The organism is Burkholderiales bacterium, assembly GCA_036262035.1.
Classification (GTDB): domain Bacteria; phylum Pseudomonadota; class Gammaproteobacteria; order Burkholderiales; family SG8-41; genus JAQGMV01.
Window position 1 is genome coordinate 626460 of the sequence record DATAJS010000010.1, and the last position, 454944, is coordinate 1081403.

Here is a 454944-nt window from a genome sequence, read left to right on the forward strand (position 1 = left end):
GTGAGCGAAGGGCGCTTTCGCCAGCTCGCGGACGCGATGCCGCAGATCGTCTTCACCGCCAAGCCGGACGGGGAGGTCGATTACTTCAACCGCCAGTGGTACGAGTACACCGGGCTGGTCGAGGGCAGCGTCGGCTTCGAGAGCTGGAAGCACGTGCATACGGCGGAAGGCCTGGAGCGCGTGATGCAGGTGTGGCCGGACGCGCTGCGCACCGGAACGCCGTACGAGATCGAATACCCGCTGCGCCGTCACGACGGTGTCTATCGCTGGCACCTCGGGCGTGCGCTGCCGATCAAGGATGCGGCGGGACGGGTCGTCCGCTGGTTCGGCACGAATACCGACATCCACGACCGCAAGCAGATGGAAGACGCGCTCGCGCAGGCGCTCGAAGCCGAGCAGGCGGCGCGCTCCGACGCCGAGCGCGCGAGCCGGATGAAGGACGAGTTCCTCGCCACGCTCTCGCACGAGCTGCGCACGCCGCTCAACGCGATCCTCGGCTGGGCGCAGATCATCCGCATGAAGGCCGAGCTACCAAACGAGCTCAGGCGCGGTGTCGACACGATCGAGCGCAACGCGCGCGCGCAGGCGCAGATCATCGACGACCTGCTCGACATGAGCGCCATCATCTCGGGCAAGGTCAGGCTCTCGGTGCACCGCGTCGATTTCGCCGCGCTCGTGCAGTCGGCGATCGAGACGGTGCGGCCGACTGCCGAAGCGAGGCAGATCGCCCTGTTGCCGCCGGCGATACCGGGCGGCGGGCTCGACGTCACCGGCGATGCGAGCCGGCTCCAGCAGGTGTCATGGAACCTTCTCTCCAACGCGATCAAGTTCACGCCCGAAGGCGGCACGGTGACGATCGCGCTGCGCCGCATCGACGGGCACGTCGAGCTCGCAGTGAGCGACACCGGCGAAGGCATCGCGCCCGAATTCCTGCCGCATGTCTTCGACCGCTTTCGCCAGGCGGACGCGACGACGACGCGGCGGTACGGCGGCCTGGGACTGGGACTCGCGATCGTCAAGCAGCTCGTCGAGCTCCACGGCGGCGAGGTGCGCGCGGAGAGCGCAGGCGCGGGGCGCGGCTCGACGTTCGTGGTGAAGCTGCCGCTGCGTACGGTCACGCTCGTGCCGGAGACGAGGCCCGCGGGGGTGCACGGCCGCGAACGGACCGCGAGCTTCGAGGAGCACTGCGCGCAGCTCGACGGTCTCGCGGTGCTCGTCGTCGACGACGAGCCCGACTCGCGCGAGCTGGTGAAGCGCCTGCTCGAGGAGTGCCGCGCGCGCGTCACCACGGCCGACAGCGCGCGTGCGGCGCTGGGACTGATGGCCGAGCGGGTCTTCGACGTGCTGGTGAGCGACATCGGCATGCCCGGCGCCGACGGTTACGAGCTGATGCGCAGCGTGCGCGCCCTCGAGGGGGCGCGTGCGCGCATTCCGGCGCTCGCGCTGACGGCATACGCCCGGCCCGACGACCGCGATCGGGCGATCGCCGCGGGCTTCCAGATGCATCTCGCCAAACCGGTCGAGCCCGCGGCGCTCGTCGCGATCGTGGCGACGCTGGGGGCGCGGGAGAAACAAGGTCAAAATGGATTCCCGCTTGCGCGGGAATGACGGCGGGTGCTTGCGCGGGAATGACGGCGGGTGCTTGCGCGGGAATGACGGTGGTGCTTGCGCGGGAATGACGGTGGTGCTTGCGCGGGAATGACGGTGGTGCTTGCGCGGGAATGACGGCGGTGCTTGCGCGGGGATGACGGCGGTGCTTGCGCGGGAATGACGGCGGTGCTTACGCGGGGATGACGTGCGGGCTAAAATCCGCCGGTTCCCGCAAACCACCCCGCAGGATTCCCGCATGCTCCCCCTGGAAGACGTCAAGGTCCTCGATTTAACGCACGCGCTCGCCGGTCCGTTCTGCAGCACCATGCTCGCCGATTTCGGCGCGCAGGTGATCAAGGTCGAGCCGCCGGGCCACGGCGACATCGCGCGCGGCTGGGGCGCGCCGCTGCCGGGCGGCGAGACCGCCTATTTCGTCAGCCTGCACCGCCACAAGCGCGGCATCGTCATCGACTTCAAGAAGCCCGAAGGCAAGGCGCTCTTCTTCAAGCTCGTCGAGCAGTCCGACGTCGTGCTCGAGAACTATCGCGTCGGCGCGCTCGAGAAGCTCGGCCTCGGTTACGAGGAGGCGAAGAAGCGCAATCCCGGGATCATCTACGGGTCGATCTCGGGTTTCGGCCAGGACGGACCCTATCGCGAGCGCGCCGCGCTCGACCTCATCCTGCAGGCCGAGAGCGGCATGATCAGCGTCACCGGCGAGCCGGGCAGCAGCGGCACCAAGTGCGGCGTGTCGATCGCCGACATGACCGCGGGCATGTATTGCGCGTACGCGGTGATGGTCGCGCTGCGCGCCAAGGACAAGACCGGCGAAGGCCAGCAGATCGACATCTCGATGATGGAAGGTCAGCTCGCGCTGCTCGGCACCACCGTGGCGAACTACTTCGCCAACGGCATCGTCCCGAAGCCGCTCGGCACGCAGTATTCGGTGGTCGTGCCGTACCAGACGTTCCATACCAGGACGCGCGACCTCGCGCTCGCGATCGCGGGCGAGAAGCTCTGGCGCAAGTTCTGTCCGGTGATCGGCCTGCCGCAGCTCCTCGAGGATCCGCGCTACGTGAACACCGTCGAGCGCAGCAAGCACCGCGAGTCGCTGATCGCGACGCTGCAGGAAGCGTTCATGGAGAAGTCGTACGAGGAATGGGAGAAGCTCCTGCTGGAGAATGACATTCCCACCGGCGCGATCAACAACCTCGCGCAGGTCGTCGAGCATCCGCAGACCAAGGCGCGCGGCTCGTTCGCCGAAGTGAACCATCCGAGCGTGGGCAACGTGAAGGTGGTGAGAAGCCCGGTGCGCATGTCGAAGACCCCCCCGAAGGCGCCGTCGCCGTCGCCGACGCTGGGCCAGCACACCAGGGAAGTGCTGAGCGAGGTGCTGGGTCTTTCGGAAAGCGAGATTTCCAGGCTCGCCGCGGCGGGCGTGCTGGGTTAGCCGTCATTGCGAGGAGCGCAACGACGAAGCGATCTCGGAGCGTCCGGGGGGGGCCGTGCGCCACGGGATCGCGTCGGCGTTCCTGCCGGAGCCGCCTCGCGATGACCGCTAGCGCCGCGGTTTGAGGACGATCGGCACGCTGGCGTTTTTCGTCGACGCGGTGCCGACGAGCTCCCCGGCGTCCGCCAGGGTCACCGTCACATCCGCGCCGTTAGAATCCTGCCACGTCAGCCGGCCGTTCTGCAGGGTGACCACACTGTCGGCGCGCTCGTTGGTCGAGTAGCTGACGACTTCGGCGAGCAGCGTCTCGCGGCGCGCGCGGAACGTCGTGCGATACGAGTACGATTTGCCGGGAACGGACGCCGCGCCTTCCCATGGCGAGTTCCAGACCAGCACTTCCCTGAGCTCGCTTTCGGTCAGCGCCGAGGCCGGCTTGTTGGGTACCTGGGCGACAGCCGTCCCGCTGCCCGAAAATAGCAACGCGGCCGCTGCGGCGGTAAGCGTGGTGGACAAGCGCATGGTGAGCTGCCGGAAACCCTCTACTCGCGTGAGCGGGGAGATTACGCTGAATTCCGGCCTGAATCCGCGCAGCTTTACGCACATCGTCCACGATGCCGCTTCGGCGCCGCGCCATGAGGAGGACATCCATTGAAGCTCACGCTGTACTACGGGCCGCTCACCTGCGCGCTCGTGCCGTATGTGACCCTGACCGAGGCGGGCGCCGAGTTCTCGGTCGAGAATCTCGACACGCGCACGAACCAGCATCGCACGGCGGCCTTTCTCGCGCTCAATCCGAAGCACAAGGTGCCGGTGCTCGTCGCGGACGGCGAGCCGCTCACCGAGAATGTCGCGATCCAGATCTGGATCGCACGGCAGTTCCCGCACGCGAAGCTGCTTCCGGCCGATCCGTGGCAGCAGATCCAGGCGATCTCGCGCATGGCATGGTTCGCCTCGACTGTCCACCCGCACCTGACGCCGAACGCGCGGCCGGAGAACTATTGCGATCTGCCCGGTTCAGAAGAAAGCGTAAGACGCGTCGGGAACCGGCTGCTGTTCGAGGATTTCTCGATCGCCGAGCGCATGCTCGACGGCCGCGAGTGGTTCTTCGAGCACTACACCGCGGTGGACGCGTATTTTTTCTGGTGTTTCAGGCGTGCCGCCAGCTTCGACCTCGACCTTTCCGGCTTTCCCCACTGCCGCTCGCACTTCGAGCGCGTCGGCGCGCGTGCGAGCGTCCGGCGCGTGCTGGAGCACGAACGCGCGGTGCGCGCCGCGTTCGCCGCGGGCCGCTGACGCGATGGAATGGAGGCCCGGCGCGTGGCGATGAGCGGTTATTTCGCGCCGCCGTCATCGGGCGCCCGCGCAGGCGTCACGATCCCGCGCATCTGGATCACGATCGCGCTGTCGATCCTCGTGCACGCGCTGCTGCTGTGGCAGGTGAACCCCAGGCTGCACAGCGGGCCCGCCGACGATGCGGTGCGGCCGGACGAAGGCAAAGGGCCCCTGAACATCGTGATCCTCCCGCCGGCGCGGCCGCGCCCGCCGGTGGTGGCGCAGCGTCCGCGCCCGCCCGCGCCGCCACGCGCGGCGCCGGTTCCGCGTCCGCCGCGCGAAACGCCGCCGCCGCGCGTCGCCCCCAGGCCGCCGCCGCCGCCGCCGGTCATCGCGCGCAGCGCTCCGGCCGAAGCGCCGGTGCGCGTGGCCCCGCCGCCGCCGCCCGCGGCCGTGCCGCGCGAGGACTTCGCGGCCGCGCTCGAGGCGCGCCGCCGCGCCCGCGGCGAGACGATGAGCCCTGCGCCGCCGCCCGGGCCCGCCGCCGCGGTCGCACCGCCCGCACCCCCGGCCGAGAGCGCGAACGAGCGTGCGAACCGCCTCGCCGCGCTCAATCTCGGCACCGGCAACAAGCCGACCTATGGCAAGCGACCTCCCGGCGGAGGCGTGTTCCAGATCGAGACGCGCAGCTACGACTACGCGAGATACGCCTTCTACGGCTGGAACAGGGACATACGCCGTGACGCGCTCCAGACCATCGAGGTGCGCAAGGGGAATGCGCCCGACATCCGCGTCGCCATCGTGCGCAGCATGATCGACGTCATCCGCCGCGACTACGACGAGCAGGACTTCACCTGGGAAAGCCGCTCCGGCAGGATCGTGACCCTGTCGGCGCGGCGGCGAGATCAGGCGGGGCTGGAAGCGTATCTGATCAGCGAGTTTTTCCCCGACGACCGCAGACCGATCGGAGCGCAGTAGCGCGCGGCGGTCTGGGGATTGCTGAAGGGGCACGAACGAACAGGAGTTCACAACGAGCATGAGCGCACCCGCGGCCCGCAAGCATTTCTCGATGATCCGGGGGTTTCACCTCGCGGACCTCTTCACCCTCGCCAACGCCGGCTGCGGCGTGGCGGGGGTGTTCCTGGCCATGGCCTACGTCGCGACGCAGTCGATCGGCATGTTCTACGCCGCGGCGGCGATGGCGCCCGCGGCCTTCCTCTTCGACGTCTTCGACGGGCGCATCGCGCGCTGGCGCCAGACCCATTCGGCGATGGGCCGCGAGCTCGACTCGCTGGCGGACGTGATCTCGTTCGGCGTCGCCCCGGCGGCGCTCGCGTTCGCGGCCGGCATGCACGGCGGGTGGGACTGGGTCGTCCTCATCTACTTCGTGTGCTGCGGCGTGAGCCGGCTCGCGCGCTACAACGTGACCGCCGAGCAGCTCGCGGAAGGCAGCGAAAGCGGGAAGGTGAAATACTTCGAAGGCACGCCGATCCCGACGAGCGTGGTGCTCACCGGCGTGCTCGCCTACGCGGCGTCGCAGGGAAGGCTGGGCGATGCGCTCTACTGGGGGGCGCTCGACCTCGGGCCGGCGGTGCTGCACCCGCTGGCGCTGCTCTTCGGGCTGTCCGGGACCCTGATGATCAGCAAGACGCTGCGGATACCCAAACCCTAGCGGTTCGCGACGTGCTCGCGGCGGAGGATCTCCGCGCGCAGCTGCCTGAACCGCTCCTCGGTGTGCTTCCTGATCGTCGATTCGCCCGCGAAAGCGGCGAGCGCCGAATCCGGAACGGTCTGCGCGCGGTAGACGACCCGCGTGCCGCCCGATTCGGGGACGAGCCGCATCTCGGCGTCGTATTTCCTGAACGAGCCGCTGACGATGTGCGACTCGGTGCGCGTGGGCTCGATGTGCTTCACGTCGCGCACGGTGTCGATCGGGATCGAGAACGGGCCGAACTTCACCTGGTCGCGCTGGGCGACGCGCAGCGTGTCGCCCGAGCGGGCGATCACCCTGGCGCTCTGTACTTCGCGCATGTACTCCGGCGTGCGCTCGTAGTCGGTGATCACGTCCCATACCCGCTGCTGGGACGCCGGGACGAAGAACGAGACCGTCGTGCGCACTTCCTGGTCGACGATCTGCACCTTCACGTCGACGTCGTTCGGCGCCGCCAGGGTGGGGGAGGCGATCGCAGCCGCGGCTGCGAAGACGAAAGCGGTGACGGTACGCATGGTGCTGACACCCGGTAAGACTCACGTGGCAGGTGCAACGCGTGTACCCAAAGACGTGACCTGACGCTCCGCACCCGCATGGGATAATCGATCGATGCCCCGGGCTCTCCTACGCAACCCGTCGCTCAAGGCACGACTGCTCGGGATCGCCCTCGCGGCGATGTTGCCGGTGGCCGTGGTGTCGCTGGCGATCGTCGCGCGCAACGCGCAGTCGCAGCGCGCCGACCTCGAGCGCTCGGCGCTGGAGACGGTGCGCGCGCTGTCGACCGCGGTCGATACCGAGATCAACGCGTCCCGCGCCGCGCTCGAGATCCTCGCCACCTCCCAGCCGCTCGCCGAGAACGACCTTCAGTCCTTCTACGGCCGCGCGCGCAGCGCGCTCCAGCGCCGCCAGGAATGGGACAACGTCACCCTGCTCGACGCGACCGGACAGCAGCTCCTCAACCTGCGCAGGCCCTTCGGCACGCCGCTGCCGCGCGCCGGCGATACCGAGACGTTGAGCGAGGTGCTGCGCACCGGCAAGCCGATCGTGAGCAACCTGGTGCCGGCTCCGCTCACGAACGTGCGGCGGTTCGTCGTGCGCGTGCCGGTGTTCCAGGGCGGACGCATCGTCTACGTCCTCAACGCCAGCACCAAGCCGGACGTGATGAGCGGGCTGCTGGCGCGGCAGCGTTTTCCGGCCGGCGCGGTCGTCGCGATCGCCGATTCGAGGGGCACGGTCATCGCGCGCTCGCGGGCGCACGACGAGAGTTACGGCAAGCCGGTCTCCGACACGCTCCTCGCGTTCATGGCGGGCAAGCCGCACGGCTTCGGCATCACGACGACCCTCGAAGGCAGCGAGGTCTATACCGCGTTCCTGCGCTCCCACATGACCGGCTGGGTGGTCGCGATGGGCGTGCCGCGCTCGGCGATCGACAACCCGATCGCCGCGTCGTATGCGCTGCTCGCGGCGGTGATCGTGCTTTCGCTGGCGGCCGGCATCGCCGGTGCGCTCTTCGTCTCGCGCACCGTCACGCGGCCGATGGCGTGGCTCGGCGACGTCGCGCGCGGCTGGCGCCGCGGGCAGGTGCCCGAGGTGCCGCCGATCGCCATCCCCGAGCTGCGCGAAGCGGCGGAGGCGCTCGTCGCCGCGCAGGCCGAGCGCGAGCGCCTGCTGCAGAGCGAGCGCGAAGCGCGCGCGGCCGCGGAAGAAGGCAGCCGCTCCAAGGACGAGTTCCTCGCGATGCTCGGCCACGAGCTGCGCAACCCGCTCGCTGCGATCACGGCGGCGGTGGCCGTGATCGACAAGACCGGCGGCGCGAGCCACCCGGCGGCGGGCGCTGCGACCGGCATCATCCGGCGCCAGTCGCGCCATCTCGCGCGGCTCCTGGACGATCTGCTCGACGTCGGACGCGTCATGACCGGGAAGATCCTGCTCGACCGTCTGAACGTCGACCTGGCGCTGATCGCGCGCCGCGCGGTCGCCGCGATCCAGGCGACGCGCGCGGAGTGCCAGCAGATCGAGCTGGTGCTGACGCCGTCGTGGGTGCACGCCGACCAGAGCCGCATGGAGCAGATCGTGACCAACCTGCTCACCAACGCGTGCAAGTACACGCCGCTCGACGGACGCATCACGGTGTCGGTGGCGAGCGAAAGCGGTCACGCCGTGCTGCGCGTGGCCGACACCGGGCTGGGGCTGGAGCCCGATCTGCTGCCGCGGGTGTTCGACCTCTTCGTGCAGGGGCGGCGCACGCTCGATCGCGCCGACGGCGGCCTGGGGATCGGGCTCACGCTGGTGAGGCGGCTGGTCGAGCTGCACGGCGGCAGCGTCGCCGCGCGCAGCGCAGGCGCGGGCAAAGGCAGCGAGTTCGAGGTGCGGCTGCCGGAGATCGCGGCGCCGGAGGAGGCCGAAGGCGCCGGGGCGCCGGCGCAATCGACGCCGCGCGACGTCCTCGTCGTCGAGGACAACGCCGACGCGCGCGAGATGCTGAAGACCCTGCTCGCGCTGGCCGGCCACCGGGTGCACGAAGCTTCCGACGGCCCGAGCGGAGTGCGGCTGGCGCTGGAGATCAGGCCCGACGTCGCGCTCGTCGACATCGGCCTGCCGGGTTTCGATGGGTACGAGGTGGCGAGCCGCATCCGCGCCGCGCTCGACGGCACGATCCGGCTGGTGGCGCTGACCGGCTACGGCCTGCCCGAGGACGAGCGGCGCGCGAAGGAAGCCGGGTTCGACGACCACGTGGTCAAACCCATCGACGAGGGCAGGCTCGCGCAGCTTCTGGGCTGAAACGGGCGAAGGCGCGCCGGGCGCGGCGCTCGAGTACTGCGTAGAATCGCGCCCTTTGCGCGCCCCCTCCGCGCGCGGCGACTTCCCCATGATCCGCCTCTCCCAGGTGACGCTCGTACGCGGCGCCAAAGTCCTGCTCGACGCGGCCGACGTCGCCCTCAATCCCGGCGACAAGATCGGCCTCATCGGCGCGAACGGCGCGGGCAAATCGAGCCTGTTCGCGATGCTTCGCGGCGAGCTGCACGCCGACAAGGGCGAGTTCGATTACCCCGCGAGCTGGCGCGTCGCGCACGTGGCGCAGGAGACGCCGCCGCTCGAGCGCAGCGCGATCGACTACGCGATCGACGGCGACACCACGCTGCGCCGCCTCGAAGCCGAGCTGGCCGCGGCGGAAGCGGCGGACGACGGCATGCGCATCGGTGAGGTCTACGCCGCGCTGGGCGACGCCGACGCGTACACGGTGCGCTCGCGCGCCGAGCAACTGCTCTACGGGCTCGGTTTCTCGCACGAGCAGATGGACGAGCCGGTGGCGAGCTTCTCGGGCGGCTGGCGCATGCGGCTCAACCTCGCGCAGGCGCTGATGTGCCCGTCCGACCTGCTGCTGCTCGACGAGCCGACCAACCACCTCGATCTCGACGCCATCCTGTGGGTGGAGGAATGGCTCAAACGCTACCGCGGCACGCTCGTCATCGTGTCGCACGACCGCGATTTCCTCGACGGCGTGGTGAACGTGATCGTCCACATCGATGCGAAGAAGCTCAAGCGCTACGGCGGCAACTACTCGAGCTTCGAGCGCCAGCGCGCGGCGGCAGTCGTGCTCGCCGCGGGCCAGATCGAGAAGCAGCAGCGCGAGCGCGCGCATCTCGAGTCGTTCATCGAGCGCTTCCGCGCCAAGGCGAGCAAGGCGAAGCAGGCGCAAAGCCGCATGAAGATGCTGGCGAAGATGGAAGAGGTCGCGCCGCTGCACGTCACCGCGCCGTTCTCGTTCGAGTTCCGCGATCCGCTGCGGGCGCCCGATCCGCTGCTCGTGCTCGATCGCGTCGACGCGGGCTATCGCCTGCCCGACGGCAGCGAGAAGGTGATCGTGCGCGACATCGGTTTCTCGCTGCAGAGCGGGCAGCGCTACGGGCTGCTCGGCATCAACGGCGCGGGCAAGTCGACGCTCATCAAGACCATCGCGGGCGAGCTCGCGCCGCTGTCCGGCGTCGCGCACTTCAACAAGGGCCTCGCGGTGGGCTACTTCGCGCAGCACCAGGTCGAGATGCTGCGCGACGACGAATCGCCGCTCTGGCACTTCCAGCGCATGACCACGCGGGTTCGCGACCAGGATCTGCGAAGCTTCCTCGGCCAGTTCAACTTCGCGGGCGACATGGCGATCCGGCCCATCACCCATTTCTCGGGCGGGGAGAAAGCGCGGCTCGCGCTGGCGATGATCGTGTGGCAGCGGCCCAACCTGCTGCTGCTCGACGAGCCCACCAACCACCTCGATCTCGAGACGCGCGACGCGCTGACGGTCGCGCTCGCGCAGTTCGAAGGCACGCTCGTGCTGGTGTCTCACGACCGGCACCTGCTGCGCGCGACGACCGAGCAGTTCCTGATCGTCGCCGACGGGACGCTGCAGCCGTTCGACGGCGACCTGGACGACTACCGCGACTGGCTGTTTAAAACGAAGCTTGCTGCTGCCGCGTAGCGGATTGTCATCGCGAGGAGCGTAGCGACGCCGCGATCCCGTGGCGCACGTAAACGGACGTTCCGGGATTGCTTCGTCGCTCCCGCTCCTCGCAATGACGCCTTCGGTAATTCCTAGACCGGCACTTCGGGACCCACGGTCAGCCGCCTCATCTGTCGCCTGGACCCGTGATAGTCGTTCACCGCGTTGTGCAGGCAGGTCCGGTTGTCCCAGATCGTGAGCTGGCCCGGCTCCCAGCGCACGCGGCAGCTGAACTCGGGCTCGATGCAGTGATCGTTGAGGAACTTGATGAGCGGCTTGCTCTCTTCCTCGGTGAAACCGTCGAAGCGGATGGTGTGCAGGTACGACAGATACAGCGACTTGCGGCCGGTGTCCGGATGCGTGCGCACGATCGGGTGGCGCGATTCGAACGCGGTCGCGCGGTCGACGTTGGTCGCGGTCATGCTGCCGATGCGCGACAGGTGCGCGGCGCGGTCGCCGCCTTTCTTGTTCTTGAGGCCGCCGCTCGACACGCCGATCAGCGGGTCGATCATCTTCTTCATGCCGTCCGAGAGCGCGTCGTAGGCCGCCGAGGTGTTCACGTACAGGGTGTCGCCGCCGCGCGGCGGCGTCTCGACCGCGTAGAGCATCGTCGCCCGCGGCGGTTTCTCCAGATACATCGTGTCGGTGTGCCAGTCGGCGCCGAAGTTCTCGCGCTCGTGCTTCTCCTTGATCACCTCGGTGATGAACGGAAAACCTTCCATGCCTTTGGCGAAGGGGTAGTAGCACGGCTCGCCGAACTTCGCCCCGATGCGCATCATGTCCTCGGGCGCGAGGTCCTGGCCGCGCACCGCGATCACGTGGAACTCGAGAAATGCCTGCCGCAGCTCCAGCCACATCGGGCTGTCGTCGCGGTCCTTGAGGTTAGCGCCGTAGATCTCGGCGCCGAGCGCGCCCGCGATCGGGCGCACGTCCATGGTCTGGTAGGTCACGCAGTCTCCTCCTTCGTGGAAGGGTCAGTATAAATCGTGATCGATGAAGCGTGACGGGCCCCGCAGGTAGAATCCCGGCTCACAACTTGCACCGCCGTCCAACCCATGAACACGCCGCGCAGCGCCCTCACCGATGGACGAACCTGACATCACCGCACGCCGTGCGGCGACACCGCCGGCGCCGCTGACCGCAACGGTGAGACACGACCTGCCGCGCACCACGTTCGCAGTGCTCTTCATGGTCGGCCTCATCGCGGCGTGCTTCTGGATCCTGCGGCCTTTCCTTCCCGCGCTGCTGTGGTCGGCGATGATCGTCGTCGCGACGTGGCCGCTCATGCTCAACGTCCAGCGCAAGCTGTGGAACAAGCGCTGGCTCGCGGTGACCGCGATGACGACGGGGCTGGTGCTCGCGTTCGTCATTCCGTTCACGCTGGCGATCACCACGCTCGTGCAGAACGCCGACGAGATCTCGGGCTGGGTCGGCTCGATCAGCAAGGCCGAGCTGCCGCAGCTTCCGCACTGGGTGAAAGGCGTCCCGTTCGCCGGGCCGAAGATCGACGCCTCGTACAGCGAGATCGCGACCTACGGTCCCGAGGAGCTGACGGCGAAGCTCGAGCCGTATGCGCGCAGCGTCGCCACGTGGTTCGTGTCCGAAGTCGGCAGCTTCGGGATGGTGGCGCTCACGTTCCTGCTCACGCTCATCATCTCCGCGATCCTCTACGCGTATGGCGAACAGGCGGCGCTGGGCTTGCGCCTGTTCTTCAGGCGCGTCGCCGGCGCGCGCGGCGAAGAGGTGGTCGAGCTGTCGGGGCAGGCGATCCGCGGCGTCGCGTTCGGCGTGGTCGTCACCGCGCTCGTGCAGAGCGTCATGGGCGGCATCGGTCTCGCGCTCGCCGGCATTCCCCTCGTCGGCCTGCTGACCGCGCTGATGTTCATCCTCGCCGTCGCGCAGATCGGCGCCGCGCCCATCATCTTCGCCGCGGCCGCGTGGCTGTGGTGGCAGGACAGCACCGGCTGGGCGATCGGCGTCGCGGTGTGGGCGATCATCGTCGGCAGCATGGACAACATCCTCCGTCCGGTGCTCATACGCCGCGGCGGACACCTGCCGCTGCTGCTGGTGTTCGCCGGTGTGATCGGAGGCCTCGTTGCTTTCGGGCTGGTCGGGATTTTTGTAGGCCCGCTGGTGCTCGCTGTCGGCTATCGACTCGTGGAAGCCTGGGTCAAGGAAGCTTCCACTCCTCCAGTGGTTTAGTGCTCGTCATTCCGGACCCGCGGTAGCGGAAGTGATCCGGAATCCATTTTGATCTTCAACGTCAAAATCGATCCCCGCCTACGCGGGGATGACGCGCGCTTTGCCGCTCGTCACCTTTTCAACCGCAACAGCTTCGCCGCGTTCCCGCCCACGATCTGATCTTTCTGGGCGCGCGTCAGCTTCGCCCCCTCCACGAAATCGACCGGCTTGTAATAACCCATGTCGTACGGGTAATCGGTGCCGATGACCACGTGGTCCGCGCCCCACAGGTTCACGAGATGCTCGAGCTGCGTCTCGCCGAACACCATCGTGTCGAAGTAGATCTTCTTCATGTAGTACGACGGCGGGCGCTTGATGTGGTCGTGGCATTCGGGGCGCACGCGGTAGGCGTGGTCCATGCGCGCGGGGTAGTGGCCGAGATAGCCGCCGCCGTGGGCCGCGACGAACCTGAGCTTCGGATAGCGTTCGAGCACGCCGCCGAACACGATGTGCGACAGCGCGTACGTGGTGTCGAGCGGATTGCCGATGACGTTGGTGAGGAAGTGCTCTTTCAGGCGGCTGGTGTCGGTGAAGCCTGAAGGGTGCAGGAAGATCAGCGCGCTCAAGCTTTCGCACTTCGCCCACAGCTTCTCGAACTTCGGGTCCGACAGCTCCGCGCCGCGCACGTTGGTGCCGATCTCGATGCCGCGGAATCCCAGGTCCTTCATGCAGCGCGTGAGCTCGGCGATCGCGAAGTCCGGCTCCTGCATCGGCAGCGTGCCGAGCGCGACGAAGCGGTCGGGGTTGCCGGCGACGATGTTCGCGAGGTTGTCGTTGACCACGCGCGAAGTCTCGCGGCCGAGCTCGGGCTCGAGGCGGTAGTAGTACTGGCTGGGCGAGGTCGAGATCGCCTGCACGTCGATGCCCATGCGGTCCATGTCGCTGAGACGCTGGGCGACGCTCGTGAGCTTCTTGTCCAGCTCCTGGCGCAACTGGTGCTGGCGGGAGGCGGAGCGCGCGCTGCCGTGCTGCACGATCGGATCGCGCGGCTCGACCTTGGTCTGCCTGGCGAGCGCCTCGGCCTCCGGCGTCTGCACGTGACAGTGCAGGTCGACCGCGAGACTCTTCCTGCCCTTCTTCACGACCTTGCGCGCCGGTGCGCGCGCCGCCGCCGCGCAGGCGCGCGGACCGCAAGTGAACAGCATCGTCTTCCTCCCCCTGATGGAAGCGCGATGGTAACCTTTACGACCGCACGCAAAGAAGGAGGCCATCGTGAGCCAGTACAACCCCGACGCGAATTACGAGATCAAGGTGTGGGACGTCGAGTTCCGCAAGACGCCGAATCGCACGCTGATGGCGCGCATCTATCAACCGCAGGGGAAGGGTCCGTTTCCGGCCCTGCTCGATCTGCACGGCGGCGCGTGGAACGACAAGGACCGCCTCGCCAACGTGCCCATGGACGAGGCGCTCGCCAGGAGCGGCATGCTCGTGGTCGCGGTCGACCTGCGGCTCGCGCCCGAAGCGCCGTATCCCGGCTCGGTGCAGGACGCGAACTACGCGGTGCGCTGGCTCAAGCACAAGGCGAAGGAGTGGAACGGCGACGCCTCGCGCCTCGGCGTGCTCGGCAGCTCCACCGGCGGTCACGTCGCGGAGCTCCTCGCGTTTCGTCCGAACGATCCGCGCTACAACGCCCATCCGCTGCCCGAGGCGCCGAACGTCGACGCGAAGATCGCCTACGTCATCGCGCGCTCGCCGATCAGCGACCCGCACACGCGCTATCTCCAGGCCGAGAAGATGAAGCGCGAGGAGATGATGAACAAGACCAAGCGCTACTTCATCCCGTGGGAGAGCATTTACGAGGGCAACCCGCAGCAGATCCTCGAGCGCGGCGAGAAGATCAGCATGCCGCCGATGTTCATCATGCAGGGCGAGCTCGACGACAACGTGATCCCGCCGATCCAGATCAAGTTCGCCGAGACCTACCGCAAGGCCGGCGGCGAATGCGACCTCGAGGTGTTCGCGGGCTGCGGCCACATGTGGGTGGCCGAGCCCGGTCCGCAGACGGACAAGGCGCACGCGATGGCGAAGGCGTTCATAGCGAGGCAGCTGGCGGCGGTGCCGGCGTGAAGGAGCGAGGAGATAGAGGTGACGGGGTAAAGGTGATGAGATAAAGGTAAGGTCCGTTTTACCCCTTCACCTCATCACTTCCATCTCATCACCTTCACCTCATCACCTTTTACAACGAGGAGAAGACGTTGCACCAAAGCCTGAAACTCGCGGCTGTACTGCTGCTCAGCACCGCAGCCGCGACCGCGTCGGCGCAGAAGTATCCGACCAAACCTATCCGTCTCATCTCGCCGTTCGCGCCGGGCGGCGGGACCGATCAGCTCGGGCGGCTGATCGCGGTGAAGGCGGCCGAGTCGCTCGGGCAGCCGGTGGTCGTCGACAACCGGCCCGGCGCGGGCGGCGCGATCGGCGCGGAGATGGCCGTGCGCTCCGCGCCCGACGGTTATACCTTCATCATCGTGTCGGCGACCTATGCCGCGGGCTCGGCCTACAAGCCGCCGTCGTCTTACGACCCGATCAAGGACATCCAGGGCGTGGCGGTGCTCGGAACGACCGGCCTGCTGCTCACGGTGCATCCGTCGGTTCCGGCGAAGACCGTGCAGGAGCTCATCACCTACGCGCGCGCGAACCCGAACAAGCTCAACTTCGGCACGGTCGGGCGCGGCAGCAACGTGCACCTCGCGCTGGAGCTGTTCAAGCTGATGACCAAGACCAGGTTCGTCGACATCGCATACAAGGGCGGCGGTCCGGCGATGACCGCGATCGTCGGCGGCGAGATCCAGGCGACCGCGATGAGCATCGTGCCCAGCATGCCGCACGTGAAGGCGGGCAGGGTGCGCGCGCTCGCGGTGACGACCGCGAAGCGCTCGCCGTACCTGCCGGACATTCCCGCGGTGGCCGAGACCGTGCCGGGGTACGAAGCGTCTCACTGGTATGCGATGTGGGGGCCGAAGGGATTGCCCAAGCCGATCCTCACTCGCTGGAACCAGGAAGTCGTGAAGGCGCTGAGCACCGAGGAAGCTTCGACGCGCCTGAAAGCGGAAGGCCTCGAGCCCGGCGTCGGCACGCCCGAGCAGTGCCAGGACATGATCCGGCAGACCATCGAGAAGTGGCGGCGCGTGATGAAGGAAGCCGGTATCACGCCCGAGCACGGCTGAACCGCTTGATCTGTAACAGAGTGTTACGGCCGGTCAACTCGAATCGATCACGTTCCGTTATAGGCCCCACGAGCTCCGCCGGAGCTCTCCGTCCAGAGACGTCCCTTCGAGGAGATGTGGAAATGAAGAAGTTGATCGCCGCGGTCATCGCGTCCGCGTTCGCGTTCGGTGTCGCCGGTTCGAGCTTCGCCGCCGACGTGCAGCCTCAGCAGGCGCAGCACCAGGTCGTGAAAGTGAAGAAGTCGCACAAAAAAGCGCACAAGGCGCACAAGAAGGCGCGCAAGGCGCACACCGCCGCGAAAGCGCCGGCGCCCAGGATGCACCAGGTCAAGATGGTCAAGAAGCACGGTCACAAGCAGGTGAAGAAGACGGTCCGCTGATTTCGTCCGTCACTGCACTATCCGTCACCGCTTCACCCGTGACTTTTTCTCCATGAGCAGCGTCCGGATGTCGCTCATCACCACATCCGGATGCAGGAAAGTGGAGTTATAAATTTCCCGGATCCAGCCGTCCCCGTCGATCAGGAACACCTTCAGCACGTGCGACAGCTCGCGCACCGGGCGGCCGCTCGAGCGGTCGACGGTGGTGCGCACGTCCTGGCCGAAGCCTTCGACCAGCGGCATGAGGTCGCGCGCGTTGCGCGTGGTCAGGAAATACCACGACAGACCCTTCTCTTCCCTCACCCGGCTGCCGGCGTACTGCGCCATGACCCCCGGCGTGTCGCGCGCGGGATCGAAGCTCAGCGTGACCAAGCGCACCCTGCCGGCGAGCGCGGGCGAGGCATGGATGCGCTGCTTCAGGCTGTCGAACACGCGATACGCGAGCGGACAGCCTTCCGGGTCGCTGCACGTGGTGTAGATGAAGCCGAGCAGCGTCACGCGGCCGCGGGTGAATTGTGCGAGGCGGCTCACGCGCGACTCGGTGTCGAGCACCGGTCCGTCGGGCGCGCGCATGATGCGCTCGAGCGTGTACGTGCCCGGCTGCGGCGCCCGATAGTCGAGCTTCGGGATGCCGTCGTCGGTGTGATGCGCCGCGGCCGCGGCGCTCAGCGCCGCGAGCACCACGGCGAGCGCTAAAGGGCGCACCGCTAGAACCGCTTCGCGCCGAGCTTCATGTGATGCGCGCGGCCGAGCTTCTCCCTTGTGAAATCGACCTCGAACACCTGCGCGAGCTCCTTGCCGTCCCACGTGTAGCCGCGGATGAACTGCTCGTTGTCCGCGCCGCCCTTGTCCCAGTTCGCGAGCAGCGACGAGGTGATGTAGACGCGCTTCCCGTCCCAGCTCTGCGAGATCATGTTGATCTGGCGGCCGGTGTTCTTCTGGTAGGTCTGCTGCGGCGCCTCCGGATTCGAGAGGTCGAAATAGCGCGTCGTGCCGTCCATGAAGGTGTTGACCCACAGGCCCTTGCCGTCGCGCGTGATGCTGATGTCGACGGGCAGCGGGATCTTCGACGGGTCGCCGATCGTGCCGACTTCCTTCGCCTGCCATTCGCCCTGCGCGTCCTGCTTCACCAGCCACAGCTTCGACGTGAGCGCGGTCGCGGTGATCGCCCAGTTGTCCTTCGGATTCGGCGACCAGCGGATCTCCAGCGGCGCGCCCGGCACCGCGAACACTTTTTTCGGCTTGAGCGGCTTGATGTCCCACAGCACCATCGTGTTGCCGAAGCGCTTCATCGCGGCTTCGTCCTTGATGAGGCTGCCGATGGGGCGCATGTAGTTGTCGTGGCCGGTGAAGCTCGACGTGAGCAGCACGTTCTTCTTCGGGTTCGCCGCGAGATCGTAGCCGTAACCGTCGCCGCCGTTCGTCGTCGGCATCGGGTAGCTCCCGATGAACACGCCCTTGTTGTTGTAGAGCGCCATGCCGGTGACGCCGCCTTTGTCCTTGTCGTTCGACAGCGCCTGCACGAGCATCCGGCCGGGCAGCGCATAGTAGGTGTGCGGCCCGATGTAGCCGGTCTTCGCGGCCAGGTCGTCGATCGTGTGCATCAGCCGCGGCTTGGCGGGGTCGCGGATGTCGAAGACGTAGATCTCGCTGCCGGCCAGCCCGCCCGCCCAGATCTGCCGGCGGTCGTCGGTGAATCCCATGTGATGCGCTTCGCCGCGCGATTTGACCGAGACCTGGTGGATGACCTTGCCGTAGCTCTTCGACTTCGGATTGACGTCGATCGTGACGAGCTTGTCCCAGCCGTCGCCGAGGCCTTCCACGCCGAGCGTCCAGACGTAGACGTAGTCTTCCTGGCCTTTGATGAGCTTGGAGATGTAGGGGGAGTTGCACGTTTCGTCCGCGGTTGCGGATGAGGCGATGAGCCAAAGCGCGGCGAGAACTGCGGAAGCAAACAGCTTCATGGCGGCCTCCCGTATATAGGACTGCGCTATGACATTCTGATACGGCGCCGCCGCAGAGGGAAGCGGGCGGAGTAGCGCAGGCGCTTCGCCTGCAGCGGGAAAGAAGCGAGCCTGTCGTGCAGGCGAGGGCGCCTGCGCTACATGGTGGGGCTGTTGAAGTCCCCGCCGAGCGCGACCAGTCCCCAGGGCGGAAGCTGCGCGTCGAGGCTGAAGCTGAAGTGTCCGGCCCCCGCGCGCATGTCGCGGAAGATGCGCTGGAGCGGCGAGCGGTCGTAGATGCCCATGCCGCCGGCCATCTCCTGGAGAGAATCGACGGCCGAGACCGCGAGACGCACGCCCGCCGCGCTGTTGCGCTTGTAGCGCAGGCGCGTCTCGAGGTCGAGCACGCCGCCGCGCTCGTAGATGTCCTGCGCTTCGAGCACGTCGTTGCGGATCAGCGCCGCGCCGGCGTCGATCTTCGCGCCGGCGTCGGCGATGCGCAGCTGGACCGTCTGGAAGTCGCGCATCTTGGCGCCGGTGTAGTTGGTGCTGCGCGATTTCACCCAGTCGATCGTCACGTCGAGCGCCGCGCGCGCGTTGCCGATGAGGCAGCCGGCGAGCCCGTTGCCGCCGATCGCGGAGACGGGCACCTGGAACATCGGGGCGGTGTTGACCGCGAGGCCGGGCCAATTGTTGCGGCCGTCCTTCACCACCATCGAGATCACGCGGTGCTGCGCCACGAAGACGTCCTTGCAGCGCACGGTCTTGCTGCTGGTCGCGCGCATGCCGAGCACCTGCCAGTCGTCGACGACCTCGTAGTCGGCGCGCGGGATCATGCAGAACACGTAATCGACCGGCTTGTCGTTCTCGCGCACGACGAACGCGAGCTGCTCCCATTCGGCGTGGTCGGTGCCCGACGAGAAGCTCCATTCGCCCGAGCATTTCAGACCGCCTTCGAGGCGCGTCGCGCGGCCCTGGTGATACGCGATGCCGGAGGCGATGCCGACGTCGGGGTTCGCGCCCCAGATCTCTTCCTGCGCGCGCGGCTCGGCCCACGCGAGGGTGCGATGGTGCGCGGCGAGGTTGCAGACGACCCACGAGGTCGCGGCGTCGCCGCGCGCGAGCGCTTCGGGGATGTCGAAATAGGAGATGAAGGGCAGCTCCATGCCGCCCCAGCGTTTAGGCTGGAGGTAGCGCAGCAGGCCGTTCTCGTGCAGCGCCTGCATGACTTCGGGCGTGAGCCTGCGCAGCGCTTCGTTCTTCGGCGCCTGCTCTCTCAGGAAAGGGATGAGCGCTCGCGCGCGGCGCAGCGCTTCTTCGTACGTGACGTTGGAAAAATCTCGCTTTGCTGCCGGGCTGTCCACTGCCGCGTTCCTCCGGAGTTTTGTCGAAGAAACGTATCACAAAAGGGCAAAAAGTGACGGATAAAACGGTGACGGATAAGGCGGTGACGGTGACTTCGTCACCGGTTCGCCCGCCACCGCATCACCCGTCACGCAGTACAGAGGCCGCGATCTCGAACGACCTCAGCCTCGCCGCGTGGTCGTAGATCTGCCCCGTCACCATGATCTCGTCGACCTGCGTTTGTGCGATGAACCGGTGCAGCCCTTCGCGAACGGTGCGCGGCGAGCCGACGTACGAGTAGCGCAGGGCGTGGTCGACCATGTCGCGCTCGGCGGGCGAAGACCACGGCATGCGGTCGACGGGCTGCGGCAGCGGCCCCGGATTGCCCCGCCTCAATTGCACGAAAGCCTGCTGGAGCGACGTGAAGAGGCGCCGACCTTCTTCGTCGGTGTCGGCGGCGAACACGTTGACCCCTGCCATCGCATAAGGCGTCCGGAGCTGCTTCGACGGTTTGAAGCTCCTGCGGTAGACGTCGAGCGCCTGCATCAGCGCATCGGGCGCGAAGTGCGACGCGAACGCATACGGCAGGCCGAGCATCGCGGCGAGCTGCGCGCCGAAGAGGCTGGAACCGAGGATCCACAACGGAATCTCGAGCCCCGCGCCCGGCACGGCTCGTATGGTCTGGCCCGCCTCGGCCGGCGCGAGCAGCGCCTGGAGCTCGAGCACGTCCTGGGGGAAGCGGTCGCCGGCCGAGACCGGATCGCGGCGCAAGGCGCGCGCGGTCTCGAAGTCGCTGCCGGGCGCGCGGCCGAGGCCGAGATCGATACGGCCCGGATACAGCGATTCGAGCGTGCCGAACTGCTCCGCGATCACCAGCGGCGAGTGGTTCGGCAGCATGACGCCGCCCGCGCCGACGCGGATCGTCCGCGTGCCGCCGGCGATATGGCCGATCACGACGGAGGTCGCCGCGCTCGCGATGCCGCGCATGTTGTGATGCTCGGCGAGCCAGTAGCGCGTGTAGCCCCAGCTTTCGGCGTGCCGCGCGAGGTCGAGCGAGTTGCGAAAAGCGTCGGCGGCGGTGGCGCCCTGCGCGATCGGGGCGAGGTCGAGGAGGGAGTAGGGGATCATCTCGGGTGAACGGGTGAACGGGTGAACGGGTGAATGTTGCATGCCGCGCGCCTGCTTGCTTCGCAGGGTGCGTGCAAACGCATTGCGCCGTTAAAGCATCATTGCCTCGGCCGTGCGCACGACGTCCGCTGCACCCACCCTGCACATCGTTTCCAGCGGCTCCGCATACGGCACCGGCACGCGCGGCGCGCCGAGCCGGCGCGGGGCGGTGACGAGCCTGTCGAAAAGCTGCTCGCTCGCCTCGGCGACGATCTCGCCGCCGAAGCCGCCGACTTTCACCGCCTGGTGCACGACGAGCAGCCGCCGCGAGCGTGCGACCGACTCGAATACCGTCTCGCGGTCCCACGGCCACAGCGTGCGCAGGTCGATCACTTCCGCGCTGCAGCCGCGCGCCTCCAGCGCTTGCGCCGCTTCGAGGCACACGCCGACCATGCTCGACCACGTGACGATGGTGACGTCGCTGCCGCGTTTCGCCACGTTCGCCTGGCCGAGCGCTGCAGGCTGTGCTGCCTCGTCGACTTCGCCGGCGACGGTCCAGAGCTCCTTGTGCTCCATGTAGACCACGGGATCGTCGCAGCGGATCGCGGCTTTCAGGAGCGCGTGGTTGTCGGCGGGGTTGGACGGCGCGACGACGACGAGCCCCGGCACGTGCACCCACCACGCTTCGGTCGACTGCGAATGCTGCGCGGCCATGCCGTCGCGAAACCCGATCGGCTGCCGGATCACGAGCGGCGCGCGCACCTGGCCGCCGAGCATGTAGCGGACCTTCGCGGCCTGATTGACGATCTCGTCGGCGGCGCAGATACCGAAGTCGGCGTAACGCAGCTCGATCACCGGACGCGTGCCGCACAGCGCCGCGCCCACACCCGCGCCCATGATCGTGTTCTCGCAGATCGGCGTGTCGACGATACGAGTCTTGCCGAAACGCTGCTGCAAGCCGAGATACTGGCCGGCGACGCCGCCCTCGGGTCCGAGGTCTTCACCCAGCACCCACACGCTGCCGTCGCGCTCCATCTCCTGCGCGAGCGCGGTCAGCGCGGCCTGCGCGTACGTCATCGTGGTCACGACGGCGCTCCCACGTCCTGCACGTCGGTGTAGAGCGTCGTGTGATCGGGCCACGGCGCGGTCTCGGCGGCCGCGACCGCACGTGCCACGCGCTCGATCGCCGCATCGTTCTCGCGTGACAGCCCCGTGCGCTCGACGCCGCGCGAAGAAAGCCATGACGCCGTGCGCACGATGGGATCGACCGCTTGCCAGCGCTCGACCTCCCGCGGGTCGCGATAGAGCCCTTTGTCGAGCGCGAGATGGCCGCGCCAGCGATAGGTGGTCGCATGCAGGAAACGCGGGCGGCTGTGCTCGCGCACCTCACGCACGTGGCGCGCCGCGGCTTCGCTCACCGCGATGACGTCGTTGCCGTCGACGGTCTCGCCGGCGATGCCGAACGCGGCGGCGCGAGCGAGCGGCCCCGGTCCCGCACTGACGCTGCCGGTGCGCGTGCGGTCGGAGTAGAGGTTGTCCTCGCACACGAAGAGCACCGGCAGGCCGAAGACGCTCGCCCAGTTGAGCGCTTCGAGCATCGGTCCGCGGTTCATCGCGCCGTCGCCGAAGAACGCGACGACGACCCGCTGCTCGCCTTTCATCTTCACCGCGTGCGCTGCACCCACCGCGATCGTGACGCCGTCGGCGACGACGCCGTTCGCGCCGAGGATGCCGAGCGAGAAATCGGCGACGTGCATCGACCCGCCTTTGCCGCCGCACACCCCGCCGACGCGGCCGTAGAGCTCCTTCATCATCGCTTCGGGATCGGCGCCTTTCGCGAGGCAGTGCCCGTGGCCGCGGTGATAGCTGCTGATGTAATCGGCGCGATCGAGGTTCGCGCACACCCCCGTCGCGATCGCTTCCTGACCGATGTATTCGTGCACCGACCCGCGCAGCTTCCCTGCCCTCCGCGCGTCGCCGGCGTGGGTGTCGAAGGCGCGGATGAGGCACATGGTGCGGTAGAGGGATAGCACCGATTCGGTGGGAGGGATTTCGTTCATCGTGGTCGCATGCATCACCTTCATTCCGGCTCGACGCCCGCCGCCTTGAGCACCCGCCCCATCGCCGGCGACTCCGCCTTGATCATCTCGGTGATCTCTCCCGGCGTGCTGTGCGCGGGTGCGACGCCGAGGCTCGCGTATTTCTCGACGACGTCGGGAAGCTTCACGATCTTCGCGAGGTCGCCGTTGATGCGCGTGATGACGTCGGCGGGCGTGCCTTTGGGCGCGAGCACGGCCCACCACGTCTGCGGGCTGCTGCCCTTGATGCCGGCCTCGACCATCGTCGGCGCGTCCGGCAGCACCGGCGAGCGCGCGTCGCTCGTCACCGCGAGCGCCTTGAGCTTGCCCGCCTTGATCTGCGGCACCGCGGGCGCCATGTCGGCGAAGCTCATGTCGATCTGCCCCGCGACGGTGTCCATGACCGCGAGCACGCCGCCCTTGTAAGGCACGTGGACGATGTTCACGCCGGTCACCGACTTGAAGATCTCGCCCGCGACGTGCGCCGGCGTGCCGCGTCCGCCCGAGCCGAAGTTCATCCTGCCGGGCCGCGATTTCGCGAGCGCAATCAGCTCCTTCACGTTGCGCGCGGGCACCGAGGGGTGGACGACGAGCACCTGTCCCGCTTTCGCGACGACCGAGATCGGCGCGAAGTCGTTCAGCGGGTCGAAGCCGAGCCGCTTGTAGAGGTGCGGGTTGGCGACGAGCGCGGCGTTGCTGCTCATGACGAGGTTGTAACCGTCGGCCGGCGCCTTCGCCGCGACCTCGTGGCCGAGGTTGCCGCCCGCGCCGGGTCTGTTCTCGACGACGACCTGGCGTCCCAGCGCGTCGCCGAGCTTCTGCGCGACGATGCGCGACAGCACGTCGGTCGTGCCTCCCGGCGGAAAGGGCGCGATCAGTCGCAGCGGCTTCGATGGATAAGGCGCCTGCGCCCAGGCGTTCGATGCCGCGAGCGCGACGATAACGAGCAGTGCACGTGCCGTCATTTCGTCCTCCCTTGTTTGCCACATAATAACCGCACGATGACCTCACGCCCTCTCACCATCGCCGAAACGTCGCGCCTGATCGAAACGCGCGAGCTCTCTCCGGTCGATCTCGTGCGCGCGCTGCTCGATCGCGTCGATGCGATCGATCCGGTGATCTCGAGCTTTCTGACGGTTACTCGCGACACGGCGTTCGCGCAGGCGCGCGCCGCCGAAGCGCAGATCGTCAGAGGCGAGTATCGCGGGCCGCTGCACGGCATTCCTTTCGGCGCCAAGGACAATTACGAGACGCGCGGCATACGCACGACCGGACACTCGCGCGCTTACGAGCATTACGTCCCGACCGCAGACGCGGCCGTTATCGCGGGGCTCTACGAGCACGGCGCCGTCCTCATGGGCAAGCTTGCGATGCACGAGCTCGCGCACGGCGGCCCGAGCTTCGACCTGCCGTGGCCTCCCGCGCGCAACCCGTGGAATCCGGCGCTCTTCACCGGCGGATCGAGCAGCGGGTCCGGCGCGGCGCTGGCGGCGGGGCTCGTGCTCTTCGCGCTCGGCAGCGACACCGGAGGCTCCATACGCACGCCCGCTTCGCTCTGCGGGCTCGTCGGGTTCAAGCCGAGCTTCGGCGTCGTCAGCCGCGGGGGCGTCCTGCCGAACTCGGAGAGTCTCGATCATTGCGGCCCGCTCACCCGCACCGTCGAAGACTGCGCGATCGTGATGGAGGCCATGAGCGGCTTCGATGCGGCGGACCGCGGCAGCGTCGCGACTTCGATTGCGTGGCGGGAGCCGATGAGACAGGAGCGCATCGATCTGCGCGTCGGTGTCGTGCGTCACTTCTCGGAAGAGGACCAGCCCGTAGCGCCCGCGTTGGCTGAGGCGACCGTCGAAGCGCTGCGCGTCATGCAAAGTCTCGGGGCGGCGATCGAGCACGTTCGCCTGCGGCCGCTGCGCGACTATTGCGACGCGTGGACGCTGATCGAAGAGCCCGAGACGCTGGCGGTACAGAGGGAGGCGCTCTCATCGCGGCCGCAGGATTTCGGCGATGTGTTCCACGAGCGCACGCTCATCGGCTGCCTGGTGCAGGCGTCCGACTACCTCGATGCGCAGCGGCTGCGCGCGCGCATGATCGACGAGATGAGCGCGGTGTGGGAGCGCTGCGACGTGCTCGTCACCGCCGGCGCGGGTCCGGCGCCGCGCCTCGGGCCCGAGCTCGCGAAGTGGCCGAGCCTGAACCGCTTCAGCCCTTTCGCGCTGCTCGGCCTGCCCGCGATCGTGGTGCCCGCCGGCTACAGTGAGGAAGGCCTGCCGCTGTCGATACAGATCGTGGGCAAGCCTTTCGACGACGCGGGAGTGCTCGGGGTCGCGCGCGCTTACGAGCGGGCGACGCGATGGTGGACGAAAGCGCAGGCGGCGCCGCAGTCTTTCGCGCCGCCGGCGCCGATCGCTTACGAGAAGCCGCGGCGGTCCACTGCCTCGAGCGATCCGCAGATCGCCGCGCTGTGCGAGCGCGCCGCGGCAAGCGCCGGGTTGAAGCTCGACGACGACCGCCTCGCGATCCTCTGCGGCGCCGCGCCCCATCTGATCGGGATGATCGGCAACGTTCGCGCGCTCGCGCGTGCGCTATGATGGACGTTCGCACACACCTAAAGAGCCGGAGGAGCTTGTCATGGTTGCACGTGCGTTATCCCTCGTCGCCCTCGCCGCCGCGCTGATCGTTCCCGCGATCTCGACCGCGCAAACCGCGCCCGCCAAACAAGTCCGTCTCATTACCACCTATCCGCCCGGCGGCGCCTCCGACATCATGGCGCGCTTCATCGCGCAGAAGCTCGGCGAGATCTGGGGCCAGAACGTGCTCGTCGAGAACAAGGCCGGCGCGAACGGCTCGATCGGCATGGAATACGCCGCGCGACAGACGCCCGACGGCAGCTCGTTCGTGATCGGCAACATGGGGCCGGTCGCGATCAACCCGCAGATCTCGAAAGTGCCGTACGACATGGCGCGCGACTTCCAGCCGGTGTCGATGGTCGCGATCGCGCCGACCATCCTCGTGACGAACGCGAATTCTCCGGCGAAGAACCTCGCCGAATGGATCAAGCTCGCGCGCGACAAGCCCGGCACGCTGAACTTCGGCACCGCCGGTCCCGGTACGCTCGGCCATCTCGGCGGCGAGATGATGAAGCGCATCGCGAAGATCGAGATCACGCACGTGCCTTACAAGGGCGGTGTGCTCGCGATCCAGGACCTGCTCGCCGGCAACGTGCAGCTCGTGTTCGCCGATCCGCAGCCGATCCTGCCGCACGTCAAGGCGGGCAAGGTGAGGCCGCTCGCGGTGAGCGGCGCCAAGCGCTCGAACGTCGCGCCCGACATCCCGACGATCGCCGAAGCGGGCCTGCCCGGCTTCGTCGCCGAGAACTGGTGGGGCGTGTGGGTGCCGGTCGCGACACCGAGGCCTGCCGCTGAGCGCCTCAATCAAAGCCTCGCCGGGGCGATGACGAGCGACGAGATCAAGCAGAAGTTCCAGGACATGGCGGTCGAGCCGCTGTCCGGCACGCCCGATCAGCTTCGCGATTACACCCGGGGCGAGATCGAGAAGTGGGGCAAGCTGGTCCGAGAAGCGAACATCCGCGCGGATTGAGACTTGAAAATGGATTCCCGATCGCCCTGTCGGGCGTCGGGAATGACGATACTCGTCACCATCACCCGCGCATGCGCTCATCGTCATCCCCGCGTAGTCCTGCTGCGTCATTGCGAGGAGCCGCGCGCGCGGCGACGACGCAATCCCGAGGCGCTCGGGACGGCTCGTGCGCCACGAGATCGCCACGGCTCGCTGTGCGAGCCTCGCGATGACACAGCACGAGCAGGCGATCACTCGGGAATGACGGTGGTCGTCATCCCCGCGTAGGCGACTGATCGGGAATGACCACCAGTCGTCATCCCCGCGTAGGCGGGGATCCATTTTGACTCGAGCAAAGGAAACCGTTTGCCCTCCGAATCGAAGACACCCGAAGAGCTGCTCGCCATCGCCACCAAAGCCCGCGGCGACATCTTCCCCGAATGGAAACCGCTGGCGCATGCCTCGCCCGAGACCTATCGCCTCATCACCGAGACCGGCAGCTATCTGCATTCGTACCACGGCGTCGAGCACACCGACGACCAGCTCTCGGGCCCGATGCGCGAGCTGATCGCCATCCCCGCGCTGTGCTCGAAAGGCGACATGCGCCACTCGCCGAACCACATACGGCGCGCCTACCGCATGGGCCTCACCGACAGGGCGATCTTCGAAGGCGCGATCGCGTTCTCGGCGGTCGTGGGATGGTCGAACCTCACGTTCGTGTCGCTCGCGATCATCGAGGCGAACAATCCGCTCTATCCGTATGGCGAGCTGCGGGCGGGGGGTGAGCCGAAAGAGCTGAAACCTTTCGCCGAGATGACGATGGGCCGCACGCGCAAGGGCGATGCGCCCGAGAGCGCCGCCGATACGCCCGAGTGGCGTTACGCCGCAAGCATCGACGCCGAGCTGGTCCGCCGTGCGACGGCGTTCGCCGATCACTGCCTGACTGAAGGCGAGATCCTCGGCCCCGGCCCGCGCGAGCTCATCGCCGTCGCCGCACTGGCGATGCGCGGCGAAGCGGACCTCGCCGCCGCGCACATCCGCCGCGCCTACGACTACGGCATGACCAGGCGCCACGTGCTCGAGGCGATCTGCAGCGTGCTGCCGATGAGCGGCATGGTGACGGGGCAGGTGGGGTTTCGGGCGATGCAGCTCGCGGAGCGGTGAAGCTCAGCGCCCCTCGAACCGCGTGAGGGTGAAGCTGAACGTGGCCCCTTCGTCGACGGCGGCCTGCACCCGTATCCTGCCGCCGTGGCGTGAGATGATCCGCCGCACGTTGGCGAGGCCGATGCCCGTGCCTTCGAACTCGCTCTCCATGTGCAGGCGCTGGAAGACGCCGAACAGCTTGTCTGCGAACTTCATGTCGAAGCCCACGCCGTTGTCGCGCACGAACACCGTCATCTGACGGTCGTCGTCCACGGTCGCCCCGATTTCGATCCGCGCAGGATCACGGGGCCGGCTGTATTTCACCGCGTTGCCGAGCAGGTTCGCGAAGACCTGTTTCAGCAGCGCAGGATCGCCGAGCGCGGCGGGCAGCGCGCCGACGCTCCATTCGATGTTGCGCCCCTGCACGGCCATTTCGAGATCGGCTATCGCGGTCCTCACCAGCGCATCGAGATCGACACGGCTCTGACGCATTTCGGCGCGGCCGGTCCGGGAAAACGAGAGCAGGTCTTCGATGAGCTGGCGCATGCGCCGGCTCTGGCCGCGGATCACGTCGAGGCAGCGCACCGCCTGCGCCGGGAGCTGGCCCTCCGTGTGCTGCGCGAGCATCGCGGCATAACCGTCAATGTGGCGCAGCGGCGCAGAAAGGTCGTGCGAGACCGAGTACGAGAACGATTCCAGCTCCTGATTGGCGTCCTTGAGCTGTGCATTGAGCGATTGCAGGGCGTCCTGGGTGCGCTTCAGGTCCTTGTTGCGCTGGATCGCCGCGTCGTAGGTCGACAGCAGGAGGTTGAGCACTTGCGGCGTGTCCGCGGTGATGACGTGGCGGGCGCCATTGAAGTGGATCTCGACGCGGTGCCCTGTCTCTTCCGCCAGCCGCGGCCGGGTGTTTGCCAGCACCTGTCGCACCTGCGCCAGCAGGTACTGCTCTTCATACGGTTTGACGATGAAATTGTCGGCGCCGCACTCGACGCCCCGTATGACATCCTGCGAGTCGGACATCGTGGTGACGAGGATCACCGGCGTGTCGCGCAGCTCCGGGTGGGTCTTCACCCGGTGCGAGAGCTCGTACCCGTCCATCTCCGGCATCACGACGTCGCTGATGATGAGCGTCGGTCTGAGCATTTCGGCCATCTCCAGCGCGATGCGGCCGTCGGTCGCGACGGCCGTCCGATAGTCGTGCCGCTCGAGGATGTGCTTCAGGTGCTGGGCCTGCGTCGCGCTGTCCTCGGCGATGAGTATGGTGGTGGCCGCTGCTGCGGCGTCGTCGGTGCGGGTTGTCGTGCTCATGATGTCTTGTCCGTCGGCGGGCCGTTCGGGTCGACCAGCTTGATGAGGGTCTGTGCAATGCGCTCCGGCGCCAGCACGTGAGCGGCGGCCCCGAGCTCGATCGCGGCCCCGGGCATGCCGTTCACCGCGCAGCTCTCGCGGTCCTGCGCGATGGTGACCGCGCCGCGGTCTTTCATCGTTTTGAGCGCCTCGGCCCCGTCCCTGCCCATGCCGGTCAGCAGCACGCCGACCGCGCTCGGGCCCCAGGCCGCGGCGATCGATCGAAAGAGGAAAGACACCGCCGGCCGCAGGTGGTTGTCGGGCGGCTCGCGGCTCAGCGCGATGGCGCCGCCGCCGCCCACGCCCATATGGAAGTCGTCGGGCGCGAGATAGACGTGGCCGGGTTGCGGATAGATGCCGTGCGAGGCGATGTGGACCTGCAGCGCCGTGGTGTCGTTCAGCCATTCCGCCATGCCGGCGATGAAACCGCGCGCCATGTGCTGCACGACGAGTATGGGCGCGGCGAAGTTCTTGGGCAGTGCGCCGAGGATCGTCTGGAGCACCGGGGGGCCCCCGGTCGACGCGCCGATGCCGACCAGCCGAAGCTCCGTCGCGCGCTGTCGTTCCTGCGCCGCTACGGACGGGCGCGGCCGGTGGGGGTGGCGGCGCACGACTTTGACTTCGGACATCAGCTTCACCGTCGTCAGCAAGGTCTTCGCGGTGTCCTCGAAATCGCCGTCGTCGCGGCGCGTCGGTTTGCCCACGCAGGCGATGGCGCCGACTTCCATCGCGCGGAACGTGATGATCGTGTCCTTGACGTTGGTGGTCGCGCTGCAGATGACGATGGGCACCGGGTGCGATTGCATCATGAGCCGGGTCGCTTCGAAGCCGTCGAGCCGGGGCATGTTCAGGTCCATCACCACCACGTCGGGCCGCTGGTCGCGCACGAAATCCAGCGCCGCCTGCCCGTCGTCGACGGCGCCGATCACGCGAATCTGCGGATCGCTTTCGAGCAGGTGAGTGAGGAAGAGCCGGACGGTCGGCGAATCCTCGACGACGAGCACGGCGATCTTGCGATGTTCCAAGGTCAGCGTTCCTGTATGAGGCGCGCCACGGCCGAGCGCAGATCGCTCTGGTCGAAGTTGCCTTTCACGATGTACGCGTTGGCGCCGGCTTCCACGCCGCGCTCGCGGTCTTCGCGCGTCGCGAGCGCAGTGACCAGGATCACGGGCAGCGCCGACAGCCGCCGGTCCGCGCGCACTCGGGCGGTGAGATCGAACCCGTTGAGCCGCGGCATCTCGACGTCGGAGACGAGGAGATCGAAGTGCTCGGTGCGCAGCAGCGTCAGCGCGTCCATGCCGTCGACCGCGAGCCTGACCTTGTACCCCGCGGCCTCGAGGATGGTCTTCAGCAGCATGCGCGAAGTGATCGAGTCTTCGGCGACGAGTATCGACTTGCTCTCGCTCATCGTCGGCTGGGTGGAGGGTTCGGGTCGCGCGATCGCGACAGACAGCCGGCGCGCCGACTTGAAGAGATCGCTCACGTTGAGCACCGGTGCGATCGCGCCCGACCCGAGCACCGTCAGGGCGGCGACGTTGCGCACGCGCACCAGCGGCCTGGAGAAAGGCTTCAGCAGCAGGTCCTGCTCGCCCCTGACCGCATCCACGCCGAACGCGATCCGCTGCTCGCCGCTGGCGAGCACCACGACCGGTAGTCCGGCCGCCGGCGGCGCGGCGCGCTGAGCGAGCGGCAGATCGAGCACGTCGGCGAGGTGCGCCAGGGCGACGGCCCTGCCGTCGAACGACACGGTGTCGCGTCCCTCGACGCTTTTCACGTCGTCCGGCTTCGCGCGCGACACGCGCTCGACCTGCGCGATCGGCACGACGAGCACCTGGCCCGCGGCCTCGACGAGTACTCCGCGGAACGTCGCCATCGTGCCGGGAACGACCAGCCGGAAAGCAGTGCCTGCGCCGGGCCGGCTCTCGACGCTCACGCTGCCGCCGAGCTTCTCGGCTTTTTCGCGGACGATGGCCAGCCCGAGACCGCGACCCGAGACCGCGGTCACCGACGATCGGGTCGATACCGCCGACTCGAAGATCAGCGCCTGTGTCCGCTCCTCGGTCAGACGCTCGGCGTCGTGCGCCGGGAGGACGCCGTTGCGCACGGCGGACTCCCGCACCCTGACCGTGTCGATGCCGGCGCCGTCGTCGGACAGGCGCAGCTCCACTTTGCTTCCGTTGACGCGCGAGACCGTCAGCGTGACGGTCGCGCGCTCGGGCTTGCCCGCGCGCGCGCGGGCCTGCGGCGATTCGACCCCATGGTCGATCGTATTGCGCAGCAGGTGGATGATCGGGTCCTTGACCTCTTCCAGGATGCGCCGGTCGATCTCGACGTCGTCCCCGAGAATCGTGAAATTCACCGCTTTGCCCTGCTCGCGCGAAAGGTCGCGCACGAGCTTGGGGAACGACGCCGAGATCGTTGCGAACGGCAGCAGCAGCAACGTCTTGGATTCCTCCAGCAGGCCGTCGATCAGTCTGCCTGCGGCGTGCCGGTCGCGTTCGGCCGCATGGCGTATCGCGGCGAGCCCGTCTTCGATCGACTTGACCGTGTGCCGTCCCGATTCGACGAACTCGAAGAAGCGGGCCAGCGCCGGGCCTTCCTGAGTGTCGGCTCTCGGCTGCCGCAGCTGCCGCACGTCGGGATCGAGTTGCGCCCACGTATCACGCCACGCCGCGAGACGCTCGCCGAGCGCCTGCAGGTCGGTCACGCGCTGCGCGGCCGCGAGCTTGATCGAGAGCAGCTCCTGCGCGTCGCGCAGCCGCGCCTCGAGCTTGTGCACCGGGATGCGCACGGTCTCCCGGATCTCGGCATCGGCCAGGGCCGGCGCCGCCTCGGCGGGGGGGCGCGTCGGTTCCTGCGGCGGCGAGGGCGTCTGCGCCGGGGGAGGCGCCTCGACAGGCGGCGCCGCGGCGCGGGCTTCCTCCACTGCGCGCGCGAGCGCTTCGAGCTTGCGGTGGGCCGCGTCGAGCGAGGCGGCATCGAGATCGGCGCCGCGCTGCTTCCATCCGGCAAAGACGTCTTCGAGCGTTTCGCAGAGCGACTCGGCGCGCGCGAGGTCCACGGCCCGTGCGGCGCCTTTCAGGCTGTGCGCCGCGCGAAACACGGCTTCCACGATGTCGCGCGCTGCGGCCGCCCCGGACGCTTTCTCCAGCCCGAGGAGGCCGCTGGACATCGTCTGCAGGTGTTCGCGCGCTTCGACCAGAAACGTCGCGCGCAATTCCTCGAGGAACGCCTCGTCGTCGTGGCTCATGCGGGCGATCCGCTAGACCTGGTAGCGGTCGATCATGTGCTTGACCCGCTGGCCGAGGTCGTTCAGGTTGCGCGCCGCGTTCTCGAGCTGCTTGGCGCTCGCCACGTTCTGCGCGCTCGCGCGCTTGATGCTGTCCATCGCCGCGGCGACCTGGTCGACGCCGACGAGCTGCTGCTGGCTCGACGCCGCGATCTGCGTCGCGGCCTGCGCGGCGTCGCTGACGCTGACGGTCAACGCCTGTATCGCACCGCCGGCGAGCTCGGTCTGACGGGTGCCCGCAGAGACCGCTTTCGCACCTTCCTCGGTGGCCATCACCGCGCTCGCGGTCGCCTTCTGGATGTCGCCGAGGATCGCGCGGACCTGGTGCGTGGCCTGCCGCGATTGCTCGGCGAGGCTTTTCACCTCCTGCGCCACGACGCCGAATCCCTTGCCGTGCTCGCCCGCCTTCGCGGCCTCGATCGCTGCGTTGACCGCCAGCAGGTTCGACTGCGCGGCGAGGTCTTCGACCGAAGCCATGATCTGGCCGATCGCCTGGCCCTGCTCGGACAGCCGCATCATGCTCGCCGCGATGCCCTCCATCTGCACGCTGATCCGCTGCATGCCGGCCGCGACGTCTTCCGCGGATTTGCTGCCGCTGCGGGAGTTCTGTGCGGCGCTCTGGGCGCTGTCCGAAACCAGTTTCGCCTTCTGGGTCGAGATCTGCGCCGTCTGCCGCACCTCTTCGACCGTGGTCGTCGTCTCGCTCACCGCGGCGGCCGCTTCGCTCGCGCTCGCCGCCAGCTGGCTCGTCGAGGCGACGATCTCGTTCGCGGCGGTGCCGAGCACGTTCGCGCTTTCGACGAGCGCGCCTATCTGCTCGCGCAGGTTCTCGCTCATCCGCACGAACGCGTGCCCCAGCACGTCGTCGGCCGATTGCGGCTCGATGCGCATGCGCAGGTCGCCGGCGGCGATCTGCTCGGCCATGGTCGCCATCCTGCGCAACGCTTTGGTCATGCGATCGAACGCGCGCGAGAGCACCCCGACCTCATCGGCGCGCGCGCTCACCTCGAACTTGACGTCGAGGTTGCCCCCCGTGATGGCTTCGGCGACCTCGGTGAGCTGGCGCAGCGGACGCGAGATGCCGCGTGCGATCAGGAATGCCGCCAGCGCCGACAGCACCACCGCCGCGAGCGTGCCCAGCGACATGACCCACCTCGAGAGGTGGGCGTCCGCGTCCGTCTTGTCGCTGCGCTCCTTGAGGATGCGCCGGCCTTCGGCTTCCAGCTGGTCGAGCGCCGCGCGCAGGGTGACGGTGGCGCCGCCGCCCGACTCGTTGACGCTGCGGATCAGCTCGGCCGCGGCCGCGGGTCCCTTCTGACGCATCGCAGCCAGCGTCTGCTCGCCGCGCGCGAGACGGGTTCTGACGATCGTCTCGAACTGGTCGAAGTGCTGCCGCTGGCGCGGATCGCTGTCGGCGAGGGTCTTCGCGTTGCGCAGCGCGGTTTCGGTCTTCTCGAGGGCGACCCGATAGCCCTCGAGCTGTTTCTCGTCGCCGATGACCGCGTAGCCGCGAAGCGCGTTCTGCATCTCCACGGTGTGCAGCTCGATCTGCCCGAGCCCGTTGAGCAGCTCGTACGTCAGCTGCCGCGCGTCCGACGTCTCGATGAGCTGGCTCGTCGTGTAGTAGGAGACGATGCCCACTCCGGTGAATATCGCGAGCACGAACCCGAAGCCGAGGCCGATTCTTGCGCCGACTCCCCACTGGATTGAACCGTTCATGTTTTTCACTCAGATGTCCTCATCCACGATGATCTTCGGGTCGGCCATGATGCGCGCAGCGTCGAGCACGACGAGCCGCTCGGCAGTGACCCCTTTCAGGTATTCGGCGCCGATGTCCGTCAGCGTCGGCAGCTCCCGCTGCAGGCCCGCGGCGGCAACGGGCCGCACGCCGACGATGAGGTCGGCGAGCAGGCCGAACTCCATGTCCCGGCCGCTCACGACGATGACGGCGTGCAGATCCGTCAGCCCCTGCTCGGGCAAGTCGAAGAATTTCTTCAGGTCGAGCACCGGGAGCAGCCGGCCCCGCACGTTGACGATGCCGGCCACGAAAGGCGGCGCGCACGGGAGCGGCGCGAGCTGGCCGAGCGGCTCCACCGAGTTCACGTAGCGCACCTCGAGCGCATAACGCTCGTGCGCGAGAGAGAATTCGAGCACTTCGATCGCCGTTTCGCCGTGCGGCGCCGGATCGATCGGACGCGCGAGCGCCTCGGCGCGTGCGCGAAGTATCCGGCGCGACTCGGCGCTCATGGCATCGTCATTCATCGCGGCCGCTCGCGGTCGCCAGGATCGCGCCGATCGTCTCGGCGAGCCGGCCGGTGCTGAGCCCGTCGGAACCGGGAACGAGCTCGTCGACTTCGCGGCGGCTCAGCAGGTGCAGCGCATTGACGTAATGGCGGCGTGCGCTCCCCTGGTCGCCGCAGCGCGCAGCCAGGCTGCCCAGCGCGTAATGCGCGAGCACGAAGTCGGGCTGCAGAAACAACGATCGCTGCAGCGCGCTTCTGGCTTCGTCGTGGCGCTCCAGCTCGAAGAGAATCGCCGCGCGCAGGTAGTGCGCCTCCGGATCGAGCAGGTCGGCCGCGGCCCATCGGTCGCACCACGCGAGCCCCTGCTCGTGCTCGCCGAGATCGGCGTGCAGCCGCGCGCGCTCGGCGCACGACACGACGCTATCGGGTGCATGCGCCGCGCGCGGCGCGGGCGCACGGCGGGGCGGGACCGGCGAGCTGTCGATCGGTGCGAGCGGTCGGCGGTAGAGCAGCGACCCGCGGCGGTTGACCGGAGTGAATCGCTCGAACAACGCGGCCGACGTCTCGCTCGGCGCGACCGCCAGCCAGCCGCCCGGCACGAGAGCGTCGTGCAGCCGGTCGATCACCCGGCGCATCGGCTGCGGGGCGAAGTACATGAGCGCGTTGCGGCAGAAGATGACGTCCATCGCATGGGTGTCGGTGAGCGGCGACGGATAAGACCCGTACGCGGCGAGGTTCAGCGGCGCGAACTTCACCATCGCCCTGATCTCGGGGGCCACGGCGTAGCGTCCGTCCGCGGTCCGGCGGAAATAGCGTGCTCTGAGGCCGGGCGGCTCGGAGCGGAACGACCATTCCCCGTAGGTCGCCGCGGCGGCTTTCTCGAGGAAGCGCGGGTTGATGTCGGTGGCGAGGATCCGCACATCCCATTCCGGGAGATCGGGCACGGTCTCCCGCAGCATGATCGCGAGCGAATACGCTTCCTCGCCGGTGCAGCACGCGGCGCTCCAGATGCGCAGCCGACGGCCGCCGCCTCCGCGGAGCGTGTCTCCGAGCAGGGACTCTCTGAGCGCGTCGTAAGCGCCGCCGTCGCGAAAGAAATAAGTCTCGCCGACCGTGATGTGGCTCGCGAGTATCTCGACCTGCGCGGTCGTGAGCGACGCCGCGGCGAGCCACTCGACGCATGCGTCGGCGTCGTCGAACCCCAGCTCGCGTGCGCTGGCCGCGATACCACGGCGCAGATCGTCGTGGCGCTCGCGCGGGAAGTGCAGGCCCGTCGCTTCGACGACCGTCTCGCACACGCGCGCCCAGCGTTCATCGCCGCGCTTCGCCATGGCTGCCCAGCGCCGCCTCGAGCTCGCGACTCTCGTCGAGCGTCAGCAGCTTCGTCAGATCGTGGATCAGCACCAGGCCGTCCTTCAGCCTGACCGCGCCCTGGAAAGCCTCCATACCCGGCCCGATCGACGCCGGCGCCGCGACGGCATCGGGCTCGCACTCGATGACACCCGCGGCCTCGTCGATCACCAGCGCGACCGGCCGCGCGGCCGTGGCCGCGATGAGAAACTGGTCCGCGACGTCGATCTCACGATCGGCGAGCGAAAACCTCCGCCTCAGGCTGATCACGGGCAGCACGTGTCCGCTCACGTCGATGATGCCGAGCACCAGGTGCGGCGAGCCGGGGAGGGGAACCACGTCGACGGCACGCACGATGCGCTCGACGTCGGCGAGCGGCAGCGCATAACGCCGCTCGTCGAGCACGAACATCACTGCACGTATCGTTTCTGTCATGCGCATGCGGAACCCATGCAGCAGCCGCACTGCCGCAACATCCGCTCCTCGATTGTTGTAATGATTTTCCGGACGGCACCCGCTCGTGCAGTCACTCACACGTGCGCGGGCCACGACGCAGCGCATGCGATAGCATACTGTCGAGCCTCCGCGCAATACGTACGTCTACGTTACGCCCGCAACCACGGCGTCACGATTCGAAGCATTTGGAATGAACGTGCGCTCGGGTGCGCACATTCGTTCTTCCGAAGACAGGTATCGCATGCAAACCGGAAACAAAGTACGCAAGCTGCTCGCCGAAGGCCGGGCCGTCACGGGCATGATCCTCTTCACCGGCAGCCCGATGATGATCGAGATGATGGCGGCGGCCGAAGTCGATTTCGTCATCATCGACATGGAGCACAGCGCGCTCGACCTCGACCGCGCCGCGCACTGCATACGCGCGGCCGATGCGGCCGGCGTCACGCCGTTCGTGCGCGTGCCCGAAGTCGACGCGGCGCTCATCAAGAAGCTGCTCAACCTCGGCTGCGCGGGGATCGCGCTGCCTCACGCGAACCGCTCGAATTGCCTGGCATTGCTCTCCGCGATGCGCTACGCGCCGCTCGGCGAGCGCGGCGCGTGTCCGATGGTGCGCGCGGCGGGCTACTCGCGCGGCGACTGGAGCGCGTACGCCCATCGCGCGAACACCGAGACGATGGCGATTCCCCTGCTGGAAGACGAAGCGAGCATCGCGGACTTCGACGCGCTGGCGGCGATGCCCGGGCTCGACGTCTATTTCGTCGGCCCGACCGACCTCGCGATCTCGCTCGGCGTCCCCGGCGCGACCTTCGACGAGCCGAAGATGCGCGCGGCGCTGGAGAAGGTCGTCGCCGCGGCGAAGCGCCACGGCAAATACGTGATGACCACCGTCGGCAACAAGCTCGACGTCGACTACGGCCGCGACATCGCCAGGCGCGGCGTGCAGCTCATCGTCTACGGCACCGACGCGGACCTCTTCGTCGACGCCATCCGGCGGCTGCAGGGGATGAAGGCGTAAGGCGCGAAGCCGTCATTCCCGCGCAGGCGGGAATCCATCTCGACGTTCGAGTCTCGAAAATAGATTCCCGATCCCGCTGCCGCGGGTCGGGAATGACGGTCGATCAATCAGCCTTGATGTGGGCGGCTTTCACCACCTTCGCCCACTTCGCCGTCTCGGACTTGATGTAACCCGCGAACTGCTCGGGCGTGCTGGGCGTGGCGATGATGCCGGAGTCGAGGAGGCGCGTCTTCACGTCGGCCATCGCCAGCGCTTTGGTGGTCTCGGCGTTCAGGCGCGCGATGATCTCGCGCGGCGTTCCGGCCGGCGCGAAGAAGCCGTACCAGTTGTTCGCTTCGAATCCTTTCAGGCCGCCTTCGGCGATCGTCGGGATTTCCGGCAGGCGCTCGTAGCGCTGGTTGCCCGCCATCGCGATCGGGCGGATGCGCTTGGCCTGGATCGAGCCGATCGCCGTGGACACGGTGGAGAACACGAGCTGCACCTGGCCCGCGACGAGGTCGAGCATCGCCGGCGCGCCCCCCTTGTAGGGGACGTGCACCATCTTCACGCCCGCCATGGTGTTGAAGAGCTCGCCCGCGAGATGGTCCGCCGCGCCCGCGCCCGACGAGCCGAACAGGAGCTGCCCCGGGTGCTGCTTGGCGACCGCGATGAATTCCTTCACCGTCTTAGCCGGCAGCGAGGGATGCACCACGAGGACGTTCAGCGCGTTCGCGGTCTGTCCGATGGGCACCAGATCTTTCTGCGGGTCGTAAGGCATCTTGGAATAGAGGCTCGGCGCGACGGCGATGTTGCCGATGGTGCCGAGCACGATGGTGTAACCGTCGGCCGGCGCCTTGGTCGCGAGCTCGACGCCGACCAGCCCGCCGGCGCCGCCGCGGTTGTCGACGACGACCTGCTGCCCCAGTGCGGCCGTGAGCTTCATGGCGAGCGCGCGGGCGGTGATGTCCGCGCCGCCGCCGGGGGCGAAAGGGCTGATGAGGCGTATCGTCTTCGACGGATACGACTGAGCGAAAGCGGAGGAAACGGCGAGCGCGAGCGCGCTCGCGGCGAAGAGCTTGAGGACTTTCATGATGAAGACCGCAGGAGGGTTGAAGAACCTGGAGTCTATAGCACTCACGCGGGTGCCGTTCACCGCGCACTGGAAACGCTCGCGGTGCTCGACCGCGGTGCGTACCGTAGCGCAGGCGCCTCGCCCGCAATGAACGACCTCACATCCGATGCAGGCGAGGGCGCCTGCGCTACACCTGATTCGCGCCTCACGGGCGCGGTATTCAGGAGCTTCAGGACAGCGCCGAGCAGCCGGCGCGATTGCGCGCCCACTCCGGTCTTCGCTCGGCGAGGTCGTCGTTCTCGGGCTGCTCGTCGTAGGGGTTCTGAAGCACGCGCATCAACCGCTCGAGCACCGAAGCGTCGTCCTGCTCCAGCGCGTCGATCGCCAGTTGGGCGAGGTAGTTGCGCAGCACGTACTTCGGATTCGCGCGATTCATGCGCTCGATGCGCGCGGCGCTGTCGACGCCGTCGCGCTTCACGCGCGCCGCGTAGCGCCGCATCCACGCGGCGGTGCGCGCGACGTGCTCGGGCTCGAACGCGTCGTCGGCGTAATAGGCGCGGCGCAGCGGCTCGACCAGCGCCGCGTCGTCGGCGGCGTCGAGCGGCACCGTCGGCAGCAGCCGGAAGAAAAGCGTCATGTCGGTCTCGACGTCCTGCAGGAGCTCGAAGCCGTCGTTGACGAGCTTGTCGTCTTCTTCGCCTTCGAGCGCCGCGATCCCGAATTTCTCCGAAAGCATGCGCCGCCATTCGTCGGTGTACGTCTCGCCGTACGCGCCCAGCGCTTCTTCCAAAGGCTCTTTCGCGCCGACGAGCGGGATGAGCGCGTTCGCGAGCTGCACCACGTTCCACAGCCCGATCTGCGGCTGGTTGCCGTAGCAGTAGCGGCGGCCCTGCGCGTCGGTGGTGTTCGGCGTCCACGCGGGCTCGTAGCCTTCGAGCCAGCCGTACGGGCCGTAGTCGATGGTGACCCCGAGGATCGACATGTTGTCGGTGTTCATCACGCCGTGCACGAAGCCCACGCGCATCCACTCGGCCATGAGGCGGCCGGTGCGCCGGCAGATCTCCTCGAACCAGCGCGTGTAGACCTCGGGCGAGGGCGCGCCGAGCTGCGGGTAATGCGTGGCGATGACGTAATCGGCGAGCTGTTTGAGGAGCTCGGTTTCCTGTTGCGCGGCGAGGATCTGGAAGTTGCCGAAGCGGACGAACGTCGGCGCGACGCGGCACACCACCGCACCGGGCTCGGGCGCGGGATTGCCGTCGTAGAACATGTCGCGCACGACCGCTTCGCCGGTGCCGACGAGCGACAGCGCGCGGGTCGTCGGCACGCCGAGCCAGTGCATCGCCTCGGAGCACATGAACTCGCGCACCGAGGAGCGCAGCACCGCCCGCCCGTCGGCGGTGCGCGAATACGGCGTGCGGCCGGCGCCTTTCAGCTGGAGCTCGTAACGGCCGCCGTCGGCGCCGATCACTTCGGCGAGCGTGATCGCGCGCCCGTCGCCGAGCTGTCCGGCCCAGTGGCCGAACTGGTGTCCGCCATAACGCGCGGCATACGGCTGCATGCCGGGCAGCACGGTGTTGCCGGCGAGCACTTTCGCTTCGAGGCCGGTCGCCGATTCGGGATGCGCCAGGCCGAGCATCGCGCCGACCGCGTCCGACCACGCGAGCAGCCTCGGCTCGCGCACCGGTGTCGGCTCGACACGGCTGTAGGCCGCGTGCCGCACCTGCCGCGGCATGTTGTGCAGCACCGGGTCGGCCGGCAGCGCGGAGACGAGGGTGTTCTCGAACGCGAGCGCGTCGAGCGGACGGAGGGTGAGAGAGTTCATCATCGGGGCTTTATTCAGTCATCGCGAGTCGCCGGAGGCGGCGTGGCGGCCTTCGGCCGCCACCGGCCGGAAAACGAACGGCGGGACCTACGGCCCCGCCGTAGGCGTGGCGCACGGACCCTCGGGATTGCTTCGTCGCTACGCTCCTCGCAATGACAGTGCCTGTTATTCGACCTTGATGTCGTTCTCGACCACCACGCGCGACCACTTCTTCACTTCGTCTTCGATGAAGCGCTGGAACTCGGCGGGCGACTTGTTGACCACGACCGACATCAGGCTCTTCGCGAGCTGATCCTTCATCTCCTGCGTCTCCATCGTTTTGACCACGGTGGCGTGAATCCGGTTGAGCAGAGGCTTCGGCACCCTGGCGGGCGCGAAGAGGCCGTTCCATGCGTTGGTGCCGATGCCGGGGAAGCCCGCCTCGGTCATGGTCGGCACGTCGGGAAGCTCCGGCCGGCGCGTCGGCCACGTCGTCGCCAGCGCCTTCATGCGGCCGGCGCGTATCGAGGCGATGCTCGACGCGAGGTTGATCATGACGAGCTGCACCTCGTTCTGGAGGATGCCCGTCAGCATGCCCGCGCCGCCGGTCTTGTACGGCACGTGGACGAGCTCGATCTTCGCCGCTTTGGCGAAGCGCGCGACGTCGAGGTGCGGATAGGTGCCGAGGCCCGCCGAGCCGTAGTTGAGCTTGCCCGGCTGCTTGCGCGCGAGCTCGATGAACTCCCTGAGGCTCGCCGCCGGCAGCGTAGGCGGCACGGCATACACGTGCGGCAGCTCGATCAGATTGGTGACGCCGGTGAGATCGCGCGACGGCTTGATCGACAGGGTCTTCGAGAACGTGGTCTCGTTGATCGCGTTCGTCGAGACGTTGCCCACCATCAGCGTGTAGCCGTCGGGCGAGGCTTTCGCGGCCACTTCCAGCGCGATGTTGCCCGACGCGCCCGAGCGGTTGTCGACGACCACGCCCACACCCCAGACGTCGTTGAGCTTCGCGGCGAGCTGCCGCGCGATGATGTCGGTGGCGCCGCCCGGCGCGTACGGCACGAGGAGGCGCACCGGGCGCTGCGGGAAGGTCGTCTTCTCCGTGGCGGCCGCGGCGGTGAGGAGCGGCAGGGCGAGCAGTGATGCGGCGAGCAGCGTGCGAACCATCGATCCTCCTCGTTGAGTGTTGTGCCCGTATGTTAGGCGTGAAGGGGTGACGGATAAAGCGGTGACGGATGAGGCGGTGACGGATGGTACGGCGGCGTACATCCGGCCATGCCGCATCCTGTTACACTCGCCCGCTGGCAACTTTGAAAGGAGGTGATCCCGTGAGAGACCTTACAGGTAAGGACCTTCAGAGCGGATCGACCCGCACCTTGGAGGCCGACCGCTAGACGGTCCGAACCTTCCGTAATACCAGACGCCCCGTGTGACCCACGGGGCGTTTGCTTTTCGTCACCGCTTCACCCGTCACCGCCCCATCCGTCACTTCTTATTCCTTACGCCGGATCGAGGTCCGGCAGGTGCCTGAAGACACCGCGATCGTTGAACGCCATGCATCGGTTCGACGCGCGGTACGCGGCGATCTTCGGCCGCGCCGCGACGCGATCGTGCAGCGCCGACAGACCCGGGTATTTCGGTGCCAGCTTACGCATCGCGTTGGGGAACGAGAAGCGCAGGCCCTCGAGCAGCCAGAAGATCGACAGGTCGACGTACGACAGCCGGTCGCCGACCATGTGCTCGCCGCCGTTCGCCTGGAGCACGCGCTCGAAGTGCCCGAGGAACTTCGGCACGCGCTCGGCGATGAAGTGCTTCGAATATTCGATCGCCTCGTCCTTCTGGTCTTCGTAGTACAGACCGTGGGCGATCGGATGGTGCGTGTGCTGGATGGCCTGCACGAGGTCCGCGATCGTGAGCTGGAGCTGGTGCGCCCACAGCCGGCCCTGCTCGTCGTCGGGCGCGAGGCCGAGCTTCGGCCCGATGTACTGAAGGATGTTGGCGGTCTGCCCGACCGTCACGTCGCCGTGCGTGAGGAACGGCGGCGCGAAAGCGGGACGCTTGTTCGCCGGATCCTGCATGAGCTTTTGCAGCGCTTCGGTGCCGCCGGGCTCGCGCGCGACGTCGACGTAATCGGCGCCGGCTTCCTCGAGCGCGAGCCGGATGAACTCGCCGCGTCCCGGATTCGCTGCGTGATAGTAAAGCTCGTAGCGCATGGTCTACTCCGCTTTGACGTTGGCCGCTTTCGCGATCTTCGTGATCTTCGCGATCTCGCGTTTGATGTATTCGCCGAACTGCTCCGGCGTCCCGCCCGTCACTTCGAAACCCTGCGTGGTGAGGGCGGCGCGCACGTCGGGCAGCGCGAGCACCCTGGTCATCTCCGCGTTGAGCCGCGTGACGATCGCCGGCGGCGTATGCGCGGGCGCGAGCAGGCCGAACCACGACAGCATCTCGAATCCCGGCAGCGTCTCGGCGACCGTCGGCACGCCGGGCAGCATGCTCGAGCGCCTCGAAGTGGTGACCGCGAGGCCTTTGGCGCGGCCGGCCTTGATGTGCGGCAGGATGCCGGAGGCCGTCGTGAACATGACCGACACTTCGCCGGACAGCAGCGCGGCGATCGCCGGCGTCGTGCCCTTGTACGGCACGTGCACCATGTCGATGCCGCTCATGCTCTTCAGCAATTCGCCCGAGAGCTGGTGCGTGCTGCCGTTGCCGGCGGAGGCGTAGTTGAGCTGTCCGGGCCTGGCCTTCGCGAGCGCGATGAGGTGCTTCACGTTCGACACCGGCAGCGACGGGTGCACCGTGAGGACGTAAGGCGTGGCGGCGACGAAAATGATCGGCGCGAAGTCCTTCACCGCGTCGTACGGCAGCTTCGCATACAGCGCGGGATTCGAGCCGTGCGTCGAGTTGTTCGCCATGAAGAGGTTATAGCCGTCGGCGGGCGCCTTGGCCGCGATGTCGGTGCCGAGCGTGCCGCCCGCGCCGGGGCGCGCGTCGACGACGAGCGGCTGCCCCAGCGGCTCGTGGAGCTTGTTGATGATGATGCGCGTGACGACGTCGGTCGCGCTGCCCGGCGCCTGCGCGATGATCACGCGGATGGGCTTGGCGGGGTATGCACCGGCGGCCGACGCGGTCTGCGCGTGGACGGGCGACGATCCGATAAGGGCCGTGGCGGCACACGCCGCGGCCGTGGCAAGAGCTCTCATGCGTCCTCCTCGTTGGGTGGCCGTATGTTAATGCACACGCGGCGCAAAAAAGACGCGTCGGCCCGGGGTGCTCGCGCTCAAGAACCGCGCGTATCGGTCGTAATTCAGGCGACGACCATCGGGTGCGCAGCACCTTTTACGGGTATCGGCAGGCGTCGCCGCCGCTGCTCCCGGGACCGCCCGGGGAGAAGGGCGGCCCGGACGTCCCGATCCGCCATCTCATGGAAATAATCCGCCGCCTTCCACTGGGCGCGAAATTCACGCTGCTGCTCGCACTGGTCTTCGTGACCGGCATGGTGACGAGCTGGATCGCGCTTTCGCGCGCCCTCGAGAGCAAGGCGGAGCACGAGGTCGTCTCCAAGGCGAACATGCTGCTGAAGGCGATGAACTCGGTGCGGCAGTACACCAGCGAGAACATCAACGTCCACGTCAAGCCGCTGCTCGACATGCGGGCTGGGTTCATCCGCGAGACCGTGCCGGGCTACTCGGCCAGCCGTGTCTTCGAGTTTTTCCGTAAAGACCGCGAATACCGCGACTTTCGCTACAAGGAAGCGACGCTCAATCCGACCAATCCGGCCGACAAGGCCGACGAGTTCGAAACCGGGCTCGTCGAGCGTTTCCGCAGCGACCCGCACCTGACCGAGCAGAGCGGCTTCCGCCGCATCGCGGGCAACGAGGTTTTCTTCACCGCGAGGCCGATCCGCGTCCAGTCCGCGAGCTGCCTCGAATGCCACAGCACCCCTGCGGCGGCGCCGGCGAGCATGCGCGCCCGCTACGGCACGGAGAACGGCTACGGCTGGCGCATGGACGAGGTCGTCGGCTCGCAGCTCGTCTACGTGCCGGCGGGCCGGGTGGAGAGCGCCGGGCGCCAGAGCGCGCTGCTCGTCACCGGGATATTCACCTCGATCTTCGCGCTCGCCGCGCTCGCCATCACCGTCTTCTTCCGGCGCGTCGTGGTGCGCCCGCTGGGCGGCCTGGCGGCGGCGACGCATGCGCTCACCCGCGGGCGATCGGATACGGCGACCGAAGCGCCGCACGCCGCGCCGGCCGATCGATCGGGCGACGAGATCGGGCGCCTCGCGGCGCACTTCGACTTCATGGCGCGGGAAGTCTATTCGCGCGAGGAGCGGCTGCAATCCGCGCTCGGCGAGCTCACGCAGAGCCAGTCGAGGCTCGTGAGCGCCCAGCGCATCGCGCAGCTCGGGCACTGGGACTGGGACCTCGTCAGGGATCACGTGGTGTGCTCCGACGAGATCTATCGCATCCTCGGGCTCGACGCGAGCGCCTTCACGCCCACGTCCAAAGGGCTCGTCGAGATCGTCCACGCAGACGACCGCGAAGCTCTCAGGGCTGCGATCGCCGAGGCGCTGCGCAACCGCCAGCCGCTCGACCACGAGTGGCGCATCGTCCGCCCCGACGGGACGGTGCGCGTGGTTCACCAGCAGGGCGAAGTCACCTACAACGCCGAGGGCCGCGCCGTGCACGTGCAGGGCACGGTGCAGGACATCACCGACCGCAAGAACGCCGACGAGCGGATACGCCGGCTCGCGCTGTACGACAGCCTCACCGGGCTGCCGAACCGCCACCTGTTCAAGGAGCAGCTCGGCCGTGCGATCGCCGCCGCGCCGCGCGACGGCCGCACCATCGTGCTGCTGTCGCTGGGGCTCGACCGCTTCAAGCGCGTCAACGAGACGCTCGGACACGCCGGCGGCGACCTGCTGCTGAAGGAAACGGCGGCCCGGCTCGCCAAGTCGCTGCGGCCGAGCGATTACGTCGGCCGCGACGAAGCCTGGGGCGCAGGTCACAGCGTCGGCCGTCCGGGCGGCGACGAGTTCACCCTCTTGCTCGCCGTGCAGCAGGCGGAAGACGCCGCCAAGGTCGCGCGGCGCGTGCTCGATGCGCTGGCGCGGCCGTTCGGGCTGGACGGCAACGAGATCGTGGTGAGCGCGAGCGTGGGTATCGCGCTCTATCCGCTCGACGGCAACGACGCGGAGACCCTGCTGAAAAACGCCGACTCGGCGATGCACTTCGCCAAGGAACAGGGCAAGAGCGACTATCAGTATTACAACAAGACGATGAACGCGACCGCGATCGAGCGTCTGGCGCTCGAAGCCGACCTGCGCCGTGCGGTCGAGCGCAACGAGCTCGGCCTGTTCTACCAGCCCAAGGTCGACGTGAAGACCGGCGCCATCGTCGGCGTCGAGGCGCTGATGCGCTGGCGCCATCCGCAGCTCGGGCTCGTTTCGCCGGCGCAGTTCATCCCGCTCGCCGAGGAGATCGGGCTCATCCTGCCGATGGGCGAATGGGCGCTGCGCGCCGCCTGCGCGCAGATCCGCCGCTGGCTTGACGCGGGCATCGCGGCGGTGCCGGTCGCGGTCAACATCTCGGCCCGGCAGTTCCATCAGCAGGACATCGCGTCGGTCGTCGACCGCGCGCTGCGCGAGCACGCGGTCGATCCCGGCCTCCTCGACCTGGAGATCACCGAGGGCACGGCGATGCACGACGTCGAGGCGACGAGCGAGACGCTGCGCGAGCTGAAAGCGCTCGGGGTGACGATCGCGATCGACGATTTCGGCACGGGCTACTCGAGCCTGAGCTACCTGAAGCGCTTTCCCATCGACTCGCTCAAGATCGACCGGTCGTTCGTCGTCGGCCTTCCGGGGGATCAGGACGACGGATCGATCGCCCAGGCGGTGATCACCATGGCGCACGCGCTGCGGCTGAAGGTCGTCGCCGAAGGCGTGGAGAACGAGGCGCAGCTCGAATTCCTGGCGAAGAACGATTGCGACCAGATGCAGGGCTTCCATTTCTCGCGCCCCGTCACTGCCGAGGCGTGCACGGAGATGCTGCGTGCCCGCGGCGCGCTGCCGCCGGCGAGGGCGCTCGAAGGGATCGCGCTGTAACCCGCTGTAGCCCTATCGCCGCGCCAGGAACCGATCGAGCTGGTCGGCGAAGCGCTTGCGGTCGGAGTGGTCGATCGGTGCGGGGCCGCCGGTCTGCACGCCGCTGCCCCTGAGCTCATCGAGGAAGTTGCGCATCTCGAGCCGCTCGCGGATGTTGTCCGGGGTGTAGAGCTCGCCGCGCGGGTTGAGGGCGTGCGCGCCGCGCGCGATGACGTCGGCGGCGAGCGGGATGTCGGCGGTGATCACGAGGTCGCCCGTTTCCACGCGCTTCACGATCTCGTTGTCCGCGACGTCGAAGCCGCGCGGCACCTGGAGCGCGCGGATATAAGGCGACGGCGGCGTGCGCAGCAGCATGTTCGCGACGAGCACCGTCTCGATCTTCAGGCGCTCGGCGGCACGATAGATGATGTCCTTGATGACCGCGGGACACGCGTCGGCGTCTACCCAGATCTGCATCAGCTCTTCTTCCTGAAAATCACGACGTGCTGCCAAGGCAATCGGTCGCGTAGACGATCCCGCTCGCGCCGGAGCGCTCCGCCATGCGCCTGGCGTAATAGCCGGTGCCCGCACCGCTGTCGGCAACCGCGATGCCGGGCTCGAGCGGCAGCGCCGCGAGCACGAGGTCGGGACGTTCCTCGCGCGTGCGCTCCGCGCGCTCGAGCCAGTCGGCGCCGCAGGCGAGCGCCGTGAAGAAAACCAGGGTCAGACCCCGAAGAAGCCGGGGTCTGACCCTTTCGGCAGTCGGGGTCATGCGACGAGCGCCTGCGCGAGGACGCGCAGGTAGTTGCCGCCCAGGATCGCGGCGATGTCCGTAGCGCTCACGCCGCGCTTCGCCAGCGCTTCGTCGAGCAGCGCGAAGTCGTCGTACGTCGGCACGACGCTGCCGCCGGGTATGCCGGCGATGTCGGTGCCGACGCCGACGTGCTGCGCCCCGAGGATGCCTGCGGTCTCGACGAGCGCGTCGACGTAGCCGTCGAACGTGCGGTATTGCGATCGCGGCGTCCACATGCCGATGACACCGCCCTTTTCAGCAACGCGCTTCGCCATCGCCGTCGAGATCGCGCGTGCGCGCCGCGTGCCGTTGGCCCAGTGCGGGGTCGCGGCGGTGACGTGGCCGTGCGAATAAACGAGCGGCTTGCTCGAGACCTCGAGCGCCTGCGCCATGCCGTCCTGCGTGCAGTGCGCGACGTCGACGAGGATGCCGAGCCGGTTGCACTCGCGCACGACGTCCTTGCCGAACGCGGTCAATCCGCCGTGCACCGGCATCGCGGTGCTGATGTCGCCGACTTCGGACACTCGATAGTGCACGAGCTGCACGTGCACGACGTTCTTCGCGCGCATCGTTTCCAAACGCTTGAGATCGCCTTCGAGGAAATCCGCGCCTTCGGCCGCGAGCACGACTCCGGGCTCGTTGCCGGCGCGCAGGCGTTGGAGCATCGCGACGCTCGTCACTTCGGTGAGATTGCGATTCATGTTTTCTTCGCGGACCCTTGCGAGCCGTCCGTCGAAGTGCGCCGCCAGCTCTCCGGGCTCCGGCTCCCGCACTTGGCGAAAACCCTTGCCGGGCTCGTTCTGTATGACAGCGCGATCCGCGGAAAGCGTTCTCGCGATGAGAAGCATGCCGTTCTTCACCATCGCTTCGCGCAAATCGAGGCGTGTCGCGCCGACGTGAGAGTGCATGTCGCAGCGCGACAAAGGGGCGGCCGCGGCGCGCACGCCCGTAAGGCACAACGTGGCGAGTGCTGCACTCGCACGAAGAAACGCACGTCTATGCATCGTCCGATCCTTATCGCTCGCGTGTCTTTATTCGTGCCGAAAAAGTGTCAAACGGTAACGCCCAGCGGAGTATTCTGGAGACACTCCAGTCCGAGGAGTTGGAGGAAGCCATGTCCCACGTGTCGATCCGGAGCGTCATCCACAACAAGCGGTTTCTCTCGGCCCCGAGCAGCGCCACTGTATTCGATGCGGCGCGATTGATGAAGGAGCACGCGACCGATGCGCTGCTCGTGTGCGACAAGCAGCGCCTCGTCGGCGTGCTCACCGAGCGCGACATCGTGTTCCGCGTGACCGCCGAAGCGCGCGATCCGGCGACCACGACGCTCGCGCAGGTCATGACCGGCTCGCCGCAGACCATCGCGCCCGACAAGCCGCTCGGCCACGCGCTGCACATGATGTACGAAGGACGCTTTCGCCACGTGCCCGTCGTCGAGCAAGGCCGCCCCGTCGGCATGCTGTCGGTGCGCGACGCGCTCGGACCCGAGCTCAAGGAGTTCGTGTCGGAGATGGACGAGCGCGAGCACATCGCCGAGATCCTCGGCTGAAAGCTCCGCACCGCCGCCCGCCGCGCTGTCCATGAACTGGTCGGCCGGCGTTGACACGGTCGCCGCGCGCCGCCTACATTCAGCGGGGAAAGTCGAACACAAGACTCGCACTTCCCTGTTCCGAAGGAGGACTCATGGAGATTCGGCGCCTCGGGCCGATCGGCGCGGAGATACTCGGCGCCGATGTTCGCAATATGGACGACGCGGCGTTCGCGAAGATCTACGCGACGTGGCTCGAGCACAACGTGATCTGCGTGCGCGACCAGACGCTCACCCTCGACGACTACGTCGCCTACAGCCGGCGCTTCGGCCGCGTGCTGCCGCATCCGTCGAAGAGCACGCGCCATCCCGACTGTCCCGAGATCACCCTGCTCGGCGTGAACAAATACAGAGCCGACGGCACGCTCGACATGGACATCTATCGCCGCGGCGCCGAAGGCTTCCACACCGACGGCTCGTACGAGGAGGTGCCGTTCAAGGCGACGCAGCTCTACGCGCTCGCGATTCCCAGCCGTGGCGGCGACACCCATTTCTCCAGCGCGTACGCGCTGTACGACGCAGTGCCGAAGCGGATTCGGGACCGGGTGGAAGACAAGTGCGGGCTGTACGTTTACGGCGGCCGCAAGAAGATGAATGCGCTGCTCAACCCCGAGGACCGCAACGAGCCGGCGCGGCGCCACCCGCTCGTGCAGCTCCATAAAGAGACCGGCCGCAAGCTCTTCTACTTCGACCAGAACAAGATCCTCTCGATCGACGGCCTGCCTGCGAACGAGAGCGACGCGATCATCGCCGAGCTCACCGCGATCATGCAGAACCCGCCCGCGCAATACAGCCACAAGTGGAGGAAGGGCGACATCGTCATCTGGGACAACCGCTGCTCGTATCACAAGGCCGCCGGCGACTATCCGCCCGAGGAAGAGCGCATCCACTGGCGCGTCTCGATCAAGGACTGGGTCCGCGACGAAACGGGCACCGCGATCAAGGATCGCGCGATCGCCGGGGAGCTCGCGCACGCATGAGGTCCACGGTATCGAAGTCTTGCGCGGCCGCCCTCGCGCTCGCCGCCTGTTCTCATGCGTACGCAGCCGACGCCTGGCCGACGCGTCCGATCCGATTCATCAATCCCACGGCTCCCGGCGGCACCGCCGAACCGATCGCGCGCGTGATCGCTCAGCGCATGAGCGAGACGCTGGGCCAGACCGTCGTCGTCGACAGCCGCGGCGGCGCGGGCGGCACGGTCGGCACCGCGATGGCGGCGACCTCGCCGCCCGACGGCTATACGATCCTGCTCGGCGTGGTGTCGCCGATGGCGATCAACGTCTCGCTCTACGGCTCGAAGCTTCCATATGATCCGCTGAAGAGCTTCGCGCCGGTGTCGATCATCACCAAGGTGCCGCAGATGCTGTCGGTACATCCGGGCGTGCAGGCGACCAGCCTGAAGCAGCTCGTCGCGCTCGCGAAGGATCCCAACAGCCGCCTCAACTACGGCTCCGCGGGCAGCGGCACCACCGGGCATCTCGTCGCAGAGCTTCTGAAGAAGCGTGCGGGCATCGTGATGACGCACGTGCCGTTCAAAGGCTCGGGCCCCGCGCTCGCCGCGACGCTCGGCGGCGAGCCCGGGATCATGTTCTCGGGGCCGCCGGCCGTCGTCTCCCACGCACACGCGGGACGCTTGCGCGTGCTGGCGGGCTCGGGCGTCAAGCGCAGCCCGGTGCTGCCCGACGTGCCGACCTTCATCGAAAGCGGGCTGCCGATCGACGTGACCTCGTGGTACTGTCTGGTCGTCCCGGCCGGAACGCCGCAGCGTATCGTCGAGCGGCTGCATGCCGCTGTCGTCGAGAGCCTCAAGAGCCGTGAGGTCGCGGACACGCTGCTCAGGATGGGCGCTCCTCCGGAGTGGTCGACGCCCGAGCAGCTGCGCGCCTTCCTGCGCGCCGAGATCAGCAAGTTCGCCGAAGTGGTGCAGTTGGCGGGCGCGAAGATCGACTGATCCGGCCGCAGCCGGGCGCTCTATCGGGAGAGTCCGATGGCGACCGATCAACGGCTGCACAAGGGCCGCAAGCGCGTCAACCTCGCGCTCCAGGGCGGCGGCGCGCACGGCGCGTTCACGTGGGGCGTGCTCGAGCGGCTGATCAGCGACGGGCGCATCTTCATCGACGGCCTCTCCGGCACGAGCGCCGGCGCGATGAACGCCGTGGTCTTCACCGACGGCTTCATCCGCGGGCGCAAGGCGCGCGCGGTCTCGTCGCTCAATACCTTCTGGCGGCGGGTGAACGAAGGCGCGTTCGTGCCGATGACGATCGCGAACTCGCTGTCCCCGTTCAACCACAGCTCGTGGAACATGGACGAGGCGCCGGGCTACCAGCTCCTCGATGCGGTCACGCGCATGTTCTCGCCGTACCAGCTCAACCCGCTCAACCTGCACCCGCTGCGCGACATCCTCCAGGACATGGTCGATTTCGCGCACCTGCGCTCGCAGGTCCACATCAAGCTCTTCGCGGCGGCGACCAATGTGCGCACCTGCAAGCTCAAGGTGTTCGGCACAGGGGAGCTCACGGTCGACACGCTGCTCGCCTCGGCATGCCTGCCGACGCTCTTCCGCGCGGTGGAGATCGACGGCGAGTGCTATTGGGACGGCGGGTACATGGCGAACCCGGCGATCATGCCGCTCGTCAATCAGTGCGTCGCCAAGGACGTGATCATCGTGCAGATCAACCCGATGAACCGTCCGCAGGTGCCGAGCACCGCGCGCGAGATCCTGAACCGCATCAACGAGATCAGCTTCAACTCGTCGCTGATGCGCGAGATGAACGGCATCGTCACGGTGTCGCGGCTGCTCGAGCAGGGCAGGGCGGAAGGCTCGGGGTTCGCGCAGGTGCGCTTCCACATGATCCAGGCCGAGGACGCGATGAGCGAGCTCGGCAGCTCGAGCAAGTTCAACGCGGACTGGAAGTTCCTCTCCTATCTCCACGATCTCGGCGTCGACACCGCCGACCGCTGGCTGCGCGACAACTTCGACGCGATCGGCAACGCGTCCACGCTCGACATGATCAAGACGTACGAGTAGCCGCAATATCGTCATTCCCGCGTAAGCGGGAATCCATTTTCAAATCGTCAACGTCAAGATGGATTCCCGATCGCTCCCGCTGGCGCGGGTCGGGAATGACGCCTGCCGGCTGCGCCGCGATACGAACTACAATGGTCCCCTCGCGTGGTCCCGGAGGAGCCCCATGACCATCACCGTCTGTCCCGTCACACCCACGTTCGCCGCGGAGATCGGCGACGTCGATCTCACCAGGCCGCTGCACGATGCGGACTTTGCCGCGATCCAGGAAGCGTTCTGGAAGTATTCGGTGCTGATCTTTCCGGAGCAGGTTCTTACGCCCGATCAGCATCTCGGGTTTTCCGCGAAATGGGGCCCGATCGAGAAGAGCCGCACGCTCGATCCCAACGCGACGCCGATGCGCTACAGCGGCGCGTTCGCCGACATTTCCAACCTGAGCGTCGACGGCAAGATCTGGGGCGAGACCAGCCGCCAGCGCATGTACAAGCTCGGCAACAAGCTCTGGCACACCGACAGCTCGTTCAAGCGGCTGCCGAGCCTCACCTCGCTGCTCTATTCGCGCAAGATCGCGCCGATCGGCGGTCACACCGAGTTCGCCGACCAGCGCGCGGCGTACGACGCGCTGCCCGAGACGATGAAGCAGAAGCTCGAAGGCCTCGTGGTCGAGCACTGGATCGTGCACTCGCGCCGCCGCAGCGGCTTCAACGAGTTCAACGAGGAAGAGATGACCCGGCTGCCGCCGGTGCCGCAGGTGCTGGTGCGCACCATCCCGCAGAACCGCCGCAAGTCGCTGTTCGTCGCGTCGCACGCGGGCAAGATCTACGGCATGCCCGAAGACGAAGGCCGCGCGCTGATCGACGAGCTGATCGCGCACGTGACGCAGCGCCAGTTCGTCTACACCCACCGCTGGCGTCCGAACGAGCTCGTCATGTGGGACAACCGCTGCACCATGCATCGCGGCACCGATTACGACGACCTGCGTCACGTGCGCGACATGGCGCGCGTGACGATCAGCGACGTCGCAAATTCCTGCGAGCAGGAAGGCGTGGGCATCCCCGCCGCCGCATGACGGGGTCAGACCCCGGTTTCATCGGGGTCTGACCCCGGTTTGATCTGAGGAGCTCCAATGAGCGATTTACCGAAGTCGATACACATCTTCGAGCAAGGCCCGCGCGAAGGCTTCCAGTTCGAGAAAGGCGTCATCCCCACCGCGCGCAAGATCGAGCTGATCGACGCGCTCGGCCGCACGGGGCTCAAGCACATCCAGGTGTGCTCGTTCGTGCCGGCGAAGAACGTCCCCGGCATGGCCGACGCCGACGAGGTCGCGCGCGGCTTCACGTCCTATCCCGGCGTCAAATACGAAGCGCTCGCGCTCAACGAGAAAGGCCTGGAGCGAGCGCTCTCGCACGGCCGCTTCGACATGACCGGCACGATCTCGCAGACCGCGTCGGAAGCTTTCCTCGCGCGCAACCAGAAGCGCACCTTCGAGCAGAACTACGAAGCGCAAGCTCGCATGATCGACGTGTACCAGGCGCACGGCGTCAAGGTCGACAAGGGCTCGATCATGGCGGCGTTCGGCTGCAACTTCCAGGGCGACGTCCCGATCCCGCGCCTGCTCGAAGTCTGCCAGGGCATCTTCGACATCGCCGCGGAGCACGGTCTGACGATCGAGGTGCTCAATCTCTCCGACACCATGGCGTGGGCGACGCCGGAGTCGCTCAAGCGCGTCGTCGGCGCGGTGCGCGACAAGTATCCCGAGCAGCGGCTGTCTTTGCATTTGCACGACACGCGCGGCATGGCGGTCGCGCTCGCGTATGCAGGGCTGGAGATGGGCGTGGACATGTACGATTCCTGCGTCGCCGGTCTGGGCGGCTGCCCTTTCGCTGCGCACAAGGGCGCCGCGGGCAACATCTGCACCGAAGACCTGGTCTTCATGTGCGAAGAGATGGGCATCGACACCGGCGTCGACCTCGACCTGATGATCGAAGCGGCGCGTCTCGCCGAGGAGATCGTCGGCCACGACCTGCCGGGGTCGGTGATGAAAGGCGGCACGCTGCGGGCGTTACGTGAGAAGGCGCGCGCGGCGGCATGAGCGAAAGTCAGCAGAAGCAGCGCCTGCCGCTCGCCGGCGTCAAAGTCCTCGAGCTCTCGCACATCGTCGCCGGCCCGAGCGCCGGGCTGATGCTCGGCGACCTCGGCGCCGACGTCATCAAGATCGAGCACCCGAGCACCGGCGACACCGCGCGCAGCCACAGCAACAACGGCGGCACGTTCTTCACCTTCAACCGCAACAAACGCTATCTCGCGCTCGACCTGCGCAGCGCGAAAGGCAAGCAGGTGTTCGAGAAGCTCGTCGCGCGCGCCGACGTCGTGCTCGACAACTTCGCACCCGGCGCGCTGGCGCGGCTCGGCCTGGATCACGAGTGGGGCAAGACAGTAAACCCGCGCGTCATCTATTGCAGCGTCAAAGGCTTCCTGCCGGGACCGTACAGCGACCGGCCGTTCCTCGACGAGCTCGCGCAGATGGCGGGCGGACTCGCGTTCCTCACCGGCTACGAGAACCAGCCGATGCGCGCCGGCGCGTCAATCACCGACATCGGCGCCGCGACGTACGGCGTGATCGCCGTGCTCGCCGCGCTGTATCGGCGCGAGCACACCGGCAAGGGCGACGCGATCGAGGCCGGTCTCTTCGAGACGATCGTTTTCTGGGTGAGCCAGTACATCACCGGCGCGCAGATGACCGGCAAGAACCCGCCGCCGCGCGGCGAGCGCACCAGCGGCATGGCGAAGAACATGGGGTGGGGCGTGTATCAGCTCTTCCCCACGAAGGACGACAAGCAGGTGTTCATCGCGGTGACCGGCAACCGGCACTGGGCGGGCCTGTGCGACGCGCTCGGCTTCGACGACTGGAAGACTTCACCCGAGCTCGACAACAACCGCAAGCGCAGCGCGAACAAGTCGCGCATCGCCGATCGCGTCACGGAAGCGGTGAAGGCGTACACCTACGACGAGATCACGGCCAAGCTCTACCAGGCGCTCGTGCCTTACGCGCCGGTCGGGACGCCGCTCGACCTCGTCGACGAGAAGCACCTCGACGCAGGCGAGCGCTGGCTGCCGCTGACGGTCGGCGGCAAGACCCTGAAAGTGCCCAAGCTTCCGGTCAGCATGAAAGACACCGAGGATTTCGGCGTGCGCGAGCAGCCGGCGTGTCTGGGCGAGCACACCGACACCATTCTTTCCGAGCTCGGTTACTCGGCGGCGGAGATCGCCGCGCTGAAAGCCGACAAGGTCGTGCTCAAGAGCGACAAGATGCTCAACACCGAAGACAAATCCGAATAATCGATATCGTCATCGCGAGGCGCCGTAAGGCGCCGTGGCGATCGCGTGGCGCACGGACGGCCGCGCCGGGATTGCTTCGTCGCCAGCGCTCCTCGCAATGACAAGAACACCATGGCGCAGGCGAGAGACATCAACGAAGCGTTCCGCGGCGGCGGGAGGTCGGTCGAGTTCCTCGATCGCATCAACCAGGCGTCGATCGTCATGCTGGCGGAGCAAGGCATCGTGCCGAAGGCGACGGCGGGCGCGATCGCGAAAGGCGTCGCCGAGGTCGCGAAACAGCCGTACGACGAGCGCTCGGCGGATTACCTCGATTACGAGCCGCGGCTGATCGCGGTTGTCGGGCCCGACGCGTCGCGGCTGCACAGCGGCCGCAGCCGCCAGGATCTGTCATCGACCATCGCGCGCATGAATCTGCGCGACGGGCTGCTCCAGGTCATCGAGGCGACGGTGCTCGCGCGCGAAAAGCTGCTGGCGCTCGCAAGCAGCCACACCGAGACGATCATCCCGGCGTACACCCACGGCGTGCAGGCGCAGCCGACCACGTTCGCGCATTACCTGCTCGCGCTCGCGTCCGCACTGGGCCGCAGCGTCGAGCGCCTGCAGCAACTCTACGCGCGCGTGAACAGGAGTCCCCTCGGCGCGGCGGCGCTCGCGACGTCGAGCTTTCCGCTCGACCGCGACCGGCTCGCGGCGCTGCTCGGCTTCCAGGGGCTCGTCGAGAACGCCTACGACGCGAACCACCTCGGCCCGGTCGACAGCGCGCTGGAGATGGCGGGCGCGCTCTCCATCGTCGCAGTGCAGGCGGGGCAGTTCGCGCAGGACATCCACGCGCAGTACGCCGAGCCGCAGCCCTGGTTCATGCTCGCGGCGGGCGAGCTCACCGGTGTCTCCAGCATCATGCCGCAGAAGCGCAACCCGGCCGCGCTGGAGCAACTGCGCGCGCAATCGAGCATCCTCATCGGCGAGATGCAGACGGTGACGCTGATCTCGCACAACAACCGCACCGGCATGTTCGATTACCGCGCCTACGATCCGGTGCCGTGCACGCGGGCGCTCGCGGTGCTCAAGCTCTTCCGGCAGGTCACCGAGGGAATCGTCGTCGACAAGGAGCGCGCGCTCGCCGAGGTGCACGCCGATTACTCGACCACGACCGAGATCGCCGACGCGCTCGCGCAGAAAGCCGACGTCCCTTTCCGCATCGGCCATCACTTCGCGTCGAAGCTGACCGATTACGGCCGGGGCAGGCGCATCCGCATCACCGACATTCCGTATGCGCAAGCCGCGCGCATCTACGAAGAGCAGGCGAAGCAGACGCTGCCTTTGAGCGAAGCCGAATTCAGGGAAGCGATCAGCGCCGAGTACATGGTCTACGGGCGCAAAGGCAAAGGCGGCCCGCAGCTCGAGGAAGTCAATCGCATGCTCGGCGCGGAAAGCGAAGCCGCCGGCGCCGAGCGCGCGTGGATCGCGGCGCGCAAGGAGCACCATGCGCGCGCGGAGGCGGATCTCGAGCGCGCGTTCAGCGCGCTCGCGAAATAGCCGTCATTGCGGGGAGCGGCGGCGACGAAGCAATCCCGGCGTCGTTACGTGCGCCAGGAGATCGCCACGTCGCGGAAAGGGCCACGCCGCTGGTCGGTGCGGCTCGGGCCGCACCTCCCCGCGCAACGGCGTGCTTATGCGCCTGGCGGCGCTACGAATTATTTCTTCGTCGCCGACGGCTTGCCCTCGACGAACGTCCCGCTGAGCTGCCCGCCCGAGGCCTTCACGTTGTAGACGCGCTCGCAGCCTTCGGGCGCGCCGGCGTCGACTTCGAGGCGCATCGAGTTGTCGTCCAGCATGATGCCGCTCGCCGGCAGGTTCTTGCCGCACGCGGGATTCTTGTAGCCGCTGGCCGTCACGCGCGAGGTGACGCGGCCGTCCTTGGTGACGTCCTTGATGTCGAGCTTGACGTCGGACATGGCCGAGCCGGTCGTCGCCTTGATGTTGCCCGAATAGCTGCCGGGCGGCGGCGCCTGGAACTTGCCGGGAAGCGCCGCTTTGGCCTGAGCGAACGCGGCGCTGCTGGAAAACGCGAGAACGACGGCGAGACATGCGGTGCGTAGCATGGGAGCCTCCTGGAATTGGTAAAGGCTTGTGCCTCGGCGCCCTGCAGCATCCGCCGTGCCCGCGCGCGCTCCTCACGCGCGCGTTGCGGCCCTAGTTCACGTCGATCTACTCCGGAATCCCCAGCAGCCGCGCGGGGTTGCGCTTCATCATCTTGTCGATGTCGGCCTGCGATACGCCCGCCGCGCGCACCGCGGCGACCTGGTTCTCGATGCCGTCCGGCGGCGTCATCATGCCTTGCTGCCCGAGGTCGGTGGAGAGCACGAGGTGGTCGGCGCCGATCTCTTTCACCGCCTGCGCCACCGCCTTGGCGTCGACGCGGTCCCAGTGCGTCATCCACTGGTATTGCGCGGTCGGTCCGGTCAGGAACTGGAGATAGCAGATCTCGATGAAGCCGCCGAGCTTGGCGACCTCGCGCGCCTGCGCGGTGGAAAGCCCCGGGATGTTGGTGAGGCCGTGAGTGACGAGGATGCTCTTCACTCCGAGCTCGCGGGCGCGCCGTGTCACCGCCACCACTTCGTCCGCGTGCACGTGGCCCGTCGCGAGGACGAGGTTCTCGCGCGCGACGATCTTCAGCACTTCTTCCATCTCCGCCGTGACCTTGCCGCCCGGTGCGACGACGAGGCCCGAGCCGTCCTTGTTCACCAACGTCTTGATGTGCTTGTCGGAGTCGAACGTCGGCAGCCACACCACCTTGCCGCGGCCGCCGGACATGCGGTGCATCCACTCGACCGCCGCGGGGTTGATGCCGCCCACCGCCTTGTTGAGCACGATCCCGCCCCAGACTTCGAGCCCGGGCACCTGGTTCATCGCGAGCTGGGCGCGGTCGGCGGTGGTGACGACGTGGTTCTTGAGGACGATGCCGCGCATGCCCTTGCGCTTGGCGATCATCGCCAGCTCCACGTCGGTGAGCGAGCGCCCGAAGACGTCGGGATCGGGATGCACGTGCATGTCGATGACGCCTGCCGCAGGGCTCACTTTCGGCGGCGGAGGCGGGAAGCCGACCTGCGAGACTGCATAGCCCGCGGCGCCGAGCAGCGCGCAGGCGGTGACGGCACGAATCAGCGCTTTCATATCTCCCCCTTTCAGATGCGTCGTTCCCGCGAAGGCGGGAACCCATTTTCAACTGCGTCAAACTCAACATGGACCCCGGATCGAGCCGGCTTTCGCCCGCTCGTCCGGGATGACGGTGCTAGTGGATCCCGGGATGACGGTGTTAGCGGATCCACGGATGACGAGCGTCAGTGAAACGCCGGCATGACCTCCTTCGCGAAAAGCTCCATCGACTTCAGCACCCGCTGCTGCGAGAGGTCGCCGATCCAGAAGCTGCAGTTGAAATGCGAGATGCCGACGACCTCCTGCACGCGGCGGATCTGGCGGATGACTTCGTCGGGCGTGCCGATGACGAGATAGCGGTCGAGCAGCTCGTCGATCGTCGGTTCGGTCTTTGCGGGCACCGGTATGGCCTTGCCGCCTTCGACGCGCTCGTAGTTGTTGCGAAGGCTGAGCGTCACGCGCATGTTCCAGCGCGCCTGCTCGGCGGCTTCGCGCGCGTCGGCGGGGTCCTTGGTGACGTAGACCGCGCGCTGCACTCCAACCAGCGGCTTCTTCGGCGGCTTCACTTCGTCGACCACCTTGTTGAAGATCCTGCCGAACTCCGCGAGCCGCTCCAGCGGCACGCCGAAGCCTCCGGTGAGCACGTTGAAGCCGCGCTTGACCGTCGCCTCGATGGCGTACGGGCTTTGCGCGGTGACCCAGATCGGCGGATGCGGTTTCTGGGTGTTCTTCGGGAAGATCGAGGTCTCGGGGATGTTGAAGATCTTTCCCTCGTAGCTGAAAGGCTCGCCCGCGAACGCGCGCAGCAGGACGTCGATCGATTCGTTCCAGCGCTCGCCGCTGGTGTCGAGCTTCAGGCCGAGCCGCTCGAACTCGTAGCGCTGGTAGCCGCGGCCGAGGCCGATGTCGAGACGCCCGTTGGAGAGGATGTCGAGCATCGCCACCTCTTCCGCGATCAGCAGCGGATGGTGCAGCGGCACGACGATGACCGCGGTGCCGACGCGCAGCGTCGTGGTCTTCGCCGCGATGTAGGTCGCGAGCTGCACCGGGCGCGACAGATAGCCGTACGTGGAGAAGTGGTGCTCGCCGAGCCAGGTGTTGCGATAGCCGAGGCTCTCGGCCGCCTGCGCCTGTTCGATCCCGCGCGCGTAGACCTCTTCGGACGAGCGCGCCATCGGGGACTGCATCAGCAGAAACGTACCGACATCCATGCCAGCTCCTTCCTTTTTAGTCCGCTTTTATGTTGCCCTGCTCTATCACGCGAGTCCATTTCGCGAGCTCGCGCTCGATGAAAGCCCCGAGCTCCGGCGGCGTCATGTCGACCGGCACCGCGCCGAGCGATGCGAGCGCCTGTTTCACGGCGGGCGCATGCTTGGTCCTGGTCACCGCATCGTTGAGCTTCGCAATCACCTCGCCCGGCGTGCGGGCCGGCGCCACGAGGCAGTAGAAGAGCAGCGCCTCGTAACCGGGCACGCCGGCTTCGGCGACCGAGGGCACGTCGGGCAGCGCGGGATTGCGCTGCGCGGTGGCCACCGCGATCGGGCGCAGCTTGCCCGACTGCATGTGCGGCATCGCCGCGGCAGTGTTCACGAAGCCGAAGAGCACGTGACCGCCGAGCAGCGCGACGATCTGCGGCGCGTCGCCGTTGTACGAGACGCCGTGCATGTCGAGCCCGGCCATCTGCTTCAGCAGTTCCATGTTGAGGTGCGAGGTCGCGCCGAGGCTGGCGGTGCCGTAGGTGAGCGCGCCCGGCTTCGCCTTGGCGAGCTTGATCAGCTCGGCGAGCGTCTTCGCCGGGAACGAAGGATGCGCGACGAGCACGCCGGGTATGTGCGCCATCATCGCGACGGGCGCGAAGTCCCGGATCGGGTGATACGGCAGCTTCTTGAAGAGCGGGAGCCCCGTCGCCAGCACGCCGCCGTAGGTGAAGAGCAGGGTGTGGCCGTCCGGGTTCGCTTTCGCCACTGCCGCCGCCGCGATGCGACCGCTGGCGCCGCCGCGGTTGTCGACGACGATCGGCTGGCCCCACGATTCGGTGAAGCCTTCCTTGAGCAGCCGTCCGAGCGTGTCGGTCCCGCCGCCGGGCGGCGACGGGATCACGAGGCGGATCGGACGCGTCGGATACGGCTGCGCGACTGCGGGCGCGGCGATGAGCGCGGCGACGAGGGCGAGCGCGGCTCTCACATGTATTTCCCGCCGCCGCACAGGATGCGATCGCCGGTCACGTACGACGATCGGTCCGACGCGAGGAACACCGCGACGTTGGCGACTTCCCGGTTCTTTCCGGCGCGCCGCAGCGGTATCGCTTCGAGCTCTTCAGCCGTCGGCCCGGTGTGGCCGCCGTACCATTCGGGGTTCGCGCGGATGTTCTCGATCGTCATCAGCGCGATCAGGTTCGCGCGGACGTTGTACGGCCCGAGCTCGTACGCGAGCGCCTTGATGAAGCCGTAGAGCGCGTGCTTCGACGCGATGACGTGCGCGCGCTGCGGCTGCGCGGTCACCGCCGCCATGCCGCCGAGCGCGAGGATGCTGCCGCTCTTCTGCTTCATCATCGACGGCGCGACCGCCCGCGAGAGATAGAACGCCGAGTCGAGATTGACCGCGAACGTCTTGTGCCATTCCTCGACGCTGATCTGCCAGAAATCCTGGTGCGCGCGGCGGCCCGCGGTGCACGCCAGCACGTCGACGCGGCCGAAATGGTCGAGCCCCTGCTTCACCATGCGCTCGACCTGATCGTTCTCGCTGACGTCGCACAGCGCCGTCATCACCTTCGCGCCCAGCGACTGGCACTCGTGCGCGACGGCCTCGAGCTCCGCCTTGCGCTCGCGCGCGATCAGGATGAGATCCGCGCCTTCGCGCGCGAACTCCAGCGCGATCGCCTTGCCGTTGTTGCGTCCCGCGCCCCCGATGAGCGCGACCTTCCCTTCGAGCTCCTTCATTGGACCCCCACCTTTGCGGCTTTGAAAATCTTGTCGACCCGCGCGACCTCGGATTTCACGATCGCGGTCAGCTCTTCGGGCGTTCCCGGCGCCACCTCGATGCCGGCCCTGAGAAAGAGCTCTTTCGTCTCGGGCAGCAGGAGGTAGCGCGACACTTCCTGGTTGAGCTTCGCGACGATCGCCGGCGGCGTTCCCGCCGGCGCGTACAGCGCGTGCAGCGCTTCGGAGATGAAATCCGGCAGGCCCGAAGCGATCAGCGTCGGCACGCCGGGCGCGAGCGGCGAAGGCTGAGCGCTGCCGACCGCGAGCGCGCGCAGCCGTCCCGCTTTGACGAGCGGCGCGGCGCCGCCCGCCGATCCGAACATCGCATGCACTTCGCCGGCCATCACCGCCTGCAGCGCCGGACCGGTGCCCTTGTACGGAATGCGCACCACGTTCACATTTGCGATGTGGTTGAACATCACCGCGCCGATGAAGTTCGAGGTGCCGGGCCCGCCCACCGAGAAGTTGAGCTGGCCGGGCTTCGCCTTGGCGAGCGCGACGAGCTGCTTCACCGTCTTCACCGGCATCGACGGGTGCACGACGAGCACGCTCGGCGCGCGGTCGATCAGCGTAATCGGCGCGAAGTCGCGGATCGGATCGTAGTTCACTTTCTCGACGAGCGGCCCTATCCAGTGCGCGCTGCCGGTGACGAGCAGCGTGTGGCCGTCGGGCGGCGACTTCGCGACGATGTCGGCGATCAGCACGGTCGGCCGGTTGTCGACGATGAGCTGCTGGCCGAGCGGCTTGGCGAGATGGGTCGCGATGAGCCGCGCGGGAAAATCGTTACCGCCGCCGGCCGGCGAGGTCACGATGCGTATCGGTTTGGTCGGGTACGTTTGCGCGGCTGAGTGACTGCACGCGCCGACCGCGAGCGCGCCGATGAGATACCGGGTCCACATGCCTTGCTCCTCCTTGTCGTTGTGCTTATGGGTGCAACAACCGAGGCAAAGCGCGAACGGCGGGCAGGCGGCCGAACCAGGTCCGGCGAACGCGCATGAGCCTGCCTCACGATACTACATTCGTGCGGGCGGAAGCAGCGCGGGGTGCGTGAGCGAACGCGCAACGCACCGCGGCTTTGACGGTGCGTTACGCCGCTTCGCGGCTAAGCACCCTGCGTCGTGTGTGGGTCAGTCGCCGACGATCACCCCGCCGTGCCACGTCGGGCTCGGCTCGTGCGCGAGCGTCTGCGCCAGGCGCTTGAAGAACGACGCCTCGCCCTGCGGCGACGAGCGCGCGACGGCGGCGCCGGCAGGCGTCGTCGGCGGCTCGGAGGGCGTGGCGGATGCAGAGCTCGCCGCTGCGGCGGCCTCGGCATGAGCGACCGCCTGCCCGAGCGGCACGCCTTCCTCCATGATCCCGGCGACCTCGCACTGCTCGCTGCCTTTGCGGATCGTCAGCGTGCCGTTGATCCTGCCGTCCATGCCGCAGTAGCGCTCGCGGTCGACGTCCTTGAACACGAAGCGATACTCGCCTTTGCCGTGCTCGATCAGGAACACGCCCTTGTCCGCATTGACGTTCGTCACGCTGCCGGCGTCGCTCCAACGGCTGCTGTCGCGGTTGCGCTGGAGGTAGATCGAGCACGTGCGCGGCTTCCACTTGCTGTAGTAGGCGAAGCTCTCGGTCTTGCCGCCGACCAGCACGACGGCGATGCGCGCGTGATGGTCTTCGGTGCCGTCGCGGCAGGTGAGGACTTCGCGCGGGCCGTGCAGCACGGGCGAGGCCGGCGGGCGGATCGCGGTCTTGACGACGCCGACGTGAGTGCGCGTTGCGCGGGTCGAGGCCGCTTTGGTCGCGGCATGTGCGGCGGTCTTGTCGACGTGGGCGAGCTTGCGCGGCGCGGGCTTCGCGACGGCTTTCGTCGCAGTCTTCTTTGCGGCGGGTTGCTTCGGCTTGTCCGCGCTCCATGCGTTCGTCGTAAAGGCCAGCAGCAGCGCACACGCCATCGCGGATCGCGTCGTCATCGTTGTAGTTCTCCACGGCGGTTCAACGCCGCGCATCGTAAGTGATGGCGCAGCGAAAGTACAGCGGTGCATAATGCGTCGGCCTGCGACGACAAAGGGGGAGTGATGGACCGCGGAATCCGCATCAGCTTCTACGACCTCGCCGACGACAAACGCGATGCGTATCTCGCGTGGCTGCACGAGCGCTACCTGCCCGCGCTCGTGAAAAGACCCGGCATCGAATGGGCGGCGCACTACCTCGCCGGGAAAGGAGCGCCTCCCGAGCGCCTCGCACACACCGACGACGGCAAGGTGCCGGGCGGCGGCGATTACATCCTGCTGGTCGGCGCCACCGATGCCAACGCCTTCGCGCCGCCGCACCCGCAGGAGAAGTTCGAGCCGGTGACTGCCGACGAGGGCAAGATGCTCGCGCTGCGCCGGAGCGAGCGCGTGAGCATCATGGCCGAGCAGGCGAGGGCGGCCGGCCCGGCGACGCGCGGCCTCGACGTCCAGGGCACCGCGCGCGCGATACAGCTCGGCACCTTCAACGCGCTCCCCGAAGACGAGGACGCGCTCCTTGCGTGGTATGCGCGCTGGCGCATGCCGTGCATGGAAAAGCTGCCGGGACTGGAGCGCGTGCGCAAGCTCGTCGGCGTGTCCGGCTGGGCGAAGCACGGCGTGCTCTACGAGTTCAGCTCGATGGCAGAGCGCCACGCGCACTTCCCGACCCACGAGCGGCCGTATCCCGAGCTCGAGGCGTGGACCGACAAGGTGGTGACGCGGTTGATACACGCCCCGCGCTCGCCGCAGCTCGGCACGCGGATCTGGCCTGTTTAAAGGCGCTTGTTGACGCAGAGGCGCACAGAGGCGCGCAGAGGGAGTCAAAGCGTTACCTCGGTCGTCATTCCCGCGCAGGCGGGAATCCATTTTCAAACCGTTAACGTCAAAATGGATTCCCGATCACTTCGGCTAGCGCGGGTCGGGAATGACGATTCTTTCGAGGTGGTGACGCGGCTCATCCATGCGCCGCGTTCGCCGCAGCCGGGGACGCGGATCTGGCCGATTTAAAAGCGGTTACCGCAGAGCACGCAGAGGAAAGTCAAAAGCGTTACTGTGGTCGTCATTCCCGCGTAGGCGGGAATCCATTGTTCAATCTATGAACTCAAAATGGATTCCCGATCACTTCCGCTGCCGCGGGTCGGGAATGACGATCTTCGATCGGTCTGTCTCTGCGTCCTCTGCGGTTGCTTTACTCACCCCCGCATCGCCTTCGCCCGCTGCGCGGCAGGGCGGTCCCACGACTTGGTCAGCCACGCCTTGAGCTTCGGCCATTTCGACAGATCGAGTGACAGCGCGCGGAAGAGCGCCGAGGCGACGTTGAGGTCACCCACCGAGAACTCCGGTCCCGCGAGCCACTGCGACTGGCCCAGCGCGGTCTCGAGCACGTCGAACGATTCGGTCACTTCCTTCCACATCGCGTCGGCGATGTCCTTCTTGCGCTCGGCCTCGGGCAGCTCGCTCGAGTGCCGGACATAGTTCACGAGCTGGCGGTCGAGGCGGTCGGTTTCCCACAGGCTCCATTGCAGGGCGAGCGCTTCGTTCTTCGGATCGGACGGATAGAGCTTGCCGTGCTTCTTCGCGAGATAGAAGTTGATCGCCATCGACTCCGACAGGATGAAGCCGTCGTCGTCGATCGTCGGCACGCGGCCGTTGGCGTTGAGCGCGCGGTATTCCGGCGTCTTGGTCTCCGGCGAGCGCGGCAGGTACGCCTTGTGATCGTATTCCAGACCGAGCTCTCCGAGCATCCACAGCGTGCGCAGGCCGCGCGATTTGGCGGCGCCATAAAGTGTGAGCATGACTGACTCCTCCTTGGGTTGATCTCCCAGTGTAAGCGACTTCCCCGACGCGGAACGAGCGGGCGCCCGGCGCAGTCCAACCGTTACCGAGGAGCCATGCCATGAACGACACCCCCCTGATGGGCTCGACCGCGCCGATGGCGCTCGAACGGCGGTACGGCGCCCACAACTACGAACCTTTACCGGTCGTCCTCGTGCGCGGCGAGCGCGTGCACCTGTGGGACGACCAGGGCCGGCGCTACATCGATATGATGGGCGCGTATTCTGCAGTCAGTCTCGGCCACGCCCATCCGCGCATCCTTGCTGCACTGCGTGAGCAGGCGGAACGGCTGTGCGTCACGTCCCGCGCGTATTACAACGACCGCCTGCCGTATCTGCTCGAGCGCCTGTGCGAGATCACCGGCCAGGACCTGGCGATCCCCGCGAACACCGGCCTCGAAGCGGTCGAAGCCGCGCTCAAGGCCGCGCGCAAATGGGGCAACAAGGTCAAAGGCATCCCGTCGGAGCGCGTGGAGATCATCGCGTGTCGCGGCAACTTCCACGGCCGCTCGATCGCCATCGTCGCGTTTTCCACCGAGCCTCAGTATCGCGACGGCTTCGGTCCTTTTCCGCCGGGCTTCCGCACGATCCCCTTCGGCGACGCTCACGCGCTCGAGCGAGCGATCACCGACGACACCGCCGCTTTCCTCGTCGAGCCGATCCAGGGCGAGGCGGGCATCATTCCGCCGCCGCCCGGTTATCTCAGAGAGTGCGCGCGCATCTGCCGCGAGCGCAACGTGCTGCTCATCTGCGACGAAGTGCAGACCGGCCTCGGCCGCACCGGCCGCGTGCTCGCGTGCGAGCACGAGGGCGTGAAGCCCGACGGCATCATTCTCGGCAAGGCGCTCGGCGGCGGCGTGCTGCCCGTCTCGGCGTTCTGCGCGCGCCATGACGTGCTCGGCGTCTTCAGGCCGGGCGACCACGGCAGCACGTTCGCGGGCAATCCGTTGTCGTCGGCGGTCGCGCTCGAAGCGCTGGCGGTGCTCGAGGACGAGCATCTGGCCGACCGCGCCGCGGAGCTCGGCGACTACCTGTTCGGCAGGCTGCACGCGGCCAGGCTGCCGCTCGTGAAAGAGGTCCGCGGCAAGGGACTGCTGATCGGCGTCGAGATCGATCCCGCGTACGCGAGCGCGCACGAGGTGTGCCTCAAGCTGCTCGAGCACGGCGTGCTCTCGAAAGACACCCACGAGACCGTGGTGCGGCTGGCGCCCCCGCTCGTGATCACGCGCGAAGAGATCGACGAAGCGCTCGAAGCGCTGCGCGCTGCGCTGGTCGAAATCGAAGAAGAGGCGACCTGCGATGTCGGATATCCGTAGCGAGATCGTTCACGACACGCTCGGTGCGCTCGGGCTCGTCAAGGAGAATCCTGCTGCTTATGACGGGACGCGCTGGATGAGCGGCGAACGCTCGTTCGCGTCGATCGATCCGTCGTGCGCCGAGCCGATCGCGCGCGCCGGCGCATGTGGCGCGGCCGACTACGAATCCTTGATGCAGGCCGCGGTCGAGAAAGCGCGCGCGTGGCGCGCGGTGCCGGCGCCGCAGCGCGGCGAGGTCGTGCGCCTGATCGGCGCGGAGCTGCGGCAATACAAGGACGCGCTGGGCACGCTGATCTCGCTCGAGACCGGCAAGATCAAGGCGGAAGGCGACGGCGAAGTGCAGGAGATGATCGACATCGCCGATTTCGCGGTCGGGCAGTCGCGCATGCTCTACGGCAAGACGATGCACTCCGAACGTCCCCACCACCGGCTCTACGAGCAATGGCATCCGCTCGGCGTGGTCGGCGTGATCACCGCGTTCAACTTCCCGGCGGCGGTTTGGTCGTGGAACGCGTTCATCGCCGCGGTGTGCGGGAACGTCGTGGTGTGGAAGCCTTCGCCGAAAGCGCCGCTGACCGCGCTCGCGGTCCGGCACATCGTCAATCGTGCGCTGCACGCTTCCCCGCATCGCGGCGTCTTCCCGCTCTTCATCAGCGACGATGCGGCGCTCTCGCAGCAGTTTGTCGCCGACCCGCGCGTCGACCTGGTGTCGTTCACCGGGTCGAGCGCGGTCGGACGGAGCGTCGCGCAGGCGGTGAGCGGGCGCTTCGGCAAGTATCTGCTCGAATGCTCGGGCAACAACGCGGTGATCGTCGACGAGACCGCCGATGTGGAGCTCGCATTGCGCGCGATCCTGTTCGGCGCGGTCGGGACCGCGGGCCAGCGCTGCACCACCACGCGGCGGCTGATCGCGCACGAGCGCGTGTACGACACGCTGTGTGCCCGCCTCGCGGATGCGTATCGCAAAGTGAGCATCGGCGATCCGCTCCAGACGCGCACGCTGATGGGCCCGCTGATCGATGCCGATGCGCTCGAACGCTATCGCTCGGCGATCTCTGCGCTGCGCGAGCTCGGCGCGGAGATCGCCTGCGGCGGCAACGCGCTCGCCCGGCCGGGATACTTCGTCGAGCCGACGCTGGTGCACGCCAAGCCCGACTGGGCGCTCGTCCACCGCGAGACGTTCGCGCCGATCCTGTACGCGATGCGCTATTCGGCGATCGAAGAAGCGATCGCGATCAACAACGCCGTGCCGCAGGGTCTGTCGTCGTCGCTCTTTACGCGGGACCTGCGCACCGCCGAGCGCTTCCTGTCGGCAGCGGGCAGCGACTGCGGCATCGCCAACGTCAACGTCGGAACGTCCGGCGCGGAGATCGGCGGCGCGTTCGGCGGGGAGAAAGAGACCGGCGGCGGCCGCGAAGCGGGCTCCGACGCATGGCAGGCCTACATGCGCCGGCAGACGAACACGATCAACTGGGGCACCGACCTGCCGCTGGCGCAGGGAATTCAGTTCAACGCGGGGGAGTGAGGCTTAAAAATCAATTAACCGCAAAGGACGCAAAGGACGCCAAGGAAAAGCCTTTCGTCATTGCGAGGAGCGCGAGCGACGAAGCAATCTCGAAACGTTCGTCACGTGCGCACGAGATCGCCACGCCGCCGGCGGCGGCTCGCGATGACGTTCTTTGGTTTCCTTTGCGTCCTTGGCGTCCTTGGCGGTTCAGCTTTCTCATTCCATCGGCGGCAGCTTCGCCGCTGCGACCACCTTCTTCCACTTCGCGACGTCCTCGCGCAGATAAGCCGCGTATTCCTGCGCGGGCATCCCCGAAGCGTCCATGCCCATCGCGGCGAGCTTCTCGCGCACGTCGGGCAGCGCGAGCGCTTTGGCGGTCGCGGCGCCGAGCTTCGCGATCACCGCGGCGGGCACGTGAGCGCCGGTGAGCAGGCCGTAACGCGAATCGACTTTCACGTCCGGCAGTCCCGCTTCGATGAACGTCGGCACATCGGGCAGCGACGACGCCCGTTTCGCGCTCGCGACCGCGAGGATGCGCAGCCGGCCGCTCTTCAACTGCGGCAGCACCGGCGGCACCGCGATGAACATCGAATCCACGTGGCCGCCGACCACGTCCGACAGCGCGAGCGCTGCGCCCTTGTAAGGCACGTGGACCATGTTGATGCCGCTCGTCATCTTGAGCAGCTCGCCGGCGAGGTGCAGCGAGCCGCCCGTGCCGGACGACGCGTAGTTGAGCTTGCCCGGACGCGACTTCGCCAGTGCGACGAATTCCTTGACGGTCTTCGACGGCACCGTCGGATTGACGACGAGGATGATGTCGCTCGTCGCGAGCGAGATGACCGGCGCGAAATCCTTCAGCGGATCGAACGGAAGCTTCGCGTGGGTCGCCGGATTGATCGTGAACGACGACGAGATCACCAGCAGCGAATGGCCGTCCGGCGGCGCCTTGGCCACGAGCTCGCTGCCGATGATGCCGTTCGCGCCCGCGCGGTTGTCGACGACGAACGGCTGGCCGAGATATTCCTGGAGCCGCGGCGCGACGGGCCGCACGACGAGATCGTTGGGACCGCCCGGCGGGAAAGGCACGATGACGCGGACGGGCCTGGAGGGGTACTCCTGCGCGTACGCCACGGCCGTCATTGCGAGGAGCGACATGCCGAAGCCCCGGAAAAGCATCCGGGGGACGAAGCAATCCCGGAGCGTCCTAGAGCGGTTTCCGTGCGCCACGAGATCGCCGCGGCGCCTTCGGCGCCTCGCGATGACGCTAATCAACGCCTGCCGCGCGCCGCCACCGCACCGCGCGACGTGACGAATGCCCTGTTGCCGAAGTGACCGTGGTGACGATGCCCCACGAAGCTGCGTCCGACGATCACCGCGCCCGGCCAACCGAACGAATACGCCGGGTAATAGCTGGGGTAATAGCTCGGGTAATAACCGGGGTAGTAGCCGGAATCGTAGTAATACGGATCGTAATAAGCCGGAGGTGCGGGCGGTGTGGTGTAGTAGCTCACCGCCGGCGGCGGTGAGGGCGCCACCGCGGGCGCCGAGCTGTAAGTCTGCGATTGGGATCTCACTTGTCGTTCGAGGTTGTCGATGCGGTCGAGCAACTTCTGCTCGGTGGGCGTCGCGTCGCGCGCGCCGGCGCGCTTGCCGCTCTTCTTCTCCTCGCGCACCACCACCTGGAGGTCGGTCACGCGCCTGGCGTTCGCCGGCGGCGTGTCCGAGATCACCGTGGTGCCGCGCTCGTCGGTCCACGTGTAGATATCGGCGAGCGCGGGCAGCGCGATCGCGCAGGCGACGACGAGGAGCGACGTGCGGTATAAAGAAGTGCCCACCACTCAATACTACGCCACTTCAGAGGGAGGACACCATGGCCAGTTCCGCACCGCTTCGAGTCGGTTTCATCGGCGCCGCCGGGCGCTGGGGCCCGCGCGCTCACATCCCGGCGCTCAAGCAGCTCTCGGACATCGACCTCTACGCGTTCTGCACCGCGCACGCCGACACCGCGCAGGCGGCGGCGGAGCAGCACGGCGTGCCGCGCGCGTACGGCGACGACCAGCTCATGAACGCGAACAAGGAAGTCGAAGCGGTGTGCGTCGCGGTGCGCGTGCCCAAGCATTTCGAGCTCACCAGGAACGCGCTCGAAGCGGGCAAGCACGTGTACTGCGAATGGCCGCTGGGCGCGACGCTCCAGGAGACCGAGGAGCTCGCGAAGATCGCGCGCGAGATGAACGTGCGGACCATGGTCGGCCTGCAGCGTCGCGCTTCGCCCGCGTACATGCGCATGCGCGAGCTGGTGCAGGAAGGCTACGTCGGCAAGGTGCTGTCGGTGCACATGATGCAGATGGGCAGCGGCGTGCTCACGCGCACGTCCGACCGCACGTGGCAGAAAGACGTCAAGCTCGGCGCGAACACGCTCACCATCACCTTCGGCCATTCGATGGACGCGCTGTGCATGGTGGCGGGCGAGCTCACCGAAGTCGCGGCGGTGGTGAGCACGCAGGTGCCGCAGTGGCGCGAGAGCGATACCGGGAAGTTCGTCGACGTGACTTCCCCGGACAACATCCTGCTGTCGGGGCGGCTCGAGAGCGGCGCGGTCGTCAGCGCGCACGTCGGCGTGCATCCGTATCACGGCAGCGGTTACCGGCTGGAGGTCTACGGAACCAAAGGCGCGCTCGCCATCATCGGCGGCGGCGAAGCGGGACAGGAAGCCAAGCGCATGCTGATGGGCGGCCGCGAAGACGACAAGTCGATGCAGCCCCTGGAAATCCCCGAGCGCCTGAAGTGGGTGCCCGAAGGCGTGCGCACCTTGAAAGAGGGTTACGACGTCGGGCAGATGTGGGTGAACTTCGCGAAGGCTATACGCACCGGCGAGCGCATCGAGCCCGATTTCGATTCGGCGGTGCGCCGCCACCGGATGCTCGACGCGATCCAGCGCGCGTCGGAGACCGGCCAGCGCCAGAAGATCGCGCTGTAAAAGCGTTTTTACCGCCAAGGACGCCAAGGACGCGAAGGAAAAGCACTTCAAAAAATGGATTCCCGCGTACGCGGGATTGACGTGTGTCCACTTCGCCCGGTCGGCGGTAAAAAAACGCGCCGCCTTCCTTTGCGTCCTTTGCGTCCCTGGCGGTCAATGCTTTTTTGCTTTATTCGGGCATGAGGGCGAACGTCCACATCGACCCGCCGGTCGGCACGGTGTCGCCGACCATCGCACGCGCCGAGTTGCCGCCGAGGCCTGACGCGATGCTCACGTACTGCCGGCCTTTGTAGGTGTAGGTGATCGGCGTCGCGTTGATCGCCGAGCCGGTCTGGAACTCGTAGAGCACCTTGCCGGTGTCGGCGTCCATCGCCAGGAACTTGCCTTCGAGGTTGCCGGTGAAGATCAGCCCGCCGTCGGTCGCGAGCATGCCCGACGAGCTCGCTTTCGTGAGCGGGATCGACCACTTCTTCTTGCCGCTGATCGGATCCATCGCGATGTGGTGGCCGACGATGTCGCCTTCCTTCGGCACGTGGCGCTTGGTCGGCGCGGTGTGCGTCCAGCGGTTGCCGAGCACGAACTCTTTCGGCGCCTCGAACCGGACGATGCGCGGCAGGTCCCACGAGCTCGTGTAGATCAGCCCGGTCTTCGGGTTGTACGCGACCGGTGTCGCGTTGACGCCGCGCTGCGGGTAGATCGCGACTTCTTCCCCGCGCGTGAGCTTTTCGGCGAGGTCGGTCAGCACCGGCCGCCCGGTATTCAGATCGATGTGCGTCGCCCAGTTCACGCGCGTAAAGGGATGCGCCGCGATCAATTTACCGTTGGTGCGGTCGATCGTGTACATGAAGCCGTTCTTGTTGACCTGGATCGCTACCTTGCGTTTCGTCCCGTTCACCGTGATGTCGGCGAGCACCGGCTCGTCGGTACCGTCGACGTCGTACACGTCGTTCGGCGTGTACTGGTAGTGCCACACGAGCTCGCCGGTCTTCGGCTTGATGGCCAGCAGGCTGCTCGCGTACAGGCTGTCGAGACCGCCGCGATTCTGCGGCGCCCACGGCTGCGCGTTGCCCGTGCCCCAGTAGACGAGGTCGAGCTCGGGGTCGTACGCGCCGCTGCGCCACGTCGGCGCACCGCCGTACTTGTACGCCTCCGAATCCTTCGGCCACGTCTCCGAGCCTTTCTCGCCGGGGGCGGGCACCGTATAGATCTTCCAGAGATGCTGGCCGGTCTCGGGGTCCCAGCCGTTGAGGAAGCCGCGGGTCGTGAACTCGCCGCCCGCCATGCCGGTGATGAGCACGCCGTTGGCGACGATGGGTGCGCTGGTCGCGGTATAGCCTTCCTTGTGGTTCGCGAACTTCTGCTTCCACACCTGCTTGCCCGTCTTCATGTCGAGCGCGACGACGTGGTTGTCGAGCGTGATGCGGTAGAGCTTGCCGTTGTAGAGCGTCGGCGCGCCGCGGCTCACGACGCCGCAGCACGCCTGGCGCGCGGCGTCCGGGTCCCATTCGGCGGGCGTGCGCCAGATCTGCCTGCCCGTGGCGACATCGATCGCGAAGGTCCACCTGGCGTTGATCGCGTACATCACGCCGTCGTACACCGTCGGCTGCGCGGTCTCGCCGTAGTCGTTCATGAGGTTGATGCTCCAGACCGGCACCAGGCGCTTCACGTTCGACTTGTCGACCTGTTTGAGCGCGCTCCAGTTCTTGAGGTCGTAACCCATGCCGAGGGTCACGACGTTGTCGGTGTTCTTTCCGGCGTTGACGAGCTCGTCCCGGGTCTGCGCGTGGACGCCTGCGACGCACGCGAACGACAGTGCCGCGATGATCGTTTTCATGGCTCCCCCTTTGTGCGATCCACCTTCGCGAGTCAGTGTACGGCATACTCGACGGCGGTCTCGATCGAAGCTCACATTACGGACACGATGATGCGCTTCTCGCTTTTCACGGTCGGCGTTTTCGCAGCCGGCGCTGCCGCGGCCGCCGGACCGGTGCGCGTGGTGGTGCCGTTCCCCGCCGGCGGCCCGACCGACATGGTCGCGCGCCCGTACGCGCAGCTGCTGGGCGAAGCGCTGAAGACGACCGTGATCGTCGACAACCGCGGTGGCGCGGGGGGCGCGATCGGCGCGGAGCTCGTCGCGAAGTCGGCGCCGGACGGCGCCACGCTGCTGATGGCGACGGTCGGCACGCACGCGATCAACGCCTCGCTGTATCGCAAGCTCGCCTACGATCCGGTGCGCGACTTCACCCCGATCGCGCTCGTCGCTGCGGCGCCGGTGGCGGTCGTCGCGCATCCCTCGCTGCCGGTGCGCGACGTCAAGAGCCTGGTCGCGCTCGCCAAAGCCCATCCGGGGAACATCACGTTCGGCACCGCGGGCAACGGCACGCCGGGCCATCTCACCGGCGAGATGTTCAAGGCCGCTGCCGCGGTGAATCTCCAGCACGTGCCGTACAAAGGCAGCGCGCCCGCGGTGATCGACCTCGTCGGCGGACACCTGCAGCTCATGTTCGACCCGCTGCAGTCGGTGATCGCGCAGGTGCAGGGCGGCAGGCTGCGTGCGCTCGCCGTCAGCAGCGCGTCGCGCGCCGCAGTGGTGCCGAACGTGCCGACGATCGCCGAATCGGGTTATCCCGGCTTCGAAACCACCGCCTGGTGGGGCGTCTTCGCGCCGGCGAATCTCCCGGCGGCGCAGGCCGCGAGCCTCACCGCCGAGTCCGAAAAGATCGCGCGCGGTCCGGGTTTCGCCGAGAAGCTGGTGCCGCTCGGGGTCGCGCCGACGGCGAGGACGCTGGGCGCTTTCGCCGATTTCCAGCGCGCCGAGCTTGCGAAGTGGGGCAAGGCGGTGCGCGATTCGGGCGCGACGGTCGATTGATGAGACTGAACGACGAAGAGCAGGACATCCTCGCCGGCAAGCAGGGCCCGGTGCCGCAGGAGGCGCTGCGCCACCAGATGCTGGTGGGCGGGTTCTTCGGCGCCGCCGATTTCGTGCCGGTCGCGCAGGCGCACATCATGGCCGACACCGAGAGCCTCGGCGAAGCGGGCGTGCGCTGGCTCGAGAATCTCGCGGCCGTTGAGGTGGGGCAGCGCCGCGTGCGCATCCCGACGATCACCGATCCGCGCGGCACCGATTTTTCGAAGGCCGAGTTTCTCGGACAGACGCCGTCCATGCTCGCGCTGGAGCGGCGCGCGATCGACGCCTTCGTGAAGCTCGGCGTCGTCATGACCGACACCTGCATCAACTACCAGACCATACAGGCGCCGACGCGCAACGAGCACGTCGCGTTCGGCGATACCGGCGTGGTCATCTATTCGAACTCGATCTGCGGCGCGCGCTCGAACTTCGAAGGCGGCCCGTCCGCGCTCTCCGCGGGCATCACCGGGCGCACCCCGCGCTACGGCTTTCACCTCGACGCCACGCGCCGCGCGACGCTGCACGTGCGCGTCGGTTTCACGCCCGCCTCGCTCAACGACTGGGGCGCGCTCGGCGCGTGCATCGGCAAGATCGCCGGCAACTACTGGGCGGTGCCGGTCGTCGAGGGGCTGGAAGGCGCGCCGCGCTCGGATCAGCTCAAACACTTCGGCGCCGCCATGGCGAGCTTCGGCTCGGTGGCGATGTTCCATCTCGTGGGGATCACGCCCGAGGCCGCGAAGCTCACGGACGTCGCGCCCGCGGGCCTGCGGCGGTTCGCGGTGAAGCGCGAGGATCTCGAAGCGCTCCAGCGTTCGTACCGCAAGGACGACACCGTCGACGTGGTGGTGTTTTCCGCGCCGCAGTTGAGCCTGTACGAGCTGCGCGACCTCGCCGCGCTGTGCGACGGGCGGCGCTTCACCGTGCCGCTGCTCGCGGTGACGAGCCCGCAGGTCAAGCCCGACGCCGACCGCATGGGTTACAGCGCGACGATCGAGGCGGCCGGCGGCACCGTGCTGTCGGGCATGTGTTTCTACCAGTCGTACGCGCGCGAGATCGCGGAGGCGAAAGGCTGGAAGCGCCTGGCGACCAACAGCGCCAAGATCGTCAACATCCTCGGCGGCTACGGCTACCAGCCGATGCTCGCGTCGATGGAGGCGTGCGTCGACGCGGCGGTGACGGGAAAGCTCGCATGATCGATACCGAATTCAAGGCGCGCCATGCGATGGGGCGCACCGTGCGCGGCATCGCGCTCGTCGCCAACGACGGTTTCTCTGCGCGCTACGACCTGGACCGCATCGCCGGCGTGTTCTCGCGGCCTTCGCACAAGCTGGCGGGGCGATCCTACGTCGATCGCATCCTCGTCCTCGATACCGCCAAGGGCGGCGTCGCGAGCGCGTGGATGCTGCACGAGATGAAATCGCGCGCGATCTGCCCGCTCGCGATCGTGTTCAACTCGGTCAATCCCATCCTGGCGCAGGGCGCGGCGCTGGGCGACGTGCCCATGATGGCGGGCTTCGACGTCGACATCACCGCGGCGATTCCCGACGGCGCGCAGATCGAGGTCGATCCTGCGTCGGGCGTGGTGCGCATCGTTGTAGGGGCTTGAACCGCGGAGGTGCGTCCGGCTTTCGCCTGACGCACCCTACGTGGTGAACAGGGTTCCCTCCCCCTCAGGGGGAGGGGCAGGGTGGGGGTGGGTTTTACTCCAGGTGCTTCTCGAAAAACGCCTTCACCCGCACCTTCGCATCCTCGCGCGCCTTCGGATCTGGCGCGATCGTGACGCCTTCGCCGGGGCGCGCGCCGTTCGGCACTTCGGTGCGCACGCGCGCCTTGATCGTCGGGTTGTCGAAGTCGTGGTACGCCCCGGGATAGACGACGATGCTCGCGGGCTCGCCGCGCGCTGACACCGTGTCGATCAGCGTCTTGCACGGCGCGGCGGGCGTCCAGTCGTCGGCTTCACCGATCAGCACGATGAGCGGCGCGTACGGATGGAACGTGTCCGCCCGCTTCGCGCGCGTCCTGCAACCGGGGTAGAACGCGACCGCGGCCGCAAAAGGCGCCGCGTTCGCGGGCTTGCGCGAGATCGAGTTGAGCACGGTCCCTCCGCCGTGCGACCAGCCCAGCAGGCCGATGTGCTTCGAGTCGATGCCGAGCCTCTCGCGCAGGTAGGCGTGCGCCGCATAGGCGTCGCCGACGCGGTCGGCTTCCTTGATGGTGCGCTCGGCGTTCTTCACGGTGCAGATCTCGCGCAGGCCGCGCGACGTGAAGCTGTCGAGCATCAGCACCGCATAGCCGAGGCTCTGCAGGTACTCGCCCCACATCGCATGGCGCGAGTTGAGCGCGCCGCTGCGGGTATAAGCGCCGCCGCACCCGTGCATCATCACGATCGCCGCGTGGGGCCTCGTTTCGGGCAGGAAGAGGTGCCCGACGAGCGGCTCGGGCGAAGAAGAGAGTCCCGCGGTCGGGATCTCGACGCGCTCGGCGGCGAGACACGGCAGGCCTGTCAGTGCGAGGACGAGGATGAGCGAGCGCATGCCCTCATTCTAAAGGCACCGTCTCCCACGCGTTGACCTGCTCGGCGTGGCGGCGCCGGCGCTCGTGCAGCGACACGCCGATCGTCCACAGCGCCAGCGATACCGCGACGCAGGCGAGCTGGCCGGCGGCGAGCCACAGCGGGTCGTGCGAGAGCGAGGGCGCGAGCACGCCCGCGACCGCCGCGCCGAGCATGGTCTGAGTGAACGACTGGCACGACGACACCAGCCCTTTCATCTGCGGAAAGAGATCGAGCACGAGGTTCGTGACCACCGGCGCGACCACCGAGAATCCGAAGCCGTAGAAGAGCAGCGGCAGCACCGACCACGGCAGCGCGGGCGGAAAGAACGCGTGGTAGAGCACATTGCCGCCGGTGGCGAGCGCGAGGAAGCAGAAGCCGATCGCCACGTGCGTCGCGATCGTGATGCGGCCGGCCAGGCGATTCGATGCGAGCGCGCCGAAGAAGATGCCGGCGACGGTCGGGATGAACTGCCAGCCGAACTGATCGGGGCCGAGGTGCAGGTGCTGCGTCAGGAACACCGGCGCCGCGGCGACGTACAGGAACAATCCGGCGAAGTTGAACGCGATCACGCCCGCTTTCAACTGGAAGAGCGGCGAAGTGAACACCTTCAGGTAGCTCCTCGCGAGCGCGCTCGGGCTGAACGGCTGGCGCTTGGACGGCGGCAGCGTCTCGGGCAGTTTCCGATAGCAGTACCAGACGAGGAAAGTCGAATACGCGAACAGGAAGAGAAAGATCGCGCGCCAGTCGCGCAGCTTCACGATCCAGCCGCCGAGGATGGGGGCGATCGCGGGCGCGATGGCGAAGATCATCGTCACCAGCGACAGGAGCCGCGTCGCCGTCGCACCCGAATAGCAGTCGCGAATGATCGCGCGCCCGATCACCACTCCCGCTCCGGCGGAGATGCCTTGCAGCACGCGGAACGCCCACAGGTATTCGACGCTGTGCGCCGCGGCGCAGCCCAGCGAGGCGACGGCGAAGATGCAAAGCCCGCCGATGATGATGAGGCGCCGTCCGAACGCGTCGGAGAGCGCGCCGTGCCACAGCATCATGCATGCGAACGCGAACATGTACGCAGTGAGGCTCTGCTGCACTTCGAGCGGCGTCGCGTCCAGCGTCGCTGCGATGTTGGGGAAAGCGGGAAGGTAGGTGTCGACCGCGAAAGGCCCGAGCATCGCGAGCCCCGCGAGCAGCAGCGCAAGCCGGCCTTCGCTGGCCGCACGGTCGGTTGGGGTCTTGGGCACGCCGCGTTGATGCACGCCCCGTACCTGCATCACTGGCGATGGTGCCGCAGGAACCGTGCTGCGCGGCCGAAAAGCGCGGCGCGCTTGCGCGCACCCTACGGTTGCTGTGCGATGACTCCCGCGAACGAGTCCCGCCTTTCGCGCCCGCCCGGCGACCGCCCGCACTTCACGGCCTGTCGACGCGACAGGTATGCCCGTATCTCTTCGATCGGCGTACCCACCGCGAATACCGCGGCTTTCAGCTCGGCGGCCGTGCAACCGAGCCAGGCCGCCCAGTAACGGGCTTCGGAATCGCTGTGGACGTGCACGTGCTGCCGCGGCGCGGGGGCCGCGTTCCTTGTTCGCATCGTCATGGTAGACCGCCTTCGGAGGCGTCTCGAAAATCGCCTCTGCGGTACTTCATAACGACAGATTGTCGGACTCATCGAGGTGCGGGCGTTGATCCACATCAACTGTTCCAGCCGCCGCCCAGCGCTTTCACCAGCCTCACCATCGCGGCATAGCGTTGGCCCTCGAGCTGCGCGAGCCGCCGCTGCTGCGCCAGCAGGTTGCGCTCGGCGTCTGCGACTTCGAGATAGTTCACCGTGCCCGCGTCGTAGCGCGCTTTGGCGAGCGTGACGACCTGCGCCGCCGAGCGCACCGCCTCGGTCTGCGAGGCGCTCTGCTCGGTGCGCAGCGCGATCTGCGCGAGCGCGTCTTCGACTTCGCGCACCGCGGACAGCACCGCCGCGCGATAGTCCGCGATCCCTTGCCGGTACACCGCTTCGGCGCGCCTCACGTCCGCCGCGGTGCGGCCGCCGGTGAAGAGCGGGATGCCGATGCGCGGACCGATCGACCACACGCGGCTGTCGCTGACCAGCAGCCGGCGCGCTTCGTCGCTCAGGAAACCGCCCTGGCCGACGAGCTGTATGGAGGGGAAGTAGGCGGCGCGCGCGACGCCGATCTGCGCGTTCCTCGCCTGCAGCGTGCGCTCGGCGCGCGCGATGTCGGGCCGGCGCTCGAGCAGCTCGGACGGCAGTATGGAAGGCACCGCGAGCGAGCGCGGCTCGAGCGGGCGCTCGGCGATCTCGAAGCGGCTCGCGGGCTTGCCGCACAGCACCGCGAGCGCGTCGACCGTCTCCGCGCGCTGGCGCCGTGCGTCGGCGAGATCGCTCGCGGCCGTCGCGGCCTGCGCGCGAGCCTGCTCGAGGTCGACGCCCTGGAGCACCCCGGCCGCGAAGCGCTCTTCGAATATGCGCAGCGACGCGGCGCGCGATTCGACGGTGCGCCTCAGCGTCGCGATCTCGGCGTCGAGCGTGCGCACGATGAAGTAGTTGATCGCGACGTCCGCGGTGAGCGTCAGCAGCACGCTCTGATGGTCGGACACGCTCGCTTCGGCCTGCGCCCGCGCCGACTCGAACGAGCGGCGCACGCGTCCCCAGAGGTCGATCTCGTAGCCGAGGTCGGTCGGCAGGCTGAACGTATCGATGCGCGCTGCGGGGATCGGGAAAGGGATCGGCGTCGGCGGATTGCCCGACGTGCGCTCGCGCTTCACCGACGGATCGAGCGTGATCTGCGGATAGAACGCGGCGCGGGCGAGGCCCGCGATCGCGCGCGCCTCGTCGACGCGCGCGACCGCCGCGCGCAGCGACGGATTGCTCTCGAGCGCCGAGGCCTGGAGCGCGTCGAGCGTCGGATCGGCGAACGTCTTCCACCACTCGCCGCGCGGCGCTTCGTCGCTGGCCGTCGCGACTTTCCATTTCCATTCCGAAGGCACGAGCTCGTGCACGTCGGGCTTGCGGTAGTCCGGGCCCACCGTGCAGGCGGTGAGGAGCAAAGCCGCGAGGGCGTACAAGAGGATGTCATTGCGAGGAGCGAAGCGACGAAGCAATCCCGAGACGCTCGATAGCACCGAGCGCCGATAGGCGCTTAAGCCCGCTGTTGCGCCCGCAGCGTAGCGGAGGAGCGGCGTAGACTTTTTTGTGAGCCACGTCGGCCTGCCGGCCTCCTCGCGATGACGGGTTCTCATGTCAATCCAGCGTCTGCCGATACCGCTTCACGCCGATCGCGAGCGCGATGACCGCGAAGAGCGCGATCGGCCACAGCTCGAACAGCGAGTCGGCGAAACCGTTGCCCTTGAGCAGCAGCCCGCGCACGATGCGCAGGAAATGCGTCAACGGCAGCAGCTCGCCCAGCACCTGCGCCCAGTGCGGCATGCCGCGGAACGGGAACATGAAGCCCGAGAGCAGAATCTGCGGCAGGAAAAAGAAGAAGCCCATCTGCATCGCCTGCCGCTGGTTCTCGGCGATGGTCGAGAAGGTGATCCCGACCGCGAGGTTGGCGATGATGAAGACGAACGCGACGAGGAGGAGCACGGTCACGCTGCCGAGCATCGGCACGTGAAACAGCAGGGCAGCGGCGAGCAGGATCAGCGCGACCTGTATGTAGCCGACGAGGATGTACGGCACGATCTTGCCGATCAGCACCTCGGCGGGGCGTGTCGGCATCGACAGCAGGTTTTCCATCGTGCCGCTCTCGCGCTCGCGCGTGATGGCGAGCGCGGTGATGAGCACCATGGTCATCGTCAGCACCACGCCCATCAGCCCCGGCACGATGTTGTACTGCGTGATCGCCTCGGGGTTGTAGTGCGCGTGCACGCGGAGCTCCACCGGCGGTGCGGTCGCCGCGAGATTCGCGAGCGGTCCGACGAGATCGTGCCTGAGCGCCGAATCGAGTATTGCCGGCAGCGAGCCGATCGCGTTGCCGGTCGTCCCGGGATCGGTCGCGTCGGCCTCGACGAGGAGCGCCGGCCGCTCGCCGCGCAGGAGCCTGCGGCTGAAGTCTTCCGGCACGTTGACGACGAACTGCACCGTGCCTCGCGCGAGCGCTTCGCGAGCCTCTTTCTCGGTCTGGAGCTCGCGCACGACGTCGAAGTAGCTGCTGTTCTCCAGCGCGCTGACGATCGTGCGCCCGTGCGGCCCGCGATCGGCGACGAGCACCGCGGCGGGCAGGTGCTTGGGATCGGCGTTGATCGCGAAGCCGAACAGCACGAGCTGCGCGAGCGGAATCCCCACCATCATCGCGAAGGTGAGGCGGTCGCGCCGCATCTGGATGAACTCCTTGACGATGAGCGCGCGCAGGCGAGCCAGCGAAAAGCTCATCGGCCCAAACCGGGGTCGGACCCCAAAGAAGCCGGGCTCCGACCCCTGCGGTCACTGGGGTCTGACCCCGCTTTATCGGGGTCAGACCCTGGTTTTTCATCCATGAGGTGGATGAAGACGTCTTCGAGCGTCGGCTGGTCCTTTTTCATCGTCTCGTTCGCATGCGCCACGACTTCGTCCACGGTGCCGTAAGTCAGCAGCTTGCCGTCGGAGATGAACGCGAGGCGATCGCAGCGCTCGGCTTCGTCCATGTAATGCGTGGTGACGAGGAACGTCAGGCCTTCGGCGGCGTAGGCGTGGATCTCTTCCCAGAACTCGCGCCGCGCCTTGGGATCGACGCCCGCGGTCGGCTCGTCGAGCAGGAGCAGCTTCGGGCTGTGGATGAGGCACGCCGCGAGCGCCAGGCGCTGCTTCCAGCCGCCGGAGAGCGTCCCGGCGAGCTGGTCGCGCCGGCGCTGCAACCCGAGCCGCTCGAGGCTGTCTTCGACCGCGCGCTTGCGCTCGCGCACCTGATACACGCTCGCGACGAAGTCCAGGTTCTCCGCGATCGACAGGTCTTCGTAGAAGGAGAAGCGCTGCGTCATGTAACCGACCTCGCGCTTGATCGATGCGCTCTCGCGGATGACGTCGTAGCCGAGGCAGGTGCCGCTGCCGTCGTCCGGTCGCAGCAGGCCGCACAGCATGCGGATGAACGTGGTCTTGCCGCTGCCATTGGGTCCGAGGAAGCCGCAGATCTTTCCGGCCGGCACCTGGAGGTCGATGTGATCGACCGCGACGAGCTTGCCGAAGCGCTTGGTCATGCCGCGCACGTCGATGGCCAGGTCGGTCGAAGATGGATCCCCGCCTTCGCGGGGATGACGCCTTTCCGTCATTCCCGACCGCGCCTCATATCCGTCATTCCCGACCCCCGCGCCATGTCCGTCATTCCGGACCGCGCCTCATGTCCGTCATTCGCGACCGCCCCATGTCCGTCATTCGCGACCGCGCCTCATGTCCGTCATTCCGGACCGCGCCCCATGTTCGTCATCGGGACCGCGCGCCATGTCCGTCATTCGCGACCGCGCCTGATCTCCGTCATTCCGGACCGCGCGGCAGCGCGATGTGATCCGGAATCCATTTTGACGTTCACTTTGCTTTCACGCCGACGAACCGTACGTCCACCGGTTGCCCCGGGTGCATCTTCGCGGCGACCGCCGGATCGAAGCGCGCTTCGACGAGAAACACGAACTTGCTGCGGCTCTCGCGGCTGTAGATCACCGGCGGCGTATATTCCGCGCGCGGCGAGATGAAGCTCACTTTCGCGTCGACCGCCGCCGCGCCGTCGGCCTGCACCTGCACGACGTCGCCGACGTGCAGCTTCGACAGCCAGGTCTCGGGCACGAACACGCGCAGCTTCACGTGCTGCGGCGGCAGCAGCGCGACGATCGGCCGTCCTGCCGCGACCCACTCGCCTTCGCGATAGAGCGTGTCGAACACCGCGCCGCCCGCCGGCGCGTTCTGACGCTTCTGCTGCAGGTCCCACTCCGCTTTGGCGAGCGCGGCATCGAGCGCCTTGAGATTCGCATCGGCGGCGACGACCTGATCCGAGCGCGAGCCGAGGCGCGCGGTGCGCAGCTCCGCCTGGAGCTGAGCGACGCGCTCGAGGTTTTGCTGGCGCGTCGAGCGCGCACGGTCGAGGTCCTGCTCGGTGGTCGCGCCGGCGACGCGGATCATCTTCTCCTGGCGCTGCACTTCTTTCTGAGCGAGGTCGAGCGCGGCCTGCGCCTGCCCGAGCTGAGCGCGCAGCGAGTCGATCTCCGAAGGCCGCCGGCCTTTCTTCACGTCGGAAAGGCTCGCCGCGGCCTGCGCGCGCCGCCTCGCCGCCTCGTCGCGGGCCGCGCGCTCCGGCGTCTCGTCGAGCGAGAAGAGCCAGTCGCCCGCCTTGACCGTGCCGCCGCGCTCCACCGCGAGCTTGTCGAGGCGTCCGGCGTACGGCGACGACACGTAGACGAAGTCGCCTTCGATGTAGCCCTGGCGCAGGTTGTCGTCGTGCTGGCTGCACGCGGTCAATGCGAGCAAGGCCAACGTCAAAGTGGGTCCTGGCCTGCGCCAGGACGACGACCAGCGCCTCGTCATTCCCGCGACCGCGCCCGTCATTCCCGCGAAGGCGGGAATCCATTTTGACTTTGAAGTCGCGCTCTTCACTTCTTCCTCACCAGCGCCCCTTCGAGAAAGACCGCGAGCACCGACAGCATCGCGACCTTCGGCGTCGTGCCGAGCTCCTCCACCTTTTGCGGGTTGACGACCGAGCTCATCACGCCGAGCAGCACTTCGATCAGCAGCTTCACCGGGATGTCCTTGCGCACCAGCCCGTCGCGGCGGCCGCGCTCCAGCAGCTTGCCGAAGTGGCGCTCGAGGACATCGGCGCGCAGGCGTTCGATCCGCTCGAAGAGCTCCGGCGCCTCGCGCCGCACGTCGCGCACGAACGACGGCTGGATCTCGCCGGCGTGCGTGCGGAAACATTCGAGCAGCCGTGCGAGCCGCTCCTCGAACGGCGCGTCGCGATCCGAGGTGATGCGCTCCAGGTCCGCGTCGATCGCCGCCGCCTTGTCGTCGATCACCGCGTGCAGCAGGTCGCGCTTGCCGGGAAAGCTCACGTAGAGCGTCTTCTTGCTCATCCCGAGCTCGCGCGCGAGCTCGTCCATCGTCACCCCGCGGAAGCCGTGGGCGAAGAAATGCCGGCGTGCGCCGCCTACGATGCGCTCGCGCGGACCGTCGGCCGCAGCCTTGCGGGAGGTAACCATGGAAACCAGATTAGGCGCCGCAGTTTCCGGCGTCAATCCCCGTCTATAGTGACCGTGCCGGCCGCGCCGTGCGTCCGGCCCTATCGGAAAGGAGCGCATCGCACACCAGAGGAGGTCCCCATGAAAGCGCTGACGGTTTTCGCATCCGTACTGCTGATCGCGCTCGCCTCGACGCTCGCCGGCTGCAACGGCGGCGGCAGCGGCGAAGTGGTGTCGACCAGGAACATCAAAGGCTCCGGCAAGACCGAGGCGAACAACGGCGCCGCCGGCGACACGAAGGACACCGCGCCGAAGGACAAGCCTGCCGACATCACCGAGGCGAAGCAGGCCCCGGCCTTCGCGAAAGGGCGCGTATCGGACGCTTTCAACGTCACCGGCATCGCGCACGCCGAGCGGCCCGCGGGCGCAGCGGGCGCCGGCAAGGCGTCGGCGAAAGCGACGATCACCTCGACGAGCGCGTTCACGCTGAAGCAGGACGGCAAGGTGATCGCGCCGAGGATCGAGCCCAAGCTCGCGGTCACCCTCAACGGCGACGACGCCGAAGCGACGATCAAGATCCTGATGCGAATCACCAAGGGCGGCGCCGAGTCGGCAAAATACGAGCTGACTTACACCTACAAGCCGAACAAGGCCAACCCCGCCAAGATCGATCTGACGGGCGCGCATACCGAGACGCTCGACAACGGACAGACCAAGTCGTACGACGAGAAGTCGCCCAACGAGGCGACGCTCAACAAGGGCGACTACAACCTCGAGCTGACGCTGACGATCACGACCAGCGCCAGCGTGCTCGCGGAAGCCAACGCGAAAGAGGTCAAGCTCTCGGTATCGAAATAGCTCCAGCCACGACACAAACAGGAGGAAAGGCATGAAGCTCGTTTCGCCGGTGCTCGTGCTGTTCGCAGTCGCTGCAAACCCGCTCTACGCGCAATCGTTCCCCGCCAAGCCGATCGAGCTCGTGGTGCACACCTCGCCCGGCGGCGGCTCCGACCTCGTGGCGCGCACCTTCGCCGAGGCGGTCGCGAAGGAAAAGCTCCTGCCGCAGATTCTCATCGTGCAGAACCGCTCGGGCGGCAGCGGCGCGATCGCGCAGAACTACGTGGTGGGGAAGAAAGGCGACCCGTACGTGCTGCTGTCGGCGGCGGTGTCGGTCGTGTTGTCGGTGCCGATCCGCACCGGCATGGACATCGGCATCGACAAGCTCACGCCGCTCGGCATGATCGGCATCGACCTGAACGCGCTCGCGGTGAACGCGGACTCTCCTTACAAGACCATGGCCGACCTCGTGAGCGCGGCGAAGGCGAAGCCGAAATCGATCAACATCGCGATCGGCTCCACCGGCGCGACCGCCCACTACTTTCTGTATCACATCGAGCGGCTGACCGGCGCGCGCTTCAACGTCGTCTCGTTCAAGAGCGGCCCCGACGCCGCGATCGCGGTGATGGGCGGCCACGTGCACGCGACGACCGAGAACCTCGCCGACGTGCTGCCGCAGGCGCAGGCCGGCAAGATGCGCATCCTCGGCATCCCGGCGTTGAAGCGCCTGCCGGCGCTTGCCGACGTGCCGACGATGAAAGAGCAGGGCCTCGATCTGCACATCGGCGCGGGCCGCGGCTTCGCGTCACCCGCCGGCATTCCCCGCGAGGCCGCGACGGTGCTCGAGCAGACGGTCGCCAGGGTCCACAAGAGCGCCGACTGGCGCGCCTTCATGGCGAAGTTCATGTACGAGGACGTCTACATGAACGCCGAGGAGTTCGGCCGCTATCTCGCGCAGCGGCAGGCGGATATGCAGAAATTCTTGAGCGACATGGGGCTGGTGCAGAAGAAGTAACCATGGGACGGGTCCGACCCCGGCTTCTTCGGGGTCGGACCCTGGTTTGTTAGCATGCCGCTGCCGTCGAGTGGTTCAGTCATTTTCGAGGCGTGCTCGTGACCGGATCGGAAGACGCAAGCGCTTCCGCGTCGTGCCCGGTTCCGACGCATAGCGGCTCACGTTCGCGTCGGATCAGCGCTTGTAGACGTAGTTGATGACCTTCACTTCGAAGTAGAAATAGCGATCGGTCGCGGTATACGCACCGTGCCTGGAGAAGAAAGCGTTGAGCTCGCCGCCCTGAACGCGCTGCTCGGCAGCCGGCGCATTGGTGAGGAAGGTCGAGCCGGTGTTTTCCTTGGTGCAGGCGAACGGATACTCGTCGGCGGTCAGGCCGCAGCGCTGAAAGCCGCTCGTATTTATGCCGGCCCGCTTCGCGCCGCGGCTCTTCCTGCGCTCGCACGTGTTCGCCACATAGTCGTAGGTAAGGATCCGCTCCCATCCGGCCATCTGCGCGTGCCAGATGCCGGTCGCGATCACGGGCAGATTCTTGAAATCGATCTGCAGGACGGGCAACGAGCCGTCGTTTGCCTTCGGCTTGTGGGCTTTCCAATCCGGCGTCATCGCGGAAGGTCCTCTTTATACAGGTGGCGTGTGCAAGCTAGCCGCCCGTTCGATAACGAACAATCGGCCATAATATCCCCACCTTTCAAGGAGGCATGACATGGCCAAAATCCAGATCGTGGCGCCCGACGCGCCACCCGAACCGGCTGCGAAGCTCGAATCGAAACGCAAGATCGGCACGACCGGCATCCGCCTCGGCGTGCTCGACAACACCAAGGCGAACGCCGACCACCTGCTGCAGATGATCGTCGACGGGGTGAAGAAGGAATTCGACGTCGAGTCGGTCGTCTACAAGAGGAAGCCCGCGTCGAGCCGGCCCGCGAGCGACCAGATCCTCGACGAGCTCGCCGAGGAGGCCGACCTCGTCATCAGCGCGATGGCCGATTGAGGCTCGTGCACGTCGTGGAGTGTCCACGACATGGCACAGCTCACGAAGCGCGGCCTCGTCGCCGCGGTCGTATGCAGCGATACCTTCATGAAGCTCGGCACCGCGCAGGCGAAAGTCTTCGGCGTGCCTGATCTCCCGCTGCTCCAGATCCAGCATCCGCTGGGCGGTCTTCAGATGGATAAAGTCAAGGAACGGGCCGCCGTAGCGCTGCCGCAGTTGCTCGATATGGTGAAGGAGAAGCAGAAGTCATGAGCAGCTCGCTCGAAGCAATACTGAAGCAGCCGAACGCGACGTACGAGGTCGACGACGATCCCGAAGCGGTCCACGAGTATCTCTGCGACAAAGGCTTGAGCGACGGCCTGCCCGTCATCCCGCCCACGCCCGAGCGCGTCGAGCGCATGCTCGCCTACTGCGATCGCGATCTCGACAAGCCCATCGTGCGCATGGGTCCGCGCTTCGGCGCGGCGACGCCGGTGCGCGTCGCGGCCAACTGCGTCATGGCCGGCTGCCGGCCAGAGCATTTCCCTTTAGTGGTCTTGGCGTTGGAGGCCATGGCCGAAGAGCCCTACAACCTCTACGGCACCCAGGCGACCACGCACCCGTGCACGCCGATGCTCATCTTCAACGGTCCCATCGCGAAGGAAGTCGGCATGCATGCCGGCACCAACGTCATGGGCAACTACTTCCGTGTGAATGCTTGTATTGGACGGGCTGTCCGTCTGTGCTGCGTCAACATCGGCGGCGCCATCCCCGGCACCGGCGACATGGCGACACAGGGCACGCCGGCGAAATTCAGCTTCTGCGTGCGCGAGAACGAAGAGGCTTCGCCGTGGGAGCCGTTACACGTCGAGATGGGTTTTCCTTTGGAGGCCACGACCTGTACGGCGATCGCCGCCGAGGGGCCGCACAACATCAACGACCACGAGAGCATCACCGCCGAAGGGGTGTTGACCATGATTGCCGGGACGATGACGACGACCGGGTCGAACAACGCGTACTACGCCGGCCAGCCGTGCCTCGCGTTCAGTCCCGAGCATGCGCAGACCGTCGCGACCGAAGGCAAGATGAGCAAGCTGGACGCGAAGAAGTGGCTGTTCGAGCACGCCACGCTGCCTTTGTCGAAGTTCTCGAAGGAGACGATCGAGCGGCGGTTCCGTCGGAAGCTAGCTGATCAGTACGCGACTGCGTCTCTAGATGCGCCGGTGAGGATGATTCAGAAGGCGGAGGATTTGCTGGTCATCGTCACTGGAGGGGCTGGGAAGCACTCTTCGTGGATTCCGACGTTTGGGAATACCAGGGCGGTGACGAAGGTGCTGAAGCGAGAGGACGGAGAGCTCATCAAGTCCGTGCAGGAATTGAAGCGCGGTTAATCAGCATTCCGTCCCCTTGGTCCGGGGAGAGGGACAGGACCGCAATCCCGGTCAAACCCGTGCGGCGGCGTGCTCGAGCATCCGACGAGAGACGCCCGACAGCGCTGCCGTATCGCCCGAAACCGTCAACGAAGCATGAGTCAGGGCCGCCACCCTCTGCTCCATTGCGAGGCTCTTCGCGAGCTCGGACGTGTCCTTGCTGAACATGTCGTCGCGTTCGGCGGTTACTTCCGGAAACCCGAGCAACGCTTCGCCTTTCGCATCGAACACGGTGAGCCGTGCGTGACTATCGGAAGATTCGCTCACCGGCGGCGTGAAGACGATCTCTACGCGGGCGACGGCGCTCATCGGCGCTTTCTTGCCGAACGCGAATAGCCACTCCCGCGCGAGCACGCCGGCCTGGGCGTCGATCACGATGCTTCTTCCCAGCGAGTAGACAACAAAGGAATGCCGATGAGCGGCAGGACGGCCATCGCGCCCTTGAAGGCGAGCGCGGTGGTGTCGTTCCAGGCGAGCAGCACGTGCGAGAGAACGCGCTGCCGGAAGATCCACCAGTCGAACACGAGCATGGCCAGCCCAAGGATCAGCAGGGTGAGCAGGAGGCCGTAGTTCGTGCCCAGGGCGAGGCGGTGGGTGAAACCTCAGTCACGTGATACGAACGATTTCGTCCCCCGGGCTTGAGCTCGGGGACCCGATACTCGCGATCGGCGGTGTCGGCCGCTTCGTTCATTGGCTTGAACGATACCGGATCGATACGTCGCCGGGTTAAGCTACCGTGCGTCACGGGATTGCTTCGTCGCTGGCGCTCCTCGCAATGACAAGTCGTGGGGCACTTCGCGGTTGCGCACCTCGCAACGACAGTGTGTGGATGAGCATCGGCCGGAACGAATGGAATCCGACACGCCTGTGATGCGCTTCGGCAGCGACACACCTCTGCTCGAAGCGCCCGCCCTCATCGCGATCGCGGTCGCTGTGATCGCATTCATCGTATGGCTCGCCGCCGGGACGCGTGACCCCAACGCGTTCGACGTGCTGAAGTGGATCGTCGCAGTCCTGATAGGAACGGTGTGTATCGCTTATGCCGGGAGCTGGCACGAGGTGGTCGTCGACGCCTCCTCTCGAACGGTCACCGAGCGACACGGCTTCCTTCAATGTCCCGTAGGTTGGCTGGGGCAGCAGTTAACGTTCTCCGACATCGCCGCGGTCGTCGTCGCGCAGAAGACCGACAAGACCACCGAACGGGCGACGTCGATGTCGCAGAGTACGCGGACTGTGTACCGAAAAAGCTACGCGCTGAGCCTGGTCAGGGCGGATACTTCGATCGCTATGCGCGATGGGACGAAGATGGCGGTGCCGCACTACGCGCTCGACCTGCCGGTGAAGGAGCGCGGCGATCCGCTGCCGCTCGAAGCGATGGCGCGGCAGCTCGCGAAGCTCGGCCGCTGGCCCGCGCGGCGGCGCGGCTATGCGCTGTCTGCCGGTTACGGCGACCGGGCGTACACGATCGAATCCCTGGCGCATGACGCCGAGAGCGAGATCGCAGACAAGGAGTGAGTCAAGCGTGCCGCCTTTGCTCCGCCTCGTCAGCACGACGTCGTTCGCACTCCTGCTGGCCGGGTGCGTCACGCCGTATACGCCCAAACCCGGTGCGGCGCTGGCGAACATCACGTTCGTCAACAAGGGCTACACCTCGGTCGACATGCACTACGAAGCGTGCGGCGTGTTCGAGCCGTCGATGCTGCTCGCGAGCCTGCACCCTGGTGCGTCGGCGACGCAGCGCGTTACTGCGAACGAACCCTTCTCGTTTTCCTTCATCGCGCGGGTCGGGGAGGATTGGTCGTGCAGCCTCGGATTTCTCACGTTCACGCCGGTGCCGGAAGGACGGTACGAGATCGAGTTCAGTCAGACGGGGAGTGGGCCGCCGGCGCGGTGTTCGGTGAAGGTCTCTAAGCTCGAAGCCTCCGGCGCGAGGGTGCCGCAGCCGACTACGGATTGCAGGCGGCGGCCGTAGCCCGTGCGCCACGGGATCGCTTCGTCGCTACTGCTCCTCGCGATGACAGAATCAACCTTTCTTCGCAGCCGCCTCATCGAGCTCGTGCGCCCTGCGCGCCGCCGGACGCTCGCGCAGCCGGGCCGAGTACGCTTCGAACGCCGGCCGCTTTTCGAGCGTCCCGAACATCATTCCCCATGCGACCTGCGATCCAACGTAGACGTCGGCTGCGGTGAAGCGGTCGCCGCAGATGAAGGGACCCGCGCTCACCGCGAGCTCGAGCGCGTTCACCGTGTCTTCGTAGCTGCCGTAGCCGAGCATCTGCTTTTTGTCGGACGAGAAGCCGAGCGCCTTGCCGGTGAGCGCGGCTTCGAGCGGGCCGGCCGCGAAGAAGATCCAGCGGTAGTACGCGGCGCGATCGGCGGGCGGCGGGGCGAGCTTGCGGCCGGGAAAGGAATCGGCGAGATACACGCAGATCGCCGCGGCTTCGGTGACGACCGCGCCTCGATGCCGGATGGCCGGCACCTTGCCCATCGGATTCACGGCGAGGTAGGTCGGCGATTTCATGCTGGCGCCGAATTCGAGCAGCACGGTGTCGTACTGCTCGCCGAGCTCTTCGAGCATCCAGCGCACGATGCGCCCGCGCGACTGGGGATTGGTGAAGAAGGTGATGTCGGCCATTCGGTGTGTTCTTTCGAGAAAACCGGGGTCAGACCCCGATGAAGCCGGGGTCTGACCCCAGGATTAGTCCAGCCGGATCCCCGTCTTCTTCACCATGTTTCCCCAGCGTTCCACATCGGCGCGGATGAACGCCTGGAACTCCTCCGGCGTGCTCGGCGAGACGGTGCCGCCTTCGTGCTGTATCAGTTTCACGACCTCGGGGAGCGCGAGGACCTTCACGACTTCGCGGTTGATGCGCGCGACGATCGGCTTCGGGACTTTGGCGGGAGCGAGGACGCCGTGCCAGATGGTCGATTCGAAGCCGGGGTAGCCGGCTTCGCTCAGCGTGGGCACGTCCGGGAAGAGGTGCGAGCGCCTGGTGCCCGTGATGGCGAGCAGACGCGCGCGGCCGTCGCGCGCGAAGCCGAGCGACGACACCATCGACGTGACCATGTAGCTCACGCGCCCGGCGCGCAGGTCGAGCATGCCGGGTCCGCCGCCTTTGTAAGGCACGTGCATCGTGTCGATGCCCGCGGCGATGTTGAAGAAGGTGCCGAGCACGTGGCTGCTGCCGGCGACGCCCGCTGATGCGTAGTTGAGCGTCCCCGGCTTGGCCTTGGCGGCCGTGACGAGATCCTTGATCGTCCTGAACGGCGAGCTGTCGTTCACGACGATGACCTGCGGCGTCTTCACGACGAGCGAGATCGGCGCGAAGTCCCTGAGCGTGTCGAAGTTCTTGGTGGCGCGCACCGCCTGGCCGACGACGAGGTTGCTGTCCTGGCCCAGCACGATGGTGTAGCCGTCGGGTGGCGCTTTGGCGGCGATCTCCGCGCCGACCGAGCCGGCCGCGCCCGCGCGGTTGTCGAACACGACCGGCTGGCCGAGCGCTTCGCCGATCTTGCCGCCGATGATGCGCGAGTAGGTGTCGGTGCTGCCGCCCGGCGGGAAGGGGACGATCCAGCGGATGGGGCGGGCGGGGTATTGCTGGGCGTGCGCGGCGCCGGCGAGCAGGGCGCAGGCGAGGAGAGATGCTCGGAGGAACATACCGGCTCCTTTGCTGAGTAACCCCCTTTAAACCCACCCCCACCCTAACCCTCCCCCTGAGGGGGAGGGAATGCTGGGTGGTCTCCCCCCGAGGGGGAAGAAAATGCCTGGCTGATCTCCCTCTCAGGGGAGTGTTCGCTTCCGCTTATCGACGGGCGAGGTAGAACGATGCGGCCTCGAGGCCTTTCAGCGCGTCGCGCAGGTTCACGCTGCCGACGTTCTCGGGGCCGCCGTCGCCCTCGGCCACGATCGCGAGGTTGGTCGCGATCGCCTGGAGCAGCCCGATCTGCGCCACCTGGGCCGCCACCATCTGCATTTGCACCTGGAGGATCTGCTTCAGAAGTTCTTCCATGCTTCCGTCTTCAGTGGCCATGAGTAGCCCTCCTGTCGGTTCAGTTCGGTTTGATGCCCGTCGCCTTCATCACCTTGGCCCACTTGTCGATCTCACTATTCACGAGCGCGCGAAACTCTTCAACCCCGCCGCCGCCCGGCTCGAGGCCGTCCTTGCGGAACTCGCTCTGCACCTCGGCGTTCGCGAGGTGCTTGTTGACGAGCTGGTTCAGGCGCGTGACCAGCGGCTTCGCCATCGTACCCGGCGCGAACATGCCGAACCAGGTCGTGAAGTCGTAGCCGGGCACGCCGGATTCGGCGATCGTCGGCGTGTCGGGGAGGTCGGGCACGCGCTTCGCCGTCGACACCGCGATCAGCTTGAGCTTGCCCGCGCGCACCTGCCGGATCGTATCCGGCATCGTCTGGATCATCACCTGAGTCTCGCCGCCGACCATCGCCAGCAGCGCCGGCGCGCCGCCCTTATAGGGAACCTGCGTGAGCTTCACCTTCGCCAGGTATTCGAAGAGCGAGACGCTGAGGAACGCCGAGCTGCCGACACCCGCGGTTCCCGCACGGACTTCGCCCGGCGCGGCGCGCGCCATGGCGACGAGGTCTTTCACCGTGCTCACTTTCACCGAAGGATGGACGACCATGATGCTCGGCGTCGTGCCCAGCTGCGAGATCGGGGCGATGTCGCGGCGCGTGTCGTAAGGCAGCTTGGCGAAGATCGACGGCGCGGTCGCCAGGCCGATGTGATAGACGAGCAGGGTGTAGCCGTCGCCGGGCGCTTTGGCGACGATGTCGGTCCCCAAGGTGCCGCCCGCGCCACCGCGGTTGTCGACGACGAAGGTCTGGCCGAGCTCTTCGGTGAGCCGCTTGCCGAGCACGCGCGCGATGAAGTCGGTGGTGCCGCCCGGCGCGAACGGCACGACGACGCGCACCGGCTTGGTCGGATAGCTCTGGGCATGCGCCCCCCACGCAAGCGCGGCACAAACCGCGGCGCACAGCCGCAGGGTGTTACGGTGCATCGTCCATCCTCCTCGATCGTGTTTTCCCGCGAGGCTAACACGCGCGACGTTCCCGAGACCGTCAGCCGCTAAAATAGGGATCTTCCTGCGCGTCTTGCGTCCCACTCCATCGCGCCCCCGGCCTCTCCGGGGCTCGCGCGCGTCGTCATCCGAGGTAGCGTGGTTTCGGTTTACTTTTTGTATGCGCTGAATCTCTGCAACTGCATCGCGGTGTTCTCCGCCCAGGTCGTGCTCTCGCTCTACGCGCTGCACCTGGGCGCGAACGCTTTCGGCGTGGGCCTCGTGGCGGCGGCGTTCTCGATCTTCCCGATGTCGCTCGCGGTGACGTCGGGGCGGATCATCGACAAGCACGGCGGGCGCTGGCCGATGACCTTCGGCGCGATCGCCGGCGGCCTCGGCATGACCATTCCCTATTTCGTGCACGCGCTGCCGGCGATTTACGTCGCCGCGGCGATGATGGGTCTGTCGGTCATCTTCTTCAATCTCGCGACCCAGAACCTGGTGGGGATGGTCAGCACGACCGAGACGCGCGGGCGCAACTTCAGCAACTACGCGCTGACGAGCTCGGTGTCGAACTTCCTCGGGCCGACGCTCGGCGGCTTCTCGGTCGAGCACGCCGGGCACGCCGAGACGTGCCTGATCATCGCGCTCGTCACGCTCGTGCCGGTCGTGATGCTCGCGCTGCGCGGGAAGTCGCTGCCGGGCGGCAGCCACAAGGCCGCGAAAACCAAAGGCAGTGTGCGCGCGATGCTCGCCGATCCGGTCGTGCGCCAGACGCTCATCACCGGCAGCCTGCTCAACACCGGGCTGAATCTCTTCCAGTTCTACATGCCGGTGTACGGGCACGACATCGGGTTGTCGGCTTCACAGATCGGCACCATCCTCGGCGCCAACGCCGCGGCCGCCTTCACGTCGCGCTTCCTGCTGCCGAAGCTGCTGAGGCGTTTCGGCGAGAACCGCGTGCTCATGTACACGTTCGTGCTCGGCGCGGTGGGCATCGCCTCGATCCCGCTCTTCGTCTACGCACCGGCGCTGGTCGGCATCGCGTTCCTGTTCGGTTTCGGCATGGGCTGTGGCCAGCCGATCGTGATCATGCTCATGTACAGCAACTCGCGCGACGGCCGCTCGGGCGAAGCGCTGGGCCTGAAGTTCACGACCAACCAGCTCACCAAGCTCGTCGCGCCGCTGATCTTCGGCGCGATCGCATCGGGCTTCGGGTTGCTCGTCATGTTCTGGCTCAACGCGGCGATGCTCGCGGGCGGCGCGTACATGTCGCGGCCGAAAGCGGCGGTATCGGATCCGGAGGCGGCGTCCACCGATCGTTGAAAACCGCTGTATAGTGAGACGCTGAACCGGACCGTTCGAATCACAACCTCATAGAAGGAGCGGATCATGGTGCTCGGCATGTCGCTGGCGGCGTTCACGACGCTGCACACGGCCATCGCGCTCGTCGGGATCGCTTCGGGTATCGTCGCCGTCGCCCGCATGCTCAAAGTGCGGCGGCTGAACGGCTGGACGACGCTCTTCCTCTTCAGCACCGCGCTGACGACGATCACCGGGTTCATGTTTCCGTTCACCGAGATCCTGCCTTCGCACGCCGTCGGGGTGATCTCGCTGGCCGCGCTGTGCGTGGTGTTCGTCGCGCTCTACGTGAAGAAGATGGAGGACGGCTGGCGCGTCGCCTATATCGCCGGCGCGGTGCTCGCCCTCTATCTCAATACCTTCGTCGGCGTGGTGCAGTCGTTCCAGAAGGTCTCGTTCCTGCGATTGCTGGCGCCCACCCAGGCCGAACCGCCGTTCGTCATCGCGCAAGGCGTCGTGCTGCTCTTCTTTATCGCTGCGGGCGTCGCCGTCGTACGCAAGTTCCGTCCCGGCGCGATCTATCTATAGGCGTGGAACACGCCGAGCTTCTCGTCCTCGATGTCGGCTGGGCCGTCACGGTCGACGCCTCCCGCCGCGTCATCCGCGACGCGGGCATCGCGATCAGGGACGGCAAGTTCGCCGCGGTCGGCAAGAGCGGCGACATCGAGCGGGCATGGACCGCGCCGACGGTGCTGAACGCGCAAGGCACCGTCGCCACGCCCGGCCTCGTCGACGCTCACCTGCACTCTTCTTTCTCCCTTGCGCGCGGCCTCGCCGACGAATCGAACGCGCAGGCGTTCCTCTTCCAGCACATGTATCCGTACGAGGCGGTGCTGTCGGAGGAGGACGTGTACACCGCCGTCGCGCTCGCGTGCGCCGAGATGCTGCGCCATGGCGTGACGTGCTTCGTCGAGCCGGGGAATTACCATCCCGACGCGACGGCGCGAGCGGCGATGGCGGCGGGGCTGCGCATGGTGCTCGCGGTGAGCTGCTTCGACAACAACAGAGCGGTGACCGGCCTCCTGCCGAAGGAGATGATCGAGGACACCGCGCGCTGCATCGACAAGACCGCCGATCTCTTCGAGCGCTACGCGCGCCGTGACGAGCGCATGACGGTGAGCGCCTCTTTTCGCGGGATGAACAATTCGTCCGATGCGCTCATCCTCGCCCTGAAGGAGATGGCGGACAAGCACGGCGCGATCACGCAGACGCATGCGTGCTATTCGTACTTCACCCACGATTCGTCGATCGTGCAGTTCGGCAAGCCCGAGATCGAGCGGCTCGAACGCCTGGGCGTGCTCGACGAGCGCATGCTGCTGCTGCACGGCGGCTGGCTCGAGCCGCACGAGATCGCTTTATTGGCCAGGCGCAAGCCCACGGTGGTGTGCTGCCCGTCGTCGTCGGTGCACAACGGCTACGGCAACCTCAAGGTCGGCATGCACCCGGAGCTGATGGCGCTGGGCGTCAACGTCGGGCTCGGCACCGACCACGCGAGCTCCGGGACGTGCGACCTCGTGCAGGAGATGCGCCTCGCCGCGTGCTCGTACAAGGAGGTGCGGCTGAACCCGCGCATCATGCCGCCCGAGCAGGCGGTGGAGATGGCGACGATCAACGGCGCCCGCGGCGCCGGTCTCGCCGACCGCATCGGCTCGATCGAAGTCGGCAAACAGGCCGACCTCGCGCTGTTCGACGCGACCCTGCCCGAGTGGCTGCCTCTGTACAACCCCGTGTCGAATCTCGTCTACAGTGCGACGGGCAACACGGTGAAGCACGTGTTCGTCGGCGGCGAGCAGGTGGTGCGCGACGGGCGGCTCACGCGGGTGGACGAAGCGGCGTTGTATGAGGAGGTGGTGAAAGCGGCGCGGCGGTTGGGCGGCAAGCTCGATATGAAGACGATGGTCAAGCTGAGGTGGCCGATGGAGTGACATCTTCCGCGCGCCTCGCGATGACTGTCATCGCGAGGAGCGCCAGCGACGAAGCAATCCCGTGGCGCACGCCAACGACGGAACAGGAGGACGGATGAAGCGAACCATCGGCAGCGCGGTAGTCCTCGCACTCGTCAGCGGCGCCGCCGCGGCACAGTCGTATCCAACCAAGCCCGTTCGCCTCATCGTCCCCTTTGCGCCCGGCGGCGCGACGGACACGTTCTCTCGGGCGCTGGCGCAGGAGCTCACTCATACGCTGGGACAGTCGGTCGTCGTGGAGAATCGCCCCGGCGCGGGCACGACGATCGGCGCCGACCTCGTCGCCAAAGCGCCGCCGGACGGCTACACGCTGCTCTTCACCGATCTTTCCACGCACACCATCACGGGCTCGCTGTATCAGAAGCTGTCCTACGATCCGCTGAAGAGCTTCGCCCCGGTCGCGGTCGCGAACTCGTCGCCGCTATTGCTCGTCGTGCATCCGTCGGTCGGCGTGAAGTCGGTGAAGGAGCTGATCGCGGTGGCGAAGCGCCAGCCGGGCATCACGTGCGGCAACTCCGGCATCGGCACGGTCACGCACATGACCGCCGAGAAGTTCCGCATGCGCGCGAACATCAGGACGACCGCGGTGAACTACAAGGGCGGCGCGACGCCGGTCATCGCCCTGCTCGGCGGTGAGATCGCGATGCTGTTCGCGACCGTGCCGGCGAGCATCGAGCACGTGCACAAAGGCAAGCTCGTCGCGCTCGGCGTGGCGGCCGATACGCGCTCGCCGTTCTTCAAGGACATTCCCGCCATCGGCGAGACGATCAAGGGCGTCGACGGCGCGGTGATCTCGGGCGTGCTCGCGCCCGCCGGAACGCCGCGCGCGGTCGTCGATCGCCTCAACGCCGAGTTCATCAGGGCGTCCGAAGCGCCGAAGGTCAAGGAGATCTACGCGACGAACGCGGCGGAAGCGATGAAGCTCACGCCGCCGCAGTTGCAGGCTGCGATGGAGAAAGATGCCAGGGCGTGGGCGGAGGTGGTGAAGGCGACCGGCGTGCAGTTGAATTGATGCCGTTTACTGCGAACAGCGACGCTATGCCTTGAAGGTTCGACCTACGAGTCGTCTCGCTGAGTAGAAAAAGGGGCCCCGGCCCCTTTTTCTTCGTGCGCTTCGCGAGTCGTGGCTAGATCGAACCCGGCTGCTGAGCGGTCGGTTCGGTCGGTCCGCCCAGTTGCTCGGGCATCGGCGCTTGCTGCTGCGGCGCCGGCTGGGTCTGCACCTGTTGCTGCGGCGCAGGCTGCTGTTGCTGCTGGGCGACAGGCTGCTGAGGCGCCGGCTGCTGCTGAACGGGCTGTTGCTGCTGCTGGGCCTGCTGCTGCTGCTGTTTCTGTTGCTCGGCTCGTTCCTGCTCACGCTGTTCCTTGCGGTCGCCGCGCGTCACCGCGCGGCGCGTGAGCACCCCACCCGCGCCGGCGCCGGCGCCCGCGCCGATCGCCGCACCGACGACGGTGCCGATCGGCCCGGCGATCGCGGTTCCGGCCGCCGCGCCCGCGAAGCCGCCGGTAAGACCGCCGACGCCCGCGCCGGCGCCTTCAGCGGTGTTTTCCTTCAGCTCCTTGCGGCCTTCCTTGCGATCGCGCTTACGATCCTCTTTTTCCTGTTTCTTGCGCTCCTTCTCCTGCTGCTTCTCGAGCTTCTCCTGTTCTTTCTCTTCTTTCGTCTTTCTGGCGTAGACGTCCTGAACGGTGAAGGGGGCGCTGGTCCCCGCGACAGCGAGACAGACGGCCAGGGCGATCGCACGTGCTTTCATGTTGCTGCTCCTCGGTGTAGGTATTTCCGATTAGAGGAGCAGCACGCGTGCCGTGCCCGCGGAACAAGTGCCTGACGTGCGTCAGTCGTTGCGAGGAGCGATGCGACGAAGCAATCCCGGAGCGTCCGTTACGCCACGGGATCGCCGCGTCGCGCATCCGCGCTCCTCGCGATGACCGGCCGACGATGGTTCGGCCGGTCAATTGATTTTCAGGTTGATCGCCTTCGCGACGCCGCCCCACTTCGCGTATTCCTTCGCGATGTAGTCGCCGAAAGTCTTCGGGTCGGTGCTGACGACGTACGTCCCCGCGCGCTCGTAGGCGTCCTGCACGTCCTTCATCTGGAGGATCTTGCTCACGTCGCGGTGGATGCGCTCGATCACCGCGGGCGGCGTGCCGCGCGGCGCGAGGAACCCGCTCCACAGCGACGCGTCGTAGCCCGGCACGAATTCGGCGATGGAGGGCACGTCCGGCAGCTCGCGCGAGCGCTTGGCGCTGGTGACGCCGATGATCTTCAACTGCCCGGCCCTGTGCTGGTTGAGTACGCTCGCGATGCCGAGGCAGCCGATCTTCACCTGCCCGCCGAGCAGGTCGGCGCGCGCGAGGCCGCTGTTCTTGTACGGGACGTGCACCATGTCCATCTTCGCCATGTGGAAGAACAGCGCGGCGAACATGTGCTGCGCCCCGCCGTTGCCCGAGGACGCGTAGTTGATCTTGCCCGGCTGCTGGTGCGCGAGCGCGATCAGCTCCTTGATCGAGGACACGCCGAGCGACGGATGGATGGTGATCGCGTACGGCTGGCCGCCGATCTGCATGATGGGGGCGAAGGCCTTGAGCGTGTCGTACGGCATCTTCTTCTGGAGGTGAGGGAAGATGACGTGCGGCGTCGCGGTACCCAGCAGCGTATAACCGTCCGGTGTGGCATTCGCCGCGATGTCGGTGCCGATGAGACCGCCGGCGCCGGTGCGGTTGTCGACGACGACCTGTTGGCCGAGCGCGTCCGTCATTCGCGTCGCGACGATGCGCACGACGATGTCGTTCGCACCGCCCGCACCGAACGGCACGATGATGCGGATGGGTTTGTCGGGATATTTCTGCGCCAGCGCCGGGCCCGTTGCGAGCAGGCCGATGCCCAGCAGCCACCACCACCTCTTCATTGCAGCCATGAATCCTCCTCGTGTTATTGGTGACAAGGATTCTAGTGCCAAAGAAAAAGGGGCCGTAGCCCCTTTTGTCTGGTCCCGACTCCGTGGTTACTGCGGCGGCACCTGCGCGGTCTGGTCTTGCGGCATCGGCTGCTGCTGCTGAACCGGCTGCTGAACGACCTGCTGGGGCTGTTGCTGCTGCGCCTGCTGCTGTTGCTTCTCCTGGCGCGCTTCCTCGCGGTCTTCCTTGCGGTCCTTGCGCGTTGCCGCGCGCTTGCTCATGACGCCGCCCGCGCCCGCACCGGCTCCGGCGCCGATCGCGCCGCCGATGAGCGCTCCGGGAGGACCGCCGACCGCCATGCCCGCGGCCGCACCGGCGGTGGCGCCGCCGAGACCGCCCGCACCCGCACCGGCGCCTTCGGCGGTGCTTTCCTTCATCTCTCTGCGGCCTTCCTTGCGGTCGGCTTTCTTGTCTTCTTTCTCCTGCTGCTTGCGCAGCTTCTCCTGCTCTTTCTCTTCCTTGCTCTTCGCGTACACGTCCATGGCGGTGAACGGGGCGCTGGTGCCCGCGACGGCAAGCGCGACGGCGAGAGCGATGGCGCGTGCTTTCATGATGGTGGCCTCCAAGATGCGATATTGCTTGTCGAGGAGCAGCGCACGTGCCTGTTTTTGCACTTCAGGTGTCACCCACCGGCAACACCTTGAGGTGCACGAGCAGCGCAAGGACGCTGGCCGTCAGGGCCGCCGCGCACACCGCGAGCCAGCCATGATGCGCGAACAGCCAGCTCGTGAGAAAAGCGCCGATCGAGTTGCCGGTCCACACGTGCAGCGCGAACACGGTGTTGGCGCGAGAGCGCGAGTCGGGCACTGCGGAGTTGATCAGGGTCTGGTTCGCCACCATTGCGGCGCGTAATCCGAGATCGAGGAGCATCACCCCCACGACCACCGCGGCGATCCACCACACGCCGAAGCCCATCACCAGCCATGCCGCGATCATCGAGCAGATGCCGGCGAGCACGACGGGCCTCAATCCCAGGCGGTCGCTCCAGCGTCCGGCCGCGCGTGAGATCGTGATGCCCGCCGCGCCGGGTATGCCCATGAGCCCGGCTGCGGTCGGACCGACGTGATGGAGGAGCGCGAGCATCGGCGCCGCGACCGCCCAGAAGCCGCCGTAACAGATGCCGAACATGAACTGGATCGTCGCGGCGCGCCGGATGCCGCCCTGCTCGCGGTAGAGCCGGTACAGCGATACGAGCAGCCCGCCGTAAGAGGCTTTCGAGGTCGGCCGCGTGTTCGGAAGCCGCGCCCACACCACCGGCAGGATGAGCAGCAGCATCGTGGCCGACAGCGCGTAGCTCATGCGCCAGCCGAACTGGTTGGCGATGATGCCGCCGGCGATGCGCGCGAACAGGATGCCGCTGAACATCGCGGTGAGCTGCGTGCCCAGCGCGCGGCCGCGTTCCTCCGGCTTTGCGATCTCGGCGGTGATGGCGATGTAGTGCTGGAGCAGCGACGAGCAGAGGCCCGTCACGAGACTGCCTGCTGCGAGCACCCAGATCGACGGCGCCGCCGCCATCACCGCCTGCGCGATCAGCAGCACGACCGTCTTGGTGAGGACGAGCTTGCGCTTGTCGACGCGATCGCCCAGCGGCACGAAGAGCACGATGCCGAGCATCAATCCGCCGAACGAGCACGTCGGTATCCAACCGGTGGTCGCGGCGTCGGCGCCGAAGTCCGCCGCGATCGCCGCCAGCATCGGCGTCTGGTAATGGATGCCGCCTGCGACGATGAACGCCGCGACGATCAGCAGGAGGATGAGGTTGCGGTGGGCGGTGGGGGAGGCGGAGAGAGGCGGCACCCGGCGAATGTACCAGCGAAAATCCGGATTTAGTCGGGAAGAGCTCCGAGCACGGTGCGGCCTCGCCCGAGCACCTCGTCGTAGAGCTTCTCGAGCGCCGGGTTGCAGCCGCGCAGGCCCGCGACGACCTGCTCGGTCCAGTCGAGATATTCCTTGCGGCGCGAGAGCGGCCACTTCGCCGGCGGCGTGTCGGTCACGGCGATCACGTTGGCGATCTTGTCCGCGAGCTTCACCAGTTGCGCTTCCCGCGACGCATGCCGCGCGTGCTCGATCTGCAGCCGCTTGCGATCGGTCTTGAGCAGCGTCTTGTCGTCGGTCACTTCCTGCACGACTTCGCGCACGCGCTTGCCGAAGTGCTCTTCGAGCTCTTCGGCGGTGGTCTGCGTGTCCTCGATGGTGTCGTGCAGGATCGCGGCCTGGAGCACGACCAGATCGCGCACGCCGCCCACGCGCGCGAGCAGCTCGGCGACCTCGATCGGATGGTTGATGTACGGCGACGCGCCTTCGTCCTTGCGCCGCTGGTCGCGATGCTTGTCGGCGGCGAAGTGGAGCGCCTTCAGCAGAGGACCGATGGAGTCGGAGGATTCGCTCATATGGGCTTTCGCCGGACGTACGCCGCGTGCTTGCGGTTCGCTTCGTTCGCCTGGAGGGGCGGACGGCCGCGGATGAAGTCGAGCTCGACCTGCGCCTCGGGCAGGAGCTTATTCCTGATGCGCTCGCGCAGCGTCTGCTCGACGCCGTCGAGGTCGGCGACGCGCGCCACCCGGACGTCGGCGGCGAAGGCGGCGGAAGCGGCGACCCAAAGAACCAAGGGCAAAGTCAAAATGGGTCCGCGCCTGGGCGGGATCGACGGGCTCGGGTGCGACACGGTCGACTCCCTGGTCAAGCCGCCGCCGCGGTGCGCGGTTCGGCGCCGGGCAGGTAGACCGGCTGATATTCGGAACGATTCGGCTGCCCCGGCGCGACGTGCATGACTTCGTTACTCATGTCGAAGACGATCGAGGCGATCGTCATCGTCGGACCCTGCCCCGGATAGTCGTGCGGGGCGCGGCAGATGGCTCGCGGCGCGCCGAACTCGTCGCGCAGCGTCGCTTTGACGTCTTCGACCGTGATCGACCCGATCTTCGGCTCGAGTAGCTGGCGCGCGCGGAAGTCCCTGTACAGGCTGTCGCCGTTGAACGAGCTCGCCACGCCGTGCGCGTGGGCCGCCGACGCCTGGAAATGGTTGGCGTGCGTCAGCAGGCCGCGCTCGGGATAGACCGGGTAGACGTTGTCGGGCGTGGTCTCGAAATCGATGCCGACGCCGTCGCGGTGCGCGATGACGTAATTGCCCGAAGCGCCGCGCGCCGAGCGCGTCAGGATGTCGATCGCCTCGTAGTAGTGCCGCGAGTTCAGGATGCGCCGGCGCAGGATCGGGATCGGCACGCCCACCTTGCCCTTGTCGGCGCTCGACGTGAGCATGTTGCCGCAGACCATGATGCCGTGCTCGTTCATTCCGTCGCGGCCCACCATGCCCGCTTCGACGATCAGCGTCAGCGCCGGTTTGTCGTGCTGCCGGATGCGCAGCAGGACCACCGAGTCGAGCGCCGGGCTGCGCCAGTCCCAGTTCTTGCCGACGATGACGCCCTTGTCCTTCGTCGCCTCCGGCAGCGCGATGATGGTGGTGCACTCGGTCGCCGCGCGATGGCCGCGCGCCGCGCCGTACATGAGCTCGGTGCGGCAGTTCACCGCGACGATGTCTTCGAGCTGCTGCCGCGCGCCTTCGGCGATGCCTTTGAGCTCCGAGACGATCGCGGAGTCGATCGCTTCGATCTGCGCGAGGAAGCCGCGCGCACGCTCGCGCACCTCGTCGAGAGTGAGCTTCGAATGCCGGCCGAACACGCCGAGGTAGAACCGGATCGTGCGCGCCACGCGCTCGGCCGCGCGCTCGCCGTGCTGCACGCCGCACTCGCGGGCGTCGCCTTCGATGTCGATGACCGGAAACGCTTCGTAAACGGTCTTCATTCGATCCTGATCCCCGCGTCGTGGATGATTTTCCCGAGCTTCTGAATGTTCGCCGCGAGCATCTGCTCGAGCTGCTGCGGCGAGCTCGACGCGGGCTCGAGCCCGGAATCGAGCATGACCTTCTTCACTTCCGCTGCGCCCATCATCTTCTGGATCTCGGCGTTGAGCAACGCGACCACCTCCCGCGGCATGCCCGCCGGGCCGTATACACCCATCCACGACGGAAAGTCGTAGCCGGGCAGGCCGGTCTCGGCGATCGAGGGGATCTGGGGCGCGGCGGTCGTGCGCCTCAAAGACGTCACGCCGATCGCCCGGACTTTACCCGACTTCACCTGTTGCAGGGCCGCCGCGATCACCCCGAAGTTCATGTCGACCTGGCCCGACATGATGCCCACGTACGCCGGACCGCTGCCCTGGTAAGGCACGTGCACGATGTCGATCCTGGCGATCGACTTGAAGAGCTCGCCCGCGAGATGCGGGCCTTGTCCGGTGCCGGACGAGGCGAAGTTGAGCTTGCCGGGCTGCGCTTTCGCGAGCGCGATCAGCTCCTTCGCGGTCCTGGCCGGCACCGAAGGATGCACGACCAGCAGCAGCGGGTAGGTCGCGAACAGCGAGATCGGCTGGAAGTCGCGCAGGAGATCGAGCTTCACGTTGGGACGCAGCGCAGGCAGGGCCGCCATCGCGCTGCCCGCCATCAGCAGCGTGTAACCGTCGGGCGCCGAGCGAGCGACGTATTCGCGTCCGATGAGCGCGCCCCCGCCCGGCCTGTTCTCAACGACGAAGCGGCGGTTGAGCGATTCGGAGAGCCGCTGCGCGAGCAGGCGTCCCATGAAATCGTCCGAGCCGCCCGGCGGCGCGGTGACGACCACGCGCACCGGCCTGGAGGGATAGGACTGAGCGTGCGACAGCAGCGACACGCACGCGAGCGTGCAGGCGACCAGCAGTTTCAACGTTCTTCTCCTCGTGATTGGACGCTTATCCGCCTTGTCCGAAGGTATCGGGTTCGGAGGCAAGGTATTCGTGTTCCTCGGGCGTCGATGTGCGGCCGAGGACGAGATTGCGATGCGGGAATCGCCCGAAACGCTCGACGATCTCGAGGTGCCGGCGCTGGAAGTCGAGGCAGTTCGCGGTGAACGCGTGCCACTCGGCGGGCGCCTTGGCATGCAGCCGTTCGAACCGGACCACGCCTTCGCGCTGGACCGCCGCGTCTTCGGCATGCTGATACGGCATGAGCAGGAACGCCTGCTCGGGAATGGAGAGCGCGTCGAGGTACCCGGCGGCGACGCCGTGCCGCGCGGCTTCGAGCGCGCGCGCGTCGTGCGCGAACGCGGCGGAGGTGTTGCGGAACGCGTTGCGCGGGAACTGGTCGAGCGCGACGACGAGCGCCACGCACGAGCGCGGCGTCGTCTTCCACGACGCGAGCTCGCCGCGGCCCGCGGCCGCGATGGTCGCGTCGAAGCGTCCCCCGATCTGCGCGTCGAATGCGGGCGAGGTGCCGTACCAGACCTTGTTGCGCGCCTGCGCGGCTTGCGGGTCGTGCGTCGCGTCGGCGAACCAGAAGCGATGCACCTCGTCGGGCAGGGCGATCGACCCGGTGCGATCGTCGCGGCTTGTCTGCATTCTCGTTGTGGCGATGACGGACTAGCGCGATGATAAGCCACTCACAAGGAGGAGATCGACAATGGCCAAAGGTCCGTTGGATGGAGTGAAAGTCGTCGCGTGCTCGACCGCTCAGGCGGGCACGGTGCCCTACATGCTGATGGCCGACCTCGGGGCGGAGGTCATCAAGATCGAAGTGCCGGGGAAAGGAGACAACTCGCGCGGCTCGAGCATCTTCCCCGGTCTGCCGAGCACGTACTTCGAGACCAACAACCGCGGCGTGAAGAGCGTCACGCTCAATCTCAAGCTGCCCGAGGCGCGCGAGATCCTGTACAAGCTCGTCGCGCGCGCGGACATCTTCGGGCAGAACTTCCGGCCGGGCGCGGCGGAGAAGAACGGCTACGGTTACGAGGATTTGAAGAAGATCAATCCCAAGCTCGTCTACGTGTCGGTCTCGGGCTACGGGCCCAAAGGGCCGCACGCCTCGCTGCCCGGCACCGATTCGATGGCGCAGGCGCTCGGCGGCATCGCCGAAGCGTATTCGACGCCGGGACAGCCGATGAAGATCGGCGTCGTCTCGGTCGCGGACGAAACCTGCGCGATCCTCGCTTTCGGCGGCATGCTCGCGGCGCTGCACTGCGCGCGCACTCAGGGCATCGGGCAGAAAGTCGAGTGCTCGCTGCTCGGCGGGCAGATCCGCCTCATGGGCTGGACGCTGACGACCTCGATGTGGCGCGAGCGCGCACCGGTAACGGGGCAGGCGCGCATCACCGGCACGCCGCAAAGACCGGGCTTGAGCGCGAGCTTCAACGACGCGAACGGCAAGCCCTTCGTGTTCCAGCTCAACGGCGCGAAGAAATGGAAGGAAGCGACGGCCGCGCTCGGTTTCGCCGATGCGTTGAGCCAGGCGGGCTTCGCCGATCTCGGCGTCGTGATCGGCAACGAGGACCGGCGCCGCGCGCTGCTCGCCAAGCTCGACGAGCTCTTCGCCACAGGCCCGCGCGACAAGTGGGTCGAGATCCTGCGCGCCGCCGACATCGTGTCGGCGCCGATCAACACCCTACTGGAAGCGGCGAGCGATCCGGACGTGCTCGCGAACGGCTACGTCACCGAGGTCGACTATCCGGAATACGGCAAGAAGCTCAAGGTCCACGGCTCGCCGTGGAATTTCTCCGAGACCCCGGCGAAGATCGGCGTCGCGCCCAAGCTCGGCGAGCACAACGAGGAAGTGCTGAAGTCGCTGGGCTACGGCGACGGCGATATCGCACGCTTTCGCGAGCGCGAGGTGATCTGATCGTGCGCCACGGGATCGCTTCGGCATCGCTTCGGAGCCGCTTCGCGATGACGTCATTGCGAGGAGCGATGCGACGAAGCAATCCCGAGGCGCTCGGTCTCAGCTCAAGCGGCCCGCCACGCTCGCCGCGACGGTGATGAGCTCCTGCGGATCGACCGGTTTCGGGACGTGGGCCTGGAAGCCCGCCTGCAGCGCGCGCGTGCGGTCCACCGCACGCGTGTAGGCGGTCAGCGCGATCGCCGGCATGCGCGGCTCGCCGCCGTTGAGCGCGCGGACCTTGCGCATGAGCTCGAGCCCGTCGACGCCCGGCAGCCCGATGTCCGAGATCATGAGGTCGAAGCGCCGCTGCGCGAGCGCATCGAGCGCCGCGTGGGCATCGCGCACCGCTTCGACGATGGCCCCGCATTCGCCGAGGATGGTGCGCAGGAGCTCGCGTGAGTCGTTGTCGTCCTCGACGATGAGCACGTGCAGCGCTTCGAGCTGAGGCGGACAGCCGATATCCGACGCTCGTGCGACGTCGGTCTCGAGAGCCCGTCCCGATGCCGGTGCGATCGGCAGCCGCACGCGGAACGCCGCCCCGCGTCCTTCGCCTTCGCTCTCCGCTTCGATGCGCCCGCCGTGCAGCTCGACGAGCTTGCGGGTGATTGCGAGACCCAGCCCGAGCCCCGAGGTGCGGCGGCTCATGGACGATTCGGCCTGCCGGAAGGCTTCGAAGACGTGCGGCAGGAAATCGGCGGCTATGCCCTGCCCGGTGTCGGTGACCGAGATCTCGACGTCCGAGCGCTGGCGCTGCACCACGACGCTGATCGATCCGCCTTTGGGCGTGAACTTCACCGCGTTCGTGAGGAGGTTGGAGACCACCTGCCGCAGGCGGTCGGCGTCGCCGAGGACCGGCGCCTCGGAGTCGAGGATGCGCTTGAGCTTCAGGCCCTTCGCCTCGACCGACAGCGCGACTTCCTCGAGCACGCGCTCGACGAGCGGCACGAGGTCGACGTGCTCGATGGAGACGCTGAGCTTCCCGCTCGCCATGCGCGAGATGTCGAGCAGGTCTTCGATGAGCTCGGTCTGGCTCTTCACGTTGCGCGAGATGACTTCCAGCGCCTGGGCGGTCCGGTCGGGGCCGATGAGACCGCTTTGCAGAAGGTGCGCCCAGCCGGAGATTGCGTTGAGCGGCGTGCGCAGCTCGTGGCTCACCGTGGCGATGAACGCGTCCTTCTGGCGATCGGCGGCGGTGAGACGATCGTTGATGTCGCGCAACTCGGCCGCGCGCCGCCGCACGCCGCCGAGCAGCACGCGGCGCAGCGTCGAAGCCGCCTGGACGTGCAGCGGGTGCCACGGCAGCGCGCTGCCGCGCACGGTCTCGCGCCATAACGCGAACGAACCGCGGGGCGTCAAGCGCGAAGGCGTGCCGTCGTCGGCGGTCTCGACGTTCTTGCGGGGATCGCCGGCCCAGTCGACGGTGCGCTCGGTCGAGGGACGGAACCAGAGCAGGTACTCGCCGAGCTCGCGCGAGATCGCGACGGCGACGAGGCCGGCGGCGCAGTCGTCCCAGTGCCGCGCCCGGGGAAAGTGGTCCTGGAGCTTCTCGGTCGCGAACACGTCCTGGTCGGTCTGCCGCAGCCAGCCGACGAGCGCCGCGATGTCTTCGGTCTTCGGTGTCGAGCCGAGGCGCCGCGTGCCTTCGCGCAGCACCACCGCGGCGCCGGCCGCATCGACGAGGCTTTGCAGCTCGGGGCCGGCGAGTGCGTCGAGCAGCTCCGAGCCTGCGGCCATGCGCTCGATCAGGCGGGCCTCGGTCTCCTGGATCCTCCGCGCGCGTTCGGCGCGGTCCGCGGTCTCGAGCGCGTCGAGATGCCACGACAGCGCCTGCCCCAGATATTCGGCGGTCTCGCGGACCTGGAACCCAAGCCGCCACGGCCCGCTGTAGTGATGGCACGCGATCAGCCCCGTCAGCTCGCCGTCGAGCAGCAGCGAGATCGACATCGAGGCCGTGACGCCCATGTTCTTCAGGTACTGGATGTGGATCGGCGAGACGCTGCGCAGCACCGCGTACGACAGGTCGAGCGGCTCGCCGGTCGGCGGATGGTCCTGCGGGACGAGCGGCGAAGGCACGTAATCGACGTCGGCGATGTGCCTCAGCCAGTTCAGGGTATAGAGGCGCCGCGCCTGCGCGGGAATATCGGACGACGGGTAGTGCAGGCCGAGGAAAGGCTCGAGGTCGCTGCGCCGGGTCTCCGCCACCACTTCGCCGTTCCAGTCGGCATCGAAGCGATAGATCGTCACGCGATCGAAGCCGGTGATCGCGCGCACCTGCTCGACCGCGATGCGACAGAGATCGTCGACGGTCTTCGCCGATTGCAGCCGCAGCATCGCCGCGCGCAGGCGCGGGTCGAAGGGCATGAGGCCGGCGCTGCCGGCGCGCGACGGCTCGCGCGGCTCGAGCTCCACGACGAGCGTGTCGGAGGTGTTCGGCGGGCGGTGGAGCACCGCGTCGAACGCTTTGCCGTCCGCGCTTGCGACGACGAGCACCGGGTTGACCGCGCGCAGCTCCTGTTCGCGCGCAGCCCCGGCGATACGCGCCCCGGAGTCCGCATCGAGCAGTGCCGCAAGCGGTCGACCCAGCGCTGCGTCCGCCTCCATGCCGAGGTGCCCGCCGAGGTTGGCGCTCGCCTGGACGATCGTCAGCCCGGCGCCGCTGCACGCGAGCAGCACGCCGTGTCCCTGGATCGATCCGGGGATGTGGATGGGCTCGCGATCGCAGGTGTCGAGGGTTACGGTGTGCATGCGCAGCGTTCCGTGATCGCGCCGGTGCGTTTGAGGCTCGCGGTGTACGCGTCGAACGTCGCGGCAGCCATGCCGCAGGCGGCGTCGGCGTCGTCCTTCGATGCCGTCGCCGACCAGGCGTCGAGTCGCTCGAGCCATTCGCGCCATTTGCGGCCGGTTCCCGGCTCACGCAGACGCAGATAGGACGTCGGGAAATCACTGCCCAGATTCTCCTCGACGCTGCGTGCGAGGACGAGCCCGCCGAGCGAAGAGCCTTCGAGCACGTAGGCGCAGCCGTAGGCTTCGGCGAGCTCGGTGGGAGTGGGCACGAGGAAATCGGCATCGCGCTCCTCGATGCCGAGACGGGCGAGATCGGAACGCACGCGTTCGGCGCGAGGGGGGCCGTCCGGCAGCACCGGCCACCGGGCGAGCGCGTTTTCCAGCGGCGCCACGACCGCCAGCACGCCGCGCAGGAAAGCCGCGTATCGGTCGGGCGTGAGACCGCTGACGGCAAAGTCGAGCGCCGCGTCGAGACGCGCATGCGGCGCGCGGGTGCGCTCGCGTAGGAGGGACAGGAGATTCACAGGGCGAAGAGCGTGTGAGCAGCCATTGTAACGGCGCCCGGCCCCGGTCACTTCACCCGATACTTCGCCAGCGCCTCTTCGCTGAACTCCATCCCGTGCCCCGGCCGGTGCGGCACGCGGAGGAATCCGTTGTCGACCACCGGCTCTTCCTGCCACACCCTGGTGCGCGTGATCGACCACTCGAGCAGCGTCGCGTTCGGGATCGCCGCCAGGACGTGTATCGAAAGCTCCGGCGCGAGGTGCGGCGCGATGCCGATGTCGTACGCCGCGGCGAGGTGCGAGATCTTCAACAGCTCGCTGAAGCCGCCGCAGCGCATGATGTCGGGGTTCAGGATCGAAGCGGCTTTCTGTTCCACCAGGTCGCGGAAGCCGTAGCGCGTGTACTCGTTCTCGCCGGTGGCGACCGGGATGTTGATCCGCCGCGCGACTTCGGCGCACTGGCCGATGTTGTCGGCGTAGACCGGCTCTTCGTACCAGAAGATGTCGCAGGGCTCGATCGCGTTGGCGAGCCGCACGTTGGAATGCACGTCGAGGCGCTGGTTGACGTCGACGAGGAGACGCGGCGCGTCGCCGATCGCCTTGCGCACCGCCGCCACGCGCTTCACGTTCGCCATGAGGTCGGGCAGCGGCGCGAGACCGACTTTCATCTTGTAGTGCTTCGCGCCGATGGCGAAGGTCGCTTCGGCTTCCTTCACGATGTCGTCGACGCTGTAGCTCAGGAAGCCGCCGCCGCCGTATACCGGGACCTTGTCGCTCACCGCGCCCCAGAGCTGCCACAGCGGGCGCTGCACCGATTTGCCGACGATGTCCCACAGCGCGATGTCGACCGCGCTCAAGGCATACATGGGGATGCCTTTCTTGCGGATGCCGCGGTCGGCGTCGTACATCTTCTGCCACAGCCGGCCGGTGTGGGTCGGGTCTTCGCCTTCGAGCAGCGGCGCGAGATTGTCCTTGAGATAGGCCTGCACCGAGCTCGCGCCGTTGCCGCCGACGAGCATCGTGTAGCCGAGGCCTTCGATGCCTTCGTCGGTCTTCACCCGCACGACGACGTAGCTGTTGTTCGGGTAGTACGTATTGCGCGGCGGCGGTGTGGCGACGTCGAGGCGGGAGATGTCGATCGCGCGGATTTTCATGAGAACACTCGCGGTAGTTGTCGATTCATTGTAATAGACTCATCCGCATGAATACCTTCCTCCGCATTGCTCCCGTCATGCTCGCGCTCGCCGCCGGTTACGCGTGCGCGCAGTCGTATCCCACGCGTCCCGTCCGTATCGTGATCCCGTATCCGCCCGGCGGCGGCACCGACGTGATGGGACGCCGCATCGCGCACGAGCTCACGCCGCGCCTCGGACAGTCGGTGGTGGTCGAGAACATCGGCGGCGCGGGCGGCAACATCGGCATGCGGCAGGTCGCGCAGAGCGCGCCCGACGGATACACGCTCGTGCTCGCGCTCACCGCGCAATGGGCGGTGAACGTCAGCGTCTTTCCGAAGCTGCCGTACGATCCGCTGAAGGATTTCGAGCCGGTCACGACGCTCGCGGTCGCGCCGTACGTGCTCGTCACGCATCCGAGCCTGCCGGCGACGTCGACCGCGGAGCTGATCGCGCTCGCGAAGAGGATGCCGGGCAAGCTTTCCTATGGCTCGGCGGGCAACGGCAGCGGGCAGCACCTGGGCATGGAGCTTTTTAAGAGCATGACCCGGATCGACCTTCAGCACGTCCCGTACAAAGGCGGCGCGCCGGCGATGATCGACGCGATCAGCGGCATGGTGCCGATCACGCTGCAGACCTACACCTCGATCATCGGTCCGACCAAGGCCGGGAAGCTGCGCGCGCTCGGGGTGACGACCCGGCAGCGCGTGCCGGCGCTCGCGAGCGTGCCCGCGATCGCCGAGGCGGTGCCGGGCTACCAGTCCGAGGTCTGGTATCTCGTCGGCGTGCCCGCGGCGGCGCCGAAGGAGATCGTCGCGCGGCTCAACACCGAGCTCGTGCAGATCCTGCGCACACCCGCGATGCGCCAGACGCTGGAAGCCGACGCCAACGTGATCGTCGCCAACTCGCCCGCCGAAGCGCGCGAGTTCGTGAGGAGCGAGATCGCGAAATGGGCGAAGGTCGTGAAGACGGTCGGCGTGCGCCTCGATTGATCCGGGTCAGAGTCACATTTCCATTCCGTAATCCGACTCTGACCCGGATTTGAGCCGCGGGTCGGCCATGACTTTCTTGTTCACGCTGTCGCGGTGACGGCGTGACTTGAAAGCGATATTCGAGAACACCCTATCCCGCGCGGCGGCGGAATTTCTGGAACGCGTGGGGCTTGAGCGGCGCCATGCGCTTGACCGCGCCCGCGTTGAACACCACCTCGCCGACGTACATGTCGCCGCGTTTGTCGACCCACAGGCCATGCGGCGCGATGAAGTTGCCCGGCAGCACCGGGTTCTCGCCGCCGACGCGCGCGGAGACATTGCCGTCGGGATCCATCACGGTCACGCGCGCGATCGGCGAATGGCCGCACGGCGGATAGATCATCGTCTCGTCGTGCGCCGGCAGCGGACCTTCCGAGCGCTTCATCATGTAGTTGTGGAAACCGCCTTCGGCGATGTGCAGCAGGTCCTGGTCGTCGATGAAGATGTCGTACGGACGGTTGAGCAGCACCGATCCCGTGCGGCCCCACTCGCGCAGGTAGCGGCCTTCTCCGTCGAACACCTGCACGCGCGAGTTCTCGCGATCGGCCACGTAGACGTGCCCCGCGCTGTCCACCGCGATGCCGTGCGGCAGCATGAACTCGCCGGGCCCGCTGCCTTTCTCGCCCCACGAGAAGAGGAGCTTGCCGTCCTTCGAGTACTTGTGGACGCGCGCGTTGCCGTAGCCGTCGGCGATGTACAGGTCGCCGCTCGGCAGCGTCGCCACGTTCGTCACCCGGTTGAAAGGCCCCGCGGCGCGCTTGACCGGGCTCTTGCCGACCTCGTAACCGGTGTCGGAAGGCTTGCCCGACTCGCCGAGCGTCATGAGCCGCTCGCCGTCGGCGGTGAACTTGTGGACCGTATGGTCCTTGTCGTCGGCGAGCCAGAGCGAGTCGTCGCGGTCGATGAAGATGCCGTGCGGGTTCTTGAAGACGCCCTTGCCCCAGGCGTTCAGGAACCGGCCGTCCTTGTCGAAGACGATGACGGGATACGCGCCGCGGTTGAAGACGTAGACGCGGTCGCGCGAATCGCACGCCACACCCGCCACTTCGACGTAGGCGTAACTCTCGTCCGGGAGCCTGTCCCAGCCTTCGAGCGCTTCGAACTCGATCTTGTGGTTACCGGTGGCCATAGTGTCCTCAGCGTAGCACGGCTTTCCGGAGTCTTTGCCGTTAAACTGAACGCAAAACGGCCGACCGGGAGGAGCCATGATGAGATTCATCGGGCGCAGCGTGACGGTTGCTGCGTGCGCGCTTGTCGTCTTGCCCGCGTGGAGTCAATCGTATCCGGCCAAGCCGGTGCGCGTCATCATCGGGTTTTCACCCGGCAGCACGACCGACCTCATCGGCCGCGTCGCGGCGATGAAGATGGGCGAGTTCCTCGGGCAGCCGGTCGTCGTCGACAACCGTCCGGGCGCGGGTGCGAACCTCGCCGCGGAGATCGTCGCTAAAGCGGCGCCCGACGGCTACACGGTGCTCCTCGCGAACGCCGGCGTCGCGACCGGCGCGACGGCGTACGTGAAGCTCAACTTCAACGCGCTGCGCGACTTCGCGCCGGTGAGCCAGATCTCGGCGACGCCGCACATCCTCGTCATCCATCCTTCGCTGCCGACCAGGACGGTGAAAGAGCTCATCGCGTTCGCGAAAGCGCGGCCGGGGCAGCTCAACTTCGCTTCGACGGGGCACGGCAACTCCGACCATCTCGCCGCGGAGCTCTTCATGTACATGACCGGCATCAAGATGGTGCACGTGGCCTACAAAGGCGGGCCGCAGGCGATCGGCGACATCCTGACGGGACAGGTCGCGATGTACTTCGCGGGCGTGCCGGTCTCGATACCGTTCGTGAAGAACGGCAAGGTCCGCGCGCTGGGACTCACCGACGCGAAGCGCGCACCGGTGCTGCCCGACGTGCCGACGATCGCCGAGGCCGGCGTCCCCGGTTACGAGCACATCCTGTGGAGCATGCTCCTCGTCCCCGCGGCGACGCCGAAGGACGTCATCGCGCGCCTCAACGACGCGGCGGTGAAGGCGCTCAACGCGTCCGACGTGAAGGACCGTTACGCCGGCATGGGCGTCGATCCCGCGCCGACCACGCCCGATCGCGCGCTGGCGTATCTGAAGAGCGAGACCGCGAAATACGCGAAGGTGGTGAAGGCGATCGGGCTGCGGATCGAATGATGACCTCATTTCCCGGCAACCGGCGCATCGCCGTCGTCTTCAACGTTTGCCTCGAAGCCTGGTCGGACGGCAAGGCGCCGGGCATCAGCCCGATGGGCAACCCGCTGCCGGCGGGCGTGCTCGACAACATGGCGATCTCGTGGGCGGCGTACGGCGCCCATCGCGGCATCTATCGCCTGCTCGAAGGCTTCGCCCGTCACGGCGCGAAGGCGAGCGTCATGACGAGCGCGGTGCTCGCGGAGCGGTCGCCGGCCGCGGTCAAGGCAGTCGCCGACGCCGGACACGAGGTGCTCTCGCACTCGTACGCGATGGACGCCATCCCCGCGCTCATGAACGAGGACGAGGAGCGCGCCAACATCAGGCGCTGCACGTCGCTGCTCGAAGAATGCTCGGGCCGGCGCGTGCGAGGCTGGCTGAGCCCGCGCGCGACGCCGAGCGCGAGCACGCCTCGGCTGCTCGCCGAAGCAGGCTACACGTGGTACGGCGACACCCTGGCGGACGATCTGCCTTCTGTCGAAACGTTCGGTGAGCGTCGTATCGTCGCAATCCCGCTCTCCACCGACGTCAACGACATGCCTTCGATGAAATACGGCCACCCGCCGCAGCGCATGCTGGAGAGCTTCGAGGACGTGCTCGATCGCGTGACCAGGCACGAGCGCGGGCCGGTCATCGTCGATGCGACGGTCCACGCGCACATCTTCGGGCGCCCGCACGGCGCGCATTACTTCGAGCGCATCGTCGAGATCGCCGCGAAGACGCCGGAGATCTGGGTGCCGACACGACTGGAGATCGCCGAGCATGTTCTGGGTCAATAGGTCGTCGCGAGGAGGCAATGCCGACGACGCGACCTCGTGGCGCACGGCGCGTCAAATCCGCCGGCCTCAAGCTCGACTGACGCGTCGTCATTCCCGCGAATGCGGGAATCCATTTTGATCCGTGCCTTTGAAAAAGATTCCCGATAGCTCCGGCTGCCGCCGTTCGGGAATGACGAAGCCTCACAAAGCGAGGTAGCGGTGCACGACCTCCTCGTTCGCCCACAGTTCTTCCAGCGCACCCGAATAGCGGATCGTGCCTTTCTCCATGATGTAGCCGCGATCGGCGACGCGCCGGGCGAACTTGACGTTCTGATCGGCGATGAGGAGGGTCACGCCTTCGGCGCGGATCTCGTGGATCGCGTCCATCAGGGTCTTCACCATCAGCGGTGAAAGTCCTTCCGACGGCTCGTCGAGGATGAGCAGCGCCGGGTTGCCCATCAGCGCGCGGCCGATGGCGAGCATCTTCTGCTCGCCGCCCGACAGGCCCGAGCCGCCCTTGCGTCGCAGCTCCGCCAGCGCGGGAAACAACTCGAACACGCGCTGGCGCGTCCAACGGCCTTCGCGCTTGACGACGCGGCTGGCGATGTCGAGGTTCTCCTCCACGGTGAGGTCGACGAAGATGCGCCGGTCGTCGGGGACGTAACCGATGCCGAGCCGCGCGATCTCGAACGTCGCGCGTGCCGCGATCGGTATTCCCATGAACTCCACGCTGCCGCTGCGCGGCGGCGTGAGCCCCATGATGCTGCGGAGCGTCGTGCTCTTGCCCGCGCCGTTGCGGCCGAGGAGGCACACGACTTCGGCCTCGTTCACCTCGAGCGACACGCCGTGCACGACCGCGCCGACGCCGTAGCCCGTGACGAGGTCGCGCACGCCGAGGATCACGCGGCTTCCTCCCCGAGGTAGACCTCGCGCACCGCTGTGTTCGCGCGAATCTCGTCGGGCGTGCCTTCCGCGAGGAGCCGCCCGCGATCGAGCACGACGATCCATTCCGCGAGCGAGAACACCGCGTCCATGTCGTGCTCGACGATGACGAAGGTCGTGCGGCGCTCGACCGAGAGCCTGCGCACGAGCGCGAGCACGGTCTGGCGCTCGACGGAGGTCAGCCCCGACGAAGGCTCGTCGAGAAAGCACAGCTCGGGCCTGGGAGCGATCGCGATGCCGAGCTCCAGCAGGCGCTGGTCGCCGTGCGAGAGGACGCCTGCGGGCGTGTCTTCCACCTCGTGCAACCCGATCTCCGCGAGGATGCCGCGCGCTTCCGCGATGCCTTCGGTCTCGCGCTCCCAGCGGTGCAGCGAGACGCGCGTGCACCCGCGGCGCGCGAGCACGGGGAGCAGGATGTTCTGCAGCACCGTGAGCCGCGCGAAGACGTTGATGATCTGGAACGAGCGCGACACGCCTTTGCGGATGCGGTCGTGCACCGCGAGCCTGGTGATCGCTTCGCCTTTGAAGCGCACTTCACCCGAATCCGGCATCAGCGCGCCGGTGACGAGGTTGATCGCCGTCGTCTTCCCCGCGCCGTTGGGTCCGATGATCGCGGTGAGCCTGCCCTCCGGCAGGGACACGGTCAGCCCGTCGACGGCGGTGAAGTTGCCGAAACGTTTGGTGACAGTGTTTACCGCGAGCAACTCGCTCATTTGGGGTCTGACCCCGGCTTCATCGGGGTCTGACCCCGGTTTTTTCTAAACACGCTCATCACCCCTTCCGGGAATCCCATCACCAGCGCGACGACGATGATCCCGAACACCAGCAGCCAGTACTCGGTGAAGCGCACGATGACGTCGCGGATGATGTAGAAGAGCGCCGCGCCGACGATCGGGCCGCCGAACGAATGGATGCCGCCGAGCAGGGTCGCCAGCACCGGCTCGGCGGAGGTGCTCCAGTGGGCGACCGGCGGCGTGATCGTGTTCTCGAGCGGCGAGAGCATCGCGCCGGCGAGCCCTGCGTAGACTCCGGCGATCGTGAACGCGACGAGGCGGTACTTGCGCACCGCGATGCCGGCGTAGGCCGCGCGCGTCTCGCTGTCGCGGATCGCCTGCAGCGCGAGCCCGAGCGGCGAGTGCACCAGCCGGCGCATCACGTAGATCGCGAGCAGCGACAGGGCGACGACCACGTAGTAGTACGCCTCGATCGCCGAGACGCTCACGCTGAACACCCCTGGAATCTCCAGCGGCGCGCGCGGGATGCCGACGAGCCCGTCGTCGCCGCCGGTGAAGTCGCGCCACTTCCACGCGACCGAATAGATCATCATCCCGAACGCGAGCGTGAGCATCGAGAAATAGATGCGCGTGTGCCGCACCGAGAGCGCGCCGAGCACCAGCGCGAATACGCCGGCGATGACCACCCCGCCGATGAGGCCGAGGAAGAGATTGGGCACGACGAGCAGGATCTTCGCGCACGCGTAAGCGCCGACCGCGAAGAACCCCGCCTGGCCGAACGAAAGAAGGCCGGTGTAGCCGAACAGCAGGTTGAAGCCGAGCGAGAACACCGCCAGGATGAGGATGTGCATCACCAGATACACCGGATAGCGCCCGGCGACCCACGGCAGGAGGAGCAGGGCCAGCAGCAGCGCTGCGAGCGCGATGGCGAGGCGCGGCGAAATCCGGCCGCTCATCGGGCGAAGAGCCCTTCGGGCCGCACGAGCAGCACCACGGCCATGATGACGAAGATGAAGAAAAGCTCGAACACCGGGAAGTACAGCGTGCCGTAGGCGGACAGCACGCCGACGATCAGCGAAGCCACGAACGCGCCCTTGAGGTTTCCCAGCCCGCCGATCACCGTGATGATGAACGCCTGGATGATCATGGCCGCACCGATGCCCGGCGCGGCGACACGCACCGGCGAGCCGATCGCGCCGCCGAGCGCCGCGAGCATCGCGCCCGCGACGAACACCCCCGAGAACACGCGCGGCACGTTGATGCCGATGGCGCTCGCCATCTCGCGGTCCGCCGCGGTCGCGCGCGAGATGCGCCCCCACCACGTCTTTTCGAACAGGAGCCACAGCAGCAGCGCGACGAGCAGCCCGACGGCGATCACGAAGACGTTGTAGACCGGGTAGGGCCGGCCGACGACGTTGAACGAGCCGTCGAGGAACGCCGGCATCGGCGGGATCTTGAACACGCCGCCCCAGATCAGCTTCACCGCGTCGTCGAGGATGAGGATGAAGCCGAAGGTGAGGAGCAGTTGGTACGCTTCGTCGACCTTGTAGAGCCTTCGCAGGAAACCGCGCTCCATGACGAAGCCGAGCGCGCCGGTGCCCAGAAGGCTCAGCAGGATCGCGAGCGCGAACGGCAGGCCCATCACGCCGTAGAACGTGTACGCGAGATACGCGCCGACCATGAAGAGGCTGCCGTGCGCGAAGTTCACGATGCGCAGGACGCCGAAGATGATCGTCAGCCCCGCGGAGATGAGCCACAGGTACATCGCGAGGGAGAGGCCGACCAATCCCTGGTAGACGGCGTTTTCCACGCTATGTCATCGCGAGGAGGCCGTCAGGCCGACGAAGCGATCCCGTGCCGCACGGTCACGTAACGGCCGTGCCGGGATTGCTTCGGCGCCTTGCGCCTCGCAATGACCGTCGTAGGTGCGACGGTCACTTCGCCGCCGACACCGGCGTGAACGGCGGATGCCGGTAGTAATCCTTCGCCGGGAAGATCTTGAGATCGCCCAGCACCGCGATGGGAAAGCGCGGATCGATCACCGGACGCCCGGCCGGCACGTTGTAGATGAACTGGTGGTCGGCGTCGCGGAACACGCGCACGCCGCCGGGATTGCGGATGTTCATCCCCTTCATCGCGTCGATGACGCGGCTGGTTTCCACGCTGCCGGCTTTCTCGACCGCGGCCTTCATGATGAAGAACGCCGAGTACGTCGTCTCCGCCGAGTAGTTGGGCAGGCGCTTCCAGCGCTTCTGGAAGCGCTCGATGAACTGCTTGTTCTCGACGGTATCCGGCCAGTTGTGGATGTAGCGCGCGGTCGCCCAGAGCTTGCCCTTGAAGCGGTCGGCCTTCACTTCGTTGGTGATGCCTTCGAGCACGTCGACCGAACCGCCCATCGCCTGCCACCATGCCTGGGTGTTGTCGAACACACCCTGCAGCAGCGCCTGCCGCAGGAGCTGCACCGCTTCGCCGGCCCACGGCGTCGCGAAGATCGCGTCGGGTTTCTGCGCCATCACCGCCGAGATGTGCGGCGAGAAATCGAGCGTGAGGAAAGGCGCCCACGCTTCGCCGACGAACTCGACGTCGGGCCGGAACTTCTTGAGCGTCTCCTTGAAGAGGTTCCACGACACGTAGCCGTATTCGTAGTCCGCGCCGATGTTCGCCCAGCGCTTGATGTCCTTGCGGTCCTTGAAGATGAGCGCGGCGATGATGGCGTCCTGGTAGACCGGCACGCTCACGCGCACGATCTCGCGCATGCCTTTCTGCGCGACGAGCTCCTCGGTGAGACGGTGCGTCGCCGCGTGGGTGAAGAACTCGATGCGCTTGAGCTCCGCGAGGACCGGCGCGATCGCCATCGCGACGCCGGAGGAATCGGTGCCGACGAGGAAGTGCGCGCCCCAGTCGGTCACCAGCATCCGCGCATTGCGCACACCGGTCGCGGCCTTGTTCTCGTCGTCCATGAAGCGCACCTCGACCTTGCAGCCGAGGATGCCGCCGGCGGCGTTGATCTCTTCCATCGCCATGATCGAGCCCATCTCGATCTGGCGGCCGTAGTCGGAATGAGGGCCGGACGCCGCGCCTTGCGCGCCGACCTTGATCGCCGGGACGCCGACCTTGCACTGCGAATATGTCGGACTGCAGAAGAAAGCGAGGACGAGAAGCAGAAACGGAACGTACGACACCGAGCGCCTGGCGTTCATGATGCCCCCCTCCGTTGGGTGAGCCACCGAGTGGCGTGAGGACTGTATGAAGGATGGCCCGGCGCTGTCAATGACCCCCGTCGTCCCGGACGCGCGCGCAGCGCGCGATCCGGGATCCAGTTTGATTTTCAATTTAATATCCCGATTCAAAAATGGATCCCCGCCTTCGCGGGGATGACGGACAGGGAGGACTGCATGGACTCGATCGATCAGCAGCACCGCATCAGCGACGTGGCTACCCTCGAAGCGCTCTACGGTCACCCCTCCGGCGCGGCGGTCGAAAAGGAGCTCAACTACATCCACCCGCATTACCGGGCGATGATCGAGGCGTCGCCGTTCGTCGTGCTCGCGACGAGCGGCCCGGAAGGGCTCGATACCTCGCCGCGCGGCGACGAGCCGGGTTTCGTCGTCGTCGACGACGAGAAGACGGTGCTGATCCCCGACCGCCGCGGCAACAACCGCGCGGACAGCCTGCGCAACATCATCTCCAACCCCTATGTCGCGCTGCTGTTCCTGATCCCCGGCGTGGGCGAGACGCTGCGGGTGAACGGCCGCGCGATCGTCTCGACGGCACCGGGTTTGCTGGAGCGATTCAGCGTCGGCGGCAAGCTTCCGCGCTCGGTGATCGTCGTCAGCGTCGATACGGTGTTCTTCCAGTGCTCGCGCGCGGTTTGGCGCGCGAAGCTCTGGGACGCCGGCAGTCAGGTCGACCGCAAGAGCCTGCCGAGCACGGGAACGATCGTCGGCGACATCAGTCAGTCCCGTATCGACCCGGCGAAATACGACGACGGGTTGTACGAGCGCCTGAAGTCCTCACTGTATTGAAGCGGCAGGAGTCGGTTATGGCGGACAAACCTCAGCGTTGCGCGCACAGCGCGTGCAAGTGCACGGTCAGCGAAGGACAGAAGTACTGCAGCAAACACTGCGAAGAGCACGCGAAGATGAACGACCCCGAAGGCAAGGTGTTGTGCGGGTGCGGCCATCCGGAGTGCGGAGCGACCGAAGCCGCCTCGTAGTCACTGGGCCTGGAGGTGGAGCTTCGCGACCAGCTTCGCGATGCCGTCGACTTCCGACTTCACGAACGCGGCGAACGCCTCCGGCTGGCTGCCGACGACGTTTGAGCTCATCTCGGCCATCCGCTTGGTCACCTCGGGCGAGTGCAGCGCGGCCAGCACTGCCTTGTGGATCGCCGCGACCGTCTCCTTCGGCGTCTTCGCGGGCACGAGGAGGCCGTTCCAGAGGTTGAACTCGTAGTCGGGATAGCCCGATTCGGCAATCGTGGGAAGCTCGGCGACGAGATTCACGCGCTGCTTAGACGTGACGGCCAGACCCCGTAAACGCCCGCTCTTCATCTGGGGGAGGGCCACGGGCAATGGCGAGAAGTACACGATCGTCTCGCCCGACACGATCGAGGTCAGCGACTCGCCGCCGCCTTTGTAAGGCACGTGGCGCAGGTTTACGCCCGCCTGCGCCTTGAAGATCTCCGCGGCGAGGAAAGTCACCGTGCCCAGGCCGGCGGAGGCGTAGTCGAGCGCGCCGGGTTTCGCCTTGGCGAGCTTCACGAGATCGGCGAGCGACTTCGCCGGCAGCGACGGATGCACCACGACGACGTGCGGCGACGAATCGACCTGCGTCACCGCGGTGAAATCGCGCAGCAGGTCGTAGGTGAGGTTCTTGTAGAGGCTCACGTTCGCCGCCTGGGCGTTGTTGATCATCAGCCATGTGTAGCCGTCGGGCGGCGACTTCGCGACGTTGTCGGTCCCGATGTTGCCGCTCGCGCCCGGGCGATTGTCGGGCAGGACGCGCTGGTTGAGCACCGCCGACACGCCGTTGGCGACGACGCGAGTCACCGCGTCCGCGCTGCCGCCGGGCGAAGAGGGGATCACCCAGCGGATGGGTTTGGTGGGGAAAGATTGCGCTGCTGCGAGTGAGCAGCAGAGAAGCAAGCTGACGAGGACTGCATGGAACTTCACGGCGTTGCTCCCCGGGTAAAGGAAGGGAGGTCTGCAAGGAGGCAAACCTTGGTTTCCCTCCTTGGCGTTCACCGGCGGGAACCGCCAGGTAGCAGCGCTACCTGGCGGAATGTGAGGCAATCGCCACCGACGCCGGCTTCGCCGACCGATTGCTCCACGCGTGATTGTTCCCGCGGATGATCACGAAGTCGCCCTGCTTGACCGTCATCTCCTGCGTGTCGAGCACGAGCGTGAGCTCGCCTTCGGTGACGATGCAGAGATCGAGCGTCTTCATCTTCTGCATGTAAGGGTGCTTCGCGTTCGCGGAATACGTCGACGCGTGCGGTGCGTTCATCGCCGCGTAGTACGCGCGCACTTCCTTCTCGCCGACCTTGGCTGTCCAGCTTTCGTCCGGAGGGAAGGTGAAGACGTTGAGCACCGAGCCGCGAGGCGGCGGCTCGAGCGTGTGCGGCAGGTGCAGCGTCTCGAACACGATCTTCGCCGGCATGCTGTCGGTCACCCACATGCGCTGCATGGCGAAGCCGGGGCGCGCGGGATCGGTGCGCACGTCGGGCGAGGGGCCGTCGCCGACGAGGGTCGACTTGCCGGCGACCTTGTCGGTCGCGACCACGCGGCGGGCGGGCTTCACGCCTTCGGGCAGCTTGTGGCCTTCGGGCGCTTTCATCGGCTTGTCGTTGCCCTGGGCGGTGCCGGCGGGGCCGTCGACGAACTCGGCGTCGAACATGTCGAACGCCATCATGCAGCCCATCTTCGAGCTGTCCCACAGGTGCCATGCGCCGACATCGATGACGACGTCGCCGGGCTTGAGCGTGAGCGTCGCGTCGTCGAGCTCCATCTGGCGCTCGCCCGCGATCATGATCCCGTAGTCGACCGACTTGGTCTTGTGCATGTACGAGCGGTTGTAGTGGTTGCCGCCGCCGCGGTCCCACGTGCGGCCGTGCTGCACCGGGTCCTGATACGGCGCGGGCGGCGGCGAATCGGCGGTCTTGGCGAGCCAGTGCACGACGCGCAGATGCCCGCCGCCTTCGGGACACGGGAACTCGTCGTTCCAGGTGCCGGCGTCTTCCTTGCCGTCGAGCACCGGCGGCGTCTCGCGCCATACCCAGAAATCGGTGTGGCCGCGGCCTTCGGCTTTCACGCCGGACACGCCGGGAAGCTGCGCTTCGTGCTGGCCGGGCGACGGGCCGTCCCAGACGACCTTCGATTTGCCGTTCTCGTCGTCGCCGGTGACGACGCGGCGGATGGGAGTCAATGCCATTCGTTGCTTCCTCCTTGGTTGCAAAATCGGGGTCAGGTCCACATTTCGCGGAAATGTGGACCTGACCCCATTTATTGGGGCTTGAGCCCCGCGGCCTTCACCACCTTGCCCCATTTCGCGTATTCGGCCTTGCAATATGTGGCGAACGCTTCGGGCGATTCGGGCGCGGCATCGAGGCCCTGCCTGAACATCTGCTCTTTGAGCTCGGGCGCGCTCAGCGCCGCGACGACGTCGCGGTTGAGCCGCGTGACGAGCGCCTTCGGCGTCTTCGCCGTCACGAACAGGCCGTTCCAGTTGTTGGCCTCGAATCCTTTCAGCCCGCTCTCGTCGAGCGTCGGCACGTCGGGCACGAGCGCCGAGCGCTTGAGCGTGGTCACCGCGAGCGGTTTGATTTTGCCGGCCTTGATCTGTGCGATCGAGCTCGCGCTGGTGGCGAAGATGAGCTGCACGTCGCCGCCGAGCAGCCCCACCATCGCCGGGCCGCCGCCCTTGTAGGCCACGTGCGCGAGCGAGGTGCCGGCCTGCATGTTGAAGAGCGCGATCGCGAGATGGCCCGCGCCGCCGATGCCCGACGAGCCTGCGTTCAACGGTTTGCTGCGGGCGAGCGCGATGAGCTCCTTGACCGAGTTTGCGGGGACCGACGGATTCACGACGAGGATGTTCGTCTGGTCCGCGATGCGCGTGACCGGCGCGAGGTCGCGCAGCGTATCGAAAGGCATCTTCGCCACCAGGTGCGGATTGACGACGAGCGCGATCGTGCCCAGCAGCAGCGTGTATCCGTCGGGCGGCGCGTTGACGGTGATGTCAGCCGCGATCGTACCGGAAGCGCCGGGGCGGTTGTCGACCACGACCTGCTGGCCCCACTTCGCCGCGAGTACGTTGCCGAGCCCGCGCGCCGCGGTGTCCGATCCGCCGCCCGGAGCGAAGCCGACGACGAACCGCACCGGTTTCGTCGGATAGTCGGCCGCGGTGCCGCCGGCCGCGGCCAGCGGTAGCGCCGCGGCCGCGATGAGCCCTGCTCGAAAGAATCGCATGAAGGGGCGTGCCATGTGCGTCTCCTCGTTATTGTGAAAATCCGGGTCAGAGTCAGATTACAGGAATGAAATGTGACTCTGACCCGGATTATTTTTTGAGCGGAAGCGTGGCGCCTTCCGGCAGCGGCATCTCGTGGGAAAGGAGTTGCATCGCCACCATGCCGTAATAGCCGCTCAACGCGGTGAGCTCGACGATCGCCGACACGCCGAAGAGCTTCTTGGCGCGCTCGTGCGTCGCGTCGCTGATCCTGTGGTGGCGGTGAAGCTCCACGAGATAGTCGTAGATCGCTTCTTCGTCTTCCTGCTCGAACTTGGGTCGTTCGTTCTTCTCGAGCGACGTGACCACCGATTGCGGCAGCCCGTTCTTCACGCCGTTCGGCGCGTGCGACAGGAACACGTAATCGCAGTCCCACATGCGCGCGGTGACGATGATCGCGAGCTCCGAGAGCCGCAGCGGAAACGAGCTGCGCAGGCGCAAGAGCTCGCCGAACGGATGCATGTACTCGGTGACTTCCGGATTGTGGAGCGTGAAGCGGTACGGGCCCGGGATGCGGCCGCCGCGGCGGCCCAGCAGGCCTTCGAGCACTCGCTTCTGCTCGACGTTGAGATCGCTCTCGGGCGTGATGATCGGTATGCGCGGCATGGCGCTGCTCCCCTTCTGATTGACGGTCGCCAAGTATAGGCGCGCGGTGGCACGCGTTCATGGTGGGGGTGAGTCCTATACGTGGACTCGGCCTCCGCACGCAGCCCGAACTCGGCTTATGATTCAGCACTCATCAAGAGGGGAGTTACATGAAGGTTTATCAGCGTCTCGCGCAGGCATTCAAGGCGGAAGGCACCGAAGCCGTGTTCGGCATGATGGGCGACGCCAACATGTATTGGTATACCGAGCTCGCCAAGCTCGGCGTCGAGCTCGTCGAAGTGCGTCACGAAGGCGCGGGTCTCGGCATGGCCGACGGCTGGGCGCGCGCGACGCACAAGGTCGGCGTCGCGAGCACGACCTGCGGCCCGGGCACCACTCAGATCGCCACCGCGCTCGTGACCGCGTCACGCGCGGAGTCGCCGCTCGTGGCGTTCTGCGGCGAGCATCCGGTCAGCGACGACGGCTACAACCAGCGCTTCGACAACCGCGGCTTCGCGAACGCGTGCGAGACCGGTTTCGTGCGCCTGAACTCGCCCGAGAGCGTCGACGACGTGGTGCGCAAGGCGTTCTATCTCGCGCAGCTCGAGTCCAAGCCGGTGATGCTGTCGTGCCCGATGGACATCCAGCAGAAGAACATCGACGAGGACGAGGAGTACCAGCCCTCGTCGACGCTGCTGCCCAAGCGCGCCTCGGGTCCGGATGCGGACTCGGTGAAGCGCGCGGTCGATCTCATCTCCAAGGCCAAGCGTCCGGTGATCGTCGCCGGCCGCGGCGCGCGCTGGTCGGGCGCGGGCGAAGCGATCCTCAAGCTCGCCGACAGGAGCGGCGCGCTGATCGCGACCTCGCTGATGGCGAAGACGTGGCTCGCGGGCCAGGATCCGTTCCACATCGGCGTGTCCGGCCTCTACGCGACCAAGACCGCGATCAACCTGCTGCACGACGCGGACGTGGTGATCGGCGTCGGCGCGAGCCTGAACCGCTACACGACCGAGCACGGCTACCTCTATCCGAACGCGAAGTTCGTGCACATCGACACCAAGACCCACGTGCTGATGGGCAACTCGCGCTCCTCCGACGTCTACATGCAGAGCGACGCCAAGCTCGGCGTCGAAGCGCTGCTGGCGGCGCTCGAGCAGCAGGGCTTCAAACAGACCGGCTATCGCACCCCTGACGTGAAAAAGCAGCTCGTCGGGCACTTCCAGGACAAGAAGGAATACCCGATCGAGGACGACAAGGTCGACCCGCGCGACGTCATCACGACGCTCGACGAAGTCATCCCGAACAACATCAGCCTGCTCACCGGCAGCGGCGCTTCCGCCGGCTTCTCGAACATCCTGTTCAACAAGGAGCGCCCGATCGTCATGGCGAGCCACTTCTTCGGCTGTATCGGCCAGATGATGCCGGCGGCGATGGGGGCGGTGCTGGCGACCGGCAACCGGCCGCACGTGCTGGTGGACGGCGACGCGTCGGTGATGATGCACCTTGCCGAGTTCGACACGATGATGCGCTACAAGATGCCGCTGCTCATCGTGGTCCTCAACAACGAGTCGCTCGGCGCCGAGTACTACAAGCTCGACGCGCACGGCATGGACAAGCAGCTCTCGTGCATCACGACGCCGGACCTTGGCGCGGTCGCCCGCGGCTTCGGCGGCAAGGGCGTGCTCGCCACTTCGTCCGAGCAGGTGCAGAAAGCGGCGCAGGAGTGGGTGGCGAACCCGTGTCCGATGATCATCGACGCGCGCATCGAGCGCGCGGTGGTGACGCTGCCGTATCGGCGGATTCATTACGGTTCCGACGAATAAAGCAAGGACGCAGAGGTCTTTCGCCGTCATTCCCGCGAAAGCGGGAATCCATTTTGAACTGCATCAAGGTCAACATGGATTCCCGATCGCTCCCGCTCGCGCGGGTCGGGAATGACGGCTTTTCATAACGGCGCTCGAGCTATCGAGTAAGCCTCATCCGCGAGCTTCATCGCGCGATAACAATCCTCGAGGGACACCGCCGGCGCTTCGCCGCGCTGCCAGCGCGCGAGCGCATCCTTCACGGCGAGCGCCGGCAGCGGCTCGGGCGTTTCCGCGGTCAACGTCTCTTCCCCGCGCGCCGTGATGCACGTGAGCTTGCCGTCGCGCAGCACGAGCATGGCGTCGCGTCCCGCGAGCTTCCATTCGGCGTCCGCGCCTTTGCCCGGAAACGTGTTGCCGACTTCGACGGTGCCCAGCACGCCGCCCGCCGAGCGCAGCAGCACGCTCGCGTAATCCTCCACCGCCTCGCCCAGCGCCCGCGAGCTCAGCTGCGCGCCGGTGACCGTCGCCGCTTCGCCCGTCAGATGAAGGAACAGGTCGAGCCCGTGCAAGCCGACGTTGCGCAGACTCCCGCCGCCCGCGATCGCCGGGTCGAGCATCCACGGCGCGCCCCACTGGACGTAACGCGCTGACGTCGGACGGTTCGACCCGAAATAGAAATGCGACAGCAGCCCGAACGCGCCTTCGGCCATCATTCGGTGCGCGTGGGTGGCGAACGGGTGCAGCCGCTGGAAGAGCGGCACGCCGGCGAAGGTCGGCCGCGACGCCGCCTTGGCAGCGAGCGAGCGCACTTCGGCCGCGTTCACGCCGGCCGGTTTTTCGACGAGGAAAGGCCGGCCTTCGTCGAGCAAGCCGTGCGCGATCGCGGCCATGTCGCAGTGACGGCCGAGCACGAGCGTGAAATCGGGGCGAACCTCGGCCAGCATGCGTCGCCAGTCGGTGAACACCGGCGGCGAGCCGAGCTTGCCCGCGCGTTCGGCGGCGAGCGTCCCGTCGGTGTCCTGAACCGCTGCGATCTCGACGCCCGCGGTGCGTGCCAGCGTGGCCAGATAAGCGGCGTCGTAGAGCGAGTGCCAGTGGCCGACGCCGACGGCGGCGATCCTGACGTTCACATTGCGAACCCGCATGTCATGTTTTGGAGTGTAATAGCAGCTCCGCCAAAAGAAGAGAGGAGCCGCCATGCGCACCGCACTCGCCGTCGCAGTCGTCGCTGCTTTCACCGGTTACGCCGTCGCCCAGGACAAGTCCGCGCCGCCGCCTTCGTGGCACCAGGGCAAGTCGGACAAGATGAAAGATTCGAAGCTCGCGCCGCATCCGGGCAAGATGACCGAGACGCCCGCGAGCGAGATTCCCGTCGGCAAGCTGAAGGTGCCGGCCGGTTTCAAGGTCGAGCTGTGGGCGAGCGGTCTCCCCGGCGGCCGCGCGATGGCCGTCTCCGAGGACGAGAAGAAGATCTGGGTCGGCACGCGCGGCATCGGCCGTGTGTACGAGATCACCAACGACGGCGGCAAGCGCAGCGTGCGCACGATCGCCTCCAAGCTCACCCAGCCCGCGGGTGTGGCGTACAAGGACGGCTCGCTGTACGTCTTCGCGATCGACAAGGTGCTCAAGTACGACGGGATCGCCAAGAACCCGGACGTCCAGCCGCAGGACCTCACCGCGAAGTTCGACCTGCCGCCCGAGCAGCACCACAACTGGAAGTATGTCGCGTTCGGTCCGGACAACAAGCTGTACGTGCCGTTCGGCGCGCCGTGCAACATCTGCGAGCCGAAACCCGAGTACGCGCAGATCCGTCGCTACAACGCCGACGGCTCGGGCAAGGAAGTGATCGCGACCGGCGTGCGCAACTCGGTCGGCTTCGACTGGCATCCGCAGACCAAGGAGCTGTGGTTCAGCGATCACGGCCGCGACTGGATGGGCGACGACAGCCCGTCCGACGAGCTCAACCGTCTGGCCAAGCCCGGCGCGAACTTCGGCTTCCCGTACTGTCACGCCAACGGCACGGTTGACGTCGACTTCAAGAAGGCCGACGCGTGCAAGGGCGTCACGATGCCGGTGCTGCTCACCGGGCCTCACGCCGCGACCATGGGCGTGAAGTTCTACACCGGTAAGATGTTCCCGGCGGAGTACCAGAACTCGATCTTCGTCGTGCGCAAGGGCTCGTGGAACCGCACCACGCCCAACGGCTTCGACGTCGTGAACGTGCGCGTGGGCGCCGACGGCAAGAATGCTTCGATGACGACCTTCATGAGCGGCTTCAACGAGAGCGCCGACACCTACAAGTTCTGGGGACGTCCGGCGTACATCCACCAGATGCGCGACGGCTCGCTCCTCGTCAGCGACGAGCAGGTCGGCGCGATCTATCGGATCAGCTATCAGAAGTGAAAGATAGGAGAGAGGAGAGGAGAAAAGAGATAGGAGATAGAAGAAGGTCGCGGCTGCCTGCGGCACGGCGCGTTCTCCTTTCTCTCGCTTCTCTCCTCTCTCTGTTCATTCCCATTTGCCTTCCCGCCCATGCACAGGACGTGTGCGAGGTGTGCCACGGCGCGGGCGGCAACTCGATCACGCCGCGCATCCCTTCGCTCGCGGGCCAGCCGAAGCTCTTCATCGAGACGCAACTCGTGCTCATGCGCGAGGAGCTGCGCCCGGCGCCGGTGATGCAGCCGATCGTGCAGAAGATGAAGGACGCGGACATCACGCGCTTCGCCGATCACTACGCCAAGCTGCCGGCGAAATCGACCGAGAAGGGCCCGGCCGATCCCAAGCTCACCGCAAGGGGCAAGGAGCGCGCGGCGGCCCTGCGCTGCGGCGTGTGCCACGTCTCGGACTTCAAGGGCCAGAACCAGGTGCCGCGGCTCGCCGCGCAGCGTTCCGATTACCTTGCCGCGGAGATGCGCGCGTACCGCGACAACAAGCGCAAGGGCGGGGACACCATCATGGCCGCTGCGCTCTACGGCGTGCCGGATGCGGACATCGACGCGCTGGCGCATTTCCTGTCGCGGCTGCCGTAAACGTCAAAATGGATTCCCGCCTTCGCGGGAATGACGATTGGGCAGTCTTCGCGGGAATGACGAAGCGACGTCATTCCCGAACGGCGATAGCCGGGCTATCGGGAATCCATTTTTCCAGCCTCGACCGATCTTCAAACCTGCACCTGAGCTCGTTCCTCCTCGAGTGTCTTGACCGACTTCGAACAGCACCCATAATGACACGCCCGCAAGCAGCATAAGACTTCGAGGAGGAACCACGGTCTCGAGATCAGAGTTCGCAATCGTGGTAGCTGCAAGTCTGTCGTGTGCTGTCTTCGCCGTCGCGGCGGACAAAGCCCGGCCCTATCCCTACAAGCCGATACGTCTCATCGTTCCGTTCTCGCCCGGCGGCACGAACGACATCCTGGCGCGCATGGTCGCGACGCATCTGTCGCAGTCGCTCGGCGAGACCGTGATCGTCGCAACCGCACCGGCGCCGAAGGCATCATCGGCACCGACGCCGGCATCCCGCGCCAGAAATAATTCGGGATCGTGTCAACGCCGGCCGCCGCGCGAGCGTTAGGCGTCTCCTTATGCTGAATCACCACTACATCGATAACCCAGAGTCCGGGCTGAAACCCCAGGCGTACGCGCGGCCGTGCCGCGACCGGGTGCGGGAGACACGCGGGATGCCTTGAGCATCTTCCACGTCCTTCCAGAGCCCGGGTGCGCCGCAAGGTCCCCGGGCTTTTTTGTCTTCGTCGTTCCCGCGCAGGCGGGAATTTGACGAGAGGAATTCGTCGTGAACGCAACGTCAGCGGGCGAGGCTCGTGAGTCCTCCCTGGCGCGCCGGCCGGTTCGGCCGTGCGTGTACCGACCTGCGGAGCGGCGGATAGGGGTGAACTGGCTCAACGGTAGAGCGCGGCCCTGTCGAGGCCGAGGTTGTGGGTTCGATTCCCATGTTCACCGCCAACTTGGATAGCTCAGGTCGGTAGAGCAATCGCTTTGGGAGCGATGAGTCGCGGGTTCGAATCCCGCTCCAAACCACAGGGCCTTTAAAGCCTTGATACGCAGTAGTGGAACCGGTTTCGGCCGAGGCTGGGAAACCGCGTCAGACCCCAAAGATGCCGGGGTCTGACGCCAACCCGGCCCCGGCACCGGCGGTCACGCCGAGCGCGCCGTGCGGCGCGTGCGGGCGATGCGGTCCAGCTTCGATACGCGGAGGGTTGCGTATCGAAGCGCAGCCGCAGCCCCCGCACGCGCGGCGGCGCCCGCGGGACCGCCGGGAGACCGGAACCTTTTTTGTCGGGGTCTGACCCCGGTTTGATCCAGGGAGAAGAAGAATGGTCATTCGCAAATTCCACGTGAACAAAGACGAGCGTGCGCTCGTCTTCGACCGCGGCGATTTCGTCGACGTGCTGCGTCCGGGCGAGCACTACCGCTTCGACCCGCTGTTCCGCTGCACGATCGAGAAGTACAACGTCGCGAACGTGCGGTTCGAGCACCGCCTCGCAGATTACATCGTCAAGGCGGAGCGCGAGATCGCCGAGCGCGAGTTCCACGTGATCGAGCTCGGGGCCACGCAGGTCGGCCTGCGCTACGAGAACGGCGTGCTCGCCGAGGTGCTCGCGCCGAACACCCGGCGCCTGTACTGGAAGAGCTACGTCGATCTCGCGTTCGAGGTGATCGACATCGCGGTCGATTTCGCGGTCGATCCGCGCCTCGCGCCGCAGCTCGTGAGCGCGAAAGCGCAACGGGTGGCCGGCGCTGACGGCGTGCTCGCGGTGCAGGTGCCCGAGTACCACGTGGGCGTGCCGTACGTCGACGGCAAAGTCGCAGGGCTTCTCGAAGCGGGCATGCACTACTTCTGGAAGTTCATCCGCGATCTGAAGGTCGAGGTCGTGGATACGCGGCTGCAGTCGGTCGAAGTCGCGGGGCAGGAAATCCTCACCCGCGACAAGGTCAGCTTGCGCGTCAACCTCACCGCGGGCTACCGCGTGAGCGACGTGCTCGCGGCCTACGGCAAGCAGGCGAAGCCGCTGGAGTACCTGTACAAGGAGCTCCAGTACGGCCTGCGTGCCGCGGTCGGCACGCGCACGCTCGACGAGCTGCTCGAGAACAAGGGCGCGATCGACGAGACGGTGGCGGAGCACATCCGCCGCCGTACCGCCGGTCTCGGGCTGGAAGTCGATTCGGTCGGGGTGAAAGACATCATCCTGCCCGGCGAGATGAAGGCGATCCTCGCCAAAGTGGTGGAGGCCGAAAAGGCCGCGCAGGCGAACGTGATCCGCCGCCGGGAAGAAACGGCGTCGACGCGCTCGATGCTCAACACCGCGAAGGTGATGGAAGACAGCCCGATCGCGCTCCGGTTGAAGGAGCTCGAGACGCTGGAGAAAGTGACCGAGAAGATCGGTCAGATCTCCGTCGTCGGCGGGCTCGACGCGGTGCTCAAGGATCTGGTGAAGATCCGCGGGTGACGCGGAGAGCGGAACGGTCGCAGGTGAAAGCCTGCGGCCGTTTTTTCTTGAAAATGGATCCCCGCCTGCGCGGGGATGACGGAGCACTCGTCATTCCCGACCGCGCGACAGCGCGAAACGATCGGGAGTCCATCTCGACCTTCACGCCCCCCGCAGCAACCTCACCAGCAACGCATTCTTCGCCTTCTCGGCCAGATCGAGCGGCGTCGCGCCGTCGGCGTGGCGCGCGGTCGTGTCCCCGCCGGAGCGCAGCAGCAGCCGCACCACTTCGGTGTGACCGTTCGCGACCGCCTTGTGCAGCGGCGTCCAGCCTTCGTTCGTGGGCAGGTTCACCGCCGCCCCGCGCTGGATCAGCGCCCGGGCCGCTTCGACGTGGCCCGACGCGGCAGCCTGCAGCAGGGCGGTGAGTCCCGACTTGCTCTGCACGTCGACGTCGACGCGCGAGACCAGGAGCGCGATCACCTGCGCGTAGCCCTTGAGCGCCGCCCAGTGCAGCGGCGTGTAGCCGCCGCGATCGGCGGCGGCAACATTGGCGCCGCTTTCGATCAGCAGCTTCGCGGCGGCTTCGTTCCCGTTGAACGCGGCGACCATGAGCGGCGTCCACTCGCGCGCGTCGCGCGTATCGACGGGCATCCCCGCTTTCAGGAAGAGCTCGAGCTGCTCGGCATCGCTGCCCTCGGCGGCGCGCATCATGTCCGACGCGACCGGCCGCATCCCGATCAGTGCGAGCGCGGCGGTCGCGTCCTCGCGCTCGTGTCCCCAGACGTCGCGCTTGTAATCCTCGCGCGCCCACAGCCGGTCGTAGCCGACCGAGAGCCGGTAAATTTCGCGCGCGACGTCCGGCGGGAACCCCTGGCGGCCGCCGCGGCGGTCGACGAGCAGCTCGTCGAACACTGCGCTCGCGCGCTCGGGCGAAGCCCACGCCTCGACGATCTTGTCGATCAGCCGCGGGAACTTCGCTTCGAGCGCGTGCGGATAGAGGTCGGATTCGTGCTGGAGATAACGGGCGAGCCGTTCGTTCACGGAGGTGCCTTACGGGTGCTGCTTGACCCATGCAACGGGCGGACCCTATCGTAAGGGCATACCGACAACGACGGGAGGGGGAAGGGATGACGACTGTGACGCGCGCCACACTCGCGCTCGTCTGCGCGCTCGCGCCCGCGTGTCCGGCGGCGGCGCAGACGTACCCTTCGAAGCCCGTACGTCTCGTCGTCGGCTTCGCCGCGGGCGGGCCGACCGACGTCATCGCGCGCCTCATCGCGACGCAGATGACGCAGGCGATGGGTCAGAGCGTGGTCGTCGAGAACCGCACCGGCGCCAACGCGATCATCGCGACCGACCTCGTCGCGCGCGCCGCGCCCGACGGCTACACCGCGATTTTCTCGTCGCTCTCGCTGCTGGTGAACGCGCTGCTCGCGCCCGACAAGATCAAGTACGACCCGTTCAGGGACTTCGCGGCGGTGAGCAACGCCGCGACGCTCCCGATGGTCGTGGTCACGCGGCCGTCGACGCCGGTCAATTCGATCGGCGAGCTGATCGCACTGGCCAAGCGCCATCCGGGCGAAGTCACGTACGGCTCCGCGGGCCACGGCGGCTCGGCGCATCTGGCGGGCGCCATGCTCGAAGCGATGGGCAAGGTGAAGATGACCCACGTCTCGTTTCGCGGCAACGCGCCCGCGCTCGTCGACGTGATGTCGGGACAGGTCACGTTCATGGTGTATCCGATCATCGGCATCGCCGAGTTCGTCAACGCGAAGAAGCTCAAGGTGCTCGCGGTCGGCACCACCAGGCGCCATCCCGATTTCCCGAACGTGCCCACCGCCGCCGAGGCCGGTTACGCCGGCTTCGAGCGCTGCGCGCCGTGGGTCGGCACGCTCGTCCCGGCACATACGCCGCGGGCGATCGTGAACCGTCTTTCCGAAGAGCAGCGCAAGGCGCTCGCCAAGCCCGAGGTCGTGTCGCGGCTGAACGGGCTCGGCGCGAACATCGTCGGCGACACGCCCGAGCAGTTCGCCGATTTTCTCAAGCAGGATTACGAGCGCTGGGCTCGAGTCATCCAGACAGCCGGAGTCAAACCCGAGTGATCACACCCGCACCGCACGAAGACCGCCATATAGAAGTCAACGGCATCAACCTCCACTATCTCGATTACGGCACTGCAGGCAAACCGCCGATGCTCTGCCTGCACGGCGGTGCGGTGACCGCGCACTGGTTCGATTTCGTCGCGGGCGGTTTTACCGCCGAGTACCACGTGCGCGCGCTCGACCAGCGCGGGCACGGCGACAGCGGACGCGCGAATCCGCCGTCGTATCGCTACGACGAGTACGCCTCGGACGCCGAAGAGGTGATGAAGAAGCTCGGCATGGAGGACGTCGTGCTCGTCGGCCATTCGATGGGCGGGCTGGTGTCGCTGACGCACGAAGCGCTGTACCCGGGACGCGTGCAAGCGCTGGTCGTCGTCGATTCGACGCTGCGCTCGACGCCCGACCGCGTATCGAACCTGCACCAGATCGGCAACCGCGAAGGCAGCAGCTACGCGACCAACGAAGAGTTCATCGAGCGCTTCAAGGTGCGCCCCGAAGGCACGCAGGCCGCGCCCGAGATCATCCGCTACCTCGCCGAGCGCGGCGGCCGGCAGGACGAGAACGGCCGCTGGCGGCACAAGTTCGACCGCAACGTGTACTCCAAGCGCGAGCTCATCGAGATCCCGCCGCTGTGGGACCGCGTGAAGATCCCCGTCCTGCTCGTCAAAGGCGGCTTGAGCGACCGCGTCACGCCCGAGATCATCGCCGACATCAAGTCCCGCGCGCCGCAGGTCGAGCTCGCCGAAGTGCCGGGGAGCGAGCATCACGTGACGCTCGATAATCCCCCCGATTTCGTGGCGGCAGTGAAACGATTTCTCGCGAAGCTATAGAAGAGAAAAAACTTACCGCAGAGGACGCAGAGGACGCAGAGGAAGGTCAAGGGCCAGAGCAATTGACCGCAAAGGACGCAAAGGACGCGAAGGAAAGCAAAACCAGACCGCATTAACCATGAACGACAACCGCGACTCTGCATCGTCATTCCCGCGAAGGCGGGAATCCATTTTCAAGTCGTTAACGTCACAATGGATTCCGGATCATTTCGCGCTGCCGCGCCGTCCGGAATGACGATTGTTTTTCCTTTGCGTCCTTTGCGTCCTTTGCGTCCTTGGCGGTTAAAAAGCTTTTCTAGCTACCAAGCGCTGCCTGCACCGCCCGCTTCGCCATCACCGTGACGAGGTGTGCGCGATAGTCGGCTGCCGCGTGGATGTCGCTGTTCAGGCCGTCGGGTTTCACTGTGATGTCCGCAACCGCGTCCGGCGCGAAGCGTGCGGTGAGGGCTTTTTCCATCTCCGGCACGCGGAAGACGCACGGGCCTGCGCCGGTCACCGCGACGCGGACGCCGGTCGCGGTTTCCGCGACGAACACGCCCACCAGCGCGAAGCGTGATGCGGGTTGCCGGAACTTGGCGTAGCCCGCGCGCGCAGGCTTCGGAAAGCGCACCGCCGTGATGATCTCGCCGGGCTTGAGCGCGGTTTCGAAGATCCCCCGGAAGAACTCGTCGGCCTCGTGCTCGCCTTGCGTGGTGACGATCGTCGCCCTCAGCGCGAGCACGCCGGCCGGGTAATCCGCGGCGGGATCGTTGTTCGCGATCGAGCCGCCGAGCGTGCCGAGGTTGCGCACCTGGCGGTCGCCGATCGCCGCGGCGAGCTGCGCGAGGGCGGGTATCGACTGCTTCACGGAGCTCGACTCCGCGACGTCGGCGTGACGCGCCATCGCGCCGACGGTGACGACCTCGCCGTCGCTCGCGATCGCCGCGAGGTCTTTCAATGCGCCGAGATCGACGAGATCGGTGCTCGACGACAGCCCGACCTTCATCGCCTGCACCAGCGACTGTCCGCCGGCCAGCAGCTTCGCGTCGGCGCCGGCTGCGAGCGACGCTGCATCGGCGAGCGTCGCCGGCCGGTGATAGTTGAACGCTTGCATGGGGCCTCCTTTAAGCGTCTTTCTCGCGCAGCGCGCGCCACACCGTCTGCGGGGTGGCGGGCATCGGCAGGTCTTTCACGCCGATCGCGTCGGTGATCGCGTTCATCAGCGCCGCCGGCGCGCCGATCGCGCCCGCTTCGCCGCAGCCTTTGACGCCGAGCGGGTTGTGCGTGCACGGCGTCTCGCGCATGTCCACCTTGAACGACGGCACGTCCGACGCGCGCGGGATGCAGTAGTCCATGAACGACCCGGTGACGAGCTGGCCGCTGTCGTCGTAACGGCAGCCTTCGGTGAGCGCCTGCCCGATGCCCTGCGTGATGCCGCCGTGGACCTGGCCTTCGACGATCATCGGATTGATCACCTTGCCGAAGTCGTCGACCGCGGTGAACGACGCAACGGTCGTCGCACCGGTCTCGGGATCGACCTCGACCTCGCACACGTACGTGCCCGCCGGGAAAGTGAAGTTCGAAGGATCGTAGAACGCGTTCTCGTTCAGCCCCGGCTCGAGCTTGTCGTGCGGATAGTTGTGCGGCACGTAGGCGGCGAACGCGACCTCGGCGAAGGTCTTCACGCGGTCGCTGCGCAGCCGGCGGTACACGCCGGCATCGAACTCGACTTCGCTCTCGTCCGCTTCCATCAAATGCGCGGCGATCTTGCGGCCTTTCGCGATCACCTTGTCGACCGCTTTCACGATCGCCGTGCCGCCGACCGCGATCGAACGCGAGCCGTACGTGCCCATGCCGAAGAGCACTTTGGACGTGTCGCCGTGGACGATGTTCACGCTGTCGAGCGGAATGCCGAGCATGTCGGCGACGACCTGCGCGAACGTCGTCTCGTGCCCCTGTCCGTGCGCGTGCGAGCCGGTGAAGACCGTCACGCTGCCGGTCGGGTGCACGCGGATCTCGGCGGCTTCGAAGAGGCCTGCACGCGCACCGAGGCTCCCCGCGACCGCTGAGGGCGCGAGGCCGCACGCTTCGATGTAGGCCGCGTAACCGAGGCCGCGCAGCCTGCCGCGCGCCTCGGACTCCTTGCGGCGTGCAGCGAAGCCTCCGACGTCCGCCAGATCGAGCGCGGCGCTCATCGTCGCTTCGTAGTTGCCGGTGTCGTACTGGAGCGCGACCGGCGTCTGGTAGGGGAAGTCGCGAATGAAGTTGCGCCGGCGGATTTCCACCGGATCGATGCCCGTCTCGCGCGCCGCGGTCTCGACGAGTCGCTCGACGACGTACGTCGCCTCGGGGCGCCCGGCGCCGCGATAAGCGTCGACCGGCGCGGTGTTGGTGAACACGCCGGTGACTTCGCAATGGATGACGGGCGTCGTGTACTGGCCCGCGAGCAGCGTCGCGTACAGGATCGTCGGCACGGAGGATGCGAATGTCGACAGGTACGCGCCGAGGTTCGCGGTCGTCTTCACGTCCATCGCGAGGAAGCGGCCTTCGCGGTCGAGCGCGAGCCTCGCCCGCGTGACGTGATCGCGGCCGTGCGCGTCGCTGATGAAGGACTCGCTGCGCTCCGCGGTCCACTTCACCGGCCGTCCGAGCTGCTTCGCGGACCACGCGACGACCGCGTCTTCGGCGTAGAGGAAGATCTTGGAGCCGAAGCCGCCGCCGACGTCGGGCGCGACCACGCGCAGCTTGTGCTCGGGGATGCTCAGCACGAACGCGCCGAGCAGCAGCCGCTCGACGTGCGGGTTCTGGTTGGCGATGTAGAGCGTGGTGGTGTCGTCGGCGCGCGAGTACGCGCCGATCGCCGCGCGCGGCTCGATCGCGTTGGGGATGAGGCGATTGTTGGCGAACTGGAGCTCGGTGACGTGGAACGCCTTGGCGAAAGCCTCGTCGCTCTTAGCCTTGTCGCCGAGCGCCCACACATAGCACGTGTTGTCCGGCGCCATCTCGTGCAGCACGGGGGCGTCCGAGTCTCGGGCGCGCGCGGCGTCGCAGACCGCATCGAGCACTTCGTAATCGACCTCGACCAGCGCGGCGGCGTCGCGCGCCTGGTCGAGCGTCTCGGCCACGACGGCCGCGACCGCATCGCCGACGTAGCGCACCTTGCTCTGCGCGAGGCATGGGTGCGGCGGCTCTTTCATCGGCTGGCCGTCGACATCGGTGATCAGCCAGCCGCACGGCAGGCCACCGAGCTTGGCGACGTCGGCGCCGGTGTAGACCGCGACGACGCCGGGCGATTTCAGCGCCTCGGCCGTGCTCACCGACTTCACGTTCGCGTGCGCGTGCGGCGAGCGCACGAACACGAGACAGGTCTGGCGCTCGAGCTGGAGGTCGTCGGTGAACTGCCCGCTCCCGGTCAGGAAGCGGTAATCCTCTTTGCGCTCGATGCGGGCGCCGATCAGGGGTGCGTTCATGATGTAGCGCTCACTTGGCGGCGGCCATCGCCTTCGACCCGGCGACGATCGCCTTCACGATGTTGTGATAACCGGTGCAGCGGCAGAAGTTGCCGTCGAGCGATTCGCGCACGTCGCGTTCGGAAGCACCCGGATTGCGCGCCGCGAAGTCGATCGCGTTCATGACCACGCCCGGCGTGCAGAAGCCGCATTGCAATCCGTGGTGCTCGCGGAAAGCCGCCTGCATCGGATGCAGCTCGCCATCGGCGCGCGCGATGCCCTCGATCGTCACCACGTCCGCGCCGTCGGCCTGCGCGGCGAGGAGGGAGCACGATTTGATCGCGCGGCCGTTGAGATGCACCGTGCACGCGCCGCATTGCGCGGTGTCGCAGCCGACGTGAGTGCCGGTGAGGCGCAGCCGCTCGCGGATGAGCGTCACGAGCAGCGTCCGCGGCTCGACGTCGGCGGTGACCTGCTGTCCGTTGACCCGCAGGGAGATGCTGATCGTCATCGTCGTCCTCCTCCAGGATCGCGATCGATCATGCTATTCCCGGCGCCGCGCAGCGGCAACCCGCGCGCCGTGCTACGCTTTCGGGATGCGCACCTCCTACATCGTCGACAGCGCGAACGCGCCGTGGAAGCGAAGCTCGACCGAGGGCATCACGTTCGAATGCCAGGTGCTGCTCGACGGGGAGGACGGCGGGCCGGAAGCGATGCGCTTCCGCTTCGACGATACGCCGTCGGTATATGCGCACATGCACCTCACCGCGCAGTTCCAGCTCCTGCTCGAGGGCGCGATGGATTTCCCGCGCGGGGTGAAGCACATCGAGGGGCCGGCGATCCACTATACCGACCACAACATGCCGTACGGTCCGTTCGCGGTCTCGCGCGGGCACGACATGCTCGTGCTGCATCCGAAAGCGGGCGGGATCATCTCGATGGTGAACCTCGACGCGCGCAAGCAGATCAACCTCGGTGGGCGTCTGTTCGCCTGCTCGGCGAGCGACACCGAATGGCGGCCGCTGCCCAACGCCGAGCACTCGCAGTTCAAGTTCCTCACGCCGCCCGATTTCGGTCCGGCGGCGGTCGTGGTGCGCGCGCCGGCGCTCGCCGCGCTCGGCATGCCCGCGCCGCAGTTCGGGCGCTACGAGGTCGTGCTCGAAGGATCGGTCATGGTCGAAGGGCAGGAGATCGGTCCGCCGGGATTCCGCTACGCGCGCGCCGACGAGCCCGTCGAGCCGCTGGTGACGGGCCAGGACGGCGCGACCGTCGCGTTCCTCACCTTCGATCGCGATGCGCTCGAAGGCGGGATCGGGGAGGAAGGGCTCGCGAAAGAAGCCGCCGAAGCGATGGCGCGCGCGATCTAGGGACTGTCATCGCGAGGGGGCCGCAGGCCGACGAAGCGATCCCGTGGCGCACGGAGCGGACGCTCCGGGATTGCTTCGTCGCCCCGCTCCTCGCAATGACAGCCGTCGCCATCGCGAGTAGGTCGACACGGCCGTCATCGCGAGGAGGCCGCAGGCCGACGAAGCGATCTCGTGGCGCACGATCACAGCTCGTCGTAGAGATCGCGCCAGTCCGGATTCATGCGCTCGATCAGTTCGAGCTTCTTCCTGCGCGAGCCGGCCTTGATCTGCTTCTCGCGCGCGATGGCGCCGAGCGGCTCAACGCAGGTTTCGTAATAGACCAGACGACTGATGTTGTACTGCTTCGTGAATCCCTCCACGAGCTTTTCCTTGTGTTGCCAGACGCGCTGCTTCAGTTTCGAAGTCACGCCGGTGTACAGCACCGTGCGGCGGCTGTTGCTCAGGATGTAAACGCAATACACACGATCGTCCACCGCGGAACCTCCGGCGGAAGCGCTCGAAGGAATTAACGCGGTCCGGCCGATCGGTGTTTACGTGCGCCACGAGATTGCTTCGTCGCTGCGCTCCTCGCAATGACAGCCGTAGGCATCGCGAGGACGCTCGCAATGACGACGGTGGTCATCGCGAGGCGGCTCCGACCGGAACGCCGTGGCGATCCCGTGGCGCACGCAGCGGACGCTCCGGGATTGCTCGTGTCGCTACGCTCCTCGCAATGACGACGATCAGCGGCGCGGAGACGCAGAGCGCGTGGGTGAGTCAGTCGCCAGCCCCACCGCCTGGATGATCGGGCTCCACTTCGCGAGCTCGGCGCGGATCATCCCCGCCGCTCTGTCCGGGCTCGAATCGGCGATCGGATCGACCCCGAGCTTCACCAGTGCATCGAAGAAGGCGCGGTCCGCCATCACTTTGCCCACCGCGCCCGCGAGCTGATCGACGACCGGGCGCGGCGTGGCGGCGGGCGCGAGCAGGATGTTGTAGGTGTACGCGGTGACGGCGGGCAATCCGGCTTCTGCGGTCGTCGGTATCTCGGGCGCGCCGACCGAGCGCTGCTCTTTCATCACCGCGAGCGTCCTCACGCGTCCCTGCCGATGGTGCGGGAGCGCCGCGCTCAGCGTCGAGCAGACGATCTCGATCTGTCCCCGATGAGGTCGTGCATGCTCGGGCCGGCGCCTTTGTACGGCACGTGCAGGATCTTGAGACGGCCGGCGTGCGTCTTGAAGAGCTCGCCCGCCAGATGGTTGATCGAGCCCACGCCCGAAGACCCGTACGAGTAATAGCCCGGTTTCGCTTTCGCCGCGACGATCAGCTGCTGCAGCGTGCGCGCGGGGACGATCGGATGCACCGACAGCGAGATCGGTCCGGTGCCGAGCACCGCGATCGGCGCGAAGTCCTTCACCGCGTCGTAGGGCACGTTCGGCATCGCCGAAGGATTGATCGCGTGCGTGGACGACGTCGCGATGAGGAGGGTGTAGCCGTCGGGTTTCGCTCGCGCGACTTCGGCGCTGCCGATCGTGCCGGCCGCGCCGCCGCGGTTGTCGACCACGAGCTGCTGGCCGAGCACCGGCGCGATCCGGGCGGCGAGGTGACGCGAGACGTTGTCGGTCTGGCCGCCCGGCGGGAACGGCACGATGAGCCTGACCGCTCTGTCAGGCCAGGTCTCCTGGGTCTGTGCGAACGCGCCTGCGGGCAGGACGCCGGCGGCGAGGGCGAGGATGGAAGCGATACGACCGGTGCTGCGTTTCACTTGATGCATGAGGCCTCCTCGGGGAAGACAAGTGAAATTCGCGGTCGCCTCTTCGGGGGCTTTCGTAATTTTCCCGTTGCAGGGAAACGAGCGCTCGGCGGATGATTGCGCTCTTGGAATGAGCGGGGGCTGCGGCCTCCTTTCGGATCACACTGTGGACACGATCATGATCCACATTGCGAACTTGAACAAGCGCCAAATCGCACCGGGAGATCGGAATGGAAAGCCAGCAAACCGCACAAGAGCCTTTACGGGTGGTCGTCTTCGCCGACTTCGTGTGCCCCTACAGCTTCCTCGCGGTCGAACAGATCGATCGCATCGCTCGGGAATACGGCGTGACGCCGCTGTGGCGGCCGCACTGGCTGCATCCCGACACGCCGCCGGAGGGCCAGCCCGGACAGCGCAGCCCCGAGCGGGCCGAGCGCCTGCGCGCGTGGATCAAGGACATGGCGCCCGATCACCTCGACCGCATCCGAATTCCCGAGAAGCGCCAGTACAGCTTCCGCGCCTTCGAAGCGCTCGAGTTCGCGTACGACCACGGCCTCGATTTTCCGTACAAGACCGCGCTCTACGACCTCATGTGGACCGAAGAGCGCGACATCGGCGAGATCGATACGCTGGTCGACGCCGGCGCACGCGTGGGTCTCGACCGCGCCGAGATGAAGACGGCTCTGGAGGAGCACCACTACGCCGAGCGCGCGCTCGAAGCGGTGCAGCAGGCGCGGCGCATCGGCATCGAGAACACCCCGACGATCTTCCTCGGCAAGACCCGCATCAACGGCTGGACGTATTACGAGGTGATGCAGAAGGTGATCGAGGGATACGGCGTGAAGCCGCTGGAGGCGCAGGCGGCGTAGTCATCGCGAGGCGGCTCCGAAGGAACGCCGACGCGATCCCGTGGCGCACGGCAACCGGACGCTCCGGGATTGCGTCGTCGCTGCGCTCCTCGCAATGACATGGTCTGTCAACGCGCGGCCAGCAGCCGTTCGATCTCTTTCACGAGCCGGGGATCGTTCGGCTCGACCGCGCTCTCGTACGACAGCACCTTCGCGCCGCTGCGGTCGACGAGATACTTGTGGAAGTTCCACTTCGGCCGCGCGCCCGAAGCCTTGGCGAGCCGTTCGTAGAACGGGTTGACCGGGCCTTTCGCGACGCCGCTCCTGGCGTACATCGGGAACGACACGCCGTAGTTCACCTCGCAGAAATTCGCGATCTCCTTGTTCGAGCCGGGCTCCTGCGCGCCGAAGTCGTTCGACGGGAAGCCGATCACCACCAGTCCCTTGTCCTTGTAGCGCCTGTGCAGCTTCTCCAGCCCTTCGTATTGCGGCGTGTAGCCGCACTGGCTGGCGGTGTTCACCACCAGCAGGACCTTGCCTTCGTAGCGGCAGAGCGAGGCGTAGTCTTCGCTGAGCGTCGGCAGGGCGACGTCGAGCAGCGCGGGGCAGGCGGCCGTGGCGGCTGACGGGAGGGCGAGCAGGGCGAAGGCGGCAAGAACGCGGATCATGCCGGTCATCCTACACGCGTTAAGATCGAAATGGATTCCCGCCTTCGCGGGAATGACGAGGGCGCCCGCCTTCGCGGGAATGACGAAGGTGTCCGCCTTCGCGGGAATGACGAGGGTGCCCGCCTTCGCGGGAATGACGAGGTGGTCCCGGCTTCGCGGGAATGACGGGGATAACGCATGGCGAGACGAGAGCATCCGACACACGACTACAACGCCGAATCCGACGCCGCGCACTTCGGCAAGCCGCGCGGCGGATGGCGCCTCAAGCTTTTCCGGATCGTCTTCGAATCGGACACGCCGGCCGGACGGCTGTTCGACGCGATCGTCATCGTCGCGATCCTCGCGAGCGTCGTCGCGGTGATCGCCGACAGCCTGGAATCGGTCGCTTCGCGCCACGGCGGCGCGCTCGACGGCATCGAGTGGTTCTTCACGGTGCTCTTCACGATCGAGTACCTCGCGCGGCTGGCGTGCATCGAGCGCCCGCTGCGCTACGCGAGGAGCTTCTTCGGTCTCGTCGACCTCGCCGCGGTGCTGCCGACCTACCTCGCGATCTTCTTCCCCGAGGCGCAGGTGCTGCTGGACGTGCGGATCCTGCGGCTGGTGCGGGTCTTCCGCATCTTCAAGCTCACGCGCTATCTCGCCGAGGTGCGGCTGCTCGGGCGCGCCATGGCGAACAGCATGCGCAAGATCCTGGTGTTCCTGTCGGTCGTGGTGATGGTCGTGCTCGTCGTGGCGACGCTCATGTACGTGATCGAAGGTCCCGGCAACGGCTTCACCAGCATTCCCAAGGCGATCTACTGGGCGCTGTCGACGATCACCACCGTCGGCTACGGCGACATCGTGCCGCGCACCGAGCTCGGCCGCGCGCTGGCCGGCCTGGTGATGCTGATCGGCTGGGGCATCCTCGCCGTGCCGACCGGCATCGTCACGGCGGAGATGACCCTGCAGAGCCTAGGCCGCACGCGCACGCTGGTATGCCCGTCGTGCGGCGTGACCACTCACGAGCCGGACGCGGCGTTCTGCCGCCGCTGCGGCGCGAAGCTCGTCGTCGAGCCGAGTCACTCCGGTGGCGCGTAGTGCTTCGGCACCTCGCCGGTGAGTGACTCGAGGAACGCGACGATGTCGCCGGCTGCGCCATCGTCGAGCGTGCGCCCGAGCTGCACCGAGGCCATCACGCGCACCGCGCGCTCGAGTGTGGCGACCGAGCCGTCGTGGAAGTACGGCCCGGTCTTCGCGATGTTGCGCAGGATCGGCACGCGGAAGACGTAGCGGTCCTCGTCTTTCTTGGTGACGAGATAGCGCCCGAGATCGGGCGTCTTCGAGCCGGTCTCCTGCCAGTACTCCTTGACGATGCCGAAGCGCTGCAGGCTCGTCCCGCCGAAGAGCTTGCCGCTGTGGCAGCCGCCGCAGCCGGTCGCCACGAAGGTGCGCAGCCCGCTCTTCTGCTTGGCGCTGAGCGCGTTGTCGTCCCCGCCGAGAAAGCGATCGAACGCCGACGGCGTGACGAGTGTGGCCTGATAGGCGGCGAGCGAGCGCCCGTAGTTCTGCAGGGTCAGCGGATCGGGATCGTTCGGGTATGCACGGCGGAAGGCCGCGAGATATTCGAGCTCCTTGAGCCTGGCCAGCGCGACGTCGCGTGTATCGAAGCCCAGCGAGCCGGTGATCGAGCCTTCGGCCTGCGCCGCGCCGTCCTTCCGGTCGCCGACCCAGCGCAGGCTCGCCGCCGACATCGAGTTGAACACGCTCGGGGAGCGCCGCGCGGTGGGTTTGCCGCGCGCGTCGATCGGGAAGACACGGGTGTCCGCGCCCCACGTCGCAGCCGCATGACAGCTCGCGCACGCGGTCTTGCCGTCTCGCGAGACCCGCGTATCCCAGAACAGCGCGCGTCCGAGGGCGGCTTCGGGCGTCAGCACCGCGGCGGGCGCTTCGAGGCGTCCGAACAGCCCGGCGGCCGTCTTGCGGAGATCGTCGTCGGCGGCGGATGCCGCGCCGGCAGCCAGCAACAGGGTGGCGAACAGGACGCGCATGATGCCCTCCGTTCGTGCGAGCGTGAGGGCATTGTGATACGGCGCGAACGGCTTGTCAGCCCACGTTCTCCTTCCCTGCGGTCACCTGCCCGTGGTTGAGCGCGGTGACCAGCGCGAGGCCGCCGATGACGTTGCCGATGAACGCCGGCACGGTGTAGTACGCGAACGCCGCCCACCACGACGTGTGGCCCATCGCGGCGTAGGTGTAGACGTCGATGGAGCCGGCGATGCAATGGGTGAACTCGCCGATGCCGACGAGGTAGGTGATGATGACGATCACCCACAGCCGCGCCGATTCCGCGAACGGCAGCAGCCACACGATGAGCGCGATCAGCCAGCCCGCGAACACGCCGCGGAGCACGATCGTGCCGTAGTCGAGCGACATCGCCCTCTCGCCGATGTCGGCGATCGCGTCCTTGACCTCGGCATTGAAAGCGCTGGTGTGCGCCGCCACGAGCGAGATGAGCACCGCGCCGATGAGGTTCGCCGCGAGCACGATCGCCCACAGCCGCAGGACGTTGAGGATCGTCGCGTTGGGCTTGCGCTGGAGCAATGGCAGGACCGGCGTCAGCGTGTTCTCGGTGAAGAGCTGCTGGCGGCCGAGGATGACGATGAGGTAGCCGGTCGAGTAGCCGATCGCGGAGACGAGCGGCCGCCAGTCGGCATCGGGCAGGTGCGCGATCATGAAGGCCTGGGCGAACATCGAGAAACCCATGGCGAGCCCGGCGGCCACACCCGACCAGAACAGCGCCGACGAGGTGCGCTCGAGCTCTTCCTCGCCTTCCTTGAGGATGGCCTTGTAGACGATGGTCCCCGAGGGCGAGCTGCGGTGCTCGGCCTCCAGGCGCTCGTCGGCCTCGGTCGCGGGCTTGACCTCTCCCGCCTTCGGTTCCGCCTTTTTGCGATCGTTCCGGGCCACGCGAGTCTCCTGTCGTCGCGGGCCTGCAGCAACGGCTGTACCGTAAACTGTCAGCATCGACGAAACAGCGGGGTGCGAGGATGGCCTACAGTCTGATCGTGTCGAACGCGCGGCTTGCGCAGGGCGGCGCCACCGTGGACATCGCCGTCGCCGACGGCCGTATCGCCGGCATAGAGCCGCGCATCGAAGGCGGCGCCGAGCGCGTCGACGCCGGCGGGCGTTTCGTCTCGCCGGGCCTGGTCGAAAGTCACTTCCACCTCGACAAGTCGCGCATCCTCGACCGCGTCGCGCCGCTGGAAGACAAGCGTGCGACCGATCACATGAAGCGCGTGTCGGGTGTGAAGGACTCGTTCACGGTCGAGGACATCTATGCGCGCTCGAAGGAGACCCTCGAGCACTGCGTGATGAACGGCGTCATGCACATGCGCACCCACATCGAGGTCGACGCGCCGATCTCGCTCAAAGGCCTGGAAGCGCTGAAGCAGCTCGCGAAAGACTACGCGTGGGCACTCGACCTCGAGCTCTGCGCGTTCCTCCAGGAAGGCTGGACCAACGTGCCCGGCGCCGAATCGAATGTGGTGCAGGCGCTGAAGAGCGGCGCCACCGTCGTCGGCGGCGCGCCGCGCTACGACACCGACGGTCCGGCGCAGATCGAGCGCATCTTCGCGCTCGCCAGGGATTTCGACGTCGACGTGGACATCCACGGCGACGGCGGCTACACCACGCACGACATGATGGCGTGGCAGATCTGCGATCTCGCGGACCGCAACGGCTGGAACGGCCGCGTCGCGATCGGCCACGGCAACAAGTACTCGGTGCTCGGCGACGAGGACCTCGCCAAGGTCGGCAAGCGGCTGGCCGGCGCGAGTGTGGCGGTGTCGGTGCTGCCCGCGACCGATCTCTTCACCAGCGGGCGCCATCAGGAGCACAGCGTGATGCGCGGCCTGGCCGACGCCAACGCGCTCATCGCCCACGGGGTCAACTGCTCGATCGCCACCAACAACGTGCTCAATCCCTTCACGCCCTACGGCGATTGCTCGCTGGTGCGCATCGCCAACCTGTACGCCAACGTGATCCAGCGCGGGACGCAGAAGGACCTGTCGGAGTGCTTCGCGATGATCACCGAGCGGCCGGCGCGGATCCTGCGCAAGCAGGACTACGGCATAGCGGTGGGTAATCCCGCCGATCTCGTGGTGTGGAACGCGCAATCACCGGCGGAAGTGATCGCGAACGTCGCGCAGCCGCTGGTCGGGTTCAAGCGCGGGCGCAAAACGTTCAGCCGCGAGTTGCCGGTGATCCACCGGCCGTAAAGGTCAACAGCGGAAACACGGAGGACACGGAGGATGGCACGGAGGGCACGGAGGAAAACATATGGGTGCCAGGCATCGAGCTCGGAAGAGTTGCGATCGATATAGCTTTCCTCCGTGTCCTCCGTGAACCTCCGTGTCCTCCGTGTTAAAGCTTTTTTACTCTCCGCCCATCCCCATCTCGCGGAAGCGCTCGACCGCTTCCCCCGCGACGAAGTCTTCGAGCTCGTAAAGCTCCCGCACCTCGATCTGCGCCGCGCCGCCGTCGAGCGACGGATTGGGGAAGCGCTTCGTCCACTCCAGCGCTTCCTCGCGCGATTTCGCGCGGATGAGGGTGTAGCCGGCGACGAGCTCCTTGGTCTCGGCGAACGGGCCGTCGCTCACCGAACGCTTCCTGCCGTCGTAGGTGATGCGCCAGCCTTTCGCGGTCGGCTTGAGGCCCGAGCCGTCGATGAGCATTCCCGCTCTCCGGAGCTCTTCGTGGTACGCGGCCATCTCGGCCATCAGGTCGTCGGTGGTCGGCAGGATGCCGGCCTCGGTGTCGGCGGTCGCCTTGACCAGGATCATGAATCGCATTTCGTCGTCTCCTGTCGGATCAGTCGGAAGAGCCAGATGGCGGCGGCGATCGCGAGCGACCCCGGCGCGAGGAGCGCCAGGCCATAGAGGCACCAGCGCAGCAACGGGGGAGCGCTTCGATGCGGGGCGGGGCCGAACGGTCGTGTCGTCATGCCCTTAGTCGATCCGCGGGAGCGCGAATCGACATCGGACACGACGAGGTCGGAGTTTTTTATTCCCGGCTGTCGGGCACGACCGCCGCGGCGGCGGTGAAGCCGATCTCCGAATGGGTGCCGTCGCAGAACGGCTTGGTGCTCGACGCCCCGCACCGGCACAGGAACACCGGCGATTTCACCGGCATGCGCCGGCTCTCGTAGAAGAGATCGATCTCGCCCTCGACCTTGTAAGGCCCGTTCTTCGTCGCGGTGATCTTCACGCTCGCCATGTTGCGCTCCCGTCGGGAAATCGGGGACAGACCCCGATTTCCCCGCTACGCCCGCGCGGTCTCGACCGGCTTGACGCTCATCACCTTCGGCGACAGCGCTTCGGCCACTTCGCGCGCGACCACCGTGTCCTTGAAGAAGTCGGGGTTGTTGCGCGAGTGCAGCCGCGCCGCGTTGAGGAACGTGAACTCGCGGAAGTCTTCCTCGGTCATGAAGCCGCGCTCGATGTTCTCGTAGACCTCAGGGATGACGTCCTCGAAATCGGGCACGTCGAAGTGCGTGAAGTCCGAGCTGAACACCGGCCGCAGGCGCACGCCCATGCGCGGATCGAACGCGAACACCGTCGCGCGGTCGTCGGCCTCGCAGCCGAAGTAGAAGTTCTCGGAGAAGACCTTGCGGATGTCGGCCTTGGACTTGACCCCCGACGCGTCGAAATCGTCGACGACGTGCTCGGGCCTGGACAGCTCTTCGACCGTGCACTCGGGCCTGAAGGCGTCGAGGTTGCCCATGATCGCTTCGGCGCGCGCCCTGAGCTTGTCGTCGCCGTAGCGGTCGATGTAGCGGCGCAGCTCCGAGAGATCGGTCTTATGCGGATACTGGAGCTCGGCGCGCTGGCGTTTCTCCCAGTGCTCGATCACGTCGCACACCATCTGGGCGGCCCACGACACGCCGCCTTCCATGAAGCCGAAGTTGAGATTCGGATGGCGGTTCACCACACCGCCCAGGAACACGCTCTTGCAGAAGGCGTGGTTGGACTGCGCGAAATGCCCGACATGGTTGTAGGTGAAGTTGCTGATGGAGCCGCGATCGGACCAGCGCGTGCTGCCCGAGTGCTGGGTCACCGCCACGCCGAGCTCGACGCAGCGCTTCCAGAACGGGTCGTAGTCGAGCGGGCTGTCGAGGCCGATGGTGTCGACGTACCACGGCGCTTTTGCGGGATCGATGCCTTCGGCCATGCCGGGGATCGGGCGCTCGACGTTACCGCGCAGCATGACCCCCTTGAGGCCGAGCGTGCCGACGGCGTACTCGAGCTCGTCGATCGCGGCCTGCGGCGTGCGCACCGGCAGGATCGCGACCGGCGCGAAGCGATCCTTGTACGGCGCGAACATCTCGGCGGTCATCGTGTTGTAGGCACGGCACGCGGCGCGCGAGAGCTCGTCGTCGTTGATCGTGTTGAGCGTGAGGCCGAAGCTCGGGTACATCACCGCGAAATCGATGCCGAGCTCGGGCAGGCGCTCGTTCAACAAGGCGGGAAGGAGCGCGGTCGCCTTGTCGAAGGTATTGGCGGTGACGCCCCACCAGATGAAGCGGCGCATGCGGTTCGACTGCCGCTCCTCGGGCGTGGAGCGGTACCACGCGTCGTTGCGGCGCCACTGCTTGCGGATCTCGTCGACCGCCTTGCCGCCGCCGCTTTCGGCGAGGTGATCGAGGAAGACCGGGATCGGCTCCATCCAGTGGCCGTCGCCGTCGATCACCGGATGGCTCAGCTTCCCGCGGATCTCTGCTGCGCGCGTCATGCTCCCCTCCTTCGGACTGGATACCGTGGACAGATCATGCGCCGCACGGCCCGGGCGGGCAATGCCGGTGAAACGCGCTACATGCCGGCCTTGATCTGGTCCACGATTCCCTGGTTGATCGTCACCAGCCCGCGCATCGCGAGGCGCGTCGTCGCCGGTCCGTCGAGGTCGACTTCCATCTCGACGCGTTTGCTCTGGTTGGCCGCGAGACCGCCCATGTTGCTGATGATCCCGGCGGTGCGGGCGACCGCGTCCTTGCTCGAATCGTAGCCGCCGGTATCGCGGAAGCTCGCGTAGTGGCCGTCCAGCGGCAGCGCCTTGATCATGCGGATCGCCGAGCCGTTGGCGTGGGTGTGGACGAAGAAGCCGTCCGGCGCCTGCGTGATCGACATCCCTTCCTTCGCGTCGGCGCTCGAGCCGCGCGCGGTGATCGACGAGCGGTTGTTGCCGGACGATTCGAGCGCCGCGACATTGACCGCGACGCTGATCGACAGCGCTTCGAGGTTGCCCTTCACGTAATCCATGCGCTTGGTCATGTTGCCCGTGCCCATGCCGGCGAAGCCGCGCGAGATCACCTTCATGCCCGCGGGCGCGGTGACGAGGTACTTGCGGCCGTTCTTCTCGAGCAGCACCGGCGTGCCGGGGCGGCTCGGCGCCTCGGTCGCTTCGTACACGAAGCCGTTGTCTTTGACGAAGGCTTCGGCGTCTTCGAGCTTGACGCCCGCGCTTTGCAGGCGCGCGGTGAAGTCGGAGTACACCTTGTCGGTGATCGCCTGGAATGCCGCGATGTCGACGTTCGGCACGTTGTAAGTCACGCGCATGCGCGTCGCGCCGTAGTCGCGTCCGGGGAGATAGCCCGCGCGCGTGCTCGCGGTCACTTCGCCGCCGATGTCGTAGAGCACGCGGAACTCGGCGATGTAGAAGCGCTTGCCCTTGAGGTCGAGCTTGCCGTCGAACAGCCCGCTCGTCGCGCCGGGCGAGACCGCTTCCGCCAGCGCCGGCGTCACGCTCGCTACGCTGAACGGCGTGACCTTGGTCAGCCCGCCGGGTGCGGGTGCGCCCGCGATCCGGTCGAACTCTTCGGCGGTCAGCGTCCTGCCTGCGACGCCCGGATCGTCCGCCTTGCAGCCTTTGGCCGCGCCGAGCTTCGTCAGGAAATCCTTGCGCGACGCGGCTTCCGCCCCGCGCTGCTTCGCGGCGGCGTCGGGCGCCATCTTCTGCTCGGTCGCGGTGCGCGCCGTCGCGTTGCCGGCGGCGCCGCCGATCACCGAGCCGAGCGGACCGAAGAGGCTGCCGATGAGCGAGCCGCCGACCTGTCCTGCGACGCCCGCGCCTGCGCCCGCGGCGGCGCGCGTCACTGCGCCGTTGTCGGGATCGCCGGCGGCGATGATGCCGTCGAGCGGCTTGGCTTCCTGCTGGATGCCCGGGCAGTCGAGCGTGGCGTCGCCGGGTTTGACGCGTTCGATGGTTTGGGCGGAGGTGTTACCGATGCACAGTGCAAGACCGCTGACGAGCGTCAGCCGCGACCCCTTCTTCATTCTTCCGCTTTCCTTTCATTTTATATTCTCGGGAATGACCGGCAGCAACAGATAGGATACACGCGCGCCGCCCGCGTGCAGCGTGACGCGGCCGCCGAAGCGATCCTTCGGACGATCGTCCGGATCGTCGTGCGTCATGCCGCCGGTGCCGCGCGTGCCGTAGCGGAAGCTCTTCGCGAACTGGGAGAGCTCGCCTTCGTATTCGTAGTCCTTGCCGCGCGGCCACGAGATCGCCACGCCGGCTTCGCCGGCTCGCGATGACCCGTTGGTTGTCATTGCGAGGAGCGGCAGCGACGAAGCAATCCCGTGACGCACGCAATCACAACGTCGCGACAAACTCCTCGATCAGCTTATTCACCTTCTCCGGCGCCTCGGTGCACGGGAAGTGGCCCGCGTCGTCGAGCTTCACGTAGCGCGAGCCTTTGACCGTCTCGTGCATGTCTTTCTCGTACTCGGGCGGCTGGCCGGGATCGCCGAGGCCGCGGATCAGCAGGAGCTTGGGCTTCAATGTCGCGAGGCGGTCGGAGACGTCGAAGGTGTCGATGGCCATGAGGTCGTGGTATTGCGACATCGGCCCGACCTGGCGATGGCGCTCGATCAGGCGCTCCTTCAGCTCCGGCTCGACGTAGCGCATCGCTTTCTTTTGGAACGGGATCCATTCTTCCTCGTACGACTTCGGGTCCTTCGCGGCACGCAGCCGCATCTCGTAGGTGTCGGGCTTGCGCGTCTTCGGCTTGGCCGCGACCGTCATCAGCACCAGGCCTTTCACTTCCTCGGGATAGTCGAGGCCGTACTGCAGGCCGATCGATGCGCCGAGCGTATAGCCGACGAGCACGAGGTCCTTCTTCATGCCCTGCGCCCACAGCCAGCCGCGCACCCACTCGGTATAGCCTTTGACGTCGGCGCAGCGCGTGCCTTCGAGATGGCCGGGAAGGTCGGGCGCGACGCATCCAGGGAAATGCTTGCGTTGGTAGTAATAGGCGTCCGCGCACGCGCCGGCGCCGGGTCCGTGGATGAATACGAGTCGGGTCATGGATGAGCCTGTAGTTTAAAAAATGGATTCCCGACAGTCCCGCTATCGCGGTTCGGGAATGACGGCTACTTCGTCATTCCCGCGAAGAGCCTGCCCTCGAATGCTTTAGTCGGGGGCGGGAATCCATTTTGAGTTTAGTCGCGCGCGTTCATGCCGCGCTGAAAGGTCGACGGCACACCGAAGTCGAGCTTGGAGCGCTTCTCGAGGAAATACGCGTAAGCCGGCGGTATCCCGCTGAACGGCGCTTCGGCCTGGAGCTTCTGCGCCGCGTCGATCGGCCAGTTCGGGTTGTGCAGGAACTCGCGGCCCAGGGCGACCAAATCCGCACTGCCGGTCTGCACGATCTCTTCGGCGTGATCGGAGTGCACGATCATGCCGACGGCCATCGTCATGATGTCGGCGCCTGCGCGGATGTCGCGGGCGTAGGGCACCTGATAACCGTAACCCGGCGCCTGCTCGCTCGCGGTCGCGCCTTCACCCATACCGCCCGAGCTGCAGTCGATCACGTCGACGCCGGCTTTCTTGAGGGCTTTCGCAAGCTCGACGCTGTCGTCGATCGTCCAGCCGGTTTCATCGACCGCGGAGACGCGGAAGAACAGCGGTTTCTCTCGAGGCCAGCTCTGGCGCACGCGGCGCACGACTTCGCACGCGAAGCGCATGCGGTTTTCCAGCGAGCCGCCGTATTCGTCGGTGCGCTTGTTTGCAGTCGAAGAGAGAAACTGGTGTATGAGATAGCCGTGCGCGCCGTGGATCTCGACGATGTCGAAGCCCGCTTCGTCGGCGCGCCGTACCGCTTCGCCCCACTGGTCTGCGGCTTTGCGGATGTCGTCGCGGCTCATCTCGCGCGGCACCGAATACTTCGGATCGTGCGCGACCGCGCTCGGGCCGATCAGCTCCCATGGTTCGCCGTGATCGACGCCGGGATGGTTTGCCATCGGCACGCGGCCTTCCCACGGCACCGAGCGCCGCGCCTTGCGGCCGGAATGGCCGAGCTGGATGCCGACCACCGCGCCGTTGCGCTTCACCAGCGAGGTGATGCGCTTCATCGGCGCGACGAACTCGTCTTTCCACAAACCGAGATCGCGCGGCGTCGAGCAGCCGGCCGGATCGATCTTGGTCGACTCCATGAACACGAGCCCCGCACCGCCCGCCGCGAACTTGCCGAGGTGCGACAGGTGGAAATCGTTGACGTGTCCGCCGTCCGCGCAATAGGTCAGCATCGGCGAGACCACGATGCGGTTACGCAGCGTGAGCTCGCGGATCGCGAGCGGTGAGAACAGAGCGCGTTGCATGGTCTTCCCCCGAAACGTTTTGTGACGCATGTTAACCTCGACCCGCCGGAGTCTGCAGCCTTTTTCCACAGCGGAAATCCACGATATGGCTCAACCCTGCCGCACCGCGCGCGTCGGCGATCTGGCATTCATGACGACCTCGCGGATTACACCGCGGCCACGGCGTGAACCTGCTCGCGCCTGACGCTTGCGTCGAGGAGATCCGCGCGTTTATTCGGGCTTGATGCCCGCGTCCTTGACGATCTTCGCGGCGCGCGCGACTTCGCTCTTGATGAACGCGGTGAAGTGCTCGGGGGTCGGGCTCGAGTGGAGCTCGACGCCCTGCTGCAGGAACTGGTTGCGCAGCTCGGGAATCTGCACGAGCTTCACGATCTCGCCGTGCAGCCGCGTGACGACGTCGCGCGGCGTTGACGCGGGCGCCAGGACGCCGTTGAAGATGCTCGCCTCGAATCCCGGCAGCGTGTCGCTCACGGGAGGAACATCGGGCAGCAGGGTGGAGCGCCCGGGCGTAGTCACGCCGAGCGGACGCAGCCGTCCCGACTTGATGAGCGGTATCGCGGTCGTGAAGTTGTCGAACTTGACCGGCACGTGCCCGCCGACGAGGTCCACCAGCGCCGGCGCGTCGCCGTTGTAGCCGATGCGCACGAGGTTGACGCCGGCCTGCCGCTTGAACAGCTCCATCGCCATGAACGAGCCCGAGCCCAGGCTCGACGACGCGTAATTGAGGCGGCCCGACTGCGATTTCGCGAACGCGATCAGGTCGCGCACGTTTTTCACCGGCAGCGACGGATGCACGACCAGCACCTGCGGGATCGTCGCGACGAGGCTCACGCCCGTGAAGTCGCGCGCGGCGTCGTACGGGATGTTGCGCATCAGGCTCGGCGCGTTGGTGAACGTGCTCGCCATCATGAGGAGCGTATAGCCGTCGGGTGCGGAGCGCGCGACGTATTGCGCGCTGATCGAGGCGTTCGCGCCGGGCCGGTTTTCGACGAGCGCGCGCTGTCCGAATGCCTCGCCGAGGTTCTGAGCGACGGCGCGTCCTACGGTGTCGAGGTTGCCCCCCGGCGCCGCGCCGACGATGAGCCGAATCGGTTTCGCCGGATACGCCTGGGCCGCGGCAGGGTCGGCCTGCGTTCCGAGCGCGGCGAGCAACGCGGCACAGCCGATTCTCGTTATGATGGTCAGCGGCATCGCAACAGAATAACCGACAACGATATGTTCGGAGGAGCCCGTTGAGAACCGCACAAGCAACAACGGCCGTGGCGTTCGCAATCCTGAGCGTCGGAGCCGCCGCACAGACATACCCCGCGAAACCTATTCGTTGCATCGTGCCGTTCCCGCCGGGCGGCACCGCCGACATCCAGGCGCGGCTGCTGTTCGAGAAGCTGGGGCCGAAGCTCGGCCAACAGGTCATCATCGACAACCGCGGCGGCGCCAACGGCAGCATCGGCATGGAGCTCACCGCGCGCTCGCCGGCCGACGGTTACAGCATCGTGCTCGCGACGGTCGGCACGTGGGTGATCAACCCGTATCTCTACAAGCTCTCCTACGACGTGCTCGACTTCGCGCCCATCATCCACGTCGCCACGACGCCCGGCGTGCTGATCGTGCATCCGTCGCTGCCGGTGCATTCGGTGAAAGAGCTGATCGCGCTGGCGAAGCGCCGCCCGGGCGAGCTCACTTTCGGCTCTGCAGGCATCGGCGGCTTCGGTCACATGTCGGGCGAGCTCTTCTCGCAGATGGCGCAGGTGAAGATGTCTCACGTGCCGTACAAGGGCTCGGGGCCGTCGACGGCGGACCTGATCGGCGGGCACATCCAGATCCTCTTCAACAGCGCGGTGCCGAGCGTGCCGCACGTCAAGAGCGGAAAGGTCCGCGCGCTCGCGACGACGGGTGCGAAGCGCATGTCGATCCTCCCCGAGCTGCCGACGATCGCCGAGTCGGGGCTGACCGGTTACGAGAACTCGACCTGGACCGGCATCGGCGCCCCGCCGAAGACGCCTCGCGCGGCGACCGAGCGGCTGAACAAGGAGCTCAACGCGGTGCTGCAGCTTCCGGAAGTGCAGACCGCGATGAAGAACGACGGCTCCGAGATCACCGGCGGCACGCCCGAGGCGTATCACGAGCGGCTGAAGCGGGATCTGGCGAAGTTCGGGAAGATCGTGAAAGCGGCGGGGATCAAGACAGAGCAGTAAAGCAATTTGAACCGCAAAGGACGCAAAGGACGCCAAGGAAAGACAAAGAACGTCATTCCCGAACCGCGATAGCGGGAGCTGTCGGGAAACCATCTGGCTTTGACGACCACAACATGGATTCCCGCCTTCGCGGGAATGACGGCATTGCGCGAACGCGCAGGCTGCTTCTCGGTATCGGTTTCGCTTTTCCTTTGCGTCCTTTGCGTCCTTGGCGGTTAAATGGGTTCTCGCGCCACGCGAAGGAGGAGACGCCAACATGCACTACGACGTGATTTCGGCGGACTGTCATGTGGACTTGTGCTGGCTGCCGCCCGAGCTGTTCGTGGAGAACGCATCGCGCGAGATGCGCGATCGCATGCCGTTCGTCGCCGAGACGCCGAGCGGCCGGATGTGGAGGACCAAGTCCGGCGCGAACCTGGGGCACGTGAACGGCATGGGCTCGGCGGGGCGGCAATATACGCCGGGCAAGATCCATCGCGCCGACCGCATGGCCGAGACCGGTCTCTACGAAGACGGCAAGCGCGGCATCCGGCGCCTCACCGATCCCGACCTGCGCATCAAGGACCAGGACCGCGACGGCGTGCAGGCCGAAGTGCTGTATGGCGTGCTGGGCGCGACGGGACGTCTCAACGATCCGCAGGCCGCGGTCGAAGTCATGCGCGTCTACAACGCGTGGCTCGCCGATTTCTGCTCGGCGCATCCCGAGCGTTTCGCGGGGCTCGCGTCGATTCCGAACAATCCGATCGAAGACGCGATCGCCGAAGTGAAGCGCGTCGCCGCTCGCGGCGCGCTGCGCGGCCTCGACATCGCGAACTCGAGCGATCTCAAGCCGCTGTGGGATCCGTACTGGAACCCGCTGTGGGAAGTCATCAACGACACCGGCCTGCCGCTGCACTTCCACACCGTCGGCGGCTACGTGCCCGAGCACATCCGGAAAATCCAGATGATCGGCTCCGATCCCACGCGAGCGGAGCTGCCCGGCGCGCCCGAAGTCGACATCCCGGTGGCGCGCGCCGCGTTCGCGAGCCACATCAGCCAGTTCCAGGTGAACATGGCGAACGTGCTGACCTCGATCATCTTCGCCGGCGTGCTCGAGCGCTATCCGCGCATCAAGCTCGTGCTCGGCGAATCGGGTATCGGGTGGATCCCGTACGTGGTGTGGCGCATGGACGCCGAGTGGGAGGACCAGTTCAAGGACCTCACGCTCACGATGCCGCCATCGGAGTACTGGAAGCGCCAGTGCTGGGCGACGTACCAGACCGATCCGATCGGCATCAAGCTCATCGACGAGCTCGGCGCTGACAAGGTGATGTGGGGCTCGGATTTCCCGCATCCCGACGGCGTTTGGCCGGATTCGAGGGAATACATCGAGCGCGAGCTCGGGGCTTTGCCGCCGGACGTCAAGCGCAAGGTGGTCTGCGACAACGCCGCGAAGCTCTACGGTTTTCAATAAAAGTGACGGGTAAGGCGGTGACGGGTGAAACGGTGACGGATAAAGCAGTGACGGAAAGGGCGGGATAATGCTGGCTCGAATGCTGACGTTCGCGTTGCTGCTCTCGATCGGCGTCGCGCAGGCGGCGGAGAGCGGCTATCCCTCGCGCCCGATCCGATTGATCGTGCCTTTCGTCGCCGGCGGCGGCACCGATCTGCTCGCGCGGCTGCTGACGCCGCGGCTGACCGAAGTGCTTGGGCAGCAGATCGTGGTCGACAACCGCGGCGGCGCAGGCAGCATCGTCGGTACGCAGATGGTCGCGAAGTCGCCGCCCGACGGTTACACGATCGCGGTGTTCGATACCGCGTTCGCGATCAATCCGGGATTCGCCGAGAAGCTTCCGTACGATGCGGAGCGCGACTTCAATTTCGTCGCGATCATCGCGACCTCGCCGACGGTGCTGGTCGCGCAGTCCAGGCTCGGCGTGCGCACGCTCCAGGAGCTGATCGCGGCGGCGAAGGCGAACCCCGGCAAGATCAGGGCCGCCTCCGCCGGCGTCGGATCGTCGAGCCATCTCACCATAGAGATGCTGAATTCGGCCGCGAAGATCCGCCTCATGCACGTGCCTTACAAAGGCGCGGGCGCGGCGATCCAGGACATGCTCGGCGGCCACGCCGATCTCACGTTCGCGGTGGCAGGCTCGGTGATCGCGCAGATCCAGGCGGGCACGATGTACGCGCTCGCGGTGACGAACAAGCCGTCGGTGCTGTTGCCGAATACGCCGACCTTCGCGTCGGCGGGTTTCCCGAGCGTGAATCCGGAGGCGTTCCGCTTCCTGGCCGCGCCGGCCGGTGTTCCCGCGCCCGTGGCGCAGAAGCTCGCGGCGGCGCTCACCACGGTCATGGAGACGCCCGAAGTGAAGACCCGCCTGGTCGACAATGGCTTCGATCCCGAATTCCGGACCGGCAAGGACGCGCGCGAGTTCGTGCTGCGCGAGATCCGGAAGTGGCGTCAGGCGGTCAAGGATTCCGGCGCCAAAGCGAACTGAGCGAACCGAGGAGAGCATCGATGAACGACGTGGCATCGCCGATCGTCGCCGCCTACGAGCGCGACGGTTACTACTTCCCGTACGACGTGACGAGCGAGCGCGAGGCGGCCGCGCTGCTGGCCGATCTCGAAGCGGCCGAGGCCGAGGTCGCCGGCGACAAGGCGCGGCTTTCGGCGCTGCGCAGCTACCCCGCGCAACTGCTGCCGTCGTTCGCCGCGCTCGTACGCCACCCGCGGCTGCTCGATGCCGTCTCGCAGATCATCGGGCCCGACGTGCTCGTGTGGAGCGCGGGCTTCTTCATCAAGGAGCCGAGCTCCAAGAGCTACGTGAGCTGGCATCAGGATCTGAACTACTGGGGGCTCGACGGCGCCGACGAGGTCACCGCGTGGTACACGCTCACACCGGCGACGATCGAGAACGGCTGCATGCGCTTCGTGCCCGGAAGCCACAAGAAGAACGACGTGCCGCACGTCGACTCGTTCGCCAGGGACAACCTGCTCACGCGAGGCCAGGAGATCGCGGTCGAAGTGGATGAAGCGAGCGCCGTGAACGTGCTCCTGCGCGCCGGGCAGACATCGCTCCATCACGGCCACATCTTCCACGCGTCTGGACCGAACACCACGAACCAGCGCCGCGTGGGCATCGCGATCCGCTACGTGGCGCCGTCGATGAAGCAGACTTCCGGCGACAAGCTGCTCGTGTCGCTCGTGAAGGGCAGGGACGATCACGGGCACTTCGAGCACATGCCCGCGCCGGTGGGGCGGCTGCGCGACGAAGACTTCGAGCGCGCGCTGCGCAATACCGAGATGAAGAAGGCGATTCTCTACCGGGGCGTGAAGGCGGAGCTGATCAAGGAGACGCGAAGGGCTTGATCGAAGTGTCGTCATTGCCGCGCAGGCGGGAATCCATTTTCGAAACGTCGAAGTCAAGATGGATTCCCGATCGCTCCGCTATCGCGGGTCGGGAATGACGTTGTGGATGTTCCTCTGCGTCCTAGTAACGCGTTTGACCTTCCTTCGTGTCCTTTGTGTCCTTTGTGGTCAAAACGCCTTTAAACCCTAAGGCGCGACCCACGTCCCGGTGAGATAGTCGTACAGGTTCGCGACGTTGCGCTTCATCACCCCCGGCGCCATGCCGTCCTGGCCGACGTCCATCGGGTAGCGGTCGGTCAGGTCGGTGAGGCGCTCGATCGCGTCGTTCTTGCTCATGCCGCGCGAGATCGCCGCCCCCACGTAGTCCTTCCATTCCTCGATGAACGATGCCTGCTCGTCGAGGTATTCCTTGCCGCACACCGCGCCGTGACCGGGGACGAACACTTCTTCGGGCAGCTTGCGCAGGTTCTCCAGCGCGACCAGCCACAGGTCGGGGTTCGCCTCCTGCAGCCACGTGTGGCACTTGTGGAAGATGTTGTCGCTGGTGAAAGCCACGCCTTCCTGCTTGATGCAGATCGCCGCCTGGTACATCGTGTGTCCGGGCATGTGGATCATCTCGAAGGTGTGGTCGCCGACGTGCAGCTTCATGCCTTCGCGAAACGTGATCACCGGGGCGTTCGGACGATAGTCGTGGAGCAGCGCCGGCTCGTCCGGCCCGAACGTCGCGACGCGCGTGACGTGCTCGGCCATGTCGGTCTCCTGGATGCGGCGCCGCACGCCTTCGTGCGCGATGACCGGCACGTCGAAGAACGCATTGCCGGTCCAGTGATCGCCGTGCGGCTCGGTGTTGATGATGTAGCGCAGGTTCCCGCCGTGCCGCGCGATCTCCGCCTTGAGCTTGAGGGCGTCGCTCGGCTTGTGCGGGCTGTCGATCATGACGATGCCGTCGGACGTCGTGACGAAGCCGTGGTTGCAGCCCCGGATGCCGGTTTCGACGAATACGTTTTTCGTGAGTTGCTGCATGTGCGCTCCTCTCGTTGGCGGACTTCCTCGGGTAAATTATGCGCTCCCGCAGAACAAGGAGAAGATCGATGAACAGACGATGGACGATCTGGCTGGCGGCATTGACCTGTGCCGCCGCGACCGGCGCATTCGCCGCACAGGGGGGCAACGTCAAGGTCACGCCGCTGGGCAGCCACGATGGCGAGTTCTGTCCGCAGGACCGCGCGCTGATCTTCGAGGACCCGAACGGCACGCGCGTGCTGTACGACCCCGGCCGCACCGTCGCCGGCGCGCAGGATCCGAGGCTCGGCGGCAAGATCGACGTCGTGCTCGTCACGCACATGCACGGCGATCACGTCGGCAACGCGCACATCCCCGCGGTCAACACCGGAGAGTGCGGCAAGCCCGATGTCTCGGTCTCGGCGCTGCCGAACACCCTCGCGGTGAGCATCGCCATGGCGCACAAGTCGAAGATCGTCACCGGCAGCGAGATGCCGACCTTCTTCCAGGCGAAGCTGCGCGCGGCGGGCGGCAATCCGGCCGATGCGATCCTCGCGCGCTTCGGCGGCAGCGTGACGGTCGGCGGCGTGCGCATCGCGACGGTCACCGCGATGCACAGCAACGGCGTCGATCCTTCGTATATCGGCGGCGAGCTCGGCAAGCTCATGTCCGCGGCCGGCATCTTCGGCTACGCGGGCGACGCGACCGGCTACGTGCTGACGTTCAGCAACGGTCTCGTCGCGTACCTGTCCGGCGACACCGGCATCACGTCGGACCAGGAGCGCGTAGTGCGCGGACAGTACGGCGCCAGGCTCGCGGTGATGAACATCGGCGACGGTTTTACCACCGGTCCGCGCGAAGCGGCTTACGTCATCAACGACCTGGTCAAGCCCAACTCGGTGATCGCCTCGCACGCGAACGAGGTCGGCACCAAGGGCGGCAAGCCGGTTCCCGGCTCCAAGACCGAGACGTTCATCAAATTGGTGAAGGTGCCGGTGCACGTGCCGCTGAGCGGCAAGACGATGGAGTTCGACCCGGCGGGCAAGTGCGTGGGCGGATGTTGATCTGAATTAGCGCACGCAAACGGTGCAAGAGCCGGGGCTTCGGCCCCGGTTTTTTTATGCCGTTTGGGTACCGCGGCGGTTCTCTGCCACACTGGTTTTACGGGACACGAAGAACATCCTCACGTCCCATTCCAAGGGGGATCCGCCATGAACGCGAAGACGCTGTTCGGCCTCGCGGCCGCATTGCTTTCTTTCAGCTTTATCCCGGTTTCCGCCGCCGCCCAGGCGCTCGGCGATTCGAAGGTCGTCGCAATCGTTCCGTCGCCAGGCTTTCCGGAAGGCATCGCGGCGAAGGCCAATCGCTTCTACGTCTCGGGGCCGGCGCAGTTCGGCCTGCCGCTCGGCTCGGCCGAGATCAACGCTTACGATCGGAACAGCGGCGTGCTGCTCGAGACGTTCGCGATCACGTTTACGAACCCGTTCGTGGGCTTCAGCGCCGCTTCGTGCATCGCGTTCGGTCCCGGAGGCAAGCTGTACGTGATCGAGCCGTTCGTCGGCGTGATCAGCATGAGCCTCAACAAGAACAACGATCAGTCGGTGTACTCCGCGTTCACGCCGACCGGTCCGTCGCTGCTCAATGATCTCGCGTTCGACAATCCGGGCAACCTCTACGTGACCGATTCGTTCGCGGCCGCGATCTATCGGATACCGAAGGGCGGCGGCGCGCCGGTGTTGTGGTTCACCGATCCGCGTCTCGCGGGCGACCCGGGCCTGCCGTTCGGCGTGAACGGCATCCGCCTCGACAAGACGGGCAAGCATCTCTACGTGTCGGTCACCGCGGAGAACGGCACGCTCGACGGCGTCATCTACCGGCTGCCGGTGAAGAACGCGCCCGTCGCCGCGGACCTCGAAGAGTTCCATCGCTACCCGTCCACGTTCGGTCCGGTGGGGCCGGACGGCATCGCGTTCGGCAAATCGGGCAAGCTCTACGTCGCGCTCGCGGGCTCGAGCCAGATCTCGGTGCTGCGTCCGAACGGAACCGAGGAAGCGCGCTACTCGGGGCCGGCCTCCAACCCCGGCGGATCGCCGAATCCGATGCCGTGGACCAATCCCGCCAACATCGCGTTCGACGACCATCACGAGTCGCTGCTCGTCACCAACCACGCGAGCCTCGTGCCGTTCGATCCGAATTTGTTCGTCGTGTTCGACGTCTTCGTCGACGACAAGGGCCAAAATCCGGGTCAGAGTCACATTTCGGATTATTAATCTGACTCTGACCCGGATTTCTCCTCCGGTAATATCGGGCGACAAGGAGGAGCTGCATTCATGCGAACGATAGACATCCACGCCCACATGTTTCCGCGCGCGTTGTGGAACGCGGTGGACGCGAAGAAAGACTGGTACGGCTACTGCCACGCGCCCGGCCCCGGCATGGGCTTCGTCGAGGCGCGCGGCAAGAAGACCACGCTGCCGACGCCCAAGATGCGCTACACGCCCGAGGAGCGCATCAAGGACATGGACGCGCAGGGCACCGACGTGCAGGTGCTCTCGATCCACGTGCCGTTCGCAGGCTACGACCTGCCCGCCGACCAGGGACGCGCGCTCGCGCGCGAGGTGAACGACGAGATCGCGGGTACGGTGCGCGAGTTTCCGAAACGCTTTTCCGGGCTCGCCACGCTGCCGATGCAGGACGTCACCTCCGCGATCGACGAGCTCGAGCGCGCGGTGACCAGGCTCGGCCTCAAAGGCGCCGAGCTCGACACCAACGTCAACGGCGAGCAGTGGGACGAGGCGAAGTACCGTCCGTTCTTCAAGGCCGCCGAGCAGATGGGCGCGGTGCTCTTCTATCATCCGCAGCCTCAGAACAACTTCCTGCGCGACCGCGTGCCGCGCTATCGCCTCTTCAACAGCCTCGGCGTCATCCTCGACGACGCGATCGTCGCCGCGGTGCTGATCTGCGGCGGCGTGCTGCAGGACTGTCCCGATCTCAAGGTCTGCATCGCCCACGGCGGCGGCCCGCTGTGCTACGCGATGGGCCGCATGGACCGCGAGTGGGAGAGGACGCCGCCCGACCAGCGCTCGACGCCGAAGAAGCCGAGCGAATACCAGCGCCAGCTCTATTACGACACCGTTACCGGCAACGAAGAAGCGCTGCGTTTCCTGCTCGACCGCGTCGGCGCCGACCGCGTCGTGCTCGGCAGCGACTGGCCTTTCGTGCACTTCGAGCCGGGTCCCGCCGGCTGGGTGCAGGCCATGAAATCGGTCTCGCAGGAGGAGAAAGAAAAGATCCTGTCGAAGAACCTCGAGACGCTGCTGGGGTTGTAACCCTCGTACGAAAGGAAGCGACATGCCGAGAGAAACCGGTAGGGCAATGGTGTGGACCGCGATCGACACGCCGCTCGAGCCGCGCGAGTACGCGCTTCCCGAGGTCGAGGACGATGCGATGCTCGTCAGGATCACCATGGCGTGCATCTGCGGCTCCGACCTGCACTCGTACAAAGGCGAATACGTCGGGCGCCTGAAGCCGAGCAAGGAGCGGCCGCTCATCATGGGCCACGAAATGACCGGCCGCATCTACAAGATGGGACGCAACGTCAGCACCGACTACCTCGGGCGGCCGCTGAAAGAAGGCGACCGCGTCATCTACGGCTATTTCAACCCGTGCGGCAAATGCGAGGCGTGCGTCACCGGCACCGCGTCGTGCCCGCACAAGCATCGCTTCAGGAAGACGAGCGAGGAGTTCCCGCACTTTCGCGGCGCCTACGCCGAGTACTATTACCTGAAAGGCGACCAGTGGGTGTTCAAGGTGCCCGACGAGCTGCCGGACGAGAGCGTCGCGCCGGTGAACTGTGCGCTGTCCACGGTCACCTACGGCATGCACCAGGTGCGCATCCCGCTCGAAGGCACCGTGGTCGTGCAGGGCGCCGGCGGTCTGGGCATCAGCACGACCGCCATCGCGCGCGAGATGGGCGCGGCGCGCGTGATCGTCGTCGACAAGGTGACGGACCGCTTGAAACTGAGCAAAGCGTTCGGCGCCGATCACACGATCGACATGAACGACTATCCCACGGCGGATGCACGCGCCCAGCGCGTGCGCGAGCTCACCGGCGGTAAAGGCGCCGACCTCGCGGTCGAAGTCACCGGCCGCCCCGAGTCCGTCATGGAAGGTCTGCACATGCTGGCGCCCGCGGGGACTTACCTGTCGATGGGCCTCGTCACCGGCGGATTGTTCTCGCAGATCGACATGGAGCCGGTCGTGCACAAGGGGCTCAGCATCGTCGGCTCGGCGAATTACAAGCCGTGGGTCATGCCCAAGGTGCTCGAGTTTCTCGTGAGGACGCGTGAGAAATATCCGTTCGATCGGCTCGTGTCGCACAAATTCAGGCTCGAAGACGTGAACGCGGGCATCCAGCAATCGCTGCAAGGCAGGGTCGTGCGGGCGGGACTCGTCCCATGAGACGCGGATACGCAGACACACCCGAAGGCCAGCTCCACTACTACGAAGAGGGCGCGGGCGAGCCGCTCCTGCTGCTGCACGCGACGGGCTCGTCGCGCAGCCTGCTCAAGCTCATGTCCTTCCTGAGCGCGCACTATCGCGTGATCGCGATCGACAGCCTGGGCGAGGGCGAGTCCGATCCGCTGCCGCCGGGCGCGCAGATCCCCGACCTCGCGCGCAGCTACGTGCATTTCATGGATGCGCTGGGGATCGAGAAGGCGCACCTGTTCGGCCTGCACACCGGCAACAAGGTCGGCACCGAGCTCGGCGCCGAATGGCCGTCGCGCCTCGGCGGTTTGATCCTGTGCGGTCAGACCCACAGCATCCAGGCCGAGCACCACGACCAGCTTTCGGTGATGGGGGCGAGGGATCGTCCGATGCTGAAGCGGTTCGAGCCCGCCGCCGACGGCAGCGACCGGATCAGGGAATGGGCGACGCAGTTCAACTACATCAGCAGCCTGTGGTGGGGCACCGACGCGAACGCCCAGGCGGGCTACACGCCCGAAATCCTTCAGAGCCGGAAAGAGCAGGTCATCGACGTCCTGCAACTGCGCGGCATGCCCGAGAAATACCGGGCGATCTTCGCCTACGACCTCGGCGGCCGCATGCGTGACATCAAGGTGAAGAAGACGCTGGTCATCGAGCTGCGGATTCCGGCGGAAAAACATCTCGCGCCCCAGGGGCCGCGGATCCTCGAGCGCATTCCCAACGCCGAGCTCGTCACGATCGAGCACGACGGCAACGGCCGCGCCTACGAGGCGAAAGCCGCGGAGATTGCCGCGGCGATACTGCGCTACCTCGGGTCTATTCGCTGAGACGAGCTTCGGTCGCTTTGCCTCACGCCAGTTGCAGCTCCGCCAGCGCGGGCGTGGCGAGACCGCGCACTTCTTCCCACGATCCGCTGCCGACGAGGCGACCGCGATCGAGCAGGAGCAGGTGATCCGCGGCTTCGACGGTCGCCGCGCGATGGGCGATCACGATCACGGTCAGGTGCTCGGAGTTGCAGCGCAGCGGCTCGAGCACCTTGCGCTCGTTCTCCGCGTCCAGCGCGCTGGTCGCTTCGTCGAGCAGCAGCAGCGGCGCGTCGCGCAACAGGGCGCGCGCGATCGCTATGCGCTGACGCTCGCCGCCCGAGAGCTTGGCGCCCCGCTCGCCGATCGACGTCTCGAGCCCGTGCGGAAGCGCGCGCACGACCTCCGCGACCGCCGCGCGCTCGAGCACGTTCCACAGCGCGGCGTCGTCGGCCTCCGGTCGCGCGAGGAGCAGGTTGGCGCGCACGCTGTCGTTCAGCAGGCCGGCGTCCTGCGGAACGTAGCCGACGGTGTTGCGCCATGCCGGGATGCGGGCTGCTTCCAGGGGAACGCCGTCGATAGTGACAGTGCCGGATTCCGGCGTCAGCAGGCCGAGCAGGACGTCCGACAGGGTCGACTTGCCTGCACCGGAAGGGCCGACGATCGCCGTGGTGCGTCCGGCCGGAATGACCGCGCTGACGTCGCGCAGCGCCGGAGCCTGCACGCCGCCATGACGTACGCTCACCCGCTCGAGCCGGATCTCGCGGCGTAACGCAGGCGCCGGCTGTGCGTCCGGCGCCGGCTCGGGCACTGCGCCGGCGCGCATGAGCAGGGTCTCCACGGCGCGGTAGGCCGGCAGGATGTTGAGAAACCTCCACCACCGGTCTTGCAGGCGCAGGCCCGCCATCGCGAGCCGCCCGAGCGCGAGCACGAACACGATCGCCGCGGCGACACTCATGTCGAAGGTGCGTACCGCGACCGCCAGACCGACTGCGGCCGCGATCGCGCCCCCTGCACGCACCAGCGCGCGGCCCGTCGCGACCGAGCGCGTGAGTCCCATCTGCGCATCGGCGAAAGCGCTCAGCTTCTCGGCGAACTCGCGCGTGCGCCTGCGTTCGGCGCCGAAGCTCTTGATCACGCGCAGCGCGGCCAGATCGTCGAAGAGCCGCGCTTGCAGCGCCTTGACCGAGCGTCCGAACGCCTCGCCGAGCTCGAGGTTTCTGCGATCGAGCGACCGCGACGCCACCGCGAAAATCGTCGCGACGGCCGCTGCGACCACCGCGAGAGGCGGCGAGAGCGACACCGCCACGGCAAACAGCACCGACGCCGTGAGCGCCGCGGTGATCATCTGGATGAACAGGTCGAGCGCGATCCCCGCCCGCGTGACTTCGTCCATGACGACGTGCATGACGTCGGACGATCGAAGCTCCTGGAAAGCCGGCCAGCGCATGCGCAGGACGGCGTCGTGCAATTGCCGCCGCAGCGTGTCGCAGTATTCCATGCGCAGCCGGACAGCCATGATCTCGTTGACCCTGATCACCGCGCCCCCGAGGAGGATCAGCGCGATGAACATCGCCAGGGCGGTCTCGAGTGTCGCGTAAGGGCCCAGCAGAGCCGCGAGCCATGCGCCGTCTTCACCGCCCGTAAGGCCGACCGCACGCAGCAGCGGAACCAGCAGGAACAATCCTGCGCCCTCGGCGACCGCCGCCAGCAGCGAGAGCAGCAGCAGCGTGGCGAGGCGCGCCCGGCGGCCTTCGCCGGCGTGCGCCAGCATCTTGCGAATCTGCACGGCGATCGCCGTGGCGCTCCTGGCCACTTGCTCGGTCACGGATCCCGCCTCATGAGGCTCGATGTCGCAAGGATTGCGGACTACATTATGTCCCACCATGAGGCCGCTCCTTCCGCCCGATTTCTGGCCGACGGTCTGTCGGCTCGTCACGGATCGCCCGTGGCCGCCCGAGACGCCGGCGGAGGCCGCGGCGTTCGTGGAGCAGTGCGCCTGGCACGGCGTCCTGTCGCTGCTCTTCCGCGAAAGCGAGCTGACGCCCGTGCTCGAAGCCGCGCGCGATGCCCAGGTCATACGCGAGCGCATCGCCGCCGCACGCGTGCGCGCGTTCCACGACACTCTCGAGCGATTGTGCGACCTGCTCGCGGACGAGCCGTTCGTCGTGCTCAAGGGCGTCGATTTCATGCATCGGCTCTATCCCGAGCCGCACCTGCGTCCGCTCAGGGACATCGACATCCTGGTGCCTCGTTCGCGGTTCCAGACGGTAGGCCGTCTGCTCGAGGACGGCCGGTTCGCCCGGCTCGATAACCAGCACGGCGCCGAGCTCAGCCCCGACCATCACGAACGAGCGTTTTCCGCGGGCGCGGTGACCGTGGACGTTCATCAGGCCTTCATCCAGGAGTCGCGCCATCGCATCGACTATGCGGCAGTATGGGGGCGCCGCCAGACGGTACAGGTGCAGGGCCGCGTGCTTTCCCGCCTTTCGGACGTCGATGCGCTGGCTTACCACGCGCTGTCCATGGCGATCGATCAATTCCAGGCACGGCTCTTCCGCTACGTCGATCTATGGCTGCTGGTCGGGCAGCACGAAGGCGTCGTTCTCGAGGCGGCCGAGCGCGCCCGGGAGTGGAAGTCGGCTCGCGCGCTCTACGGCGCTCTCAGCCTCGCGTGCCGGGTGTTCGCCGGATTTCGAACCCCCGAAGTCGAGACGGCGATGGCGCGGGTGCTGGGGCCGGGCAGCCGGCGGTTCGTGGACCGGTGGGTGCTTCCCACCGACGCGGAGCTCCGCTATGTGGGCGCGGCGCCGTCACGGCCGCTGCAGCTCTGGCGCAAAGCCTGTCTGCTCGATAGCTGGGCGCGCCGCATCAGCTTCCCGCTCCACCACGCGATCGCCGCGATTCGCAGCGGCGCTCAGCGCTAGGCTGGCGTCATAAAACGTAGGGGCGTATCCTACGATTACCTTGGGTAATCCTCGGCCATTGGGCTCTGGTCCAATAGGCTGTCCCGGGGAGGCCTCGATAGATTTTTCTGATGGCGCGTTTCCAACAGGGGAGAAGCGAAAATGACCGTCAAGACCTATGTGGCTACTGCAGGACTGGAAGCGGCACCCATCCAGGACGGCGCTGTGCTCTACAACCTGAAAACCAGCAAGTTCATCATGCTGAACAAGTCCGCCGCCGCGCTGTGGACGGAGCTTGCGACACAGCAAACCCATGAGCAACTCGCCGCGGTTCTCCAGCGCGCATTCACCGGCGTTACGCCGGCTCAAGCCGAACGCGCCGCAGCGCAAGCCGTGGAAGACATGCAGGCGCTCGAGATCGTGAGCGTTTCCGGCGCTGCCGGCGAGAAGCCGGCTGCCGCGCCAAAAGCCCCCGAGAGCGCGCCGGCTGCGTACGAGGCGCCTTCGGCGAAGGTGCTGGACGAGGAAGAGCTCCTCAAGGTCTTCCAGATGACCGCCGCCGAAATCAGCGTGGCGTCATGCTGGTGGGGCGCTTGCACCGCGGGCTGCCCGTAGAGCATCACCGCTTTTCCAGGGCTTCACCGTAGTGCTCGGCCGCAACGTCCCCGAAGGCTGAAGCTTCGGGGACGGCTTGCGCCGGTTCCCGTGTAACGGCAGACAAACGCCATCATGATCGCGTTCGATACCAAGGTCGTACAGGGAGTCACGCTGCGCGCGGACCCCGCCCGCGAGCCGTGCTTCAACGTGGTTCACAACGCGGCCGAGCTCGCCGACTATGCCGACATGTGCGAAGCCGCCCGACGCCAGCGGCTTCACAAGCACATGCACAACGAAATGCAGAGCCTCGAGATGGCAGCCCAGTCGCTGGCCGATTTTCCGGACGCGCCCTGGGACCTGCGGATGAGCCTCGCACGACAGTGCTGGGACGAATCGCGGCACACCCGCATGCTGTACAGGAGATTGCTCGAGATCGGCGGGCGCAAGGGCGAGTTCCCGGTGATGAATTACGAATGGAGCATCACCTGCATGGTGGACTCCGTTTGGGCGCGGCTCGCGATCCAGAACCGGACGTTCGAAGGCGGCGAGATCGACCTGCTGCGGCAGGTCTCCAGGATGTGGCGCGAAGCAGGCGACGCCGTCACGGCCGACCTGATCGACGGCATACTCGTCGACGAGATCCAGCACGTGCGATACGCCAATGCGTGGTTCAAGCGTATGGCGAAGGAAGACCCGACCGTGCTCCTCAAGCTCGCGTCGGCGATCGCCTTCGTGCGACGGGTTACGCAGGCGTTCGAACCTGAGCCCGGCACGGTCAACGCCGTCGGCGTCAATCTCACCGGCTTCGAGCACCTCGAGGTCCTGGCGAACGTCGACGATCGGCGCCTCGCAGGTTTCACCGAGGTCGAGATCGCCGAGATCCTGCGCCAGGAAGAAGCTCTGCGGCCGCCCGCCGCGGCGTCGGCCGCGGCAGCGACGTCCTGAGCTTCCGGCCATGACGGTCGCCGCCGGAGACCGGCCGATGGCAGCGCAGGCCGCTCGAGGGCAGCGGCCACCGCACCGCGCCGCCTTCCGGATCGGCGACGCGGGTATCGAGATCGCCTCGGACGTTCCGGAGTTGCTCGACGACTTCGAATCGCGCTACGGCGATTGTGCGGTCGAAGCCGCCGGCGACGAAGCGGACATCCGCTGCACCGCTACGTTCCGGCCGCCCGGAGCCGCGATACGGCTCGCCTTCGACGGCCCGCGCGTGCCGGCCACATTCGATGCCGTCCTGACGCCGTTCCGGATGCTGCGACACCTCGAAGGTGACGTCGGGCGCATCCTCACGTTCGAGGACGATCGTACGCTGCTCATCGATCGCGAGGCGGCGCCTCCCGATTTCGTGACCGACTGCGTCATGGCGCTCGTGCAAAGCGTTCAGCGGGGCGTGTTGTTCCTGCACGCGGCTTCGGTCGGCATAGCCGGCTCCGGCGTGCTGCTCATCGGCGCAAGCTCCGCGGGTAAATCGACGACTTCGCTTGGCCTGGCTGCGCGCGGTCACGCATTTCTCGGCGACGACGTCGCGGCCATTCGTCTCGCGAGCCGCGAGCTCCTGCCGTTGCCGAAGGCGGCGCGACTGCGCGACGGTCCGTTCGCGCGATCGCTCGAGCCGCGTTTGCGCACCTGCCGCCATCTCCGGGTCGGCGGTCCCGACGGCACCTCGCGCACGCTCGTTCGCGTCGGCGATCTGTTTCCGGGGTCGGTGGGCGGCCCGCTGCCGCTGCGTTACGCCTTCCTGTTCGAGCGCTTCGCGGCGCGTGCCGCGATCGAGCCGATTCGCCCGCAGCTCGCCGACCTCACACGCATGAAGTCGGTGGTGAGTGAAACGATTCCGTCCTGGGGGCTGTCGCCGGGGCGCGATCTCATGAAGTTCCTGTCGATCACGCGCCTGCTGTCGGCGCTGAAGTGCTACCGTGTGGAGCTCGGCTCCACCGATGAGACGTCAGCGCTCATCGAAAACATCGTGGGGGGCGTATGCAACTGAGCGTCAAAGCGCGCGGCGATCACGTCGCGACCTTCCGCTGGATCGAGGTCCGGTTCATGGAGATGCTGGCGGGCTGGGTCCCGACGACTCCGGAGACCGAGGTGAAGCTGGTGTTCGGCACCCATATCTGGGATACCGCCCAGCACGCCGACAGTCTCGGCAAGCGGACGCACGAGCTGCGCCTGCCGCTCCAGCACAGCCTGTCGCCGACCGAAGGCTACGTGCGGTTGCTCGCCGATCTCGCCGCCACCACCGATACGACCAAGCGCATCGCGGGCTTCTACGATTGCGCGCTTCCCGGTCTCGAGCGGCGGCTGCGCGATTACATGACCCGTGTCGACCCGCTGCTCGACGCGCCGACGCTGCGCATCGTCGAGCGCATCCTCGCCGACATCGAGCGCATGGCCGGCGAGAGCCGGACGCTGCGCGACGAGCTGCCGGCGGTGCGCCTTGCCGACCGCGCGTGGCTCGACGAGCTGCGCCTGCGCGAGCTCGCGCTCGGCGATATCGTCGCGCCGCCGGCGCGGCAAGAAGCGACGGCCGCCTGAGGGATCGCGTGGACACGAGCGCCATCGGTTTCATCGAAGTGCGCGGCGGCGTCAGGCTCCGCGCGAGCCCGGCGCGCGAGCCGTGTTTCCGCGTGGTCATCGATCAGGCCGACATGGCGAAGTTTCCGGAAGGATCCGCCGGCCATCGCCGCGAGATGCTGCACGGGGACGTGAACGAGGAGATCCAGAGCCTCGAGATCGCCGCGCAGTCGCTCGTCGATTTTCCCGACGCGTCGTGGGAGATCCGGCTCGAGCTCGCGCGCCAGTGCTGGGACGAGACGCGCCACGCGCGTCTTTTCCTGCGGCGCCTGGCCGAGCTCGGCGGCTACAAGGGCGAGTTCCCCATCATCAATCAGGAATGGGGTGTCGTGTGCATGTTCGACAGCCTCGCCGGCAGGCTCGCGGTCCAGAACCATCTCTTCGAGGGCGGCTCGCTCGACGTGTTCAGGGAATCGGTGATCGTGTGGGCGGAGTGGGGCGATCCTGATACCGCCGCGATCATGGACGCGGTCGTCGCCGACGAGATCCAGCACGTGCGCTTCGCGAACGAATGGCTGGAGAACCTCAAGACGCGCGATCCGCGCGCGCTGCTGAAGGCGATCGCCGCGATGAGCGCGGTGAAGGCGTGGACCGTGGCGCTCACGCCGCCCGGCATGAAGATGGAGCACGAGATTCCGGTCAACACCGATGACCGCCGCCATGCCGGATTCGCCCTCGACTGACGCCGCGCCAGCCGGCGCGCACGACACCGGGTCCGTGCTCGACCCGCAATTGTTCGCGGAAGGCCCCGCGCGCGACGCGCGCTACGTCGTGAAGGAGCGCTGGCGCGACTGCGTCAACCTGCCCGCGGACGATCCTCTGCACCAGGTCGAGTTCACGCATCGCCAGATGAACGAGGAAGTGAACGGTCTCGAATGCTCCGCCCGCTGCATCAGCGATTTTCCCGATACGCCGTGGGAGCTGCGCATGTGGCTGGCGCGGCAGTGCGCCGACGAAGCGCGCCATACGCGCATGTTCCGCCGCCTGCTCGAGCACCTGGGCGGCCGCGTCGGTCAGTTCCCGGTGCTCAACTTCCAGTACCGCATCATCAACAAGGCCGACACGCTGCTCGGCCGGCTCACCATACAGAACCGCACGTTCGAGGCCGGCGGCCTCGACGCGGTTGCATGGGTCGCGCAGCAGGCGCAGGCGGCGGGCGACACCGAGCTCGCCGATTTCTTCGATTCGCAGCTCGCCGACGAGATCATCCACGTGCGCTTCGCGAACGAGTGGCTGCGCCGCATGATCAAGGACAATCCGCGCGAGCTGCTGCGCATGGGGGCGACCATGAAGATCGCCGCGCAGGCGTTCGGGCAGGTCATGGGCAGGGAAGCGACCGAGGGCATTTCCTATCCCACCGATCGCAGCGGCCGCCTCGAAGCGGGCTTCACCGACGACGAGGTCGCGCTCGCCGTCGAGCTCGCCCAGCGCGCGGCGCACAAGGAGCGGCGCGGCAATGGCGAGTCGTGACCTCGCCCACGCGGTAGGCGCGCTGCTGCGCGCCGACGCTGCGCGCATACACGCGGTCGCCTCCCGGTTCGAGCCCGCGGAGCGTTTTCTCGAATCCACCGTCACCGGCGCCAGCATGGGAGCCACGCTGCCCCCGGGGTCCCGCATCCGCATCGAGCCGAAACGCCACGGCGTCTACGAACCAGGCGAAATAATCGCCTACCTCCTGCGGGGCGAGGTCATCGTCCATCGCGTCATACACCGCGGGCGCTTCGGCGCCGCGGCCGGCTATCTGCTCGCGCGAGGCGATGCGACGGTGGTCGCGGACCCGCCGGTCGTGCTGGCGAACGTGCTGGGTCCGGTGCGGGCGGTGCTGCGCGACGGCGCGTGGGTGGCGCCCGCGGCCGCGCGGCGCCGCTCGCTGCATGCGAGGCTCGTGTCCGCGCTCGTGCTCGCGGTGGCGCGCGTCGGGTTGGCTCTCAGCCCGCGCTGGACCGAACTCCTGCTGACGCTGTTGTATCGAGCGCAGCGCGCTGCGCACGCCGTCCTGGTGCGGCGCGTGCGGTTGCGCCAGGTCGCGCCGCCGCCCACCTCCTGACTGCGGCAACGGCATGCGCGGCGGCTTCGTAGCGTGTCTGGGGGCCGAATCCGGCGTGCTGGAGCGCGTCGCCGAGCACGTGCGCTGGCACCGCGGAAGCGCGGTCCGATATCAGTCGCGGGGACTCGAGATCGCCGCATTTGTCGCGCCTGACGACGGACCGGCGGTCGAGTCGGACAGCGCTTCGATCAGGCTCGTGCACGGCGGCCTGCCTGTACCGCTGCGCGAGCTGTGCGACGCCGACGGGCGTTACGCCGCGATCGAGTGGGACGGCCACACGCTGCGCGCGATGCGCGATCCCCTGGGCCTCGCGCCCTTGTTCTATCGCATCGTCGAGGGCGCCGTGTGGCTCGCAACCGAAATCGCGCCGCTCGTCGCGCTGGCCCGGCCGCAACCGGACCTCGAGGCGCTGAGCGCCCGGGCGGGCTTCATTCCGATCGACGCCGGCACCGGCTGGGCCGGGATTCACCGCGTCGTGCCCGGATCGACGCTCGAGATCACGTTTCCCGGCCTCGTGATGCGCACCAGCCGGTTCTGGTCGCCGCAACGTCTCGTCGGCACGTATCGCGGGAACCGGCACGAAGCGCTCGGCGAGCTTCGCTTGCGATTCGCCGATGCGGTCAAACGCTGCTGCGCGCCGGACGGCGCGCTGCTCTTCAGCGGAGGCGTGGACTCTGCGGCGATCGCGGTGACCGCGCGCGCGATTGCCGGGCGGGCGCCCCATCTCGTGCACGTGCATTTCGACGGTCTCGCGCAAAGCCACGAACAGCATTACGCGGCCGCGGTCGGAAACAGCATCGGAGCGCCGATCGACATGGCGCGCGGCGAGACGGCGCCGTGGGACGTCGACGCCGAGCTCGGGTTCTACGGCATCCCGTACAACCGGCTTCCGTACGGCCTGTTCGAGCCGGCGCTGGATCGTGTCTCCGAGCGCGGGATCACCGCGGCCGTGGACGGCCACGATGGCGACGGCGTGCTCGGCCCGCGAGGCGGGGAGTGGGGCGACATGGTGCTGCACGGCGAAGTCCGCCGGTTGGCCGCTTACTGTCGTCGCGTCGGTGCGCGGCGCGCGCTCCGGGCGCTCGCGGGCGAGCTCGTCCCGCCCGCGTGTCGGCCGCGCCGTTACCGGCGGCAGACCTACATGCAATCGGTGGCGCGGTACTTCTGCGGAGAGCTCCAGGCGCGGATCGTGAGCGAGGATATGGAGCGCTGGCGATGGCCCGCCCATCGCTGGAAAGTGCGGCAGCTCCGGCCGCTGCTGCCGCGCGCGCTGATCGGCTTCGAGCAGAAGGAGATCGAGGCGGCGAGCCGCGGCATCGACCTGCGCCACCCGTTCGCCGACCGCCGGCTCGTGGAGTTTCTGATCTCGCTGCCGTGCGCGATCAAGAGCGACCCGTATCACATCAAGCACCTGCTCGTGGACGCGCTCGGCGACGCTTTGCCGCAGGCGCTGCGCGATCGTCCGAAGAGCGACTACATGGGCATCGTCGCGCGTCGCGTCGATCGCGCGCGATGCGTCGAGACGATCCGCACCTCGAACGTGCGGCTGCCGCATGTCGATTACGCGCGGCTGCTCGCCGACGGCGATGCGCAGCCCGACCGGATCCCGCTCATCCTGCTCGTCAACCTGACGCGCGTCCACGCATTCGCGCGCGTGGCGTCATGAACGCATGCTTCGAGGCGGACGGCTACGCCGGTCCGTTCGTCCTCGGCACGCCGGCGCAGATGAACTTCGTGGCGCTGCAGCTCACGCGCACGGTGTTCGGCGTGAGCGGACCCGATCCGGCCGATCCGTACGTCAATCGTCACCTCGATTCGCCGCTGGTCGCCCAGCTCTGCACGCATCCGGCGATTCTCGGGCAGGTCGCGCCGATACTCGGGGCCGACCTCGTCGTCTGGAGATCGCTCTTCTTCTCCAAAGGCGCCGCCGCCAGGGACGTGCTGTGGCATCAGGACAGCCACTTCTGGCGGCTGGATCCGCCGCTGACCCTGACCGCGTGGGTCGCCATCGATCGCGCACACGACTGCTGTCTCGAAGTCATCCCCGGCTCGCACCGTTCGGACCTGGAGCACGTTCCCGCGCCGTCCGGCTCGCAGTTCCCGCGCCTCGCCCGAGTGAGCGCATCCGAGCTCGCGCGGGCGCGCGAGCTCCCGGTGGACGAGGGCATGTTCGTCCTGTTCGACCAGCGACTGGCGCATCGGTCGAAGTCCGGTGGGCGAAGCCGGCGCCTCGCGCTGTCGATACGAATCGCGCCGGCGCACGTGAGGATCGATCCGGCGCTGCTGCCCGCGGACGGCCGCGTCCTGGCCATCCGACGGGGAAGTTGAGGACATCTTGGGACTGGACGCGATCGGTACGCAGTTCGTCTTGTACGCGCGCAGCCTCGGCGTCGACTTCACCGGGACCGCGACGATCGGCCGGCAACGTTTTTATGTGACCTCACGAGAGCTCGGAGCCAGCCTGACGAAATTCGGGTTCGAGTGTTCCGATTCGTCGGCCGACGCCATTCTCAAACGCGACGAGGGCTACGCGGACGGGTTGTTTCGAATGCTGGGTGCAGAAGAAATACATTCCTTCGATCACTCCGGCTACGAAGGGGCGACGCACATTCACGATCTCAACGAGCCGCTACCGCAGCATTTGAAGCGACAGTATTCGGTGGTCGTGGACGGCGGATCCCTGGAGCACGTGTTCGACTTTCCCACGGCGATCAGGAATTGCATGGAGATGATCCGGGTCGGCGGACATTATCTGGGCATCGCGCCCGCGAACAACTTCATGGGCCACGGGTTCTATCAGTTCTCGCCGGAGCTGCTTTGCAGCGTATTCGCGGGCAGCAATGGTTTCGAGCTGACTCATCTGGTCGCCGCCGAAGTCAGAGCGAGGCCTCGATGGTACCTGGTGAACAACCCCCTGCTGTCGGGCGGCCGCGTTACGTTGACCAACAGCACGCCTGTTTACCTTCTTACGATCGCCCGGAGAATCGCGGATGTCGAGCCCCTGTCGCATCCGCCGCAGCAGAGCGACTTTGCCGCCGCGTGGCGCCGTCACGCGACGCAGACCGATGAGCGGGATACGAGGACCGGGGCTTCCGGCAACACGGGCGCGTTCATGTCGATGGCGCGGCGTCATACTCCAAGCGTAATGAAAAGACTTGTACGGTCGATCGTCGAACGCGTCCGACAGGCACGGGTTCGTCTGCGTGCTCGCCGGTACTCCGGGTTCGATCCTGAATTCTTCCAGCCATTCGACCCGGTGGCTTCCGCCAGAAAGCGCTGACGTGGTTCCGGTCAAACTACTCGCCGCGAAAGTCGCCACCAAGCTACGCGAGGCGATCGAGGAGCAGTCGGCGCACGACATCTACCGGAAGTATCGCGATCTGACGATGCTCTCCGAAGCGGTCTTCGTCAGCAATCTCATGCTGTGCAGGCGCAAAGCGCCCGCGGCCGGATGCATCGTCGAATGCGGCGTGTGGCGAGGCGGCATGAGCGCGGGCATGTCCGACGTCCTGCCCGGCCGCGTGCATTACCTGTTCGACAGCTTCGAAGGCCTGCCGCCGGCGCAGGAGATCGACGGGGAGGTCGCGCTGGCCTGGCAGCGCGACGCTGCGGGACCGGCGTACTTCGACAATTGCCGCGCCGAGCGCGTCCACGCCGAGAGCGCGATGCGCATGTCGGCGGCCGGAGCCGCTCGCATCGTCGGCGGCTGGTTCAGCGATACCGTCCCGGGTTTCGTGCCCTCGGAGCCGATCGCGGTGCTGCGCCTCGACGCCGACTGGTACGACTCCACCCTGCAGTGCCTGACCGGGCTGTATCCCCACGTCCAGCCGGGCGGACTTGTGATCGTCGACGATTACTACGTCTGGGACGGCTGCTCGCGGGCGATCCACGATTTCCTCTCGCTGCACAAGCGCGTCGAGCGGATAGAGCAAAGCCGGGGCGTGTGCTACTTCGTCAAGCGTTCTTCCTCGAGCCCAGCGCCTCCTTGATGAGGCGATATCTTCGCGCGGCGACTTTGTCCCACGTGTAATCGGCCGCCCTGGCGCGCGCCGCGTCGCCCATATCGCGCCGCAAGTCCGCATCGCCCGCGAGCTTGCGCAGCGCCTCGACCCACGCATCCTCGTCGTGAGGGTCGACGACCAGGCCCTCCTTGCCGTCCCGGATGACGCTGCCGGCGCCGATCGGCGAGATCAATGCCGGCAGCCCATGGCCCATCGCTTCGTAGCTCACGAGCGGGCTGCCTTCCTCCAGCGTCGGAAAAGCGAACACGTCCGCCGCACGGTAGACCGAGCCCGTGTCGCGCGTGTAGGAGAGATGGATGACGTCGTCGCGCGCGAGATGATGCGCGCAATGCTTCTCGACCGTGGGCTCCATGCGCCCGAGCAACACGAGCCGGCCGCGGATGCGCGCGCGGCTCCATGCGTCGAGCAGCAGATGAGCGCCCTTGCGCACGCCGATGCCGCCGACGAACAGCACGGTCACGCCGTCGATCTGGGGCAGCGCGCGTGTCGTCGCGCGATACCGCGCGGGATCCCAGCCGTAGCTGCAGCTCAATATCCGGCGCGCCGGAACGTCGCAGTCGAGCAGCGACTCGGTCACTGCCGGGCTGGGGCTGAAGATGAAATCCGCGGCCTCGGCCTGCGCCTGCTGCGCCGCGAGCACGCCGTCGGTGTAAGTGTGCTCGAGAGGCCATCCCCTGCGGGCGTACGCGTCTTCGATGAGGCGTTTCGCGGTGTGGTCCATGGTGTTGATGCGCTCGAGGAAAACGACGCAACCCCGTTGGCGCAGCGCGCGCATCAATGCGGTGCTGCAGCCGCGATAGACGTGAGCCGCGTCGCCTTCGCGAAACGCCCTGACATACGAGGACTCGAGGATCGATCTGGGCCAGTCGCCGCCCGGGTGCAACGCCTTGTTCAGCCGGAACAGGCATGAATGGGCGATGCCGGGTATCGGCGTGCGCACGAAATCCGCACGTGCCGCGGGACCGCGGCGCATCACCCAGAGCTCGGCGCGAAGGTCGGTCAGGGCGAGATGCCGCGTCAACGAGAACGGAGGATGGCTCGTATGCTCGTCGTTGCAAGCGAAGGGAAACAGCGTGCGGTACGTCATGTCCCTTTTGTCGTCACGCGGCTGTTGTAAATTATGCGCTGGAAAGTCGTAAAAACCTGGAGCGCATTTTTTCGGGCGCGAGGAGCACAGTCATGTCGGACAAGGTCGTCATCAGGACCGTCGACGAGCTGAGGGGCTACGTCGGCAAGGAAGTCGCGGTCGGCAAGTGGATCGCGATCACGCAGGATCTCATAAACAAGTTCGCCGAGGCGTCGGGCGATTACCAGTGGATACACGTCGACGTCGAGCGCTGCGCCAAAGAGTCGCCGTTCAAGAAGACCATCGCGCACGGCAACCTCTCGTTCTGCCAGCTCTCGTCGATCGCGCGCAACGCCGACGTCGAGCTGCCGCCGACCAGGATGGGCATCAACTACGGCGTCAACAAGATCCGCTACACCGGCATCGTGCCGGTAGGCTCGAAGATCCGCGGGCGCTACAAGCTGCTCGACATCAAGGACATCGACGACAAGACCATCCTGCTCACCTGGGGCGTCACCGGCGAGATCGAAGGCGGCGAGAAGCCGATCCTCATCGCCGAGACGCTCTCGCGGCAGACGCTCAAGTGACCGCCACGTCATTGCGAGGAGCGGGAGCGAAGAAGCCATCGCGGAACGTCCGCGCGCGCATCGCGTGTGCGTTCCTGGTTTCGGTCGCGAGCAGTGCGCTCGCCCAGACCTATCCCGCCAAACCGCTGCGCATCATCGTTCCGTGGACCGCGGGCGGCACCGCCGACCTGCTCGCGCGCACCGTCGGGCAGAAGCTGAGCGAAAGCCTCCACCAGCAGGCCGTGGTCGACAATCGTCCCGGCGCGGGCGGTCTCATCGGCACCGAGGTCGCGGCCAAAGCGCCACCGGATGGTCATACGCTGCTCCTCGCGACGACCGCGCCGAACTCGGTCGCGATCAGCCTCTATCCCAAGATCCCGTTCGACCCGGTGAAGGACTTCGCGAACGTCTCGCTCGTCGCGCGCACTTGCTACGTGCTCTCGGTACATCCGTCGATGCCGGTGAAGACCGTGAAAGACCTGATCGCGCTCGCCAAGGCGCAGCCGGGCAAGCTCACCTTTTCGTCGCCGGGCTCGGGCACACCGAACCACCTCTCGGGCGAGATGTTCAAGATGCGCGCCGGCGTGAACATGCAGCACGTGCCGTACAAAGGCAGCGCGCAGGCGATACAGGACGTGATCGCGGGGCATATCGCCCTGAGCTTCGAGAACATCACCGTGGTGAGCACGCATGTTAAATCGGGGCGCGTGCGCGGCGTGGCGGTGACGAGCCTGAACCGCTCGGCGGTGCTGCCTGACATTCCGACGATCGCCGAATCCGGCCTGCCCGGCTTCGACGCGGTCGGCTGGTTCGGTGTCGTGGTGCCGGCGGCGACGCCGCGCGACATCGTGACCAGGCTCAACGCCGAGATCGTGCGCGGCCTCGCCGCCGCCGACGTGAAGGAGCGCATCTCGACGCTCGGCGCCGAGCTCGTCACCTCGACACCGGAGGAGCTCGACCGCTTCAACCGCGCCCAGATCGCGCAGTGGGCGAAGGTGGTGAAGTTCGCGAACGCGAAGCCGGATTGAAATGTGACTCCGACCCGGTTTAGAACAGCCCGGCACTCTCGAATTTCAGGAACAGCTCACGGCATACCCAGGCGTCGGTCGCCGCATAGGTGATCTGCGCCGGCGTGAGCCGTCGCGCCGCCCAGTTCGACGTGCGATTCCCCTTCGGGATGCGGTAGCCGAGGAGCAGCCCCGCAAGATTGCGCACGCCCGATTGCTCGATGCCGGCGCGGCGCGCGACCGCGCCCAGCTCGACGACGTTCCTCGCCTCGAACGGAAACACCAGCGCCAGCGAGCGCAGGTCGTGCGCGAGCGCGACGCCGGCTTTGACGATGCGAGGCTCCTCCAGAAGCTCGGTGAGTGCCGCAACGGTATCGGCCCCGGGCCTGAAGAGATACACCGCGCGAGCGGTCGCCGCCTGCACCAGGCACGGCAGATGGCTCTCGCCCTTGCGAAACGAAGGCCGTGTCTCGGTATCGAAGCCCACGACGCGTTCGCTGCGGATGTCGTGGAGCGCAGCGTCGAGGTCTTCGGCGGCCGTTACCAGCCGGATGTCGCCCTCGAAGCGGCGGATGGGCAGCTCGGCAAGGTCCTCTCTGGAGATCGAAAGAGCGGCCGGCGGATGATCGCGCATCCGACGCTTACCGAGCGGCCAGCGACGACGCCGGCGCCAGCGACGATCCGCGCAGCTCGTTGATCGCCTTCGCCGCTTCGTCGAGCGTGCGCAGCGTGCCGGGATCGACCGGCAGCGCCTGTGCGCGCTCCCTCCGATAGCGCCGCTCCGCGTCGCCCGGAATCTCGATCGGCGCGTTCGGATCGGTGCGCCGCGCCGACTGCACGTAGTCGATGAACTCGCGCGCTTCGCGCTCGTAGTGCTCGGCCGCGCCGAAGCGCGACGGGTCGAAGACGATCGCGAGCATGTTGTTGTAGAGACCGGGCGGACGCAGGCGGGAAGGCTCGGGCGTAGTGCCGCCGAAGATCGCGGCGCCGAGCAGGTCGCACACCATCGCGAGCGCATAGCCCTTGTGTCCCGCGGCCGTGAGCAATGCGCCCAGCGGCTCTTCGTACATCACCGCCGGGTTCGTCGTGGCCTTGCCTTGGTGATCGATCAGCGCGCCGACCGGCGCCTGCGCCTTGCGGTTGTACGCGACGCGCACCTTGCCGACGGCGATCGCGCTGGTGGCGAAATCGAGCAGGATCGGCGGACCGTCCTTGCGCGGCAGGCCGACCGTGAGCGGGTTGGTGCCGAAGCGGCTCTGGCCGCCGCCGTGGGGCGAAACCAGCGGCCGGCTCACCACGTTGGTGAAGTGGATCGACGCCAGGCCGGCGGCGATCGCTTCCTCCGCCCAGTGGCCGACGCGGCCGATATGGTGGGTGTTGCGCAGGCCGATCATCGCAATGCCGTTCTTCCGCGCGCGCTCGATGGCGAGCTCCATCGTCTGGTGCGCCATCGACTGCCCGATGCCGCGGTTGCCGTCGACGACCAGCAGCGTGCCGGTGTCGGTGACGACGGTGATCTCGCGGTTGAGCTGGAGCTCGTCCGCCTTGAGCGAGCGCACGTACGGCAGCACCATCGCGACGCCGTGCGAGTCGTGCCCCGCGAGATTGGCGCCGACGAGATGCTCGGCGACGCGCTGCGCTTCGTCCGCCTCGCAGCCTGCCGCGAGCCACAGATCCCGCACCCACGCGCGCATCGCGTCGGTCGGCAATAACACGTCACCGTCCACTGTTCTCTCCTTACCACCAAATCCGGGTCAGAGTCACATTACCGGAAACAAATGTGACTCTGACCCGGATTTCTGCGGCGTTAGAATCGGTGCTCCGAAAATAGCATGGCAGTGGCTGAAGGAGCGCGAACATGAGCGAAGCACAAGTCGTCCATTACGAAGTCGAAGACGGGGTCGCCGTCATCTCGATCGACAACCCGCCGGTGAACGCGCTCGGGCCGGGCGTGCGCGAAGGGATCATCGAAGGCGTGGAGAAGGCGAACGCCGACGCGAACGTCAAGGCGATCGTCCTGATCGGCGCCGGCCGCAGCTTCATCGCCGGCGCGGACATCCGCCAGTTCGGCAAGGCGCGCTCGGTGACGACCGGCGCGAGCACCAAGGCGCTCGACGAGAGTAAAAAGCCCGTCGTCGCGGCGATCCACGGCTTTGCACTGGGCGGCGGCCTCGAGCACGCGCTGGCGTGCAATTACCGGGTCGCGGTTCCGAGCGCGAAAGTGGGGCTCCCCGAGGTGTTGATCGGCGTGCTGCCGGGCGGCGGCGGCACGCAGCGTCTGCCGCGGCTGATCGGACCGAAAGCCGCGATGGAGATGATCGTCAGCGGCCGCCACGTGCCCGCGCCGGAAGCGAAGAAGCTCGGCATCGTCGACGAGATCGTCGACGAGAAGAACCTGCGCTCTGAGGCGATCAAGTACGCGAAGAGCCTCGCCGACAAGCGCCCGCTGCCGCGCGTGCGCGACAAGACCGACCGCCTCGAAGAAGCCAGGGGCGACGCCGGCATGTTCGAGGCGATGAGGAGGTCGATCGCCCGCAAGGCGCGCAATCAGAAAGCGCCGTACTACTGCATCGACTGCGTGGAAGCGGCGACGACCCAGTCGTTCGACGAAGGTGTTGCGTTCGAGCGCGCGAAGTTCGCGGAGCTCGAGAACTCGGACGAAGCCAAAGCGCTGCGCTACGCGTTCTTCGCGGAGCGCGAGGTCGCCAAGATCCCCGGCGCGCCCAAGGATCTGAAGCCCGCGAAAGTGAAGTCCGCCGCGATCGTCGGCGCCGGCACCATGGGCGGCGGCATCGCGATGTCGTTCGCCGACCACGGCATCCCGGTGAAGGTCCTCGAAGTCACGCGCGAAGCGCTCGACAAGGGGCTGGAGCGCGTGCGCAACAACTACGGGGTGAGCGTGAAACGCGGCAGCCTCACCCAGGCGCAGGTCGACGAGCGCCTGCCGCTCATTCAGCCGGTGACGAGCTATGACGATATCGGCGACGCGGACGTCGTCATCGAAGCGGTGTTCGAGCGCATCGACGTCAAGAAAGACGTGTTCCAGAAGCTCGACCGCGTGATGAAGCCCGGCGCGATGATCCTCACCAACTCCTCCGCCATCGACATCGACATCATGGCGAACGAGACCAAGCGCCCGCAGGACGTCGGCGGCGCGCACTTCTTCGCGCCGGCCAACGTGATGAAGCTGTGCGAGGTCGTGCGCGGCACCAAGACGTCGATCGAGACCATCGCCGGGGCGATGAAGATGGGCCGCGACATCGGCAAGATCAGCGCGGTCGCGGGCTCGTGCGACGGCTTCGCGGCGAACCGCAGCCGCGCGCCGTTCGTCACCGAGATGTTCCTCATGCTCGAAGAGGGCGTGCTGCCCGAGCAGGTCGACAAGGTGATGGTGAATTTCGGCTATCCGATGGGGCCGTTCGCGGTGAGCGACCTGTCGGGTCTGGACATCAGCTACGACACGCGGAAGCGCCGTGCCGCCGCCGATCCCAATTACCGCAAGCTCCACGTGCCCGACCGCCTCGTCGAGATGGGCCGCAAGGGCCAGAAGACCGGCGCGGGCTGGTACCGCTACGAGAAAGGCGACCGCACGCCGCACCCGGACGAAGTGGTGAAGAGCGTCATCGCCGACGTGGCGAAGGAGTTCAACGTCCCGCAGCGCGAGTTCAGCGACGACGAGATCCTGAAGCGCCTGCTGCTCGCGTCGGTCAACGAAGCGTGCAAGATCCTCGAGGAAGGCAAGGCGTATCGCGCGAGCGACATCGACGTCATGTGGCTGCACGGCTTCGGTTTCCCGCGCTATCGCGGCGGGCTCATGTTCTGGGCCGACAACGCCATGGGCGCGAAGGCGATCCTCGCCCAGGTCAACGAATGGCACCAGCGTTACGGCGACCGCTGGAAGCCGTCGAAGCTGTTGCAGGCGATCGGCGCGAGCGGCGGCAGCCTGCGCGAAGCGAAAGGCGCTGTCTAACTCGCTGCCGATGGCGGACTTCCTTCATCGACCGGCCGGCACCGATGCTTTGCCGACCGCCGGCAGCGTCGCACGCACCGACCAGGCGGTGCGCGCCGTGCTTCGGACCGCCGACGGCGGTGTCCTGATCTCGTCGATCGCGCGCAGGCCCGACGGTTCGTTCAGCGGCGAAGTCTACGGCGTGACGCCTCGCGAGCGTGCGGTCGCCGTCGGCGACCGCGTCACGTTCAGCGAGTCGCAGATCTTCACGTACAAGACTTCCGGCGGCGAAGGCACGAGCCGTGACGAAGTCGAGCGCGCGCAGATGATCCGCGCTTTCGGTGAAGCCTTCAGGGACGCCGCGGCACCGAGCACGGAGCGCACTGCCCCGGAGCCGCTCGCGCCGGACGATTTTGCGTTCGAGCCCGTCGCCGCTCCCGCAGCGCCTCGCGCCGAGCCGCCGCGGGCGCCGGCCGAGCCCGAGATCAGCGTCGACGACGCGTATGCGCTGCTCGGAGGCGCACGCGTCGAGCCGGTTTGGAAAGAGACGCCTGAGCCCGTCGTGCCGCCCCCGGTCGTCGAGCAGCCCCCGCCCGCGCCTGCACCAGAGCCGCCGGCGCCTGTCGAAGCAGCACCGGTCCCGCGCGAGACGATCGCCTGTATGGAATGCGGCGCGACGCTCGTCGTGCCGACGACCGAAGGCGGGCCGCCTGCGAAAGTGAGCTGTGGACGCTGCGGGCGCATCAACAGTAATTGGGGTCAGGTCCACATTTCAAGCTGAAATGTGGACCTGACCCCATTTGAGGGGGACCCGTGTCGCAAGCACGATCCGATGTCGTGGTGGTCGGTTGCGGTATCGCCGGGCTGGCGGCCGCCGTCGCCGCTTTGCAGGGCGGCGCGACGGTGACCCTCCTCGAGCGCAGCCCACGCGAAGAACGTGGCGGGCAAACCCGCTACACCGAAGCGTACCTGCGGATGAAGAGCGAGGCCGAGGTCACCGACGACTTCGAGGAGATGTTCGCGAACAACGGCGGCGGCTATCTCGATCCGTCGCTGGTGCACGCCGCCGCGGGCGAGCGCGAGACATGGCCGCCGCTCCTGAAGTCGCTCGGTTTCGCGGATCCGGAGATCGTGTCGGCCTTCGCCGAAGCCGCGGGTCCGACGGTGCAGTGGCTCAAGACCTTCGGCCTGAAGTTCGATTTCCTGCCGACGCAGTTCCTCACGCGATCGCAGCCGCGCCTGCTGCCGATCGGCGGCGGCCTCGCGCTGGTCGAAGCGCTCGCGGCCGCAGCGGAAAAGCTCGGCGCGACGTTCGTCTACGACACCGCGGCGACCAGCCTCATCCAGGATGACGCGGGGCGCATCGCAGGCGTGCGGGCGATCGGACCCGGCGCTCAGCGGCGGGCCTTTGCCGCGCGCTCGGTCGTGCTCGGCTGCGGCGGCTTCGAAGGCAACCCCGAGATGCAGACGCGCTACATCGGCCGGCGCTCCCTGTTCCTGCGCCCGGTGTGCCGCGGCGGCTACTACAACAGGGGCGAAGGCATCGCGATGGCCCTGGCGATCGGCGCCGCGCCGTGCGGCGACTACGGCAGCTATCACGCCGAGCCGATCGATCCGCGCTCGGGCGTCGCCGAGCCTTCGGTGTTCATCTTCTCCTACGGCATCCTCGTCAACAGCGACGGCCGCCGCTTCGTCGACGAAGCGCAGTCGACCATCGACGCGTGCTACGAGCGCATCACGCGCGAGATCTACGACCAGAAGAACGGCATCGCGTATGCGGTGCTCGATGCGCGCCACACGCGCATCCCCGACTACAGGCTCGGCCTGCGCACCGACCAGCCGCCGATCGTCGGACAGACGCCCGGCGAGCTCGCGACGAAGCTCGGCATACCTTCGCAAGCGCTCGAAGCGACCATCGCCGAATACAACGCGGCGTGCCGCGAAGCGCCGTTCCAGCCGCTCGCGCTCGACGGCCTGGCGACGACCGGGCTGTCGCCGCCGAAATCCAACTGGGCGCACCCGCTGAACGAGCCGCCGTTCCACGCCTACCCGATCATCTCGTCCAACGTGCTCACCTTCGGCGGGCTCAAGGTCGATCGACATGCGCGCGTGCTCAACCAGCAGGGCGACCCGATGCCGGGGTTGTATGCCGCGGGCGAGGTGGTCGGGCTCTATTACAAGAACTACGTCGGCGCGACTTCGGTGCTCAAAGGGGCGGTATTCGGCCGCTTCGCCGGCGAGCATGCCGCGATGTCATTGCGAGGAACAGTGTGACGAAGCAATCCCGGAACGCCCGATCTTTGCGTGCGCCACGAGGTCGCCACGTCGCTTCGCTCCTCGCGACGACGGTTTTCTGTGTTGCGCACGCATACGCGCAAAGTTATCCCTCCAAGCCCGTCCGCATCGTCGTCGGCTTCCCGCCCGGCGGCGCGACCGACGTGGTCGCGCGCACGATCAGCGACAAGCTCGCCGAGTCGCTGGCCTACCCGGTCATCGTCGACAACCGCGCGGGCGCGGCGAGCAACATCGGCGCGGAGATCGTCGCGAAGTCGCCGAAGGACGGCTACACGCTCTTCATGGGCACGGTGTCGACGTCGGTCAACCCGAGCCTCTATCGCAAGCTCGCGTACGACCCGCTGCGCGATTTCGTCCCGGTGACGCAGGTCACCGGCACGCCGTTCGTGTTCGTGGTGCACCCGTCGCTGCCGGCGAAGAGCGTCAAGGAGTTCATCGCGCTCGCGCGCGGCAAACCCGGCGAGCTCAATTTCGGCTCGGCCGGCAGCGGCTCGGGCGCGCATCTTTTCGTCGAGATGTTCGCTTCGATGGCGAAGGTCAAGCTCCAGCACGTGCCGTACAAAGGCGCCGCGCCGGCCACGACCGCGATCCTCTCCGGCGAGACCATCTTCATGTTCGAGAACATCGTGACCGTGCTGCCGCTCGCGCGCGCCGGCAAGCTGCGCGCGCTCGGTGTGACGACCGCCAAACGCTCGGCGGCCGCGCCAGACATACCGACGATCGCCGAAGCGGGCGTTCCCGGTTACGACGCGAACGCGTGGTTCGGCATCTTCGCGCCGGCAGGGACGCCGCAGGCGATCGTCGACCGCCTCAACACCGAGATCGTCAAGATCGTGAAGCTGCCCGAGACGCGCGAGCGCTTCCTCGCGCTCGGCGCGGAGCCCGCGGGCACGAGCGCCGCGGAGTTCGGCGCGTTCTTCAGGAACGAAGTGGCGAAGTGGGCGAAGGTCGTGAAGGAATCGGGCGCGAGAGTGGAGTAATCGAATGGCAATGCGCATCTGGCACCAGAGCTTTACGGTTCTCGAGCAGCTGCCGGCGTACGCCGCGCGCCTCCAGGAGCATTTCGGCAAGGTCGCGCGCCCCGACACCGAGGTCGTGATGCACGGCATGCACGCCAGGACCTACCGCACCCACTACCCCGGCACCGACATCAGCCACAACTACATGCAGTACCTGCACGGGCAGCAGTTCGTGCTCGGCGCGATCGCGGCGGAGGAAGCCGGTTTCGACGCCTACGCCATCATGTCGATTCCCGAGCCCGCGCTGCGCGAGGCGCGCAGCCTCGTCGACATCCCCGTCGTCGGCTACGGCGAGAGCTCGATGCTGATCGCGCGCATGCTCGGCGAGCGCATGGGCGCGCTGATCTTCATCGAGGGCATGATCCCGGTCATCCACGAAAACGCCGCGCGCATCGGCCTTCAGGACAAGTTCGCGGGCGCGCGCTTCGTCGGCTTCACCTTCGACGACGTGCTCAAAGCGTACGAGGCGCCGGCGGAGTTGCTGCAGCGCTTCCACGACGCGGCGCGCGCGATGATCAGAGACGGGGTCGACGTGATCATCCCGGGCGAAGCGCCGCTGTGCGCGCTGCTCATGAAGCACGGCATCACCCGCGTCGACGACGTGCCGATCGTCGACGCCCTCGGCGCGACGATCAAGATGGCCGAGACGATGGTCGATCTCAAACGCTCCAGCGGCCTCGCGCCGGCGCGCGGCGGTTACTACACCGGCAAGCCGCCGCGGGAGCGTGTGAAGGAGCTGATCGGGCTCTACGGGATGGATCACCTCTGGCCGGCGGCGAGCTGACGGGCGTCGTCTTCGTCTCCGCCGCGCGCGAGCGCGGTGCGCGCCGAGTGCAGGCGGTGCAGGGTGATCTGGCGCACCACCGCCTTGCTGGCATCGATATGGCTGCGCAGCAGCAGGTGCGCCTGGTCGACCCGGCGCCGCATCACGTTGCGCAGGATCCCGGCATGCTCTTCGTACGTGGCGTCGATGCGCGTGGTCTGCGTGAAGTCGAGGCGGCGGATGATGCGGATGCGCTCCGAGACGTCGCCGTGGATGCGCGCGAGCTCGGGGTTGCCCGCCGCGGCGACGAGTCTCTCGTGGAACGCTTCGTCGAGCGCGCACACCGCCTGCGGGTCGCGCAACCGCTCTCCGGCGGGTACGAGCCAGGTCGCGCAGAGTATGTCGAGCCCGGGCGTGTGCGGCAGGTCGCAGACCTTGCGCACCGCTGCGAGCTCGAGGATGACGCGCACGTCGTAGAGGTTCTCGAACGCCGCGAAGTCGAACGGCTTGACGCTCCAGCCGTTGCGTGACGACACCTGGATGTAGCCTTCGCGCTCCAGCCGGTACAGCGCTTCGCGCACCGGCGTGCGCGACACGCCCGCGCGCTCGGCGACTTCGGTCTCGGTGAAGCGATCGCCCGGCAGCAGCGAGAAATCGAAGATGTCGCGCTTGATGCGCTCGTAGACCGCGATCGCGCGGCTCTTGCTCGCGAGGTCGGTCATCGCTCAGGACGCATTCACGGCTTCGAGCAGCGGCGGCTCCGCAACCGGCGCCTTCTCCTGTTTCGGCACGAGATGGCACGCGACGCTGTGCAGGTCGGTGTAGTGACCGAGCACCGGCGCTTCCTCGGTGCACTGCGCGACCTGCGAAGGGCAGCGCCCGGCGTAGCGGCACACCTTGGGCGAAGGATCGATGGGGCTGCGCGGCTCGCCGTCGGCGCGCACTCGCACGCCGCTCCCGCCGTCGATGCGCGGCACCGAGGACACCAGCGCCCGGGTATAGGGATGCTGCGGCCGGTCGAAAATCTCCTGCGCCGGGCCCGATTCGACGACCTTGCCGAGATACATCACGAGCACGCGGTCGCACAGGAGACGCACCACGTTCAGATCGTGCGAGACGAAGAGATAGCTCATGCCGAGCTTCTCGCGCAGCTCCGCCAGCAGCTTGAGGATGAGCGCCTGCACCGACACGTCGAGCGCCGACGTCGGCTCGTCGAGCACGAGCAGGCGCGGGTTCAACGCGATCGCGCGGGCGATCCCGACGCGCGCTTTCTGCCCGCCGGAGAGCTGATGAGGGAAGCGCGACAGGAGCTCGGGCGCAAGACCGGTGAGCGACGCGAGCTGGCGGACGCGCACGTGCAGCGCGTGCCTGTTGATGCGCCCGCCCAGGAGACGCAGCGGCTCGGCGATCGCATCGAACGCGGTGAAGCGCGGGTTGAGGCTTTCGGTCGGATCCTGGAACACCATCTGGATCTGCGCGCGCTGCGGCGTCTTCGCGAAAGCGTGCGCCGGCGTGACCGCGATCGAGCGTCCGGCGAACAGGATGTTGCCGTCGGTCGGATCGATGAGCCGCGTGAGCATCCGCACCAGCGTCGACTTGCCGCAGCCCGACTCGCCGACGAGGCCGACGCTCTCGCCTTCGGCGATGGTGAAGCTCACGCCGTCGACGGCGTGCAGCCACCGCGCTTTCTCCGGCGGCTGCACCGGCGGCCGCACGAGCTGCACGAGGCTGCGGCTGCCGCGCTTCACCGGGAAGCGCTTGGAAAGCTGGACCGCTTCGAGGAGCACGCTCATGCGGCGATTCTCGGGTAATGGCAATAGACGCGGTGCGCGTCGCCGGTGGTGTGCACGGGCAGCGGCCGCTCGGCGCACTCGGCGCGCCGGCTCTCGCAGCGCTCGCTGAAACGGCAGGGCGGCAGATCGCTCCGGCGCAGGTCGGGCAGATGGCCCGCGACCGACACCAGCTCCGCGAGCTGGCTGCGGCCGTGGGGCGAGGCGGCGATCAGGCGCGCGGTATAGGGATGGCGCGGCGAGGCGAACACCTCGCGCGTCGGCGCGGCTTCGACGACGTGGCCGGCGTGCATCACCACGATGCGCTCGCAGTACGACGCGGCGAGCCCGAGATCGTGCGTGATGAGGACCGTCGCCATGTGCCGGGCCCGGGCGAGCTCGACGATCAGGTCCATCACCGCGGCCTGCGTCGTCACGTCGAGGCCGGTCGTCGGCTCGTCCGCGACGAGCAGCGCCGGGTTGCACGCGAGCGCGAGCGCGATCATGACGCGCTGGCACATGCCGCCCGAAAGCTCGTAAGGGTAGGCGTTGTAGCGGCGTTCCGGGTCGGGGATGCGCACCTGTGCGAGGCATTCGATCGCGCGCTGTCTCAGGTCCGCGCGCCGCGTGGCGGTGTGGCGCTTCAGCACGTCGGCGATCTGGTCGCCGACGCGGCGGATCGGATTCAGCGCGGCGCGAGGGTTCTGGAAGATCATCGAGACTTCGCGGCCGCGCTGCTCGGCGCGCTCGCTCTCGGTGGCGGCGACCATGTCGAGCCCGCCGAAGACCGCGCGGCCGCTCGTCACCTTGCCGGCGGCGTCGAGGATGCCGAGCACCGCGTACGACAGCACCGATTTGCCCGAGCCCGATTCGCCGACGATGCCGACGGTCTCGCCTTTGTGGACCTCGAGGTTCACGTGCTCCAGCGCGCGCACCGTGCCGCTGCGCGTCCTGAACTCGACCCCGAGGTCTTCGACCGCGAGCAGCGGCGTGCTCACGTGCGCCTCCGTGGGTCGATGAGGTCGCGCAATCCGTCGCCGAGCAGGTTGAAGCAGAACACCGCGAGCATCAGCGCGGCGCCGGGGAACAGCGACACCCACCACTCGCCCGAGATGATGAAGCTCGCGCCTTCGGCGACCATGATCCCCCATTCCGGCGCAGGGGGCCGCACGCCCAGGCCGATGAACGACAGACCGGCCGCGTTCAGGATGGCCCAGCCCATGTTGAGCGAGATCTGCACCATCATCGGCGGCAGGATGTTGGGAAAGAGGTGCACCGCGACGATCCGCAGGTCGCCCGCGCCCGCGAGCCGCGCCGCTTCGACGTAACCTGCCTCGCGCCGCACGTTGATCTCGGCGCGCGAGAAGCGCGCGTAGAACGGCAGGTTGATGATCGCCGTCGCCAGCACGATGTTGAAGACCGTGTTGCCCAGCGCCGCGACGATGCCCATCGCGAGCACGAACAGCGGGAAAGCCATGATGGTGTCGACGACGCGCGCCAGCAGCCGGTCGGCCACGCCGCCGTAGAAGCCGGCCAGCGATCCGAGCACGCTGCCGACCACGAACGACAGCGCCACCGCGGAGATCGCGATGCCGAAGTCGAGCCGCGCCGCGGCGACGACGCGCGACAGGATGTCGCGCCCGAGCTGATCGGTGCCGAACCAGTGCGCGCTCGACGGCCGCTGCAGCGCGGCGGCCGCGTCGGTCGCGAGCGGATCGTATGGAACGATCCACGGCCCGACCGCGGCGCACGCCACGAACAGGAAGAACAGCGCGAAGGCGGAGAATGTCAGCACGTTCTCGCTCATCACGTAGCGCGCGTGGGCGAGCATCGCGGCGAGCGGCGTTCGCGGAGCGGTCGCGAGGCTCATGCGGTTTCCATTCTCGGGTCGATCACGCCGTAGAAGACGTCGATCACCAGGTTGAGCGCGACGTAGAGCAGCGCCATCGCGAGCACGAAGCCCTGCACGGGCGCGTAATCGGACGCGGTGAGCGCTTCGATCGCGAACGAGCCGATGCCCGGCCACGCGAACACTTTCTCGACCAGGATGTTCGCGCCGAGCAGGAACGAGAACACCATGCCGAGCGTGGTCACCACCGGGAGCAGCGCGTTGCGGAAGGCGTAGCGGTACACCACGGTGCCGCGCGACAGGCCCGCGGCGCGCGCGGCGCGCACGAAGTCCGAAGAGAGCACGCCGAGCATCGCCGCGCGGGTCATGCGGGCGAGCGGCGCGAGCGCGAAGAGACCGAGCGTGAACGCCGGCAGCATGAGCTGCATCAAAGCCGCCCGGAACGTCGCGAGATCGCCCGCGAGCAGGCTGTCGATCAGATAGAAACGCGTGATCGCGGGCGGCGCGGTCGTGTAGGGATCGAGCCGGCCGACCGGCGACGGCGCCCATCCGAGCAGGTAATAGAAGACGTAGACGAGCAGGAGCCCGGTGAAGAAGGTCGGCAGCGATACGCCGGCGGTCGTCACGAGGCGGCACACGTGATCGACCCACGAGCCGGGACGCGTCGCCGCCAGCACGCCCAGCGGTATGGCGACCAGCGCGGCGAACAAGAGGCCGGCGAGCGTGAGCTCGACCGAGGCCGGCAGCCGGTTGGCGATCTCGGTCGCCACCGGCTGGCCGGTGTTCAGGGACACGCCGAGCTCGCCGCGCGCGAGATCGCGCACGTAGACCACGAACTGCTCGGTGAGGCTGCGGTTGAGCCCGAGCTTCTCGCGCACCTGCTCGATCGCCTCGGTCGTCGCCGACGGCCCGGCGAAGTACGCCGCCGGATCGCCGGGGAGCGCGCGCGTGAGCAGGAAGGTGACGACGATCACGCCGATCACGCTGGGCAGCGCTTCGAGCAGGCGCCTGAAGACGAGCTTGATCATCGGCTCATCAGATCTTCGCGATCTGCCTGAAGTCCGGCTGGAGGTGGAACCAGTACTGATACCCGGTGATGTTCCGCTGCATCGCCACGTCGAGCCACGGCTGCGCGATCGGGATGCGCGGGACGTCGGTGTTCGCGAGCTCGATGAAACCCCTGACGAAGGCTTCGTACTTCTTCGGATCGCTCTCGAAGCGCGCGGCGTCGATCAGCTTGTCCATCGCGGGGTTCACGTACGAGGGCGTGTTGAACACCGCGTTCTGGCCGTGGTAGTTCCAGAAGAAGAAGTAATCGGCGTAGTTCAGCCAGCCGCCGAAGCGGTTGATCAGCAGCGGCATGTCCTTCTTCAGCATCGCCGCGCGCCAGTTCGCCCCGGGAATCTTGTTGATGGTGACCTTGATGCCGATCGCCGCGAGCGACTCCTGGAGCAGGATCGCGATCGGCTCCGACACCGTCGCCTGCCCGAGGTCGTAGGAGAGCGTCGTCTCGATCGTGCCCACACCGGCTTCCTGCATGAGTTGCTTGGCCTTCGCGAGGTCGGTCGTGTACGGCGTCGCCTGCGGCCAGTCGGCGTTCGCCGGCTTGGGCGTCTTCGCGCCGTAGAGCCTGGTCGCGCGGTTGTAGAAAGCGGCCGACATGATCTTGTCGTACGGGATCGCGTAGGCGACCGCCTGGCGCACCTTGGGATTGTTGAACGGCGGCCTGGTGACGTTCATGCCGACGTACCACATCGAGTTCTCGATCGGCACGCTCGACTCGTTGATCTTGTCGGTCTTGGCGAACTCGTTGAAGTCCTTGGGCGGCAGGTCGAACGAGATATCGGCGTCGCCGCGCTCGAGCAGCGCGCGCCGGTTGCCGGCCGAAGGCACTTCGCGCAGGATGATGCGGCGCATCTTCGGCAGCGGACCCGACTTCCAGTCGTCGTAGCGCGTGAACACCGTCTCCTGTCCCGGCTTCCACGATTCGACCTTGAACGCGCCGCCGCCCGCGACGTTGCTCTTGGTCCAGTTGAGCCCCCACGGATCGTCGGGCGTCGTGTGCTTCTTCACCAGAGCCGAGTTGAAGATCGACGGCACCGGCACCGCGATGTCGGGCATCGCCATCTTGTCGCGGCGGACGAAGTTGATGCGGAAGGTGTGATCGTCGACGACGACGAACTGCTCGGGCTTTTCGAGCGAGCCCGCTTTCATCTGGAACGTGGGGAAGCCGCCCACCGTCACCGCGCGGTCGAACGACCATTTGACGTCCTTCGCGGTCACCGGCGTGCCGTCGTGGAACTTCGCATCGCGCCGCAGCTTGAACGTGACCGACATGCCGTCCTTGGCGAACTCCCAGCTCTCGGCGAGCTCGGGCTCGAGCTTGGCGAAGTCGTAGCTCGGCGTGCCGCTGGAGAGCTTCTTCTTGCCGTAGGTGAGCAGCCGGTCGTAGCAATTCCACGACACGCCGTACGCGGGACGGTTCGCGCCGACGGTGTGGATGTCGAGGCTGTTCGGTCCGAACTCCATCAGCGCCAGCAGCGTTTCCTGCCGCGATTGCGCATAGGCTTTGAACGGCAGCAGACCGGAGGCGGCGCCGGCGCCGAGTGACTGGATGAACTTGCGACGATTCATGATCGATCTCCCCGAAGGACACAAACAAAAGTCATGAGCTTTGCGCGACGTAGTTGCGCCAACCGCCGTAGCCCGAGATGTCGCGGGCGCCGTCGAGCGCATAGCCTTCGCACACGAACCCTTTCACCGTGCGGCCGTCGGCCAGCGTGACGCTGCCGATCGCGAGCGGCGGCGGCACGTCGGCGACGAACGAGCCGAACGCCTCGACCGGCACGCTCCACAGCTCCACTTCGATGGCGGCGCCGCGTTCGCTGCCCACGCGCGCGAGCCCCGGCTTGGGCGGCGTCGTCCCGGGCAGCGCGTACAGCCGGTATTGGGCCGACGTGGCGCACGACTCGATGAGTCGCGCACCGCGCAAGGTGAGCTGATGGTTCAGCGGCATGCCGGACAGGTGCGCGCCGACGACGGCGAGCGCGACCGCGCGCTTGCGCGGCGCGGTGTCGCCGGGCGCCGCATCGGGCAAGGTGAACCGCGTCGCGCCGAGGCGCGTTTCGCTCGCACGGTGCAGCCGGTCCGCGAGCCGCGACAGCGTGTAATCCTCGAGCGCCGGCCCGATCAGGGTGACGCCCGCGGGCAGGCCGTCGGCGCGGAATCCGGTGGGCACCGCGATCGCCGCGAGGTCGAGCAGGTTGACGAAGTTGGTGTACCAGCCGAGGTTGGTGTTCAGCCGGATCGGCTCGGCTTCGACCTGCGCGTGCGTGTAGATCGTCGGCGCGGTGGGGACGGCGAGCGCATCGACCGCGGCGAGCTTGGCCGCACACCGCGTCTTCAAAGCCTGCAGCGTGTATTGCGCCGCGAAGGCATCGACGGCGCTGTGCTTGCGTCCCGATCCGACGATCGCGCGCGTGACGGGGTGCAGGTCGTCCGGGTGCTCGTCGAAGAAGCGGCCGATGGCGGCGAGCCGCTCGGCCACCCACGGACCTTCGTACAGCAGGCGCGCGGTCTCGAGGAAAGGGGTGTAATCGATCTCGACGAGCTCGGCGCCGATCGCCGCGAGGCGCTCGAGGGCGCGCTCGAAAGCGTCCCGCGCGAGCGCATCGCCGCAGAACTCGAGCTGCGATGCTCGCGGCACGCCGCAGCGCCAGCGCGCGAGCGGCCGCTCATCGAGCGGCGCGTCGGCGCGGCTGTAGGGATCCTGTTTGTCATGCCCGCGCGCGAGGTCGAACACGACGCGCGCGTCGCCGACGGTCAGCGCGAAGATCGAAACGCAGTCGAGCGTGCGGCAGGCAGGCACGACACCGCGGGTGCTGAGCAGGCCGCGTGTCGGCTTCCAGCCGACGATGTTGCAGAAACCGGCGGGCACGCGGCCCGAGCCTGCGGTGTCGGTGCCCAGCGCGAAGCTCACCTGGCCGGCCGCGACCGCGACCGCCGATCCGGAGCTCGAGCCGCCCGAGATGTAGCGCGCGTCGAACGGATTCACGCACGCGCCGTACGGCGAGCGCGTGCCGACGAGGCCGGTCGCGAACTGATCCAGATTGGTCTTGCCGATACACAGCGCGCCGGCCGCTTCGAGACGTTGCACCGAGTGCGCGCTGGCGCGCGCCGCATAGGCGAACGCGGGACAGGCTGCGGTGGTCGGCCGCCCGGCGACATCGATGTTGTCCTTGGCCGCGAAAGGCACGCCGTACAGCGGCAGGGGCTCGCCGCGCGCGCGCCGTGCTTCGATCTCGCCCGCGTGCGCGAGCAGAACCTCGCGCGGCGCGACGTCTATCCACACCGGGTTCGAAGCGCGCGTCGCGTCGACGTCCGCGAGCACGTCTTCGACGACACGCGTCGGCGTGAGCGCGCCGGTGGCGTAGGCGCTTTGCAGCCGCGTGAGATCGAGACTGTAAGGAAGAGGCATCGTTATCGGTCGTTGTATGCAAGCCGGTATTCAGCACGACCCATGCCACCGCGCACGTGTACTCAAGTCGTTGTTTTGATACGGACTCGCGAGTGTGCGGTGCGCGATGGGGCGCACTGTTCGAGTGCGGGCCGCGCTCGCTTGGTGCGCGAACGAGCGGTTATGCTCGCGGGGAGGAGGAAGCGTGCAGATGAAAAACATCGCATCAGGTATAGCGGTCTTCAGCTTGGCGTGTGGGGCGTTTGCGGCAGAGAGTTATCCGGCCAAGCCGATCCGTTTCATCGTGCCGTTCGCGCCCGGCGGCGGCACCGACATCACCGGCCGCGCATTGGCGGTGAAGCTGTCCGAAAGCCTCGGCAAGCCGGTGGTCGTCGACAATCGCGGCGGTGCGGGCGGCGTGATCGGTGCGGACATCGTCGCCAAGGCGCCGCCGGACGGTTACACGCTGCTGCTGGGATCGCCGGGTCCGCTCACGATCAATCCCAATCTCCAGAAGACGCCGTACGACGCGCTGCGCGATTTCGCGCCGGTGAGCCTGATTACGATCAGCCCGTTCATGCTGACGGTGAATCCGGGTATCGGGGTGTCGACGGTGAAGGAGCTGATCGCGCTGGCGAAGGAGAAGCCGAACCAGCTCAACTACGGCACCGGCGGCAACGGCTCGGTGTCGCATCTCTCGACCGAGCAGTTCAAGGCGATCGCCGGCATCCAGCTCACCCATATACCTTACAAGGGCAGCAGCCAGTCGCTCGCCGACGTGCTGAGCGGCCGCGTGCAGATCATGTTCGACAACCTGCCGATCGTGCTGCCGTCGGTGCGCGCGGGCAAGCTCAAGGCGCTCGCGGTCGGCACGCGCAAGCGCTCGGCGCTGGTGCCGGAGATCCCGACGATGATCGAGGCCGGTGTGCCGGGCTACGAATCGAGCACCGCGTTCGGCGTGCTGGTGCCCGCGAAGACGCCGCGTCCCATCGTGTCACGTCTCTCGAAGGACATCGCCGCGGCGCTGCAGGGCGATATCAGGGACGCGCTCGCCGCGCGCGGCTTCGAGCCGGTGGGCAGCACGCCGGAGGAATACGCGGCGCACATCCGCGACGAGATGAAGCGCGTCGCGCATGTGGTGAAGCTCGCGCACATCCGGCTGGAGTAGGGACGTGCGTCACGGGATCGCCACGGCGTTCCTATCGGAGCCGCCTCGCGATGACGTCATTGCGAGGAGCGACGCGACGAAGCAATCGCGGAGCGTCCGCAGTTAAAACCGGGGTCCGACCCCAAAGAAACCGGGGTCGGACCCCGCAGGTCAATCCAGCCGCGCTCCCGTCGCGCGGATCACCTTGCCCCACTTCTCGGTCTCGCTCTTCACGAGCTGGGTGAACTCGGCCGGCGAGGTGCCGTAGAGCTCGAGGCCCATGCCGCGCATCTTGCCGGCGAACTCGGCGTCCTTGAGCGCCCTGACGAACTCGTTGTGGAGCCGGTCGATGATCGGCTTCGGCGTGCCCGCCGGAGCGACCGGCCCTTGCCACGTGATCGTCTCGAAGCCCGGCAGCGCTTCGGCCACCGGCGGGATGTCGGGCAGCGCCTGGATGCGCTTGGCGGTCGACGTCGCGAGCGCGCGCAGCTTGCCGGCCTGAATGAAAGGCATCGGCTCGGGCATCGGGTTCAGCATGAACTGTATGCGGCCGCTGACGACGTCGAGCACGCCCGGCGCAGATCCCTTGTACGGCACGTGCTGGGTCTTGATGCCGGCCATCAGGTTGAAGAGCTCGCCGGAAAGGTGCATCGAGGAGCCGTTGCCCGCGGACGGAAAGTTGAGCTCGCCGGGGCGCTTCTTCGCCAGCGCGATCAGCTCCTGGGTGGTCTTGACCGGAAGCGAAGGGTGCACGCACAGGATGAGCGGCGAAGCGGTGACCATGGAGATCGGTGCGAAGTCCTTCTGCGGATCCCACGTGAGCTTCGAGTACAGGCTGATGTTGGTCGCGAGGAAGATCGTGCTCATCAGGAGCGTGTAACCGTCGGGGGCGCTGCGCGCGACGTAGTCCGCGGCGACGTTGCCGCCTGCGCCGACGCGGTTCTCCACCACCACCTGCTGACCGAGGTAGTCGGTGAGCTTGTTCGCGAACGCGCGTGCCACCACGTCGCTCGCGCCGCCGGGCGCATACGCGTTGATGAGGCGCACGGTTTTCGCGGGGTAGGTCTGAGCGAGCGACGGGCTCGCTACCGCTGCTGCAAGAACGAAGATCGCACTGCCGAACCGGGTCATCGCATCCTCCTCCTGTTTGCATCATCTTCGCATATTGCGGAGCGGACCAGTGCGTGTATCGATGCGCTGGAACCGATGTCGTATGATCTGTCGGACTCAAAGGAGGGGACACGATGACCGCTCGGCTCGTTTTCGCAATGCTCCTGTTTCCGCTGTGCTGCGCAGCGGCCGAAGTCGCCGGTGTGAAAGTGCCGGACACCGCCGCCGTCGGCGGCCAGGAGCTCGTGCTGAACGGCGCGGGGCTGCGACAGCGGGCGTTCTTCAAGGTGTACGTCTGCGCCCTGTACCTCACCGCAAAGCAGACCACCGCCGCGCAGGCGCTGGCCAGCCCCGGTCCGAAGCGCATCAGCATGGCGATGCTGCGGGACGTCACCGCGCCGCAGCTCATCGAGGCATTGAACGACGGCATTCGCCAGAACCACACCGCGGCGGAGGTGGAGAAGCTCAAGCCCGGGATCGAAGCGCTGAACAGGATCATGACCGGCATCGGGCAGGCGAAAAACGGCAGCCTCGTCACCCTCGATTTCGTTCCCGCAACGGGGACGCAGGTGACGCTCAACGGCGCGGCGCAGGGCGCGCCGATCCCGGGCGAGGACTTCTATCGCGCGCTCATGAAAATATGGCTGGGCGACGATCCGGTCGATAGCGGAATCAAGAAGGCGTTGCTGGGTGGATAACAAGACGGAGGAGATTGCATAGCATGCGGATCGGATCGGTTATGGCAATGGCAGGGTTGCTGTGCGCAACGACGGCGGGGGCGGCGGAGTGGCCGGCGCGGCCGGTGCGCGTGGTGGTGCCTTTCGCGCCGGGTGGTGCGACCGACGTAGTCGCACGGCTCATGGCCCCGCGGCTTACCGAAGAATTCGGCCAGCAGTTCGTCATCGACAACCGCGCGGGTGCGGGCGGCACGATCGGCACCGAGATCGTCGCGCGTGCGAATCCCGACGGCTACACGATCAACATCGGCGCCTCGAGCTATGCGTCGAGCGCGGCGCTCTACAAGCTCACGTACGATCCGATGACCGGCATGCAGCACGTGACGCTGATCACGCGCGGGCCGTTCGTGCTCGCGGTGCATCCGACGGTGCCGGCGAAAGACATCAAGGAGTTCATCGCGCTCGCCAAGGCGAAGCCGGGCGCGCTGTCGTTCGGCTCGTCGGGCACCGGCGGCGTGCCGCATCTTGCGACCGAGCACCTGCGGCAGATGACCGGCACCCAGATGGTCCACGTGCCGTACAAGGGCGATGCGCCGGCGATCCTCGATCTGCTGTCGGGGCGCATCCAGTTCTACCTCGGCGGACCGCTGGTGCTGACGCCGCACATGAACGCGGGCCGCATCCGCGGTCTCGCGGTGACGAGCGAAGCGCGCTCGTCGATCCTGCCCGACCTGCCCGCAATCAACGAAGTCGTGCCGGGCTATACCGCGTTCACGTGGTTCGGGATGTGGGCGCCGCCCAGGACGCCGCACGCGATCGTGACCAAGCTCAACGAATCGATCGGACGCATCCTCAAGCGTGCCGACGTGATCGAGCGGTTGCGCGCGGACGGCATGGAGCCCGGGCACAACTCGCCCGAAGAGTTCGCTCGCTTCGTCGCCGCGGACATCGCGAAGTGGCAAAAAGTGGTGAAGGCGGGGAATATCCGGATCGATTGACGGATCGTCATTCCCGCGAAGGTGACGCGCAGCGTCATTCCCGCGAAGGCGGGAATCCATTTTGACGTTTGGATTTGAGAATGGATTCCCGATCCCCTCCGCTGGCGCGGGTCGGGAATGACGGTTGTTGTAAGGCCGACGCGTCTCCTCCGACCAAATCGGCGGAGGCCCCTCATGCGCACACTCATCGCCACAGCCCTGCTCCTCGCGCTGCCGTCGCTCGCGTATGCACTATGCACCGCCGCCAGCGCCGAGCGCCGCGTGCCGCTGCTCGAGCTCTACACGTCCGAAGGCTGCAACAGTTGCCCGCCGGCCGACCGCTGGGTGAGCGGGCTGCCGGCGAACGGCCTCAAACCGGACAAGCTCGTCGTGCTCGCGTTCCACGTCGACTACTGGGACCGCCTCGGCTGGGTCGACAAATTCGGCCAGGCGCGCTTCAGCCGGCGCCAGCAGGCGCTCAACGACCGCAACCGCGCGCGGGTGGTCTACACCCCTCAGCTCGTGCTGAACGGCAAGGACTATCGGCGCTCGGGTGACGACGACTTCGCGCGTCGCGTCGCCGAGGTCAATCGCGACAAGCCGCGCGCCGCGATCAGGCTCGAGCTCGCGCCGGCGGCCGAGCGCGTGAACGTGAGCGGGACGTGGTCGTCGACCGAAGCGGGCGACGCGCGCGCGTGGCTGGCGTTGTACGAGAACCGGCTCGCCACTTTCGTTCGCGCGGGCGAGAACGGCGGCAAACGGCTCGAGCACGACTTCGTGGTGCGCGATCTCGCCGGTCCGTTCGCTAAAGGCGCGATGTCGCACGCGTTCACGATCGACAAGCGCTGGGAGCGCGCGAATCTCTTCGTCGCGAGCTTCGTGCAGGACGCGAAGTCGGGTGACGTGCTGCAGGCGCTTGCGAGACCCCTGTGCGCAGGCTGAAAGGCAATTGACCGCAAAGGACGCCAGGGAAGAGCACGAACGATTTTTCCTTGGTTTTCCTTTGCGTCCTTTGCGTCCTTGGCGGTAAAAGCTTTTAAACTCACGCCCTCGACAGTCGAATTGAGGGGGGCGCGATGGACACCGCAGAACACAAGACCGGAACGACGACGGCCGCGCGAGCGCTCGTCGACGCGCTCCTGCGCGAAGGCATCGACCACGTCTTCGGCATACCCGGCACGCAGAACCTCGCGGTCCTCGACGCGCTGCGCGAAACCAAGGAGATCCGCTTCATCCTGACGCGCCACGAGCAGGGCGCGGCGTTCATGGCGTACGGCTTTGCGCGCGCGCGCCGGGCGCCCGCGGTCGTCACCGCGACCGAAGGCCCGGGCCTGACGAACCTCGCGACCGGCATCGCCGCGGCGCTCAAAGGCAACGTCCCGGTGATCAGCATCTGCGGCGTGCAGGAAAGCCTGATGCGCGACCGCGACGCGACGCAGGACATCGACCAGACGAGCTTCATGCGCCCCATCACCAAGTGGGCGCAGACGATCCCCACGCCGGAGAAGACCCAGGAGTTCGTGCGCAAGGCGTTCCGCATCGCGCTCACCGAGCCTTACGGTCCCACGCACATCGACGCGTCGAGCGAGGTTCTGCTCGAGCCGGTGAAGCCCGAGCCCACCGATCCCGCGCGCTATCGCAACACGTCGCTCGCGGTCTGCGATCCCGCGCAGATCGACCAGGTCGCGGAGCTGCTATCGAAAGCCGAGCGGCCGGTGTTCCTCGTCGGCCGCGGCCTCATCAACGAATCGGCGACCGACGCGATGGCGAAGCTCGCCGAAGCGACCGGCATCCCGGTCGCCGCGCTCCAGTATTCGCCCGACGCGTTCCCGTCGTCGCACGCGCTGGCGCTGGGGCCGCTGGGACGCAACGGTTTCCAGAGCGCGAACAGGACCGTGCCGCAAGCCGACCTCATCGTCGCGATCGGCGCGCACATGGACGTGTTCTCGACGATGTACAAGTACGGCATCTTCAGCGAGAAGGCGAAGCTCGTGCATCACACCAGCGCGCCGGGACAGATCGGCATCGTGTTCCCGGTGACGCTCGGCGTGACGGGCTCGACGAAGAGCTTCATCGACGGGCTTCTCGGCCGCGTCAAAGGTGTTACGAAAGCGTGGGTCGACGTCGCCAGGGCGCGTGCGGAGGGTGAAGCCGCTCTGCAGAAAGAGCTCAAGCCCGACGCCGAGCCGATCCAGTCGCAATGGGTCGCGCACGCCATCCGCAAAGTGCTGCCGAAGAACGGCATCTGCGTCGTCGATGCCGGCAACGGCGGCAAGCACGTGCGCAGCTACTTCAAAAGCTACGAGCCCGGAACCTTCATGTGCATCGACGACTGGGCGTCGGTGGGCGGATCGTTTCCCATTGCGCTCGGCGCGAAGCTCGCGCAACCCGACCGGCCGGTGCTGTGCGCCTCGGGCGACATGGGCGCGATGATGAACATCGGCGAGCTCGAGACCGCGATCCGCGAGAACATCCCGGTCGTGTACGTCGTGTTCAACGACCAGGGCCTGGGCAACGAGCGCGCGTTCCAGAACGAGCACTACGGCGGGCGGTTCTTCGCGGTCGATTACAGGAACCCGGACTTCGGCGCGCTGGCGAAGGTGTTCGGCGCTTACGGCGAGCAGGTGAAGAAACCGGGCGATCTCGAAGGCGCGATCCAGCGCGCGTTCGACAGCGGCAAGCCGGCGGTGATCGACGTGCTCATCGACCAGAACACGCTCGCGCCGGTGGTCTACAAAGGATAGGGTCAGACCCCGGTTTCATCGGGGTCTGACCCTGGTTTTGCGCAGCTACTGATCGAACTTCGCGGCGCCCAATCCACCCGCGATGAACGGCCCCATCGAAGTCGGCCGGTATTGCGGGTTCGCCTTTTCCCAGCGCGCCTTCACGCTCGGGTGCAGGAGGTCGGCGGCGAGCACCGCGCGATCCGATTTGCCGAGCTTGGAGAACGGCAGCGACTCCCACGGTTTCTGGATCGCCGGGAAGTCCGCGGGCACCTCGATGTGGTCCGCCGCGCCGTCGGCGAACTTCACGCCGGCGCCCGAGAGCTTGCGGATCATCCACTGCAGCGCGACGTTGGAGAGCCCGCTTTCCGCCGGTTTGTTGCCGCCGCCCACATCGGAGTGCGCGCCGACGAACCACGCCTGCGTGATCCCCGCACGGTCGTTCCAGCGCGTCACCGGGAAATCGATGCGGCGCTCGTCGATCGCCATCGCGTGGAATCCGAACTCCACCCTGTCGCTCAGGTTCTCGTCGGTGAAGCGGAAGACGTCGTAGCGGTGGTCGCCCGCGTAGGTCGGGATGCCGAGCGAGCCGACGGTGTCCCACACCGCGACCGACTTGAGCTTCACGTCCGGGATCAGCGCGTTCGACGGCAGCTGGTTGCCGAAGAAACCCTGCGCGACGCCGATCACGCTGTTCGCGAGCGCGGTCAGGCGATTGGCCCCGGTGAGCGAGACGGTCCTCGCGCGCGACCAGGCGAGCACGCCGAGGCGATACGCCTCCATCTCGTTGTTGGGCTCGTACGCGGCGCGGTTGAGCAGGCCCACCTTGGCGATCATGCCCGCGAGCGCCCGCGCGGTGTACGCGCCGCGGCTGAAGCCGACGATGTGGATCGCGTCGCCTGGCTCGTACCAGCGCGAGATGAAGGTGTAGCCGCGCACGATGCGCGCGATGATGCCGAAGCCGAACGTGCCGCCCAGCACCCGCAGCAGGATGTTCGACGAATCGCCGACGCCGTGGAGGTATTTCGCGACCTGCACCACCTTGCCGCCTTCGCGCAGGATGCGCTCCTGCTCGTTCGAGAGCGGCGTCGAGGCGTCGGTCGCCTCGCCTTTCAGCCGCGAGTACAGCTTGAGCACGTTGGTGATGTCGCTGCGGTCCTGGTCGGCGTCGCGGTCGTCGAGATCGAGCCTCGACAGTCCCGGCCGCTCGGCCGGCCCGCCCCAAGTGCCGTCGGCACAGAAGATGATGTTCTTGGGCATGTGACGTCCCCCTTTCGAGCGTCGAAAGTCCATTCTAGGACGAACGAAGCGCGCGAGTACCGGCCATTGGTATGGCAACATGCGGCTGACACCACGTAGGGGATTTCCCGATGAACGTGCGTCTCGCAGCCGCGGCGATCGCCGCTTTCGCGTGTCTACCGGCAGTCGGTGCGAGCTACCCGGTGAAGCCGGTGCGGCTCATCGTCCCCTATGCGCCCGGCGGCAGCTCGGACATCATCGCGCGCCTTTACGCGCAGCGCCTGTCGGAGACGATGGGGCAGACCTTCGTGGTCGACAACCGCCCCGGCGCGGGCGGCACCATCGGTACCGACCTCTGCGCCAAGTCGACGCCCGACGGCTATACGCTGCTCCTCCAGGACATGCCGCACACGATCAACCCGGCCGTGTACGGCAAAGTGCCGTACGATCCGCTGCGCGATTTCGACCCGGTGACGCTCGTCGCGCGCGCGCCGCAGTGGCTGTTCGTGTTTCCTGCGGTGCCGGCGAAGACCGTGAGCGAGCTCGTCGCGCTGGCGAAATCGCAGCCGGACACGCTCAGGATCGGCTCGGCGGGCAACGGCAGCGGCACGCATCTCATGGCCGAGCTCCTGATGCGCGGCGCGGGCATACGGCTGAATCACGTTCCGTACAAAGGCGCGGGGCCCGCGGTGAGCGCGACGGTCGCCGGCGAGATGAACGCGGTGTTCACCTCGATGCCGGCGGCGGTGTCGTTCGTGCAGAGCGGACGGCTGCGTCCCATCGGGGTGACGACGCCGAAACGCCATCCTTCGCATCCCGAAGTGCCGACGTTCGAAGAGAGCGGCGTTCGCGGTATGGTGCTGACCCACTGGTTCGGCGTCATCGCGCCCGCACGCCTGCCCAAACCCGTGCTCGCGCGGGTGCACGACGAATTCGTCACGGCGGCGGGTCATCCGTCGGTCGTGGAACGCTACAAAGGCCTGATGCTCGACGCGGCGACCACTTCGCCGCAGGAATTCCGCGCGCTGATCGAGAGCGACCTGGCGCGATGGGGGAAAGTCGTGCGCGACGCGGGAATCAAAGCCCAGTGACGAGCGTCTCGCGATTGCTTCGTCGCTCGCGCTCCTCGCAATGACCGTCATCGCGAGCCGGCGAAGCCGGCGTGGCGATCCCGTGACGCCCGCTCAGCTGAGCGCGCGGATCTCCTCACGCCGCTTCAGCCACCACGAATAACAGAGCGGCAGCAGGTCGAGGTAATCGTCCACGCCGAGCTCTTTCGCGGCGTGCGCCGGCCAGTTCGGATTCCAGAGCAGCTCGCGCGCGAGCGCGATCAGGTCAGCCTGCCCCTGCTGAAGGATCTCTTCGGCGTGCCGCGCTTCGGTGATGAGCCCCACCGCGATCGTTTTCACATCGGCTTCGCGTTTCACGCGCATCGAGTACGGCACGTGGTAGCCCGGCGCGCGCGGAACCAGCGTCGCGGTGCCGGGGCCGCTGATGCCGCCGGACGACGTCGTCACGACTTCGATGCCTCGCGCTTTCGCTTCGCGCACCAGCGCGACGGTGTCGTCGACGCTCCAGCGGCTGTTGTGCCCGTCGACCGCGGAGACGCGCATGAACACCGGCAGGTGCTGCGGCCACACCGCGCGCACCGCCTCGACGATCTCGAGGCACAGCCGCATGCGGCCCTGCAGGTCGCCGCCGTACGCGTCGCTGCGCAGGTTCGACATCGGCGACAGGAACTGGTGGATGAGGTAGCCGTGCGCCGCGTGGATCTCGAGGATGTCGTAACCCGCGTCGATCGCGCGCGACGCCGCCTCGCGCCAGTGCCCGACCACTTCCCGGATCTCGCTCGTCGCGAGCGCATGCGGCGCCGGCGCCGTCTCGCTCGCCGGCACTGTGCTCGCTGAGACGGTCTGCCACGGCGCTTCGCCGTGCTTCGCATCGTCCTCATTCAAAGGCCGATACCCCGTCCACGGCTGGCAGCCCGAGCCTTTGCGTCCGGAGTGGCCGATCTGTATCGCGGGGATCGCGCCCTGGTTGCGCAGAAAGTCGTTGATGCGCCGGTATTGCGCGATGTGGCGGTCGGCGTAGATGCCCGCGCAGTGATGCGACTTGCGCCCGCGCTCCTCGACCGACGTCTCCTCGCAGAACACGATGCCCGCGCCGCCCATCGCGAACTTGCCGAGATGCACGAGGTGATAGTCGGTCGGCCCGCCTTCTTCCGACGAGTACTGACACATCGGCGAGACGACGACGCGGTTGCGCGCGGTGACGCTGCGCAACTCGATGGGCGTGAACAGCAGAGGTCGTGGAAGTGTCACGAAGTTTGACCTTGAAATGGCTGTCATGATTGACTGCCTGCTCGACTCGGCAAGTCGATATCGACCTTACCAAAAGACAGGAACAACAGCATGGCCGATCATCAATTTTGCAGCTGCGCACCGCGTATTGAAGAGTTGGGGCGCGCTGCTTCGCTATGACGATTGCCGCGAGCGTCGCGGAGTCGCCGTCATTCCCGCGAAGGCGGGAATCCATTTGGACGTCAAGCCGGGACCAACGAGTCAAGATGGATCCAGGATCGCGTGCGCTGGCGCACACGCGTCCGGGATGACGGTCGCTGGCGCGACCGTCAGTTCTTCGTCATCCCGGCATCCTTCGCGACCTTCTCCCACTTCGCGAGGTCGCCGGGGATGAACTTCTTCATCTCGAGCGGCGTTCTGGTTTCGACTTCCGCGCTCTCGGCGGCGAAGCGCTTCGCCGTCTCGGGCGACTGGAGGATCGAGCCGATCTCGCGATTGAGCTTGTTCAATATCTCCGGCGGCGTTCCCGCGGTCGCGGCCCAACCCCACCAGATCGTGGCGTCGTAGCCGGGCAGACCGGATTCTGCGGTCGTCGGGATGTCGGGAAACGCCGCGACGCGCTTGGTGCTCGTCACCGCGAGCGGCTTGATCTTGCCCGAGCGTATCTGCGGGCTCGCGGTCACCGCGGTCGCAGTCGCGACGTGCGCCTGACCGGACATGACGTCGATCAGCGCGGGGGCGCCGCCTTTGTACAAAGCGATCTCACCTTTGAACCCCGCCTGGCTGCGGAACATCGCGGAAGCGAAGTGCATGAAGCCGCCGGCTGAGGCGAGCGTGAGATAGTTCGGCTTAGCTTTGCCGAGGTTGATGAGGTCCTGCAGGTTGTTGACCGGCAGCGAGGGCGTGACGGTGACGATCACCGGCGCGCGGCCGAACATCGCGACCCAGTCGAAGTCCTTCACCGGGTCGTACGGCATCTTCTTGATGACCGCGGGATTCATCGTGAACGCGGTCGACGCCATCAGCAGGGTATAACCGTCGGGATTGGCGCGCGCGACGGTCTCGGTCGCCATCATGCCTTCCGCGCCCGCGCGATTGTCGACGACGACCTGTTTGCCGAGCCGTTCCGCGACGCCCGCGCCGATATAGCGCGCGAGGATGTCGTTGCTGCCGCCCGGCGCCTGCGGCACGAGCACGCGGATCGGCTTGGTCGGATAGCCCGACGGGTCGTTGTCTTTCCCCGCTTTCTGCGCGGCGAGGACGGGGGTTGCGAGGATCAGGGCTGCGGACGCTGCGGTTGCTGCGAATCTCACTGTGCTCCCTCCTTGCTGATGGGTTTTTAGCGGTGCTCCCTTGTAAAGCCGTGACAAGAATCGGTGACATGAAACGGTGACATGAACCCCGTGACGGCACGTCACCGCTGTTCATGACGATAGCACGGCGGGCCGGCGGGCTTGCGCGCGAACTGCGAAGGGTCCGAGAATGGCCCGGACACGACCGGGAAAGAGGAGGAGCGCCATGACTGTCGCAACCGCACCGACGATGCCCATCAAGGAGCTCTCGGCCGACGAGATGTCCGAGCGCGTCGCACGCTTCAAGACGCTGAAGTATCCGCCGGACCGCTACCCGGACAGCCAGCTCCCGGGCCACCTGCGCAAGAACTTCCTGGTCATCGGGCACGGTCTCATCGTCGAGGGCGGCAAGGACCCGATGTCGGCCATCCCCGTCGACGAAGGTTTTCAGATGTCGTACGTGGAAGCCGAGCCCGGCAATGGACCGATGCTCCACAATCACGACACCAACGAGACGTTCATCGCCATCCGCGGCCGCTGGCGCGTCATCTGGGGGCTCAAGGAGGAGCACCACGTCGACCTCGACCCGCTCGACGTCTGCGCGGTTCCGCCTTACGTGCCGCGGCGGTTCATCAATCTCGAGCGCGGCGCGGGCGGCGAGCCCGGGCTGCTGATGACGATACAGCCCGGCAACACGCCGCGCACCGAGTTCATCGGATAGAACGTAGCGCCGGCAGACGCATAGGACGTAGCGCCGACCAACGGCGTAGACCCTACTGTGCGAGGACGCGGGCGAGCTCGAGCAGCTCGGTGTCGATGGGCTTGGTGCGGCCGGCGACTTCGGCGAGCTTTGTTGCGGTGATCGCGTTGCAGAGCAGACCCATCAGCACGCCGCTGTTGCCTGCCGCGAGCTGATCGACCGCGGCCGCGCCCAATCGCGTGGCGAGCACGCGATCGGCGGCGGTAGGGACGCCGCCGCGCACCACGTGGCCGAGCGTGGTGAGGCGCAGCCCGAAGCCGATCGCCGCGCGATGCGCCTTGAAGTAATCCATCAGCTCGGAGGCGTTGTGCTTGGAGCCTTCGGCGACGACGACCAGCGCGTGCGTCTTGCCGCGGCGGTACGCGGCGCCGAGGCGCTCGACGACGACCTGCGGCTCGACTTCCGCTTCAGGCGTCATGATCACTTCCGCGCCGCCCGCGATGCCGGTCATCAGCGCGATGTAGCCGCAGTTGCGGCCCATGGTCTCGACGAGAAACGCGCGCTGGTGCGACGAGCCGGTGGTGCGCAGCCGGTCGATCGCTTCGAGGGTGATGTTGACCGCGGTGTCGACGCCGATGGTGACGTCGGTGCCGTAGAGGTCGTTGTCGATCGTCGAGGCGATGCCGACGACCGGAAAGCCCGCGGCGTGCAGGCTGTGCGAGCCGGTCTGCGAGCCGTTGCCGCCGATGACGATCAGCGCTTCGATGTCACGCGCGGCGAGGTTGCGCAGCGCCCTGGAGCGGCCTTCCTCCTGCGCGAACTCGGGGGCGCGCGCGCTGCCGAGCACCGTGCCGCCGCGCTGGATGATGCCGCCGACATCGCGCGCATGCAGCGGGTCGATGGTGTTCGCGAGCAGTCCCGCGTACCCGTTCTTGACCCCGAAGACTTCCCAGCCGCGCGCGAGCGCCGCGCGCGTGGCGGCTCGCACCGCGGCGTTCATGCCCGGTGCGTCGCCGCCGCTGGTCAGTATCGCTATGCGCTGCAAAAAATCCTTTCTATACGACGCCCATCAGGACCAGGACGACCAGGATGACGACGACGAGGCCGATGCCGCCGACCGGGCCCGCGCCCCAGCCCGCCCGGTAACCGTAACCGCCGCCGCCGAGCAGCAGCAGGATGAGAATGACCAGCAGCAGTGCGGTAGTGCTCATGGTGTTGCCTCCGATTGTGGCGATACGGCATGCGTGTGGCAACAGTCGTGCCACCCCCCGTCATTCCCGAGCCGCGGTAGCGGGACTATCGGGAATCCATATTCAAGCGCTTTTTAAAGTCAAAATGGATCCCCGCCTAGGCGGGGATGACGCTGGTTGCGTCGCCTTCGCGGGAATGACGATCCCTCAGTCGATGCGTATTCCGGCGCTCTTCACCACCTTCACGTTCTGCGCGACTTCGGCGCGGATGAAGCGCCCGAACGCCTCCGGCGTGGTGGTTGCCGGCTCGAGGCCCTGGCGGTTGAACGCTTCCTTCATCTCCCGCGTATCGACGACCCTGGCGATCGTCGCGTTGAGACGCGTCACGTAATCGCGCGGCACGCCCGCCGGCGCGAGGAGGCCGTACCAGCCCGAGCGGTCGTAGCCGGGCACGCCGGCCTCGTGCAGCGTCGGCTGCTCGGGCGCGAGCTCGGTGCGGTTGCGCGTGGAGACGCCGAGCACGCGGATTTTCTTCGCGGCGAGCAGCGGCTTGGACGCGGGGATGCTCGCGAAGATCATGTCGGTCTCGCCGGCGGCGGTCGCGGTGACGCCGTCCGACGTGCCTTTGTAAGGCACGTGCACCATCTCGATGTTCGCGAGCGCGCTGAAGACGAGCGCCGACAGGTGCGCGGAGCTTCCCACGCCCGAGGTCGCGTAGTTGAGCTTTTTCGGCTGCGCACGCGCGAGCGCGACGAGCTCTCTCACCGATCGGGCGGGCACCGACGGATGGACGACGAGGAACCACGGCCCGGTGACAATGCGCGCGACCGGCGTGAAATCGCGCTCGAGGTCGTAAGGCAGCCTGGAGCGCACCGCGGGCTGCACCGCGTCGGCGGCGGGCATGAGGAGCAGCATCGAGCCGTCCGGCGGCGCTTTCGACACCGCTTCGGTGGCGATGAGCCCGCCCGAGCCGCCGCGGTTCTCGACGATGAACGGCGTTTGAAAAGCTTCGGCGAGCTTCGGCGCGATCATGCGCGCGGTGATGTCGCTCGCGCCCCCGGCGGCGAAGCCGACCATGAGGCGCACCTGTTTCGGCGGCGCGGTCTGTGCGTACGAGGGTACGGCGACGACCAGCGGCGCGAAAGCGAGCAGACGACAGAGCGGGCTTGCAGGCACGTGCATCCTCCTCGTGGCGAGAAGCAGCGAAGCGTCCTATGTATGGCACAGATCGCGATCGCCCGCTTCGCGGGCGCAGCGCTCAGGTCCCGAGCGGCGCCTCCAGCGGCCGTTTTCGAGCGAGGCGGGCGAGCAGCGGCCACGCGGCGATGACCGCGACGACTCCGAGGATGACGGCGGCGATCGGGCGGGTGAAGAAGATCGACATGTCGCCGTGCGACATCTTGAGCGACTGGCGCAGCGAGACTTCGAGCATGCCGCCCAGAACCAGCGCGAGCAGCAGCGGCGCCTGCGGGAAGCCCATCTTGAGCGTGACGTAGCCGATCACCCCGAACGCGAGCATGAGCCACAGGTCCTGCAGGCTGTAGTTGACGCTGAACACGCCGACCACGCAGAAGATCGCGATCAGCGCGGCGAGGACCTTGTAGGGCACGCGCAGCACCGCGACGAATGCCGGGACGAACGCGATGTTGAGCACCAGCAGCATCACGTTGCCGATGTACATCGACGCGATGAGGCCCCACACGAATTCGGTGTTCTTCGCGAACAGCAGCGGCCCGGGCTGCAGGTTGAAAAGCGTCAGCACGCCGAGCAGCACCGCGGTGGTGCCCGAGCCCGGGATGCCGAGCGTGAGCAGCGGAATCATCGCGCCGCCGGTCGACGCGTTGTTCGCCGCTTCGGGCGCGGCGACCCCTTCGATCGCGCCCTTGCCGAATCGCTCCGGCGTCTTCGAGATCCGCTTTTCCGCGGCGTAGGCGAGGAAGGTCGAGATGGTCGCGCCGGCGCCCGGCAGCACGCCGACCAGGAAGCCGATGATGCTGCCGCGGCCGATCGGCGCCGCGCTGTCCTTCAGGTCCTTTTTCGTGATCAGCATCTCGCGCAGCGTGGTCTTCATGATCTGGCCGTCCACCGGATCCTCGACCATCGCCAGCACCGCGCCGATGCCGAAGAGGCCCACCGCGACCGGCAGGAAACCGACGCCGTCCATCAGCTCGAGGTTGCCGAAGGTGTAGCGCTGGCTGCCGTCGATGGGATCGAGCCCGACCACCGCGAGGCCGAGGCCGAGCAGCGCCATCGCGTAGCCTTTCGCGCGCGCTTTGCCGGTGAGGCCGCTGATCGCGGAGAGACCGAGCAGCATGAGCGCGAAGTACTCGGGCGGGCCGAAGCTCAACGCGGCCTGCGAGATGGGCGGCGCGAGCAGCGTGAGCATGACCACGCTGAACGTTCCCGCGATGAACGACCCGATGGCCGCGATCGTGAGCGCCGGGCCCGCGCGTCCCTGGCGCGCCATCGCGTTGCCGTCGAGGCAGGTCATGAGCGAGGACGATTCGCCGGGCACGTTCATGAGGACCGAGGTGATCGTGCCGCCGTACATGCAGCCGGCGTAGATGCCGCACATCAGGATCATCGCCGCCGTCGGGTCCATGCCGAAGGCGAGCGGTATCAGGATCGAGAGTCCCGCGACCGGGCCGATACCGGGCAGCGCGCCGATGAGCGTGCCGATGATGACGCCGAGCGTCACGACGAGCATGTTCAGCGGCGAGAACGCGACGCCGAACCCCAGGGCGAGATTGCTGAGCAAGTCCATCAAACCTCCGGCGGCGGGCCGGCATGCGCCGGCCGAGACATCAGATGAATGCGAATCCTTCGAGCACGCCCTTGGGCAGGGGCACGCTCAGGCATACCGCGAACACGACGTAGAGGACGATCGCCGCGAGCAGCGGCACCGTGGCGAGCATGACTTTCGATCGCACGCCGAGCCCGAAGATGACGACGCCGACGAAGAGCGTGGTCGTCACCAGGAAGCCCAGCGTCGTCAGCGCCACGAAGGCAAGGCCGAGCGCCGCGAGGACGAGGATGACCCGCAGCCATCCGGCCGCGCCGGGCCACGCCGTCGGCTCCGTGTCTTTGGGGCGCAGCGCCTTGAGGACGAGCACCGAGCCGGTGGCGATGAGGCCGGCGGCGATCCAGCGCGGCAGGAAACCGGGACCGGGAATGTCGTCGACGATATAGGCGAGCTTCAGCGCGTGCAGCAGCATGAAACCGCCGATCGCGGCGAAGACCGCACCCGAAAGTGCTTCAGCTTTGTTCATGGCGATCCTGGGAAAGTGAGCGGGAAGCGCCGCGCGGCGCCTCCCGGTCCTTGCGGGCTGCTCAGAGCTTGCCGATCGACTTCAGGAGCGCGGTGAGCGTCTCGCGCTCGTCCGCGAGGTACTTCGCGTAATCGGCGCCGCCGAGAAACTTCACGGTCATCATGTTCTTGTCGGCGTACTCGGCCCACTGCTTGGACTGCGTGATCTTCTTCATCATCTCGACCAGGACCTGCTCCTCCTGCTTGGAGATGCCCGCGGGCGCGACCACGCCGCGCGCCGAGCGCGACACCACGTTGTAGCCGACCTCCTTCATGGTCGGCACGTCCTTCAGGCCCGCCACGCGCTGGTCCGAGAACACCGCGAGCGGCACGAGCTTGCCCGCCGCGACGTAGCCCGCTAGCTCGTTCGGATTGCCGAGCGCGACGTCGACGTGGCCGCCGAGGATCGCGGCGTTGACCTCGCCGCCGCTCTTGAACGGGATGTAGTTGAGCTTCACCTTGGCGGCGTTCTCGATCATCAGGGCGAGATTGGCATCGGAGCCCGCCGAGCCGGTGCCGCCCACCTTCACCGAGCCGGGCTTCTTGCGCGACGCCTCGAGCACGTCCTTCATCGTCTTGTAGCCCGACGCGGGCGACGCCGTCATGAGCTGGGTGTCGATCAGCATGAGCGCGATCGGCGTGAAGTCGCTCGGCGCCACCTGCATCTGCTTGTGCACGAAGCCGTAGCTGAACGACTGCGTGGACGTCGCGATCACGTGCGCGTTGCCCTTCTTGGTCGCGAGATAGGTCCAGCCCACCTGTCCCGAAGCGCCGGGCTTGTAGGTGATGGAGATCGGCTGCGGCGAGAGCTTCTCGTCGCCGATGATCTTCTTCATCATCTCGCCGGTGATGCCGCTGCCGCCTCCCGGCGCGAACGGAACCACGAGCTCGATCGGACGCGTCGGGAAACGCTGTGCGTAAGACGCGGGAATGGCGGCGAGCGCAACCGCCGCGAGAGTGAGAGCACCGAACCAGCCACCACGACTACCCATTGCCAAATCTCCTCGTCGAGTTGTTGTGCAGCAGGCCGCGCGTCGAGCGCACGGCCGTCGGGCGAGCAGAGGAGAGCGCTGAGAGCGCAGGGACGCACGCAACTCGCGATGCACGTTGCGCGCGACGCGGCAGAACGCCGCGAGACGGCGATTCCTCCTCCGGTATTTCTTTATTCGCCCGCCTTCGCCGCTGCGACGGGCTTTGTCGGGATCATACCTGCGTCGGCGCCGCGCGACGAGCGTGTGAGCTTCGAGGGTGGTCCTCGCTTACGCCGCGTCCTGTTCCACGATGCGGCCGAGCGGCGTCCCCAGCACCGCCATCCTCACCATGTGACGCGGGCTGGTGTGCTCGAAATCCTTCACCGCGTAATGCAGCGTGCAGCGGTTGTCCCAGATCGCGACGTCGTCCACGCGCCAGCGATTGCGGTAGACGAATTCCGGCCGCACCGAGTGCGCGAAGAGATGCTCGAGCAAGCCGCGACTTTCGTCGGCGGTCATGCCGACGAAGTGGCTGGTCACCGCTTCGCTGACGAACAGCGATTTTCTTCCGGTGTCGGGATGCACGCGCACGACCGGATGCGCGACCGGCGGCGCTTTCTTCCTGCGCGCCGCGATCTTCTCGGCGTCGAGGTAAGTCGCGAGCTTGCCGAGGCGCAGCGAGAAGTCGTGCACCGCCTCGAGCCCTTCGAGGATCTCTCGCAACCTGGGCGAGAGCCGGTCGTACGCGAGATACATGTTCGCGAACAGGGTGTCGCCGCCCGTATCGGGGATCTCGCGGCAGTAGAGCATGGTCGCTTTCAGCGGCCGCGCGGTGTACGACTGGTCGGTGTGCCATTCGCGCCCGACGTCGCGCGTCTCCGAAGGCTTCCCGTTCACCTCGTGGTTGGTGAGGAAGTAGATCTCGGGATGCCCCGGATGCGTGTAGTCCTTGCTCGAGTGCAGGTACTTCTCGAGCTCGCCGAAGCGCTCGCCGAAGCGGATGTAGTCGGCGTATTCGAGCTGCTGGTCGCGGAAGACGAGGAGGAGGTGCTCGTGCCACGCCTCGCGGATCGCGTCGAAGTCGCGGTCGGTGATGCGCGAAAGATCGATGCCGGTGACTTCGGCGCCGAGGGCGTTGGACAGCTTGCGGATGTTCATGTCAGTGTCTTGTCATTGCGAGGAGCGGTAGCGACGAAGCAATCACGGAGCGTCCGTGCGCCAAGAGATCGCGTCGTCGCTTCGCTCCTCGCGATGACCGTCTCTATTCGGGTTTTATGCCGGCGCGCTTGATCACGTCCGCCCACTGCTTGATCTCGCTCTTCACGCTGGCGGCGAATTCCGCCGACGGATTGCCGACGGCCTCGAGTCCCATCGCGCCCAATTGCTGCTTCACGTCGGCGGACTGTATCGCCTGCACGAAACCGGCGTTGAGCTTGTGCACGATGGGCTGCGGCGTGCGCCCGGTGGTGAAGACGCCGTACCACACGGTCACCGCGTAGCCCGGCACGCCGGCTTCGGCGATGGTCGGGACGTTCGGCAGCACCGGCGAGCGCTTCGGCGTGGTGACGCCGAGCGCGCGCAGGCGTCCCGCCTGGATGTGCGAGAGCGACTGCGGCACGCCGCTCATGAGGATCTGCACGCGGCCGGCGATGAGATCGGGCACGCTCACCGCGCCTTTGTAAGGCACGTGCACGATGTCCACGCCCGCCTTCATTCGGAAGAGCTCGGTGACGAGGTGCTGCGCGCTGCCGATGCCGCCCGACGCGTAATTGAGCTTGCCCGGCTGGGCCTTGGCGAGCGCGATGAGCTCCTTCACGTTCGATGCCTGGACGTTCGGATTGATCACCAGGACGTACGGTGACGCGGACGCTTCGGTGACCGGCGCGAAGTCGCGGATCGGATCGTAGGGAAGCTTCAGCGCGAGGCCGGGCTGTATCGCGAAGCTCGGGCTGGTGGCGAGCAGGGTGTAACCGTCGGGGTTCGCCTTGGCGACGATGTCGAAGGCGAGGAGACCGCCCGCGCCGGGGCGGTTGTCGACGACGATCTGCTGGTTCCACAGCTCCGACAGCTTCTTGCCGATGATGCGGATCGCGACGTCGGTGCCGCCGCCGGGGCTGAAGCCGACGAGGACGCGCAGGGGTTTGGTGGGGTAGGCCGGTTCAGCGGCGAGAGCGCCGGTTGCGCAAAGCGCGGCCAGCAGCGCCGCGGCGCTTCGAGCGCCTCGGGATTGCTTCGTCGCGTTGCTCCTCGCAATGACGTCATCGCGAGGCCGCGACGCGGCCGTGGCGATCTCGTGGCGCACGATCAATTGGTCTTGAAAGCAATGCACGCGGGACTTCCTGTTTCTATGATCTGGCCGGTCGGCGTGAGCCTGCCGGTCTCGTGGTTGACGTCGAACTCGACGATGGTGTGGCCGTTCTCGTTGGCCGCATAAAGGTGCTTCCAGTCGGGATCGGGCCCGAAGAAGCGCGGTTTCTTCCCCTGGGTCGATTCCCAGCCGACGGTCTCTATCGCGCCGTCGTCCTGCACCGCGAAGATCGCGATGCTGTCGTGACCGCGGTTGGACGCGTAGACGAATCTGCCCGAAGGCGCGATCGCGATCTCCGCGCCGGTGTTGTCCGCAACGTAGGACGTCGGCGTCGTCGGCACGCGCTGGAAAGGCTCGAGCGTTCCGCGCTTCGCATCCCAGCGATAAGCGTTCACCGTCGAGTCCTGCTCGTTGACCACGTACGCGAACGGCGCGTGAGGATGGAACGCGATGTGCCGCGGGATCGCGCCGTAGCGGCACTTCACCGAGAACGGATCGCGCCCGAGCCTGCCGCTGCGAGCGTCGAAGCGAAACACGAAGACGCGGTCGAGTCCCTTGTCGGGCACGACGACCCATTGGCCCGTCGGATCGAAGATCGCCTGGTGCGGATGCGGCCCGTGCTGATGGTCGCGCCACGGGCCGTCGCCGCCTTCGGCGAGATGGAGATCGCTGCGCGGCGCGAGCGTTCCGTCGTCGTTGCGCGGAAATACCGCGACACCGGGACCGTTCGACAGCACGACCCAGCGGTTCGATGCGTCGACGGTGACGGTCGACGAGTTGTCGCCGCCGGTCTCCTGCATGTTGAGGAAGGTGAGCCTGCCCGTGGCGTCGTCGATCGAATAGGCCGCGGTCTCCGAACTGTCGCCGTGCGCCGAATAGAGAAAGCGCTGGGTGCGATCGAGGCAGACGTAGTGTGGGTTATGGATCGCGTCGCAGGCGTGCACGAACGACCACTTGCCGGCATCGTCGATGCGATAGACCGCGACGCCTTTGCCTTGGGCTTTGCGTTTTTCGGTGGTGAAGCCGCCGACGTAGGCGTAGCGGGGTTTCATTTGGTCTTGCTCAGCCCGATCGCGTCGTAGAACTCGCGGTACTCCTGCATGCGCTGCTGCAGGAAGCGCGTGAACTCGGCGCTGCCCATGAAGCGGTCTTCGTAGATGTTGCGCTTGACGAGCTCCTGCCATTCGGGCGACGCGTGCACTTTCGCGAAGGCGGCTTCCATCGTCGAGACCGCTTCCTTCGGCACGCCGGCGGTGAACGTGAAGCCGCGAATGGTGCCGGCGGTGATCGGATAGCCGAGCTCTTTCAGCGTCGGCACGTCGGGCTGCTGCGGCAGGCGCTTCTCGGACGTCACCGCGAGCACGCGCAGCGTCTTCGCTTCGACGAAGCCCGCGCCTTCGGAGAGGTTCTCGGTGGTGAACGTGGTGTGACCGCCCGCGGTCGAGGTCACCGCGTCGCCGCCGCCCTTGAAGAACACCGTACGGAACTTCGCGCCGGGCACCGCTTTTTCGATGAGGTACACCAGCATGCGGCCGGTGCCGGTCGGCGACGTGGTCGCGCCCACCAGAGTATCGGGCGCCTTGCGCGCCGCTTCGGCGAGATCCTTGAACGTCTTGTACGGCGAGTTCGCGGGCACCATGATCGTCTGCGGATCGATGACCATCAGTGCGATCGGCGTGTAGTTGTCGAGCGTGATGCTGATGTCCGGACGGTACGCCATCGCGAGGATCGTGCCGGTCACCGACAACACCGAGTACGGATCGCCGCGCTTGCCTTTGAAGTAGTTGAAGCCGACCGCGCCGGCGCCGCCGACGCGGTTCACCACCTGCAGCGGCTGCGGCAGGATCTTGTCGCGGCGGATGATCTCCGCCGCCGCGCGCGAGAGCACGTCGCCGCCGCTGCCGGGCGACGTGTGCACGGTGACTTCGATCGGCCTGGATGGATAGGTCTGCGCCGTCGCGTGCGGCATCGCACCGCAAAGACCGGCAGCCAGGAGACATGGTGCGGCAATACGGACGCTTGCGTACATCGCTTCCTCCTCCGTGACGGGCAGATCGCCGCTGCCCTTTGTTCCGGATAGTATCGGCGAAAATGTGCACCGCGCGCCGGTGTCGCGTAAGGTTCATCTGAAAACCAGGGTCTGAACCCGAAATATCCACGTTTATCCGCAACACAGACCGGGTGACTTCGAGGCCGACGAGCTGCCGAAAGGCATCGAGGCGGCGCAGGCTCTCCCGGACATACTGACGAGAACATGATCCAGAAAAAACTCTTCCGTGCGACACGAGATTGCGTCGCCGCTTCGCTCCTCGCAATGACAACGGCTGCAAGCTTTGCCGCCCAACCCGCCCAGCAGGCTTACCCCAACCGCCCCGTTCGCATCATCGTCCCGGTCTCGCCGGGCGGCGGTGTCGATGCGGTCGCGCGCATCGCGGCGTCGCATTACAACGCGACGTGGGGCCAGCCGTTCGTCGTCGACAACCGCACCGGGGCCGGCGGCAGCATCGGTATCGGGCTCGTCGCCAAAGCCGCGCCCGACGGCTACACGCTGCTCGTCACGAGCAGCGGCGTCGTGACCAACGCGGCGATCCGTCCGCAGGGCTACGATCCGATCCGCGACCTGACCGCTATAACCGCGCTGAACGGCGCGCCTTATCTGCTGCTCACCACGCCGTCGCTGCCGGTGTCGAACGTGAAAGAGCTCGTCGCGCTCGCGAAATCGAAACCCGGCGGGGTCTCCTTCGGCTCCTCCGGCGTCGGCGGGATCCTGCACCTCGGCGCGGAGCTGTTCCTGTCGCTGACGGGCACGCAGATGCTGCACGTGCCGTTCAAAGGTGTGGGCGAGGCGTATCCGGCGGTGGTCTCCGGCGACGTGAACTGGATCCTCGGTTTTCCGACCTCCGCGCTGCCGCTGGTGAAGTCCGGCCGCCTGAAGGCGATCGCGATCACGGGTGCGAAGCGCAGCAAGCTCCTGCCCGAGCTGCCGACGGTCGCCGAGAGCGGCGTCGCGCCCGGCTACGAGGTGCGCGCGTGGTTCGGGCTGTTCGCGCCCGCGGGAACGAAGCGGGCGCTCGTCGACAGGCTCTATGCCGAAGCGAAGCGCGCGATGGAGGCGGCCGAGGTCGTCCGGCGGATGAACGCCGAAGGCGCCGAAGTCATCGTCAATCCGCCGGACGAGTTCGCGCGCGACGTGCGCAACGAGTACGCGAAGTGGCGGGACCTCGTCAAAAAGCTGAAGCTCTGAAGCTAAACCGGGGTCAACCCCGAAAAGCCGGGGTCTGACCCCATGAAAATCGCTGTGCTGGACGACTACCTGCGGCGCTCGCAGACCGCCGCGGACTGGTCGGTGCTGCCGCATCCGTGCGAGATCACGGTGTTCGATCGGCCCATCCCGCCGGGCGATGCCGCGCGCGTGCTCGCGCCGTTCGACGTGGTGTGCCTGCTGCGCGAGCGCATGCGCTTTCCGCGCGAGCTGATCGAAAGCCTGCCGAATCTGAAGATGATCGCGGCGACCGGGCTCTACAACCGCACGCTCGACGTCGCGGCAGCGAACGAGCGCGGCATCGTCGTCTCCTACACCGAGCTCAGGGGCACGTATCGCAACGCCACCGCTGAGCTCACGTGGGGTCTCATCCTCGCGGTCGCGCGCCACATCCCGCACGAAGCGCAGCGCATGCGCTTCGGTGGCTGGCAGACCACCGTCGGCATCACGCTGATGGGCCGCACGCTGGGTCTGGTCGGCTTGGGACGGCAGGCGAAGCGCGTGCTGCCGGTCGCCAAGGCGCTCTCGATGAACGTCATCGCCTGGAGCCGGAACCTGAAGAGCGAGGACGCCGCGGCGCTGGGCGTCACGCGCGTCGACAAGGACGAGCTCTTCGCGCGCAGCGACGTGGTGTCGCTGCACCTCGTGCTCTCCGAGCGCTCGCGCGGCATCGTCGGTGCGCGCGAGCTTCGGCTCATGAAGCCGGGCGCCATCCTCGTCAACACCGCGCGCGGCGGGCTGATCGACGAAGCGGCGCTCATCGAGACGCTGGAAAGGCAGGGGATCGCGGGCGCCGGCCTCGACGTCTACGCGGAGGAGCCGCTGCCGGACGATCATCCGCTGCGCGCGCTGCCCAACGTGGTGTTGACCCCGCACCAGGGCCATAACGTCGAAGAGTTCTACGAGATCGCCTACGCCGATTGCGTCGAGAACATCGGCACGTTCGCGCGAGGCGCACCGATCCGCATCCTCACTCCCGAGCGCAACCAAAGCTCGATCAACGACTGAACGAACGATGAGAACAATCGCAGCAGCGGCGCTGCTCGCGCTCGGCGGCGCCGTGCACGCGGCCGAGCCCGGTTATCCCACCAAACCCATCCGGCTCCTCGTCGGGTTCACCGCCGGCGGCAGCGCCGATGCTTCGGCGCGCGTCATCGCCGCCCGCATCGGGCAGGCGCTGGGCACGACGATCGTGATCGAGAACCGCAGCGGCGCCGCGGGCGCGGTCGCCGGTCAGATCGCTGCCCGCGCCGCGCCCGACGGCTACACGCTGTTCTGGTCGAGCGCCGGCGCGCTGACCGTGAGCCAGATCCTCGAGAAGAATATCGGCTACGACGCAAGCGCCTTCGCCCCGATCGGCCGCGCTTTCACGTTCTGCAACGCGCTCGTCGCGCGCCCGGACTTCGCCGCGAGCTCGGTCGCCCAGCTCGTCGCGCTGGCCAAGTCCAGGCCCGGCACGATCGACTTCGGCAGCCAGGGCGTCGGCTCGGCGGGGCACTTGTCGGGCGCGCTGCTGCAGAACCTGACCGGCATCACGCTCACCCACGTGCCGTACAAGGGCGGCAACGACATCCTGCCCGCGCTGCTCGGCGGCGAGCTCTCGCTCGCCTTCGCGAGCTCGACCACCGCCAAGGGCATGAGGAGCCGCGTGAAAGTGCTCGCGGTGACGAGCGCCGGCCGCGATCCCGGACTGCCCGACGTTCCGTCGATGTCCGAAGCCGGCGTCAAAGGCTACGACGCCGCGTTCTGGTTCGGCCTGCTCGCCCCCGCCAGGACACCCCAGCCCATCGTCATGCGGCTCGGCGGCCTGTTGCGCGACACGCTCGCCGACGCCGATCTCACGCGGCCGCTGCTCGCGCAGGGACTCATCGCGGCGCCGTCGACGCCGCGGGGGCTGGCGGAGCAGATCCGTGCGGATTATGCGAAATGGAAGCGGGTGATCGGCGGCGGCAAGTAGGCTCAAGGCACGCGGCTTGCGTACCGCGCCGCATGACGTTCGGGACCGCCCTGTTTCTCGCGGCCGTGCTGTTGCCGCTCACGGTTTACGCGCAGCGCGACATCGGGCGCTTCACCGCCGTGCCTGCGGCCGCTGCGCTCGCCCGCGGCGGGCTGCTCGCGGTCGGCGGCGCGCTCGGCTACATCGCGACGCAGGTCGCCGAGACGCCGCTCCTGGCGTTCCTGTATTTCGCGATCGGGCTCGGACTGGTACACGTGCCGGCGGCGCTCATCCTGTTCATGAAGCGCGCGGGCGGCGCGGGAAAGTCCTGAGAGGAACCGAATCGCTAGTAAGCGGCCTCGGTCGGGTGGTAGTTGGCGTAGCCGTGCTCGGCGGCATCGGCCATGCAGTCCTCGATAGAGCCGAACTGGCACGGCGACATCGTTTCGGCGCCGTCCGCGTGCGCGGCCGTCCAGTGCCACGCGCCGTCGCCGGCGGTGGTGAATCTGAAGCTCGCGGTGGCTTGCATTTGCATCCCCTGTGTACCTATAACTGGAGAACAACAGTGCAACGGGTGTGCCGAAACATGTCGTCCCTGAAACTCGCCGGCTTCGGCGCCGCGGCGCTGCTCGCCGCGACGGCGGACGCTTCGGTGCGCATCGAGGAGCTGAGCCTCGAGCAGCTCTCCGACGTGGTCATCACCTCGGTGTCGAAACGCGAGGAAGCGCTCGCTTCCGCCGCCGCGTCGATCTACGTCATCACCGGTGAGGACATCCGCCGTTCGGGCGCGACCACGCTGCCCGAAGCGCTGCGCCTCGCGCCCAATCTCCAGGTCGCGCGCGCCGACGCCAACCAGTACGCGATCACCGCCCGCGGCTTCAACAACACGCTCGCCAACCGCCTGCTGGTGCTGATCGACGGTCGCATCGTCTACAGCCCGCTGTTCTCAGGCGTCTTCTGGGAAGTGCAGGACGTGGTGCTCGAGGACGTGCAGCGCATCGAGGTGATCAGCGGCCCCGGCGGCACGCTGTGGGGCCAGAACGCGGTGAACGGCGTGATCAACGTCATCACCAAAGCCGCCGCCGACACCCAGGGGCTGATGGTCTCGGCAGGCGGCGGCAACCGCCAGCGCGCGGTGACCACGCGCTACGGCGGAACGCTGGGCGGCGGCGGCCACTACCGCGCCTATGCGAAGTATTTCGACCAGACGCACAGCAAGCAGGGCAACGGCGCGGGCATCATGGACGAGTCGGCGCGCCAGCAGGCGGGCTTTCGCGCCGACTGGGGCACGGCGAGCAACGGCTTCACCGTTCAGGGCGACGCCTACCAGAGCAACATCCAGCAGGCGCCCGGCGGCTCGCGCGATCTCGGCGGCGCCAACCTGATCGCGCGCTGGAACCACGTCCGCGAAGACGGCTCGACCCTCCAGGCCCAGGCCTATTACGACCGCGTCGAGCGCGACCAGCCCGGCACCATTCGCGAGGAGCTCGACATCTTCAACGCCGAGTTTCAGCACGGGCTGAATCTCGGACACTCGCACCGCTTCCTCTGGGGCGCCAGCTATCGCTACGCCCACGACCACATCGACAACCTCACGCCGTTCCTGGGTTTTCTGCCGCCGACGCGCGGCCTGACCTGGTACAGCGCTTTCGCGCAGAACGAATGGCGCATCGTGCCGTCGCTCGCGCTCACCCTGGGCGTCAAGGCCGAGCACAACGACTACAGCGGGCTCGAGTGGCTGCCCAACGCGCGCGTCGCGTGGCAGATCTCGCCCGAGCGCCTGCTGTGGAGCGCCGCCTCGCGCGCGGTGCGCGCGCCCTCGCGCATCGACCGCGAGCTCTTCGCGCCGACCTCGCCGCCTTTCGTGCTCGGAGGCGGGCCGCAGTTCCGCTCCGAAGTCTCCAACGTCTACGAGATCGGCTATCGCGCGCAGGAGACACGCGCGCTGTCATACTCGATGACGGCCTTCTATCACGACCATCAGCGGCTGCGCAGCTTCGAGCTCACGCCCGGCGGCGGCGTCTTCGATAACCGCATGGAAGGCACCACCAAGGGCATCGAGGCATGGGGCGCCTATCGCGTGACGCCGTCGTGGAAGATCGACGCGGGCTGGGTCGAGATGCGCCAGTCGCTGCGCGCCGAGCCGGGCAGCACCAGCACCGTGACCACGGCCGGCCTCGGCAACGATCCTCACCGCTGGATCACCCTGCGCTCCGCGTTCGACCTGGCGAAGCGCTACGAGCTCGACATCATGGCGCGCTACGTGAGCGAGCTTCCCAACCCGCAGGTGCCTTCGTACACCGCGGTCGACGCGCGCCTCGGCTGGAAAGCGACCCCGAACGTCGAGCTGTCGCTGCTCCTGCAGAACCTCTTCGACCGCAGGCATCCCGAGTGGGGGCCGGCCGCGAACCGCGCCGAATACGGACGCGGCATCTTCTTCAAAGTGGTCTTGCGGCAATGACGCATAACCACTGCTTCAGGGTCGCACTGCGGCCATGAACCGCCGTACTGCGCTCGCCGCGCTGCTCGCGCTTTCCCGGGTGATGCCCGCGGCCGCGCAGAGCGAGGTCGATCGCGCGCTCGAGCAGCGCGTGAAGGCGGCGTTCCTGTTCCGCTTCACCGAGTTCGTGACGTGGCCCGACTCGGCGTACGCGCGCGCCGACGCGCCGTTCGTGATGGCGGTCGTCGGCGGCGACGCGGTCGCCGACAGCCTGCGCGCGATCACCGCGGGGCGCAGCGTCGCCGGTCGGACGATCGAGGTGAGGCGCGTCTCCGCCGCCGACGCGATCCCGCTGGCGCAGGTCGTCTATATCGCGGGCAGCGAAGGCGCTCGCACGCGCGAGATCCTGCAGAAGGCGCCGCGGCATGCGCTCGTGGTGACCGAGGCCGACGGCGCGCTCGACTACGGCGCGGTCATCAACTTCGTCGTGGTCCAGGAGCGCGTGCGCTTCGACGCGTCGATCGACTCGGCGGAAAAGCGCGGCCTGCGCCTCTCTTCGCGGCTGCTCGCGGTCGCACGCACGGTGCGGGGCAGCTACTGATGTTCAGGGCCTTCCGGCAGTCGGTACGCTTCAAGCTGCTCGTGCTGATGCTGGCGACGACGCTGGTCGCGCTCGTCGTCGCGGTGGCGGTGCTCGTCGCGTACGACTCGACCGATTACTACGACCGTGTCGCCTCCGATCTCACCACGCAGGCGGACATCCTCGGGCGCTCCAGCGTCGCGGCGCTCGCGTTCGACGATCGCGCCGCGGCGCGCGACACGCTCGCCCTGCTGAAAGTGCGTCCGGCGATCCTCGAAGCGGCGATCTACGACGAGAGCGGCGTGCTGTTCGCCGAGTACGTGGGGGATGGCCACACCGCGGCCATCCCGCCGAAAGCGCTGTTCCCCGGCGTGCGCGTGCAGGGCAAGGAGATCGCGCTGTTCCAGCCCATCGTCGAGAGCGGCCGCACGCGCGGCACGGTGTACTTGCGCGAGCGTTACGAGCTCGTCGAGCGCGTGCGCAACTACCTCGGCATCCTCGCCGCGGTGTCGGCTCTGAGCCTGGGCGCGGCGCTGCTGATCTCGGCGTTCCTGCAGCGCGCGATCACCAAGCCGATTCTGGACATCACCGGCGTTGCGCAGGACGTGATGGTCACCCGCGATTACTCGCGGCGCGTCACGCGCACGACCGAGGACGAGACCGGCTATCTGGTCGACGCCTTCAACAACATGCTGGGCGAGGTCGGGCGCCGCTCGGAAGCGCTGCTCAGGGCCGACCGCATGAAGGACCAGTTCCTCGCGATGCTCGCGCACGAGCTGCGCAACCCGCTCGCACCGATCAGCAACGGTCTGCACCTGCTCGAGAGGGCGGGCGACAAGCCGCAGCTCGCGGCGCAGGCGCGCGCCATGATGGCGCGGCAGGTGAAGCAGCTCGTGCGCCTCGTCGACGATCTGCTCGACGTCTCGCGCATCACCACCGGCAAGCTGGTGCTGCGCGACGAGACCGTCGAGCTCGGCGCGGTCGTCGACAACGCGGTCGAGATCGCGCGGCCGGTGATCGACGCGCGCGAGCACACGCTCGAGGTCGAGGCCGTCGACGGGCCGGTCTTCCTGCGCGGCGATGCGACCCGGCTCGCGCAGGTGTTCTCCAACCTGCTCAACAACGCGGCGAAGTACACGCCGCCGGGCGGGCGTATCGAGCTTCGGGTCGCGATCGAGGGCGATCGTGCGGCGGTGACCGTCACCGACAACGGCATCGGCATGACCCGGGAGACGCTCCACGAGGTGTTCGAGATGTTCACGCAGGCGAACACCGCGATCGACCGCGAGCAATCGGGTCTCGGCGTCGGGCTCGCGCTCGCGCGTTACCTCGTCGAAGCGCACGGCGGCACGATCGAGGGCGAGAGCGCGGGCCTGAGCAAGGGCAGCCGCTTCACGGTGCGCCTGCCGCTGGTGCGCTCGCCGACGGGGCCGTCGCATCCATTCCTCGAGCCCGACGCCGCGCCCGCGCCCGGCCAGCGCGTCCTCGTGGTGGACGACAATCGCGACTTCGCGGCGAGCCTCGCGATGATCCTGCGCGACATGGGCAACGAGGTCCGCGTCGAGCACGACGGCCCCGGCGGGCTTGCCGCCGCGGAATCGTTCCAGCCGGACGTCGCGTTCCTCGACATCGGCTTGCCGGGCATGGACGGCTACGACCTCGCGCGGCGCATCCGCGCGAGCGGCAATGCCTCGGTGCTGATCGCAGTGACCGGCTGGGGACAGGCGGCGGACAAGGCGCGCTCGCACGCCGCGGGTTTCGACCACCACGTGGTCAAGCCGCTGGAGCCGGCGGAGCTGCCGTGGATACTCGGCGCGGCGCAGCGCGCGCGTGCGGATGTGAAACCCTAGTCGATTCCGATGCCGGCGGCCTCCGTCGGCGTACCATAGGCGGCCATGAAGACGCTGATCGCGTGCGTGCTATTCCTGCTCGCCGCCGGCGCGCAGGCGCAGGGCGTCGCGCCTTCGCAGAACCGCGTCGACCTCAAGACCGCCGATGAGACGGCGATCGCCTACAAGCTGACGCCGTCGTTCTACCACACGAGCTCGCAGCCCGACGCGTACGACGTCAACCTGCGCGGCAACTTGTCCACGCACACCGCGTGGATCGGCTATTACCAGCAGGCGGGCGAGTTCCGCCAGCTACGGCTGGGGTACGAGGACACGATCGCGCTGCCGTTCGGGCATCTCACGCCGTCGCTGCAATACGCGACGCGCGGTTTCCTCGGCGGCAGCGTCAACGCCGAGATCGGCGAGCGCTGGTTCGGCCTGCTCGGTTTCGGCCGCACCAACCTCAAGGATTACTTCAACCTCAACTTCGATCCGAACGACGCGATCCTGTTCGGCTTCGGCACGCGCGCGATCCCCAGGACCGTGCTCTCCGCCTACGAGATCAAGGACGACCGGCTGCACACCGGGCAGCGCATCGCGCACGTGGTCGCGCGCATCAAGCCCGACGAGCGCACGCGGCTTACGATCGACGTCTTCCACAAGAACGGCCGCGCCTCGGCCGAGGACGAGATCAGGGTGCGCGGCACCGGGGTGTCGGTGACCCTCGATTACGACCGCTACTTCGTGCGCGTCGCGAGCGATCCGCACGTCAACTTCACGGCCGACCACATGGTGCGCGTCTCCCTCGGCCTGCACTTCTGAATCGCCCCGATCACCTCCGCGATCCTGCTCTTATAATCCGCACCTCGATCCTGCGTGAATTCCGAATGGCCGACACGTCCCGCGCGCGACACGCGTCACCCGCATCGCTCCCCGAATCCGCCCCGTCCGCGAGCCGCTACGCGCCGACGGGACGCCTGAAGCTGCACTACCTCGATTACGGCACCGAGGGTGCAAAGCCGCTGCTCTTCGTCCACGGCGGCGCGGCGCACGGCCACTGGTTCGACTTCGTCGCGGGCGGCTTCACCGCCGATCATCACGTGCGCGCGGTCGATCTGCGCGGCCACGGCGACAGCGAGCGCGCCGACCCGCCCGCGTATGCGTATCGCGACTACGCCGACGACATCGCGGCATTCGCCGAAGCGCTCGACCTCAGGGACTTCACGCTCGTCGGCCATTCGATGGGCGGCATCGTGTCGCTGGTCTACGCGGCGAATTACAGCGGGAGGCTGGGGCGGCTGGTCGTGGTGGACTCGCGCATGCACATGAGCGCGGAGAACGTGGCGCGGCTGCGCGACTTCGGCACGCGTCCGCCGAGCGCCTACGCGACGCAGGACGACCTCGTGCGGCGCTATCGGCTCGAGCCGCCGGGGACGCAGATCGCGCCGCCCGAGGTGATCCGCTACATCGCGATGCACAGCGGCCGCGAGCAGCCCGACGGCACGTGGACGCACAAGTTCGACCGCAGCCTGTATTCGATCTTCGAGCGGCTCGACGCCATGCCGTGCTGGGACCACGTGAAGGTGCCGGCGCTGCTGGTGAAAGGGGACAAGAGCGACCGCATCGACGACGAGGCGCTCGAAGAGATCCGCCGCCGCGCGCCGCAGGTCGAGGTCGCGGTGGTGGCCGACGCCGACCACCACGTCACGCTCGACAACCCGCGAGGGTTCGTCGAGGCGGTGCGGAGATTCCTCGCGAGGTAACGGTTCGTCATTCCTGCGAAGGCGTAGGGGGCGTCATTCCCGCGAAGGCGTAACGAGCGTCATTCCCGCGAAGGCGTAGGAGCGTCATTCCCGCGAAGGCGGAGGGGCGTCATTCCCGCGCAGGCGTCGCGGGCGTCATTCCCGCGCAGGCGGGAATCCATTTTCCAAAGCGTCAAAGTCAAAATGGATTCCCGATAGTCCCGGCTGTCGCCGGTTCGGGAATGACGAATCAGCCTCCGCCACCAATTTCGTTCTTGAGGCGCTCCTCCCGCTCCCCCGTTTCCGCCGCCGCGCGGCGGGCGTCCTCGGGAGTGTCGTAAGCGTCGGAAAAGATGGTGTAGCCCACGTACGCCTCGGGCTCGAAATACCATTTGTCGGGATCGTAGGGCTCGCGCCTGGGCGGCGCTTCGGAGCCCCGGTAGACCGTGTACACGCCGGCCGCCGTCGTGACCTTGTCCATGCTGCACCGTCCTTTTTGCGGTTGCCGCTGCCCGGGTGCCGTACTATACTCACGCCGCCGTAAGCAGCCTCGACATAACTATAAGCTTTTGAAGGGGATTACATGGCAACGTGGTGCTTCAAAACCGCGGCGCTGAACGAGCGCAATTCGTCCCGCTACCTCTGGTACTGGCAGATCGACACGCACGACGCGCTGCTCTTCACCGCGATCAAGCTCTTCCCGACGCTCGACGAATGCGTCGACGACGCGCGCGGCCAGGGCTTTTACGGCCAGCTCACACTGCCTGACGCAGTGAATCACCCGGCGGTCATCACCTGGACCGACGACGGCGACGGGATCAGCACCACGCGCATCGACCAGCAGGCGGCCTGACCGCCCGACGACAAACCCGGCGCCCGCCGGGTTTTTTGTTACCGTAGCGTCTCCGTGAGAGAAGGGAGGGCGCCGTGACGCTACGCGATCGCATCGGCATCGATCTTTCCCGCAACATCCGCATCGAGGACGGCGTCGAGTGGGCCGCCAGGACCGGCGTGCGCTACCTCGACATCCAGCTCGACACCGCGGCCAACGCGATCACCTCGTTCGACGCCGCACGCGTCAAGGGGGTATGCGCGATGCGCGAGCGGCACGACATCCATCTCGGGCTGCACACCTCCTCGGCGGTGAACGTCGCCGAGTACGCGCCGTACGCCTCCGACGGCGTCGACAACTATCTCAAGGCGTACGTCGACATCTATCACGAGCTTCAGGCCGAATGGATCGTCGTGCACGCGGGCTACCACTTCGGCAAGGACAAGGAGGCGCGCATGAAAGCCGGCCTCGAGCGCCTGAAGCGCATCGCCGAGTACGCCGAGAAGAAGAACGTGCGGCTGCTGCTCGAGAACCTGAACAAGGAGCCCGCCGACGCCGAGGTGCACTACCTCGCGCACACCCTGGAGGAGTGGCGGTACTACTGGCCGCTGCTCGATTCGAACGCGCTGAGGCTCTCGTTCACGGTCAACCACGCGCATCTCGTCCCCGACGGCGTGCGCGGCTTCGCCGAAGCGCTCGATTTCTCGCTGGTCGGGGAGGTCAGGCTCGCGGACTGCTTCCGCAACGGCCACGAGGTGCACCTGAAGCCCGGCGACGGCGATCTCGATTTCGGCGAGATGTTCAAGCTGGTCGAAGGCCGCGGCTTCAAGGGGCATTACACCAACGCGTTCGGCAAGCTGGACGACATGCTGGCGGCGCGCGATGTGCTCGTGGCGCATGCGAGGTCGGCGGGAGTTGCCGTGGAGTAAGGAGGTTCGCGATGCCCGAGAGAAAGACGCTGGAACGCGCGCGGAAAGACAAGCGCGAAGGCAAGGCGCCGAGCACCCAGGCCGGCGAGTTCGTGAAGGAAGAGATCGATCACGTAAGAGCAGGCAAGCACGGCGCGCGCTCGACCGAGCAGGCGATCGCGATCGGCCTGTCCAAAGCCCGCCGGGCGGGCGTCGACCTGCCGCCGCCGAAGAAAGGCACGGCGTCCAGGAAGACGAGAAAGCGCGCCAAGCGCGACTACGCGGTCGGACAGGGCAAGAAGCGCCCGGCGAAGCGCGCTTCGAAGAAACGCGCACGGGCGGTGAAGAAGGCCTTGAAGCGCATGCCGCACAAGGCCGCGTCGAAGAAGGCGCTGTCGCGGCACGCGCGCAAAGCGGCGAAGAAGCGCAGCGCGGCGGATCGCTCGGCGGCGGCGAAGAAGGCGGCGAGGACGCGGGCGAAGAAAAAGTGAAAGTCAAATGGGTTCCCGCTTACGCGGGAACGACGGATGCCCGTCATTCCCGACCGCGCGGCAGCGCGGAGCGATCGGGAATCCATTTTGACTTCAACGCTCACGGGCCCGCGGAGACGCTAGAATTTCCGCTTTCCGCAAAAGGCCCAGCGAAGTGCAACCGTCCACCGAAGCCCAAGCAAGCACCGTCACGCCCGCTGCCTACACCAGCCACTTCGTCCAGGCCGGCAAGGTCAAGCTCCACTACATCGATTACGGCACCGCCGGCAAGCCGGTCATGCTGTGCATCCACGGCGGCGCCGCTCACGCACACTGGTTCGATTACGTCGCGCCGGCGTTCAGGCGCGACTACCACGTGCTGTCGCTCGACCTGCGCGGTCACGGCGACAGCGAGCACGTCGATCCGCCCAAGTACTTCTACGAGGACTATGCGGCCGACGTGAACGCGTTCGTCGAAGCGCTCGACCTCAAGGACTTCGTCCTGATCGGGCACTCGATGGGCGGCATGGTGTCGCTGGTCTACTCGGCGACCTATCCGGGACGCGTGAAGAAGCTCGTCGTCGTCGACACGTCGGTGAATCTTCCGCCCGAGCGCATCGCGCTCCTGCGCGACGTCGGCTCCAAGCCGCCTCGCGATTACGACAGTCGGGAGGAGATGGTCTCGCGCTACAAGCTGCGTCCGGGCGAAGCGCTCGCGCCGGCCGAAGTGGTGCGCTACATCGGCGAGCGCAGCATCAAGGAGACCGACGAAGGCAAGTGGCGCTACAAGTTCGACCGCGCGGTGTATTCGACGCGCGAGCCGAAAGACGGCATGCCGCTGTGGGACGACATCAGGATCCCGGCGCTCCTGGTCAAGGCGGACCGCAGCCCGCGCATCACGCAGGAGATCTACGAGCAGGCGAAAGCGCGCTCGTCCCGGGTGGAATTCGTCGAGATCTCGAACAGCGATCACCACATCACGCTCGACAACCCGGTCGAGTTCGTCGACAAAGTCGGCCCGTTCCTGAAGAAGTGACGAAGACGCTCGCAGCGCTGCTCGCGCTCGCGTTCGCCGGCGCCGCGCACGCGCAGATCACCGGCGTCGTCGTCGGCGTGCCCGACGGAGACACGCTCTCGGTGCGCGTCGATCGGCAGGTGCTGAACCTCGATCTGCGGAGCATCGACGCGCCGGAGATCGGTCAGCCGTATGGCGCGGAAGCGCGCGATTCGCTCGCCGCGCTCTGCGCGGACCGCACGGTGAAGCTCGACGAGCTCGGCATAGACACCGGCCGCCGCATCATCGGCGAGGCCGAATGCGACGGCGTCGATGCGAGCGAGGAACAGGTGAAACGCGGCCTCGCCTGGACGGCGAAGCGCAAGCGGCGCGACGTCGAGCTCGAGACCTTGCAGGCGCAGGCGCAGTCGGACCGCCGCGGACTGTGGCAGGAGGCGACGCCCGTGCCGCCGTGGGAATGGTCGGCGAAACTCACGCAGTAATCACAGGAGGAAAGACATGCTGGGCAATAACAACGTGACACGGAGCGGCGGCGCGCTGCCGCCGGTGGTCTTCACCGGCTGCGACCTGCTCGACGCCGCGCACGAATCGAAGCTGGCGGCCGCGGGCGGCGCGGCGGGCGCGGGCGCGCAGAGCGCGGGCAAGCGTCGCGAAGTCGTGGTCAAGGGCAAGCGCGTGAAGACGATCGACGTCCACGCGCACTGCATCATTCCCGCCGGCATGGCGGCGGTCGGTATGAACGCGGCCGATCACCACGAGAAAAGAATCGTGATCGTCCCGGAAGACCGCATCCGCACGATGGACGAGCAGGGCATCGACGTCGAGGCGCTGTCGATCAACCCGTTCTGGTACAAGGCCGACCGCGACAGTGTCACCGAGTGCGTGCGGCTCAACAACGAAGGGCTCGCCGAGCTCTGCGGACAGCACCCGGATCGCTTCGTCGCGTTCGCATCGGTCGCGCTGCAGTTTCCCGACCTCGCGGTCCAGCAGCTCGAGCACGCGGTCAAGAAGCTGGGCCTGCGCGGTGCGGCAGTGGGCGCGAGCGTGGGCGACGACGAGTTCGCCGACCCGAAGTTCCATCCGTTCTGGAAGAAGTGCGAGGAGCTCGACGTGCTCGTCTTCATCCACCCGCAGGGCACGCCCGATCTCGCGCGGCGCCTCAAGGGCAACGGCGTGCTCGACAACGTCATCGGCAACCCGCTCGACACCACGATCGCGCTCTCGCACCTCATCTTCGAGGGCACGCTCGACATGTTCCCGGGATTGAAGCTCTGCTCGGCCCACGGCGGCGGCTATCTCGCGTCGTACATGGACCGTTCGGACCACGGCTGCGTGACCTTCCCCAACCGCTGCAACCGCCAGCTCAGGAAGAAGCCGACCGAGTACCTGAAAGACCTGTACTACGACGCGCTCATCTTCACCCACGAAGCGCTGCGCCACCTCGCCGCGAACGTCGGCTCCAACCGCATCGTGATGGGGACCGACTATCCGTATCCGTGGGAGGACAAGGCGGTGGACCACATTCTCACGTCGCCGGACTTCAGTGACGAAGAGAAAGTGGCGATGCTGTCCACCACTGCGGCTCGATTGCTGCGCATCGAGCCGTAAAAAGTGACGAATAGTGCGGTGACGGGTAGGACGGTGACGGATAGAACAATGACGGGAGTTGCCTACGCACGGCTTTTCGTCACCGCTTTATCCGTCACCGTTTCATCCGTCACCGCTTCACCCATCACTTCTTCTTCCGAAGCCCCAGCAGCTTCGCCGCATTGCCCCCGATGATCCGATCCTTCTCCGCCCGCGACAGCGACGCGGTCTTCTCGACGAAATCGACCGGCTTGTAGTACCCCATGTCATATGGGTAATCGGTCCCGATGACCACGTGGTCGGCGCCCCACAGGTTGACGAGGTGCTCGAGCTGTTTGTCGTCGAACACCATGGTGTCGTAGTAGATCTTCTTCAGGTAGTACGACGGCGGCCGGCTGATGTGGTCGTGGCACTCGGGACGCACCTTGTAGCCGTGGTCCATGCGCGCGGGATAGTGGCCCATGTAGCCGCCGCCGTGGGCGGCGACGATCTTGAGCTTGGGATAGCGCTCGAGCACCCCGCCGAACACGATGTGCGCCAGCGCCACGGTGGTGTCGAGCGGGTTGCCGATGATGTTGGTCAGGAAGTGCTGGGTGAGGCGCGACGGATGGGTGAAACCGATCGGGTGCAGGAAGATCACCGCGCCCAGCTCCTCGGCCTTGCGCCAGAAGCGCTCGTAGCGCTTGTCGGCGATCTCGACGCCGCCGACGTTGGTGCCGATCTCCATCCCGCGAAAGCCGAGCTTCTTCATGCAGAACTCGAGCTCGCTCACCGCGGCCTTCGGGTCCTGCATCGGCGCGGTGCCGAGCGCGACGAAACGGTCAGGGTTCGATGCGGCGACTTCGGCGAGGCGCTCGTTGATCGCACGCGACGTCTGCCGTCCCACCTCGGCGTCGACGCCGTAGTAGTACTGCAGGGGTGAAGTCGAGATCGCCTGCACGTCGATGCCCATCGCGTCCATGTCTTTCAGGCGCTGCTCGATCGAGGTGAGCTTGCGGTCGAGCTGCGCGCGCAGCTTCCGCTGGTGCTGCTCGGTGCGCTTGTTGCCGTAGCGCGCGAGCGCGTCGCCGTGCTTTTCGGTCCTGGCCATGTCGTCGGCGGCGGGCGTGTGCACGTGGCAGTGCAGGTCTACGCTAAGGGTGGTGTTGGCGCGCTTGACCACCTTGCGATCGGCGGCGCGTGCGGCGGCCGCGCACGAGGTGGGACGGCATGTGAACAGCATCGGGCTCTCCTCCGTTTTCTCGATACAAAGCGCGGTATTGTATGCTTGCGCACCATCACACCAACGCGTTACAGGAGGGAGGAGCGATGCACGCAGGCACACACACGCATAACAACGCCGGCAGCGTGCCGGCGATCGTCTATACCGGCTGCGACGGACTGCCGCTCGAATCGCCGATGGAAGCTGTTTCCGCAGCCGCAGGTTCGGCCGCGGGGGCGCAAGCCCAGGGCAAACGCCGCGAAGTGACCGTCGGCGGCAAGCGCGTCAAGGTGATCGACGTGCACGCGCACTGCATGATTCCCGAAGCGCTCGCGCTGCAGGGCAAGACGCCCCACGAGGAGCGCGGTCCGGGCATCGGTGAGGTCGGCGCGCGGCGGCTCAAAGAGATGGACGCCGCGGGTATCGACGTCGAGGCGCTCAGCATCAACCCGCACTGGTATCGCGAGGACAAGGACAAGGCGGTCGAGATCGTCCGCATCAACAACGAGCGGCTCGCGGAGTATTGCGGGACTTATCCCGATCGCATCGTCGCGTTCGCGTCGGTCACGCTGCAGTTCCCCGACCTTGCCGTGCAGCAGCTCGAGCGCGCGGTGAAGAAGCAGGGCCTGCGCGGTGTGGCGGTCGGCGCGAGCTGCGCCGGTGTCGATTTCTCGGACAGCAAGTTCCACCCGTTCTGGGCGAAGTGCCAGGAGCTCGGCATCCTCGTCTTCATCCATCCGCAGAGCACGCCCGAGCTGCATAAAAGGCTGGCGGGCAACGGCTGGCTCGCGAACACGATCGGCAATCCGCTCGACACCACGATCTGCCTGTCGAAGCTCATCTTCGAAGGCACGCTCGACAAGTTCCCGAACCTGAAGTTGTGCTCGGCCCACGGCGGCGGCTACCTGCCGTCGTACGCGCCGCGCTCGGACAACGCGTGCCGCGTCGGGCCGGACCAGTGCAACCCGGCGATCAAGCTCAAGAAGAAGCCGACCGAGTACCTGCGCGACATGTACTTCGACACGCTGGTGTTCACGTCGGAAGGTCTGCGCCACCTCGCGCACGAAGTCGGCACGAGCCAGCTCGTCGTCGGCACCGACCACCCGATTCCCTGGCACCAGAACCCGGTCGATCACATCATGAACACGCCGGGCTTCACCGACGAAGAGCGCATGGACATGCTGGGCCGCACGGCGGCGAAGCTGCTCAAGATCGAGTGAGGGCGTTTTCAACCGCAGAGGACGCAGAGGCGCGCAGAGGCACTAACCGTCATCGCGAGGCGCGCGGCAGCGCGACGTGGCGATCTCGTGGCGCACGGTTTTTCGTTCGCAACGGGATTGCTTCGTCGCTGATGCTCCTCGCAATGACAACCGTAGGCGCGCCGCTGCACGCGGCGCAGGTGACGTTGCCCGAGGTCGTCGTGAGAGACGCGCCCGTCACGCCGCTCAACACCCACGCGCCGGTGGACAGCGCGACGCGCCTCGGGCTGCCGGTGCGCGAGATTCCGGCGACGGTGGACGTGGTCGACGAGGACACGATGCGACGGCGCGGCTACCGCACGGTCACCGAAGCGATCCAGGGCGCGGTCGGCGTGACCGCGGGAGACTTTCCCGCGGAGCCCGCGGCGTTCTCGCTGCGCGGGTTCTCCAGCAGCCAGATCAACACCCTCTACAACGGCATCCGCATCGGGCCGCAGAACATGACCTCGCGCGTGATGGACAGCGCGAACCTCGAGCGCGTCGAGGTGCTGCGCGGTCCCGCGTCGCTCATGTCGGGCGAGGGCGCCGCCGGCGGCGCGGTCAACTTCGTCACGCGCACGCCGCATACCGGCGCGGTCGAGAACGAGCTCTTCGTCTCTTACGGTTCGTTCAACACCTGGCGTTCCAGCTTCGGTTCCGGCGGGAGCACCGCGCGGCCGGGGCTGGACTATCGCTTCGATCTTTCGCGCTCTTCGGGCGACGGCTTCGTCCACGACACGCACAGCGAGAACTACCATCTCTCCGGCCAGCTCGATGCCCGCGTGTCGTCCGCGCTGAAGGTGTTCGTCGCGGCGGAGGCGAAGCGCGACCGCGCGAGCGCGTACTGGGGCACGCCGCTGGTGTCGGCCGCGTTCTCGGGCGGCAACGCGAAAGGCGGCATCATTGCCGGCAACACCCCCGCGCTCGGCGATGTGGCGATCGACAATCGAACGCTCAAGACCAATTACAACGTGAAAGACAACGTCAACGAGGCCGAAGAGTACTGGCTGCGCGGCGGTGTGGACTGGGCCGTCGCGCGCGGCGTGACGTTCCGCAACCAGGTCTATTACTACGCCGCCAAGCGCGAGTGGAAGAACGCCGAGGTCTACGCGTTCGCGGGCGGCGCCATCAACCGTGACCGCTTCTACATCGCACACGATCAGAGCCTCGCGGGCAACAACGCGCACCTCACGTGGGACGCGAACGTGGCGGGCTTCGAGAACCGCCTGGTCGTCGCGCTCGAAGTGAGCACGCTGGATTTCAAGCGGCCGGGCGCGGGTGCGCCGTTCGGCGGCGACACCGTGACGGTGGTCGATCCGAATCGCGGCTTCTACGGCCCGCTCGCGCTGCAGCGCCAGACCGCGCGCATCGACACCGCCGCCGCGGTCTTCGAGGACCGGCTGAAGCTCACCAGGACGCTCGCGCTGGTGGGCGGCGTGCGCCACGAGCACATCAACCTCGACCGCGGCTCGACCGATCCGACCGGCGCCGATCGTGCGGGCTTCCCGTTCTCGAAGAAGTGGCATCCGACGACCGGCCGCATCGGCTTCACGTGGGAGACCGTGCCGGGGCTCATCTTCTACGGCCAGTACGCGACCGGCGCGGACGTGGCGGCGAACAATCTCTTCCTGCTCGGAGCGACGCAGCCGCTCGACCTCACGCGCTCGCGCACCTACGAAGCGGGCGTGCGTCATCTCTTCTGGGACCGCCGCGCCGAATGGACGCTCGCGTACTTCGACATCGAGCGCCGCAACGTCTTTGCGGCGCAGGGCGGGCAGTCGCTCAACATCGCGGGCAGGCAGGTGTCGAACGGCGTCGAGGCGGCCGTCGGCGTGCGCCCGACGAACGCGTGGAACCTGTGGGCGAATTACGCCTACACCGACGCGCGCTATGAGGATTACGTCTTCACCGGCGGCACGTTCTCGGGCAACACACCGCCCAACGTGCCGCGCGTCGTCGCCAACGCCGGCGCGTCGTATCGCTTCGCGACCACCACGCCGCTCGAAGTCGGTGCGTCGGTGCGCTACGTCGGCGACCGCTACAACAGCGACGCGAACAACGTGAAGCTGCTCGCGTACACCGTCGCCGACGCCTACGCGGCGGTCGACTTGAGGAAGACGCGGCTCGCGTTTCGCGTGCGCAACCTCACCAACGAGCACTACGCGGCGTGGGGCGATCCGTTCTATCCCGACCAGATCCTCCTCGGCGCGCGCCGCAGCTACGAAGTGTCGGGGACGTTCAGATTCTGAACGGCGCAATGCGCGCGCTGACCCTGATCCATCGCTGGCTCGGTGTCGCGTTCGCGCTGTTCTTCGCGATGTGGTTCGCGAGCGGCATCGTGATGCACTTCGTGCCGTTCCCCGCGCTGACCGAAGCCGAGCGCATCGACGGGCTCGCGCCGCTGTCGGGCACCGCGATTCAGAACGGTCCCGACGCCGCGATCCGCGCGTCCGGCCTCGCCGAAGCCGATCGGGTGCGGCTCTTCGTGCGCAGCGACGGCGCGATCTACGTGATCAGGTCCGGCGCGAGCGTCGTCGCGCTGCACGCGGAGAATCTCTCGCCAGCCGGCGTGCGCACGGGTGAGCTTGCGGTCGCGATCGCGGCCGACCACGCGCGCCGCCGCGGTCTCGATGTCTCGCACGCGAGCCTCGAAGCGCTCGCCGATTACGACCAGTGGAGCGTGCCGAACGATCTCGACCCGCACCGCCCCTTGTATCGCATCGCGCTCGGCGACGCCGCGGGTACCGAGCTCTACGTGTCTTCGCAGACGGGCGAAGTGGTGCGCGACACCACGCGGCGCGAGCGCGCGTGGAACTATGCGGGCAGCGTCGTGCACTGGATCTATCCGACGGTGCTCAGGCGCAACTGGCCGCTGTGGGATGCGACGGTGTGGACGCTCTCGCTGATCGCGCTCCTGACGGCGATTGCGGGCGTCGCGCTCGGCGTTCTGCGCATGCGCTGGCGCAGCCTCTCGACGCCGTATCGCGCGTGGCACGCGTGGCATCACGCGCTCGGCATCGGCTGCGCGCTGTTCGTGCTGACGTGGATAGCGAGCGGGTGGCTGTCGATGGATCACGGGCGGATCTTCTCGACCGGCAAGCCCGATGCGCACGAGGCTCGGGCGTTCACCGGCGAGCTTCTCGTGACGATGCTCGGAGCCACCGCGCTCTCCGGCGCCGAAACGGCCGCGCGTGAGCTCGGGTGGTTCGACTTCGGCGGCCGCGCGTACCGCCGCGAGCGCATCGACCTCGAGCGCCAGCACCTGCGGACGTTCCCGCGCTCGGCGTTACGCGACGAGCCGTGGCTCACCGACGACGAAGTGACCGCCGCCGCACGGCGGCTCGCAGGCTGCGGAAGTGTTGCCGTCGTGGGCGGCGACGATGCGTATGCGATGAAGTCTGCGACTCCCGGTGCACCGGTGTATCGCGTGCAGTGCGGCGAGACGTGGCTGCACGTCGACGGCGCGAGCGGGGCGCTGCTGGAAAGGCTCGATCCGTCGCGGCGTGCGTATCGGTGGCTCTACAGTGCGCTGCATACGCTCGACTTCCCGGCTTTGATGCAGCGGCCGACGCTCAGGACCGCGATCGTCGTCGTGTTGTGCGCAGTCGGCTTTGTGTTCAGCATGACCGGCGTGGTGATCGGTTGGCGCCGGCTGACGAAGCCAAACCCAAATCCACCCCCACCCTAACCCTCCCCTGAGGGGGAGGGAATACCCGCGCGAACGCCTTGCGTCACCGCTTCACCCGTCACCGCTTCATCCGTCACCGCCTTACACGTCACCGCTTTACCCGGCGGGCGCGCTAATTGCGGCTCGCCGGTGTTGCAACTCCGTTTTTTTCTCGCATGAAACCCCACACGCTTATTTACCTGTCGCTGCTCGCGCTGTGCGCCTGCGGCGAGACCGCGCGCCTTCCCGAAAGCGCCGGCGTCGGACCGAATCCCAAGCTGCCGGAGCCGAACCAGACCCTGATCCCGACCGTGCACGTGGCCGAAGCCAAAGGCTGGTCGCAGGGCGGCGCGCCGGCGGCCGGCGCGGGCCTCGCGGTCAACGCCTTCGCCGCGGGGCTCGACCATCCGCGGTGGGTCTACGTGCTGCCCAACGGCGATGTGCTCGTCGCCGAGACCAACGCCCCGCCCAAGCCGGAGGACGGCAAAGGCATCAAGGGCAAGATCATGAAGCACATGCAGAAGAAAGCCGGGGCGGGCGTGCCGAGCGCGAACCGCATCACGCTGCTGCGCGACGCCGACGGCGACGGGTTGGCCGAGACGAAGACCGTGTTCCTCGAGAAGCTCAACTCGCCGTTCGGGATGACGCTCGTCGGCGGTGACCTGTACGTCGCCAACTCCGATGCGCTGGTGCGCTTTCCGTACAAGGCCGGCGACACGTACATCGCCGCGGCGCCGGCGAAGGTGACCGACCTGCCGGGCGGACCGCTCAACCATCACTGGACCAAGAACGTCATCGCCCATCGGGGCGGCTCCAAGCTGTACGTCACCGTCGGCTCGAACAGCAACGTCGCGGAGAACGGCATCGAGAAGGAAGAGGGCCGCGCGGCGATCTGGGAAGTCGATGCTGCGACCGGCGCGCATCGCATCTTCGCGTCGGGCCTGCGCAATCCGAACGGCATGGCGTGGGAGCCTTCGACCGGCGCGCTGTGGACCGTCGTCAACGAGCGCGACGAGCTCGGCAGCGATCTCGTGCCCGACTACCTCACGTCGGTACGCGACGGCGGCTTCTACGGCTGGCCGTACAGCTATTACGGCAAGCACGTCGATGCGCGCGTCAAGCCGCAGCGCGAAGACCTCGTCGCGAAAGCGATCGTCCCCGATTACGCGCTCGGCACGCACGTCGCGGCGCTCGGCCTCGCGTCTTCGGCGGGCAACAAGCTGCCGCCGCAGTTCGCCAACGGCATGTTCATCGGCCAGCACGGCTCGTGGAACCGCAAGCCGCGCAGCGGCTACAAAGTGGTGTTCGTGCCGTTCGAAGCCGGCAAGCCGACCGGGCAGCCGGTCGACGTGCTCACCGGTTTCGTGAAGAACGACGAAGCGTCAGGCCGCCCGGTCGGCGTCGCGATCGATACGCGCGGGGCGCTGCTGGTGGCGGATGACGTGGGGAATACGGTTTGGAGGGTTACCGCCGCGAAGTAAAAAGTGACGGACGAACCGGTGACGGATAAGTCGGTGACGAAAACCGGTGACATGAAACGGTGACGCGTAGGGTGCGTTAGCGCCGCCAGGCGCGTAACGCACCGCTAAGGGCTTGCTACTCGAGTCCTTCGACGATCCGCAGGTCTCGTTCGCACGCATCGCCCAGCACCCGCAGCGCTTCCTGGTAGCCCGGGCTGTCGTGGGCCTGTATCGCTTTCTCGACGCTCTCGAACTCGATCACCACGGTGCGCTGCTCGAGCCCTTTTTCGTAGACTTTCGCGGGCATGCCGCGCACCAGGAACTTCGCGTTCGCGGCCTGCATGACGGGTGCGGCGAGCTTCGCGTACGCCGCGAGCTTCTCGGGGTCCTTGAGCGAGCGGAAGCAGCTGATCCAGTAGCCTTTGGCCATCGTTCTCTCCTTGGGGTGTCGGGCCGGCTATGGTAATGCAGTTGCGCTCGCCGCGAGGGGCGACGCCTCGAAGTGGTCCAGAAGCTGTGCGACGTCGTCGAAGATCGCGATGGCGCCCGCTTCGCGCAGCGCCTCGGCCGGAAATCCGCCGCAGAGGAGCGCGATCGTCTTCATGCCGCAGCGCGCGGCGGCGATGACGTCGTACGGCGTATCGCCGACCACGATCGCCTCGTCCGGAGCGACGCCGTCGAGCCGTGCGAGCGCGGTCTCGAAGATGTCGGGACAGGGCTTGGAGCGCTCGACGTCGTCCTTGCTCGTCGCGACGTCGACGAGATCCTCGACTTCGAGCGTCTTCTGGTGATGCTCGACCTCGGCTTCTTGCGACGAGCTCGCGAGCGCGATCTTCACGCCCGAGCGCTTCAAGCGCTCGAAAAGCTCGCGGACCTTGGGAAACGGCGTCACACCCGGCAGGTAGTCGCGCGTGAAGATCTCGACGCGTAGAGCTTCGAGCGCCTGTCCGAAGCGCTCGAGCTCGTGCTGCGACAGGAACACCGGCATGAGCTGGTCGCCGCCTTTGCCGATCTGGGCAAACACCTCCTCGGCTGACAGCTCTTTGCCGTAATGGGCGAACGCTTCGCGCCACGCTTCGACGTGGCCGAGGTTGGAATCGACGAGGGTCCCGTCGACGTCGAAGATCACGGCTTTGAGCACGGCGCCTCCTTGTGAACCGAGGCCCCGTGCAAGACTCACGCCCTGCCGCGGTGCGGTGCCTTCACACTTTCTTCATAACCGCTGCACCGGGCGTACACGCCGCGGTTGCTAACGTGATCGACCGCGGGCAAGGACGCCGCATTCCCATCCCCAGGAGGCGTTTCGTGCAGGACACCAAACAGACTCAACCGTCGCAGAAGTTCAAGGACATGAGCTTCGGCGGCAAGATCGTGTTCATCGGCAAGGTCGTCGTATTCCTCTGCAGCTTCGGCTTCGCATTTCCCCTGATCTTCAACGATTGAGCTGTGCTCAAATCGTTGAAGATCCGGAGAACGCCAAGGAGGGAACCAAGGTCCCCTCCTTGGACCTCCCTCCTTTAGATACCCTATTTGGCGAGCGGGTCGGGGCGAAGCTGGAACTTCGCCACCTTCGGCCGTGTGCCCTTGCCGGTCTCCATGTGGAAGGGCGCGCGCGTCGACGTCGTCGCCCATAAGGCGCGTCCTTTCCATCCGCCGTTCGGATCGTCGATACGGCCGTCCAGCCATTTCGCGTAGAAGCCCATCGGGTACGGCACGCGCAGGATCACCCACTTGCCGTCGACGAGCGCGAGCAGACCGTCGTTGAGGTTCCCCGTCGCGATCGGCACGTTACGGCCGAGACCGAACGTATCGAACTGGTCGACCCAGGTGTAGTAGCTCGATTCGACGCTGCCGCTCGCTTTGACGTTCTCGAATTGCGGCCCCGGGAACGCGTAGAGCGTCCAGCCTTCGGGGCAGTGCCTGCCCGTCGCTTTCGGCCCGTTGAGCGGGCCTTTGCATCTGCGCCGGTCGAAGCTCGCGAGATGCCCGCTCGCGAGTGACGACCACACCACCCCGTTGCGATCGATGTCCATGCCGCGCACGCCGTAGCCGTTCATCTCGACCGGGTACTCGAAGACTTCGGCGAGCGCGGTGTGCGTCGGGTCGGGGCCCGGATTCACCCTCACCAGATTCCCCGGAAAGCCCAGCGACGAGCCCCAGACCGAGCCGTCCACCGGATTCACCGCGACGCCGTAGAAACCGGCTGCGATGCGCTTGTCCTTCGTCGGATCGACCGGTTGATCGGGCTCGACGTAGTCGTCGCGCTTGCCGTTGCCGTTGGTGTCGAGCACGAAAGGCGTCCACCCCTGCGCGCGCTGCTCGTCGCCGGTCTCTTCGAAGACCTTGCGGTTGAACCATCCGATCACCTGGTTCCCCGAGTCGCCGCTCGTCCACAGCGTGTGGCTCGCGTCCTCGGCGAACACCAGGTGATGGGTCTGGAAGCACGTGCTGATCAGCGTGAAGCGGCGGGTCTTCGGGTCGTACATCGAAAGATGGCGATTCGCGCGATTGAGCGGAAACGCTTTCGCCGACGGATGGCCCGAGCCTGCACGGCAGAACGCGGGATTGTCCGGCGGGCGCACGCGCGCCGTGAACCAGACTCGCGCCTGCTCGTCGAGCATCGGGTTGTGCATCGAAGTCTGGCTGTCCCAGATGCGCGTCTCGCCCCAGTAGGGCGAAGCGGTGTAGCTGAGCGCCTTCGACGAGGGCGTGTTCGGATCGCGCACCGGGTGCTTCACCTCGCTCGCGACGTGCTTCACCGGATCGAGCACCGGCAGGAAGTCGGTGCTCTCTTCGGTGGTGCCGAACAGCGGCCCGTTGGCGTTGACGGTCGGCTTGCGCTTGTCGGTCGAGATCTGGTCGTGCATGTACGCGGTCGGGCGGCTCCAGTCCCACAGCGTGATGACGACGTTGCGCTCGACGCCTTGCGGCCTCGCGGGCTGCGATGCCGGCACTGCGCCCGCCGCGATGCGGTCGGTCCATTCGCCGTACAGCTTCAGAGCGTGCTGGGCGGCGACGCGCGAGATCGCGTTGGTCATCGAGGTCATTGCCTGCCCCGACAGGATGCGGCGCGTCCACGCGTCGGTCGCGCTCATGTGCGCGAAGTCTTTCGGGATGGTGCGCGTCGCCTTGTTGCCGAGCTGGTGGCAGGTGATGCAGCCGTTGGTCTTCACGACGTTGAGCCACTCGGGCTGCGTCTTCGCCCTGGTGATGCTCGTGCCGAACTCCGAAGGCTCGGGAATCTTCAGCATCGAGTACCAGTACGCGGCCGGGTAGTATTCGGCCGCCGCGGCAGGCGTGGGCGCGACGGGCGCCCGGAGATCGACGAGCTTGCCCGGCGCCGTGGTCGTCTTCGGCGAATCGACCAGGCCGTAGCCGCGCGCCCACACGGTGTAACCGGCCTGCGGCAGGTCGGGGATGACGTAACGACCGCGATCGTCGGTGACCACGATCTTGACGTAGCGCGTCGGCAGGTCGTTGGTCTCCGCGATCACCCACACGCCGGCTTCGGGCCCCTGGGCGCTGGTGACGACGCCCCCGATGTCGCGCGAACTCACGGTGACGGCTGCTGCGCTCTTCTCCTGCGCGGTCGAAACCTGCCACGCCGCGAGCGCGGACGCGAGCAGGGCTGTTACGGCAAAGCGTGACGTCGTCATGCGCTCCTCCGTCGGCGGTCGTTGTATCGACGATAATAAGCGCGTCGCTATGAATGCCCAAGCGCAAACGCGAACGCTGCCCCAGGTCTTCGCACTCGGCGTCACCCAGACGATCGCGTGGGCGTCGTCGACCTATCTCATCGCCATCCTCGCGCGGCCCATCGCCGAAGAGCTCGGGCTCTCGCTGTCGACCGTGTTCGGCGCGTTTTCGATCTCGCTCGTCGTCATGGCGCTCACCGGTCCGTCGGCCGGCCGCGCGATCGACACCCGCGGCGGTCGCGGCGTGCTGCTCCTGTCGAACGTCGTGCTCGCGGGCGGCCTCGCGCTGCTCGGCGCGGCGCACGAGCCCGTGGTGTTGTTCGCGGCGTGGTGCGCGATCGGCTGGGGTATGGCGCTCGGCCTCTACGACGCGGCGTTCGCGACGCTGGTGCGCCTGCACGGGGAGGCGGCGCGCGCGCCGATCACCGGCATCACGCTGATCGCCGGCTTCGCGAGCACCGTCGGCTGGCCGCTCACCGCGTTCGTCGCCGAGCGCTACGGCTGGCGCGTGAGCTGTTACGCGTGGGCGGTGCTGCACATCGCGGTCGCACTGCCGGTCAATCTGCTCTTCGTCCCGAAGGTCGCGCGGCGCGCGCCGAGCGCGTCCGATCGCAAAGAGGCGTCGGCATCGGTATTCGGCGCCGACGCACAGGAAAAGCGCGCGTTCGTGCTGCTCGCGCTGTTCGCCGCGCTGACCGCGTTCGTCACTTCGGCGATGGCCGCGCACCTGCCGGGCCTGCTGGTCGCGGCGGGCACCACCGCCGTGGGCGCGATCGCCGCGGGCGCGCTGCTCGGTCCGGCGCAGGTCGCGGCGCGCTTTCTCGAGTTCACCGCCTCGCGCCGCTTCGACCTGCACCCGCTCGCGAGCGCGCGCATCGCGACCGCGTGCCATCCGCTCGCAGGATTCGCGCTCGCCTTTTTCGGCGGCCCGACCGCGGTCGCGATGGCGTTCGCGGTGCTGCACGGCGCGGGCAACGGCCTGATCACGATCGCGCGCGGCACGCTGCCGCTCGCGATCTTCGGTGCCGCCGGCTATGGTCATCGCCAGGGCGTGCTCGGGGTCCTCGCGCGCGCCATGCAGGCGCTCGCCCCTTACGCGTACGGCCTGGTGCTCGAGCGCGCCGGCGCCGGCGCGGCGATTGCCTTGTCGGTCGGGCTGTCGCTGGTCGCGCTGGCGACGCTGCTCGTGCTCGCAGCGCCGTCAACGCGGGCCTAGCGCCCGGCGTTTCTTCCCACAGGAGGCTTCGGTGAAAAGCATCTTCGTTGCGCTCGTGGCGGCGCTCGCGGCCGCCGGTTCCGCGTGGGGCGCCGACAACCTGGGCGAGCAGGAAGCCGCCGAATTGCGCCAGCGCGCGCAGGAATTCCAGAACCTGCGCGAGCGCGATCCGGAGTTCCAGCCGGGCGAAGGCCGCAGCGCGCCGGAGCCCGAGCGCGCGAGCGGTAAGCGCGCCAAGAAACACGCCGCCAGGACGACTGCGCCGGTGAAACAGACGCCGGCCAAAGAGCCGCTGGACAAGAAGGCGAAGCGGTCGCTGAAGAACATCCCCGGGGCGTTCGTGCGCAAGTGAAGCGGCTCGTCCTCGCGCTCGTCTTGGCCGTCGCGTCGGCCGCCGCGGCGGCGGCGGATTTCGGCGCTGTCGTCATGCACGGCAAGTGGGGCTCGCCCGACCAGCACGTCGCGGCGATCGCCTCCGCGCTCGCGAAGCAGGGGTATCTCGTGGTCTCGCCCGAGATGCCGTGGTCGCGGCGGCGCAACTACGACCGGACCGTCGAAGAAGCCGACGCCGAGATCGATGCGCAGATCGAGAAGCTTCGGGCCGGCGGCGCCCAACGCATCGTGCTCGTCGGCCACAGCATGGGCGCGGCGTATGCGCTGCACTACGCGGGCCGGAGCCAGGTCGACGCGATCGTCGCGATCGCGCCGGGACACCGGCCGGAAGCGCCGCGCATCGCGCAGGCGCTCGCCAACGACGTCAGCCGTGCGCGCAACCTCGTCGCGGCGGGCAAGGGCGCCGAGGTCGTCTCGTTCACCGATTTCAACACCGGCGGACGCAGGAGCCGCATCAGCGCGAGCGCGGCGGTGTTCGCGAGCTACTTCGATCCGCAAGGCCCGATGAACCTCTCGCGCAACGCCGCGGGCATCAAGCCCGCGCCGGTGCTCTGGCTCGTGCCGGCGCGCGAGGAGTCGCCGCTGCGCGAGGGCAACCTCGCGCTCTTCAAGCGGCTGCCGGAGAATCGGTCGAACAGGCTCGGAGAGCCGTCGAGCGATCACCTCAATGCGCCCCAGGCGTCGGTGGAGATGGTGGTGGAGTGGCTGCGCGGCTTGGAGAAGAAGTGATGAGATGAAGGTGATGAGGTAAAGGTGAGGACTTGGGGTGCGTCAGGCGCCAGCCGTAACGCACCGTGCCGTAGAGCGCGCGGCAGCGCGCCATTACCTCATCACTTCTTCAAGGCCTTAAAATAGCGCCACCGGCATCGTCTCCCACGAAGGTTCCAACATGGCCACCCCCCTCTTCCACCTCGCTTTCCCCGTCGACGATCTCGCCAAGGCGCGCGCGTTCTACGGCGACCTCCTGGGCTGCCCCGAAGGGCGCTCGGCCGAGGACTGGGTCGATTTCGATTTCTACGGCCACCAGATCGTCGCGCACCTCGCACCCGAAGAAGTCGGGCATCGAGCGACGTCCAAGGTCGACGGTGACAACGTCCCGGTGCGGCACTTCGGCGCGATCCTGTCGATGACTCAATGGGAAGCGCTCGCCGACAAGCTCCGCAAGGCAGGCACCCGGTTCATCATCGAGCCGCACGTGCGCTTCAAAGGCCAGGTCGGCGAGCAGGCGACGATGTTCTTCCTCGACCCGTGCGGCAATGCGCTGGAGTTCAAGTCGTTCGCGGATCTGTCCCAAGTATTTGCGAAGTAGGGTGCGCGGTAGCGCACCGCTAAAGGCGCGGTGCGCTCGCGCGCACCCTACGGACCCGAACGTCTCTCCCTCAACGCGCACCCACGCTCGAACTGCTTGCAAAATAGTCAACGCAATCACTACACTGCGCGTTCTTCGGTTCACGGTTCCGAGCCGATCCAACAGGAGGAATTCCATGTTTCGCACCATGAAGGCGCTGCTGTGGGCGGCGTCCGCAGTTCTCGCGTTCTCGGCGCCGGTTCAGGCGCAGGAGAAGATCCAGCTTTCGATCGCGACCGGCGGCACCGGCGGCGTGTACTACCCGCTCGGCGGCGGCATGGCGAACGTGCTGTCGAAGCACGTGCCCGGCCTGACCGCGACCGCCGAAGTGACCGGCGGCTCGGTCGATAACCTCAAGCTCATCGGCACCGGCAAGCCGTACATCGCGATGTCGATGGCGGACGCCGGCCTCGATGCATACAAGGGCGAGGACAAGTTCAAGGGCCACAAAGTGCCGGCCCGCACGCTCATGATCATGTACCCCAACCGCATGCACGTGGTGACGGTCGACGGCACCGGCGTCAACACGATGGCCGATCTCAAGGGCAAGCGCGTGTCCACCGGCTCGCCCGGCAGCGCGACCGAAGTCATGGCGTTCCGCCTGATCGAAGCCGCGGGCCTCGATAAAGACAAGGATATGAAGCGCGAGCGCCTCGGCGTCGCCGAGTCGGTGAACGCGATCAAGGACAAGAAGATCGACGCGTTCTTCTGGGTCGGCGGCCTGCCCACCGCGGCGGTGACCGACCTCGCCGCGACCCCCGGCGTGAAGATCAAGCTGGTCGACCACGCCAATCTCATCCCGGCGATGAACAAGAAGTACGGGAACCTGTACTTCGCCGACGTGATCCCGAAGGCGACCTACAGCGGCATGGCCGCCGACAACCACATGGCGTCGGTGGCGAACATCCTGGTCGCGAACGAGAAGATGTCCGACCAGACCGCGTACAACATCGTGAAGACGGTGTTCGAGCACAAGCCCGAGCTCGTGGCGGTCCACAAGGAAGCCGAGAACTTCAAGCTCGAGAACCAGAAGCAGTCGGCGACGCCGATCCCGTTCCATCCGGGCGCGCTGAAGTACTACAAAGAAAAAGGCCTGAAAGTCCAGTAAGGCCTGCGCCGCTCCACGGATCAAAACCCCGCCTTCGCGGGGTTTTTTGTTTGTATGATGCGGATGGACGAAGCGGGGAAACGCCTTCGGGAGGAGCAGCGGATGTCTGAAAAAGAATTGCCGATCGTCGACGAGAAGAACCTCAACGTTGAGCAGGCGGAGCTCACCGAGGAGCAGAAGAAGCGCCTCGAGGAATTCATCGAGGAGGAAGAAGGCGCGCTCAACAAGTATCGCGGGGTTCTGGCGGTCATCATGACGCTGCTCGCGATCGCGATGTCGCTGTTCCACCTCTACGCCGCGGTCGAGATCGTCCCGGCCTTCATCCTGCGCCCGGTACACGTGGCGTTCGCGCTCGCGCTGGTGTTCCTGCTGTTCCCGATCCACAAGCGATTCCGCCACCGCCTCATGTGGTGGGACGTCATCTTCGCGCTCCTCTCGGTCGGCATCATCGCCTACATCCTGTACTGGGGCGACGAGCTCGGCGACCGTGCGACGGTGCCCGAGCCGCTCGACATCTGGGTCGGGGTCGCGCTGATCGTGCTCATCCTCGAAGGCTGCCGCCGCAGCTCGACGTGGATACTGCCGTTCATCTGCGGGCTGTTCCTCGCCTACGCGCTGTTCGGTCCGTACCTGCCGGCGCCGTGGACCCACAAGGGTTACGAGGTGTCGCGCCTCGTCGGCTCGCTGTACATGACGCTCGAAGGCATCTTCGGCACCGCGGTCGACGTGTCGTCGACGCTGATCATCCTGTTCACGATCTACGGCGCGGTATTGCAATACACCGGAGCCGGCAAGTTCTTCATCGACTTTTCCTTCGCGGTGATGGGCGGCAAGCCGTCGAGCGCGGGACGCGCCGTCGTCATGGGCTCGTTCCTGCTCGGCGGACCGTCGGGCTCGGGCGTCGCGACCACGGTGACGCTCGGCTCGGTCGCCTGGCCGCTCTTGCAGCGCTCGGGCTACGGCCGCGAAGCCGCGGGCGGCCTGCTCGCCGCCGGGGGCCTCGGTGCGATCCTGTCGCCGCCGGTGCTCGGCGCCGCGGCTTTCCTGATCGCGGAGTTCCTGAAGATCTCGTACCTCGACGTCATCCTGATGGCGACGATCCCGACGATCCTGTTCTATCTCGCGATCTTCATCATGGTCGAGATCGACGCGCGCAAGTTCGGGATGGCGACGGTCATGCTCGACAAGCATCAGACCGCGTTCGCGCTGGCGCGGCGCTACTGGTATCACTTCGTGTCGCTGCTCGCGATCGTCGTGTTCATGCTGCTCGGCTACTCCCCGGTGCTCTCGGTGTTCTGGGCGACCCTGACGACCGCGGTGCTGTCGTTCCTCCACCGCGATACCGCGATCGTGCCGTACGAGTTCTTCACCGGTCCGGGCCCGCGCGTGCGGACGGTCTGGCATTCGGGCCTCGTCAAGGCGCTCGAAGGCGGCTCGCTCGGCATGCTGAACGTCGCGATGACCTGCGCGTCCGCCGGCATCATCGTCGGCGTGGTCACGCTGACCGGCCTCGGGCTCAAGTTCAGCCAGATCGTGCTCGACTATGCCGAGAGCGGCGCGCACGGCCTCGTCGCGTTCTGGAGCTTCTTCGGCGCGGCGAACACGCCCGAGCTCCTGCACGACATGCGGCTCCTGCTCACCGCGATGTTCACCTCGCTCATCGTATGGATCGTCGGCCTCGCGGTGCCCGTGACCGCGTCCTACATCATCTGTGCGGTCATCGCCGCGCCCGCGCTGATCAAGCTCGGCGTGCCCGATTTCGCGGCGCACATGTTCATCTTCTATTACGCGGTGCTCTCGGAAGTCTCGCCGCCGACCGCGCTGTCGCCTTTCGCTGCGGCCGCGATCACCGGCGGCGGGCCGTACAAGACGACGCTGCAGTCGTGGAAGTACACCGCGCCTGCGTTCCTCGTGCCGTTCATGTTCGTGCTCGACCCCGCGGGCGTGGGCCTCCTGCTGACCGGCTCGTTCAAAAACCTCGCGGCCGCCGACTGGGGATCGATCGCGCGGGTGACGATCACCGCAGCGTTCGGCATCGCGGCGCTCGCGGGCGGATTACAGGGGTGGCTGCTCAGGCAGACCAATCTGCTGGAGCGCTGGATGCTCATCGTCGCGGGCCTCATGCTGGTGTATCCCGCGGCGCTGTTCGATTACATCGGTCTCGCGCTGCTGATCGCGGTCGCGGCGATGCAAAAGCTGCGCGCCGCGGCGCCGGCTCCGGCCTGACGATGCTCGAGTCGTATCATGCCAAGCTCGCCACGCCTTTTGCGGTGCTGGGCATCCGCACCGTGGGCGAGCGCGTGACCGACATCGATTACCTGCCGCTCGGCATCGAGACCCTGTCACCGACGACCAAGCTCGCGGCGCGCACGTGCCGCGAGCTCGAGCGCTATCTCGACGATCCGGAGTACGCCCCGCGCGTGCCGTTCGAGTATGCGGGCACCGAGTTCCAGTGCCGCGTCTGGCGCGCGATCAGCGCCATCCCGAGCGGGCACACGCTCACCTACATGGACGTCGCGCGCGCGCTCAAGACCGCGCCGCGCCCCGTCGGCGGCGCGTGCGGGAAGAACCGGCTGCCGATCGTGATCCCGTGCCACCGCGTGCTCGCTTCCGGCGGCATCGGCGGCTTCATGGGCGGCACCGCGGCGACCTCGCTGGCGATCAAGCGCTGGCTGTTGAAGCACGAAGGGATCGTGCGCACGTGACCGCGCGCAACCCGGCGCTCGCGCGCGACGAGATGCTCGACCGCTTCTGCGACACCCTGTGGCTCGAGGACGGTCTCTCGAAGAAGACCATCGAGAGCTATCGCAGCGACCTGAACCTGTTCGGCCAGTGGCTCGCGACCACCCACGCCAAGGGACTGACCGACGCGGACCACGCCGACATCCAGGCCTACCTCGGCCATCGGTATACGAAGAAGACGCGCGCTTCGAGCGCGGCGCGTCTGCTGTCGAGCCTCAAGCGCTTCTATCGCTACCTCGTGCGCTCCAACGAGATCAAGGCCGATCCGACGCTCAGGATCGAGGCCCCCAAGCTGCCGCGAGGCCTGCCCAAGACCATCACCGAAGACGACGTCGAAGCCTTGCTGGCTCAGCCCGACGTGGAGACGCCGGTGGGCTTGCGCGACCGCGCGATGCTGGAGGTGCTGTACGCGAGCGGCCTGCGCGTCACCGAGCTGGTGACGCTGACCGCGTCGCAGCTGAGCCACGACATGGGCGTGGTGCGCGTGATGGGCAAAGGCTCGAAGGAGCGGCTCGTGCCGCTGGGGGAGGAAGCGCTGGCGTGGCTGAAGCGCTACCAGCGCGAAGCGCGGCCGGCGCTCCTCGGACGCAGGACCAGCGACGCGCTCTTCGTCACCGCGCGCGGCGGCGCGATGACGCGGCAGGCGTTCTGGTATCTGCTCAAGCGCTATGCGTTCGCCGCCACACCCGGCAAATCGATCTCACCGCACACCCTGCGGCACGCGTTCGCGACGCATCTCCTGAACCACGGCGCCGATTTACGCGTGGTGCAGCTGCTGCTCGGCCACTCCGACATCTCGACCACGCAGATCTACACCCACGTCGCGCGCGAGCGATTGAAGCAGCTCCACGCCAAGCATCACCCCAGGGGCTGAAAGGGCTGTTTAACCTCAAAGGACGCAAAGGACGCCAAGGAAAGCTGAACATCGCGCACGCCTGACAATGCGACGCTAAATAACCTTTGCGTCCTTTGCGTCCTTGGCGGTCAACCGCTTTTCAAGTCCGCACGCCGCGCTCGATCGTCACGCCGAGGCGCTTCACGCCTTTCAGCGCGCCGAGCTTGGTCACGCTCGCGCGTATCCAGGGCGAGCCGAACTCGGTGAGCACGAGCTGGGCGATGTGCTCGGCGAGCGCTTCGACGAGCACGAAGCGATTGTCGACGAGGCTTTCCTGGATGCGTGCGACGACCTTGGCGTAATCGATGGTGTCGCCGATCCGGTCGGAGCGCTTGTCGCGCGGCGGCAGACCGAACTCGAGGTCGAACTGCACCGTCTGCGGCACGCGCCGCTCCCACTCGTAGACGCCGATCAGTATCTCGAGGCGAAAATCGCTGATGAATATGGTGTCCACGAAATGCAGGAGTCAGGATTCAGAGGTCAGGGCGGGGCGCGCGCGGAATGCGGTTAAAATTCACCGCCGCATTGTAAGTGAAATAACCCGTGACGACTTTCGCGCTCGCCGTCATCGCCTATCTCATCGGCTCGATCTCTTTCGCAGTGGTCACGAGCCGCGCGTTCCGCCTGCCCGACCCGCGCACCTACGGCTCGCAGAATCCCGGTGCGACCAACGTGCTGCGCTCGGGCAAGAAAGCGGCGGCGGCGCTGACGCTGCTCGGGGACAGCCTCAAAGGCTGGGTGGCCGTCGTGATCGCCGCGACGTTCGCCGACAGCCAGACGCTCGAGCTCGCCAAAGCGCTCGCGGCGCTCGCGGCGGTGCTCGGCCACATGTACCCGGTCTTCCATCGCTTCCAGGGCGGCAAAGGTGTGGCGACCGCGCTGGGCGTGCTGTTCGGCCTCAACCTCTACGTCGCGCTCGGCACCGCCGCGACGTGGCTCGTCATCGTCTTCTTCTTCCGCATCTCGTCGCTGGCCGCGCTGGTGTCGGCGCTGTTCGCGCCGTTCGGCACGCTCATGCTCTACAACGCCGGCCATCCGTATTTCGCGAGCGTGGCGGTCATCGCGGCGCTGCTCGTCTGGCGCCATCGCTCGAACATCCGCAACCTGCTGGCGGGCACCGAAGGGCGCCTCGGCAGCAGATCGTAGGGCGCTACGAAGGAGGTTGCAGCTCCGCGAGATCCCACCGGGGCTTCACGCTGAACGCGAGTATTGAAGCATTCGCGTTCGAAAGGTCGCGCTGCAGGCGCAGCGCGCCTGCGAACGCGATCATCGCGCCGTTGTCGGTGCACAGATCGAGGTCGGGGTAGTACACGCGATAACCCCGGGCCGCCGCGCGCGCGGAGAGCTTCTCGCGCAGGAGACGGTTCGCGCCGACGCCGCCCGCGACCACCAGCCGCGTAAGGCCGGTCTCTTCCAGCGCCGCAATCGACTTGGCGACGAGCACTTCGACGATCGCGGCCTGCACTTCAGCCGAAAGATCGGCGCGCGCGACGTCGTCCAGCGGAGCGGCATGCGCGGCGGTCAGCACCGCGGTCTTCAATCCGCTGAAGCTGAACTCGAGATTGCCGCTCGCGAGCATCGGGCGCGGCAGCTTGTACTTGCCGGCGCGGCCGTGCTCGGCGAGCCGGGCGATGGCGGGGCCGCCGGGATAGCCCAGCCCCATCAGCTTCGCGCTCTTGTCGAACGCTTCGCCCGCGGCGTCGTCGAGCGTCTCGCCGAGAAGTGTGTACTCACCCACGCCGTCCACCCGCATGAGCTGGGTGTGGCCGCCGGAGACGAGCAGGGCGACGAACGGGAATTCGGGCGCGGGATCGGCGAGGAGCGGCGACAGCAGGTGCCCTTCGAGGTGGTGCAGCCCGATCGCGGGCACGCCCAGCGCGTAGGCGAGCCCGTGCGCCGCGCTGGTGCCGACGAGGAGCGCGCCGGCGAGACCGGGACCCTCGGTGTAAGCGATCGCTTCGATATCCGGCAGCTCGAGGCCTGCGCGCGCCAGGACCTCGCGCGTGAGCGGCACCAGCCGCCGGATGTGGTCGCGGGACGCCAACTCGGGGACGACCCCGCCGTATTCGGCGTGCATTGCGACCTGGGAGTGCAGGGCGTGGGCGAGCAAGCCTTTGCCGGTGTCGTACAGCGCGACGCCGGTCTCGTCGCACGAGGTTTCGATACCGAGGACGACCATGGGGAAGAGAGGGAAAGCTTTGAAGCAGGGCGGGATTTTGCTTATAATACCCGCCTTTTCCCGCTCGCCGGGGGTTTAGCGCCCGCGGCAAGCTCATCCAACAGGAAACCCCCAGCCTTCTATGCCGACCGTACGCGTCAAGGAAAACGAGCCATTCGAAGTGGCGCTTCGCCGCTTCAAGCGCACCGTGGAAAAGACCGGCCTTCTGACCGAGCTTCGCGCCCGCGAGTTCTACGAGAAGCCCACCTCGGAAAGAAAGCGCAAGCTCGCCGCCGCGATCAAGCGCCACCACAAGCGCCTGCGCTCGCAGCTCCTGCCGCCGAAACTCTACTGAGTTCAGTGAAGGGTCAGGGATGAAGGGTGAAGGGAGTTTCCTTCGCCCTTTTTGCTTTTGCCCTTCACCCTTCACGCATTCACCCTCCACTCCCGATGGCCCTCCGCGACCAGATCAACGAAGACTTGAAGACCGCGATGCGCGCAGGCGATGCCGCGCGCCGCGACGCGCTGCGCCTGCTGACCGCCGCGCTCAAGCAAAAAGAAGTGGACGAGCGCAAAGATCTGGCGCAGAAAAGCGGCGACGAGCGCAAATCGCTCGGGGATCCGGACGTGGTCGCGGTCATCGACAAGATGATCAAGCAGCGCCGCGATTCGATCGCTCAGTTCCGGCAGGGCGGACGCGGCGATCTGGCGGACAAGGAGCAGTTCGAGATCTCGGTGCTCGAGCGCTACATGCCCGCGGCGATGTCCGAAGCGGACATCGATGCCGCCATCGCCGCCGCGATCGCCGAGGCGGGCGCGAAGGGCCCGTCCGACATGGGCAAGGTCATGGGGCCGCTCAAGGCGAAGCTCGCCGGGCGCGCCGACATGTCGAAAGTTTCAGCGCGCGTAAAGCAAAAGCTCGCGGGCTGAATCAGCGAGGAGAGAGGCGAGAGGGGAGAGGAGAGTCGCTGGCGCGCCGGCCGGTGTTTCTCCTATCTCCTTTCCCCTCTCTCCTTTCTATAATCAGTCCGTGATCCCCCAGTCCTTCATCCAGGATCTGCTCCATCGCGTCGACATCGTCGACGTCATCGACCGCTACGTTAAGCTGAAAAAAGCGGGCGCTAACTACGTCGCCTGCTGCCCGTTCCACGCCGAGAAGTCGCCCTCGTTCACGGTCGCGCCGACCAAGCAGTTCTATCACTGCTTCGGCTGCGGGGCGCACGGCACCGCGATCTCGTTCCTGATGGAGTACAGCGGCGTCGGCTTCGTCGACGCGGTCAAGGACCTCGCCCAGAGCGTCGGGATGAAAGTGCCCGAGCCCGAGCGAAGTGAGTACTCACAAAAGAAGGCGAGCGAGACCCACGACCTCTACGGCGTGCTGCTCGAGGCGGCGCGCTACTACCGCTCGCAGCTCAAGGATTCCCCACGCGCGGTGGAATACCTCAAGGGCCGCGGCCTGTCCGGCGACATCGCCAAACGTTTCGGCATCGGCTATGCACCCGATGCGTGGCAGAACCTCGACCAGGCGTTCGAAGACTACGGCGCCAAGCCGCTCGTCACCTCGGGTCTGGTCAAGCAGGGCGAGGGGAGCAAGCGCTACGACGTGTTCCGGGACCGCATCATGTTCCCGATCGTCGACGTGCGCGGCAACGTGATCGGCTTCGGCGGCCGCGTGCTCGACAAGGGCGAGCCCAAATACCTCAACTCGCCCGAGACCCCGGTCTTCGAAAAAGGCCGTGAGCTCTACGGCCTGTACCAGGCGCGCCGCGCCATCCACGACGCCGGCCGGGTGCTGGTCGTCGAAGGCTATATGGACGTGGTCGCGCTGGCGCAGCACGGTGTGGGCTACGCCGTGGCGACGCTCGGCACCGCCACCACCGGCCTGCACGTGCAGAAGCTCTTTCGCCAGGCCGACGAGGTCGTGTTCTCGTTCGACGGCGATGCCGCCGGGCGCCGCGCCGCGTGGCGCGCGCTGGAGAACAGCCTGCCCGAGCTCGTCGACGGCAAATCGGTGCGCTTTCTCTTCCTGCCGCAGGGCGAAGACCCGGACACCTACATCCGCCAACACGGCAAGGACGGGTTCGAGGCGCTGCTCGGCTCGGCGGTCCCGCTGTCGCGCTACCTCCTCGACGAGCTCTCGAGCCGCTCCGACCTCGCGTCGGCCGAAGGCCGCGCGGCCCTGGTGAGCGCCGCCAAACCGCTCGTCACGAAGCTCCAGAAGAGCGCTTTCCGCGCGCAGGTGCTGCATGCGCTCGCCGAGCGCGCGCGGCTCGCCGTCGGCGAAGTCGAGGCGCTGTGCGGCCTCGCCGCCAGCGACGCCGGCGCGCGCGCCAGGGCCGCCCCGCCACCGCTCAAGGCGCCGCGCGCCAAGACCGCGCCCTCGTTGCCGCGCGAAGCGCTGCGCCTGGTCATCAGTGCGCCCCAGCTCGCCGAAACCATGACCGACGACCAGCGGCGGCTGCTCGCCGGCGATCCGGATTACGCGCCGGTCGCGGGTCTGGTCGACCGCATTCGCGACGCGGGAATAAGCACCACGGGCGCCCTGTTCCAGGCCTTGCGCGAGTGGCCGGACGCCGACCTGTACGAATCGTTCGCCGGCGAGGTGCTGGAAGAGACGGCGTCATTCGACGATGCCCGGGCGGACCTCGAAGGCATCCTGGGCAAGCTCGAGCTGCACCGCGTCGAAGCCGAGTACGGGGAGCTGGTGTCCCGCGGCGTCAGCACCGAAGCCGAGCGCGAGCGATTCAACGCGCTGAGGGCGAAACTGGGTGAACTTAAAGGCGGGCGCCGAGTCGGAAACGTTCCGCCGGTCTAACACGCTGGCGGCCGCGCTAAACTCGATCTACGATCGACGATTTGAACCGGCGCGTCCTCAGGGGAGGCCGCGCCTATTGAAAGAACCGCACGCGCCCCCATCGGAAAGAGAGGCGGACGGCGGCAAGAATGGGCGGTGCGCGGCGGCTCCCGAAGCAAGGTTCGCGCCCGATTTGCAAGTCTTATTTAATCGAAACAACGATTTATCGCAGAATCTTTAGGGCCTGAGGACAGGTCTTAGGGTATAATATTCGGTTTTTTCAACGCACCACATTCAAGCCGCGGGGCACCGGACATGGCCAAAGCAAGGAAAGCCGCAGCATCCAAATCCAAGACGTACGCCGGCAGCAGGAGCGCCGCCGCCAAGAGCGCCGCCGCCAGAAAAGGCGCGGCCGCGAAGACGGCCGCTGCGAAGCCGAGCCGGCTCGTCAAGCGCGCCGGCGCCACCGCGCGCTCGGCCAAGACCGCCACCCGCACCGCACTGACTCGCAAGGCCACGAAAACGAAATTGAAAGTCCACCGTTCCAAGCAGCCTGCCGTCGCCAAGAGCGCGGCCAAGACCAAGCCGAAAGCCGCCCTGAAACCCGTCGCGAAAGCCCCCGTCAAGCCTCTGCTGAAATCGGCGAACAAGAAAGAGCAGCGCCTCGCCACGCTCAAGGCGCTCGGCAAGAAAGCGCAGGAGAAAGTCCAGGCCGCCGCGATCACCGCGCGTCCGGGCGCCGCCGGCGCGCCGTCGGCCTCCGCCGCGCCGACCGCGAGCCTGCCGGTCGCGAAGAAGTCCACTCGCGGCCTCACCGCCAAGGAGAAAGCGCTCGTCAAGGAGTTCGAGCGCCGCGAGCTCTCGCCGGCCGACGCCGAAGCGCGCCGCATCCGCCTGAAGAACCTGATCGTGCTCGGCAAGGAGCGCACGTACCTCACGTACGCCGAGATCAACGACCATCTGCCCGACGACATGATGGACGCCGAGCAGATCGAGAACATCATCGGCATGATCAACGACATGGGCATCCAGGTGTACGACGAAGCCCCGGATGCCGAGACGCTGCTCATGTCGGACGTGACGCCGGCGGTCACCGACGAAGCCGCGGTGGAAGAAGCCGAAGCCGCGCTGTCGACCGTCGACTCCGAGTTCGGTCGCACCACCGACCCGGTGCGCATGTACATGCGCGAGATGGGCTCGGTGGAGCTGCTCACGCGTGAAGGCGAGATCGAGATCGCCAAGCGCATCGAGGACGGCCTGAAGCACATGATCCAGGCGATCTCGGCGTGCCCGACGACGATCGCGGAGATCCTCAACCTCGCCGACCGCATCGGCAAGGACGAGATGCGCGTCGACGAAGTGGTCGACGGCCTCGTCGATCCGAACGCGACCGAAGAGGAGATTCCGTCCCCGGCGCCTCAAGCGGCGGCCGCCGACGACGACGATGACGGGGACCTCGACGAGGAAGGCGACGACGAGGAAGACGGCGCCGCGGTGCAGAGCGCCGACATGCTCAAGCTCAAGGAAGAGGCGCTCGCCCGCTTCGACGTGATCCGCAAGCAGTACGACAAGATGATGAAGGCCCTCCAGAAGGAAGGTCCTCGTTCCAAGCCGTACGTGCAGGCGCGCGAGCACATCTCCGACGAGCTCATGAACATCCGCTTCGCGGCGAAGCAGATCGAGTCGCTGTGCGACGGCGTGCGCAAGCTCGTCGACGACGTGCGCACCAACGAGCGCAACATCATGCACCTCTCGGTGGACAAGGCGCAGATGCCGCGTCACCACTTCATCAAGGAGTTCCCCGGCAAGGAGACCAACCTGCGCTGGGTGAAGAACGAGATCGAGGCGCACAAGCCGTGGAGCGTGGCGCTCGAGCGTTTCGAGCCGGCGATCACCGAGCAGCAGCAGAAGCTCCTCGACCTGCAGGCGCGCGTCGGCATCCCGATCAAGGACCTCAAAGAGATCAACCGCCAGATGACGACGGGCGAAGCCCGCGCCCGCCGCGCCAAGCGCGAGATGACCGAGGCCAACCTGCGCCTGGTGATCTCGATCGCCAAGAAGTACACCAACCGCGGTCTGCAGTTCCTCGACCTCATCCAGGAAGGGAACATCGGTCTGATGAAGGCGGTGGACAAGTTCGAATACCGCCGCGGCTACAAGTTCTCGACCTACGCGACGTGGTGGATCCGGCAGGCGATCACGCGCTCGATCGCGGACCAGGCGCGCACCATCCGCATCCCGGTGCACATGATCGAGACGATCAACAAGATGAACCGCATCTCGCGCCAGATCCTGCAGGAAACCGGGCAGGAGCCCGATCCCGCGCTGCTGGCCGAGAAGATGGAGATGCCGGAAGAGAAGATCCGCAAGATCCTCAAGATCAGCAAGGAGCCGATCTCGATGGAGACGCCGATCGGCGACGACGACGATTCGCATCTCGGCGATTTCATCGAGGACCAGTCGACGATGGCGCCTTCGGACTCGGCGGTGTACGCAAGCTTGCGCGGTGTCACGAAAGACGTGCTCGATACGCTGACCCCGCGCGAAGCGAAGGTGCTGCGCATGCGCTTCGGCATCGAGATGAACACCGACCACACGCTGGAGGAGGTCGGCAAGCAGTTCGACGTCACGCGCGAGCGCATCCGCCAGATCGAGGCGAAGGCGCTGCGGAAACTCCGCCACCCGTCGCGCTCGGAGCGCCTGCGCTCGTTCCTCGACACCGAGGGCTGACGCCGGGCCCGCTCGACATGAACCGCGTGCAATGCGACCGTTGCACGCGGTTTTTTTTCGTCCGCAGCTTCTGATGCTCTGGCGCGCGCTGCGCTCGGCGTTCAAGCCCCGCGCGTCGGCCGAGCCGCGGGTGCGGCGCGCGCTCGACCTCTCGCGCGCCGGCCTGCACGCCGAAGCCGAAGCGCTTCTGCGTCGCGCGGTCGCCGAGCATCCGCGCGACGCGGCCGCCGCGACCAATCTCGCGGTCGCGCTGCTCGAGCAGGACCGCGCCGCACATGCGGTGACTTGGCTCACCCGCGCCCTCGAGATCGACGCCGGGTTCGCGCCCGCTCATTTCAACTACGCGCACGTGCTGAAGATCAACGGCCGCCTTGCCGATGCGCTGTCCCACTATCGCGCGGCGGCGCACGCCCGGAATGCGATGCCCGAGGCGCACGAGGCGCTGATGTACGCGGCGCTGGAAGCGTGCGACTGGGATGCGGCCGAGGCCGTGGCTGCCGAGCTGCGCGAACGCGCGGCGCGAGAGCCGGCAGAACTCTGGATGAAGCGCGTCTCGCCGCTGACCGCGGCGTATCTCGGCCTCGACGCCGGGCAGTGCAAGGCGGTCGCGGCGTTCCACGCGCCGCCCCCCGCGCGCGAGGCGCTCGTTCGCCGTCGCGACCGAAGCGCGCGTCCCGGCCGTCTTCGCATCGCCTATCTCTCGCGAGATTTCCGCGACCATCCGGTGGGACACGTGCTGAAGAGCGCGCTCGCCCACCACGATCGCTCGCGCTTCGAAGTGCACGCGTATTCGTGGGGCGGCGGCGACGACAGCGTCTATCGCCGCGCGATCGCCGACAGCGTCGATCGCTTCGTCGACATCTCGCGCATGGGCGACGACGAGGCGGCGCGCTCGATCGCCGGCGCCGGCGTGGATCTCGCGATCGACCTCATGGGCCACACAACCGGCAACCGCCTCGGCATCCTGGCGAAGCGGCCCGCACCCGTGCAGGCGCATTACCTCGGTTACCCCGGCACCACGGGCGCCGCTTATGTCGACTGCTTCGTCGGCGATGCGATCGCGACGCCCGCGCACCTGGACGCGCAGTTCAGCGAGCGCATCGTGCGCGTCGAGCAGTGTTTCATGGTCGCGGACGGCGGCGACGCGCTCGCGGCGCCGGCCACGTCGCGAGCGGCGCACGGCCTGCCCGGGGACGCGTTGGTCTGCTGCAACTTCGGTGATCCGTCGCGCATCACCCGCCGCACCTTCGAGCTGTGGCTGACGATCCTCGCACGCGAGCCGCGCGCGCTGCTGTGGCTGCGCAAGACCAACCCGCTCGCGGCGGAGAACCTGCGTGCGCGCGCGAGCGCGTGCGGGCTCGATCCGGCGCGCATCGTCTTCGCCGAGCGCGTCGCCGGCAAGCCCGCGCATCTCGCGCGCCTGGGGTGCGCCGACCTCGCGCTCGATACGCTCGGTTGGTACAACGGACACAGCACGACCGCCGATCTCCTGTGGGCGGGGGTGCCGGTCCTCACCGCGCCGGGAGAGACGTTCGCGAGCCGCGTCGCGGCGAGCCTCGTCAGCGCGGCGGGCGGCGGCGAGCTCGTGGTCGACGGAGACGACGCGTACGCCGATGCGGCGCTGTCGCTCGCACGCGACCCTGCGCGCACCCGAGCGCTGCACCGGCAGATGCTCGAAGCGCGCACGTCTGCGCCGTTCTTCGATACGCCGGCACTGGTGCGCGGTCTCGAGGATGCGTTCGAGCGGATGTACGCCGAGCGCCTTGGGGAGCTTATTGCCTGACCACGCGCATCACCGCGCCGGTCGAGGTGAGCATGTAGAGCTCGCCCTGGGCATCCTGACCGAACGAGAAGATCGATCCCACACTGGGGATGGCCCAGTCGATGCGCTCCATCGCGCTCCCGCCGCGCAGCGCGAAGGTGCGCAGGAAGCCGGTGCAGAAATCGGAATAGAGATAGCGACCGGCGAGCTCGGGGATCGCGGTGCCGCGGTAGACGAAGCCGCCGATGATCGAGCACCCGCCGGCAGCGCCGTGATCGTATTCGAGCACAGGCAGCGTGATGCCCTGCGTGCTGCACGGATCGCCCGGGAAGCACAGCGACCCTTCGGTCACGTTCCAGCCGTAGTTGACGCCGGCGGCGCTCGCGGCGACCGCGTCGACTTCCTCGATGCGGTTCTGCCCGACGTCCGCGATGTACAGCGTGCCCGTATCGAACGTGTAGCGGAACGGATTGCGCAGCCCGAAGCCCCAGATCTCGCCGCGGCGATTCGGCTGTCCCGTGAAAGGATTGCCCGCCGGGATGGCGTACGGCTGCGCCGCGCTCGCGTTCGAGACGTCGATGCGCAGGATCTTGCCGAGCAGCGTGTTGAGGTTCTGGCCGCTGCCCAGCGGATCGCCGCCGCCGCCGCCGTCGCCCGGCGCGAGATAGAGAAACCCGTCGGGACCGAACGCGACGAGGCCGCCCTTGTGATTGGTGAACGAGCGGTGGGTGATCGTGATGATGCGCAGCGGCGTCGGATCGGCGGCCGCGGGATTCGCGGATACCTGGAAGCGCTCGATCGCGACGTCGCCGGTCGTATCGGTGAAGTAGACATAGAACGAACCGTTCGTCGCGAACTGCGGGTCGAACGCGAGCGAGAGCAGCCCGCCTTCGCCGGCGGTGCTGGCGCGCGCCGAGATGTCGAGGAAAGGCGCGGGGGCCACGACGCCGTTCTGCACGATGCGGATGCGGCCGGTGCGCTCCACCACGAACAGGCGCGCGTCGCCCGCCGGCGAAGCGAGGAACAGCGGATCGGCGAGGCCGGCGACCACCTGCTGCAGCGCCAGCCGAAAAGCGCCGGCGTTGTTGTAGGTGACGGTCGCGGCGGCGCTTGCGCCCGCGGTCACCGTGGCGGTCTGCATCGCCTGCTGCGGAGCGAAGTTGCTCGCGCCGTCGAGCACGTTACCCGCCGTGATGGTGTAGACGCCGGGCGCGAGCGTGAGCGTCATGTCGGTCGTGCTCAGCGCCTGGCTCACGTTGCCGGGCCCGGTCACCATGACCGACGGGCTCGCGCCCACCGCAAGCCCCACGACGATCACGCGCAGCGTTCCGGCGTTGCCGACCGCACCGCCACCACCGCCTCCGCCGCCGCATCCGGCGAGTAGCGCAAGCGCGCCCAAAGCCAAAAGGCCGAGCCGCCTGCGCATCGTTCGTCCTCCGGCTGTTGCTTTCGACGCCTAGCAGAACATGCGTAACGCGCCGATTGTTCCGGGCAACGTGCGTCCCGGCCATCGGGGAACGCCCGACGCCTGCGGTAGAATCGCGCCCTCGGGTCTGTAGCTCAGTCGGTTAGAGCAGGGGACTCATAATCCCTTGGTCCTCGGTTCGAGTCCGAGCAGACCCACCAGATTTTCCAGGCACTTGCCGAGCTTTCCCTGTCGAGCCTATGGCGCAAAGTTACTCGGAGCGACTGCTCGCCCGGCTCGGCGAGCACAAGCGTAAACATCATCCGGACATTCCGCTCGGCACGTGGCGTAACCCGCGTGGCGAAGACATCGCCTGCGAGCACATCCTGCCCAAGGAGTCCTGTCGATCGAACCTTCTGCCGACGATCAGCGAGAGCTTCTGGTCGTGGTTCGACGGGCAGGCGACGAAGCTCGATCTGCACCGGTATTTCCATCACCTCAACTCGTCACAGGCGATGGCCTTCAATCTGCTTTTCCCGTTCCTGGAAGACGGGAAGGTCGATCCGCGCCTGGTGCAGGTCCTCGGCATTGTGGACGGGGCCGAGTACATGGGCTGCTTCGAGAAGGTTTTGGATCCCGCGGAGGGCACGAACTTCGACTTCCTCATGGAATCGCCGACATGCCGCAGGATATTCTTCGAGCTGAAGCTGTCCGAACAGGCGTTCGGTAGCTGTGACAATGACGAACGTCACCAGCAGAAGCTCAAGGATCACTACGAGCCGCACTTGCGGCAGGCTGTGGACCCGAAGTGGCTCGACCCGGCGACGTTCTGTGCGAACTACCAGGTGCTCCGCAACCTTTCCTACCTCGGCAGATATCCCGACAGCGGTGTCGTGTTCATCTTTCCGAAAGCCAACGAGAAGCTGAGGCAGGCGGAGAACACGATCAAGCAGATCGTCTCGAAGTCACTGGCTCCCCGCGTGGCGATCTTTTACCTGGAGTACCTGGTCGAGAGAATCCTCGAGGCTGTCGCCGATGATGACGCGCTGACGCAGCATTATCTGGCGTTCAGGGACAAATACATCTGCGTCTGAGCGTCGCCGATCGAGGCGTCCGCAAAGCCGTTGTCCGCGCACCTTCACACAGGTGCGCCAAAAGTCACGGCCGTCCCCTACGCGAATCAGCAATGCTGCCGTAAATACGGCTGCGGGATCGTCCGTGATCACCCGTCGTGTCCCTGCCGACGGCAACGCGCTATGAACGCCCCCAAGAGAGCTCTGCTCTTCGCCACCAGCGTGGCGTGTTTCGCCGGCGCCGCGGCTTACGCCGATTACAAATGGTTCTTTGTGGCCGCGGGTGTGGCCTGTGTGCTGCGCGCGTTCATCTTCACGCGCAGGTTCTGAGCCGATCGCAGGTGCAACGCGCGGCTCTTGCCGCATCGTGGCGATCGATACGCTGCGCGCATGGAATCCGCACATACGCGCGCGAGACAATTTCGAGATAACGGCCAAGCACAATTGCGGCAGTGTTTAAAAACAATATGCCGCAAATATGGACTCAGCATTCATCGCCGACGTCGAGACGTGGGGCAGTGCCGGCGAATTCCTGGACGTCGTCACCCTGCGTGACGGCAAGGTCGTCGCGATCACTTCGACCAACCTCGCGGTCTACGACGACGCATCCGCTTTCGAGCAGGGCGAGCCGCGCGCGCTCGTCGACATTTAGCCGATCTCCGATTCAGCTCTGGACCGCGGCGAGACGTTGTCTCGCGTAGCGTCTGGGTTTGAACGCGTTGGGCTTGTACAGGTCGGGATAGCCGCACTCGCCGCAGCGCACCGAGAAGAGCCCCGGCCCCGGAAGGCGCTCGCCTTCGCCGGTGCGGGCGTGAAACGCGTGGACGGCCGCGCCGCAGCGCGAGCAGTCGACGGTGTGATACCACTCACCTTGTTGCAGGGTTTGCGTCTGCACGATGTGCCTCCGTGCTGGTTAACGCGTTTTGCGGCTGCAAGGGCCGCGCCTGCGCGAAGCCTTCGGGCACCGAGCGCAGGTGCAGGTCGCGTTGCGGGAACGGCAGCTCGATGCCGCGCTTCGTGAGCTCGGTCTCCAGCGCCCACAGGATGCGCGAAGTCGTGCCGCCCGGGTGTGTGACGAGGTCCGGCCCCACCCACGTCCTGATCTCGAAGTCGAGGCTGCTCTCGCCGAAGTTCTTCAACAGCACCGTTGCCGGGTGCGCATCGTCGATGAGGACGCCTTTGACCGAGCGCACCGCAGCAAGGCCCGCTTCGCGCACCGCCTCCTTGTCGGACCCGTAGGCCACCCCGAAAGGCACCTTGACGCGCCGCGTGCGGTCGCCGTATGTCCAGTTCGTCACCGGCTTGTTGATGAACTCGGAGTTCGGCACCAGCACGTCGACTTCGTCGTTGGTCGACACCCGGGTGTAGCGCATGCCGATCTCCACCACCGTGCCGCGCAGGCCGGACGCGATCTCGACGAAGTCGCCGACCTTGAGGGTTTTTTCGACCAGGATGATGATGCCCGAGATGAAGTTCTGGAAGATGTTCTGGAGCCCGAAGCCGATGCCGACGCCGATCGCGCCCCCCAGAAAGGCGAGGCTCGTCAGCTCGAAGCCCATGAAGTTGAGCCCGATGATCGTGCCGACGATCCAGACCACGTAGCGCACCAGCCGGGTGAAGGCGTAGACGGTCGAGGTCGTGGCGTGATGGTGCCCGTGCAGCGCGAGCCGGCGCAGCGCGCGTTCGAGGACGGAAGACGCCCACCAGACGCCGAGCAGCATCAGGATGAGCCCCCCGATACGCCCGAACGTGATGTCGGTCGTGCCGACCGTGACGAGCGGGGCGTAGATCCAGCCGAAGAGGTCGTTCCAGTCCCAATCCATGAAAGGCGCGGCTCCGTATGCGTGGCGGGCTGACGCGCCTCGCAGCAGGCGCCATGCCGTCGCGGAACTCCACGCGGCCGGCGTGGTCCATCAGGGTCGCTTTTTGCGGCATTTTCCTGTAAAAACAACCCCTTTTTGCCTCGCACCCACCGTTTTCAAGGCGGCGCGGGGGCCACCGCCATGACCGTCGCCCAGGAAGTCGCCCGCCGCCGCACCTTCGCCATCATCTCCCACCCCGACGCGGGCAAGACCACGCTCACCGAGAAGCTGCTGCTGTTCGCCGGCGCCATCCACATCGCCGGGAGCGTGAAGGCGCGCAAAGCGAGCCGCCACGCGACCTCGGACTGGATGGAGATCGAGAAGCAGCGCGGCATCTCGGTCGCGAGCTCGGTGATGCAGATGGAGTATCGCGACTGCGTCATCAATCTCCTCGACACGCCGGGCCACAAGGATTTTTCCGAGGACACTTATCGCGTGCTGACCGCGGTCGACGCGGCGCTGATGGTGATCGACGCGGCGAACGGCGTGGAGTCGCAGACGCTGCGGCTGCTGGAAGTCTGCCGCTCGCGCAACACCCCGATCATCACCTTCATCAACAAGATGGACCGCGAAGTGCGCGAGCCGCTGGAGCTCATCGACGAGATCGAGCGCGTGCTCGAGATGCCCGCGGTGCCCTTCACCTGGCCGGTCGGCATGGGCAAGCGCTTCGGCGGGGTGTTCGACATCCGCCAGGACCGCATGCGCGTCTTCAGCCCCGGTGAGGACCGGCGCGGCGACTTCGAGGTGATCGAAGGCATCGACAACCCCGAGACCGCGCAGCGCTTCGGCGAGGCCTTCGGGCAGGCGAAGAACGAGATCGAGCTCGTGCAGGGCGCCTCCCCCGACTTCGACGAGAACGCGTTCCTGGCGGGCCGGCAGACGCCGGTGTTCTTCGGCTCGGCGATCAACAACTTCGGCGTGCGCGAGACGCTGGACGCGCTGATCGACCTCGCGCCGCCGCCGGGACCGAAGGAAGCGATGCAGCGCATCGTCGAGCCCACCGAACAGAAGTTCACCGGCGTGGTTTTCAAGATCCAGGCGAACATGGATCCCGCGCACCGCGACCGCGTCGCGTTCGTGCGCGTGTGCTCGGGGCGCTTCGACCGCGGCATGCAGTTGAAGATCAGCCGCACCGGCAAGGACCTGCGCACCAACAACGTCGTGTCCTTCCTCTCGCAGAAGCGCGACATCCTCGAAGAGGCCTATCCCGGAGACGTCATCGGCATCCCGAACCACGGGGTGCTCCAGCTCGGGGATACTCTGACCGAAGGCGAAAAGCTCCAGTTCACCGGGCTGCCTTTCTTCGCGCCCGAGATCTTCTACGCGGTCGAGCTCGCCGATCCGCTCAAGGCCAAGCAACTGCGCGCGGGGCTCGCCCAGCTCGGCGAAGAGGGCGCGATCCAGGTGTTCAGGCCGCACGTCGGCGGCGCGCTGCTGCTCGGCGCGGTCGGCCAGCTCCAGGTCGAGGTCGTGGCGCACCGGCTGAAGCACGAGTACGGCGTCGACGCGCGGCTCGTTCCCGCACGGCACAAATATGCGCGCTGGATCACCTCCGACGACGAGCGCGAATTGAAGCGGTTCATCGACAACATGGCGATGCGCATCGCCTACGACGTCGTGGACGCGCCGACCTTCCTCGCGGCCCACGCAACCGAGCTCGCGGCCGCCGCGGACAACTGGCCGAAGATTCGCTTCCACGCGCTCCGCGAGCACGCGGGGCTCGTCTTCCAGTCCCAGTAGAGCCGCCGGTCTATAGGACGCGGCGGTGCTCGCAGGCACGCTGCTTGATCAGGTCTCAGCGTTGATTCTCATGCCCGATAAAGACCAGCAGCGCGCGCTCGCCAAGACCCTGAGGGATACCTTCGGCTATCGGCGTCTTCGTGCGGGCCAGCAGGAGGTGATCGGCAGCGTGCTCGCCAAGCACGACACGCTGGCGGTCATGCCCACCGGCGCGGGCAAGTCGCTCTGCTACCAGCTTCCGGCGCTGCACCTCGAAGGCACGACGGTGATCGTGTCGCCGCTGATCTCGCTCATGAAGGACCAGGTCGACAAGCTCGCGTTGGCCGGCGTGTCCGCGATCGAGGTCAACAGCACCCTCTCGGGCCGCGAGGAGAAAGCCGCGCTCGAGTCGATCCGCAAGGGCGAGGACGAGATGGTCTTCACCACGCCCGAGCGCCTCTCCGATCCCGCGTTCATCGAAGCGCTCGGGCACAACGCGATCGACCTCTTCGTCATCGACGAGGCGCACTGCATCTCGCAGTGGGGCCACGACTTCCGGCCGGCGTTCCTGGAGATCTCGAACGCGCTCGAAGCGCTCGGCAACCCGCCGGTGCTCGCGCTCACCGCGACCGCGACCAGCGCGGTGATGGCGGACATCGGACGGCAGTTGAAGCGCAAGCTGCAGGTGATCAACACCGGCATCTACCGTCCCAACCTGCACTACCGCGTCGTGCACGCGACCAACGACGACGAGAAGCTCGACTACACGGTGAAGGTCGCGAAGGCGATCGAAGGCAGCGGGATCGTCTATACCGCGACGGTCAAGAACGCGGACCTCGTGTACGAGCGGCTCAAAGAGGCCGGCATCGAAGTCGCGCGCTATCACGGCCGGATGTCCGGAAAGGACCGCGAAGCGGCGCAGGACGATTTCATGTCCGGCCGCTGCCGCGTGATGGTCGCCACCAACGCGTTCGGCCTCGGCATCGACAAGTCGGACATCCGCTTCGTCCTGCATTACCAGGTGCCCGGTACGCTCGAGGCGTATTACCAGGAATCGGGACGAGCCGGCCGCGACGCCGAAGCCGCGCAGTGCATCCTGGTCTACGACACGCGCGACAAGCGCGTGCAGCAGTTCTTCCTGGGCGGCCGCTATCCGACGCAGGAAGACGTGATCCTGGCGTTCGAGGCGCTGACCAAGACCGGAGCGCTCGACGAGTCCGTCGCGTTCGCCGCGCTCGAAGGCGCCGCGCCCAACGTCGCGGGCAACAAGCTCAAGGTCGCGCTCAAGCTTCTGAAAGACGCGGGCTTCGTGAAGCAGGACCGCAGCTTCCGCTACCGGCTGCTCAATGCCGAAGTCCGGCGCTCCGATCTGCGCGGCCTCGCCGACGAATACGGCCGCAAGAGCGAGGCCGACCGCGAAAAGCTCGAGCGCATGATCTTCTATGCGCAGACCGCGTTCTGCCGCTGGAAGGTGCTGCTCGAGTACTTCGAAGGGATCGAGGACTTCGAGCGCTGCGGCACCTGCGACAACTGCGTGAACCCGCCGCAGGTGAAGCCGCCGAAGAAAGTGCGCCTGCCGAAATGGGCGCGCCGCCCGCCGCTCGGTCCGGTGGCGCAGTTCAACGAAGGCGACCGCGTGCGCGTGCCGCGCTACGGCGAAGGGCGCGTCGCGAGCGCGACCGCCGAGCAGGTCGAGATCGTCTTTCCCGACGGCAGGAAGCGGCAGTTCCTGGCGGCGTACGTAGAGGCAGCCTGAAAGATCTACGCCGCTCCTCCGCTGCGCTCCGGGCGCAAAGGTTCGCTTAAGCGCCTGCCGGCGCTACGCTAGAATCGTTTCTACCTTAAAAATCGAAGGGGGATGCGATGCCTTACGCCATGCGGATCCACGAAAACGGCGGACCCGAGAAGCTGCTGTGGGAAGAAGTCGAGATCGGTAATCCCGGACCGGGTGAAGTGCGGGTGCGCAACACCGCGGTCGGTCTCAACTTCATCGACACCTATCACCGCAGCGGCCTTTACCCGATGCAGCTCCCGGTCACGCTCGGCGGCGAAGGCGCCGGGGTGATCGAGGCGGTCGGGCCCAGGGTGAAGGACCTCAAGGTCGGCGACCGCGTGACCTACGTCGGCCCGCTCGGCTCGTATTCCGAAGTGCTGCTGCGTCCCGCCGAGAAGCTGGTGAAGATCCCCGCCGGCGTCGAGGACCAGCAGGCCGCGGCGATGATGCTCAAAGGCCTGACCGCGTGGTACCTCTGCCGCCGCACCTACAAGGTGAAGAAAGGCGACACCGTGGTGGTACACGCCGCCGCGGGCGGCGTGGGGCAGATCCTCTCGCAATGGTGCAAGCATCTCGGCGCGACCGTGATCGGCACCGTCGGCTCGGAAGAGAAAGCCGCGCTCGCGAAGAAAGCCGGCTGCAAGCACGTCATCGTCACGTCCAAGGAGAAGGTGTCCGAGCGCGTCAAGGCGATCACCAAGGGCAAGGGCGTGCCGGTGGTGTACGACGGCATCGGCAAGGACACCTTCATGGATTCGCTGGACTGCCTCGCGCCGCTGGGACTGATGGTGAGCTACGGCAACGCGTCGGGCGCGGTGCCGCCGATCTCCATCGGCATCCTCGCGTCGAAAGGTTCGCTCTTCGTGACGCGCCCGACGCTCGCCAACTACACCGCCACCCGCGAAGACCTGATCAAAGCGTCGAAAGAGCTCTTCGCCGTGGTGAAGAAAGGCGCGGTGAAGATCAAGATCAACCAGACCTATCCGCTGCGCGAGGCGGCGCAGGCGCACATCGATCTGGAGGGGCGCAAAACCACCGGCTCGACCGTACTTATCCCGTAACGCGACGGCGGCGGCACCGCGAACATCAAGGCGTGAACGGGTGAACGAGTGAACGGGTGAACGCGTTCAACCCCGTTTGACCTCGGAAGCCGCTTTCGCTTACTTTCGAGCTTTCCGAAAGCCTCCCGCTCGTGCTTCCTCTAGACGCATTGCCGCCGCCTCCGGGCGGCGCGCACCCCTCGCTCCTGTCCGGCGTGCGAGTGCTCGATCTCACCACGTCGATCGCGGGCCCGTACGCGACGCTGCTCATGGCCGACATGGGCGCCGACGTGATCAAGGTCGAGCGTCCCGGCGCCGGAGACGACAGCCGCGCCTGGGGCCCGCCGTTCCTCGACGGCGAATCGCTGTGGTTCCTGTCGGTCAACCGCAACAAGCAGAGCGTCACGCTCGACTACAGCGGTGAAGCGGGGCGCAAGGTGCTGCACGATCTCGTGCGCGCCGCCGACGTGGTCATCGTCAACCTCGTCGGCCGCGTGCAGAAGAAGCTGCAGGTCGATTACGCGAGCCTGAAAGCGTTGAAGCCCGACCTCGTCTACGTCTCCTTGAGCGGCTTCGGGCTCGAAGGCGCGCGCCGCGACTTCCCGTGCTACGACCTCGTCGCCGAAGGCTACAGCAGCGTGATGGACCTGACAGGCGAAGCCGAGAGCCCGCCGCAGAAAGTGGGCACGCCCGCCGCCGATCTCATCGCAGGCATGGACGCGGCCTACGCGACGCTTGCCGCGCTCTTCGACCGGAGCCGCAGCGGTCGCGGGCACGAGATCGACATCGCGATGATCGACAGCATGACGCGCTTCATGTCCCCGCGCATCGTGCCGTATCTCGGCTCGGGCGAGGTGCCCAAGCGCACCGGCGCGCGCGACAGCGTGATCGCGGTGTACCAGGTGTTCGATACCCAGGACGATCCGATCACGCTGGGCCTGGGCAACGACGGCATCTGGAAGCGCTTCTGGGAAGCGGTCGGCAAGCCCGAGGTCGGCGCCGATGCGCGCTATGCGAAGAACGTCGACCGCCGCGCCGCGCGCGCCGAGATCGTCGAGAGCATCCAGGCGGTGCTGAAGACGCGCCCGCGCGACGAGTGGCTGAAGCGCTTCGTCGAGGCGAAAGTGCCTGCGGGTCCGGTCAACCGCGTCGACCAGGTGGCGAGCGATCCGGAATTGATCGGGCGCGGCCTCTTCTATACCGACACCGCGAACGGCCGGCGCATCCCGCAGGTCGGGCTGGGCATCGGCGTCGACGGCTCGAACGCGACCTATCGCACGCCGCCGCCGCGCCTGGGCGAGCACACCGAGCAAGTGCTGCGCTCTCTGGGCTACGACGATGCGCGCATCGCGGAGCTACGCAACGGTAAAGTGATCTGACGTTTCACATTTCACCTTTCACGCATCCATGACCTACGAAACCATCCTCTACCGCGAAGAAGGCGCCGTCGGCTGGCTCACGCTCAACCGCCCCGACGACGGCAACATGTTCACGCCGCAGATGTGTCACGACATCCGCGACTGCATCAACGACATCCGCCGCGAGACGCGCACCCGCGTGCTCGTCATCACCGGCGCGGGCGACAAGTTCTTCTGCATCGGCGGGCGCAAGGAAGGGATGGCGGACAGCACGCTGTACGCGGGCATGCTGCCGACGCTGGAGATCTACGAATCGATCGAGCGCCTGCAGAAGCCGGTCATCGCGTCGGTCAACGGCTTCGCCGTCGGCGGAGGTCACGTGCTGCAGGTGATGTGCGACCTGACGATCGCGAAAGAGAGCGCGATCTTCCGCCAGGTGGGGCCGATGATGGGCAGCTTCGACGCGGGCTACGGCACGTGGTACCTCGAAGACCTCATCGGCAAGAAGCGCGCGAAGGAGATGTGGTTCCTCAACCCCAAGCTGAGCGCCAAGGAAGCGCTGGAGATCGGGCTCATCAACCGGGTCGTTCCCGACGATCAGCTCGAGGCGGAGACGCGCAAGTATGCGAACGCGGTCGCCGAGCGCGGCGCTTTCGCGCTCGCGGCATTGAAAGGCGCTTTCGTCGCGCGGCACGGCGGCGTGTCCGGTCTCTCGCGGGTCTCGCACGACCTGCTGCTCCGCCTCTACCTCGACACCGACGAGCACGAAGAGCTGGGCGAGGCGTTCCGCGAGCGCCGCACGCCGAACGCCGACAAGTTCGGCCACTAGACGCGCTCGAAATGAGCACGATACTCACGCTGCACGATCCTCAGATCGCGCAACGCTATTACGCCGACGGCTACTGGCGGAGCGATACGCTCTACAGCCTCACGCGTGAGCACGCCGCCAAGCGCCCGCAAGGCTGCGCGCTGCGCGACAGCCGCCGGCGCGTGACTTGGCGCGAGCTCGCGGCGTGGGTCGATGCGGTCGCAGCCGACCTGCACGAAGCGGGACTGAAGCGGGGCCAGCGCGTATCGGTGTGGCTGCCGAACCGCGTCGAAGCGGTGGTGGTGCTGCTCGCGTGCTCGCGCATGGGTTACGTGTGCAATCCCTCGCTGCACCAGAACTACACCGTGCACGACATCGCCGCTCTGATGGAGCGCATACAGACCGCCGCGCTGTTCGCGCAGCCCGGCTACGGCGCGGACGCGGAGCGCAGCGACGTCTTCGCGGCGGCGCGTGCGCTGCCGTCGATGAAGCGGGTGTATGCGCTCGACGGCGCCGGCGCCGCGCCCGACGGGTGTGCTTCGTTTCCGGCCGCGGCGGATGCTCCCTCGCTGCCCGCAGCGGACGACAACCCCGATAAGGTCGCTTACCTCGCCTTCACCTCCGGCACGACGGGAACGCCCAAAGGCGTGCTGCACTCGGACAACACCCTGCTCGCGAACGGCCGCGCGATGGTGGTCGACTGGCATCATTGCGATGCCACGATCCTCTTCAGCCACAGCCCGCTGTCGCACCACATCGCGACGGTGGCGGTCGAGCAATGCCTCGTCGCCGGCTGCGAGCTCGTCGTGAACGACGCGCGCAGCGGGATGAAACCGCTCGACTGGATACTCGAAAGCGGCGCGACCTACGTCATGGGCGTGCCGACGCACGCGATGGACATCCTGGCCGAGATGAGGCGCCGCGGACTGTCGCGGCTGGGCAAGGTGACCGTCTTCTACATGGCGGGCTCCATCATCCCGCCCGACACCGCCCGCGCCTTTCTCGACATGGGCATCAAGCCGCAGAACGTCTACGGCATGACCGAGAACGGCTCGCACCAGTACACCCTGCCGGACGACGACGCGGCGACGATCACCTCGACGTGCGGCAAGGCGTGCGCGGGCTACGAGACGCGGCTGTGGGACCAGGAGAATCCGGACCGTCCTGCCAGATCGGGCGAGATCGGCGAGATCGGCACGCGCGGCGCGCTGTTGACGCTGGGCTATTTCAACAACCAGGCCGCGACCGAGAATTCGTTCAACGCCGGCGGCTGGTTCATGAGCGGCGACCTCGGGCGCTTCGACGAGAACGGCAACCTCTCGATCGTCGGCCGCAAGAAAGACCTCATCATCCGCGGCGGCCACAACATCCATCCCGCGGACATCGAGAACCTCGTGCTCAAGCATCCGGCGGTGGTGAAAGCCGCCGCGTATCCGGTCGCCGATCAGCGTCTCGGCGAGCGCGTGTGCCTGGCGGTGATCGCGCGCGAAGGCGCGAAGGTCGACGGGCTCGCGCTACTGGAGCATCTGCACGCCGAAGGGCTTTCCAAATACGACATGCCGGAATACTTCATCGCGCTCGACGCGTTCCCGCTCACCGCGAGCGGCAAGATCCTGAAGCGCGAGCTCGTCGAGATGACCCGGGCCGGCAAGCTCGCGCCGGAGCCGGTGAGGTTCAGGGCGCCACAACCATGAGCATCGAGCTCACACGCATCGAAGAGTTCGCGGTCCTCACGCTGAACCGCCCGAACGCGCTCAACGCGCTGTCGTTCGCGCTGATCGCCGACATCTCGCGCGCGCTCGACGAGGTCGCCGCGAGTGACGCGCGGGCGCTGCTCGTCACCGGTGCGGGCGCCAAGGCGTTCTGCGCCGGCGCGGACATCAAGGAGCTCACCGGGCGCTCGATGGCGGAGCAGAAGCGCGGCGGCGAGGTCGGCCAGGCGACGTTCGCCAAGATCGAGAAGCTGCCGATGCCTTCGGTCGCGATCGTCAACGGCTACGCGTTCGGCGGCGGCCTCGAGATGGCGCTCGCGTGCACCTTCCGCATCGCCACGCCCAACGCGAAGATGGGATTGCCCGAGATCAAGCTCGGCCTCATCCCCGGTTACGGCGGCACCCAGCGGCTGCCGCGCGCCGTGGGCGAAGGCCGCGCGATGGAGATGATCCTCACCGGCCGCACGGTGGACGCCGAAGAGGCGCTGCGCATCGGTCTCGTCCAGCGCATCGTCGAAGGCGACGCGGTGCAGGCCGGCATCGCCTACGCGCGCGAGTTCACCGGCTACAGCCTGCCGGTGCTCGGCTTCGCGCGCGAAGCGGTGAACCGGGCGCTGGCGACGCCGCTGTCGGAAGGCCTGAAGATCGAAGCCGATCTCGCTACGCTCGCGTTCCAGACCAAGGATGCGGGGGAAGGCATGACGGCGTTCGCGGAAAAGCGCAAGGCTCGGTTTGAAGACAAGTGACGGATGAGGCGGTGACGGGTGAAGCGGTGACGGATAAGGCGGTGACGGGAGCTTGCCAAGAATATCCCCTCCCCCTCAGGGGGAGGGTTAGGGTGGGGGTGGGTTTTGACTGAGCGTCTCATAGCCGTCACCGGCGCGAGCCGCGGTATCGGCGCGGCGATTGCGATGGAGCTCGCGCGCCGCGGTTTTCGCGTCGCGTGCCTGACGCGCAAAGGCGCCGGCCCCGAAGCCGCGGGCGCCTCGGCGCTCGCATCGTCGTTCGTCAACCACGCGTGTGACGTGAACGACGAAGCGAGCGTGCGCGCGGCGCTGAAAGCGGTCGCGCAGGACGGCGTGCTGCACGGGCTCGTCAACAACGCGGGCATCCATCTCGACGCGCCCAGTCACGAGCTGGATACCGCGACCTACGATCGGGTGATGCAGACCAACGCGACGGCGGTGTTCACGACGTGTCGCGAGGCCTATCCGTATCTCGTCAAGGCGAACGGCGCGACGATCGTCAACATCGGCTCGTTCTTCGACAAGGTCGGCGTCAAGCGCAACCTCGCGTACTGCGCGTCCAAGGCGGCGGTGGGCGCGATGACGCGCTGCCTCGCGGTCGAATGGGCGTCGAAAGCGATCCGCGTGCTCGACGTGGCGCCGGGCTACGTGGTCACCGATCTCAACCGCGAGTCGCTCGAAAGCGGACCGGTGCGCGAGTACATCGACAAGCGCATTCCGGGGCGGCGCCCGGGCACCGCGGACGAGATCGCGAAGCTCGTCGCCTCGATCTATTCCGAGGACATCGGTTTCTTCACCGGCGAGACCATCTACATCGACGGCGGCCAGGGGATGGCGCATTGAACGTCTTCGATCGCGTCGACACGAGCGTCGCGTTCACCTCCGAAGAGCGCATGCTGATCGACAGCGTGCGCGAGCTTGCGCGCGAGCGGATCGCGCCGAAGGCCGCGGAATACGACCGCACCGGCGAATTTCCGTGGGAGAACGTCGAAGCGATCAACGCGCTGGGGCTCAACGCGATGTTCGTCCCGGAAGAATACGGCGGCGCGCCGCTGTCGTATGCCGCCTACCTCGAATGCGTGCGCGAGATCTCCAAGGCGTGCGCGTCGACCGGCGTCATCTGGGCGACCAACTTCCACGCGATGAAGCCGCTGATCGACTTCGGCACCGAAGCGCAGAAGCAGCGCCTCCTGCCGCGCCTCGCCGAAGGGGCGCTCGCATCGCTGACGATCACCGAGCCGACCGCGGGCTCCGACGCGACCGGGATGAAGACCGAGTTCAGGCCGGACGGCGACGAGATCGTCGTCACCGGCACCAAGACCTTCATCACCAACGGCGCGCATGCCGACCTCTACATGCTCTTCGGCAAGTGGAGCGAGATCGAGGACGGCCGCAACGCGATCTCGGTGATGGTCTTCGAGAAGGGCACGCCGGGACTTTCCGTCGTGCGCGAGGAAGACAAGATGGGGCTGCGGGCGTCGAGCACCGCGACGCTGGCGTTCGACGGCTGCCGCGTGCGTCGCGACAACCTGCTCGGCGCGCCCGGCGAAGGTTTGCGCATCCTGCTCGCGTCGCTCAACAAGTCGCGGCCCAGCGTCGCCGCGCACGCGCTCGGCGTGGCGCGCGCCGCGTGGGAAGACGCGGTCGCTTACATCAACGACCGCAGGCAGTCGGGCCGGCGTATCGTCGAGTTCCAGGGCATACAGTTCATGCTCGCCGACATGGCGACCGACCTCGCGATGTGCGAAGCGTGGCTGTGGCACGTCGCACGGCTGGTCGACGGCGGCGCGAGCGACTTCGGGGTCGAAGCGTCGATGCTCAAGATGCGCGCGTCCGACCTCGCGATGCGCATCGCGACCGAAGCGGTACAGCTCCACGGCGGTTACGGCTACTGCAAGGACTACCGCGTCGAGCGCCTGATGCGCGACGCCAAGATCACCCAGATCTGGGAAGGTACCAACCAGATCCACCGGCAGTTCATCGGCCGCAGTTTTGTGGATAAAAACTAACCGCAGAGGACGCAGAGGAAAACCGAATCGTCATTCCCGAACCGCGCCAGCGGAAGCTATCGGGAATCCATTTCCAGATAGCCCCAAGCTGCAAGAATGGATTCCCGCCTTCGCGGGAATGACGGCCTTCATACGTCTGCGTCCTCTGCGGTAAATTGCTTTCAAGGTTTTCAGTATGAGCACGATCAAAACAGTAGGTGTCGCCGGCAGCGGCACGATGGGCGCCGGGATCGCGATCGTCGCGGCGCGCGCGGGCTTTCGCACGATCGTGTACGACACGCGCGAGGACGCGCTCGCGCGGGCGCGCAAGCAGACCGAAGGCTTTTTCGCGAAGTCGGTCGAGCGCAACAAGCTCACGCAGGAGCAGGTCGACGGCATACTCGGCGGCCTGTCCGGCACGACCGATATCGCCGCGCTCGCCGAATGCGACGTCGTCATCGAGGCGGTGTTCGAGAACCTCGAGGTCAAGCACGCGCTTCTGGCCGAGTTGAACGAAGTCTGTCCGCCGCACACCATCTTCGCGTCGAATACCTCGACGCTCTCGATCAGCGAGATCGCCGCGGGCTCGGGGCGCGACGAGCGCTTCGTGGGCATGCACTTCTGCCTGCCCGCGCAGCTCATGAAGCTCGTTGAGATGTCGCCGGGCCTGCGCACCAGCGACGAGACGTTCGAGCAAGCGTGGGAATTCTGCAAGGCGATGGGCCAGATCCCGGTGAAGACCCAGGACAATCCCGGCTTCATCCTCAATTACTTTCTGGTTCCCTTCAACAACGACGCGATCCGCCTCGTCGAAGCCGGCGTCGCCGCGCCCGCGGACATCGACCGCGCGATCAAGACCGGCCTCGGCTATCCGATGGGGCCGCTCGAGCTGATCGATCTGGTCGGCCTCGATACGCATCTGCTCGTCGCCGAAGCGCTGTTCGCTTCGACGCACGAGCCGCGCGCCGCGGTGCCCGCATTGGTGAAGCGCATGATCGCCGCGGGGCAGCTCGGACGGAAGACCGGCAAAGGTTTCTACGAGTATCGCGGCAACGCGATGTTCGGCGGTTGAAGTGCGTGAACGGGTGAACGGGTGAACGGGTAAGACCATGTTTTACGAGTTAATCGATACAGGTCATAGCCGGTCCTTCCCGGAGCGCGGCGCGTTGCACGACAAGGCGGAGCGCGAAGGCGACGCGATCGTGATCATCGGCGAAAAAGTCGGGCAGGCGCTGGCGACGCTCACCGCGCGCGAGGACAAAGTGGCGGTGCTGATCGAGCTCGGCACCGAAAGCCTCGGCGTCCACACCGGCGAAGCGCGCGGCACCGAAGGCTCGAACGTGCTCGGCTTTGCGCGCTTCAGGCTCGGCGCCGCCGAGCCGACCAGGCTCGTCGAAGTGGTGCGCCAGCCGCGTACGCCGGACACCGCCGTCGCGGCCGCGAAAGAGATCTTCGAAGCGCTGGGCCTCGAAGTCGCGGTATGCGGCGATTTCGACGGCCGCATCGTCGACCGCCTGGTGCGTCCCTATTACAACGCCGCGCTGCGCCGCCTCGACGAAGGCCTCGCCACCGCGGACGACCTCGACACCACGCTCAAGCTCGGTCTCGGCTATCCGGTCGGACCGATCTCGCTCCTCGAGAGCACGGGACTCGAGCACCACTACGACGTGACGCAGGCGCTCTACGAAGCGCTCGGCGACCCCGCCTACGCCCCCGCCCGCCGCGCGCGCGTGGCGAAGCAAAGATCAAAAGCTTGAAAAGCAAAGCGTCAACACGGAGGTCACGGAGGTCGCGGAGGACACGGAGGGAAACCAAACGGCACAGCGCGCGTTCCCTCGAACCGTCGCGTATCCGCAAGCGAAGTCTTCCACCGTGTCCTCCGTGTTCCACCGTGTCCTCCGTGTTCATGCTTTTTAAAACATGCAGCCATTAGCAGGCATTCGAGTACTCGACTTCAGCACGCTCCTTCCCGGGCCGCTCGCGACGCTCATCCTCGCCGAGGCGGGCGCGGAGGTGATCAAGGTCGAGCGGCCCGGACGCGGCGACGAGATGCGCTCGTACGTGCCGAAGTTCGGCGCCGACAGCGTCAACTTCGCGCTGCTCAACCGCGGCAAGCGCAGCGTCGCCATCGACTTGAAGGCGCCCGGCGCGGTCGATGCGTTGCGCCCGCTGATCGAATCGGCCGACGTCGTCGTCGAGCAGTTCCGCCCCGGCGTGATGGATCGCCTGGGCCTGGGCTACGAAGCGCTGAAAGCGATCAATCCGCGCATCGTCTACTGCGCGGTGACCGGTTACGGACAGGACGGCCCGCGCGCGCAGGTCGCGGCGCACGATCTGAACTACGTGTCCGAATCGGGGATGCTCGCGCTCACCCAGGGCGCCGACGGCTCGCCGGTGCTGCCCGCGGCGCTCGTCGCCGACATCGCCGGCGGCACGTATCCGGCGGTGATCAACATCCTGCTCGCGCTGCGCGAGCGCGACCGCACCGGCGTCGGCTGCAAGCTCGACGTCGCGATGGCGGACAATCTGTTCACGCTGATGTACTGGGGACTCGGCAACGGCCTCGCCGCGGGCGCATGGCCCACACCCGGCGGCGACCTCGTCACCGGCGGCTCGCCGCGCTATGCCATCTATCGCACGCGCGACGACCGCTTCCTCGCCGCCGCACCGCTCGAGCAGAAGTTCTGGGAGAGCTTCTGTGCTTTGCTGGACGTTCCTAACGCGCTGCGCGACGACTCGCTCGACGTGCGCAAGACGCGCGATGCGGTCGCCGAGCGCGTCCGAGCGAAGACCGCGGACGAGCTGCGCGCGCTGTTCGAAGGCCACGACGTCTGCTGCACCATCGTCGCGAGCCTGCCCGACGCGCTGCGCGACGAGCATTTCCGCGCGCGCAGCGTCTTCGCACGCGCGCTGACGGCGGGCGACCGCGCGATCAGCGCGCTGCCGGTGCCGGTCGCCGACGCTTTTCGTTCGGAAGACCAGGCAATGGGTTACCCGGAACTCGGCGAAGCCAATGATTTCCTGAAAGGGTGAGCCGTTCACCCGTTCACCCGTTCACCCGTTCACGCACCTGAAAGAAATGAAAGCGCTACTCGTACACGAACACGGCCCCATCGAAACCCTCAAGCTCGGTGAAGCGCCCGATCCCCAACCCAAAGCCGGTGAAGTCGTCGTCGACGTCAAGGCGACCAGCATCAACTTTCCCGACATCCTCGTCATCGGCGGGACGTACCAGAAACTTCCGAAGCGGCCCTTCAGCCCGGGCAAGGATTTCGCGGGCGTGGTGTCCGCGCTCGGCGAAGGCGTGACCGACCGCAAGGTCGGCGATCGGGTCACCGGCCAGATCGAACACGGCGCGTATGCCGAGAAGTGCGCGGTGCGCGCGGTCCAGACGCAGGTGATTCCCGACAGCATGAGCTTCACCGACGCGGCGGCGATGGGCCTCACCTATCTCACCGCGCACTTCTCGCTGTGCGAGCGGGCGCACTATCGCAAAGGCGAGGTCGTGCTCGTCAACGGCGCCGCCGGCGGTGTGGGTGTGGCGACGGTGCAGGTCGCCAAGGCGCTCGGCGCGACCGTCGTCGCGAGCGTCAGCAGCGAAGCGAAGGCGAAGCTCGCCCGGGACAACGGCGCCGACTTCGTCGTGCGCACCGACGTGCCCGATCTCAAGGAAGCGTTCCGCGAGCAGGTCTTCGCCGCGGTCGGCAAGCGCGGCGTCAACATCATCGTCGACCCGGTCGGCGGCGACGTGTTCGACGCGAGCTTCCGCACCATCGCATGGTCGGGGCGCGTGGTGATCGTGGGCTTCGCCGAAGGGCGCATCCCGACGATCAAGGCGGGCATCCTGCTGGTGAAGAACATCTCGCTCGTCGGATTGCAGTGGAGCGATTACCGCGACCGGGAGCCCGAGAAAGTGCTCGCGGTGCAAAAAGAGCTGTTCCGCCTGTACGAGCAAGGCAAGCTCAAGCCCCACGTGATGGCGGCCTTTCCCATCGAAGAGCACCAGCAGGCGCTGGCGACCGTGCGCGACCGCAAGGTGGTCGGCAAAGTCGTGCTGACGATGGATTAGAATCGTCCGGACAAGTCGAGAAAGATCCCATGGCACGCATAGGCCTGCTGGTTCCGTCGTCGAACACCACCGTCGAGCCCGAGTTCTACCGGGCGCTGCCGCGAGGCGTCACGCTGCACACCGCGCGCCTTTTCCTCACGCGCATCGCGCCGGACGCGATCCTGGGCATGGTCCAGGATATGGAGACGCAGGCGAAGCTCCTCGCATCGGCCGACGTCGACGTGATCGTGCTCGGCGCGACCGCCCCGAGCTTTCTGAACGGCCTGGGCTACGACCGCGAGCTCATCGCCAAGCTCGAAGCCGCGACCGGCAAACGCGCAACCACGACGAGCACCGCGCTGGTCGAAGCGATCCGCCATATCGGAGCGAAGCGCGTAGTGCTCGGCTCGGCGTACGACGAGAAAGTGAACGGCATCGCCGCCGCGTTTCTCCGGGCGAGCGGCCTCGACGTCGCGGACATGGCGGGGCTCGCGCTCGTCGACAACCTCCTCGTGGGCCGGCTGTCACCCGACACCGCGTACGACCTCGCGATGAAAGTGAATCGCCCCGACGTCGACGCGATCGTGCTCTCGTGCACCAACTGGCAGACCATGGACGCGATCGAGAAGATCGAGCGCGATACCGGCAAACCGGTGATCTCGACGACGCAGGCGACGATCTGGGCGGCGTTGCGGGCGATCGGCCACACCGAACCGATTCAGGGCTACGGGCGGTTGCTCCGGGAGCTCGGGAAGGCTGGGGCGAAAGCCGCGTAAAAAACCGGGGTCTGACCCCGATAAGGCCGGGGTCAGACCCCATATCGAAGGAGGAAAGCATGTACGGATGGCGTGGACGCATCGGGCTGCTCGTGCCCTCGATCAATACGACGATGGAAACCGAGTTCTGGAAGATCGCGCCGGAGGGCGTGTCGGTTCACAGCGCGCGCATCGCGGGCGGCCGGCACGGCACGCCGGAAGAGCTCCGCAGCATGGAGAGCGCGAGCAAGAAAGCGGCTGAAGAAGTGGCGATGGTCGAGCCCGACGTCGTGGTCTACGGCTGCACCAGCGGGAGCTTCTTCGAAGGCCCCGAGTGGAACCGCAAGATCTGCGACCAGCTCACCGCGATCACCAAGGCGCCGACGGTCACCACCGCCGGCGGCATGGCGGCGTGCCTGATGGCGAACGGCCACAAGAAGGTCGACGTCGTCACGCCGTACGTGGAGCTCACCAACGAGCGCCTGAAGCAGTTCCTGAAAGCGCACGGCATCGACGTGCTCAGGCTCGGCACCTTCGACATGCTCGACATGTTCGACCACGCCAAGATCCAGCCCGAAGAGATCTACCGCAAGGTGAAGGACATCACCACGCCGGAAGCCGAAGCGGTGTTCGTCGCGTGCACGCAGCTTCGCGCGCTGGAAGTCGTCGACATGCTCGAGCGCGATCTCGGCAAGCCGGTGTACTCCGCGGTGCAGGCGAGCGCGTGGCAGGCGTTCGAGGCGATGGGCGTCGATCCGAAGATCTCGCACTGCGGGAGCCTGCTGCGCAAGCTCTCGGAGCCGGGTGCGCAGCGCGCTTCGCCGATTCGGCGGTCGGCGTAAAAGCAAAAGCGATTGACCGCCAAGGACGCAAAGGACGCAAAGGAAAACCTTATAACGTCATCGCGAGCGCCGAAGGCGCGTGGCGATCTCGTGGCGCACGCCTCTTCGTTCGCAACGCGATTGCTTCGTCGCTGCCGCTCCTCGCAATGACGACTTTGCCTTTCCTTGGCGTCCTTTGCGTCCTTTGCGGTTAAAAAAGCAGAATCGGAGGAGAGGGAGTGGCAGAGCAGCTTGCGACCACCGTCGCCGACGTTATCGTCGTCGGCGGCGGCGGATCGGGACTCGCCGCGGCGTCGGAGGCCGCGCGGCTCGGCAGGAGCGTCATCCTGCTCGAGAAGAACCCGCACACCGGCGGCACCACGTCGTGGTCGGTCGGCTCGGTGACCGCGACCAACACCCCGCACCAGCAGCGTGCGGGGATACAGGACAGCCCGCAGGAGCACTTCGAAGACCTCGAGAAACACGCGGGAAAGCTCGCGCCTCGCGACAACCTCGCTCTCAGGCGCATACTCGTCGACAACACGACCGACATGCTCGAGTGGCTCATGCGCCTCGGCGTGGTGTTCGTCGGCCCGATGCCCGAAGAGCACCACCGCTATCCGCGCATGCACAACGTGGTCCCGAACTCCAAGTCGTTCGCCTACCACGTCACGCGCTATTGCCGCGAGCTCGGGGTCGACATCCGCTGCAACACGCGCATCGAGCGCATCGTCCTCGAGGGCGGGCGCATCATCGGCGTGGAAGCGCAACACGCCGACGGCAGCCGTCACCTGTATCGCGCCCGCGGCGGCGTGGTGCTCGCGGCGGGCGACTACAGCGGCGGCTCCGATATCAAGCAGCAGGTCGCCAGCGCCGACGTGGTCGACGTCGAAGCGGTCAATGCGACGAGCACCGGCGACGGACACCGCATGGCGCTCTCGCTCGGCGCGACGATCGTCAACGGCGACATCGTGCGCGGGCCGATCATGCGCTTCGTGCCGCCTTTGAGCGGCAACTTCATCCAGCGCCTGCCGCCCGCCAGGCCGGTCGCGCAGGCGATCGCGTGGTCGATGAACGTCCTGCCGCAATGGATACTGCGGCCGTTCCTGATGAGCTTCCTGACCACCGCGCTCGGCCCGTCCCCTGAGCTCTTCAACGAAGGCGCGATCCTCGTCAACGCCGACGGCGAGCGCTTCACCGACGAGCTCGCCAGGCCCGCGTACGCCGTGGCGAAACAGCGCGAGCGCATCGCCTACATCGTGTTCGACGATGCGATCGCCGAGAAATTCGAAGCGTGGCCGTACTTCGTGTCGACCGCGCCGGGCGTGGCCTACGCCTACGTGAAGGATTACCGCCGCAACCGCCGCGACATCTATCACCAGGCCGACACCGTGGCGGGCCTCGCGGCGTCGATGCGCGTGCCCGCCGACAAGCTCGCGGCGACGCTGGAACGCTACAACGCCGGCGAGCGCGGCGAACGGCCGCCGCTCTCGCGCAAGCCGTATTACGCGCTCGGCCCGGTGAAGAGCTACGTCGTGTTCACCGACGGCGGCCTCAAGGTGAGCGAGCGCCTCGAAGTGCTGCGCGCCGACGGCTCGAAGATCGACGGCCTGTACGCCGCGGGCTCGACGGGGCAGGGCGGCCTGCTGCTCGAAGGGCACGGCCACCATCTCGGGTGGGCGTTCATCTCCGGCCGCATCGCCGGACGCAACGCGGCGTTCGAAGTACCTCCAAAGGGCGTGAACGCGTGAACAAGTGAACGAGTGAACGAGTGAACGGGTCGTCATCGTGATATTCATGAGCCAGAGCGGGATCACCGATCCGTCGCGCGAGCGCGATTGGGACGATTGGTACTTCAAGCACCTCGAGATCATGGCGACAGTCCCGGGCATCGCGTCGGCGCAGCGCTTCAAGACGAAGACCGCCGGGCATTCGCCTTCGCTCGCGATGTACAGCGTCGCCTCCGCCGATGTGTTCCAGGATCCCTACTATCTCGGCGTCCGCGGCATGGGCGAGTGGCTGCCGCTGATCGACCGGCGTTACTACAAGCGCAATCTTTTCGACGGCGCGAAGACAGCCCCGGAAGTGGGCGAGGGACAGTGCCTGCTGGTCGCCGATCGCGAGCAGCCGGAGAACGACCTCGCCGGCATCGAATGGCGATGGCTCGAGTGTGTCGCGATCGACCGCTCGACGCCGTATCGCGGCATCGCCGTAACGGCGCGCGACGTCGCGGACCGCCTGCATCGAGCCGGCATCGCGGTGTACGCGCCGGCCAGCAGTCGTTACGTACCGAAATAACGAGGAGGAACGACGATGAGAAAACGAGAGCTGTTCGCGGTCGCCGCGATCGCGATCGCAACGTGCGGCGGCGCCTGGGCGCAGAGCTATCCCGCCAAGCCGGTCCGCTGGGTCGTGCCGTGGCCGCCGGGCGGCGGCGCGGACACGCTGACGCGGCTCCTGAGCCCGAAGCTCTCCGAATCGATCGGCCAGCAGATCATCGTCGACAACCGCGGCGGGGCCGCGGGCAACATCGGCGCGGAGATCGCGGCCAAGGCGCCGCCGGACGGTTACACCATCGCGTTCGCGTACTCGGGCACGCATTCGATCAACCCGAGCATCTATTCGAAGATGCCGTTCAAGGAGAGCGACTTCGCGCCGATCATCTGGCTCTCGTCGGTGCCGCAGGTGGTGGTCGTGCACCCGTCGCTGCCGGTGAAGAACATCAAGGACCTCATCGCGCTCGCCAAGGCGCGGCCGGGACAGCTCGGCTTCGGATCGAGCGGCAGCGGCGCGATCAACCATCTCACCGGCGAGCTCTTCAACAGCATGACGGGAACGAAGCTCGTGCACGTGCCGTACAAGGGCGGCGGGCCGGCGGCGATCGCGCTGCTCTCGGGTGAGATCGCGATGATCTTCGGCGAGCCGGCGTCGATCGCGGCGCACGTGAAAGCCGGCAAGCTTCGCGCCATCGCGGTCACCAGCGGCAAGCGCTCGCTGTTCCTGCCCGAGCTGCCGACGGTCGCGGAGTCGGGCGTGCCCGGCTACGAAGTGACGTCGTGGAACGGCGTGCTCACGCCGTCGGGCGTTTCCCCGGACATCATCCGGCGCCTCAACGGCGACCTCAACAAGATCATCGCCACGCCCGACATGCACAAGCGCATGATCGAGCTGGGATTCGAGCCGGTCGGCGGCCCGCCCGAGAAGTTCGGCGAGTTCATCCGCGCCGAGACCGCGAAGTGGGCGCCGGTCGTGAAGAAAGCGGGGATCAAAGTCGACTGAGGGGGCGCCATGGCCGCACGCAAGGGACTGCTCGTCGCGGGATTCGATTCGTCGCCGGTGAAGGAAGACGAGTTCAACGACTGGTACGACACCGAGCACGTGCCCGAGCGGCGCGCGGTGCCGGGCTTCCTCGCGTGCGAGCGCTGGGTCGCCGCGGAGAACCCGAGGATCTCGATCGCGACCTACGATCTCGAATCGCTCGACGTGCTGAAGAGCGACGCCTATCGCGCGATCGGCGGCGAGAACCTCTCGCCGTGGTCGAAGCGCGTGATCGCGAAAGCCAAGCGGCTGTGCCGGTTCGAGGGCGAGGAGATCACCCGGAAAAAACCGGGGTCAGACCCCGAAAGGCCGGGGTCTGACCCCGACGCAGGCGGGCTGCTGCTCTTCGCGATGAACGTGGTCCCCGAGGCGGAGAGCGACTTCAACGCGTGGTACGACGAAGAGCACATCCCGCGGCTGTCGGCGGTGCCGGGGTGTCTCTCGGCGCGGCGCTTTCGCATCGTCGACGCGCGGAGCGAAGGCAACCACCGCTATCTCGCGCTCTATCGGCTGACGTCGCCCGAGGTGTGCGCGTCCAAGGCGTGGGAGGACGCGGCGGTGACGCCGTGGACGGTGAAGATCCGGCCGCAGACGCGCGACCGGATGCGCATAGCGCTGCGCCGCTACGTGCGCGCCTAGCTTTTCGCCGACGCCCCGCCGTCGATCGTAATAACTGTGCCCGAGGTATAGGAGGACAGGTCCGAGCACAGGAAGGCGACGGTGTTCGCGATCTCGTTGACCGTGCCCAGTCGTCCGAACGGAAAGCCGGTGGTGAGCTCGCGCCAGCGGTCGCGGCTCCCGAGCTCTTTCTCGGCGCGCGCCTTCCATCTCACCACCTGGCGATCGGTCTCGATCGCGCCCGGATTGATGCCGATCACGCGCACCCCGAACTCGGGGCTTTGCGCGCCCAGCGCGCGCGACAGCGCCATCAGGCTCGCGTTGCCCATGCTGCCCGCGATGTAGGTCGCGAGCGGACGCTCGCCCGCGATGCCGATCACGTTGACGATCACGCCACGGCGGCGCTCGCACATCACCGGGTAGATCTCGCGGATCAGGCTGACGAAGCCGAAGACCTTGAGGTCCCAGGCGCGGCGCCACGTCTCGTCGTCGACCGCGGTGACGCTGCCCTGCGGGATCGCGCCCGCGTTGTTCACCACGAAATCGACGTCGAAGCACGCCTTGGCGAGCTTTTTCACGTTGTCGGTCGAGCCGAGGTCGAGCGGATGGCAGGTCACCTCGACGTCGTGCACGTCCATGATCTTCCTGCGCGCCGTCTCGAGGTCGGCCGCGTTGCGCGAGGCGAGATGCAGGTTGCAGCCTTCCGCCGCGAGCACCTGCGCGACGCCGTAGCCGATGCCGCGCGAGCCGCCGGTGACCAGCGCGGTGCGTCCTTTGAGGCCGAGGTCCATAGTCATGCTCCTTCGAGTGTTCGGTGATGCTAAGCAAAAAGCGTGAACGGGTAGGGTGAAGGGTGAAGGGTGAAAGGGTGTAGGGTAAGGTCAACGCCGGTCGTGCGCTGCGCGTTATGCGAACTGTCCCGTCCGAGGACGCACCCTTACGAGGAGGAACCATGAACAAAGTACTGTCCGCTATCGTGGCCGCGGCGTTCGCGGCGACCGCCGGTGTCGCCGCCGCCCAGGGCTCGACGGCGGCGCCGTCCAAGGGCGAGGCGATGAAGGCGACCCCCGCGACCCCCGCCACGCCGTCGGCCGCGGCGACCGGCAACGCCAAGGCCTCGGCGTCGACGACGGTCGGCAACACCACGACCACCACGACCGCGACCGACAAGGGCACGACCACCACGACGACCAAGGCCAGGACCAAGCACAAGAAGAAAGCGAAGAAATCCAAGCGCCATGCCAAGGCCAAAGCGAATGCAGGCGGCGCGACCGCGACCAGCGGTCCGGGCGGCGCGTCGAGCAGCGCGACGTCGAAGTAAGCAGCGCCCCACGCGAGCAAAAGGGCAGCCGGCCGGCTGCCCTTTTTCTGATGCCGTCGTCCCCGCGAAGAGCCTGCCCCCGAGTGATGTAGTCGGGGGCGGGGACCCATTTTGACTTTGCTTTTCCTCTGCGTCCTCCGCGTCCTCTGCGGTTAATGCTTTAACATGCCGTGCAGGAGGAGGCCGATGACAACGATACGCACCATCGCGGCGGCGTCGCTCGCGTTGTTCGCCGCCGCAGCTCAATCAGCGGAACAAGCACCTCAGTATCCCACCCGCCCCATACGCTGGATCGTCCCCGTTCCCGCGGGCTCCACGACCGACATCGTCACGCGCCTCGTCGCGCAGAAGATGAACGAAGCGTGGGGCCAGCAGGTCGTCGTCGACAACCGCCCCGGCGGCGTCTTCACCGTCGGCAGCGAGATCGTCGCCAAAGCCGCTGCCGACGGTTACACCGTCGGCACGCTGCTCACGCCGCACGTCGTCAATCCGTTCGTGCTGAAGAACCTGCCTTACGACACCGCGCGCGATTTCACGCCGGTGTCGTTGATGGTGATCGTGCCGGGCGTGATGACCATGTATCCCGGCGTGCCGGCGAACAACCTGAAGGAGGTGATCGCGCTCGCGAGAGCGAAACCCGGCGCGCTCAATTTCGGCTCGCCCGGACAGCTCACCTCGGGGCACCTGTCGATGGAGCTCCTCAACCTGCAGGCGGGTATCAAGATCACCCACATCCCGTACAAGGGCGGCGCGCCGGCGATCATCGACCTCATCGGCGGGCGCATACAGTTCATGATCAGCGGCCCGCCCGGCGTGCTCCCGCACATCAAGGCGGGCAGGCTGAAGGCGATCGCGACGACCGCGGCGAAGCGCTCGCCGGGATTGCCCGACACCCCGACCTTCGCCGAGTCGGGCATGCCCGGTTTCGATACCTACGAGTGGTACGGCGTCTTCGCGCCGGGCCGCATGCCCAAGCCGGTGCTCGCCAGGCTCTCGGGCGAGATCGCGCGCATCATCAAGCTGCCCGACATGAGCGACAAGCTCGCGGCGCAGGGTGCGATCCCCGTCGGCAACTCATCCGACGAGTTCGCGCGCTTCGTCAAAGCCGAGATGGATCAGTGGGGCAAGCTCGCTCAGAAAATCGGTCTGAAACCGGATTAGGGCGTCGGGGCGCGCAAGCGCATCAGTCGTAGCGCCGCCAGGCGCATAAGCGCGCCGTTGCGCGGGGAGGCGCGGCTTCAGCCGCGAGGACCAGCGGCGTAGACCTTTCCGGGGAACGCCTCCACGATCGCGCGGGCCGCGTCGTCGTGCGCCTCCAGGTCCATCACGACATCGGCCAGCCGCTGCGCATCGGCATCGCCCGCATTCAACCCGAACGCGAGGCAGCTCTTCACCTTGGCGAGCAGGTCCGCCGGGCTCATCGGGTCCTGCGGGCTGCCCTTGATGGTGTCGCTCGCCGCTACTCTTACTTCGCCGTTCTTCAGGGTCACGCGCACGCTCGCGGGTTCGATCGCGGTCGGATCGATCTCGGGGGCGGACACGACGCGCGCCGCGCCCGCCAGCGCGACGATGCGCGGATCGGAGATCGCCGGCTTCTGGTAGGTCGAGAGATCGACGCGGCCGTCGGCGAGCGCGCGCGCGAAGCTGTACGACGCGTTGAACTGCGCGTGCACGACCGAATCGCGCGTCACGTCGTACGGCTCGCCGACGGTGAGCCAGTTCACTTCGCCCATGCGGATCTCGATCGCTGCGACGTCTTCGGCGCGCACGCCCTGCTCGTGCAGACGGATGCCGAGACCGATCGGGGTGTGATTGCAGCGGCAGCAGGGAAACGGCTTGAAGCTGTATTCGGGTGTGCGCCACGTCGTCCCGAGGCCGTCGGTGAGGATCTCGTGCTTCACTTCGCCGCGCTCGTACAGCGCGAAGAGACCCGCGTTGCCTTCGAGCGTGCGCCGCGTCCCCGTCAAACCGTCGGCGGCGAGGAATGCGCCCGTGACGGCGTTGCGCGCCGCGAAGCCCGCGCCGAGCCGTTTCGACAGCACGCCGTCGCGCATGCTCTGCGCCGAGCCGGCCGTCTGGTGATAGGCCATGCCGAGCGCGTTAGCCAGGCCTTCGCCGTCGAGGCCGAGCAGCCGTCCGGCGCCGAGGCTCGCCGCGAGCGTACCGAAGATCATCGTCGGGTGCCAGCCTTTGCCGAGGCTGTTGTAGCAGGCGAGGCCGAAGCGCGCGTGCAATTCGGCAGCCGTAGCCATCGCGAGCAGGAAATCGCGGCCGCTCACGTGGCCGACGTCTTCGGCCGTCGCGAGCAGCGTCGGCACCACGACGCTGCTCGTGTGCACGCGCGCGGGGTCGTGCTGGTCGTCGAAGTCGAGCGCATGCGCCGCCGCGCCGTTCGCCATCGCAGCGGTCGGCGGGCTGTAGCGGCGCTTGCCGATGAGGCCGGTGGCCGATCCCGAGGTCTCCCAGCGCGACAGCCGCGCATCGAGCTCCGGAATGCCGGGCGCCGCGCGCGCGCCGCCGATCACGCCGAGCACGTCGAGCATCAGCGCTTTCGCGGTCGCCACCACCGCGGGCGGCAGGTCCTCGTAACGCCACGCTGCGATGGTCTCGCAGAGCTCGCGGCTGTAGCCTTCCGCGAGATCGTTGTCGCGGGCGAGTTTCAACGGTGCTTCGGCGCTTCCCATGATGTTCCCCGAGTGTGTCTTCCGCTTCGATTATAGGGACTGGCCCAAGCTTCCTCGAACAGGAGGTCGACGTAGGCTTGCGCCGCGGGCGAGAGGCGGCGCCTGGCGTGCGTGATGATGCCGATGCGGCGCGTGGGCCTGGGCGCGCCGAAAGGCTTCGACCCGAGGCCGTTCATGTTGAGCTCGCCCAGCGCGATGCGCGGCATCGCGGTGACGCCGAGCCTTGCCCGCACCATCGCGAGCGCGGTCACCATGCCGGCGACGTCGTAGGCCGGCTCCGCCGCGCGCCCGAGGTGCCGGTCGACGATCGTGCGCACGTTCGAGCGGCCGGTGAGGAGCACCAGAGGCTCGTTGGCGAAATCGCGCCAGGCGACGGTTCGAAGCTTCGCGAACGCGTGCCGCGCCGGAAATACCGCGACCAGCTCGTCGTCGATCAGCGGCGCGAAATCGAGGTCGGCGTGCGCGGTGTCGAGCGTGCCGATGCCGAAATCGATCTCGCGCGACAGCACTTTCTCGACGATGTTGAGGTTCTGCTCCTCGATCAGCCGCACGTGGATGTGCGGGTGTCCGGCCTTGAAGCGCGCCAGCGCGGTCGTGGCGGCGGCGAAAGCCACCGAAGGCAGCGACGCGAACGCGATGCGCCCGCGTTTCCCGCCCGCGATCTCGCGCATGGTGACGTGCGCATCCTCGAGATCGTCGAGCGGCCGCTGCACCATGGCGAGAAAGCGCGTGCCGGCCTCGGTCAGCTCGACCCGCCGCGTGGTGCGCTCGAACAGCCGCACCTGCAGCGCGTTCTCGAGCTGGCGGATGAGCTGGGAGAACGCGGGCTGGGTCATCGCGAGCTCGCGCGCCGCGGCGCTGAACGAGCCGCAGCGCGTCAGCGCGACGAACCCGGCGAGCTGCCTGAGCTTCAGATTCATAAGTCGTCAGTATAAATGGGCAGTGAATATCTATTTGTGCCATGAATGCCGGCCCCCTAACATCGGGAAAACCTCGCACGGAGCATCCATGGGCATCCTCTCGGTCGGTATAGACACCGGCGGCACGTTCACCGATCTCGTGGCGGTCGACGCTTCGAGCGGCCGCTATCACTATTACAAGGTTCCGACGCTCACCGCCGACCCCGCCAAAGGCATCCTCGACGGCGTCGCCGAGCTGCTCGATCAGAACGGTCTGAAACGCGGCGACGTGAAGTTCCTCGTCCTCGGCACCACGCTGGCGACCAATGCGGTGCTCGAAGGCAAGTGGGCGCGCACCGGGCTCATCACCACCCGCGGTTTCCGCGACGTGCTCGAGCTCGCGCGCCAGCGCCGGCCGCATTACTTCAACCTCGACATCCCCAAGCCGATGCCGCCGGCGCCGCGCGATTGCCGCATCGAGGTCGAAGGACGCATCGCGGCGGACGGCGCCGAAGTGACGCCGCTCTCCGAAGACGAGATCGCGCGCGCGATTCGTGAGCTGAAGGCGAAGCACGTCGACGCGGTGGCGGTCTGCTATCTCCACGCGTACGCCAATCCCGAGCACGAGGAGCGCACGCGCGCGCTGGTGAAGGAGCTCTGGCCCGAGGTCTATCTCTGCACCTCGAACGACGTGCTCGCCGAGTTCCGCGAGTTCGAGCGCTTCGCCACCGCCACGGTCAACGCGAGCCTGATGCCGATCATGGACCGCTATCTCGAGCGCTTCGAGCAGGGCGTGGCCGACCTCGGCATCCGCCATGCCCCGCGCGTCATGCAGTCCAACGGCGGCGCGGTGTCGCCCGGGGCGGTGCGCAAGGTCCCGGTGAACACCTTCTTCTCCGGCCCGGCCGGCGGCGTGATCGGCAGCGTCGGCCTCGGCAATCAGCTCGGACTGCCGAACCTCATCACCTTCGACATGGGCGGCACGAGCACCGACGTGTGTTTGATCCGCGACGGCGAGCCCGCGAAGAAGAGCGAGCGCGCGATGGGCGGTTTCCCGGTGCGCACGCGCACCCTCGACATCCATACCATCGGCGCGGGCGGCGGCTCGATCGCGTGGACCGACGCCGGCGGCCTGCTCAAGGTCGGCCCGCAGAGCGCGGGCGCATATCCGGGTCCGGCCGCCTACGGCCGCGGCGGCACGCAGGCCACGGTCACCGACGCCAACGTGGTGCTCGGCCGGTTGAATCCCAAGACGCTGCTCGGCGGGCGCATGGCGATGCACGCCGACAAGGCCGAAGCGGTCATCGACGAGCTCGCCGCGAAGCTCAAAGTCGACCGCACCAAGGCGGCCGCGGGCGTCATCGAGATCATCAACGTCAACATGATGGGTGCGGTGCGCGTGATCTCGGTCGAGCAGGGCGAGGACCCGCGCGACTTCACCCTCGTCGCTTTCGGCGGCGCGGGCCCGCTGCATGCGGCCGACGTCGCGCGCGCGATGGGCATGCGCAAAGTGCTGGTGCCGCCGCGGCCGGGCCTGCTCTCCGCGATCGGTCTCCTGCACGCGGAGGTGCGCGGCGACTTCAGCCTGACGCGCCTGGTGCGCGCCGAAGCTTCGGGTTTGAAGTCTCTCAACGAGGGCTTCGCGACGTTGGGCGAGCGCGGCGCGCAGTGGCTGAAAGGCGAAGGCGAAGAGCGCGGCACGTATCAATGGTTTGCGGACCTGCGCTACTTCGGGCAGAACTTCGAGCTCATCATGGAATTGAAATCGGACAAGCTCGACGCGCGCACGCTCGACAGGCTGCGCGAGGCGTTCCACCACCGCCACAAGGACTACTACGGCTACGACATGCGCGCGCAGCCGGTGGAGATCGTGAACTTGAGGCTCGTCGTCACCGGCAAGCGTAAGCCGACGCCGGCCGAGCGCGCGAAGCTGGCGCGCGGCGATCTGAAGTCGGCGCTGCTCGAGAAACGCAAGGTGTGGTTCCCCGAGACCGGTTACGTCACCACGCCGGTGTACGACCGCGACCGGCTCCCCGCCGACGCGCGCATCACCGGCCCGGCGATCGTCGAGCAGATGGACACCACGACGGTCGTGCCGCCCAAAGCGAAGCTCAAACAGGACCGCTACGGCTACCTGCACATGGAGCTGGAAACCGCAACGAGCAAGCCAGTGCGCCGTGCCGGCGCGCTCGCCGCCTGAGGAGCGCCGCATGGCCCGCACGTCTAAGACCCGCCTGCAGATGAAAACCGCGCCGGTGAACAAGCGCCCGGCGGTCGATCCGATTCAGGCCGAGGTCGTCGCGAGATTCCTGCTCGCGACCGCCGAAGAGATGGGCGCGACGCTCACCCGCACCGCGTTCTCGCCGAACATCAAGGAGCGCGCCGACTGCTCGACCGCGATCTTCGACCGCCACGGCGAGGTGATCGCGCTCGCGCAGCGCGTGCCGATCCATCTCGGCTCGATGGTCGGCGCGGTCGACGAGATCCTGAAGCGCTTTCCCGAGTCCGAGATCAGGCCCGGCGACATGTTCGTCGCCAACGATCCGTACAACGGCGGCGGCACGCATCTCCCCGACATCAACGTGATCGCGCCGGTGTTCATCGGCAAGCGGATCGTGGCGTACGTGGCGAACATCGCCCACCACGCCGACGTCGGCGGCATGGTGCCGGGGTCGGAAGCCGCGGTGTGCCAGTCGATCTACCAGGAAGGCATCCGCATCCCGCCGGTGCGCATCCTATGCGAAGGAAAGTTGAACCGCGACGTCTTCGACGTGATCCTGCTGAACTCGCGCACGCCCGACGAGCGCGTCGGCGACCTCCAGGCGCAGTTCGCGGCGAACACCGTCGGCATGCGCAGCGTGCTCTCGCTCTTCGACCGCTACGGCGCGAAAGAGACCGAGGCGACGATCGCCTCGTATCTCGATTTCACCGAGAAGCGCTTCCGCGCCGCGATCGAGAAGCTGCCGGCGGGCCGTTACGTCGCCGAGGATTTCCTCGACGGCAACGACGAGACGAGCGTCGCGCGCATCAAGCTCACGCTCACCGTCGGCAAAGGCCGGCTGCATTTCGATTTCGCGGGGTCCGATCCGCAGTTGAACTGCGCGCGCAACATCCCGTATCGCGCGCTGCTCGCGACGGTCTACACCGTCGCCAAGGCGCTGCTCGATCCCGAGGTGCCCGCGAACGCGGGCTATTACCGCACGCTGGAGATCAGCGCGCCGCCGGGGTGCGTCGTGGGCCCGGTGCCGCCCGCGGCGATCGGCTGCCGCTCGATCTCGGCGAGCGTGCTCGGCGACGTCATCGCCGCGGCGCTGTCGCAGGCGCTGCCGCACAAGGCGCTCGCGGGCAGCGGTCCGCACCATCTCTACGTGCTGTCCGGAACCGATCCGCGCAACGGGACTTATTTCGTCAACTACGAGACGCTCGCCGGCGGCATGGGCGCGCGCGCGAATCGCGACGGTGTGGACGGCGTTCGCGTCCATGCATCGGGCTCTTCGAACCTGCCGGTCGAAGCGCTGGAGCACGCGTATCCGTTCAGGGTCGAGCGTTACGCGCTGTGGGAAGATTCGGGCGGCGGCGGCAAGTATCGCGGCGGCATGGGCGTGATCCGCGATTACCGCGTGCTCGCGGACGACATCGTGGTGTCGCTGTCGTCGGAGCGCCAGCATGTGGCCGCGCTCGGCGCCGGCGGCGGAGACGCGGGCAAGCTCGGCGCGTTCATCCTGAATCCGGACACGCCGGAGGAGCGCAAGCTGCCGGCTGCGGCGGCCGACGTGAGGCTGCCGCGCGATTCGGTGCTGCGCATCGCGACGCCGTCGGGCGCGGGTTATGGGGCTGCGAGCGAGCGCGACGCGGCAGCGGTCGAGCGCGACGTGCGCGAAGGGCGGGCGAGCGCGTAGACTCTGCGATGCGTCAAAAACATGAACCGCAAAGACGCAAAGGACGCAAAGGAAAAGCGAATGAACAAAATCGATGACGGCGTTGCGCTGGCCGAAGCGCGGTCGCACTTTCCGGCGCTCGAGCGCTGGACTTACCTGGATGTCTCCGCGCGGGGCGTGATCTCGAACGAGGCGCGGGCGGCGATGGATGCGCACCTCGACGACCGCATGTACAACGGCGCCACCGACAAGGCGGATTTCTTCGCGCTGATCGAGCGCGCGCGCGAGCGTTTCGCGCAGCTCGTCAACGCCGAGCCCGACGAGATCGCCTACACCAAGAACATCTCCGAAGGCCTGAACATGATCGCCACGGCGATCGACTGGCACCGCGGCGACAACGTGGTGCTGTGTCCGGAGCTCGAGCACCCGAACAACGTCTACGCGTGGCTCAACATGCGTCGCTACGGGGTCGAGGTGCGCATGGTGCCGGCGCGCGAAGGCCACATTCCGATCGGCGAGATGATCGAGCGCATCGACGCGCGCACGCGCGTGGCGACGGTATCGACGGTGTCTTTCGCGCCGGGTTTCCGGACCGACGTGGAGACGCTAGGCCGCGCATGCCGCGACAAAGGCGTGCTGCTGCTCGTCGACGGCGCGCAATCGGTCGGCGTGATGCACACCGACGTCAAGGCGTCGGGCATCGACGCGCTCGCGGTGTCGACCCAGAAAGGGCTCCTCGCGCTCTACGGCATGGGCTTTCTGTACGTGAAGCGCGACTGGGCGGAGCGGCTGAAGCCCGCGTATCTGGCGCGTTTCGGCGTCGATCTCGGCGACGCGCACGAAGCGAGCCTCGGCAGCTACGACTACCGGCTCGCGGCGGGTGCGCGGCGCTTCGATCTCGGCAACTACAACTTCCTCGCCACGACCGCGGTCGACGCGTCGATGAAGCAGCTTCTCGAATGGGATACGCGGCGCATCGAGCCTTACGTGCAGGGGCTCACGCACTCGCTGGCGCGGGGGTTCCTCGACCTCGGCCTCAAGGTCGCCGGCGGCGAGCCCGGCGCGCATCTCACCAAGATCGTCACCATCGGCGAGATGAGCGCCGACCACTACGGCACGGGCGACGAGCGCTACAACCGGCTTTACGAGCATCTCGCCGCGAACCGCGTGAAGCTCTCGATACGCCGCGGCATGCTGCGCTTCTCGATGCACGTCTACAACAACCTGGACGACGTGGAGAGGGTGCTGGGGTTGACGAGGGAGTTCCTGAGGAAGCCGTGAAACGTGAAACCGGCGCAACGCCGTAAAATCGTTTCACGTTTTACTTTTCACGTATCACCAGAATGAAATTCATCTCTTCGAACGGCGCGACGTATCCCATCGATACGCCGCGCTGGCGCGCCGACGACGGCGCCCATCTCAATCTCACCCCCGGCCGCGGCCTCAGGCGCGCCGATATCCGCACCGACCGCTACGACGTCTGGCGCTATGCCGCGGCGCTCGAGATCGATCCTGCGCACGCGGTGTCGCTCGGCGAAGGCTGGACGCCGTTGATTCGCGGCAGGTGGCAGGGCGCCGAGACGCTGTTCAAGCTCGAGTTCACCAATCCGACCGGGTCGTTCAAGGACCGCGGCATGACCGCCCTGGTGAGCTATCTGAAAAGCCGCGGCGTCGACTACGTGCTCGAGGATTCGTCCGGCAACGCCGGCGCCTCGCTGTCGGCGTATGCGGCGCGTGCCGGCATGCGCTGCCGCATCCTCGTCCCCGAGACCGCGTCGTACCCGAAGATCGCGCAGATCGCGGCCTGCGGCGCGGACGTGCTCACGATCCGCGGCACGCGCCAGGACGTTGCCGAAGCGGCCGAGGCGATGAGCTCGGAGATCTTCTACGCCAGCCACAACTGGGTGCCGTTCTTCACCGAAGGCACCAAGACGCTCGCCTACGAGCTGTGGGAGCAGCTCGGCTTCCGCGCGCCCGACAACGTCGTGACGCCGCTCGGTTACGGCAGCAACGTGGTCGGCTGCCTGCGCGGTTTCGACGAGCTGAAGCGTTCCGGCGAGATCGACCGCGTGCCGCGCATCTACGGCGTCCAGGCCGAGAACTGCGCGCCGTACCACGCCGCGTGGCAGGCGAAGAGCGATACGCTGGTGCCCGTCGAGGTGAAGGCCACGATCGCCGAAGGCATCGCGTCGTCCAAGCCGACGCGCGTGAAGGAAGTGCTCGACGGGGTGCGCGACAGCGGGGGCAGCATCGTCGCAGTCAGCGAGGGCGAGATCGTGGACGCGCTGCGCGCGTGCGCGCAGCAGGGCCTGTACGTCGAGCCGACTTCGGCAGCGGGCGCCGCAGGCCTCACCACGCTGCTCGCGTCGGGCGCGATCGCGCCGCACGAGACGACGGTGCTGGTGCTGACGGGGTCGGGGCTCAAGGCCTCGGAGCGGATCGGTCAGCTGCTCGGGCTCGCGGCGAGGACGTAAAGATCAAAATGGATTCCCGCCTTCGCGGGAATGACGAGGGGTCGAGGGATGACGGAGGGGTCGTCATTCCCGACCCGCGCGAGCGGGAGCTATCGGGAATCCATTTTGACGTTCAAGCCAGCGTGATCGTCACCTCGTCTCCTTTAATGCCGAGCTTCGCGCCCAGCGGCGTCGTGCGCTTCTCGATCTTGCCGAGCTCGACCTCTTCCTTCGCGGGATCGCAGACGTAGGTCTCGTTCGCGTCGTTGTGGCGCACGAGGCGGAAAGCGGCTTCGGTCGCCTTGCCGTCCTCGATCACCACGCGCGCGAGCATGCCGACCCAGTCGCCGTGCTTGCGGCCGTAGTGTCCGGTGTGGAACGAGAAGCTGCCCAGACCGTAGAAGATCGGCTTGCCTTGGTAGATCTCCACCGGCAGCGAATAGTGCGGGCCGTGGCCGATGACGACGTCGGCTCCGGCGTCGATCGCGGCGTGGGCGATCTCGGTCATGTACTGCAGCACGTCCTGATGCAGCCCCCAGTGATGCGAAGCCACGACGATGTCGCAGCGCTTGCGCAGGGTTTGGATGTCCTCGCGCAGGCGCTTGAGATAGCCCGCGTCCGCCCACGTGATCACTTCCGGCGGCACGCCGGGGCGGTTCATCGGGGGGATCTCGGGCCGCGTCTTGTGCGCGGGCACGCGATACGCGGTGTGGCCGCGCAGCGCGGCGACGCCGGGGCTGTGCTCGCCGGCTTCGTGGTTGGTCGGCCAGTACACCGAGGTGCGCTGCAGAAATCCGACCTTGACCTCGTTCTTTGCCGTCACTACGACCGGTTCGTGCGCCGCGGTCGAGTTCGCTCCGCTGCCGGTGTGCGGGATGCCGAGGCTGTCGAGCGCCTTCAGCGACGAGGTGATCGCGTCGGCGCCGTAGTTCACGTTGTTGGCGGTGCCGACCGCGTCGATGCCGGCGATGCGCAGCGCTTTCGCCACCGCCGGATTCGCGTAGAAGCCTTCGTCCGACACCGAGCGCGCGCCTTCGGGCTGGTAGAAGCAGCACTCGAGGTTGGAGAAGCGCACGTCGGCCTGGCGCAGCACGTCGGCCACCTTGGCGAACGGCCCTTCGGCGTCGGTGACGTTCATCAGGTTGATGTCGCCGGTGAACATCAGCGTGGTTTTCATGGGCGGGGGCTCCTTTGGGTATCGCCGGATGGTACCCCGCTTGACAGCGTCCTGCCGCACCGACAATCTGGTCACACGCATCGAGGAGGCGCACTGAAGATGTTCAAAAACATCCTGATTCCGACCGACGGCTCCGAGCAGTCCCAGCGCGCGGTGCGCACCGGCGTCGAGCTCGCCAGGCTGCACGGCGCGCGCATCACCGGGATCCACGTCATTCCCGACTATCACCTCCTGATCGCCTACGAAGGCGCTTTCGATCCGGTCACCGAGGAGCGCATCGAGGAAGAGGCGAAAGCCCGCGCGGACTCCTATCTGTCGTTCATCCGGACCACCGCGGCCGAGGCTGGGGTGCCGTGCGCGACGGTCTGCGAGACCAGCGACCACCCCTACGACGCCATCCTCAAGACGGCGGACTCGAACCACTGCGACCTCATCCTCATGACGTCCCACGGCCGCAAAGGCCTCGCCGCCGTGCTCCTGGGCAGCGAGACGCGCAAGGTGCTGACCCATGCCCAGGTGCCGGTGCTCGTCGTACGTTGAGTGCTTGCTCGCCTTAGAAAAATTTAACTGAGCGGCGAGAAAATCTCTTCCGCACAGCAACACAAAATGGTTGCGCTGCAGCGCCGTTTCCAGCATAATGGGCTCGTGTCGATGCTCTCTCCGAGCTAGGCACACTCCTCCAAATCCTCCTCCTTTGGTGGAACTTTAGAGCAAGCCCCTGGGCTTGCTCTTTTTTTTGCCCCTTCGCCCGGCGCGCAACCCGGCGGCCCGCTGGCGCGTCCGTCTTGCCGCCCTCGCTTGCTGCAACGCAGCGGCCGAGGTCCACAATCTGTACCGCGTTGAAGTCCGTTCAGGACGCTCCGACAGGTTAGGAAGCGCTCACCTTCGGCTCGTGCCCCGCGGCCCTTTGCTATACTTCACCGTTCGCGTTTCGGGTTCGCACGAGTGGAGGGTCGCCGACGGCGGCGGCCGGCAGCAATGCGTTTCCCGCCAGTCACTTGCCAGCAGCTCCGCCAAACCGCGATCTTGATTGCGGTCAAGGCCCGGAACGCCGTCCCTATGAGATTCTTCCCGATTCACGTGAGCGACGCGCCTGCATCCGCGAGCCGTTGCGCGCCGAGAAAGTCCCACCATGAAGATCCACGAATACCAGGGTAAGGAAATCCTTCGTAAATACGGCGTGCCCACGCCGCGCGGCATCCCGGCGTTCAGCGTCGACGAGGCCGTGGCGGCGGCGCAGAAGCTCGGCGGCGGCGTCTGGGTGGTCAAGGCCCAGATCCACGCCGGCGGCCGCGGCAAGGGCGGCGGCGTCAAGGTCGCCAAGTCGATCGAGGAGGTCAAACAGCGCGCGACCGAGATCCTCGGCATGCAGTTGAAGACCCACCAGACCGGCCCCGATGGCCAGAAAGTGCGCCGCCTCCTGATCGAGGAAGGCGCGAACATCGCGAAAGAGCTGTACATCGGAATGGTCGTCGACCGCGGCACGCAGCGCGTGGCGCTGATGGCGTCCAGCGAAGGCGGCATGGACATCGAGGAAGTCGCCGCCAAGACGCCCGAGAAGATCCACAAGGTGTTCGTCGATCCCGGCAAGGGCCTCACCGACGCCGAAGCCGAAGACGTCGCGCGCAAGATCGGCGTGAGCGCCGACGCGGTGCCCCAGGCGCGCGATCTGCTGAAGGCGCTTTACAAGGCGTTCGTCGAGACCGACGCGTCGCTCGCCGAGATCAATCCGCTCATCCTCACCGGCGACGGCAAGGTGGTCGCGCTCGACGCGAAGATGAACTTCGACGAGAACGCGCTCTTCCGCCATCCCGAGATCGTCGCGCTGCGCGACCTCGACGAGGAAGACCCGGCGGAGATCGAGGCGTCGAAGTTCGGCCTCGCCTACATCCAGCTCGACGGCAACATCGGCTGCCTGGTCAACGGCGCCGGCCTCGCGATGGCGACGATGGACATCATCAAGCTCTACGGCGGCAGCCCCGCCAACTTCCTCGACGTCGGCGGCGGCGCCTCGACCGAGAAGGTCACCGAAGCTTTCAAGATCATGCTGAGGAATCCCAACCTCAAGGGCATACTCATCAACATCTTCGGCGGCATCATGAAGTGCGACGTCATCGCCGAAGGCGTGGTCGCCGCGGCGCGCCAGGTGAGCCTCAAGGTCCCGCTGGTCGTGCGCCTCGAAGGCACCAACGTCGAGCTCGGCAAGAAGATACTCGCGGAATCGGGGCTTCCGATCATCTCCGCTTCGAACATGGCCGATGCGGCGCAGAAAGTAGTGAAAGCTATCGCTTAGTGAAACGTGAAACGTGAGGTGAGCCTCGCTTTTCAACGTTTCACATTTCACATTTCACGTTTCACGGGTCCAATATGAGCATCCTCATCAACAAAGACACCAAGCTGATCACCCAGGGGATCACCGGCAAGACCGGCCAGTTCCACACCCATGCGGGCGTGGAATACGCGAACGGCAAGCACTGCTACGTCGCAGGCGTGACGCCGAAAAAAGGCGGGCAGAGCTTCGAAGGCATCCCGATCTTCGAGACCGTGAAGGAAGCGAAAGCCGCGACCGGTGCGACGGTGTCGGTCATCTACGTGCCGCCGCCTTTCGCCGCGGCCGCGATCGACGAAGCGGTCGACGCCGGGCTCGATCTCGTCATCTGCATCACCGACGGCATCCCGGTGCGCGACATGATCCGCACCCGGTACCGCATGCAGGGGAAGAAGACGCGTCTCATCGGCCCGAACTGCCCCGGCGTCATCACGCCCGACGAGCTGAAGATCGGCATCATGCCCGGCCACATCCACAGGAAAGGCCCGATCGGCGTGGTCTCGCGCTCGGGCACGCTGACCTACGAAGCGGTCGGTCAGCTCACCGCGATCGGTCTCGGCCAGTCGTCGTGCGTCGGCATCGGCGGTGACCCGGTGAACGGCATGAAGCACATCGACGTCATGAAGATGTTCAACGACGATCCGCAGACCGAAGCGGTGGTGATGGTCGGCGAGATCGGCGGCAGCGACGAGGAAGACGCCGCGCGCTGGGTGAAAGCGAACATGAAAAAGCCCGTCGTCGGCTTCATCGCCGGCGTGACGGCGCCGCCCGGAAAGCGCATGGGCCACGCCGGCGCGATCATCTCGGGCGGCAAAGGCACCGCGGACGAAAAGCTCGCGGTGATGGAGGAGTGCGGCATCAAGGTCACGCGCAATCCCGCGGAGATGGGCAAGCTGATGAAGTCGGTGCTGGGCTGAGGAGCGCCTAAAAGAAAACCGGGGTCAGACCCCGATGAAGCCGGGGTCTGACCCCAAGAGGAGAGAGAGTTGGAAGGCGGTACGGTCAAGCGCGGCAAGCGCGCGAACGGTGGTCCCGGCAAGGTCAAGGGCCGGCCGGTCGATCTGAACGCTCAGGAGGAGATACGCGCGCTGCTCGGCAACGCGCCGCGCAGGCGCGATCTCCTGATCGAGCACCTGCACAGGATCCAGGACCGCTACGGCTTCATCTCGGCGGCTCACGTCGTGGCGCTCGCGCGCGAGATGGCGCTCGCGCCGACCGAGGTCTACGAGGTCGCGACGTTCTATCACCATTTCGACGTGGTGAAGGAAGGCACGACCCCGCCGGCTCCGCTCACGGTGCGCGTGTGCGATTCGCTGTCGTGCGAGCTCGCGGGCGGGGGCGAGCTGTTCCAGGCGCTCAAGCAAGGCCTGGGGGACGGCATTCGTGTGATTCCCGCGCCGTGCGTGGGCCGCTGCGAGCAGGCGCCGGTCGCGGTGGTCGGCAAGAACCCGATCGCGAACGCGACGCCGGAAGCGGTGAAGAGCGTCGTCGCCGCCAGGCGCACCGAGTGCCCCGTCGGCGACTACATCGATTACGCGAAGTACAGAGAGTTCGGCGGTTACAAGCTCGCCGCCGAATGCGTCGCGGGCAAGCGCGACGTGGAAGAGATCATCAAGATCATGGAGAGCTCGGGGCTGCGCGGCCTGGGCGGCGCGGGCTTCCCGGCGGGCCGCAAGTGGCGCATCGTGCGCGCCGAGCCGGGGCCGCGGATCATGGCGGTCAACATCGACGAAGGCGAGCCCGGTACTTTCAAGGACCGCCACTACCTCGAGCGCGACCCGCACCGCTTCCTCGAAGGGATGCTGATCGCGGCCTGGGCGGTGCAGATCGCCGAGGTCTACATCTACCTGCGCGACGAGTATGCCGGCTGCCGCGAGATCCTCGAGCGCGAGCTGGCCGCGATCACGCGCGATCCGCCGTGCGAGCTCCCGACGATCTTCCTGCGTCGCGGCGCCGGCGCCTATATCTGCGGCGAAGAGTCGGCGATGATCGAATCGATCGAAGGCAAGCGCGGTATGCCGCGCCTGCGCCCGCCGTACGTCGCCCAGGTCGGCGTGTTCGGCCGTCCGACGCTCGAGCACAACATGGAGACCCTGTACTGGGTGCGCCAGATCGTCGAGCAGGGCGCCGAGTGGTTCGCGGGCCACGGGCGCAACGGGCGTAAAGGACTGCGCTCGTTCTCGGTCTCCGGTCGTGTGAACAAGCCCGGCGTGCATCTCGCGCCCGCGGGCATCACGGTGCAGGAGCTGATCGACGAGTACTGCGGCGGCATGCTGCCCGGCCACACCTTCTACGCGTATCTCCCCGGCGGCGCGTCGGGCGGGATATTGCCTGCCAGCCTCGGCAACGCGCCGCTCGATTTCGACACGCTGCAGGCGTACGGCTGCTTCATCGGCTCGGCGGCGGTGATGATTCTCTCGGACAAGGACAGCGCGACGCTCGCCGCGAGGAACGTCATGAAGTTCTTCGCCGAGGAGTCGTGCGGGCAGTGCACGCCGTGCCGCGTCGGCACGGCGAAAGCGGTGGGCCTGATGGCGCAGCCCAAATGGGACCAGGCGCTGCTCGAAGAGCTGTCCGCCGCGATGGCGGACGCCTCGATCTGCGGTCTCGGCCAGGCCGCGCCCAACCCGATACGCTGCGTGATGAAGTACTTCCCGGACGAAATAAAGTGAAACGTGGAACGTGAAAAGTGAAACGTAACCCTCCCTCTCCCCAGGCTGGGGAGAGGGTCGGGGTGAGGGGATCACGTTTCACTTTTCACCGCGAGAGCGCACATGACTGGAATGACCAAAGAAGAGCTGGCCGCGATGCCGGTCGAGTTCAAGCTGAACGGCAATGACGTCGTCGCTTTCGGCGACGAGACGATACTCCAGGCCGCCGATCGACTCGGCGTCGAGATCCCGCGACTCTGCTACAAGCCGGGCATGCGGCCCGACGGCAACTGCCGCGCGTGCGTCGTCGAAGTGAAGGGCGAGCGCGTGCTCGCGGCATCGTGCTGCCGCCGTCCGACCAAGGGCATGGAAGTCACTTCGGACAACGATCGCGCGCGCCATTCGCAGAAGATGGTGCTCGAGTTGCTGCTCTCCGACGTCGCGGGAGAGCGCCATACGCTGAGCTCCGAGCTCGACCAGTGGGCCGAGAAGCTCGAGGTCAGCGAGCCGCGCTTCGAGCGCCGCCACAACCCGGCGCCGGACCTCTCGCACTACGCGATCGCCGTCAATCTCGACGCCTGCATCCAGTGCACGCGCTGCGTGCGCGCGTGCCGCGAAGTGCAGGTGAACGACGTCATCGGCTACGCCTTCCGCGGCGAGCACTCCAAGATCGTGTTCGACCTCGACGACCCGATGGGCGGCTCGACGTGCGTGGCGTGCGGCGAGTGCGTGCAGGCGTGCCCGACCGGCGCGCTGATGCCCGCGCACGAGGTCGGCATGGTGGTGCCGGACCGACAGGTGAACTCGGTCTGCCCGTACTGCGGCGTCGGCTGCCAGCTCACCTACAACATCAAGGACAACAAGATCCTGTACGTGAACGGCCGCGAAGGTCCCGCCAACCTTTCACGCCTGTGCGTCAAGGGACGCTACGGCTTCGACTACGTCCACCACAAGCAGCGCCTGACCAGGCCGCTGATCCGCAAGGACGGTGTGCCGAAGCACGCGGACTTCACCATGGACCCGTCGAATCCGCTCGAATACTTCCGCGAAGCGAGCTGGGAAGAGGCGCTCGATCTCGCCGCGAGCAAGCTCAAAGCGATCCGCGATTCGGGCCCGCGCACGCTCGCCGGCTTCGGCTCGGCGAAAGGCACCAACGAAGAGGCCTACCTCTTCCAGAAGCTGGTGCGCACCGGTTTCGGCTCGAACAACGTCGACCACTGCACGCGGCTGTGCCACGCTTCCAGCGTCGCGGCGCTGCTCGAAGGCATCGGCTCGGCCGCGGTATCGAACCAGGTCAACGACGTCGCGCGCGCGGACGTCATCTTCCTCATCGGCGCGAACCCGATCTCCAACCACCCGGTCGCGGCGACGTTCATCAAGAACGCCGCGAAGAACGGCACGACGCTCATCTACGCCGACCCGCGCAAGTCGGAGCTGTCGCGCCACGCGCAATACATGCTCCAGTTCAAGCCCGACACCGACGTGGCGATGCTCAACGCGATGATGCACACCATCGTCGAGGAAGGGCTCGTCGACGCGGCGTTCGTCGCCGACCGCACCTCGGGTTATGAGGAGCTCAGGAAGAACCTCGAGGGCTACAGTCCCGAGGCGATGGCGCCGATCTGCGGCATTCCGGCCGAGACGCTGCGCGAGGTCGCGCGGCTCTTCGCCAAATCCAAAGGCTCGATGATCCTGTGGGGCATGGGCGTGTCGCAGCACGTGCACGGCACCGACAACGCGCGCTGCCTGATCGCGCTGTGCCTGATGACCGGCCAGGTCGGCCGCCCCGGCACCGGCCTGCATCCGCTGCGCGGCCAGAACAACGTGCAAGGCGCTTCGGACTCAGGATTGATCCCGATGGTCTTCCCCGATTACCAGCGCGTCGACGACGACCAGGCGCGTGCGCGCTTCGAGAAGCTGTGGGGCACGACGCTCGATCCGAAACCGGGCCTCACCGTCGTCGAGATCATCCACGAGATCCTCGACGGCAAGATCCGCGGCATGTACATCATGGGCGAGAACCCCGCGATGTCCGATCCCGACGCGCATCACGCGCGCGAAGCGCTGGCCAAGCTCGAGTTCCTGGTGACGCAGGAGATCTTCCTCACCGAGACCTGCTACTACGCCGACGTGATCCTGCCGGCGACCGCGTGGCCGGAGAAGGACGGGACGGTCACCAACACCGACCGCATGGTGCAGCTCGGCCGCAAGGCGCTGGCCGCGCCGGGTGAGGCGAAGCCGGATCTCTGGATCATCCAGGCGCTCGCCAACCGCCTCGGCCTCGACTGGAAATATGCGGGGCCGAAGGACGTGTTCAACGAGATGCGCCGCGCGATGGATTCGATCGCCGGCATCACCTGGGAGCGCCTCGAAGCCGAGAGCTCGGTCACCTATCCGTGCGAGAACGAAGGCGATCCCGGAACCCCCGTGGTCTTCACCGAGCGCTTCCCGACCCCGAGCGGCCGCGCCAGGTTCGTCCCGGCGGACATCATCCCGGCCGCCGAGCGTCCCGACGGCGAGTACCCGTTCGTGCTCATCACCGGGCGCCAGCTCGAGCACTGGCACACCGGCGCGATGACGCGCCGCGCGTCGGTGCTCGACGCCATCGAGCCCGATCCGACCGCGCTGGTGCACCCGCTCGATCTGGACGCGATGGGGGCGAAGGCGGGAGACGTCATCACGATCGAATCGCGCCGAGGCATCATCTCGCTCTACGCGCGCGCCGACGACGGCACGCCGCGGGGCGCTGTGTTCGTGCCGTTCTGCTTCTACGAAGCCGCGGCGAACCTGCTCACCAACCCCGCGCTCGATCCGTTCGGCAAGATCCCCGAGTTCAAGTACTGCGCGGTGAAGGTGATGCGCGGGGGCGAGCTGACGCCGCGGACGTCGTATGGCGGGGGTCAGGCGCTGGCGGCGCTGAGGGGCGTCGGGGCCTGACGGCGCGGTGCGTTACCACGCACCCTGCGAAGGTCGTCATTCCCGCGCAGGCGGGAATCCATTTTCGACGGTCAAAAGTCAGAATGGATTCCCGATCGCTTCCGCTATCGCGGGTCGGGAATGACGGCCCACTCTTGACCGCGGTCAAGGCGTCGTTCGCTTCTGCGGTCCTATAGTTCCCCGGCTCGCGCCGTCCGGCGCCGATAAAAATCCCAGAACGATTCCACGCTTCCACGGAAAGGTCGACGTCATGCCGTTATCCGATATCGAAATCGCCCAGCAGGCGAAGCTGCAGCGCATCACCTCGCTCGCGCAAAAGCTCGGAATACCCGAGGACGCGATCGAGCCTTACGGCCACTACAAGGCCAAGGTGTCGCTCGACTACGTCGACAGCCTTGCGAGCAAGAAGGACGGCAAGCTCGTCCTGGTGACGGCGATCAGCCCGACCCCCGCCGGGGAAGGCAAGACGACGACGACCGTCGGTCTCGGCGACGCGCTCAACAAGATCGGCAAGAAAGCGCTGATCTGCCTGCGCGAGCCTTCGCTCGGTCCCGTCTTCGGCATGAAAGGCGGCGCGGCGGGCGGCGGCTACGCCCAGGTCGTGCCGATGGAAGACATCAACCTGCACTTCACCGGCGACTTCAACGCGATCCAGCTCGCGAACAACCTGCTCGCCGCGACCATCGACAACCACATCCACCACGGCAACGAGCTCGGCATCGACGTGCGCCGCATCACGTGGAAGCGCGTCCTGGACATGAACGACCGCGCGCTGCGCGAGATCACGTGCTCGCTCGGCGGGCCGGGCAACGGGTATCCGCGCCAGGACGGTTTCGACATCGTCGTAGCAAGCGAGGTGATGGCGATCTTCTGCCTCGCGACCTCGTTCAAGGACCTCAAGAACCGCCTCGGCAACATCGTGATCGGCTACACGCGCGAGCAGAAGCCGGTGCTGGCGAAAGACCTCAAGGTCCATGGAGCGATGACCGTGCTCCTGAAAGACGCGCTCAAGCCCAACCTCGTGCAGACGCTGGAGAACAATCCGGCGTTCATCCACGGCGGTCCGTTCGCGAACATCGCGCACGGCTGCAACTCGGTGATCGCGACCAAGACCGCGCTCAAGCTGGCGGACTACGTCGTGACCGAAGCCGGTTTCGGCGCCGACCTCGGCGCCGAGAAGTTCGTCGACATCAAGTGCCGCAAGTCGGGGCTGCGTCCGGACGCGGTGGTGATCGTCGCGACGATGCGCGCGCTGAAATACCACGGCGGCGTCGACGTCAAGGAAGTGAACAAGGAAAACCTCGCCGCGCTGGAGAAAGGCCTCGCCAACCTCGAGCGCCACGTCGACAACGTGCGCAACCACTACGGCCTGCCGTGCGTGGTCTCGATCAACCGCTTCACCTTCGACACCGACGCCGAGATCGAGCTCGTCAAGAAGAAGATGGCGCCGCACAACGTGCCGGTGCTGCTCGCCAACCACTGGGCCGAAGGCGGCGCGGGCGCGGCGGACGTGGCGAAGGCCGTCGTCGATCTCATTGAAAAGGGCGGGAGCAAGTTCAAGTTCGTCTACGAAGACGACGTGCCGCTGTGGGACAAGATCAAGACGATCGCCACCAAGATCTACGGCGCGAGCGACGTCACGGCGGACGCCAAAGTGCGCGGCCAGATCAAGCGGCTGCAGGAGGAGGGTTACGGCAAGTATCCCGTCTGCGTCGCCAAGACCCAGTACTCGTTCTCGACCGACGCGAGCTTGCGCGGCGCACCGTCGGGCCACGTCGTGAACATCCGCGAAGTGCGTCTCGCCGCGGGCGCGGAGTTCGTGGTGATGGTGTGCGGCGACATCATGACGATGCCCGGCCTGCCGAAGGTGGCGTCGGCGGAGAAGATCGACCTCACCGACGACGGTAAAGTCGTAGGGCTCTTCTGATATCGGGTTTTGAAGGAAGGGAGGTCTCGGAGGGAAACCCTGGTTTCCCTCCGAGGTGTTTACTTCCCGCGTCAATGGAAGCGCGCAGCGCTTCCGTTGACGCATCACGAAGTGACATGATAAAAAGCGGGCGCTCGTCATGATCTGACGGGCGCTTCCAAAGGGGAGTAGCTACGGCCGCGTCGTCGTCAGGCGCGGCTGCGATACGGCCGTCACCACGGAATCGCTGGACGATTCCCGGCCGCATCGGCGACTTGGGCGTTGCCGGCGAGACCTTTGCCTCGAACGAGTACGGTTAAAGGTAAAGGTAGAGGTCGCCGCACGTGAACGTGCTGGGCATTCCTGTCGAATTCATCCTGTTCGCGCTCACGCTGCTCGGCGTGGCGGTGTTCCACCATCACACGATGGCGGTCGCGCTCACCGGGCTGGCGGCGATCACCGCGTACAAGCTCGGTTTCACCGGGTTCAAGGGCGCGACCGGTGTCCACGGTCTGGCGCTGCACCTCGCGCACGAGTGGGTGATCCTCGCCAATCTGCTCGGGCTGCTCCTCGGGTTCGCGCTGCTCGCGAACCACTTCGAGCGCAGCCGCATCCCGGCCGAGCTTCCCAGGCTGCTGCCCGACGACTGGAAAGGCGCGTTCGTCCTGCTCGCGATCATCTTCGTGCTGTCGAGCTTCCTCGACAACATCGCGGCGGCGATGATCGGCGGCACGATCGCCGGCACGGTGTTCCGCGGCAAGGTGCACATCGGCTATCTCGCGGCGATCGTCGCGGCATCGAACGCCGGCGGCGCCGGCAGTGTGGTCGGCGACACCACGACGACGATGATGTGGATCGCCGGCGTCTCGCCGCTCGACGTGCTCGAAGCGTACGTCGCGGCCGCGGTCGCCCTCGTGGTGTTCGGGATACCCGCGTCGTTCCAGCAGCAGCGCTACTCGCCGATCATGAAAGACCCGCCTCGCGGGGTGAATATCGACTGGGCGCGCGTGGGTATCGTGGGCGCGATTCTCTCGGCGGCGATCGCCGCCAACGTCGTGGTGAATCTCTACTACGACGCTGTCTCGGACGCATTTCCGTTCATCGGCGCCGCGGTGTGGGCGGCGATCCTCGCGACCGCCGCGGTGCGCAGCCCCGACTGGTCGCTGCTGCCGAACGCCTTCCGTGGCAGCGTCTTCCTGCTCGCGCTGATCCTGTGCGCCTCGATGATGCCGGTCGAGAAGCTGCCGGCCGCGTCGTGGTCTTCCGCGCTCGGTCTCGGTTTCGTCTCGGCCGTCTTCGACAACATCCCGCTCACCGCGCTCGCGCTGCGGCAGGGCGGCTACGACTGGGGCTTCCTCGCGTACGCCGTCGGCTTCGGCGGCTCGATGATCTGGTTCGGCTCGTCCGCCGGTGTCGCGCTCGCCAACATGTACGGCGAAGCGAAGTCGGTCGGCGCGTGGGTGCGTCACGGCTGGCACGTCGCCGTCGCCTACGTGATCGGCTTTTTCGTCCTGCTGTCCGTCCTCGGCTGGCACCCGCACGCGCCGGCCAAGCGCGCGGCGGCCTCGGGTATTTCCCGATGCGACGATTGCGTACGTGGTTATAATTTCCGCCGAACGGCGCAGACCGCTTTTTTGTCCACCTGCGTTCCCGTCCGGGGTTCGCAGTTTCCAACCCACGCAGTACCGTATCTTCCCGCTGCGGCGCATTACCCGAGGAGTGAATTCACATCATGAGCGTAACCGACCCCGCCTTCTGGGTGGCGTTGCTGCAGATCATCGGCGTCAACATCGTTCTTTCCGGCGACAACGCGGTCGTCATCGCGCTTGCCGCGCGCTCGCTGCCGCCCAAGCAGCAGAAACAGGCGATCTTCTGGGGCAGCGGCGCCGCGGTCGTCATGCGGATCATCCTGACGATCGTCGCGGTCGAGATGCTGAAGCTGCCTTACCTCAAGCTCATCGGCGCGGTGCTGCTGCTGTGGATCGCGGTCAAGCTGCTGATGCCGGAAGAAGAGGGCGGCGAAGACGTCAGTGCGAGCGATAACCTGATCGTCGCGATCAAGACGATCCTCGTCGCCGACCTCGTGATGAGCCTCGACAACGTGATCGGCGTCGCCGCCGCGGCCAAGGACAACGACACGCTGCTCATCCTCGGTCTGGCGATCTCGATCCCGCTGGTGATCTTCGGCTCGACGATCCTGCTGAAGCTCATGGGCCGCTTCCCGGTGATCATCACGATCGGCGCCGCGCTGCTGGGCTGGGTCGCCGGCGAGATGGCCGCGACCGATCCGTTGATCAAGGAGTGGGTGAACGCGAACGCCCACTGGCTGCACTGGGTCGCGCCGGCCGCCGGAGCGGTGCTCGTCGTCGTCGTCGGCAAGTGGCTGGCGTCGCGCTCGCACGAGTCGAAAGAAATCGTCGATCTCGTCCATGAAGATCCGAAAGCATAGGGGGTGAGACCATGAAGACACTGGTGCCTACGGACGGCTCCGAGACCTCGCTGCGCGCGGTCGACCATGTCATCAACAAGTCGCAGCGCGACGCGCTGGAGCTGCACCTGATCAACGTGCAGCCGCCCCTGCCGTACGCCGGCCGCGCGGCGTCGGCCGTCGGCCACAGCAATATCGAGGATTACCACCGGGAAGAAGGGCTGAAGTGCCTGGAGCCGGCGGAGCGCACGCTGGACGCGGCCGGCATCCGGTACCACTACCACGTCGCGGTCGGCGATGCCGGCGAGGTCATCGCGAAATACGCGAGAGAGCACGGCATCGACCAGATCGTCATGGGCACCCACGGCCGCGGCGCGGTCGCCAGCGTGCTCATGGGTTCGGTCGCGAAGGAAGTGCTGGAAAAGGCGAGCGTCCCCGTCGTTCTCGTGAAATAGCGGGCCGGCGCGGCCTGTTCGCGCATGGAGCATGGACAACCGTCGCCAGGGGCGGCGCGTTATGTCGGGACGGGCAGGGCAATCGCGGCGGAAAATTGACCGCGGTCAATTCGTTTTGGCGGGGCCTGGACCAAGATACCGGGCAATCTGCAGGGTCTGGGCGCTTCCGGCGCCCGTCCAGCGGATCGACCGGCTCCGCGCTGGCAGCGCGCCCGAGTCCACGATAACGGAGGAGTGAAATGCGTAAGAGCCTGCGCGGCTTCGTGCCGCTACTCGCACTGACCAGCTTCGCGCTGAGCGGACCAGCATCCGCGGCGGCCGCCGGCTGGGAACCCGCCAAGCCCGTCGAATTCGTGATCCCCGCCGGCACCGGCGGCGGCGCCGACCAGATGGCGCGCCTCATCCAGGGCATCGTAGCCAAGCACAACCTGATGAAGCAGACGCTCATCCCGATCAACAAGTCGGGCGGGGCCGGCGCCGAAGGCTTCCTCGACGTGAAGGCGGCGAAAGGCGATCCGCACAAGATCATCATCACCCTCTCCAACCTGTTCACCACCCCGCTCGCGACCGGCGTGCCTTTCAACTGGAAGGACCTGACGCCGGTATCGATGATGGCGCTCGATCAGTTCGTGCTGTGGGTGAATGCCGAAACGCCGTACAAGACCGCCAAGGAATACGTCGAGGCGGCGAAGAAAGCGGGCCCCGGCAAGTTCAAGATGGCCGGCACCGGCTCCAAGCAGGAAGACCAGATCATCACGGTCGCGCTCGAGAAAGCGACCGGGGCCAAATTCACCTACATTCCCTTCAAGGGCGGCGGCGACGTCGCGACCCAGCTGGTGGGCAAGCACGTCGACTCGACGGTGAACAACCCGATCGAGGCGGTCGCGCAATGGCGTGCCGGAAAGCTGCGTCCGCTGTGCGTGTTCGACGACCAGCGCATGCCCTACAAGAACAAGGTGACTGACACCATGGCGTGGGGCGACATCCCGACCTGCAAGGAAGCCGGGGTGCCGACCGACTACGTGATGCTGCGCGGCATCTTCATGGCGCCGGGCGTTCCGAAGGAAGCGGTCGACTACTACGTGCAGCTTCTCCGGCGCGTACGCGAGACGCCCGAGTGGAAGGAGTTCATGGAGAAAGGCGCGTTCAACCAGACCGCGCTCTCCGGCAAGGAATACGCCGACTGGGTGGCGAAAGCCGAGCAGGAGCACGTGAAGCTGATGACCGACGCGGGCTTCCTCGCCAAGAAGTAAATCGCTGAAGGGCGGGCCCGGAGCCCGCCCTTCTGCTTCGGAAAGCCCCATGAGCGAACCTCACAGCAGCCGCCCCGCTTTGGGCGGCGTATCGGCGCGCGCGATGGAAATCGTCGTCGCGGTCATCCTTTTCGGCATCGGCTCGCTCGTGGTGTACGACAGCCACCGCCTCGGCTCGAGCTGGGGCTCCGACGGCCCGCAGGCAGGGTATTTCCCCTTCTACATCGGCCTCATCATCTGCATCTCGAGCGCCGCGGTTTTCATCCAGAACGTGTTCGGCAAGTCGGGCCGGCGCGCGGGGATCTTCGTCGAGTGGCAGCCGCTACGGCAGGTGCTGGCGATGCTGCTGCCGGCGGCGCTGTACGTGCTGGGCACCCAGCTCATCGGCCTGTACGTCGCGTCCGCGGTCTACATCGCGCTCTTCATGCGCGTGCTGGGCAAATACGGCTGGCTGAAGAGCGTCTCGCTCGGTTTCACCGTCAGCGCGCTCGCTTTCATCACGTTCGAAGTCTGGTTCAAGGTGCCGCTCTACAAAGGCGCTTTCGATCCGCTGTGGTTCCTCGGATACTGAGCGGCGGCAGGGGAGAAGCAGTTGGGAGATATCGCAGCACTGTTTCACGGCTTCGCGGTCGCGCTGACGCCTTTCAACCTGCTGCTCATGCTGATCGGCGTGAGCCTGGGCGTGATCATCGGCGTGCTGCCGGGACTCGGCGGCGCGAACGGCATCGCGATCCTGCTGCCGCTCACGTTCTCGATGCCGCCGACCTCGGCGATCATCATGCTCTCGTGCATCTATTGGGGCGCGCTGTTCGGCGGGGCCATCACCTCGGTGCTCTTCAACATACCCGGCGAGCCGTGGTCGGTCGCGACGACCTTCGACGGCTATCCGATGGCGCAGCAGGGCAGGGCGGGCGAGGCGCTGACCGGCGCGTTCACGTCCTCGTTCGTCGGCGCTTTCGTGGCGGTCGTGATGATCACCTTCATCGCGCCGCTGGTGGCGAAGTTCGCGCTGCAGTTCGGGCCGCCCGAATTCTTCGCGGTGTACTTCCTCACGTTCTGCAGCTTCATCGGCATGGGCAAGGAGCCGCCGTTCAAGATCATGGCCGCGATGATGCTCGGCTTCGCGCTCGCGGCGGTCGGCATCGACACCGTGACCGGACAGCTGCGCCTCACGTTCGGCTCGTCCGAGCTCATGCGCGGCTTCGACTTTCTCGTCGCGGTGATCGGTCTCTTCGGCATCGGCGAGATCCTGCTGTCGATGGAAGAGGGGCTGTCGTTCCAGGGCCGTACCGCCAAGATCGATCCGAAGATCGTGCTCGAGACGTGGAAAAAACTGCCGACGTACTGGGCCACGATGGGCAGGAGCTGCCTGATCGGCTGCTGGATGGGCATCACGCCCGGGGGTGCTACGCCCGCATCGTTCATGAGCTACGGCGTCGCCAAGCGCGTCTCGCGCGACGGGGCCAAGTTCGGCACGGGCCAGCTCGAAGGCGTGGTCGCGCCCGAGACCGCGGCGCACGCCGCCGGGACGTCCGCGCTGCTGCCGATGCTCTCGCTCGGCATCCCAGGCTCGCCCACCGCGGCGGTGCTGCTCGGGGGCTTACTGATCTGGGGTCTGCAGCCCGGGCCGCTGCTCTTCGTCGAGCAGCGGGATTTCGTGTGGGGCCTCATCGCGAGCATGTATCTCGGCAACATCGCCGGGCTCATCATCGTGCTCACGTGCGTGCCGCTGTTCGCCGCGATCCTGCGCGTGCCGTTTTCGATCATCGCGCCGATCATCGTGGTGATCTGCGCGATCGGCGCGTACACGGTGCACAACGCGATGCTCGACATCTGGTTCATGCTGCTCTTCGGCGTGGCGGGCTACGCGTTCAAGAAGCTCGCCTATCCGCTGGCGCCGCTCGTGCTTGCGCTGGTGCTCGGGGACCGCGCCGAGGACGCTTTCCGCCAGTCGATGCTGATGGCGCAGGGCGACCTCACGATCTTCTTCTCGAACTGGCTGGTGGGCTCGATCATGGCGCTCGCCCTGATCCTGCTCGTCTGGCCGCTCTTCAGCCGCTGGAAGGCGCGGGTGCGCGGCGCTGCACCCGCGCCGACCGTCGGCTGACGCCGACGGTCGACGGCCAGTGAACGAACGGGGGAAACCAAAGGTTTCCCCCGTAGGCCCCCATCCTACGGTTATCTACCGATAATCGCGTCAGCGTCCGAGCGGCGCTTGAGTCGGGATAGCGTCTCGGGCGACAGGTTGAGGTAGGAGGCCAGCTCCTTCTTCGGCAGCCGCTCGGCGAGCTCGGCGTGCTTGCGCATGAAGCGCTTGAGGCGGCCGGAGGCGTCCAGGAGGTGCAGCGTGATCGTGTGCGCCATCACCTCCGACATGAGCTTCATGATCTCGAGGTCGAACTCGGTCTTGATCCCGGCATGGCGCTCGAGGAAGGCGACCCACTGCTGCATCGAGAGCTTCGCCGCCCTCACCCGGGTCACGGTCCGGATCGAGTACGGAATCGGGGTTTTCAGGCACCACGCGGCATAGCTCGTATCGATGTCGGTCTCCGCGGCGAAGCGCAGGATCATCTCCTTGCCCTGCGCGTTCGACACCACGCGCTTCAGGATGCCGTCGAGGATGAAGTACTGCTCCATCGAGTGGTCGCCCTGGTGCTCCAGGGTGTGGCCCTTGGGGTAATCCTCGACCTCGAGCAGGGGTTCGAGCTCCTGCCACTGGGCCGGCGCGAGGTGGCGCAGGGTGAGGTTCTGCGTAAGCTGCACGCGGACGATTTTTGCGTCGGGATGGCGTAGGAGGAGCGGCATATTCGATTACGTTTCGCCTGCGAAATGCGAATCTTGACCGCGGTCAAGGGCACACGAGCGGGCAGCCCTCTATGATACGCCCCTGCAAATCGCAGCCGCATCGGCTCGAACCGGATCCGCCACGGACCGAGTAAGCTCCGCCTTCCAGACTGACCGACAGCGCGGACCCCCGAAGACACCATTCATCAGACGGCGAGGACGAGGCATCTCACATGGACATGACACCCGACACCAAACTGGAAGTGACCGACGGCTTTCACCTGGTCATCGATGCCCTCAAGCTCAACGGAATAGACACCATTTTCGGTCTGCCGGGAATCCCGATCACCGACCTCACGCGCAAGGCGCAGGCGGCGGGGATGCGTGTCGTCTCCTTCCGGCACGAGCAGAACGCCGGCTACGCGGCGTCGATCGCCGGCTTCCTCACGCAAAAACCGGGCATCTGCCTCACGGTCTCGGCGCCGGGCTTCCTCAACGGCCTCACCGCGCTCGCCCACGCGACGACGAACTGCTTTCCGATGATCCTCGTCAGCGGCTCCAGCGAGCGCGAGGTCGTCGACCTGTCGCAGGGCGATTACGAGGAGATGGACCAGCTCGCGATCGCCAAGCCGCTGTGCAAGGCGGCGTTCCGCGTGCTGCACGCCGAGGACATCGGCATCGGCATCGCGCGCGCGATCCGCGCGGCCGTCTCCGGCCGTCCCGGCGGCGTCTACCTCGACCTGCCCGCCAAGCTCTTCCCGCAGACCGTCGACGCGACCGCCGGCCGTAATTCGCTCATCAAGGTCGTCGATCCGGCGCCCGCCCAGATTCCCGCGCCCGAGGCGGTGAAGCGCGCGCTCGATCTTCTGAAGTCCGCGAAGAAGCCGCTGATCATTCTCGGCAAGGGCGCGGCCTACGCCCAGGCCGACGAGAACATCCGCGCGCTGGTCGAGAAGACCGGCATTCCGTACCTGCCGATGTCGATGGCCAAAGGCCTGCTGCCCGACACCCACGAGCAGTCCGCCGCGGCGGCGCGCTCGTACGTGCTGCCCGAGGCCGACGTCGTTCTGCTGATCGGCGCGCGCCTGAACTGGCTGCTCTCGCACGGCAAGGGCAAGACCTGGGGCGGCAAGAGCTCGAAGGAGTGGGGCAATCAGAAGTTCGTGCAGATCGACATCTCGCCGCAGGAAGCCGACAGCAACGTGCGCATCGACGCACCCGTGGTCGGCGACATCGCATCGAGCGTGGCCGAGCTCCTGAAGGGCATCGGCTCGGGCTGGCAGAAACCGCCCGCTGAATGGACGAACGCGATCGCCGAGCGCAAGAACAAGAACATCGCGAAGATGGGCGAGACGCTCGCCAGGAACCCGACGCCGATGAACTTCCACAGCGCGCTCAACGTGGTGCGCGACATCGTGAAAGCGAATCCCGAGGCGATGCTGGTCAACGAAGGCGCCAACGCGCTCGACTTCACGCGCTCGATCGTCGACATGTACAGGCCGCGCAAGCGCATCGACGTGGGCACCTGGGGCATCATGGGCATCGGCATGGGCTACTGCGTCGCCGCCGCCGTGGTGACCGGCCAGCAGGTGATCGCGGTCGAAGGCGACAGCGCGTTCGGTTTCTCGGGCATGGAGATCGAGACGATCTGCCGCTACAACCTCCCGGTGTGCATCGTCATCCTGAACAACAACGGCGTCTATCGCGGCGACGAGAAGAATCCCACCGGCGGCCAGGATCCTTCGCCCCTCACGTTCGTGAAGGACGCGCGCTACGAGAAGCTCGCCGAAGCGTTCGGCGGCGTCGGCGTCCATGTCACCACGCCGGCCGACCTGCGCAGCGCGATGGAAGAGGCGATCCGCTCGAAGAAGCCGACGATCATCAACGCGGCGATCGACGAAACCGCGGGCACCGAGAGCGGCCGGATCACCAACCTGAACCCGGCAGCCGCCAAGAAGAAATAAGACGAGTTTTTGGAGAGATCAGCATGGAAGCATTGAAAGGCGTAAGAGTCCTCGACATGACCCACGTGCAGGCGGGCCCGACCTGCTCGCAGCTGCTCGCGTGGATGGGCGCGGACGTAATCAAGTTCGAGCCGCCGCAGGGCGACGCGACCCGCGGGCAGCTGCGCGACATGCCGAACGCCGACAGCCTGTACTTCACGATGTTGAACTGCAACAAGCGTTCGATCACCGTGAACATGAAGACGGCCGAAGGCAAGCAGGTGTTCGTCGACCTGCTGAAGAAGTCCGACATCATGATGGAGAACTTCGGTCCCGGCGTGCTCGAGCGTCTCGGCTTCACATGGGAGAAGATGCACGAGATCAACCCCAAGCTCGTGGTCGGCTCTATCAAGGGCTTCGGCTCCAGCGGCCCGTACGCCGACTTCAAGGCGTACGAGAACGTCGCGCAGGCGATGGGCGGCGCGATGAGCACCACCGGTGTCCCCGACGGCCCGCCGTTCGTCACCGGCGCGCAGATCGGCGACACGGGCACGGGCCTGCACCTTGCGATCGGCCTGCTCGCTGCGCTCAACCAGGCGAACCGCACCGGACAAGGCCAGTACGTCGAGGTCGCGATGATGGACGGCGTGATGAACCTCTGCCGCGTGAAGTTCCGCGATCACCAGCGCCTGCAGCGCGGCGAGCTTTCCGAGTACTCGGTGCCGACCTATCAAGGGATGGGCGAGACGCCGCGCGCGGGCAACGATTCGGGCGGCGGCCAGCTCGGCAACGCGATCCACTGCAAGCCGCACGGCGCCAACGACTGGCTGTACATCGTCGTGCAGGAAGCGGTGTGGACCAAGCTCGCCGAGCGCATCGGCCCCGACGTCGGCGTTCCCGACCTCTCGACCGATTCGCGTCTCGCCAAGATCGGCGAGCGCCGCAAGAACCAGCAGCTCATGTGGACGCTGATCAACAAGTTCGCCGAGAAGTACACCAAGCGCGAGCTGATGGAGATCCTGAATCCGCTCAACGTGCCGTGCGGGCCGATCATGTCGACCGAGGACCTCGCCAACGACGTGCACGTGAAGGGTCGCGACATGTGGGTCGAGATCGACCATCCCCAGCGCGGCAAGTGGTTCAACGTCGGCATGCCGATCAAGCTGTCGGCCTCGCCCGCGAAGATCGAGCGCTCGCCGCTGCTGGGCGAGCACACCGACGAAGTGCTGAAGCAGGTCCTCGGTTACTCCGACGACGACATCAACAAGCTCAAACAGGCCGGTGCGTTCTCCATGCCGCCGAAGAAAGTCGCGTAAAAATGAAAATCGCCATCATCGGACAGCAGGATTTCGGTAAGGCCGTGTTGGAAGCGTTTTTGAAGCGCGGCGACGAAGTCGCGGGCGTGTTCTGCGCGCCGGAGAAGCCCGGCGCCAAGGCCGACCCGCTGCGCGCCGCCGCAGAAGAGAAAGGCCTCAAGGTCTTCCAGTTCAAGGGACTGCGCGGTGAAGACGCGCACGAGGCGCTGAAGGGGCTCGACGTCGACATAGGCATCATGGCCTACGTGCTGCAGTTCGCCCCCGACACCTTCGTGCACATCCCGCGGCTCGGCACGATCCAGTACCACCCGTCGCTGCTGCCCAAATATCGCGGCCCGTCGTCGATCAACTGGCCCATCATCCGCGGCGACACCAAGACCGGGCTGACGATCTTCCGGCCCAACGAAGGCCTCGACGAAGGCCCGGTCGTGCTGCAGAAGGAATGCGCGATCGGTCCGGACGACACGCTGGGCGACGTGTACTTCAACCATCTCTTCCCGAAGGGCGTCGAGGCCATGCTCGAGGCGGCGGACCTCGTCTATGCCGGCAAGCACACCGAGACCGTCCAGGACGAGGCGCAGGCGAGCTACGAAGGGTGGTGCCGCGACGGCGAAGCGAAGCTCAACTGGGCGAACCACGTCGACTTCGTCTACAACACCATCCGCGGCTGCAATCCCGCGCCCGGCGCGTGGACGACGCTCAACGGCCAGAAGGTCCAGATCTTCGACGCGAAGAAGCACGTCTTCCGCCGCTTCGCCGACGTCTCCGGCAAGATCGGCGAAGTCAGCGCGGTCACCGACGCGAGCTTCAGGGTGACCGCGCAGGGCGGCGCGATCGAGGTGCTGCGGGCGCGAGGCGCCGACGGCAAGAAGGTCTCGGGGGGCGACTTCGCCAAGGCGAACGGTCTCGCCGCCGGCGCCATCCTCGGCAACTGAGCGCGCATCGGCGCCGCACCGCGGGCCCGCCTGCCCGCGGTGTTTTCGCGCCGCCGCGCACTAACACACATACATTGCAGGGGTATGGCGTAAAATTGGCGCCTTTCGCGCACCCTGATCTCAAGCCTAGATGCTCGCTCGACTCGATCTCGAGCCCGAGCCCGGCAGCGGGGCTGCAGGCGCCGCACTAAAACGCCATAAACGCAGCGTCGCCGTCGTCCGACTCGAGCTCGTAGCCGGTCCCGCATGACACCCCGTCTCGAGATGGCGGCCGTCAGCGATCGCGGCATGCTGCGGAAGGGCAACGAGGACTGCGTCGCCGTCGATCCCTTGCTCGGCATCGCCGTCCTCGCCGACGGCATGGGCGGCCACAACGCCGGTGAAGTCGCGAGCCGCATGGCCGTCGACGTCGTGCTCGCCGGCCTGCGACAAAGCCTCGATTCGAACTTCAGCCCCGAGCGCGCCGACGCGCAGGCGCTCGTCGCGCGGCACATCGTCAACGCCAACGCGGCAATCTACGCGGCCGGCAGCGCCAGCCGCGAGCGCGCGGGCATGGGCACCACCATCGTCGCGGCGCTGTGGCACGACGATCGTCTCACCGTCGGCCACGTCGGCGATTCGCGGTGCTATCGCCTGCGCGGCGAGACCCTGAGCCAGCTCACGCGCGATCACACCGTCGTGCAGGCCCACGTCGACGCCGGTGCGCTCAGCTCCGCGCAGGCGCGTGTCGCCGCGGCGCGCAACATCCTCACGCGCGCGCTCGGCACCGAGGCCGACGTGCAGATCGACCTCGCCACCCACGACTGCCAGCCCGGCGACATCTGGCTGCTGTGCTCCGACGGGCTGACCGAGATGCTCGACGACTTCGAGATCGCTCGCGTCGTCGCGGAGCCGATCGCGACGCTGCAGCAGATCGCCGACGAGCTCGTGCGCCGCGCCAACGACGCCGGCGGCGTCGACAACGTGTCGGTGATCCTGGCGCGCGTGGACGACGGGGGCGCGGCGCCATGAAGCGCAACCTCGTGCGCATAGCGGTCGGGCTCGTCGTGGTGGTGATCCTCCTGCTGCACGTGGCGAAGCAGCTCAACATCCCCATCATCGACGCCTTCGAGGCGATCATCTACGACGCGCGGCTGCGGCTGACCATGCCGCGCACGGTCGACACGCGCATCGTCATCCTGGACATCGACCAGAAGAGCATCGCCGAGCGCGAGCGCGGCGGCGAAGGCCGCTGGCCGTGGCCGCGCGACCGGCTGGCTTTGATGCTCGACAGCATCTTCGATCACTACCAGATGGCGATCGTCGGCTTCGACGTGGTGTTCGCGGAAAAGGACAATTCGTCGGGCCTGCGCGTGCTCGAGGACCTCGCCGAGCGCGACCTGAAAGGGGTGGCGCCGTACCAGTCGGCGCTGTCGGAGGTCAAGCCGCGGCTCGACTACGACGCGCTCTTCGCCAAGAGCATGAAGGACCGCGCCGTCGTGCTGGGCTATGCCTTCGACCGCGCCGATGTCAGTATCGGCGCGATACCGCCGCCGGTGCTGAAGACCTCCGAGTTCAAGTTCCCGCCGTCGGCTTATCCCTACGAGGGCTTCAACGGCAACCTTCCGGCATTCCAGCAGAACGCAGCGTCCGCGGGCCACTTCAATCCGGTGGTCGAGAACGACGGCATCACCCGGCGGGTGCCGATGATCGTCAAGTACAAGGACGGGTATTACGAAGCGCTATCGCTCGCCATGCTGCGGGTCCTTCTCGGCTCTCCTCCGATCAAGAGCGACATCGGCGAGGAAGGCCTGTCGATGGGCTACGAAGGCCTCGAAGGGCTCATCGTCGGCAAGTATCGCGTGCCGGTGGATGCCGAGGCGGCGGCGCTCATTCCGTACCGAGGGCCGAAGGGCAGCTTCGAGTACTACTCGCTCGTCGACGTGATCAACAAGCGGGTGCCGGTCGAGGCGCTCAGAGGAAAAATTGCGCTGATCGGCACCACGGTTCCTGGTCTGCTCGACCTGCGGGCCACGCCCGTCGATCCGTCGTACCCCGGGGTGGAGATCCACGCGAACATGATCGCCGCGATGCTCGACGAGAATCTGCAGCAGCGTCCGCCCTACGCCCCGGGTGCGGAATTCGCCACGATTCTGCTGCTCGGCCTGCTCCTCGCGGTCTGGCTGCCCGGCTTGTCCCCGACCCGGGCGATCGCGGTGGCGCTCGCCGCGCTGCTCCTCGTCGCCGGGGGCAATCTCGCGCTCTACGAGTTCGAGCACCTCGTCTTCCCCCTGGCGTCGTCGCTGGTGCTGATCATCGTCCTGTTCACCCTCAACATGGCCTACGGCTTCCTCGTCGAGGCGCGCGGCCGCAAGGAGATCACGGGACGCTTCGGGCAGTACGTCCCGCCGGAGGTGGTCGACCAGATCGCCCAGGACCCCGAGAACGCCTCGATGCGCGGCGAATCGCGGGAAATGACGGTGCTTTTTACCGACGTGCGGGGATTTACCACGATTTCCGAAGGTCTCGAGGCTCAGGCGCTCTCCACGCTAATGAATGAGTTTCTGACGCCGTTAACGGAGGTTATCTATAAGCATCGCGGGACCATCGATAAGTACATGGGCGATTGCATCATGGCTTTCTGGGGTGCCCCGCTGAAGGACCCCGACCATGCGCGCAACGGCGTGCTGGCGGGTTTGGAGATGCAGCGAACCCTGAAAGCCCTGCAGCCGACGTTTCGCGACAGGAACTGGCCCGAGATCCGCATCGGCGTGGGCCTGAACACCGGCCGCATGAGCGTGGGCAACATGGGCTCGCGGGTGCGCCTGGCCTACACGGTGATGGGAGACGCGGTGAACCTCGCCTCCCGGCTGGAGGGCATCACAAAGGAATATGGGGCTGATATTATTGTTGGCGAAGACACCAAGAACGCAGTCCCCGATGTCGTTTTCAGGGAGATCGACCGGGTGCGCGTCAAAGGCAAGGACACCGCGGTCACGATCTACGAGCCGCTCGGCGTCGAAGGCGAGGTGCCCCAGGCGGTCCTGGACGATGCGGCCCTCTTTCACGAGGCGCTGGAGCTCTATCGGAGGCAGGAATGGGAACTCGCCGAGCTGCGCCTGCTCCGTCTGAAAACGCTCTCGCCGGAGTCCTATCTTTACGATACCTTTCTCAAGCGCGTCGCTTTGTACCGCGTGAGTCCCCCGCCGCAGGGCTGGGACGGCGCCTTCACCTTCCTCAGCAAATAAGATGAAGCTCAAGATACTCGGATGCAGCGGAGGGATAGGCGGCGACCTGAGGACGACGTCGATGCTCATCGACGACGACGTCCTGATCGATGCCGGAACCGGCGTGGGCGACCTCTCGGTCCCCGATCTCACCAAGATCGACCACATCTTCGTGACCCACTCCCACATGGACCACGTCACGTCGATCCCTTTCCTGGTCGATACCGTGGGCTGGATGCGGAACAAGCCGATCACCCTGTACGCGACGCGGGAGACCCTGGCGATCCTGCACGAGCACCTCTTCAACTGGAAGCTGTGGCCCGATTTCGCCCAGATTCCCGACCCGGCACGGCCGGTGCTGCGCTACCAGGCGATCGACGTCGGCGTACCCGTGCGCCTGGGCAACCGCAAGATCACCGCGCTGCCCGCGAATCACGTCGTGCCGGCGGTGGGCTACCACATCGATTCCGGGGCGGCGAGCCTCGTTTTCAGCGGGGATACGACGACCAACGACGCGCTGTGGGAACACGTGAACCGCATCGACAACCTGCGCTACCTGGTCATCGAGACGGCGCTCTCGGACCGCGAGCGCGAGCTCGCGATCGCGTCCAAGCACCTGTGTCCCAGCCTGCTCGCGGACGAGCTCAAGAAACTTACCCTGTCGCCGGACGTCTATATCACGCACCTCAAGCCGCGCGAGGCCGAGGCCATCATGGAAGAGGTGGTCGCGCGGGTCGCGGAGCGCCGCCCGCAGATGTTGCGGAACAACCACGTTTTCGAGCTCTGAGCGCAGCCGCGGGCATCAACTAAGGGAAAGCTGTAAACGAGGCCGTCATGATTAGCGTACTTCAGAACGTTGCCGCGGGCGAGGACGTCCTTGCGCAGAAGCTCGCGTTCCAGCAGCGGCTGCAGGCGCTGACCGGCCGCATCCAGGCGGCGACCAACATCGACGAGGTCCTCGGCGAGATCTCGCAGGAGGTGTGCGAGGTCTTCGAGGCCGATCGCCTGACGATCTACGTCGTCGCCGACGACAAGGGGTCCATCGTCTCCAAGGTGAAGACCGGCCTGCACTCGTTCAAGGACATCAAGCTCCCGATCAACGAGCAGTCGATCGCCGGCTTCACCGCCGCGCACAAGCGCGTGCTCAACATCCGCGACGTCTACGACGATTCGGAGCTCAGGTCGTACAGCCCGCAGGTCAACTTCCTCAAGGCGGTCGACGTGAAGACCGGCTACCGCACGCGCCAGATGCTGGTCGCGCCGGTGCTGGATCCGCGCTCGCGCGATCTCGTCGGCGTGGTGCAGATCATCAACTCGCGCCACGGGCGGCCGTTCATGCCGTTCATGGAAGAGGGCGTCGCCCAGCTCGCCGATACGCTGGCCGCCGCTTTCCAGCAGCGCCAGAAGACCGCGGGCATGCCGCTGCGGAGCAAGTACGAAGCGCTGGTCGCCAACGCCGTGCTGTCTTCGGACGAGCTCGAGCTCGCGCAGCGCTCGGCGCGCCGCAAGAACCTCGACCTCGAGACCGTGCTCATCGAAGAGTTCCAGGTGAAGGTGCCCGACCTCGGCGCGGCGTTGTCGGCGTACTTCGCGGTGCCTTACGAGCCGTTCAAGGCCGACCGCGTGCGCCCGTCCGACCTGCTGCGCAACATGAGCCGCGAGTTCTGCGAGACCAACCAGTGGCTGCCGCTGGGCGAAGACCAGAACGGGCTGGTCATCATGACCGTCGATCCGGAGCAGACGCGCGCGTCGCGCATGGTCGTCAACGTCTATCCCAAGAGCAAGATCGTCTACACCGTCACGACCAACCAGGAGTTCGCCGCGACGCTCGAGCAGCTCTTCGGCGGCGGCCTGATCGACGACAACCTCGGCGACGTCGCCGATCTTCTCGGCACGCTGGACGAGGAGGACGCCGAAGGCGGCATGGGGGAAGACATCGCCTCGGCCGCGAGCGACAACGAGCTCGTCAAGCTCGTCAACAAGATCATCATCGACGCCTACAAGCAGGGCGCGTCGGACATCCACATCGAGCCCTATCCCGGCAAGGCCAAGACCGAGGTGCGCTTCCGCCGCGACGGCTCGCTGATGAACTACATCTCGATCCCCGGCAGCTACCGCAACGCGCTCGCCGCGCGGATCAAGATCATGTGCGACCTCGACATCTCCGAGCGCCGCAAGCCGCAGGACGGCAAGATCAAGTTCAAGAAGTTCGGCCCGCTCGACATCGAGCTGCGCGTGGCGACCATCCCGACCGCCGGCGGCGTCGAGGATATCGTCATGCGTATCCTCGCCGGCGGCGAGCCGATCCCGCTCGACAAGCTCGCGCTCAGCTCGCGTAACCTGGAGCTGACCAAGCAGGCGATCTCCAAGCCGTACGGGCTGTTCTTCGTGTGCGGCCCGACCGGCTCGGGCAAGACCACCACGCTGCATTCGGTGCTCGGGTATCTGAACGAGCCCGATACCAAGATCTGGACCGCGGAGGACCCGGTCGAGATCACGCAGAAGGGCCTGCGCCAGGTGCAGGTGAACCGCAAGGCGGGGCTGGATTTCGCGATCGTCATGAAAGCGTTCCTGCGGGCCGATCCGGACATCATCATGGTCGGCGAGATGCGCGACAAGGAGACGGTCTCCACCGGCATCGAAGCATCGCTCACCGGCCACCTCGTGTTCGCCACCCTGCACACGAACAGCGCGCCCGAGTCGATCGTGCGCCTGCTCGACATGGGCATGGACCCGTTCAACTTCTCCGACGCGCTCGTCGGCATCCTCGCGCAGCGCCTCGCCAAGCGCCTGTGCAAGTGCCGCGAGACGCGGGCGATGACCGAGGAGGAGATCGACCGCCTGCTCGAGGAATACGCGTACGAGCTGCTCGTCACCGACGCCTGGAAAGCCGATCCCGAAGGCGAGCGCGAGAAGCTGCGCGCGGCCTGGATCGCGGAGTTCGGCAACGAGAACGGCGAGCTCACGCATTACGAGGCGATCGGCTGCGACGTGTGCGGCGGCACCGGCTACAAGGGCCGCGTCGCGCTGCACGAGCTCCTGATGGGCACCGACCGCATCAAGGCGCACATCCAGGAGCACGGCCGCGTCTCGCAGATGCTCGCGACCGGCCTCGAGGAAGGCATGCGCACCCTGAAGCAGGACGGCATCGAGAAAGTGCTGCAAGGGATCACCGACATGCAGCAGGTACGGGCGGTGTGCATCAAATGAGCACGACGGTCGTGGAACAGCTCGCCGCCAAGCCCGAGCCCCACGTCGACCTCCTGCAGAGGCTCGACCAGCTCGTCGAGATCGGCGTCTCGCTGTCCAGCGAGCGCGACATCGACAAGCTGCTCGAGTCGATCCTCGTCGCGGCGAAGTCGATCACCAACGCCGACGGCGGCACGCTCTATCGCATGATCGAGGACGGGCGCAAGCTCAAGTTCGAGATCATGAGGAACGACAGCCTCGGCATCGCGATGGGCGGAACGAGCGGCGTGCCGATCCCGTTCTACCCGGTGAGCCTGTTCGGCGCCGAGGGCCAGCCCGTCGAGTCGATGGTCGTGGCCTACGCGGTGCACCACGACTGCTCGATCAACATCGCGGACGCCTACACCGAGAAAGGCTTCGACTTCTCCGGCACCAAGCGCTTCGACGAGAAGACGGGCTACCGCTCGAAGTCGTTCCTGACGATCCCGATCAAGAACCACGAGAACGAGATCATCGGCGTGCTGCAGCTCATCAACGCCAAGGACTACGAGTCCGGCGTGGTGCAGGCGTTCACCGAAGCCGACCAGCGCCTGGCGGAATCGCTCGCGTCGCAGGCGGCGATCGCGCTCACCAACCGGCTGCTGATCCTCCATCTCGAGAACCTGTTCGAATCGTTCATCAAGGTGATCAACGCCGCGATCGACGACAAGTCGCCTTACACCGGCGGCCATTGCGAGCGCGTGCCGGCGCTGACGATGATGCTCGCCGACGCGGTCACGGAATGCAGGCGGGGGCCGCTGTCCGATTTCACGATGAGCGATCGCGACCGCTACGAGCTGAAGATCGCGGGTCTGCTGCACGACTGCGGGAAGGTCACCACGCCGGTGCACGTCGTCGACAAGGCGACCAAGCTGCAGACGATCTTCGACCGCATCGAGCTGGTCGACACGCGCTTCGAGGTGATCCGGCGCGACGCGATCATCGAGCTCGGGCGCGACCATCCCGACCTGCCGGCGCGGCTGAAGGAGATCGACGACGACCGCGAGTTCCTGAGGAAGAGCAACGTCGGCGGCGAATCGATGAAGGACGCCGACATCGAGCGCGTCAAGGCGATCTCGCGCAAGTACCGCTGGCTGGGGCCGACCGGGGCCGAGACCAACTTCCTGTCGGACGAGGAGGTCCTGAACCTCACGATCCGCGCGGGCACGCTGACGCAGGAAGAGCGCCAGGTCATCAACCATCACATCACGATGACGATCCAGATGCTGGAAGCCCTGCCGTGGCCCAAGCACCTGTCGAACGTCGTCGAATACGCCGGCGGCCATCACGAGCGCATGGACGGCAAGGGCTATCCCAAGGGCCTCACGCGCGAGCAGATGTCGGTGCAGGCCCGCTGCATGGGCATCGCCGACATCTTCGAGGCGCTCACCGCCCGCGACCGGCCCTACAAGAAAGGCAAGACGCTGTCCGAGGCGCTGACGATCCTCGGCAAGTTCAAGCTGAACGGACACATCGATCCGGATCTCTTCGACGTGTTCATGTGGGAAAAGGTGTACGACAAGTACGCCGCGGAGTTCATGCAGCCGGAGCAGATCGACGCCGTCGACCCGGGGCAGATCCCCGGCTACGTGCCGCCGCCGGCGCACTGACGGCTGAAGGAGTCATTGCGAGGAGCGAAGCGACGAAGCACTCCCGCAACGTGCGCCACGGGATCGCCACGGCGCTCCTTCGGAGCGCCTCGCGATGACGATCGCCGTCCCGGCGATCGTCAGCTCTTGCGGGTCAGGTAAACGACGAGGCCTTCGGTCGCCGTCTCGATGAGCTTCTTGCTGTAGCCCAGCGCTTCGAGCTCCCAGCGGAAGGTATTGCCGAGCCGGGCTTTCTTGTAGACCCCGAGCTTGTGCTCGTTCTTGAACTCCACCGCCTTGTTGCACACGCCTTCGAGGATGCGCGCGAGGCGTTTCTCGGAGAGCGAACGGTCGGGCGCGTTGGCGAGCGAGGGCGGATACTGGCGAGCGATTTCCTCCGCGAGACTCTTCGCGAACAAGTCCACGTCCTTACCGGACACCGAGCTGAACAAAGCCATGCGTATAACCCTCGTCGCGTCGTGGCGCGTCTCCCATATCATATAGCATCGAATGCTCACGCACGCCATGGCGCCCGCATGCTCCTGAAGACGCTCGCGAGGGATCTCGTAGCCCTGCCGCTCCGCGCGTGGCGCGCGCGCCGCGCCGCCGCGCTGCAGAACGTCGCCTTGCGCCAGTGCGACCGGGGCGATCGCGAAGCGGCGCTCGCGACGCTCAAGCGCGCCGCCAGCCTCGACCCGAAGAGCGCGTCGGTGCGCGCGTTCATGGGGGTGGTCCTGCTGCAGCTGCGCTCGCTCGACGCCGCGCTCGACCACCTGCGCATCGCCCACGACACCGATCCGCAGAACGGCGACATCCTGAAGCTCCTCGTCGAGACGCTGCTGCAGTCGGGCCGCTACCAGAAGGCGCTCACGATCTGCGAGGCGGCGCTGCGCCGCGACCGCGCGTTCTACGAGGCGTGGACGTGCCTCGGCCTCGTCTATCGCCGGACTCATCGCTCCGCCGAGGCGCTCGAGTGCTACGAGCGCGCGGTCGCGCTCAACGCGCGCGACGTCGATTCGATGGCCAATCGCGCGATCGCGCTCTCCGATCTGGGCAGGCTGGACGAAGCGCTCGAAGCCCTGGAAGCGGTGCTCGCGGTCTCGCCCGATCACGTGCTGGCGCGGTTTCACCGCGGTCTCGCGCGGCTCTCGCAAGGCGATTACGCGCAAGGGTGGCCCGATTACGAGCTGCGCCTGGCGAGCAGCGACAAGCCGGAGATCAAAGCGCTCGCGCCGCGCTGGGAAGGCGCGCCGCTCGAGGGTCGATCGATCCTCGTGCGCGGCGAGCAGGGCCTGGGCGACCAGATCATGTTCGCCTCGTGCCTGCCGGAGCTCATCACCAATGCGGCAAGCTGCACGATCGAGTGCGAGCGCAAGCTCGTGGCGCTCTTCGGACGTTCTTTTCCCGAGGCGCGCGTCCACGCCATCGGCGAGACGCCGGCGGATGCGCGCCACGACTTCGAGGTGCCGCTCGGCAGCCTGCCGCTGCACTGCCGGCGCACCGCGCAGGACTTTCCCCGACACCCCGGTTATCTCAAGCCGGATCCCGCGCGCGTGCGCGAATGGCGCGGGAAGCTCCACGCGCTCGGGCCGGGCCTGAAGATCGGCATTTCGTGGCGCGGCGGCACCGCTCTCACGCGCGTGGCGCTGCGCTCGATTCCGCTCGAAGGCTGGGAGCGCCTGTTCGCGCTCGCGGGCGTGCGCTTCGTGAGCCTGCAATACACCGACGCCGCGGCCGCCGAGGTCGCCGCGCTGGAGCGCTCCGGCGGACCTTCCATCGTGCACTGGCCGGAAGCGATCGACGACTACGACGAGACCGCGGCGCTGGTCGCGGCGCTCGACCTCACCATCAGCGTCTGCACTTCGGTCGTCCATCTCGCGGGCGCGGTGGGTCGACCGGTGTGGGTGCTCGCACCGCAGGCGGCTGAATGGCGTTACGGCACTCGCGGCGAAGCGCTGCCGTGGTACCCTTCGGCGCGGGTCTTCCGGCAGGAACACCCCGACGATTGGGACTCGGTCCTGCGCCGCGTCGCGTCCGAGCTGCACGCGCTGCAGCAATACAGCTTCGGCGGGGCCGGCGCGGTCCGCCACTAGGCGCGTGTGAAACAATGGAGTCCCCGCCCGTTCACTCCTCACGGTCCTGTCCTTGATTCCCGTATTCATCGGTTTCGATCCGCGCGAGACGGTCGCTTTTCACGTGCTCGCGCACAGCATCCACGCCCGCGCGTCGCAGCCGGTCGGCGTCGCTCCCCTGATGCTGTCCCAGCTGCGAGGCGTGCTGACGCGCGAGCGGCATGAGCTCCAGTCGACCGACTTCTCGTTCTCGCGCTTTCTCACGCCGTATCTGTCGGGCTATCGCGGCTGGTCGCTCTTCATGGACTGCGACATGCTCATGCTCGAAGACGTGGCCGAGCTGTGGGCGATGCGCGACGAGCGCTGCGCCGTGATGGTCGTCAAGCACGTACACACGCCGCGCGAGACGGTGAAGTTCCTCGGCGAGCCGCAGACGAAATACGAGAAGAAGAACTGGTCGAGCGTGATGCTCTTCAACAACGAGCGCTGCGCGGCGCTCACCCCCGATTACGTGAACACCGCGAGCGGGCTCGAGCTCCACCAGTTCAAGTGGCTGCAATCGGAGTCGCTGATCGGCGCCCTGCCGGCGCGCTGGAACCATCTGGTCGGCTACGACGCGCCGCGGTCCGACGCAGCGCTCGTGCACTACACCCTCGGCGGGCCTTACTTCCCCGAATACGCCGACTGCGAGTACGCCGACGAGTGGCGGGCCGAGCGGCGGCGCATGCTAGAGCCCGCCGCCGGCGATTGATGTTCGACGCGCTGCGCCGCTGGTTCGCGCGCGAGGCGCGGCCGCATGCCGCGCCCGCGGCGCCGCCGGCCAATGCCGACAAGCTGCTGGCGCCGGTCGCCTCGGCGCTGCAATCCGGCGACGAAGCCGAAGCGCTGCGGCTGCTCGAAGCGCTCACCTGGCAGCATCCCGAGCTCGCCGAGGCGCACTGCGCGCTCGGCGAGCTCCTCGCGAGGCGCGGCGAGACCGACGAGGCACGCGACAGCTTCACGCTCGCGCTGCATTTCGCGCCGGGCAGCGCGCGCGCGCACTATGCGCTCGGCACGCTCGAGCTCTCGCAGCACCACATCCCCGCCGCGGTGCGCTCGATCACGCAGGCGCTCGAGCACGGCGGTCCGAACGCGGCGATGTACAACACCCTCGGCGCGGCTCACGCGGAAGCGGGCGATCACGTCGAGGCGGTCGCATGCTTCCGCAAGGCCGTCGCCATCGCGCCGGACTTCGCCGAGGCGCACAGCAACCTCGGTTGCGTGCTTTTTCGCGAGCTCGAGGAGCAGGACGAAGGGCCGGCCGCGATCGAGCGCGCCATCGAGCTCGGCGCGCGCGGCGACGCGGTGTGGGTCAACAGGGCGATGGTCTGGCACAGGCGCGGCGAGATCGATCGCGCGCTGGCGGTCTACGACGATCTGCTCGCGCGCGATCCCGGCATGGCGCAGGCCCGTCTCAATCGCGCCCTGATCCGGCTCGCGCGCGGCGATTTCGCGGCAGGCTGGGACGACTACGAAGCCCGCCGGTCACTGCCGGGGGCGGCGCCGACGCCTGCGGGCGCGGGCGAATGGGACGGGGACGATCTGCAGGGGCGCTCGCTCCTCGTCTATCCGGAGCAGGGACTCGGCGACGAGATCATGTTCGCTTCGTGCATTCCGGACCTGCTGCGCATGGAGGCTCGCTGCGCCCTACGGTGCAATCCCAAGCTCGAAACGCTTTTCAGGCGTTCTTTCCCTGCCGCCGATGTGGCGCGCGCGCACGGGCCGGTGTCGTCCGCCGCGCAGTGGGACCGCGCGATCAGCATCGCAAGCCTGCCGCGCTTTCTGCGCCGCAGCCGCGCCGCGTTTCCTGCGCACGGGGCGTATCTTCACGCCGATCCTGCGCGCGTCGAGCACTGGCGGGCGCGTCTCGGCGCGTTGCCGGGCAGGCTCAAGGTGGGGCTGTCGTGGCGGGGAGGACTGCCCTCGACCCGGCGCAACCTGCGCTCGATACCGCTCCCGGACTGGGTCGACGTGCTGCGGATTCCCGGCGTCGATTTCGTGAGCCTCCAGTACACCGACAGCACGCGCGAGATCGAGGAGCTCTCCCGCGAGTCCGACGTGACCATCCATGAATGGAAAGACGCGATCGCCGATTACGACGAGACCGCCGCGCTCGTCGCTGCGCTCGACCTCGTGATCTCGGTGCAGACGTCCGTCGTCCATCTCGCCGGCGCGCTCGGCGCGCGCACGTGGGCGCTCATCCCGGAAGTGCCGGAGTGGCGCTATGGCGAGCACGGCGACACGATGCCGTGGTATCCCTCCGTCACGCTGTGGCGCAAGCAACGCGGCGAAGAATGGGTCTGCGTGCTCGCGCGCGTTGCGCGAGCCTTACGGGAGCGCGCGGGCGCTGCATGACGGAGGCATGCATGTTGCTTGACGACTCCGGCCGTGCCTCGCCGTACGGTCGAGGAGACGAGATGCAACGTGCGCAAAAGGCCTTTACGCTGATCGAGCTGATGATCGTCGTGGCGATCATCGGGATACTCGCGGCGATCGCGCTGCCGGCGTACCGCGACTACACCATACGCAGCCGCGTCTCCGAGCTCATCACCGCCGCGAGCGCCTACAAGGTCTCGGTCGCGGAGCGCGCCTTTGCCGACGCGGCGATCACGAATGCAGGTGTGGGCTTGACCGTGACGACCGTCGGCTACGTGACCGGCGGCTCGGTCACCCAGGCGGGCATCATCACGATCAGCTCGACGACCGTCGGCACCGACGTGACGATCACGCTCACGCCGAGCTTTACCCCGCCGACGGGGCCGCTGGTGTGGTCCTGCTCGTCGCCTGCGGCGCAGCACAAATACGTGCCGCCCGAGTGCCGGCAGCCGTGACGCGACAGGGCGCGTCGGGGGTGACGAAAAACGTCACTTTGTGACGAAGCGCGTGACCGGACCGCACCCGCGGACCGTGACGTGCGACACGAAAAGCGGCTGCAAAACCTCTGGAAGCGCCTCGATGCGTCACTGGTATACATGTTGCTTCGAGGCGTGGCACGACACGGCGCCCGTGTCCATGCTCATAGGAGAACTGGTTCATGAAAAGCATACAGAAGGGTTTCACGCTGATCGAACTGATGATCGTGGTCGCGATCATCGGGATTCTGGCTGCGGTCGCACTGCCGGCGTATCAGGACTACACGATCCGCGCGAAGGTGTCGGAGCTCGTGCTGGCGACGAGCGGCTTCAAGACCACGGTCACCGAGGCGGCTCAGACCAACAGCACGCTGACGAACTCGGGCGTCGGGCTGACGGTGAGCACGGTCGGCAAGATCAGCGGCGGCTCGGTGAGTGACAACGGCGTCATCGTGGTGTCGGGCAGCGGGACGACGGTGGGCACCAACGTCACGGTCACGCTGACGCCTTCGATCAGCACCGGCGGCACGATCATCTGGGCGTGCACGTCGGCCTCTGGCATCTGGAAGTACGTGCCTGCGGAGTGCCGCAAGTCGGCGTAACGCTGGTTTTCCAGCTCTCCCGGAAACCCCTCGCAAGAGGGGTTTTCTTTTTGGCGCCCCGGAGGCTTACCGCGCGTCCGCGAGGCCCGGGTCGCCGGCGACGCCGATGAGCCGCGGACGGTTGAGCGTGGCGGGCGCGACCACTTTGCGCTCGCGCAGGTACGAAGCGACGAGCTCCCAGACCGGCTTGCCCGTGGCGCCTTCCGCGACGGGCGCCCAGCTCACCACCTTGTAGACGCGCCCGGCTTCGATGGGCTTGCCGTTCAGCGTCATGCCGCCGATGCGGCGCCCGATCGGCTGCACCGGCTCGCAGGTGTACTGCATGCCGCCGATCCTCACCATATCGCCGCCCTGCTGGTAGTAGGGATCGGGATTGAAGAGGTTGTCGCAGATGTCTTCGAGCAGCGTCTTGATCGCCGCGCCGGTGAGCTCGTTGACCGTCACGTAGGGATAGGTGATCGCGGTCGCGTTCATCACGTCCTCGAGCGTGATGGCCGAGCCGGGCAGCACGCTGGTCCCCCAGCGAAAGCCGGGCGAGAACGCGATCTGCGCGCCGCCTGTCGCGAGCAGCGCGTCGAGGATGAGCTGGTCGAGGCTGCCGGTGAAGTTGCCGCGCCGGTAGAGCAGCGCCTCGCTCACCGCGAGCTTCTCGGCGAGCTTGTCCTTGTACGGCGCCCGGTGACGCTCGATCAGCGCGGACATCTCCGTATCGGCGCCGAGCAAGTTCGAGAAGACCGGCAGCAGGCGGTACTCGTAGCCGCGCACGCCGCCGCGCTGCACGTCCAGGTCGAGCACCGCGAGAAACTTCCCGTTGGAGCCCGCGTTCGTCACGAGCGTCGTGCCGGCCGCGTTCTTCACCGCAACCGGCCGCGGCACCGCGTCGTGAGTGTGGCCGCCGAGGATCGCATCGATGCCGGTCACGCGCGATGCGAGCTTCAGATCGACGTCCATCCCGTTGTGGGACAGCAGCACCACCGCCCACGCGCCTTTGGCGCGCGCTTCGTTGACCACGCTCTGCAGCCGCTCTTCCTGGATGCCGAAAGTCCAGTCCGGGACGAAATGGCGCGGATTGGCGATCGGCGTATAGGGGAAGGCCTGGCCGACGATCGCGACCGGCGCGCCGTTGATCTCGCGGATCGAGTACGGCTTGAACACCGGGTCGTCGAAGTCGACGGTGCGCACGTTCTGCGCGAGGAACTCGGTACCTGCGAGCTCGCGTATCCCTTCCTGCACGCGTGCGGCGCCGTAGGTGAACTCCCAGTGTCCGGTCATGAGGTCGACGCCGAGGAGCTTCGACGCGGCGATCATGTCGGCGCCGCGCGTCCACAGCGCCGTGGCGGAACCCTGCCAGTTGTCGCCGCCGTCGAGGAGCAGCGCGCCCGGGCGCTGCGCACGCACGAGCTTCACGAGCGTGGCGAGGTGCGCGAAGCCGCCGAGCGCGCCGTAGCGCCGCGCGGATTCGACGAAATCGAGGTGGGTGCAGGCGTGGGCCATGCGGCTGCCGCGCGGTATGCCGTAGCGCGCGAGCAGCGCCTCGCCGACGAGGTGCGGCGGCTCGCCGCGCGCGCGCGCGACGCCGATGTTGACGTCGGGCTCGCGGAAATGGACGGGCAGGAGCTGCGCGTGGCAGTCGGTGAAATGGAGCAGCGTCACCTTGCCGCGGGGGCGGCCCAGATCGTAGAGGCGCTCGCCTGGGTCGGCGGCGCGCGAGGCGAGCGGCAGGCCTGCCGCCATGCCGGCCGCGAGCGCTTCGATAAATTCCCGGCGGGTCATGCTCACGTCGCGAGTCCCTCGCGCGCGCCGGCTTCGCACCACGCCCGCCATGCGCCGCGGTAAGCCGCTTCCAGCCGCGAGGTGTAGCCCGCGTGGTCGAGGAGCTTCGAGGCGGCGAGCCTCTCGCGCATGCCCGCGCGCAGCGCCGCCCGACGAGCGGTATCGCAGGCGAGCGACGCCGCGGCCTGCACGTAGTCGTCCGCCGTCCGCGCGACGAGCGCTTCCAGGCCCACGCTCCCGAGCAGCGTCGCGCCGACGCGCGCCATGTGCACGTCGCCCGCGAGCGTGATCACCGGCACGCCCATCCACAGCGCCTCGCACGTCGTAGTCGTGCCGTTGTAGGGAAAGGTGTCGAGCGCGATGTCGATCTCGCCGTACGCCGCCATGTGCCGGGCGAGATCGTCCGACCACGCGCGCAAGGCGATGCGGTCCGCCGCGATGCCGTGGGCTGCGAAGCGCTCGAGCAGGCGGGCGCGAGCCGTCGCGTTGTCGAGCAACGCGCTTTTCAGCACGAGCCGCGAGCGCGGAACCGCCGCGAGCACGCGCGACCACAGCGCGACCAGCGGGTCGTTCACCTTCACCAGCGTGTTGAACGAGCCGAAGACGACCTCGGCGCTGTCGCGCGGTGCGACCTCCGGGGCATCCGGCGGCGGTCGATAGCAGAGGAAAGGCGCGGCGAGGCGCAGGAGCTGCTCGGTGTGCAGCGTGTCGGCGGCGCCCGGGGGATCGGCGACGTCGTCGGTCACGCGATACGCGATCGACGACAGTCCGGTCGTATCGGGATAACCGAGCCACGTGATCTGCACCGGCGCGGGCTCGCGCGCGAAAGCGGGCAGCGAGTTCATCTTGGTGTGGCCGCCGAGGTCGACGAGCACGTCGATCGCGTCTTCCTCGACGATCGCGGCGAGCGCGTCGTGCGCGATGCCGGGCAGGTGGCGCCACACCGTCGCGGCGCGCGCCAGGCGCGCAGTCACGTCGTCGCTCAATGCGTGGGTGTAATAGCAGTACACGTCGTAGCGCCTGCGATCGTGGTGCTCGATGACGGGCTCGACGAAATATCCCACCGAGTGGCGCGAGAGATTGCGCGAGACGTACCCCACGCGCAGGCGCCGTTCCGGATCGCGCGCGTTGCGCCAACGGCCGCGGTACGCAGCCGGCACCGTGCGGCGCACCAGCTCGCCGTAGCGCATGTGCCTTTCACGGAACTCGCGCGCATCGATGCCCGGCGAGAAGTGGCTGTAGAGCAGCCATGACGAGAAGAGCTCGGTGTCGGCGGGCGAGGCGGCGAGCGCCGCCTCGCACTCGGCGATCGCTTCTTCGATGCGCCACGAGCTCGCGAGATCGTTCGCCGTGGCGATGCGGTCCCGCGCGGAGGCTCGGGCGCTCACGCGGTCGCCGCCGCCCGCGAGCTGTCTGATCAGGCGAAAAATCATCGCCGGAGCATACAGCGCCGCGGGTGGGCGCTCTAGTTGCGGTTGACCGGCGATTGCGGATCGACGAGATAGGCGACGACGTGCGCGATCTGCTCGGGCGTGAGATAGCCGTTAGCCCCCAGCCGCGGCATGTTCGAGCACGGGAAATACAACCACGAGTTGTAGATCTTCTCGTAGGTGTACTTCACGATCGCATCGGTGTGGCCGCGCTTGGCGCCGTAGCCGATGAGCTCGGGTCCGAGATTGCCCGAGTTCACTTCGCGCGGGTCGAGGGCGTGGCAGTTGATGCACAGCGCGCCGTTCTCCTTCACCTTCTCGACCCGGCCGCCGCGCACGCGCAGGCCTCCGCCGTTGGCGACGAGGCGCTGGCCGATCTTCCAGTCTCCGGCGAGCTTGCCATTCGCCGGATACTTCAGGCTCGCGCGCGCATGCGCCACGACGCGCTGGGCTTCGTCGGACGTGAGCTTGTCGCCCGGCGGCCTGCTGCAGATCTTCTGATCGGCATCCTGATGGGCGCGCGCGGTGAGCTCGGCCGGCATCCCGGGATACGCCTCGCTCACCATGTGCTCGCCGATGGCGCGCGTTTCCTCGGGGCTCGGTCCCGTCGCGCAGCCGAGGACGATCGCGGCGCAGGCGAACCCGCAGACGAGAGTGACGTTGCGCATCATCGCCGCACTCCCGGCAGGTGGATCTCGCCGCCGTTGCCGCGGTGATTGAGATAGCTCGTGAGCGCGATCGACATCTCCGAGGTGTAGCCCAGGTCGGGCAGGCGCATCTGCCAGTTGCAGTCGTAGAGACGGTGCTGCATGGTGCGCACGGTCGCCTGCGTCCCGCGATACGCGGGCCAGCCGGTGGCGACGACGTGCTGCACCTGCTTGGCGTCGGTCATGTTCGGCAGGTCCTGCAGGCGGACGCGCTTACCCTCGTCGCCGTGGCAGGTCGCGCACGAGAAATCGAGCGGACCCGAGCGCCGGTTGAAGAGGTACTCGCCGGCCTTGAACGCCTCGCGCTCCTTCGGGTGCGCGAGCGGCACGGCCATCTTCATGCCGTTCGACTTCGAGCCGACGAAGCTCACCAGCGCTTCCATGTCGGAGTCGCGGTCGAGCGTGCCGAAGCGGTTCTTCACGATGTCCTCGCGCTTGAAACCCTGCAGCGTGACCATGCACGTCATGAGGCGCGACTCGAGGTCCTGCACCTTGTCGGTGTCGGCGAAATAGCGCGGAAGCTGGGCGAAGGCGCCTTCGACCTTGCCGGGGCCTTGCCCGAGATCGCACGCTTCGAGCGACGCGTTCTTCGGCCCGCGCTTTTCAAAGAACAGGCGCTTGCCGCGTTCGACCCACAGCTCTCCGGGATTGTCCTCGGCGAGCATCTGGCGGCCGATCGCCAGCCCGTCGGCTGCGTTCTGCGCTGGAAGCGGCGCTGAAAATAAAACGAGAACAGCCGCTGCCACGCAGCCGCGCATCGTCTCCATCTTGAGTTCTCCTCGGATAAGGTCCGGCTCGCTGTGAGGCGCGAGCATCGTTATTGTCAGGACGCGGCGGCTACGGTGGCTTCGTCGGTACGCTTGTCGCCGCGGTTGTCGGTCCAGGTGACGGCGATCTTGTCGCCGGCTTTCGCGCCCTTGACGCGTATGCCGAGGAACGGGTCGCGCGACACCGCCTGGCTCCACTGCGCGTCGAGCACCGTCTTGCCGTTGTGAGTGACGACGACGTTCTGGATGAAGTGGACCGGCACGATCTCGCCCTTAGCGTCCTTGCGCTGGCCGGTCTCCATCGGATGACGCATGAGGATGCGCACGTCGGCGACGTCGCCCTGCAGCGTGGCCCTGATTCTCATCGGTTCTGCCATTGTTCTCTCCGCGTATCAGCCGCAGCCGCCGACGGTGACCTTCACTTCCTTGGCCGCCGTATAGAACTTGCCGTCCGCCGCTTTCACGACGGCGCGCACGTTCGAGGTCTGGCCGAGCTTGAGGCGCACCGAAGCGTAAGGCTCGACGCCGCCGGCGACGTCGAAAGTCGCCGCGAGCGGGAAGGGATTCTTCTCCGCGATGATCGAGATGCTCTGGGTATTGGGGATCTTGCTCGTGATCGCGACCGGGACGACCGCGCCGTTCTCGGCGATGTCGGGCGCCGTGATCGCGATGTCCTTGGTTTCGATGAGGCTGGAGGCGCCGAGACCTTTTACGGCGTCGGTATAGGCCTTGGCTTCGAAGCCCTGCTTGTTCCAGGTCGCGGCCTGCGCCGCACCGGGCTTGAGCAGGCCTGCCGCCGCCAGCGCGCCGGCGCCGCCGGCGATTGCGAGAAACGATCTGCGTCGGTTGTTCATATCGCCTTCCGGGAATATCGTTATAACCGAATGGCTAACAATCCCTTGAGATTCAGGGCATTAGCCTGTTCTAAGAGGCGCGTATGCTAGAGCAGTTCCGCACAGGTGTCCACCGCGCGGTGTCAATTTTCAGGCACTCGAGCCGGCGGCACGCCAATGGCCCGAACGCCCGCCCTGCTTTTCCAGCAGGGCGATGCCTTCGATGCGCATCCCGCGGTCGACCGCCTTGCACATGTCGTAGATCGTGAGAAGACCTACGCTGACGGCGGTCAGCGCCTCCATCTCCACCCCGGTGCGGCCGAACGTCTCGACGACCGCGATGCAGTGAACCGCCGAAGCCGCGGTATCCAGCGTGAGGTCCACCGACACCTTGGTCAGGGCGAGCGGGTGGCAGAGAGGGATCAGGTCGGCGGTGCGCTTGGCGGCCTGTATCGCCGCGATGCGCGCGATACCCAGGACGTCGCCTTTCCTGGCGCTGCCCTGCGCGATCGTCTCGAGCGTGGCGGGAAGCATGGCGATGCGCCCCGCCGCACGCGCGATGCGCCGGGTCTCGCCCTTGTCGCCGACGTCGACCATGTGCGCCTGCCCGGCGGCGTCGAAATGGGTGAGCTTGTCTGCGGGCATACGGGGGTTTGCGCGGTGCGGAACTTGCGTGAAGGCGGCCTTATCATAGCACCATGATTTTCCGTGCCCTGCTGCTCTTCTCCCTCGTGCTCGTGCCCCGCGCACTCGCCGAAGGTCTGCCCGATCTCGGCGAATCCGCTCAGGCGTCGTTCAGCGCGCTCGAGGAAAAACGCCTCGGCGACGAGATCATCCGCGAGATCCGTGCCGACCGGCAGTACTACGACGACCCCGAGACGACGCAGTACATCAACGACATCGGTCACCGCCTGGTCTCGCGTGGCGCCGATTCGCGCCAGTCTTTCGAGTTCTTCATGATCAACGAGCGCTCGATCAACGCGTTCGCGCTGCCGGGCGGCTACATCGGCGTGCACACCGGGCTGCTCATCGCGGCGCAGAGCGAATCGGAGCTCGCCAGCGTGCTGGGCCACGAGATCGCGCACGTCACCCAGCGCCACATCGCGCGCATGATCGCGCAGCAGAAGCAGGGTGCGGTGCTGTCGCTCGCGGCGCTCGCGGTCGCCATACTCGCCGCGCGCTCCAACCCCGACGTCGCCGGCGCGGCGACGGCGTTCGGCACCGGCGCGGCGGTGCAGAACATGATCAACTTCACCCGCGACCACGAGCGCGAGGCCGACCGCATCGGGCTCCAGATCCTCGAAAAGGCGGGGTACGACCCGCGCGCGGCGGCGGTGTTCTTCGAGCGGCTGCAGCGCGCGACGCGCATTTACGACGTCGGCGGCGCGCCGGCCTACCTGCGCACGCATCCGATGACCTACGAGCGGATCGCCGACATCCAGAACCGCCTCGAGCGCCTGCCTTATCGCCAGGTGTCCGACAGCCTCGAGTTCCAGCTCGTGCGCGCCAAGGTCCGCGCCGAGCTCGACCCCGCGCCGCAGGCGCGCGACTTCTTCGAGCAAAGCCTCTCGGAGAAACGCTATCTCTCGGAAGCCGCCAGCCGCTACGGTCTCGCGACGACGCTCGTCCGGCTCAAGGATTACCCCCGCGCGCGCAAGGAATACGATGCGCTCAAGCGTGTCGCCGGCTCGCACCCGATGGTCGTCACGCTCGACTGCCGCATCCGCCGCGCGGCCGGCGACACCGAAAGCGCGCTCGGCTGCTATCGCGATGCGCTGGCCGCGCATCCGCGGCATAGCGCGCTGTCCTACGAGTACGCCAAGCTTCTGCTGCAGATGCGGCGCCCGGAGCCGGCGCTTGCGGTGATCGCCCAGCGTAAGCAGACGTTGTCCGACGACCCCAAGCTCTACCTCATGGAAGGCGAAGCTTACGCGATGCTCGGCAAGCGGCTCGCGCAGCACCGCGCGACGGGCGAGGCGTACGCGCGCATGGGCAACACGCGCGGGGCGATCGAACAGATGCAGATCGCGCTGAAGAGCGGCGACGGGGACTTCTACCAGATGTCGGCGGTCGAGGCGCGGCTGCGCGAGCTGCGCAAGATCGACGAGGCGGAGCGCAAGGACAAGTCGCCGCTGCGGTGAGCCCCAGGGCGATACGCTGTATAGTCCACGCCTCGCAACACGCACCGAGGTTGACATGCAGTTCGACAAGGAACTCGACGCGCGGGGGTTGAACTGCCCCCTGCCGATACTCAGGACCAAGAAAGCGCTCTCCGACATGACGTCGGGTCAGGTGCTCAAGATCGTCGCGACCGATCCGGGCGCGGTGAAGGACTTCCAGGCGTTCTCCAAGCAGACCGGCAACGCGCTGCTCTCGTCGGACAGCCTCGAGAACGAGTTCGTGTTCTTCATGCAGAAGAAATGAGGTAGCGAGCCCTCGCATGGCCGAGCACTGGCGCTTCGTCGACACCGGTCTCGCCTCACCCGTGCGCAATGTCGCGCTGAGCCGCGCGCTGCTCGAAGCGCGCGCCGCCGACGAGATTCCCTCGACGCTGCGCTTCGCGCGCTCGACCCGGAGCGTATGGCTCGCCGCCCGCGACAGCGCGGCGCAGGCGCTCGATCCCGACTACTGCCGCACCCGCGGCCTCGCGCTGTCGCGCCGGATCACCGGCGGGCCCGCGACTTACGTCGACGAGCGCCACCTCGTCTGGGAGCTCTACCTGCACCGGCGCGACGTCGGCACCGTTCCGCTGCACGCGCTCGGGCGCCGCATCTGCCATGCCGCGGCCGCGGGCCTGAGCGCCCTCGGACTGGACGCGAGGCTGCGCGGCCGCGCCGAGATCGAGATCGAAGGCCGAGCGGTCGCCGCAGGCGGCTTTGCGATCGAGCGCGACGCCGTCCTGTTCCAGGCCGTGCTGCGCCTCGAAGCGGACGCAGCGACCGCGCTCGGCGTGCTGAGGACGCCGTGGAGCGGCGACGCCGCAGCGCTGGAGTCGGCGGCGGCGCTGCGCGTGGCCGACGTCGCCGGCGCGCTCGGCCGCCCGCCCGACGCGCGCGCCGTCAGGGCCAACCTCGTCGAGGCGTTCGAAAGCGAGTTCGGCGTGGAGCTGCGCGAAGGCGATCTCGGTCTGTCCGAGCATGCGCGCTGCGAGGCCGCGCTGCCCGCGATCGAGTCGGCAGACTGGCTCGACCACGCGGCAAGACCGGCGTCCGATGCGCCGCTGCTGTCGGCCGCGCACCGCACGGCAGCGTGCACGCTGACCGTCGCGGTGATCTGCGATCGCGCGACGCGCACGCTCTCCCGCGCGTGGATCACCGGCGGCTGCGCGTTCGCGCCACGGCGGTTGTGCGCGGACCTCGAAGCCGCGCTGTGCGACGTGCCGCTCGATCGCATCGCGAGCCGAGTCGAAGCGTTCTTCGGCAGCCGTCCGGTCGATGCCGGCGGCTGCACCGCAGCCGATTTCACGGAGGTCTTGAAGCGCGCCGCGCGCCAGCCGCTGCTGGCGGAATGAAGCCGGTCGCGCATCACGCGCGCGCGAAGGCCTCTTCGAGAAAATCGGCGTATGCGAGCGTGATGTCCTTGCGGTCGAAGAGCGCGCCGCTCCTCTCCGCGAGCTCGCGGCTCACGGCGGTGCGGTAGTCGCGATCGTTCGCGAGGCGGTGGGCGCGCTCGACGTAGTCCTCGACGCTCGCGGCAACGCAATCCTCGATCCCCAGCTCCCGATACAGGCCCAGCGTGAAGCGCCCGTAGAGATGCGCGCCCGGCAGCGTCACCAGCGGCACGCCGAGCGCGAGCGCTTCGCACGAGCTGTTGCAGCCGCCGAAGTACAGCGGGTCGAGCGCCACGTCCATGGCCGCGAGCGTCGCGACGTAACGGTCCATCGGCAGCGCCGGGAGGAAACGGATGCGCGACGCGAGCGGTCCGAGCGTTCGCGCGAAGCGCCGTCGCACCAGTTCGGCCGCGTGCGCCTTCGATTCGAGCAGCACGATCTCTGCGCGCGCGTCGCGCTCCAGCAATGCGACCAGCACCGCGTCGATGTCCGGATGGAGCTTGAACACCGGCTGCAGGCAGCCGTAGAGTCGGACGTCCGCGGGCAGGCCGAGCGCTTCGCGGCCGATCGGCTGTGCGAGGCGCGGGCGTTCGTAGCCGCCGAGGAAGAACGCGCGCGGCCGCACCAGCCGCTCGGTGTAGTGAGCATCGGCCGATTCGATCTCCACGCCCTCCGCCGACAGGTAGTAGTCGATCGTGTCGACGCCGCTGGTGTCCGAGTGTCCCCACGACACCGCCTGCACCGGCGCGAGCCGCCACAGCGCGAGCGCGTAGGTGATCGGGTCCATGCCGACGTCGGCGAAGACGAGCACGTCGAGCGCGGCGTCCGCGACGGCGCGGCGGATCGCGCCGAGGTCGCGCGCGAGCTTCACGTAGACGTCCGCGGCGCTTTCGACGGCGCGGCCCATCGCGTCCTGCGCCGGCTCGATCGCGAAGACGTGCACCTCGAAGCGCTCGCGCGGCAGGTCGCGGATGAAGCCGATCGTGGTGCGCGCGACCGAGTGCAGCTGGAAGAACGAGGAGACGAAGCCGATGCGCAGCCGCCGGCCCCGCGGCGCGCGCTTCGGCGGCGCGGCCTGCGCCGCCGCGGGACAGAGGTGGCGCATCGCGCGGCAGAGCTTGGCGAGCAGCGGCGCGTTGTTGCGGTTGTGATAAGCGAGGTTGAACCCGGTGACGCCGACCTCGGCGGCCGGATCGGCGATGTGCGGTTCGCGCGCATCGAGCACCTCGTCGAGCTCCTGGGAGAAGCGCGCCCTGACTGCGTCGATCTCGGTCTGGCTTTCGTAGACCGCAGGCAGGAAGAGCGCGCGCCTCAGGCGCATGCCCCCGAGGCCGGCGCGCACCAGCGGCTCGATCGCCCGCCACGCCTCGGGTATGCGGGCTTCGCGATACAACGCCGTCGACAGGTAGTTCACGATCGCCGGGTCGCCCGGCGCGTGCTCGAGCGCCCGCTCCAGGTACGCGCAGCCGCGTGCGGTCTGACCGAGCCGGATGTACGCGCGCCCGGCGTCGCGCAGCGCCGACACGCGCGACGCGCTGTCGAGCTTGGCGCCGGCGAGCGCGGCTTCGTAGTGCTCGAGCGCCGATTCGAAGCGGTGCAGGGCGAACAGAACGTCGGCGAGCGCGAAGTGAAACGCGGTCTCGCCGGGCCGCGCCGCGGCCGCGGCCTCCATCGCGAGCGCGGCGGCGACCGGGTCGCTGCGCTTCTTCGCGATCAGGCCGCGAAGAAAATCGATGTCCGGCCGCTCGGCGTCCCCGATAGCCGCGCTGTCGCGCTCGGCCCGCGCGAGCTCGCCGCGCTCGTAGAGCGCGTAGACGTCGGCGAAACGGGTGCGGCGGAAGGTGAGGCGTTGCGGCAGCAGCCGCTTCAGCACGCTCCCGAGCACGCCGGGCCTAGCCGGGACCGAGCTTGCCCAGTTGCGCGCGCACTTCGGTGAGCATCGCCGAGTGCCGGTCGAGGCGCTGGCGCTCCTGATCGACGACGGCCGGAGGCGCGCGCTCGACGAAGCTCGCGTTGGCGAGCTTCGCCTCGGACTTGCGGATCTCGCCTTCGAGGCGCGCAACTTCCCTGGAGAGGCGCTCGCGCTCGGCTTCGAGGTCGATCTCGACCTTCAGCATGAGCTTGGCCTCACCCGCGATCGCGACCGGCGCGTCCGCCGTCGGAAGCGTGTCGACCACGCTCACCTCGGATAGCCGCGCGAGCGCCGCGAGGTACGGCGTGAACGCCGTGAGACGCGCCGTATCGCCCTGCGCGAGCAGCGGCAGCCTGTCTTTCGGCGGAATGCTCATCTCGCTCCTCAGCGTGCGCGTCGCGGTGACGATCTCCTTGAGCGCGTGCACCTCGAGCTCCGCGGCTTCGTCGATGCGCTCGGCTTGAGGCTGAGGGTAACGCTGCAGCATGATCGAAGGCCCCGATCTGCCGGCGAGCGGCGCCACCTTCTGCCACAGCTCCTCGGTGATGAACGGGATCACCGGGTGCGCGAGACGCAGGATCGCTTCGAGCACGCGCACCAGGGTGCGGCGGGTGCCGCGCTGCTGCGCGGGCGAGCCGTTGGCGATCTGCACCTTGGCGAGCTCGAGGTACCAGTCGCAGTACTCGTCCCACACCAGCTCGTAGATCGCGCGCGACAGGTTGTCGAAGCGATACTGCGCGAAACCCTGGCGCACTTCCTCTTCGGCGCGCTGCAGCCGGCTGACGATCCAGCGATCGACCACCGAGAGCTCGACGGGCAGCGTCTCGTCGAGACCGACGTCCTTGCCTTCGCAGTTCATCAGCACGAAGCGCGACGCGTTCCACAGCTTGTTGCAGAAGTTGCGGTAGCCGTCGCAGCGCGCGAGGTCGAACTTGATGTCGCGGCCGTGCGAGGCGAGGCTGGCGAAGGTGAAGCGCAGCGGATCGGTGCCGAACGCCGGGATGCCGTCGGGGAACTGGCGCCGGGTCATCTTCTCGATGCGCTCGGCCTGGCGCGGATCCATGAGCCCGCTGGTGCGCTTGGCGATGAGCGCGTCGAGCGTGATGCCGTCGACGATGTCGAGCGGGTCGAGCACGTTGCCCTTGGACTTGGACATCTTCTCGCCTTCCGCGTCGCGCACGAGGCCGGTGATGTACACCTCGCGGAACGGCACCTTGCCGGTGAAGTGCAGCGTCATCATCACCATGCGCGCGACCCAGAAGAAGATGATGTCGAAACCGGTGACGAGCACCGCCGACGGCAGGTAGAGGTCGAGCGCGGGGTTGGAGCGCGCCGGGTACTCGGGCGTCCAGTCGAGTGTCGAGAACGGCCACAGCGCGGACGAGAACCAGGTGTCGAGCACGTCCTCTTCCTGCCGCAGCGGGGCCGAGGCGTCGGCGCCGCGGGCCCAGCGGTACTTGGCTTCGGCCTCTTCGCGCGTGCGCGCGACGTAGACGTTGTCCTGCGCGTCGTACCACGCCGGGATGCGATGGCCCCACCAGATCTGGCGCGAGATGCACCAGTCCTGGATGTTCTCGAGCCACTGGTTGTAGGTCGTCGTCCAGTTCTCGGGGACGAACTTGATATCGCCCTTGGCAACCGCGTCCAGCCCGCTTCTCGCGAGCGATTCCATCTTCACGAACCACTGGTCGGTCAGCATCGGCTCGACCACCGCCTCGGTGCGGCCGCAGCGGGGCACCATCAGCTTGTGCGGCTTGACCTCGGCGAGCAGGTGGTAGGCCTCGAGGTCCTCGACGACGAGCTTGCGCGCGGCGAAACGGTCGAGACCGCGGTAGCGCGACGGTGCGTTGTCGTTGACGTGCGCGTCGAGCGTGAAGATGTTGATCGGCGTGAGACGGTGGCGCTGCCCCACCTCGAAGTCGTTGAAGTCGTGCGCCGGCGTGATCTTCACGCAGCCGGTGCCGAAAGCGGGATCGACGTAAGTATCGGCGATCACCGGGATCTGGCGATCGGTCAGGGGCAGCGCGATCTTGGCGCCGATGAGGTGCCTGTAGCGCTCGTCGTCGGGATGCACCGCGACCGCGACGTCGCCGAGCATCGTCTCCGGCCGCGTCGTCGCGACGACCAGATGGCCTTCACGGTCGGCCAGCGGATAGCGGATGTGCCAGAGATGGCCGTCCTCTTCCTTCGACTCGACTTCGAGGTCCGACACCGCGGTCTGCAGCACCGGGTCCCAGTTGACGAGGCGCTTGCCGCGATAGATGAGCCCCTGCTCGTACAGGCGCACGAACACTTCGGTGACGGTCTGCGAGAGGCCCTCGTCCATCGTGAAGCGCTCGCGCTCCCAGTCGCACGAGGTGCCGAGGCGGCGCATCTGGCGCGTGATCGTCGAGCCCGACTGCTCCTTCCATTGCCACACGCGCTCGACGAACGCCTCGCGGCCGAGGTCGCGTCGGGAAATGCCCTGCGCCTCGAGCTGGCGCTCGACGACGATCTGGGTCGCGATGCCGGCGTGGTCGGTGCCCGCCTGCCACAGCGTGTTCTCGCCGAGCATGCGGTGATAGCGCGTCAGCGCATCCATCAGGGTGTGCTGGAATGCGTGGCCCATGTGCAGCGTGCCGGTGACGTTGGGCGGCGGCAGGAGGATGCAGTAGCCGTCGATTTTTTCGCGATCGAGACCGGCGCGGAAATAGCCGCTGCTTTCCCACAGCGGATACCAGTGCGATTCGATGGCGCGCGGCTCGAAGCTCTTGGCGAGCGCGTCGGCGATCGGCGAGGCCTGCGCGGGGGCGGCTGCGCCCGGGGTGGAAGCGGACGCGCTCATCTGGGCGCCTCGCGATTCGGGATGTGCATCGGGTGCTTTCGATTCCGGGGCCGGCGCGGGCAGGCTCAATTGTTCCTTGAGCGCCTGCTCGACCGACGCGCGCACGAGCGCGCCTAGGTTCGTTTTGATTTCCTGCGTGATGTGCTGGACGGCTGTGCTCAGCGCATCGCCCAGGTTGGGCATGAGCTGCTCGCGCACCACGTCCTGGATGCGGCCGTCGATCTCCTTGTGCAGCTTTTGGTACATCGCGTGCTGCAGGTTCTGGTTCTGCACGCGGGAGATCACTTCGACCGGACCCGAGTCGGCCGCGCCCTGTCCGGCGGTCGCGACGAGATCGGGATCCGGCGCGATGTCGGTGAGCACCGGCAGGTCCTCGTCCTCGCCGGGCGCGCCGGCCCTGTTCGGCTCTTCGCTCATGCGCTTTGCGCCCCCGCGAGATCGTGCCTGCGGATCTCGTACCCGCGCTCGCGATAGAACCTGAAGCGCTCGCGCGCGGCCTGCTTGTCGGCTTCGTCGTCCGCGCTGACGATCTCCACCAGCCGCTCGTAGCGCGCGAAGAACGGCGGCCACTCGGCGCGCAGGTTGAGCAGCACCTGGTCGCCGACGGGTTCCTGCGTGCCGTGATCGACGATGATCGGCGTCTCGGCCGCGAGCGGATCGCGCGGCGAGCAGTGCGGGATGAACCCGGTCGCCGGCGTCGTCCACAGCATGCGGTCGATGCGCGTCGCGGTCTCGCCGTCGGGGCAGAGCACGAGCATGCGGTTGCCGAGGCCGTAGGCCTTGGCCGCGATGCGGCAAGCGGTGACGAGCTTGTCCGCGACGTTGAAATAGAAGTCGATCTGAGTCACTAGGCGCCGCGCACCCGCGAGAGCAGGAACTGCAGGAGCAGCGGCACCGGCCGCGCGGTCGCGCCTTTTTCCTTGCCGCCGCGCCACGCGGTGCCCGCGATGTCGAGGTGCGCCCACTTGTATTTGCGCGCGAAGCGCGACAGGAAGCACGCCGCGGTGATGCTGCCGCCGGGACGCCCGCCGATGTTCGCGAAGTCGGCGAAGTTGCTCTTCAACTGATCCTGGTAGTCGTCCCACAGCGGCATGCGCCAGGCGCGGTCGTGCGCGGCGTCGGCGGCCGCGACGATCTCTTCCGCGAGCCCGTCGTCGTTCGAGAAGAAACCCGTCGCCACGTGACCGAGCGCGATCACCATCGCGCCGGTGAGCGTCGCGATGTCGATGACGGCCGCGGGCTGGTAGCGCTCGGCGTAGGTCAGCGCGTCGCACAGGATGAGGCGGCCTTCGGCGTCGGTATTGAGGATCTCCACCGTCTGGCCCGACATGCTCTTCACGATGTCGCCGGGGCGGGTCGCGCGGCCGCCGGGCATGTTCTCGGTCGTGGGCACGAGGCCGATGACGTTGAGCGGGAGCGCAAGCTCGCCCACCGCCTTCATGGTGCCGAGCACGCTGCCCGCACCGCTCATGTCGAACTTCATCTCGTCCATCTCGGCCGAAGGCTTGATCGAGATGCCGCCGGTGTCGAAGGTGACGCCCTTGCCCACGAGCACGACGGGCTTCTCGTTCTTGCCGCCGCCGCGATGCTCGATGACGATGAACTTCGGAGGCTCGTGGCTGCCCGCGGCGACCGCCAGCAGCGTGTTCATGCCGAGCTTCTTCATCTCGTCGCGCTCGAACACCTGCACTTTCATCCTGTACTGCTTGCCGAGCTTCACCGCCTGCTCGGCGAGGAAGCCGGGCGTGCACACGTTCGGCGGCAGGTTGCCGAGATCCTTGGTGAGCGCCATGCCCGCCGCGAGCGCGCCGCCTTGCGCAAGCCCGCGCTCGGCTTTGCGCGACTCGCCCTTGCCGTCGACCGCGAGCGTCACGCGCTGCAGCGTCGCTTTCGCCTTGTCGCGGCTGCTCTTCATCGCGTCGAAGCGATACAGCGACTCGTTGGCGAGCGCCACCGCCTGGCGCACGCGCCACTCGGCGTCGTGCTTGTCCATGTCGATCGCGGTGAGATGGAGCTCGGCATCCTTCGCGCCGGTCGACGACAGCGCGCGCATCGCCGCCGCGACCGCTTCGCGGTACTGGCGCGGGCCGAAATCGGCTTCGCGCCCCAGTCCCACGAGGAGCACGCGCTCGGCGGAGACGCCGCGCACGTCGTGCAGCAGGAGCGTCGAGCCGCTCTTGCCTTCGATGTCGCCGCGCTTCACGAGATCGGCGAGATAGCCTTTGGCGAGCTTGTCGAGCTCGGCGCCCGCGCGGTCGAGCTTGCGCGATTCGTACACACCGACGACCGCGCAGCCGCTCTTGCTTCGTCCCGGCTGCAAACCTTTTATGCTAAATTCCAAAACTTGCTCCTCGTGCGGGAAGTGCACTCGACGTGCACGTGAAGGATCTTGACGGGAACGCCCGGTGCGTCTCGCTTGCGTGCTCCGGCGTTCGGTACGCTCGAAGCCCAAGCGTACGTAGATCGCTGATTATCCGCACATCGTTCGGCAAAAGCAAAGCCTGATGATCTTCCACAAGGCCCTGGTGCGCGAGTTCGCGAACACCGCGCTTGCCACCTTCTTCGTGCTCCTCGGCATCACGATCACGACGCAGCTCGTGAAGCTGCTCGGCCAGGCCGCAACCGGGCTCATCACCTCGACCGGCGTGTTCGCGCTGCTGGGGTTGACCCTCGTCAACTATCTCGCGGTGCTGCTGTCGCTCACCACGTTCATCGCGGTGCTGCTCACGCTCACGCGCAGCTATCGCGACTTCGAGATGGTGGTGTGGTTCGCGAGCGGCGTCGGCCTCACGCGCTGGGTACGGCCCGTGCTGTCGTTCGCAGTCCCGCTCGTGCTCATCATCGGCCTCCTGTCGCTCTTCCTGTCGCCGTGGGCGGTGAGCCGCTCCGAGGAGCTGCGCCGGCTGATGGACAGCCGCGACGACGTCTCCGCGATCGTTCCCGGCGTCTTTCGCGAGTCGAACCGCGCCGAGCGCGTGTACTTCGTCGAGGAAGTCTCCGACGCCGAGAACGTGGTGCAGAACATCTTCGTGAGCTCGAACCAGCACCAGAAGCTCGGCGTGATGGTCGCGCGGCGCGGCTACCAGGAGACTTCGGAGAACGGCGACCGCTTCCTCGTGCTGCTGAACGGGCGGCGCTACGAAGGCGCGCCCGGCACGCCCGAATACCGGGTCTACGAGTTCGACAAGTATTCGATGCGTGTGGAGATCGGCGCCATGGCGGCGCGCGCCCCGACGACCAAGACCTCGAGCACGGCCGATCTCCTGCAGGAGCCCAACCCGCGCAACCTCGCCGAGCTCTCGTGGCGCATCGGGCTGCCGGTGAGCGCGCTCATCCTGTCGGTGCTCGCGATCCCGCTGTCCTTCATCAACCCGCGCGCGGGACGCTCGATGAACTTCGTCATGGCGATCCTGATCTACATGACTTACAACAACCTGCTCTCGATCGTGCAGGCGTGGATCGCGCAGTCCCGCGTGAGCTTTACCGCGGGCCTCGCCGTGCACGCTGCGATGCTCGTGCTGCTCGCGCTCGTGTTCTACCGCCGCATCATGCCGTTTTCCATCCTGCGCCGCCGCGCCGCCGCATGAGGACGCTGCGCCGCTATCTCGCGACCGAGATCGTCGTCGCGACGCTGCTGGTCGTGCTCGCGCTGGTGCTGCTCTTCTCGTTCTTCGATCTCGTCGAGGAGATGAAGGATCTCGGCCGCGGTGGGTATCGCCTCAAGCACATCGCCCTGCACGTATTGCTGAGGGCGCCGACGCACGTCTACGAGGTCTTTCCCATCGCCGCGCTGATCGGCACGCTGTTCGCCCTCGCTCAGCTCGTGGCGAGCTCGGAGCTCACCGTGATCCGCGCGTCCGGCGTCTCGCTCACGCGCCTCAACATGTCGCTCGTGAGCATCGGCCTGGTCTTCGCGATCCTGACGTTCGTGTTCGGCGAGTTCATCGGGCCGCCGGCCGAGCAGTTCGCGCAGCGGATGCGCTCGCTGGCGATCGCCGGCATCGTCGCGCAGGAGTTTCGCTCGGGATTGTGGGTGAAAGACGGACGCAACTTCGTCAACGTCGGCGAAGTGACGCCGACGTCCGAATTGAAGCGCATCCGCATCTACGAGTTCGACGAGGAATACCGCCTGCGCACGCTGTCGCAGGCGGAGCACGGAACCTACTTGAAGGACCGCACGTGGGAGCTGTCGGACGTGGTCACGACGACGTTCGAAGGCCAGCGCACCCGCGTGCAGAAGATCCCGGAGCTGCAGTGGTATTCGGTGCTCGAGCCGCAGATCCTGTCGATGCTGCTGGTGCGGCCCGATCGCATGTCGGCATGGAGCCTGTGGTCGTATTCGCAGCATCTGAAAGAGAACCGCCAGAAGGCGCTGCGCTACGAGATCGCGTTCTGGACCAAGGTCATGTATCCGCTGGCCGTGCTGGTGATGATGGTCCTCGCGCTGCCTTTCGCGCTGTTCCAGAAGCGCCAGGGGGGCGTCGGCGGGCGCATCGTCGCGGGCATCATGCTCGGCCTCGCGTTCTACGTGATCAACCGGCTGTTCGGCTCGCTGGGGCTGCTCTACGACTGGCCGGCGACGTTCGCCGGGATCACGCCGACGCTGGTGTTTCTGGCTTTGGCGATCGGCACCGCCTGGTTCCAGGAACGGCGCTGACCTCTATTCCCTGACGATGCGTGTGCCGGCGATCCGGTCGTGCAGGAACTGCCGGTCGCGGTCGAAGAACGCCCAGGTGAATCCGGCGCCGAACGCGATCGCGCCCGCCAGCGCCGCCACGTAGCGCACCAGCGCTTGCCGGGTTTGCACCGCCGTGCCGTCGGCCGTGACGAGCCTGAGCCGCCACGTCTTCATCGGCAGCGTGCGGCCGCCGCGCGTCCACTGCCACACGAAGTACAGCCCCGCGACGCTCGCGAGGTAGAGCTGGAACACGGCGCGGGTGTGACCGCCGGCGACCCGCTGCTCGACCGCGTAATACACGAAGGCGGCGCAGAACAGCAGGCCGGTCAGCAGCAGGGCTTCGTAGATGAGCGAGATCAGCCGGCGGCCGATCGGCGCGAGATTCATCGTGGTCGTGCGGGAAAGAGGCGGGGTGCTGCGGCGGCCTAGCCCGGCGGTGTCTGGGCCGCGGGCGTCGGCGTCTCCGGCTCCGGAGCAGGCGTCTTGGACTGCTCGTATTCCTGCCAGCGCCGCTTCACCTCGTCGCGCTTCTTGGCGGGTTGTTTCCTGAGGCTCTGGTACTTCTCGCGGGCCGCCTTGCGCTCATCGGGGGTGAGCTTGGCCCACTCCTGCATGCGCTTGTTCAGGCGCTCCTGCTGCTCGGGCTTCATGGTGGGGTAGCGATCGGCGATCGACACCCATTTTCTGCGGCGCGTCGTATCGAGCGTCTCCCATTCCGGCTGCAGCGGCGCGAGGACCTTCTGCTGGTTCGCTGTCAGCTCGGTCCAGGCCGGCTTCGCCGGCTTTTTACCTGCGGCGGGAGACTGTGCGGCGAAGACCGGGAACGCAAGACATAGCCAGACGATCAGCGCCCCGAGCGTTTTAACCATGAATCGAAGCCCTGATCGAGGTAGGCGTTGATCGGCAGGTCATCGGTCAGGAGCCCCACGTCGATATCGGCGATTTCGTTGGTCGGCGTGTAATGCATGTAGACGACGCCGGCGAGGCCCAGGACCAGGGCCGCCATCGGGATGAGGTACTGGATCCCGAATATCGGGCGCTCGGTGATATTGCCGATGCCCGTCGCGAGGCTCGGCACCAGAGAGCGCGAGCGCGTCTCGTGGTGTCTTTCCAGCGCAAGCTTGCGCGCGGCCCGCAGGCGCTCGCGCTGCGCCGGACCGACACCGTCCGCGCCGTCGTCGAGGCGGCCGGCGATGCGCCGGCCCAGCTCGTCCTGTTCGTTCATAACTTGATCCCCTGTTTCTCGAGCACCGCTGCGAGCGCGTGGGTCGCGCGGGAGCAATGCGTCTTCACGCTGCCCTCCGAGCAACCCATGACTTTCGCCGCCTCGGCGACATCCATTTCCTCCCAGTAACGCAACAAAAAAGCCTGGCGTTGACGCTCGGGCAGCTTTTCCAGCGCTTTTTCAATGACCTCAAGCACTTGCGTCCTGGCCAATTGTTCGGGAGGCGGTTCGTTCCACTTCGATTCGCTCTCGACCTCAAGAGTTTCCAGAGGATCGAATTCCTCGTCGCTTTCGCCCGATCCGAAGAGCGCCGAGACGGGGGTGGTCCAGAGCGCCCGGACTTTCTGGCGGCGGTAGAAGTCCCGTATGGCGTTCTGCAGGATGCGTTGGAACAGCAGAGGCAACTCTTCGGCCGGGCGCTCCGAATACTTCTCGGCGAGCTTCAGCATCGCGTCCTGCACGATGTCCAGCGCGAGATGATCGTCACGCACCGCGAAGAGCGCCTGCTTGTATGCGCGGCGCTCGACCTCCGCGAGGAAATCGGACAGTTCGTTGCGAGTGGCCAGTTGGCTTTGCCCTGAAAGATGTACCGGGTGCGCGTCGTTTTCTCGTCTCGCGCACGTCGCGCCAGCGTAAGCGACGCCCGACGGCACGGCATCTTAGCAGAAGAGACCTCGCGCAAGACGCGGAAAGCGCTCGGGAAAGCGTCGTGCCCGCCGTGCCTGCACCGCGCCTATCATACTGATAAAAGAGGCGTTTTACTTGACCCGCAGCGCCGCAGACTGTAAGGTTTCACGTTTTCGCCTCTTTTCGGTCCCCACGCTTCAATCATGCAACTCACCGGTGCTGAGATCTTTGTTCGCTGCATGCAGGAGGAGGGTGTCGATTACATTTTCGGCTACCCCGGCGGCGCGGTGCTCTTCCTGTACGACGAGCTTTTCAAGCAGAACAAGGTCCGGCACGTACTGTGCCGCCACGAGCAGGGTGCGGTCCACGCCGCGGACGGCTACGCGCGTTCGACCGAGAAGGTCGGCGTCGCGCTGGTCACGTCCGGGCCCGGCGTCACCAACGCCGTCACCGGTATCGCGACCGCGTACATGGACTCGATCCCGCTCGTCATCATCACCGGCCAGGTGCCCACCGCCGCGATCGGCCAGGACGCTTTCCAGGAAAGCGACACCGTCGGCATCACCCGCCCGTGCGTGAAGCACAACTTCCTGGTGAAGGACGTCCGGGAGCTGGCGAGCACGATCAAGAAAGCGTTCTACATCGCCGCCAGCGGCCGTCCCGGCCCGGTCGTGGTCGATATCCCGAAGGACGTGACGCAGCACAAGACCGAGTTCGATTACCCGTCGAAAGTGGCGATGCGCTCGTATAACCCCGTGGTCAAGGGCCACGCGGGCCAGATCAAGAAAGCGATCCAGGCGCTGCTCGCCGCCAAGCGGCCGATGATCTACACCGGCGGCGGCGTCATCCTCGGCGACGCCGCTCCGCAGCTCACGCAGCTCGTGCGGCAGCTCGGTTTCCCCATCACCAATACCCTGATGGGCCTCGGCGGCTATCCCGCGACCGACCGCCAGTTCCTCGGCATGCTCGGCATGCACGGCACGTACGAAGCGAACATGGCCATGCAGCACTGCGACGTGCTGCTCGCGATCGGCGCGCGCTTCGACGACCGCGTCATCGGCAATCCCAAGCACTTCTTCGACCAGGAGCGCACCATCATCCACGTCGACATCGACCCGTCGTCGATCTCGAAGCGGGTGAAGGTCGACGTGCCGATCGTCGGCAACGTGAAAGAGGTGCTCGAGGAGTTCATCCGCCAGTTCGAAAGCTCTTCGGTGAAGCCCGACGCCGAGGCGCTGAAGACGTGGTGGACCCAGATCGAGCTGTGGCGCGGCCGCGATTGCCTCGCGTACGACCGCTCGAGCGCGATCATCAAGCCGCAGTACGTGATCCAGAAGCTGTACGAGATCACCAAGGGCGAGGCTTACGTCACCTCCGATGTCGGCCAGCACCAGATGTGGGCCGCGCAGTTCTACAAGTTCGACCAGCCGCGCCGCTGGATCAACTCCGGGGGCCTGGGCACCATGGGCTTCGGCCTGCCGTCCGCTATGGGCGTGCAGCTCGCGCATCCGGAGGCGCAGGTCGCGTGCGTGACGGGCGAGGCGAGCATCCAGATGTGCATCCAGGAGCTGTCGACCTGCAAGCAGTATCACCTGCCCATCAAGATCGTGAACCTGAACAACCGCTACATGGGCATGGTTCGGCAGTGGCAGGAGTTCTTCCACGGCAACCGCTACGCCGAGTCGTACATGGACGCGCTGCCCGACTTCGTGAAGCTCGCCGAGTCGTACGGCCACAGCGGCATGCGCATCGAGAAGCCGGGCGACGTCGAAGGTGCGCTGCGCGACGCCTTCGCGCGCAAGGACGATCTCGTCTTCCTCGATTTCGTCACCGATCAGACGGAGAACGTGTTCCCGATGGTCCCGGGAGGCAAGGGCCTCTCGGAGATGATCCTGGTCTAAACCGAACAAGAACAATCATGCGGCACATCGTTTCAGTCCTGCTCGAGAACGAGGCAGGCGCGCTTTCCCGGGTCTCGGGCCTTTTTTCCGCCCGCGGCTACAACATCGAATCGCTCACGGTCGCCCCCACGGAGGACGCGACGCTGTCGAGGATGACCATCGTCACCTCGGGCTCGGACGAAGTGATCGAGCAGATCACCAAGCAGCTGAACAAGCTGATCGACGTCGTGAAGGTCGTCGATCTGTCCGAAGGCGAGCACATCGAGCGCGAGCTCATGCTGGTCAAGGTGCGGGCGATCGGCAAGGACCGCGAGGAGATGAAACGCATGGCCGACATCTTCCGCGGCCGCATCATCGACGTCACCGAGAAGGACTACACGATCGAGCTCACCGGCACCGGTTCGAAGCTCGACGCGTTCCTGAAGGCGATCGACCGCGCAGCGATCCTCGAGACCGTGCGCACCGGCGCGTCGGGCATCGGCCGCGGGGATCGCGTCCTGCGCGTTTGAGTGAAACGTGCGGCGCGGTCGAGTGAAACGTGAAACGTCAGGCGCCACGCCGGTTTCCAGATTCGCCGCGCACCTTTCACGCGTTTCACGTTTCACGTTTCACATTTCACGATTTATCTGGGGACTTACATGAAGATCTATTACGACAAGGACGCCGACCTCTCACTGATCAAAGGCAAGCAGGTCGCGATCATCGGCTACGGCTCGCAGGGCCACGCGCACGCGAACAACCTCAAGGACTCCGGCGTGAAGGTCACCGTCGGCCTGCGCAAGGACGGCTCGTCGTGGAACAAGGCGAAGAACGCCGGTGTGGATGTGAAGGAAGTCGGCGAAGCGGTGAAGGGCGCCGACGTCGTCATGATCCTGCTGCCGGACGAGACTCACGCCGAGGTCTACAAGAACGAGATCGAGCCCAACATCAAGAAAGGCGCGACGCTCGCGTTCGCGCACGGCTTCAACATCCATTTCAAGCAGATCGAGCCGCGCGCCGACCTCGACGTCATCATGATCGCGCCGAAGGGTCCCGGCCACCTCGTGCGTTCCACCTACACCCAGGGCGGCGGCGTGCCGGCGCTGATCGCGGTCGCGCAGGACGCGTCGGGCAAGGCGCGCGACGTCGCGCTGTCGTATGCCGCGGCGATCGGCGCAGCGCGCGGCGGCGTGATCGAGACCACCTTCCGTGAAGAGTGCGAGACCGATCTCTTCGGCGAGCAGGTCGTGCTCTGCGGCGGGCTCACCGCGCTCATCCAGGCCGGTTTCGAGACGCTGGTCGAAGCGGGCTACGCGCCCGAGATGGCGTACTTCGAGTGCCTGCACGAAGTGAAGCTCATCGTCGACCTCATCTACGAGGGCGGCATCGCCAACATGCGCTACTCGATTTCGAACACCGCCGAGTACGGCGACTTCACGCGCGGCCCGCGTATCGTCACCGACGAGACCAAGGCCGAGATGAAGAAGATCCTGCGCGAGATCCAGCAAGGACAGTTCGCGCGCGAGTTCATCCTCGAGAATCGCGCCGGCGCGCCCACGCTGAAGGCGATGCGCAGCCTGGGCAAGGAGCACCAGGTCGAGCAGGTGGGCGCGAAGCTGCGCGACATGATGCCGTGGATCAAGAAGAACCGGCTGGTCGACACGAGCAAGAACTGATGCGCGTGGTAACGCGCGTCATCGCGAGCAGCGGCAGCGACGTGGCGATCTCGTGGCGCACGTCGACGGGTAGCGCCCATGCTTGAACCGCGCGAGCACAAGGTCTTCGTGAAATCCCGGTTCGGCCGCCGGGGGATTTACTGGCTGCCGAACTCGTTCACGATCATGGCCTTGTTCTCGGGCTTCTACGCGATCGTGCAGGCGATGGGCGGCCGCTACGAGCAGGCCGCCATCGCGATCTTCGTCGCGATGGTGCTCGACGGCATGGACGGGCGCGTCGCGCGTCTCACCCACACCCAGAGCGCTTTCGGCGCCGAGCTCGACAGCCTGTCGGACATGGTGTCGTTCGGCGTGGCGCCCGCGCTCGTCGTCTATCACTGGGCGCTCGCCGACTTCGCCGCGGTCAAGACCGTGACGATGCTGGGTCCGTGGCTCAGCGCACGCCTCGGGTGGATCGCCGCCTTCGTCTATTGCGCGTGCGCGGCGCTGCGGCTCGCGCGCTTCAACACCAACATCGACGTCGTCGACAAGCGCTTTTTCCAGGGCCTGCCGAGCCCTGCCGCGGCGAGTCTCATCGCCGGCATGGTGTGGGCGATGGAGCAGTACCAGGTCGATCGCACCGCCGTGCGGTGGATCGCCTGGGGCGTGACGATGTTCGCCGGGCTCACGATGGTGAGCAACGTGAAGTTCTACAGCGGCAAGGACATCAACCTGCGCAAGAGCGTCTCGTTCTCGGTCGTGGTCGGGATCGCGATGGCGCTCGTGTTCCTGATCGCGTTCGCGAGCACGCTGCCCGAGATGCTGTTCCTGCTCTTCGGCGGATACGCGATCTCGGGTTATGCGATGTGGCTGTTCGGCGCGTTCGGCCGCAGACCGGCGTCCAAGGGGCCGCCGCAGGCATGATCCCGCCGCGGCTCGGTTGCGCGTGCGCTCGAATGCCGCTATATTGGCCGCTCCATGATCTCCTTACAGGCCATCGCTGCTCTCGCAGCCCTTCTTTCCGCCAGCCTTCTGCTGGCCGGCCTGCCGCTGCGCGTTCGCGCGCGCTAACACTTACCCCACATCTCGTAGTATCCGGCCGGCGCGGGCAACCGCTCCGGGGCGTAGCTCATTGCGAGGCGCGACACACACTTGACGGCGCCCGCGGCAGATGGAGAGAAGCATGGCTAAGGACCGATTGATCATATTCGACACGACGATGCGCGACGGCGAGCAGAGCCCCGGCGCGTCGATGACCAAGGAAGAGAAGATCCGCATCGGGCGCCAGCTCGAGCGCATGAAAGTCGACGTGATCGAGGCGGGATTCCCCGCGGCGAGCGACGGCGACTTCGCGGCGGTGCAGGCGGTCGCGAGAGCGGTGAAGGACAGCGTGATCTGCGGCCTGGCGCGCGCGAACGAGAACGACGTCCGGCGCTGCGGCGAAGCGGTGAAGGTCGCCGCGCGGCCGCGGGTGCACACCTTCATCGCCACCTCGCCGATCCACATGGAGAAGAAGCTGCGCATGGAGCCTTCGCAGGTGATCGATCAGGCGGTGCGCGCGATCGGATGGGCGCGCCAGTACACCGACGATATCGAGTTCTCCGCCGAAGACGCCGGCCGCTCCGACATCGATTTCCTCTGCCGCATCGTCGAGCAGGCGATCAAGGCGGGGGCGAAGACGATCAATATCCCCGATACCGTCGGCTATACGCTCCCCGACGCCTTCGGCAACCTCATCAAGACGCTGCGCGAGCGCGTGCCGAACTCCGACCAGGTCGTATGGTCCGTCCACTGCCACAACGACCTCGGCCTCGCGGTGGCGAACTCGCTCTCGGCGGTGCTCAACGGCGCGCGGCAGGTCGAGTGCACGGTCAACGGTCTCGGCGAGCGCGCGGGCAACGCGGCGCTCGAGGAGATCGTGATGGCGGTGAAGACGCGCAGCGACATGTTCCCGTGCGAGACGCTCATCGACACCACGCAGATCGTGCCCGCCAGCCGCCTCGTGTCGAGCGTCACCGGTTTCCCGGTGCAGCCCAACAAGGCGATTGTCGGCGCCAACGCGTTCGCGCACGAGTCGGGCATCCACCAGGACGGCGTGCTCAAGAGCCGCGAGACCTACGAGATCATGCGCGCGCAGGACGTGGGCTGGAACGCGAACAAGCTCGTGCTCGGCAAGCACAGCGGGCGCAACGCGTTCAAGTCGCGCCTCGCCGAGCTGGGCATCGAGATCGGCTCGGAGGAAGCGCTCAACAGCGCGTTCAAGCGCTTCAAGGACCTCGCGGACAAGAAGCACGAGATCTTCGACGAGGACCTGCATGCCCTCATCTCCGAAGGAGAGGACGAGGCGCAGGTCGACGACCACTATCGTCTCGTATCGCTCATGGCGCACAGCGAGACCGGCGAGCAGCCGATCGCCAAGCTGGTGATCTCCGACGGCGGGCGCGAAGTGCACGCCGAATCGGACGGCAGCGGCCCGGTCGACGCGTCGTTCAAGGCCATCGAGAGCGTGGTGAAGAGCGGCGCGGAGCTGCTTCTGTACTCGGTGAACAGCATCACCACCGGCACCGACGCCCAAGGTGAAGTGACCGTTCGGCTGTCGAAAGGCGGGCGCATCGTCAACGGCAACGGCGCGGACACCGACATCGTCGTCGCGTCGGCCAAAGCCTACATCGACGCGCTGAACAAGCTGACCTCGAAGCTCGAGAGAGTGAACCCTCAGGTCTGAGGCGCCCGCCGCGATACGCGCACGTATGCGATCGCGGTGGCATAAAACCCGAGCGCGAGCACGATCTCCACGATCGCGAGCGTGGCCGACGTGCCGCGCTCGCTCCACGCGCGCACCGTGCCTTCGATGAAGTAGACGAGCACGAGCATCATCGCCCAGCGGAAGGTGTAGAGCCGTCCCTTGAGCACGCCCGGCAGCGCCGGCGCGAGCGGCAGCACTTTGAGCGCGAGCCACGAGCCGCCGGGGCGCAGCGGCGCGAGCCACAATTCCCACGCAATGCACAGCGCCACCAGCGCGACCAGCAGCGCGGCGGCGATGCGGTGCAGGACCGGCGCGCTCAGGCGAGCTTGCATGCGAAGGTCGCGAGCCTGCGTCCGAGCGCGACGCACAGCCGTTTCTCGTGGTCGGTGATCGCCAGATCGCTGTGCGCGCCCGCGGTGTGGCTCGCGCCGTACGGTGTGCCGCCGCTCCGCGTCGCGATGAGATCGGGCTCGGTATACGGCACCCCGACGATGAGCATGCCGTGGTGGAGGAGCGGCAGCATCATCGAGACGAGCGTCGTCTCCTGCCCCCCGTGCATCGAAGATGTCGACGTGAACACCGCAGCCGGTTTGCCGGCGAGCGCGCCCGACAGCCACAGGCTGGACGTCGTATCGAGGAAGTGCTTCATCGGCGCGGCCATGTTGCCGAAGCGCGTCGGCGAGCCCAGCGCGAGCGCGGCGCATTCGGTGAGATCCGAAAGCTCGACATAGGGCGCACCCTCCTCGGGTATCGCGGGGCTCGTCGCTTCGGACGTGGGCGACACCGGCGGCACGGTGCGCACGCGGGCGCTCATGCCCTGCACCTCGCCCACGCCGCGCGCGAGCAGTTGCGCCATCTGTCTCACGGCGCCGTAACGGCTGTAATAGAGCACCAGCACTTCCTTCATCGAATCTCCCGCTCGTCCATCAGTTTTTCACCGCATACGCCTGCGACGTATCGGTGACTTGCACCGCCAGACCGGCGTCCCTGCAGAAATCGTCGAACGCTTTTTTCGCGCCCGGCCAGTTGTAATCGTCGGTCACCACCATCCCGCCCGCGGCAAGCCGCGGAACGAAATATTCGAGACCGCCGCGCGTGGGCTCGTACAGGTCGACGTCGAGATGCACGAAGCGGTACGTGCGCTCCGGCTGTGCGGCGAGGCTTTGCGGGATCCAGCCGGGGTGCAGCGCCACTCGCGGAAAACGCGGATGGACATTGCCCCTGACGACGTCCAGCGCAAATGCGAAATGTCCCTGGGCCATGTTCGCGCGCGCGACCGCCGCGTCGGCCACGTCGGTGAAGGCCAGATCCTCGGCCACCGGAGCGCTGAGGCCTTCGAACGAATCGAAGATGTGAAAACCCTCGCCGCGCCAGCCCGGATGGGTTTCCCGATGCGCGAGGCACAGTTGAACGAAGGAAAGGCCGCGCGCGCAACCGCATTCGGCGACCTCGCCCGGCGCGGCCGCGGTCACCTGCCGGAACAATCCGACGAGATTGCGGTGGCGCAGTGCCCGCCGTGCGGGGAAGGGCGACGAGCCGGTGAGGACGCACGCTTCGGCGTACAGCGCGAGGTATGCCGGTTCCACGTCCGCGCCCGTTCGCCGCAGCGCGTCGCTCACCACGCGCTCGGTGAGCTGCCGGCCTTCGTCCTGCGCCGGGCCGTTCCAGAACGAGCAGCAGATGTCCGCGAGCATGGCCCGAATGCGCTCGGCGGCCTCCGGCATCCGGTCGAACGCATCGAGGGCTTCGAGGAGGATGTCGACCGCGGTTCCGGCATGGCCGGTCTCGAAACAGGCGCGGGCATCGGAAAGAAACTCCGACAGTTCGAAGCTCTCGGGCATGGGGACGCGCTGCCTACGCGCATGATGTGACGATCGCAGGCCGGTATTATAGTGACGACCGCCGTCGGCCGACTCCAACTCTCACATGAATCCGCGCGCTCTACGCTTTGTCGACCTCGTCCGCACGGTCTTGCGGCGCTTCAACGAAGACCGCTGCATGCAGATCGCATCGAGCCTCACGTATACCGCGCTGCTCGCGCTGGTGCCCATGGTGACCATCGCGGTGACGATGATCGCCGCTTTCCCGGTGTTCGGCAGCGTGATGTCGGCCCTGCAGACGTTCATCCTGGACAATCTCGTGCCGACGTCGGCCGACTCGGTGGCCGTCTACACCGAGCAGTTCAGCCGCAACGCGGCCAAGCTCACCGCGGTCGGCATCGCCTTCCTCGTTGTGACGTCGATCATGCTGCTGCTCACGATCGAGCGCGCCTTCAACGACATCTGGCGCGTGAAAAGGCCGCGCCCGGTCGTTCAGCGCGTGCTGGTGTACTGGACGCTGATCACGGTGGGGCCGGTGCTGATCGGGGCGAGCCTCACGTTGACGTCGTGGCTCGTGAGCCAGGCGGTCGGGCTGGTGCGCAGCGTGCCGGGCGCGGGCGTGGTCCTGCTGTCGACGGTGCCCGTCGCGCTCACCTCGATCGCGTTCGCCCTGCTGTACATGACGATGCCCAACCGGCGCATCGCACCCCGCGACGCGCTGATCGGGGGGCTGCTGGCCGGCGTCGCGTTCGAGCTCATGAAGCGCGGCTTCGCGATCTACGTGGCGTCGTTTCCCACGTACACGCTGGTCTACGGCGCGTTCGCCACGTTCCCGGTGTTCCTCCTGTGGGTGTACCTGTCGTGGCTGGTGGTGATCTTCGGCGCGGTCGTCGTCGCGTCCCTCCCGGAATGGCGCGCGGGCGCAGGGCAGCGCGAAGCGGTGCCGGGGAGCGATTTCTTCGACGCGCTGCAGATCTTGAAGATACTCTGGCGCGCCCATCACAGCGGCTCGCCGGTGACGCTGCCCGCGCTGCTCGGCGCGGCGACGGTGCGCATCGAGAACGTCGAGCACATCCTCGATACGATGGTCGAGGCGGGCTGGGTGAGACGCACGCTCCCGAACGGCTGGGTCCTGCATCGCGACGCGACGACCGTCACGGTGCAGGACGTGTTCGGACTGTTCGTGTTCCGTGCCGAGGCGCACCGGCCGGGACGCGAGGCCGACGCCGCGCTCGAAGCGCTGGTTCACGAGATGGGCGAGCGCATGAGCGAGACCACGCGGCTCACGCTGCACGAGCTCTTCGTCGCCGCGGAGCGCAGGCACGAGCTCGCGGGCAAGGAGGTCCCGCGCGCGATCGTCAGCGCGTAGGATGCAAATGAGGCGCGTCAGACCTGCATCGCCGGAGGATCGCTCCAGAGCGCCGCGCCTTTTTCGCAGCTGATGACGTGATCGTCGACGGAGAAGCCGTTCTGCTCCGCGTGCTTCATGCACTGGGCGAGGAACGCGAACTCGGGCGATTCGCCGAGCACGATGCCCTCGGCGCCGAGCTGGCGCCATTTCCACTTGACGCTGCGCGTCTGCATGAACTCCCACTGGCCGGACGATGGCGTAATCATGCGTAGGTGCGCTCCCTGCGTTGTTTGTTTCCGCCGCGACGACGGCCGGAGGCGCGCTTCACGGGTGCGGGCGCGCCGCCGGGAGCGTTCGACTGATAACCGGAACCGATGGCATTCGCGACGCACTCGTGGCGCGTGGCGAAGGTCGACGCGCTCGTCCGCGTTCGATGCGAGATCACATCGGAACACACCCAGTACCACGCGCCGTTCGGGCTCTCGATGAACTGCCAACGCTCCATGACCTCTCCGCTTGGACGGTTTATGCCGTTCAAAGCAGCGAGCGTGCCCGCGGTGTCGCGGGCGGCGTTACATCGTCGGGGCGGAGGGATTGCCCGCGTGCTTGCGCGAGTCGGGATAGGTCCAGTGGCCGCGCCACGCCGCGAGCACGGTGTTCGGATACTGCGGCTTGCCGAGGCTGCCGTTGTAGCGGCCCAGCGCGCGGTAGAGATCGCCTTTCTCGATGTCGAGATAGTGGCGGAGGATCACGCAGCCGAAGCGCAGGTTGGTGCGCAGGTGGAAGAGGTTGTGCTCTTTACCGCCGCCGATCGCCTTGACCCAGAACGGCATCACCTGCATGAAGCCGCGCGCCCCGGCGGACGACACCGCGTACTTGCGGAACGCGCTCTCGACCTGGATCAACCCGAGCACGAGCTGCGGGTCGAGACCCGCGCGCTTCGCTTCGTAGTGGACGGTGACGAGGAGCTCCTCGCGCACGACGCGGTCGGGGATGCGCTTGGCAAGCCGCGCCGACATGACGTCGAGCCACGCACGCGCTTCCGCCTCGCTCTGGAAAGCGAGGTACGGCACGGCCTGGTCGGCGACCGCCTTGCTGAGCGCCGCCTGCACGCTCGCCGAGAGCGGCTCGTAGATCTGCGCACCCGCAAAAGCCGCGGGCGCGCCTGCCGTCATGGCGCAGGCGAGCAGCACTCGCAAGGTACGCTTCAATCTCATCGGGTCCCGCTCGTCCTCGTCTTCACGAATTCCAGGGCCGCGTCCACGGCGAGCGGCTGCGCCTTCTCGTCGCGCCGGCCCTGATACTCGACGTTGCCTTCCTTGAGTCCCCGCTCACCGATCACGATCCGGTGCGGGACGCCGATCAGCTCCATGTCGGCGAACATGATACCGGGCCGCTCGTCGCGATCGTCAAGGAGTACTTCCACGCCGGCCCGAGTGAGCTCGTCGTGTAGCTTTTCCGCAACCTCGCGTACGCGCTCGCTCTTCTTCATCCCGATGGCGACGATGCCGACGTCGAACGGCGCCATCGCCTGCGGGAAGATGATGCCCTTGTCGTCGTGGTTCTGCTCGATCGCCGCCGCCACGACACGCGTGACCCCGATCCCGTAGCAGCCCATCTCCATGATCCGCGATTTCCCCGCTTCGTCGAGGAAGGTGAGGTTCATGGCGTCCGAATACTTCGTCCGCAGCTGGAAGATGTGACCGACCTCAATGCCGCGGCAGATATCGAGCGTCCCTTTGCCGTCGGGACTCGGATCGCCGACGACCACGTTGCGGATGTCGAACACCTCCATCTGCGGGAAATCGCGCCCCGTGTTCGCGCCCGTGTAGTGGTGGTCGTCCTCGTTCGCGCCGATGACGAAATCGGCCATACCGGCGAGCGCCCGATCGGCGATCACCCGGCCCTTGAAGCCGATCGGCCCCAGCGAGCCCGGCGCCGCGCCGAAAGCCGCCTGGATCGCCTCCGCCGACGAGAATCGCACCGGCTGGGCCAGGCCCTCCAGCTTGCCGGCCTTGATCAGATTCAGCTCGTGATCGCCGCGCAGCATCAGCAGCACCGGCCGGCCGTCTTCGCCGTCCACTACCACGGCTTTAACGGTGTTCTGCGGCTCGACCTTGAGAAAGGCGCAGAGGTCCGCGATCGTCTTGACGCCGGGGGTGTGGACCTTGGTCAATGCCGTCGCCGGTGTCGGCCGCGGCTGCGTCGGGCTGAGCGCCTCGGCAAGCTCGACGTTGGCCGCGTAATCGGAGGCCGGGCAGTAGGCGATGGCGTCTTCGCCCGAGTCCGCAAGGACGTGGAACTCGTGCGAGCCGGTCCCGCCGATGCTGCCGGTGTCCGCCGCGACGGCGCGAAACGAGAGCCCCAGCCGCTCGAAGATGCGGCTGTAGCAGTCGTGCATCTCGCGGTAGGTGGCGTCCAGGCTCTCCTTGTCCGCGTGGAAGGAGTACGCGTCCTTCATCAGGAACTCGCGGCCGCGCATCACCCCGAAGCGGGGACGGATCTCGTCCCTGAACTTGGTCTGGATCTGGTAGAGGTTGAGCGGCAGCTGCCGGTAGCTCTTCACCTCGCGCCGGATCGTGTCGCTCACCACTTCCTCGGCGGTCGGGGCGTAGCAGTAGTCGCGCTGGTGGCGGTCCTTGAACCGGAGGAGCTCGGGGCCGTACTGCTCCCAGCGGCCGGACTCCTGCCACAGCTCGGCGGGCTGCACGGTCGGCATCGAGAGCTCGATGGCGCCGCTCCGGTTCATCTCCTCGCGCACGATCGCTTCGACGCGCCGCAGCACGCGCAGACCCAGCGGCATCCAGGTGTAGACGCCCGCGGTGAGCCGCTTGATGAGTCCCGCCCGCAGCATCAGCTTGTGGCTGACGACCTCGGCTTCGGAAGGCGCTTCCTTGAGCGTGGAAATGAAGAACCGGGAGCTTCTCATGTTCTGGTAAGCAGTAGCGAAAACCCCTTATTCTACCGGACCTTGTAACGATCCTGAGCGATGAACCTGCTGTCCCGCTGGCGCCGCAAGGCCGCCGAAGACGAAGAGAGCGTGTACGTGAGCGAGCGCCACGGCGTGCGCTCGCTGCACATCGGGAGCGACACCATCCAGAGCTCGATGCGCATCGCGCGGCCCAACGATCTCGAGCTTTCGTATACGCGCAGCATGATGAGCTTCCTGCTGTTCGTGCCGGCGCCCCGGCGCGTCCTGATGATCGGCCTGGGCGGCGGATCGCTCGCCAAGTTCGTGTATCACCGGCTGCCCGAGGCGCGCGTCGACGCGATCGAGGTCAATCCGCGGGTGGTCGCCATCGCGCGCCGGTCTTTCAACGTGCCGCCCGACGACGAGCGGCTGCAGGTGATCGTCGGCGACGGGGCCGAGCACGTGCGGCGCGAGGACGTCCGCGCCGACGCGATCCTGGTCGACGGCTACGAGGCCGACCGGCACGTGGAAGAGGTCGCGACCGCGGCGTTCTACGCCGCCTGCCGCGAGCGCCTCACGCCGGGCGGCGTGATGGCGGTCAACCTGTGGGGCGGGGACAAGCTCTTCTACACGCTCTCCAGGCGCATCGAGGACGCCTTTCCCGGCGGCACCCTGTGCCTGCCGGCCGAGCGCCCGGGCAACGTGGTCGTGTTCGGTTTCGAGCGCAAGCCGGGTCCGCTGGCGTGGTCGGCGCTGGAGGCCCGTGCGCGCGAGCTCGAATCGCTGCATGCGCTCGAATTTTCCCGCTTCGTGCAGAGTCTCAAGAAAATGAACCCGCACGATGCGCAGTCCCTGTATCCGTGATCCTGGCGTGAGATGCCGGGTTATGCTTACGCCAAACACGGCGCGGGAAGGAGGTCCCCAAGTCGTCCGGCGGGCTTTTCAGCATGCGGTTAGTGTGAAAAAATGCTGAAAACTGACGCACTTAGGGGTAAACGGACATGATCGATCGTGACGGTTATCGCCCCAACGTTGGCATCATTCTCTGTAATCACAAGGACGAAGTGTTCTGGGGCAAGCGGGTGCGGGAGCACTCGTGGCAGTTTCCACAAGGCGGGATAAAGCCGGGTGAGACCCCCGAGCTGGCGATGTACCGCGAGCTTCAGGAGGAAGTCGGCCTCGCTCCCCACCACGTCAAGATCCTCGGCCGCACCCGCGACTGGCTGCGCTACGACGTCCCGGACCAGTGGATCAAGCGCGACTGGCGCGGCAATTACCGCGGACAGAAGCAGATCTGGTTCCTGCTGCGGCTGGTCGGCCGCGACTGCGACGTCTGCCTGCGAGCCAACGAGAAACCGGAATTCGACGCCTGGCGCTGGAGCGATTACTGGGTGCCCATGGAGGCGGTGATCGACTTCAAGCGCGAGGTCTACCAGAAAGCGCTGCAGGAGCTCTCGCGCTACCTGCGGCGCCGCAACGACTATCGGTCGCGTTTGCACGAGCGCGCGTCCGCCCAGCTCTCACGCGGATAGGCGCCTATCGCACCGCCGCGCCCCGCCGCATCTCGATAAGGCCCCCCATGCTTCGCGACTACGCGCCGCTCGACATCTCGCTGCTCCCCGCCGGCAGCGGTTACGCCCAGCCTTCGCAGGCCGTTCCCGAGCGGGTGACGCTGGAAGATCCCGCGCAGAACGTGATGACCGATTTCAAGTCGGTCACCGCGGTGATCATCCTGTCCGGGGACACCCTCGACGAAGCGCATCGGCGCATGATCCAGCGCGGCGTGCGCCTGCTGCTCGTCGTCGATCAGAACCGCCGGGTCGCGGGCGTGATCACCGCCACCGATATCCTCGGCGAGAAGCCGATGCAGGCGGTGACCCAACGCGGCATACGCCGCGAGGAGCTCGTGGTGCGCGACGTGATGACGCCGCAGGAGCGCCTGGAAGCGCTCGACATCGAGGCGGTGCGCACCGCGCGCGTGGGGCATATCGTGACGACGCTGAAACGCTCGGGACGGCAGCATGCGCTCGTCGCCGAGCGCGACGCCGCGGGACGCTCGAACGTGCGCGGCGTGTTCTCGGCGACCCAGATCGCTCGCCAGCTCGGCATCGCGATACCCACCAGCGGCATCGCAGCGACCTTCTCCGAGATCGAAGCGCAACTCGCGCGCTAGGGCCGTCCGTTTCCCCGGTCGCGAAGCGGCGGCTGAGCGCCGCCGGTGGCACAATTACGGTCGAGCCACACGCGTCGGAGAGAGTGACATGGCACAGGACAGCGCACTGCTCACGCAGATCGAACATCGCATACGCGAGCTTCAGGTTCCGCTCGCGATCACCTTGTGGAACGGCCGGCGCGTGAGCGCCGCGCGGAATCCCGCGGTGAACGTCACCATCCGCTCGCCGCGCGTGCTCGCGTCGTTCGTCAATCCGACGATGGGCAAGCTCGCGCGCTATTACGTCGAAGAGGATCTGGACGTCGAAGGCGAGACGCGCGAAGTCATACGGCTTTCCGAAGCGCTGTCCGGCGCTCCCGCCTGGAACGGCCACGGCGCCGCGGCGAAGCTGCGCAGGCTCTTTGCGCACAGCCGTGCGTTCGACAGCAAGTCGATCCGCCAGCATTACGACGTCGGCGACGACTTCTACGCGTTGTGGCTCGACCGGCGCCGCGTGTATTCCTGCGGGTATTTCAAGCGCGCCGAGGACACGCTCGATACCGCGCAGGAGCAGAAGCTCGATCACATCTGCAGAAAGCTCATGCTCAAACCCGGCGAGCGCTTCCTCGACATCGGCTGCGGCTGGGGCGCGCTCATCCTGTGGGCCGCGCAGCGCTACCGCGTCAAGGCGACGGGCATCACGCTGTCCGAGAATCAGTATGCCTACGCCAGGGCGCGCATCGCCGAGGAGGGGCTCGAGGATCTGTGCGAAGTGAAGCTCCTCGACTACCGCGACGTCCCGGAAGACGCGCCTTTCGACAAGATCGCGAGCGTCGGCATGTTCGAGCACGTCGGGCGCAAGAACCTGCCGATTTACTTCGCCAAGATCTTCCGGCTGCTCAAGGCCGGCGGGCTCGTGCTCAACCACGGCATCACGCTCAACGCGGTCGAGCAGGACGAGATCGGCGGCGACATCGGCGCTTTCATCGACGAGTACGTGTTCCCCGGCGGCGAGCTCGCCCACATCTCGCGCGTGATCCAGGAGATGGCCGCGCAAGGGCTCGAAAGCTGGGACGTCGAGAGCCTGCGGTCGCATTACGCGCGCACGCTGTGGCATTGGGTGGACCGCCTCGAAGCGCACCGCGACGCCGCGCTGCAAGCCGTCGGAGAGAAGGTCTACCGCATCTGGCGCATCTACATGGCGGGCTCCGCGCACGCCTTCGAGCGAGGCTGGATGTCCATCCACCAGGTGCTCGCCGGCAAGGCCACCGAAGAAGGGCGGCTCATGCTGCCATCGTCACGCGAATACATCTATGCACCGTAGCTTCATCGCGGCGGGCGTGTTCCTGCTCGCCGCCGCCTGCGCCAAGCCCCAGCCGCCGGAGACCGGTTTCGAGGCCGATTTCGAGAACGACAACAAATCGTGGCGCGAGATCGAGGCGCAGATGCCGGCTTATCCCCGAGGCGAAAATCTCGTCCCCATCCCGACCGGCACCGCGACGTCACACCGCTTTCTCATCGATCCGCAGTCGCTCGCGCTCGGCGAGGACGGCGTGATGCGCTACACCGTCGTGGCGAAGGCCGCCGGCGGCGCGGTCAACGTCTCGTTCGAAGGCATACGCTGCGAGACCCGCGAGCGCAAGGTGTACGCGATCGGCCACCGCGACGGCACGTGGGTGCGTGCGCGCAACGCGCAGTGGCAGCGCATCGTGCTGAGAGACCTCACGCCGTACTCGCACACGCTCTACCACCAGTTCTTCTGCAACGAGCGCACTCGGCCGAATCCGCCGCGGGTCGCGCTCGAAGCCTTGCGCCGCGGACGCGGGCTCAACCCCGGCGCGGCGACCGACGACTAGCGATGAGAATGGGGTCCGGCCCCGGCATCTTCGGGGTCGGACCCCGTTACAGCAGGACCAGGTTGTCGCGGTGTATGAGCTCGGGCTCGTCGACGTAGCCCAGCTTCGCTTCGATCTCGGAGGTCGGCGTGCGCAGGATGCGCCGCGTCTCGACCGCGCTGTAGTTCACCAGCCCGCGCGCGATCTCGTGCTGCGATTCGTCGAGACAGCTCACCGCCTCGCCGCGCTCGAAATCCCCTGTCGCTTCGAACACGCCGATCGGCAGCAGGCTCTTGCCGTCGATCTTGAGCGCTTTCACCGCGCCCGCGTCGAGCACGAGACGGCCGCGCACCTGGAGATGATCGGCCAGCCACTGCTTGCGCGCGGCGAGCGTCGCGCGCTCGGCGACGAGCTGCGAGCCGATGGCTTCTCCCGCCGCGAGCCGCAGCAGCACGTCGGGCTCGCGGCCCGAAGCGATGACCGTGTGCGCTCCGCTGCGCGCGGCGCGCTCCGCCGCGAGCACCTTGGTCAGCATGCCGCCCAGCCCGATCGCGCTGCCGGCGCCGCCGGCCATCGCCCGCAGGCTCGGATCGCCTGCGCGCGCCTGCGCGACGAGCTCCGCGTCGGGATGCTTGCGCGGGTCGCGGTCGAACAGCCCCTGCTGGTCGGTGAGGATGATCAGCGCGTCGGCTTCGATCAAGTTGGTGACGAGCGCGCCGAGGGTGTCGTTGTCGCCGAAGCGGATCTCGTCGGTCGCGACGGTGTCGTTCTCGTTGATGATCGGGATGACGCTTAAGGCCAGCAGCGTGCGCAGGGTCGAGCGCGCATTGAGGTAGCGTTTGCGATCGGCGAGGTCCTCGTGGGTGAGCAGGACCTGCGAGGTGACGAGATCGTGCTCGCGGAAGCACGCCTCGTAGGCGTGTATCAGTCCCATCTGGCCGACCGCCGCGGCCGCCTGCAGCTCGTACACCGCGCGCGGACGCCGCTTCCAGCCGAGACGCTGCATGCCTTCGGCGATCGCCCCGCTCGAGACGAGCACCACCTCGCGGCCCTGGAGTCTGAGCGCGGCGATCTGCTGTGCCCAGCGCGCGAGCGCGGCGCGATCGAGACCCTGGCCTTCGTTGGTGACGAGGCTGCTGCCGACCTTGACGACGAGGCGCTGCGCTGACTGGACGATGGAAGACATGGATGGCTCGCGCGATTCGCGCGGTTCGATCAGGACCGGCCGCCCCCGGCGTCCGCGGGCTCGACCGCTTCGGCCGTCCTGCGCTGCTCGTCGAGATGATCCATCACCGCGTACACGAGCTCACGGCAGCCCTCTCCGGTGAGCGCCGAGATGATAAAGGTTTTGCCTTTCCACCCCAACTTGCGCACGAAGCTCTTCAGCATCTTCTCGCGCGTGTCCTCCGGCAACAGGTCGGCCTTGTTGAGCACGAGCCAGCGCGGCTTGCGGTACAGCTCGACGTCGTATTTCTTCAGCTCCGCGACGATCGCTTTGGCATCCTTCACCGGGTCGGTGCTTTCGTCCAGCGGCGCCACGTCGACCAGGTGCAGCAGGAGGTGGGTGCGCGCGAGGTGGCGCAGGAACTGGTGTCCCAATCCCGCGCCTTCGGCGGCGCCTTCGATGAGGCCCGGGATATCGGCGATGACGAAGCTGCGCGAGTCGTCGACGCGCACCACGCCGAGGTTGGGATGCAGCGTGGTGAACGGATAATCCGCGACTTTCGGCCTCGCCGCCGAGACCTGCCGGATGAAGGTCGACTTGCCGGCGTTCGGCATGCCGAGCAGCCCGACGTCCGCGAGCACCTTGAGCTCGAGCTTGAGCGCGCGGCTTTCGCCTTCCTCGCCGCGCGTGAACTGGCGCGGCGCGCGATTGGTGCTCGACTTGAAGTGCAGGTTGCCCAGGCCCCCTTTGCCGCCTCTGGCGAGCAGAGCGCGCGCGTCGTGGGCCGCGAGGTCGGCGAGGGTCTCGCCGGTCTCGGCGTCGCTGATCACCGTGCCGACCGGGAAGCGCAGCACGATGTCGTCGGCGCCGCGGCCGAAGCAATCCGAGCCCATGCCTTTCTGGCCGTTCTTCGCGCGGTGGATGCGCGCGTAGCGATAGTCGATCAGCGTGTTGATGTTGCGGTCGGCCACACCCCAGATGCTGCCGCCGCGGCCGCCGTCGCCGCCGTCCGGTCCGCCGCGCGGCACGAACTTCTCGCGGCGGAAGCTGGCGACGCCGTCCCCGCCCTTGCCGGCGTGGACTTCGATGGTGGCTTCGTCGACGAATTTCATGATGTTGGGGGTGTCAGCAACCGGTATTCCGAATCCGCGCCTTCAACGGCGGGTTCTTCCCGTCGTAAAAATGAAAAGCCCTGTCGCGCGGACAGGGCTTTTGCTGGCGCGTGGGGGGATTTACTGCTGCGCCGGGACGATGCTCACCGTCTTGCGGTTCGCCGCGCCGTGCTGCGAGAACTGCACGTGGCCGTCGATCTTCGCGAACAGGGTGTGGTCGCGGCCCATGCCGACGTTCTCGCCCGCATGCACCTGCGTGCCGCGCTGGCGGATGATGATGCTGCCGGCCGAGACGAGCTCGCCGCCGAAGGCCTTCACGCCGAGGCGCTTGGCCTGCGAATCGCGTCCGTTCCGCGAGCTGCCGCCCGCTTTCTTGTGTGCCATCTGTTACTCCTGACCCTTGATACCGACGATTTCGAGCTCGGTATAGTTCTGACGGTGACCCTGCGACTTGCGATAGTGCTTGCGTCGCCGCATCTTGTAGATGCGCACCTTCTCGCCGCGGCCGTGGCCGACCACTTTGGCGGTGACGGTGGCGCCGGAAACGAGCGGCGCGCCCATCGTGACGTTGTCGCCGTTGGCCAGGAACAGCACCTGGTCCAGCACGATTTCGGCCCCGATGTCTGCAGGTATCTGTTCTACTTTAAGTTTTTCGCCGGCAGCGACACGGTACTGCTTGCCGCCGGTTTTTATGACCGCATACATGGAAAACCTCGCGAATGGACGCCAGACAGAAGCGTCCTGGGAAAACCGCGCATTCTACAAAAAGGCCGGGCCCAAGTCAAAGTATAATCGGCCACCCGGCACCGAATTCGGAGCCTGTATCAACGGCTTAGCCGAGTTCCCATGCAATTACCGCCGCTTTTCTCGCCGTGACCATCGAAGCCATCCGTGAATTCATCGCCGACGACCTGAAGGCGGTCGACGAGGTCATCCGCGCAAGGCTCAGGTCCGACGTCGTCCTGATCAGGCAGATCGCCGAATACATCATCGCCGGCGGCGGCAAGCGCCTGCGCCCGCTGCTCCTCGTGCTGTCCGCCCGCGCCTGCGGTTACGAAGGCACCCACCACCACGAGCTCGCGGCGGTGGTCGAGTTCATCCACACCGCGACCCTGCTGCACGATGACGTCGTCGACGAATCGGGCCTGCGCCGCGGCCGGCCGACCGCCAACGCGCTCTTCGGCAACTCGGCGTCGGTGCTCGTCGGGGACTTCGTCTATTCGCGGGCCTTCCAGATGATGGTCGGCGTCGAGAACATCGAGGTGCTGCGCGTGCTCGCCGACGCCACCAACGTCATCGCCGAAGGCGAGGTCATGCAGCTCATGAACTGCCGCAACGCCGATCTCGACGAGCAGGGCTACCTGCAGGTCATCCGTTACAAGACCGCGAAGCTCTTCGAAGCCGCGACCCGGCTGGGCGCGGTTCTGGGACGCTCGGGGCCCGCGATCGAGCAGGCGATGGCCGCCTACGGCGCGCACCTGGGGACCGCGTTTCAGCTGATCGACGACGTCCTCGACTATTCCGGCGATCAGGGCGTGATCGGCAAGAACGTCGGCGACGACCTCGCCGAGGGCAAGGCGACGCTGCCGCTGATCTACGTGATGAAGCGCGGCACGCGCGAGCAGGGAGCGGTGGTCCGCCATGCGATCGAGCAGGGCGGGCTCGACGAGCTCGGTTCGGTGCTCGAGGCGATCCGCGCGTCCGGGGCGCTGGACTACGCGCGCACCCAGGCGCGCAAGGAGGCGGACGCCGCGTGCGCGGCGCTCGAAGCATTGCCGCGTTCAAAGTCGCGCGATTATTTGCTAGAATTGACTGGTTTCGCGGTGACCCGAACGTTCTAGGCTCGAACAAGACGTTTCTGGGCGGCGCGCAACATCGAGTATCAAAGCGCAGCGCGATCCCCTCTCGTTTCGTTCGGTCGATCCACGCGAGGTTTTCGAAGCGCTACTCGCGCACCATCGGGGTGTAGCTCAGCCTGGTAGAGTACTGCGTTCGGGACGCAGGAGTCGGAGGTTCGAATCCTCTCACCCCGACCATCTTTTCTCTCTCGAGAACAAGACAGTCGCTTTCAGCCGCACGTCATGCGTGCGGTTCTTCACGCGCCGCGCTTGCCAGGGCGCTCGACGCGCGCAACACCTTGCGTCAGACTGGCGGCAATCGCAATCCTGCGGACACCCGAGCGTTGGCCAAGCTTCTTTTCATCGTCATCGGCCTCTTCGTCGCCTACTGGATACTGAAGAGCTATAAAAAGAAGGTCGAGCGCCGCGCGGACAAGCGCGCCAGCCTGGCCGAAGACATGGTGCGCTGCGCGCAATGCGGCGTGCACCTGCCCAAGAGCGAGAGCCTCACCAGCGGAAACGCGTTCTACTGCAGTGCCGAGCATCGCCGACTCCACGACAAGACCGGCTGAGCTCGCCGGCTCGCCGACCGGGCGCGCGCGGCTCGCGGCCGAGCCGTCGGCGACCTGGCCTCTTGCGCGCAACGAGCCCGAAGCGTTCTGGCGCTCGCTCTTCTACTTCAACGTCTACCGCCTCACCTGCGCGATCACGCTGCTCGTCATCGCGACCGCCTGGAGCGGCGCGGTGCCGTTCGGGTCGCGCGACTATCCGCTCTTCGTCTCGGTCGCGGCGTGCTATGCGGTGTTCAGCCTGGTGTGCTTCATCCTCGTGCGCATCCGCTGGCGCTTCGACCTGCAGCTGTCGGCGCACGTCGGCGGCGACATCGTCGCGATCACCGTGCTCACTTATGCAAGCCACGGCATCTCGAGCGGCCTGGGACTGCTGCTGCTGACGACCCTGGCCGCGGCCGGCCTCATCGCCCGCGGCCGCCTCACGCTCTTCTACGCGTCGCTCGCCGCCATCGCCATCCTGCTCGAGCACACCTACGATGTTCTGAGGTTCGATGCGCCGTTCGCGCAGTACGCGCAGGCCGGCCTGCTCTCCACCGCGTACTTCGCGATCGCGTGGGTCGCGCACACGCTCGCGCAGTACGCGGTCGCCAGCGAGGAGCTCGCCGCGCAGCGCGAGATCGACCTCGCGAACATGGCGCAGGTGAGCGAGCACGTCATACAGGACATGCAGGACGGCGTGCTCGTCGTCGACGGCAACGGCGTCATCCGCCAGTTCAACACGCGCGCCGAGCGCATCCTCGGCCCGCTGTGGGGACGCCGGGACGTGCCGCTCGCGCACTATTCGGCGCCGCTCGCACGGCGCTTCGAGGCATGGCGCGCGGACGATCGCGGCGACGCGGCGCGCAGCGAGACGACGGTCAACGGCGCGGTGGGCGCGCGCTTCGTCCCGGTCGGCAAGCGGCGCAGCGCGGGCGCGGTCATCTTCATCGAGGATCTCACGCGCATACAGGCCGAGGCGCGCCAGATGAAGCTCGCCGCGCTCGGCCGGCTCACCGCGAACATCGCGCACGAGATCAGGAATCCGCTCGGCGCGATCAGCCACGCCGCCGAGCTCCTCCAGGAAGAGCCGGCGATCAACGACACGGTCAAGCGGCTCACCACGATCATCCAGGACAACAGCCAGCGCCTCGATCGCATGGTCGACGACGTGCTGAGACTCAAGCGCGGCGACAGCGTGCACCGCGAAAGCTTCGACGTCGTCGACTATCTCAAGACGTTCGTCGAGCAGTTCTGCCAGATCGAGAAGATCGCTCCGGAGATTTTCGCGATCGATCTGCACGCGACGCCGCGCGTGGTGTTCGACCGCAGCCACCTGAACCAGGTGATGTGGAACCTGTGCCGCAACGCGGTGAGGCACTGCCGGCGGCTCGGCGGGAGCATCCGCGTCAGCGTCGACCTCGATCCGCGCGACGGCATCGTAAAATTGGACATCACCGACGACGGCCCCGGAGTGCCTCCCCCGTTGCGCAACCAGCTTTTCGAGCCTTTCTTCACGACGTCGCCCGGCGGCACCGGCCTCGGGCTGTACATCGCGCGCGAAGTGTGCGAAGCCAACTCGGCGAAGCTCGATTACGTCGAGACCGACACCGGCGCGCATTTCCGCGTGCTGTGCAAGGTCGCGTGAGCGCCGCAGCGATGACCGAGCGATGAATAAAAACCAGGTACTGGTCGTCGACGACGAGGCCGACATCCGGGAGCTCCTCGCCATGACGCTCTCGCGCATGGGCCTCGAGACCCACTGCGCGGCGTCGACGAGCGAGGCGCTCGCCATGCTCGGCGCCAACAACTACGAGCTGTGTCTCACCGACATGCGGCTGCCCGACGGCGACGGGCTCGCGGTGCTCGACTACGTCTCCAGGCATCAGCCCAACCTGCCCGTCGCGGTGATCACCGCGCACGGCAGCGCCGAGAACGCGGTCGCCGCGCTGAAGGCGGGCGCGTTCGACTATCTCGCCAAGCCGGTGTCGCTCAATCAGCTCCGCGCGCTGGTGCGCTCGGCGCTGAAGCTTACGCGGCCGGCGGGCAGGAAATCCGGCGACAGCGACGCGCAGGCGGCGTCCGCGGACCCGGCGCTCGTCGGCAACTCGCCGCTCATGGCGGCGACCCGCGCGCTCATCGAGCGCCTCGCGCGCAGCCAGGCGCCGATCCACGTCACCGGCGAATCCGGCAGCGGCAAGGAGCTCGCGGCGCGGCTCATCCATCTCAAAGGCTCGCGGCAGGACGGGCCGTTCATCGCGGTCAACTGCGGCGCGATCCCCGAAAGCCTGATGGAGTCCGAGTTCTTCGGCTACCGCAAAGGCGCTTTCACGGGCGCGGCGAGCGATCGCGACGGCTTCTTCCAGGCGGCGAACGGCGGCACGTTGTTCCTCGACGAGGTCGCCGACCTGCCTTTGCAGATGCAGGTGAAGCTGCTGCGCGCGATCCAGGAGAAGAAGGTGCGCAAGGTCGGCGACACGAGCGAAGAGCCGGTCGACGTGCGCCTCATCAGCGCGACCCACCGCAATCTCGGCGAACAGGTGAAAGGCGGCAACTTCAGGCAGGATCTCTATTACCGCCTCAACGTGATCGAGCTGCGCATGCCCGCCTTGCGCGAGATGCGCGAAGACATCCCGCTCCTCGCGGCCCGGATCCTCGAGCGCTCGCGCGGCGAGAGCGAGGCGGCGCGCCTCACCGCCGAAGCGGCCGCCGACCTCGCGGCGTACGACTTCCCCGGCAATGTGCGCGAGCTGGAGAACATCCTCGAGCGCGCGCTCGCGCTGGCCACCGGCGAGGAGATCGCGGCGGAGGATCTGCAGCTCGCGCCGCGCAGCGCGGGAGTTGCCGAAGCGCCGGCGGACCTCTCCGGCCTGCCGCTGCAGGAGCGGCTGGACGCGATCGAGAAGCAGGCGATCCTGGACGCGCTGGAGCAGACGCATTACAACCGCACCGCGGCCGCCAAGGTGCTGGGTATCAGCTTCAGGGCGCTGCGCTACCGCATGGAGCGCCTGGGACTGAAGGACGAGCTTGACGGCCGCTAGCGGCGCCCGCTAGCGGGCGCTGCGCTTCCGCGCCGGTCAACGACTCGGAGGGAAACCAAGGTTTCCCTCCGGGACCTCCCTTCCTTTACGCTTTATCTGATGCCCGACCACTTGCTCGAAATCGATATCGAGGGACTTGCGCAGGGTTGCGTGCACGATGCGAGCGGCGCGCTCTTCCCGGTCCGCTTCGTTCCGTCGCCGAACTGCGATGAGCGTGTCCCCCGAACCATCATCGATCTGCTCGTGATACACGCCATCAGCCTGCCGCCGGGGGAGTTCGGCGGCCCGGCGATCGAGGCGCTCTTCACCAACACCCTCGATCCCGCCGGCCATCCGTATTTCGGCGGCATCGCGGCGCTGAAGGTGTCGGCGCATTTTCTGGTGCGCCGGGACGGCAGCGTCATCCAGTTCGTGCCGTGCACGATGCGCGCGTGGCACGCCGGGGCATCGCGCTGGCTGGGGCGCGAGCGCTGCAACGACTTTTCGATCGGCATCGAGCTCGAAGGCGCGGACGACGTGCCTTTCGAGGCCGCGCAGTACGCCAGCCTCGGCGCGCTCACCGACGCGCTGGCCGCGGCCTACCCGCTGGCCCACGTGGCCGGTCACAGCGACGTCGCCCCGGACCGGAAAACCGATCCCGGGCCGTGTTTCGACTGGCCGCGGTACCGCGCCGCGGTGGCGTCGAAATTGAGCTTTCCCCACGCCTGAAAACGCGATTTTCCGTAGCGTTTTTACCGGTCCGGAAAAGGCCGAAAAAATGTTCGGAAAAGCTATTGCGTTTGAAAAAACCCGCTACTACACTTCGATGAAAACACGGGTCCCACCACAAGATATAGTGGTTCTCTGTGGTCCGCTCGTGGGAGGAGACCGCCTGCTGCGCGGGCGGTCAAAGTCAGAACAATCAAGGAGTTAAAAGCATGCAACTCGCGACCGAAACGGCAGCCTCGCTGCCGGCCGCTGATTTCTCCACTCCCGAGAGCACTGCCACCCCGGATTCGCAGTACGCCGAGTACAAGATCATCCGCCGTAACGGCGCCGTGGTCGGCTTCGAGCCGGCCAAGATCTCGATCGCCATGACCAAGGCCTTCCTCGCCGTGAACGGCGGGCAGGGCGCCGCTTCGGCGCGCGTGCGCGAGCAGGTTTCGCTGATGACCGACGGGGTGGTGAAAGCGCTGGTGCGCCGCCAGCCGTCCGGGGGCACGTTCCACATCGAGGACATCCAGGACCAGGTCGAGCTCGCGCTGATGCGCGCCGGCGAGCACAACGTCGCCCGGGCCTACGTGCTGTATCGCGAGGACCGCGCGCGCGAGCGCGCGGCGACGCGCGCGAAGCAGCAGCAGGTGGCCGCCCCCGCCGCCGCGCCGGTGATCAACGTCACCGACAACGGCATCAGCCGCCCGCTCGACATCGCCAAGGTGACGGCGCTCGTCACCGACGCGTGCGCCGGCCTCGGCCGCGAGGTGAGCGCGCAGCCGATCCTCGAAGCGATGCAGCGCGATCTCTACGAAGGCGTGCCGATGGAGGAAGTGCGCAAGTCGCTCATCCTCGCCGCCCGCGCGCTGATCGAGCAGGATCCCGGCTACAGCTACGTGACCGCCCGCCTGCTGCTCAACTCGCTGCGCCTGGAGACGCTCGGCGAGGAAGTGACGCAGGCGGACATGCAGACCCGCTACGCGCAGTACCTGCCCGAGTTCGTGAAGACCGGCATCGAGGCCGAGCGCCTCGACGAGCGCCTGGCCGAGTACGACCTGAAGTGCCTGGGCGCCGCGCTCGACGCCAACCGCGACCTCAAGTTCACCTACCTCGGCCTGCAGATCCTGTACGACCGCTACTTCCTGCACGTGAACGGCCGCCGCATCGAGCTGCCGCAGGTGTTCTACATGCGGGTGGCGATGGGTCTTGCGCTCAACGAGCCGGTCGACCAGCGCGAAGCGCGCGCGATCGAGTTCTACAACGTGCTCTCGAGCTTCGATTTCATGAGCTCGACGCCGACGCTCTTCAACTCGGGCACGCGCCGCTCGCAGCTCGCGAGCTGCTATCTCACGACGGTCTCCGACAACCTCGACGGCATCTACGAGGCGATCAAGGAGAACGCGATGCTGCAGAAGTACGCGGGCGGCATCGGCAACGACTGGACCCCGGTCCGCGCGCTGGGCGCCTACATCAAGGGCACCAACGGCAAGTCGCAGGGCGTGGTCCCCTTCCTGAAAGTGGTGAACGACACCGCGGTCGCCGTCAACCAGGGCGGCAAGAGGAAGGGCGCGGTGTGCTCGTACCTCGAGACCTGGCACCTCGACATCGAGGAATTCCTCGAGCTTCGCAAGAACACCGGCGACGACCGCCGCCGCACCCACGACATGAACACGGCGAACTGGGTGCCGGATCTCTTCATGAAGCGGGTGATGGAGAACGCCGAGTGGACGCTGTTCTCGCCGTCCGACGTGCCGGACCTTCACGAGAAGTTCGGCAAGGCGTTCGAGAAGGCCTACCTCGGCTACGAAGCGAAGGCCGCGAGCGGGGAGCTGAAGCTCCACAAGAAAGTCCCGGCGGTTCAGCTCTGGCGCAAGATGCTCTCGATGCTGTTCGAGACGGGCCATCCGTGGATCACCTTCAAGGACCCGTGCAACCTGCGCAGCCCGCAGAGCCACGTCGGCGTGGTGCACAGCTCCAATCTCTGCACCGAGATCACGCTCAACACCGGTCCGGAAGAGATCGCGGTGTGCAACCTGGGCTCGGTGAACATGCCGGCGCACCTCGACCGCGCCAGCGGCAAGATGAACATGGAGAAGTTGAAGCGCACGATCACGACCGCGATGCGCATGCTCGACAACGTGATCGATCTGAACTTCTACAACGTCAACAAGGCGCGCAACTCGAACTTCAAGCATCGCCCGGTGGGCCTGGGCATCATGGGCTTCCAGGACTGCCTGCACATGCTGCGCATGCCGTACGCCTCGCCGGCCGCGGTGGAGTTCGCCGACCGCTCGATGGAGCAGATCGCCTACACCGCCTACTGGGCGTCGACCGACCTCGCCGAAGAGCGCGGCGCGTACTCGACGTTCAAGGGCTCGCTGTGGGACCGCGGCATCCTGCCGTTCGACACGATGAAGCTCCTCGCGGACGAGCGCGGCGGTTATGTCGAATGCGACACGTCGACGAGCCTCGACTGGAACGCGCTGCGCGATCGCATCAGGCAGGTGGGCATGCGCAACTCGAACTGTCTCGCGATCGCGCCCACGGCCACCATCGCCAACATCACCGGCCTGTCGCAGTGCATCGAGCCCACGTATCAGAACCTGTACGTGAAGTCGAACCTGTCGGGCGAGTTCACGGTGGTCAACGAGTTCCTCGTGCGGGATCTGAAGAAGCTCAACCTGTGGGACGAGGTGATGGTCGCGGACCTGAAGTACTTCGACGGGTCGCTGTCCAAGATCGATCGCATCCCGCCCGACATCCGCAGCCTGTACGCGACCGCCTTCGAGATGGAGCCGTCGTGGCTGGTCGAGTGCGCCGCACGCCGGCAGAAGTGGGTCGACCAGTCGCAGTCGCTCAACATCTACATGGCGGGCGCCTCGGGCAAGAAGCTCGACGACACCTACAAGCTGGCGTGGCTGCGGGGCCTGAAGACGACGTACTACCTGCGCACGCTGGGCGCGACGTCGGCGGAGAAGTCCACCGCCCGCGCCGGCGCGCTGAACGCGGTGCCGGCCACCGGCGGTGTCGCTGCGGCGTCCGCAGAAGCGCAGCCGAAGTTCTGCGCCATCGACGACCCCGAGTGCGAAGCTTGTCAGTAGGACGGATGCCGACCACCGGTTTTTCGTGCTTTTTCTTCGCCCGAGGCGCCGAGCCGCCTCAAGGCCCGGGCGCTAATTAAGAACGCGGCCGAAAGTAGCTTTTCACTTTCGGACGAAAGGAGAGATTGATGCTGCAGTTCGAAGAACAAATGCTGGGAGGAGTCGGAGCGACGCCGGGGATGCAGGCGGTGCCGGTGCGCGGGCCTGCGCCTGCGCCGGGGCCGCTGGGTGAGGACGCGTCGCAGCGCCGCGTGAACGTCGCCGACAAGCGCATCATCAACGGCCAGACCGACGTCAACCAGCTCGTCCCGTTCAAGTACAAATGGGCGTGGGAGAAGTATCTCTCGGCGTGCGCGAACCACTGGATGCCGCAGGAGATCCAGATGAGCCGCGACATCGAGCTGTGGAAGAACCCGAACGGGCTCTCCGAGGACGAGCGCCGCATCGTCAAGCGCAACCTGGGCTTCTTCGTGACCGCGGACTCGCTCGCGGCGAACAACATCGTCCTCGGCACGTATCGCCACATCACCGCGCCGGAGTGCCGCCAGTACCTGCTGCGCCAGGCGTTCGAGGAGGCGATCCATACCCACGCCTACCAGTACATCGTCGAGAGCCTGCAGCTCGACGAGGGCGAGGTGTTCAACGCCTATCACGAGATTCCGTCGATCCGGGCGAAAGACGAGTTCCTGATCCCGTTCATCGACACGCTGACCGATCCGGCGTTCAAGACCGGCACGCTCGAGAACGACCAGCAGCTGCTGAAGAGCCTGATCGTCTTCGCGTGCGTGATGGAGGGGCTCTTCTTCTACGTCGGCTTCACCCAGATCCTCGCGCTCGGCCGCCAGAACAAGATGACGGGCGCCGCGGAGCAGTACCAGTACATCCTGCGCGACGAGTCGATGCACTGCAATTTCGGCATCGACCTCATCAACCAGATCAAGCTCGAGAATCCGCGCCTGTGGACGCCGGAATTCCGGGCGGAGATCGCGGGGATCATGGAGAAAGCGGTCGAGCTGGAGTACCGCTACGCCGAGGACACCATGCCGCGCGGCGTGCTCGGCCTGAACGCCGCGATGTTCAAGGAGTACTTGCGCTTCATCGCCAATCGCCGCTGCCAGCAGATCGGTCTCGACCCGCTGTTCGAAGGCGCGACCAACCCGTTCCCGTGGATGGCGGAGATGATCGATCTGAAGAAGGAGAAGAACTTCTTCGAGACGCGCGTGACCGAGTATCAGACCGGCGGCGCGCTGAGCTGGGATTGATCTCCTACAACTCGCACGAAAGGCGGCTTCCTTGACATACAGCCTGAAGTATCGGCGTTATCGCAGCAGAAGGCCGAGCGCTCACAGCGTGACCGAGCTGCGCGCGGAAACCAACTACACGCTGTGGGTGCGCTTCGACGACGGTCTGGAAGGGCGCGTCTATCTGGGGGATCTCGTCACGACCGACACGTTCGGTCTGCTTTCGGACGAAGAGAAGTTCCGCCGCGCCGCGATCGACCCGGTGTCGAACGCGGTGACGTGGGAAGGTGAGATCACGCTCGACCCGGATGCCTTGTACCGGGACGTGGCCAGCAAGGCCGTCGCGGCTTTGCACTAACGGTCGGCTAACCGACGAAGGAGGGCACGATGGCGAAGAAGTCAGCGCGAAAGAAGGCCGCCAGGAAGAAGGCGGCCAAGCGGTCGAGCGCCGCCGGGAGCGTGAAGAAAAAGGCCGGCCGCACAGCGGCGGGCCGGACGACCAAAGCGCGCGGCCGCAAGCAGGCGGCGCGCAAACCGGCCGGGAAGAAAGCCGCGGGGCGCAAGCCGGCGAAGAAGAAAGCCGCGGCGCGCAAATCCGGCGGGGCGAGGACCAGCTCGAGCCGGGCCGCGAAGAGTGCGGCCAAAAAAAAGCCGACTAAAAAGTCGGCTAAGAAAAAAGCAGCCAAGAAAAAGCCCGCTGCCCCTGAGCGACGCACCGAGGTAGAAGCGACCGCGGCCCAACCTGCCGCGGAGCCTGCCGCCCCGGAAGCGCCACGACCCGTGGCTATTCCTGGCGCGTGGCCGTTTCCCATGGGGTCCCGGCCCTGACTTAGCCGCCATGCCTGCGGTCGGAAATCCCGGGGGATTTCGGCCGCCAGCGTGGAATATTCACGAGCGGACAGCAGGTCGCCAAAGATACAGAAACTCGGTCGGGTCGGCAAGGCGTGGGTCGCCTCGGCGGCTGCTATCGCCTACTTTTTCCTTTTGCACCAATGACTTGGCGGGGTCTTCCGGGGCCGAGAGTCCAACTGGCGTCGAATCTTCGGATTACGCTGATTAAAACGTAATCAGCGCCCGGAAGCGCCGCGCCACGCGCGCTCGAACGCGTCTACGCAATCGTCGATGTCGCGTTCAGCGACGTGACGATGCGTGACGAAGCGCAGCGCGTAACGGTCGCACGGACTCACGCGCACGCCGCTCTTCTCCATCGTCTGCGACCACCGCGCGGCGGTGTCGCGGTTCTTCGGCAACTCCACCTTCACGATGTTCGTTTCGACATCGTCGGGATCGACGAGCGATGCATCGATCTTCGCGAGGCCGTGCGCGAGCCGCTTCGCGGTCGCGTGATCTTCGGCGAGACGCGCGACCATCGAGCGCAACGCGACGATGCCGGCCGCCGCGATCGGTCCGGCCTGTCGCATGTTGCCGCCTACCATGCGCCGGAACGCGCGCGCCCGGTCGATGAACGCGGAAGTCCCGCACAAGAGCGAGCCGACCGGTGCCGACAAACCTTTCGATACGCAAAAGCACACCGAGTCGGTGTATTGCGCGATCTCTCGCGCGTCGACGCGCAACGCGGCCGCCGCATTGAAGAGGCGCGCACCGTCGGTGTGCACCGGCACGTCCGCTTCGCGCGCGATCGTGTGCACCGCGCGCATGTGCTCGAGCGGCAGCACCGCGCCGCCCGCGCGGTTGTGGCTGGTCTCCATCGCGATCAGCGCGGTGCCGAAGTTCTGCCGCGTGGGCTTGCGCACCGCATCGCGCAGCCGGTCGAGGTCCATCGCGCCGCGGTGTCCGGCTATGCCTTTGTAGAACGCGCCCGCGACCGCGGTGATGCCGCCGAGCTCCGAGTTCAGTATGTGCGCGCCGGCTTCGAGCAGCACTTCGCCGCCGCGCTGGGTGTGCGCGAGGACCGCGACGAGGTTGGTCATCGTCCCGCTCGGCATCAACGCGGCGCCGTCCTTGCCCGTCATGTGCGCGGCAAGCGCTTCGAGCTCTTCGACCGTCGCATCGCCGTCGCGCGAATCGTCGCCGAAGGTCGCATCGCGCATCGCGGAGAGCATCGCTTCGGAAGGGCGGGTGACGGTGTCGCTGCGCAGATCGATCATGGTCAGTTGCACTCCGGGTGTCCGTGGGGCGCGGCCGGCCGCGGATCGAAGCCGAAGCGCCGCGGCGCTTCGGTCGATTCGAGCGAGCCGATCTTCACGCGCGCGCCGCCGTATTCGAGCCACAGCGGCACGTCTTCGCCGCCCTGCACGCATTCGATCATGACATCGAGGGCGTCGTCATCGGGCTGTCGGCCTTTCGCATCGACCAGCGCCCCGGCGACCGCGTCGAGATCGCGGTCGTCGACAAGCCCGGGCCCGAGCTCGGTGTCGACGACGATCGCGCCGTGCTCGTCGATGTAGGCGCCTTTCAACCCGCCCGGCTTGACGCGGGTCTGGGTGCACAGCTCCAGCGGAGACGAGACCGCGCTCGTCACGCGAAAGACGAAAGGCGCGTATTCGAGCGAGACGAACACGCGCTGCGGCCCGTTCTGGAAGAACCACCGCCCGTCGGCGTCGCGCTCGTAGTTACGCCCGATGAAATCGACGACGACCGGATTGGTGATGCGCTCGCCCTTGATCAGCCATTGGCCGCGCCGGTCGAGGGCGAGCCAGCCGTAGACCGCGGGAACGTTGGGCCACTTCGCCATCCCGCGCAGTACATGGTCGTCCATTTGATGCCGTGAAGGGTGAATACGATGAAGAGTGAGGGGTAAGTGTACGCGATCCGTTCACCCTTCACCCTTCACCCTTCACCCTTCACCCTTCACCCTTCACCCTTCACCCTTCACCCTTCACTCTTCGACCTGTGCGACCTTGCTGTGGGCGGCGACGAGATCCTTCTGCACGTTCGGCGGCACCGGCTCGTAATGAGAGAGCTCGATCGCGTAAGAGCCCTGGCCGGCGGTCACCGATTTCAACCGCGCCTGATAGTTGTTCAGCTCGGCGAGCGGACACTGCGCGCGTATCGCGACCGTTCCCGGCGCCGCGGCGTCGGTGCCGCTGATCTGACCGCGCTTGGCCGAGATGTCGCCGGCGATATCGCCCATGTTGGGCTCGGGCGCGGTGATCTCGAGGTTGACGATGGGCTCGAGGACGATCGGCCGTGCTTTGCTGATCGCGTCCATGAACGCGCGCTTGCCCGCGGCGATGAAGGCGACTTCCTTCGAATCGACCGCGTGGTGCTTGCCGTCGTAGACCGTGACGCGCACGTCCTGTACCGGGTAACCCGCAACCGGACCGGCTTCGAGCACCTGCCGCACGCCTTTCTCGACCGCCGGCATGAACTGGTTGGGGATGACGCCGCCTTTGACCGCATCGACGAACTCGAAGCCCGAGCCGCGGGACAGCGGCTCGACGCGCAGGAACACCTCGCCGAACTGGCCGGCGCCGCCGGTCTGCTTCTTGTGGCGGTGATGGCCTTCGGCTTTCGCCGTGATGGTCTCGCGATAGGGAATGCGCGGCGGCTTGGTCGTCACCTCGACGTGATACTGCCCCTGCAGCCGGTCCATGATGTAGCGCATGTGCAGGTCGCCCAGGCCGCTGACGACGGTCTCGGCGGCGGCGGTGTGCTCGACCTTGAACGTCGGGTCCTCGGCCGCGAGCTTGTGCATCGCTTCGGAGATGCGCTGCTCGTCGCCCCGTCGCTTAGGCTCGACCGCCAGGCTGTGCATCGGCGTCGGGAACTCGAGCGGCAGCAGGTGGATGTGGTCTTCGTCGTGAGAGTCGTGCAGCACCGCGTCGAAGTGGATGTCGTCCACTTTCGCCACCGCGCCGATGTCGCCCGGGACGAGCGCGTCGCTCTCGACGAACTCCTTGCCCTGCATCAGGTAGGGATGGCTCACCTTGAAAGGCTTGCGCCCGTCGCCGATGAAGAGCTGGGTGTCCTTGGTGATCGTGCCCTGGTGGACGCGGAACACGCCGACCTTGCCGACGAAGGGGTCGATCATCACCTTGAAGACATGGGCCAGCACGTGCCTGGAAGCATCGGGCTGGCACTGGATCGGCTGCGCGCCGGGTCCTTCGCCTTTGAGAAACTGCGGGCAGTTGCCTTCGGTGGGATTGGGCAGGAGCTTCACGAAGATGTCGAGCAGCTCGGCGACGCCGGCGCCGGTCCGCGCCGACACGAAGCAGATCGGGACGAGGTGGCCTTCGCGCAGCGCCTGCTCGAAAGGCGCGTGCAATTCCTCGGGGCTGACTTCGCCCTGCTCGAGGTATTTCGCCATCAGGTTCTCGTCGACTTCGACGACCTGGTCGATCAGCGCCTGGTGCGCGTCCTCGACCGAGGAGAAATCGGACTCGCCCGAGGGATTGAAGAAGCAGTCGACCACGCGTTTGCCGCCGTCGGCCGGCAGGTTGATCGGCAGGCACTCCTTGCCGAACGCCGACTGGATCTGCGAGACCAGCCCGGGCAGGTCGACGTCGTCGGCGTCGATCTTGTTGACGATGACGATGCGGCACAGGTTGCGTTTCTGCGCCCAGCTCATCATGCGGCTGGTGATCATCTCGATGCCGTTCTGGGCGTTGATGACGACCGCCGCGGTCTCCACCGCGGGCAGCGCGCCGATCGCGCGGCCGATGAAGTCGGGCAGCCCCGGCGTATCGATGATGTGCACGCGCGTGCCCGCGGTGGTGAGGTGCACGACGCTCGCGTTGAGCGAGTGCTGGTACTGTTTCTCGAGAGGATCGAAATCGCACACCGTCGACCCCTTGTCGACGCTGCCCGGCGCGCCGATCACCCCGGCCCGGTGCAGCAGCGCTTCGACCAGGGTGGTCTTGCCCGACGCGCCGTGACCTACGAAGGCAATGGTGCGAATCATCTCCGGTGAGAATCTCGGCATGCTCCTCCTCCGTCCTGTGAGTGCGTCCTGCGGCGGTGGGGGCTAGCCTCGTGAATCGCCGGGACTGATGGGTGCCGGGCCAGTATAGCCGCCCCCCAAATTCGTAGACAAGCGAGCCCTTGCGACTGCAACGGACGCAAAAAACGAACCGCATTAACCCTTTGCGCGGTGAGCGAACGTTAGTGATCGCATGGACTGGGTCATCGCATCGCCGTCGTTCGGCGGTTTACCGCCGAAGCGCGCTCGCGCATACTCCGAGCCCGTGATGCCGAGGGACGCGCAAGCCGAGGACGAAGACCTGATGCTGGCCTACGCGCGCGGCAGCACCGATGCGTTCGACACCCTCTACCGCCGTCACAAAGGCCCGCTCTATCGCTACCTCGTGCGGCAGTGTCGCGACCCCTCGACGGCGGAAGAGCTTTTCCAGGACATCTGGGCGAACCTGGTGCGTGCGCGACAGAGCTATGTCGTCACCGCGCGGTTCACGACCTGGCTCTACCGGCTCGCGCACAATCGGCTCATCGATCACTACCGGCGCCATGCCCCGGCATCGCTCGCGTCGTTCGACGACGAGGATGCGGGCCTGGCCGAGCCGGCCGCGGCCGCGCACGAGCAGCCCGATGCCGCGTACGATGCGAAGGCCAAGGCCGCGCGGCTGCTGACGGTGCTCGGCGAGCTGCCCGAAGCGCAGCGCGAAGCGTTCGTGCTCCAGAACGAATCGGGCATGAGCATCGAAGAGATCGCCGAGGCGACCGGGGTGAACCGCGAGACCGCGAAGAGCCGGCTGCGTTACGCGATGGCGAAGCTTCGCGCGGGGATGCAGGGATGGCTGTGAACGAGCGCGATTTCGAGTTCGGTCCCGACGACGCGAAGATCGCGGCGCTCTACCGCGACGCTGCGCGCGACGAGCCGCCGGCGGCGCTCGACGCTGCGGTGTCGCGCAACGCCCGCAGCGCCGTCGCGCCCCGGTCCGCCGAGCCGCGTGCGTCATGGTGGATGCCGTGGCGCGTGCCGTTTGCGTTCGCGGCGGTCGCGGTGCTCTCGGTCAGCGTCGTGCTGGTCGCGGACCGCGAAGGCGGCGCGCCGATGAAGCTCGAGCAGCGCGAGGCCGCGCCGGCAGCCGCACCGGCCCGCGAGCCCGCGCCGATGACGTCCCCGAAGGCAGCGGATACGGCGCCGGCCGGGCCCGAGCCGACGACCGTGCCCGGCCAAGCGCCGGCGGGGACGCGCGCGAAGACCGTGACGGCACCGCCAGCGCCGCCTGAGACCGATGCCGCCGGGCCCGCCGAAAACCGGATCGCCGCATCGGGGCAGGCCGGTGAGGCGGGGCGGGCGAAAGCGGAGCCCGAAGCACGGCGCGACGAGCGCGAATCGGCCGATCGTCTTCAGGCGCTGGCCAAGCGGCGGGCCGAAGACTCGGCCAAGGTGATACGCGACGAGCCCGCGCCTCAGCCGCCGCTCGCGGCGACGGCGCCGCCGCCGCCGGCAGCGGCGCGCGAGGCCGCGCCGGCAGCCGGAGCTGCGGCGCCGGCCATGCGGCCGTATGCGATGCAGGACGCAAAACCGCTCGCGTCGCAGCGCCGTGCGGCTGCCGCCGATGCGATGACGCCTGCGGTGGCGGCGCTGGTCGCCGAGCTCGACAAAAGACCCCCGGCCGAATGGCTCGCCCGCATCGCTGCGCTGAGACGCGAAGGACGCGCCGCCGACGCCGAGGGCCTGCTCGCCGAATTCAGGCGCCGCTTCCCCGAGGAGCCGGTGCCGCCCGCCGACCGCTGAGCCTTCATGACGGAAGCATCCGACGACGATCCGAAACCCGAACCGCCGCGCGCGCCCGAGCAGTGGGAGTGCTGCGGGAGCGGCTGCGACCCGTGCGTGTACGACCTCTACTGGCAGGCGGTGGATCGCTACGAGCGGGCCCTACACGACTGGGAACTGCGGCGCAAGTCACGCTCGACGCCCGATTGAGCTTGCAAAAAGGGCGGGGTTTGCGGATCGGAATTCTGCGGTTACAATCCACCCGTCCATTCAATAAAGAACCGGCTAATCACCGGCAACTTTTTGTTTTCCTGTAGTTTTTGCTGCCTTCCGCGGCTGCCGGTGATGTCTTCCGGTACGACTTCCGCGAGGCCGTAAAGCCGACTAATCGGGGTGATGGCGCAGCCCGCGCCATTTGAAAGAAGTACCACCCCAGCTCGCCCGGGACCGACTCCGCGTCGCGCAACCCGAGGCTCGACTAAAGAAGGTTCGTCCGCTCGCACGCCGTACGGCGGCTTTGCCTCCGTCGTCCTGCGCCGCAAGCGGTATTCACGTTACCCGTGAGGTAACAGGCTGTCCGGGCGCGGCTGTGCACCCGGGCTCATCAAGAAGGAGGTTTTGCCATGACCGCAAAATCAGCCCCGCAGCTCACTCCGCGTAAGGCAAACCGCGCGATGGTTCCCCCGCGCACCCTGCTTCTGCTCGTCGTCGCCGTCGTGATGGCGACCGCGGCCTGGGTCCTCGAACAGCACGAGATTTCCGGCGTCCCCGCCGCTCCGGCTGCTTTCCAGGCCGTAGGCCAGCCCGACGCCGCCCCGGTGGCGGCCGTTGCGGTCCCCGCCGCAGCCCCGGCCCCTGCCGAGATCTCGCCCGGGCGCGTGCGGGCTCTCGCCGAGTTCCTGGCGAAGCGCTACAGGGTCTCGCAGTCGATCACCCTCGACCTGGTGCAGATGGCGCACAGCGCCGGTCACCAGATCGGGCTCGACCCGCTCCTCATCATCGCGGTGATGGCGGTCGAATCGCGGTTCAACCCGATCGCCGAGAGCGTCGCCGGCGCCAAGGGGCTCATGCAGGTGATCCCGAAATACCACGTCGACAAGTTCCGCGAGTTCGGCGGCGAGAAATACGCGGTGTTCGATCCCGAGACCAACATCCTCGTCGGCACGCGCATACTCAAGGATTACCTGGCGCAGACCGGCAGCCTCAATTCCGCGCTCACGCTCTACGTCGGCGCGTCGGATGCCGCCGACGTGCCCTACATCGAGAAAGTCATGACCGAGAAGCAGCGTCTGCTGCAGGTACTGCGCAGCAAGCCGGCGCGTCCCGCGCATCGCGACGTCGAGGCCTCGGCGCCGCTCGCGGGCGAGCGTTTCGCAAGCGTCCATTGATCGGGCTCACCGCCCGAGCGGGAGCGTAGCCATGGCCGAACCGGGACTTCCGAAAGACCTCTTCGAGTGGATGCAGAAGATGTGGAACCCGATGTCGTTCCCCGTGCCCGGCATGCTCACGCCGACCGCCGACGTCGGCGAGATCGAGAAGAAGATCGCCGAGCTCAAGACCGTCGAGACCTGGCTGACGATGAATGTCGGCTTCGTCCAGATGACGATCAAGACGCTGGAGATGCAGAAGGCGGCGCTGGATGCGCTCGGCGGAACGAAGAAGTGATGAAGTGATGAGGTGAGGAAGTGATGAAAAACGCCGCGTTTCGCGGCGTTTTGTTTTTGCGTCACCTCATCACGTTCTTGAACCGTTCGGTCGCTTTCACCAGCTCCGCGCAGATCCCAGGCTCCCACGCCGAGTGGCCCGCGTCGGGAACGACGACATAGCGCGCTTCCGGCCACGCGCGGTGCAGATCGTCGGCGGTGACGATGGGACACACCGCGTCGTAGCGGCCCTGTACGATCACCGCCGGTATCCCGCGCACGCGGCCGACCCTCTCCAGCAGCGAATCGTCCGGCAGGAAGATGTCGTTTCGAAAGTAGTGCGCTTCGATGCGCGCGAGGCCCAGGGCGACGACGTCGCTGGCGAAATAGGCGACCGTCTCCGGACTCGCCAGCAGCGTCGAGCACGATCCTTCGTAAACGCTCCATGCGCGCGCGGCCGGCATGTGCACCGCGGGGTCCGCATGGGTGAGCCGCGCGTAGTAGGCCTCGAGCAGGTCGCCGCGCTCGGCTTCGGGAATCGCGCCGGCGAATGCGCGCCACGCTTCGGGAAAGAGATTGCGCAGGCCGTAGAGGAACCACTCGATCTCGCTCTTGCGGCAGAGGAAGATGCCACGCAGCACGAGCGCAGCGCAGCGATCGGGGTGCTCGATCGCATACGCGAGCGCGAGCGTGCTGCCCCACGAGCCGCCGAAGACCAGCCAGCGCTCGATGCCGAGATGCCGCCGCAGCCGCTCGAGATCCTCGACGAGGTGAGGCGTGGTGTTGTCGCGCAGCTCGCCCAACGGACGCGAGCGTCCGGCGCCGCGCTGATCGTAGACGACGATGCGGTAATGCGCCGGGTCGAAGAACCGCCGGTGCGCGGGCGCCGAGCCCGCACCGGGTCCGCCGTGCAGGAAGACGACCGGTTGGCCGCGGGGGTTCCCGCATTCCTCGAAGTACATCTCGTGCAGCGCGTCGAGACGCAGCACGTCGCTGTGATAGGGCTCGATCTCGGGATACAGCTCGCCGCGGACGGCGGGGGAATGATCTGCACTCATTTCATAAGACTACCTTGGAATTCGGAGCGATCGATAGATCGCTTGAAGGAAAGGAGGTTCAAGGAGGGAAACCTTGGTTTCCCTCCTTGGCGTTCACCGCCAGCGAGGTCGCGCAGCGACCTCAGTCCCATCCGTAACGGTAGAACACCCCGAACGAGCTCGGAACGCCCGCCTGCGCGCGCAGCGCGACGCGCTGGGTCAGCGCGTATTCGAGCCGCAGCACGGTCTCCGCACGATTGACGCTCTGCTCGAACATCACGTACAGCTTGTCCGTCACGCGCTTGCCCACGGTGACGAACTGGTCCGAGACGGTGTTGCCGCTGCGCATGCCGATCTCGTCCAGATGCAGCCTGCGCGCGATCGGCGCGCCGGCGCCGCCCGCGATCGCGGTCGCGGCGAGCGGCAGCGCCGCCGACTGCCCTGCCGGTCCGGCGGACGGCGCGTGTCCCAGCACGAGCCACGACAGCGCCTCGCCCTCCGGCAGCGACGGCGTCGACACCACTCTCACGATCGGCCGCTGCAGCGTGCCGCTGACCTGCACGCCCGGCTCGACGGAGAGGTTCCTGCGCACCGCGAGGATGTCGAGCGCAGGATTGAAGAGCGGCCCGCTGAAGAAGAGGCGCCCGCGGCTGATGTCGAGGCGCTGGCCGTACGCGGTGTACGTCCCGCGGCGCGCGTCGACGGTACCGCTCGCGATGATCTCGCCGCGCGCGTTGGTCTGCACTTTCACCTGGCCGGACAGCCACACGTCGAGGCCGCGGCCCTTCACGTGCACGTTGTTGCCGAGGTCGACGCCGATATCGACGCTCGCACGCGCAAGCTTGCGCGGTTCGGGAGGCGTCTCGCCCGAAGGCCGCTGCGGCTCGGCGGCTACCGGCGCGCGCCCGACGATCACGACGTCGTCGCCGAGCGTCGGCAGGCTTCGCGTCACGAGCTCGAACACGCCTTCGTCCGCGCGCAGGTTGCCGGTGAACGCGAGCTTGCCCGTGCGCAGCGCGGCGTTGCCTTTGCCGCTGAGGACGAGGCGCCGGTCCGGCCGGCTGAGGACGGTGAAGCGCTCGGCGCGCCAGTCGACCGAGGCCTCGTCGAAACCGGTCCGCGCGAGCGTGCCTTCAGCCGTGAACGTGCCTTCGCCGCCGCGGATCGAGAACGATTCGACGCGGATCTCTTTTTGCGCGAGCTGCGCCTTGAGCGTCCCGCCCTTGAGGTCGATGCCCTCGGCGGGCAGCGCGATCGCGATCTTGTCGGCGGTGACCGGGCCGGTGATCTGCGGATCGGAGAGCGTGCCGCGTCCCTGCAGCCGCGCGTGCGCCTCGCCTTCGATCAGCAGGGTCGTGTCGATGAACGCCGCGAACGGCGCGAGGCGCGCGATGTCGACGTCGGCGCTGAAGTCGATCGGCGAATCGGCGCGGTAGCGGCCGGCGACCGGGCTCGCGCGCCCTTGTGCGCTGGCGCTGGCGAGCGCCGAGCGCAGCCGCGCCTGCATCGTCGCGCGGTCTTCGCGGATGTCGACGTCGAGCGTGAGGGCCGAGAGGCCGAGCGCGATCGAGCGATCGATGCCCAATGCGACGTCTCCCGACTGGCGGCTCACCGAGATCGAGCCGGTGAGCTGCGGCGCGCTGTGCAGCGTCCAGCCGCCGTTGAGCCGCAGCGTCCCGGCCATCGCGGGTGCGATGCCCGCCATCGTCAGCACCGGCCGCAACGGCAGATCGCTGAAGCGTCCCGACGTCGCCAGGCGGCCGTGGTCGTAAGAGAGCTGTTTGACCGCGAGCGTGCCGCCGATGACGCGAAGCTCGAACGCGTCGCTCTGTGCGCGCTGCGGCCCGACGGTGATGCGCACGGGGGCGGTGAGCCTCACCGCGGCTTCGCCCTGGTTGACGAGCTCCTCGACGGTGCCGCTCCAGCCCACGTTCTCGCGCCAGCCGCCGTTCGCGCGCGCGCGGAAGTCGACGCGCTCGCCTTGCGCGGTCACCGTGCCGGTGTGCGCCGCGCGCGTGCCCTTCACGTTCAACACGGCTTCGCGCAACTGCGCTTCGCGCGTCGCAAGCCCGCGCAACGTCGCCGCGACTTCGAACGGTCCGTCGGGGCGCGTGCTGAGCGTGCCGCGCGCGGACAGCGATTTCACCTGGCCCGCGCGCTCGTACGCGAGGTCCGACGCGCTGACCTCGAAGCGCACCCCGGGCGCGCGCCACGCGCCGGTGAGCTCGACGTTGCCGCGGGCGCTGCCCGCGAGCCGCGGATGCACGATCGCGAGGCGGGGCGCATCGAAGCGCACTTGAAGCGTATCGTTCGGCAGTCCCAGCGCGCCTTTGGCGACGATGCTGTTGCCGCCGAGCGTCGCATCGAGGTCGATCTCGCGCAGGCGCTCGCCGGAAAGCGCGACGACGCCGCGGCCGGCGAGCGGCGCGTTCAGCCAGCGCGAATCGCGCACCACAAAGCTCGCGTCGACTTCGGGCCCTGCGATCGTGCCCTTCGCCTGCAGCGTGCCGTTGATCGTGCCCGCGGGGAAGCGTCCCCACGCCGCGGGATCGAACCGCGCGAGGGTCGCTTCGACCGAATACGCCTTGCGGCCGGCGAGGTCGATCTTCCCCGCGCCGCGCGCTTCGCCGCCGCGCGCCCGCGCGACGAACTGCGGCACGTCGACTGCGCTGCCGGTCTTGTGCGCGGTGAGCTTCAACGCGATGTCGCGGTCGACCAGATCGGCGACGATCGACTGGCGCGCCTGAGTGAGCTTCACCTCGGCCTCGCCGGCGAGCGCGGTCGCGCGCAGTTGCGTATGCATGCCGGCGAGGTCGAGGCGCTTCGTCCTCAGGCGCAGCTCGGCGCTCTCGCGCGTGACCGTGCCCGAGCCGGTGACCGTTCCGGCCTTGCCGAGCTCGGCAGTGAACGCCGAGAAGCGTGCGAGCTTGCCGTCGGTGCGCAGCTCGGCGTTCAGCTTCGAGAGCGGCAGCAGCCCGCGATCGTACGGGCCGCTCGCGGTGTTGGTCGCGCGCACGCTGCCGGCGTATACGTCGCCGGTGCGCTTGAAAGCGAGGTCGAGATCGAGCGCGGTGCGGGGCGCCCCGGTCATCAGCGCGGCGAGATCGAGATGGGCGCCGTGTGCGGTGACGTCGTCGAGCGGCATGCGGTCGTAAGGCGTCAGATGCGCGGTGAACCCGGCCTGGGCTGTGCCGCTCGCGACATTGCCTTCGAGCGCGATCTTGGTCAGCGTGCCGTGCGCGCTCGCCGCCAGCGTCGCGGGCGGCTTGTCCCTGCGCAGCGCTTTGAGCGTCGCGCGCAGCGGGAACGGCGCGGTCGCGGCGATCGACCCTTGCAACGTCAGCGCGTAACCGAGCGCATCGACCGTCAGGTTCTTCACGGTGTGCTCGACGCTGCCGCCTTCGTAATCCAGCGCGAGGTTGGAGAGCTCGACGGCGCCGCGGCCGCCGAGATCGACGACGAGCCGGTCGACCCTCGCCCCCGCGAGCTCGAAGCTCACCGGCAGCTCGAGGGTGTCGGGCGGCCGGTCACGAGGCTCGGTCGGCTTGGTGGTGACGCTGATCTCGCGCGCGCCCAATCCCTCGATGCGCGGTTTGAAGCGCGCGAGCGACCACGGCGATACCGCGAGGACGGCGTCGCTCGCGTTGATCTCGATGTCCTCGCCGGCGTAGCGGATGTGCGCGATCCTCGCGCCTCGCACCAGCGTGCCCGCGACGCCGTCGAGCGTGAGCCCTTTGCCCGCGATGCCCGCGACGCGCGTCGCGAGCCACGCGAGACCGCTCTCGGTGTAGAGCAGCCACGCCGCGGCGCCGGCGGCCGATGCGAGGACCGCGGCGAGGAGGAGGGCGGCGACGAGTGCTGCGCGGCGCATCAGAAGCTGAAGCCTACCGAGAAATGCAGCCGTATGTTGCCGTCGCGCTCGCCGTACGCGATGTCCGCGCGCAGCGGTCCCACCGGCGAGCGCCAGCGCAAGCCCACGCCGTAGCCCGTCGCGAGCGAGAAATCCGCGCCGCGATCGAACGCGTCGCCGGCGTCGACGAACACCGCGCCGCCGATCGAATCGGTGAACCAGCGCGTGTACTCCACGCTCGCGAGCGCGAGATAGCGTCCGCCGACGATCGCCTCGCCCTGCGGCACGCCGACCGTCTCGAACGCATAACCTCGCAAGGTCTGGTCGCCGCCGGTCCTGAAGAGGAACGACGACGGTATGCCGATGCGATCGCGTGCAAGCACCGCGCCGGCCTCGCCGCGGATGAGAAAGTCGTTGCGGATGCCGTAGGGGATCAGCCAGTTCACCTTGGCGTGCACGCGGCCGAAGTCGCGGGTGTTCAGACCCGGCACGCTCGCGCCGACCTCGAACGTGCCGAGCAGACCGCGGCGCGGGTTGACGAGATCGTCGGTCGTGCGGAAGGTGCGGCGATAGCCGGCGAAGATCGCGAAGTTATTCTCGGTCGTGGACCCGGCGACGTTCTGTTGCTCGAAATGCGACGACAGCGACACTTGCGAAGGGGTGCGCTCGAGGCCCCAGTTGTGCGCGTAGCCGACGACGACTTCGCGTGTCAACTGACCCGCGATGTCGCGCCGCTCGAGCTTGGTCGAATAGGTGTTCCACACGCCGCCGGGACGCGGCGGCGTGTCGAGCGTGGTGTTGAAGGTCTGTTCCTTCGAGTTGAGGTTGAGCCTCGGTCGCAGCCGCCACGCGCGATCGAAGATGTTGGAGTTGGTGTAATCGAGCGTCAGCCCGAGGCGGGTGTCGGTGCTGTAGGCGATGCCGGTGTCGATGCGCTGCGAAGGCGCTTCGACGACGGTCACCTTGAGCGGCGCGGAATCGGCCTGCGCGGGGTCCGGATCGATGCCGAACTGCACCGCGTTGAAATAACCGCTTTCGAGCAATCGGCGCTGGTAGGAGTCGAGCTTCTGCGCGTCGTACGGCTCGCCCGGCTTGAACGGATTGAGGTTCTCGACCACCGAGGCGGGATAGCGCTGCAGGCCCGCGACCTGCGTCGGGCCGGCATGGAAGATGGGGCCGCTGTCCATCTTCAACGTGAGATCGGCGCGGCGCGCCTCGGGATCGACCCGCGCTTCGCTCGCGCTGATCGCGGCGGCGGGGTAGCGCCCGCGGCCGAGCCTGATCAGCGCTTCGTCTTTCGCCTTTTCCCACTGCTCCTGCCGGAAAGGCTCGCCCGGCGTGAGCGGCCAGGTCTCCTTCACGACGCCGATCTGCCTGCGCCCTTCGCGATCCTCGAGCACGGGCCCCTGGAACTGGAGGTCGACGCCGCGCACCGTCGTGACGACGCCGGGCTTGACCGTGAGGTGCACCACCGCCTCGCGCTCGCCGCGGCGTTCTATCTCGGTGCGCACCTCGGGCGAGAAATAACCTTCGGCCGCCAGCGCCTCGATCGTCGCCCTGCGCGCTTCGGAGACGAGGCGCTCGAGCACCGGCAGGGTCACGCGCTCGTCGCGCTGCCAGCGGACGAGGTCGAGCCCTTCCTCGAGCATCTTCCTGAAGCGCCGCGGCGCGTCGATCGCTACGCGAAAGCGTATCGGCCGAGGCTCCTGCGGCAACGCTTCGGCCGGCGCCGTCTCCTCCGGCGTACGCAGTTCGGTTCCTGGCGGAGCGGCCGGCTCCCGGGCGGATGCGGGAGCCGCGGCGGCCCATACGGCCGCAGCCATCATGAGCAGGGTGCAGCGTAGGTCAGTTCTGCGCGCGCGGCCGCGCATCGGCTGGTCTCATCGGGAGTGGTCGGCGGCCGGCACGTCGGATGCAGCCGGCTATGGTGAAGAAGCAACGGGCAGGATACCGAGGCCGGGCGCCGTGGGGCAAGCTCCGAAGCTTGCCGGTATAATTACGCGGGATTTACACACCCTCTCCGGACCGCTTCGATCTCACCGGACCCTCCGCTGGAAGCCCCATGGATGAAGAACTGCGCAAGGCAGCGCACGAGTACCACCGCTTGCCCACCGCGGGCAAGATCGCGGTTTCCGCGACCAAAGGCCTGATCAATCAGCGCGACCTCGCGCTCGCGTACACGCCCGGCGTGGCGTCGGTGTGCGAGACGATCGCCGCCGATCCGGGCGAGGCGCGCAACCTCACCGCGCGCGGCAACCTCGTCGCGGTCATCACCAACGGCACCGCGGTACTGGGGCTCGGCGCGATAGGGCCGCTCGCGTCCAAGCCGGTGATGGAAGGCAAGGCGGTGCTCTTCAAGAAGTTCGCGGGCATCGACGTCTTCGACATCGAGGTGAACGAGCGCGATCCGCAAAAGCTCGTCGACATCATCGCCGCGCTCGAGCCGACGTTCGGCGGCATCAACCTCGAGGACATCAAGGCGCCCGAGTGTTTCTACGTCGAGCGCCAGCTGCGCGAGCGCATGAAGATCCCGGTCTTCCACGACGACCAGCACGGCACCGCGATCATCGTCGGCGCCGCGATCGTCAACGGGCTCAAGGTCGTCGGCAAGGACATCCGCAAGGTGAGGCTCGTCGCCTCCGGCGCGGGGGCGGCGGCGCTGGCGTGCCTCGATCTTCTGCAAGGGCTGGGGCTGCCGCGCGAGAACATCACCGTCACCGACATCGCGGGGGTGGTCTACAAAGGCCGCAAGGAAGAGATGGACCCGCAGAAGGAGCGTTACGCGGCCGAGACCGGCGCGCGCAAGCTCGCGGACGTGATCGGCGGTGCGGACGTGTTCCTCGGCCTGTCGGCGGGCGGCGTGCTCAAGCCCGAGATGGTGGCGAAGATGGCGGAGCGGCCGCTCATCCTCGCGCTCGCCAACCCCGAGCCCGAGATCCGTCCCGAAGCGGCGCGGCAGGTGAAGCCCGATGCGGTGATCGCGACCGGCCGCTCCGACTATCCGAACCAGGTCAACAACGTCCTCTGCTTTCCGTTCGTCTTCCGCGGCGCGCTCGACGTGGGCGCGACCACGATCAACCGCGAGATGGAGCTCGCCGCGGTGCGCGCCATCGCCGAGCTCGCGCAGGCCGAGCAGTCCGACATCGTCGCGCTCGCGTACGGCGAGCAGGACGTGTCGTTCGGGCCGGAATATCTGATTCCGAGGCCTTTCGATCCGCGCCTCATCGGCAAGATCGCACCCGCCGTGGCGAAAGCGGCGATGGACAGCGGCGTGGCGACGCGTCCGATCGACGACCTCGAAGCGTACCGCGAGCGCTGCAACCAGTTCGTGTACCAGTCGGGCTTCGTGATGAAGCCGGTGTTCACGGCGGCGAAAGCGGCGCCGAAGCGCGTCGTCTACGCCGAAGGCGAGGAAGAGCGCGTGCTGCGCGCCGCCCAGGTCGTGCTCGACGAGGGGCTGGCGAGCCCGATACTGATCGGCCGGCCCGACGTGATCCACCAGCGCATCGAGCGCCTCGGCCTGCGGCTCAAGTCGGGCAAGGACTTCGAGATCGTCGATCCGAACAACGACACGCGCTACCGCGAGTACTGGAGCGCATACCACCGCCTCGCGGCGCGCCGCGGCGTGACGCCGGGCATCGCCAAGTCCGAGATGCGCGAAGCCTCGACGCTCATCGGCGCGATGCTCATCCACATGGGGGCGGCGGACGCGATGCTGTGCGGCCTGCTCGGCAACTACCCGCGCCATCTCCAGTACATCGACCGCGTGATCGGCCGGGCGCCGGGCGTCAATCACTACGCCGCGATGAGCATGCTGCTGTTGCCGAAGCGCACGGTGTTCATCTGCGACGCGTACGTCAACTTCGATCCGACGGCCGACATGATCGCCGAAACCGCGGTGCTCGCGGCGGAGGAGGTGCGGCGCTTCGGCCTCACGCCGCGCGTCGCGCTGCTCTCGCACTCGTCCTTCGGTGCGACCGACACCCCGACCTCGCTCAAGATGCGCGCGGCGCTGGCGCGCATCCGGCAGCTCGCGCCCAACCTCGAGGCCGAGGGCGAGATGCAGGGCGACGTGGCGCTCTCCGAGACGATACGCGAACAGGTGTTCCCCGACTGCGCGCTCACCGGCGACGCGAACCTGCTCGTCATGCCGAATCTCGATTCGGCCAATATCGCCTTCAACCTGCTCAAGGTCGCCTCGGGCGACGGGATCACGGTCGGCCCGGTGCTCCTCGGCGCGGCGCGGCCCGCGCACATCATGACGCGCACCGCCACCGTGCGGCGCATCGTCAACATGACCGCACTGACGGTCGTCGACTGCAGCCACCGCGCGGAACAGAAAACGTTGCTATAGCGACCGGGCTACCCGTTCACTCGTTCACCCGTTCACCCGTTCACGCTTTTCCAGGTAAAGACATGGCCCAGAACACACGCATCGAGAAGGACACCATGGGCGACATCGAAGTCGCCGTCGACAAGCTGTGGGGCGCGCAGACCGAGCGCAGCCTGCACCACTTCCATTTCCCCGGCGAGACCATGCCGCGCGAGGTCGTGCAGGCGCAGATCCTCGTCAAGAAAGCCGCCGCCGCGGTGAACCGCGACCTCGGCGCGCTCGACGAGAAAAAGGCCGGCGCGATCATCAAGGCGGCCGACGAAGCGCTCGAGGGCAGGCACGACGAGCACTTCCCGCTCGTGGTGTGGCAGACCGGCTCGGGCACCCAGACCAACATGAACGTGAACGAAGTGCTGGCGAACCGCGCCTCCGAGATCCTCGGCGGCGAGCGCGGCCAGCAGCGCCTCGTGCACGAGAACGACGACGTGAACAAAGGCCAGTCGTCGAACGATACCTTTCCGACCGCGATGCACGTCGGTGCGGTCATCGCGATCGAGCGCACGCTGAAGCCCGCGGTGAAGAAGCTGCGCGACACGCTCGATAAAAAGGCGAAGGAGTTCATGCACATCGTGAAGATCGGCCGCACGCACCTGCAGGATGCGACGCCGCTCACGCTGGGGCAGGAGTTCTCGGGCTACGTCTCGCAGCTCGATCACGGGCTGAAGCACCTCGACGAAGCGCTGCCGCACCTGTGCGAGCTCGCGCTCGGCGGCACCGCGGTGGGCACCGGGCTGAACGCGCATCCGGAGTTCGCGGTCAAGGTCGCGCAGGAGCTCGCGCGCCTGACCGGCCTGCCGTTCGTGACCGCGCCGAACAAGTTCGAGGCGCTCGCTTCGGTCGACGGGGTGGTGTACGCCCACGGCGCGGTGAAGACGCTCGCGGCTTCGCTGATGAAGATCGCCAACGACATCCGCTGGCTGTCGAGCGGCCCGCGCAGCGGCATCGGCGAGCTCAGCATCCCCGAGAACGAGCCGGGCAGCTCGATCATGCCGGGCAAGGTCAACCCGACCCAGTCCGAGTCGATGACCATGGTGTGCTGCCAGGTCTTCGGCAACGACGTGGCGATCAACGTCGGCGGCTCGATGGGCAACTTCGAGCTCAACGTCTTCCGGCCGATGATCATCCGCAACTTCCTGCATTCGGCACGGCTGCTCGCCCACGCGTGCGAGAACTTCGACGAGCACTGCGCGGTCGGCATCGAGCCCAACCTGCCGCGCATCGATCAGCTCATGAAGGAATCGCTCATGCTGGTCACCGCGCTCAACCCGCACATCGGCTACGCCAAAGCGGCTGCGATCGCCAAGAACGCGCACAAGAAAGGCCTCACGCTGAAAGAGTCCGCGCTCGAGCTCGGTCACCTCACGTCCGAGCAGTTCGACCAATGGGTGAAGCCGGAGGACATGGTCGGCATCAAGGTGACGAAACCCTCCGGAGCGAAGAAGGCGTAAGCCATGGCGGCCGCCGCGCGCATCGCGCTCGTGAGCGGCGGCAACCGCGGCATCGGCTACGCGATCTGCCGCGCGCTCGCGCAAGCCGGCCTCACGGTCGTGCTCACCGCGCGCGACGCGGCCAAAGGCAAGGCCGCGATCAAGGCCTTGCAGGAAGACGGGCTCACGGTCGATTTCCAGCGCCTCGACGTGACGAGCTGCCGCAGCATCCGCTCGTGCGTGGCGGCGGTCGCGGACCGCCACGGCCGCATCGACGTGCTCGTCAACAACGCCGGCGTGCTGCTCGATTCCCGCGGCTCGCGCTTCCTCGACACCGCGCTCGAGACCTATCGCGACACGCTCGAAGCGAACCTGCTCGGCCCGCTCCAGCTCGCGCAGGCTGTCGTGCCGCTCATGAAGGCGCACCGCTACGGGCGCATCGTCAATCTCTCCAGCGGGCTCGGACAGCTGTCCGAAATGGGCTCGGGCACCCCGGCCTATCGCATCTCCAAGACCGCGCTCAATGCGCTCACGCGCATCCTCGCGGCCGAGTTCAGGGAGAACAACGTGCTGGTGAACTCGATGTGCCCGGGCTGGGTGCGCACCGGCATGGGCGGCGAAAGCGCGCCGCGCACGCCCGAGCAGGCGGCGGACACCGCGCTGTGGCTGGCGACCCTGCCGGACGACGGGCCGACGGGCGGGCTGTTCCGCGACCGGAAAGAGGTTGCCTGGTGATCGTCAAAGGTGATGAGGTAGAGGTGATGAGATAAAGGCCAGTTCCGCCACCTTCACTCATCACCTTCACCTCATCACCTTCATCTCATCACCTTTTCATGAAACCCAACCCCGCCAGCCCGCTCCGGCGCCTGATGGACACCTTCCCGCACGCGGGACGCCTGGTCTGGATCGGCGTGCGGCCGAAGAAGCGGGAAGCGCCGCTCGGCGTCGCCGAAGTCGAAGCGATCGCGGGCCGCGGTCTGAAGGGCGATCACCGCGCGCTCGGCCGTGCCGGCAGCGAGCGCCAGGTGACGCTGATCCAGGCCGAGCACCTCGATGCCGTCGCGCATCTGCTCGCGCGAGACGGGATCGATCCTGCGCTCACCCGCCGCAATCTCGTCGTCGCCGGCATCAACGTGCTCGCGCTCAAGGACCAGGTGTTCACGATCGGCGACGTCGTGATCGAAGGCATCGGGCCTTGCGAGCCGTGCTCGCGCATGGAAGCGAACCTCGGTGAGGGCGGTTACGACGCGATGCGCGGGCACGGCGGCATCACCGCGCGCATCGTCACCGGCGGGGTGATCCGTGTGGGCGACGCCGTCCGCTGTCCGCCGGATTAGCTTCTTCACCTAGAATCGGGATTCCGTTGTCCTTGGTATCCCGATGCAAGAGATCGATCTCAACCCCGACGTGCTCGCGGAGCGGCTCGCGCGGCCGGTCCCGCCGCCGGACCCGCGCGACCTGCACATGAGCTTCATTCCCGAAGGGGCGAGAGCGACCGACGCCGCGGTCCTGGTGCCCATCGTGCGGCGGCCCGACGCGCTGCAGGTGCTGCTCACTCAGCGCACCTCGCACCTCGCCGACCACGCCGGCCAGATCAGCTTTCCGGGGGGACGCGTCGAAAAGCAGGACGCGAGCCGGGAGGAGACGGCGCTGCGCGAGACCGAAGAGGAGATCGGGCTGTCCCGCGAGCGCATCGGTATCCTCGGGCGGCTGCCGGTCTACGAGATCCCGTCGGGCTTTCGCATCACGCCGGTCGTCGGGTGGGTCGAGCCGCCGTTCGAGCTCGAGCTCGACGCGTTCGAAGTCGCCTCGGCTTTCGAGGCGCCGCTCGCGCACTTCATCGACCCGGCCCGCTACCAGCGGCGCGAGTATCGCTTCCGCGGGCGCCACCGCCATTACATGGCGATCCCCTACGAGGGCCGCTACATCTGGGGCGCCACGGCGGGAATGCTGTACAGCCTCGCGCGCATGGTGAGCGGCTGACGGCGGGCGTCGGTTGCCACGCGCGCGCCCGGCGCGGTATAAGTGAGCCGTCATGAGCCGAGCCTTCGTCAAGGAAAGCGACGACGATCTCTCCGCGGGCGAGCTGCCCGAGAGACCGGTGCCTCCGCACGTGAACTACGTCACGCCGAAGGGCCTCGAGCAGCTCCAGGCGCGGCTGCGCGAGCTCGAGGAGCGCCACGAGGCGGTCAAGCGCGAGGCCGACGAAGGCTCCGAAGCGCGGCAGAAGCTGCGCGAGATCGACCGCGACCTGCGCTATTTCCGCGCGCAGCTCGAGCGTGCGACGCTCGTCGATACCGCGAATCAACCTCGCGATCAGGTGGTCTTCGGTTCCATCGTGAAGATCGAGGACGAGGAAGGGGCCGAGCACGAGTTCAACATCGTCGGCGACGACGAAGCGGACGTCGCGGCCGGCAAGATCAGTTGGGCTTCGCCGCTCGCGCGGGCGATGATCGGCGCGAAGATCGGCGACACGGTGACATGGCGGCGGCCGGCGGGCGAGGCCGAGGTCTACATCGTCGACATCCGCTACTCGTAAGACTTGAAGTTTCTTTCACTCCTTGCGGCGCTGCTCATCGAGCAGGCGCGGCCGCTGCGTGCGGGCAATCCCGTGCACGCCGCGTTCGAGCGCTATGCGGCGATGCTCGAGGTCAAGCTCAACGCGGGCGGCCATCACCACGGTCTGGTCGCATGGCTGCTCGCGGTGGGACCGCTCACGCTCGCGACGATACTCATCTACCTCGCGCTGCACACGGTCACGCCGCTGCTCGGATGGGCGTGGAACATCGCGGTGCTCTACGTCACGATGGGTTTTCGCCAGTTCAGCCACTACTACACGCAGATCGTGCACGCGCTGCGCGAGCGCGACCTCGACCGGGCACGCGACTACGTCGCGCGCTGGCGCCGCGAGCCCGCCGGGGAGTTCACCGCGAACGAGGTCGCACGCGTCGGCATCGAGCTCGCGCTGGTTGGATCCCACCGCCAGGTGTTCGGGCCGATCGCGTGGTTCATCGTGCTCGGCCCCGCGGGGCCGGTCATCTATCGCGCGTCGGCCATACTCGCGGACCTGTGGGGGCGGCGTCGCGACGCGGAGTTCGGCGACTTCGGGATGTTCGCGCAGAAGGCGTTCTACGTCCTCGACTGGCTGCCGGCGCGCCTCACCGCCGCGAGCTTCGCCGTCGTGGGCAACTTCGAGGACGCGGTGTTCTGCTGGCGCACCCAGGCGCTGGCGTGGGCGCGCGGCGCGCACGGCATCATCCTCGCGACCGGCGGCGGCGCGCTGGGCGTCAAGCTCGGCGACACGCTGCACGAGGACGGCAGCGTCCGCTTCAGGCCCGAGCTGGGCCTGGGCGACGAGGCCGACATCGATTACATGCAGAGCGCGGTGGGTTTGATCTGGCGCGCGCTGGTGCTCTGGATGTTTCTCGTCTTCATCGTCACGGTGGCGCACTCGCTCGGCTGACAGGAGCACCACGCCTTTGCCGTCATCGCGAGGCGGCTCCGATAGGATCGCCGTGGCGATCTCGTGGCGCACGGTCTTCAACTTCCGCTGCCCGTGAGCGCCGGTCGATCACCACACCGTGCGCCGTGCCGCAGCACGTGAGTTAGACGGCGCGTTATTTCGAGCGCACCTCGAGTTGGCCAAATAGCTGAACGATGACGTGCTTTAGCTCGAACTGGTTGCTGCCACGCTCCGTGATACCACCTGTCGAGTTCAGGGATTGGAGTTCCCATCCGTCTTCGACATCGGACCAGTACAGGACCTTGCCTTGATATTCCGCGACGACGTAAACGTACTCGCTCGGCGAACCGGTCACCGGGACCTGCCGCGGCGTTATGCGCAGAGGTTCAAATCGCGCGCGCTCGGCGACAGACAATGACTTCATCTCATCCGCAAGAATGCGCTCAACTTCCTCGCGAGTCCTGGGGCGCCAAGACGTCATGCCGTCTAGAAATAGAGAGCCTAAAAGACGCAATATAAATCGTCTTCGACACTGTATAAACTGTACCTGCGGGGAAATAGTCGCACAGTGTCATCGAGCGCCGGTTCGACTTCGCTTCGCGACGCTCAGCACGAACGGGTTACAGCCGCACTCCGTCAGGTGTCCCAGGCTGCACGCTTGCGGCTGAGCTCCTCCGCGAGCCGCGCGTAGGATGCGTAGCGTCCTTCGGCGATCTCGCCCCGAGCTTTCGCCGCATGTATTGCGCAGTCCGGCTCGGCCAGATGGCGGCAGTCGCGGAAGCGGCAGTCGCCCAGCCACGGCCTGAACTCGACGAAAGCCTGCGCTGCATCTTCCGGCGTCAGATGATGCAGACCGAATTCCTGCAACCCCGGCGAATCGATGATGTCGCTGCCCGGAGCGAGGTGATAGAGCTCGGCGTGCGTGGTCGTGTGCTTGCCGGTGTTCAGCGCCACGGAGATCTCGGCGGTGCGCGCCGCGGCTTCGGGAGCGAGCCCGTTGACGATGGTCGACTTGCCCATGCCCGACTGGCCGACGAGCACGCTCACGTTGCCGCCGAGGTGCTCCCGCAGCGGCGACAGATCGCGCTTGGCGCTGAGCGCCACGACGCGGTAGCCGAGCGATTCGTACAGCTTCAGCTTTTCCATCGCTTCGGCCGACTCGGGCAGGTCGACCTTGTTGAGCGCGATCAGCGCCGGGATCCCGCCGTGCTCCGCGCCGACGAGGCAGCGGTTGACGAGGTCTTCGCTGTAGGGCGGAGAGGGCGCGACGACCATGACGACCTGAGTCGCGTTGGCGGCGATGAGCTTCTGGCGTCTGGCGTCGGAGCGATAGAAAAGGGTGCGGCGCTCGCCGATCGCCTCGATCACGCCGCCGTCGCCGGTCGGCGCGATCTCGACACGATCGCCGACCGCGACGTCGCTTTTCCTGCCGCGGGTGACACAGTCGATTTCACGGCCGCCGTCGAGTTCGACGCGGTAGCGGCGGGCATGAACGGCGACCACGAAACCGGGCTCGCGGGCGGCGTCGCCGCGCTTCTTCTGCGCCATCAACCCGCGGGTGCGCAGATCATAGCTCGAACAGCTTGTCCAGCTTGGCGGCGCAGATGAAATCGTTCTCGGAAAGCCCGCCGATCGCGTGCGTGACGTACGAGACGCGACACGTGTTGTAGCCGACGAGCAGGTCGGGGTGATGGTCCTCGCGGTGCGAGATCCACGCGGCGGCGTTCACGAACGCCATCGTCTGGTGATGGTTCTTGAACGAATAGGTCTTGGCGATCGCGCCGTCGGCGAGCGACCAGCCGTCGAGCTGTTTCAGGAGGTTATCGACCTCGGAGGGCTTGAGCGGATCGACGCCGCCTTCGCATCCTTTGCACTTGCGATGGGCGAGATCGGTCACGACGCGACGCCCTCGCCCGCGCCTTGCAGGCGCGAGATGCGCGCGAGCGCCGGCGGGTGAGAATCGTAGAACGCCGAGTGCACCGGGTCGGGCGTGAGGGTGGACGCGTTGTCCTTGTACAGCTTGACCAGCGCCGAGGCGAGGTCGGTCGCCGAGGCGTTCTGCGCGGCGTAGCGGTCGGCTTCGAACTCGTGCTTGCGCGAATAGCTCGACAGCAGCGGCTGGAACAGGAACGTGAAGCTCGGCACGACGAGGAAGAACAGGACGAGCGCGACCGCGGTCGAGCTCGCGTCGACGTTGAGGCCTTCGTAGAACCACGCCTGGTGCATCACGTAGTCGAGGAGCCACAGGAACGCGAGGCTGCCCGCGAAGATCCACACGATGCGCTTGGCGACGTGGCGCAGCCGGAAATGTCCGAGCTCGTGTGCGAGCACCGCCTCCACCTCCGGCGGCGTGAGCCGTGCGAGCAGGGTGTCGAAGAAGATGATGCGCTTCGAGTTGCCGAAGCCGGTGAAATACGCGTTGCCGTGGCTGCTGCGGCGGGAGCCGTCCATCACCATGAGGCCCTTCACCCTGAAGCCGCAGCGCGCGAGCAGCTTCTCGACGCGGTCCTTCAAGTCCGGGTCCTGCATCGGCGAGAAGCGGTTGAACAGCGGCGCGATCCACGTCGGATACACCGCCAGCATGAAGAGGTTGAAGACCACCCACACGCCCCAGGCGTACAGCCACCAGTACTCGCCCGCGACCTGCATCAGCCACAGCACGCAGGCCGCGAGCGGGATGCCGAAGGCAGCGGCGAGCGCGGTCGTCTTGGCGAAATCGATCCAGTAGAGCGCGACGGTCATCTTGTTGAAGCCGAAGCGCTCCTCGATCCTGAAGGTGCGATACAGGCCGAGCGGCAGCTCGACGAGCGTGGTGACGATCGACACCAGCACGATCAGCACGAGGCCGCGCGCGATCTCGCCTTCGAAGAAGCGCGCCCCGGTCTCGTACATCAGCTGCACCCCGCCGCCGAAGGTGAGCCACAGCACGAGCGCGGTATCGACGAGGATGGAGACGAGCGCGAGCCGCGTCTTGTCGGCGGTGTAATCGGCGGCGCGCTGGTGCGCTTGAAGCGTCACGTCGGCCGAGAACTGCGATGGGACCGCCCCGCGGTGGGCGCGGACGTAGTCGATGTGACGCAAGCCCAGCCACAGACGCAAAGCCGTCGCGGTGAGCAGCACGATGAGGAAGGTGATACCGAACGTCGTCACGTATCGGGCTGTCTGAACTGTGACACAATCAACCGCTTCGAAGCGGAAATCATTATGGCACAAGACGCCGGCAACCTCATCTGGATCGACATGGAGATGAGCGGTCTCGACCCCGAGCGCGATCGCGTGCTCGAAGTGGCGATCGTCATCACCGACGGCACGCGCGATCTGAACACGATCGCCGAAGCGCCGGTGCTCGTCATCCATCAGCCCGACGCGGTGCTGGACGGCATGGACGACTGGAACCGCTCCACCCACGGCAAGTCCGGCCTCACCGAGAAGGTGAGGGCGTCGAGGCTCTCGGAGACCGACGTCGAAGACCAGATGATCGCGTTCCTCGCGCAGTACGTGCCGAAGGGCGTGTCGCCGATGTGCGGCAACTCGGTCCACCAGGACCGGCGCTTCATGGCGAAGTACCTGCCGCGGCTCGAAGAGTACTTCCTCTACCGCAACCTGGACGTGAGCACGCTGAAGGAGCTGTGGCGGCGCTGGAAAGGCGTCGCACCGGGGCTCACCAAGCAGGGCAAGCACGAAGCGCTCGCCGACATCCACGAATCGATCGACGAGCTGCGCTACTACCGCGACAACTTCCTCAGGCTGTGACAGGGGTCAGACCCCGGCCTTATCGGGGTCTGACCCCGGTTTTCACGCGCGGCGGGACCTTACTTCATACCCTGATCTGGCTCGCGCTCCTCGGCGGCGGCGCGGGGCTGTTCTACGGCTACCTCGAGCACCAGATGAACCCGAACCGCGCTCCGCAGATGACGGGCGCGGGCGAGATCGTGCTGAAGCGCAATCGCGCGGGACACTTCGTCGCAGGCGGCGCGATCAACGGTCACAAGGTGAATTTCCTCGTCGACACCGGCGCGACCCAGATCGCGGTGCCGCGCGAGCTCGCGGACAAGCTCGGGCTCGAGCGCGGTCTGCCGGTGCAGATCCAGACCGCCGCGGGGCCGTCGCAGGGTTACGCGACGCGGCTCGCGAGCGTCGAGCTCGCCTCGATGCGACTCTCCGGCGCGAGCGCGATCGTCGCGGATGGGCTCGACCCGGCGCTCGTCCTCCTCGGGATGAGCTTTTTGCGCCACGTCGAGATCGCGCAGCGCGGGGACGAGCTGATTCTGAAGCCGCTGCAACATCGCTAACGTCAAATTGGATTCCCGCATGCGCGGGAATGACGACGCACGACGCGCAGGGTGCGTTGGCCGGCAGGCGTAACGCACCGCAAAAGGCTCAAGTCAGCCTGAGCTCTCCGTCGAACTGTACGTTGAGATCGAGCGTCCCCACGGTGAGCGTCATCTGCGCGGGCATGGTCTCGTTGCCCTTGAGCTTGCCGTCCTCGACCGCCTGGCGGATCGCTTTCTCGATCGCGAGCTGCGAGTTGACGCCCACCGTCTTGAGGAACTTGCGGATGCTCATGTTCAGAGCTTCGTCGTTCATTTTGTAGACCTCCATCTGAATTTTTACGCGCGCTTTGCGCGTCTCGAACTCCCCTCGCCCGATTGGGAGAGGGGCCGGCGGTGAGGGGTAGTCAGGTTTTTGATTTTGTATAGTTGATCAAACCGTTCGTCGAGCTGTCGTGCGCCGCCGCGGACGCCGCGCCGGTGAGCTCCGGCAGGATGCGGTCGGCGAGCTTCTTGCCGAGCTCCACGCCCCATTGATCGAAAGCATTGATACCCCAGATCACGCTCTGGGTGTAGACCTTGTGCTCGTACAGCGCGATGAGCGAACCGAGCGCGCGCGGCGTGAGCGCGTCCAGCACGATCGTGCTGCTGGGCCGGTTGCCCGGAAAAACCTTGTGCGCGACGAGGCGCTCGACCTCGGGCTCGGGCAAACCCTGCTTCTCCAGCTCCGCGCGCACTTCTTCGGCGGTCCTGCCTCGCATCAGGGCTTCGCTCTGGGCAAAGCAGTTCGCGAGCAGGATCGCGTGGTGCCCGGGAAGCGTGTGGTGCGGCTTCGCGCACGCGACGAAATCGGCGGGCACGATCTCGGTTCCCTGATGCAGCATCTGGTAGAACGCGTGCTGGCCGTTCGTCCCCGGCGAGCCCCACACCACCGGACAGGTGTCGTAGTCGACGCTCTCGCCGTCGCGCGTGACGCGCTTGCCGTTGCTCTCCATCTCGAGCTGCTGGAGATAGTCGGGGAAACGTTTCAGGCGCATGTCGTACGGCAGCACCGCGTGCGCGGTGCGCCCGAAGAAGTCGCCGTGCCAGACGCCGAGCAGCGCCATCACGACCGGCATGTTGCGGTCGAACGGCGCCGTCACGAAGTGCTCGTCCATCTCGCGCGCGCCGTCGCACAGCGCTTCGAACGCGTCCATGCCGGCCGCGACTGCGATCGGCAGGCCGACCGCGGACCACATCGAATAGCGGCCGCCGACCCAGTCCCAGAACTCGAAGATACGATCGTCGGCGATGCCGAAGCCGTGCGCGGCCTTGACGTTCGCCGTGACCGCCGCGAAATGCTCGCCGCTCCGGTTGCCCACCGCCTGCTCGAGCCACGCGCGCACCGTCTTCGCGTTGGTGAGCGTCTCCTGCGTGCCGAAGGTCTTGGAGACGACGATCGCGAGCGTGCTGTGCGGGTCGAGCTTCGACAGGATCGCAGCGGCGTGCGCGCCGTCGACGTTCGACATGAAGTGCACGCGTACCGATTCGGCTGCATACGGCGCCAGCGCTTCGACGGCGAGCGCAGGTCCCAGGTCCGAGCCGCCGATGCCGATGTTGATCACGTCGGTGACCGTGCGGCCGGTCGCGCCTTTCAGCGCGCCGTGACGCAAAGCGTCCGAAAACGAGCGCATCTGCGCGCGCACGCGCGCGACGTCCTGTGTGATGTCGCGGCCGTCGAGCACGACGGGCGTGCGACTGCGCAGCGCGGTGTGCAGCACCGGACGGTTCTCGGTGACGTTGATGCGCTCGCCCGAGACCAGCTTCTCGATCCATCCGCGCAGGTCCCGCGCTTCGGCGAGCGCCGCGAGCAGCCGCAGCGTCTCGTCGGTCAGCCAGTGCTTGGAGAAATCGAGCAGCAGCTCGCCGTGGCGGATCGAGTAACGCGAGAAGCGGCGGGGGTCGGCGTCGAAGAGCTTGCGAAGGTCGAGATCGGCGGCGCGGCCGTGCTGCTCGAGGGCGCGCCACGCGGGCAGCGCGGTGAGTGCGGAAGACATACCGAATTGTATACTTGCGCGCCATGACCCTCTTTGGCGCTTACGCCCGTGCGCTGCGCGATGTCTTCAAACCGCGCATCCTCGGCGTGCTCGTGCTGCCGATGCTCGGCGCGATCGTGCTGTGGACCGCGCTCGCGTGGTTCTTCTGGGAGGCATGGATGCGGCCGCTGCGCGCTTTCCTCGGCTCCGGCACGGTTGCGGCATGGTTCGGCGGCTATGCGGATACGTTCGCCAGCGGCAGCGCGGCCTTGCTGCTCTTCGCGCTGGTGATCGGCTCGACGTTCGTCACCGCGATCGTCATCACCGAGCTCGTCGCGATGCCGGTGATCGTTTCGACGGTGGAGCGCGAATATCCGCAGCTCGCGAAGCGCGGCGGCATGAACGTGACGGGCAGCATCGTGAACGCGGTCGTCGCGGTCGGCGTGTTCGCCCTGCTGTGGATCGTGACGCTGCCGCTGTGGCTGACCGGCTTCGGCGCGGTGCTGGTGCCCGCGCTCACGTCCGCCTATCTCATGCAGCGGCTCTTTCGCTTCGATGCGCTGTCGGAGCACGCGACTCGCGACGAGTATCGCGAGATCGTGAGCAACAACGGCTCGCGCCTGTACGGGCTGGGGCTCGCGCTGGCGCCGGTGTATTACGTGCCGTTCGTGAATCTGGTGGCGCCGGTGCTTTCAGGACTGGCGTTCACGCACTTCTGTCTCGCAGAGCTGGAGCGCCACAGGCGCGGTCCATGAAAAAACGCCGCGAAGGATGCGGCGTTTTTAAAGGAAGGGAGGTTACGGAGGGAAACCTGGGTTTCCCTCTGTTCGTTTACCGGCCGCGCAGCGGTCTATGAACGGCTACAGCCGTTCATAGACCGCTGCAATCCCCTGTCCGCCGCCGATGCACATCGTCACCAGCGCGTAGCGACCGCCGGTGCGCTGCAGCTCGTGCAGCGCTTTCACCGTCAACACCGCGCCGGTCGCGCCGATGGGATGGCCGAGGCCGACCGCGCCGCCGTTGGGATTGGTCTTCTTCGCGTCGAATTTCAGATCGCACGACACCGCGAGCGCCTGCACCGCGAACGCTTCGTTCGACTCGATCACGTCCATGTCCTCGACCGTGAGGCCGGCCTTGTCGAGCGCGCGCTTGACCGCGGGAACGGGGCCGATGCCCATGATCCTGGGATCGACGCCGGCGAGGCCGTACGACACGAGACGCGCCATGGGCTTCAGGCCCGCTTTCTCGGCGGCCGACTTCTCCATCAGCACCACCGCCGCCGCGCCGTCGTTGATGCCTGAGGCGTTGCCCGCGGTGACGCTGCCGCCTTCCTTCTTGAAGACGGCGCGCAGCTTGGCCATCCCTTCGAGGGAAGCATCGGCGCGCGGATGCTCGTCCTTGTCGAACACCACGGTGCCTTTGCGCGTCTTCATCTCGATCGGGACGATCTGGTCCTTGAAGTAGCCCTTGTCGATCGCGTTCACCGCGCGGCGATGGCTCTCGACCGCGAACTCGTCCTGCTGCTCGCGCGTGATCTTCCATTTCTCGGCGATGTTCTCGGCGGTGATGCCCATGTGCACGGTGTCGAACGGATCGGTGAGCGCACCCACCATCATGTCGGTCACCTGGGCGTCGCCCATGCGCGCGCCCCAGCGCTTGGTCGTGTCGAGATAGCCGCCGCGGCTCATCGACTCGGCGCCGCCCGCGACCGCGGTCGTCGCATCGCCGAGCTGGATCGCCTGCGCCGCGCTGACGATCGCCTGCAGGCCGCTGCCGCAGAGGCGGTTCACGGTGAGCGCCGTCGTGTCCTGCGGCAGGCCGCCCTTGAGGCACGCGACGCGCGAGATGTACATGTCCTTCGCTTCGGTGTGGATCACGTTGCCGAGGACCATCTGGTCGACCTGCTTGGGATCGATGCCGGCGCGCTTCACGGCTTCCTTGACCACGGTGGCGGCGAGATCGCTGGGCGCCAGGTCTTTCAGGGCGCCGCCGTAATCACCGATCGCCGTACGGACTCCGCTCAGGACGACGACTTCGCGTTCGCTGCTCATGGCTCTCTCCTATCGGGGCTGACTGTGGACACGGGTGTTGCACTGCGGGAGGGGAAGTTTACCGCTCCCGGAGGGACCCGGGCAAAAACAAGGCGCGCCCTCCCTGGGGGCGCGCGGCGCGGTCAGTGCCGGGTCGCTCCGGGCCGCTCCACCCGCGGGGCGGCGAAGATCTGTTCCGCGTCGACCGAGTCGTAGCGGTAGGCGCGGTTGCAGAATTCGCAGGTCACTTCGACCGTGTCGCGCTCCTCGATGATCGAACGGACCTCGGCGTGGCCGAGCATGCGCAGCATCGCCGCGACCCGCTCGCCCGAGCACGAGCAGCGGAACGAGACCGGCCGCGGCTCGAAGAGGCGGATGTCTTCCTGGTGATAGAGCCGGTGCAGGAGCTTGCGGACCGGCAGGGAAAGCAGCTCCGGCCGGGTGACGGTCTCGGCGATCCTGGTCGCGCGGTTCCAGCTGTCCTCGTCCGGCTCCTCGCCCGCAGGCAGCTTCTGGAGCAGCAGGCCGGCTGCCCGTTCGTTACCGGCCGCCAGCCAGAGGCGCGTCTCGAGCTGCTCCGAATTCTGCATGTAGCGCTCGAGCGAAGCCGCGACGCCCGCCGGATCGATCTCCACCACGCCCTGGTAGCTCTGCTTGCCCTCGGGCGGCACCAGGGTGATGACGAAGCGCCCGTTCGCGCCGACGAGGTCGCCCAGACCCGCGTCGGGTTGAAGCTCGCCGTCCCATTTCGCGGTCGCGCGCAGCGTCTGCTCGCTCGTGCACTCGACGACGATCAGCTTGACCTGGCCCGTGCCGTGGAGCTGGAGAATGATCGAGCCGTCGAACTTGAGGGTCGCGGCGAGCAGCGCGCCCGCGGCCATCAGCTCGCCGAGGATCGTGCGCAATACCGGCGGGTACTCGTGCCGTTCGAGCACCGCGCGCCAGGTCGCGTCGAGGTGGGCCACTTCACCCCGGATCGGGGCGCCTTCGAAGAGGAATCGCTGGAGGGTGTCGTTCATATCGTCCTGAAATCGCGCAAGGGCGGTTGGACCGGGTGTCGCCCGAAAGATTCCGTAGCGCAGGCGCCCGCCTGCAGGCGAGGGCGCCTGCGCTACAAACGCCGGTACAGCCGGTAGCGTTCCACCTTGTCTCCGGGTCGCGTGCCCTCCCAGATCTTCTGCCAGCTTCCCGCCGGCGGCCGCTCCTCCTGCGCCACCCCCTGCACCAGCATGAGCTCGCAGTCGTGGCGCCGCGCCGGCGACTCCTCGCGATAGGTCACGATGCCCGCGAAATAGTGGAGCATCGCGCGCTGGGGCTCGGCGAGGTCGCGGCTCGCCATGCAGTCGTAGCTTGCGGGCAGCGCGGCCTGCATGCTGCGGATCATGCCGCGGTAGCTCTTGCCGGTGTCGACCCAGCCGATGAAGAGCGTGGCGAGCATCGCCCAGATGACGGTCACGCCCGCCGCCCAGACGAACGCCGGGCGCTGCGGGCTTTTCTTCATGCGCACGAGCACCGCGACCCACCCGGCGCAGTACGCGAGCGCGATCACGAACGGCAGCCAGTGGAAACCGGGCGTGTAGCCGGGTTGGATGCGATGCAGGTGGGCGTGCAGCCGCGGCGGGATGCCGAGCTCGAGCCCCGACCAGTACACCCAGCCGACGAGCATGAAAAAGGTGAAGCCCATCACCGCGAACCAGTACCAGGCGTTCGCGGCGCCGCGCCTGAGGCTCACGGTGCCGGGGGCGGCGAGCAGCGCCAGCGGCACGAGCAGCGGCAGCGCGTAGAGCTCGCGCTTGTCGGTGGCTTCGGTGAGCGCGAGCAGGGTGATGACGAAGCCCGCGAGCGGCAGCGTGATGCCGGGCTTCGCGGGGCCGTTGCCGAACGCGCGCCAGATCGCCCACAGTGCGAGCGGCCACAGCGGCCACGCGTACCACGGCAGGATGCGCAGGTAGTAGAGGCCCGTTCCCGCGCGCCCATAGAGTCGAGCCGCGGTCTCGCTTCGCAGCCACTCGTGGAAGAGCTCGGGCGAATAGGTGTGCAGCAGCAGCGGCCATACGGTCAGCCACGGCGCCGCGGCGATGCACGCGATGCCCAGCGCGACCGCATACTCGCGCGTGCGCCACGTGCTGCTCACGAACGGCAGCGTCAGCGCGATCAACGCGACGGTGATCGCTTCCGGAATGCCCTGCGACAGGAAGACCACGCCCAGTCCGGTGCCGAGCCAGAGCCCGCCCACCATCGGACCGCGCAGCGCCCGCACGCAGCCGTAGTAGGCCATCGCGAAGCCGGCGACCCCCGCGACCTGCGGCACGATTTGGTGGGAGCGGATGACGAGGCCGAAGCAGCCGATGAGCAGCGCGATGCCGAGCGCGCCGTAGCCGGGGCCGTTCAGCTCGCGCGCCGCGAGGCCGCAGAAGAGGAGCGCGACCAGCGCCCACGCGCCGGTCGCGAGACGGACCGCATCATGCAGCGGAAGGAGCGGCGAGAACAGCACGCCGCTCGCGGCCGCGGTGAGGTAGTAGAGCGGCGGCTCCTTGAGGAAAGGCTCGCCCGCGAGCTTTGATGCGATCCACGATCCGCCGCGCAGCATCTCGTAGACGATGCCGAAGGTGTACGCCTCGTCGGGTTTCCATGGATCGTGCGCGACGAGGCCGGGCAACACCCACGCGAAACACAGCGCGATGACGAGCAGGCGGCGGCGCGAGATCATCGGCAGACGCACGCGGTACGCGGAGGCGGAAGGGGCATGCTGTTGTTCTTGAAGCGTTCCGTGATTATCGCATAGCGACTCGAGCGCTCGATTTCGGTGCGCGATCGCACTCGCGCCGTGCAAGCTTCGTGCTGATGGACGGCAGCGGCATGCGCTTGGTTCCCGCCGCGATCGGCGCTTGACGGGCGCTTCCGCGTCCCTCCAACATAACCACGCGTTTCCAACCCCGGGGGGACAACATGAACAGAACGACGAAGCGCACGTGGGTTGCCGTCGGCATGGCCGCGGCGTTGGCAGGCGGCGCAGTCATCGCCCAGCAGTCGGGTCCCGCACGCGGCGATCACGGCTGGGCGCCGAAGGCGGCGGCCGGCAAGCACCACACCTTGCCTGCGACGCTCGAGACCGTACAGTGGGGCTGGCTCGATCCGAAGGAGCCGCCCAAGCTCACGATCAACTCCGGCGACACGGTCTCGATCGAGACCATGATGCACTCGCACGACCAGATCAAGCCGGGTGTCGACATGAACAAAATCGTCGAGCTGCGCAAGGCGAATCCCGGCGGCGGCCCGCACTCGATGACCGGCCCGATCTTCGTCAACGGCGCGGAGCCCGGCGACGTGCTCGAAGTGCGCATCCTGCGCATCGAGCCCAAGCCGTTCGCGACGAACTTCAACCTGCCCGGCAAGGAGTTCCCGACGATCGGCGCGCTCGCCTCCGAGATGCCCGACGGCTTCCTGCGCTTCTTCAATCTCGATCTCCAGAAGCGCACGACCGAGTTCAAGCCCGGCATCACGCTCGACCTCCAGCCGTTCCCCGGCACCCTCGCGATCGGCATCGATCCCAACGATCCGAGCCCGCGCAAAGGCGGCGCGAAAGACCCGATGGCGCCGGTGTCGACGCTGCGGCCGTGGAAGAACGGCTCGAACATGGACATCAACGAGATGCAGGAAGGCTCGACGGTGTTCTATCCCGTGTTCCTCAAGGGCGGGCTCATCTGGATGGGCGATTCGCACTGCCGCCAAGGCAACGGCGAAGTCAACCTGACCGCGCTGGAATGTTCGTACAAGGAGATCCGCATCCAGCCGATCGTGCGCAAGGACATGAAGCTCGAGTGGCCCTTCATCGAGACGCGCACGCACTGGATCACCGTCGGCGTACACGAGGACCTCAACGTGGCGATGACCAACGCGGTACGCGAGGCGGTGAGCTGGCTGTCGACCCAGAAGATGGTGCCGATGGACCGTTACGAGGCGTACAGCCTGGTGTCCATGGCCGCCGACTGCCGCGTGTCGCAGGTCGTCGACGTGCGCAAGGGCGTGCACTGCATGATCCCGAAGTCGATCTTCACCAAACGCGCGTAGTGTTGCGCGGGGTCGTCCTGGCGCTCGCCCTCGCGGCGGCGCCGGGGCCCGGTCACGCCCAGCTTCGCGTCGTCACCACGTCGGCGGATCTCAAGTCGATCGCCGAAGCGGTCGGCGGCGCGCGCATCGCGGCCGAGAGCCTCGCCGCGCCCGAGCACGATCCGCACACGCTCGAGCTGACACCGGCGCAGCTCGCACGGGCGCGCTCCGCGGACCTCGTCATCCGCGTCGGCCTCGATCACGAGCCGTGGTTCGCGAAGCTCGGCGTGCCGAGCCGCGTCGCGGTGCTCGACGCCTCGCGCAACGTGCGGCTCCTGCAGACTCGGACGCCGCGCCTGCGCGCAGAGCGCGCGTCGCACGTCCACGCTTTCGGCAACACCCATTACTGGCTCGACCCGGAGAACGCGGTCGCGATCGCCGCGGCGATACGCGAGGCGCTGGCGAAGCTTCGGCCGAACGATGCAGCGGTCTTCGAAACCGGCGCGCGTGCGTTTTCCGAGACCGTCGGGAAAAAGACCGCGGAATGGCGGCGCACGCTCGCGCCGCATCGCGGCGCGAAGCTCGTGGTGATGCACGACAGCTGGTCGTACCTCGCCGAGGCGTTCGGCCTGCAGATCGTCGCCGCCGCCGAGCCGCATCCCGGCGTGCCGCCCGCGCCGGGCGAGCTCGCCGAGCTGGTGCGGCGCATGCGCGAGGCGCGCGTGCCCGTGCTGATCGCGGAGCCGCACTCGAACGCGGCGCTGGCGCGACTGATCGCGAGCGAGACCGGCGCGCGCGTGGCGCAGCTCCACGCGTCGGGCTACGACTACGTTCGATCGATGGACGCCAACGTGAGCGCGCTCGCCGCGGCGCTCGCGTCAGCACGATGAGCGCGATCGAGCTCCTGCTGTGGCCTTTCGCGGCAGGCGTCGTGCTGACGCTGATCCACGCGTGGCTGGGCCTGCACGTGCTGGCGCGCGGGGTGGTGTTCGTCGACCTCTCCCTCGCGCAGGTCGCGGCGCTGGGCATCACCGTCGCGATGCTCGCCGGACACGCGCCGCAGAGCGAGGCCGCGTACTGGTGGGCGCTCGCCTTTGCGCTCGGCGGCGCGATGGTCTTCGCGCTCGCACGCGGCTACGAGCGCCGCATCCAGCAGGAAGCGGTGATCGGCATCGTGTACGTGGTGTCGGCCTCGCTCGGGGTGCTCGCGCTCGATCGCGCGCCGCAGGGCGCGGAGCACATCAAGCAGCTCCTCATCGGCTCGATATTGACGGTGACGCCGCGGGAAATCGCCGCCATCGCCGGCCTCTACGCAGCGATCGGCATGGTGCACGTGGTGTTCAGACGGCCGTTGATCGAGGTCTCGTTCGAGCTCGCGCGGGGACGCCGCGTGTTCGTGTGGGACGTGGTGTTCTACGCGTCGTTCGCGCTGGTCGTGACGTCGTCAGTGCGCGTCGCGGGCGTGCTGCTCGTCTTCACGTATCTCATCGTGCCGGCCGCGCTGGCGGGATTATTCTCCATGCGTCTCGGCCCCCGGCTCGCGCTCGCGTGGTCGCTGGGCATCGCGCTCACCACGGTAGGTCTCGCCGCGTCGTGGGCCTGGGATCTACCCACCGGGCCGGCGATCGTCAGCGCGTTCGGCGCGGCGGCGGCGCTGATCGGCGTCGTCGCGCTCGCGCGCCGCAGCTCGGGGCGCGCGATCGCGCGTGGGGTTGCCGGCGTTCTCGCCGCAGCGGGGCTGCTGCTCGCCGCGGTGCCCGCCGCGGACCAGCCGTGGCTCGCCGCGATCGAGACCTATGCGCCGCCGGTGCAGACTGCTTTCCTCACCGAATTCGAGCGCGCGACGCGCGAGGAGACGCTCGAGTCGATCGCGCGCGCCAAAGCGGAGCTCACGCGACTGAGAGCGCTCGAGCAGGACGTGCGCTGGGGCCGGACCGAGCTGCCGCCCGAGAACGTCGAGCGGCTGCGCCAGTATCTCGCCGGCCGCAGCGAGATCTCGGCCGGCGACGAGCTCGTGCTGCGCCACCTGTCTTCACTCGCGCGCGAGCGCCAGCGCTGGTGGCTCGGGCTGCCGCTCATCGCGCTCGGCGCGTTCGGCGTGGTTCGCCTGTCGCGCAAGCGCTAGCGCGACTGCTGTTTGAGCAGCCGCTCGATCTCGGCCGAGGGATCGTCTTTTCCGGGACCTGGAGAAGGCGGCGCGGGCGTATCGAGCTGTATCTCGATCTTCGCGGGATCGATCGTCTTCGGCTTCGGGATGAAGCTCGTCACCAGCCCGGGCCAGAAGATCAGGATCGCGACCAGCAGGAGCTGCATCACGACCCACGGCACCGCGCCCCAGTAGATGTCGCTGCTCTTCACCTCTTTCGGTGCGATGCCGCGCAGGTAGAAGAGCGCGAAGCCGAACGGCGGATGCATGAACGAGGTCTGCATGTTCGCGCCGAGCAGCACGCCGAACCAGATGAGATCGATCCCGAGCTTGGCGGCGACGGGGGCGAGCAGCGGAATGACGATGAACGCGATCTCGAAGAAATCGAGGAAGAACGCGAGCACGAAGACGAAGAGGTTGACGGCGATCAGAAAGCCCACGACGCCGCCCGGCAGGGACGTGAGCATGTTCTCGATCCACAGGTCGCCGTCCACGCCGCGGAACACCAGCGTGAACACCGTCGATCCGATCAGGATGAAAGTGACCATCGCGGTCAGCCGCAGCGTCGAGCTCATCGCGTGCCACAGCATCGGCCAGTTCAGGCGGCGCTGTATCGCCGCGAGCGCGAGCGCGCCGACCGCGCCCATCGCGCCGCCTTCGGTCGACGTCGCGATTCCCGCGAGTATCGTCCCCAGCACGAGGAAGATCAGGATGAGCGAGGGCACCACGCCCCACAGCACGCGCTTCAGCAGCGCCGCGCCGCGCAGGGTCCGCGCTTCGGGCGGCAGCGCCGGCACGCGGTCGGGACGGAAGACGGACACCAGGGCGATGAAGGCGCAGAAGAGCAGCACCTGCGCGATCGACGGGCCGATCGCGCCCGCGTACATGTCGCCGACCGGCTTGCCGAGCTGATCGGCGAGCACGATCAGCACGAGTGACGGGGGAATGAGCTGGGTGATCGTTCCCGAGGCAGCGATGACCCCGGTCGCGATGCGCATGTCGTAGCCGTAGCGCATCATCACCGGCAGCGCGATCAGCCCCATCGCGATGACCGAAGCGGCGACGGTGCCGGTGATCGCGCCGAGCAGCGCGCCGACGAAGATCACCGCGTAGGCGAGGCCGCCGCGCACCGGACCGAAGAGCTGGCCCGCGGCTTCGAGCAGGTCCTCGGCGAGCCCGGAACGCTCGAGCACCGCGCCCATGAAAGTGAAGAACGGGATCGCGAGCAGCAGGTCGTTCGCGAGTATGCCGAAGACGCGCTCGGGCAGCGCCTGCAGCAGGGCGAACTCGAAGAAGCCGAGCTCGATACCGATGAAGCCGAAGAAGAGCCCGACCGCGGCGAGCGAGAAAGCGACCGGATAGCCGATCAGCATGAACGCGATGAGTCCGCCGAACATGAGCGGCGCCATCACGTCGCGCGAGATCACTGCAACGGCCTCTCGTACTGGGCGGTGCCCGCGTCCGCACGGCCGCTGAGCGTCCCGGCGCGCTTGATGATCTCGGACACGCCCTGCAGCGTGAGCAGCAGGAAGCCGATCGGGATGAGGATCTTCGCGGGCCAGCGGATGAGCCCGCCGGCGTTGCCCGAGATCTCACCGGTGCTGTAGGCGTTGAGGAACATCGGCCACGACAGCCAGCCGATGATGACGGCCATCGGCAGCAGGAAGAAGAGCGCGCCGAGGAGATCGAGCCACACTCGCGCCCGCTCGCTGTAGCGGCTGTAGAAGACGTCGACGCGCACGTGCTCGTTCATGCGCAGCGTGTAGGCGCCTCCGAGCATCACCATGCCCGCGAAGAGATACCACTGGATCTCGAGCCACGCGTTGGAGCTCGTATCGAAGCCCCAGCGCATCACCGCGTTGCCGGCGCTGACGAGGGACGCGATGAGCACGAGCCACGTCGCGAGCCATCCGACTTTTTCGTTCAGCGCGTCGATCGCCCGCGCGAGCCTGAGGAGCGCATCCATGGAGGGCGAGTGTAACGCGGAGCACGGCGCCGCCGTCGCGTAAACTCAGGCGTTTTCGGCCAAGGCTTTCGATGCTCTCTTCAACGCGCGCCCGCCGCGGAATGGCGGTCGCACCTCACGCGCTCGCATCGCAATCGGCGCTCGACGTGCTGCGCGAAGGCGGCAACGCGGTAGAAGCGACGATCGCCGCCGCGGCGACGATCGCGGTCGTGTATCCGCACATGAACTCGATCGGCGGCGACGGCTTCTGGCTCGTACACAATCCCGGCAAGGCGCCCGGGGCGATCGACGCCTGCGGCGCGGCTGCGGCACGCGCGTCGATCGACTGGTATCGCGCGCTACGAATACGCGATGCGATCCCGTTTCGCGGCGGCGTCGCCGCGAACACCGTCGCGGGCACGATCTCGGGCTGGGGCGCGGCACACCTGCTCTCGCGCCGCACGCTGGGCGGGCGCATGCCGCTCAAACGTCTGCTCGCCGACGCGATCTGGTATGCGGAGAACGGCATACCCGTCACGCCGAGCCAGGCGTCGAGCACCGCGAAAAAAGCCGGAGAGCTGCGCGACCAGCCGAACTTCGCGAAGACTTTTCTCGATCGCGGCAAGGTGCCGAAGGTCGGATCGCTCTTCTTCCAGAAGAAGCTCGGTGCGACGCTGAGGCGCATCGCCGAAGCCGGCACCGACGATTTCTATCGCGGCGATGTGGCGCGCTCGATCGCGAAAGACCTGGCAAGGATCGGCAGCCCGCTCGCGCTCGACGATCTCGCGGCGCATCACGCGCGCCTCGTCGATCCGCTCCATCTCAAGCACAGCGCGGGTACGCTCTACAACATGACGCCGCCGACGCAGGGGCTGGTGTCGCTGCTCATACTGGGCGTGCTCGACGAGCTCAAGGTCGGGCGCACCGGTCCCGCGAGCCCGGAGTTCGTGCACCTCTGCGTCGAAGCGGCCAAGCAGGCGTTCTCGATACGCGACGCGTACATCGAAGACCCGCGCTACATGACGGTCGACCCGCGGCGGCTCGCGTCGAAGCGGACCGTGCGGGAGCTTGCGGCGAAGGTGAAGCGGCGCCGTGCGATGCCGTGGGGAACCGCACGTGGCAAGGGTCCGGGCGACACGGTGTGGATGGGCGTCATCGACGGCGAAGGCCGTGCGGTGTCCTTCATCCAGAGCATCTATCACGAGTTCGGTAGCGGCGTGGTGCTGCCGGATACCGGCATCAACTGGCAGAACCGCGGCTGCAGCTTTTCGCTCGACCAGTACGCGGTCAATGCGCTCGTGCCGCGCAAGAAGCCTTTCCACACGCTCAACCCCGCGCTCGCGGTGTTGAAGGACGGGCGCACGATGGTTTACGGCGCGATGGGCGGCGACGGGCAGCCGCAGAGCCAGTCAGCGGTGTTCACCCGCATCGTCAACTTCGGCATGGATCCGCAGGCCGCGGTGTCCGCGCCGCGCTGGCTCCTGGGCCGCACGTGGGGCGACACGAGCGACACGCTCAAGCTCGAAGCGCGCTTCGAGATGGGGCTCGCGCATTCGCTGATGCAGCTGGGGCACGAGGTCGAGATCCTCGACCCGTGGGACGAGACCGTCGGCCACGCCGGCGCGATCGTGCGCCACAGGAACGGCGCGCTCGAAGGCGGGGCGGACCCGCGGTCCGATGGCGGAGTCGCGGGGTTCTAGAACTTCAAAGCAATTACACGGAGGGCACGGAGGAGGGCACGAAGGACACGGAGGAGGGCACGAAGGACACGGAGGAAAAGCGTTTGTCATTGCGAGGAGCAACGCGACGAAGCAATCGCGGAGCGTCCGTCACCGTGCGCCACGAGATCGCCACGGCGCCTTCGGCGCCTCGCGATGACGAGCTGTTTTTCCTCCGTGCCCTCCGCGTTCCTCCGCGTCCTCCGTGTTGAAGCTTTCGACTTAAAGAGCCTCGGCGACGGCCTTGCCGAGATCCGCGGTGCCGGCCTTGCCGCCCAGGTCCGGCGTCTTCGGGCCTTCGGAGAGCACGGTCTCGATCGCTTTCACCACCGCGGCGCCCGCTTCGGGACAGCCGAGGTGGTCGAGCATCATCGCGCCCGCCCAGATCTGGCCGATGGGATTCGCGATCTTCTTGCCGTAGATGTCCGGCGCCGAGCCGTGCACCGGCTCGAACAGCGACGGATACACCTTTTCAGGATTCATGTTCGCCGACGGCGCGATGCCGATCGTGCCCGTCGCCGCCGGGCCGAGATCCGACAGGATGTCGCCGAAGAGATTCGACGCGACGACCACGTCGAAGCGATCCGGATTCATCACGAAGTGCGCGCACAGGATGTCGATGTGATACCAGTCGGTCTTCACCTCGGGGTACTTCGCCGCCATCTCCTTCACGCGCTCGTCCCAGTACGGCATCGAGATCGAGATGCCGTTCGATTTGGTCGCCGAGGTGACGTGCTTCTTCCTGCCTTTCATCGCGAGCTCGTACGCGTACTTGAGGATGCGGTCCACGCCCTTGCGCGAGAACACCGCCTGCTGCGTGACGAACTCGCGCTCGGTACCCTGGTACATGCGCCCGCCGATCGAAGAGTACTCGCCTTCGCTGTTCTCGCGCACCACCCAGAAGTCGATGTCGCCGGGCTTGCGGTCGGCGAGCGGGCACTTCATGCCGGGCATGAGACGCACCGGACGCAGGTTCACGTACTGGTCGTAGCCGCGGCGGAACGGGATGAGCAGTCCCCACAGCGAGATGTGGTCGGGCACCGTCGCGGGCCAGCCCGCCGCGCCGAAGTACACCGCATCGTGCTTCTTCAGGTTCTCGAGCGCATCGTCCGGCATCATCACGCCGTGCTTCCGGTAGTGGTCGCACGACCAGTCGAACTCGTCGAACTTCCACTCGATGCCGAACTTGCGGCCGGCGGCTTCCATCACGCGCAGGCCCTCGGGCATCACTTCCTTGCCGATGCCGTCGCCGGGGATGACTGCGATACGAAACTTCTTCATAGGAGTCAGGATTCGGGATTCAGGGAAGCCCGATTGTAAGTCGGCGCAGAAAACAAAAAAGGCAGCCGAAGCTGCCTTTTCTGGATTGCGCCGATATCAGGCTTTGTTCGCCTCGGGCGCTGCCTCGGCCGCCGGCGCGGCGCGGCGGCGCGTGCCGTATTTCTGGTTGAACTTCTCGATGCGGCCGGCGGTGTCGAGCACCTTCTGCTTGCCGGTGTAGAACGGATGGCACGCCGAGCAGACTTCGATGTGCAGATCCTTGGCCATCGTGGAGCGGGTGGTCCACTGGTTGCCGCAGCTGCAGTGAACCGTGATCTCTTTGTATTGCGGGTGGATTTTGGCTTTCATGGGCCCCTCTGTGGCTCGCGGCGGGTGTACGCGAGCGCGGGTTGCGGAAAACCGCCAATTATCAAGGATATCGTCCGGTTGCGCAAGGTTCGGGCGACCGATCATGTAGCACGTAGCGGCGATAGCCGCCTAAGCACGCCGTTGCGCGGCGAGGCCCGGCTTGCCGGGCCGAAGCAGCGGCGTAGATCTTTCAGCGAATGAAAGGCCTCTGGCCCGGCCACCAGTTCTCGAGCAGCGCGCAGCACGCCCGGACGGTCTGCTGGCCGACCGCCGTGGGCACGAGCCGGTACTGGGCGTGGCCGCCGGCCACATCGAGCGAGACGAAATAGATCTCGCCGGGCCGCGTGTGCAGCTCGAAGTCGCCCAGATCGATGCCGTTGCCGTGCAGCACGTGCCGGCCGGGATTGACGTCGACCCGGAAGAACGCCCCCGGACGCGTCGCCCCGATCAGCCGGCCGTCGATGTACAGCACGGTGTCGGCGTCGAGATGGTTGAAGGGGCTGCGATAGACGTAGATCGTCGACGCCGCGGGGTGGGTCAGGAACTCCTTGGCGAGCGCATCGCGCTCCGGGCTCGCCTCGGGTGTGGACGCGCACCCCGCGAGCATCAGGCTCGCGAGCGCCAGGACGGCGAGTGCGAAGCGCCGCAGGCTCATGCGCCGTCCGCGCGTTGCGGCGCGCGGGCAAGCGCCGCGCGTCCGCGCGCGTCGTCGAGCAGGGTGAAGAACGACATCGGCTGCGGCGCGCGCCAGCTTCCGGCGACCGAATGCTGGACGAAGTACACGCGGTCCCCGGCGACGTTGACCGTGATCGAGCCCATGTCGCCGCCGTAACCGGCGAGCCGATGGGTGCCGGGGGCGACTTCGAGCCGCAGGTGGGTGCCGGCGAACGTGGCGCCGAGGGGCTGGCCGTCGAGGGTGATGGGGGCGGTGAGATAGCTCGTGTCGGGCCGGGTGCGCACGACGTAGATCACGGCTTTGCCGGGGGCGCCCTGCACGGTCGGCACGGCTTGCGGCGCCATCGGCGCGCACGCTGCGAGGGTGACCAGCGCGAGTACGATTCCGATCCAGGTCTTCAGCATGTCAGCGTCCTCCTGCAAGTTCGGCCCGCATTACCGCGTCGCGGCCGTACGGCTCGGGTATGAGCCGGAAATAGGACTGCCCGAAACCTGCGAAACCCCGCCAGTACGAGTGTTGAACGTAGTATACGCGGTCGGGCAATACGTCGATGACGATCCCTCCGTTGTCCCCCGCGAAGCCGCGGATCTGGTGCCGGCCCGGCTCCACGACCCAGCGGAAGAAGGTCCCGGGGTAGGTGCTGCCCATCATGGCGTCGTCCAGCGATACCGTCCCGGCCTCGAGCGAAAGGTCGGGATTGCCGCGCACGAGGTAGATGACCGCCTTGCCGGGCACCGCCTCGAAGCGCTTGGCTTCGATCTCCTGCGGGCTGGGCGGCAGCGGTGCGATACACCCCGCCAGCACCGCCACGACGAGCAACAACAACACACGGAACATCGCGCAACTCCCCGTTATTCCAGCGGGGATGTTGCGACAGGCATGCCCGTGCGTCTAGCGCGCCCTGAGCTTCAGGTCGAGCGGCTTTTGTGCCGGAGTGGTCGGCGCCGCCTGCGTCGCCGCGCCCTGCGGCTTGCATTCGGCCTTCTGGAGGTGGGGATCGAGCACGGCGCGGGCGCGGGCGCCTCCGTTGGTGTTCGCGTAGAAGTAGACCTGCTGCCACTCGGGGCGGGTCATGGTCTTGTTGAGCGAGGCGAAGAGGCAGCTGCAGAACGCGGCGATGTCCGCCGGGTCGCCCTTGCCCGCGGCGCCGACGCGGCATTCGCTCTCCGCGGAGACCTTGTACTTGGCGATCTCGTTGTCGGTGACTTCGGCGGGCTCCTTCTGGGCGAAAGCGCCGGCCGAGACGGCGCAGGCGAGCAGCACGGAGGTCAGGCGTAGCTTCATGGAAATCCTTGCGTGAGTTCTGAACGACGGGGCTGCTGTAGAGACCCATACAGCGCCTGCGAGTTCGGCGCCACAAAGGAAAACGCCCGACGGCGTCGGGCGTTTACGAGGACTAGCCTCGGCGCATCGAATCGAAGAAATCGGCGTTCGATTTCGTCGCGCGGACCTTGTCGAGCAGGAACTCGGTCGCCTCGAGCTCGTCCATCGGGTACAGGAGCTTGCGCAGCACCCAGATCTTCTGCAGCACGTCCTGCTTGATGAGCAGCTCCTCGCGGCGCGTGCCCGAGCGGTTGACGTTGATGGCGGGGAAGATGCGCTTCTCGTACATGCGGCGGTCGAGGTGCACTTCCATGTTGCCGGTGCCCTTGAACTCCTCGTAGATCACGTCGTCCATGCGCGAGCCGGTGTCGATCAGCGCGGTGGCGAGGATGGTGAGCGAGCCGCCTTCTTCGACGTTCCTCGCGGCGCCGAAGAAGCGCTTCGGACGCTGGAGCGCGTTGGCGTCGACGCCGCCCGTCAGCACCTTGCCGGAAGCCGGCACCACGGTGTTGTAGGCGCGCGCGAGACGCGTGATCGAATCGAGCAGGATCACGACGTCCTTCTTGTGCTCGACGAGGCGCTTGGCTTTCTCGATCACCATCTCGGCGACCTGCACGTGCCGCGACGCCGGCTCGTCGAACGTCGACGAGAGCACTTCGCCCTTCACCGAGCGCTGCATCTCGGTCACTTCCTCGGGACGCTCGTCGATGAGCAGCACGATGAGGACGACTTCGGGATGGTTGGCCGTGATCGCGTGCGCGATGTGCTGCATGAGCACCGTCTTGCCGGCCTTCGGCGGCGAGACGATGAGACCGCGCTGGCCTTTGCCGATCGGCGCGATGATGTCGATGATGCGGCCAGTGAAGTTCTCCTCGGCCTTGATCTCGCGCTCGAGCTTCAGATGCTCGGTGGGATGGTACGGGGTGAGGTTCTCGAAGAGGATCTTGTGCTTCGAGTTCTCGGGGGACTCGCCGTTGACCTTGTCGACCTTGACCAGAGCGAAATAGCGCTCGCCGTCCTTCGGGGTCCGGATCTCGCCTTCGATCGTGTCGCCGGTGTGCAGGTTGAAGCGGCGGATCTGCGAGGGCGAGACGTAGATGTCGTCGGTGCCCGCGAGATACGACGTGTCGGGCGAGCGCAGGAAGCCGAAGCCGTCGGGAAGCACTTCGAGCGTTCCGCCGCCGTAGATCGCGTCGCCTTTTTTCGCCTGGTTCTTGAGGAGCGCGAATATGAGCTCCTGCTTGCGCATGCGATTGGCGCCGTCGACCTCGTTCTTGACGGCCATGTCGACGAGCTCGCCGACATGGAGGTTCTTCAGATCGGATAGATGCATAGACTCTGGGAGACAGCGCGCTGGATAGGGTGATACAGCGGGACCGGCGATAAAGGAAAGAAGCTAGGAAAGAAGCGGAACGGAGTGGAACGAGAGAACGTGCCCCTGCGCCTAGCCTGCTGTGTGTTCTTATTCAGGGGAAGCGGCCTAGAAAGGCTCAGGCGCTGAGGAAGGTTAGCCAACTCAGATATGGCTGTCAATAAACGCCGTGAGCTGCGATTTCGAGAGAGCGCCGACCTTGGTCGCCTCGACCGCGCCGTTCTTGAAGATCATCAGCGTCGGGATGCCGCGGATGCCGTACTTGGGCGGGGTCGCCTGGTTCTCGTCGATGTTGAGCTTGGCCACCTTGAGCCGTCCCGAGTACTGCTTCGCGACGTCGTCGAGGATCGGCGCGATCATCTTGCACGGCCCGCACCATTCCGCCCAGTAGTCCACCAGCACGGGCGTGTCCGATTTCAGGACCTCGGGCTCGAAAGTGTCGTCGGTGACGTAATGGATGTGCTCAGCCATGTTTTGCCTTCAGGGTTGGAAAGGGTGTGTTCCCCGGGAGCGCTCGCTTAGAGAGCGGCCGGTCGATCGGCGGCGGGGATGTATCTAGGGACGATGCGACGTTTTATGCTAACCAAATTCCCGCGTGTTGGGAAGGCGCGCCACCCCGTTGCGCGAGGGCGTAGGGCGTTGTTTCTGTTAAAATATACCGTTTACTCCAAGCCGGATCTTCGGTGCGCCGCGAAATTCTCCCCGCCCGAACGGCACAAGCGCGTGCGCCCTCGCACCGCCAGAACAGACAGGGACTGCCATGACCTATGTTGTGACCGAGAGCTGCGTCAAGTGCAAGTACACCGATTGCGTTGATGTGTGTCCGGTCGACTGTTTCCGCGAAGGCCCCAACATGCTCGTCATCGACCCCGACGAGTGCATCGACTGCACGCTCTGCGTCGCCGAGTGCCCGGTCGAAGCGATCTTCGCCGAGGACGACGTCCCCGACGACCAGCGCGAGTTCATCCAGATGAACGCCGAGCTCTCCAAGGCCTGGCCGGCGATCATCGAGAAGAAAGACGCGCCCGCGGATGCCGACGAGTGGGCGCAGAAGAAGGACAAGAGGGACCTCATCGAAAAGTAAAGGTCGTCGTCCTGGACGGTCCGCGAAGCGGGCCGATCCAGGACCCATTTTGACGTTAACGAAGTTCAAAATGGATCCTGGCGTACGCCAGGATGACGTGCTGTCCAGGCTCACCGGGTGAGCCACCGGACCCGCTACACTCGATGCCGATGCTGACGATACATCACAGCAACCGGCTCGACGCGCTCGCTGCAGAGCTCGCCGCCGTCACCCGCGCGCCGCTCGCTACACCGTTCTCGACCGAAGTCGTCGTCGTGCAAAGCCGCGGCGTCGCGCGCTGGCTCGCACTCACGCTCGCCGACACCGCGGGCGTCTGCGCCAACGTACGCTTTCCGTTTCCTACCGCTTTCGCGTGGGCGCTGTATCGCGCTGTCGCCGAAGACATCCCGGAGCAGTCGCCTTACGCGCCCGACGTGCTGGCGTGGCGCATCCTCGGCCTCCTCCCCGGGCTCGAAGCGACGGCGCCTTTCGAAGCGGTTCGCGCCTACGTTCGCGGCGACGCGCTGCGCCGCGCCCAGCTCGCCTCGCGTCTCGCGGCGCTCTACGACGAATATCTCGTCTATCGACCCGACTGGGTCGCCGCGTGGGAGCGCGGCGAGGCGAGCCACTGGCAAGGCAAGCTGTGGCAGCGCCTCGCCCGCGACATAGCAACGCCCCATCGCGCGACGTTGCACGCGCAACTCATCAAAGCGCTCGCGAAAGGCAAGCTCGCGCCGGGCGCGCTGCCGGAGCGCGTATCGGTATTCGGCGCGCCCGCGCTGCCGCCGGCGCTGATCGAGCTCTTCGGGGCCCTGGGTCGAGTGAGCGAAGTGCATCTCTTCGTCCAGAACCCGTGCCGCGAATTCTGGGGCGACATCCGCGACCCGGCGTCGATCGCGAAGAAGACGCTCGCCGGCGAGCCCGAGGCGCCTTATCTCGAAAGCGGCAACCGGCTGCTCGCGTCGCTCGGCAAGCAGGGCCGCGACTTCTTCGACCTGCTCGCCAGCGTCGAAGGGGACCGCGTCGAGCAGCACGACGCTTTCGTCGAGCCGGGTAACGGAACGCTGCTCGCTTCGATACAGTCGGAGCTGCTCGACCTGACCGAGCGCAGCGGCGACGCGCCGCGCGCGGCCGCGCCGCAAGCCGATCGCTCGCTGCAGGTCCACTCGTGCCACAGCGCGATGCGTGAAGTCGAGGTGCTGCACGATCAGCTCCTCGCGCTGTTCGAAGCGCACCGCGACCTGCACCCGTCGGACGTCGTCGTGATGACGCCGGACATCGAAACCTACGCACCGTATATCGAAGCGGTGTTCGGCACCGCGGCGCCGCGCATTCCTTTCAGTCTCTCCGACCGCAGCGCCGAGAAGTCGAGCACCCTCGCTGCGACGCTGATGGACCTGCTGGCGTTGCCGGGAAGCCGCTATGAAGCGCACCGCGTCCTCGGCGTGCTCGACGAGCCCGCGGTGCGCCGCCGCTACGCGCTGTCCGAAGCGGACATCGAGAGCGTGCGGCGCTGGGTGGCCGACTCGCAGATCCGCTGGGGCATCGATGCCGCACATCGCGCGCGCTTCGGCGTGCCCGCGGTGCACGAGCACACGTGGCGGTTCGGGCTGACGCGCCTTGCGCTCGGCTACGCGCTGCCCGCGTACGGCGAGCGCCTCTTCGCCGACGTGCTGCCGTACGATGAAGTCGAAGGCAGTCTCGGCGTGGTGCTGGGCCGCTTCGCGAGCTTCACCGAAGCCGCCATCACGCTCGACAGCAAGCTCGCCGAGCCACGATCGATCGCGCGCTGGTGCCAGGCCTTGCAGGAAGCGCTCGCCGATTTCTTCGATCCGCCCGAAGAGCGCGCCGAGGAGCTCGAAACGGTGCGATCGGCGATCGCGGCGATCGACGCCGATGCGCGTCTCGCCGGCTTCGGCGATGCGGTGCCGCTCACGGTCGTGCTGAGCGTGCTTCGCGACCGGCTCGAAGCGCCGGGCCGCGCGTTCCTGTCGGGCGGCGTCACCTTCTGCGCGATGGTCCCGATGCGCAGCCTGCCGTTCGAGATCGTGTGCATGATCGGCATGAACGACCGCGCGTATCCGCGCGTGCGGCGGCGCGACGGCTTCGATCTCATGGCGAGCGAGTTCCGCAAAGGCGACCGCTCGCGCCGCGACGACGACCGCTATCTCTTCCTCGAATCGATCGTCAACGCGGGGCGCTGCGTGTACGTGAGCTACACCGGCCGCCACATCCGCGAGGACACCGTGATGCCGCCGTCGGTCCTGGTGAGCGAGCTGCTCGACTACGTCGCCCACGGTTACGAAGGCGAGGGCAGGACCGATATCCGCAGGCAGCTCGTGACCGAGCATCCGCTGCAGGCGTTCAGCCCGCGCTACTTCAAAGGCGGCGACCGGCTCTTCAGCTACTCCGAGCCGCTCGCGCGCGCGGCGGCCGGTGCGGGCCGCGGCACGCGCGCGTCCGAGCCGCTGCTCGGCGCAGCGTTGCCGCCGCTCGGCTTCGAGGAGCGCACGATCGACCTCGACGAGCTCGTGCGCTTCTTCCGCAACCCGGTGCGGCGTCTCTTCGAATCGCGCCTGAAGGTTCGTCTCGAGACCGCGGAGGAGGAGCTCGAATCGCGCGAGCCTTTCGAGCTCGGAGGCCTTCCGCTCTACAAGCTCAAGGAGCGCTTGCTCGACCTCACCCTGCGCGAGGAGGCTCACGACGGGCTCGCGCTCGCGCGTGCCGGCGGCGTGCTGCCGCCGGGCCGCCTGGGCGAAGTGCTGTTCGAAGCGCAGAGCGCCATCGTCGAGCGCGTCGCCGAGCGCGCGAGCGGCCTCATGCCCGACGCGCTGCTCGACCCGCACGCGTTCGAGCTTGCGTCGGAGCGCCTCACGCTCGCCGGAACCCTGAGCCGCATGAGCGCGGAAGGCATGCTGATCTACCGCGTGGCCAAGGCCAGCGCCAACGTGCGCGTCGCGGCATGGATCCGTCACCTCGCGCTCAACGCCTACGCGCCGCGCGGCGTGGCGAAGGTCTCGCGCTGCATCGCGCAGGACGCGCTGCTCACCTATTCGCCGGTCGAGAACGCGCGCGAGCGCCTGCTCGAGCTGCTCGACCTCTACTGGACCGGCATGCAGCGGCCGCTCAAGTTCTTCCCGCGCACCGCGTGCGAATACGGCAAACAGGGCGAGATCAACTACAAGGTGCGCAGCGTGTGGACCGGCGGCTACCCCGACTATCGCGGCGAAGCGAACGATCCGTATTTCGCGCTCGCGTTCCGCGGCGCCGAGCCGCTCGACGACGAGTTCGAAGCGCTCGCCAACACCGTCTTCGGTGCGATGACCCCCGCGCTGAAAGAGGAGGCGATCGCTTGAAGGCCGCCAGGGCGAAGGCAGCGCCGGCGAGCGTCGACGCCGCGACGGTCGCGCTCGAAGGCCTCAACGTCGTCGAGGCGAACGCGGGCACGGGCAAGACGTGGACGATCACCGCGCTGTACCTGCGCCTCCTGCTGGAGCAGCGCTGCGAGGTCGATCGCATCCTCGTCGTGACCTTCACCGAAGCGGCGACCGGCGAGCTGCGCGACCGCATCCGCACGCGCCTCGCGGACGCGCGGACCGCTTTCGAGACCGGCGTCGCGCCCGACGAGTACACCGAAACGCTGCTCGGCCGCGTCGACCGCGCCGAAGCGCTGCTGCGGCTCACCACCGCGCTCACCGGCTTCGACCAGGCGCCGATCTACACCATCCACGGTTTCTGCCAGCGCGTGCTCGCCGACAGCGCGTTCGAGAGCGGCATGCCGTTCGCGACCGAGATCGTTCCCGACCAGAGCGCGTTCGTGCGCGAGGTCGTCGAGGATTTCTGGCGCAACGAAGCGCACGCGGCGTCCGCGCTCTACACGCGATTCCTCGTCGGTAACGGCGTCACGCCCGAGTCGCTGGTGGAGGACGTCGAACGCTATCTCGGCAAGCCGTACTTGCGTGTGCGCGCGCCGCAGCCGCCTGCCGCGATCGACACGCTGGAGCGCGAATACGAGCGCGCATGGACTGCCGCGCGCGCGCTGTGGCTCGCGGAGCGCGGCGCGATCGAGGCGAAGCTCCTCGGCAACACGGGCCTCAACGGCAACTCGTACCGCCAGGCGTCGATCCCCGCATGGCTCGACGAGATGCGCGCGTGCCTCGCGCCCGAAGCGCCCCGGCTCGAGCTGTGCGGGCGCTTCGACAAGTTCACGCCGGAGAGTCTCGCCAAAGGCACGAAGAAGGACGGCCGGACGCCGCAGCACGCGTTCTTCGACGCGTGCGGTGCGCTCAAGGCCGCGCACGCCGCGCTGCTCGACGCCTACGCGCGCGCCATCGTGCTCATGAAAGTGCGGCTGCTCGAGTTCGGCAACACCGAGCTCGCATCGCGCAAGGCGCGGCTCGAGCTCCAGTCGTACGACGACCTGCTGCTCAACCTGCACAAGGCGCTGCACGATCCGCAGACGGGCGATCGTCTCGCCGCTGCGCTGCGCGAGCGCTACGCCGCCGCGCTGATCGACGAGTTCCAGGACACCGATCCGGTCCAGTACGACATCTTTCGCCGCATCTACGGCGGCACCGACGTGCCGGTGTTCCTCGTCGGCGATCCGAAGCAGTCGATCTACAGCTTCCGCGGCGCCGACGTGTACGCGTATCTCGCGGCACGCCGCGACGCGCGCGACGCGCATACCCTCGCGACCAACTGGCGCTCGGATGCGTCGCTGCTCGATGCGGTCAACCGCGTATTCGAGAACGCGTCCGCGCCTTTCGTCGTGGAGGACATCGGCTTCACGCGCTCGAGCGCCGCGCCCGGCGAGCGCGGACGGCTGATCGTCGACGGCGAGAGCGGTGCGCCGTTCGAGATCTGGCTGATGGAGAGCGCCGATGGCAAGCCGATCAACAAGGGCAGCGCGAACGAAGCCGCGGCGCACGCGACCGCCGGCGAGATCGCAAGGCTGCTCGCGCTCGGCGCCGACGGGAAGGCGCGCATCGCCGACGCGAAAGGCGAGCGCGGCTTGCGCGGCGGCGACATCGCGGTGCTCGCGCGCAGCCACCGCCAGGCGACGATGGTGCGCGACGCCTTGGCGGCGCTCGGGGTCGCGAGCGTGCAGCGCGGGTCGGAAAGCGTCTTCGCCACGCGTGAAGCCGAGGAGCTCGAGCGCGTGCTCGCCGCGATCGCCGAGCCCGGACGCGAAGTGCTGATCGGCGCCGCGCTCGCCACCGAGCTGATGGGCTACACCGGCGAGGCGATCTACGCGCTGCGCGCGGATGAAGCGCAGTGGGAGCAGACGGTCGAGAGCTTCCGCGATGCGCACCGCGACTGGCACGAGCTCGGCTTCATGCGCATGCTGCGCGGCTTTGCCGCGCGTTACGGCGTGCTGCAGCGGCTGCTCGCGTTCGTCGACGGCGAGCGCCGCGCGACCAACCTGCTGCACATCGCGGAGCTTTTGCATTGCGACGCCGAGCGCCAGGGCATCGCGGGGCTGCTCGCCTGGTTCGCGGCGAAGCGCGCCAGGCCGACGCAAGGCAACGAAGCCGAGCTGCTGCGGCTGGAGAGCGACGAGAACCTCGTCAAGCTCCTCACCGTGCACGCGTCGAAGGGACTCGAGTTCCCGCTGGTGTTCTGTCCGTTCGTGTGGGACGGCAACCTGCGCAACGCCAAGGCCGAGGTGCTCGCGTTCCACGATCCCGCGGAAGGACACGCCGCGGTCGTCGATTTCGGGTCCGACGCCTTCGATGCTTCGCGCGGACAGGCGGTGCAGGAAGAGCGCGCCGAGAGCCTGCGGCTGCTCTACGTCGCGCTCACGCGTGCCAAGCATCGCTGCTGGATCGTCTGGGGCAACATCAACGACGCCGAGAAATCGGCGCCTGCGTGGCTGCTGCACCGTCATGCGGCGAGCGCTTTCACCGACGACCTGCCGAAGCTCACCGACATCCGCGCGGACCTCGATCGCCTCGCCGCGCGCGCCGAAGGCTCGATACGCGTTTCGCCGTTGCCCGCGGCCGCCGCAACGCCGCCGATCGCAAGCGCTGCCGCCGCGGCGCTCACCGGCCCGCGGCAGTGGACAGGAACGCTGCGCGATACGCGGCGCACTACGAGCTTCACCGCGCTCGCGCACGGCCGCAGCATCGAGGCGCCCGATTACGACGCGGCGGATCGCGACCCGCTGCCCGAGAGCGTGAGCGGGCGCGACATCTTCACTTTTCCGCGCGGAGCACAGGCGGGCAAGTGCATGCACGCGATCTTCGAGCACGCCGATTTCGCGCATCTCGAACGCCCCGCGCTCGAGCGCCTGGTGGAAAAGGCGTTGGCGGCGCACGGCTTCGAGGCTGTCTGGACGCGTGCGCTCGCCGACATGATCGAAGCGGTGGTGGACACGCCGCTCGACGCGAGCGGCATGCGATTGCGTGACGTCACGCGCGAGCGCCGGCTCGACGAGCTCGAGTTCTACTACCCGCTGCGAGCGGTGACCGACAGCGGCCTGCGCGCAGTGCTGGCCGCGGGCGGCTTTCCGGAAGAGATCCGTCACCGCATCGACGCGCTCACGTTCGATCCGGCGCAGGGCTACATGACCGGCTTCATCGACATCGTCTTCGAGCACGGCGGCCGTTATTACCTCGCGGACTACAAATCGAACTGGCTCGGCGCGACCGTCGCGGCGTATGGACAGCCCGAGGTCGCGGGCGCGATGGGACGCGAAGCCTACTACCTGCAATACCTCGTGTACTGCGTGGCGCTGCATCGCTATCTCGCGTCGCGCATCCAAGGCTATTCGTACGGAACTCATTTCGGCGGCGTGCGCTATCTCTTCGTGCGCGGCATGCGGCCCGCGTCGGGCGCGGCTTACGGTGTGTACGCGGACAAGCCTTCGAAGAGCCTCATCGAAGCGCTCGACGCTTACCTCTGTCCGGAGGCGCGGCGATGAGCCTCGAAGCGCTCGAGCAGACGTCGGGCGAGGTCGAGCTCGACGACATCGACGTGCACTTCGCGCGGACGATCGCGCGGCTCGCGCGTTGCGATCGTGCCGAGCTCGCGGCCGCCGCGGCGCTCGCGAGCCGCGCCACGGCCGACGGCGACGTGTGCGTGCGTCTGGCGGACTTCGCGGGGCGCAGCGTGCCGGCGTTCGGCGTGATCGCGCCGGGGGCCGACGATTGGATGCGGCTCCTGCGCGAGTGCGACGTGGTGGGCGAGCCCGGCAGCTTCCGGCCGCTCGTGCTGGACGGCGCGGGGCGTCTGTATCTGCACCGCTACTGGGATTACGAGCGGCGCGTCGCCGACGATCTTTCCGCTCGCGCGGTCGATGCCGGCGACGTCAACGACAAGCTCCTGCGCGACGGGCTGAAGCGCTACTTCCCCGACGCGGACGACATCCAGCAGAAGCTCGCGGCCGCCACCGCGGTGCTGAGGCGGTTCTGTGTGATCTCGGGCGGGCCGGGAACCGGCAAGACGACGACCGTGGTGAAGATCCTCGCGCTGCTCGCGGAGCAGGCGCAGCGCCGCAATCTCGCGATCGGCGTCGCCGCGCCGACGGGCAAGGCAGCCGCACGCGTGCAGGACGCGATCGCGAGCGCGCTCGACAAGCTCGACCTCGACCTCTTCGCGAAACAGATGATGCCGAAGGGGGCGGGCACCCTGCACCGGCTGCTCGGCGCGCGTCCCGATTCGGTGTACTACCGGCACAACCGCGCGAATCCGCTTGGGCTCGACGTGCTCGTGGTCGACGAAGCGTCGATGGCCGACCTCGCGCTCTTCGCCAAGCTGCTCGACGCGCTGCCCGCGCGCGCGCGCCTCATCCTGCTCGGCGACAAGGACCAGCTCGCCTCGGTGGAAGCCGGTGCGGTGCTCGGCGACATCTGCGCGGGCAGCGGGCATTCGGCGGCTTTCGCGAAGCGGCTGGCAGCGGTGACCGGCATCGCAGCCGCGAAGATTCCGCGCGGCGCTCGCGACTGCGCGCTCGCGGACTCGGTCGCGCTGCTCGACCGCAGCTATCGTTTCGGTCCTGAAAGCGGCATCGGCTCGCTCGCGCGCGCCGTGAACGCGGGCGACGGCGACGCGGCGCTTGCGCTGCTGACGAGCGGCGCGCAGGCCGACATCGCGTGGGGCGCCGTCTCCGGCGCGTCCGACCTGCGGGCGCGCCTCGCGGCCCACGTCGTCGATGCGCTGCGCGAATACTTCGAGGCGGTGCGCGCGGGCGCGGATCCGCAGGAGATCTTCGCCCGCTTCAACGCGTTTCGCGTGCTGTGCGCGCATCGCCGCGGCGCGTTCGGCGCGATCGCGGTCAATCGCATCATCGAGGATGCGCTCGACGAGCAGGGCTCGGTGAGCGCCCGCAACGCGTGGTATCCGGGGCGGCCGGTCATGATCACGCGCAACGACTACAACGTGCGCCTCTTCAACGGCGACGTCGGCATCGCGCTGCCCGACGCGGACGGCCGGGTGAAGGTATATTTCGTCGGCGAGAGCGTGCGCAGCTTCGCGCCGTCGCGCCTGCCGGACCACGAGACGGTCTATGCGATGACCATCCACAAGTCGCAGGGCTCGGAGTTCGGCCGCGTGCTGATGCTGCTGCCGCCCGAGATGTCGCCGATCATGAGCCGCGAGCTGGTGTACACCGGCATCACGCGCGCGAAGTCGCGCGTCGAGATCTGGGGCGACGCAGCGGTTTTCCGCGAAGCGGTCGGGCGGCGCCTGACCCGCGCGTCGGCGCTGCAGGAGCGCCTGTGGCGCACCGCATGATTACGTACAGGAGGAAGGTTGCATGAAATCGTACTGGATCGTCACCAGGGACCATGTCGCGACGATGGAAAAGCGCGACATGCCCGTGCCGCAGCCCAAAGCCGGCGAGCTACTCATCAAGGTCGCCGCGTCGGCGATGAACCGCGGCGAGATCTTCGTCGGCGGCGTCATGCACGGCGGGCCGGAGAAGCTCGGCGGCAACGAAGGCTCGGGCGTGGTCGAAGCGGTGGGCGAAGGCGTGACCGAGTTCAAGAAAGGCGACCGTGTCATGGGCCGCTGCCGCGGCGCGTTCGCCGAATACGCGATCATGGAAGTCGCGCAGGCGATGAAAGTGCCCGCGCATCTGTCGATGGAAGAGGCCGCGGCGACGCCGCTGTCGTTCATCACCGCCTACGAGATGGTCGTGCAGTACGGCAAGTTGAAAGCGGGCGAGTGGCTGTTCGTGCCCGGCGCCTCGAGCGGCGCGGGCGTGTGCAGCATCCAGATCGCGCAGGTGCTCGGCGCAAAGACGATCGGCACCTCGGGCTCCGCCGAAAAACTCCAGAAGCTGAAGTCGATCGGATTGGACGTCGGCATCCGGACGCGCCAGCCCGACTTCGCGGACAAGGTGAAAGAAGCGACCGGCGGCAAGGGCGCGAACCTCGCGCTCAACCTCGTCGGCGGCACCTTCTTCCCCGAGATCCTGAAGTGCCTCGCGAACCAGGGCCGCGTCGCGATCGTCGGCTACGTCGACAACTCGCACCACGCCGAGATCGATCTCTCGGCGGTGCACGCGAACCGCTTCCAGATCTTCGGCGTGTCGAACGCCAGGCTCACGACAGCGGAGAAGGCCGCCGCCGCCGCGGGCTTCAAGCGCGACATCCTGCCGGCGATCGACAGCGGCAAGATCAAGCCGCTGGTCGACAGCGTCTTCAGCCTCGACGACATCGCGCAAGCAAAGGAGCGGATGGAGTCGAACGCGATGACCGGCAAGATCGTCGTGAAGGTGGCCTAGTTAAAGGCGTAATTTAAACGCAGAGGCGCACGGAGGCGCGCAGAGGAAAGCCCGGGCAAAACGACCTGTAGGATGCGCGTGGACTTCGTCATTCCCGCGCAGGCGGGAATCCATTTTGACTCTGAACGAGTTGAAAATGGATTCCCGATAGCTTCCGCTGGCGCGGTTCGGGAATGACGTTCGTCTTTTCCTCTGCGTCCTCTGCGGTTAATTGCGTTTGACTTTCCCCGGCCGGGTGATCGCGGAGCCGCCGCTGAGGAGCGCGGCGCAGGTCCAGAAGATCGGCGCCAGTCCCGTGCTCGCGCCGAGGACGCCGAACACCGGCGGGATCACCACGTGCGCGCCGTAGCTCACCGCCAGCCGCATCGCGATCGCTTCGGCCGAGCGGCCGGGCGGGGCGGCGTTGAACGAGAGCAGCATTGACAGCGGCTGGCCGCAGCCGAGCCCCAGTCCCAGCACGAATGCGGTCGCTGCGAGCAGCAGCGGCTCGTGCATCAGCGGCACCGCGATAAAGGCGCAGGCCGAGAGCGCCAGGGTTCGCGACATCAGCGCGTGCTCGCCCCATCGCGCCGTCAGCGGCGGGAGCGCGAGGCGCGTGATGAAGCCCGCGACGCCGAACGCCGACATCACGAGGCCGATCGTGGTGGCGGTGAATCCCAGCGAACGCGTATAGACCGGCATGTACAGGTTGAAGAGGTCCAACCCGGTCATCACCGCGGCGTTGGCGAGCAGCGCCCGGCGCAACCCCGGCAGCGCGAACAGGTCTTTGGCGTTGCGCGACGCCTTCTTCTCTTCCTTGACGCGCAGATCGGGGATGCGCTTGTGCCGCGCGGCCAGGATGATCAGCGCGCTCGCGACGACACACGCGAGGAGCAGGAACGTCAGCGGATGCCTCAGGTGGTCGATGCACAGGCCGACGAGGATCGGCCCGCAGATCGCCGCGGTCGATTCGCACAGGCTGTAGTAGCTGAAGTTGCGCGTGCGGGTCTCGGAGGTCGAGAGCAGGCCGACGAGGTTCTGCGTGGCGACCACGAAGAGCATGCTCGTGAATCCGCCGAGCGCCGCGGCGGCGTACAGCGCCGGCAACGAAGGGAAGAGGAAAGGGAGCGCGAGGGAGGCCGCGAAACCCGCGATGCCCCAGTACATCAGGACGCGGTTGTCGAAGCGGTCGGCGAGCCGGCCGGCGTAGACGGAGAGCAGGAACGGAAACAGGCCCCACAGCGCGAACAGGATGCCGGTCTGGAACGGACCGGCGCCCATGTCGACAGCGAACAGGGTCGCGGCGACCCTGAAACCTTTGCTGCCGACGAACGAGATCGAGCAGAGCGCGAGGACGGTGACGATGGGCATTTTGCGGGAGTGATTATAAGGTGACCGGTGAAGCGGTGACGAAACCCGGTGACGAGAAGCGGTGACATGAAACGGTGAGCTGAAGCGGTGACGGTGTATCTATAATTCCGCGTGACCACTGTTCCTCCAGGTGTAACCCCTCCGCCCAAAGGCGACGTCGCGAAGCTGCTGCGCCTCGCACGCTTCCTCGCGCCGTACAAAGGCCGCATCGGCGTCGCGCTGGCCGCGCTCGTGATCGCCGCGGGCTGCGTGCTCGCGCTCGGGCAGGGCATGCGGCACGTGATCGACTCGGGGTTCATGAAAGCCGACCCGGACCGGCTCAACGTCGCGCTCGCGGGCGTCATCGCGATCGCGCTCGTGCTCGCCGCCGCGACGTGGACGCGCTTCTATCTCATGATGAGCACCGGCGAGCGCGTCATCGCCGATCTGCGCAGGGCGGTGTTCGCGCACGTCGTGGATCTCTCGCCGGCGTTCTTCGACGCCTCGCGCACCGGTGAGATCGCCTCGCGCATCGTCAACGACACCGAGCAGATCCGCCAGGTGATCGGCTTCGGCGTCTCGATGCTCCTGCGCAACGGGCTGATGATGATCGGCGCGCTGGTGCTGCTCTTCATCACCAGCGTGAAGCTCGCGGCGCTCATCGTGCTCGGCGTGCCCGCGACGCTCATCCCGATACTGCTGCTCGGCCGGCGCGTGCGCGGCCTGTCTCGCACGAGCCAGGACCGGGTCGCCGGCGTCTCGGCGCACGTGGACGAATCGCTGCACGAGATCCGCACGGTGCAGGCATACGGCCACGAGGCGCGTACGCGCGAGCAGTTCGGCGCCGCGGTGCAGTCGGCGTACGAGACCGCGGTGTCGCGGGTGCGCATGAAAGCGTGGCTGATCTCGCTCGTGATGCCGATCGGCTTCTGCGCGATCGGGCTCATCCTGTGGATCGGCGGCCACGACGTCTTCGCGGGCAGGCTCACCGCGGGCGAGCTTTCGGCCTTCGTCTTTTACGCCGCCGTGGTCGCGAGCGGCGCGGGCACGGTCTCGGAGGTGTGGAGCGAGATCCAGAAAGCCGCCGGTGCGACCGAGCATTTGATGGAGCTTCTCGATACCCGGCCGGCGCTCGTCGCCGCGGAGCCCGCGATCCGCCTGCCGCCGCGCGTCGCCGGCGCGATCCGCTTCGACAACGTGAGCTTCTCGTACCCGACGCGGCCCGAGACCGTCGCGCTGGGCCCGCTCTCTTTCGACGTGAGGCCGGGCGAGCGTGTCGCGCTGGTCGGTCCTTCGGGCGCGGGCAAGTCGACGCTGTTCGCGCTGCTGTTGCGCTTCTACGATCCGTCGAGCGGCCGGGTGCTGATCGACGGCGCCGACATCCGCCACTGCGAGCCGCGCGAGGTGAGGCGCGCGGCGGCGCTGGTGCCGCAGGACCCGGTGATCTTCGCGACCAGCGTCACCGAGAACGTGCGCTTCGGCAAACCGCACGCGGGCATGGACGAAGTGATCGCCGCGTGCGCCGCCGCGCACGCGCTGGAGTTCGTCGAGAAGCTGCCGCACGGTTTCGATACCGATCTCGGCGAGCGCGGCGTGAAGCTCTCCGGCGGCCAGCGCCAGCGCATCTCGATCGCGCGTGCGCTGCTCGCGGACCGCCCCATCCTGCTGCTCGACGAGGCGACGAGCTCGCTCGACGCGGCGAGCGAGCGCAAGGTCGGCGAGGCGCTGGAGAGACTGTCGAGCGGCCGCACCACGCTGGTCATCGCGCACCGCCTCGCCACCGTCCGCAACGCCGATCGCATCGTCGTGCTCGAGCGCGGCCGCATCCACGCGGTCGGCACGCACGACGCGCTGTTACGCGAGGACGGTCTTTACGCGCACCTCGCACGTCTGCAGTTCATCGAAGGCGCGGCTGTTTAACCGTCATTCCCGCGAAGGCGGGAATCCATTTGCCGACCGTTAACGTCGAAATGGATTCCCGATAGCTCCGGCTGTCGCCGGTTCGGGAATGACGTCAGTAGATCACTCCCCCTCCTCCACCGGATTCTCCAGAACCCCGATCCCGCTGATCTCGATGCGCACGCGGTCGCCGGGCTTGAGGAAGATGCCGCGCGGCCGGCCCACGCCCGACGGCGTGCCGGTGGCGATGACGTCGCCGGGGAGCAGCGTCATGCGGCGCGAGAGGTACTCGATGATCTCGGCGATATCGAAGATGAGCTGCGACACGCTCGCGTCCTGCATCGGCTCTTCGTTCACCCAGAGCTGGAGCCGGCACGCGTACGGATCGGGGACGTTGTCGGCGGGAACGATCCAGGGGCCCATCGGCGCGCTGGTCTCGAAGTTCTTGTGGCCGAACCAGTCGATGTTCCAGCGCGGCCAGTCGGGGCGGCGCGCGAGATCGCGCGCCGAGACGTCGTTCATGATGGTGTAACCGGCGACGTACTGCATCGCGTCTTCCACCTTCACGTTGCGCGCGCGCCGGCCGATGACGACCGCGAGCTCGCCTTCCCAGTCGACTTTCTGCGACACGCGCGGCAGGCGTATCGCGTCGCCGGGTCCGATCATGCAGTGCTGCGCGGACTTCAGAAAGAGATACGGCTGTCCCGTCGACTTGTCGACACCGGCGTCCTCGGCGTTCATCTCCTGCGCGTGCGCGCGATAGTTCGCGCCGGTGCAGTAGATCGCGGGCGGGTAAAGGATGGGCGGGAGGAGCCGCACGTCCGAGAGCGGCGTGGAAGGGCCCTGCGGATCCGCGGCGTGCTCGTGCAGTGCGGGAAGCGCTTCGTCCCAGTCGTTGAGGACCGCCAGGATCGACGAGGTCCAGAGCGCGTTCGGAAAGGTTTGCCGCAGGTGATAGATGCTGTCTGCGCCGACGAGGACACCGGGACTGGCGCGGCCGTCGGTACCGCGGTAATTGAGCAGCTTGAACGACGCCATCGTGACCTCCCGTCTTGTTTACTTCGTTCGATGAGGCGGTCCTGCTACTTCGAATGCGCGTTGTATAACCGTCCATACTATAGGGTCCCGGACGGAGTCGCTACCGGCAATCGGGGGAATGGTGATTCGCTGCGTTGCGGTGTTCTTCCTGGCGCTCGCGTCCGCCGCGACGGCCCAGGTGTATCCGGCGAAGCCCGTGCGCATCGTCGTTCCCAACGCGCCGAGCTCGAGCGCTGGGGCAAGGTCATCCGCGCAAGGAACATCTCGCTCGATTAGCCGACGTCGCGTACGATGTTTGCTCGCGCATCAGCTTCGAGCCATGAAAGAGCCCCTCACCGATCAGACTCCCGCACCGCCCGGGCGCGCCGCTGCATACGCCGCGGCATGGCGGTGGTTCTCGCGCCTCAGGGGCGAGATGCGTCTTTCCTACCTCCCGCCGCTGATGGTTTACATGGCCGCGGGTATCTCGGGCCTCACGTCGGTCGTCGGGACTTTCTTCGTCAAGGACTACCTCGGGCTCTCCGCGGCCTTCCTCGCGGGGCTGGGTTTCTGGGCCGGCATCCCGTGGGCGCTGAAGATGCCCGTCGGCCACATCGTCGACCTGGTGTGGCGCTGGAAGGCGCTGCTCGTCTATCTCGGCGCCGCGATGATCGCCGCGAGCCTGCTCGTCATGCTCGGCCTCATCGTCGATCGAGACGCGATGACGCGCACGATGTCGGCCGAAGCGTGGTACGTCGTGTCGGTGCTGCTCGCGCCCATCGGCTACGTCATCCAGGACTGCGTCGCCGACGCGATGACCGTCGAGGCGGTGCCGGGCGTCGACGAGCACGGCGAGCCGATCGGCGAAGAGCGCCGCAAGCTCATGCACACGACGATGCAGACCCTCGGCCGCGTCGCGATCATCGGCGGCGGCGTGCTGGTCGCCGCGATCAATCTCTACGTTTTCTCCGATACCGAAGAGCTGCCGCCCGCGCAGATGGCCGCGCTCTACGCGCAGGTCTACGTGATGGCGCTCGCGATCCCCGCGATCTCGGTCCTCGGCGTGGTGCTCGCGGCGGTGCTGAAAGCGCGCGAGCGACGCAGGCTCGCCGCCGCCGGCGCGGATCGCGACCCTGCCCGCGACCGCGGCGAGCGGCCGCGGGCGAACTGGGCCATCCTCGGCGGCAGCTTCGTGTTCGTCGTCTTCTCGGTGGCGATGGGGCTGAGCGAGTCGCCGTACAGCCAGGAGATCATCTTCGCCGGCTCGTTCGGGATCGTGGTCTATCTCGTGGCGAGGCTCACGCGCGAGCTGGATCCGACGGCGCGCGAGACGCTCATCGGCACCGCGGTCGTGATCTTCGTCTACCGCGCGGTCCCGCTGCCGGGCCCCGGCGTGAGCTGGTGGATGATCGACCGGCTCGGCTTCGATCCCGAGTTCTTCAGCGTGCTCGACCTCATCTCGGCGTCGCTGACGCTCGCCGGCATGTTCGCCTTGCGCCGCTTCATGGCGCGCCGCTCGATCACCTACATCGTCGGCGTCCTCACCATCGTCGCGGCGGTGCTCACGGCGCCGTACATCGGGATGTTCTACGGCCTGCACGAATGGACCGCGCGCATGACGCACGGCGTCGTCGACGCGCGCTTCATCGCGCTGATCAACACCGCCATCGAGTCGCCGCTGGGGCAGATCGCGATGATCCCGATGCTCGCGTGGATCGCGCGCTCCGCGCCGGACCGGCTCAAGGCGACGTACTTCGCCGTCATGGCCTCGTTCACCAATCTCGCCCTGTCGCTGTCGCAGCTCGGCGGCAAGCACCTCAACGCGGTCTTCGTCGTCTCGCGCGAAGTGCGCGACCCGGTGACGCACGCCGTCACGACGGCGGCGGACTACAGCCAGCTCGGCAAGCTGCTCATCGTGCAGACGCTGATCGGCCTCGCGCTGCCGTTCGCGGCGATCCTGATCGCGCGCGTCTTCAGGTGGCGCACCGCGTAACGGCCACGCGCGTGGCGGCGAAGAAGAAAGCGCGAGCGACCGCACGCAAGCGTGCGCGCTACGCCGATGCGCTGGGCGATCTCGAAGCGGCGGATGACAAGGTCGTGCTCGAGATCGACGGCGAGCGCGTCGCCATCACCCATCTCGACAAGGTGTTGTGGCCGGCGGACATCGCGCGCGGCGCGCGCGAGTACACGCGGCGGGACTTCGTGCGCTATCTCCTGCACGCGGGGCCGTACATGCTGCCGCACACGCGAGACCGTCCGCTGACGCTGATCCGCATGCCCGAAGGCATCACCGGGCGGCGCTTCGTGCAGTTCCACTGGGAACAGCGCCTGCCGGCGTTCGTGCAGACGATCTCGATCTTCTCCGAGAAGAACAAGGCGCCTGAAGAGTTTCTCCTCTGTAACAACATGCCCACGCTGCTGTGGCTCTCGCACGTCGGCACGCTGGAGCTGCACGTGTGGCACTCGCGCGCGAACGCGAGGCCCGACGCCGCCCGCGCATCGACCGACTACACGAGCTCCGCGGCGGCGGTGCAGCGCTCGCTCCTCAATCATCCCGATTACCTCGTCTTCGACGTCGATCCCTACATCTATTCGGGCGCCGAAGCGCAAGGCGCGCAACCGGAGATGAACGCGGCCGCGTTCGACAAGGGCAAGGCGGTCGCCTTCGAGCTCAAGCGCCTGCTCGATTCGATGAAGCTCTCGAGCCTCGTCAAGACCTCGGGCAAGACCGGGCTGCACATCCTCGTGCCGCTCGTGCGCAAGCTGTCCTACGACGCGGTGCGAGCATTCGCCGGCGAGATCGCGAAGCACCTGCTCGCGGCACGTCCGGACCTGATCACGATCGACTGGAACACCACCCGCCGCACCGGCAAGATGTTCCTCGACTACGCGATGAACGTGCGGGTGAAAACGCTCGCGGCGCCGTATTCGGTCCGCACCGTCCCCGGCGCGCCGGTGTCGATGCCGCTCACGTGGGAAGCGCTCAGACTCGCGCACCCGCTCGACTACACGATGGAGACCGTGCCGGCGCTGCTGGCGAAGCGCGGCGACCTGTGGAGCGACCTCCTGGAACGCAAGCAGGACCTCGCGAAAGTGCTGAGCGGCTGATGCCGTCATTCCGCGAAGGCGGGAATCCATGTTCAACGTCAAAATGGATCTCCGCATACGCGGGGATGACGAACATCACGAAGGCGCGTAAATCGTCCCCTCGCGAAACGCATTGTGTATCGTGGTCGCCGCGATCGCCGCATGTCCCGCGCCGACCGCGATCTGGTTGAGGTCGTTGCACACGTCGCCGACCGCATAGAGTCCCGGCATCGTCGTGCGCAGGCGATCGTCGACGACGATCTGCCCGACGTCGTCGCATTTCGCGCCCACGGCCTGCGCGAGGTCGGAGCGTATGCGGCAGCCGAGCGCCGAATAGAGCGTGTCGAAGCTGTGTATCGTGCCGTCGCGCGTCCGCAGGCCGACGATGCGTCCTTCGTGCGTGCACACCTCGGCGAGCGTCTCGTCGACGACGCGGATGCCGCACGCGTCGAGCGCCGCGCGGTCTTCCGCCGCGATCTCGTGCGGCGTGCCGAGCGTGAAGAGCGTGAGCTTGTCGGTGTAGTGGCGAATGAAGCGCGCTTCGTTGACGCCGCGCACGCCGCGGCCGATCACGGCAACTTCCTTGTCGATCACCTCGTACCCGTCGCAGATCGGGCAGTGACGCACCAGGCCGCTGCGGATCGCATCCTGGATGTTCGGCAGCGCGGGCTCGACATCCATGGCGCCGGTCGCGATCACCACCGTGCGCGCTTCGACGACCTCGGTGCCGACGCGCGCCCGAAACGTGCCGTCGGCCGCGATCTCCAGGTGCTCGACGTTGCCCGCAGTGAGCTTCGCGCCGTAGCGCCGCGCCTGCTCGCGCAGCCGCACCAGGATCTCGCGGCCGCTGATGCCGTCGGGGAATCCCGGGTAGTTGTGCGAGGTCGGTATGAGCGACGCGCGGCTGCCGCCTGCGTCGACGATGCGCGTGTCGCGCCGATAGCGCGCGAGATAGGTCGCGGTGATCAGCCCCGCGGGGCCGCCGCCGATGATGAGGCAATCGAGCATGACTGAGGAAGCGATGGAGACGCGCGACGCTCGCAAGCGTCATGCCGTAATTCCGCTGCGCCGGCGTCATGCATCATTGCACTGGAAAGGAAAGGAGGTCTCGGAGGGAAACCCTGGTTTCCCTCCGAGGCGTTTACTGGACAGATTTTGCGCCCGCAGGGCGCTAAATCTGGTCGGAGAAGAAGCTCGCCGGGCGAGGGCCGTCGCCTTCGCGTCTCAGTACGGTCGCATCGCGCCTGAATGCGTCCGCCGGCATGCGGTCGACCATGTACGCCATCACGCGGTCGCGATCCTCGATCGAAAGATCGCCGACGTTGAAGTCGTACGCGCGCGCGTTGCGATCGCGCACCACGATGGTCCAGTCGCTCCCGCGGCGCTCGAGGTAGATGTCGGCCGCGTCCTTCCAGCGCACGCTCTGGTCGTAGCGCAGGAATCCGTACACGCTGCCCGCGTCGCGCGTGATCGTCGCGTCGAACGTCGCGAAGTACACGCAGGCCCACGACGCCATCGCGCCCGCTGCGATGAGCGGCCAGTTGCGGCGCAGCCGTCGTCGCTCGAGCACGGCGTAGCCGACTGCGAAGACCGCGAGCAGGCCGAAGAGCGCACCGATCCAGAGCGGATACGAGAGCGTGAGAGCGTCGGCGCTCCGCGAGATCTGCATGGCGAAGAACATGGGGCGTGCATGATAGCATCGTACCCATGCAGCCCGTCTTCGATACGCACTTCCACATCATCGATCCGCGGTTTCCAGTCATGGAAAACCAGGGATTCCTGCCGCCGGTGTTCACCGTCGACGATTACGTCTCGCGAACTTCGGGCCTGGGCATCCGCGGCGGCACGGTCATCGCCGGTTCTTTCCAGGGTACGCAGACCGCGTACATGCACGACGCCCTGCACAAGCTCGGGCCGACGTTCGTCGGCGTCATCCAGGTTCCCGCGACGGTTACGGACGAAGAGATCCTGCATCTCAACGCCGCCGGCGTGCGCGCGGTGCGCTTCAATCTGTATCGCGGCGGCTCCGCCGGCATCGAAGACCTCGACCGCCTCGCGCGGCGGGTGCACGACGTCGCCGGATGGCACGCCGAGCTCTACGTCGATGCGTCGACGCTGGATCCGATCTTCGAGACCGTCGCCAGCCTGCCGAAAGTCAGCATCGACCACCTCGGCATGACGCAGGCGGGACTGAAGAAAGTCGTCGAGCTCGCGGCCCGCGGCGTGAAGGTGAAGGCGACCGGCTTCGGACGCGCGCAAGTCGACGTCCCGGTCGCGCTGCGCGAGATCGCGAAGGCGAATCCCGACAGCCTGATGTTCGGCAGCGACCTGCCGTCGCAGCGCGCCCGGCGTCCTTTCGAGCCTGCGGACATGGACCTGATACGCGAGACGCTGGGCGACACGCTCGCACGCAAGGCGTTCCGGGACAACGCCGTCGATTTCTATCGCCCGCGCGAGACACCGAAAGCGACATGACCAGGAAAAAAGCCGTACCGAAGAAGATCGATCCGCACGCAGTGGTTCACAACGGGGGCATGGCGAAGAACCTCGGCGTCAAGCTGCTGAAAGTGACGAAGAAGCGCATCGTCGCCGAGATGCCGGTCGAGGAGAAACACCTCAACCGCTCGGGGCGCGTCAACGGCGGCGCGCTGATGGCCTTCGCCGATCTGCTGGGCGCGACGGGCACCGTCGCCAACCTCCCGCCGGGTCACCGCACGACCACGCTGGAATCGAAGACGAACTTCTTCGCCGCGGGCGTCGGGCCGGTGCTGTGCGCGGTCTCCAGGCCGCTGCACATCGGCCGCACCACGATGGTGTGGCAGACGACGATACGCAATACGGATAAGAAGCTGGTGGCGGTGGTTACACAAACGCAGATCGTCCTGCCGGGGGAACGTCGGTAGGGCCGTCATTCCCGCGAAGGCGGGAAACCATTTTGACTTTCGAGCCCTGAATGGATTCCCGATCGCGCTGTCGCGCGTCGGGAATGACGATCACCATGAAACGCCGGAGGAGCGATGACCATAAAAAAACTGAGAACCCAGCGTGACGATCAGCAATGGATGCTCGATCTCGCGCTCAACATGCGCGGGCGCGTCCAGAACTTCGAGCGCGACGATCTCGAGGTGCCGGCGGGCAAGCGCGCGCGCAACTACCGCATGCTGCCGAAGGTGTGGCGCGAAGCGGGCGAGCGCCACGAGCGGCTCGCGAAGCGCGCCCAGAAAGCCGGCGCGGATGCGACCGCCACGCACCACTACGACCACGCGATCGAGTGCTATCGCATGGCGCAGCACCCGATCTACTTCGACAATCACCCGGTCAAGAAACAGCTCTACAAAAAGCTTTCGGAGATGGTCGACCGCCGCTCCGAGGTCGCGGAGTACCCGATCGAGCGCGTCGAAGTGCCTTTCGACGACGGCAAGACGATCTCGTGCCTGTTCCACCTGCTGCCCGATCGGCGCAAAGCGCCGGTGGTGATCTACGTGCCGGGCATGGACCAGACCAAAGAGGTCTTTCCCAGGGCGGCGCACAACATCGCCTTGTCGCGAGGCTTTCACGTCATCGCGATCGACGGCCCCGGTCAGGGCAACTCGAACCTGCAGAAGATCCGCGCGATCGGCGACAACTACGAGCGCGCCGGCGCCGCGGTCATCAGCTACCTGATGAAGCGGCCGGAGGTGGACAGGAAGAAGATCGCGATCTACGGCATCAGCATGGGCAGCTACTGGTGCCTGCGGTTGTCGAGCTACGACCATCGCGCCGCCGCGGTGGTGAGCTCGGTCGCGTGCTTCAATCCGAACAACACCATCTTCACGCAGTCCTCGCCGCGCTTCAAACAGATGTTCATGTACATGGCGGGCTACGACGACGAGGAGAAGTTCGATGACGAAGTCGCCAAGCCCATGACGGTGCGCGGCTACCTGAAGGACATCACCTGCCCGACGCTCCTCGTCACCGGCGAGTTCGACCCCCTGTGCCCCCTCGAGGATGCCGTCGAGGCCTACGCCGATTTGAAGGTGCCCAAGGAGATGTGGGTGATGGAGAATCAGTACCATCCGCTGTGGGGCATCCCGAACCTGGGTGGCATGGACTGCCACGATTACGTGCTCGACTGGCTGCAGGCGCTCTTCTCGGGCAAGCGCGTGCCGACGAAGAGGGGCCGCATCGCCTATATTCGCGAGAACGGCGACGGCCCGTGGGGCGATTGCGAGTGGCAGCCGCCGATCAAGCCAGGGCAAGCTTACTTTTGATGGTTTGAAACCACCCCCACCCTGACCCTCCCCCGGAGGGGGAGGGGATGCAGGAAGGAGCACAGCGTGTCCGAAGCCGCAGTGCCCGTGACAACCCCGCTCGCCCGGGAAGCGGTTCAGCCGAGCAGCGATCCCCAATGGCAGGCGCACCTGAAGCGCCAGCAGCTCCAGCTGCTCGCGCGGCAGGCGACGCGCACGCCGTTCGCCATCGTCATCGCCTGCGGCTTCGTCGCGTATACCGTCCGCGATTACGCGCCGCTGGTCCTCGTCGCGACGTGGTGTGCGCTGGTGCTCGCGCTGCTGTTCAGCCGCCGCTGGTACGCCCAGTCACTGCTCGCCGACACGCCGGACGACGCGACGCCCGCCCTGAAGCGCCTGGTCGTGCTCAGCCTGTCCAACGGCGCGATGCTGGGGCTCGGCGCCCTTTTGTTCTTCAAGGGGCTGCCGGGCGAGGAGCGCGCGCTGCTCACCATGATCTTCGTGTGCTGGACGGCCGGCGCGGTGGCGACCGCCGCGGCGTACGCGCCGGCTTTCTACGGTTTCGTCAGCGCCGGGCTGCTGCCGCTCGCGATCATGTGGGGCGTGCCGTTCGACTCCGAAAACGTGGCGGTCGGCGTTCTGATCGTGCTGTTCGGTCTCTTCCAGATCCTCTTCGTCCGCGACAACGAGCGCGTGGTGTGCGAATCCTTTCTGATCCGCTTCGAGAACGAGCGATTGCTCGACGCGCTCGAGAAAGAGCGCCAGGAGGTATTGCTCGCACGCGACCGCGCCGAGGACGCGAGCCGCGCGAAATCGCGCTTCCTCGCCGCCGCCAGCCACGACCTGCGCCAGCCGCTGCACGCGCTCGCGCTCTACAGCGGCGCGCTGTCCCTGCGCGAGACCGAAGCCGGCTGCGCCGAGCTCGTCGCGCAGATCGACAACACGGTCAATTCGCTGTCGGCGCTGTTCGAGTCGCTGCTCGACATCTCCAAGCTCGACGCGGGCGCGGTGAAGCCGGAGCTGCGGCGCATCGACGTCTCGTCGAGCATCGACCGCATGAAGTCCGAGTTCAAGGCGATCGCACAGGAGAAGGGGCTGGAGTTCCTGGTGTCGTCTTCCGATGCGACGGTCGAGACCGACCCGGTGCTGTTCGAGCGCATCCTGCGCAACCTCGTCGACAACGCCATCAAGTACACGAAGGAAGGCACGGTCGAGCTCTCGACCAACATCGTCGGGCAGGGCTTGCGCATCGCGGTGACCGACACCGGGCCCGGCATCCCCGACGCCGAGCGCGAACGCATCTTCGAGGAGTTCTACCAGATCGGTAATGCCGAGCGCGATCGACGGCAGGGATTGGGCCTCGGCCTCGCGCTCGTGCGCAGGCTGGCGAAGCTCCTCGACATACCTCTCGAGATGACGAGCGAGCCGGGCAAGGGTTCCACCTTCGCAGTCACGCTTCCGCGCCTCGCCCGCGTCATCACCGCCGAAAAGGCGCGGGAGACCCCCGTCGCGCCGGCCGCGTCCGGAGAGCTCGCCGGCGCGCACGTGCTGGTGCTCGACGACGAGCCCGCGGTGCGCCTCGGCATGCGCGCGCTGCTGGAAGTGTGGGGCTGCCACGTCACCGCGTGCAGCAGCTACGTCGAAGCCGAGCGCATGATCGCGCAGTATGCGCTGACGATCGACGTCATCGTCGCCGATTTCAGGCTGCGCGAGCACGAGACCGGCATCGACGCGGTGCGCAAGCTCCGTGCGACGCTGGGCGACGTGCCGGCGCTCCTCATCAGCGGCGACACCGCGCCCGAGCGCCTGTCCGAAGCTCAGGCCAGCGGCATCCCGCTCTTGTCCAAGCCGGTGAACCCCGAGACGCTGAAGGAGCGTGTGAAATCCGTCCTGCGGCGCTGAGAGCGGCGCGACCGAAGAGGCACGAAGCCCGTGACTTGTTCGGCCGTGCCGTAGATGGTATTGATAACGACAACGGCATCTACGAGGAGAGCGGCGTGGTCGAACCCCAGATGTACAGCGGCGAGGAGCGGCGCCTGCGCGACCGCTCGCGAGGCATCGTCCTTCGCCGGCGCAGCAATGTCCTGCCCGAAGGTCAGGTCGAGCGGCGGCGCGCGCCGGTGCACAACGGATTCGACATCGCCTCAGCGCTCGAGATGCACCTCGACGAGCACAAGGGCCGCCGCGCGATGCTCAACCTCCTCGAGTCGTGGCTCTCGGAATCGAAGAGCGCCCAGGGCGACGGGCACGACGACGGCTACCAGCAGGCGGTCGAATACGCGATCGAAGTGATGAAGGGGTCTCCGGATGTGCTCACGGCGATTGCGGTGCTGCAGCGCAAGCCGGAAGAGAGCTAAAAGGTGACGAGAAAAAGTGACGGATAAAGCAGTGACGGATAAAGCGGTGACGAAAAGCGTTCGCGCCACCGTAACCCGTCACCGTCCTATCCGTCACCGTTTCACCCGTCACTTTTTCATGGCGACGGTCGTCGCGCCCTCCGCCGACCACCCACCCCCGAGCGCCCTATAAAGACTCACGGCCGCTTCGAGCCTGTTCAACCTGATCTGCGACAGCTGATCCTGCGCACTGAACAGCGTGCGCTGCGCGTCGAGCACCGACAGGAGATCGTCCGCGCCTTCGCGGTAACGGACTTCGGCGAGCCTGAGCGCTTCGCTCGCTTCGCGCTGCACCCCGGCCTGTAACGTCTCCTGCTGGGCCTGGCGGCTCGCCGCGACGAGCGAGTCCTCGACATCCTTGAACGCCGCGAGAATCGCCTTGCGGTACGACTCGACCAGCTCGCGCTCGCGCGATTCGGCGACCGCTTTCTGGCCGCGCAGCCGTCCGCCGTCGAAGATCGGCTGGAGCACCGACAGCGCGAGACCGACGGTGCTCGTGCCGCCGGTCGCGAACGAGAGCAGCGCCGCGCTCGCTGCGCCTGCCGAGCCGGTGAGCGAGATGCTCGGCAGCAGCGCCGCACGCGCTGCGGCGAGGTTGGCGTTGGCGGCGGCGAGCGAGGCCTCGGCCGAGGCGAGATCGGGCCTGCGCACCAGAAGCTCCGAAGGCAGGCCGGGCTCGATCGCCGGCACCGCGAGGTCGGCGACACCTTGCGCTTTCACGTCGAAGCCTTCCGGCACGTTGCCGACGAGGATCGCGAGCGCGGCGAGCGTCTGCCGTTCCTGCTGCTCGAGCGGCAGCAGCGCCGCGCGCTGCGAGAGCACCGTGGCTTCCTGGCGCGAGAGGTCGAGCTGGGTGTTCGCGCCGTTGCGCACGCGCGCGGCGACGAGGTCGCGCACGCGCTCGGCGATCTGGAGGTTGTCGCGGGCGACCGTGAGCCGGCTCCTCAACGACAGCACCTGGAAGTAGCCCGTCGCCACACCCGAGATCAGGGTGAGCCGCGCGGTGTCGCGATCGTAGACCGTCGCCTGCAGCGAGCTCTTCGCGGCGTTCACCCCTGCGCGATTGCGGCCCCAGAGGTCGATCTCGTAGCTCGCCGACAGCGAGTAGCTGCTCGCTTTGGTGGTCGTCGAGCCGAAGTCGTTGCTCGTGCTGCGCGCCGACGAGCCGACGCCGAGGTCGAGCGTCGGGAACAGCGACGCACCCGCTACACGCACCTGCGATTCGGCCTGGCGCACACGCTCGGTCGCGATCGCGAGGTCGGGGCTGCCCTTGAGCGCCCGGTCGACGAGGCTTTGCAGCTCGGCCGAGCCGAACGCGTTCCACCACTCGGGCGACACCGTCGCGCCGCTGGTGCCTTGCGCTTCGTTCCACGCCGCCGGCGCCGCGACGTCGGGCTTGAGCATCGGGCTCGTCATGCTGCAGCCGGTGAGGGCGAGCGCAACCGCGAGGGAAATGGCTTTCATGCTGTTCATGGCTTTTCCTTTACTCCGAAGCAAGTGCAACCACCGGATCTAGACCGGCAGCCTTACGCGCGGGCATGTAACCGAACACCAGTCCCGTCGCGAACGCGCAGCCGAACGCGAGCGCCACCGGGAACAGCGAGAACTTCACCGGCGTGCCGAGCGCGCCGATCAGCCACGCCGCGCCCAATCCGCCCGCGACGCCGATCAATCCGCCGAGCGCCGACACCGCCATCGCTTCGGTCAGGAACTGCTGGAGGATGTCGCGCATGCGCGCGCCGGTCGCCATGCGCACGCCGATCTCGCGGGTGCGCTCGGTGACGTTGACCAGCATGATGTTCATCACGCCGATGCCGCCGACCAGCAGCGAGATCGCCGCGATCGAGCCGAGCAGGATCGTCAGGGTGTTCTGCGTCTCGGTCGCGGTCTCCAGCAGCGACGCCATGTTGCGGATCTGGAAGTCGGCGGTGCGATGGCGCGCCTGGAGCAGGCTCTCGACCTGGGCTTGCGTGTCGTCGATTTTCGCGACGTCGTCCACCGCGACCGTGATGTTGCGCAGGAAGCGCTGGCCGAAGAGGCGCAGCCCCCCGGTGGTGTACGGCACGATCACCACGTCGTCCTGGTCCGAGCCGTTGGGCGACGCGCCGCGCTCGCTCATCACGCCGATCACCTGGAACAGCACGTTGTTGAGCACCACGTGCTTGCCGATCGGATCGGCGCCGTCGGGGAAGAGGTTCTTCGCCACGGTCTGGCCGAGCACGACGACCGGCGCGTAGCTCTTCACGTCCGAGCGCGAGAAGAAGGTCCCGCGCGCCACCGGCCAGTTGCGTGCGACGGTGAACGCTTCGCTGGTCGAGGTGGCCTGCGTCTGGTAATCGGCGTTGCCGTAGCGCGTCGTCACGTTGCCGCCGAGCTCGGGCACCGCCGCGAGCACGTTGGGCACTTTCGAGATCGCTTCGGCGTCGTCGGGCGTCATCGTCGCCACACCGCTGCCCATGCCGCCGCGCGTGGTGGCGGCGGGACGGACGAGGAGCAGATTGGTGCCCATGCCGCTGATGCGGTCGATCACCGCCTGCTTCGCGCCGTCGCCGACCGCGAGCATCGCGATGACCGAGCCCACGCCGATGACGATGCCGAGCAGGGTGAGCGCGGTGCGGAAGAGGTTGGAGCGCAACGCGCGGCCGGCGGCTTTGATTGCCTCTACGAGGCTGCCGAAACCACCCGCATCCCGGCCTTCGTCCTGATGGGGAAGGAGAGTTCCCTCCCCCTCAGGGGGAGGGTTAGGGTGGGGGTGGGTTGAGAGCCCATCGGAGACGATGTTGCCGTCGCGGATCTCGATGACGCGATGCGCGTGCGCCGCGACTTCCTGCGAATGCGTGATGACGATGACCGTATGGCCGTCGCGCGAGAGCTTGTTGAGCAGCGCC

429 protein-coding genes, 4 tRNA genes and 2 pseudogenes (2 of these 435 running past the window's edge) are annotated in these 454944 nt (G+C 67.1%); 241 read left to right on the forward strand and 194 right to left on the reverse strand.

Annotation, left to right across the window (positions count from 1 at the left end; translation table 11 throughout):
* Both VHP37_10880 and VHP37_10885 read left to right on the forward strand, forming a co-directional pair.
* Positions 1 to 1608: the 3' portion of an ATP-binding protein gene (locus VHP37_10880; GenBank protein ID HEX2826841.1), read on the forward strand. 1383 nt of this gene lie to the left of the window's left edge; 1608 of the gene's 2991 nt are visible here — the last part of the coding sequence; the start codon falls outside the window, past its left edge; it ends in the stop codon at positions 1606 to 1608.
* A gap of 238 nt (positions 1609 to 1846) precedes the next feature.
* Complete coding sequence (locus VHP37_10885; GenBank protein ID HEX2826842.1) at positions 1847 to 3037, forward strand: CoA transferase; 1191 nt, start codon at positions 1847 to 1849, stop codon at positions 3035 to 3037.
* A 108-nt stretch (positions 3038 to 3145) separates the two neighbouring features.
* On the opposite strand, the gene VHP37_10890 is transcribed toward VHP37_10885, so the two are convergent.
* Positions 3146 to 3682, reverse strand: a complete 537-nt coding sequence (locus VHP37_10890; protein HEX2826843.1) for a hypothetical protein — start codon at positions 3680 to 3682, stop codon at positions 3146 to 3148.
* 3 nt (positions 3683 to 3685) lie between these two features.
* Here VHP37_10890 and VHP37_10895 point away from each other — a divergent pair, with 3 nt between their 5' ends.
* From VHP37_10895 to VHP37_10905, 3 genes are read left to right on the forward strand one after another with little or no spacing between them, the layout of a single operon-like run.
* A complete protein-coding gene (locus VHP37_10895; protein HEX2826844.1) occupies positions 3686 to 4330 on the forward strand; it encodes a glutathione S-transferase N-terminal domain-containing protein in 645 nt (214 codons plus the stop codon).
* Between the two features lie 9 nt (positions 4331 to 4339).
* The gene (locus VHP37_10900) at positions 4340 to 5287 is read left to right on the forward strand and encodes a hypothetical protein (protein HEX2826845.1); all 948 of its coding nucleotides are present in this window, start codon (positions 4340 to 4342) and stop codon (positions 5285 to 5287) included.
* Positions 5288 to 5345: 58 nt separating this feature from the next.
* On the forward strand, positions 5346 to 5981 hold the full coding sequence (locus VHP37_10905; GenBank protein ID HEX2826846.1) for a CDP-alcohol phosphatidyltransferase family protein: 636 nt from the start codon (positions 5346 to 5348) through the stop codon (positions 5979 to 5981).
* On the opposite strand, the gene VHP37_10910 is transcribed toward VHP37_10905, so the two are convergent.
* Positions 5978 to 6535: an SRPBCC family protein gene (locus VHP37_10910; GenBank protein ID HEX2826847.1), complete on the reverse strand. Its 558-nt coding sequence runs from the start codon at positions 6533 to 6535 to the stop codon at positions 5978 to 5980. The genes VHP37_10905 and VHP37_10910 overlap by 4 nt on opposite strands.
* Positions 6536 to 6629: 94 nt before the next feature.
* Between VHP37_10910 and VHP37_10915 the strand changes: the two genes are divergently transcribed.
* Both VHP37_10915 and VHP37_10920 read left to right on the forward strand, forming a co-directional pair.
* Positions 6630 to 8801, forward strand: a complete 2172-nt coding sequence (locus tag VHP37_10915; GenBank protein ID HEX2826848.1) for an ATP-binding protein — start codon at positions 6630 to 6632, stop codon at positions 8799 to 8801.
* 88 nt (positions 8802 to 8889) lie between these two features.
* Complete coding sequence (locus VHP37_10920) at positions 8890 to 10491, forward strand: ATP-binding cassette domain-containing protein (protein ID HEX2826849.1); 1602 nt, start codon at positions 8890 to 8892, stop codon at positions 10489 to 10491.
* A gap of 113 nt (positions 10492 to 10604) precedes the next feature.
* Here the strand turns inward: VHP37_10920 and VHP37_10925 are convergent, their stop codons facing one another.
* The gene (locus VHP37_10925; GenBank protein ID HEX2826850.1) at positions 10605 to 11462 is read right to left on the reverse strand and encodes a TauD/TfdA family dioxygenase; all 858 of its coding nucleotides are present in this window, start codon (positions 11460 to 11462) and stop codon (positions 10605 to 10607) included.
* Between the two features lie 133 nt (positions 11463 to 11595).
* On the opposite strand from VHP37_10925, the gene ydiK reads away from it, so the two are divergent.
* On the forward strand, positions 11596 to 12714 hold the full coding sequence (gene ydiK, locus VHP37_10930) for an AI-2E family transporter YdiK (protein ID HEX2826851.1): 1119 nt from the start codon (positions 11596 to 11598) through the stop codon (positions 12712 to 12714).
* Positions 12715 to 12824: 110 nt separating this feature from the next.
* On the opposite strand, the gene VHP37_10935 is transcribed toward ydiK, so the two are convergent.
* Positions 12825 to 13898: an amidohydrolase family protein gene (locus VHP37_10935; protein HEX2826852.1), complete on the reverse strand. Its 1074-nt coding sequence runs from the start codon at positions 13896 to 13898 to the stop codon at positions 12825 to 12827.
* A 67-nt stretch (positions 13899 to 13965) separates the two neighbouring features.
* On the opposite strand from VHP37_10935, the gene VHP37_10940 reads away from it, so the two are divergent.
* The 3 genes from VHP37_10940 (at position 13966) to VHP37_10950 (ending at position 16297) form a co-directional block, all read left to right on the forward strand.
* Complete coding sequence (locus VHP37_10940; GenBank protein HEX2826853.1) at positions 13966 to 14820, forward strand: alpha/beta hydrolase; 855 nt, start codon at positions 13966 to 13968, stop codon at positions 14818 to 14820.
* Between the two features lie 128 nt (positions 14821 to 14948).
* Complete coding sequence (locus VHP37_10945) at positions 14949 to 15917, forward strand: tripartite tricarboxylate transporter substrate binding protein (protein ID HEX2826854.1); 969 nt, start codon at positions 14949 to 14951, stop codon at positions 15915 to 15917.
* 122 nt (positions 15918 to 16039) lie between these two features.
* The gene (locus VHP37_10950; protein HEX2826855.1) at positions 16040 to 16297 is read left to right on the forward strand and encodes a hypothetical protein; all 258 of its coding nucleotides are present in this window, start codon (positions 16040 to 16042) and stop codon (positions 16295 to 16297) included.
* 24 nt (positions 16298 to 16321) lie between these two features.
* On the opposite strand, the gene VHP37_10955 is transcribed toward VHP37_10950, so the two are convergent.
* From VHP37_10955 to VHP37_10985, 7 genes are all read right to left on the reverse strand, one after another.
* Positions 16322 to 17002, reverse strand: coding sequence for an SCO family protein (locus VHP37_10955; protein ID HEX2826856.1), 681 nt, complete (start codon positions 17000 to 17002; stop codon positions 16322 to 16324).
* A gap of 2 nt (positions 17003 to 17004) precedes the next feature.
* On the reverse strand, positions 17005 to 18261 hold the full coding sequence (locus tag VHP37_10960) for a selenium-binding protein SBP56-related protein (protein ID HEX2826857.1): 1257 nt from the start codon (positions 18259 to 18261) through the stop codon (positions 17005 to 17007).
* Between the two features lie 137 nt (positions 18262 to 18398).
* On the reverse strand, positions 18399 to 19604 hold the full coding sequence (locus VHP37_10965) for an acyl-CoA dehydrogenase family protein (protein HEX2826858.1): 1206 nt from the start codon (positions 19602 to 19604) through the stop codon (positions 18399 to 18401).
* A gap of 121 nt (positions 19605 to 19725) precedes the next feature.
* Complete coding sequence (locus tag VHP37_10970; GenBank protein ID HEX2826859.1) at positions 19726 to 20712, reverse strand: LLM class flavin-dependent oxidoreductase; 987 nt, start codon at positions 20710 to 20712, stop codon at positions 19726 to 19728.
* Positions 20713 to 20802: 90 nt separating this feature from the next.
* The gene (locus tag VHP37_10975; protein ID HEX2826860.1) at positions 20803 to 21768 is read right to left on the reverse strand and encodes a transketolase C-terminal domain-containing protein; all 966 of its coding nucleotides are present in this window, start codon (positions 21766 to 21768) and stop codon (positions 20803 to 20805) included.
* 5 nt (positions 21769 to 21773) lie between these two features.
* The gene (locus tag VHP37_10980) at positions 21774 to 22751 is read right to left on the reverse strand and encodes a thiamine pyrophosphate-dependent dehydrogenase E1 component subunit alpha (protein ID HEX2826861.1); all 978 of its coding nucleotides are present in this window, start codon (positions 22749 to 22751) and stop codon (positions 21774 to 21776) included.
* A gap of 20 nt (positions 22752 to 22771) precedes the next feature.
* Positions 22772 to 23734 (reverse strand): tripartite tricarboxylate transporter substrate binding protein, encoded by a 963-nt coding sequence (locus VHP37_10985; GenBank protein ID HEX2826862.1) that lies wholly within the window; start codon positions 23732 to 23734, stop codon positions 22772 to 22774.
* A 36-nt stretch (positions 23735 to 23770) separates the two neighbouring features.
* Here VHP37_10985 and VHP37_10990 point away from each other — a divergent pair, with 36 nt between their 5' ends.
* The 3 genes from VHP37_10990 (at position 23771) to VHP37_11000 (ending at position 27509) form a co-directional block, all read left to right on the forward strand.
* A complete protein-coding gene (locus tag VHP37_10990; GenBank protein ID HEX2826863.1) occupies positions 23771 to 25357 on the forward strand; it encodes an amidase in 1587 nt (528 codons plus the stop codon).
* Positions 25358 to 25397: 40 nt separating this feature from the next.
* Positions 25398 to 26366, forward strand: a complete 969-nt coding sequence (locus VHP37_10995) for a tripartite tricarboxylate transporter substrate binding protein (GenBank protein HEX2826864.1) — start codon at positions 25398 to 25400, stop codon at positions 26364 to 26366.
* A 345-nt stretch (positions 26367 to 26711) separates the two neighbouring features.
* Positions 26712 to 27509: a carboxymuconolactone decarboxylase family protein gene (locus VHP37_11000; GenBank protein HEX2826865.1), complete on the forward strand. Its 798-nt coding sequence runs from the start codon at positions 26712 to 26714 to the stop codon at positions 27507 to 27509.
* A 3-nt stretch (positions 27510 to 27512) separates the two neighbouring features.
* Here the strand turns inward: VHP37_11000 and VHP37_11005 are convergent, their stop codons facing one another.
* Genes VHP37_11005 through VHP37_11035 form a run of 7 tightly spaced genes read right to left on the reverse strand, consistent with a single transcriptional unit; the run spans position 27513 to position 36158 of the window.
* On the reverse strand, positions 27513 to 28796 hold the full coding sequence (locus VHP37_11005; GenBank protein HEX2826866.1) for a response regulator: 1284 nt from the start codon (positions 28794 to 28796) through the stop codon (positions 27513 to 27515).
* Positions 28793 to 29860 carry a chemotaxis-specific protein-glutamate methyltransferase CheB gene (gene cheB, locus VHP37_11010; GenBank protein ID HEX2826867.1) on the reverse strand — a complete coding sequence of 356 codons (1068 nt, stop codon included), beginning with the start codon at positions 29858 to 29860 and terminating at the stop codon, positions 28793 to 28795. The genes VHP37_11005 and cheB overlap by 4 nt, the downstream gene beginning before the upstream one ends.
* Before the next feature lie 2 nt (positions 29861 to 29862).
* Positions 29863 to 32085 carry a response regulator gene (locus VHP37_11015; protein ID HEX2826868.1) on the reverse strand — a complete coding sequence of 741 codons (2223 nt, stop codon included), beginning with the start codon at positions 32083 to 32085 and terminating at the stop codon, positions 29863 to 29865.
* Between the two features lie 12 nt (positions 32086 to 32097).
* Entirely contained in the window at positions 32098 to 33843 is a 1746-nt protein-coding gene (locus VHP37_11020) for a methyl-accepting chemotaxis protein (protein HEX2826869.1), read from the reverse strand.
* 9 nt (positions 33844 to 33852) lie between these two features.
* Positions 33853 to 34386, reverse strand: coding sequence for a chemotaxis protein CheW (locus tag VHP37_11025; protein HEX2826870.1), 534 nt, complete (start codon positions 34384 to 34386; stop codon positions 33853 to 33855).
* On the reverse strand, positions 34379 to 35698 hold the full coding sequence (locus VHP37_11030; GenBank protein HEX2826871.1) for a CheR family methyltransferase: 1320 nt from the start codon (positions 35696 to 35698) through the stop codon (positions 34379 to 34381). Before VHP37_11030 ends, VHP37_11025 begins: the two co-directional genes overlap by 8 nt.
* Positions 35679 to 36158 carry a chemotaxis protein CheW gene (locus tag VHP37_11035; protein HEX2826872.1) on the reverse strand — a complete coding sequence of 160 codons (480 nt, stop codon included), beginning with the start codon at positions 36156 to 36158 and terminating at the stop codon, positions 35679 to 35681. Before VHP37_11035 ends, VHP37_11030 begins: the two co-directional genes overlap by 20 nt.
* A gap of 256 nt (positions 36159 to 36414) precedes the next feature.
* Here VHP37_11035 and VHP37_11040 point away from each other — a divergent pair, with 256 nt between their 5' ends.
* Positions 36415 to 37188, forward strand: a complete 774-nt coding sequence (locus tag VHP37_11040; GenBank protein ID HEX2826873.1) for an aldolase/citrate lyase family protein — start codon at positions 36415 to 36417, stop codon at positions 37186 to 37188.
* A 103-nt stretch (positions 37189 to 37291) separates the two neighbouring features.
* On the opposite strand, the gene VHP37_11045 is transcribed toward VHP37_11040, so the two are convergent.
* The 5 genes from VHP37_11045 to VHP37_11065 all read right to left on the reverse strand — a co-directional run bounded on the left by VHP37_11045 (position 37292) and on the right by VHP37_11065 (position 43246).
* Complete coding sequence (locus VHP37_11045; GenBank protein HEX2826874.1) at positions 37292 to 38257, reverse strand: tripartite tricarboxylate transporter substrate binding protein; 966 nt, start codon at positions 38255 to 38257, stop codon at positions 37292 to 37294.
* Between the two features lie 211 nt (positions 38258 to 38468).
* Positions 38469 to 40061 (reverse strand): YdiU family protein, encoded by a 1593-nt coding sequence (locus tag VHP37_11050; GenBank protein HEX2826875.1) that lies wholly within the window; start codon positions 40059 to 40061, stop codon positions 38469 to 38471.
* Positions 40062 to 40226: 165 nt separating this feature from the next.
* Positions 40227 to 41210, reverse strand: a complete 984-nt coding sequence (locus VHP37_11055; protein ID HEX2826876.1) for a tripartite tricarboxylate transporter substrate-binding protein — start codon at positions 41208 to 41210, stop codon at positions 40227 to 40229.
* 332 nt (positions 41211 to 41542) lie between these two features.
* A complete protein-coding gene (locus tag VHP37_11060; GenBank protein HEX2826877.1) occupies positions 41543 to 42256 on the reverse strand; it encodes a glutathione S-transferase family protein in 714 nt (237 codons plus the stop codon).
* Between the two features lie 3 nt (positions 42257 to 42259).
* Positions 42260 to 43246 (reverse strand): tripartite tricarboxylate transporter substrate binding protein, encoded by a 987-nt coding sequence (locus VHP37_11065; GenBank protein HEX2826878.1) that lies wholly within the window; start codon positions 43244 to 43246, stop codon positions 42260 to 42262.
* A gap of 122 nt (positions 43247 to 43368) precedes the next feature.
* Here VHP37_11065 and VHP37_11070 point away from each other — a divergent pair, with 122 nt between their 5' ends.
* Positions 43369 to 46149: an EAL domain-containing protein gene (locus tag VHP37_11070; GenBank protein ID HEX2826879.1), complete on the forward strand. Its 2781-nt coding sequence runs from the start codon at positions 43369 to 43371 to the stop codon at positions 46147 to 46149.
* 12 nt (positions 46150 to 46161) lie between these two features.
* On the opposite strand, the gene VHP37_11075 is transcribed toward VHP37_11070, so the two are convergent.
* Genes VHP37_11075 through VHP37_11085 form a run of 3 tightly spaced genes read right to left on the reverse strand, consistent with a single transcriptional unit; the run spans position 46162 to position 47622 of the window.
* Positions 46162 to 46605: a YaiI/YqxD family protein gene (locus VHP37_11075; protein HEX2826880.1), complete on the reverse strand. Its 444-nt coding sequence runs from the start codon at positions 46603 to 46605 to the stop codon at positions 46162 to 46164.
* Between the two features lie 19 nt (positions 46606 to 46624).
* Positions 46625 to 46900 (reverse strand): hypothetical protein, encoded by a 276-nt coding sequence (locus tag VHP37_11080; protein HEX2826881.1) that lies wholly within the window; start codon positions 46898 to 46900, stop codon positions 46625 to 46627.
* On the reverse strand, positions 46897 to 47622 hold the full coding sequence (locus VHP37_11085; protein HEX2826882.1) for a membrane dipeptidase: 726 nt from the start codon (positions 47620 to 47622) through the stop codon (positions 46897 to 46899). Before VHP37_11085 ends, VHP37_11080 begins: the two co-directional genes overlap by 4 nt.
* 413 nt (positions 47623 to 48035) lie before the next feature.
* Here VHP37_11085 and VHP37_11090 point away from each other — a divergent pair, with 413 nt between their 5' ends.
* The 8 genes from VHP37_11090 (at position 48036) to VHP37_11125 (ending at position 56409) form a co-directional block, all read left to right on the forward strand.
* Positions 48036 to 48470: a CBS domain-containing protein gene (locus VHP37_11090; protein ID HEX2826883.1), complete on the forward strand. Its 435-nt coding sequence runs from the start codon at positions 48036 to 48038 to the stop codon at positions 48468 to 48470.
* Between the two features lie 134 nt (positions 48471 to 48604).
* Positions 48605 to 49489 (forward strand): TauD/TfdA family dioxygenase, encoded by an 885-nt coding sequence (locus VHP37_11095; protein HEX2826884.1) that lies wholly within the window; start codon positions 48605 to 48607, stop codon positions 49487 to 49489.
* Complete coding sequence (locus VHP37_11100) at positions 49486 to 50460, forward strand: tripartite tricarboxylate transporter substrate binding protein (protein ID HEX2826885.1); 975 nt, start codon at positions 49486 to 49488, stop codon at positions 50458 to 50460. The genes VHP37_11095 and VHP37_11100 overlap by 4 nt, the downstream gene beginning before the upstream one ends.
* A 36-nt stretch (positions 50461 to 50496) precedes the next feature.
* A complete protein-coding gene (locus VHP37_11105; GenBank protein ID HEX2826886.1) occupies positions 50497 to 51537 on the forward strand; it encodes a patatin-like phospholipase family protein in 1041 nt (346 codons plus the stop codon).
* A gap of 163 nt (positions 51538 to 51700) precedes the next feature.
* Positions 51701 to 52603, forward strand: coding sequence for a TauD/TfdA family dioxygenase (locus VHP37_11110; GenBank protein ID HEX2826887.1), 903 nt, complete (start codon positions 51701 to 51703; stop codon positions 52601 to 52603).
* A 57-nt stretch (positions 52604 to 52660) separates the two neighbouring features.
* Complete coding sequence (locus VHP37_11115; protein ID HEX2826888.1) at positions 52661 to 53626, forward strand: hydroxymethylglutaryl-CoA lyase; 966 nt, start codon at positions 52661 to 52663, stop codon at positions 53624 to 53626.
* Positions 53623 to 54873, forward strand: a complete 1251-nt coding sequence (locus tag VHP37_11120; GenBank protein ID HEX2826889.1) for a CaiB/BaiF CoA-transferase family protein — start codon at positions 53623 to 53625, stop codon at positions 54871 to 54873. Before VHP37_11115 ends, VHP37_11120 begins: the two co-directional genes overlap by 4 nt.
* 111 nt (positions 54874 to 54984) lie before the next feature.
* Complete coding sequence (locus VHP37_11125) at positions 54985 to 56409, forward strand: argininosuccinate lyase (GenBank protein ID HEX2826890.1); 1425 nt, start codon at positions 54985 to 54987, stop codon at positions 56407 to 56409.
* 158 nt (positions 56410 to 56567) lie between these two features.
* On the opposite strand, the gene VHP37_11130 is transcribed toward VHP37_11125, so the two are convergent.
* The 7 genes from VHP37_11130 to VHP37_11160 all read right to left on the reverse strand — a co-directional run bounded on the left by VHP37_11130 (position 56568) and on the right by VHP37_11160 (position 62971).
* On the reverse strand, positions 56568 to 56975 hold the full coding sequence (locus tag VHP37_11130; GenBank protein HEX2826891.1) for a hypothetical protein: 408 nt from the start codon (positions 56973 to 56975) through the stop codon (positions 56568 to 56570).
* 106 nt (positions 56976 to 57081) lie between these two features.
* Positions 57082 to 58047, reverse strand: a complete 966-nt coding sequence (locus VHP37_11135) for a DUF6282 family protein (GenBank protein ID HEX2826892.1) — start codon at positions 58045 to 58047, stop codon at positions 57082 to 57084.
* A gap of 167 nt (positions 58048 to 58214) precedes the next feature.
* Positions 58215 to 59240 carry an LLM class flavin-dependent oxidoreductase gene (locus VHP37_11140; GenBank protein ID HEX2826893.1) on the reverse strand — a complete coding sequence of 342 codons (1026 nt, stop codon included), beginning with the start codon at positions 59238 to 59240 and terminating at the stop codon, positions 58215 to 58217.
* Positions 59241 to 59256: 16 nt separating this feature from the next.
* Positions 59257 to 60213 (reverse strand): tripartite tricarboxylate transporter substrate binding protein, encoded by a 957-nt coding sequence (locus tag VHP37_11145; protein HEX2826894.1) that lies wholly within the window; start codon positions 60211 to 60213, stop codon positions 59257 to 59259.
* Positions 60210 to 60968, reverse strand: coding sequence for an SDR family NAD(P)-dependent oxidoreductase (locus VHP37_11150; protein ID HEX2826895.1), 759 nt, complete (start codon positions 60966 to 60968; stop codon positions 60210 to 60212). Before VHP37_11150 ends, VHP37_11145 begins: the two co-directional genes overlap by 4 nt.
* The gene (locus VHP37_11155; GenBank protein HEX2826896.1) at positions 60965 to 61909 is read right to left on the reverse strand and encodes a tripartite tricarboxylate transporter substrate-binding protein; all 945 of its coding nucleotides are present in this window, start codon (positions 61907 to 61909) and stop codon (positions 60965 to 60967) included. Before VHP37_11155 ends, VHP37_11150 begins: the two co-directional genes overlap by 4 nt.
* Before the next feature lie 228 nt (positions 61910 to 62137).
* Positions 62138 to 62971 carry a hypothetical protein gene (locus VHP37_11160; protein HEX2826897.1) on the reverse strand — a complete coding sequence of 278 codons (834 nt, stop codon included), beginning with the start codon at positions 62969 to 62971 and terminating at the stop codon, positions 62138 to 62140.
* Between the two features lie 105 nt (positions 62972 to 63076).
* Here VHP37_11160 and VHP37_11165 point away from each other — a divergent pair, with 105 nt between their 5' ends.
* Positions 63077 to 63787, forward strand: a complete 711-nt coding sequence (locus tag VHP37_11165) for a hypothetical protein (protein HEX2826898.1) — start codon at positions 63077 to 63079, stop codon at positions 63785 to 63787.
* Between the two features lie 416 nt (positions 63788 to 64203).
* Here VHP37_11165 and VHP37_11170 read toward each other — a convergent pair whose 3' ends face one another.
* Positions 64204 to 64806: a glutathione S-transferase family protein gene (locus tag VHP37_11170; GenBank protein ID HEX2826899.1), complete on the reverse strand. Its 603-nt coding sequence runs from the start codon at positions 64804 to 64806 to the stop codon at positions 64204 to 64206.
* A gap of 101 nt (positions 64807 to 64907) precedes the next feature.
* Between VHP37_11170 and rocD the strand changes: the two genes are divergently transcribed.
* Positions 64908 to 66161, forward strand: a complete 1254-nt coding sequence (rocD, locus tag VHP37_11175; protein HEX2826900.1) for an ornithine--oxo-acid transaminase — start codon at positions 64908 to 64910, stop codon at positions 66159 to 66161.
* Complete coding sequence (locus VHP37_11180) at positions 66145 to 67686, forward strand: aldehyde dehydrogenase family protein (protein HEX2826901.1); 1542 nt, start codon at positions 66145 to 66147, stop codon at positions 67684 to 67686. Before rocD ends, VHP37_11180 begins: the two co-directional genes overlap by 17 nt.
* A 198-nt stretch (positions 67687 to 67884) precedes the next feature.
* On the opposite strand, the gene VHP37_11185 is transcribed toward VHP37_11180, so the two are convergent.
* Positions 67885 to 68823 (reverse strand): tripartite tricarboxylate transporter substrate binding protein, encoded by a 939-nt coding sequence (locus VHP37_11185; GenBank protein HEX2826902.1) that lies wholly within the window; start codon positions 68821 to 68823, stop codon positions 67885 to 67887.
* Positions 68824 to 68936: 113 nt separating this feature from the next.
* Complete coding sequence (locus VHP37_11190) at positions 68937 to 69503, reverse strand: DUF4124 domain-containing protein (protein ID HEX2826903.1); 567 nt, start codon at positions 69501 to 69503, stop codon at positions 68937 to 68939.
* 35 nt (positions 69504 to 69538) lie between these two features.
* On the opposite strand from VHP37_11190, the gene VHP37_11195 reads away from it, so the two are divergent.
* The gene (locus tag VHP37_11195) at positions 69539 to 70645 is read left to right on the forward strand and encodes a Gfo/Idh/MocA family oxidoreductase (GenBank protein HEX2826904.1); all 1107 of its coding nucleotides are present in this window, start codon (positions 69539 to 69541) and stop codon (positions 70643 to 70645) included.
* Positions 70646 to 70814: 169 nt separating this feature from the next.
* Here VHP37_11195 and VHP37_11200 read toward each other — a convergent pair whose 3' ends face one another.
* Positions 70815 to 72479 (reverse strand): PQQ-dependent dehydrogenase, methanol/ethanol family, encoded by a 1665-nt coding sequence (locus VHP37_11200; GenBank protein HEX2826905.1) that lies wholly within the window; start codon positions 72477 to 72479, stop codon positions 70815 to 70817.
* Between the two features lie 90 nt (positions 72480 to 72569).
* Between VHP37_11200 and VHP37_11205 the strand changes: the two genes are divergently transcribed.
* The 3 genes from VHP37_11205 to VHP37_11215 are packed head-to-tail and all read left to right on the forward strand — an operon-like array spanning position 72570 to position 75159.
* The gene (locus tag VHP37_11205; GenBank protein HEX2826906.1) at positions 72570 to 73514 is read left to right on the forward strand and encodes a tripartite tricarboxylate transporter substrate-binding protein; all 945 of its coding nucleotides are present in this window, start codon (positions 72570 to 72572) and stop codon (positions 73512 to 73514) included.
* Positions 73514 to 74746 (forward strand): aconitase X catalytic domain-containing protein, encoded by a 1233-nt coding sequence (locus VHP37_11210; GenBank protein HEX2826907.1) that lies wholly within the window; start codon positions 73514 to 73516, stop codon positions 74744 to 74746. Before VHP37_11205 ends, VHP37_11210 begins: the two co-directional genes overlap by 1 nt.
* Positions 74743 to 75159, forward strand: a complete 417-nt coding sequence (locus VHP37_11215; GenBank protein ID HEX2826908.1) for a DUF126 domain-containing protein — start codon at positions 74743 to 74745, stop codon at positions 75157 to 75159. Before VHP37_11210 ends, VHP37_11215 begins: the two co-directional genes overlap by 4 nt.
* A 94-nt stretch (positions 75160 to 75253) precedes the next feature.
* Here VHP37_11215 and VHP37_11220 read toward each other — a convergent pair whose 3' ends face one another.
* The 7 genes from VHP37_11220 to VHP37_11250 all read right to left on the reverse strand — a co-directional run bounded on the left by VHP37_11220 (position 75254) and on the right by VHP37_11250 (position 83271).
* Positions 75254 to 76087, reverse strand: coding sequence for a dienelactone hydrolase family protein (locus tag VHP37_11220; GenBank protein ID HEX2826909.1), 834 nt, complete (start codon positions 76085 to 76087; stop codon positions 75254 to 75256).
* A 4-nt stretch (positions 76088 to 76091) separates the two neighbouring features.
* Positions 76092 to 77348 (reverse strand): multidrug effflux MFS transporter, encoded by a 1257-nt coding sequence (locus VHP37_11225; protein ID HEX2826910.1) that lies wholly within the window; start codon positions 77346 to 77348, stop codon positions 76092 to 76094.
* A 448-nt stretch (positions 77349 to 77796) separates the two neighbouring features.
* On the reverse strand, positions 77797 to 79182 hold the full coding sequence (locus VHP37_11230) for an efflux transporter outer membrane subunit (protein ID HEX2826911.1): 1386 nt from the start codon (positions 79180 to 79182) through the stop codon (positions 77797 to 77799).
* A gap of 175 nt (positions 79183 to 79357) precedes the next feature.
* Positions 79358 to 80488 carry an ABC transporter permease gene (locus VHP37_11235; protein HEX2826912.1) on the reverse strand — a complete coding sequence of 377 codons (1131 nt, stop codon included), beginning with the start codon at positions 80486 to 80488 and terminating at the stop codon, positions 79358 to 79360.
* The gene (locus tag VHP37_11240; protein HEX2826913.1) at positions 80485 to 81360 is read right to left on the reverse strand and encodes an ABC transporter ATP-binding protein; all 876 of its coding nucleotides are present in this window, start codon (positions 81358 to 81360) and stop codon (positions 80485 to 80487) included. The genes VHP37_11235 and VHP37_11240 overlap by 4 nt, the downstream gene beginning before the upstream one ends.
* Positions 81361 to 81613: 253 nt before the next feature.
* A complete protein-coding gene (locus VHP37_11245) occupies positions 81614 to 82546 on the reverse strand; it encodes an HlyD family efflux transporter periplasmic adaptor subunit (GenBank protein HEX2826914.1) in 933 nt (310 codons plus the stop codon).
* Between the two features lie 122 nt (positions 82547 to 82668).
* Positions 82669 to 83271 carry a TetR/AcrR family transcriptional regulator gene (locus VHP37_11250; protein HEX2826915.1) on the reverse strand — a complete coding sequence of 201 codons (603 nt, stop codon included), beginning with the start codon at positions 83269 to 83271 and terminating at the stop codon, positions 82669 to 82671.
* Positions 83272 to 83391: 120 nt separating this feature from the next.
* On the opposite strand from VHP37_11250, the gene VHP37_11255 reads away from it, so the two are divergent.
* Positions 83392 to 84108: a hypothetical protein gene (locus VHP37_11255; GenBank protein ID HEX2826916.1), complete on the forward strand. Its 717-nt coding sequence runs from the start codon at positions 83392 to 83394 to the stop codon at positions 84106 to 84108.
* 31 nt (positions 84109 to 84139) lie between these two features.
* Positions 84140 to 85102, forward strand: a complete 963-nt coding sequence (locus VHP37_11260; GenBank protein ID HEX2826917.1) for a tripartite tricarboxylate transporter substrate binding protein — start codon at positions 84140 to 84142, stop codon at positions 85100 to 85102.
* Between the two features lie 174 nt (positions 85103 to 85276).
* Here the strand turns inward: VHP37_11260 and VHP37_11265 are convergent, their stop codons facing one another.
* Positions 85277 to 85705, reverse strand: a complete 429-nt coding sequence (locus VHP37_11265; GenBank protein ID HEX2826918.1) for a NucA/NucB deoxyribonuclease domain-containing protein — start codon at positions 85703 to 85705, stop codon at positions 85277 to 85279.
* A 100-nt stretch (positions 85706 to 85805) separates the two neighbouring features.
* Between VHP37_11265 and VHP37_11270 the strand changes: the two genes are divergently transcribed.
* From VHP37_11270 to VHP37_11280, 3 genes are read left to right on the forward strand one after another with little or no spacing between them, the layout of a single operon-like run.
* Positions 85806 to 86093, forward strand: coding sequence for a hypothetical protein (locus VHP37_11270; GenBank protein ID HEX2826919.1), 288 nt, complete (start codon positions 85806 to 85808; stop codon positions 86091 to 86093).
* 30 nt (positions 86094 to 86123) lie between these two features.
* The gene (locus tag VHP37_11275; GenBank protein HEX2826920.1) at positions 86124 to 86345 is read left to right on the forward strand and encodes a hypothetical protein; all 222 of its coding nucleotides are present in this window, start codon (positions 86124 to 86126) and stop codon (positions 86343 to 86345) included.
* Positions 86342 to 87463, forward strand: a complete 1122-nt coding sequence (locus VHP37_11280; protein HEX2826921.1) for a hypothetical protein — start codon at positions 86342 to 86344, stop codon at positions 87461 to 87463. Before VHP37_11275 ends, VHP37_11280 begins: the two co-directional genes overlap by 4 nt.
* Positions 87464 to 87514: 51 nt before the next feature.
* Here VHP37_11280 and VHP37_11285 read toward each other — a convergent pair whose 3' ends face one another.
* Together VHP37_11285 and VHP37_11290 are read right to left on the reverse strand one after the other, a co-directional pair.
* Positions 87515 to 87877, reverse strand: coding sequence for a hypothetical protein (locus tag VHP37_11285; protein HEX2826922.1), 363 nt, complete (start codon positions 87875 to 87877; stop codon positions 87515 to 87517).
* Positions 87874 to 88032 carry a hypothetical protein gene (locus VHP37_11290; GenBank protein ID HEX2826923.1) on the reverse strand — a complete coding sequence of 53 codons (159 nt, stop codon included), beginning with the start codon at positions 88030 to 88032 and terminating at the stop codon, positions 87874 to 87876. Before VHP37_11290 ends, VHP37_11285 begins: the two co-directional genes overlap by 4 nt.
* A 319-nt stretch (positions 88033 to 88351) precedes the next feature.
* On the opposite strand from VHP37_11290, the gene VHP37_11295 reads away from it, so the two are divergent.
* Both VHP37_11295 and VHP37_11300 read left to right on the forward strand, forming a co-directional pair.
* Complete coding sequence (locus VHP37_11295; GenBank protein ID HEX2826924.1) at positions 88352 to 89017, forward strand: hypothetical protein; 666 nt, start codon at positions 88352 to 88354, stop codon at positions 89015 to 89017.
* 7 nt (positions 89018 to 89024) lie between these two features.
* A complete protein-coding gene (locus VHP37_11300; GenBank protein HEX2826925.1) occupies positions 89025 to 89474 on the forward strand; it encodes a hypothetical protein in 450 nt (149 codons plus the stop codon).
* Positions 89475 to 89525: 51 nt separating this feature from the next.
* Here VHP37_11300 and VHP37_11305 read toward each other — a convergent pair whose 3' ends face one another.
* From VHP37_11305 to VHP37_11320, 4 genes are all read right to left on the reverse strand, one after another.
* Entirely contained in the window at positions 89526 to 90134 is a 609-nt protein-coding gene (locus tag VHP37_11305; GenBank protein HEX2826926.1) for a glutathione S-transferase family protein, read from the reverse strand.
* Positions 90135 to 90197: 63 nt separating this feature from the next.
* Complete coding sequence (locus VHP37_11310) at positions 90198 to 91157, reverse strand: tripartite tricarboxylate transporter substrate binding protein (GenBank protein ID HEX2826927.1); 960 nt, start codon at positions 91155 to 91157, stop codon at positions 90198 to 90200.
* 145 nt (positions 91158 to 91302) lie between these two features.
* Positions 91303 to 91530, reverse strand: a complete 228-nt coding sequence (locus VHP37_11315) for a hypothetical protein (protein ID HEX2826928.1) — start codon at positions 91528 to 91530, stop codon at positions 91303 to 91305.
* 19 nt (positions 91531 to 91549) lie between these two features.
* Positions 91550 to 92515 (reverse strand): tripartite tricarboxylate transporter substrate binding protein, encoded by a 966-nt coding sequence (locus VHP37_11320; protein HEX2826929.1) that lies wholly within the window; start codon positions 92513 to 92515, stop codon positions 91550 to 91552.
* Positions 92516 to 92674: 159 nt separating this feature from the next.
* On the opposite strand from VHP37_11320, the gene VHP37_11325 reads away from it, so the two are divergent.
* The 4 genes from VHP37_11325 to VHP37_11340 all read left to right on the forward strand — a co-directional run bounded on the left by VHP37_11325 (position 92675) and on the right by VHP37_11340 (position 96853).
* Positions 92675 to 93841, forward strand: a complete 1167-nt coding sequence (locus VHP37_11325; protein HEX2826930.1) for an MFS transporter — start codon at positions 92675 to 92677, stop codon at positions 93839 to 93841.
* Positions 93842 to 93907: 66 nt separating this feature from the next.
* Positions 93908 to 94405 carry a hypothetical protein gene (locus VHP37_11330; protein ID HEX2826931.1) on the forward strand — a complete coding sequence of 166 codons (498 nt, stop codon included), beginning with the start codon at positions 93908 to 93910 and terminating at the stop codon, positions 94403 to 94405.
* 2 nt (positions 94406 to 94407) lie between these two features.
* Complete coding sequence (locus VHP37_11335; protein HEX2826932.1) at positions 94408 to 95802, forward strand: amidohydrolase family protein; 1395 nt, start codon at positions 94408 to 94410, stop codon at positions 95800 to 95802.
* Positions 95803 to 95896: 94 nt separating this feature from the next.
* Complete coding sequence (locus VHP37_11340) at positions 95897 to 96853, forward strand: tripartite tricarboxylate transporter substrate-binding protein (protein ID HEX2826933.1); 957 nt, start codon at positions 95897 to 95899, stop codon at positions 96851 to 96853.
* 115 nt (positions 96854 to 96968) lie between these two features.
* Here VHP37_11340 and VHP37_11345 read toward each other — a convergent pair whose 3' ends face one another.
* The 9 genes from VHP37_11345 to VHP37_11385 form a co-directional block, all read right to left on the reverse strand.
* On the reverse strand, positions 96969 to 97595 hold the full coding sequence (locus tag VHP37_11345; protein ID HEX2826934.1) for a hypothetical protein: 627 nt from the start codon (positions 97593 to 97595) through the stop codon (positions 96969 to 96971).
* 198 nt (positions 97596 to 97793) lie between these two features.
* Positions 97794 to 98759, reverse strand: coding sequence for a tripartite tricarboxylate transporter substrate binding protein (locus tag VHP37_11350; GenBank protein HEX2826935.1), 966 nt, complete (start codon positions 98757 to 98759; stop codon positions 97794 to 97796).
* A gap of 87 nt (positions 98760 to 98846) precedes the next feature.
* Positions 98847 to 99350, reverse strand: coding sequence for a hypothetical protein (locus VHP37_11355; GenBank protein HEX2826936.1), 504 nt, complete (start codon positions 99348 to 99350; stop codon positions 98847 to 98849).
* 64 nt (positions 99351 to 99414) lie between these two features.
* The gene (locus tag VHP37_11360; protein HEX2826937.1) at positions 99415 to 100596 is read right to left on the reverse strand and encodes an MFS transporter; all 1182 of its coding nucleotides are present in this window, start codon (positions 100594 to 100596) and stop codon (positions 99415 to 99417) included.
* 29 nt (positions 100597 to 100625) lie between these two features.
* Positions 100626 to 101168 carry an HD domain-containing protein gene (locus VHP37_11365; protein HEX2826938.1) on the reverse strand — a complete coding sequence of 181 codons (543 nt, stop codon included), beginning with the start codon at positions 101166 to 101168 and terminating at the stop codon, positions 100626 to 100628.
* Positions 101169 to 101185: 17 nt separating this feature from the next.
* Positions 101186 to 101407 (reverse strand): hypothetical protein, encoded by a 222-nt coding sequence (locus tag VHP37_11370; protein ID HEX2826939.1) that lies wholly within the window; start codon positions 101405 to 101407, stop codon positions 101186 to 101188.
* 71 nt (positions 101408 to 101478) lie between these two features.
* Positions 101479 to 102600 (reverse strand): C45 family peptidase, encoded by a 1122-nt coding sequence (locus VHP37_11375; protein HEX2826940.1) that lies wholly within the window; start codon positions 102598 to 102600, stop codon positions 101479 to 101481.
* The gene (locus VHP37_11380) at positions 102597 to 103550 is read right to left on the reverse strand and encodes a tripartite tricarboxylate transporter substrate binding protein (GenBank protein ID HEX2826941.1); all 954 of its coding nucleotides are present in this window, start codon (positions 103548 to 103550) and stop codon (positions 102597 to 102599) included. Before VHP37_11380 ends, VHP37_11375 begins: the two co-directional genes overlap by 4 nt.
* 25 nt (positions 103551 to 103575) lie before the next feature.
* Positions 103576 to 104220, reverse strand: a complete 645-nt coding sequence (locus tag VHP37_11385; GenBank protein ID HEX2826942.1) for a DUF924 family protein — start codon at positions 104218 to 104220, stop codon at positions 103576 to 103578.
* A 61-nt stretch (positions 104221 to 104281) separates the two neighbouring features.
* Between VHP37_11385 and VHP37_11390 the strand changes: the two genes are divergently transcribed.
* Positions 104282 to 105493 (forward strand): CoA transferase, encoded by a 1212-nt coding sequence (locus VHP37_11390; protein HEX2826943.1) that lies wholly within the window; start codon positions 104282 to 104284, stop codon positions 105491 to 105493.
* A 99-nt stretch (positions 105494 to 105592) separates the two neighbouring features.
* On the opposite strand, the gene VHP37_11395 is transcribed toward VHP37_11390, so the two are convergent.
* From VHP37_11395 to VHP37_11405, 3 genes are read right to left on the reverse strand one after another with little or no spacing between them, the layout of a single operon-like run.
* A complete protein-coding gene (locus tag VHP37_11395; protein ID HEX2826944.1) occupies positions 105593 to 108277 on the reverse strand; it encodes an ATP-binding protein in 2685 nt (894 codons plus the stop codon).
* The gene (locus VHP37_11400; GenBank protein ID HEX2826945.1) at positions 108265 to 108840 is read right to left on the reverse strand and encodes a biliverdin-producing heme oxygenase; all 576 of its coding nucleotides are present in this window, start codon (positions 108838 to 108840) and stop codon (positions 108265 to 108267) included. The genes VHP37_11395 and VHP37_11400 overlap by 13 nt, the downstream gene beginning before the upstream one ends.
* A 47-nt stretch (positions 108841 to 108887) precedes the next feature.
* Positions 108888 to 109973: a mandelate racemase/muconate lactonizing enzyme family protein gene (locus VHP37_11405; GenBank protein HEX2826946.1), complete on the reverse strand. Its 1086-nt coding sequence runs from the start codon at positions 109971 to 109973 to the stop codon at positions 108888 to 108890.
* A 47-nt stretch (positions 109974 to 110020) separates the two neighbouring features.
* Between VHP37_11405 and VHP37_11410 the strand changes: the two genes are divergently transcribed.
* Positions 110021 to 110983, forward strand: coding sequence for a tripartite tricarboxylate transporter substrate binding protein (locus VHP37_11410; protein ID HEX2826947.1), 963 nt, complete (start codon positions 110021 to 110023; stop codon positions 110981 to 110983).
* A 12-nt stretch (positions 110984 to 110995) separates the two neighbouring features.
* Here the strand turns inward: VHP37_11410 and VHP37_11415 are convergent, their stop codons facing one another.
* Positions 110996 to 111112, reverse strand: coding sequence for a DUF1428 family protein (locus VHP37_11415; GenBank protein ID HEX2826948.1), 117 nt, complete (start codon positions 111110 to 111112; stop codon positions 110996 to 110998).
* A 1-nt stretch (position 111113) separates the two neighbouring features.
* Entirely contained in the window at positions 111114 to 112151 is a 1038-nt protein-coding gene (locus tag VHP37_11420) for a peptidyl-alpha-hydroxyglycine alpha-amidating lyase family protein (GenBank protein ID HEX2826949.1), read from the reverse strand.
* Between the two features lie 76 nt (positions 112152 to 112227).
* On the opposite strand from VHP37_11420, the gene VHP37_11425 reads away from it, so the two are divergent.
* Together VHP37_11425 and VHP37_11430 are read left to right on the forward strand one after the other, a co-directional pair.
* Entirely contained in the window at positions 112228 to 113196 is a 969-nt protein-coding gene (locus VHP37_11425) for a tripartite tricarboxylate transporter substrate binding protein (protein HEX2826950.1), read from the forward strand.
* The gene (locus VHP37_11430; GenBank protein HEX2826951.1) at positions 113196 to 114011 is read left to right on the forward strand and encodes a polysaccharide deacetylase family protein; all 816 of its coding nucleotides are present in this window, start codon (positions 113196 to 113198) and stop codon (positions 114009 to 114011) included. The genes VHP37_11425 and VHP37_11430 overlap by 1 nt, the downstream gene beginning before the upstream one ends.
* A gap of 180 nt (positions 114012 to 114191) precedes the next feature.
* Here the strand turns inward: VHP37_11430 and VHP37_11435 are convergent, their stop codons facing one another.
* From VHP37_11435 to VHP37_11455, 5 genes are all read right to left on the reverse strand, one after another.
* On the reverse strand, positions 114192 to 114893 hold the full coding sequence (locus tag VHP37_11435; protein ID HEX2826952.1) for an ABC transporter ATP-binding protein: 702 nt from the start codon (positions 114891 to 114893) through the stop codon (positions 114192 to 114194).
* The gene (locus tag VHP37_11440) at positions 114890 to 115645 is read right to left on the reverse strand and encodes an ABC transporter ATP-binding protein (protein ID HEX2826953.1); all 756 of its coding nucleotides are present in this window, start codon (positions 115643 to 115645) and stop codon (positions 114890 to 114892) included. Before VHP37_11440 ends, VHP37_11435 begins: the two co-directional genes overlap by 4 nt.
* Positions 115642 to 116622 carry a branched-chain amino acid ABC transporter permease gene (locus VHP37_11445; protein HEX2826954.1) on the reverse strand — a complete coding sequence of 327 codons (981 nt, stop codon included), beginning with the start codon at positions 116620 to 116622 and terminating at the stop codon, positions 115642 to 115644. Before VHP37_11445 ends, VHP37_11440 begins: the two co-directional genes overlap by 4 nt.
* Positions 116619 to 117476 carry a branched-chain amino acid ABC transporter permease gene (locus VHP37_11450; GenBank protein ID HEX2826955.1) on the reverse strand — a complete coding sequence of 286 codons (858 nt, stop codon included), beginning with the start codon at positions 117474 to 117476 and terminating at the stop codon, positions 116619 to 116621. The genes VHP37_11445 and VHP37_11450 overlap by 4 nt, the downstream gene beginning before the upstream one ends.
* Before the next feature lie 124 nt (positions 117477 to 117600).
* Entirely contained in the window at positions 117601 to 118866 is a 1266-nt protein-coding gene (locus VHP37_11455; protein ID HEX2826956.1) for an ABC transporter substrate-binding protein, read from the reverse strand.
* 195 nt (positions 118867 to 119061) lie between these two features.
* On the opposite strand from VHP37_11455, the gene VHP37_11460 reads away from it, so the two are divergent.
* Both VHP37_11460 and VHP37_11465 read left to right on the forward strand, forming a co-directional pair.
* On the forward strand, positions 119062 to 119691 hold the full coding sequence (locus tag VHP37_11460; GenBank protein ID HEX2826957.1) for a pyridoxamine 5'-phosphate oxidase family protein: 630 nt from the start codon (positions 119062 to 119064) through the stop codon (positions 119689 to 119691).
* A 17-nt stretch (positions 119692 to 119708) separates the two neighbouring features.
* Positions 119709 to 119882, forward strand: coding sequence for a hypothetical protein (locus tag VHP37_11465; protein ID HEX2826958.1), 174 nt, complete (start codon positions 119709 to 119711; stop codon positions 119880 to 119882).
* Here VHP37_11465 and VHP37_11470 read toward each other — a convergent pair whose 3' ends face one another.
* The 4 genes from VHP37_11470 to VHP37_11485 form a co-directional block, all read right to left on the reverse strand.
* A complete protein-coding gene (locus VHP37_11470; GenBank protein HEX2826959.1) occupies positions 119883 to 120839 on the reverse strand; it encodes a tripartite tricarboxylate transporter substrate binding protein in 957 nt (318 codons plus the stop codon). It lies immediately after the preceding gene.
* Positions 120840 to 120936: 97 nt separating this feature from the next.
* Positions 120937 to 122097, reverse strand: coding sequence for a cupin domain-containing protein (locus tag VHP37_11475; GenBank protein ID HEX2826960.1), 1161 nt, complete (start codon positions 122095 to 122097; stop codon positions 120937 to 120939).
* 71 nt (positions 122098 to 122168) lie between these two features.
* Complete coding sequence (locus VHP37_11480) at positions 122169 to 123146, reverse strand: tripartite tricarboxylate transporter substrate binding protein (protein HEX2826961.1); 978 nt, start codon at positions 123144 to 123146, stop codon at positions 122169 to 122171.
* 73 nt (positions 123147 to 123219) lie between these two features.
* Entirely contained in the window at positions 123220 to 123774 is a 555-nt protein-coding gene (locus VHP37_11485; GenBank protein HEX2826962.1) for a carboxymuconolactone decarboxylase family protein, read from the reverse strand.
* Between the two features lie 149 nt (positions 123775 to 123923).
* Between VHP37_11485 and VHP37_11490 the strand changes: the two genes are divergently transcribed.
* Positions 123924 to 125576: a thiamine pyrophosphate-binding protein gene (locus tag VHP37_11490; GenBank protein HEX2826963.1), complete on the forward strand. Its 1653-nt coding sequence runs from the start codon at positions 123924 to 123926 to the stop codon at positions 125574 to 125576.
* 122 nt (positions 125577 to 125698) lie between these two features.
* Here VHP37_11490 and VHP37_11495 read toward each other — a convergent pair whose 3' ends face one another.
* A complete protein-coding gene (locus tag VHP37_11495) occupies positions 125699 to 126703 on the reverse strand; it encodes a Gfo/Idh/MocA family oxidoreductase (protein ID HEX2826964.1) in 1005 nt (334 codons plus the stop codon).
* Positions 126704 to 126755: 52 nt separating this feature from the next.
* On the opposite strand from VHP37_11495, the gene VHP37_11500 reads away from it, so the two are divergent.
* The 6 genes from VHP37_11500 to VHP37_11525 all read left to right on the forward strand — a co-directional run bounded on the left by VHP37_11500 (position 126756) and on the right by VHP37_11525 (position 131022).
* Positions 126756 to 127961: a PQQ-dependent sugar dehydrogenase gene (locus VHP37_11500; GenBank protein ID HEX2826965.1), complete on the forward strand. Its 1206-nt coding sequence runs from the start codon at positions 126756 to 126758 to the stop codon at positions 127959 to 127961.
* Positions 127962 to 128110: 149 nt separating this feature from the next.
* Positions 128111 to 128587: a c-type cytochrome gene (locus tag VHP37_11505; protein ID HEX2826966.1), complete on the forward strand. Its 477-nt coding sequence runs from the start codon at positions 128111 to 128113 to the stop codon at positions 128585 to 128587.
* A 262-nt stretch (positions 128588 to 128849) separates the two neighbouring features.
* Positions 128850 to 129128 carry a hypothetical protein gene (locus VHP37_11510; protein ID HEX2826967.1) on the forward strand — a complete coding sequence of 93 codons (279 nt, stop codon included), beginning with the start codon at positions 128850 to 128852 and terminating at the stop codon, positions 129126 to 129128.
* 314 nt (positions 129129 to 129442) lie between these two features.
* Positions 129443 to 129517 (forward strand) — tRNA-Asp (locus VHP37_11515).
* A 2-nt stretch (positions 129518 to 129519) separates the two neighbouring features.
* Positions 129520 to 129592 (forward strand) — tRNA-Pro (locus VHP37_11520).
* A 296-nt stretch (positions 129593 to 129888) separates the two neighbouring features.
* Positions 129889 to 131022: a slipin family protein gene (locus VHP37_11525; protein HEX2826968.1), complete on the forward strand. Its 1134-nt coding sequence runs from the start codon at positions 129889 to 129891 to the stop codon at positions 131020 to 131022.
* 141 nt (positions 131023 to 131163) lie between these two features.
* Here VHP37_11525 and VHP37_11530 read toward each other — a convergent pair whose 3' ends face one another.
* Positions 131164 to 132045 (reverse strand): ankyrin repeat domain-containing protein, encoded by an 882-nt coding sequence (locus VHP37_11530; GenBank protein ID HEX2826969.1) that lies wholly within the window; start codon positions 132043 to 132045, stop codon positions 131164 to 131166.
* An 86-nt stretch (positions 132046 to 132131) separates the two neighbouring features.
* On the opposite strand from VHP37_11530, the gene VHP37_11535 reads away from it, so the two are divergent.
* Positions 132132 to 133106 (forward strand): tripartite tricarboxylate transporter substrate binding protein, encoded by a 975-nt coding sequence (locus tag VHP37_11535; GenBank protein ID HEX2826970.1) that lies wholly within the window; start codon positions 132132 to 132134, stop codon positions 133104 to 133106.
* Entirely contained in the window at positions 133103 to 133936 is an 834-nt protein-coding gene (locus VHP37_11540; GenBank protein HEX2826971.1) for an alpha/beta hydrolase, read from the forward strand. The genes VHP37_11535 and VHP37_11540 overlap by 4 nt, the downstream gene beginning before the upstream one ends.
* A gap of 295 nt (positions 133937 to 134231) precedes the next feature.
* Here the strand turns inward: VHP37_11540 and VHP37_11545 are convergent, their stop codons facing one another.
* Genes VHP37_11545 through VHP37_11555 form a run of 3 tightly spaced genes read right to left on the reverse strand, consistent with a single transcriptional unit; the run spans position 134232 to position 137875 of the window.
* Positions 134232 to 135029 carry a xanthine dehydrogenase family protein subunit M gene (locus VHP37_11545; GenBank protein HEX2826972.1) on the reverse strand — a complete coding sequence of 266 codons (798 nt, stop codon included), beginning with the start codon at positions 135027 to 135029 and terminating at the stop codon, positions 134232 to 134234.
* Between the two features lie 10 nt (positions 135030 to 135039).
* Positions 135040 to 137385, reverse strand: coding sequence for a xanthine dehydrogenase family protein molybdopterin-binding subunit (locus tag VHP37_11550; GenBank protein ID HEX2826973.1), 2346 nt, complete (start codon positions 137383 to 137385; stop codon positions 135040 to 135042).
* Positions 137386 to 137395: 10 nt separating this feature from the next.
* The gene (locus tag VHP37_11555; GenBank protein ID HEX2826974.1) at positions 137396 to 137875 is read right to left on the reverse strand and encodes a (2Fe-2S)-binding protein; all 480 of its coding nucleotides are present in this window, start codon (positions 137873 to 137875) and stop codon (positions 137396 to 137398) included.
* An 85-nt stretch (positions 137876 to 137960) separates the two neighbouring features.
* On the opposite strand from VHP37_11555, the gene VHP37_11560 reads away from it, so the two are divergent.
* Entirely contained in the window at positions 137961 to 138731 is a 771-nt protein-coding gene (locus VHP37_11560; GenBank protein HEX2826975.1) for a hypothetical protein, read from the forward strand.
* Positions 138732 to 138913: 182 nt separating this feature from the next.
* On the opposite strand, the gene VHP37_11565 is transcribed toward VHP37_11560, so the two are convergent.
* The 3 genes from VHP37_11565 to VHP37_11575 all read right to left on the reverse strand — a co-directional run bounded on the left by VHP37_11565 (position 138914) and on the right by VHP37_11575 (position 140484).
* Positions 138914 to 139204, reverse strand: coding sequence for a GIY-YIG nuclease family protein (locus VHP37_11565; protein HEX2826976.1), 291 nt, complete (start codon positions 139202 to 139204; stop codon positions 138914 to 138916).
* Between the two features lie 249 nt (positions 139205 to 139453).
* The gene (locus VHP37_11570) at positions 139454 to 139864 is read right to left on the reverse strand and encodes a tripartite tricarboxylate transporter substrate-binding protein (GenBank protein HEX2826977.1); all 411 of its coding nucleotides are present in this window, start codon (positions 139862 to 139864) and stop codon (positions 139454 to 139456) included.
* On the reverse strand, positions 139840 to 140484 hold the full coding sequence (locus tag VHP37_11575; GenBank protein HEX2826978.1) for a tripartite tricarboxylate transporter substrate-binding protein: 645 nt from the start codon (positions 140482 to 140484) through the stop codon (positions 139840 to 139842). Before VHP37_11575 ends, VHP37_11570 begins: the two co-directional genes overlap by 25 nt.
* A gap of 209 nt (positions 140485 to 140693) precedes the next feature.
* Here VHP37_11575 and VHP37_11580 point away from each other — a divergent pair, with 209 nt between their 5' ends.
* Positions 140694 to 141332 carry a DsbA family protein gene (locus VHP37_11580; protein ID HEX2826979.1) on the forward strand — a complete coding sequence of 213 codons (639 nt, stop codon included), beginning with the start codon at positions 140694 to 140696 and terminating at the stop codon, positions 141330 to 141332.
* A gap of 107 nt (positions 141333 to 141439) precedes the next feature.
* Here VHP37_11580 and VHP37_11585 read toward each other — a convergent pair whose 3' ends face one another.
* Positions 141440 to 141979 carry a glutathione peroxidase gene (locus tag VHP37_11585; GenBank protein ID HEX2826980.1) on the reverse strand — a complete coding sequence of 180 codons (540 nt, stop codon included), beginning with the start codon at positions 141977 to 141979 and terminating at the stop codon, positions 141440 to 141442.
* Positions 141980 to 142156: 177 nt separating this feature from the next.
* On the opposite strand from VHP37_11585, the gene VHP37_11590 reads away from it, so the two are divergent.
* The gene (locus tag VHP37_11590; protein ID HEX2826981.1) at positions 142157 to 143056 is read left to right on the forward strand and encodes an ion transporter; all 900 of its coding nucleotides are present in this window, start codon (positions 142157 to 142159) and stop codon (positions 143054 to 143056) included.
* Here VHP37_11590 and VHP37_11595 read toward each other — a convergent pair.
* Positions 143038 to 144006: a cytochrome c peroxidase gene (locus tag VHP37_11595; GenBank protein ID HEX2826982.1), complete on the reverse strand. Its 969-nt coding sequence runs from the start codon at positions 144004 to 144006 to the stop codon at positions 143038 to 143040. The two genes, VHP37_11590 and VHP37_11595, sit on opposite strands and share 19 nt — an antisense overlap.
* Before the next feature lie 55 nt (positions 144007 to 144061).
* Complete coding sequence (locus tag VHP37_11600) at positions 144062 to 144925, reverse strand: formate/nitrite transporter family protein (protein HEX2826983.1); 864 nt, start codon at positions 144923 to 144925, stop codon at positions 144062 to 144064.
* A gap of 80 nt (positions 144926 to 145005) precedes the next feature.
* Between VHP37_11600 and VHP37_11605 the strand changes: the two genes are divergently transcribed.
* Positions 145006 to 146235, forward strand: coding sequence for an amidohydrolase family protein (locus VHP37_11605; GenBank protein HEX2826984.1), 1230 nt, complete (start codon positions 145006 to 145008; stop codon positions 146233 to 146235).
* A gap of 156 nt (positions 146236 to 146391) precedes the next feature.
* On the opposite strand, the gene VHP37_11610 is transcribed toward VHP37_11605, so the two are convergent.
* From VHP37_11610 to VHP37_11645, 8 genes are all read right to left on the reverse strand, one after another.
* Positions 146392 to 146808: a YciI family protein gene (locus VHP37_11610; GenBank protein HEX2826985.1), complete on the reverse strand. Its 417-nt coding sequence runs from the start codon at positions 146806 to 146808 to the stop codon at positions 146392 to 146394.
* A gap of 211 nt (positions 146809 to 147019) precedes the next feature.
* Positions 147020 to 147232 (reverse strand): CDGSH iron-sulfur domain-containing protein, encoded by a 213-nt coding sequence (locus VHP37_11615; protein ID HEX2826986.1) that lies wholly within the window; start codon positions 147230 to 147232, stop codon positions 147020 to 147022.
* Positions 147233 to 147277: 45 nt separating this feature from the next.
* On the reverse strand, positions 147278 to 148747 hold the full coding sequence (locus tag VHP37_11620) for an amidohydrolase family protein (protein ID HEX2826987.1): 1470 nt from the start codon (positions 148745 to 148747) through the stop codon (positions 147278 to 147280).
* 77 nt (positions 148748 to 148824) lie between these two features.
* The gene (locus VHP37_11625) at positions 148825 to 150285 is read right to left on the reverse strand and encodes a hypothetical protein (protein ID HEX2826988.1); all 1461 of its coding nucleotides are present in this window, start codon (positions 150283 to 150285) and stop codon (positions 148825 to 148827) included.
* Positions 150286 to 150300: 15 nt separating this feature from the next.
* Entirely contained in the window at positions 150301 to 150522 is a 222-nt protein-coding gene (locus VHP37_11630) for a hypothetical protein (GenBank protein ID HEX2826989.1), read from the reverse strand.
* 82 nt (positions 150523 to 150604) lie between these two features.
* Positions 150605 to 151318, reverse strand: coding sequence for an alpha/beta hydrolase (locus VHP37_11635; protein ID HEX2826990.1), 714 nt, complete (start codon positions 151316 to 151318; stop codon positions 150605 to 150607).
* 134 nt (positions 151319 to 151452) lie between these two features.
* Positions 151453 to 152610: an NADH:flavin oxidoreductase/NADH oxidase gene (locus VHP37_11640; GenBank protein HEX2826991.1), complete on the reverse strand. Its 1158-nt coding sequence runs from the start codon at positions 152608 to 152610 to the stop codon at positions 151453 to 151455.
* Between the two features lie 210 nt (positions 152611 to 152820).
* Positions 152821 to 153801, reverse strand: coding sequence for a tripartite tricarboxylate transporter substrate binding protein (locus VHP37_11645; protein HEX2826992.1), 981 nt, complete (start codon positions 153799 to 153801; stop codon positions 152821 to 152823).
* Positions 153802 to 153869: 68 nt separating this feature from the next.
* Between VHP37_11645 and VHP37_11650 the strand changes: the two genes are divergently transcribed.
* From VHP37_11650 to VHP37_11665, 4 genes are all read left to right on the forward strand, one after another.
* Positions 153870 to 154805, forward strand: a complete 936-nt coding sequence (locus tag VHP37_11650) for a tripartite tricarboxylate transporter substrate binding protein (GenBank protein HEX2826993.1) — start codon at positions 153870 to 153872, stop codon at positions 154803 to 154805.
* Between the two features lie 256 nt (positions 154806 to 155061).
* The gene (locus VHP37_11655; GenBank protein HEX2826994.1) at positions 155062 to 156258 is read left to right on the forward strand and encodes an amidohydrolase family protein; all 1197 of its coding nucleotides are present in this window, start codon (positions 155062 to 155064) and stop codon (positions 156256 to 156258) included.
* Positions 156259 to 156337: 79 nt separating this feature from the next.
* Positions 156338 to 157285 carry a tripartite tricarboxylate transporter substrate binding protein gene (locus VHP37_11660; GenBank protein HEX2826995.1) on the forward strand — a complete coding sequence of 316 codons (948 nt, stop codon included), beginning with the start codon at positions 156338 to 156340 and terminating at the stop codon, positions 157283 to 157285.
* A 20-nt stretch (positions 157286 to 157305) separates the two neighbouring features.
* Positions 157306 to 158157, forward strand: coding sequence for a phytanoyl-CoA dioxygenase family protein (locus tag VHP37_11665; protein HEX2826996.1), 852 nt, complete (start codon positions 157306 to 157308; stop codon positions 158155 to 158157).
* A gap of 186 nt (positions 158158 to 158343) precedes the next feature.
* Here VHP37_11665 and VHP37_11670 read toward each other — a convergent pair whose 3' ends face one another.
* Complete coding sequence (locus tag VHP37_11670) at positions 158344 to 159180, reverse strand: MBL fold metallo-hydrolase (protein HEX2826997.1); 837 nt, start codon at positions 159178 to 159180, stop codon at positions 158344 to 158346.
* Between the two features lie 68 nt (positions 159181 to 159248).
* On the opposite strand from VHP37_11670, the gene VHP37_11675 reads away from it, so the two are divergent.
* The 5 genes from VHP37_11675 to VHP37_11695 all read left to right on the forward strand — a co-directional run bounded on the left by VHP37_11675 (position 159249) and on the right by VHP37_11695 (position 164474).
* Complete coding sequence (locus tag VHP37_11675) at positions 159249 to 160223, forward strand: MBL fold metallo-hydrolase (protein HEX2826998.1); 975 nt, start codon at positions 159249 to 159251, stop codon at positions 160221 to 160223.
* Between the two features lie 147 nt (positions 160224 to 160370).
* A complete protein-coding gene (locus VHP37_11680) occupies positions 160371 to 161429 on the forward strand; it encodes an SMP-30/gluconolactonase/LRE family protein (GenBank protein ID HEX2826999.1) in 1059 nt (352 codons plus the stop codon).
* A gap of 60 nt (positions 161430 to 161489) precedes the next feature.
* Complete coding sequence (locus VHP37_11685; GenBank protein HEX2827000.1) at positions 161490 to 162488, forward strand: amidohydrolase family protein; 999 nt, start codon at positions 161490 to 161492, stop codon at positions 162486 to 162488.
* A 22-nt stretch (positions 162489 to 162510) separates the two neighbouring features.
* Entirely contained in the window at positions 162511 to 163620 is a 1110-nt protein-coding gene (locus VHP37_11690) for a zinc-binding dehydrogenase (protein HEX2827001.1), read from the forward strand.
* Positions 163617 to 164474, forward strand: a complete 858-nt coding sequence (locus VHP37_11695) for an alpha/beta hydrolase (protein ID HEX2827002.1) — start codon at positions 163617 to 163619, stop codon at positions 164472 to 164474. The genes VHP37_11690 and VHP37_11695 overlap by 4 nt, the downstream gene beginning before the upstream one ends.
* A 22-nt stretch (positions 164475 to 164496) precedes the next feature.
* Here the strand turns inward: VHP37_11695 and VHP37_11700 are convergent, their stop codons facing one another.
* Entirely contained in the window at positions 164497 to 166278 is a 1782-nt protein-coding gene (locus VHP37_11700; protein ID HEX2827003.1) for an ABC transporter ATP-binding protein, read from the reverse strand.
* A 58-nt stretch (positions 166279 to 166336) separates the two neighbouring features.
* Here VHP37_11700 and VHP37_11705 point away from each other — a divergent pair, with 58 nt between their 5' ends.
* The 12 genes from VHP37_11705 (at position 166337) to VHP37_11760 (ending at position 176563) form a co-directional block, all read left to right on the forward strand.
* Positions 166337 to 167377, forward strand: coding sequence for a nucleotidyltransferase family protein (locus VHP37_11705; protein HEX2827004.1), 1041 nt, complete (start codon positions 166337 to 166339; stop codon positions 167375 to 167377).
* A 141-nt stretch (positions 167378 to 167518) separates the two neighbouring features.
* Entirely contained in the window at positions 167519 to 167971 is a 453-nt protein-coding gene (locus tag VHP37_11710; GenBank protein ID HEX2827005.1) for a PqqD family protein, read from the forward strand.
* 114 nt (positions 167972 to 168085) lie between these two features.
* The gene (locus tag VHP37_11715; GenBank protein HEX2827006.1) at positions 168086 to 168898 is read left to right on the forward strand and encodes a DUF455 family protein; all 813 of its coding nucleotides are present in this window, start codon (positions 168086 to 168088) and stop codon (positions 168896 to 168898) included.
* Positions 168899 to 168935: 37 nt separating this feature from the next.
* Entirely contained in the window at positions 168936 to 169940 is a 1005-nt protein-coding gene (locus tag VHP37_11720) for a hypothetical protein (protein ID HEX2827007.1), read from the forward strand.
* Positions 169931 to 170488: a hypothetical protein gene (locus tag VHP37_11725; GenBank protein ID HEX2827008.1), complete on the forward strand. Its 558-nt coding sequence runs from the start codon at positions 169931 to 169933 to the stop codon at positions 170486 to 170488. The genes VHP37_11720 and VHP37_11725 overlap by 10 nt, the downstream gene beginning before the upstream one ends.
* A gap of 8 nt (positions 170489 to 170496) precedes the next feature.
* Positions 170497 to 171210, forward strand: a complete 714-nt coding sequence (locus tag VHP37_11730) for a DUF455 family protein (GenBank protein ID HEX2827009.1) — start codon at positions 170497 to 170499, stop codon at positions 171208 to 171210.
* Entirely contained in the window at positions 171188 to 171997 is an 810-nt protein-coding gene (locus VHP37_11735; protein ID HEX2827010.1) for a DUF455 family protein, read from the forward strand. The genes VHP37_11730 and VHP37_11735 overlap by 23 nt, the downstream gene beginning before the upstream one ends.
* Positions 171984 to 172574 (forward strand): S24/S26 family peptidase, encoded by a 591-nt coding sequence (locus VHP37_11740; protein HEX2827011.1) that lies wholly within the window; start codon positions 171984 to 171986, stop codon positions 172572 to 172574. The genes VHP37_11735 and VHP37_11740 overlap by 14 nt, the downstream gene beginning before the upstream one ends.
* A gap of 13 nt (positions 172575 to 172587) precedes the next feature.
* Positions 172588 to 174240, forward strand: coding sequence for an asparagine synthase-related protein (locus tag VHP37_11745; protein ID HEX2827012.1), 1653 nt, complete (start codon positions 172588 to 172590; stop codon positions 174238 to 174240).
* Positions 174237 to 174902, forward strand: coding sequence for a phytanoyl-CoA dioxygenase family protein (locus VHP37_11750; GenBank protein ID HEX2827013.1), 666 nt, complete (start codon positions 174237 to 174239; stop codon positions 174900 to 174902). Before VHP37_11745 ends, VHP37_11750 begins: the two co-directional genes overlap by 4 nt.
* A 7-nt stretch (positions 174903 to 174909) precedes the next feature.
* Positions 174910 to 175854: a hypothetical protein gene (locus VHP37_11755; GenBank protein HEX2827014.1), complete on the forward strand. Its 945-nt coding sequence runs from the start codon at positions 174910 to 174912 to the stop codon at positions 175852 to 175854.
* A 1-nt stretch (position 175855) separates the two neighbouring features.
* Positions 175856 to 176563 (forward strand): TylF/MycF/NovP-related O-methyltransferase, encoded by a 708-nt coding sequence (locus tag VHP37_11760; protein ID HEX2827015.1) that lies wholly within the window; start codon positions 175856 to 175858, stop codon positions 176561 to 176563.
* Here the strand turns inward: VHP37_11760 and VHP37_11765 are convergent.
* Positions 176529 to 177683, reverse strand: coding sequence for a glycosyltransferase family 4 protein (locus VHP37_11765; protein ID HEX2827016.1), 1155 nt, complete (start codon positions 177681 to 177683; stop codon positions 176529 to 176531). The two genes, VHP37_11760 and VHP37_11765, sit on opposite strands and share 35 nt — an antisense overlap.
* 92 nt (positions 177684 to 177775) lie before the next feature.
* Here VHP37_11765 and VHP37_11770 point away from each other — a divergent pair, with 92 nt between their 5' ends.
* Together VHP37_11770 and VHP37_11775 are read left to right on the forward strand one after the other, a co-directional pair.
* On the forward strand, positions 177776 to 178249 hold the full coding sequence (locus VHP37_11770; GenBank protein HEX2827017.1) for a MaoC family dehydratase: 474 nt from the start codon (positions 177776 to 177778) through the stop codon (positions 178247 to 178249).
* Complete coding sequence (locus tag VHP37_11775; protein HEX2827018.1) at positions 178246 to 179256, forward strand: tripartite tricarboxylate transporter substrate binding protein; 1011 nt, start codon at positions 178246 to 178248, stop codon at positions 179254 to 179256. The genes VHP37_11770 and VHP37_11775 overlap by 4 nt, the downstream gene beginning before the upstream one ends.
* 19 nt (positions 179257 to 179275) lie before the next feature.
* Here the strand turns inward: VHP37_11775 and VHP37_11780 are convergent, their stop codons facing one another.
* Complete coding sequence (locus VHP37_11780; GenBank protein HEX2827019.1) at positions 179276 to 179869, reverse strand: 3'-5' exonuclease; 594 nt, start codon at positions 179867 to 179869, stop codon at positions 179276 to 179278.
* A 7-nt stretch (positions 179870 to 179876) separates the two neighbouring features.
* The gene (locus VHP37_11785) at positions 179877 to 180962 is read right to left on the reverse strand and encodes a malate/lactate/ureidoglycolate dehydrogenase (GenBank protein ID HEX2827020.1); all 1086 of its coding nucleotides are present in this window, start codon (positions 180960 to 180962) and stop codon (positions 179877 to 179879) included.
* 131 nt (positions 180963 to 181093) lie between these two features.
* Between VHP37_11785 and VHP37_11790 the strand changes: the two genes are divergently transcribed.
* From VHP37_11790 to VHP37_11810, 5 genes are read left to right on the forward strand one after another with little or no spacing between them, the layout of a single operon-like run.
* Positions 181094 to 183205: a 3-hydroxyacyl-CoA dehydrogenase NAD-binding domain-containing protein gene (locus VHP37_11790; protein ID HEX2827021.1), complete on the forward strand. Its 2112-nt coding sequence runs from the start codon at positions 181094 to 181096 to the stop codon at positions 183203 to 183205.
* 10 nt (positions 183206 to 183215) lie between these two features.
* Positions 183216 to 183965, forward strand: coding sequence for a hypothetical protein (locus VHP37_11795; protein ID HEX2827022.1), 750 nt, complete (start codon positions 183216 to 183218; stop codon positions 183963 to 183965).
* A 32-nt stretch (positions 183966 to 183997) separates the two neighbouring features.
* The gene (locus tag VHP37_11800) at positions 183998 to 185458 is read left to right on the forward strand and encodes an FAD-dependent oxidoreductase (protein ID HEX2827023.1); all 1461 of its coding nucleotides are present in this window, start codon (positions 183998 to 184000) and stop codon (positions 185456 to 185458) included.
* Positions 185459 to 185484: 26 nt separating this feature from the next.
* Positions 185485 to 186459: a tripartite tricarboxylate transporter substrate binding protein gene (locus VHP37_11805; GenBank protein ID HEX2827024.1), complete on the forward strand. Its 975-nt coding sequence runs from the start codon at positions 185485 to 185487 to the stop codon at positions 186457 to 186459.
* A gap of 4 nt (positions 186460 to 186463) precedes the next feature.
* Entirely contained in the window at positions 186464 to 187282 is an 819-nt protein-coding gene (locus VHP37_11810) for an aspartate/glutamate racemase family protein (protein ID HEX2827025.1), read from the forward strand.
* On the opposite strand, the gene VHP37_11815 is transcribed toward VHP37_11810, so the two are convergent.
* The 7 genes from VHP37_11815 to atzF are packed head-to-tail and all read right to left on the reverse strand — an operon-like array spanning position 187258 to position 195356.
* Positions 187258 to 187983 carry a GntR family transcriptional regulator gene (locus VHP37_11815; protein ID HEX2827026.1) on the reverse strand — a complete coding sequence of 242 codons (726 nt, stop codon included), beginning with the start codon at positions 187981 to 187983 and terminating at the stop codon, positions 187258 to 187260. The two genes, VHP37_11810 and VHP37_11815, sit on opposite strands and share 25 nt — an antisense overlap.
* A gap of 3 nt (positions 187984 to 187986) precedes the next feature.
* The gene (locus VHP37_11820; GenBank protein ID HEX2827027.1) at positions 187987 to 189054 is read right to left on the reverse strand and encodes an ABC transporter ATP-binding protein; all 1068 of its coding nucleotides are present in this window, start codon (positions 189052 to 189054) and stop codon (positions 187987 to 187989) included.
* Entirely contained in the window at positions 189051 to 190028 is a 978-nt protein-coding gene (locus VHP37_11825; protein ID HEX2827028.1) for an ABC transporter ATP-binding protein, read from the reverse strand. Before VHP37_11825 ends, VHP37_11820 begins: the two co-directional genes overlap by 4 nt.
* Positions 190025 to 190900, reverse strand: a complete 876-nt coding sequence (locus VHP37_11830; protein HEX2827029.1) for an ABC transporter permease — start codon at positions 190898 to 190900, stop codon at positions 190025 to 190027. The genes VHP37_11825 and VHP37_11830 overlap by 4 nt, the downstream gene beginning before the upstream one ends.
* Positions 190897 to 191907, reverse strand: a complete 1011-nt coding sequence (locus tag VHP37_11835) for an ABC transporter permease (protein ID HEX2827030.1) — start codon at positions 191905 to 191907, stop codon at positions 190897 to 190899. The genes VHP37_11830 and VHP37_11835 overlap by 4 nt, the downstream gene beginning before the upstream one ends.
* A gap of 7 nt (positions 191908 to 191914) precedes the next feature.
* Positions 191915 to 193513, reverse strand: coding sequence for an ABC transporter substrate-binding protein (locus VHP37_11840; GenBank protein ID HEX2827031.1), 1599 nt, complete (start codon positions 193511 to 193513; stop codon positions 191915 to 191917).
* A gap of 31 nt (positions 193514 to 193544) precedes the next feature.
* The gene (gene atzF / locus VHP37_11845) at positions 193545 to 195356 is read right to left on the reverse strand and encodes an allophanate hydrolase (protein HEX2827032.1); all 1812 of its coding nucleotides are present in this window, start codon (positions 195354 to 195356) and stop codon (positions 193545 to 193547) included.
* A 190-nt stretch (positions 195357 to 195546) separates the two neighbouring features.
* Between atzF and VHP37_11850 the strand changes: the two genes are divergently transcribed.
* Positions 195547 to 196503, forward strand: a complete 957-nt coding sequence (locus tag VHP37_11850; protein HEX2827033.1) for a tripartite tricarboxylate transporter substrate binding protein — start codon at positions 195547 to 195549, stop codon at positions 196501 to 196503.
* 150 nt (positions 196504 to 196653) lie between these two features.
* On the opposite strand, the gene VHP37_11855 is transcribed toward VHP37_11850, so the two are convergent.
* Positions 196654 to 197613 carry a tripartite tricarboxylate transporter substrate binding protein gene (locus tag VHP37_11855; GenBank protein ID HEX2827034.1) on the reverse strand — a complete coding sequence of 320 codons (960 nt, stop codon included), beginning with the start codon at positions 197611 to 197613 and terminating at the stop codon, positions 196654 to 196656.
* Between the two features lie 113 nt (positions 197614 to 197726).
* On the opposite strand from VHP37_11855, the gene VHP37_11860 reads away from it, so the two are divergent.
* The 4 genes from VHP37_11860 (at position 197727) to VHP37_11875 (ending at position 201990) form a co-directional block, all read left to right on the forward strand.
* Positions 197727 to 198290, forward strand: coding sequence for a chalcone isomerase family protein (locus tag VHP37_11860; protein ID HEX2827035.1), 564 nt, complete (start codon positions 197727 to 197729; stop codon positions 198288 to 198290).
* Positions 198291 to 198337: 47 nt separating this feature from the next.
* On the forward strand, positions 198338 to 199267 hold the full coding sequence (locus VHP37_11865) for a tripartite tricarboxylate transporter substrate binding protein (GenBank protein ID HEX2827036.1): 930 nt from the start codon (positions 198338 to 198340) through the stop codon (positions 199265 to 199267).
* Between the two features lie 174 nt (positions 199268 to 199441).
* Positions 199442 to 200188 (forward strand): DUF1223 domain-containing protein, encoded by a 747-nt coding sequence (locus tag VHP37_11870; protein HEX2827037.1) that lies wholly within the window; start codon positions 199442 to 199444, stop codon positions 200186 to 200188.
* Positions 200189 to 200322: 134 nt separating this feature from the next.
* Entirely contained in the window at positions 200323 to 201990 is a 1668-nt protein-coding gene (locus tag VHP37_11875; protein ID HEX2827038.1) for a thiamine pyrophosphate-binding protein, read from the forward strand.
* A gap of 45 nt (positions 201991 to 202035) precedes the next feature.
* Here the strand turns inward: VHP37_11875 and VHP37_11880 are convergent, their stop codons facing one another.
* Positions 202036 to 203229, reverse strand: a complete 1194-nt coding sequence (locus VHP37_11880) for a DUF2235 domain-containing protein (protein ID HEX2827039.1) — start codon at positions 203227 to 203229, stop codon at positions 202036 to 202038.
* Between the two features lie 110 nt (positions 203230 to 203339).
* Between VHP37_11880 and VHP37_11885 the strand changes: the two genes are divergently transcribed.
* Positions 203340 to 204299: a tripartite tricarboxylate transporter substrate binding protein gene (locus tag VHP37_11885; protein ID HEX2827040.1), complete on the forward strand. Its 960-nt coding sequence runs from the start codon at positions 203340 to 203342 to the stop codon at positions 204297 to 204299.
* A 93-nt stretch (positions 204300 to 204392) separates the two neighbouring features.
* Here the strand turns inward: VHP37_11885 and VHP37_11890 are convergent, their stop codons facing one another.
* Positions 204393 to 205529 (reverse strand): NADH:flavin oxidoreductase/NADH oxidase, encoded by a 1137-nt coding sequence (locus tag VHP37_11890; GenBank protein HEX2827041.1) that lies wholly within the window; start codon positions 205527 to 205529, stop codon positions 204393 to 204395.
* 308 nt (positions 205530 to 205837) lie between these two features.
* Positions 205838 to 206821, reverse strand: coding sequence for a tripartite tricarboxylate transporter substrate binding protein (locus tag VHP37_11895; protein ID HEX2827042.1), 984 nt, complete (start codon positions 206819 to 206821; stop codon positions 205838 to 205840).
* A gap of 205 nt (positions 206822 to 207026) precedes the next feature.
* Here VHP37_11895 and VHP37_11900 point away from each other — a divergent pair, with 205 nt between their 5' ends.
* Positions 207027 to 207521 carry a hypothetical protein gene (locus tag VHP37_11900; GenBank protein ID HEX2827043.1) on the forward strand — a complete coding sequence of 165 codons (495 nt, stop codon included), beginning with the start codon at positions 207027 to 207029 and terminating at the stop codon, positions 207519 to 207521.
* Positions 207522 to 207573: 52 nt separating this feature from the next.
* Here the strand turns inward: VHP37_11900 and VHP37_11905 are convergent, their stop codons facing one another.
* The 10 genes from VHP37_11905 to VHP37_11950 all read right to left on the reverse strand — a co-directional run bounded on the left by VHP37_11905 (position 207574) and on the right by VHP37_11950 (position 217305).
* Positions 207574 to 208545, reverse strand: a complete 972-nt coding sequence (locus VHP37_11905) for an ATP-dependent 6-phosphofructokinase (GenBank protein HEX2827044.1) — start codon at positions 208543 to 208545, stop codon at positions 207574 to 207576.
* Between the two features lie 10 nt (positions 208546 to 208555).
* Positions 208556 to 208711 carry a DUF3309 family protein gene (locus VHP37_11910; protein HEX2827045.1) on the reverse strand — a complete coding sequence of 52 codons (156 nt, stop codon included), beginning with the start codon at positions 208709 to 208711 and terminating at the stop codon, positions 208556 to 208558.
* A gap of 186 nt (positions 208712 to 208897) precedes the next feature.
* A complete protein-coding gene (locus tag VHP37_11915) occupies positions 208898 to 209866 on the reverse strand; it encodes a tripartite tricarboxylate transporter substrate binding protein (GenBank protein HEX2827046.1) in 969 nt (322 codons plus the stop codon).
* A gap of 82 nt (positions 209867 to 209948) precedes the next feature.
* Positions 209949 to 211454, reverse strand: coding sequence for a tripartite tricarboxylate transporter permease (locus VHP37_11920; protein ID HEX2827047.1), 1506 nt, complete (start codon positions 211452 to 211454; stop codon positions 209949 to 209951).
* A 40-nt stretch (positions 211455 to 211494) separates the two neighbouring features.
* Positions 211495 to 211959 carry a tripartite tricarboxylate transporter TctB family protein gene (locus VHP37_11925; GenBank protein ID HEX2827048.1) on the reverse strand — a complete coding sequence of 155 codons (465 nt, stop codon included), beginning with the start codon at positions 211957 to 211959 and terminating at the stop codon, positions 211495 to 211497.
* 61 nt (positions 211960 to 212020) lie between these two features.
* Entirely contained in the window at positions 212021 to 212989 is a 969-nt protein-coding gene (locus VHP37_11930) for a tripartite tricarboxylate transporter substrate binding protein (protein HEX2827049.1), read from the reverse strand.
* A gap of 267 nt (positions 212990 to 213256) precedes the next feature.
* Positions 213257 to 214126, reverse strand: coding sequence for a TauD/TfdA family dioxygenase (locus VHP37_11935; protein ID HEX2827050.1), 870 nt, complete (start codon positions 214124 to 214126; stop codon positions 213257 to 213259).
* A gap of 103 nt (positions 214127 to 214229) precedes the next feature.
* On the reverse strand, positions 214230 to 215297 hold the full coding sequence (locus VHP37_11940) for a tripartite tricarboxylate transporter substrate binding protein (protein HEX2827051.1): 1068 nt from the start codon (positions 215295 to 215297) through the stop codon (positions 214230 to 214232).
* On the reverse strand, positions 215273 to 216328 hold the full coding sequence (locus VHP37_11945; protein ID HEX2827052.1) for a lactonase family protein: 1056 nt from the start codon (positions 216326 to 216328) through the stop codon (positions 215273 to 215275). The genes VHP37_11940 and VHP37_11945 overlap by 25 nt, the downstream gene beginning before the upstream one ends.
* Positions 216325 to 217305 (reverse strand): tripartite tricarboxylate transporter substrate binding protein, encoded by a 981-nt coding sequence (locus VHP37_11950; protein HEX2827053.1) that lies wholly within the window; start codon positions 217303 to 217305, stop codon positions 216325 to 216327. Before VHP37_11950 ends, VHP37_11945 begins: the two co-directional genes overlap by 4 nt.
* 285 nt (positions 217306 to 217590) lie before the next feature.
* Between VHP37_11950 and VHP37_11955 the strand changes: the two genes are divergently transcribed.
* The 4 genes from VHP37_11955 to VHP37_11970 are packed head-to-tail and all read left to right on the forward strand — an operon-like array spanning position 217591 to position 220806.
* Positions 217591 to 218520, forward strand: coding sequence for a tripartite tricarboxylate transporter substrate binding protein (locus VHP37_11955; GenBank protein ID HEX2827054.1), 930 nt, complete (start codon positions 217591 to 217593; stop codon positions 218518 to 218520).
* Positions 218521 to 218562: 42 nt separating this feature from the next.
* Entirely contained in the window at positions 218563 to 219546 is a 984-nt protein-coding gene (locus VHP37_11960; protein HEX2827055.1) for a D-2-hydroxyacid dehydrogenase family protein, read from the forward strand.
* 7 nt (positions 219547 to 219553) lie between these two features.
* Positions 219554 to 220495, forward strand: a complete 942-nt coding sequence (locus VHP37_11965; protein HEX2827056.1) for a tripartite tricarboxylate transporter substrate binding protein — start codon at positions 219554 to 219556, stop codon at positions 220493 to 220495.
* A gap of 32 nt (positions 220496 to 220527) precedes the next feature.
* Positions 220528 to 220806 carry a hypothetical protein gene (locus tag VHP37_11970; GenBank protein HEX2827057.1) on the forward strand — a complete coding sequence of 93 codons (279 nt, stop codon included), beginning with the start codon at positions 220528 to 220530 and terminating at the stop codon, positions 220804 to 220806.
* Positions 220807 to 220820: 14 nt separating this feature from the next.
* Here the strand turns inward: VHP37_11970 and VHP37_11975 are convergent, their stop codons facing one another.
* The gene (locus VHP37_11975; protein ID HEX2827058.1) at positions 220821 to 221003 is read right to left on the reverse strand and encodes a hypothetical protein; all 183 of its coding nucleotides are present in this window, start codon (positions 221001 to 221003) and stop codon (positions 220821 to 220823) included.
* A gap of 57 nt (positions 221004 to 221060) precedes the next feature.
* Between VHP37_11975 and VHP37_11980 the strand changes: the two genes are divergently transcribed.
* From VHP37_11980 to VHP37_12000, 5 genes are all read left to right on the forward strand, one after another.
* Positions 221061 to 222935, forward strand: coding sequence for a TonB-dependent receptor (locus VHP37_11980; protein ID HEX2827059.1), 1875 nt, complete (start codon positions 221061 to 221063; stop codon positions 222933 to 222935).
* A gap of 34 nt (positions 222936 to 222969) precedes the next feature.
* Positions 222970 to 223515 carry a YfiR family protein gene (locus VHP37_11985; GenBank protein HEX2827060.1) on the forward strand — a complete coding sequence of 182 codons (546 nt, stop codon included), beginning with the start codon at positions 222970 to 222972 and terminating at the stop codon, positions 223513 to 223515.
* On the forward strand, positions 223515 to 225344 hold the full coding sequence (locus VHP37_11990; protein ID HEX2827061.1) for an ATP-binding protein: 1830 nt from the start codon (positions 223515 to 223517) through the stop codon (positions 225342 to 225344). Before VHP37_11985 ends, VHP37_11990 begins: the two co-directional genes overlap by 1 nt.
* Positions 225345 to 225389: 45 nt before the next feature.
* Positions 225390 to 226145 (forward strand): hypothetical protein, encoded by a 756-nt coding sequence (locus VHP37_11995; protein ID HEX2827062.1) that lies wholly within the window; start codon positions 225390 to 225392, stop codon positions 226143 to 226145.
* Between the two features lie 65 nt (positions 226146 to 226210).
* Positions 226211 to 227086: an alpha/beta hydrolase gene (locus VHP37_12000; GenBank protein ID HEX2827063.1), complete on the forward strand. Its 876-nt coding sequence runs from the start codon at positions 226211 to 226213 to the stop codon at positions 227084 to 227086.
* 229 nt (positions 227087 to 227315) lie between these two features.
* Here the strand turns inward: VHP37_12000 and VHP37_12005 are convergent, their stop codons facing one another.
* Complete coding sequence (locus VHP37_12005; protein ID HEX2827064.1) at positions 227316 to 227546, reverse strand: hypothetical protein; 231 nt, start codon at positions 227544 to 227546, stop codon at positions 227316 to 227318.
* A gap of 102 nt (positions 227547 to 227648) precedes the next feature.
* On the opposite strand from VHP37_12005, the gene VHP37_12010 reads away from it, so the two are divergent.
* The 6 genes from VHP37_12010 to VHP37_12035 all read left to right on the forward strand — a co-directional run bounded on the left by VHP37_12010 (position 227649) and on the right by VHP37_12035 (position 231898).
* Positions 227649 to 227918 (forward strand): hypothetical protein, encoded by a 270-nt coding sequence (locus VHP37_12010; protein ID HEX2827065.1) that lies wholly within the window; start codon positions 227649 to 227651, stop codon positions 227916 to 227918.
* A gap of 74 nt (positions 227919 to 227992) precedes the next feature.
* On the forward strand, positions 227993 to 228826 hold the full coding sequence (locus tag VHP37_12015; GenBank protein ID HEX2827066.1) for a TIM barrel protein: 834 nt from the start codon (positions 227993 to 227995) through the stop codon (positions 228824 to 228826).
* An 11-nt stretch (positions 228827 to 228837) separates the two neighbouring features.
* A complete protein-coding gene (locus VHP37_12020) occupies positions 228838 to 229296 on the forward strand; it encodes a DUF6496 domain-containing protein (GenBank protein HEX2827067.1) in 459 nt (152 codons plus the stop codon).
* Positions 229297 to 229450: 154 nt separating this feature from the next.
* A complete protein-coding gene (locus VHP37_12025) occupies positions 229451 to 230311 on the forward strand; it encodes an alpha/beta hydrolase (GenBank protein ID HEX2827068.1) in 861 nt (286 codons plus the stop codon).
* A complete protein-coding gene (locus VHP37_12030) occupies positions 230308 to 230772 on the forward strand; it encodes a thermonuclease family protein (protein ID HEX2827069.1) in 465 nt (154 codons plus the stop codon). Before VHP37_12025 ends, VHP37_12030 begins: the two co-directional genes overlap by 4 nt.
* A gap of 16 nt (positions 230773 to 230788) precedes the next feature.
* Positions 230789 to 231898, forward strand: coding sequence for an amidohydrolase family protein (locus VHP37_12035; protein ID HEX2827070.1), 1110 nt, complete (start codon positions 230789 to 230791; stop codon positions 231896 to 231898).
* A 124-nt stretch (positions 231899 to 232022) separates the two neighbouring features.
* Here VHP37_12035 and VHP37_12040 read toward each other — a convergent pair whose 3' ends face one another.
* Entirely contained in the window at positions 232023 to 233099 is a 1077-nt protein-coding gene (locus tag VHP37_12040; protein ID HEX2827071.1) for an amidohydrolase family protein, read from the reverse strand.
* A gap of 86 nt (positions 233100 to 233185) precedes the next feature.
* Between VHP37_12040 and VHP37_12045 the strand changes: the two genes are divergently transcribed.
* The 4 genes from VHP37_12045 (at position 233186) to VHP37_12060 (ending at position 239464) form a co-directional block, all read left to right on the forward strand.
* Positions 233186 to 234298: an amidohydrolase family protein gene (locus VHP37_12045; protein HEX2827072.1), complete on the forward strand. Its 1113-nt coding sequence runs from the start codon at positions 233186 to 233188 to the stop codon at positions 234296 to 234298.
* A gap of 143 nt (positions 234299 to 234441) precedes the next feature.
* Positions 234442 to 236565 (forward strand): TonB-dependent receptor, encoded by a 2124-nt coding sequence (locus tag VHP37_12050; protein ID HEX2827073.1) that lies wholly within the window; start codon positions 234442 to 234444, stop codon positions 236563 to 236565.
* 8 nt (positions 236566 to 236573) lie between these two features.
* The gene (locus VHP37_12055) at positions 236574 to 238004 is read left to right on the forward strand and encodes a PepSY domain-containing protein (GenBank protein ID HEX2827074.1); all 1431 of its coding nucleotides are present in this window, start codon (positions 236574 to 236576) and stop codon (positions 238002 to 238004) included.
* 155 nt (positions 238005 to 238159) lie between these two features.
* Complete coding sequence (locus VHP37_12060) at positions 238160 to 239464, forward strand: sorbosone dehydrogenase family protein (GenBank protein ID HEX2827075.1); 1305 nt, start codon at positions 238160 to 238162, stop codon at positions 239462 to 239464.
* A gap of 115 nt (positions 239465 to 239579) precedes the next feature.
* Here VHP37_12060 and VHP37_12065 read toward each other — a convergent pair whose 3' ends face one another.
* A complete protein-coding gene (locus tag VHP37_12065) occupies positions 239580 to 239873 on the reverse strand; it encodes a DUF1330 domain-containing protein (GenBank protein HEX2827076.1) in 294 nt (97 codons plus the stop codon).
* A 27-nt stretch (positions 239874 to 239900) separates the two neighbouring features.
* Entirely contained in the window at positions 239901 to 240584 is a 684-nt protein-coding gene (locus VHP37_12070) for an HAD family phosphatase (protein HEX2827077.1), read from the reverse strand.
* Between the two features lie 164 nt (positions 240585 to 240748).
* Between VHP37_12070 and VHP37_12075 the strand changes: the two genes are divergently transcribed.
* Positions 240749 to 240886 (forward strand): hypothetical protein, encoded by a 138-nt coding sequence (locus VHP37_12075; GenBank protein HEX2827078.1) that lies wholly within the window; start codon positions 240749 to 240751, stop codon positions 240884 to 240886.
* A gap of 83 nt (positions 240887 to 240969) precedes the next feature.
* Here VHP37_12075 and VHP37_12080 read toward each other — a convergent pair whose 3' ends face one another.
* Complete coding sequence (locus tag VHP37_12080; GenBank protein HEX2827079.1) at positions 240970 to 243099, reverse strand: carboxypeptidase-like regulatory domain-containing protein; 2130 nt, start codon at positions 243097 to 243099, stop codon at positions 240970 to 240972.
* A 49-nt stretch (positions 243100 to 243148) separates the two neighbouring features.
* Between VHP37_12080 and VHP37_12085 the strand changes: the two genes are divergently transcribed.
* The 8 genes from VHP37_12085 (at position 243149) to xerD (ending at position 250819) form a co-directional block, all read left to right on the forward strand.
* Entirely contained in the window at positions 243149 to 244354 is a 1206-nt protein-coding gene (locus VHP37_12085; GenBank protein ID HEX2827080.1) for an MFS transporter, read from the forward strand.
* A 31-nt stretch (positions 244355 to 244385) separates the two neighbouring features.
* Positions 244386 to 244706: a hypothetical protein gene (locus VHP37_12090; GenBank protein ID HEX2827081.1), complete on the forward strand. Its 321-nt coding sequence runs from the start codon at positions 244386 to 244388 to the stop codon at positions 244704 to 244706.
* Complete coding sequence (locus VHP37_12095; protein ID HEX2827082.1) at positions 244703 to 245476, forward strand: alpha/beta fold hydrolase; 774 nt, start codon at positions 244703 to 244705, stop codon at positions 245474 to 245476. The genes VHP37_12090 and VHP37_12095 overlap by 4 nt, the downstream gene beginning before the upstream one ends.
* A 160-nt stretch (positions 245477 to 245636) precedes the next feature.
* Positions 245637 to 246056 carry a VOC family protein gene (locus VHP37_12100; protein HEX2827083.1) on the forward strand — a complete coding sequence of 140 codons (420 nt, stop codon included), beginning with the start codon at positions 245637 to 245639 and terminating at the stop codon, positions 246054 to 246056.
* Positions 246057 to 246231: 175 nt separating this feature from the next.
* Positions 246232 to 247203, forward strand: coding sequence for a TAXI family TRAP transporter solute-binding subunit (locus VHP37_12105; protein HEX2827084.1), 972 nt, complete (start codon positions 246232 to 246234; stop codon positions 247201 to 247203).
* A 102-nt stretch (positions 247204 to 247305) separates the two neighbouring features.
* Positions 247306 to 249429: a TRAP transporter fused permease subunit gene (locus tag VHP37_12110; GenBank protein ID HEX2827085.1), complete on the forward strand. Its 2124-nt coding sequence runs from the start codon at positions 247306 to 247308 to the stop codon at positions 249427 to 249429.
* 2 nt (positions 249430 to 249431) lie between these two features.
* Positions 249432 to 249908, forward strand: coding sequence for a methylated-DNA--[protein]-cysteine S-methyltransferase (locus VHP37_12115; GenBank protein ID HEX2827086.1), 477 nt, complete (start codon positions 249432 to 249434; stop codon positions 249906 to 249908).
* A 32-nt stretch (positions 249909 to 249940) separates the two neighbouring features.
* The gene (gene xerD / locus VHP37_12120) at positions 249941 to 250819 is read left to right on the forward strand and encodes a site-specific tyrosine recombinase XerD (GenBank protein HEX2827087.1); all 879 of its coding nucleotides are present in this window, start codon (positions 249941 to 249943) and stop codon (positions 250817 to 250819) included.
* A 121-nt stretch (positions 250820 to 250940) separates the two neighbouring features.
* Here xerD and VHP37_12125 read toward each other — a convergent pair whose 3' ends face one another.
* Entirely contained in the window at positions 250941 to 251294 is a 354-nt protein-coding gene (locus VHP37_12125) for a dihydroneopterin aldolase (GenBank protein ID HEX2827088.1), read from the reverse strand.
* Between the two features lie 89 nt (positions 251295 to 251383).
* On the opposite strand from VHP37_12125, the gene plsY reads away from it, so the two are divergent.
* Positions 251384 to 251986: a glycerol-3-phosphate 1-O-acyltransferase PlsY gene (plsY, locus tag VHP37_12130; GenBank protein HEX2827089.1), complete on the forward strand. Its 603-nt coding sequence runs from the start codon at positions 251384 to 251386 to the stop codon at positions 251984 to 251986.
* Between the two features lie 4 nt (positions 251987 to 251990).
* On the opposite strand, the gene tsaD is transcribed toward plsY, so the two are convergent.
* Positions 251991 to 253019 carry a tRNA (adenosine(37)-N6)-threonylcarbamoyltransferase complex transferase subunit TsaD gene (tsaD, locus tag VHP37_12135; GenBank protein HEX2827090.1) on the reverse strand — a complete coding sequence of 343 codons (1029 nt, stop codon included), beginning with the start codon at positions 253017 to 253019 and terminating at the stop codon, positions 251991 to 251993.
* Between the two features lie 121 nt (positions 253020 to 253140).
* On the opposite strand from tsaD, the gene rpsU reads away from it, so the two are divergent.
* The 5 genes from rpsU (at position 253141) to VHP37_12160 (ending at position 260305) form a co-directional block, all read left to right on the forward strand.
* Positions 253141 to 253353: a 30S ribosomal protein S21 gene (rpsU, locus tag VHP37_12140; protein HEX2827091.1), complete on the forward strand. Its 213-nt coding sequence runs from the start codon at positions 253141 to 253143 to the stop codon at positions 253351 to 253353.
* A gap of 95 nt (positions 253354 to 253448) precedes the next feature.
* Positions 253449 to 253928 (forward strand): GatB/YqeY domain-containing protein, encoded by a 480-nt coding sequence (locus VHP37_12145; GenBank protein HEX2827092.1) that lies wholly within the window; start codon positions 253449 to 253451, stop codon positions 253926 to 253928.
* A gap of 100 nt (positions 253929 to 254028) precedes the next feature.
* Positions 254029 to 255813, forward strand: a complete 1785-nt coding sequence (dnaG, locus tag VHP37_12150; protein HEX2827093.1) for a DNA primase — start codon at positions 254029 to 254031, stop codon at positions 255811 to 255813.
* A 294-nt stretch (positions 255814 to 256107) separates the two neighbouring features.
* On the forward strand, positions 256108 to 258522 hold the full coding sequence (gene rpoD, locus VHP37_12155) for an RNA polymerase sigma factor RpoD (GenBank protein ID HEX2827094.1): 2415 nt from the start codon (positions 256108 to 256110) through the stop codon (positions 258520 to 258522).
* A 73-nt stretch (positions 258523 to 258595) separates the two neighbouring features.
* Positions 258596 to 260305: a tetratricopeptide repeat protein gene (locus tag VHP37_12160; protein ID HEX2827095.1), complete on the forward strand. Its 1710-nt coding sequence runs from the start codon at positions 258596 to 258598 to the stop codon at positions 260303 to 260305.
* Here the strand turns inward: VHP37_12160 and VHP37_12165 are convergent.
* Positions 260295 to 261710 (reverse strand): PQQ-dependent sugar dehydrogenase, encoded by a 1416-nt coding sequence (locus VHP37_12165; protein ID HEX2827096.1) that lies wholly within the window; start codon positions 261708 to 261710, stop codon positions 260295 to 260297. The genes VHP37_12160 and VHP37_12165 overlap by 11 nt on opposite strands.
* Before the next feature lie 123 nt (positions 261711 to 261833).
* Here VHP37_12165 and VHP37_12170 point away from each other — a divergent pair.
* The 4 genes from VHP37_12170 to VHP37_12185 all read left to right on the forward strand — a co-directional run bounded on the left by VHP37_12170 (position 261834) and on the right by VHP37_12185 (position 263414).
* Positions 261834 to 261910: transfer RNA gene (locus VHP37_12170), tRNA-Ile, on the forward strand.
* A 39-nt stretch (positions 261911 to 261949) separates the two neighbouring features.
* A complete protein-coding gene (locus VHP37_12175) occupies positions 261950 to 262783 on the forward strand; it encodes a hypothetical protein (GenBank protein ID HEX2827097.1) in 834 nt (277 codons plus the stop codon).
* Positions 262784 to 262945: 162 nt separating this feature from the next.
* Complete coding sequence (locus VHP37_12180) at positions 262946 to 263092, forward strand: hypothetical protein (GenBank protein HEX2827098.1); 147 nt, start codon at positions 262946 to 262948, stop codon at positions 263090 to 263092.
* A gap of 148 nt (positions 263093 to 263240) precedes the next feature.
* A complete protein-coding gene (locus VHP37_12185) occupies positions 263241 to 263414 on the forward strand; it encodes a hypothetical protein (GenBank protein HEX2827099.1) in 174 nt (57 codons plus the stop codon).
* Positions 263415 to 263426: 12 nt separating this feature from the next.
* On the opposite strand, the gene VHP37_12190 is transcribed toward VHP37_12185, so the two are convergent.
* Both VHP37_12190 and VHP37_12195 read right to left on the reverse strand, forming a co-directional pair.
* Complete coding sequence (locus tag VHP37_12190; GenBank protein HEX2827100.1) at positions 263427 to 263657, reverse strand: hypothetical protein; 231 nt, start codon at positions 263655 to 263657, stop codon at positions 263427 to 263429.
* Complete coding sequence (locus tag VHP37_12195; protein ID HEX2827101.1) at positions 263629 to 264585, reverse strand: mechanosensitive ion channel domain-containing protein; 957 nt, start codon at positions 264583 to 264585, stop codon at positions 263629 to 263631. Before VHP37_12195 ends, VHP37_12190 begins: the two co-directional genes overlap by 29 nt.
* 180 nt (positions 264586 to 264765) lie before the next feature.
* Here VHP37_12195 and VHP37_12200 point away from each other — a divergent pair, with 180 nt between their 5' ends.
* The 19 genes from VHP37_12200 to VHP37_12290 all read left to right on the forward strand — a co-directional run bounded on the left by VHP37_12200 (position 264766) and on the right by VHP37_12290 (position 285350).
* Positions 264766 to 266364, forward strand: a complete 1599-nt coding sequence (locus VHP37_12200; protein HEX2827102.1) for a peptide chain release factor 3 — start codon at positions 264766 to 264768, stop codon at positions 266362 to 266364.
* A gap of 70 nt (positions 266365 to 266434) precedes the next feature.
* A complete protein-coding gene (locus VHP37_12205; protein ID HEX2827103.1) occupies positions 266435 to 268099 on the forward strand; it encodes an ATP-dependent DNA helicase RecQ in 1665 nt (554 codons plus the stop codon).
* A gap of 107 nt (positions 268100 to 268206) precedes the next feature.
* A complete protein-coding gene (locus tag VHP37_12210) occupies positions 268207 to 269178 on the forward strand; it encodes a quinone oxidoreductase (protein ID HEX2827104.1) in 972 nt (323 codons plus the stop codon).
* Positions 269179 to 269309: 131 nt separating this feature from the next.
* Positions 269310 to 270536: a CoA transferase gene (locus VHP37_12215; protein ID HEX2827105.1), complete on the forward strand. Its 1227-nt coding sequence runs from the start codon at positions 269310 to 269312 to the stop codon at positions 270534 to 270536.
* A 28-nt stretch (positions 270537 to 270564) separates the two neighbouring features.
* Positions 270565 to 271344 carry an enoyl-CoA hydratase-related protein gene (locus VHP37_12220; protein ID HEX2827106.1) on the forward strand — a complete coding sequence of 260 codons (780 nt, stop codon included), beginning with the start codon at positions 270565 to 270567 and terminating at the stop codon, positions 271342 to 271344.
* Between the two features lie 11 nt (positions 271345 to 271355).
* A complete protein-coding gene (locus VHP37_12225) occupies positions 271356 to 273017 on the forward strand; it encodes a class I adenylate-forming enzyme family protein (GenBank protein HEX2827107.1) in 1662 nt (553 codons plus the stop codon).
* The gene (locus VHP37_12230; protein HEX2827108.1) at positions 273014 to 273781 is read left to right on the forward strand and encodes an enoyl-CoA hydratase-related protein; all 768 of its coding nucleotides are present in this window, start codon (positions 273014 to 273016) and stop codon (positions 273779 to 273781) included. Before VHP37_12225 ends, VHP37_12230 begins: the two co-directional genes overlap by 4 nt.
* Positions 273782 to 273886: 105 nt before the next feature.
* Entirely contained in the window at positions 273887 to 274624 is a 738-nt protein-coding gene (locus VHP37_12235; protein ID HEX2827109.1) for an SDR family NAD(P)-dependent oxidoreductase, read from the forward strand.
* Positions 274621 to 275790 carry an acyl-CoA dehydrogenase family protein gene (locus VHP37_12240; protein HEX2827110.1) on the forward strand — a complete coding sequence of 390 codons (1170 nt, stop codon included), beginning with the start codon at positions 274621 to 274623 and terminating at the stop codon, positions 275788 to 275790. The genes VHP37_12235 and VHP37_12240 overlap by 4 nt, the downstream gene beginning before the upstream one ends.
* 175 nt (positions 275791 to 275965) lie before the next feature.
* Positions 275966 to 276841, forward strand: coding sequence for a 3-hydroxyacyl-CoA dehydrogenase family protein (locus tag VHP37_12245; GenBank protein ID HEX2827111.1), 876 nt, complete (start codon positions 275966 to 275968; stop codon positions 276839 to 276841).
* Positions 276842 to 276935: 94 nt separating this feature from the next.
* Complete coding sequence (locus VHP37_12250; protein ID HEX2827112.1) at positions 276936 to 277526, forward strand: 3-hydroxyacyl-CoA dehydrogenase family protein; 591 nt, start codon at positions 276936 to 276938, stop codon at positions 277524 to 277526.
* Positions 277527 to 277689: 163 nt separating this feature from the next.
* Positions 277690 to 278802 (forward strand): CoA transferase, encoded by a 1113-nt coding sequence (locus tag VHP37_12255; protein HEX2827113.1) that lies wholly within the window; start codon positions 277690 to 277692, stop codon positions 278800 to 278802.
* Between the two features lie 46 nt (positions 278803 to 278848).
* A complete protein-coding gene (locus tag VHP37_12260; GenBank protein HEX2827114.1) occupies positions 278849 to 279838 on the forward strand; it encodes an NADPH:quinone oxidoreductase family protein in 990 nt (329 codons plus the stop codon).
* Between the two features lie 29 nt (positions 279839 to 279867).
* Positions 279868 to 280593, forward strand: coding sequence for a decarboxylase (locus VHP37_12265; GenBank protein HEX2827115.1), 726 nt, complete (start codon positions 279868 to 279870; stop codon positions 280591 to 280593).
* Between the two features lie 59 nt (positions 280594 to 280652).
* Complete coding sequence (locus VHP37_12270) at positions 280653 to 281414, forward strand: aspartate/glutamate racemase family protein (protein ID HEX2827116.1); 762 nt, start codon at positions 280653 to 280655, stop codon at positions 281412 to 281414.
* A 218-nt stretch (positions 281415 to 281632) separates the two neighbouring features.
* On the forward strand, positions 281633 to 283144 hold the full coding sequence (locus VHP37_12275) for an FAD-dependent oxidoreductase (protein HEX2827117.1): 1512 nt from the start codon (positions 281633 to 281635) through the stop codon (positions 283142 to 283144).
* A 46-nt stretch (positions 283145 to 283190) separates the two neighbouring features.
* Entirely contained in the window at positions 283191 to 283691 is a 501-nt protein-coding gene (locus VHP37_12280; GenBank protein HEX2827118.1) for a hypothetical protein, read from the forward strand.
* A 15-nt stretch (positions 283692 to 283706) separates the two neighbouring features.
* A complete protein-coding gene (locus tag VHP37_12285; protein ID HEX2827119.1) occupies positions 283707 to 284672 on the forward strand; it encodes a tripartite tricarboxylate transporter substrate binding protein in 966 nt (321 codons plus the stop codon).
* A 9-nt stretch (positions 284673 to 284681) separates the two neighbouring features.
* On the forward strand, positions 284682 to 285350 hold the full coding sequence (locus VHP37_12290; GenBank protein ID HEX2827120.1) for a DUF4286 family protein: 669 nt from the start codon (positions 284682 to 284684) through the stop codon (positions 285348 to 285350).
* Here the strand turns inward: VHP37_12290 and VHP37_12295 are convergent.
* The gene (locus tag VHP37_12295) at positions 285347 to 286120 is read right to left on the reverse strand and encodes a short-chain dehydrogenase/reductase (GenBank protein HEX2827121.1); all 774 of its coding nucleotides are present in this window, start codon (positions 286118 to 286120) and stop codon (positions 285347 to 285349) included. The two genes, VHP37_12290 and VHP37_12295, sit on opposite strands and share 4 nt — an antisense overlap.
* A gap of 161 nt (positions 286121 to 286281) precedes the next feature.
* On the opposite strand from VHP37_12295, the gene VHP37_12300 reads away from it, so the two are divergent.
* Both VHP37_12300 and VHP37_12305 read left to right on the forward strand, forming a co-directional pair.
* Positions 286282 to 286650, forward strand: coding sequence for a hypothetical protein (locus tag VHP37_12300; GenBank protein HEX2827122.1), 369 nt, complete (start codon positions 286282 to 286284; stop codon positions 286648 to 286650).
* Between the two features lie 186 nt (positions 286651 to 286836).
* Positions 286837 to 287811 carry a tripartite tricarboxylate transporter substrate binding protein gene (locus VHP37_12305; protein ID HEX2827123.1) on the forward strand — a complete coding sequence of 325 codons (975 nt, stop codon included), beginning with the start codon at positions 286837 to 286839 and terminating at the stop codon, positions 287809 to 287811.
* 77 nt (positions 287812 to 287888) lie between these two features.
* Here the strand turns inward: VHP37_12305 and VHP37_12310 are convergent, their stop codons facing one another.
* Together VHP37_12310 and VHP37_12315 are read right to left on the reverse strand one after the other, a co-directional pair.
* Positions 287889 to 289313 carry an MmgE/PrpD family protein gene (locus tag VHP37_12310; protein ID HEX2827124.1) on the reverse strand — a complete coding sequence of 475 codons (1425 nt, stop codon included), beginning with the start codon at positions 289311 to 289313 and terminating at the stop codon, positions 287889 to 287891.
* Positions 289310 to 290254 (reverse strand): LysR family transcriptional regulator, encoded by a 945-nt coding sequence (locus VHP37_12315; protein HEX2827125.1) that lies wholly within the window; start codon positions 290252 to 290254, stop codon positions 289310 to 289312. The genes VHP37_12310 and VHP37_12315 overlap by 4 nt, the downstream gene beginning before the upstream one ends.
* An 88-nt stretch (positions 290255 to 290342) precedes the next feature.
* Between VHP37_12315 and VHP37_12320 the strand changes: the two genes are divergently transcribed.
* The 4 genes from VHP37_12320 (at position 290343) to thrC (ending at position 296585) form a co-directional block, all read left to right on the forward strand.
* On the forward strand, positions 290343 to 292433 hold the full coding sequence (locus VHP37_12320) for a hydantoinase/oxoprolinase family protein (GenBank protein HEX2827126.1): 2091 nt from the start codon (positions 290343 to 290345) through the stop codon (positions 292431 to 292433).
* 10 nt (positions 292434 to 292443) lie between these two features.
* Entirely contained in the window at positions 292444 to 294132 is a 1689-nt protein-coding gene (locus tag VHP37_12325) for a hydantoinase B/oxoprolinase family protein (GenBank protein ID HEX2827127.1), read from the forward strand.
* Between the two features lie 60 nt (positions 294133 to 294192).
* Positions 294193 to 295392, forward strand: a complete 1200-nt coding sequence (locus tag VHP37_12330; protein ID HEX2827128.1) for an aminotransferase class V-fold PLP-dependent enzyme — start codon at positions 294193 to 294195, stop codon at positions 295390 to 295392.
* Positions 295393 to 295454: 62 nt separating this feature from the next.
* Positions 295455 to 296585 carry a threonine synthase gene (gene thrC, locus VHP37_12335; GenBank protein HEX2827129.1) on the forward strand — a complete coding sequence of 377 codons (1131 nt, stop codon included), beginning with the start codon at positions 295455 to 295457 and terminating at the stop codon, positions 296583 to 296585.
* A 112-nt stretch (positions 296586 to 296697) separates the two neighbouring features.
* Here the strand turns inward: thrC and VHP37_12340 are convergent, their stop codons facing one another.
* On the reverse strand, positions 296698 to 297741 hold the full coding sequence (locus VHP37_12340; protein HEX2827130.1) for a CapA family protein: 1044 nt from the start codon (positions 297739 to 297741) through the stop codon (positions 296698 to 296700).
* A gap of 99 nt (positions 297742 to 297840) precedes the next feature.
* On the opposite strand from VHP37_12340, the gene VHP37_12345 reads away from it, so the two are divergent.
* The 12 genes from VHP37_12345 (at position 297841) to VHP37_12400 (ending at position 313807) form a co-directional block, all read left to right on the forward strand.
* Complete coding sequence (locus tag VHP37_12345) at positions 297841 to 298281, forward strand: universal stress protein (GenBank protein HEX2827131.1); 441 nt, start codon at positions 297841 to 297843, stop codon at positions 298279 to 298281.
* A gap of 592 nt (positions 298282 to 298873) precedes the next feature.
* Complete coding sequence (sucC, locus tag VHP37_12350) at positions 298874 to 300034, forward strand: ADP-forming succinate--CoA ligase subunit beta (protein HEX2827132.1); 1161 nt, start codon at positions 298874 to 298876, stop codon at positions 300032 to 300034.
* A gap of 74 nt (positions 300035 to 300108) precedes the next feature.
* Positions 300109 to 300987 carry a succinate--CoA ligase subunit alpha gene (gene sucD, locus VHP37_12355; GenBank protein HEX2827133.1) on the forward strand — a complete coding sequence of 293 codons (879 nt, stop codon included), beginning with the start codon at positions 300109 to 300111 and terminating at the stop codon, positions 300985 to 300987.
* 69 nt (positions 300988 to 301056) lie between these two features.
* Positions 301057 to 302742 carry an NAD(P)H-dependent oxidoreductase subunit E gene (locus tag VHP37_12360; GenBank protein HEX2827134.1) on the forward strand — a complete coding sequence of 562 codons (1686 nt, stop codon included), beginning with the start codon at positions 301057 to 301059 and terminating at the stop codon, positions 302740 to 302742.
* 102 nt (positions 302743 to 302844) lie between these two features.
* The gene (gene fdhF, locus VHP37_12365) at positions 302845 to 305658 is read left to right on the forward strand and encodes a formate dehydrogenase subunit alpha (protein HEX2827135.1); all 2814 of its coding nucleotides are present in this window, start codon (positions 302845 to 302847) and stop codon (positions 305656 to 305658) included.
* A 250-nt stretch (positions 305659 to 305908) separates the two neighbouring features.
* Entirely contained in the window at positions 305909 to 307585 is a 1677-nt protein-coding gene (locus tag VHP37_12370) for a formate--tetrahydrofolate ligase (GenBank protein ID HEX2827136.1), read from the forward strand.
* Between the two features lie 323 nt (positions 307586 to 307908).
* On the forward strand, positions 307909 to 309300 hold the full coding sequence (locus VHP37_12375; protein ID HEX2827137.1) for a citrate transporter: 1392 nt from the start codon (positions 307909 to 307911) through the stop codon (positions 309298 to 309300).
* Positions 309297 to 310013 (forward strand): TerC family protein, encoded by a 717-nt coding sequence (locus VHP37_12380; protein ID HEX2827138.1) that lies wholly within the window; start codon positions 309297 to 309299, stop codon positions 310011 to 310013. Before VHP37_12375 ends, VHP37_12380 begins: the two co-directional genes overlap by 4 nt.
* A gap of 11 nt (positions 310014 to 310024) precedes the next feature.
* Complete coding sequence (locus tag VHP37_12385; protein HEX2827139.1) at positions 310025 to 310447, forward strand: universal stress protein; 423 nt, start codon at positions 310025 to 310027, stop codon at positions 310445 to 310447.
* A gap of 239 nt (positions 310448 to 310686) precedes the next feature.
* Complete coding sequence (locus VHP37_12390; protein ID HEX2827140.1) at positions 310687 to 311700, forward strand: tripartite tricarboxylate transporter substrate-binding protein; 1014 nt, start codon at positions 310687 to 310689, stop codon at positions 311698 to 311700.
* A 49-nt stretch (positions 311701 to 311749) separates the two neighbouring features.
* Positions 311750 to 312271: a tripartite tricarboxylate transporter TctB family protein gene (locus VHP37_12395; GenBank protein ID HEX2827141.1), complete on the forward strand. Its 522-nt coding sequence runs from the start codon at positions 311750 to 311752 to the stop codon at positions 312269 to 312271.
* Positions 312272 to 312292: 21 nt separating this feature from the next.
* Positions 312293 to 313807, forward strand: coding sequence for a tripartite tricarboxylate transporter permease (locus VHP37_12400; GenBank protein ID HEX2827142.1), 1515 nt, complete (start codon positions 312293 to 312295; stop codon positions 313805 to 313807).
* Positions 313808 to 313878: 71 nt separating this feature from the next.
* On the opposite strand, the gene VHP37_12405 is transcribed toward VHP37_12400, so the two are convergent.
* Positions 313879 to 314505 (reverse strand): Crp/Fnr family transcriptional regulator, encoded by a 627-nt coding sequence (locus VHP37_12405; protein HEX2827143.1) that lies wholly within the window; start codon positions 314503 to 314505, stop codon positions 313879 to 313881.
* Between the two features lie 218 nt (positions 314506 to 314723).
* Between VHP37_12405 and oxc the strand changes: the two genes are divergently transcribed.
* From oxc to VHP37_12445, 8 genes are all read left to right on the forward strand, one after another.
* A complete protein-coding gene (gene oxc / locus VHP37_12410) occupies positions 314724 to 316448 on the forward strand; it encodes an oxalyl-CoA decarboxylase (protein HEX2827144.1) in 1725 nt (574 codons plus the stop codon).
* A 23-nt stretch (positions 316449 to 316471) separates the two neighbouring features.
* Complete coding sequence (gene frc, locus VHP37_12415) at positions 316472 to 317743, forward strand: formyl-CoA transferase (GenBank protein HEX2827145.1); 1272 nt, start codon at positions 316472 to 316474, stop codon at positions 317741 to 317743.
* A 2-nt stretch (positions 317744 to 317745) separates the two neighbouring features.
* Positions 317746 to 318678, forward strand: a complete 933-nt coding sequence (locus VHP37_12420; protein ID HEX2827146.1) for a methionyl-tRNA formyltransferase — start codon at positions 317746 to 317748, stop codon at positions 318676 to 318678.
* A gap of 246 nt (positions 318679 to 318924) precedes the next feature.
* Entirely contained in the window at positions 318925 to 319689 is a 765-nt protein-coding gene (locus tag VHP37_12425; GenBank protein ID HEX2827147.1) for a Stp1/IreP family PP2C-type Ser/Thr phosphatase, read from the forward strand.
* Positions 319686 to 321905, forward strand: a complete 2220-nt coding sequence (locus VHP37_12430) for an adenylate/guanylate cyclase domain-containing protein (GenBank protein HEX2827148.1) — start codon at positions 319686 to 319688, stop codon at positions 321903 to 321905. Before VHP37_12425 ends, VHP37_12430 begins: the two co-directional genes overlap by 4 nt.
* Before the next feature lies 1 nt (position 321906).
* Positions 321907 to 322671, forward strand: a complete 765-nt coding sequence (locus tag VHP37_12435; protein HEX2827149.1) for a 3',5'-cyclic-nucleotide phosphodiesterase — start codon at positions 321907 to 321909, stop codon at positions 322669 to 322671.
* Positions 322672 to 322718: 47 nt separating this feature from the next.
* Complete coding sequence (locus tag VHP37_12440; GenBank protein ID HEX2827150.1) at positions 322719 to 325094, forward strand: ATPase, T2SS/T4P/T4SS family; 2376 nt, start codon at positions 322719 to 322721, stop codon at positions 325092 to 325094.
* The gene (locus VHP37_12445) at positions 325091 to 326722 is read left to right on the forward strand and encodes an HD domain-containing phosphohydrolase (protein ID HEX2827151.1); all 1632 of its coding nucleotides are present in this window, start codon (positions 325091 to 325093) and stop codon (positions 326720 to 326722) included. Before VHP37_12440 ends, VHP37_12445 begins: the two co-directional genes overlap by 4 nt.
* A 119-nt stretch (positions 326723 to 326841) precedes the next feature.
* Here the strand turns inward: VHP37_12445 and VHP37_12450 are convergent, their stop codons facing one another.
* Entirely contained in the window at positions 326842 to 327159 is a 318-nt protein-coding gene (locus VHP37_12450) for a hypothetical protein (GenBank protein HEX2827152.1), read from the reverse strand.
* 78 nt (positions 327160 to 327237) lie between these two features.
* Between VHP37_12450 and VHP37_12455 the strand changes: the two genes are divergently transcribed.
* From VHP37_12455 to VHP37_12475, 5 genes are all read left to right on the forward strand, one after another.
* Complete coding sequence (locus VHP37_12455; GenBank protein ID HEX2827153.1) at positions 327238 to 328794, forward strand: tetratricopeptide repeat-containing glycosyltransferase family protein; 1557 nt, start codon at positions 327238 to 327240, stop codon at positions 328792 to 328794.
* Between the two features lie 52 nt (positions 328795 to 328846).
* On the forward strand, positions 328847 to 329524 hold the full coding sequence (locus VHP37_12460) for a glycosyltransferase (protein ID HEX2827154.1): 678 nt from the start codon (positions 328847 to 328849) through the stop codon (positions 329522 to 329524).
* Complete coding sequence (locus VHP37_12465) at positions 329524 to 331167, forward strand: tetratricopeptide repeat protein (protein ID HEX2827155.1); 1644 nt, start codon at positions 329524 to 329526, stop codon at positions 331165 to 331167. Before VHP37_12460 ends, VHP37_12465 begins: the two co-directional genes overlap by 1 nt.
* Positions 331168 to 331229: 62 nt before the next feature.
* Positions 331230 to 331643, forward strand: a complete 414-nt coding sequence (locus tag VHP37_12470; protein ID HEX2827156.1) for a pilin — start codon at positions 331230 to 331232, stop codon at positions 331641 to 331643.
* A gap of 203 nt (positions 331644 to 331846) precedes the next feature.
* A complete protein-coding gene (locus VHP37_12475; protein HEX2827157.1) occupies positions 331847 to 332266 on the forward strand; it encodes a pilin in 420 nt (139 codons plus the stop codon).
* A gap of 66 nt (positions 332267 to 332332) precedes the next feature.
* Here VHP37_12475 and soxB read toward each other — a convergent pair whose 3' ends face one another.
* The 7 genes from soxB to moaC all read right to left on the reverse strand — a co-directional run bounded on the left by soxB (position 332333) and on the right by moaC (position 338421).
* Entirely contained in the window at positions 332333 to 334039 is a 1707-nt protein-coding gene (gene soxB / locus VHP37_12480) for a thiosulfohydrolase SoxB (GenBank protein HEX2827158.1), read from the reverse strand.
* A 2-nt stretch (positions 334040 to 334041) separates the two neighbouring features.
* Positions 334042 to 335472, reverse strand: a complete 1431-nt coding sequence (locus VHP37_12485) for a glycosyltransferase (protein HEX2827159.1) — start codon at positions 335470 to 335472, stop codon at positions 334042 to 334044.
* Between the two features lie 32 nt (positions 335473 to 335504).
* Entirely contained in the window at positions 335505 to 336140 is a 636-nt protein-coding gene (gene soxX, locus VHP37_12490; protein HEX2827160.1) for a sulfur oxidation c-type cytochrome SoxX, read from the reverse strand.
* Positions 336137 to 336943, reverse strand: coding sequence for a sulfur oxidation c-type cytochrome SoxA (gene soxA / locus VHP37_12495; GenBank protein HEX2827161.1), 807 nt, complete (start codon positions 336941 to 336943; stop codon positions 336137 to 336139). Before soxA ends, soxX begins: the two co-directional genes overlap by 4 nt.
* 56 nt (positions 336944 to 336999) lie before the next feature.
* Complete coding sequence (gene soxZ / locus VHP37_12500) at positions 337000 to 337320, reverse strand: thiosulfate oxidation carrier complex protein SoxZ (protein ID HEX2827162.1); 321 nt, start codon at positions 337318 to 337320, stop codon at positions 337000 to 337002.
* Positions 337321 to 337335: 15 nt separating this feature from the next.
* Entirely contained in the window at positions 337336 to 337797 is a 462-nt protein-coding gene (gene soxY / locus VHP37_12505; GenBank protein ID HEX2827163.1) for a thiosulfate oxidation carrier protein SoxY, read from the reverse strand.
* 129 nt (positions 337798 to 337926) lie between these two features.
* A complete protein-coding gene (gene moaC / locus VHP37_12510) occupies positions 337927 to 338421 on the reverse strand; it encodes a cyclic pyranopterin monophosphate synthase MoaC (protein HEX2827164.1) in 495 nt (164 codons plus the stop codon).
* A 53-nt stretch (positions 338422 to 338474) separates the two neighbouring features.
* Here moaC and VHP37_12515 point away from each other — a divergent pair, with 53 nt between their 5' ends.
* Genes VHP37_12515 through VHP37_12525 form a run of 3 tightly spaced genes read left to right on the forward strand, consistent with a single transcriptional unit; the run spans position 338475 to position 341287 of the window.
* Positions 338475 to 339917 carry a M48 family metalloprotease gene (locus VHP37_12515; protein ID HEX2827165.1) on the forward strand — a complete coding sequence of 481 codons (1443 nt, stop codon included), beginning with the start codon at positions 338475 to 338477 and terminating at the stop codon, positions 339915 to 339917.
* 55 nt (positions 339918 to 339972) lie between these two features.
* Positions 339973 to 340200: a sulfurtransferase TusA family protein gene (locus VHP37_12520; GenBank protein HEX2827166.1), complete on the forward strand. Its 228-nt coding sequence runs from the start codon at positions 339973 to 339975 to the stop codon at positions 340198 to 340200.
* A 16-nt stretch (positions 340201 to 340216) separates the two neighbouring features.
* Positions 340217 to 341287, forward strand: coding sequence for a hypothetical protein (locus VHP37_12525; GenBank protein ID HEX2827167.1), 1071 nt, complete (start codon positions 340217 to 340219; stop codon positions 341285 to 341287).
* A gap of 13 nt (positions 341288 to 341300) precedes the next feature.
* Here VHP37_12525 and VHP37_12530 read toward each other — a convergent pair whose 3' ends face one another.
* The 4 genes from VHP37_12530 to VHP37_12545 all read right to left on the reverse strand — a co-directional run bounded on the left by VHP37_12530 (position 341301) and on the right by VHP37_12545 (position 348403).
* The gene (locus VHP37_12530; GenBank protein ID HEX2827168.1) at positions 341301 to 343211 is read right to left on the reverse strand and encodes a hypothetical protein; all 1911 of its coding nucleotides are present in this window, start codon (positions 343209 to 343211) and stop codon (positions 341301 to 341303) included.
* A gap of 7 nt (positions 343212 to 343218) precedes the next feature.
* Positions 343219 to 346008 carry a valine--tRNA ligase gene (locus tag VHP37_12535; GenBank protein HEX2827169.1) on the reverse strand — a complete coding sequence of 930 codons (2790 nt, stop codon included), beginning with the start codon at positions 346006 to 346008 and terminating at the stop codon, positions 343219 to 343221.
* Positions 346009 to 346475: 467 nt separating this feature from the next.
* Complete coding sequence (locus tag VHP37_12540; GenBank protein HEX2827170.1) at positions 346476 to 346910, reverse strand: DNA polymerase III subunit chi; 435 nt, start codon at positions 346908 to 346910, stop codon at positions 346476 to 346478.
* Positions 346910 to 348403, reverse strand: coding sequence for a leucyl aminopeptidase (locus VHP37_12545; protein ID HEX2827171.1), 1494 nt, complete (start codon positions 348401 to 348403; stop codon positions 346910 to 346912). The genes VHP37_12540 and VHP37_12545 overlap by 1 nt, the downstream gene beginning before the upstream one ends.
* Positions 348404 to 348566: 163 nt before the next feature.
* On the opposite strand from VHP37_12545, the gene lptF reads away from it, so the two are divergent.
* Together lptF and lptG are read left to right on the forward strand one after the other, a co-directional pair.
* The gene (gene lptF / locus VHP37_12550; protein ID HEX2827172.1) at positions 348567 to 349649 is read left to right on the forward strand and encodes an LPS export ABC transporter permease LptF; all 1083 of its coding nucleotides are present in this window, start codon (positions 348567 to 348569) and stop codon (positions 349647 to 349649) included.
* Positions 349646 to 350719, forward strand: a complete 1074-nt coding sequence (lptG, locus tag VHP37_12555) for an LPS export ABC transporter permease LptG (GenBank protein ID HEX2827173.1) — start codon at positions 349646 to 349648, stop codon at positions 350717 to 350719. Before lptF ends, lptG begins: the two co-directional genes overlap by 4 nt.
* 3 nt (positions 350720 to 350722) lie before the next feature.
* Here lptG and VHP37_12560 read toward each other — a convergent pair whose 3' ends face one another.
* Genes VHP37_12560 through VHP37_12575 form a run of 4 tightly spaced genes read right to left on the reverse strand, consistent with a single transcriptional unit; the run spans position 350723 to position 352531 of the window.
* Positions 350723 to 351127, reverse strand: coding sequence for an RDD family protein (locus VHP37_12560; GenBank protein HEX2827174.1), 405 nt, complete (start codon positions 351125 to 351127; stop codon positions 350723 to 350725).
* A 38-nt stretch (positions 351128 to 351165) separates the two neighbouring features.
* A complete protein-coding gene (locus VHP37_12565; protein ID HEX2827175.1) occupies positions 351166 to 351609 on the reverse strand; it encodes a DUF3106 domain-containing protein in 444 nt (147 codons plus the stop codon).
* Positions 351585 to 351965, reverse strand: a complete 381-nt coding sequence (locus VHP37_12570) for a DUF3619 family protein (GenBank protein HEX2827176.1) — start codon at positions 351963 to 351965, stop codon at positions 351585 to 351587. Before VHP37_12570 ends, VHP37_12565 begins: the two co-directional genes overlap by 25 nt.
* The gene (locus tag VHP37_12575) at positions 351962 to 352531 is read right to left on the reverse strand and encodes an RNA polymerase sigma factor (protein ID HEX2827177.1); all 570 of its coding nucleotides are present in this window, start codon (positions 352529 to 352531) and stop codon (positions 351962 to 351964) included. Before VHP37_12575 ends, VHP37_12570 begins: the two co-directional genes overlap by 4 nt.
* Positions 352532 to 352795: 264 nt before the next feature.
* Here VHP37_12575 and VHP37_12580 point away from each other — a divergent pair, with 264 nt between their 5' ends.
* The 5 genes from VHP37_12580 (at position 352796) to VHP37_12600 (ending at position 358852) form a co-directional block, all read left to right on the forward strand.
* Positions 352796 to 354493 (forward strand): acetolactate synthase 3 catalytic subunit, encoded by a 1698-nt coding sequence (locus tag VHP37_12580; GenBank protein ID HEX2827178.1) that lies wholly within the window; start codon positions 352796 to 352798, stop codon positions 354491 to 354493.
* A 17-nt stretch (positions 354494 to 354510) separates the two neighbouring features.
* Entirely contained in the window at positions 354511 to 355002 is a 492-nt protein-coding gene (ilvN, locus tag VHP37_12585; protein HEX2827179.1) for an acetolactate synthase small subunit, read from the forward strand.
* Positions 355003 to 355131: 129 nt separating this feature from the next.
* Entirely contained in the window at positions 355132 to 356148 is a 1017-nt protein-coding gene (gene ilvC / locus VHP37_12590; protein HEX2827180.1) for a ketol-acid reductoisomerase, read from the forward strand.
* A gap of 78 nt (positions 356149 to 356226) precedes the next feature.
* Positions 356227 to 357051, forward strand: coding sequence for a CDP-diacylglycerol--serine O-phosphatidyltransferase (gene pssA, locus VHP37_12595; protein HEX2827181.1), 825 nt, complete (start codon positions 356227 to 356229; stop codon positions 357049 to 357051).
* Between the two features lie 259 nt (positions 357052 to 357310).
* Positions 357311 to 358852: a 2-isopropylmalate synthase gene (locus tag VHP37_12600; protein HEX2827182.1), complete on the forward strand. Its 1542-nt coding sequence runs from the start codon at positions 357311 to 357313 to the stop codon at positions 358850 to 358852.
* Here the strand turns inward: VHP37_12600 and VHP37_12605 are convergent.
* From VHP37_12605 to VHP37_12615, 3 genes are read right to left on the reverse strand one after another with little or no spacing between them, the layout of a single operon-like run.
* Positions 358843 to 359205, reverse strand: a complete 363-nt coding sequence (locus VHP37_12605) for a DUF2069 domain-containing protein (protein ID HEX2827183.1) — start codon at positions 359203 to 359205, stop codon at positions 358843 to 358845. The genes VHP37_12600 and VHP37_12605 overlap by 10 nt on opposite strands.
* Complete coding sequence (gene wrbA, locus VHP37_12610) at positions 359190 to 359780, reverse strand: NAD(P)H:quinone oxidoreductase (GenBank protein HEX2827184.1); 591 nt, start codon at positions 359778 to 359780, stop codon at positions 359190 to 359192. The genes VHP37_12605 and wrbA overlap by 16 nt, the downstream gene beginning before the upstream one ends.
* 19 nt (positions 359781 to 359799) lie before the next feature.
* Positions 359800 to 360714 carry a TylF/MycF/NovP-related O-methyltransferase gene (locus tag VHP37_12615; protein HEX2827185.1) on the reverse strand — a complete coding sequence of 305 codons (915 nt, stop codon included), beginning with the start codon at positions 360712 to 360714 and terminating at the stop codon, positions 359800 to 359802.
* An 85-nt stretch (positions 360715 to 360799) separates the two neighbouring features.
* Here VHP37_12615 and VHP37_12620 point away from each other — a divergent pair, with 85 nt between their 5' ends.
* Positions 360800 to 362062 carry a YihY family inner membrane protein gene (locus VHP37_12620; GenBank protein HEX2827186.1) on the forward strand — a complete coding sequence of 421 codons (1263 nt, stop codon included), beginning with the start codon at positions 360800 to 360802 and terminating at the stop codon, positions 362060 to 362062.
* A gap of 17 nt (positions 362063 to 362079) precedes the next feature.
* Here the strand turns inward: VHP37_12620 and VHP37_12625 are convergent, their stop codons facing one another.
* The 4 genes from VHP37_12625 to VHP37_12640 form a co-directional block, all read right to left on the reverse strand.
* Complete coding sequence (locus VHP37_12625) at positions 362080 to 362310, reverse strand: hypothetical protein (protein HEX2827187.1); 231 nt, start codon at positions 362308 to 362310, stop codon at positions 362080 to 362082.
* On the reverse strand, positions 362307 to 362549 hold the full coding sequence (locus tag VHP37_12630; protein ID HEX2827188.1) for a hypothetical protein: 243 nt from the start codon (positions 362547 to 362549) through the stop codon (positions 362307 to 362309). The genes VHP37_12625 and VHP37_12630 overlap by 4 nt, the downstream gene beginning before the upstream one ends.
* 67 nt (positions 362550 to 362616) lie before the next feature.
* Positions 362617 to 363261: a lytic transglycosylase domain-containing protein gene (locus tag VHP37_12635; protein ID HEX2827189.1), complete on the reverse strand. Its 645-nt coding sequence runs from the start codon at positions 363259 to 363261 to the stop codon at positions 362617 to 362619.
* Positions 363258 to 364973 carry a proline--tRNA ligase gene (locus VHP37_12640; GenBank protein HEX2827190.1) on the reverse strand — a complete coding sequence of 572 codons (1716 nt, stop codon included), beginning with the start codon at positions 364971 to 364973 and terminating at the stop codon, positions 363258 to 363260. Before VHP37_12640 ends, VHP37_12635 begins: the two co-directional genes overlap by 4 nt.
* 60 nt (positions 364974 to 365033) lie before the next feature.
* On the opposite strand from VHP37_12640, the gene VHP37_12645 reads away from it, so the two are divergent.
* From VHP37_12645 to VHP37_12665, 5 genes and pseudogenes are all read left to right on the forward strand, one after another.
* On the forward strand, positions 365034 to 365819 hold the full coding sequence (locus VHP37_12645) for a polyamine aminopropyltransferase (protein ID HEX2827191.1): 786 nt from the start codon (positions 365034 to 365036) through the stop codon (positions 365817 to 365819).
* Between the two features lie 137 nt (positions 365820 to 365956).
* Positions 365957 to 366484: pseudogene (locus VHP37_12650) on the forward strand (RNA pyrophosphohydrolase).
* Between the two features lie 50 nt (positions 366485 to 366534).
* A complete protein-coding gene (locus tag VHP37_12655; GenBank protein HEX2827192.1) occupies positions 366535 to 367128 on the forward strand; it encodes a CBS domain-containing protein in 594 nt (197 codons plus the stop codon).
* A gap of 88 nt (positions 367129 to 367216) precedes the next feature.
* Complete coding sequence (locus VHP37_12660) at positions 367217 to 368431, forward strand: class I SAM-dependent methyltransferase (protein HEX2827193.1); 1215 nt, start codon at positions 367217 to 367219, stop codon at positions 368429 to 368431.
* On the forward strand, positions 368421 to 368963 hold the full coding sequence (locus tag VHP37_12665; protein ID HEX2827194.1) for a CNP1-like family protein: 543 nt from the start codon (positions 368421 to 368423) through the stop codon (positions 368961 to 368963). The genes VHP37_12660 and VHP37_12665 overlap by 11 nt, the downstream gene beginning before the upstream one ends.
* A 46-nt stretch (positions 368964 to 369009) precedes the next feature.
* On the opposite strand, the gene proB is transcribed toward VHP37_12665, so the two are convergent.
* From proB to rplU, 4 genes are all read right to left on the reverse strand, one after another.
* On the reverse strand, positions 369010 to 370128 hold the full coding sequence (proB, locus tag VHP37_12670) for a glutamate 5-kinase (protein ID HEX2827195.1): 1119 nt from the start codon (positions 370126 to 370128) through the stop codon (positions 369010 to 369012).
* Between the two features lie 29 nt (positions 370129 to 370157).
* Positions 370158 to 371219, reverse strand: coding sequence for a GTPase ObgE (obgE, locus tag VHP37_12675; GenBank protein ID HEX2827196.1), 1062 nt, complete (start codon positions 371217 to 371219; stop codon positions 370158 to 370160).
* A gap of 120 nt (positions 371220 to 371339) precedes the next feature.
* Positions 371340 to 371603, reverse strand: coding sequence for a 50S ribosomal protein L27 (gene rpmA, locus VHP37_12680; protein ID HEX2827197.1), 264 nt, complete (start codon positions 371601 to 371603; stop codon positions 371340 to 371342).
* Between the two features lie 3 nt (positions 371604 to 371606).
* Entirely contained in the window at positions 371607 to 371924 is a 318-nt protein-coding gene (rplU, locus tag VHP37_12685; protein ID HEX2827198.1) for a 50S ribosomal protein L21, read from the reverse strand.
* A gap of 167 nt (positions 371925 to 372091) precedes the next feature.
* Between rplU and ispB the strand changes: the two genes are divergently transcribed.
* The 9 genes and pseudogenes from ispB (at position 372092) to VHP37_12730 (ending at position 382039) form a co-directional block, all read left to right on the forward strand.
* Positions 372092 to 373060: an octaprenyl diphosphate synthase gene (ispB, locus tag VHP37_12690; protein ID HEX2827199.1), complete on the forward strand. Its 969-nt coding sequence runs from the start codon at positions 372092 to 372094 to the stop codon at positions 373058 to 373060.
* A 118-nt stretch (positions 373061 to 373178) separates the two neighbouring features.
* Positions 373179 to 373255 (forward strand) — tRNA-Pro (locus VHP37_12695).
* A 146-nt stretch (positions 373256 to 373401) separates the two neighbouring features.
* Positions 373402 to 373629: a PP0621 family protein gene (locus VHP37_12700; protein ID HEX2827200.1), complete on the forward strand. Its 228-nt coding sequence runs from the start codon at positions 373402 to 373404 to the stop codon at positions 373627 to 373629.
* On the forward strand, positions 373592 to 375253 hold the full coding sequence (locus tag VHP37_12705; protein HEX2827201.1) for a HAMP domain-containing sensor histidine kinase: 1662 nt from the start codon (positions 373592 to 373594) through the stop codon (positions 375251 to 375253). The genes VHP37_12700 and VHP37_12705 overlap by 38 nt, the downstream gene beginning before the upstream one ends.
* A 22-nt stretch (positions 375254 to 375275) precedes the next feature.
* Entirely contained in the window at positions 375276 to 376646 is a 1371-nt protein-coding gene (locus VHP37_12710; protein ID HEX2827202.1) for a sigma-54 dependent transcriptional regulator, read from the forward strand.
* Between the two features lie 99 nt (positions 376647 to 376745).
* Entirely contained in the window at positions 376746 to 377354 is a 609-nt protein-coding gene (gene ampD, locus VHP37_12715) for a 1,6-anhydro-N-acetylmuramyl-L-alanine amidase AmpD (GenBank protein ID HEX2827203.1), read from the forward strand.
* 209 nt (positions 377355 to 377563) lie between these two features.
* The gene (locus VHP37_12720) at positions 377564 to 380440 is read left to right on the forward strand and encodes a ribonucleoside-diphosphate reductase subunit alpha (GenBank protein ID HEX2827204.1); all 2877 of its coding nucleotides are present in this window, start codon (positions 377564 to 377566) and stop codon (positions 380438 to 380440) included.
* 236 nt (positions 380441 to 380676) lie between these two features.
* A pseudogene (locus VHP37_12725) lies at positions 380677 to 381702 on the forward strand (ribonucleotide-diphosphate reductase subunit beta).
* A gap of 88 nt (positions 381703 to 381790) precedes the next feature.
* Entirely contained in the window at positions 381791 to 382039 is a 249-nt protein-coding gene (locus tag VHP37_12730; protein HEX2827205.1) for a DUF2442 domain-containing protein, read from the forward strand.
* A 7-nt stretch (positions 382040 to 382046) separates the two neighbouring features.
* Here the strand turns inward: VHP37_12730 and VHP37_12735 are convergent, their stop codons facing one another.
* From VHP37_12735 to fusA, 4 genes are all read right to left on the reverse strand, one after another.
* Positions 382047 to 382367 carry a hypothetical protein gene (locus tag VHP37_12735; protein ID HEX2827206.1) on the reverse strand — a complete coding sequence of 107 codons (321 nt, stop codon included), beginning with the start codon at positions 382365 to 382367 and terminating at the stop codon, positions 382047 to 382049.
* A 381-nt stretch (positions 382368 to 382748) separates the two neighbouring features.
* Positions 382749 to 383801, reverse strand: coding sequence for a GntG family PLP-dependent aldolase (locus VHP37_12740; protein HEX2827207.1), 1053 nt, complete (start codon positions 383799 to 383801; stop codon positions 382749 to 382751).
* Positions 383792 to 384400, reverse strand: a complete 609-nt coding sequence (locus VHP37_12745) for a DUF2946 family protein (protein ID HEX2827208.1) — start codon at positions 384398 to 384400, stop codon at positions 383792 to 383794. The genes VHP37_12740 and VHP37_12745 overlap by 10 nt, the downstream gene beginning before the upstream one ends.
* Before the next feature lie 120 nt (positions 384401 to 384520).
* Positions 384521 to 386566: an elongation factor G gene (gene fusA / locus VHP37_12750; GenBank protein ID HEX2827209.1), complete on the reverse strand. Its 2046-nt coding sequence runs from the start codon at positions 386564 to 386566 to the stop codon at positions 384521 to 384523.
* Between the two features lie 190 nt (positions 386567 to 386756).
* Between fusA and VHP37_12755 the strand changes: the two genes are divergently transcribed.
* From VHP37_12755 to VHP37_12775, 5 genes are all read left to right on the forward strand, one after another.
* Positions 386757 to 387401, forward strand: a complete 645-nt coding sequence (locus VHP37_12755) for an RNA polymerase sigma factor (GenBank protein HEX2827210.1) — start codon at positions 386757 to 386759, stop codon at positions 387399 to 387401.
* Positions 387392 to 388342: a hypothetical protein gene (locus tag VHP37_12760; GenBank protein HEX2827211.1), complete on the forward strand. Its 951-nt coding sequence runs from the start codon at positions 387392 to 387394 to the stop codon at positions 388340 to 388342. Before VHP37_12755 ends, VHP37_12760 begins: the two co-directional genes overlap by 10 nt.
* A 6-nt stretch (positions 388343 to 388348) precedes the next feature.
* Positions 388349 to 388531, forward strand: coding sequence for an oxidoreductase-like domain-containing protein (locus VHP37_12765; GenBank protein ID HEX2827212.1), 183 nt, complete (start codon positions 388349 to 388351; stop codon positions 388529 to 388531).
* A gap of 464 nt (positions 388532 to 388995) precedes the next feature.
* A complete protein-coding gene (locus VHP37_12770; protein HEX2827213.1) occupies positions 388996 to 389709 on the forward strand; it encodes a transglycosylase SLT domain-containing protein in 714 nt (237 codons plus the stop codon).
* A gap of 31 nt (positions 389710 to 389740) precedes the next feature.
* Positions 389741 to 389986, forward strand: coding sequence for a PhaM family polyhydroxyalkanoate granule multifunctional regulatory protein (locus VHP37_12775; protein HEX2827214.1), 246 nt, complete (start codon positions 389741 to 389743; stop codon positions 389984 to 389986).
* 61 nt (positions 389987 to 390047) lie between these two features.
* Here the strand turns inward: VHP37_12775 and pip are convergent, their stop codons facing one another.
* The 3 genes from pip to VHP37_12790 form a co-directional block, all read right to left on the reverse strand.
* Entirely contained in the window at positions 390048 to 391022 is a 975-nt protein-coding gene (gene pip / locus VHP37_12780; GenBank protein HEX2827215.1) for a prolyl aminopeptidase, read from the reverse strand.
* Between the two features lie 121 nt (positions 391023 to 391143).
* Entirely contained in the window at positions 391144 to 394872 is a 3729-nt protein-coding gene (locus VHP37_12785) for a translocation/assembly module TamB domain-containing protein (GenBank protein ID HEX2827216.1), read from the reverse strand.
* Positions 394872 to 396566 (reverse strand): autotransporter assembly complex family protein, encoded by a 1695-nt coding sequence (locus VHP37_12790; GenBank protein ID HEX2827217.1) that lies wholly within the window; start codon positions 396564 to 396566, stop codon positions 394872 to 394874. The genes VHP37_12785 and VHP37_12790 overlap by 1 nt, the downstream gene beginning before the upstream one ends.
* A gap of 347 nt (positions 396567 to 396913) precedes the next feature.
* On the opposite strand from VHP37_12790, the gene VHP37_12795 reads away from it, so the two are divergent.
* From VHP37_12795 to VHP37_12825, 7 genes are all read left to right on the forward strand, one after another.
* On the forward strand, positions 396914 to 399205 hold the full coding sequence (locus tag VHP37_12795; GenBank protein HEX2827218.1) for an NADP-dependent malic enzyme: 2292 nt from the start codon (positions 396914 to 396916) through the stop codon (positions 399203 to 399205).
* A gap of 62 nt (positions 399206 to 399267) precedes the next feature.
* On the forward strand, positions 399268 to 400692 hold the full coding sequence (gene fumC, locus VHP37_12800; GenBank protein ID HEX2827219.1) for a class II fumarate hydratase: 1425 nt from the start codon (positions 399268 to 399270) through the stop codon (positions 400690 to 400692).
* 3 nt (positions 400693 to 400695) lie between these two features.
* Complete coding sequence (locus tag VHP37_12805; GenBank protein HEX2827220.1) at positions 400696 to 401406, forward strand: SDR family oxidoreductase; 711 nt, start codon at positions 400696 to 400698, stop codon at positions 401404 to 401406.
* 98 nt (positions 401407 to 401504) lie between these two features.
* Positions 401505 to 402008 carry an MOSC domain-containing protein gene (locus VHP37_12810; protein ID HEX2827221.1) on the forward strand — a complete coding sequence of 168 codons (504 nt, stop codon included), beginning with the start codon at positions 401505 to 401507 and terminating at the stop codon, positions 402006 to 402008.
* A gap of 43 nt (positions 402009 to 402051) precedes the next feature.
* Positions 402052 to 402654 (forward strand): CoA pyrophosphatase, encoded by a 603-nt coding sequence (locus VHP37_12815; protein HEX2827222.1) that lies wholly within the window; start codon positions 402052 to 402054, stop codon positions 402652 to 402654.
* A gap of 52 nt (positions 402655 to 402706) precedes the next feature.
* Positions 402707 to 403210 carry a GreA/GreB family elongation factor gene (locus VHP37_12820; GenBank protein HEX2827223.1) on the forward strand — a complete coding sequence of 168 codons (504 nt, stop codon included), beginning with the start codon at positions 402707 to 402709 and terminating at the stop codon, positions 403208 to 403210.
* A 3-nt stretch (positions 403211 to 403213) separates the two neighbouring features.
* The gene (locus VHP37_12825; protein HEX2827224.1) at positions 403214 to 404134 is read left to right on the forward strand and encodes a CobD/CbiB family protein; all 921 of its coding nucleotides are present in this window, start codon (positions 403214 to 403216) and stop codon (positions 404132 to 404134) included.
* Positions 404135 to 404288: 154 nt separating this feature from the next.
* Here the strand turns inward: VHP37_12825 and VHP37_12830 are convergent, their stop codons facing one another.
* The 4 genes from VHP37_12830 to VHP37_12845 form a co-directional block, all read right to left on the reverse strand.
* A complete protein-coding gene (locus tag VHP37_12830) occupies positions 404289 to 404558 on the reverse strand; it encodes a hypothetical protein (GenBank protein ID HEX2827225.1) in 270 nt (89 codons plus the stop codon).
* A 212-nt stretch (positions 404559 to 404770) separates the two neighbouring features.
* Entirely contained in the window at positions 404771 to 405682 is a 912-nt protein-coding gene (rsgA, locus tag VHP37_12835; protein HEX2827226.1) for a ribosome small subunit-dependent GTPase A, read from the reverse strand.
* Positions 405683 to 405701: 19 nt separating this feature from the next.
* Positions 405702 to 406031, reverse strand: coding sequence for a 4a-hydroxytetrahydrobiopterin dehydratase (locus tag VHP37_12840; protein HEX2827227.1), 330 nt, complete (start codon positions 406029 to 406031; stop codon positions 405702 to 405704).
* Entirely contained in the window at positions 406028 to 407284 is a 1257-nt protein-coding gene (locus VHP37_12845; GenBank protein ID HEX2827228.1) for a M48 family metallopeptidase, read from the reverse strand. Before VHP37_12845 ends, VHP37_12840 begins: the two co-directional genes overlap by 4 nt.
* A 54-nt stretch (positions 407285 to 407338) precedes the next feature.
* On the opposite strand from VHP37_12845, the gene orn reads away from it, so the two are divergent.
* The gene (orn, locus tag VHP37_12850) at positions 407339 to 407887 is read left to right on the forward strand and encodes an oligoribonuclease (GenBank protein ID HEX2827229.1); all 549 of its coding nucleotides are present in this window, start codon (positions 407339 to 407341) and stop codon (positions 407885 to 407887) included.
* Positions 407884 to 408426, forward strand: a complete 543-nt coding sequence (locus VHP37_12855) for a TIGR02281 family clan AA aspartic protease (GenBank protein ID HEX2827230.1) — start codon at positions 407884 to 407886, stop codon at positions 408424 to 408426. Before orn ends, VHP37_12855 begins: the two co-directional genes overlap by 4 nt.
* A gap of 88 nt (positions 408427 to 408514) precedes the next feature.
* Here VHP37_12855 and VHP37_12860 read toward each other — a convergent pair whose 3' ends face one another.
* Positions 408515 to 408721 carry a DUF6494 family protein gene (locus VHP37_12860; GenBank protein ID HEX2827231.1) on the reverse strand — a complete coding sequence of 69 codons (207 nt, stop codon included), beginning with the start codon at positions 408719 to 408721 and terminating at the stop codon, positions 408515 to 408517.
* Positions 408722 to 408812: 91 nt separating this feature from the next.
* Entirely contained in the window at positions 408813 to 410441 is a 1629-nt protein-coding gene (gene pgi, locus VHP37_12865) for a glucose-6-phosphate isomerase (GenBank protein ID HEX2827232.1), read from the reverse strand.
* 23 nt (positions 410442 to 410464) lie between these two features.
* Here pgi and VHP37_12870 point away from each other — a divergent pair, with 23 nt between their 5' ends.
* Positions 410465 to 411175 carry an EI24 domain-containing protein gene (locus VHP37_12870; GenBank protein HEX2827233.1) on the forward strand — a complete coding sequence of 237 codons (711 nt, stop codon included), beginning with the start codon at positions 410465 to 410467 and terminating at the stop codon, positions 411173 to 411175.
* Between the two features lie 105 nt (positions 411176 to 411280).
* On the opposite strand, the gene VHP37_12875 is transcribed toward VHP37_12870, so the two are convergent.
* From VHP37_12875 to VHP37_12885, 3 genes are all read right to left on the reverse strand, one after another.
* Positions 411281 to 412471: an acetyl-CoA C-acyltransferase family protein gene (locus tag VHP37_12875; GenBank protein HEX2827234.1), complete on the reverse strand. Its 1191-nt coding sequence runs from the start codon at positions 412469 to 412471 to the stop codon at positions 411281 to 411283.
* Between the two features lie 122 nt (positions 412472 to 412593).
* Positions 412594 to 413469: an Hsp33 family molecular chaperone HslO gene (gene hslO / locus VHP37_12880; GenBank protein HEX2827235.1), complete on the reverse strand. Its 876-nt coding sequence runs from the start codon at positions 413467 to 413469 to the stop codon at positions 412594 to 412596.
* A 92-nt stretch (positions 413470 to 413561) separates the two neighbouring features.
* Positions 413562 to 415172 carry a hypothetical protein gene (locus tag VHP37_12885; GenBank protein ID HEX2827236.1) on the reverse strand — a complete coding sequence of 537 codons (1611 nt, stop codon included), beginning with the start codon at positions 415170 to 415172 and terminating at the stop codon, positions 413562 to 413564.
* A gap of 227 nt (positions 415173 to 415399) precedes the next feature.
* Here VHP37_12885 and VHP37_12890 point away from each other — a divergent pair, with 227 nt between their 5' ends.
* The 3 genes from VHP37_12890 to VHP37_12900 are packed head-to-tail and all read left to right on the forward strand — an operon-like array spanning position 415400 to position 418625.
* The gene (locus tag VHP37_12890; protein HEX2827237.1) at positions 415400 to 416521 is read left to right on the forward strand and encodes an acetamidase/formamidase family protein; all 1122 of its coding nucleotides are present in this window, start codon (positions 415400 to 415402) and stop codon (positions 416519 to 416521) included.
* A 2-nt stretch (positions 416522 to 416523) separates the two neighbouring features.
* A complete protein-coding gene (locus VHP37_12895; GenBank protein HEX2827238.1) occupies positions 416524 to 417390 on the forward strand; it encodes a metal ABC transporter substrate-binding protein in 867 nt (288 codons plus the stop codon).
* Entirely contained in the window at positions 417387 to 418625 is a 1239-nt protein-coding gene (locus VHP37_12900) for a metal ABC transporter permease (protein HEX2827239.1), read from the forward strand. The genes VHP37_12895 and VHP37_12900 overlap by 4 nt, the downstream gene beginning before the upstream one ends.
* On the opposite strand, the gene VHP37_12905 is transcribed toward VHP37_12900, so the two are convergent.
* A complete protein-coding gene (locus tag VHP37_12905; GenBank protein HEX2827240.1) occupies positions 418622 to 420055 on the reverse strand; it encodes a TRAP transporter large permease subunit in 1434 nt (477 codons plus the stop codon). The two genes, VHP37_12900 and VHP37_12905, sit on opposite strands and share 4 nt — an antisense overlap.
* 14 nt (positions 420056 to 420069) lie before the next feature.
* Positions 420070 to 420612, reverse strand: a complete 543-nt coding sequence (locus tag VHP37_12910; protein HEX2827241.1) for a TRAP transporter small permease subunit — start codon at positions 420610 to 420612, stop codon at positions 420070 to 420072.
* A gap of 101 nt (positions 420613 to 420713) precedes the next feature.
* On the opposite strand from VHP37_12910, the gene VHP37_12915 reads away from it, so the two are divergent.
* Entirely contained in the window at positions 420714 to 422291 is a 1578-nt protein-coding gene (locus tag VHP37_12915) for a gamma-glutamyltransferase family protein (GenBank protein ID HEX2827242.1), read from the forward strand.
* A 240-nt stretch (positions 422292 to 422531) separates the two neighbouring features.
* Here VHP37_12915 and VHP37_12920 read toward each other — a convergent pair whose 3' ends face one another.
* From VHP37_12920 to trxA, 8 genes are all read right to left on the reverse strand, one after another.
* Complete coding sequence (locus VHP37_12920) at positions 422532 to 423590, reverse strand: tartrate dehydrogenase (protein HEX2827243.1); 1059 nt, start codon at positions 423588 to 423590, stop codon at positions 422532 to 422534.
* A gap of 96 nt (positions 423591 to 423686) precedes the next feature.
* Positions 423687 to 423938 (reverse strand): 50S ribosomal protein L31, encoded by a 252-nt coding sequence (gene rpmE / locus VHP37_12925; protein ID HEX2827244.1) that lies wholly within the window; start codon positions 423936 to 423938, stop codon positions 423687 to 423689.
* A 190-nt stretch (positions 423939 to 424128) separates the two neighbouring features.
* Entirely contained in the window at positions 424129 to 424593 is a 465-nt protein-coding gene (locus VHP37_12930; GenBank protein HEX2827245.1) for a DUF2846 domain-containing protein, read from the reverse strand.
* Entirely contained in the window at positions 424590 to 425018 is a 429-nt protein-coding gene (locus VHP37_12935) for a hypothetical protein (GenBank protein HEX2827246.1), read from the reverse strand. The genes VHP37_12930 and VHP37_12935 overlap by 4 nt, the downstream gene beginning before the upstream one ends.
* Before the next feature lies 1 nt (position 425019).
* A complete protein-coding gene (locus VHP37_12940; protein ID HEX2827247.1) occupies positions 425020 to 425451 on the reverse strand; it encodes a hypothetical protein in 432 nt (143 codons plus the stop codon).
* 54 nt (positions 425452 to 425505) lie between these two features.
* On the reverse strand, positions 425506 to 425898 hold the full coding sequence (locus VHP37_12945; protein ID HEX2827248.1) for a hypothetical protein: 393 nt from the start codon (positions 425896 to 425898) through the stop codon (positions 425506 to 425508).
* Positions 425899 to 426010: 112 nt separating this feature from the next.
* Positions 426011 to 427270: a transcription termination factor Rho gene (gene rho, locus VHP37_12950; protein ID HEX2827249.1), complete on the reverse strand. Its 1260-nt coding sequence runs from the start codon at positions 427268 to 427270 to the stop codon at positions 426011 to 426013.
* 183 nt (positions 427271 to 427453) lie between these two features.
* The gene (gene trxA / locus VHP37_12955) at positions 427454 to 427780 is read right to left on the reverse strand and encodes a thioredoxin TrxA (GenBank protein HEX2827250.1); all 327 of its coding nucleotides are present in this window, start codon (positions 427778 to 427780) and stop codon (positions 427454 to 427456) included.
* A gap of 289 nt (positions 427781 to 428069) precedes the next feature.
* Between trxA and fdxA the strand changes: the two genes are divergently transcribed.
* The 5 genes from fdxA to VHP37_12980 all read left to right on the forward strand — a co-directional run bounded on the left by fdxA (position 428070) and on the right by VHP37_12980 (position 438099).
* Positions 428070 to 428393, forward strand: coding sequence for a ferredoxin FdxA (fdxA, locus tag VHP37_12960; GenBank protein ID HEX2827251.1), 324 nt, complete (start codon positions 428070 to 428072; stop codon positions 428391 to 428393).
* Positions 428394 to 428542: 149 nt separating this feature from the next.
* The gene (recC, locus tag VHP37_12965; GenBank protein ID HEX2827252.1) at positions 428543 to 431728 is read left to right on the forward strand and encodes an exodeoxyribonuclease V subunit gamma; all 3186 of its coding nucleotides are present in this window, start codon (positions 428543 to 428545) and stop codon (positions 431726 to 431728) included.
* The gene (recB, locus tag VHP37_12970) at positions 431725 to 435294 is read left to right on the forward strand and encodes an exodeoxyribonuclease V subunit beta (protein HEX2827253.1); all 3570 of its coding nucleotides are present in this window, start codon (positions 431725 to 431727) and stop codon (positions 435292 to 435294) included. Before recC ends, recB begins: the two co-directional genes overlap by 4 nt.
* Complete coding sequence (gene recD, locus VHP37_12975) at positions 435291 to 437105, forward strand: exodeoxyribonuclease V subunit alpha (GenBank protein ID HEX2827254.1); 1815 nt, start codon at positions 435291 to 435293, stop codon at positions 437103 to 437105. The genes recB and recD overlap by 4 nt, the downstream gene beginning before the upstream one ends.
* 22 nt (positions 437106 to 437127) lie before the next feature.
* Entirely contained in the window at positions 437128 to 438099 is a 972-nt protein-coding gene (locus VHP37_12980) for a zinc-binding dehydrogenase (protein ID HEX2827255.1), read from the forward strand.
* Between the two features lie 207 nt (positions 438100 to 438306).
* Here the strand turns inward: VHP37_12980 and VHP37_12985 are convergent, their stop codons facing one another.
* Positions 438307 to 439449 (reverse strand): MFS transporter, encoded by a 1143-nt coding sequence (locus VHP37_12985; GenBank protein HEX2827256.1) that lies wholly within the window; start codon positions 439447 to 439449, stop codon positions 438307 to 438309.
* 111 nt (positions 439450 to 439560) lie between these two features.
* Between VHP37_12985 and VHP37_12990 the strand changes: the two genes are divergently transcribed.
* Positions 439561 to 441348 (forward strand): ABC transporter transmembrane domain-containing protein, encoded by a 1788-nt coding sequence (locus VHP37_12990; protein ID HEX2827257.1) that lies wholly within the window; start codon positions 439561 to 439563, stop codon positions 441346 to 441348.
* A gap of 102 nt (positions 441349 to 441450) precedes the next feature.
* Here the strand turns inward: VHP37_12990 and VHP37_12995 are convergent, their stop codons facing one another.
* Entirely contained in the window at positions 441451 to 442365 is a 915-nt protein-coding gene (locus VHP37_12995) for a fumarylacetoacetate hydrolase family protein (protein HEX2827258.1), read from the reverse strand.
* A gap of 319 nt (positions 442366 to 442684) precedes the next feature.
* Between VHP37_12995 and VHP37_13000 the strand changes: the two genes are divergently transcribed.
* Together VHP37_13000 and VHP37_13005 are read left to right on the forward strand one after the other, a co-directional pair.
* Positions 442685 to 444337 carry a hypothetical protein gene (locus VHP37_13000; GenBank protein ID HEX2827259.1) on the forward strand — a complete coding sequence of 551 codons (1653 nt, stop codon included), beginning with the start codon at positions 442685 to 442687 and terminating at the stop codon, positions 444335 to 444337.
* Positions 444322 to 445452: a hypothetical protein gene (locus tag VHP37_13005; protein HEX2827260.1), complete on the forward strand. Its 1131-nt coding sequence runs from the start codon at positions 444322 to 444324 to the stop codon at positions 445450 to 445452. Before VHP37_13000 ends, VHP37_13005 begins: the two co-directional genes overlap by 16 nt.
* A gap of 75 nt (positions 445453 to 445527) precedes the next feature.
* Here the strand turns inward: VHP37_13005 and VHP37_13010 are convergent, their stop codons facing one another.
* Positions 445528 to 446439: an NAD(P)/FAD-dependent oxidoreductase gene (locus tag VHP37_13010; protein ID HEX2827261.1), complete on the reverse strand. Its 912-nt coding sequence runs from the start codon at positions 446437 to 446439 to the stop codon at positions 445528 to 445530.
* A gap of 163 nt (positions 446440 to 446602) precedes the next feature.
* Complete coding sequence (locus VHP37_13015) at positions 446603 to 447100, reverse strand: hypothetical protein (protein ID HEX2827262.1); 498 nt, start codon at positions 447098 to 447100, stop codon at positions 446603 to 446605.
* A 38-nt stretch (positions 447101 to 447138) separates the two neighbouring features.
* Here VHP37_13015 and VHP37_13020 point away from each other — a divergent pair, with 38 nt between their 5' ends.
* From VHP37_13020 to VHP37_13040, 5 genes are all read left to right on the forward strand, one after another.
* Entirely contained in the window at positions 447139 to 447906 is a 768-nt protein-coding gene (locus tag VHP37_13020; protein HEX2827263.1) for an amidohydrolase family protein, read from the forward strand.
* Entirely contained in the window at positions 447903 to 448334 is a 432-nt protein-coding gene (locus VHP37_13025) for a PaaI family thioesterase (GenBank protein ID HEX2827264.1), read from the forward strand. The genes VHP37_13020 and VHP37_13025 overlap by 4 nt, the downstream gene beginning before the upstream one ends.
* 114 nt (positions 448335 to 448448) lie before the next feature.
* Positions 448449 to 449681 carry an alpha/beta fold hydrolase gene (locus VHP37_13030; GenBank protein HEX2827265.1) on the forward strand — a complete coding sequence of 411 codons (1233 nt, stop codon included), beginning with the start codon at positions 448449 to 448451 and terminating at the stop codon, positions 449679 to 449681.
* 66 nt (positions 449682 to 449747) lie between these two features.
* Positions 449748 to 451562, forward strand: coding sequence for a hybrid sensor histidine kinase/response regulator (locus VHP37_13035; GenBank protein ID HEX2827266.1), 1815 nt, complete (start codon positions 449748 to 449750; stop codon positions 451560 to 451562).
* Between the two features lie 95 nt (positions 451563 to 451657).
* Positions 451658 to 452017, forward strand: a complete 360-nt coding sequence (locus VHP37_13040) for a hypothetical protein (GenBank protein ID HEX2827267.1) — start codon at positions 451658 to 451660, stop codon at positions 452015 to 452017.
* A 108-nt stretch (positions 452018 to 452125) separates the two neighbouring features.
* Here the strand turns inward: VHP37_13040 and VHP37_13045 are convergent, their stop codons facing one another.
* Both VHP37_13045 and VHP37_13050 read right to left on the reverse strand, forming a co-directional pair.
* Positions 452126 to 453529: an efflux transporter outer membrane subunit gene (locus VHP37_13045; GenBank protein ID HEX2827268.1), complete on the reverse strand. Its 1404-nt coding sequence runs from the start codon at positions 453527 to 453529 to the stop codon at positions 452126 to 452128.
* A gap of 10 nt (positions 453530 to 453539) precedes the next feature.
* Positions 453540 to 454944, reverse strand: the 3' portion of a protein-coding gene (locus VHP37_13050; protein HEX2827269.1) for a MacB family efflux pump subunit. 599 nt of this gene lie beyond the right edge of the window; 1405 of the gene's 2004 nt are visible here — the last part of the coding sequence; the start codon falls outside the window, past its right edge — the gene reads right to left on this strand; the stop codon is at positions 453540 to 453542.

What these genes read in the sequence shown, in the direction of transcription:
- VHP37_10995 (HEX2826864.1), top strand. Translation starts at nt 25,398, where the DNA reads ATGGTTGCACGTGCGTTATCCCTCGTCGCCCTCGCCGCCGCGCTGATC.
- VHP37_11430 (HEX2826951.1), top strand. Translation starts at nt 113,196, where the DNA reads ATGACCTCATTTCCCGGCAACCGGCGCATCGCCGTCGTCTTCAACGTT.
- VHP37_12185 (HEX2827099.1), top strand. Translation starts at nt 263,241, where the DNA reads ATGGACTCAGCATTCATCGCCGACGTCGAGACGTGGGGCAGTGCCGGC.
- VHP37_11030 (HEX2826871.1), bottom strand. Translation starts at nt 35,698, where the DNA reads ATGGCGAAGCGCGGCGATGAACGCTGGGCGCGCGTGTGCGAGACGGTC.
- VHP37_12770 (HEX2827213.1), top strand. Translation starts at nt 388,996, where the DNA reads ATGGTTCCCCCGCGCACCCTGCTTCTGCTCGTCGTCGCCGTCGTGATG.
- VHP37_12175 (HEX2827097.1), top strand. Translation starts at nt 261,950, where the DNA reads ATGGCGCAAAGTTACTCGGAGCGACTGCTCGCCCGGCTCGGCGAGCAC.
- VHP37_11605 (HEX2826984.1), top strand. Translation starts at nt 145,006, where the DNA reads ATGGCCTACAGTCTGATCGTGTCGAACGCGCGGCTTGCGCAGGGCGGC.
- VHP37_11475 (HEX2826960.1), bottom strand. Translation starts at nt 122,097, where the DNA reads ATGGCATTGACTCCCATCCGCCGCGTCGTCACCGGCGACGACGAGAAC.
- VHP37_12180 (HEX2827098.1), top strand. Translation starts at nt 262,946, where the DNA reads ATGAACGCCCCCAAGAGAGCTCTGCTCTTCGCCACCAGCGTGGCGTGT.
- VHP37_12945 (HEX2827248.1), bottom strand. Translation starts at nt 425,898, where the DNA reads ATGAAGCTACGCCTGACCTCCGTGCTGCTCGCCTGCGCCGTCTCGGCC.
- VHP37_12935 (HEX2827246.1), bottom strand. Translation starts at nt 425,018, where the DNA reads ATGCTGAAGACCTGGATCGGAATCGTACTCGCGCTGGTCACCCTCGCA.
- VHP37_12230 (HEX2827108.1), top strand. Translation starts at nt 273,014, where the DNA reads ATGAGCATCGAGCTCACACGCATCGAAGAGTTCGCGGTCCTCACGCTG.
- VHP37_11170 (HEX2826899.1), bottom strand. Translation starts at nt 64,806, where the DNA reads ATGCTCACACTTTATGGCGCCGCCAAATCGCGCGGCCTGCGCACGCTG.
- VHP37_12010 (HEX2827065.1), top strand. Translation starts at nt 227,649, where the DNA reads ATGGCAACGTGGTGCTTCAAAACCGCGGCGCTGAACGAGCGCAATTCG.
- VHP37_11900 (HEX2827043.1), top strand. Translation starts at nt 207,027, where the DNA reads ATGACTGTCGCAACCGCACCGACGATGCCCATCAAGGAGCTCTCGGCC.
- VHP37_12270 (HEX2827116.1), top strand. Translation starts at nt 280,653, where the DNA reads ATGTACGGATGGCGTGGACGCATCGGGCTGCTCGTGCCCTCGATCAAT.
- soxB (HEX2827158.1), bottom strand. Translation starts at nt 334,039, where the DNA reads ATGACCCGCCGGGAATTTATCGAAGCGCTCGCGGCCGGCATGGCGGCA.
- VHP37_12755 (HEX2827210.1), top strand. Translation starts at nt 386,757, where the DNA reads ATGGACTGGGTCATCGCATCGCCGTCGTTCGGCGGTTTACCGCCGAAG.
- rho (HEX2827249.1), bottom strand. Translation starts at nt 427,270, where the DNA reads ATGCATCTATCCGATCTGAAGAACCTCCATGTCGGCGAGCTCGTCGAC.
- VHP37_11315 (HEX2826928.1), bottom strand. Translation starts at nt 91,530, where the DNA reads ATGGCCACTGAAGACGGAAGCATGGAAGAACTTCTGAAGCAGATCCTC.
- VHP37_11935 (HEX2827050.1), bottom strand. Translation starts at nt 214,126, where the DNA reads ATGAACATCCGCAAGCTGTCCAACGCCCTCGGCGCCGAAGTCACCGGC.
- VHP37_11685 (HEX2827000.1), top strand. Translation starts at nt 161,490, where the DNA reads ATGCGAACGATAGACATCCACGCCCACATGTTTCCGCGCGCGTTGTGG.
- VHP37_12220 (HEX2827106.1), top strand. Translation starts at nt 270,565, where the DNA reads ATGACCTACGAAACCATCCTCTACCGCGAAGAAGGCGCCGTCGGCTGG.
- VHP37_11495 (HEX2826964.1), bottom strand. Translation starts at nt 126,703, where the DNA reads ATGCGGGTTCGCAATGTGAACGTCAGGATCGCCGCCGTCGGCGTCGGC.
- VHP37_11745 (HEX2827012.1), top strand. Translation starts at nt 172,588, where the DNA reads ATGCGCGGCGGCTTCGTAGCGTGTCTGGGGGCCGAATCCGGCGTGCTG.
- VHP37_11665 (HEX2826996.1), top strand. Translation starts at nt 157,306, where the DNA reads ATGAACGACGTGGCATCGCCGATCGTCGCCGCCTACGAGCGCGACGGT.
- VHP37_10975 (HEX2826860.1), bottom strand. Translation starts at nt 21,768, where the DNA reads ATGACGTACGCGCAGGCCGCGCTGACCGCGCTCGCGCAGGAGATGGAG.
- VHP37_12340 (HEX2827130.1), bottom strand. Translation starts at nt 297,741, where the DNA reads ATGAAAACCACGCTGATGTTCACCGGCGACATCAACCTGATGAACGTC.
- VHP37_11185 (HEX2826902.1), bottom strand. Translation starts at nt 68,823, where the DNA reads ATGTCGCTCCTCGCAATGACGGCCGTGGCGTACGCGCAGGAGTACCCC.
- VHP37_13045 (HEX2827268.1), bottom strand. Translation starts at nt 453,529, where the DNA reads ATGAACAGCATGAAAGCCATTTCCCTCGCGGTTGCGCTCGCCCTCACC.
- VHP37_12245 (HEX2827111.1), top strand. Translation starts at nt 275,966, where the DNA reads ATGAGCACGATCAAAACAGTAGGTGTCGCCGGCAGCGGCACGATGGGC.
- VHP37_11810 (HEX2827025.1), top strand. Translation starts at nt 186,464, where the DNA reads ATGGCAATGCGCATCTGGCACCAGAGCTTTACGGTTCTCGAGCAGCTG.
- VHP37_12385 (HEX2827139.1), top strand. Translation starts at nt 310,025, where the DNA reads ATGAAGACACTGGTGCCTACGGACGGCTCCGAGACCTCGCTGCGCGCG.
- VHP37_11720 (HEX2827007.1), top strand. Translation starts at nt 168,936, where the DNA reads ATGGCAGCGCAGGCCGCTCGAGGGCAGCGGCCACCGCACCGCGCCGCC.
- VHP37_11865 (HEX2827036.1), top strand. Translation starts at nt 198,338, where the DNA reads ATGGCAGGGTTGCTGTGCGCAACGACGGCGGGGGCGGCGGAGTGGCCG.
- VHP37_12720 (HEX2827204.1), top strand. Translation starts at nt 377,564, where the DNA reads ATGCAACTCGCGACCGAAACGGCAGCCTCGCTGCCGGCCGCTGATTTC.
- VHP37_12485 (HEX2827159.1), bottom strand. Translation starts at nt 335,472, where the DNA reads ATGATTTTTCGCCTGATCAGACAGCTCGCGGGCGGCGGCGACCGCGTG.
- xerD (HEX2827087.1), top strand. Translation starts at nt 249,941, where the DNA reads ATGCTCGACCGCTTCTGCGACACCCTGTGGCTCGAGGACGGTCTCTCG.
- VHP37_11525 (HEX2826968.1), top strand. Translation starts at nt 129,889, where the DNA reads ATGGTCATTCGCAAATTCCACGTGAACAAAGACGAGCGTGCGCTCGTC.
- ilvC (HEX2827180.1), top strand. Translation starts at nt 355,132, where the DNA reads ATGAAGATCTATTACGACAAGGACGCCGACCTCTCACTGATCAAAGGC.
- VHP37_12100 (HEX2827083.1), top strand. Translation starts at nt 245,637, where the DNA reads ATGGCCACCCCCCTCTTCCACCTCGCTTTCCCCGTCGACGATCTCGCC.
- VHP37_11680 (HEX2826999.1), top strand. Translation starts at nt 160,371, where the DNA reads ATGAACGCGAAGACGCTGTTCGGCCTCGCGGCCGCATTGCTTTCTTTC.
- VHP37_11375 (HEX2826940.1), bottom strand. Translation starts at nt 102,600, where the DNA reads ATGAAGACCGTTTACGAAGCGTTTCCGGTCATCGACATCGAAGGCGAC.
- VHP37_12805 (HEX2827220.1), top strand. Translation starts at nt 400,696, where the DNA reads ATGGCGGCCGCCGCGCGCATCGCGCTCGTGAGCGGCGGCAACCGCGGC.
- VHP37_11425 (HEX2826950.1), top strand. Translation starts at nt 112,228, where the DNA reads ATGATGAGATTCATCGGGCGCAGCGTGACGGTTGCTGCGTGCGCGCTT.
- VHP37_11925 (HEX2827048.1), bottom strand. Translation starts at nt 211,959, where the DNA reads ATGAACAAAGCTGAAGCACTTTCGGGTGCGGTCTTCGCCGCGATCGGC.
- VHP37_12405 (HEX2827143.1), bottom strand. Translation starts at nt 314,505, where the DNA reads ATGCCGCTCCTCCTACGCCATCCCGACGCAAAAATCGTCCGCGTGCAG.
- VHP37_12005 (HEX2827064.1), bottom strand. Translation starts at nt 227,546, where the DNA reads ATGGACAAGGTCACGACGGCGGCCGGCGTGTACACGGTCTACCGGGGC.
- VHP37_13025 (HEX2827264.1), top strand. Translation starts at nt 447,903, where the DNA reads ATGACCAGGAAAAAAGCCGTACCGAAGAAGATCGATCCGCACGCAGTG.
- VHP37_11580 (HEX2826979.1), top strand. Translation starts at nt 140,694, where the DNA reads ATGGAAAGCCAGCAAACCGCACAAGAGCCTTTACGGGTGGTCGTCTTC.
- VHP37_11490 (HEX2826963.1), top strand. Translation starts at nt 123,924, where the DNA reads ATGAAGGTTTATCAGCGTCTCGCGCAGGCATTCAAGGCGGAAGGCACC.
- VHP37_11815 (HEX2827026.1), bottom strand. Translation starts at nt 187,983, where the DNA reads ATGACCGACCTCGCGAGCAAGAGCCGCGCGATCGCGGTCTACGAGCGC.
- VHP37_10960 (HEX2826857.1), bottom strand. Translation starts at nt 18,261, where the DNA reads ATGAAGCTGTTTGCTTCCGCAGTTCTCGCCGCGCTTTGGCTCATCGCC.
- wrbA (HEX2827184.1), bottom strand. Translation starts at nt 359,780, where the DNA reads ATGAAGGAAGTGCTGGTGCTCTATTACAGCCGTTACGGCGCCGTGAGA.
- VHP37_12815 (HEX2827222.1), top strand. Translation starts at nt 402,052, where the DNA reads ATGCAAGAGATCGATCTCAACCCCGACGTGCTCGCGGAGCGGCTCGCG.
- VHP37_11875 (HEX2827038.1), top strand. Translation starts at nt 200,323, where the DNA reads ATGGACACCGCAGAACACAAGACCGGAACGACGACGGCCGCGCGAGCG.
- VHP37_12210 (HEX2827104.1), top strand. Translation starts at nt 268,207, where the DNA reads ATGCCTTACGCCATGCGGATCCACGAAAACGGCGGACCCGAGAAGCTG.
- VHP37_10900 (HEX2826845.1), top strand. Translation starts at nt 4,340, where the DNA reads ATGGAGGCCCGGCGCGTGGCGATGAGCGGTTATTTCGCGCCGCCGTCA.
- VHP37_11485 (HEX2826962.1), bottom strand. Translation starts at nt 123,774, where the DNA reads ATGCCGCGCATACCGATCATCACGCCCGAGAGCGATCTCAACGTCGAG.
- VHP37_11910 (HEX2827045.1), bottom strand. Translation starts at nt 208,711, where the DNA reads ATGAGCACTACCGCACTGCTGCTGGTCATTCTCATCCTGCTGCTGCTC.
- recD (HEX2827254.1), top strand. Translation starts at nt 435,291, where the DNA reads ATGAGCCTCGAAGCGCTCGAGCAGACGTCGGGCGAGGTCGAGCTCGAC.
- rocD (HEX2826900.1), top strand. Translation starts at nt 64,908, where the DNA reads ATGAACGACACCCCCCTGATGGGCTCGACCGCGCCGATGGCGCTCGAA.
- VHP37_11920 (HEX2827047.1), bottom strand. Translation starts at nt 211,454, where the DNA reads ATGGACTTGCTCAGCAATCTCGCCCTGGGGTTCGGCGTCGCGTTCTCG.
- VHP37_11585 (HEX2826980.1), bottom strand. Translation starts at nt 141,979, where the DNA reads ATGATCCGCGTTCTTGCCGCCTTCGCCCTGCTCGCCCTCCCGTCAGCC.
- VHP37_10920 (HEX2826849.1), top strand. Translation starts at nt 8,890, where the DNA reads ATGATCCGCCTCTCCCAGGTGACGCTCGTACGCGGCGCCAAAGTCCTG.
- VHP37_12455 (HEX2827153.1), top strand. Translation starts at nt 327,238, where the DNA reads ATGCTCCTGAAGACGCTCGCGAGGGATCTCGTAGCCCTGCCGCTCCGC.
- VHP37_11290 (HEX2826923.1), bottom strand. Translation starts at nt 88,032, where the DNA reads ATGCTCGTGTTCGACTGGTGGATCTTCCGGCAGCGCGTTCTCTCGCAC.
- VHP37_11200 (HEX2826905.1), bottom strand. Translation starts at nt 72,479, where the DNA reads ATGAAAACGATCATCGCGGCACTGTCGTTCGCGTGCGTCGCAGGCGTC.
- VHP37_12875 (HEX2827234.1), bottom strand. Translation starts at nt 412,471, where the DNA reads ATGAGCAGCGAACGCGAAGTCGTCGTCCTGAGCGGAGTCCGTACGGCG.
- VHP37_12665 (HEX2827194.1), top strand. Translation starts at nt 368,421, where the DNA reads ATGCACCGTAGCTTCATCGCGGCGGGCGTGTTCCTGCTCGCCGCCGCC.
- fdxA (HEX2827251.1), top strand. Translation starts at nt 428,070, where the DNA reads ATGACCTATGTTGTGACCGAGAGCTGCGTCAAGTGCAAGTACACCGAT.
- VHP37_12515 (HEX2827165.1), top strand. Translation starts at nt 338,475, where the DNA reads ATGATTTTCCGTGCCCTGCTGCTCTTCTCCCTCGTGCTCGTGCCCCGC.
- VHP37_11235 (HEX2826912.1), bottom strand. Translation starts at nt 80,488, where the DNA reads ATGAGCTTTTCGCTGGCTCGCCTGCGCGCGCTCATCGTCAAGGAGTTC.
- VHP37_11205 (HEX2826906.1), top strand. Translation starts at nt 72,570, where the DNA reads ATGCGCTTCTCGCTTTTCACGGTCGGCGTTTTCGCAGCCGGCGCTGCC.
- VHP37_11830 (HEX2827029.1), bottom strand. Translation starts at nt 190,900, where the DNA reads ATGAGCCTCGCGACCGCTCCGCGAACGCCGCTCGCCGCGATGCTCGCC.
- VHP37_11985 (HEX2827060.1), top strand. Translation starts at nt 222,970, where the DNA reads ATGAACCGCCGTACTGCGCTCGCCGCGCTGCTCGCGCTTTCCCGGGTG.
- VHP37_13015 (HEX2827262.1), bottom strand. Translation starts at nt 447,100, where the DNA reads ATGCAGATCTCGCGGAGCGCCGACGCTCTCACGCTCTCGTATCCGCTC.
- VHP37_11655 (HEX2826994.1), top strand. Translation starts at nt 155,062, where the DNA reads ATGCACTACGACGTGATTTCGGCGGACTGTCATGTGGACTTGTGCTGG.
- VHP37_11255 (HEX2826916.1), top strand. Translation starts at nt 83,392, where the DNA reads ATGAAAGCGCTGACGGTTTTCGCATCCGTACTGCTGATCGCGCTCGCC.
- VHP37_11385 (HEX2826942.1), bottom strand. Translation starts at nt 104,220, where the DNA reads ATGCAGACAAGCCGCGACGATCGCACCGGGTCGATCGCCCTGCCCGAC.
- VHP37_11305 (HEX2826926.1), bottom strand. Translation starts at nt 90,134, where the DNA reads ATGGCCGACATCACCTTCTTCACCAATCCCCAGTCGCGCGGGCGCATC.
- VHP37_11590 (HEX2826981.1), top strand. Translation starts at nt 142,157, where the DNA reads ATGGCGAGACGAGAGCATCCGACACACGACTACAACGCCGAATCCGAC.
- VHP37_11790 (HEX2827021.1), top strand. Translation starts at nt 181,094, where the DNA reads ATGAGCGAAGCACAAGTCGTCCATTACGAAGTCGAAGACGGGGTCGCC.
- VHP37_11575 (HEX2826978.1), bottom strand. Translation starts at nt 140,484, where the DNA reads ATGCATCAAGTGAAACGCAGCACCGGTCGTATCGCTTCCATCCTCGCC.
- VHP37_11970 (HEX2827057.1), top strand. Translation starts at nt 220,528, where the DNA reads ATGACGTTCGGGACCGCCCTGTTTCTCGCGGCCGTGCTGTTGCCGCTC.
- VHP37_11560 (HEX2826975.1), top strand. Translation starts at nt 137,961, where the DNA reads ATGCGCACCTCCTACATCGTCGACAGCGCGAACGCGCCGTGGAAGCGA.
- VHP37_11135 (HEX2826892.1), bottom strand. Translation starts at nt 58,047, where the DNA reads ATGAAAGCGCTGATTCGTGCCGTCACCGCCTGCGCGCTGCTCGGCGCC.
- ilvN (HEX2827179.1), top strand. Translation starts at nt 354,511, where the DNA reads ATGCGGCACATCGTTTCAGTCCTGCTCGAGAACGAGGCAGGCGCGCTT.
- VHP37_11610 (HEX2826985.1), bottom strand. Translation starts at nt 146,808, where the DNA reads ATGCGATTCATGATCCTGGTCAAGGCGACCGCCGACACCGAGGCCGGC.
- VHP37_11280 (HEX2826921.1), top strand. Translation starts at nt 86,342, where the DNA reads ATGAGCAGCTCGCTCGAAGCAATACTGAAGCAGCCGAACGCGACGTAC.
- hslO (HEX2827235.1), bottom strand. Translation starts at nt 413,469, where the DNA reads ATGAACGACACCCTCCAGCGATTCCTCTTCGAAGGCGCCCCGATCCGG.
- soxA (HEX2827161.1), bottom strand. Translation starts at nt 336,943, where the DNA reads ATGGAGACGATGCGCGGCTGCGTGGCAGCGGCTGTTCTCGTTTTATTT.
- VHP37_12560 (HEX2827174.1), bottom strand. Translation starts at nt 351,127, where the DNA reads ATGAATCTCGCGCCGATCGGCCGCCGGCTGATCTCGCTCATCTACGAA.
- VHP37_12205 (HEX2827103.1), top strand. Translation starts at nt 266,435, where the DNA reads ATGCCCGATAAAGACCAGCAGCGCGCGCTCGCCAAGACCCTGAGGGAT.
- VHP37_11395 (HEX2826944.1), bottom strand. Translation starts at nt 108,277, where the DNA reads ATGCACACCGTAACCCTCGACACCTGCGATCGCGAGCCCATCCACATC.
- VHP37_11750 (HEX2827013.1), top strand. Translation starts at nt 174,237, where the DNA reads ATGAACGCATGCTTCGAGGCGGACGGCTACGCCGGTCCGTTCGTCCTC.
- VHP37_11740 (HEX2827011.1), top strand. Translation starts at nt 171,984, where the DNA reads ATGGCGAGTCGTGACCTCGCCCACGCGGTAGGCGCGCTGCTGCGCGCC.
- VHP37_12295 (HEX2827121.1), bottom strand. Translation starts at nt 286,120, where the DNA reads ATGGACCTCGGCCTCAAAGGACGCACCGCGCTGGTCACCGGCGGCTCG.
- VHP37_11885 (HEX2827040.1), top strand. Translation starts at nt 203,340, where the DNA reads ATGAACGTGCGTCTCGCAGCCGCGGCGATCGCCGCTTTCGCGTGTCTA.
- VHP37_12890 (HEX2827237.1), top strand. Translation starts at nt 415,400, where the DNA reads ATGAACAGAACGACGAAGCGCACGTGGGTTGCCGTCGGCATGGCCGCG.
- fdhF (HEX2827135.1), top strand. Translation starts at nt 302,845, where the DNA reads ATGACTGGAATGACCAAAGAAGAGCTGGCCGCGATGCCGGTCGAGTTC.
- soxX (HEX2827160.1), bottom strand. Translation starts at nt 336,140, where the DNA reads ATGATGCGCAACGTCACTCTCGTCTGCGGGTTCGCCTGCGCCGCGATC.
- VHP37_11150 (HEX2826895.1), bottom strand. Translation starts at nt 60,968, where the DNA reads ATGAAGGAGCTCGAAGGGAAGGTCGCGCTCATCGGGGGCGCGGGACGC.
- VHP37_10885 (HEX2826842.1), top strand. Translation starts at nt 1,847, where the DNA reads ATGCTCCCCCTGGAAGACGTCAAGGTCCTCGATTTAACGCACGCGCTC.
- lptG (HEX2827173.1), top strand. Translation starts at nt 349,646, where the DNA reads ATGAGGACGCTGCGCCGCTATCTCGCGACCGAGATCGTCGTCGCGACG.
- VHP37_10990 (HEX2826863.1), top strand. Translation starts at nt 23,771, where the DNA reads ATGACCTCACGCCCTCTCACCATCGCCGAAACGTCGCGCCTGATCGAA.
- VHP37_11870 (HEX2827037.1), top strand. Translation starts at nt 199,442, where the DNA reads ATGCGCACACTCATCGCCACAGCCCTGCTCCTCGCGCTGCCGTCGCTC.
- VHP37_11440 (HEX2826953.1), bottom strand. Translation starts at nt 115,645, where the DNA reads ATGAGCGAGTTGCTCGCGGTAAACACTGTCACCAAACGTTTCGGCAAC.
- VHP37_11795 (HEX2827022.1), top strand. Translation starts at nt 183,216, where the DNA reads ATGGCGGACTTCCTTCATCGACCGGCCGGCACCGATGCTTTGCCGACC.
- VHP37_11265 (HEX2826918.1), bottom strand. Translation starts at nt 85,705, where the DNA reads ATGACGCCGGATTGGAAAGCCCACAAGCCGAAGGCAAACGACGGCTCG.
- VHP37_11410 (HEX2826947.1), top strand. Translation starts at nt 110,021, where the DNA reads ATGAATACCTTCCTCCGCATTGCTCCCGTCATGCTCGCGCTCGCCGCC.
- VHP37_12280 (HEX2827118.1), top strand. Translation starts at nt 283,191, where the DNA reads ATGAGCCAGAGCGGGATCACCGATCCGTCGCGCGAGCGCGATTGGGAC.
- VHP37_11765 (HEX2827016.1), bottom strand. Translation starts at nt 177,683, where the DNA reads ATGACGTACCGCACGCTGTTTCCCTTCGCTTGCAACGACGAGCATACG.
- VHP37_12940 (HEX2827247.1), bottom strand. Translation starts at nt 425,451, where the DNA reads ATGTTCCGTGTGTTGTTGTTGCTCGTCGTGGCGGTGCTGGCGGGGTGT.
- VHP37_11100 (HEX2826885.1), top strand. Translation starts at nt 49,486, where the DNA reads ATGAGGTCCACGGTATCGAAGTCTTGCGCGGCCGCCCTCGCGCTCGCC.
- trxA (HEX2827250.1), bottom strand. Translation starts at nt 427,780, where the DNA reads ATGGCTGAGCACATCCATTACGTCACCGACGACACTTTCGAGCCCGAG.
- VHP37_11260 (HEX2826917.1), top strand. Translation starts at nt 84,140, where the DNA reads ATGAAGCTCGTTTCGCCGGTGCTCGTGCTGTTCGCAGTCGCTGCAAAC.
- VHP37_11535 (HEX2826970.1), top strand. Translation starts at nt 132,132, where the DNA reads ATGACGACTGTGACGCGCGCCACACTCGCGCTCGTCTGCGCGCTCGCG.
- VHP37_11545 (HEX2826972.1), bottom strand. Translation starts at nt 135,029, where the DNA reads ATGCAAGCGTTCAACTATCACCGGCCGGCGACGCTCGCCGATGCAGCG.
- VHP37_11670 (HEX2826997.1), bottom strand. Translation starts at nt 159,180, where the DNA reads ATGCAGCAACTCACGAAAAACGTATTCGTCGAAACCGGCATCCGGGGC.
- VHP37_11105 (HEX2826886.1), top strand. Translation starts at nt 50,497, where the DNA reads ATGGCGACCGATCAACGGCTGCACAAGGGCCGCAAGCGCGTCAACCTC.
- VHP37_12160 (HEX2827095.1), top strand. Translation starts at nt 258,596, where the DNA reads ATGCTCTGGCGCGCGCTGCGCTCGGCGTTCAAGCCCCGCGCGTCGGCC.
- VHP37_12165 (HEX2827096.1), bottom strand. Translation starts at nt 261,710, where the DNA reads ATGCGCAGGCGGCTCGGCCTTTTGGCTTTGGGCGCGCTTGCGCTACTC.
- VHP37_12600 (HEX2827182.1), top strand. Translation starts at nt 357,311, where the DNA reads ATGGCTAAGGACCGATTGATCATATTCGACACGACGATGCGCGACGGC.
- VHP37_12525 (HEX2827167.1), top strand. Translation starts at nt 340,217, where the DNA reads ATGGCCGAGCACTGGCGCTTCGTCGACACCGGTCTCGCCTCACCCGTG.
- VHP37_11270 (HEX2826919.1), top strand. Translation starts at nt 85,806, where the DNA reads ATGGCCAAAATCCAGATCGTGGCGCCCGACGCGCCACCCGAACCGGCT.
- VHP37_11710 (HEX2827005.1), top strand. Translation starts at nt 167,519, where the DNA reads ATGACCGTCAAGACCTATGTGGCTACTGCAGGACTGGAAGCGGCACCC.
- VHP37_11635 (HEX2826990.1), bottom strand. Translation starts at nt 151,318, where the DNA reads ATGACCCGACTCGTATTCATCCACGGACCCGGCGCCGGCGCGTGCGCG.
- atzF (HEX2827032.1), bottom strand. Translation starts at nt 195,356, where the DNA reads ATGCCTCTTCCTTACAGTCTCGATCTCACGCGGCTGCAAAGCGCCTAC.
- VHP37_11085 (HEX2826882.1), bottom strand. Translation starts at nt 47,622, where the DNA reads ATGAATCGCAATCTCACCGAAGTGACGAGCGTCGCGATGCTCCAACGC.
- VHP37_11595 (HEX2826982.1), bottom strand. Translation starts at nt 144,006, where the DNA reads ATGCGCGTCCTGTTCGCCACCCTGTTGCTGGCTGCCGGCGCGGCATCC.
- VHP37_11620 (HEX2826987.1), bottom strand. Translation starts at nt 148,747, where the DNA reads ATGACGCGCGCAGCAGAGATCCGCGGGAAGCTGAGCCATCCGGTGATC.
- VHP37_11155 (HEX2826896.1), bottom strand. Translation starts at nt 61,909, where the DNA reads ATGTGGACCCGGTATCTCATCGGCGCGCTCGCGGTCGGCGCGTGCAGT.
- VHP37_12045 (HEX2827072.1), top strand. Translation starts at nt 233,186, where the DNA reads ATGCACGCAGGCACACACACGCATAACAACGCCGGCAGCGTGCCGGCG.
- VHP37_11115 (HEX2826888.1), top strand. Translation starts at nt 52,661, where the DNA reads ATGAGCGATTTACCGAAGTCGATACACATCTTCGAGCAAGGCCCGCGC.
- VHP37_11215 (HEX2826908.1), top strand. Translation starts at nt 74,743, where the DNA reads ATGATCGATACCGAATTCAAGGCGCGCCATGCGATGGGGCGCACCGTG.
- VHP37_12065 (HEX2827076.1), bottom strand. Translation starts at nt 239,873, where the DNA reads ATGGCCAAAGGCTACTGGATCAGCTGCTTCCGCTCGCTCAAGGACCCC.
- VHP37_11770 (HEX2827017.1), top strand. Translation starts at nt 177,776, where the DNA reads ATGTCGGACAAGGTCGTCATCAGGACCGTCGACGAGCTGAGGGGCTAC.
- soxY (HEX2827163.1), bottom strand. Translation starts at nt 337,797, where the DNA reads ATGAACAACCGACGCAGATCGTTTCTCGCAATCGCCGGCGGCGCCGGC.
- thrC (HEX2827129.1), top strand. Translation starts at nt 295,455, where the DNA reads ATGAAATTCATCTCTTCGAACGGCGCGACGTATCCCATCGATACGCCG.
- VHP37_12870 (HEX2827233.1), top strand. Translation starts at nt 410,465, where the DNA reads ATGACCCTCTTTGGCGCTTACGCCCGTGCGCTGCGCGATGTCTTCAAA.
- VHP37_12320 (HEX2827126.1), top strand. Translation starts at nt 290,343, where the DNA reads ATGGGCATCCTCTCGGTCGGTATAGACACCGGCGGCACGTTCACCGAT.
- VHP37_12830 (HEX2827225.1), bottom strand. Translation starts at nt 404,558, where the DNA reads ATGAAGTCATTGTCTGTCGCCGAGCGCGCGCGATTTGAACCTCTGCGC.
- VHP37_12225 (HEX2827107.1), top strand. Translation starts at nt 271,356, where the DNA reads ATGAGCACGATACTCACGCTGCACGATCCTCAGATCGCGCAACGCTAT.
- VHP37_12635 (HEX2827189.1), bottom strand. Translation starts at nt 363,261, where the DNA reads ATGAGATTGAAGCGTACCTTGCGAGTGCTGCTCGCCTGCGCCATGACG.
- VHP37_10970 (HEX2826859.1), bottom strand. Translation starts at nt 20,712, where the DNA reads ATGATCCCCTACTCCCTCCTCGACCTCGCCCCGATCGCGCAGGGCGCC.
- VHP37_12050 (HEX2827073.1), top strand. Translation starts at nt 234,442, where the DNA reads ATGACAACCGTAGGCGCGCCGCTGCACGCGGCGCAGGTGACGTTGCCC.
- rsgA (HEX2827226.1), bottom strand. Translation starts at nt 405,682, where the DNA reads ATGGCGCAGAAGAAGCGCGGCGACGCCGCCCGCGAGCCCGGTTTCGTG.
- VHP37_11320 (HEX2826929.1), bottom strand. Translation starts at nt 92,515, where the DNA reads ATGCACCGTAACACCCTGCGGCTGTGCGCCGCGGTTTGTGCCGCGCTT.
- VHP37_12380 (HEX2827138.1), top strand. Translation starts at nt 309,297, where the DNA reads ATGAGCGTAACCGACCCCGCCTTCTGGGTGGCGTTGCTGCAGATCATC.
- VHP37_11705 (HEX2827004.1), top strand. Translation starts at nt 166,337, where the DNA reads ATGAGGCCGCTCCTTCCGCCCGATTTCTGGCCGACGGTCTGTCGGCTC.
- VHP37_11990 (HEX2827061.1), top strand. Translation starts at nt 223,515, where the DNA reads ATGTTCAGGGCCTTCCGGCAGTCGGTACGCTTCAAGCTGCTCGTGCTG.
- VHP37_11855 (HEX2827034.1), bottom strand. Translation starts at nt 197,613, where the DNA reads ATGACCCGGTTCGGCAGTGCGATCTTCGTTCTTGCAGCAGCGGTAGCG.
- VHP37_11960 (HEX2827055.1), top strand. Translation starts at nt 218,563, where the DNA reads ATGAAAATCGCTGTGCTGGACGACTACCTGCGGCGCTCGCAGACCGCC.
- VHP37_11090 (HEX2826883.1), top strand. Translation starts at nt 48,036, where the DNA reads ATGTCCCACGTGTCGATCCGGAGCGTCATCCACAACAAGCGGTTTCTC.
- VHP37_12645 (HEX2827191.1), top strand. Translation starts at nt 365,034, where the DNA reads ATGAACCTGCTGTCCCGCTGGCGCCGCAAGGCCGCCGAAGACGAAGAG.
- VHP37_10905 (HEX2826846.1), top strand. Translation starts at nt 5,346, where the DNA reads ATGAGCGCACCCGCGGCCCGCAAGCATTTCTCGATGATCCGGGGGTTT.
- VHP37_11210 (HEX2826907.1), top strand. Translation starts at nt 73,514, where the DNA reads ATGAGACTGAACGACGAAGAGCAGGACATCCTCGCCGGCAAGCAGGGC.
- VHP37_12520 (HEX2827166.1), top strand. Translation starts at nt 339,973, where the DNA reads ATGCAGTTCGACAAGGAACTCGACGCGCGGGGGTTGAACTGCCCCCTG.
- VHP37_11555 (HEX2826974.1), bottom strand. Translation starts at nt 137,875, where the DNA reads ATGACGATCAGCATCTCCCTGCGGGTCAACGGACAGCAGGTCACCGCC.
- VHP37_12810 (HEX2827221.1), top strand. Translation starts at nt 401,505, where the DNA reads ATGAAACCCAACCCCGCCAGCCCGCTCCGGCGCCTGATGGACACCTTC.
- VHP37_12795 (HEX2827218.1), top strand. Translation starts at nt 396,914, where the DNA reads ATGGATGAAGAACTGCGCAAGGCAGCGCACGAGTACCACCGCTTGCCC.
- VHP37_12115 (HEX2827086.1), top strand. Translation starts at nt 249,432, where the DNA reads ATGCTCGAGTCGTATCATGCCAAGCTCGCCACGCCTTTTGCGGTGCTG.
- VHP37_12055 (HEX2827074.1), top strand. Translation starts at nt 236,574, where the DNA reads ATGCGCGCGCTGACCCTGATCCATCGCTGGCTCGGTGTCGCGTTCGCG.
- VHP37_11980 (HEX2827059.1), top strand. Translation starts at nt 221,061, where the DNA reads ATGTCGTCCCTGAAACTCGCCGGCTTCGGCGCCGCGGCGCTGCTCGCC.
- VHP37_12710 (HEX2827202.1), top strand. Translation starts at nt 375,276, where the DNA reads ATGAATAAAAACCAGGTACTGGTCGTCGACGACGAGGCCGACATCCGG.
- VHP37_12040 (HEX2827071.1), bottom strand. Translation starts at nt 233,099, where the DNA reads ATGCTGTTCACATGCCGTCCCACCTCGTGCGCGGCCGCCGCACGCGCC.
- VHP37_12605 (HEX2827183.1), bottom strand. Translation starts at nt 359,205, where the DNA reads ATGCAAGCTCGCCTGAGCGCGCCGGTCCTGCACCGCATCGCCGCCGCG.
- VHP37_11840 (HEX2827031.1), bottom strand. Translation starts at nt 193,513, where the DNA reads ATGAATCGTCGCAAGTTCATCCAGTCACTCGGCGCCGGCGCCGCCTCC.
- VHP37_12285 (HEX2827119.1), top strand. Translation starts at nt 283,707, where the DNA reads ATGAGAAAACGAGAGCTGTTCGCGGTCGCCGCGATCGCGATCGCAACG.
- ydiK (HEX2826851.1), top strand. Translation starts at nt 11,596, where the DNA reads ATGGACGAACCTGACATCACCGCACGCCGTGCGGCGACACCGCCGGCG.
- VHP37_11295 (HEX2826924.1), top strand. Translation starts at nt 88,352, where the DNA reads ATGGAATCCGACACGCCTGTGATGCGCTTCGGCAGCGACACACCTCTG.
- ampD (HEX2827203.1), top strand. Translation starts at nt 376,746, where the DNA reads ATGCCCGACCACTTGCTCGAAATCGATATCGAGGGACTTGCGCAGGGT.
- VHP37_11405 (HEX2826946.1), bottom strand. Translation starts at nt 109,973, where the DNA reads ATGAAAATCCGCGCGATCGACATCTCCCGCCTCGACGTCGCCACACCG.
- rpoD (HEX2827094.1), top strand. Translation starts at nt 256,108, where the DNA reads ATGGCCAAAGCAAGGAAAGCCGCAGCATCCAAATCCAAGACGTACGCC.
- VHP37_11075 (HEX2826880.1), bottom strand. Translation starts at nt 46,605, where the DNA reads ATGCAGATCTGGGTAGACGCCGACGCGTGTCCCGCGGTCATCAAGGAC.
- VHP37_12255 (HEX2827113.1), top strand. Translation starts at nt 277,690, where the DNA reads ATGCAGCCATTAGCAGGCATTCGAGTACTCGACTTCAGCACGCTCCTT.
- VHP37_11445 (HEX2826954.1), bottom strand. Translation starts at nt 116,622, where the DNA reads ATGAGCGGCCGGATTTCGCCGCGCCTCGCCATCGCGCTCGCAGCGCTG.
- VHP37_11065 (HEX2826878.1), bottom strand. Translation starts at nt 43,246, where the DNA reads ATGAGAGCTCTTGCCACGGCCGCGGCGTGTGCCGCCACGGCCCTTATC.
- VHP37_13010 (HEX2827261.1), bottom strand. Translation starts at nt 446,439, where the DNA reads ATGCTCGATTGCCTCATCATCGGCGGCGGCCCCGCGGGGCTGATCACC.
- pip (HEX2827215.1), bottom strand. Translation starts at nt 391,022, where the DNA reads ATGAGTGCAGATCATTCCCCCGCCGTCCGCGGCGAGCTGTATCCCGAG.
- sucD (HEX2827133.1), top strand. Translation starts at nt 300,109, where the DNA reads ATGAGCATCCTCATCAACAAAGACACCAAGCTGATCACCCAGGGGATC.
- rplU (HEX2827198.1), bottom strand. Translation starts at nt 371,924, where the DNA reads ATGTATGCGGTCATAAAAACCGGCGGCAAGCAGTACCGTGTCGCTGCC.
- VHP37_12420 (HEX2827146.1), top strand. Translation starts at nt 317,746, where the DNA reads ATGAAAATCGCCATCATCGGACAGCAGGATTTCGGTAAGGCCGTGTTG.
- VHP37_11465 (HEX2826958.1), top strand. Translation starts at nt 119,709, where the DNA reads ATGGCGGACAAACCTCAGCGTTGCGCGCACAGCGCGTGCAAGTGCACG.
- VHP37_12450 (HEX2827152.1), bottom strand. Translation starts at nt 327,159, where the DNA reads ATGGCTTTGTTCAGCTCGGTGTCCGGTAAGGACGTGGACTTGTTCGCG.
- VHP37_11835 (HEX2827030.1), bottom strand. Translation starts at nt 191,907, where the DNA reads ATGATCAAGCTCGTCTTCAGGCGCCTGCTCGAAGCGCTGCCCAGCGTG.
- VHP37_11355 (HEX2826936.1), bottom strand. Translation starts at nt 99,350, where the DNA reads ATGAAAGCACGCGCCATCGCTCTCGCCGTCGCGCTTGCCGTCGCGGGC.
- VHP37_12425 (HEX2827147.1), top strand. Translation starts at nt 318,925, where the DNA reads ATGACACCCCGTCTCGAGATGGCGGCCGTCAGCGATCGCGGCATGCTG.
- VHP37_12910 (HEX2827241.1), bottom strand. Translation starts at nt 420,612, where the DNA reads ATGGATGCGCTCCTCAGGCTCGCGCGGGCGATCGACGCGCTGAACGAA.
- VHP37_11120 (HEX2826889.1), top strand. Translation starts at nt 53,623, where the DNA reads ATGAGCGAAAGTCAGCAGAAGCAGCGCCTGCCGCTCGCCGGCGTCAAA.
- obgE (HEX2827196.1), bottom strand. Translation starts at nt 371,219, where the DNA reads ATGAAATTCGTCGACGAAGCCACCATCGAAGTCCACGCCGGCAAGGGC.
- VHP37_13000 (HEX2827259.1), top strand. Translation starts at nt 442,685, where the DNA reads ATGAAAGAGCCCCTCACCGATCAGACTCCCGCACCGCCCGGGCGCGCC.
- VHP37_12370 (HEX2827136.1), top strand. Translation starts at nt 305,909, where the DNA reads ATGCCGTTATCCGATATCGAAATCGCCCAGCAGGCGAAGCTGCAGCGC.
- VHP37_11095 (HEX2826884.1), top strand. Translation starts at nt 48,605, where the DNA reads ATGGAGATTCGGCGCCTCGGGCCGATCGGCGCGGAGATACTCGGCGCC.
- VHP37_12435 (HEX2827149.1), top strand. Translation starts at nt 321,907, where the DNA reads ATGAAGCTCAAGATACTCGGATGCAGCGGAGGGATAGGCGGCGACCTG.
- VHP37_10980 (HEX2826861.1), bottom strand. Translation starts at nt 22,751, where the DNA reads ATGAACGAAATCCCTCCCACCGAATCGGTGCTATCCCTCTACCGCACC.
- VHP37_11995 (HEX2827062.1), top strand. Translation starts at nt 225,390, where the DNA reads ATGAAGACGCTGATCGCGTGCGTGCTATTCCTGCTCGCCGCCGGCGCG.
- VHP37_12470 (HEX2827156.1), top strand. Translation starts at nt 331,230, where the DNA reads ATGCAACGTGCGCAAAAGGCCTTTACGCTGATCGAGCTGATGATCGTC.
- VHP37_11310 (HEX2826927.1), bottom strand. Translation starts at nt 91,157, where the DNA reads ATGTTCCTCCGAGCATCTCTCCTCGCCTGCGCCCTGCTCGCCGGCGCC.
- VHP37_12440 (HEX2827150.1), top strand. Translation starts at nt 322,719, where the DNA reads ATGATTAGCGTACTTCAGAACGTTGCCGCGGGCGAGGACGTCCTTGCG.
- VHP37_12300 (HEX2827122.1), top strand. Translation starts at nt 286,282, where the DNA reads ATGAACAAAGTACTGTCCGCTATCGTGGCCGCGGCGTTCGCGGCGACC.
- recC (HEX2827252.1), top strand. Translation starts at nt 428,543, where the DNA reads ATGCTGACGATACATCACAGCAACCGGCTCGACGCGCTCGCTGCAGAG.
- pgi (HEX2827232.1), bottom strand. Translation starts at nt 410,441, where the DNA reads ATGTCTTCCGCACTCACCGCGCTGCCCGCGTGGCGCGCCCTCGAGCAG.
- VHP37_12105 (HEX2827084.1), top strand. Translation starts at nt 246,232, where the DNA reads ATGTTTCGCACCATGAAGGCGCTGCTGTGGGCGGCGTCCGCAGTTCTC.
- VHP37_11735 (HEX2827010.1), top strand. Translation starts at nt 171,188, where the DNA reads ATGCCGGATTCGCCCTCGACTGACGCCGCGCCAGCCGGCGCGCACGAC.
- rpmE (HEX2827244.1), bottom strand. Translation starts at nt 423,938, where the DNA reads ATGAAAGCCAAAATCCACCCGCAATACAAAGAGATCACGGTTCACTGC.
- VHP37_11110 (HEX2826887.1), top strand. Translation starts at nt 51,701, where the DNA reads ATGACCATCACCGTCTGTCCCGTCACACCCACGTTCGCCGCGGAGATC.
- VHP37_12200 (HEX2827102.1), top strand. Translation starts at nt 264,766, where the DNA reads ATGACCGTCGCCCAGGAAGTCGCCCGCCGCCGCACCTTCGCCATCATC.
- VHP37_11780 (HEX2827019.1), bottom strand. Translation starts at nt 179,869, where the DNA reads ATGCGCGATCATCCGCCGGCCGCTCTTTCGATCTCCAGAGAGGACCTT.
- VHP37_10915 (HEX2826848.1), top strand. Translation starts at nt 6,630, where the DNA reads ATGCCCCGGGCTCTCCTACGCAACCCGTCGCTCAAGGCACGACTGCTC.
- VHP37_12630 (HEX2827188.1), bottom strand. Translation starts at nt 362,549, where the DNA reads ATGGAGCGTTGGCAGTTCATCGAGAGCCCGAACGGCGCGTGGTACTGG.
- VHP37_11645 (HEX2826992.1), bottom strand. Translation starts at nt 153,801, where the DNA reads ATGCCGCTGACCATCATAACGAGAATCGGCTGTGCCGCGTTGCTCGCC.
- VHP37_11040 (HEX2826873.1), top strand. Translation starts at nt 36,415, where the DNA reads ATGCAAACCGGAAACAAAGTACGCAAGCTGCTCGCCGAAGGCCGGGCC.
- VHP37_11055 (HEX2826876.1), bottom strand. Translation starts at nt 41,210, where the DNA reads ATGGTTCGCACGCTGCTCGCCGCATCACTGCTCGCCCTGCCGCTCCTC.
- VHP37_11015 (HEX2826868.1), bottom strand. Translation starts at nt 32,085, where the DNA reads ATGAGCCACGACGACGAGGCGTTCCTCGAGGAATTGCGCGCGACGTTT.
- VHP37_11080 (HEX2826881.1), bottom strand. Translation starts at nt 46,900, where the DNA reads ATGACCCCGACTGCCGAAAGGGTCAGACCCCGGCTTCTTCGGGGTCTG.
- VHP37_12625 (HEX2827187.1), bottom strand. Translation starts at nt 362,310, where the DNA reads ATGATTACGCCATCGTCCGGCCAGTGGGAGTTCATGCAGACGCGCAGC.
- VHP37_11045 (HEX2826874.1), bottom strand. Translation starts at nt 38,257, where the DNA reads ATGAAAGTCCTCAAGCTCTTCGCCGCGAGCGCGCTCGCGCTCGCCGTT.
- VHP37_12060 (HEX2827075.1), top strand. Translation starts at nt 238,160, where the DNA reads ATGAAACCCCACACGCTTATTTACCTGTCGCTGCTCGCGCTGTGCGCC.
- VHP37_12930 (HEX2827245.1), bottom strand. Translation starts at nt 424,593, where the DNA reads ATGAGCCTGCGGCGCTTCGCACTCGCCGTCCTGGCGCTCGCGAGCCTG.
- rpsU (HEX2827091.1), top strand. Translation starts at nt 253,141, where the DNA reads ATGCCGACCGTACGCGTCAAGGAAAACGAGCCATTCGAAGTGGCGCTT.
- VHP37_12305 (HEX2827123.1), top strand. Translation starts at nt 286,837, where the DNA reads ATGACAACGATACGCACCATCGCGGCGGCGTCGCTCGCGTTGTTCGCC.
- moaC (HEX2827164.1), bottom strand. Translation starts at nt 338,421, where the DNA reads ATGCCCGCAGACAAGCTCACCCATTTCGACGCCGCCGGGCAGGCGCAC.
- VHP37_11420 (HEX2826949.1), bottom strand. Translation starts at nt 112,151, where the DNA reads ATGGCCACCGGTAACCACAAGATCGAGTTCGAAGCGCTCGAAGGCTGG.
- VHP37_12290 (HEX2827120.1), top strand. Translation starts at nt 284,682, where the DNA reads ATGGCCGCACGCAAGGGACTGCTCGTCGCGGGATTCGATTCGTCGCCG.
- VHP37_11690 (HEX2827001.1), top strand. Translation starts at nt 162,511, where the DNA reads ATGCCGAGAGAAACCGGTAGGGCAATGGTGTGGACCGCGATCGACACG.
- VHP37_11550 (HEX2826973.1), bottom strand. Translation starts at nt 137,385, where the DNA reads ATGAACGCACCCCTGATCGGCGCCCGCATCGAGCGCAAAGAGGATTAC.
- VHP37_13020 (HEX2827263.1), top strand. Translation starts at nt 447,139, where the DNA reads ATGCAGCCCGTCTTCGATACGCACTTCCACATCATCGATCCGCGGTTT.
- VHP37_12445 (HEX2827151.1), top strand. Translation starts at nt 325,091, where the DNA reads ATGAGCACGACGGTCGTGGAACAGCTCGCCGCCAAGCCCGAGCCCCAC.
- VHP37_12660 (HEX2827193.1), top strand. Translation starts at nt 367,217, where the DNA reads ATGGCACAGGACAGCGCACTGCTCACGCAGATCGAACATCGCATACGC.
- VHP37_11820 (HEX2827027.1), bottom strand. Translation starts at nt 189,054, where the DNA reads ATGAGCGTGCTCCTCGAAGCGGTCCAGCTTTCCAAGCGCTTCCCGGTG.
- VHP37_12565 (HEX2827175.1), bottom strand. Translation starts at nt 351,609, where the DNA reads ATGGTTAAAACGCTCGGGGCGCTGATCGTCTGGCTATGTCTTGCGTTC.
- VHP37_12330 (HEX2827128.1), top strand. Translation starts at nt 294,193, where the DNA reads ATGAACAAAATCGATGACGGCGTTGCGCTGGCCGAAGCGCGGTCGCAC.
- VHP37_12820 (HEX2827223.1), top strand. Translation starts at nt 402,707, where the DNA reads ATGAGCCGAGCCTTCGTCAAGGAAAGCGACGACGATCTCTCCGCGGGC.
- VHP37_12260 (HEX2827114.1), top strand. Translation starts at nt 278,849, where the DNA reads ATGAAAGCGCTACTCGTACACGAACACGGCCCCATCGAAACCCTCAAG.
- VHP37_11035 (HEX2826872.1), bottom strand. Translation starts at nt 36,158, where the DNA reads ATGCGCATGACAGAAACGATACGTGCAGTGATGTTCGTGCTCGACGAG.
- fumC (HEX2827219.1), top strand. Translation starts at nt 399,268, where the DNA reads ATGGCCCAGAACACACGCATCGAGAAGGACACCATGGGCGACATCGAA.
- VHP37_11350 (HEX2826935.1), bottom strand. Translation starts at nt 98,759, where the DNA reads ATGGCTGCAATGAAGAGGTGGTGGTGGCTGCTGGGCATCGGCCTGCTC.
- VHP37_12325 (HEX2827127.1), top strand. Translation starts at nt 292,444, where the DNA reads ATGGCCCGCACGTCTAAGACCCGCCTGCAGATGAAAACCGCGCCGGTG.
- VHP37_11240 (HEX2826913.1), bottom strand. Translation starts at nt 81,360, where the DNA reads ATGACGGAAAGGCGTCATCCCCGCGAAGGCGGGGATCCATCTTCGACC.
- VHP37_11345 (HEX2826934.1), bottom strand. Translation starts at nt 97,595, where the DNA reads ATGAAAGCACGTGCGATCGCCCTGGCCGTCTGTCTCGCTGTCGCGGGG.
- rpmA (HEX2827197.1), bottom strand. Translation starts at nt 371,603, where the DNA reads ATGGCACACAAGAAAGCGGGCGGCAGCTCGCGGAACGGACGCGATTCG.
- VHP37_12580 (HEX2827178.1), top strand. Translation starts at nt 352,796, where the DNA reads ATGCAACTCACCGGTGCTGAGATCTTTGTTCGCTGCATGCAGGAGGAG.
- VHP37_11140 (HEX2826893.1), bottom strand. Translation starts at nt 59,240, where the DNA reads ATGGATGTCGGTACGTTTCTGCTGATGCAGTCCCCGATGGCGCGCTCG.
- VHP37_11390 (HEX2826943.1), top strand. Translation starts at nt 104,282, where the DNA reads ATGGCCAAAGGTCCGTTGGATGGAGTGAAAGTCGTCGCGTGCTCGACC.
- VHP37_11020 (HEX2826869.1), bottom strand. Translation starts at nt 33,843, where the DNA reads ATGAACGGTTCAATCCAGTGGGGAGTCGGCGCAAGAATCGGCCTCGGC.
- VHP37_12035 (HEX2827070.1), top strand. Translation starts at nt 230,789, where the DNA reads ATGCTGGGCAATAACAACGTGACACGGAGCGGCGGCGCGCTGCCGCCG.
- VHP37_12900 (HEX2827239.1), top strand. Translation starts at nt 417,387, where the DNA reads ATGAGCGCGATCGAGCTCCTGCTGTGGCCTTTCGCGGCAGGCGTCGTG.
- VHP37_10985 (HEX2826862.1), bottom strand. Translation starts at nt 23,734, where the DNA reads ATGACGGCACGTGCACTGCTCGTTATCGTCGCGCTCGCGGCATCGAAC.
- VHP37_10910 (HEX2826847.1), bottom strand. Translation starts at nt 6,535, where the DNA reads ATGCGTACCGTCACCGCTTTCGTCTTCGCAGCCGCGGCTGCGATCGCC.
- VHP37_11850 (HEX2827033.1), top strand. Translation starts at nt 195,547, where the DNA reads ATGAAAAACATCGCATCAGGTATAGCGGTCTTCAGCTTGGCGTGTGGG.
- VHP37_12345 (HEX2827131.1), top strand. Translation starts at nt 297,841, where the DNA reads ATGTTCAAAAACATCCTGATTCCGACCGACGGCTCCGAGCAGTCCCAG.
- orn (HEX2827229.1), top strand. Translation starts at nt 407,339, where the DNA reads ATGGCACAAGACGCCGGCAACCTCATCTGGATCGACATGGAGATGAGC.
- VHP37_11195 (HEX2826904.1), top strand. Translation starts at nt 69,539, where the DNA reads ATGGCCAGTTCCGCACCGCTTCGAGTCGGTTTCATCGGCGCCGCCGGG.
- VHP37_11860 (HEX2827035.1), top strand. Translation starts at nt 197,727, where the DNA reads ATGACCGCTCGGCTCGTTTTCGCAATGCTCCTGTTTCCGCTGTGCTGC.
- VHP37_11330 (HEX2826931.1), top strand. Translation starts at nt 93,908, where the DNA reads ATGGTGCTCGGCATGTCGCTGGCGGCGTTCACGACGCTGCACACGGCC.
- VHP37_12145 (HEX2827092.1), top strand. Translation starts at nt 253,449, where the DNA reads ATGGCCCTCCGCGACCAGATCAACGAAGACTTGAAGACCGCGATGCGC.
- VHP37_12745 (HEX2827208.1), bottom strand. Translation starts at nt 384,400, where the DNA reads ATGGACGACCATGTACTGCGCGGGATGGCGAAGTGGCCCAACGTTCCC.
- VHP37_12390 (HEX2827140.1), top strand. Translation starts at nt 310,687, where the DNA reads ATGCGTAAGAGCCTGCGCGGCTTCGTGCCGCTACTCGCACTGACCAGC.
- VHP37_11125 (HEX2826890.1), top strand. Translation starts at nt 54,985, where the DNA reads ATGGCGCAGGCGAGAGACATCAACGAAGCGTTCCGCGGCGGCGGGAGG.
- VHP37_11955 (HEX2827054.1), top strand. Translation starts at nt 217,591, where the DNA reads ATGACAACGGCTGCAAGCTTTGCCGCCCAACCCGCCCAGCAGGCTTAC.
- VHP37_11220 (HEX2826909.1), bottom strand. Translation starts at nt 76,087, where the DNA reads ATGCGCTCGCTCATCCTCGTCCTCGCACTGACAGGCCTGCCGTGTCTC.
- VHP37_11460 (HEX2826957.1), top strand. Translation starts at nt 119,062, where the DNA reads ATGGACTCGATCGATCAGCAGCACCGCATCAGCGACGTGGCTACCCTC.
- fusA (HEX2827209.1), bottom strand. Translation starts at nt 386,566, where the DNA reads ATGCCGAGATTCTCACCGGAGATGATTCGCACCATTGCCTTCGTAGGT.
- VHP37_12980 (HEX2827255.1), top strand. Translation starts at nt 437,128, where the DNA reads ATGAAATCGTACTGGATCGTCACCAGGGACCATGTCGCGACGATGGAA.
- VHP37_11695 (HEX2827002.1), top strand. Translation starts at nt 163,617, where the DNA reads ATGAGACGCGGATACGCAGACACACCCGAAGGCCAGCTCCACTACTAC.
- VHP37_12920 (HEX2827243.1), bottom strand. Translation starts at nt 423,590, where the DNA reads ATGAAGAAGTTTCGTATCGCAGTCATCCCCGGCGACGGCATCGGCAAG.
- VHP37_13030 (HEX2827265.1), top strand. Translation starts at nt 448,449, where the DNA reads ATGACCATAAAAAAACTGAGAACCCAGCGTGACGATCAGCAATGGATG.
- VHP37_11975 (HEX2827058.1), bottom strand. Translation starts at nt 221,003, where the DNA reads ATGCAAGCCACCGCGAGCTTCAGATTCACCACCGCCGGCGACGGCGCG.
- VHP37_12315 (HEX2827125.1), bottom strand. Translation starts at nt 290,254, where the DNA reads ATGAATCTGAAGCTCAGGCAGCTCGCCGGGTTCGTCGCGCTGACGCGC.
- VHP37_10935 (HEX2826852.1), bottom strand. Translation starts at nt 13,898, where the DNA reads ATGCTGTTCACTTGCGGTCCGCGCGCCTGCGCGGCGGCGGCGCGCGCA.
- VHP37_12760 (HEX2827211.1), top strand. Translation starts at nt 387,392, where the DNA reads ATGGCTGTGAACGAGCGCGATTTCGAGTTCGGTCCCGACGACGCGAAG.
- VHP37_12020 (HEX2827067.1), top strand. Translation starts at nt 228,838, where the DNA reads ATGCCCGAGAGAAAGACGCTGGAACGCGCGCGGAAAGACAAGCGCGAA.
- VHP37_12110 (HEX2827085.1), top strand. Translation starts at nt 247,306, where the DNA reads ATGTCTGAAAAAGAATTGCCGATCGTCGACGAGAAGAACCTCAACGTT.
- VHP37_12570 (HEX2827176.1), bottom strand. Translation starts at nt 351,965, where the DNA reads ATGAACGAACAGGACGAGCTGGGCCGGCGCATCGCCGGCCGCCTCGAC.
- VHP37_11455 (HEX2826956.1), bottom strand. Translation starts at nt 118,866, where the DNA reads ATGAACGCCAGGCGCTCGGTGTCGTACGTTCCGTTTCTGCTTCTCGTC.
- VHP37_11060 (HEX2826877.1), bottom strand. Translation starts at nt 42,256, where the DNA reads ATGCGCTACGAGCTTTACTATCACGCAGCGAATCCGGGACGCGGCGAG.
- frc (HEX2827145.1), top strand. Translation starts at nt 316,472, where the DNA reads ATGGAAGCATTGAAAGGCGTAAGAGTCCTCGACATGACCCACGTGCAG.
- VHP37_11025 (HEX2826870.1), bottom strand. Translation starts at nt 34,386, where the DNA reads ATGAATGACGATGCCATGAGCGCCGAGTCGCGCCGGATACTTCGCGCA.
- VHP37_12765 (HEX2827212.1), top strand. Translation starts at nt 388,349, where the DNA reads ATGACGGAAGCATCCGACGACGATCCGAAACCCGAACCGCCGCGCGCG.
- sucC (HEX2827132.1), top strand. Translation starts at nt 298,874, where the DNA reads ATGAAGATCCACGAATACCAGGGTAAGGAAATCCTTCGTAAATACGGC.
- VHP37_12640 (HEX2827190.1), bottom strand. Translation starts at nt 364,973, where the DNA reads ATGAGAAGCTCCCGGTTCTTCATTTCCACGCTCAAGGAAGCGCCTTCC.
- VHP37_12655 (HEX2827192.1), top strand. Translation starts at nt 366,535, where the DNA reads ATGCTTCGCGACTACGCGCCGCTCGACATCTCGCTGCTCCCCGCCGGC.
- VHP37_12085 (HEX2827080.1), top strand. Translation starts at nt 243,149, where the DNA reads ATGAATGCCCAAGCGCAAACGCGAACGCTGCCCCAGGTCTTCGCACTC.
- VHP37_11615 (HEX2826986.1), bottom strand. Translation starts at nt 147,232, where the DNA reads ATGGCGAGCGTGAAGATCACCGCGACGAAGAACGGGCCTTACAAGGTC.
- VHP37_11275 (HEX2826920.1), top strand. Translation starts at nt 86,124, where the DNA reads ATGGCACAGCTCACGAAGCGCGGCCTCGTCGCCGCGGTCGTATGCAGC.
- VHP37_12785 (HEX2827216.1), bottom strand. Translation starts at nt 394,872, where the DNA reads ATGCGCCGCGCAGCACTCGTCGCCGCCCTCCTCCTCGCCGCGGTCCTC.
- VHP37_12475 (HEX2827157.1), top strand. Translation starts at nt 331,847, where the DNA reads ATGAAAAGCATACAGAAGGGTTTCACGCTGATCGAACTGATGATCGTG.
- VHP37_10950 (HEX2826855.1), top strand. Translation starts at nt 16,040, where the DNA reads ATGAAGAAGTTGATCGCCGCGGTCATCGCGTCCGCGTTCGCGTTCGGT.
- tsaD (HEX2827090.1), bottom strand. Translation starts at nt 253,019, where the DNA reads ATGGTCGTCCTCGGTATCGAAACCTCGTGCGACGAGACCGGCGTCGCG.
- VHP37_12465 (HEX2827155.1), top strand. Translation starts at nt 329,524, where the DNA reads ATGTTCGACGCGCTGCGCCGCTGGTTCGCGCGCGAGGCGCGGCCGCAT.
- VHP37_11640 (HEX2826991.1), bottom strand. Translation starts at nt 152,610, where the DNA reads ATGCAACGCGCTCTGTTCTCACCGCTCGCGATCCGCGAGCTCACGCTG.
- VHP37_11965 (HEX2827056.1), top strand. Translation starts at nt 219,554, where the DNA reads ATGAGAACAATCGCAGCAGCGGCGCTGCTCGCGCTCGGCGGCGCCGTG.
- VHP37_11005 (HEX2826866.1), bottom strand. Translation starts at nt 28,796, where the DNA reads ATGAGCACGACAACCCGCACCGACGACGCCGCAGCAGCGGCCACCACC.
- oxc (HEX2827144.1), top strand. Translation starts at nt 314,724, where the DNA reads ATGACACCCGACACCAAACTGGAAGTGACCGACGGCTTTCACCTGGTC.
- VHP37_11950 (HEX2827053.1), bottom strand. Translation starts at nt 217,305, where the DNA reads ATGTACGCAAGCGTCCGTATTGCCGCACCATGTCTCCTGGCTGCCGGT.
- proB (HEX2827195.1), bottom strand. Translation starts at nt 370,128, where the DNA reads ATGTCTTCCATCGTCCAGTCAGCGCAGCGCCTCGTCGTCAAGGTCGGC.
- VHP37_12915 (HEX2827242.1), top strand. Translation starts at nt 420,714, where the DNA reads ATGGCGGTCGCACCTCACGCGCTCGCATCGCAATCGGCGCTCGACGTG.
- VHP37_12985 (HEX2827256.1), bottom strand. Translation starts at nt 439,449, where the DNA reads ATGCCCATCGTCACCGTCCTCGCGCTCTGCTCGATCTCGTTCGTCGGC.
- VHP37_12860 (HEX2827231.1), bottom strand. Translation starts at nt 408,721, where the DNA reads ATGAACGACGAAGCTCTGAACATGAGCATCCGCAAGTTCCTCAAGACG.
- VHP37_11480 (HEX2826961.1), bottom strand. Translation starts at nt 123,146, where the DNA reads ATGGCACGCCCCTTCATGCGATTCTTTCGAGCAGGGCTCATCGCGGCC.
- VHP37_10890 (HEX2826843.1), bottom strand. Translation starts at nt 3,682, where the DNA reads ATGTCCTCCTCATGGCGCGGCGCCGAAGCGGCATCGTGGACGATGTGC.
- VHP37_11160 (HEX2826897.1), bottom strand. Translation starts at nt 62,971, where the DNA reads ATGACGACGCGATCCGCGATGGCGTGTGCGCTGCTGCTGGCCTTTACG.
- VHP37_12000 (HEX2827063.1), top strand. Translation starts at nt 226,211, where the DNA reads ATGGCCGACACGTCCCGCGCGCGACACGCGTCACCCGCATCGCTCCCC.
- VHP37_11725 (HEX2827008.1), top strand. Translation starts at nt 169,931, where the DNA reads ATGCAACTGAGCGTCAAAGCGCGCGGCGATCACGTCGCGACCTTCCGC.
- VHP37_12995 (HEX2827258.1), bottom strand. Translation starts at nt 442,365, where the DNA reads ATGGCGTCGTTCAAGCTGCTCAATTACCGCGGTACCGACGGCCGCGCC.
- VHP37_12430 (HEX2827148.1), top strand. Translation starts at nt 319,686, where the DNA reads ATGAAGCGCAACCTCGTGCGCATAGCGGTCGGGCTCGTCGTGGTGGTG.
- VHP37_11930 (HEX2827049.1), bottom strand. Translation starts at nt 212,989, where the DNA reads ATGGGTAGTCGTGGTGGCTGGTTCGGTGCTCTCACTCTCGCGGCGGTT.
- VHP37_11340 (HEX2826933.1), top strand. Translation starts at nt 95,897, where the DNA reads ATGAAGCGAACCATCGGCAGCGCGGTAGTCCTCGCACTCGTCAGCGGC.
- VHP37_11675 (HEX2826998.1), top strand. Translation starts at nt 159,249, where the DNA reads ATGAACAGACGATGGACGATCTGGCTGGCGGCATTGACCTGTGCCGCC.
- VHP37_12395 (HEX2827141.1), top strand. Translation starts at nt 311,750, where the DNA reads ATGAGCGAACCTCACAGCAGCCGCCCCGCTTTGGGCGGCGTATCGGCG.
- pssA (HEX2827181.1), top strand. Translation starts at nt 356,227, where the DNA reads ATGCTTGAACCGCGCGAGCACAAGGTCTTCGTGAAATCCCGGTTCGGC.
- VHP37_11715 (HEX2827006.1), top strand. Translation starts at nt 168,086, where the DNA reads ATGATCGCGTTCGATACCAAGGTCGTACAGGGAGTCACGCTGCGCGCG.
- VHP37_12195 (HEX2827101.1), bottom strand. Translation starts at nt 264,585, where the DNA reads ATGGATTGGGACTGGAACGACCTCTTCGGCTGGATCTACGCCCCGCTC.
- VHP37_11250 (HEX2826915.1), bottom strand. Translation starts at nt 83,271, where the DNA reads ATGGTTACCTCCCGCAAGGCTGCGGCCGACGGTCCGCGCGAGCGCATC.
- lptF (HEX2827172.1), top strand. Translation starts at nt 348,567, where the DNA reads ATGATCTTCCACAAGGCCCTGGTGCGCGAGTTCGCGAACACCGCGCTT.
- VHP37_11165 (HEX2826898.1), top strand. Translation starts at nt 63,077, where the DNA reads ATGGACCGCGGAATCCGCATCAGCTTCTACGACCTCGCCGACGACAAA.
- VHP37_11500 (HEX2826965.1), top strand. Translation starts at nt 126,756, where the DNA reads ATGCGCACCGCACTCGCCGTCGCAGTCGTCGCTGCTTTCACCGGTTAC.
- VHP37_12905 (HEX2827240.1), bottom strand. Translation starts at nt 420,055, where the DNA reads ATGGCGCCGCTCATGTTCGGCGGACTCATCGCGTTCATGCTGATCGGC.
- VHP37_12615 (HEX2827185.1), bottom strand. Translation starts at nt 360,714, where the DNA reads ATGCCCGAGAGCTTCGAACTGTCGGAGTTTCTTTCCGATGCCCGCGCC.
- soxZ (HEX2827162.1), bottom strand. Translation starts at nt 337,320, where the DNA reads ATGGCAGAACCGATGAGAATCAGGGCCACGCTGCAGGGCGACGTCGCC.
- VHP37_11945 (HEX2827052.1), bottom strand. Translation starts at nt 216,328, where the DNA reads ATGAAACCCCGCTACGCCTACGTCGGCGGCTTCACCACCGAAAAACGC.
- VHP37_11660 (HEX2826995.1), top strand. Translation starts at nt 156,338, where the DNA reads ATGCTGACGTTCGCGTTGCTGCTCTCGATCGGCGTCGCGCAGGCGGCG.
- VHP37_11625 (HEX2826988.1), bottom strand. Translation starts at nt 150,285, where the DNA reads ATGAAGAAGGGGTCGCGGCTGACGCTCGTCAGCGGTCTTGCACTGTGC.
- VHP37_11880 (HEX2827039.1), bottom strand. Translation starts at nt 203,229, where the DNA reads ATGCCCAAGAACATCATCTTCTGTGCCGACGGCACTTGGGGCGGGCCG.
- VHP37_11050 (HEX2826875.1), bottom strand. Translation starts at nt 40,061, where the DNA reads ATGAACTCTCTCACCCTCCGTCCGCTCGACGCGCTCGCGTTCGAGAAC.
- VHP37_11130 (HEX2826891.1), bottom strand. Translation starts at nt 56,975, where the DNA reads ATGCTACGCACCGCATGTCTCGCCGTCGTTCTCGCGTTTTCCAGCAGC.
- VHP37_12080 (HEX2827079.1), bottom strand. Translation starts at nt 243,099, where the DNA reads ATGACGACGTCACGCTTTGCCGTAACAGCCCTGCTCGCGTCCGCGCTC.
- VHP37_11180 (HEX2826901.1), top strand. Translation starts at nt 66,145, where the DNA reads ATGTCGGATATCCGTAGCGAGATCGTTCACGACACGCTCGGTGCGCTC.
- VHP37_12620 (HEX2827186.1), top strand. Translation starts at nt 360,800, where the DNA reads ATGAATCCGCGCGCTCTACGCTTTGTCGACCTCGTCCGCACGGTCTTG.
- VHP37_12775 (HEX2827214.1), top strand. Translation starts at nt 389,741, where the DNA reads ATGGCCGAACCGGGACTTCCGAAAGACCTCTTCGAGTGGATGCAGAAG.
- VHP37_12265 (HEX2827115.1), top strand. Translation starts at nt 279,868, where the DNA reads ATGGCACGCATAGGCCTGCTGGTTCCGTCGTCGAACACCACCGTCGAG.